General features: G+C 38.6%; 340 protein-coding genes, 4 pseudogenes and 1 riboswitch. Of the genes and pseudogenes, 104 read left to right on the top strand and 240 right to left on the bottom strand.

Annotation, left to right across the window (positions count from 1 at the left end; translation table 11 throughout):
* The 3 genes from ahpF to ACT53H_RS13420 all read right to left on the bottom strand — a co-directional run.
* A partial coding sequence (ahpF, locus tag ACT53H_RS13410) for an alkyl hydroperoxide reductase subunit F (RefSeq protein WP_476009384.1) occupies nucleotides 1–1,106 on the bottom strand: 1,106 nt, incomplete at its 3' end.
* Nucleotides 1,107–1,287: 181 nt separating this feature from the next.
* A complete protein-coding gene (locus tag ACT53H_RS13415; RefSeq protein WP_476009385.1) occupies nucleotides 1,288–1,809 on the bottom strand; it encodes a chromate transporter in 522 nt (173 codons plus the stop codon).
* Nucleotides 1,809–2,369 carry a chromate transporter gene (locus tag ACT53H_RS13420; RefSeq protein WP_004792911.1) on the bottom strand — a complete coding sequence of 187 codons (561 nt, stop codon included), beginning with the start codon at nucleotides 2,367–2,369 and terminating at the stop codon, nucleotides 1,809–1,811. Before ACT53H_RS13420 ends, ACT53H_RS13415 begins: the two co-directional genes overlap by 1 nt.
* Before the next feature lie 101 nt (nucleotides 2,370–2,470).
* On the opposite strand from ACT53H_RS13420, the gene ACT53H_RS13425 reads away from it, so the two are divergent.
* The gene (locus ACT53H_RS13425; protein ID WP_004792913.1) at nucleotides 2,471–3,373 is read left to right on the top strand and encodes a LysR family transcriptional regulator; all 903 of its coding nucleotides are present in this window, start codon (nucleotides 2,471–2,473) and stop codon (nucleotides 3,371–3,373) included.
* 57 nt (nucleotides 3,374–3,430) lie between these two features.
* On the opposite strand, the gene arsH is transcribed toward ACT53H_RS13425, so the two are convergent.
* From arsH to ACT53H_RS13445, 4 genes are read right to left on the bottom strand one after another with little or no spacing between them, the layout of a single operon-like run.
* On the bottom strand, nucleotides 3,431–4,144 hold the full coding sequence (gene arsH, locus ACT53H_RS13430; protein ID WP_174758512.1) for an arsenical resistance protein ArsH: 714 nt from the start codon (nucleotides 4,142–4,144) through the stop codon (nucleotides 3,431–3,433).
* Entirely contained in the window at nucleotides 4,131–5,177 is a 1,047-nt protein-coding gene (arsB, locus tag ACT53H_RS13435; protein ID WP_004792917.1) for an ACR3 family arsenite efflux transporter, read from the bottom strand. Before arsB ends, arsH begins: the two co-directional genes overlap by 14 nt.
* A 10-nt stretch (nucleotides 5,178–5,187) precedes the next feature.
* Nucleotides 5,188–5,661 (bottom strand): arsenate reductase ArsC, encoded by a 474-nt coding sequence (locus ACT53H_RS13440; protein WP_125699479.1) that lies wholly within the window; start codon nucleotides 5,659–5,661, stop codon nucleotides 5,188–5,190.
* Nucleotides 5,662–5,666: 5 nt separating this feature from the next.
* Nucleotides 5,667–5,996 (bottom strand): metalloregulator ArsR/SmtB family transcription factor, encoded by a 330-nt coding sequence (locus ACT53H_RS13445; RefSeq protein ID WP_004792919.1) that lies wholly within the window; start codon nucleotides 5,994–5,996, stop codon nucleotides 5,667–5,669.
* An 83-nt stretch (nucleotides 5,997–6,079) separates the two neighbouring features.
* Here ACT53H_RS13445 and arsC point away from each other — a divergent pair, with 83 nt between their 5' ends.
* Nucleotides 6,080–6,508 (top strand): arsenate reductase (glutaredoxin), encoded by a 429-nt coding sequence (arsC, locus tag ACT53H_RS13450; RefSeq protein ID WP_312823803.1) that lies wholly within the window; start codon nucleotides 6,080–6,082, stop codon nucleotides 6,506–6,508.
* 68 nt (nucleotides 6,509–6,576) lie between these two features.
* On the opposite strand, the gene ACT53H_RS13455 is transcribed toward arsC, so the two are convergent.
* The 3 genes from ACT53H_RS13455 to ACT53H_RS13465 form a co-directional block, all read right to left on the bottom strand.
* Nucleotides 6,577–6,738: a DUF1427 family protein gene (locus ACT53H_RS13455; protein WP_016141301.1), complete on the bottom strand. Its 162-nt coding sequence runs from the start codon at nucleotides 6,736–6,738 to the stop codon at nucleotides 6,577–6,579.
* Between the two features lie 55 nt (nucleotides 6,739–6,793).
* The gene (locus tag ACT53H_RS13460; RefSeq protein ID WP_476009386.1) at nucleotides 6,794–8,668 is read right to left on the bottom strand and encodes an amidohydrolase; all 1,875 of its coding nucleotides are present in this window, start codon (nucleotides 8,666–8,668) and stop codon (nucleotides 6,794–6,796) included.
* A gap of 109 nt (nucleotides 8,669–8,777) precedes the next feature.
* Complete coding sequence (locus ACT53H_RS13465; RefSeq protein ID WP_476009387.1) at nucleotides 8,778–9,464, bottom strand: hydrolase; 687 nt, start codon at nucleotides 9,462–9,464, stop codon at nucleotides 8,778–8,780.
* A 189-nt stretch (nucleotides 9,465–9,653) separates the two neighbouring features.
* Here ACT53H_RS13465 and ACT53H_RS13470 point away from each other — a divergent pair, with 189 nt between their 5' ends.
* Nucleotides 9,654–10,544, top strand: a complete 891-nt coding sequence (locus tag ACT53H_RS13470) for a LysR family transcriptional regulator (protein WP_476009388.1) — start codon at nucleotides 9,654–9,656, stop codon at nucleotides 10,542–10,544.
* Nucleotides 10,545–10,593: 49 nt separating this feature from the next.
* On the opposite strand, the gene ACT53H_RS13475 is transcribed toward ACT53H_RS13470, so the two are convergent.
* Nucleotides 10,594–11,334: a GntR family transcriptional regulator gene (locus ACT53H_RS13475; RefSeq protein ID WP_353154475.1), complete on the bottom strand. Its 741-nt coding sequence runs from the start codon at nucleotides 11,332–11,334 to the stop codon at nucleotides 10,594–10,596.
* 396 nt (nucleotides 11,335–11,730) lie between these two features.
* Here ACT53H_RS13475 and ACT53H_RS13480 point away from each other — a divergent pair, with 396 nt between their 5' ends.
* The gene (locus ACT53H_RS13480; protein WP_476009389.1) at nucleotides 11,731–13,197 is read left to right on the top strand and encodes an NCS1 family nucleobase:cation symporter-1; all 1,467 of its coding nucleotides are present in this window, start codon (nucleotides 11,731–11,733) and stop codon (nucleotides 13,195–13,197) included.
* Nucleotides 13,197–13,931 carry an aspartate/glutamate racemase family protein gene (locus ACT53H_RS13485; protein ID WP_476009390.1) on the top strand — a complete coding sequence of 245 codons (735 nt, stop codon included), beginning with the start codon at nucleotides 13,197–13,199 and terminating at the stop codon, nucleotides 13,929–13,931. The genes ACT53H_RS13480 and ACT53H_RS13485 overlap by 1 nt, the downstream gene beginning before the upstream one ends.
* A gap of 67 nt (nucleotides 13,932–13,998) precedes the next feature.
* On the opposite strand, the gene tauD is transcribed toward ACT53H_RS13485, so the two are convergent.
* Genes tauD through tauA form a run of 4 tightly spaced genes read right to left on the bottom strand, consistent with a single transcriptional unit; the run spans nucleotide 13,999 to nucleotide 17,599 of the window.
* Complete coding sequence (gene tauD, locus ACT53H_RS13490; RefSeq protein ID WP_174758966.1) at nucleotides 13,999–14,880, bottom strand: taurine dioxygenase; 882 nt, start codon at nucleotides 14,878–14,880, stop codon at nucleotides 13,999–14,001.
* 8 nt (nucleotides 14,881–14,888) lie between these two features.
* Nucleotides 14,889–15,758: a taurine ABC transporter permease TauC gene (gene tauC, locus ACT53H_RS13495; protein WP_004792938.1), complete on the bottom strand. Its 870-nt coding sequence runs from the start codon at nucleotides 15,756–15,758 to the stop codon at nucleotides 14,889–14,891.
* Nucleotides 15,755–16,549 (bottom strand): taurine ABC transporter ATP-binding protein, encoded by a 795-nt coding sequence (locus tag ACT53H_RS13500; protein WP_476009391.1) that lies wholly within the window; start codon nucleotides 16,547–16,549, stop codon nucleotides 15,755–15,757. Before ACT53H_RS13500 ends, tauC begins: the two co-directional genes overlap by 4 nt.
* Before the next feature lie 9 nt (nucleotides 16,550–16,558).
* Nucleotides 16,559–17,599: a taurine ABC transporter substrate-binding protein gene (tauA, locus tag ACT53H_RS13505; protein WP_004792942.1), complete on the bottom strand. Its 1,041-nt coding sequence runs from the start codon at nucleotides 17,597–17,599 to the stop codon at nucleotides 16,559–16,561.
* Nucleotides 17,600–18,039: 440 nt separating this feature from the next.
* Between tauA and ACT53H_RS13510 the strand changes: the two genes are divergently transcribed.
* A complete protein-coding gene (locus tag ACT53H_RS13510) occupies nucleotides 18,040–19,224 on the top strand; it encodes a hypothetical protein (protein ID WP_312823778.1) in 1,185 nt (394 codons plus the stop codon).
* Nucleotides 19,225–19,283: 59 nt separating this feature from the next.
* Here ACT53H_RS13510 and ACT53H_RS13515 read toward each other — a convergent pair whose 3' ends face one another.
* The 4 genes from ACT53H_RS13515 to ACT53H_RS13530 all read right to left on the bottom strand — a co-directional run bounded on the left by ACT53H_RS13515 (nucleotide 19,284) and on the right by ACT53H_RS13530 (nucleotide 24,744).
* Nucleotides 19,284–20,750, bottom strand: a complete 1,467-nt coding sequence (locus ACT53H_RS13515; RefSeq protein WP_312823776.1) for an MFS transporter — start codon at nucleotides 20,748–20,750, stop codon at nucleotides 19,284–19,286.
* Between the two features lie 195 nt (nucleotides 20,751–20,945).
* Entirely contained in the window at nucleotides 20,946–22,337 is a 1,392-nt protein-coding gene (locus ACT53H_RS13520) for an LLM class flavin-dependent oxidoreductase (RefSeq protein ID WP_476009392.1), read from the bottom strand.
* A gap of 174 nt (nucleotides 22,338–22,511) precedes the next feature.
* Nucleotides 22,512–23,807: an acyl-CoA dehydrogenase family protein gene (locus ACT53H_RS13525; protein ID WP_476009393.1), complete on the bottom strand. Its 1,296-nt coding sequence runs from the start codon at nucleotides 23,805–23,807 to the stop codon at nucleotides 22,512–22,514.
* Between the two features lie 118 nt (nucleotides 23,808–23,925).
* Nucleotides 23,926–24,744 (bottom strand): hypothetical protein, encoded by an 819-nt coding sequence (locus tag ACT53H_RS13530; protein WP_476009394.1) that lies wholly within the window; start codon nucleotides 24,742–24,744, stop codon nucleotides 23,926–23,928.
* Nucleotides 24,745–25,387: 643 nt separating this feature from the next.
* Between ACT53H_RS13530 and ACT53H_RS13535 the strand changes: the two genes are divergently transcribed.
* The 5 genes from ACT53H_RS13535 (at nucleotide 25,388) to ACT53H_RS13555 (ending at nucleotide 30,518) form a co-directional block, all read left to right on the top strand.
* Nucleotides 25,388–26,833: a cytochrome ubiquinol oxidase subunit I gene (locus tag ACT53H_RS13535; protein ID WP_013198175.1), complete on the top strand. Its 1,446-nt coding sequence runs from the start codon at nucleotides 25,388–25,390 to the stop codon at nucleotides 26,831–26,833.
* Nucleotides 26,826–27,833 carry a cytochrome d ubiquinol oxidase subunit II gene (gene cydB, locus ACT53H_RS13540; protein ID WP_174758491.1) on the top strand — a complete coding sequence of 336 codons (1,008 nt, stop codon included), beginning with the start codon at nucleotides 26,826–26,828 and terminating at the stop codon, nucleotides 27,831–27,833. The genes ACT53H_RS13535 and cydB overlap by 8 nt, the downstream gene beginning before the upstream one ends.
* A gap of 14 nt (nucleotides 27,834–27,847) precedes the next feature.
* Nucleotides 27,848–27,982: a hypothetical protein gene (locus ACT53H_RS13545; RefSeq protein ID WP_000749813.1), complete on the top strand. Its 135-nt coding sequence runs from the start codon at nucleotides 27,848–27,850 to the stop codon at nucleotides 27,980–27,982.
* Nucleotides 27,983–28,080: 98 nt separating this feature from the next.
* A complete protein-coding gene (locus ACT53H_RS13550; protein ID WP_476009395.1) occupies nucleotides 28,081–29,499 on the top strand; it encodes an aminotransferase-like domain-containing protein in 1,419 nt (472 codons plus the stop codon).
* 101 nt (nucleotides 29,500–29,600) lie between these two features.
* Nucleotides 29,601–30,518 (top strand): LysR family transcriptional regulator, encoded by a 918-nt coding sequence (locus ACT53H_RS13555; protein ID WP_476009396.1) that lies wholly within the window; start codon nucleotides 29,601–29,603, stop codon nucleotides 30,516–30,518.
* Between the two features lie 54 nt (nucleotides 30,519–30,572).
* On the opposite strand, the gene madM is transcribed toward ACT53H_RS13555, so the two are convergent.
* The 10 genes from madM to gcvA form a co-directional block, all read right to left on the bottom strand.
* Nucleotides 30,573–31,334: a malonate transporter subunit MadM gene (madM, locus tag ACT53H_RS13560; RefSeq protein WP_476009397.1), complete on the bottom strand. Its 762-nt coding sequence runs from the start codon at nucleotides 31,332–31,334 to the stop codon at nucleotides 30,573–30,575.
* A 44-nt stretch (nucleotides 31,335–31,378) separates the two neighbouring features.
* Nucleotides 31,379–31,780: a malonate transporter subunit MadL gene (gene madL / locus ACT53H_RS13565; RefSeq protein WP_476009398.1), complete on the bottom strand. Its 402-nt coding sequence runs from the start codon at nucleotides 31,778–31,780 to the stop codon at nucleotides 31,379–31,381.
* Between the two features lie 53 nt (nucleotides 31,781–31,833).
* The gene (mdcH, locus tag ACT53H_RS13570; protein WP_476009399.1) at nucleotides 31,834–32,766 is read right to left on the bottom strand and encodes a malonate decarboxylase subunit epsilon; all 933 of its coding nucleotides are present in this window, start codon (nucleotides 32,764–32,766) and stop codon (nucleotides 31,834–31,836) included.
* A gap of 13 nt (nucleotides 32,767–32,779) precedes the next feature.
* Nucleotides 32,780–33,388, bottom strand: coding sequence for a malonate decarboxylase holo-ACP synthase (locus ACT53H_RS13575; protein WP_476009400.1), 609 nt, complete (start codon nucleotides 33,386–33,388; stop codon nucleotides 32,780–32,782).
* The gene (mdcE, locus tag ACT53H_RS13580; protein ID WP_476009401.1) at nucleotides 33,379–34,206 is read right to left on the bottom strand and encodes a biotin-independent malonate decarboxylase subunit gamma; all 828 of its coding nucleotides are present in this window, start codon (nucleotides 34,204–34,206) and stop codon (nucleotides 33,379–33,381) included. The genes ACT53H_RS13575 and mdcE overlap by 10 nt, the downstream gene beginning before the upstream one ends.
* Nucleotides 34,203–35,054: a biotin-independent malonate decarboxylase subunit beta gene (locus ACT53H_RS13585; protein ID WP_476009402.1), complete on the bottom strand. Its 852-nt coding sequence runs from the start codon at nucleotides 35,052–35,054 to the stop codon at nucleotides 34,203–34,205. The genes mdcE and ACT53H_RS13585 overlap by 4 nt, the downstream gene beginning before the upstream one ends.
* Entirely contained in the window at nucleotides 35,047–35,346 is a 300-nt protein-coding gene (locus ACT53H_RS13590) for a malonate decarboxylase subunit delta (protein ID WP_000448953.1), read from the bottom strand. Before ACT53H_RS13590 ends, ACT53H_RS13585 begins: the two co-directional genes overlap by 8 nt.
* A 2-nt stretch (nucleotides 35,347–35,348) precedes the next feature.
* The gene (locus tag ACT53H_RS13595) at nucleotides 35,349–36,233 is read right to left on the bottom strand and encodes a triphosphoribosyl-dephospho-CoA synthase (protein WP_476009403.1); all 885 of its coding nucleotides are present in this window, start codon (nucleotides 36,231–36,233) and stop codon (nucleotides 35,349–35,351) included.
* Nucleotides 36,233–37,912 (bottom strand): malonate decarboxylase subunit alpha, encoded by a 1,680-nt coding sequence (mdcA, locus tag ACT53H_RS13600; protein WP_476009404.1) that lies wholly within the window; start codon nucleotides 37,910–37,912, stop codon nucleotides 36,233–36,235. Before mdcA ends, ACT53H_RS13595 begins: the two co-directional genes overlap by 1 nt.
* 109 nt (nucleotides 37,913–38,021) lie before the next feature.
* Complete coding sequence (gene gcvA, locus ACT53H_RS13605; RefSeq protein ID WP_174727109.1) at nucleotides 38,022–38,936, bottom strand: transcriptional regulator GcvA; 915 nt, start codon at nucleotides 38,934–38,936, stop codon at nucleotides 38,022–38,024.
* A 145-nt stretch (nucleotides 38,937–39,081) separates the two neighbouring features.
* Between gcvA and ACT53H_RS13610 the strand changes: the two genes are divergently transcribed.
* The 4 genes from ACT53H_RS13610 to ACT53H_RS13625 all read left to right on the top strand — a co-directional run bounded on the left by ACT53H_RS13610 (nucleotide 39,082) and on the right by ACT53H_RS13625 (nucleotide 42,179).
* Complete coding sequence (locus tag ACT53H_RS13610; protein ID WP_004792980.1) at nucleotides 39,082–39,852, top strand: SDR family NAD(P)-dependent oxidoreductase; 771 nt, start codon at nucleotides 39,082–39,084, stop codon at nucleotides 39,850–39,852.
* Between the two features lie 42 nt (nucleotides 39,853–39,894).
* Nucleotides 39,895–40,236, top strand: a complete 342-nt coding sequence (locus tag ACT53H_RS13615; RefSeq protein ID WP_005069801.1) for a carboxymuconolactone decarboxylase family protein — start codon at nucleotides 39,895–39,897, stop codon at nucleotides 40,234–40,236.
* Between the two features lie 71 nt (nucleotides 40,237–40,307).
* Nucleotides 40,308–40,982 (top strand): cupin domain-containing protein, encoded by a 675-nt coding sequence (locus ACT53H_RS13620; protein WP_476009405.1) that lies wholly within the window; start codon nucleotides 40,308–40,310, stop codon nucleotides 40,980–40,982.
* A 9-nt stretch (nucleotides 40,983–40,991) separates the two neighbouring features.
* The gene (locus ACT53H_RS13625) at nucleotides 40,992–42,179 is read left to right on the top strand and encodes an MFS transporter (protein WP_476009406.1); all 1,188 of its coding nucleotides are present in this window, start codon (nucleotides 40,992–40,994) and stop codon (nucleotides 42,177–42,179) included.
* Between the two features lie 8 nt (nucleotides 42,180–42,187).
* On the opposite strand, the gene ACT53H_RS13630 is transcribed toward ACT53H_RS13625, so the two are convergent.
* Complete coding sequence (locus ACT53H_RS13630) at nucleotides 42,188–42,781, bottom strand: GNAT family N-acetyltransferase (RefSeq protein ID WP_476009407.1); 594 nt, start codon at nucleotides 42,779–42,781, stop codon at nucleotides 42,188–42,190.
* 42 nt (nucleotides 42,782–42,823) lie between these two features.
* Entirely contained in the window at nucleotides 42,824–43,459 is a 636-nt protein-coding gene (locus tag ACT53H_RS13635; RefSeq protein WP_476009408.1) for an FMN-binding negative transcriptional regulator, read from the bottom strand.
* Between the two features lie 115 nt (nucleotides 43,460–43,574).
* Between ACT53H_RS13635 and pdxR (ACT53H_RS13640) the strand changes: the two genes are divergently transcribed.
* Nucleotides 43,575–45,065 carry a MocR-like pyridoxine biosynthesis transcription factor PdxR gene (pdxR, locus tag ACT53H_RS13640; RefSeq protein ID WP_476009409.1) on the top strand — a complete coding sequence of 497 codons (1,491 nt, stop codon included), beginning with the start codon at nucleotides 43,575–43,577 and terminating at the stop codon, nucleotides 45,063–45,065.
* Between the two features lie 7 nt (nucleotides 45,066–45,072).
* Here pdxR (ACT53H_RS13640) and ACT53H_RS13645 read toward each other — a convergent pair whose 3' ends face one another.
* Both ACT53H_RS13645 and ACT53H_RS13650 read right to left on the bottom strand, forming a co-directional pair.
* Nucleotides 45,073–45,762, bottom strand: a complete 690-nt coding sequence (locus ACT53H_RS13645; protein ID WP_476009410.1) for an LrgB family protein — start codon at nucleotides 45,760–45,762, stop codon at nucleotides 45,073–45,075.
* 12 nt (nucleotides 45,763–45,774) lie between these two features.
* Entirely contained in the window at nucleotides 45,775–46,206 is a 432-nt protein-coding gene (locus tag ACT53H_RS13650; protein WP_476009411.1) for a CidA/LrgA family protein, read from the bottom strand.
* Nucleotides 46,207–46,316: 110 nt separating this feature from the next.
* On the opposite strand from ACT53H_RS13650, the gene ACT53H_RS13655 reads away from it, so the two are divergent.
* The 3 genes from ACT53H_RS13655 (at nucleotide 46,317) to yghU (ending at nucleotide 48,829) form a co-directional block, all read left to right on the top strand.
* Nucleotides 46,317–47,222 (top strand): LysR family transcriptional regulator, encoded by a 906-nt coding sequence (locus tag ACT53H_RS13655; protein WP_476009412.1) that lies wholly within the window; start codon nucleotides 46,317–46,319, stop codon nucleotides 47,220–47,222.
* 98 nt (nucleotides 47,223–47,320) lie between these two features.
* A complete protein-coding gene (gene yfcF, locus ACT53H_RS13660; RefSeq protein WP_476009413.1) occupies nucleotides 47,321–47,947 on the top strand; it encodes a glutathione transferase in 627 nt (208 codons plus the stop codon).
* Between the two features lie 33 nt (nucleotides 47,948–47,980).
* Nucleotides 47,981–48,829, top strand: coding sequence for a glutathione-dependent disulfide-bond oxidoreductase (yghU, locus tag ACT53H_RS13665; RefSeq protein WP_476009414.1), 849 nt, complete (start codon nucleotides 47,981–47,983; stop codon nucleotides 48,827–48,829).
* A 68-nt stretch (nucleotides 48,830–48,897) separates the two neighbouring features.
* Here the strand turns inward: yghU and ACT53H_RS13670 are convergent, their stop codons facing one another.
* Nucleotides 48,898–49,305: a DUF2000 family protein gene (locus ACT53H_RS13670; protein WP_312823721.1), complete on the bottom strand. Its 408-nt coding sequence runs from the start codon at nucleotides 49,303–49,305 to the stop codon at nucleotides 48,898–48,900.
* A 153-nt stretch (nucleotides 49,306–49,458) separates the two neighbouring features.
* On the opposite strand from ACT53H_RS13670, the gene ACT53H_RS13675 reads away from it, so the two are divergent.
* Nucleotides 49,459–50,061 carry a LysE family translocator gene (locus ACT53H_RS13675; RefSeq protein ID WP_174727139.1) on the top strand — a complete coding sequence of 201 codons (603 nt, stop codon included), beginning with the start codon at nucleotides 49,459–49,461 and terminating at the stop codon, nucleotides 50,059–50,061.
* 49 nt (nucleotides 50,062–50,110) lie between these two features.
* On the opposite strand, the gene ACT53H_RS13680 is transcribed toward ACT53H_RS13675, so the two are convergent.
* A complete protein-coding gene (locus ACT53H_RS13680; protein WP_476009415.1) occupies nucleotides 50,111–50,929 on the bottom strand; it encodes an AraC family transcriptional regulator in 819 nt (272 codons plus the stop codon).
* Between the two features lie 60 nt (nucleotides 50,930–50,989).
* Complete coding sequence (locus tag ACT53H_RS13685; RefSeq protein WP_476009416.1) at nucleotides 50,990–51,892, bottom strand: LysR family transcriptional regulator; 903 nt, start codon at nucleotides 51,890–51,892, stop codon at nucleotides 50,990–50,992.
* A 125-nt stretch (nucleotides 51,893–52,017) separates the two neighbouring features.
* Here ACT53H_RS13685 and ACT53H_RS13690 point away from each other — a divergent pair, with 125 nt between their 5' ends.
* Complete coding sequence (locus ACT53H_RS13690; RefSeq protein WP_174758940.1) at nucleotides 52,018–52,755, top strand: SDR family oxidoreductase; 738 nt, start codon at nucleotides 52,018–52,020, stop codon at nucleotides 52,753–52,755.
* Between the two features lie 89 nt (nucleotides 52,756–52,844).
* Here ACT53H_RS13690 and ACT53H_RS13695 read toward each other — a convergent pair whose 3' ends face one another.
* Together ACT53H_RS13695 and ACT53H_RS13700 are read right to left on the bottom strand one after the other, a co-directional pair.
* Complete coding sequence (locus ACT53H_RS13695) at nucleotides 52,845–53,483, bottom strand: LysE family translocator (RefSeq protein ID WP_174758939.1); 639 nt, start codon at nucleotides 53,481–53,483, stop codon at nucleotides 52,845–52,847.
* Nucleotides 53,484–54,125 carry an alanyl-tRNA editing protein gene (locus tag ACT53H_RS13700; RefSeq protein ID WP_476009417.1) on the bottom strand — a complete coding sequence of 214 codons (642 nt, stop codon included), beginning with the start codon at nucleotides 54,123–54,125 and terminating at the stop codon, nucleotides 53,484–53,486.
* A gap of 90 nt (nucleotides 54,126–54,215) precedes the next feature.
* Here ACT53H_RS13700 and ACT53H_RS13705 point away from each other — a divergent pair, with 90 nt between their 5' ends.
* A complete protein-coding gene (locus tag ACT53H_RS13705) occupies nucleotides 54,216–55,151 on the top strand; it encodes a LysR family transcriptional regulator (protein ID WP_174758937.1) in 936 nt (311 codons plus the stop codon).
* 134 nt (nucleotides 55,152–55,285) lie between these two features.
* Here ACT53H_RS13705 and ACT53H_RS13710 read toward each other — a convergent pair whose 3' ends face one another.
* Nucleotides 55,286–55,570 (bottom strand): GNAT family N-acetyltransferase, encoded by a 285-nt coding sequence (locus ACT53H_RS13710; RefSeq protein WP_174758936.1) that lies wholly within the window; start codon nucleotides 55,568–55,570, stop codon nucleotides 55,286–55,288.
* Nucleotides 55,571–55,831: 261 nt separating this feature from the next.
* Here ACT53H_RS13710 and ACT53H_RS13715 point away from each other — a divergent pair, with 261 nt between their 5' ends.
* Nucleotides 55,832–57,037, top strand: coding sequence for an MFS transporter (locus ACT53H_RS13715; RefSeq protein ID WP_174759876.1), 1,206 nt, complete (start codon nucleotides 55,832–55,834; stop codon nucleotides 57,035–57,037).
* Here ACT53H_RS13715 and ACT53H_RS13720 read toward each other — a convergent pair.
* Entirely contained in the window at nucleotides 57,015–57,905 is an 891-nt protein-coding gene (locus tag ACT53H_RS13720; RefSeq protein ID WP_174738749.1) for a LysR family transcriptional regulator, read from the bottom strand. The genes ACT53H_RS13715 and ACT53H_RS13720 overlap by 23 nt on opposite strands.
* Before the next feature lie 286 nt (nucleotides 57,906–58,191).
* Here ACT53H_RS13720 and ACT53H_RS13725 point away from each other — a divergent pair, with 286 nt between their 5' ends.
* The gene (locus ACT53H_RS13725) at nucleotides 58,192–58,668 is read left to right on the top strand and encodes a cyclophilin-like fold protein (RefSeq protein ID WP_174727050.1); all 477 of its coding nucleotides are present in this window, start codon (nucleotides 58,192–58,194) and stop codon (nucleotides 58,666–58,668) included.
* A gap of 44 nt (nucleotides 58,669–58,712) precedes the next feature.
* On the top strand, nucleotides 58,713–59,783 hold the full coding sequence (locus ACT53H_RS13730; protein WP_174759816.1) for an alpha/beta hydrolase: 1,071 nt from the start codon (nucleotides 58,713–58,715) through the stop codon (nucleotides 59,781–59,783).
* A gap of 45 nt (nucleotides 59,784–59,828) precedes the next feature.
* Here ACT53H_RS13730 and ACT53H_RS13735 read toward each other — a convergent pair whose 3' ends face one another.
* Both ACT53H_RS13735 and ACT53H_RS13740 read right to left on the bottom strand, forming a co-directional pair.
* Nucleotides 59,829–60,788 (bottom strand): response regulator transcription factor, encoded by a 960-nt coding sequence (locus tag ACT53H_RS13735; RefSeq protein WP_238611085.1) that lies wholly within the window; start codon nucleotides 60,786–60,788, stop codon nucleotides 59,829–59,831.
* The gene (locus ACT53H_RS13740) at nucleotides 60,785–64,249 is read right to left on the bottom strand and encodes an ATP-binding protein (protein WP_174759053.1); all 3,465 of its coding nucleotides are present in this window, start codon (nucleotides 64,247–64,249) and stop codon (nucleotides 60,785–60,787) included. The genes ACT53H_RS13735 and ACT53H_RS13740 overlap by 4 nt, the downstream gene beginning before the upstream one ends.
* Nucleotides 64,250–64,444: 195 nt before the next feature.
* Between ACT53H_RS13740 and ACT53H_RS13745 the strand changes: the two genes are divergently transcribed.
* The gene (locus ACT53H_RS13745) at nucleotides 64,445–66,061 is read left to right on the top strand and encodes a purine-cytosine permease family protein (RefSeq protein ID WP_174727038.1); all 1,617 of its coding nucleotides are present in this window, start codon (nucleotides 64,445–64,447) and stop codon (nucleotides 66,059–66,061) included.
* A 56-nt stretch (nucleotides 66,062–66,117) separates the two neighbouring features.
* Here ACT53H_RS13745 and ACT53H_RS13750 read toward each other — a convergent pair whose 3' ends face one another.
* The gene (locus ACT53H_RS13750; RefSeq protein ID WP_000376211.1) at nucleotides 66,118–66,573 is read right to left on the bottom strand and encodes an Lrp/AsnC family transcriptional regulator; all 456 of its coding nucleotides are present in this window, start codon (nucleotides 66,571–66,573) and stop codon (nucleotides 66,118–66,120) included.
* 156 nt (nucleotides 66,574–66,729) lie between these two features.
* Between ACT53H_RS13750 and ACT53H_RS13755 the strand changes: the two genes are divergently transcribed.
* On the top strand, nucleotides 66,730–67,341 hold the full coding sequence (locus ACT53H_RS13755; RefSeq protein ID WP_174727035.1) for a LysE family translocator: 612 nt from the start codon (nucleotides 66,730–66,732) through the stop codon (nucleotides 67,339–67,341).
* Between the two features lie 70 nt (nucleotides 67,342–67,411).
* Here ACT53H_RS13755 and ACT53H_RS13760 read toward each other — a convergent pair whose 3' ends face one another.
* Nucleotides 67,412–68,023, bottom strand: coding sequence for a LexA family protein (locus ACT53H_RS13760; RefSeq protein WP_005304277.1), 612 nt, complete (start codon nucleotides 68,021–68,023; stop codon nucleotides 67,412–67,414).
* Nucleotides 68,024–68,309: 286 nt separating this feature from the next.
* On the opposite strand from ACT53H_RS13760, the gene ACT53H_RS13765 reads away from it, so the two are divergent.
* A complete protein-coding gene (locus tag ACT53H_RS13765) occupies nucleotides 68,310–68,543 on the top strand; it encodes a hypothetical protein (protein WP_004793031.1) in 234 nt (77 codons plus the stop codon).
* Nucleotides 68,544–68,603: 60 nt separating this feature from the next.
* Here ACT53H_RS13765 and ACT53H_RS13770 read toward each other — a convergent pair whose 3' ends face one another.
* Complete coding sequence (locus ACT53H_RS13770) at nucleotides 68,604–70,100, bottom strand: KGG domain-containing protein (protein WP_476009418.1); 1,497 nt, start codon at nucleotides 70,098–70,100, stop codon at nucleotides 68,604–68,606.
* A gap of 474 nt (nucleotides 70,101–70,574) precedes the next feature.
* Here ACT53H_RS13770 and ACT53H_RS13775 point away from each other — a divergent pair, with 474 nt between their 5' ends.
* Complete coding sequence (locus ACT53H_RS13775; protein ID WP_476009419.1) at nucleotides 70,575–70,976, top strand: DUF6367 family protein; 402 nt, start codon at nucleotides 70,575–70,577, stop codon at nucleotides 70,974–70,976.
* A 139-nt stretch (nucleotides 70,977–71,115) separates the two neighbouring features.
* Entirely contained in the window at nucleotides 71,116–71,994 is an 879-nt protein-coding gene (locus tag ACT53H_RS13780) for an SDR family oxidoreductase (protein ID WP_476009420.1), read from the top strand.
* 58 nt (nucleotides 71,995–72,052) lie between these two features.
* Here ACT53H_RS13780 and katE read toward each other — a convergent pair whose 3' ends face one another.
* Together katE and ACT53H_RS13790 are read right to left on the bottom strand one after the other, a co-directional pair.
* Entirely contained in the window at nucleotides 72,053–74,197 is a 2,145-nt protein-coding gene (katE, locus tag ACT53H_RS13785; protein ID WP_476009421.1) for a catalase HPII, read from the bottom strand.
* A 43-nt stretch (nucleotides 74,198–74,240) separates the two neighbouring features.
* Nucleotides 74,241–75,659, bottom strand: coding sequence for an iron-containing redox enzyme family protein (locus ACT53H_RS13790; protein ID WP_476009422.1), 1,419 nt, complete (start codon nucleotides 75,657–75,659; stop codon nucleotides 74,241–74,243).
* A 316-nt stretch (nucleotides 75,660–75,975) separates the two neighbouring features.
* Here ACT53H_RS13790 and ACT53H_RS13795 point away from each other — a divergent pair, with 316 nt between their 5' ends.
* The 3 genes from ACT53H_RS13795 to ACT53H_RS13805 all read left to right on the top strand — a co-directional run bounded on the left by ACT53H_RS13795 (nucleotide 75,976) and on the right by ACT53H_RS13805 (nucleotide 77,384).
* Nucleotides 75,976–76,452, top strand: a complete 477-nt coding sequence (locus ACT53H_RS13795; protein WP_238611079.1) for a CinA family protein — start codon at nucleotides 75,976–75,978, stop codon at nucleotides 76,450–76,452.
* A 280-nt stretch (nucleotides 76,453–76,732) separates the two neighbouring features.
* A complete protein-coding gene (locus tag ACT53H_RS13800) occupies nucleotides 76,733–76,951 on the top strand; it encodes a hypothetical protein (RefSeq protein WP_004793047.1) in 219 nt (72 codons plus the stop codon).
* A gap of 115 nt (nucleotides 76,952–77,066) precedes the next feature.
* Nucleotides 77,067–77,384 (top strand): hypothetical protein, encoded by a 318-nt coding sequence (locus ACT53H_RS13805; RefSeq protein WP_004793048.1) that lies wholly within the window; start codon nucleotides 77,067–77,069, stop codon nucleotides 77,382–77,384.
* Nucleotides 77,385–77,474: 90 nt separating this feature from the next.
* Here the strand turns inward: ACT53H_RS13805 and ACT53H_RS13810 are convergent, their stop codons facing one another.
* Both ACT53H_RS13810 and ACT53H_RS13815 read right to left on the bottom strand, forming a co-directional pair.
* Nucleotides 77,475–77,903: a hypothetical protein gene (locus ACT53H_RS13810; RefSeq protein WP_004793051.1), complete on the bottom strand. Its 429-nt coding sequence runs from the start codon at nucleotides 77,901–77,903 to the stop codon at nucleotides 77,475–77,477.
* A 266-nt stretch (nucleotides 77,904–78,169) separates the two neighbouring features.
* Nucleotides 78,170–78,316, bottom strand: a complete 147-nt coding sequence (locus ACT53H_RS13815) for a hypothetical protein (protein ID WP_081399535.1) — start codon at nucleotides 78,314–78,316, stop codon at nucleotides 78,170–78,172.
* Nucleotides 78,317–79,220: 904 nt separating this feature from the next.
* On the opposite strand from ACT53H_RS13815, the gene ACT53H_RS13820 reads away from it, so the two are divergent.
* On the top strand, nucleotides 79,221–79,523 hold the full coding sequence (locus ACT53H_RS13820) for a hypothetical protein (RefSeq protein ID WP_312823580.1): 303 nt from the start codon (nucleotides 79,221–79,223) through the stop codon (nucleotides 79,521–79,523).
* On the opposite strand, the gene ACT53H_RS13825 is transcribed toward ACT53H_RS13820, so the two are convergent.
* Nucleotides 79,516–80,421, bottom strand: a complete 906-nt coding sequence (locus ACT53H_RS13825; RefSeq protein ID WP_312823582.1) for a LysR family transcriptional regulator — start codon at nucleotides 80,419–80,421, stop codon at nucleotides 79,516–79,518. The two genes, ACT53H_RS13820 and ACT53H_RS13825, sit on opposite strands and share 8 nt — an antisense overlap.
* Nucleotides 80,422–80,532: 111 nt before the next feature.
* On the opposite strand from ACT53H_RS13825, the gene ACT53H_RS13830 reads away from it, so the two are divergent.
* On the top strand, nucleotides 80,533–81,771 hold the full coding sequence (locus ACT53H_RS13830; RefSeq protein ID WP_476009423.1) for an SGNH/GDSL hydrolase family protein: 1,239 nt from the start codon (nucleotides 80,533–80,535) through the stop codon (nucleotides 81,769–81,771).
* 49 nt (nucleotides 81,772–81,820) lie between these two features.
* Here the strand turns inward: ACT53H_RS13830 and ACT53H_RS13835 are convergent, their stop codons facing one another.
* From ACT53H_RS13835 to ACT53H_RS13855, 5 genes are all read right to left on the bottom strand, one after another.
* A complete protein-coding gene (locus ACT53H_RS13835) occupies nucleotides 81,821–83,176 on the bottom strand; it encodes an aromatic acid/H+ symport family MFS transporter (protein WP_476009424.1) in 1,356 nt (451 codons plus the stop codon).
* 100 nt (nucleotides 83,177–83,276) lie between these two features.
* Nucleotides 83,277–84,560 (bottom strand): DcaP family trimeric outer membrane transporter, encoded by a 1,284-nt coding sequence (locus ACT53H_RS13840; protein ID WP_476009569.1) that lies wholly within the window; start codon nucleotides 84,558–84,560, stop codon nucleotides 83,277–83,279.
* A 279-nt stretch (nucleotides 84,561–84,839) separates the two neighbouring features.
* The gene (locus tag ACT53H_RS13845) at nucleotides 84,840–85,511 is read right to left on the bottom strand and encodes a class I SAM-dependent methyltransferase (protein WP_476009425.1); all 672 of its coding nucleotides are present in this window, start codon (nucleotides 85,509–85,511) and stop codon (nucleotides 84,840–84,842) included.
* 72 nt (nucleotides 85,512–85,583) lie between these two features.
* A complete protein-coding gene (locus ACT53H_RS13850) occupies nucleotides 85,584–87,278 on the bottom strand; it encodes an AMP-binding protein (RefSeq protein ID WP_476009426.1) in 1,695 nt (564 codons plus the stop codon).
* Nucleotides 87,279–87,387: 109 nt separating this feature from the next.
* Entirely contained in the window at nucleotides 87,388–88,005 is a 618-nt protein-coding gene (locus ACT53H_RS13855; protein WP_004793061.1) for a TetR/AcrR family transcriptional regulator, read from the bottom strand.
* A 144-nt stretch (nucleotides 88,006–88,149) separates the two neighbouring features.
* Between ACT53H_RS13855 and ACT53H_RS13860 the strand changes: the two genes are divergently transcribed.
* Genes ACT53H_RS13860 through ACT53H_RS13880 form a run of 5 tightly spaced genes read left to right on the top strand, consistent with a single transcriptional unit; the run spans nucleotide 88,150 to nucleotide 94,666 of the window.
* Nucleotides 88,150–89,322, top strand: coding sequence for an isovaleryl-CoA dehydrogenase (locus ACT53H_RS13860; protein WP_476009427.1), 1,173 nt, complete (start codon nucleotides 88,150–88,152; stop codon nucleotides 89,320–89,322).
* 24 nt (nucleotides 89,323–89,346) lie between these two features.
* The gene (locus ACT53H_RS13865) at nucleotides 89,347–90,948 is read left to right on the top strand and encodes a carboxyl transferase domain-containing protein (protein ID WP_476009428.1); all 1,602 of its coding nucleotides are present in this window, start codon (nucleotides 89,347–89,349) and stop codon (nucleotides 90,946–90,948) included.
* Between the two features lie 9 nt (nucleotides 90,949–90,957).
* Complete coding sequence (locus tag ACT53H_RS13870; protein WP_000121724.1) at nucleotides 90,958–91,761, top strand: enoyl-CoA hydratase/isomerase family protein; 804 nt, start codon at nucleotides 90,958–90,960, stop codon at nucleotides 91,759–91,761.
* An 11-nt stretch (nucleotides 91,762–91,772) separates the two neighbouring features.
* Nucleotides 91,773–93,764, top strand: a complete 1,992-nt coding sequence (locus ACT53H_RS13875) for an acetyl/propionyl/methylcrotonyl-CoA carboxylase subunit alpha (protein ID WP_476009429.1) — start codon at nucleotides 91,773–91,775, stop codon at nucleotides 93,762–93,764.
* Nucleotides 93,761–94,666, top strand: coding sequence for a hydroxymethylglutaryl-CoA lyase (locus ACT53H_RS13880; RefSeq protein WP_476009430.1), 906 nt, complete (start codon nucleotides 93,761–93,763; stop codon nucleotides 94,664–94,666). Before ACT53H_RS13875 ends, ACT53H_RS13880 begins: the two co-directional genes overlap by 4 nt.
* A gap of 246 nt (nucleotides 94,667–94,912) precedes the next feature.
* Here ACT53H_RS13880 and ACT53H_RS13885 read toward each other — a convergent pair whose 3' ends face one another.
* The gene (locus tag ACT53H_RS13885; RefSeq protein ID WP_476009431.1) at nucleotides 94,913–95,854 is read right to left on the bottom strand and encodes a LysR family transcriptional regulator; all 942 of its coding nucleotides are present in this window, start codon (nucleotides 95,852–95,854) and stop codon (nucleotides 94,913–94,915) included.
* A 203-nt stretch (nucleotides 95,855–96,057) separates the two neighbouring features.
* Between ACT53H_RS13885 and ACT53H_RS13890 the strand changes: the two genes are divergently transcribed.
* A complete protein-coding gene (locus tag ACT53H_RS13890; RefSeq protein WP_476009432.1) occupies nucleotides 96,058–99,540 on the top strand; it encodes an indolepyruvate ferredoxin oxidoreductase family protein in 3,483 nt (1,160 codons plus the stop codon).
* A gap of 73 nt (nucleotides 99,541–99,613) precedes the next feature.
* Here ACT53H_RS13890 and ACT53H_RS13895 read toward each other — a convergent pair whose 3' ends face one another.
* Both ACT53H_RS13895 and ACT53H_RS13900 read right to left on the bottom strand, forming a co-directional pair.
* Nucleotides 99,614–100,417, bottom strand: a complete 804-nt coding sequence (locus ACT53H_RS13895; RefSeq protein WP_004793073.1) for a thioesterase family protein — start codon at nucleotides 100,415–100,417, stop codon at nucleotides 99,614–99,616.
* Nucleotides 100,418–100,613: 196 nt separating this feature from the next.
* Entirely contained in the window at nucleotides 100,614–102,416 is a 1,803-nt protein-coding gene (locus tag ACT53H_RS13900; protein ID WP_004793075.1) for an acyl-CoA dehydrogenase C-terminal domain-containing protein, read from the bottom strand.
* 302 nt (nucleotides 102,417–102,718) lie between these two features.
* On the opposite strand from ACT53H_RS13900, the gene ACT53H_RS13905 reads away from it, so the two are divergent.
* Entirely contained in the window at nucleotides 102,719–103,168 is a 450-nt protein-coding gene (locus ACT53H_RS13905; protein ID WP_081399537.1) for a PaaI family thioesterase, read from the top strand.
* Between the two features lie 20 nt (nucleotides 103,169–103,188).
* Here the strand turns inward: ACT53H_RS13905 and ACT53H_RS13910 are convergent, their stop codons facing one another.
* The 6 genes from ACT53H_RS13910 to ACT53H_RS13935 are packed head-to-tail and all read right to left on the bottom strand — an operon-like array spanning nucleotide 103,189 to nucleotide 109,643.
* Nucleotides 103,189–104,406 carry an MFS transporter gene (locus tag ACT53H_RS13910; RefSeq protein ID WP_476009433.1) on the bottom strand — a complete coding sequence of 406 codons (1,218 nt, stop codon included), beginning with the start codon at nucleotides 104,404–104,406 and terminating at the stop codon, nucleotides 103,189–103,191.
* An 18-nt stretch (nucleotides 104,407–104,424) separates the two neighbouring features.
* Complete coding sequence (gene dcaP / locus ACT53H_RS13915; protein ID WP_174729466.1) at nucleotides 104,425–105,741, bottom strand: outer membrane trimeric porin-like protein DcaP; 1,317 nt, start codon at nucleotides 105,739–105,741, stop codon at nucleotides 104,425–104,427.
* Between the two features lie 36 nt (nucleotides 105,742–105,777).
* Nucleotides 105,778–106,431, bottom strand: coding sequence for a 3-oxoacid CoA-transferase subunit B (locus ACT53H_RS13920; RefSeq protein ID WP_174740918.1), 654 nt, complete (start codon nucleotides 106,429–106,431; stop codon nucleotides 105,778–105,780).
* Nucleotides 106,431–107,099 (bottom strand): 3-oxoacid CoA-transferase subunit A, encoded by a 669-nt coding sequence (locus tag ACT53H_RS13925; protein WP_000608703.1) that lies wholly within the window; start codon nucleotides 107,097–107,099, stop codon nucleotides 106,431–106,433. Before ACT53H_RS13925 ends, ACT53H_RS13920 begins: the two co-directional genes overlap by 1 nt.
* A gap of 47 nt (nucleotides 107,100–107,146) precedes the next feature.
* Nucleotides 107,147–108,430 (bottom strand): MFS transporter, encoded by a 1,284-nt coding sequence (locus tag ACT53H_RS13930; protein WP_476009434.1) that lies wholly within the window; start codon nucleotides 108,428–108,430, stop codon nucleotides 107,147–107,149.
* A 58-nt stretch (nucleotides 108,431–108,488) separates the two neighbouring features.
* On the bottom strand, nucleotides 108,489–109,643 hold the full coding sequence (locus tag ACT53H_RS13935; protein ID WP_133746304.1) for an acyl-CoA dehydrogenase family protein: 1,155 nt from the start codon (nucleotides 109,641–109,643) through the stop codon (nucleotides 108,489–108,491).
* Nucleotides 109,644–109,954: 311 nt separating this feature from the next.
* Between ACT53H_RS13935 and ACT53H_RS13940 the strand changes: the two genes are divergently transcribed.
* The 6 genes from ACT53H_RS13940 to ACT53H_RS13965 all read left to right on the top strand — a co-directional run bounded on the left by ACT53H_RS13940 (nucleotide 109,955) and on the right by ACT53H_RS13965 (nucleotide 116,528).
* On the top strand, nucleotides 109,955–110,743 hold the full coding sequence (locus ACT53H_RS13940) for an enoyl-CoA hydratase (protein ID WP_476009435.1): 789 nt from the start codon (nucleotides 109,955–109,957) through the stop codon (nucleotides 110,741–110,743).
* A 29-nt stretch (nucleotides 110,744–110,772) separates the two neighbouring features.
* Nucleotides 110,773–111,534, top strand: a complete 762-nt coding sequence (locus tag ACT53H_RS13945; protein ID WP_476009436.1) for an SDR family oxidoreductase — start codon at nucleotides 110,773–110,775, stop codon at nucleotides 111,532–111,534.
* Nucleotides 111,535–111,595: 61 nt separating this feature from the next.
* A complete protein-coding gene (locus ACT53H_RS13950) occupies nucleotides 111,596–113,119 on the top strand; it encodes a 3-hydroxyacyl-CoA dehydrogenase (protein ID WP_476009437.1) in 1,524 nt (507 codons plus the stop codon).
* Between the two features lie 14 nt (nucleotides 113,120–113,133).
* A complete protein-coding gene (locus ACT53H_RS13955) occupies nucleotides 113,134–114,339 on the top strand; it encodes a 3-oxoadipyl-CoA thiolase (protein WP_005069941.1) in 1,206 nt (401 codons plus the stop codon).
* Between the two features lie 109 nt (nucleotides 114,340–114,448).
* Nucleotides 114,449–115,291 carry an IclR family transcriptional regulator gene (locus ACT53H_RS13960; protein ID WP_009391028.1) on the top strand — a complete coding sequence of 281 codons (843 nt, stop codon included), beginning with the start codon at nucleotides 114,449–114,451 and terminating at the stop codon, nucleotides 115,289–115,291.
* 64 nt (nucleotides 115,292–115,355) lie between these two features.
* On the top strand, nucleotides 115,356–116,528 hold the full coding sequence (locus ACT53H_RS13965) for an MFS transporter (RefSeq protein WP_476009438.1): 1,173 nt from the start codon (nucleotides 115,356–115,358) through the stop codon (nucleotides 116,526–116,528).
* Between the two features lie 60 nt (nucleotides 116,529–116,588).
* On the opposite strand, the gene ACT53H_RS13970 is transcribed toward ACT53H_RS13965, so the two are convergent.
* On the bottom strand, nucleotides 116,589–117,560 hold the full coding sequence (locus ACT53H_RS13970; RefSeq protein ID WP_476009439.1) for an NAD(P)H-dependent flavin oxidoreductase: 972 nt from the start codon (nucleotides 117,558–117,560) through the stop codon (nucleotides 116,589–116,591).
* Between the two features lie 284 nt (nucleotides 117,561–117,844).
* On the opposite strand from ACT53H_RS13970, the gene ACT53H_RS13975 reads away from it, so the two are divergent.
* The gene (locus ACT53H_RS13975; protein ID WP_476009440.1) at nucleotides 117,845–118,654 is read left to right on the top strand and encodes an enoyl-CoA hydratase; all 810 of its coding nucleotides are present in this window, start codon (nucleotides 117,845–117,847) and stop codon (nucleotides 118,652–118,654) included.
* Between the two features lie 64 nt (nucleotides 118,655–118,718).
* On the opposite strand, the gene ACT53H_RS13980 is transcribed toward ACT53H_RS13975, so the two are convergent.
* Together ACT53H_RS13980 and ACT53H_RS13985 are read right to left on the bottom strand one after the other, a co-directional pair.
* Nucleotides 118,719–119,564 (bottom strand): IclR family transcriptional regulator, encoded by an 846-nt coding sequence (locus ACT53H_RS13980; RefSeq protein ID WP_013198245.1) that lies wholly within the window; start codon nucleotides 119,562–119,564, stop codon nucleotides 118,719–118,721.
* A 186-nt stretch (nucleotides 119,565–119,750) separates the two neighbouring features.
* The gene (locus tag ACT53H_RS13985; protein ID WP_476009441.1) at nucleotides 119,751–120,968 is read right to left on the bottom strand and encodes a CaiB/BaiF CoA transferase family protein; all 1,218 of its coding nucleotides are present in this window, start codon (nucleotides 120,966–120,968) and stop codon (nucleotides 119,751–119,753) included.
* A gap of 331 nt (nucleotides 120,969–121,299) precedes the next feature.
* Between ACT53H_RS13985 and ACT53H_RS13990 the strand changes: the two genes are divergently transcribed.
* Both ACT53H_RS13990 and ACT53H_RS13995 read left to right on the top strand, forming a co-directional pair.
* Nucleotides 121,300–122,451 (top strand): acyl-CoA dehydrogenase family protein, encoded by a 1,152-nt coding sequence (locus ACT53H_RS13990; RefSeq protein ID WP_476009442.1) that lies wholly within the window; start codon nucleotides 121,300–121,302, stop codon nucleotides 122,449–122,451.
* Nucleotides 122,452–122,512: 61 nt separating this feature from the next.
* Nucleotides 122,513–123,763, top strand: a complete 1,251-nt coding sequence (locus ACT53H_RS13995) for an MFS transporter (protein ID WP_476009443.1) — start codon at nucleotides 122,513–122,515, stop codon at nucleotides 123,761–123,763.
* A gap of 206 nt (nucleotides 123,764–123,969) precedes the next feature.
* Here ACT53H_RS13995 and phnX read toward each other — a convergent pair whose 3' ends face one another.
* The 10 genes and pseudogenes from phnX to pobA (ACT53H_RS14045) form a co-directional block, all read right to left on the bottom strand.
* The gene (phnX, locus tag ACT53H_RS14000) at nucleotides 123,970–124,785 is read right to left on the bottom strand and encodes a phosphonoacetaldehyde hydrolase (protein WP_476009444.1); all 816 of its coding nucleotides are present in this window, start codon (nucleotides 124,783–124,785) and stop codon (nucleotides 123,970–123,972) included.
* A 36-nt stretch (nucleotides 124,786–124,821) separates the two neighbouring features.
* Entirely contained in the window at nucleotides 124,822–126,009 is a 1,188-nt protein-coding gene (gene phnW, locus ACT53H_RS14005; RefSeq protein WP_476009570.1) for a 2-aminoethylphosphonate--pyruvate transaminase, read from the bottom strand.
* A gap of 26 nt (nucleotides 126,010–126,035) precedes the next feature.
* Nucleotides 126,036–127,190 carry a TIGR03364 family FAD-dependent oxidoreductase gene (locus ACT53H_RS14010; protein WP_476009445.1) on the bottom strand — a complete coding sequence of 385 codons (1,155 nt, stop codon included), beginning with the start codon at nucleotides 127,188–127,190 and terminating at the stop codon, nucleotides 126,036–126,038.
* Nucleotides 127,191–127,295: 105 nt separating this feature from the next.
* Nucleotides 127,296–129,005, bottom strand: a complete 1,710-nt coding sequence (locus ACT53H_RS14015) for a putative 2-aminoethylphosphonate ABC transporter permease subunit (protein ID WP_151962551.1) — start codon at nucleotides 129,003–129,005, stop codon at nucleotides 127,296–127,298.
* Nucleotides 128,999–130,201, bottom strand: a complete 1,203-nt coding sequence (locus ACT53H_RS14020; protein ID WP_151962550.1) for an ABC transporter ATP-binding protein — start codon at nucleotides 130,199–130,201, stop codon at nucleotides 128,999–129,001. Before ACT53H_RS14020 ends, ACT53H_RS14015 begins: the two co-directional genes overlap by 7 nt.
* A gap of 22 nt (nucleotides 130,202–130,223) precedes the next feature.
* Complete coding sequence (locus tag ACT53H_RS14025; RefSeq protein WP_151962549.1) at nucleotides 130,224–131,261, bottom strand: putative 2-aminoethylphosphonate ABC transporter substrate-binding protein; 1,038 nt, start codon at nucleotides 131,259–131,261, stop codon at nucleotides 130,224–130,226.
* Nucleotides 131,262–131,352: 91 nt separating this feature from the next.
* A complete protein-coding gene (locus ACT53H_RS14030; RefSeq protein WP_239968603.1) occupies nucleotides 131,353–132,075 on the bottom strand; it encodes a UTRA domain-containing protein in 723 nt (240 codons plus the stop codon).
* Between the two features lie 164 nt (nucleotides 132,076–132,239).
* Nucleotides 132,240–132,392: pseudogene (locus ACT53H_RS14035) on the bottom strand (acyl-CoA dehydrogenase C-terminal domain-containing protein); the annotation flags it as partial.
* Between the two features lie 77 nt (nucleotides 132,393–132,469).
* Complete coding sequence (locus ACT53H_RS14040; RefSeq protein WP_443272159.1) at nucleotides 132,470–133,090, bottom strand: LysE family translocator; 621 nt, start codon at nucleotides 133,088–133,090, stop codon at nucleotides 132,470–132,472.
* 679 nt (nucleotides 133,091–133,769) lie between these two features.
* Nucleotides 133,770–134,984, bottom strand: a complete 1,215-nt coding sequence (gene pobA / locus ACT53H_RS14045) for a 4-hydroxybenzoate 3-monooxygenase (RefSeq protein ID WP_476009446.1) — start codon at nucleotides 134,982–134,984, stop codon at nucleotides 133,770–133,772.
* 141 nt (nucleotides 134,985–135,125) lie between these two features.
* Between pobA (ACT53H_RS14045) and pobR the strand changes: the two genes are divergently transcribed.
* Nucleotides 135,126–135,941, top strand: a complete 816-nt coding sequence (pobR, locus tag ACT53H_RS14050) for an IclR family transcriptional regulator PobR (RefSeq protein WP_476009447.1) — start codon at nucleotides 135,126–135,128, stop codon at nucleotides 135,939–135,941.
* Between the two features lie 56 nt (nucleotides 135,942–135,997).
* On the opposite strand, the gene ACT53H_RS14055 is transcribed toward pobR, so the two are convergent.
* Nucleotides 135,998–136,594, bottom strand: a complete 597-nt coding sequence (locus tag ACT53H_RS14055) for an NAD(P)H-dependent oxidoreductase (protein WP_476009448.1) — start codon at nucleotides 136,592–136,594, stop codon at nucleotides 135,998–136,000.
* A gap of 98 nt (nucleotides 136,595–136,692) precedes the next feature.
* Between ACT53H_RS14055 and ACT53H_RS14060 the strand changes: the two genes are divergently transcribed.
* Entirely contained in the window at nucleotides 136,693–137,604 is a 912-nt protein-coding gene (locus tag ACT53H_RS14060) for a LysR family transcriptional regulator (protein WP_476009449.1), read from the top strand.
* A gap of 104 nt (nucleotides 137,605–137,708) precedes the next feature.
* On the opposite strand, the gene ACT53H_RS14065 is transcribed toward ACT53H_RS14060, so the two are convergent.
* Nucleotides 137,709–139,088 (bottom strand): L-serine ammonia-lyase, encoded by a 1,380-nt coding sequence (locus tag ACT53H_RS14065; RefSeq protein WP_174729440.1) that lies wholly within the window; start codon nucleotides 139,086–139,088, stop codon nucleotides 137,709–137,711.
* Nucleotides 139,089–139,555: 467 nt separating this feature from the next.
* Between ACT53H_RS14065 and ACT53H_RS14070 the strand changes: the two genes are divergently transcribed.
* On the top strand, nucleotides 139,556–140,179 hold the full coding sequence (locus ACT53H_RS14070) for a hypothetical protein (RefSeq protein WP_151962513.1): 624 nt from the start codon (nucleotides 139,556–139,558) through the stop codon (nucleotides 140,177–140,179).
* Nucleotides 140,180–140,253: 74 nt separating this feature from the next.
* On the opposite strand, the gene ACT53H_RS14075 is transcribed toward ACT53H_RS14070, so the two are convergent.
* From ACT53H_RS14075 to ACT53H_RS14085, 3 genes are all read right to left on the bottom strand, one after another.
* Nucleotides 140,254–140,688 carry an I78 family peptidase inhibitor gene (locus ACT53H_RS14075; protein ID WP_443272148.1) on the bottom strand — a complete coding sequence of 145 codons (435 nt, stop codon included), beginning with the start codon at nucleotides 140,686–140,688 and terminating at the stop codon, nucleotides 140,254–140,256.
* A 159-nt stretch (nucleotides 140,689–140,847) separates the two neighbouring features.
* Nucleotides 140,848–141,315, bottom strand: a complete 468-nt coding sequence (gene soxR / locus ACT53H_RS14080) for a redox-sensitive transcriptional activator SoxR (protein ID WP_081399172.1) — start codon at nucleotides 141,313–141,315, stop codon at nucleotides 140,848–140,850.
* Nucleotides 141,316–141,514: 199 nt separating this feature from the next.
* The gene (locus ACT53H_RS14085; protein WP_004793158.1) at nucleotides 141,515–141,808 is read right to left on the bottom strand and encodes a hypothetical protein; all 294 of its coding nucleotides are present in this window, start codon (nucleotides 141,806–141,808) and stop codon (nucleotides 141,515–141,517) included.
* 439 nt (nucleotides 141,809–142,247) lie between these two features.
* Between ACT53H_RS14085 and ACT53H_RS14090 the strand changes: the two genes are divergently transcribed.
* On the top strand, nucleotides 142,248–142,907 hold the full coding sequence (locus tag ACT53H_RS14090) for an epoxyqueuosine reductase QueH (RefSeq protein WP_034596265.1): 660 nt from the start codon (nucleotides 142,248–142,250) through the stop codon (nucleotides 142,905–142,907).
* 277 nt (nucleotides 142,908–143,184) lie between these two features.
* Here ACT53H_RS14090 and pdxR (ACT53H_RS14095) read toward each other — a convergent pair whose 3' ends face one another.
* Nucleotides 143,185–144,663, bottom strand: coding sequence for a MocR-like pyridoxine biosynthesis transcription factor PdxR (gene pdxR / locus ACT53H_RS14095; RefSeq protein ID WP_476009450.1), 1,479 nt, complete (start codon nucleotides 144,661–144,663; stop codon nucleotides 143,185–143,187).
* Between the two features lie 111 nt (nucleotides 144,664–144,774).
* Between pdxR (ACT53H_RS14095) and ACT53H_RS14100 the strand changes: the two genes are divergently transcribed.
* Nucleotides 144,775–145,230: a GNAT family N-acetyltransferase gene (locus ACT53H_RS14100; RefSeq protein WP_174731031.1), complete on the top strand. Its 456-nt coding sequence runs from the start codon at nucleotides 144,775–144,777 to the stop codon at nucleotides 145,228–145,230.
* A gap of 38 nt (nucleotides 145,231–145,268) precedes the next feature.
* On the opposite strand, the gene ACT53H_RS14105 is transcribed toward ACT53H_RS14100, so the two are convergent.
* From ACT53H_RS14105 to ACT53H_RS14195, 19 genes are all read right to left on the bottom strand, one after another.
* Complete coding sequence (locus ACT53H_RS14105) at nucleotides 145,269–146,426, bottom strand: winged helix-turn-helix domain-containing protein (protein WP_476009451.1); 1,158 nt, start codon at nucleotides 146,424–146,426, stop codon at nucleotides 145,269–145,271.
* Between the two features lie 77 nt (nucleotides 146,427–146,503).
* Nucleotides 146,504–147,457 (bottom strand): M15 family metallopeptidase, encoded by a 954-nt coding sequence (locus tag ACT53H_RS14110; protein ID WP_004793171.1) that lies wholly within the window; start codon nucleotides 147,455–147,457, stop codon nucleotides 146,504–146,506.
* A gap of 7 nt (nucleotides 147,458–147,464) precedes the next feature.
* A complete protein-coding gene (locus ACT53H_RS14115) occupies nucleotides 147,465–148,088 on the bottom strand; it encodes a hypothetical protein (protein WP_174731037.1) in 624 nt (207 codons plus the stop codon).
* A 12-nt stretch (nucleotides 148,089–148,100) separates the two neighbouring features.
* Nucleotides 148,101–148,907: a type IVB secretion system protein IcmH/DotU gene (icmH, locus tag ACT53H_RS14120; protein WP_174740056.1), complete on the bottom strand. Its 807-nt coding sequence runs from the start codon at nucleotides 148,905–148,907 to the stop codon at nucleotides 148,101–148,103.
* Between the two features lie 17 nt (nucleotides 148,908–148,924).
* The gene (gene tssK, locus ACT53H_RS14125) at nucleotides 148,925–150,289 is read right to left on the bottom strand and encodes a type VI secretion system baseplate subunit TssK (protein WP_005304041.1); all 1,365 of its coding nucleotides are present in this window, start codon (nucleotides 150,287–150,289) and stop codon (nucleotides 148,925–148,927) included.
* Nucleotides 150,290–150,305: 16 nt separating this feature from the next.
* Nucleotides 150,306–151,400 carry a type VI secretion system protein TssA gene (gene tssA, locus ACT53H_RS14130; protein WP_004793180.1) on the bottom strand — a complete coding sequence of 365 codons (1,095 nt, stop codon included), beginning with the start codon at nucleotides 151,398–151,400 and terminating at the stop codon, nucleotides 150,306–150,308.
* Between the two features lie 21 nt (nucleotides 151,401–151,421).
* The gene (tssH, locus tag ACT53H_RS14135; protein ID WP_474770248.1) at nucleotides 151,422–154,103 is read right to left on the bottom strand and encodes a type VI secretion system ATPase TssH; all 2,682 of its coding nucleotides are present in this window, start codon (nucleotides 154,101–154,103) and stop codon (nucleotides 151,422–151,424) included.
* Nucleotides 154,104–154,251: 148 nt separating this feature from the next.
* On the bottom strand, nucleotides 154,252–154,515 hold the full coding sequence (locus tag ACT53H_RS14140; protein WP_005304032.1) for a PAAR domain-containing protein: 264 nt from the start codon (nucleotides 154,513–154,515) through the stop codon (nucleotides 154,252–154,254).
* Between the two features lie 16 nt (nucleotides 154,516–154,531).
* On the bottom strand, nucleotides 154,532–155,299 hold the full coding sequence (locus tag ACT53H_RS14145; RefSeq protein ID WP_474770250.1) for an OmpA family protein: 768 nt from the start codon (nucleotides 155,297–155,299) through the stop codon (nucleotides 154,532–154,534).
* 2 nt (nucleotides 155,300–155,301) lie between these two features.
* The gene (tagF, locus tag ACT53H_RS14150; protein WP_004793188.1) at nucleotides 155,302–156,261 is read right to left on the bottom strand and encodes a type VI secretion system-associated protein TagF; all 960 of its coding nucleotides are present in this window, start codon (nucleotides 156,259–156,261) and stop codon (nucleotides 155,302–155,304) included.
* Nucleotides 156,262–156,298: 37 nt separating this feature from the next.
* A complete protein-coding gene (gene tssM / locus ACT53H_RS14155; protein WP_476009452.1) occupies nucleotides 156,299–160,120 on the bottom strand; it encodes a type VI secretion system membrane subunit TssM in 3,822 nt (1,273 codons plus the stop codon).
* Between the two features lie 30 nt (nucleotides 160,121–160,150).
* Complete coding sequence (locus ACT53H_RS14160) at nucleotides 160,151–161,560, bottom strand: hypothetical protein (RefSeq protein WP_476009453.1); 1,410 nt, start codon at nucleotides 161,558–161,560, stop codon at nucleotides 160,151–160,153.
* On the bottom strand, nucleotides 161,557–162,555 hold the full coding sequence (gene tssG / locus ACT53H_RS14165; RefSeq protein WP_174740484.1) for a type VI secretion system baseplate subunit TssG: 999 nt from the start codon (nucleotides 162,553–162,555) through the stop codon (nucleotides 161,557–161,559). The genes ACT53H_RS14160 and tssG overlap by 4 nt, the downstream gene beginning before the upstream one ends.
* A complete protein-coding gene (gene tssF / locus ACT53H_RS14170; RefSeq protein ID WP_476009454.1) occupies nucleotides 162,519–164,330 on the bottom strand; it encodes a type VI secretion system baseplate subunit TssF in 1,812 nt (603 codons plus the stop codon). The genes tssG and tssF overlap by 37 nt, the downstream gene beginning before the upstream one ends.
* Before the next feature lie 16 nt (nucleotides 164,331–164,346).
* Nucleotides 164,347–164,823, bottom strand: coding sequence for a type VI secretion system baseplate subunit TssE (gene tssE / locus ACT53H_RS14175; RefSeq protein WP_002048404.1), 477 nt, complete (start codon nucleotides 164,821–164,823; stop codon nucleotides 164,347–164,349).
* 78 nt (nucleotides 164,824–164,901) lie between these two features.
* A complete protein-coding gene (locus ACT53H_RS14180; RefSeq protein ID WP_003651052.1) occupies nucleotides 164,902–165,405 on the bottom strand; it encodes an Hcp family type VI secretion system effector in 504 nt (167 codons plus the stop codon).
* Between the two features lie 49 nt (nucleotides 165,406–165,454).
* Nucleotides 165,455–166,936: a type VI secretion system contractile sheath large subunit gene (gene tssC / locus ACT53H_RS14185; protein WP_013198291.1), complete on the bottom strand. Its 1,482-nt coding sequence runs from the start codon at nucleotides 166,934–166,936 to the stop codon at nucleotides 165,455–165,457.
* Entirely contained in the window at nucleotides 166,929–167,432 is a 504-nt protein-coding gene (tssB, locus tag ACT53H_RS14190) for a type VI secretion system contractile sheath small subunit (RefSeq protein WP_003651049.1), read from the bottom strand. The genes tssC and tssB overlap by 8 nt, the downstream gene beginning before the upstream one ends.
* 16 nt (nucleotides 167,433–167,448) lie before the next feature.
* Nucleotides 167,449–168,138: a hypothetical protein gene (locus tag ACT53H_RS14195; protein WP_151822129.1), complete on the bottom strand. Its 690-nt coding sequence runs from the start codon at nucleotides 168,136–168,138 to the stop codon at nucleotides 167,449–167,451.
* A gap of 819 nt (nucleotides 168,139–168,957) precedes the next feature.
* Here ACT53H_RS14195 and ACT53H_RS14200 point away from each other — a divergent pair.
* A complete protein-coding gene (locus ACT53H_RS14200; protein WP_476009455.1) occupies nucleotides 168,958–169,962 on the top strand; it encodes a formylglycine-generating enzyme family protein in 1,005 nt (334 codons plus the stop codon).
* Nucleotides 169,963–169,964: 2 nt separating this feature from the next.
* On the opposite strand, the gene ACT53H_RS14205 is transcribed toward ACT53H_RS14200, so the two are convergent.
* The 8 genes and pseudogenes from ACT53H_RS14205 to ACT53H_RS14240 form a co-directional block, all read right to left on the bottom strand.
* Nucleotides 169,965–172,931 (bottom strand): ATPase, encoded by a 2,967-nt coding sequence (locus ACT53H_RS14205; RefSeq protein WP_476009456.1) that lies wholly within the window; start codon nucleotides 172,929–172,931, stop codon nucleotides 169,965–169,967.
* A complete protein-coding gene (locus ACT53H_RS14210; protein ID WP_476009457.1) occupies nucleotides 172,932–175,718 on the bottom strand; it encodes a type VI secretion system Vgr family protein in 2,787 nt (928 codons plus the stop codon). It lies immediately after the preceding gene.
* 217 nt (nucleotides 175,719–175,935) lie between these two features.
* A complete protein-coding gene (locus ACT53H_RS14215) occupies nucleotides 175,936–176,340 on the bottom strand; it encodes a hypothetical protein (protein ID WP_476009458.1) in 405 nt (134 codons plus the stop codon).
* A 394-nt stretch (nucleotides 176,341–176,734) separates the two neighbouring features.
* Nucleotides 176,735–176,983 (bottom strand): annotated as a pseudogene (locus ACT53H_RS14220) (RHS repeat-associated core domain-containing protein); the annotation flags it as partial.
* A gap of 438 nt (nucleotides 176,984–177,421) precedes the next feature.
* Entirely contained in the window at nucleotides 177,422–177,673 is a 252-nt protein-coding gene (locus ACT53H_RS14225) for a hypothetical protein (protein WP_049836356.1), read from the bottom strand.
* A complete protein-coding gene (locus ACT53H_RS14230; protein ID WP_476009459.1) occupies nucleotides 177,673–182,481 on the bottom strand; it encodes an RHS repeat-associated core domain-containing protein in 4,809 nt (1,602 codons plus the stop codon). Before ACT53H_RS14230 ends, ACT53H_RS14225 begins: the two co-directional genes overlap by 1 nt.
* 9 nt (nucleotides 182,482–182,490) lie before the next feature.
* On the bottom strand, nucleotides 182,491–185,685 hold the full coding sequence (locus tag ACT53H_RS14235) for a type VI secretion system Vgr family protein (RefSeq protein ID WP_476009460.1): 3,195 nt from the start codon (nucleotides 185,683–185,685) through the stop codon (nucleotides 182,491–182,493).
* A gap of 106 nt (nucleotides 185,686–185,791) precedes the next feature.
* A complete protein-coding gene (locus ACT53H_RS14240) occupies nucleotides 185,792–186,688 on the bottom strand; it encodes a LysR family transcriptional regulator (protein WP_476009461.1) in 897 nt (298 codons plus the stop codon).
* 98 nt (nucleotides 186,689–186,786) lie between these two features.
* Between ACT53H_RS14240 and ACT53H_RS14245 the strand changes: the two genes are divergently transcribed.
* From ACT53H_RS14245 to ACT53H_RS14260, 4 genes are all read left to right on the top strand, one after another.
* A complete protein-coding gene (locus ACT53H_RS14245) occupies nucleotides 186,787–188,127 on the top strand; it encodes an MFS transporter (RefSeq protein WP_476009462.1) in 1,341 nt (446 codons plus the stop codon).
* The gene (locus ACT53H_RS14250) at nucleotides 188,120–188,521 is read left to right on the top strand and encodes a hypothetical protein (protein ID WP_476009463.1); all 402 of its coding nucleotides are present in this window, start codon (nucleotides 188,120–188,122) and stop codon (nucleotides 188,519–188,521) included. Before ACT53H_RS14245 ends, ACT53H_RS14250 begins: the two co-directional genes overlap by 8 nt.
* Before the next feature lie 95 nt (nucleotides 188,522–188,616).
* A complete protein-coding gene (locus ACT53H_RS14255) occupies nucleotides 188,617–189,561 on the top strand; it encodes an ABC transporter permease (protein ID WP_009389057.1) in 945 nt (314 codons plus the stop codon).
* Nucleotides 189,561–190,442: an ABC transporter ATP-binding protein gene (locus tag ACT53H_RS14260; RefSeq protein WP_476009464.1), complete on the top strand. Its 882-nt coding sequence runs from the start codon at nucleotides 189,561–189,563 to the stop codon at nucleotides 190,440–190,442. The genes ACT53H_RS14255 and ACT53H_RS14260 overlap by 1 nt, the downstream gene beginning before the upstream one ends.
* Nucleotides 190,443–190,492: 50 nt before the next feature.
* Here the strand turns inward: ACT53H_RS14260 and ACT53H_RS14265 are convergent, their stop codons facing one another.
* From ACT53H_RS14265 to ACT53H_RS14290, 6 genes are all read right to left on the bottom strand, one after another.
* Nucleotides 190,493–191,515, bottom strand: a complete 1,023-nt coding sequence (locus tag ACT53H_RS14265) for an ABC transporter substrate-binding protein (protein WP_476009465.1) — start codon at nucleotides 191,513–191,515, stop codon at nucleotides 190,493–190,495.
* Nucleotides 191,512–193,323 carry an allophanate hydrolase gene (atzF, locus tag ACT53H_RS14270; RefSeq protein ID WP_476009466.1) on the bottom strand — a complete coding sequence of 604 codons (1,812 nt, stop codon included), beginning with the start codon at nucleotides 193,321–193,323 and terminating at the stop codon, nucleotides 191,512–191,514. Before atzF ends, ACT53H_RS14265 begins: the two co-directional genes overlap by 4 nt.
* A 12-nt stretch (nucleotides 193,324–193,335) precedes the next feature.
* Nucleotides 193,336–193,770 (bottom strand): CopG family ribbon-helix-helix protein, encoded by a 435-nt coding sequence (locus ACT53H_RS14275; RefSeq protein WP_461312643.1) that lies wholly within the window; start codon nucleotides 193,768–193,770, stop codon nucleotides 193,336–193,338.
* A gap of 4 nt (nucleotides 193,771–193,774) precedes the next feature.
* On the bottom strand, nucleotides 193,775–193,900 hold the full coding sequence (locus ACT53H_RS14280) for a hypothetical protein (RefSeq protein WP_476009467.1): 126 nt from the start codon (nucleotides 193,898–193,900) through the stop codon (nucleotides 193,775–193,777).
* 171 nt (nucleotides 193,901–194,071) lie between these two features.
* Entirely contained in the window at nucleotides 194,072–194,611 is a 540-nt protein-coding gene (locus tag ACT53H_RS14285) for a hypothetical protein (protein ID WP_476009468.1), read from the bottom strand.
* 85 nt (nucleotides 194,612–194,696) lie between these two features.
* Nucleotides 194,697–195,050, bottom strand: a complete 354-nt coding sequence (locus ACT53H_RS14290; RefSeq protein ID WP_000024061.1) for a winged helix-turn-helix transcriptional regulator — start codon at nucleotides 195,048–195,050, stop codon at nucleotides 194,697–194,699.
* A 92-nt stretch (nucleotides 195,051–195,142) separates the two neighbouring features.
* Here ACT53H_RS14290 and ACT53H_RS14295 point away from each other — a divergent pair, with 92 nt between their 5' ends.
* Nucleotides 195,143–195,679, top strand: a complete 537-nt coding sequence (locus ACT53H_RS14295; protein ID WP_476009469.1) for an NAD(P)H-dependent oxidoreductase — start codon at nucleotides 195,143–195,145, stop codon at nucleotides 195,677–195,679.
* A 39-nt stretch (nucleotides 195,680–195,718) separates the two neighbouring features.
* On the opposite strand, the gene uca is transcribed toward ACT53H_RS14295, so the two are convergent.
* From uca to ACT53H_RS14320, 5 genes are all read right to left on the bottom strand, one after another.
* On the bottom strand, nucleotides 195,719–199,324 hold the full coding sequence (gene uca / locus ACT53H_RS14300; RefSeq protein ID WP_476009470.1) for an urea carboxylase: 3,606 nt from the start codon (nucleotides 199,322–199,324) through the stop codon (nucleotides 195,719–195,721).
* A gap of 2 nt (nucleotides 199,325–199,326) precedes the next feature.
* Nucleotides 199,327–199,980: an urea amidolyase associated protein UAAP2 gene (locus ACT53H_RS14305; protein ID WP_476009471.1), complete on the bottom strand. Its 654-nt coding sequence runs from the start codon at nucleotides 199,978–199,980 to the stop codon at nucleotides 199,327–199,329.
* A gap of 15 nt (nucleotides 199,981–199,995) precedes the next feature.
* The gene (locus ACT53H_RS14310; RefSeq protein ID WP_476009472.1) at nucleotides 199,996–200,736 is read right to left on the bottom strand and encodes an urea amidolyase associated protein UAAP1; all 741 of its coding nucleotides are present in this window, start codon (nucleotides 200,734–200,736) and stop codon (nucleotides 199,996–199,998) included.
* A 28-nt stretch (nucleotides 200,737–200,764) separates the two neighbouring features.
* Nucleotides 200,765–200,860: riboswitch (guanidine-I (ykkC/yxkD leader) on the bottom strand.
* A gap of 188 nt (nucleotides 200,861–201,048) precedes the next feature.
* On the bottom strand, nucleotides 201,049–202,212 hold the full coding sequence (locus tag ACT53H_RS14315) for a zinc-dependent alcohol dehydrogenase (RefSeq protein WP_476009473.1): 1,164 nt from the start codon (nucleotides 202,210–202,212) through the stop codon (nucleotides 201,049–201,051).
* Between the two features lie 236 nt (nucleotides 202,213–202,448).
* Nucleotides 202,449–203,399, bottom strand: coding sequence for a 3-hydroxyacyl-CoA dehydrogenase NAD-binding domain-containing protein (locus ACT53H_RS14320; protein WP_476009474.1), 951 nt, complete (start codon nucleotides 203,397–203,399; stop codon nucleotides 202,449–202,451).
* A gap of 204 nt (nucleotides 203,400–203,603) precedes the next feature.
* Here ACT53H_RS14320 and yddG point away from each other — a divergent pair, with 204 nt between their 5' ends.
* From yddG to ACT53H_RS14335, 3 genes are all read left to right on the top strand, one after another.
* Entirely contained in the window at nucleotides 203,604–204,536 is a 933-nt protein-coding gene (gene yddG, locus ACT53H_RS14325; RefSeq protein WP_474770279.1) for an aromatic amino acid DMT transporter YddG, read from the top strand.
* 127 nt (nucleotides 204,537–204,663) lie between these two features.
* Nucleotides 204,664–205,095, top strand: coding sequence for an SRPBCC family protein (locus ACT53H_RS14330; RefSeq protein ID WP_476009475.1), 432 nt, complete (start codon nucleotides 204,664–204,666; stop codon nucleotides 205,093–205,095).
* 356 nt (nucleotides 205,096–205,451) lie between these two features.
* Nucleotides 205,452–205,685, top strand: a complete 234-nt coding sequence (locus ACT53H_RS14335; protein ID WP_013198320.1) for a hypothetical protein — start codon at nucleotides 205,452–205,454, stop codon at nucleotides 205,683–205,685.
* 55 nt (nucleotides 205,686–205,740) lie between these two features.
* Here ACT53H_RS14335 and ACT53H_RS14340 read toward each other — a convergent pair whose 3' ends face one another.
* Complete coding sequence (locus tag ACT53H_RS14340; protein ID WP_476009476.1) at nucleotides 205,741–206,295, bottom strand: TetR/AcrR family transcriptional regulator; 555 nt, start codon at nucleotides 206,293–206,295, stop codon at nucleotides 205,741–205,743.
* Nucleotides 206,296–207,119: 824 nt separating this feature from the next.
* Between ACT53H_RS14340 and ACT53H_RS14345 the strand changes: the two genes are divergently transcribed.
* On the top strand, nucleotides 207,120–208,286 hold the full coding sequence (locus ACT53H_RS14345; RefSeq protein ID WP_476009477.1) for a DUF2235 domain-containing protein: 1,167 nt from the start codon (nucleotides 207,120–207,122) through the stop codon (nucleotides 208,284–208,286).
* Between the two features lie 42 nt (nucleotides 208,287–208,328).
* On the opposite strand, the gene ACT53H_RS14350 is transcribed toward ACT53H_RS14345, so the two are convergent.
* The 18 genes from ACT53H_RS14350 to ACT53H_RS14435 form a co-directional block, all read right to left on the bottom strand.
* Nucleotides 208,329–208,934, bottom strand: coding sequence for a hypothetical protein (locus ACT53H_RS14350; RefSeq protein ID WP_476009478.1), 606 nt, complete (start codon nucleotides 208,932–208,934; stop codon nucleotides 208,329–208,331).
* Nucleotides 208,935–209,287: 353 nt separating this feature from the next.
* Complete coding sequence (locus ACT53H_RS14355; RefSeq protein WP_476009479.1) at nucleotides 209,288–210,214, bottom strand: hypothetical protein; 927 nt, start codon at nucleotides 210,212–210,214, stop codon at nucleotides 209,288–209,290.
* Between the two features lie 527 nt (nucleotides 210,215–210,741).
* On the bottom strand, nucleotides 210,742–211,962 hold the full coding sequence (locus ACT53H_RS14360; protein ID WP_174740005.1) for a chloride channel protein: 1,221 nt from the start codon (nucleotides 211,960–211,962) through the stop codon (nucleotides 210,742–210,744).
* Between the two features lie 212 nt (nucleotides 211,963–212,174).
* On the bottom strand, nucleotides 212,175–212,987 hold the full coding sequence (locus ACT53H_RS14365) for an SDR family oxidoreductase (protein WP_476009480.1): 813 nt from the start codon (nucleotides 212,985–212,987) through the stop codon (nucleotides 212,175–212,177).
* Nucleotides 212,988–213,034: 47 nt separating this feature from the next.
* Nucleotides 213,035–213,910, bottom strand: coding sequence for a TauD/TfdA family dioxygenase (locus tag ACT53H_RS14370; protein WP_476009481.1), 876 nt, complete (start codon nucleotides 213,908–213,910; stop codon nucleotides 213,035–213,037).
* A 91-nt stretch (nucleotides 213,911–214,001) separates the two neighbouring features.
* Nucleotides 214,002–215,507 (bottom strand): AMP-binding protein, encoded by a 1,506-nt coding sequence (locus tag ACT53H_RS14375; protein ID WP_476009482.1) that lies wholly within the window; start codon nucleotides 215,505–215,507, stop codon nucleotides 214,002–214,004.
* Between the two features lie 35 nt (nucleotides 215,508–215,542).
* On the bottom strand, nucleotides 215,543–216,241 hold the full coding sequence (locus ACT53H_RS14380; protein WP_312822706.1) for a thermostable hemolysin: 699 nt from the start codon (nucleotides 216,239–216,241) through the stop codon (nucleotides 215,543–215,545).
* Nucleotides 216,242–216,601: 360 nt separating this feature from the next.
* Complete coding sequence (locus ACT53H_RS14385) at nucleotides 216,602–218,320, bottom strand: acetyl/propionyl/methylcrotonyl-CoA carboxylase subunit alpha (protein ID WP_476009483.1); 1,719 nt, start codon at nucleotides 218,318–218,320, stop codon at nucleotides 216,602–216,604.
* Nucleotides 218,320–219,903, bottom strand: coding sequence for a 5-oxoprolinase subunit B/C family protein (locus tag ACT53H_RS14390; protein WP_476009484.1), 1,584 nt, complete (start codon nucleotides 219,901–219,903; stop codon nucleotides 218,320–218,322). Before ACT53H_RS14390 ends, ACT53H_RS14385 begins: the two co-directional genes overlap by 1 nt.
* Nucleotides 219,904–219,936: 33 nt before the next feature.
* On the bottom strand, nucleotides 219,937–220,752 hold the full coding sequence (locus ACT53H_RS14395; RefSeq protein WP_474770292.1) for a putative hydro-lyase: 816 nt from the start codon (nucleotides 220,750–220,752) through the stop codon (nucleotides 219,937–219,939).
* 2 nt (nucleotides 220,753–220,754) lie between these two features.
* Nucleotides 220,755–221,519: a LamB/YcsF family protein gene (locus ACT53H_RS14400; protein WP_443272046.1), complete on the bottom strand. Its 765-nt coding sequence runs from the start codon at nucleotides 221,517–221,519 to the stop codon at nucleotides 220,755–220,757.
* A gap of 34 nt (nucleotides 221,520–221,553) precedes the next feature.
* Entirely contained in the window at nucleotides 221,554–222,807 is a 1,254-nt protein-coding gene (locus ACT53H_RS14405) for an NRAMP family divalent metal transporter (RefSeq protein ID WP_081399177.1), read from the bottom strand.
* Between the two features lie 340 nt (nucleotides 222,808–223,147).
* The gene (gene mumR / locus ACT53H_RS14410) at nucleotides 223,148–224,059 is read right to left on the bottom strand and encodes a LysR family transcriptional regulator MumR (RefSeq protein WP_004793262.1); all 912 of its coding nucleotides are present in this window, start codon (nucleotides 224,057–224,059) and stop codon (nucleotides 223,148–223,150) included.
* Between the two features lie 90 nt (nucleotides 224,060–224,149).
* Nucleotides 224,150–224,329: a zf-HC2 domain-containing protein gene (locus ACT53H_RS14415; RefSeq protein WP_004793264.1), complete on the bottom strand. Its 180-nt coding sequence runs from the start codon at nucleotides 224,327–224,329 to the stop codon at nucleotides 224,150–224,152.
* A complete protein-coding gene (locus ACT53H_RS14420; protein ID WP_004793266.1) occupies nucleotides 224,323–224,943 on the bottom strand; it encodes an RNA polymerase factor sigma-70 in 621 nt (206 codons plus the stop codon). The genes ACT53H_RS14415 and ACT53H_RS14420 overlap by 7 nt, the downstream gene beginning before the upstream one ends.
* Nucleotides 224,940–225,701 (bottom strand): HvfC family RiPP maturation protein, encoded by a 762-nt coding sequence (locus tag ACT53H_RS14425; RefSeq protein WP_476009485.1) that lies wholly within the window; start codon nucleotides 225,699–225,701, stop codon nucleotides 224,940–224,942. The genes ACT53H_RS14420 and ACT53H_RS14425 overlap by 4 nt, the downstream gene beginning before the upstream one ends.
* Entirely contained in the window at nucleotides 225,652–226,515 is an 864-nt protein-coding gene (locus tag ACT53H_RS14430) for an HvfB family MNIO-type RiPP peptide maturase (protein ID WP_476009486.1), read from the bottom strand. Before ACT53H_RS14430 ends, ACT53H_RS14425 begins: the two co-directional genes overlap by 50 nt.
* 69 nt (nucleotides 226,516–226,584) lie before the next feature.
* Nucleotides 226,585–226,893 (bottom strand): HvfA family oxazolone/thioamide-modified RiPP metallophore, encoded by a 309-nt coding sequence (locus ACT53H_RS14435; protein WP_004793273.1) that lies wholly within the window; start codon nucleotides 226,891–226,893, stop codon nucleotides 226,585–226,587.
* A gap of 162 nt (nucleotides 226,894–227,055) precedes the next feature.
* Here ACT53H_RS14435 and ACT53H_RS14440 point away from each other — a divergent pair, with 162 nt between their 5' ends.
* Nucleotides 227,056–227,658 carry an HvfX family Cu-binding RiPP maturation protein gene (locus ACT53H_RS14440; RefSeq protein WP_312822686.1) on the top strand — a complete coding sequence of 201 codons (603 nt, stop codon included), beginning with the start codon at nucleotides 227,056–227,058 and terminating at the stop codon, nucleotides 227,656–227,658.
* Here the strand turns inward: ACT53H_RS14440 and ACT53H_RS14445 are convergent.
* The 10 genes from ACT53H_RS14445 to ACT53H_RS14490 form a co-directional block, all read right to left on the bottom strand.
* A complete protein-coding gene (locus ACT53H_RS14445; protein WP_476009487.1) occupies nucleotides 227,655–228,452 on the bottom strand; it encodes an SDR family NAD(P)-dependent oxidoreductase in 798 nt (265 codons plus the stop codon). The genes ACT53H_RS14440 and ACT53H_RS14445 overlap by 4 nt on opposite strands.
* A gap of 133 nt (nucleotides 228,453–228,585) precedes the next feature.
* Nucleotides 228,586–229,530 (bottom strand): DUF4424 family protein, encoded by a 945-nt coding sequence (locus ACT53H_RS14450; RefSeq protein ID WP_476009488.1) that lies wholly within the window; start codon nucleotides 229,528–229,530, stop codon nucleotides 228,586–228,588.
* A 122-nt stretch (nucleotides 229,531–229,652) separates the two neighbouring features.
* Nucleotides 229,653–229,997, bottom strand: a complete 345-nt coding sequence (locus ACT53H_RS14455; RefSeq protein ID WP_004793281.1) for a hypothetical protein — start codon at nucleotides 229,995–229,997, stop codon at nucleotides 229,653–229,655.
* A 315-nt stretch (nucleotides 229,998–230,312) separates the two neighbouring features.
* The gene (locus ACT53H_RS14460; RefSeq protein WP_004793283.1) at nucleotides 230,313–230,771 is read right to left on the bottom strand and encodes a hypothetical protein; all 459 of its coding nucleotides are present in this window, start codon (nucleotides 230,769–230,771) and stop codon (nucleotides 230,313–230,315) included.
* Nucleotides 230,772–231,023: 252 nt separating this feature from the next.
* Nucleotides 231,024–231,218: a hypothetical protein gene (locus ACT53H_RS14465; RefSeq protein WP_476009489.1), complete on the bottom strand. Its 195-nt coding sequence runs from the start codon at nucleotides 231,216–231,218 to the stop codon at nucleotides 231,024–231,026.
* Nucleotides 231,219–231,389: 171 nt separating this feature from the next.
* Nucleotides 231,390–231,707: a hypothetical protein gene (locus ACT53H_RS14470; RefSeq protein ID WP_476009490.1), complete on the bottom strand. Its 318-nt coding sequence runs from the start codon at nucleotides 231,705–231,707 to the stop codon at nucleotides 231,390–231,392.
* A 377-nt stretch (nucleotides 231,708–232,084) separates the two neighbouring features.
* The gene (locus ACT53H_RS14475) at nucleotides 232,085–233,173 is read right to left on the bottom strand and encodes a hypothetical protein (protein WP_476009491.1); all 1,089 of its coding nucleotides are present in this window, start codon (nucleotides 233,171–233,173) and stop codon (nucleotides 232,085–232,087) included.
* 330 nt (nucleotides 233,174–233,503) lie between these two features.
* Nucleotides 233,504–234,172 (bottom strand): hypothetical protein, encoded by a 669-nt coding sequence (locus ACT53H_RS14480; protein ID WP_476009492.1) that lies wholly within the window; start codon nucleotides 234,170–234,172, stop codon nucleotides 233,504–233,506.
* 152 nt (nucleotides 234,173–234,324) lie between these two features.
* Nucleotides 234,325–234,879: a TetR/AcrR family transcriptional regulator gene (locus ACT53H_RS14485; protein ID WP_476009493.1), complete on the bottom strand. Its 555-nt coding sequence runs from the start codon at nucleotides 234,877–234,879 to the stop codon at nucleotides 234,325–234,327.
* A gap of 742 nt (nucleotides 234,880–235,621) precedes the next feature.
* Nucleotides 235,622–236,221 (bottom strand): TetR/AcrR family transcriptional regulator, encoded by a 600-nt coding sequence (locus tag ACT53H_RS14490; RefSeq protein ID WP_476009494.1) that lies wholly within the window; start codon nucleotides 236,219–236,221, stop codon nucleotides 235,622–235,624.
* 180 nt (nucleotides 236,222–236,401) lie between these two features.
* On the opposite strand from ACT53H_RS14490, the gene ACT53H_RS14495 reads away from it, so the two are divergent.
* From ACT53H_RS14495 to ACT53H_RS14505, 3 genes are read left to right on the top strand one after another with little or no spacing between them, the layout of a single operon-like run.
* On the top strand, nucleotides 236,402–237,454 hold the full coding sequence (locus ACT53H_RS14495) for a sugar phosphate isomerase/epimerase family protein (RefSeq protein WP_476009495.1): 1,053 nt from the start codon (nucleotides 236,402–236,404) through the stop codon (nucleotides 237,452–237,454).
* A 7-nt stretch (nucleotides 237,455–237,461) separates the two neighbouring features.
* Complete coding sequence (locus ACT53H_RS14500; protein WP_476009496.1) at nucleotides 237,462–238,361, top strand: alpha/beta fold hydrolase; 900 nt, start codon at nucleotides 237,462–237,464, stop codon at nucleotides 238,359–238,361.
* The gene (locus ACT53H_RS14505; protein WP_476009497.1) at nucleotides 238,345–239,259 is read left to right on the top strand and encodes an alpha/beta hydrolase; all 915 of its coding nucleotides are present in this window, start codon (nucleotides 238,345–238,347) and stop codon (nucleotides 239,257–239,259) included. Before ACT53H_RS14500 ends, ACT53H_RS14505 begins: the two co-directional genes overlap by 17 nt.
* Before the next feature lie 142 nt (nucleotides 239,260–239,401).
* Here the strand turns inward: ACT53H_RS14505 and ACT53H_RS14510 are convergent, their stop codons facing one another.
* Nucleotides 239,402–240,775 carry a putative bifunctional diguanylate cyclase/phosphodiesterase gene (locus ACT53H_RS14510; protein ID WP_476009498.1) on the bottom strand — a complete coding sequence of 458 codons (1,374 nt, stop codon included), beginning with the start codon at nucleotides 240,773–240,775 and terminating at the stop codon, nucleotides 239,402–239,404.
* 309 nt (nucleotides 240,776–241,084) lie between these two features.
* Between ACT53H_RS14510 and ACT53H_RS14515 the strand changes: the two genes are divergently transcribed.
* Both ACT53H_RS14515 and ACT53H_RS14520 read left to right on the top strand, forming a co-directional pair.
* The gene (locus tag ACT53H_RS14515; protein WP_476009499.1) at nucleotides 241,085–241,783 is read left to right on the top strand and encodes a DUF1826 domain-containing protein; all 699 of its coding nucleotides are present in this window, start codon (nucleotides 241,085–241,087) and stop codon (nucleotides 241,781–241,783) included.
* 343 nt (nucleotides 241,784–242,126) lie between these two features.
* A complete protein-coding gene (locus ACT53H_RS14520) occupies nucleotides 242,127–243,752 on the top strand; it encodes a WD40/YVTN/BNR-like repeat-containing protein (RefSeq protein ID WP_476009500.1) in 1,626 nt (541 codons plus the stop codon).
* Between the two features lie 159 nt (nucleotides 243,753–243,911).
* On the opposite strand, the gene ACT53H_RS14525 is transcribed toward ACT53H_RS14520, so the two are convergent.
* Nucleotides 243,912–244,370: a DMT family transporter gene (locus tag ACT53H_RS14525; RefSeq protein ID WP_476009501.1), complete on the bottom strand. Its 459-nt coding sequence runs from the start codon at nucleotides 244,368–244,370 to the stop codon at nucleotides 243,912–243,914.
* Nucleotides 244,371–244,394: 24 nt separating this feature from the next.
* On the bottom strand, nucleotides 244,395–245,783 hold the full coding sequence (locus ACT53H_RS14530; RefSeq protein WP_476009502.1) for an amidohydrolase family protein: 1,389 nt from the start codon (nucleotides 245,781–245,783) through the stop codon (nucleotides 244,395–244,397).
* A gap of 134 nt (nucleotides 245,784–245,917) precedes the next feature.
* Here ACT53H_RS14530 and ACT53H_RS14535 point away from each other — a divergent pair, with 134 nt between their 5' ends.
* Nucleotides 245,918–246,832 carry a LysR family transcriptional regulator gene (locus tag ACT53H_RS14535; RefSeq protein WP_476009503.1) on the top strand — a complete coding sequence of 305 codons (915 nt, stop codon included), beginning with the start codon at nucleotides 245,918–245,920 and terminating at the stop codon, nucleotides 246,830–246,832.
* 124 nt (nucleotides 246,833–246,956) lie between these two features.
* Here the strand turns inward: ACT53H_RS14535 and ACT53H_RS14540 are convergent, their stop codons facing one another.
* Together ACT53H_RS14540 and ACT53H_RS14545 are read right to left on the bottom strand one after the other, a co-directional pair.
* Complete coding sequence (locus ACT53H_RS14540) at nucleotides 246,957–247,385, bottom strand: MAPEG family protein (RefSeq protein WP_476009504.1); 429 nt, start codon at nucleotides 247,383–247,385, stop codon at nucleotides 246,957–246,959.
* Between the two features lie 95 nt (nucleotides 247,386–247,480).
* Nucleotides 247,481–247,951, bottom strand: a complete 471-nt coding sequence (locus ACT53H_RS14545) for a Csu type fimbrial protein (protein WP_476009505.1) — start codon at nucleotides 247,949–247,951, stop codon at nucleotides 247,481–247,483.
* A 516-nt stretch (nucleotides 247,952–248,467) separates the two neighbouring features.
* Here ACT53H_RS14545 and ACT53H_RS14550 point away from each other — a divergent pair.
* The gene (locus ACT53H_RS14550) at nucleotides 248,468–248,905 is read left to right on the top strand and encodes a DUF2147 domain-containing protein (protein ID WP_004793326.1); all 438 of its coding nucleotides are present in this window, start codon (nucleotides 248,468–248,470) and stop codon (nucleotides 248,903–248,905) included.
* A 193-nt stretch (nucleotides 248,906–249,098) separates the two neighbouring features.
* Here ACT53H_RS14550 and ACT53H_RS14555 read toward each other — a convergent pair whose 3' ends face one another.
* The gene (locus ACT53H_RS14555; protein WP_200028847.1) at nucleotides 249,099–249,497 is read right to left on the bottom strand and encodes a winged helix-turn-helix transcriptional regulator; all 399 of its coding nucleotides are present in this window, start codon (nucleotides 249,495–249,497) and stop codon (nucleotides 249,099–249,101) included.
* A gap of 109 nt (nucleotides 249,498–249,606) precedes the next feature.
* Between ACT53H_RS14555 and ACT53H_RS14560 the strand changes: the two genes are divergently transcribed.
* The 3 genes from ACT53H_RS14560 to ACT53H_RS14570 are packed head-to-tail and all read left to right on the top strand — an operon-like array spanning nucleotide 249,607 to nucleotide 251,532.
* Nucleotides 249,607–250,224, top strand: a complete 618-nt coding sequence (locus ACT53H_RS14560; protein WP_174730156.1) for an FMN-dependent NADH-azoreductase — start codon at nucleotides 249,607–249,609, stop codon at nucleotides 250,222–250,224.
* A gap of 2 nt (nucleotides 250,225–250,226) precedes the next feature.
* Nucleotides 250,227–250,871, top strand: a complete 645-nt coding sequence (locus ACT53H_RS14565) for an NAD(P)-dependent oxidoreductase (RefSeq protein ID WP_476009506.1) — start codon at nucleotides 250,227–250,229, stop codon at nucleotides 250,869–250,871.
* A gap of 13 nt (nucleotides 250,872–250,884) precedes the next feature.
* A complete protein-coding gene (locus ACT53H_RS14570; RefSeq protein ID WP_476009507.1) occupies nucleotides 250,885–251,532 on the top strand; it encodes a DsbA family oxidoreductase in 648 nt (215 codons plus the stop codon).
* Nucleotides 251,533–251,756: 224 nt separating this feature from the next.
* On the opposite strand, the gene ACT53H_RS14575 is transcribed toward ACT53H_RS14570, so the two are convergent.
* The 10 genes from ACT53H_RS14575 to ACT53H_RS14620 form a co-directional block, all read right to left on the bottom strand.
* On the bottom strand, nucleotides 251,757–252,140 hold the full coding sequence (locus ACT53H_RS14575) for a carboxymuconolactone decarboxylase family protein (RefSeq protein ID WP_000064100.1): 384 nt from the start codon (nucleotides 252,138–252,140) through the stop codon (nucleotides 251,757–251,759).
* Nucleotides 252,137–253,594: an NAD-dependent succinate-semialdehyde dehydrogenase gene (locus ACT53H_RS14580; protein WP_476009508.1), complete on the bottom strand. Its 1,458-nt coding sequence runs from the start codon at nucleotides 253,592–253,594 to the stop codon at nucleotides 252,137–252,139. The genes ACT53H_RS14575 and ACT53H_RS14580 overlap by 4 nt, the downstream gene beginning before the upstream one ends.
* A gap of 137 nt (nucleotides 253,595–253,731) precedes the next feature.
* On the bottom strand, nucleotides 253,732–254,901 hold the full coding sequence (locus tag ACT53H_RS14585; RefSeq protein WP_476009509.1) for a hypothetical protein: 1,170 nt from the start codon (nucleotides 254,899–254,901) through the stop codon (nucleotides 253,732–253,734).
* Nucleotides 254,902–254,926: 25 nt separating this feature from the next.
* Complete coding sequence (locus tag ACT53H_RS14590) at nucleotides 254,927–256,333, bottom strand: purine-cytosine permease family protein (RefSeq protein ID WP_353154721.1); 1,407 nt, start codon at nucleotides 256,331–256,333, stop codon at nucleotides 254,927–254,929.
* A 24-nt stretch (nucleotides 256,334–256,357) separates the two neighbouring features.
* Nucleotides 256,358–256,501 (bottom strand): hypothetical protein, encoded by a 144-nt coding sequence (locus ACT53H_RS14595; RefSeq protein WP_440202185.1) that lies wholly within the window; start codon nucleotides 256,499–256,501, stop codon nucleotides 256,358–256,360.
* Nucleotides 256,502–256,638: 137 nt separating this feature from the next.
* Nucleotides 256,639–258,108, bottom strand: coding sequence for a (Z)-2-((N-methylformamido)methylene)-5-hydroxybutyrolactone dehydrogenase (gene tgnC / locus ACT53H_RS14600; RefSeq protein ID WP_476009510.1), 1,470 nt, complete (start codon nucleotides 258,106–258,108; stop codon nucleotides 256,639–256,641).
* A gap of 11 nt (nucleotides 258,109–258,119) precedes the next feature.
* Nucleotides 258,120–259,157 carry a flavin-dependent trigonelline monooxygenase oxygenase component gene (gene tgnB, locus ACT53H_RS14605; RefSeq protein WP_174730175.1) on the bottom strand — a complete coding sequence of 346 codons (1,038 nt, stop codon included), beginning with the start codon at nucleotides 259,155–259,157 and terminating at the stop codon, nucleotides 258,120–258,122.
* A gap of 2 nt (nucleotides 259,158–259,159) precedes the next feature.
* Nucleotides 259,160–260,092, bottom strand: coding sequence for a flavin-dependent trigonelline monooxygenase reductase component (gene tgnA / locus ACT53H_RS14610; RefSeq protein WP_476009511.1), 933 nt, complete (start codon nucleotides 260,090–260,092; stop codon nucleotides 259,160–259,162).
* 30 nt (nucleotides 260,093–260,122) lie between these two features.
* Nucleotides 260,123–260,914 (bottom strand): alpha/beta fold hydrolase, encoded by a 792-nt coding sequence (locus tag ACT53H_RS14615; protein WP_031947970.1) that lies wholly within the window; start codon nucleotides 260,912–260,914, stop codon nucleotides 260,123–260,125.
* A complete protein-coding gene (locus ACT53H_RS14620; protein WP_000420415.1) occupies nucleotides 260,883–261,485 on the bottom strand; it encodes an amino acid synthesis family protein in 603 nt (200 codons plus the stop codon). Before ACT53H_RS14620 ends, ACT53H_RS14615 begins: the two co-directional genes overlap by 32 nt.
* A gap of 152 nt (nucleotides 261,486–261,637) precedes the next feature.
* Here ACT53H_RS14620 and ACT53H_RS14625 point away from each other — a divergent pair, with 152 nt between their 5' ends.
* Nucleotides 261,638–262,300, top strand: a complete 663-nt coding sequence (locus tag ACT53H_RS14625) for a GntR family transcriptional regulator (protein ID WP_224991619.1) — start codon at nucleotides 261,638–261,640, stop codon at nucleotides 262,298–262,300.
* 62 nt (nucleotides 262,301–262,362) lie between these two features.
* The gene (locus ACT53H_RS14630) at nucleotides 262,363–262,647 is read left to right on the top strand and encodes a DUF1330 domain-containing protein (RefSeq protein WP_001277471.1); all 285 of its coding nucleotides are present in this window, start codon (nucleotides 262,363–262,365) and stop codon (nucleotides 262,645–262,647) included.
* Between the two features lie 66 nt (nucleotides 262,648–262,713).
* Here ACT53H_RS14630 and ACT53H_RS14635 read toward each other — a convergent pair whose 3' ends face one another.
* From ACT53H_RS14635 to ACT53H_RS14650, 4 genes are all read right to left on the bottom strand, one after another.
* Nucleotides 262,714–263,286, bottom strand: coding sequence for a cytochrome b (locus ACT53H_RS14635; RefSeq protein ID WP_476009512.1), 573 nt, complete (start codon nucleotides 263,284–263,286; stop codon nucleotides 262,714–262,716).
* 12 nt (nucleotides 263,287–263,298) lie between these two features.
* Entirely contained in the window at nucleotides 263,299–264,363 is a 1,065-nt protein-coding gene (locus ACT53H_RS14640) for a catalase family peroxidase (protein ID WP_476009513.1), read from the bottom strand.
* Nucleotides 264,364–264,396: 33 nt separating this feature from the next.
* Nucleotides 264,397–265,029 carry a hypothetical protein gene (locus tag ACT53H_RS14645; RefSeq protein ID WP_476009514.1) on the bottom strand — a complete coding sequence of 211 codons (633 nt, stop codon included), beginning with the start codon at nucleotides 265,027–265,029 and terminating at the stop codon, nucleotides 264,397–264,399.
* 203 nt (nucleotides 265,030–265,232) lie between these two features.
* Complete coding sequence (locus tag ACT53H_RS14650; protein ID WP_476009515.1) at nucleotides 265,233–266,093, bottom strand: EamA family transporter; 861 nt, start codon at nucleotides 266,091–266,093, stop codon at nucleotides 265,233–265,235.
* Nucleotides 266,094–266,211: 118 nt separating this feature from the next.
* Between ACT53H_RS14650 and ACT53H_RS14655 the strand changes: the two genes are divergently transcribed.
* Nucleotides 266,212–266,679: an Lrp/AsnC family transcriptional regulator gene (locus ACT53H_RS14655; RefSeq protein WP_004793356.1), complete on the top strand. Its 468-nt coding sequence runs from the start codon at nucleotides 266,212–266,214 to the stop codon at nucleotides 266,677–266,679.
* An 87-nt stretch (nucleotides 266,680–266,766) separates the two neighbouring features.
* Here the strand turns inward: ACT53H_RS14655 and eat are convergent, their stop codons facing one another.
* Nucleotides 266,767–268,182, bottom strand: a complete 1,416-nt coding sequence (gene eat, locus ACT53H_RS14660) for an ethanolamine permease (RefSeq protein ID WP_004793358.1) — start codon at nucleotides 268,180–268,182, stop codon at nucleotides 266,767–266,769.
* 180 nt (nucleotides 268,183–268,362) lie between these two features.
* Between eat and ACT53H_RS14665 the strand changes: the two genes are divergently transcribed.
* The 3 genes from ACT53H_RS14665 to qhpR all read left to right on the top strand — a co-directional run bounded on the left by ACT53H_RS14665 (nucleotide 268,363) and on the right by qhpR (nucleotide 272,107).
* Complete coding sequence (locus ACT53H_RS14665) at nucleotides 268,363–269,364, top strand: phosphotransferase enzyme family protein (protein WP_353154760.1); 1,002 nt, start codon at nucleotides 268,363–268,365, stop codon at nucleotides 269,362–269,364.
* Nucleotides 269,365–269,438: 74 nt separating this feature from the next.
* On the top strand, nucleotides 269,439–270,764 hold the full coding sequence (locus tag ACT53H_RS14670; protein ID WP_476009516.1) for an HAD family hydrolase: 1,326 nt from the start codon (nucleotides 269,439–269,441) through the stop codon (nucleotides 270,762–270,764).
* A 308-nt stretch (nucleotides 270,765–271,072) separates the two neighbouring features.
* Nucleotides 271,073–272,107 (top strand): AraC-like transcriptional regulator QhpR, encoded by a 1,035-nt coding sequence (gene qhpR, locus ACT53H_RS14675; RefSeq protein WP_031944595.1) that lies wholly within the window; start codon nucleotides 271,073–271,075, stop codon nucleotides 272,105–272,107.
* Nucleotides 272,108–272,256: 149 nt separating this feature from the next.
* Here qhpR and ACT53H_RS14680 read toward each other — a convergent pair whose 3' ends face one another.
* Nucleotides 272,257–273,597: an aspartate aminotransferase family protein gene (locus tag ACT53H_RS14680; RefSeq protein WP_096639552.1), complete on the bottom strand. Its 1,341-nt coding sequence runs from the start codon at nucleotides 273,595–273,597 to the stop codon at nucleotides 272,257–272,259.
* A gap of 245 nt (nucleotides 273,598–273,842) precedes the next feature.
* On the bottom strand, nucleotides 273,843–274,397 hold the full coding sequence (locus ACT53H_RS14685; RefSeq protein WP_476009517.1) for a TetR/AcrR family transcriptional regulator: 555 nt from the start codon (nucleotides 274,395–274,397) through the stop codon (nucleotides 273,843–273,845).
* An 825-nt stretch (nucleotides 274,398–275,222) separates the two neighbouring features.
* Here ACT53H_RS14685 and ACT53H_RS14690 point away from each other — a divergent pair.
* On the top strand, nucleotides 275,223–276,833 hold the full coding sequence (locus ACT53H_RS14690; RefSeq protein WP_125699385.1) for a bifunctional 3-(3-hydroxy-phenyl)propionate/3-hydroxycinnamic acid hydroxylase: 1,611 nt from the start codon (nucleotides 275,223–275,225) through the stop codon (nucleotides 276,831–276,833).
* A gap of 33 nt (nucleotides 276,834–276,866) precedes the next feature.
* On the opposite strand, the gene ACT53H_RS14695 is transcribed toward ACT53H_RS14690, so the two are convergent.
* The 9 genes from ACT53H_RS14695 to hcaE all read right to left on the bottom strand — a co-directional run bounded on the left by ACT53H_RS14695 (nucleotide 276,867) and on the right by hcaE (nucleotide 286,095).
* The gene (locus ACT53H_RS14695; protein WP_125699384.1) at nucleotides 276,867–277,763 is read right to left on the bottom strand and encodes a LysR substrate-binding domain-containing protein; all 897 of its coding nucleotides are present in this window, start codon (nucleotides 277,761–277,763) and stop codon (nucleotides 276,867–276,869) included.
* A 1-nt stretch (nucleotide 277,764) separates the two neighbouring features.
* Entirely contained in the window at nucleotides 277,765–278,955 is a 1,191-nt protein-coding gene (locus ACT53H_RS14700; RefSeq protein ID WP_476009518.1) for an MFS transporter, read from the bottom strand.
* A gap of 160 nt (nucleotides 278,956–279,115) precedes the next feature.
* Nucleotides 279,116–280,321: a 3-(3-hydroxy-phenyl)propionate transporter MhpT gene (mhpT, locus tag ACT53H_RS14705; RefSeq protein ID WP_443271961.1), complete on the bottom strand. Its 1,206-nt coding sequence runs from the start codon at nucleotides 280,319–280,321 to the stop codon at nucleotides 279,116–279,118.
* 419 nt (nucleotides 280,322–280,740) lie between these two features.
* Nucleotides 280,741–281,961 (bottom strand): 3-phenylpropionate/cinnamic acid dioxygenase ferredoxin--NAD(+) reductase subunit, encoded by a 1,221-nt coding sequence (hcaD, locus tag ACT53H_RS14710; protein WP_476009519.1) that lies wholly within the window; start codon nucleotides 281,959–281,961, stop codon nucleotides 280,741–280,743.
* 10 nt (nucleotides 281,962–281,971) lie between these two features.
* Nucleotides 281,972–282,928: a 3-carboxyethylcatechol 2,3-dioxygenase gene (locus ACT53H_RS14715; protein WP_476009520.1), complete on the bottom strand. Its 957-nt coding sequence runs from the start codon at nucleotides 282,926–282,928 to the stop codon at nucleotides 281,972–281,974.
* Between the two features lie 62 nt (nucleotides 282,929–282,990).
* On the bottom strand, nucleotides 282,991–283,806 hold the full coding sequence (gene hcaB / locus ACT53H_RS14720; protein WP_107880335.1) for a 3-phenylpropionate-dihydrodiol/cinnamic acid-dihydrodiol dehydrogenase: 816 nt from the start codon (nucleotides 283,804–283,806) through the stop codon (nucleotides 282,991–282,993).
* A 2-nt stretch (nucleotides 283,807–283,808) separates the two neighbouring features.
* Nucleotides 283,809–284,135, bottom strand: coding sequence for a 3-phenylpropionate/cinnamic acid dioxygenase ferredoxin subunit (gene hcaC, locus ACT53H_RS14725; protein ID WP_001033367.1), 327 nt, complete (start codon nucleotides 284,133–284,135; stop codon nucleotides 283,809–283,811).
* Nucleotides 284,135–284,695 (bottom strand): 3-phenylpropionate/cinnamic acid dioxygenase subunit beta, encoded by a 561-nt coding sequence (gene hcaF / locus ACT53H_RS14730; protein WP_107880337.1) that lies wholly within the window; start codon nucleotides 284,693–284,695, stop codon nucleotides 284,135–284,137. Before hcaF ends, hcaC begins: the two co-directional genes overlap by 1 nt.
* Nucleotides 284,692–286,095: a 3-phenylpropionate/cinnamic acid dioxygenase subunit alpha gene (hcaE, locus tag ACT53H_RS14735; RefSeq protein WP_476009521.1), complete on the bottom strand. Its 1,404-nt coding sequence runs from the start codon at nucleotides 286,093–286,095 to the stop codon at nucleotides 284,692–284,694. The genes hcaF and hcaE overlap by 4 nt, the downstream gene beginning before the upstream one ends.
* Before the next feature lie 264 nt (nucleotides 286,096–286,359).
* Between hcaE and hcaR the strand changes: the two genes are divergently transcribed.
* Complete coding sequence (hcaR, locus tag ACT53H_RS14740) at nucleotides 286,360–287,259, top strand: DNA-binding transcriptional regulator HcaR (protein ID WP_443271953.1); 900 nt, start codon at nucleotides 286,360–286,362, stop codon at nucleotides 287,257–287,259.
* A 113-nt stretch (nucleotides 287,260–287,372) separates the two neighbouring features.
* On the opposite strand, the gene ACT53H_RS14745 is transcribed toward hcaR, so the two are convergent.
* From ACT53H_RS14745 to paaA, 18 genes are all read right to left on the bottom strand, one after another.
* Nucleotides 287,373–288,233, bottom strand: coding sequence for an alpha/beta fold hydrolase (locus ACT53H_RS14745; RefSeq protein WP_443271951.1), 861 nt, complete (start codon nucleotides 288,231–288,233; stop codon nucleotides 287,373–287,375).
* 175 nt (nucleotides 288,234–288,408) lie between these two features.
* Nucleotides 288,409–289,719, bottom strand: coding sequence for an OprD family outer membrane porin (locus ACT53H_RS14750; RefSeq protein WP_476009522.1), 1,311 nt, complete (start codon nucleotides 289,717–289,719; stop codon nucleotides 288,409–288,411).
* A 416-nt stretch (nucleotides 289,720–290,135) separates the two neighbouring features.
* Entirely contained in the window at nucleotides 290,136–291,155 is a 1,020-nt protein-coding gene (gene dmpG, locus ACT53H_RS14755; RefSeq protein WP_476009523.1) for a 4-hydroxy-2-oxovalerate aldolase, read from the bottom strand.
* A gap of 11 nt (nucleotides 291,156–291,166) precedes the next feature.
* Nucleotides 291,167–292,072, bottom strand: a complete 906-nt coding sequence (locus tag ACT53H_RS14760) for an acetaldehyde dehydrogenase (acetylating) (RefSeq protein WP_476009524.1) — start codon at nucleotides 292,070–292,072, stop codon at nucleotides 291,167–291,169.
* An 11-nt stretch (nucleotides 292,073–292,083) separates the two neighbouring features.
* Nucleotides 292,084–292,881, bottom strand: a complete 798-nt coding sequence (locus tag ACT53H_RS14765; RefSeq protein WP_476009525.1) for a fumarylacetoacetate hydrolase family protein — start codon at nucleotides 292,879–292,881, stop codon at nucleotides 292,084–292,086.
* A 634-nt stretch (nucleotides 292,882–293,515) separates the two neighbouring features.
* The gene (locus ACT53H_RS14770) at nucleotides 293,516–293,899 is read right to left on the bottom strand and encodes a PaaI family thioesterase (protein WP_004793381.1); all 384 of its coding nucleotides are present in this window, start codon (nucleotides 293,897–293,899) and stop codon (nucleotides 293,516–293,518) included.
* A gap of 75 nt (nucleotides 293,900–293,974) precedes the next feature.
* Nucleotides 293,975–294,580, bottom strand: coding sequence for a DapH/DapD/GlmU-related protein (locus ACT53H_RS14775; RefSeq protein WP_440202206.1), 606 nt, complete (start codon nucleotides 294,578–294,580; stop codon nucleotides 293,975–293,977).
* A complete protein-coding gene (paaX, locus tag ACT53H_RS14780) occupies nucleotides 294,567–295,532 on the bottom strand; it encodes a phenylacetic acid degradation operon negative regulatory protein PaaX (protein ID WP_000062822.1) in 966 nt (321 codons plus the stop codon). Before paaX ends, ACT53H_RS14775 begins: the two co-directional genes overlap by 14 nt.
* A gap of 53 nt (nucleotides 295,533–295,585) precedes the next feature.
* Nucleotides 295,586–296,875, bottom strand: a complete 1,290-nt coding sequence (gene paaK, locus ACT53H_RS14785; RefSeq protein ID WP_004702409.1) for a phenylacetate--CoA ligase PaaK — start codon at nucleotides 296,873–296,875, stop codon at nucleotides 295,586–295,588.
* A gap of 40 nt (nucleotides 296,876–296,915) precedes the next feature.
* On the bottom strand, nucleotides 296,916–298,124 hold the full coding sequence (pcaF, locus tag ACT53H_RS14790) for a 3-oxoadipyl-CoA thiolase (protein ID WP_087089153.1): 1,209 nt from the start codon (nucleotides 298,122–298,124) through the stop codon (nucleotides 296,916–296,918).
* A 12-nt stretch (nucleotides 298,125–298,136) separates the two neighbouring features.
* Nucleotides 298,137–299,675 (bottom strand): 3-hydroxyacyl-CoA dehydrogenase, encoded by a 1,539-nt coding sequence (locus tag ACT53H_RS14795; RefSeq protein ID WP_476009526.1) that lies wholly within the window; start codon nucleotides 299,673–299,675, stop codon nucleotides 298,137–298,139.
* Nucleotides 299,676–299,677: 2 nt separating this feature from the next.
* The gene (gene paaG / locus ACT53H_RS14800) at nucleotides 299,678–300,469 is read right to left on the bottom strand and encodes a 2-(1,2-epoxy-1,2-dihydrophenyl)acetyl-CoA isomerase PaaG (protein ID WP_476009527.1); all 792 of its coding nucleotides are present in this window, start codon (nucleotides 300,467–300,469) and stop codon (nucleotides 299,678–299,680) included.
* Complete coding sequence (locus ACT53H_RS14805; protein WP_476009528.1) at nucleotides 300,469–301,242, bottom strand: enoyl-CoA hydratase-related protein; 774 nt, start codon at nucleotides 301,240–301,242, stop codon at nucleotides 300,469–300,471. Before ACT53H_RS14805 ends, paaG begins: the two co-directional genes overlap by 1 nt.
* Nucleotides 301,243–301,250: 8 nt before the next feature.
* On the bottom strand, nucleotides 301,251–302,312 hold the full coding sequence (paaE, locus tag ACT53H_RS14810; RefSeq protein ID WP_476009529.1) for a 1,2-phenylacetyl-CoA epoxidase subunit PaaE: 1,062 nt from the start codon (nucleotides 302,310–302,312) through the stop codon (nucleotides 301,251–301,253).
* Between the two features lie 23 nt (nucleotides 302,313–302,335).
* Complete coding sequence (paaD, locus tag ACT53H_RS14815) at nucleotides 302,336–302,836, bottom strand: 1,2-phenylacetyl-CoA epoxidase subunit PaaD (RefSeq protein ID WP_078224502.1); 501 nt, start codon at nucleotides 302,834–302,836, stop codon at nucleotides 302,336–302,338.
* A gap of 16 nt (nucleotides 302,837–302,852) precedes the next feature.
* Complete coding sequence (paaC, locus tag ACT53H_RS14820; RefSeq protein WP_476009530.1) at nucleotides 302,853–303,608, bottom strand: 1,2-phenylacetyl-CoA epoxidase subunit PaaC; 756 nt, start codon at nucleotides 303,606–303,608, stop codon at nucleotides 302,853–302,855.
* 12 nt (nucleotides 303,609–303,620) lie between these two features.
* The gene (paaB, locus tag ACT53H_RS14825; protein ID WP_000389648.1) at nucleotides 303,621–303,911 is read right to left on the bottom strand and encodes a 1,2-phenylacetyl-CoA epoxidase subunit PaaB; all 291 of its coding nucleotides are present in this window, start codon (nucleotides 303,909–303,911) and stop codon (nucleotides 303,621–303,623) included.
* A gap of 32 nt (nucleotides 303,912–303,943) precedes the next feature.
* A complete protein-coding gene (gene paaA / locus ACT53H_RS14830) occupies nucleotides 303,944–304,882 on the bottom strand; it encodes a 1,2-phenylacetyl-CoA epoxidase subunit PaaA (protein WP_004793398.1) in 939 nt (312 codons plus the stop codon).
* Nucleotides 304,883–305,147: 265 nt separating this feature from the next.
* Here paaA and paaZ point away from each other — a divergent pair, with 265 nt between their 5' ends.
* Complete coding sequence (gene paaZ / locus ACT53H_RS14835; RefSeq protein WP_476009531.1) at nucleotides 305,148–307,250, top strand: phenylacetic acid degradation bifunctional protein PaaZ; 2,103 nt, start codon at nucleotides 305,148–305,150, stop codon at nucleotides 307,248–307,250.
* Between the two features lie 1,183 nt (nucleotides 307,251–308,433).
* Here the strand turns inward: paaZ and ACT53H_RS14840 are convergent.
* Nucleotides 308,434–308,685 carry a hypothetical protein gene (locus ACT53H_RS14840; RefSeq protein WP_282462963.1) on the bottom strand — a complete coding sequence of 84 codons (252 nt, stop codon included), beginning with the start codon at nucleotides 308,683–308,685 and terminating at the stop codon, nucleotides 308,434–308,436.
* A 264-nt stretch (nucleotides 308,686–308,949) separates the two neighbouring features.
* Between ACT53H_RS14840 and ACT53H_RS14845 the strand changes: the two genes are divergently transcribed.
* Together ACT53H_RS14845 and ACT53H_RS14850 are read left to right on the top strand one after the other, a co-directional pair.
* On the top strand, nucleotides 308,950–309,471 hold the full coding sequence (locus ACT53H_RS14845; protein ID WP_476009532.1) for a hypothetical protein: 522 nt from the start codon (nucleotides 308,950–308,952) through the stop codon (nucleotides 309,469–309,471).
* Nucleotides 309,472–309,486: 15 nt separating this feature from the next.
* Nucleotides 309,487–310,068 (top strand): hypothetical protein, encoded by a 582-nt coding sequence (locus ACT53H_RS14850; protein WP_476009533.1) that lies wholly within the window; start codon nucleotides 309,487–309,489, stop codon nucleotides 310,066–310,068.
* Between the two features lie 59 nt (nucleotides 310,069–310,127).
* Here the strand turns inward: ACT53H_RS14850 and ACT53H_RS14855 are convergent, their stop codons facing one another.
* From ACT53H_RS14855 to ACT53H_RS14910, 12 genes and pseudogenes are all read right to left on the bottom strand, one after another.
* Nucleotides 310,128–310,583, bottom strand: coding sequence for a DUF2846 domain-containing protein (locus ACT53H_RS14855; RefSeq protein WP_151302725.1), 456 nt, complete (start codon nucleotides 310,581–310,583; stop codon nucleotides 310,128–310,130).
* A gap of 74 nt (nucleotides 310,584–310,657) precedes the next feature.
* Nucleotides 310,658–311,425 carry a hypothetical protein gene (locus tag ACT53H_RS14860; protein WP_279980031.1) on the bottom strand — a complete coding sequence of 256 codons (768 nt, stop codon included), beginning with the start codon at nucleotides 311,423–311,425 and terminating at the stop codon, nucleotides 310,658–310,660.
* A 17-nt stretch (nucleotides 311,426–311,442) separates the two neighbouring features.
* Entirely contained in the window at nucleotides 311,443–317,997 is a 6,555-nt protein-coding gene (locus tag ACT53H_RS14865; RefSeq protein ID WP_476009534.1) for a two-partner secretion domain-containing protein, read from the bottom strand.
* A 46-nt stretch (nucleotides 317,998–318,043) separates the two neighbouring features.
* Entirely contained in the window at nucleotides 318,044–319,786 is a 1,743-nt protein-coding gene (locus ACT53H_RS14870; RefSeq protein ID WP_476009535.1) for a ShlB/FhaC/HecB family hemolysin secretion/activation protein, read from the bottom strand.
* Nucleotides 319,787–320,800: 1,014 nt separating this feature from the next.
* Nucleotides 320,801–321,067: pseudogene (locus tag ACT53H_RS14875) on the bottom strand (DUF932 domain-containing protein); the annotation flags it as partial.
* Between the two features lie 135 nt (nucleotides 321,068–321,202).
* Nucleotides 321,203–321,475, bottom strand: a pseudogene (locus ACT53H_RS14880) (hypothetical protein).
* A gap of 178 nt (nucleotides 321,476–321,653) precedes the next feature.
* Nucleotides 321,654–322,322 (bottom strand): TetR/AcrR family transcriptional regulator, encoded by a 669-nt coding sequence (locus tag ACT53H_RS14885; RefSeq protein ID WP_282462959.1) that lies wholly within the window; start codon nucleotides 322,320–322,322, stop codon nucleotides 321,654–321,656.
* Nucleotides 322,323–322,567: 245 nt separating this feature from the next.
* On the bottom strand, nucleotides 322,568–323,779 hold the full coding sequence (locus ACT53H_RS14890) for an MFS transporter (protein WP_476009536.1): 1,212 nt from the start codon (nucleotides 323,777–323,779) through the stop codon (nucleotides 322,568–322,570).
* A gap of 63 nt (nucleotides 323,780–323,842) precedes the next feature.
* The gene (locus tag ACT53H_RS14895; RefSeq protein WP_062848779.1) at nucleotides 323,843–325,231 is read right to left on the bottom strand and encodes an amidohydrolase family protein; all 1,389 of its coding nucleotides are present in this window, start codon (nucleotides 325,229–325,231) and stop codon (nucleotides 323,843–323,845) included.
* Nucleotides 325,232–325,241: 10 nt separating this feature from the next.
* Entirely contained in the window at nucleotides 325,242–326,813 is a 1,572-nt protein-coding gene (locus ACT53H_RS14900) for an FAD-dependent oxidoreductase (RefSeq protein WP_476009537.1), read from the bottom strand.
* A 15-nt stretch (nucleotides 326,814–326,828) separates the two neighbouring features.
* On the bottom strand, nucleotides 326,829–327,662 hold the full coding sequence (locus ACT53H_RS14905) for an alpha/beta fold hydrolase (protein WP_272309188.1): 834 nt from the start codon (nucleotides 327,660–327,662) through the stop codon (nucleotides 326,829–326,831).
* Nucleotides 327,663–327,730: 68 nt separating this feature from the next.
* Complete coding sequence (locus tag ACT53H_RS14910) at nucleotides 327,731–328,552, bottom strand: alpha/beta fold hydrolase (protein WP_005131667.1); 822 nt, start codon at nucleotides 328,550–328,552, stop codon at nucleotides 327,731–327,733.
* Between the two features lie 549 nt (nucleotides 328,553–329,101).
* Here ACT53H_RS14910 and ACT53H_RS14915 point away from each other — a divergent pair.
* The 3 genes from ACT53H_RS14915 to ACT53H_RS14925 all read left to right on the top strand — a co-directional run bounded on the left by ACT53H_RS14915 (nucleotide 329,102) and on the right by ACT53H_RS14925 (nucleotide 332,037).
* Nucleotides 329,102–330,133, top strand: a complete 1,032-nt coding sequence (locus ACT53H_RS14915) for an AraC family transcriptional regulator (protein ID WP_407967001.1) — start codon at nucleotides 329,102–329,104, stop codon at nucleotides 330,131–330,133.
* A gap of 107 nt (nucleotides 330,134–330,240) precedes the next feature.
* Nucleotides 330,241–331,449, top strand: coding sequence for a transporter (locus tag ACT53H_RS14920; RefSeq protein ID WP_476009538.1), 1,209 nt, complete (start codon nucleotides 330,241–330,243; stop codon nucleotides 331,447–331,449).
* 12 nt (nucleotides 331,450–331,461) lie between these two features.
* Nucleotides 331,462–332,037, top strand: a complete 576-nt coding sequence (locus tag ACT53H_RS14925) for a DUF2147 domain-containing protein (protein WP_103236673.1) — start codon at nucleotides 331,462–331,464, stop codon at nucleotides 332,035–332,037.
* A gap of 561 nt (nucleotides 332,038–332,598) precedes the next feature.
* Here the strand turns inward: ACT53H_RS14925 and ACT53H_RS14930 are convergent.
* Entirely contained in the window at nucleotides 332,599–333,489 is an 891-nt protein-coding gene (locus ACT53H_RS14930; protein ID WP_062848894.1) for a LysR family transcriptional regulator, read from the bottom strand.
* Between the two features lie 348 nt (nucleotides 333,490–333,837).
* Between ACT53H_RS14930 and ACT53H_RS14935 the strand changes: the two genes are divergently transcribed.
* The 4 genes from ACT53H_RS14935 to ACT53H_RS14950 all read left to right on the top strand — a co-directional run bounded on the left by ACT53H_RS14935 (nucleotide 333,838) and on the right by ACT53H_RS14950 (nucleotide 339,113).
* The gene (locus ACT53H_RS14935) at nucleotides 333,838–335,166 is read left to right on the top strand and encodes an MFS transporter (RefSeq protein ID WP_249666736.1); all 1,329 of its coding nucleotides are present in this window, start codon (nucleotides 333,838–333,840) and stop codon (nucleotides 335,164–335,166) included.
* A 264-nt stretch (nucleotides 335,167–335,430) separates the two neighbouring features.
* Nucleotides 335,431–336,153, top strand: coding sequence for a helix-turn-helix transcriptional regulator (locus ACT53H_RS14940; RefSeq protein ID WP_103236671.1), 723 nt, complete (start codon nucleotides 335,431–335,433; stop codon nucleotides 336,151–336,153).
* A 94-nt stretch (nucleotides 336,154–336,247) separates the two neighbouring features.
* The gene (gene iaaH, locus ACT53H_RS14945; RefSeq protein WP_476009539.1) at nucleotides 336,248–337,759 is read left to right on the top strand and encodes an indoleacetamide hydrolase; all 1,512 of its coding nucleotides are present in this window, start codon (nucleotides 336,248–336,250) and stop codon (nucleotides 337,757–337,759) included.
* Nucleotides 337,760–337,814: 55 nt separating this feature from the next.
* Nucleotides 337,815–339,113 (top strand): carbohydrate porin, encoded by a 1,299-nt coding sequence (locus ACT53H_RS14950; RefSeq protein ID WP_476009540.1) that lies wholly within the window; start codon nucleotides 337,815–337,817, stop codon nucleotides 339,111–339,113.
* A gap of 242 nt (nucleotides 339,114–339,355) precedes the next feature.
* Here the strand turns inward: ACT53H_RS14950 and ACT53H_RS14955 are convergent, their stop codons facing one another.
* From ACT53H_RS14955 to ACT53H_RS15015, 13 genes are all read right to left on the bottom strand, one after another.
* Nucleotides 339,356–340,477 (bottom strand): alpha-hydroxy-acid oxidizing protein, encoded by a 1,122-nt coding sequence (locus ACT53H_RS14955; RefSeq protein WP_161282241.1) that lies wholly within the window; start codon nucleotides 340,475–340,477, stop codon nucleotides 339,356–339,358.
* Nucleotides 340,478–340,519: 42 nt separating this feature from the next.
* On the bottom strand, nucleotides 340,520–342,211 hold the full coding sequence (gene dld, locus ACT53H_RS14960) for a D-lactate dehydrogenase (RefSeq protein WP_476009541.1): 1,692 nt from the start codon (nucleotides 342,209–342,211) through the stop codon (nucleotides 340,520–340,522).
* A 30-nt stretch (nucleotides 342,212–342,241) separates the two neighbouring features.
* Nucleotides 342,242–343,825 (bottom strand): benzoylformate decarboxylase, encoded by a 1,584-nt coding sequence (mdlC, locus tag ACT53H_RS14965; RefSeq protein WP_476009542.1) that lies wholly within the window; start codon nucleotides 343,823–343,825, stop codon nucleotides 342,242–342,244.
* A gap of 291 nt (nucleotides 343,826–344,116) precedes the next feature.
* Nucleotides 344,117–345,232, bottom strand: a complete 1,116-nt coding sequence (locus tag ACT53H_RS14970; protein WP_004942770.1) for an NAD(P)-dependent alcohol dehydrogenase — start codon at nucleotides 345,230–345,232, stop codon at nucleotides 344,117–344,119.
* Nucleotides 345,233–345,393: 161 nt separating this feature from the next.
* Nucleotides 345,394–346,878 carry an aldehyde dehydrogenase family protein gene (locus ACT53H_RS14975; RefSeq protein ID WP_081409481.1) on the bottom strand — a complete coding sequence of 495 codons (1,485 nt, stop codon included), beginning with the start codon at nucleotides 346,876–346,878 and terminating at the stop codon, nucleotides 345,394–345,396.
* Between the two features lie 96 nt (nucleotides 346,879–346,974).
* Nucleotides 346,975–348,156: a 4-hydroxybenzoate 3-monooxygenase gene (gene pobA, locus ACT53H_RS14980; RefSeq protein ID WP_320540463.1), complete on the bottom strand. Its 1,182-nt coding sequence runs from the start codon at nucleotides 348,154–348,156 to the stop codon at nucleotides 346,975–346,977.
* Nucleotides 348,157–348,417: 261 nt separating this feature from the next.
* Nucleotides 348,418–349,728 (bottom strand): MSMEG_0569 family flavin-dependent oxidoreductase, encoded by a 1,311-nt coding sequence (locus ACT53H_RS14985; protein ID WP_320540464.1) that lies wholly within the window; start codon nucleotides 349,726–349,728, stop codon nucleotides 348,418–348,420.
* A 10-nt stretch (nucleotides 349,729–349,738) separates the two neighbouring features.
* Nucleotides 349,739–350,029, bottom strand: coding sequence for an MSMEG_0570 family nitrogen starvation response protein (locus tag ACT53H_RS14990; RefSeq protein ID WP_005131648.1), 291 nt, complete (start codon nucleotides 350,027–350,029; stop codon nucleotides 349,739–349,741).
* A complete protein-coding gene (locus tag ACT53H_RS14995; RefSeq protein ID WP_476009543.1) occupies nucleotides 350,022–351,068 on the bottom strand; it encodes a sll0787 family AIR synthase-like protein in 1,047 nt (348 codons plus the stop codon). Before ACT53H_RS14995 ends, ACT53H_RS14990 begins: the two co-directional genes overlap by 8 nt.
* Nucleotides 351,065–351,628 carry an MSMEG_0567/Sll0786 family nitrogen starvation N-acetyltransferase gene (locus ACT53H_RS15000; protein ID WP_195858437.1) on the bottom strand — a complete coding sequence of 188 codons (564 nt, stop codon included), beginning with the start codon at nucleotides 351,626–351,628 and terminating at the stop codon, nucleotides 351,065–351,067. The genes ACT53H_RS14995 and ACT53H_RS15000 overlap by 4 nt, the downstream gene beginning before the upstream one ends.
* Nucleotides 351,629–351,637: 9 nt before the next feature.
* The gene (locus ACT53H_RS15005) at nucleotides 351,638–352,717 is read right to left on the bottom strand and encodes an MSMEG_0568 family radical SAM protein (protein ID WP_068614558.1); all 1,080 of its coding nucleotides are present in this window, start codon (nucleotides 352,715–352,717) and stop codon (nucleotides 351,638–351,640) included.
* A 36-nt stretch (nucleotides 352,718–352,753) separates the two neighbouring features.
* Nucleotides 352,754–353,746, bottom strand: coding sequence for a Nit6803 family nitrilase (locus ACT53H_RS15010; RefSeq protein WP_476009544.1), 993 nt, complete (start codon nucleotides 353,744–353,746; stop codon nucleotides 352,754–352,756).
* 27 nt (nucleotides 353,747–353,773) lie between these two features.
* The gene (locus ACT53H_RS15015) at nucleotides 353,774–354,256 is read right to left on the bottom strand and encodes an MSMEG_0572/Sll0783 family nitrogen starvation response protein (protein ID WP_004942753.1); all 483 of its coding nucleotides are present in this window, start codon (nucleotides 354,254–354,256) and stop codon (nucleotides 353,774–353,776) included.
* A gap of 215 nt (nucleotides 354,257–354,471) precedes the next feature.
* On the opposite strand from ACT53H_RS15015, the gene ACT53H_RS15020 reads away from it, so the two are divergent.
* Nucleotides 354,472–356,406, top strand: coding sequence for a sigma 54-interacting transcriptional regulator (locus ACT53H_RS15020; protein WP_476009545.1), 1,935 nt, complete (start codon nucleotides 354,472–354,474; stop codon nucleotides 356,404–356,406).
* Here ACT53H_RS15020 and ACT53H_RS15025 read toward each other — a convergent pair.
* Entirely contained in the window at nucleotides 356,403–357,311 is a 909-nt protein-coding gene (locus ACT53H_RS15025; protein WP_005131641.1) for a LysR family transcriptional regulator, read from the bottom strand. The two genes, ACT53H_RS15020 and ACT53H_RS15025, sit on opposite strands and share 4 nt — an antisense overlap.
* A 146-nt stretch (nucleotides 357,312–357,457) precedes the next feature.
* Between ACT53H_RS15025 and ACT53H_RS15030 the strand changes: the two genes are divergently transcribed.
* The 5 genes from ACT53H_RS15030 to ACT53H_RS15050 all read left to right on the top strand — a co-directional run bounded on the left by ACT53H_RS15030 (nucleotide 357,458) and on the right by ACT53H_RS15050 (nucleotide 362,648).
* Complete coding sequence (locus ACT53H_RS15030; RefSeq protein ID WP_476009546.1) at nucleotides 357,458–358,099, top strand: DsbA family protein; 642 nt, start codon at nucleotides 357,458–357,460, stop codon at nucleotides 358,097–358,099.
* 72 nt (nucleotides 358,100–358,171) lie between these two features.
* Nucleotides 358,172–358,948, top strand: a complete 777-nt coding sequence (locus tag ACT53H_RS15035) for an alpha/beta fold hydrolase (RefSeq protein WP_476009547.1) — start codon at nucleotides 358,172–358,174, stop codon at nucleotides 358,946–358,948.
* Between the two features lie 386 nt (nucleotides 358,949–359,334).
* Nucleotides 359,335–360,345 carry a carbon-nitrogen hydrolase family protein gene (locus ACT53H_RS15040; RefSeq protein WP_103236661.1) on the top strand — a complete coding sequence of 337 codons (1,011 nt, stop codon included), beginning with the start codon at nucleotides 359,335–359,337 and terminating at the stop codon, nucleotides 360,343–360,345.
* A gap of 79 nt (nucleotides 360,346–360,424) precedes the next feature.
* Nucleotides 360,425–361,600: an MFS transporter gene (locus tag ACT53H_RS15045; protein ID WP_228142588.1), complete on the top strand. Its 1,176-nt coding sequence runs from the start codon at nucleotides 360,425–360,427 to the stop codon at nucleotides 361,598–361,600.
* A gap of 25 nt (nucleotides 361,601–361,625) precedes the next feature.
* Complete coding sequence (locus ACT53H_RS15050; RefSeq protein ID WP_476009548.1) at nucleotides 361,626–362,648, top strand: FUSC family protein; 1,023 nt, start codon at nucleotides 361,626–361,628, stop codon at nucleotides 362,646–362,648.
* 70 nt (nucleotides 362,649–362,718) lie between these two features.
* Here ACT53H_RS15050 and ACT53H_RS15055 read toward each other — a convergent pair whose 3' ends face one another.
* Together ACT53H_RS15055 and ACT53H_RS15060 are read right to left on the bottom strand one after the other, a co-directional pair.
* Nucleotides 362,719–364,947, bottom strand: coding sequence for a beta-glucosidase (locus ACT53H_RS15055; protein ID WP_068614551.1), 2,229 nt, complete (start codon nucleotides 364,945–364,947; stop codon nucleotides 362,719–362,721).
* A gap of 18 nt (nucleotides 364,948–364,965) precedes the next feature.
* The gene (locus tag ACT53H_RS15060; protein WP_476009549.1) at nucleotides 364,966–366,312 is read right to left on the bottom strand and encodes a carbohydrate porin; all 1,347 of its coding nucleotides are present in this window, start codon (nucleotides 366,310–366,312) and stop codon (nucleotides 364,966–364,968) included.
* A gap of 339 nt (nucleotides 366,313–366,651) precedes the next feature.
* On the opposite strand from ACT53H_RS15060, the gene feaR reads away from it, so the two are divergent.
* Nucleotides 366,652–367,620: a transcriptional regulator FeaR gene (gene feaR, locus ACT53H_RS15065; protein WP_476009550.1), complete on the top strand. Its 969-nt coding sequence runs from the start codon at nucleotides 366,652–366,654 to the stop codon at nucleotides 367,618–367,620.
* Nucleotides 367,621–367,803: 183 nt separating this feature from the next.
* Here feaR and ACT53H_RS15070 read toward each other — a convergent pair whose 3' ends face one another.
* The 6 genes from ACT53H_RS15070 to ACT53H_RS15095 form a co-directional block, all read right to left on the bottom strand.
* On the bottom strand, nucleotides 367,804–368,841 hold the full coding sequence (locus ACT53H_RS15070) for a DUF932 domain-containing protein (protein WP_476009551.1): 1,038 nt from the start codon (nucleotides 368,839–368,841) through the stop codon (nucleotides 367,804–367,806).
* A 55-nt stretch (nucleotides 368,842–368,896) separates the two neighbouring features.
* On the bottom strand, nucleotides 368,897–369,190 hold the full coding sequence (locus tag ACT53H_RS15075; protein ID WP_311073074.1) for a hypothetical protein: 294 nt from the start codon (nucleotides 369,188–369,190) through the stop codon (nucleotides 368,897–368,899).
* Between the two features lie 83 nt (nucleotides 369,191–369,273).
* Complete coding sequence (locus tag ACT53H_RS15080; protein WP_476009552.1) at nucleotides 369,274–369,603, bottom strand: hypothetical protein; 330 nt, start codon at nucleotides 369,601–369,603, stop codon at nucleotides 369,274–369,276.
* A gap of 60 nt (nucleotides 369,604–369,663) precedes the next feature.
* The gene (locus ACT53H_RS15085; protein ID WP_476009553.1) at nucleotides 369,664–370,362 is read right to left on the bottom strand and encodes a hypothetical protein; all 699 of its coding nucleotides are present in this window, start codon (nucleotides 370,360–370,362) and stop codon (nucleotides 369,664–369,666) included.
* 82 nt (nucleotides 370,363–370,444) lie between these two features.
* The gene (locus ACT53H_RS15090; RefSeq protein ID WP_476009554.1) at nucleotides 370,445–371,512 is read right to left on the bottom strand and encodes a J domain-containing protein; all 1,068 of its coding nucleotides are present in this window, start codon (nucleotides 371,510–371,512) and stop codon (nucleotides 370,445–370,447) included.
* Between the two features lie 264 nt (nucleotides 371,513–371,776).
* Entirely contained in the window at nucleotides 371,777–372,037 is a 261-nt protein-coding gene (locus ACT53H_RS15095; RefSeq protein ID WP_476009555.1) for a hypothetical protein, read from the bottom strand.
* A gap of 654 nt (nucleotides 372,038–372,691) precedes the next feature.
* On the opposite strand from ACT53H_RS15095, the gene ACT53H_RS15100 reads away from it, so the two are divergent.
* Nucleotides 372,692–372,910, top strand: coding sequence for a hypothetical protein (locus ACT53H_RS15100; protein WP_476009556.1), 219 nt, complete (start codon nucleotides 372,692–372,694; stop codon nucleotides 372,908–372,910).
* A 38-nt stretch (nucleotides 372,911–372,948) separates the two neighbouring features.
* Here the strand turns inward: ACT53H_RS15100 and ACT53H_RS15105 are convergent, their stop codons facing one another.
* From ACT53H_RS15105 to ACT53H_RS15120, 4 genes are all read right to left on the bottom strand, one after another.
* Nucleotides 372,949–373,455 carry a DUF4411 family protein gene (locus ACT53H_RS15105; protein ID WP_476009557.1) on the bottom strand — a complete coding sequence of 169 codons (507 nt, stop codon included), beginning with the start codon at nucleotides 373,453–373,455 and terminating at the stop codon, nucleotides 372,949–372,951.
* Entirely contained in the window at nucleotides 373,448–374,557 is a 1,110-nt protein-coding gene (locus ACT53H_RS15110) for an ImmA/IrrE family metallo-endopeptidase (protein WP_476009558.1), read from the bottom strand. The genes ACT53H_RS15105 and ACT53H_RS15110 overlap by 8 nt, the downstream gene beginning before the upstream one ends.
* A 256-nt stretch (nucleotides 374,558–374,813) precedes the next feature.
* Nucleotides 374,814–375,722, bottom strand: coding sequence for a hypothetical protein (locus ACT53H_RS15115; RefSeq protein ID WP_476009559.1), 909 nt, complete (start codon nucleotides 375,720–375,722; stop codon nucleotides 374,814–374,816).
* 169 nt (nucleotides 375,723–375,891) lie between these two features.
* Nucleotides 375,892–376,767 (bottom strand): YagK/YfjJ domain-containing protein, encoded by an 876-nt coding sequence (locus ACT53H_RS15120; protein WP_476009560.1) that lies wholly within the window; start codon nucleotides 376,765–376,767, stop codon nucleotides 375,892–375,894.
* Between the two features lie 515 nt (nucleotides 376,768–377,282).
* Here ACT53H_RS15120 and ACT53H_RS15125 point away from each other — a divergent pair.
* A complete protein-coding gene (locus ACT53H_RS15125) occupies nucleotides 377,283–377,513 on the top strand; it encodes a helix-turn-helix transcriptional regulator (protein WP_476009561.1) in 231 nt (76 codons plus the stop codon).
* Nucleotides 377,514–378,157 lie beyond the last annotated feature (644 nt).

Genomic DNA, 378,157 nt, shown 5'->3' on the forward strand with positions numbered 1-378,157 from the left:
TCAACACCTGAGTTACCCCCACCAATCACCGCAACACGTTTGCCTTTGAACAATGGACCATCACAGTGTGGGCAGTACGCGACACCACGGGTACGGTATTCTTGCTCACCCGGTACATTCATTTCTCTCCAACGTGCACCTGTTGAAAGGATCACAGTTTTCGATTCAAGTTTAGCACCGTTTTCAAGTTCAACTTCAACCAGACCATTTGCAGTTTGGTTGGCACCTGTGATTTTGCTAACACGTTGCAGGTTCATGATATCGACATCGTATTCACGAACGTGTGCTTCCATCTCGGCAGCAAACTTAGGACCTTGTGTCTTTTGTACAGACGTGAAGTTTTCAATGTCCATGGTATCCATCACCTGACCACCGCAGCGTTCAGCCACGATACCTGTGTTAATGCCCTTACGTGCTGCATAGATTGCTGCTGTTGCACCCGCAGGACCACCACCAATCACTAATACATCAAAAGCATCTTTGGCATTGAGTGCTGCTGCATCTTTTTCAGCTGAGTTGGTGTCAAGTTTTGCCACAATTTCTTCAAGGGTCATACGACCTTGACCAATGTGTTCATTGTCTTGGAATACCATTGGTACAGCCATGATTTTGCGTTGTTCAACTTCGTCTTGGAAGAATGAACCATCAATCATGGTAGCTGTGGTGTTCGGATTATAAATTGCGATCAGGTTAAGCGCCTGTACCACATCCGGACAGTTATGACAGCTTAGCGATACAAACACATCAAAGTTGGCTTTGAGGTTTAAGCCTTTAATCTGGTTGAGCACTTCATTTGACACTTTAGGTGCATAGCCAGACACTTGTAACAGAGCCAAGATCAAAGATGTAAACTCATGGCCCATTGGTAAGCCTGCAAAGAACACACGAGGTTGTTCACCTACTTTAGCCACACCAAAGCTTGGACGACGTGTATTGTTGCCATCAAAACGGGCAGTGACCTTGTCAGAAAGCTCGGCGATTTCAGTGACGAGTTCTTTAATTTGAGCAGCTTTATCTGATTCATCTAAAGCAGCCACTAATTCGATTGGACTTTCTAAACGTTCTAAGTAAGCTTTTAATTGAGTTTTAATGTTTTGATCTAACATCTGTTTTTTACTCCAATGCATCCAAATTCTTTCAATAGATGCATAGTACGTTAAAACACAAAATAGGTAAAACAGTATGTTTTTATATATTCAATCGGTTTTTTAGATTTTATTATTATTCACTTCAAATTAAAAAAAGCCAACCTGAACTCATCCAGCGCAGGTTTGCAAACTGGTTAAACTAGAGTAAGACCACACCAAATACAGCGCCAGCAATCAGGACATGCAAGGGATGAACTTTTTTAATTAAAGATAATAAAGTTGCAATGACTACCATAATAATGAGTAAAGTATTTATTGCCGCTGCCTCAGAAATAATCCACGCACTGGCAAGCACCGTTCCAACAGTGACAGGTTGTAAAGCAAGCTGTAAAACACGGCGCCATTTCTTATCTTTAAATTTTGACCAACCTCTCATTACAAACACAGTAATAATCGATGAAGGTAAAAATTTAGCAGTAGACGTTACCAGTAGACCAGACAACCCTGCTACATGCCACCCTACCAACGGTACAATCATCATATTTGGACCAGGTGCTGCTTGAGCCATAGCAAACAGAGCACTAAATTCTTGTGCCGTCATCCAATGGTGAACATCAACCACTTGGCGTTGCATTTCGGGCAAAATCGTATTCCCACCACCAAATGCAATAAGAGACAACTGAGTAAAAATGATCGCTAAAGTAAGTAGAACTGCGCCCATTACACACGTCTCCAAATGATGGCAGAATAGATCGATAACAAAATCACCATCGTTAAAAGTAGAGAAACTTTTAGAAAGGCAATACTGACAATTGCAGATACGACCACACACATCGCTAATGGATTACGTAATAATGGTTTAAGCATTTTCAAACCTGTTGCAACCAAAAGTCCTGCCGCCGCTGCTGCTAATCCTTCGAAAAGATGCTTAACCATAAGGTTGTCTTGGAACTGCTCATAGACATAGTGTAAAAGTACAACAATTATCGTAGGCGCAAGGATCAAGCCAATCAGTGAACTCACCGCTCCCCGAACACCGCGAAACTCCATACCAATCGCAACAGATAAATTAATGATATTGCCGCCTGGTAGGAATTGGCATAGACCCAGTAACTCAGTGAATTTTTCAGGACTTAGCCACTGCCTTTGCTCTACAACAACTTTACGTGCTAAAGGCAATACACCACCAAATCCAATTAAACCTAATGTTAAAAAACCTAAAAATAACTCCGTGCAGGTCGGTACGCTCTCCTTCTGCACGGCAATCTCAACATGGTTCATTTTCGTTACTTTTCACTTTATCTGACCAAGATAGAATGATACTTTTATGATATATCTACAAATGCTTTTATTTTCATTAACCATACCCTAAAGGTATTCCTATGCTAGATTTACATAAGCTTCATGCCTTTGTGGTGGTAATTGAAGAAAGAAATATTACTCATGCAGCAAACCGTTTGTTTATTCAACAACCGCCTCTAACGCGTTTACTCAAAAAACTTGAACAAGAACTCGGTACTCAATTACTTATTCGTCAACCGCGTGGAATTGAGCCGACAGAAGCAGGTTTAGCCTTATTTAAAGAAGCACAACTTTTATTAGAACATGCCAGACATATACCCCAATTAGTCCAAGATGTTAGCCAAGGTAAAACGGGACAACTTAATATTGGTTTTACTAGTTCAGCCGGCTTACATCCGCTTATCTCATTAGTATTACGTTCATATCGGGAAATATATCCAGGAGTACAAACCAAACTTGAAGAAGCAGGCAGTCAAAAACAACTGGACTGGTTAATTTCAGAAAAGCTAGATATTGCTTTTTTAAGAGCACCGATCAGCCGTGATATTGGGTTAAAACACTTACATATATTAGATGAGCCAATGGTGGTTGCATTGCCTATAGGACATCCTCTTACGCAAAAAGAGAAAATTAGTTTAAGTGACTTATCAGATGAGAATTTTGTTTTATACCGTCGTTCTTCTGGACAAGGTTTATATGACAATATTTTATATAGTTGCTATCAGGCAGGTTTTAGTCCACGCATTATTCAAGAAGCGCCGCGTCCTACCGCAACATTAAATTTGGTTGCTGCCGGAATTGGCATTACTATTGTGCCAGCCTCAATGCATAATTTTTGGGATCATGAAATTATTTATCGCGAGTTTGATCACTCAATAAAACTGAATGCACCCATTTACTTGATTACCAGAGAAAATGAAAATTCGGCCAAAGTTTCCAACTTTATTGAATTATTACAAAAACTATTACCTACAATGACTTAGTCTCAAAACACTCAATAAAAAGTGCTCTAACTAGAGCACTTTTTGGGATAAAACTTTTTATTTTTGATTTACTCGTTTTGATAGCTCTTCTGCCGATTCTTTCCGCTCCGAATAGCGATTGGTCAGGTACTGTTTTTGCCCGCGTGTTAATAAAGTGAATTTATAGAGTTCTTCCATTACATCAACAATTCGGTCAAAGTAAGAGGATGGTTTCATACTGCCATCTTCTTCAAACTCTAAAAAAGCTTTAGCAACAGAAGACTGATTTGGGATGGTAATCATGCGCATCCAACGTCCTAAAATACGCATTTGATTCACAGCATTAAAAGACTGTGAACCACCGCTGACTTGCATAACGGCTAAGGTTTTACCTTGTGTTGCACGTATTGCTCCGCCAGCTAAAGGAATCCAATCAATTTGAGCTTTTAAAATTGAACTCATTGCCCCGTGACGTTCAGGCGAACACCACACCATACCTTCTGACCAAGCCAAAAGTTCATGTAACTCTTGTACTTTTGGATGATCAGTTGCTGCATCTTCGGGCAAAGGCAAACCTTTAGGGTGAAAAATTTTGACTTCGGCACCTAGGTATTCAAGGATACGCCCAGCTGTTAGTACAGCAAAACGACTATAAGAGCGTTCACGATTCGAACCATATAACAGTAAAATACGGGGTGGATGTTCAAGCTGCTGTGCTTGTATTTGTTCGAATGTAGGCTTATCCAAAAGGTTAAGCTCTACATTTGCTAAATCATTATTAGAACTGTTCATGTGAGAAATACTTTTTCTTTAACCAAAGCGAAACTGAAACGAGTGAAATTAAAACCGGAACTTCAACCAATGGTCCAATTACTGTAGTAAAAGCAACCGGAGAAGCTAAGCCAAATGTTGCAATTGCAACTGCTAAAGCGAGCTCAAAATTGTTACCCGCTGCGGTAAATGAAATGGCAGTAGTACGTGGATAGTTATTCCCCATTCGTTTACTCATAAAGAAGCTGATAAAGAACATCACCACAAAGTAAATTGTTAGTGGGACAGCAATCAGTAATACATCTAGAGGTAAACTCACCACATCGCCACCTTTTAAACTAAACATGGCAACAATAGTAAAAAGTAAGGCGATTAGACTTAACGGGCTAATTTTTGGTAAAAACTTGGTTTGATACCAACTCAAACCTTTTGCCTTAACTAAAACTAGACGAGTCAAGAAACCCATTAAAAATGGAATACCCAAATACACCAATACAGCATGGGTAATGGTCCAAAAATCGACATTAATGACTTGTCCTGCCACACCAAAATAAGGTGGCAAAAAGGTTAGAAATAGCCATGCATAAGTGCTAAAGAATAAAATTTGGAAAATACTGTTAAAGGCAACTAGAGCAGCTACGTATTGGTTATCGCCACATGCCAAGCCATTCCAAACTAATACCATTGCAATACAACGTGCTAATCCAATAAGAATCAGACCCGTCATATATTCCGGATAGTTATGCAGAAAAATAATCGCTAAAGCAAACATTAAAACCGGAGCAATTAACCAGTTTTGTACTAAAGACAAAGCGAGAGTTTTCTTATCTTTAAAAACTTCTGGCAAAGCTGCATAGTCTACTTTTGCCAAAGGAGGATACATCATTAAAATTAAACCAATCGCAATTGGAATATTAACGTTATCTACACTGAGCTGATTTAAAGACACTGATGCTTGAGGAAAGAAAACACCAATGGCTACACCTAAAGCCATAGCAATAAAAATCCATAGCGTTAGGTTTCTATCTAAAAATGATAGCTTAGATTTGGCCATGTTATTCTCTTTAATCAATATGCGAGATTTGGTTAATTTCATTAATAAGTTGCGAACGGCTCAAATGTGCAACATCTAATGCAAATAAAGCATCTAAACGGCGGTTAATATGATTTACAGTATTTTGGAACGCCTTGAGTTTTTCTTCTTTTGGTAAGTCGAGATGTGACGGGTCACTTAAGCCCCAATGTGCTTTAATTGCGCCACCTAAATACAATGGGCATGCTTCTTGCGCTGCTGAGTCACAAACAGTAATTACTACATCTGGTTGATATTGCTCGCAATCATCAATCGTTTTACTCCATAAGCCATCTGTAGATAAACCTAAATTTTCAAGGGTTTCAATCGTTAACGGATGTACCTGACCAGAAGGTTTGCTGCCCGCACTATAAGCTTTCCACCCTTCTGGTGCGCGGCTATTAAATAAAACTTCTGACAAAATACTACGGCAACTATTACCCGTACATAGAAATAGAAATTTCATGATCTTTACTCACAAAAGGTAGAAATAGACCCTAGCCGACCAGACAATGGTTTCATTGCATCGTCATCTTGCTGCGCCAAAATATTCAAAATGTTGATTGCCCAGATCGGCAGCTCAGGATTAACGCTGTAATACACCCATTGTCCCTGTCTTGAATCAAGAAGCATGCCATGGGTGCGTAATAGGGCTAAATGTCGGGAAATTTTTGGTTGGCTCAACTCAAGCTGTTCGGTTAGCTCGCAGACACAAATATTTTGTTTGCTCAGAACTAACTTAAGAATGTTTAACCGAGTTTGATCAGAAAGACATTTAAAGAAATCGACTTGAGTGATCATATGTGCAGCCAATTATATTCGTTATTGCAAATATACGGATATCCATATATAAATGCAATATCTTAATTCAATGAATAATTATCATGGCGGAACTAGTGAAGATTTATCATAACCCTGCATGTGGCACATCGCGCAATACATTGGAACTCATTCGTCATGCGGGGTTTGAGCCTATAGTGATTGAATATTTAAAAACACCACCAAGTAAAGATGAGCTAATCCAACTCATTAAGGATTCAAACTTAACCGTACGTGAAGCAATCCGTAAAAATGTTGATCCGTATAAAGATTTAGAGTTGGAACAAGCCCATTGGACTGATGAGCAATTAATTGAGTTTATGGTGCAATATCCAATTTTAATTAATCGCCCATTTGTGGTTACACCAAAAGGCACACGTCTTTGCCGCCCTTCTGAGGTTGTATTGGATATTTTAGATTCACAAAACTTAGGCTATTTTGCAAAAGAAGATGGTGAAGTCATTATTGATGAGCAAGGCCGTCGTATAAAATAATTGAAGACACTCATCAATATAAAAAGCTAAATGGCACAACACCATTTAGCTTTTTTGAGTGAAACGGGTTAAAAATAAGACTTAATAAAAGGAAGAAGTTGCTCTCCGACTACCATGCCCAATAACCCTACTAATGCAACAAGAGGCGGAGCCGGTGACTTAACATTTAAAACATAATATAAGACACCAACGAGCAGCCCTACAGCCAAAGATAACAAGTACATTTTCATCGTACATACCTTAGGGAAGCAAGCCATTTAATGACAGGTTCCCATACTGTTTTATTTAAAATGCAAAACAAGAACACCCGAGTGCACCCCAGAAAGATTTTTTATCCTTATCATTTACAGGAACATCAAGCATCCAAGAGTGGCTATGCCCATGCATGCCACAACTGCTAGCACATTCACACAATGCACTTTTTGACTGTAATGATTGATTCGAAGGTGCATTACGATTTTCAGATAAACGCCACTGACCACCAAAGCGTTTTACTGGCGACCATGTTGGTGATGCTGGCGGTAACGGCGGATCTTCTCGCTTGAATTCTGCTCCTGCATATACCACTTTTCCGCCTAAAACAGTGAGTACAGACTCAATCCACTGGATATCTTCTGCTTCAACCTTAAAGTAGTCATCGGACAGCACAACTAAGTCAGCAAGTTCACCTGTTGTGAGTGAACCTTTGATATCTTTTTCACCTGAGAACCAAGCCGAACCTTTAGTCCAGAGTTTGAGTGCAGTTTGTCGATCTAATAGATTTTTTTCATCATATAAAGGTAAACCACCAACTGTTTTACCAGTACTTAGCCAATACAAACAAATCCAAGGGTTATAGGATGCAACACGGGTCGCATCTGTGCCCGCACCCACAGGAACACCGAGTTCTAGCATTTTCTTGACGGGTGGCGTTGCTTGAGCAGCTTCGGCTCCATAGCGTTTTACGAAAATCTCACCTTGATATGCCATACGGTGTTGAATGGCGATACCACCACCCAACGCACCTATACGTTCGATATTACGCTCAGATACGGTTTCGGCATGATCAATAATAAATCGAGTTGCAAATGGCTGTTTTGAATTTACTTTCTCAAATACATTGAGCAAACGATTAATACTTTCATCATAGGTTGCATGAATACGGAATGGCCATTTCTTATCAGCTAAATGTTCAACAATGGCTTCGAGTTCGCCTTCCATTTTTTCCGGTAAATCCGGACGTGGCTCATAGAAATCTTCGAAGTCACCTGCCGACCAAGTCAGGTTCTCACCTGCTCCATTCATTCTAAATAATTCATCACCATCGCCCGGAAATGTCATTTCTGTCCAACGGCGATAATCATCAAGCTCTTGGCCTGCTTTTTGAGCAAATAGGTTATAAGCAATTCGAACCGTCATTTGATTTTGGTCATGTAATTGCTTAATCACATCATAATCTTCAGGATAATTTTGACCGCCGCCACCTGCATCAATTGCAGAAGTAATACCTAATCGGTTCAACTCACGCATGAAATGACGAGTTGAATTAACTTGATCTTCAACTGGCAATTTCGGCGCTTTACCTAGGGTCGAATATAAAATCATAGCGGATGGCGTTGCGAGCAACAGACCTGTTGGCTCACCTTTTTCATCACGTACAATTTTGCCACCTGGCGGGTCTGGCGTGTCTTTGTTAAAGCCTAATACATCAAGCGCAGCTCGGTTCAACAAGGCACTGGCATATAAATGTAAAACAAAGACTGGAGTATCTGGCGCAGCTTTATTAATTTCTTCTAAAGTGGGTAAACGCTTTTCGGCAAACTGGAATTCAGTCCATCCGCCTACGACACGGACCCATTGTGGAGCTGGCGTATTATCTGCTTGCTCTTTAAGTAAACGTAGTGCATCTGCAACGGATGGTACACCTTCCCAGCGCAGCTCCATATTGTAATTTAGGCCACCACGAATAATATGCAGATGACTGTCATTTAGACCCGGTATAACGCGACGACCATTTAAGTCTACGACTTTACTTGTTGGTGTTGCGAGCTTCATAACCTCATCATTTGTACCCGTACGTACGACTTTACCGTCTGCAATCGCAATTGCTTGTACTTCGGGGTTCTGAGGATCTAGTGTTGTGATTTTACCGTTTATGAGTATGAGGTTTATTTCGGTCATTCTGAACTCCATTCTTGTGAATTATCGTTCTAAAAAATAAAGGCATATCTGTATTAATATCACTTAAATATTGAATACTAGACATGCCTTTACCTAAATCAGTACTGTTTTATTTTGCAGAAACTGGTGCAATTACTTCGTGTTTTGAAGTTGTACGTTCAGGCGCCTTATGTACCATCGTATAGGCATAGTCTACACCCATACCATAAGCACCAGAGTGCTCGCGTACAATTGCCATGACTGCATCATACGTATCACGGTGTGCCCAATCACGTTGCCATTCGAGTAAGACTTGTTGCCAAGTTACCGGAACAACACCTGCTTGAATCATACGTTGCATGGCATAGTCATGTGCTTCTTTCGATGTACCACCTGACGCATCTGCCACCATATAAATTTCATAATCGCCTTCAAGCATGGCACCAAAAGCAAAAGTGTTATTGCACACTTCAGTCCACAAACCTGAAACAATCACTTTTTTACGATTATTTTTTGCAAGCGAATCACGTACTTTTTGGTCATCCCATGAATTCATTGAAGTACGTTCTAGTAAAGGAGCATCTGGAAATACATCTAAAAGTTCTGGATAGGTATGACCAGAGAAGCTTTCAGTTTCAACCGTAGTAATGGTGACAGGAATATTGAATGTTTTAGCTGCTTTTGCCAATCCTACCGTATTATTTTTTAATACTTGGCGGTCTATTGACTGTACCCCAAAAGCCATTTGTGGCTGATGATCAATAAAAATAACCTGACAATTTGTTGGTGAAAGTTGTTCTAAAAGTGACTTATTCATGGGTAAATTCCTTATGAGTAATGCATTAAAATTGCTTACAGGTCATTATCAAAACAGATAAAAATGTAAAAAAATAGACAGTAAATCAGCTCGAATCTGTATGCTGTACGAATACAATAAAATCAATGATTGCTTTTTAATTTTTATAGTTTAATCATTGATATATATTTTTTTAACTTTTGCTTATCCATGGATCGATTAGACTGTATTTCCACTTTTGTAAGTGTCGTAGAACGTGGGAATTTTAGTAGCGCAGCCAGAGCACTCGACATCTCTCGTGACTTGGTTGCCAAACGTGTTTGCTACCTCGAAAATGACCTAAAAACTACACTGTTAACCCGAACCACAAGACAGATGAACCTCACCTCTTGTGGAGAAAAATTTTATCAACATAGCAAAGTCATTTTAAGTGAGTTTGAATGGGCTGCCTATGAAATTAGCTATAACCAGCAGTACCCAGAAGGCGAACTCAAGCTCAATACACCAATGTCTTTTAGCAATATTTTTCTTCAAAATATCATTTCAGATTTTATTGAGAAATATCCCAGCATCAAAATTGATTTATTCATGACTGATCAACTACTAGACATGAATAATAATAAATTTGATTTAACTATTCGTGTAGATGGCTCTCCTCCAAACTTAGCAAATAGTAAGATATTAAATACCTATCAGCGCTATCTATATGCGACACCTGAGTATTTCAATCAGCATGGATTACCAGACTCATTAGAGGAACTTAAAGAACATAAGTTTCTGATTTATTATCAGGATAGCCGACATAAGAAATTGATTTTCCAAAAAGATCAGAAAGAAGTGTCGTTCAATTGCTTCCCAGTGATGACCTGTAATAATGGTGAATTATTATTAGATATGTGCCTAAAAGACCACGGCATTGTTTTTCTTCCAGAGTTTATTGCTGAACCTTACTACAAAGAAGGTAAATTACAGAAGTGTTTGGAGGACTACACCAGTCAACCCCTTCACTTATATGTGACATGGCCAAACCGTAAAATTCTATCGAAGAAAGTAAAACTATTTATTGATTTTCTGACGCAACAAATCATTCCTATAAAATAACCAATCTGGGCCTTTTCCGGAAGAATTGGCCCATTATTTTTTAGTTAGTTTAAATGGTTTCAATCTTCTTATTTTTAAATAAATTTAATAAATTTTGATCTGCTGTTGATGTGCTGTCTTCTTCAACAAATGTCGTCGCGTAGTGTTCTAAATGCTCTTCCATCAATTGAGTTGCTCGCTTTTCATCGCCTTGCTCAATGGCATTTAAAATTGCACGATGTTCATCTGCCGAACAATTATTATGTTTGGGAATTTCATATAACCCAATTAATAACGAAGTTCTGGCAATAAGCGTCTGCAAATAACTGGTCATAATCGTATTTTGATTTGCTTCAATCAGCTTTAAATGAAATTGCCCTGATAGCTTAATCCACTCGGCCCAATTGCCAACTAAACGCTCATGAGACTCTTGATCTACTAAACCTCGAAGCTCACTAAAATCTAGACTATGTGACTTTTGAGCTAGCTTTTTTACAGTAGCGATTTCAAGCATGCTGCGTGCTTCAAAGACCTCTTTTGTTTCATGAGCACTATGTTTTGCGATGAGTGCTCCACGATTGGGCTGAATTTCGATGACCTTATCATGGGCAAGTTTGACGAAAACACGTCTTAACACTCCTCGCGTTACACCGAATGCTTCACACAAAGGTGCTTCAACTAAACGCGCGCCAGGGGCAAGTTGTCGATTTAAAATAGCATCTACAATAGCGTTATATATATGGTCATCAATTTCATCATTGCTCATTTCTACGGCTTTTTTTGGTGCATTCGATGGCATTGATTTCTCCATTTTTATTGATGCCCCCTCTTTTTAAAACTTTATCTAATGACAATAGTGTAAGTTTAACTTAAGCGTTTTGGAATATCGCTCTCATTCCCAAAACACTTATGTTGAGCTAAACAATTCAATATTAGATCTCTAAATATCTACTTATATACCTAAATTTACTTAGTTTTTATAAAAAATTAAGCACTTCTCATGTTATACATTTGTCTCTGCATATCCAAAATTCATACCAGTTTAAATAACTCATAAGCGCTATTTCCCAAATTTGGCATAACTTTTGCTCAATTAATATTGTGCACAATTTAAATATCACATTGTACACAATTTTAATTTCATTCTTTTAGACAGAAAAACAATGCTGCTGAAAGTGCCTCCATCTTAAGGAAGTGAGTGTTCAAGATGAATAATACCGAAGCAATAATTAAACCTTCTTATGATGCAAAACTGACAAATCAAGACTTAGCTCCTTTAAAAAAGCAAACATGGGGCGCTTATAATATTTTTGCTTTCTGGATGTCTGATGTTCATAGTGTCGGCGGTTATGTCATGGCTGGAAGCCTTTTTGCACTTGGGCTGAACAGCTGGCAGGTACTTTTATCTTTACTCATCGGCATTGCCATAGTTCAGTTTTTTACAAACCTGATTGCCAAGTCTAGCCAACAAACTGGTACGCCCTATCCTGTTATTTGCCGCGCAACCTTCGGTGTGCTTGGTGCAAATATTCCTGCCGTTATTCGTGGTCTTATTGCTGTCGCGTGGTATGGCATTCAAACTTATTTGGCCTCAAGTGCTTTCTTATTGGTCATTTTAAAGTTCTTTCCAGAATGGTCGGTCTATGCCGATGTTTCAACTTATGGCTTTCTTGGACTTTCCTATTTAGGATGGGTTGGATTCATGCTGCTTTGGCTACTGCAAGCGATTGTTTTTTGGTCTGGCATGGACAGTATTCGTAAATTCATTGACTGGGCAGGTCCAGCTGTTTACATCGTAATGTTTGCAATGGCAGTATGGCTCATCTGGAAAGCTGGATGGCAGAATATTGATTTAAACTTGAGCGGTGTTCAATACGACGGTTTTGCGGTTGTACCCGTCATGATTGGTGCTATTGCGCTTGTTGTCTCATATTTTTCAGGGCCTATGCTGAACTTTGGCGACTTCTCTCGTTATGGCAAAAGCTTTAACGCGATTAAAATGGGTAACTTTCTTGGGCTACCGATTAATTTCTTAGGCTTTTCTTTACTTACTGTGGTGTGTATTGCGGCAACGCTTCCAGTCTACGGCAAGCTCATTACAGACCCTGTCGAGATGGTCGGTAAACTGGATAACACCTTTGTGGTGATTTTAGGCAGTTTAACCTTAATGATTGCCACTATCGGGATTAATATTGTCGCTAACTTTGTTTCTCCAGCCTTTGATTTTTCTAATGTTTCACCGAGTAAAATTAGCTGGCGCATGGGTGGAATGATTGCAGCAGTGGGTTCGATTTTTATCACCCCATGGAATTTATTTAATAACCCTCAAGTGATCCATTACACCATTGATATTTTAGGTGCATTTATTGGTCCACTTTTTGGTGTCTTGCTCGCCGATTTTTATCTCATTAAAAAACAGAAAATCGTGGTAGATGATTTATATACCTTAGATACCAAAGGTTCATATTGGTACAAAAATGGTTATAACCACTCTGCCTTTTATGCCTTAATTCCAGCTTCATTAATTCCTATTCTCTGCGTACTTTTACCACAACTGTCTGGGCTGGCTAATTTCACATGGTTTATTGGGATGGGATTCGGTTTTGTCATTTACCGATTTCTTAACCAACCACTTGCACATGCTAAATCGGCAATGACTAAGGTAAAAGTATAATGAAAATTAAAATTATTAACCCTAATACCACGCAAAGCATGACCGATAAAATTGCTACATCAGCAAAGATAGTTGCAGGTTCTGATACTCAAATTATTGCAGTGAGTCCTCAAATGGGCCCTGCAACGATTGAAAGTTATTATGATGAAGCCCTAAGTGCAGTAGGTGTGCTGGAGGAAATTCGCCAAGGTGAACATCTAAGTGTAGATGCTTATGTTATTGCCTGTTTTGGTGACCCTGCACTTTATGCTGCCCGTGAAATGACTTCAGCACCTGTTATTGGGATTGCAGAAGCAGCTATGAGAACTGCGAGTTATGTTAGTACTGGTTTTAGTGTGGTCACAACCTTACAACGCACTGTGAATATGAGCTGGTATCTAGCTCATCGCTATGGGGCTACACCATTTTGCAAAAATGTTCGGGCTTGTGACATTGCAGTTGAAGAATTGGAGCTTTCTGACTCAGATGCTTATCGAACCATACGAGATGAATGCAAAAAAGCACTAGCGGAAGATAAAAGCGATGCGATTGTTTTGGGCTGTGCAGGCATGAGTGATTTATGTCTAAAACTACAAAATGAATTGGGAGTGATTGTTATTGACGGCGTTGCAGCAGCAGTTAAACAAGCTGAAATGTTAGTCCAGTTAAATTTAAAAACTAGCAAAGTTGGTGATTGGGCCTCACCTCCTGTAAAGAACTACACAGGCATATTATCAGGATTTGGAATGCGCTAAAGAGTTATTGTTTCAATTCCAGCTCAAAATTCAGAGTTGGAATTGAAACAAAGAATAATCAAAAGAATTAAGTCTCTGCTAACTCTGGCTTTTGTTCATTTTTATAAAATGGCACATCACCGTTAATAGTTGCACGGTGCATGATGCGATGGGCATCGCCATAATCAAATAATGCTTTATGTTGCGTACAACGGTTATCCCAAATCGCGACATCACCATCTTGCCATTTCCAGCGTAAATGAAACTTCTCTTGAGTTGCATGTTCAAACAAGAAATTAAGTAACTGTTCGCTTTCTTGTTCAGCTAACTCATTAATTTGAGTGGTAAAGCCTTCACTTATAAACAACAAAGGCTCACCTGTAACCGGATGGGTACGCACCACGGGGTGAACCACTGGCGGATTACGCTTAAATGTTTGCAAAAGCTTTTCTCGCTCTTCTTCGTTATGAGCAAAACGTTCAAGTGGAAAAGACTTACGAATATCGTGTGTTGCAGTTAAGCCACGTAATTTTTGCTGTAACTCAAGCGGAAGCCCTTTAAAAGCTGCGGTATTACTCGACCACAAGGTGTCACCGCCTACAGGTGGAATTTTAATGGCTTGTAAAACACAGCCCAAAGGTGGGGTCTTACTAAAAGTCACATCTGTGTGCCAAAGCTCATTGTCACGTAAATCCTGTTTCCAACTGTCGAGTACCATCACTTCAGGCACCTCTTCAATAGAAGGATAAATCGGGTGCACATGTAAAGTGCCGAAACTACGTGCCAAGTCAGCTTGTGCTTGTGGTGCCAATTTTTGCTTTCGAAAAAAAATGACCTGATGATCAAGTAAAGCCTGCTGGATTTGTTGCGTCGTGTGTTCATTTAACGCATTCAAATCGACATCATGAATAATTGCGCCAATGGTAGGCTTGATCACTTCAATATTTAAATTTGCTACGACTGTATTCATCTTCTTTACTACAACTGCTGACCATACCAAGGAGAAAACTGTTTTTGTAACCAACGTAAAAACAGCTCAAAACTAACTGCGACAATCGCAATCACAATAATGCCCAGAATCACCGTATCGGTAATTAAGAACTGCGCTGCTGATTGCACCATAAAACCAATACCACGATCTGCTGCAACTAACTCTGCTGCAACTAATGTTGACCAGCCCACCCCGAGACCAATACGAATACCTGTAATAATATGAGGTAAAGCGGTTGGTAAAATCACATGCCAAAAGACTTGTGCCTGACTTGCTCCTAGCGACAGTGCAGCACGCTCACGATTAAGCTGATGGCTTAACACACCATGCGCACTACTAATAATGACAGGCGCCAAAATCGAGAAGAAAATCAAAAGTACTTTTGTGGTTTCGCCAATACCAAACCAGATCACCAGTAATGGCAAATAAGCTAACGGTGGAATTGGACGTAATAATTCAACTAAAGGATCTAGAACAGCACGGACCCATTTGTTCAAACCCATCCATAAACCCAATGGAACACCAATCACTACAGCAGCAATCAAAGCTAAAAATACTCGAGAGATACTGGCTGCTAAGTGTTGCCACAAAGTTGCTTTCATAAAGCCTTCTTGGCTGACCGATATAAATTTCTGCCATACGGCCTGTGGACTCGGTAAAAATAGCTCAGGTACGATATGCAAAGCAGTAATGAGAAACCAAAGCGCAACCACACTTCCCACACTGATTATGCTAACCGCCAAAGTGCGATGCTTCTCAAAAAATGACAATAAAAATGAAGCTTTTTCTGATTGTGCATCTGGCTTAAGTTTTAGCTCTGTTTTGTCATATTCATAGACGTTATCTTTAGTGTTCATGTAGGTAACGCCTCCTTACCGCTTTGTTTTTGTGCCCTTAAAGTTTCAAATAGCTGTTCTCTGAGCTGAATAAATTGAAGGTCCGATTTAATCGAGCGAATAGACTCACCCTGACGATATCGTTCAGCAAAATCGAGATGTAGAGTTTCTACAATTTTGCCTGGATGCGCTGTCATCAGAACTAACTGATTGCTGAGCAATAATGCTTCTTCAATGTCATGCGTAATTAAAAAGAAACTTTTATTTTGCTGAATCCATAAATCGAGCACTAACTGCTGCATGTTTTCACGTGTAAAAGCATCTAATGCAGCAAAAGGTTCATCTAATAAAATAAACGGCGCGTGACTGATCAAAGCTCTGGCAATACCAACACGTTGTTTCATACCACCGGAAAGTTCCCAAATATTGGCTTTTTCAACGTGACTTAAACCTACAATTTTTAAAATTGCGTTCACTTGAGCTTCGATATCTGCGCGCTTTAAACCTTTTAACTGCAAAGCGAAACCAACATTATCTGCAACATTCAACCAAGGAAGGAGTGCATGATCCTGAAATACCACAGCGCGGGTTACATCTGGTCCATTTACCACTTCATGATTTACAAGCACATCACCTGAACTCGGTTTTTGAAAGCCTGCCAAGATATTAAGCAAAGTTGTTTTGCCACAACCTGACTCGCCCAAAATCACGGTTAAAGAACCTTCTTCAATCGTTAGGTTAATGTCTTGTAAAACTGGCTTTTGTTGTTTAGGAAAAGTCAGATGAATATGTTTGGCTTCTAGTACACTCATGACAACTCCTTAAGGCTGCAAAAATGAAGAATTCACGTTGCCTTTATAATCGGCTTTCAGTTGATCGACTTTGCCCTGACCTTTTAAGAACTTCGCTGTATCAAAAATATTTTGCGCAAATTCACCATCTAACGTTTGTTTTTGCTGAGCGTGGTCTAGGTAAATATTTCCACTTAATAAAAGCGGGATATCTTTTGGATCGGAACCTGTGAGCTGCGCAATTTTTTGCACATTATCGGCATCTTTAACGTAAGCGGCTGGGTCTTGATTATATTTTTCAAGCTGCTCAAGCGTAGTTTGGACAAAAGCTTTTAAGAAGTCAGGATTTTTCTCTGCAAAGTCTTTACGTACTACCCATAAATCATAAGTTGGAGCGCCCCATTCACCGACTTGTTTTGAGTCAGTTAAGACTGTGCCAGATGCTTTGGCTTTACTTAAAGCAGGTTCCCACACATAGGCAGCATCAATGTCACCACGTTCCCAAGCAGCTGAAATTTCAGGTGGACGCAAGTTAATAATTTTTACTTTATCTTCTGGAATATTCCAATGTTTCAGTGCAGACAAAAGGCTGTAATGTGTGGTTGAAACAAACGGTACAGCAATGGTTTTGCCAATTAAATCTTGAGGGCTTTTAATCCCTGATTTATTACTCACCACGAGTGCTTCAGATGCACCAAGTTTTGAAGTAATTAAGAATACTTCAATCGGTAAATCACGGCTGGCCGCAGCAGCAAGTGGGCTTGAGCCAATATTGCCAAGTACCACGTCGCCCGAGGCAAGTGCATTAACTACATCTGAACCCGCATCAAATTTTTTCCATTGAATGTTACGTTGGCTATGTTTTTCATACTCCCCATTCGCCTGCGCCACTTTGCTTGGGTCAACTCCAGTTTGATAAGCAATCACAACAGGTTTGTTGTCACGAACTGAAGCACTTGTATTATTGTCTTTTTTATTTTGCCATACGATAAATGCAACAATTGCGACTACTACAATTGCCGTGATAATCAACGGTTTGGTCTTCGTGCTCATAATTTCATGATCTTTCAATAATATAAGCTCATGGTATTCAGCCGGCTTTATAATGAAAAATAAAAAAATATGAGTTGCTTATCTAATTTTTATAAATAACTTTTCCTTATAAGTTTTTATCTTTTGGTAAAAAACAAATTTTAAGCAATCATATAGATTAACGGTAAAATTAAAATACTTATATATCAATAATTAAAAACGATATTCACAAAAGATAAGATGAGAAAAGGCTGACACACATCCTGTAAGTATTTTATCCTACTCATTTCATCATTTTTATTTTTGCTTATCGCATCCAGAGTTTTGCATCTAATTAATTTTCATTATTTTATATAAAGTACAGATTTTATTATCTTTTTATCTTGAATCTTGTGCAAATATTAAGATTTGGACAAATCTTTTTCTGGTTTATACATGAGGCAAATTTAATTTTTATTTTTAAGAGGAGAAATCATCCCTTGTTTAAACGTCCTACAACTTTCAAAAAAATATTCATCGCGACGACTTTGATTACATTCAGCCTCTCAAGTCATGCAGCCCTTTCCTTTGGCAATGCTGAAGAAGGTCAACTTAAAGTAAGTGGTACTGTTCGGGCTAAATATATTTATGATTTTGACTCTGAACCCTCTACCAGTAAATTTTCCTTTAATGACGCAGTATTATGGCTGGACTACAACTCACCGAAATGGATTGGCCATCTAGATTATCGGGTTTATGAGTATTATGGACATTTAGGCGATGCCAACTGGCTAACCGATGCGTGGTTGGGTTATAAAATTAATGATAACAGTAAAATTATTGCTGGCTTAAACCCCGTTCCTTTTGGCTTGGGTCGATTTTGGGGAAATACTTATTATTTAGGCATTGCCAATAGTGCGGGTTGGGAAGATGTACACAACCTTGGCGTAAAATATGATTTCAATGATGGAACCAATGAAGCACAACTCGCCTTTTATCCTACCGATGGTGGTACCTATAGAGGTAAAAGCAAAGACTCGAGTCGATTTAGTATCAACCCTGTCAACGCGGATGACTCTGTACCACAAGGCACCAATACTAAAGAAAAGAACTCCTTTGTTGTTCGAGGTGCTCATACCTTTAAAAATATCTTAGGCCAAGAAAATTTCTCTACCCAACTGGGTGCTTCTGCATGGTATTCCACTATTGAAAACAAACGTTCAGGGCAAGATGGCGATCGCCAAGTCTATTCGGTTTTTAGCAATACCAATTATAACCAATGGAATTTACAGCTTTTGGCTGGTTATCAAGACATCGATAATGCCGACACTGAATATAAAGATCATCTGACTTTAGGTGGTTTCGATTATTCATTTAACTCTGCAACCAAAGGTCAGATTTACTCAGCCGAGCTCAGCTATTTATTTCCTCAGCAATTTGGCCCAATTACCTCTGTTCGTCCCTATTTAAATTATAGTTCTTATCGAAAAGAGCAAGATGGCTTTAAAGACTCTACCCGTTTTATTCCCGGTATTGCTTTTAACTATCAAAAACTGACGGTACAAGCCGAATTATTGATGGGTAAACATGATCCATACCTAGGAGACAGTGAAGGCCTTGCAGCTGGTGGAAGCAATGATAAATGGAATAAAAAAGCATTTGTGATTTTTGCTTACTACTTCTAAATCCAAAATAAAGGCCAACAGATGTTGGCCTTTGTTTTATCTAGATATTTATTTTTACTCTAGTCGATTACTGGTGAATTATTGAGAGGAAGTTCTGTTTTATCTTCATCAATCACATCAACATCTTGGGCAGTAGGCTCAAACTTAATCACTAGCCCAATCACAATTAAAGGAATAAATGCAAAGATAGAAATTATTAGGTAAACATCGGTTTTGTAACCCGCCATCCAAATTGGTAAAACAAACAAGGCAATGGCTTGAGCAACACCTGTTACGGCACGGTTAAAGCCAACACCAACACCACGAATCGAAGCTGGATAAGCCATAGTAGGATAAACCATCATTTGTGCCCCAGGCCCAAAGCCTTCGGCAAAAAGCCACAAACCCAGCATTCCAATTGCGGTGTAGAGTAAAAAGCTATTACCGGGTTCACCAATCAATGCCAAAGCAATGAGAGCAATAAACTGAAGTAAAAAGCCTGTAAGCAACACATGACGAGATTTAAATCTGCTGGCAACAAATACACCTAATAGTCCGCCCGTAAATGCAAACAGTAAATTAAGCCCAAGTGTGGTGGTAATGGTCGTCAAGACATCAGTATGAAAAAACCGTGTTAAAATAGAAGGCAAAAAGAAAGCAATGGTCGTGTACTGAAATGCCACCGAAATGTGAATCACAATTGCCACAATAGTTCTTGGCAAATAGGTTTTATTAAATAAAACTGCAAAACCCTCGCGCTTTTTCTTATCGCTAGTTCTTTCTACTTTTTCAACTGTAGCAACTGCATGAATTGCATAGGATTCTTGTAGAACTTTAGCTGCGCCTTTTAAATCGCCTTGGTTTGCAAGCCAAATAGGTGATTCAGTTAAATATTTACCGCGAATAAAAATAATGAGTAACGCTGGTACTGCTCCAAAAATTAAAGATGCTCGCCATAACCAGTTGCTATGCTCAGGGGGTAAAAGAAAATAAAGCGCCAGAACTAGACCAAAACATACCGAAGAAGCGGCATACCACATTGGGCACCATGCGGCTAAACGTGCTGCTTTGTTGCTACTACCGTTAAATTTGGAAAACTCAGATAAGTATGACATTGCGACAGGCAAATCAATACCGACACTAATTCCCATAATAAATCGGGCTAAAATCAAAACCCAGACATTCGGTGCAAAGCCTGCGACAATTGCCGCAATGACAAAGAGCACCATGTCTGCCATAAAGACCCGATAACGGCCGATTTTATCTGTCAGCCAACCACCAATCAGGTTACCAACAATGGTTCCGCAGACAATGGCTGAAGCCACCACACCAGTCATGACAGGGCTTAAAGAAAATTCTGAGATAACTTGTTCAATACCAAAGGACAGCGTTGTTAAATCATAGGCATCAATAAACACCCCAATGAGTGCCAACCAAATAACTTTATTCGATTTACCCTTCCCTGCAAATTTTGAAATTAATTGTGAAACATCATCGGGAGATTTAATTTCATAACGGTGGTTATGATCGAGTTCTTGTGTGCTCACTTAATAATTCCTGTATTTTAATAACAGAAACAAAATAATGATTATTCACATCATACAAAAACAAATTAATCTGATGTTTTAATCTAAATTATAGAATTATCTTTTCATTATTAACTCAGCAATAAAACCGATATAAAAAAGACAAAATAAAAGCTGGTATTTAACCAGCTATTTATTTAAAGGCTTCCTAAAATATTAACTTGCCTCAGCAAGTTTTAATTCCTTTAGATTACGATATTTTGCACCGCGGTGATTTTCAGGCAAATATGGCCCAGCACCAAATAATTTCTCTCTTAATGTTCCTTGTGCATACGACGTTTGATATACCCCTCGTTTTTGCAACTCTGGCACAATAAACTCAACCACATCAGCAAAGGTTTGATGAGCCAAAATGTAGGCAAGGTTAAAGCCATCGACATCGGTATCTTCAACCCATTGTTGTAGAGCATCCGAAACGGTTTCTGCCGAACCCACTAACACAGGTCCATTACCACCTAAGCTGTTCCAATTTGCAATTTCTTCAATGGTCCAAACACGCTCAGGATCTGCATTTACGTAAGAATCTAATAAAGATTGAATGGCATTGGTTTGAATATATTCAACTTTGTCAGTGGGTTGATATTGTGAAAAATCGACACCAGACCAGCCAGACAGTAAGGTTAAAGCCCCATCGTAGCTTCCATAACTTTGATATTCTTTAAACTTAGCCTGTGCTTTTGCATCGGTTTCATCAGTGACAATCGACAAAAGTGCATAAATTTTAACTGAGTACGGGTCGCGGCCTTCTTGAGCCAATTTTTGGCGAATACCCTGCACCACTTTTTTAGTGGCAATTTTAGACGGCGCTGCAATAAATACACACTCGGCATTTTGACTTGCAAACTTCTGCCCGCGTGAAGATGCGCCTGCTTGGTAGAGTACTGGGGTTCGCTGCGGTGATGGTTCACAAATATGGATGCCCGGTACAGTAAAATATTTACCCTCGTGTTGAATTGGGTGTACTTTTTTATGGTCAGCAAAGATACCTCTTTCACGGTCGCGAAGTACAGAACCTTCTTCCCAAGAACCTTCCCAAAGTTTGTAAAGAACTTCTAAGTATTCATCAGCAATATCATAACGATTGTCATGATTAACCTGAGTTTTTAGGCCCAAGTTTTTCGAACCACTTTCCAAATAAGACGTCACGATATTCCATCCAACTCGCCCTTTGGTTAAATGGTCTAGCGTGCTAATACGCCTAGCAAAAGGATAAGGATGTTCAAAGGAAATCGAGGTTGTGACACCGAAACCCAAGTGCTTTGTAACTGCCGCCATAGCTGGCACAATCTGCAAAGGATCATTGACCGGAACTTGTACCGCACCTGTTAAGGCATGTTCAGCGCTTTGATGATAAACGTCATAAATACCAAGTACATCTGCAATAAAAATACCGTCAAAAAAACCACGCTCAAGAATTTGTGCTAAATCTGTCCAATATTCTAAATCTTTATATTCAACAGATCGGTCTTGAGGATGTCGCCATAATCCAGGAGATTGGTGGGCAATACAATTCATTTCAAAAGCATTAAAACTAATTTTCTTAGTCATAAAATATCAACCATCATTTTATTTAATTTTTATACTAAAGCAATTTTTAGGTTTTCTTTATAATATAAACCCCAAACAAAATATGATTTTATTCTAATAGATTTTTATAATTCATTTTAAAAACAAAATAATATTAAGCCACTAAAATAGCAGCTTAATATCTAAAATTATAAATTACTGTTTAGCAACGTTCCCTATCCGCCATTGATAAGGTGGTAATGTGCCATTTACACTAAAATCACCGACAATTCGATTTTTAAATACTCTAGGGTTGTGTGAAGATAAAGTTCGTACATTACGCCAGTATCGATCTAGGCCTAAGTCTTTGTCTGTTGCAGAAGCACCTAAAGCGTCAAATAAAATTGTAGAAGCATTTAAAATTAAATCGGTAATGACCGTTTGTGACTGGGCACTTTCAAGTTCGGCAAGCGCATTTTGTTCCTCTTCAAGCTGCTCATTATTTTGAAATGCAGCCAAGTAAGCACGTTGTAAGCTTTGTGCAACTTTTTCAACAATCGCCCCTGCACTGTAAGCCGCACCACGAACTTGTCCCACGACTTGTAAAATTTGTGGATCCTGTTTTACAAATTGGGCATTTGCATGCGTGTAGTTTCGGGTACGTTTGGCCACAGCTTGCGAAACATCATAGGTTGCAGCACGTCCTAGACCCGTAATGATTGCCAGTTGGACCAGTTGATAGTAAGCCGCTGAATATTTAAAACGATCATCATCAGGTAAGATTTCAGTTTCATCGACCAATACGTCATGGAAATATGCCGTGCCACTTGCGGTGAGTTGCTGACCAAAGCCATTCCAGTCATCAACAATTTCAACACCCTCATCTTCGCGGCGAACAACCACCGAACCCGACTCACCCTTTAAATCTGTTACACCAATTTCAACCCAGTCTGCATATAGACTGCCTGTGGTGTAGTACTTTTGACCTTTAACACGAATTTTTCCGTCACTATCCCGATATAGATGAGTTTCAAACTGATCAATTGACTCTTTTCCACCTTCAGACCATGCACTGCCCACCGTTTCCCCATTGGCAATTCGATTGAACCAACGCTGTTGAAACGCTTTATCTTTACTCACCAACACATCTTCAGTGAAACCAAAGTGCACACGCAAAGCTTGTGGTAAGTTTGAATCGACCTCTGCAAGTTCAATGAGCAATGCAAATAATTCAGGAATGGTGGCATCAAAGCCTCCATGAGCTTTGGGAAGTCTTAACCGTGTAAAACCAACATCTTTGAGCCACTGAAGTTGTTCATAGGGCAAAATATGTTGTTGCTCACGAATTAAAGCCCCTTCTTTAATACGGGCAAAAGTCGGTCTGAAATATTGTGCCAACTCATCATAACGTGATGACGGCCCTTCACCCCACACCCGAGAAATAATTGAGGCTTGGCTAAGTGCTGCATGCGTTAGTGAACCGAGATGATGCTCAAAATTTAAATTTGTCATGTAAGTAAAACCAATATTGCTTTGCTTTTACCATAAAATATTTATTTCACATGAAAACGATTATTTTTTTATAACAGTATTCAAACTTTATATAACGCACAACAAAAGCCTGCCAACGCTAAGCGATCTCTTTCTTGTTAAGGCTATGCTGACTTTGCAATAAGGTTTGCATATATTCTGAATAAACAGATAGTTTTTCGAAAATATGCTCTGAATAAAACATATCATCAATTAAATGTGTCATTTGACCAACGGTAAAGGTATCGCATAAACCAACCAGCGCTGCGTTCATTTGAGCAAACTTCGCGCATAATTTGACGTAAGTTTCATCTTTATTTTTAAATAATAATTTCCGCATTTCTAAGCCATTTAGGTTTTTTAAGTCATCATCTTTTGTGGTTTTAATCCAATAAATTTTGACCTTTAGAAATTGCTCAAGAGCTTCTAAATGCTCGATATCTATGTCTAAACTTGTAATTAAAAAAACGGTAGAAAGGTCACTTCGACACAGTGCTTTGATTAAGCTTAAATAAATAAACTCAACTTCATTAAGCTCTGCAAGTTCCAAATCAATATAAATTTTTAGACTTTCTAAAACTTCATCTACCTTAAATAGCACCTTTTTATCTGCTTGATAATATTTATTGAGAATAGAAAGTACAGGCGCAGTCGCAGGTGTCGTATAAATGGCAGGCTTGTTTAAGTTTGCAAAAATAAAAGGTGAAAATAGGTAGGCCACGCTACTTTGCTGTGGCTCAATATGAGATTGGATTAAATATACAGTTTCAGGTTTGGAAAAGTCTCTGAGTACTTTTGCTCTTAATAAAGTAGCTTCAAAATTAACGTAAGTCTGCTCTAACTGAACCAATATAGAAATAGGAATAGGCTGATTTTTAATAATTTTATGCAGGACATTGAGTTGAGAAGTAATAAACATTTTTTAACATCCAAGCTATTTTAGAAGAGCTACACTTAAATCAGGTCTTTAATAACCTACGTAACAACCAGACCTCACGCAAAACAACAAAGGAATAAAAGAGAAGAAACTATTCTGCGCTTATTACCCAAAGTCGCATTCACTTTGTTTTGGAAAGTGATTTTGGCCATTCGTAAATCTTGTTCATTTATTTTGGACTTTTGAAGAATGGATACATAGCTACAGATATTTGAAAAAAAACTATAGCACACCTCATGAATGCTTCAGACTGTTATAGTTTTATAAAAAATTTCTGTATCTACATATACAAAAATAGTAAGTGCATGATTAAGTAAACTTCTTAAGGTAGGTAGTTTTCATGAGACGATCTATTGCATATCACCAGATATTTCATCAATGTTTCAATGCAACATGCATTTTTACAAATGCAACATCAAGCATAAACTTTGTTAACAGATTGAGAACAATCAATCAGTCTATTCTCTTGAAATATCAAGCAATTATATTGCTTAACCCTGTTGGCATTTTACTTGCTAAGAACATTTATCACAGAAGTAAGTTTAATCGCCAAAATACTTTGTTGCCTGAAAATAAGTATTTAACTCATTTAACCATCATCAGCTAGTTCACAGGGGGAAAGTTTATGAGCCTCGGTCTAACCGCTCTAGAATTAGCGCGAATACAATTTGCTTTTACAGTATCCTTCCATATTATTTTTCCGGCCACTTCCATTGGTCTTGCCTGCTTTTTAGCAGTGTTAGAATGGAAATGGTTAAGAACCCAAAACCCGATTTATAAAGATCTATTTAAATACTGGATTAAGATCTTTGCTGTTGCCTTTGGTATGGGTGTGGTCTCGGGCGTGGTCATGAGTTACCAGTTCGGTACTAACTGGAGTGAATTTTCACGTGTTGCCGGAAGTATTACTGGTCCTCTACTTACCTATGAAGTCTTGAGTGCCTTCTTCTTAGAAGCAGGTTTCTTAGGCATTATGTTATTTGGTTGGGGACGTGTTGGTCCTCGGGCCCATTTCTTCGCAACACTTATGGTTGCCATCGGAACATGTATTTCCATGTTCTGGATTTTATCTTCGAATAGCTGGATGCAGACACCTCAAGGCTTTGCGATCGAAAATGGCATTATTGTGCCAAAAGACTGGTTTGCAATTGTCTTTAACCCATCCTTCCCTTACCGCTTTGCCCACATGGGTGCAGCCGCCTTCTTGGTTTCATCATTATTGGTCGTTGGAACATCTGCATGGCATTTAGTAAAAGGCCGTCGTGATGAATTGGTGAAAAAATCGTTTTCGATGGGTCTCTGGATGGTGCTTGTGACTTCATGTTTGCAAGTAGTGATTGGTGATAACCACGGTTTAAACACACGTGAACATCAGCCTGCCAAACTTGCGGCAATGGAAGGCCACTGGGAAACCAATCACAATGAGCCGATGCCATTATTGCTATTTGCAATTCCAGATATGAAAGAAGAACGTAACCATTTTGAAGTGGGTGTTCCTTATTTGGGTAGCTTAATTTTAACGCATAGCTTAGATGGCCAAGTGACAGGCTTAAAAGATTTCGCACCTGAAGATCGTCCAAATTCAACGATTGTTTTCTGGAGCTTCCGTGTGATGGTGGGTCTTGGTGTACTCATGGTCACTCTTTCTTTAATAGCACTTTGGTTACGTAAGCGTGGAAAACTCTATGAAACTTCGTGGTTCCATAAATTTGCATTGGTGATGGGACCTTCTGGTTATGTCGCAATGCTTGCAGGTTGGGTAACTACTGAGGTTGGCCGTCAGCCGTGGGTGGTGTACGGCATTATGCGAACTAAAGATGGACTTTCACATACGGTTTCCGCAGATCAGGTCGGACTGAGCCTGTTTATTTTTGTGGTGGTCTATACCATCGTTTTTGGTAGCGGTATCTACTACACCTTAAAACTGATTAATAAAGGCCCATCATTCATTGATTCACCAAATGTTGAAACTGGTGGCGTAGGACACTTTAAAACACCAATGCGTCCACTTAGTGCAGTCGATGAAAATATTGACAGCAAACAAAACTCTGGGGAGAACCGTCATGATTGATCTTTCTTTAATATGGGTCGGTATTATCGGTTTAGGTGTCATGATTTATGTGGTCATGGACGGCTTCGACTTAGGAATCGGGATTATGTTCCCATTCATTAAGGACAGCCAAGAACGTGACGTGATGATGAATACCGTGGCCCCTGTCTGGGATGGTAACGAAACTTGGATGGTTCTCGGTGGTGCTGGTCTATATGCAGCATTTCCACTGGTCTATTCAACAGTTTTATCAGCACTATATTTACCGATCATTTTCATGGTGATTGCCCTGATTTTCCGTGGCGTGGCGTTTGAATTCCGCTTTAAAGCTCATCGCACCAAACACCTTTGGGACTTGGCTTTTATCTGGGGTTCAGTTTTAACCAGCTTCCTCCAAGGGATTATTCTGGGTGCCTATATCCAAGGGATTAAAACCGAAAATGGTATTTATGCGGGTGGATCACTTGATTGGTTATCTCCATTTACGATCTTTACAGGTATTGGCGTAGTTGCGATGTATGCAACTTTGGGTTGTGGTTGGCTTATTTTAAAAACTGAAAAAGGCTTACAGCAACGTATGTATGAGCTTATGCCAAAGCTGATTATTGCATTGCTGATCATTTTTGGTGGCGTAAGTTTATATACGCCATTGACTCATCCTGAAATTGCAGATCGCTGGTTCTCTTTACCAAACCTGTTTTATTTTAGTCCTGTACCTATTTTGGTCTTATTGTTTGTTGGCCTTATTTTATCGGCGTGTAAAAAGCAGGATCATGATCTTAAGCCATTTGCATATACATTGGCGCTCGTTTTCCTTGCATTTACTGGTTTTGTGATTAGTTTATGGCCCTATATTATTCCGCCATCAGTCACCATTTGGCAGGCTGCAGCGCCTCATTCAAGCCAGATGTTTGCTTTGGTCGGTGCGTTAATTCTGATTCCAATTATTATTGCTTACACCATTGTCTCTTATTGGGTATTCCGTGACAAAGTGCGTGTAGGTGATGAAGGTTATCATTAAGTATGGAGGGTTTTATGAAAAAGTCATCCGTTAAACTCAATCAAACTCAATGGTTTATCTTGTTATGGCTTGGCGGTTTTTTAGCCTTAGCTGTGATTGCGGGTTTGTTTAAAGTCATATTGATTTATGCTGCCCCTTACTTAAAGTAAATCTATCGTTCTAAACAAATGCCGTTTGTAGATTCTGCAAACGGCATTTATTATTGATTAAGTGCATCTTTCATTTTGTTATTTCGTGCAGCTCATACATGTATAAATCAGAACAACTCGCTCATAGCATTCGCCAACTCATTGAGAGCGGCACTTTAAATGCACATGAAAAATTACCTTCATTAAGAGATCAGGTACAACGCTCTGGCTTTAGTTTAATGACCGTAATGAATGCTTATCAGGAGCTTGAATCACAAGGTCTGATCTATTCAAAAGAAAAATCTGGATACTTTGTTGCCGAGCAAATTGCACTTAAACCTTTAGAGCAATATTCAGTTGTTTCCTTGAATTCTAAAATTGAAATTAACTCATTAGTTTTTAAATATCTTAAATCGATTCAACATGAGTCTGTCGTACCTTTTGGCTCAGCTTTTCCTGATAATCAACTTCTAACAGCCCCCAAACTTATTCAAATTATGGGACAGCTTGCGCGCCAAAGACAAAGTTATGACCAGACCACCAGTTTGCCTCCCGGTAATTTAGCTTTAAGAAAACTGATTGCCCAGCGCTATTGTATGCAAGGCATACAGACCGACCCAGATGACATTGTCATTACATCTGGAGGCTTAGACGCGCTTAATCTTTCTCTACAAGCCGTAGCTCAACCCGGCGATTATATTTTATTACAGCAAACTGTGTTTTATGGCGCTTGGCAAGCTGCCGAACGTTTAGGGCTTAAAGTGATTACTATTCCTGAACATCCGCAACATGGTTTCGATCTAGAGGCTTTTGAACAGGTCATTCAAACCTATCCTATCAAGGTGTGTTGGCTCATGCTGAACGCCCATAACCCGATTGGTTTTACCGTCAGTGATGACATTAAATATAAAATTGCCAAACTGCTTCACGAGCACCAAATTTATTTGATTGAAGATGATGTCTATGAAGAGCTTTTTTATGGCGGCCAAAAACCACTTTCAATGAAGTATTTTGACCAACAAAATCTGGTGCTTCACTGCTCTTCTTTTTCTAAAACGTTAGGTGCTGGTTTTCGGGTCGGGTGGGTCTATGCGGGTAAATTTTCAGACCATATTCAACACTTACAGCTCATGAGTACCATTTCAGTCAATGCACTCATACAAAATGTATTAGTCGAGTTTTTGTCTCATCATCATTATGAAAAACACTTACGCACGCTTAGGCTTTCACTTGAGCGTTATAAAAAGCAGTTTTACCATTATTTGAAACAACATTTACCTAGCTCTTGTGAAGTGTATTACTACCCAAGTGGCTATTTTCTATGGGTCAAACTTCCCATTACCCTAGACAGTATGCAAGTTTATGAAGAGTTGATTCAGCAAGATATTGGCGTTGCACCAAGTCCTCTGTTTAGTGTTTTACCCGCACAGCAGCATTATTTGAGAATCAATTGTTCTTTTGAATGGAACACTAAAATTCAAAATGCATTAGACCAAGTGATTAAAACCATTCAACAAAGAGTTGAAGCAAATCCTTAAAAGAGATGCTTCGACCTAAACACAATTTTATAGTCTTTATTTTGTGATAACTTTATAACTCAAATCTATAGTTTTAAGGGAAACAGGTTCAAGGAATTAATATGGAAATTGATGAAGAACTCACCCTTAAAAAAATACAGATTTTTTTGGCTTTCATGCGCTGTGGAAATTTGTCTAAAACAGCCACAGAAATGCAGTTGAGTAATGTCAGTGTTCATAAAGCACTGCACTCTTTAGAAAGCGCTTTACGTTGCCCTCTTTTTAAAAATGAAGGCCGTAACCTGATTCCTTTAAAAAGTGCTTATGTATTTGAAGAACGAGCGCAAAAAATCGTACAAGACATTTTTATCACTGTAAATAAAACCAGAGAAGCTGCTGGCTTTGCAGCCAAGGTTTTACATTTAGGATCTCTTTATTCTTTGACTGTAAACACAATTCCAAATGTGATTAGCGGTCTTAAGCTCAGACGTAGTGAGCTCGATATTCAACTATTACTCAGTTCAAATCAGGATTTGGTGAAAAAGCTGAAAGCAACGGAACTTGATGCCATTATCGTGGCTTTAAATGAAACCACTCAAGACGATGACTTTGAAATTTTACCAATGTTTTCAGACGACATTTTTTTGGCCGTCAATAAAGATTCTAAATATGCCGAGTTTAAAGATATTGATTTAAGAATTTTAAAAGAAGAGACGTTTCTCACTTTAACCAAAGGATTTGCAACTCATAACGACAGTGACATCATTTTTAAAAAAGCTGGTTTTTCACCTAAAGTTGCTTTGCAAGTAAATGATATTTTTACTCTCATTAGTATGGTCAGCTCAGGCGTAGGCTTTGCACTATTGCCCGGTCGTATTTCTGCGGTTTATGAAAGTTCGGTAAAACTCATTCCACTGAAACAGCAATATCATATGCAACAAGAAATTGGTTTGGTCTTTTTAAAAAGTAAGGAACGAGATCCTAATTTACTTGCTCTGATTGCTGAATGTCGTATGTTTGCATCCAATTTTAAAAGATAAATATCGGCAACCTATTACAAATTAATAAGTTGCCGTTAGACACTTTACAAAGACTTATCCAAAAATCGCATTAACCGTTAAGAAAAAGACAGATGGTCCAAGTAAGCAGCCGAGACCTGTATAAAAGGTTGCAACTAAAGCGCCATAAGGTACCAGTCGTACATCTGTACCTGCCAGCCCAGCAGCCGTACCGCTCGTTGTTCCTGCCAAGCCGCCAAATACCATGGCTGAACGTGGACTTTTTAGGTACATGAATTTCGCAAGTAATGGCGTACCGACCATAAAAAAGACTGACTTGATTAATCCAATTGCAATAGAAAGTGCGATCACATCAGAGCTCGCGCCAATTGCAGTTCCTGTAATCGGACCAACAATATAAGTCATGGCACCAGCACCAATGGTTGTCATCGAGATTGGATCTCGATAACCCATGACCCATGCGACCAAAACCCCAATTGCAAAAGGCACAACGCAACCAAGAATTAAGGCAATTAGACCAATTTTACCTGCTTTCTTCACCTCTTTCACATCAACTTCAAACGCAGTTGAAGCAATAGCTAAATCTCGAATCATTGCGCCACCCAACATCGCAAAACCAGAAAAAATAGCGATATCAGAAATGCCCTTAGTTCCTTGCGTATAAACTCCTGCAAAGTAAGCAACAACCAAACCTAAAGTAATCGCGATTGCAGAACTTTGTAGTTTTCCTTTCGTCAAATATTTTGAAAGTAAATGGGAAACGAACATCATTAAACCCGTTACTGCAAGCGCAGTAACTAATGCATTTTTTGATAACACAGCAATTATAGCGTCCATCATTTAATTCCTTTTTGATTGAACTTTTTGTAGTTTATGTTTGCTTAGGCTATTTTTTCTTTGGTTTCTATTGTCCATTCATAAGTTTCATAGTCGCCACTAATTCTATTTAAATAACGGATGACTAAAACCGTACCAATTAACGATGCAATAGAGACAATTAGCCCTAACATGCCACCTGATAAAGCTGCAACCACATTTTGACCCGCTGACATCGCAACCACGATCGGAATATACATACCTGACCAATACAAAACGCCAAATTGTGTGACTTGAGGTAAGTAACCTTTTCGCGCAAGCAATTCTTTAGTCAAAATCAATAGAATCATCGAAATAGCGACTCCACCGACATTCGCTTTAACGCCTAATAGCATTCCTAGGGTATTGCCAAGATAGTCACCTAATAAATGACAGATCGCTAATATTGCTGTTCCATAAATAATCATTGTAAGTCCCTCATATCCTTGGGTTATTACTCAATTTTTAATTTGTATTGTAATTACAAAGAAGCATTATTTTCGTTTTGCATTGCTAATTGAATGCTGTCTAAACGTGTTCCCTGAAATGACAATACAGTTCCTTCTTTAAACGTTCGACGTGCAAGTGTAGTAAGTACCGTTCCCGGTAAAGCTTCAATCTGCAACCTTACACCTCGCTCCCATGCAGCTTGGATGGTACTTTCCCAATCTACAGTTCGACTCATATTAAAAGCCAAGTCATCACCAATCTGTTCTGGCTTGCCAAGTGTACGAGCCGTTGTACCACTTAAATAACGTATTTTAGGCTGCTTTAAAGTGACTCCCTCCATAGATGCCGCAAGTTGCTTTGCCTGCTGACTTAATAATTCACAGTGCGATGGCACCGATACATCTAATTTTTTTGCCACCACGCCTTGTTGCTTTGCCAAAACAGCAACTTGGTTCATGGCTTCAAAGCTTCCTGAAATAACGATCTGGTTATGTGCATTAATATTTGCGACAAACACCTCTGGCGTTATTTCATAAATCTGTTTGACCCATGTTTCAACAGCTGCACGGTCTGTACCTATTAAAGCTGTCATACCATAGCCTGTTGGATAGGCGTTTTGCATGAGTTCACCTCGATAGGCAACCAAACGAACAGCATCCTCAAAGGCTAAAACTTCTGCTACAACCGCAGCCGACCATGCACCAATTGATAAACCCGCTACATAATCAGGTGTTAAGTTTTCAGCAGTTAATACAGCTGAACTCACCACACCTGAAATCAGTAAACAAAGCTGTACTGCACGTGTCGACTGCAATGCAGCCGGACTATCTAACATCAAGACATCTTTTTTGAGTGCATCCGATGCACGCTCAAGGTATTCTTTAACTAGAGCGATTTGAGGTAAGTCGTGCAACATATTGCTTCGTTGCACACCTTGTCCCGGATATACCCAAATTGAAGCCATGATATCTATTTCCTTAATTCCATGGGTTTTCTACTAAAACAGCACCGTCAGGACGTTTCAATAGAACTTTTCCACTGTTCCCAGCCCATTCTTTTAACGCCAACCCACCTTGTGGAAGTTGAAGCTGTATATCCACATTGAGCCCTACTTGCTGAAAATTTTCGAGTAGCTCAATCGCCTGCTTTTTGGCAAAAGGCTGTTCAGCTCGCATCAACAAATCTATGTCACTTTGAGGAGTTACTGTTTTAATGCCCGTTGCCAGTTCAAACCCGAAACTTCCTGTATATCCCCAACATCCTGAAAAGTTTTTCATAATGCTGGAAATGGTCTGTAAACGTTCTGCCAAGTGTGCAAATTGCTGCGTATCTACATGAGTCAGTGCTTCGGGTTTAAGCTGTCTGTTAATAGCATTTCTTGGCATTTGAGTTGCATATCGTTGATGACGAAATTGTCCTCTAACACCCACAGCGACTTGATCTACAGAAGTGATTGCCCGTCGAACCACAACAGGATCACCTCGCTGTAATACCTCTTTCACCCAAAGCGGAGCATCATCGGCTAAGCAGTCGACCGTCATGCCCCATAGCAAATCATGGGCTTCGAGCTTAAGTTTCATGACCATTGCTCACGCAATAATTCACGGACCCTTTTAGACATCTGACGGTTTTGGCCGTGAAGTCTTTGTTCTAATCCTCTCGATTGATCAGCATGAATCTCTTTAAACGCTTGTGCAATTGCCTGCTTCGCTAACGAAAGATCAGCGGTTGTAGGTTGTTCAGGGTTTTCAACAGATAACAGTTCAGATAACAAACCAAGCGTGGCATAACTTTCAATGTCATAAGCCATTGGAGGAATGCTTGAGGCCAAGTGCTCTAGTTCATCAACCGAGCGTTGGGTTACACGTGCAGCAGATTCCTTACCCATTGCATGCACCATAACACCTGAATCTTTTAAGGCAATAATACGATTGGCTTGGTATCCATGCGCCAAGAAAGCACCAGACATCGACTTACCAACCAATAAACTGACAATAGGATGGCCTGCCAATCTGGCTCTTGCATAGCTGTCTACCGCACCCGCTAAAGCTTGATGAATACCTAATAATTCTTCACGGCGCCCATAGGCCTGACTTGGCACATCAACCAAACATAAAATAGCGCGTTTAGTTTCCGAATGAACATCGGCTTGAATCACTTCATCAACCGCTTTTGCTAAACTCCAGCCTTCCAAGAGTCCAACTTCACCCTGTCTTGCCCGAGGGAACAGATTATTGCTGTCTTGGACAACTGCAATCACACGTACCGCTTGCTGATCAATCTGACCATCAGCTACCCAAACCGAAGCTGGAAAACCTTCAACTGTCTTAAATCCCTGCGTGAGTGCTTTAAACCAATGTGCACCACGTGTAGATGCTTTTAATGTATCAACGGCGATATTCATGCTTGCTCTCCTTGATACAAAGCTTGAACTTGTGCTGGGGTAATCTGCTCAGCAGTATCAACCTGTTGTAGCTTCGATAAATAGAATGAGTAATTTGAACTACGATGCTGCTGAGGTACGCCTTGAGTTAAATAATCGATGACTTGCTGGCGAATTTTCTGGCGATCATCGTCTACATAAGCATCTGCCAAACCACTAGTGAAGCGCTGATTACCACCCGTAATACTCCATATAAATGGACGATCTTTGGCGTTATATTCTTGTACACCAGCTTCTTGTTCAATCACTTGCGGGCCATTTAAACCTAAACGTCCTTCTTGTGTCATTACAATATAGCTACATAGGCCAGCCGCAATTGACATGCCACCAAAGCACCCTACACTGCCTGCGACCACAGCAATGACGGGTTGATACTGCCGTAAGTTCACAATTGCAGCCTGTATTTCAGCAATTGCAGCCAAACCTAAATTTGCTTCTTGTAAGCGAACGCCGCCCGTCTCTAACAATAAAATTGCCGCTGTTGGAATGCCTTTAAGATTGTCTTCAACCGCAAGCTCTAAGGCACCCGCAATTTTGGCACCACCCACCTCGCCTAAACTGCCACCTTGAAATAAGCCTTCAATTGAAATTAAAACCACTGGGCGTTCTTGAATAGTTCCCTTTGCAATCACTACACCATCATCGGCTTGCGGCACAATATTCTGTTTAACGAGCCAAGGCGACATAACACGGGCAAATGGGTCGAGTAATTCTCGAAAAGACCCTTCATCTAATAATGCTTTGGCACGCTCTCTTGCACTCAGCTCAATAAAATCTTTTTTATTTAATAAGCTCTCGATATCAGTCATGAGCAATCTCCTCTAATGCTTGTTCCAGACGTAAGCGAACAACACCAGGGGTTGCACCAAAGTCATGAATATCAATATTGACGGCAGGTGGTATTTGAGCAGTAAAAATTCGTTCAAAAAGATTGTGCCAACGTGCTGCACTGCCATCTACCGAAGTCACTACCTGAATAGAAGTTTTCCCCTTTTCACCAGGTTCCATCAAAATTTCTAAATCGCCCGAGCCAACACATCCTACCAATGCTTTTTTTACAGGTGGCTCTGTCGCTACAAATTCAAAATGAAGTGTTTCCATCATTAAAATCCCTCTTTATTTTTTAAAGATGACTGCTGAGCACGATCTATAAACAATGTTGCTGCCAACAAATCTGCGGCACCACCAGCGGACGCTTTCATCCGAAGTAGATCAATCTCTAAAAGATGCAAAGCGCGGCGACCTTCCAAGCTTGAACTACCGCCCAAATCCAGTACCTGTTGAGCACCTTGTTGCATACGCTTTAAACCCGATGTGCCAGAGCGATAAAGCACACAGGTATCGGTCAAATCAGTCATCATGGCAAGCAAGGCATCTAAACGTGCGAACTCTTCTTTCATGGGTTTACTACGGCTTTGATAAAGCTGCTTTAAACCAAAGTTCACAACGGTTGGAAAACCCTGCTGAGCTTGTTCTTTTGCACCTAAGACACCTAACTTTTTTTGTACCTGCTGACCATGGCTCAACGTCTGCTTTGGAATAAAACGATCTTCAAGCTGAGCAATCTGACCTGCTAACTGACATAGCTCAACAGCCGATAAATATTGTTGATTGGTACGTGCCAATGCCGCCGCCGTCACCATTAAACCCAAGGCCCAAATTGCACCGCGATGTGTATTGACGCCATCTGTCACCAACATCATGACCTTTTCACCTTGGCGACCAATTTCACCAATGTCTTCGCGTAAAGCCAAACAAACTTCACCGTGGTGCATGGCTGCTTGGGCCATTTCTTCAAACATCGGGCGTAAACTTTTTGCAGAGCGCTCCATTAACTCTAAAGTCAGGTCATCGTGTGCACCACTGCCACGGCGATCGACCAAGGCAGGCTTAGGGGTCAGATTCACTTCATCAATCAGAGCAACTACCGCCAAATCTGCCAAGAGCTGACTATCGCTGAGTGTTTGATATTGAACTTGTGCCATCATTACCAACTCCTGAATTTTGCAGGGGGTTGATATAAGCCATCTGACCATGTCACCAAGTCGGCAATATTTTTTGCAGCTAAAAGCTCACGGGTGGCATCGGTACGGCGAATACCTAAATCCTCAGGGAAAACCACCAAACCCTCGCGTCTTAAGCGCGCTGTCGTTTTAGGGTCTTGACTTAAACCGATACTGGTCACGCCTGCCACTGCAGCAATCATGGCTTGGCGCTCTTCTTGGCTGCTTGCTTTATATAGATAAGCAATGCCTTCTTCGGTCAGTAAATGGGTTACATCATCGCCATAAATCATGATCGGTGCTAAAGGTAGGCCTGCTGTTTTAGCAACATCAATTGCATCGAGACGATCCACAAAAGTCGGCTTGCCACCCTCTTGAAAGGTTTCCACCATTTGCACCACTAGTTTTTTACCACGTGCCAAATAGGTTTCAGTTTCATTAGCGCCTTCCAAACGCATATCTAACCATGCTGGTGTATCGTGACGACGGCCACGTGGATCATGCCCCATGTTTGGTGCACCACCGAAACCAGCTAAACGGCCTTTGGTAACAGTCGAAGAATGGCCCATGCCATCGACTTGCAAAGTTGCGCCAATAAACAAATCAACAGCATACTGACCTGCAAGCTGACACATCATACGGTTGGAACGTAAAGCGCCATCACGACCTGTAAAGAACACGTCGGGACGAGCTGCAACATATTTTTCCATACCGAGTTCGGTACCAAAGCAATGCACGCTTTCAACCCATCCTGTTTCAATCGCTGGAATTAGGGTTGGATGTGGATTCAGTGTCCAGTTCCGGCAAATTTTTCCTTTTAAACCTAAAGATTCACCATAGGTTGGTAAAATCAGTTCAATTGCCGCAGTGTTAAAACCAATACCATGGTTTAACGATTGCACATTATGTTTTTCATAGATGCCGCGAATTGCCATCATGGCCATGAGCACATGAACTGGCTTGATGTGTTTTGGGTCACGGGTAAATAACGGTTCGATATAAAAAGGCTGGTCTGCCACAACCACATAATCCACCCAAGAAGCAGGAATATCGACACGTGGTAACTCTGAGACGTCATCGACCAGTTCATTCACCTGAACAATCACAATACCGTCACTAAAAGCCGCAGGTTCAATGAGCGCAGGAGAATCTTCGGTACTTGGGCCTGTATAGATATTTCCTTGGCGGTCTGCCATAAAGCCCGCCGACAGCACTACATTTGGAATGAGATCCACCACCAAACGTGAATACAACTCAATATAGGTATGAATCGCACCAATCTCTAGCAGCCCATCTTCAACTAACTGGCTAATACGCAAACTTTGTGGGCCAGCAAAAGAAAAATCGAGTTTACGTGCAATACCTTTTTCAAATAGATCAAGATGTTCCGAACGCCCAACGCTTGGCATAATCATATGTAAATCATGCAAAATATCTGGATTGGTTTGAGCTAAAGAGCGCGATAAAAAATCTGCCTGCTTTTGGTTATTCCCTTCGAGTACAACTCTGTCACCCGGTGTAATCAGGGTTTCTAAAACTTTAATAATGTCTTGAGTTGGAATGACCACACCATCGGTATATTGGTTTGCCATCTCTAGTTTTAGTTGTTTGGCATGACGCCGCTTTGTCCATAACCGTTCTTTATTCTGAACTGAGCCTTCCATGTGTTTACCTATAGATCGCAGTTTTGTTCTGAATCTATAAAAACGCTTTATGGGATTTCGATCAATCAACCTAGATGAACAGTCATTAACTTCAGGTTAACGATTAATTTTATATTCGATGAATTTCTTTAAAAAACCAATCTAGACAGATTTTGACTTTGGGTAAATTTGCGTATTGTGGTCGGTACACCAAATAATAAGAAAAGGGCGATGAGAAGTGAATTTGAGGAAATAATCGTACCAAACGCCCGGTTTGTATATCTTTTTGCACCATAACACTACGCGCTAATGCAACACCATGTCCTTCCATTGCAGCCTGTAAAACTGCAGATGAACTGTTGATTTGCATACCACGACTGATATTGATGTCATTCAAACCTACACTTTTTAGCCAAGATTGCCACCCCGGAAATTGTTGATGTTTTTCCATAGAAAGATCATGAATTAAAGTGATATTTCTCAGATCATTTGGGGTTAAGAGCGATGAATGTTCATTTAAAAATGCTGGTGAACATACGGGATAAACCTCTTCATCCATAAGTTTAACTGCTTCTAGCCCTTGCCAGTGTCCTTGACCATATCTGACACCCACATCAACTTTTTGTTCTAAAAAATCTACGGTTTTCAAGTTAATGTCTAAACGAATATCAATATCTGGATATTGTTTTTGAAAATGGTCAATTCTTGGTAATAGCCATTTTTCAGCAAATGCTGGACTTACCGCAATATTAAGCACACCTGATAGAGAATCTTGCTTTAATTTTTCCAAAGCCAAAGTCAGCTTATCAAAACCCGCCCGAATATCCGGTAAAACCGATTCAGCCAGTTCAGTAGCGACCAGCCGATTTTTACCGTTAGTTTGCCGATGAAACAACGGAAAGCCTAACCAATCTTCGAGTGTACGCACCAATTGCCCCACCGCAGCAGGTGTCACATTCAACTCTTTTGCCGCAGCAGAAAAACTTTTGTGGCGTGCGCTGGCTTCAAAAGCACGAAGTGCATTCAAATAAACTGGTGAATTCATAACACTAAAGATTTTCTTTATTGAAGAAGCAGATTATCTCATTTGTGATTAAAAAATACTATTTCTAAAATAAACCTATATTGATTGAAATACCTCAGATTCACGAGTCAATCAATTTATTTTATTTAATCTTAAGGATATACACATGAGTAGATTTTCTTTAAAAGTTGCTATTGTTACTGGTGGCGGTTCTGGTATTGGTAAAGAAGTCGCAATTCGCTTGGTTCAAGAAGGTGCCAATGTTGTGATTGGTGGTCGCGATGAAAATAAATTGCAAAAAGCTGCCCATGAAATAGATCCAACAGGTGCAAAAGTTCGCTACTTTGCTGGTGATATAGCCGAACCCGAAACTGCAAAAAACTTAGTAAAAGTAGCATCTGAAGCATTTGGCGGTGTTGATATTCTTATCAATAATGCAGGTGTATTTAACCCAAAATCTTTCCTTGATATTACTGAAATAGAATACGACTGGTTTTTAGATACCATTTTGAAAGGCAAGTTTTTTATGGCGCAAGCTGCTGCTAAAGCCATGCAACAACGTGGAGGCGGAGCAATTGTACAAACAGGTTCGCTTTGGGCATTGCAAGCTGTAAAAGCAACCCCTTCTTCTGCTTACTCAGCAGCAAATGCAGGAGTACATGCACTCACTCATAACTTAGCCATTGAATTGGCCGAATCAAATATCCGCATTAATACCGTTGCACCGGGTGTAGTGGAAACACCTGTTTACAACACGTTTATGAGTGAAGATCAGGTTAAAGAAGCTTTACCGACTTTTAACTCATTCCATCCATTAGGCCGTAACGGTCAACCTGCTGACATTGCCGAAGCGATTTTATTCCTTGCATCATCTAATGCCTCATGGATTACAGGAACTATTCTTCCTGTAGATGGTGGTGTGATGGCTGGTCACTAATTTGCAGTTAGTGATCAATCCCACTTATTTGGAGTATTTAATATGCAGAACTGGAATAGTTATCGAGACTCGTTGCTTCAATATGTCGCAAAATTTGCAAAACTAGCACCAGACACCATGCGTGGTTTAAGTGCGATGGAAGCAGGAACGAGTAAAATTGGTCAGCTTGATGCAAAAACCCATGAGCTTATTGCACTTGCCGTTGCAGTGACCACACGTTGTGATGGTTGCATCTCTATACATAGCAAAAAGGCAATTGAAGCAGGTGCAACCAAAGAACAAATTGCCGAAGCTCTTTCTGTCGCTATTTCTTTAAATGCAGGTGCAGCACTCACATATTCTGCACGTGTGTTAGAAGCAGTAGAAAATTTAGCAGAGCATTAATTTTACTTGCTAATTCATTCTATTTATTTTGTTATTGAATAAAGAGAATTTAGTTTACGAGGAAAGTATTCATGTTGATCCATGCCGATTTTTCACAGGCTGTGATTGTCAAACCTGAAGACTATCATTGGGTGAAATCTCCCCGTGGGGAAGTTGATCGTGTCATGCTTGATCGTATTGGCGATGAAATAGCTCGTGCGACCAGTTTCGTGAAATATGCGCCCCACACAATCTTTCCTGAGCATCGACATCATCATGGTGAAGAAATCCTCGTACTTTCAGGCGTATTTACTGAAAATCAAAATCAGCACTACCCCGCTGGATGGTATTTACGGAGTCCACATCAGTCGGTACATCAACCGTCGAGCGAAGAAGGTGCATTGATTTTTGTCAAACTTATGCAAATTCCTACGTCAGAAACGCAAACCTTACGGATCAATACCAACGATCCAACACAATGGCAAGAAATAGATTCGCGTTTAATTTGCACATTGGTTGATGCAAGTTATGAGCACACCTATTTAGAAAAACTCAAGCCGCAGCAACTTTTTATGGAAGATGCTGAGGGTGGAATCGAAATTTTGATTACCCAAGGTCAGATGGCCGATAAAGAAATGGTTTATGACGCTGGAACATGGATACGCCTACCTCCGAAAACACATGCCCATTTTCAAGCGGGTTTGTCTGGCGCTTCTATTTATGTAAAAACCGGACACCTAACCTCAGCTATTGCTGAATATAATTAAAGGCTCGTTATGCTTCAAAATACCATGCACCGCCAAGTATTAATTCTGGCGAGTTCTCAATCACTTTTCCAAACCGTTTCCGTCATGGTCATGACCATTGGCGGCTTGGCTGGCGCTAATATTGCAAACACGCCAACACTTGCAACGCTACCCATCGCATCTATGTTTTTGGGTACAGCCTTAATGATGTTCCCTGCATCAATGCTCATGGCACGTGTAGGACGACGTAATGGTTTTCTATTCGGCGCTTTCTTAGGTGTACTCGGCGGCATTATTGCATCAATCGGTATTTTTTATAGTTCACTCATGCTTCTGGCTTTGGGTACACTATGTGTCGGGGCCTATCAGTCCTTTGCTCAGTTTTACCGTTTTGCTGCCAGTGAAGTGGCAACTGACGCGTTTCGCTCACGTGCTATTTCTTGGGTGATGGCAGGTGGAATTGTTGCAGCACTGATTGGTCCGACTTTAGCGCGTTTTGGTGGACCCTTATTCCAGCATTTAGAATATATCGGTTCATTTTTAATTATTAGTATTATCTCATTTGTGGCAATGGGAATTTTATCTAGCCTACATATTGCCGATACAGTTGAGCAAAAGTCTGACTTTACGGCTGGTCGCCCATGGCAACAGATTGTCTTTCAACCGACCTATTTGGTTGCGTTATTTGGCGCAGTAACAGGCTACGGCATCATGATTTTAGGTATGACCGCAACCCCGATTGCTATGCGACATTCACACCATGAACTTGGATCAATTACCACCGTCATTCAGCTACATGTGCTTGGTATGTTTCTACCTTCATTCTTTACTGGAAATTTAATTGCACGTTTTGGGGTGATTAAAATCATGTTTGCAGGTCTTTTATTATTTGCCTGTTATATCGGATTTGCTCTCTCAGGTATTCAGTTCGCATCTTTTGCAATTTCACTCATTTTATTAGGTGTGGGATGGAACTTTTTATTTATTGGTAGCACGTCTTTGCTTACCGGAACGTATACAGCGGCTGAAAAAGCCAAGGCTCAAGCCATTAACGATATGACGGTTTTTGTTGTCGGTTTGATTTGTTCGTTTAGTGCAGGTGCTTTACTGGATTTATTTGGCTGGAAAGCAATGAATATAGCGTTAATACCATGGTTGGTGATTGCCGCAGCTTCTCTCTTCTGGCTAAGCCAAAAAAGAGAAAAACAGCTTGCTTAAAATTCCTTTTAGCGCGGTTTATTCAACATCCATTCCAGATTTTGGCGAACCGCAGGCCACTCATGTTTTAAAATGCTGTAAACGTGAGTGTCCCTCAAAATATCATCTTTCACAATTTGATGGCTTCTTAGCACACCGTCTAGCTTTGCACCCAAGCGTACAATCGCGGCTTGACTTTGAATATTTAAAGAAGATGTGCGTAACTCAACAGCAATACAGTTTAAAGTCTCAAATGCATGAGCCAACAATAGCTTTTTACATTCAGTATTTACAGGCGTACGTTGTGCAGACTTTCGATACCACGTTGAACCAATTTCTACACGGCGATGTGCTTCTTCAATATGCATGAGAGTTGTCATGCCCAGCGCTTGCCCCGTTTTTCGGTCTTCAATATAAAATGGCAGCATAGAACCAGAACTTTGTAAACCGAGACGTCTTTCAATTTCACCAGTCATCTGTTCAGGTCTTGGCACACGGGTATACCAAAGATTATAAAGTTCCCCATCGCAAACAGCCTCTGCCAGTGATTCAGCCTGAGTTACATCGAGCGGCTTTAAAATAACGTGTTCACCTACCAACTCAACAGGTGTAGTCAAAGACATCTTTATCTCCTTAATTGATATTAAAGTTTTATATTTTCAAAATTATTTATTTAACTCAGCCACACTGTACATGGCATTCGCTATAGTTTGATGACCACATTTCGATAGGCCATCTGCCGCGCCTAAAATGTCTCGGCGTTCTTTATTTTGCCCAAGTTTTGATTTTCCTTGCAGCTTGGTAATTTCAATCTCAATACCTACAATGGCTTTTAACATCGGTTCAAGATAGTCCTTTGGTGCATCGGACATTTTCCATGGTTCAGGTTGAGATGCCTCATGGGCACGGGTTAAACGGGCCACTACACCACGGACGTAACGTTCATCATCTCGAATGGTTACTTTGCCATAAGCATGCACAACCCTATAGTTCCATGTCGGTACTTGTCTGTGCTGTTCATGTTTGGATGGGTACCAGTTTGGTGAAATATAAGCATCGCCTGCTTGAAACACGATTAACACCTCATCTCCATTTTTAATGTCCTGCCAGACTGGATTAACTCTAGACACATGCGCACGTAGTAAACCAAATTCACCTTCGCTTGCCTGTAATTCGAATGGAAGATGATTTGCATCCAAGCCATTGCTTCCATGAGTAAAAAGCACTCCAAATGGATGTTCTGCAATAAGAGAATGCAATACATCCAAACGGTTTTCTGCAAAATCATCAGGGATATACATGACTCAAAACCTCGCTGTAAATATCAGAGTTATTTATATTTTGTGTTGTAAATTTTCTGGTTTATGTGGTTTATTAAAAAGGACCACTTTGTATTTTTTTAAGTAGACCAGAATTATGGCAAGAATGGCAAAAGTTGTTGAACTTCCGTCTATTGCAAAGATTGATAAAAGCCAAGGAAAGATTAGTGCTCAACTGACTCAAGCTTTACGTGAAGCTGTACAAAGTGGTGATTTACAACCCGGCGATCCGTTGCCTTCTTCCCGTGAACTTGCTTTAACCTTAGATGTCGCTCGCGGAACCATTATTGAAGCTTATGATCAGCTTTTAGCTGAAGGTGTGTTTGACTCTCAACCACGAACGGGCACTTATGTGTCTCATGCTTTGGTTAAAACATCTGCAATACAATATTCATCAAAAGAAAATAAACCTTACTCGATTTCTTTGACCAAATCGGCACGTTCTTATGCCAAAGTGCTTGATGAATTTAAGCCACTTCCTCATGTTCCTTTTGCGGTATCTGTCCCCGTCCGTCGGACCCAACCAAGTGATATCTGGCGTAAGTTTGGTAATAAATTTAGATCACGAGGTGCAGGAATTCCTTCAGGATATGGCGAGCCGCAAGGTGTGTTATCACTCAGAGTTGCTATAGCAGATTATGTACGCCGATCACGCTCTGTTCACTGCGAACCTGACCAAATTGTGATTACTCCTGGCATTCAACAGTCACTTTATATTTGCAGCCAGATTTTATTTGAAGCAAAAGATGAAGTTTGGGTTGAAGATCCAGCTTATCGGGGGACCACAGCCATTTTTGAGCATGCCGTACAAAACATTCGTATGGTTCGTGTTCCTGTCGATGAAGAAGGCATTCAGATTGAAACTGGCATTAAGCTTGCAAAACATGCACGTGCTGCTTTTGTGACGCCATCTCATCAATACCCACTTGGTATGCCGATGAGCCTAGCAAGACGTACTGCTTTATTGGCTTGGGCAAAACAGCAAAATGCATGGATCATTGAAGATGACTACGACAGCGAACTCCGTTATAACGGGCAGCCTTTCCCATCTTTACAAGGTATGGCGCCCGACCAAGTCATTTATCTTGGGACTTTCAGTAAAGTCCTATTTCCGTCTCTTAGACTTGGCTATGCCGTGTTGCCTAAAGAATTGGTGGCACCTTTTTGTGGGCTCAGAGTATTAATTGATCGGCACCCACCTGCTGCCGACCAGCATGTTTTAGCTGCTTTTATTCAAGAAGGCTATTTAGAGCGGCATATCCGACGTACTCGAAATGTTTACGCAGAAGTCCGAGAATACATTATTGGCTTGATTGAAAAATACATACCTCAAGAACTGGCTTGGTTACAGCCGGGCGATCAAGGCATGCATATGGTGTTATGGCTGGCTCATCATATTAATGATATTGACGTTGCAAGCTCGGCAGTCGATGCAGGCATTGCCATTAAAGCAATTTCACCGACATTTTCAAAAGAACAACAACGTCCGGGGTTAATTGTTGGCTTAGGCGATTTTGAACCCGAACTGATGAGACAAGCCATCAAAAAACTATCAAAGATTATTCAACAACATGACAAATCAAGTTAGATAAAATCTACAACAGCAACCATAGATGAATCGCAAATGGCCCAATTAATACCATTAAAATACCGGCAATAACCATAGTCAAACTAGCAATTACACCTTCTTCACTATTGCGCTGCTGTGCTCTAACTGCACCAAAACCATGGGCTGCATTACCAAAAGCCGCCCCATTTGCCACATTAGAACGAATTTTAGTAATTGCCAAAATCGCATCGCCACAAATCATACCGACCAAACCCGTAATGACGGTAAATAGAGAAACCAATGCTGCCGAACCGTGAATATCTTCCGCTAAAATCATGGCAAATGGCGTCGAAATAGAACGAGCCATTAAACTGTTGGTCACTTCAGGACTAAAATGGAACCACTGCGCCATTTCATAGGCAGACATTACGCCTACACTCATGCCCACAATAATTGCAATCGAAAGAACCCCAAGATTTTTACGAATCGTTTCCCGATAGCGATAAATCGGTACAGCAAAAGCAACCGTTGCAGGCCCTAATAAATTAACAATCCACTGCGTATCTTCTGCATAGGTTTGATATGAAATTCCAAAAATCGTCATCAAAATAATGGTAAGCACAGGCACACTAATCGCGGGTGATAACCAAAGTTTTGGATTTTTCTGATAGATTTTCTTTGCCACAACATAGGCTGCCAAAGTCCAGATCAGACAAAGAATTGACCAAATATTCATGTCATTTGCTCTTTAGATATGCTCATGTTGAAGACGTTTTCGAGCCTGTAAATAAGCTTTCAAACGATTGTAATAGTGAATCGTCAGGCACGTACTGAGCATGACCGAAATGGTCCCAACCGCAATGCTCAAGACAATTTGCCAGCCTTCGGTCATAAACAAGGTTTTATACTGAACTACGGCAACTACAACGGGCACAAAAAACAGTAACAGTTCACCTAAAACAACAGTTGCTCCCATTGCCACCTGATCCATTTTGAGAATTTTAAAGAACAGGCATAAAAGCAATAAAAACATCCCTAAAATGCCTGCCGACACAGGTACGCCGAGTTTTTGATGTAAGAGATATCCGCCCCACCAAAATCCAGCCAAAATCAAAATTTGTTTAACTAACACGAATAGTGAAGGTTGTGTGGGTGTGCCAGAAGCAGATTCAGTACTCATTTTGCGAAATTAGATGGTTAACTACACTATTATGCTATCTTGGTTAAACCTGCTAAATATGAATTATTCATGTTAATATCATTCCAAAATGGAATAATCTATTCTTTATTATGCTTTCTCTAAAATCATTACAGTGCTTCGTTACACTGGTAAAAACTAAAAGTTTTACCCGTACTGCTGAAGAGTTGTATCTGACTCAGCCCACTATTAGTAAAATATTACAGCAGCTTGAAGAGCAGCTTCAGGTACAGCTTTTGGTTAAACCTGATCACGGTCGAAAAAGACAAATCGAGCTAACGGAAATTGGAGAGCGCATTTATCAACATGCACTAGAGCTTCTTCAGGCAGAACAGAACATCTTTCTTGAGATAGAAAATTATCAACAATTAAAAACAGGGACTTTAAAACTTGGCGTTCCACCTTTAGGTTCGCAGCTTCTAACGACTGCCCTGTTTGATTATCACCAACAGTGGCCTGATATTGAATTGGCTTTTATGGAAGTGGGTTCACGCGGTATTGAACAAGCTTTACTCAACAATGAGCTAGACGTTGGTGTTTTATTGCAGCCTTTTGATACGCAAATTTTCAATAGCATTGAGCTATGTAACTACCCTTTAATGGTCCTTTTACGTCGGGATGCCACTTGGGCAACCCGTAAAAAAATAAATCTAGAAGAGCTACAACACCAATCATTTTTAATGTTTCCTGAAAATTTCTCTTTAAACAGTATTATTCTCGATGCATGTAAGCAGCATGGTTTCTATCCGACCATTGCGTGTCGTACTAGCCAATGGCATCTTCTGGCAGACATGGTGTTACAACGTATGGGGATCGCACTTCTTCCTCAATATTATACCGATATGCTTGACCATAGTTTATTTGCAGCAGTACCACTCGAAAAACCGAATATTCAATGGCACTTAGTGATGGCTTGGAAAAAGAATCTTCCTGCCTCACCAGCAGTTCAAGCTTGGCTGAGCATTGTTCGCCAACATTTTCAGCACATTAAAGCTTAATTCAAAAACTGATAAAGCTTTTCCACAAAAAAGTTACCCAATCTTGGCTTAGCTCACTTAGACTAGATCGCATCTGTTTTATGACATGGACAATAACAATGAATAATGAACATTTTAAGCTGTACACAGATTCACAATTTCTAAGCCCCTATGCGTTTACAGTTTTTGTAGGGCTACATGAAAAACAAATTCCATTTGAAATAGCGACCATCAACTTAGGCCAGCAAGGCCAGTTTGAAAAATCTTATGTAGCAAAGTCATTAACTGCCAAAGTGCCTGTACTTGAGCATAAAGATTTTGCCTTATCAGAATCTTCTGCCATTTTGGAATATCTTGAAGAGCTTTATCCAAACACATCTATTTATCCAAAAGATATTCAAGCACGCGCAAGAGCAAGACAAATTCAGGCATGGCTCCGATCAGACTTAGTGGCACTAAGAACTGAGCGTTCAACCGATGTTATTTTTATTCAGCCCACCTCCACTCCACTTTCAGAAGAAGGCAAAAAAGCAGCCGAGAAACTTTTCTTTGTTGCAGAAAAACTTCTTGCGTCTGATGCCGAATTTCTTTTTGGTTCATGGAGCATTGTGGATGCTGAACTTGCCCTAATGTTACAACGTCTTATTCAAAATGGTGATGCTGTACCAGAACGTTTAAAAAACTATGCATTACAGCAATGGCAACGCCCGAGCGTACAAAAATGGCTTGCATTGCGACATAACTAAACCCTTATATTTCAACCAAACATGAGATAAAAAATGAGTGATTCAAACTATATTCCTCCACAAGTTTGGCAATGGACTGGAGAAAAAACCGATTTAAACCAGCCGACCTCAGGCGCTCGCTACGAGCATACACTTCCTGTAGGGAAACATCCGCTACAGCTCTATTCTTTAGCAACGCCTAATGGTCAAAAAGTTACTATTTTGCTTGAAGAGCTTTTAGCATTAGGACATCAAGATGCTGAATATGATGCTTGGCTGATTAAAATTGGTGAAGGACAGCAATTTGGCAGTGGCTTTGTAGAAATTAATCCAAACTCTAAAATTCCAGCATTAGTTGACCATAGCCAAAATCCGCCATTAAGAGTGTTTGAGTCTGGTTCAATTTTGCTTTATTTGGCTGAAAAGTTTAAAGCTTTCATTCCAACTGATATTGCTGCACGTACTGAGTGTCTTAACTGGTTATTCTGGCAAATGGGCAGTGCGCCATATTTAGGCGGTGGTTTTGGACATTTTTATGCTTATGCACCCATTAAAATTGAATATGCAGTTAACCGCTTCGCCATGGAGACAAAACGCTTACTTGATGTGTTAGATCAACATTTAGCAAAGCATGAATACATGGCAGGCTCTGAATACACTATCGCGGATATTGCGGCGTTCCCTTGGTATGGTGGTCTTGTTAAAAACTGGGTCTATAACGGCGCAGAGTTTTTAGGTGTCGATCAATATAAAAATGTTCAGCGCTGGGCAGATGCGATTTTAGCGCGCCCTGCGGTTCAACGTGGTCGTATGGTCAACCGTACTTTTGGCGATTTAGCTACACAGTTACATGAACGCCATGATGCCAGCGATTTTGATACTAAAACCCAAGATAAAATTTAATCATCATTTTTTAAAGAAAACCCACTTTTGCTCAAAAAGTGGGTTTTATCATTCTTTCAATAAAAATCTTATTGATGTAAAGAAAGTCCCTTTATTGCTTTATCAACTGCCTTTTTAGGTCCTCTTAACGCCACTCCGACTAAATTTAATTGATTCGCATCGTCAGCCAAAAATACAGCCCGATTATCCTCATCATTTCCTGTAGAAAACATGGCATGGACATAGGGAATTATCGTTAAATCTTGCTCAATTGCCTTACGATGCGCTTTTTGCAGACCAGTTAAATCACCTTCAAATACCAACATCGGCTGCCCTAACATATTGCCATATTCATACCCATTGGCATCAATATAAGGTTGACCCAACATTTCTGGAACAGCCGAGGCAATCCCTGTTGCCAAAAAAGCGACTACATTTAGCCTTTGCCATGTCGCTAGATCATTACGGACAATCAACGCAATTTTGGTGTCAAACATAAACCCCTATCCTGAGTCATAACTTTAGGTCGCTCATCATGACTCTTCAGATTTTTCTCGTCTTGTACGTTTGTGCAGGAGCCATCACAAACGTACAAGACCGTAAATTTGCGAGTCACTATGCTGGGTTGTTTTGTTTTAGTAGATGCGTTTATGGAAATCTTTTTTTATACCTTGAGTGTGATGTATAGCCCCGGTCCAGTAAATTTTATGGGTCTAAATGCTGGGCTAACAGGACAATTCAAAAAAACGATTTATTTTTTTATAGGTGTTGGTTGTGCAATGCTGATGTTATTCATGATTTTTGGATATATTGGCGCAGCGATCATTCCAAGAAATGCCTTGCACTATATTGCTTTGTTCGGTGCACTTTATACGTTTTATCTTTCATACCAAATGTTAAAGGCAGATATCGATATGAGTGATGAAACCACTGAAGTTCAGACTTTGTCTTTCTGGAATGGTTTTTGGATACAAGCTTTAAATCCCAAAGGGATTTTAGTCATTTTGCCTGTAACCACGATTATGTACCCGACAGCACATATTACTGGCATTCACATATTTTTGGTTTCTTTGCTCATTTCGATTGGAGCAGCAGGTGCACCCTGTCTTTACTCTTGGGCAGGTGCAGTGTTAGGTAAAAAAATTAAAAATAAAATTTGGTTTAATCGTATAAACAAAGCTATGGGAACAATGCTGATCATTTCTGGAATATTTATGCTTTATGACTTTTTAAAAGGTATACATCTAATTTAAAACAAAGTTAGGGTCAGTCTAACAACAGGCTGACTTTTGAATAGCTTGTTTAAGAAGATAGCTTATTGATCATTCGCCATCTGGCCGGAGTTAAACCGAACGCTTTTAGAAAATGGCGTGTCATGTGGCTTTGATCAAAAAATCCTGCAATCAATGAAGCTTGAGTTAAGGACTCTCCATACATCAGACAAGACTTTACTACTTCCAATCTACGCATAGTCATATATCGATGTGGACTTGTACCAAATAATAGTCGGAAGTCCCTAGAAAGACTCCAACGGTCTCGCCCAACATTTTTCTCAATATCATCTAAAGAGATATTTTCATATAAAGAGGCATGTATAAATTCTCTGGCGCGCTCCGCAGCAACATAGTCATAAGAATGTGAAGCTCGCACATTTTTGCCAGAAACTTCATAAAGTGTGGTTGCCAAATCATAGAGAGCATCTTGATTTTCTAAAGGGTCGATATGTTGATCCATCCCTTGTAATAAAACATCAGTTGCCTTAAATAACCGAGGATCATGACTCAAACCATTCTCAAAAAATGGTAAAGGCTTACCCTTCATAATTTCCTGCAATGTCTCAGGTTTTACGTACACCATCCGGTATCTAAAACCTTCATGCGTACCTGACTCTCCATCATGTTTTTCATCAGGATGTAAAACCATCGTCATACCCGGCTGGCTATGTTTCATCTCTCCACGGTAATGAAAGCTTTGAACACCTGTTAATGTTCGACCAATTGCAAAAGTGTCGTGGCGATGCGACTCATAAGCATGATCAGTAAAAAAGGCTTCAATTCGTTCGAGACTATTAGGGTCAGAATTTCTAACAATCCAATCATTTGCATGGGGTAATTCAATCACATATTCACCAAAATTTTATATGTGCTAGAGAGCATTCTATCTATACGTTATACGCTATCGTTATTTTGAAAAATAGCCTGTATATAACTCATTCAGCCAAGCGACAAAAACGCGTACGCGTGGCGAGAGCTGCCTGTGCTGCGGATATAAAGCAGAAACTGACATCTTCGGGATTTCCCATTCAGATAAAACCTCAATCAGTTGCCCACCTTTTAATTCATTCGCCACATGATAGCGAGGTACCTGAATTAAACCTGCCCCACGTAAACCACATAATACATAGTTTTCAGCATCATTTACCGCGATCCAACTTTTCAAAGAATAATCTTGTTTTTTACCATTCACCATCAGTTCAAATGGATAATTTCGTCCACCTGATGTCGAGAAGAAATTAACACAATAATGTGATAACAACTCCTCTGGTTGCTGAGGCGTTCCATGTTTATTTAAATAGTCAGGACTTGCACAAATGACTTGTGGCATATCGACCAAATGCCTAGCAATTAAAGTGGAATCATCCAAACGTCCTGCTCTCACCACACAGTCTATCCCTTCCCTAATCAGATCAACCAAACGATCACCCGTACTAATTACAAGTTCAATATCGGGATATAACTCGTGAAATTGATTGATATTGGGTAAAACAATTTTAGTCGCATGTGCGCCTGATAAATCGACACGTAATAAACCACGGGGCTGTGTAATTACATTTCGTAAAGATGATTCTGCATCATCGAGTTCCGATAATATTTGTGTACAACGCTCATAAAATGCCTGCCCATCTAGTGATGGTCTTACATGCCGAGTCGTCCGCTCTAGCAAACGACACTCTAAATTATTCTCTAACTCTTTAATGGCATTACTTGCTGTAGCACGTGGGATATTTAGCTGATCGGCTGCCTGACTAAAACTACCCAGCTCTACGATGCGGGTAAAAAGTTGCAATGTATCAAATTTATCCATAGTGCTCGCTTTTAACCCTATCTATTATTAATGAATATGGAATTATCTTATCCAATTATGAAGATTTATCCCATATTTCTATATTATTAAAATAAGCCATACTTACTCAAACAGGCAATCTAAAAATGAATATTTCAAAAAAAACGGCTCTCGTCACTGGTGCATCACGTGGTATTGGCCGTGCTATAGCAGAACGTTTAGCTCTAGATGGTTTTTATGTGATTGTTAACTATGCGGGTAATAAGGTGCATGCCCAAGCAACTGTAGAACAAATTATTGAGCAAGGTGGTCAAGCCTCAGCTATTCAAGCGGACGTTGCAAATGAACATGATGTCAGCCGTTTATTTCAAGAAGCAAAAGCCATTAACGGTCAATTAGATGTCGTGGTTCATAGCGCAGGGATTATGCCTATGACAAAAATTACACCTGAAGCTCTGCCTGATTTCGATAAAGTAATTCATACCAATTTACGTGGTGCATTTTTAATATTGGCGCATGCAGCCGAAACAGTTCCAGATGGTGGTCGAATTATTACGCTTTCAACCAGTGTAATTGCTAAATCTTTTCCAGCATATGGTCCCTACATTGCTTCAAAAGCAGGTGTAGAAGGCTTGGTACATGTGTTAGCAAATGAGTTACGCGGCCGAAATATTACTGTAAATGCAGTTGCCCCTGGTCCAACAGGTACTGACCTTTTTTACAATGGAAAAACTGATGAGCAAGTGGCCACGATTGCAAAACTTGCCCCATTGGAAAGAATTGGAACACCTGAAGAAATTGCCAGTGTAGTTGCCATGCTAGCTGGCCCAGATGGGCGTTGGGTAAATTCACAAGTCATTCGAGTAAATGGTGGATTTGCTTAAATTTTAAATTATATTTAATCTAAGTTTGGAATATGTAAAGTATATTCCAAACTTATAAATGGCTATGATGTGAAACGTAACAAGTCTAATTAGAGAAATAATTCCCAAATCAATCTCAATGCAATCCCAATTAATAAAACTCCCATCACCCGCTCAAAATAAACCCCAAACTCTAAAAAACGTTTACGTACAATAGGCTGTGCAAACAGCACACTCACCACCATAAACCAAATAGCATTAACCATACACATCCACACTCCATAAAAAACCTGAACTTTCATCGGTGTGGGGGTACTTACAATCGTTGTAAAAATTGCCAGAAAAAAGATGGTGGCTTTCGGGTTTAATGCATTAGTTAAGAAACCCATCGTAAAAGCTTTAAACAAACTTGGCGTGTCACTGTCTGTTTGACCATTAATCTCAAGATTTGTATTCGGCTGATTACGTAAACACTGCCATCCCAAATAAATCAAATAAGCTGCTCCCGCTGTTCTGATCAGTGACATGAGCCATTCGCTTTGCTGGATTAAAAAACCGATCCCAACCAAGGTATAAAACACATGTACTGAAATCCCAACACCAATACCAATTGCAGTCAGACATCCAATCAAATAGCCATAGCGCACACTTTGTCGGACCGTAATTACAAAATCTGGTCCCGGTAAAATAACAGCCAAAAAATGAATAAGAGCTAAAGTTAAAAACTCATGTCCATACAACTGCCACATCTATTCAATCTCCTCAGCTACGCTATAACTAACACTTAGTTTTCCTTTCTTAAACTGATAAGATTGAATATCTATAGGGCCAATATCCCCTAATGCTGCGACATGAGTTCCACCACATGGAAATGCAGGAAAATCTCCAAAATTAATTTCACGAAAACCATCAGTATGTTGATGTAGATTGGCGGGAACATTAGCCTGAATATACTTTAAACATTGGTTATGAAGCATTTCAGCATCAAGTTGTTCAACCGTGTCTAGAGGAATAAACTGAACCCTAGCATCATTAGGCCAGTGCTGAGCCTTTGTGGCTTGCCAGCCGAATAAATGCATTACATGGGCAATAAGATGCCCAGCCGAATGTAATCGACTATGATAATGGCGTTTCTTTTCATCCACTTGTGCTAATGCCGCTCCTAACTCAACAGGCTGCGTACAGTAATGAATGATTTCCCCTTGTTCAATCCCAACATGAACAACATCTGCCTCTGCAATTTTTCCCGTATCACTTGGCTGTCCACCACCTTGAGGATGAAATGGTGTTGCTGATAAACGCACTGCAAAACGTCCATCTTCACATGGGTTACACGCCAGAATTTCAATCTCAGCACTTAGTGCACCTTTTAAATACAATGCTTGTGTCATACTTTTTCACACACCCCTTAAGATGAAAAAGATTGTATTGCGATTTCTTAGGCGCGATAATCCAATTAAAATCCAAATAACTTTTGCCTCATGAGCACAAATCAAAGTCTGGTTCTATTAAATGAAATGGCGACTTTCGTTAAGGTTGTCGAATCGGAAAGTTTTTCTGAAACGGCAAGGCAGCTTGGTACCACACCTTCTGCAGTTAGTCGTGCGATTGCCCGTTTAGAACGCGCTTTAGGTACCCGCTTACTCTATCGAACCACGCGAAAGCTTCGTTTGAGTGAAAGTGGCCAACAGGTGTATCAACGCTGTTTAGATATGGTGAATGCGGCTCAAGCTGTTATGGAAAGTTCAGGCCAATTTCATGTCGAACCCGAAGGTGTCATTCGCATGAGCGTTCCAAAAGCTGTGGGTCATTTTATGATTCATCCACATTTACCCGAATTTTTAGAACGCTACCCGAAAATTGATATTCAAATGCTTTTAGAAGATCGCTATGTAGACCTCATTGATGATGGAGTTGACCTAGCACTTCGGATTACAGAGCAACCACCGGGTGGACTGATGGGTAGAAAGCTCATTGATATTGATCACTTGGTTTGTGCTACGCCTGAATATTTGGCAAAGCATGGCAAACCGAAGCACCCTCATGATTTAAAGCAGCATGAATGTATTTACTTGGGTGAACAAGCCAGTGACTCAAAGTGGAAATTTCAGCAAGGAAATAAATCGATAAGTGTGGCTGTGCGTGGCCGTTATGCAGCAAACCATACAGGTGTGCGTTTGAGTGCAGCATTACAGCATTTAGGTGTTGCGAGCTTACCGTATTTTGTAGCCCGTCATGCCCTACAACAAGGGAGCTTAGTTCAGGTTTTGCCCAACTGGGATTTTAAGACCTATTACAGCGGAGGGCTTTGGTTACTCTACCCTCCTACACGGCATGTCCCGCCGAAATTAAGTGTATTAATTCAATATTTGGCAGATAAATTAGCAGCAGAGCCAACGTTATTGAAAATAAAGTAAAAATATTTCTGTAGCTAATTTAGTTAAAATCATCTGCAAATTGTAAAGTAACTCAATAGATTACCACCTAGCAAAATCTATAAAAAATCGGACACCAATGCCCGATTTTTATTAAATGATTTTTAATCTATTGCTTACTTTCTCAGTACATCGCCAATGCTTGAGTCTTTATCAAAAACCGATTTAGCATATGGACAAAGTGGAATTACTTTTACGTCTTTCTCACGAACAAAAGCCACCAAAGCATCAAGTAATTGGCGGCCTACGCCTTGTCCGCGATAATTTTCATTCACATCTGTAGCATCAATAATTAGCATGCTTTCGCCTGCCCATGTATAAGTCATTTCGCCTGCAACGGTTTCACCATCAAGTAAGCTAAAGCTGCCGTGTTTTGTATCATCTTTTTGTTGAATATTCACAATGAATTCCTCGTATTACGACTCATATTTATTTAAAAATGACTTTGTTTATCTTTGACTATAAGAACAAATTTAAGTGTAAAAAAATAGCCTGTTTTTAGCAGTGAGTCTGTATGCTTTTTAAATACAATTCATGCATAAAACTCATAATTCTATTCGTAATTCTGTGCCTAATCCTTTCAAACTATTGCTGTTAAGCTCTCTGGCCAAATTGATTCATTTCTTACATGAACATTCAAAGGTTTTAAAATCGGAACTTTTATGTCTTCTTTTCGTCAAATTGAGCAGAACTTACAGGAAAACAATACACCCGCATGGGGTGCCGTATTTGTAATGTCACTCTGCTGTTCAGTATTAATTGCTTCGGAGTTCATGCCCGTCAGTTTACTCACGCCAATCTCTACAGATTTAAATATGAGTGAAGGCCAAGTCGGTCAAGCTATTGCCATTTCAGGCATTTTCGCTGTTATTACCAGTCTATCAATTAGCCGTGTTTTTAAAACATGGGACCGACGCCCTATCATGCTGTCGCTTACCCTACTCATGATTGTTTCAGGCATTATCATTACATTTGCTCATTCTGCTGTCTTATTTATGTTGGGCCGTGCAATTTTAGGTGTGGTGATTGGTGGTTTTTGGGCGATGTCGACATCAATTGTTATGCGACTCGTTCCTCCACTTTCAGTACCTAAAGCACTCGGTTTGTTAAATGGCGGAAATGCCTTAGCGACAACCATTGCTGCGCCTTTAGGCAGTTTCCTAGGCTCAATCATTGGTTGGCGTGGTGCTTTTTTCTGTATTGTGCCAATTGCGGTTTTTGCGCTTATTTGGCAATTTAAAAGTATGCCGGCTCTTCCAGCAATCTTGTCAGTTGAGAAATCTAAAAACCCTTTTGGCCTGCTTAAACGTCCCATTGTCCTGTACGGTATGTTAGGTGTTTTATTGCTCTTTATGGGGCAATTCGCACTCTTTACCTATTTACGTCCATTTTTAGAAACTGTCACTCATGTCAATGCAGCCCAACTATCTACCTTATTATTAATATTAGGTGTTACAGGCTTAGTGGGTACGTTCCTTATTAGTTTGATGCTTCACCGACATGTTTATCGTTACCTCATCATCATTCCCTTCATCATGGCAGGCATTGCGGGAGCCTTTGTGCTGGGTGGTCAGCATATATGGTTCGTTGCCATATTGATGGGTTTATGGGGATTTATTGGAACGTCGGTACCTGTTGCTTGGAATACTTGGCTGGCTCAAACATTACATCAAGATGCCGAAGTTGGCGGCGGTTTAATGGTTGCCATTATTCAGTTTGCAATTACTTTGGGAGCAACGCTAGGCGGCGTGTTATATGACACACATGGCTATACCGCGACATTTTATTTGAGCGCTATTATTTTATTGTTAGGGTCTATAACTGCTTTTCTTACATGGCGTAATGCTACTCACGCAACACATCAATAACCAATCTTAATGCAGGTGAAAGTTGTCTGCGATGTGGGTAGTACAAATGGTATCCGGGAAACTGGATACTGTACTCTTCCAAAACTTGAATCAGATTACCCTCTTTTAGATCTTCTCGAATCAAATCTTCTGGAATATAAGCAAGTCCAAATCCAGCTCTAACCGCCTCGACGATATCGTAGCTTTCATTAAATATCCATTGACCCTGAATTTTGATTTTTGTTTCTTGACCATCTTTGACAAATTCCCATGCATAAACACTGCCTTGGGTTGTTAAACGAAAGCCAATACATTGATGACTCAATAAATCTTTCGGTGTTTGTGGAATTCCATATTTTTCAAAATATGCCGGAGTTGCTATGACCACCATTTTGACATCTGGGCTTATACGTACTGCAATCATGCCATCAGCTACGCGGCTTCCGAAACGAACCCCTGCATCAAACCGCTCTGCAACAATATCGACCATTCCACTATTGGCAGTTAGTTCAACTTGTACATCTGGATACTCACCTGCAATCTTTTTAAGTTTTGGAATCAATACTTCCCGTATTGCATGACTACTGGCATTAATCCGAACCGTGCCGGCAGGTTGGTCTCGAAATGAAGTTAATAGAGATAATTCATTATCAATCTGATCGAAGCTGGCACTAATGGTTTGTTTCAACCTTTCACCTGCTGCTGTTGGTGAAACACTACGGGTGGTTCGAGTCAAAAGTAACATGCCTAATCGCTCTTCTAAACCGCGAATGGTATGGCTTAGAGCAGATTGTGAAATTCCCATTTTCCCAGCAGCCTTAGTAAAACTACCCTCGCGAGCCACCATGAGAAAGGCATAAAGATCATTATAGTTTTCTTTATTTATCATCTGCTTTATCTCTTATTCAGGGTCAATCTCATTATAGAGCATAAAACCATTCATGAATATTGCTCATAAGTCCATGTTTGTTTTTTAGACTAATTATTAAAAAGAAGATTCGTTAAAATCCATATCAAGCAGTAAACATGAAGATTTAAATAAACTGAGGCGATTATTATGAGTCATTTTTATTATTGTAAAAAATTAATAAATTCCACTCATATCTTTACGTTAAAGAATAAATAGTTTCATCGCATTTATGTGCTTGTTTCTTAAAGAAGTGAGGTAATTTGATATGGCTAATCATAAGTTTTTTAAAGGCTTAGTCAGCCTATGTGTTTTGTTCTCAGTTACTTCCGCCTCTTATGCAATAAAGCCTCAAGGTAAAAATCAACAAAGGGTATCGATGATGAAAATCCGTATTGATATTGATGGAACACAGCAACCGTTATTTGCCACATTAGCCATGACACCTACTGTTCAAGATTTTATCAAACAGCTTCCACTGACATTAACACTTAAAGATTATGACTCTACTGAAAAAATAGCCGATCTACCCGCCAAGCTAACTACGCAGAATGCGCCTCATGGTTATGCGGGCAAGGCTGGTGATCTTACCTATTATGCTCCGTGGGGCAATCTGGCTTTTTTCTATAAAGATTCTCATGTTGGCTATGCCAATGGTCTCATTTTTCTTGGGAAACTGGATGCCATTCCTCAACAATTTAAGCAGAACCAACCGATCAAAATTTCAATTTCTCAAATGAAATAAGCGTGAATTAATCTCCCCCTTTAAATGGTTTTATTGAGGTATCTATGACTACATCTCCCTTGTTTAAAAAGCTTAAAACCCATACGGCGGCTGCAATTTGTGCAGCAACTATTGGTCTATTTTCTTCAACTTCTGGTATGGCGGCCGATATGTCTAATAGTGCAAATAACTTCTATCAAAGTCAGCAAGTGACTATTCAAAAGGTGACTTTTAAAAATCAATACAATATGGATATTGTCGGCAATCTGGTTATTCCCAAAAAACTGAATAAAAAGGTTAAAGCCCCTGCGATTGTAATTGGTCACCCTATGGGTGCTGTCAAAGAACAAAGCTCTATGCTTTATGCACAAAAACTGGCTGAACAGGGTTTTGTAACCTTAGCAATTGATCAATCATTTTGGGGTGAAAGCTCGGGCCAACCAAGAAATGTGGTTGCACCAGACATTTATGCAGAAGCGTTTAGTGCCGCTGTAGATTATTTGGGAACACAATCCTTTATTGATCGTGAACATATTGGCGCTCTGGGCATTTGTGGAAGTGGAAGTTTTGTCATTAGTGCAGCAAAAATTGATCCGCGTATGAAAGCGATAGCAACTGTCAGCATGTATGATATGGGCGCAGCAAACCGCAATGGCTTACGTCACTCACAAACCCTAGAACAAAGAAAGCAAATTATTGCAGAAGCCGCTGCACAGCGTTATGTTGAATTTAAAGGTGGTGAAACCAAATATACCAGCGGAACTACGCATGAGCTAACAGCAGATACACACCCTATTCAACGTGAATTTTACGACTTTTATCGTACTCCACGTGGAGAATATACGCCTAAAGGCTCATCGAGAGAGCTTACAACTCACCCAACGCTCACAAGTAATGTCAAATTTTTAAACTTCTATCCATTTAACGACATTGAAACGATTTCACCACGTCCGATGTTGTTTATTACAGGTGATCAGGCTCATTCAAAGGAGTTTAGTGAAGAAGCTTATAAACTCACAGGCCAACCTAAAGAACTTTACTACGTTAAAGGTGCTGGACATGTCGATTTATATGATCGCGTCGATCTCATTCCATTTGATAAATTGAACAGTTTCTTTAAACAGAACTTGAAGTAAAAAAAGTGATAGAGGCTCGATGGGGCCTCTATTTTTTAAACTAACTTAATGAAACTCTTGCACCAAACTATTAATGTGCGCCACAGCAGCAGTCCGATTTTCAACGCAAAGTTTTTCAAAAACATGCTCTAAATGCTTGTTTACCGTCCGTGGACTCAGCTCCAAAATTTCTGCAATATCCTTATTGGTTTTCCCTAACAACAACCAGTGCATGACTTCTGCTTCACGCTGAGTCAATTGTGGGCAATATTTCAAAATATCAGCCATTTCCAAAGCTGGCGTAGATGTCTTGATCTGTATGAGATAGTTTTTTGCCACACTTGATTCAGTTTCCCACGGCGTAAGCAATAAAAGCTGTAATTGTTGAGATGGCGTTGAATAAGAACAGCTGGTTAATTTTTTGGGGTCTTTTTCATGCTCTAAGTCTGAAAACCAAGCTTTTAAGCCTGCTTCAAAACCGTCTAATTCAGGTAAATATTGATTCAGTAGATCACTGGCTTTTTGAGTTTTCCACACAATTTTACCGTGAACATCTAGCGCAAGAATAGCTGTTTCCGTTGCATCAATCACCTGTTTTTGTTGCTGCAATAGTTTGGCATGTGCCAAATGTGTTTTTACCCTTGCTAATACTTCTTCAATATTCAGTGGTTTGGTTACATAGTCCACCCCACCGACCTGAAAACCACGCACAATATGCTCTGTCTCAGACAAACCGGTCATAAAAATGACGGGAATAAACTGCGTAATTGGACTCGCTTTAAGCTGTATACAACTTTCAAAACCGTCCATATGTGGCATATTGCCATCAAGCAAAATCATATCCGGTAAGCATCGGTGTGCAATTTCAATGGCACTCAACCCATCGGTTGTGACAAGCACGCGATAACCTGCCTGATCGAGACTTTCATGTAGCAAGCCTAAATTTTCCGGCACATCATCCACAATCAGAATAACAGCCTGCTCGTTTGGCGAAGCTTGCTGAAAAGAAACATGTTGCGTACTCATTGCTTATCCTGAATTAATCGTTGCGCGTGTTTTAAATCAAACTTTTGAATAGCGTGTTCAAGCTGTTCCCATAACTCGTTATGCTCTGGAAAATTTTGACGGCATTGCTTTAAAGTCTGTTGAATTCCACGAATATAACCTTGTCCAATTAAATCATTTAACTGTTGCAAGCTTTGCGGTAAATCAAGCAAATCATGATTTTCTGGTTGTTTGAGTGGCGTATGAACAGCACTTTGCTCTTGCTTAAACACGTTTATATCAAGTGGTTGAACTTCATTATTTTCAAGTAGTGCATCTGATTTGGAATCAATCCATACCAAACCTAATTTGTCCCCAATTTTACTCAGCAATAAATTGAGATCGATTGGTTTTAGCATAAAGTCTTCACTTAAGACTGCATCTTGTGGATTGACTTCACGCTCGCCCGCATTCGCTGAAATAATTAAGATCGGCACATTGGTAATATTATTCTGACGTAATAATCGCGCTGTTTCCCACCCGCCCATTAAAGGCATATTTAAATCCATCAAAATCAGATTAGGCTGGAAAATAGGTACACGTCTTAAACAGTCAATGCCCGACTCGGCTTCTTCAATTATAAATCCTAAAGGTTTTAGAAAATTAGCCACTAAACCTCGGTCTACCGCTTCATTATCGACAACCAAAATTCGTTTTCGCTCGCCTTGATAGCCTGTAATCTGGTTAGAGTAAACATTTGAAATTGGATGTACCAACTCTTTTGAAGGTAAATAAAACTTAATCTTAAATTGTGAACCCTGATTGAGCTGACTAGTCACAGATAACTGCCCACCGAGTAAATCGACCAATAATTTTACAATTGGTAGTCCAAGTCCTGTTCCGGTAAATCCGCCTTGAACCACATTGCTACCTCGTTCAAACGGGTTAAAGATACGCTCTAAATCAGCCTCAGCAATACCACAGCCGGTATCTCTAATTTCAAAATAAGCTGTTTGAAAACGGTACTCGACTTTTAAAGTAATTGTACCACTCGTCGTAAACTTTAAAGCATTGCCCAGTAAATTGATGAGCACTTGCTCTAGGCGTTTTTTGTCAGTACGGACATAGTGCGGTAAGTTCTCTCCAATTTCATAAACAAACTGTAAATTCTTCTGTTCAAACTGTGGCTGAAACATTTGAATAATCTGTTCTATAAAATTTGGAAAATGAACGTCCACTACATTTAAAGAAATTTTACCGGTTTCAATTCGTGCTAAATCTAGTAAACCATCAATGAGTGAAGTCAGATGCTGCCCACTACGGCTAATCACCCCGAGCGCCATTTTGCCTTGTTCTGAAAGCTGCTCTTGTTTTTGAAGCAATTGGCTATAGCCCAAAATACTATTTAAAGGGGTTCTTAGTTCGTGGCTAATACCAATGACATAACGGCTTTTTGCGTCATTTGCCCGCTCTGCTGAAATTCTGGCATCTTGCAGGTCTTTTGAGGTGACTTCATGAGCAGCAATTTCATCAAACAATAAAGCCGTTTGTTGATGCGTCTCAATTTCGGCATTACGACGGCTTTCATCGTTTAATACGAGCCACCAAGCAGCAACGCTCATCAATAAAAATAAAATGGTGTAAATTTTAACAAATAGCGTAAATAGCTGAGGAACGGCTGCCGCATTAATGGTTTCTAAATAGGTTTTTTCTTGGATATAAACCAGACTCAAACTCACAGCCAAAACAATAGACAGCCCCAGAGTCAGTAATAAATATAAACTGACCCTGCTATTTAAACGGCTGGCCCAACGTTCTGGTAAATAGTGCCAAATGGCTTTTTTGAGTTGTACTGACCAACGTGCATCAGGTTTACATAAATCGTGACAGCGTGCTTCAAGTGAACAGCATAGAGAGCAAATCGTACCATTATAGGCTGGACAGCCTGCCATATCGGCAAGTTCATAGTCCCGTTCACATACCACACAGTTAGCAACCGAAGTCGCCTGAATTTTTTCAGGCTGACGTGCAATGTAATATTTGCCTTTAGTTAGGTAAGCAATAATAGGAACGCATAACACCGCACTCCCCAAAGCAATGAAACTCGCCAATCCTTTTGCCATGAGTCCAAAAAAGCCCAAATAACTGAGCATCGATAACACTGAAGCAATCAGTAAAGCACCCACACCTACGGGGTTAATGTCATATAAATAAGCACGGCGAAATTCAATTCCCTTTGGGCTTAAACCTAAAGGTTTACAGATAATTAAATCGGCAACAACGGCACCAATCCATGCCAAAGCGATATTGCTATATAGCCCCAAAATACGTTCAACCGCATGGCTAATCCCCATTTCCATCAAAACAATGGCGATAAAAACGTTAAAAAGAAGCCAGACAATTCGCCCCGGATGGCTATGAGTTAAACGAGCAAAAAAGTTTGACCATGCCAATGAGCCAGCGTAGGCATTGGTCATATTAATTTTAATTTGCGCCACGCAAACTAGTGCTAATGTGAGAATTAAAGCAAGTTGAGGATTTGGAATAAATTGTTGATAGGCAACCCAATACAGATAAGTTGGATTGTCTAGTTCAGAGACAGGAATAAACAGCTGAAAAGCCAACACCATCAGCAGCATGCCCATCAATACTTTTAGGAATCCAAAAATAATCCAAGATGGACCACCTAAAAAAACGGCAAAACGCCATGCGGTTCTGTTTTTTTCTTGTTGCGGCAAAAAGCGTAGATAGTCGGCTTGCTCACCAATTTGGATCACAAATGAAAAAATAAGAGTGCACGCCGCACCAAAGTAATACAAATTAAAATCGGTCGAGTTTGAAACCGCCCCAACAAAATGCAGGCTACTACTTAAAATTTGTGGCTGTTTCCAAAGTACAAAAAACCACGGTAATAACAGTAATAAGAGCCAGATTGGTTGTGTGATCGCCTGAACTTTATTAATAAAACCAATGCCTTTGACCACTAAAGGCAAAATTACTAAGGCAGAAATTAAGTAACCAATAACTTGTGGAATGCCTAAAGCTAGCTCAAGTGCCATCGCCATAATTGCGGCTTCAAACGCAAGCAAAATAAAGGTAAAGCTGGCATAAATTAGAGATGTAATGGTCGAGCCAATGTAGCCAAAACCTGCACCACGAGTAAGCAAATCGACGTCTACATTATATTTTGCGGCGTAGTAACTAATCGGCCAACTGGTTAAAAATATGATGGTACATACGACAATTGCTGCCCATACTGCATTGCTAAAGCCATACTGCCAAAGCATGGTCGCCCCAATGGCTTCCATAGCCAAAAAGCTAACGGTCGAAATTGCGGTGTTGGTCACAGTCCAAGGTGACCATTTTCTTACTGAGGTAGGTGCATAGCGGAGCGCATAATCTTCGATACTTTCATCGGCCACCCAAATATTATATTCACGGCGTGTTTTGATCACACGTTGTGGCGCTTGTTGGGGGCGTGAAGAATCTGGCATAACACTCATGTTTTGGATGGGGCTGCATTAAACCCAGCAATCCTTATGCCAAAAGTCATTTATCATGGCGATTTTTTCAAATACGCACATATACGCAAAATAACGTATTTTCAATTTTTCCCAAAAATCACACACTCAAAAACATCAAAAAACAATGATCAATATTTGTGTTGATTGACCGAAAATGATTGGGAGATTGATGTTATGAGTGTATCTGAACATCCAAATCTGGACACTGTGCAAGGTACAGATTCACAAAAAGCAGTGAATGAAACCTTAGAAGATTATACTTTACGTTATGCTCCACACAGCTTTCGGCGCTGGAGTCCCAAAGTTGTCGCTATTACTGCTCTTGGTGGTATTGCCTATCTTGCTGACTTTTCTATTGGCGCCAGTATTGGTATGTCTTACGGAACAACCAATGCTGTTTTCTCCATTTTATTTGCAGCGATTATTATCTTCTTAACAGGCATTCCTTTGGCCTACTACGCAGCGCGCTATAACATCGATCTTGACTTGATTACTCGTGGCGCAGGTTTCGGTTACATCGGTTCGGTTCTTACCAGTATCATTTTCGCCAGTTTCACATTTATTTTCTTTGCCCTTGAAGGTTCAATCATGGCGCAAGGGTTACTACTCGGTTTAGGCATTCCGCTTTGGGCAGGTTATCTCATCTCAACCATTATGGTGATTCCACTCGTCATTTACGGCATGAAAGCCTTGAGTAAATTACAAGTTTGGACCACTCCACTTTGGCTCATTCTGATGATTGGTCCTGTGGCCTACCTGATTTATCAAGAACCAACCTTAGTTAGCCAATTTGCTACTTTTACAGGTAAAGAAGGTTTTGCAACCGTAGACATGGCCGCAATCATGTTAGGTGCTGGTATTTGTTTATCGCTCATCATGCAAATTGGTGAGCAAATTGATTACTTACGTTTCATGCCTGCTAAAACAAAAGAAAATAGCAAAGCATGGTGGGCTGCGGTTATTTCAGCGGGTCCGGGTTGGGTGATTTTAGGCGCAATTAAACAAATTATTGGGGCATTTTTAGGGTTCTATTTACTTACTAAAATACCGGGCGTAAACAGCACTGAACCTGTTCAACAATTTAATGCAGCGTTTCATGACATGCTTCCAGGCTGGGCAGCTTTAACACTTGCAGTGATTTTGGTGGTTATTTCTCAAATTAAAATTAATGTGACCAATGCTTACTCTGGTTCACTTGCATGGACAAGTGCCTACACACGTATTAGCAAACATTATCCGGGACGTATTGTGTTTGTGATGGTGAACTTGGCAATTGCGCTTGCTTTAATGGAAGGCAACATGTTTGCGGTACTGGGTAAAATCTTAGGGTTTTATTCAAACTTTGCGATTGCATGGGTTGTGGTTGTTGCAACAGATATTTCAATCAACAAATATGTTTTAAAACTTTCACCGAAAGAACCAGAATATCGCCGTGACATGCTCTACAACGTAAACCCTGTCGGTATGGTTGCGTTCCTTGTATCAGCAGGCTTATCGATTGCAGCATTCTTCGGCTTACTTGGTAGTTTCTTGGCGCCTTACTCACCGCTTATCGCACTTGTACTTGCTTTTGTCTTAACTCCAGTCATGGGCTTATTAACCAAAGGAAAATACTACATCAAGTCACACGATGACGGTATTAAAGAACCACGTTACGATGCTGAAGGTACACCAGTTGCAACGGTTTACCACTGCCGCGTATGTGAGCAAGGTTACGAGCGCCCAGATATTATGTTCTCTCACAAACATAACGGCACGATCTGTTCTTTATGTAAAACACTCGACGCTTAAATACTCTCGAAACTAAAAAAGAAGCTTTAAAGCTTCTTTTTTATATCTGCTGATTCTTAGCCAATCGGAAATAAACGTTCAGGCACTACATCTTTCATCACAATGGTTGAGATGAGTCGTTGCACACTTGGAATAGCAGATAATTTTTCATCATACAAACGCTGAAAAGCCGGCAAATCTTTAGCGACCACATGTAGTAAATAATCTGGTTCACCAAACAAGCGCTGAGCCTGAATAATTTGCGGGATATCAATTACGGCATTTTCAAACTTCTCGACTGCCTGTTTATCCCCTTCTTTAAGCGTAATAAAAACAATCGCTGAAAATTCAAATCCCACTAAGTTTGGGTCGAGTTCTGCCCGATAGCCTTTGATGGCGCCCGACTCTTCTAAAGCCTTCACTCGTCTGTGACAAGGTGAAATGCTCAAACCTACTTTTTCTGCCAATTCAGTAATAGATAATCGGCCATTTAATTGCAATTCAGCAAGAATCTTTTTATCTGTGCGATCCATTTAGAAAAATTTACCCCAAATGAGTGTGATATGAGCAAACATTTAAAAGCACATTCTAAATACATGAGCATATTATTTTCAACAAGCTCGAATAAATAGGGATTTTTTCTAAACCACGAGCGAAACCTTTGGAAAATAGTTTGCCGAGATAAGCATATGGCTTTTAACATTTTTATTGCATTTTGGAGTGTCTCCATTCTTTTTATTATTACTCCAGGGGCAGACTGGGCCTATGCTATTTCGGCAGGAATTAAGGGCAAAGTCGTCGTACCGGCTGTCGCAGGTATGCTATTTGGGCACTTTATTACGATTTTATTGGTAGCGGCTGGTGTTGGTTTGCTTGTAGCAAATAATCCAACGGCCCTCATGATCCTAACAATTGCAGGTTCTGCTTATTTGTTATGGATGGGAATAAACTTATTACTTACCCCTCCTACTCCGAATGAGTCTAGTTCTGAAAAGGCTCAGTCATGGTTGAGCTGGGCAACTAAAGGCGTTTACGTGAGTGGATTAAACCCGAAAGTTTTTTTGCTCTTTTTAGCCCTGCTTCCTCAGTTTATTGACACTACTGCTTCATGGTCAGTGACAACACAAATTCTTGCCTTTGGTGTTGTTCACATGATTAGCTGCGCGATAATTTACTTAATGGTGGGTTATGGTTCAGAGGCTATTTTGAAAACCAGACCACAAGCAGCACAGTTAGTCGGCCGTTTTTCAGGTGGCTTGATGGTTGTTATCGCAACATGTTTATTGATTGGGCAAATTTAAAAGTCATTCAACAAAAGTTACTGGCCTCCATTTCAGGTCAGTAACTTAAATAGTAAAATATAAGAAAAATTTATCTCATTCGTTTGAGGTTATAAGTCACCACTCCCCAAATCACCAGTTCTTGCCCCTCTTCAATATAAATATTTTGATAATCAGGATTTTCCGCTTTTAGCCAAACTTTAGGTGGTTGAAATTGACTATCAATCATTAAGCGCTTAACAGTAAAATCATTGTCGATGAGTGCAATCACAATATCACCCGATTTAGCGGGAATACTACGGTCCACAATAAGCGGATCATTAATATCAATTCCAGCGTCTAGCATGGATAAAGAATTGGCTTTGACAATGAAGGTAGCATTTTCATTTCTAATTAAATATTCATTTAAATCGAGTGCTTGCTCAATATCATCTTGTGCAGGCGAAGGAAAACCTGCCGCAACACGTTCTGTTGCCAAAGGAATGTGGTAAATTTTATCGTTATTCGGGTGGACCTGTTGAACATTAAGTTTTGAGTTAAAGTCGGTTAAATTATTGGTTTTGACATTATTCAGTAACCAATTTTTGATAAAGTTAACTTGAGACTCGGGAACACGAATGACTTTGGTGGGTTCATTGAACTGTGCTTTACGTCCGGCATTTTCTCGTACACCGCCATGCTCGAACTCTTTCTTCTTTGGCATATTGCCTCCCTTTTCACTGTTCAAATCCTACACAAACAATGTAACTTGAAAAAGTTACATTTTCAAGTTGACGAAATATTTTTTTTGCATAACAATAAATCTCATGATCAGATTTTAATCCATTTTGCTTTTAACAGGGATGTTTTGAGCGAAATGGCAATTTGAAGAAAATCAAAACCTATTTTGAAATAGTCTTTATCGCTGACTGTTTTTGATTTTTATCAAATGAGATTCTGAACACTTAACATTCTGGTTAAATTCAGTTTTTGGTATGGAGACATGCGAAATGAAAAATCAACGTGATGCGGTTTTAGGTTATGCAAATGAGCAACATGCTTATTATATCCGCCTCATTGAAAATGATGCGGTTTTAGGTGAAAGCTATGGATTATTCTGTGAAAATCCAGATAGTGAAGCAGCCGAAAGTATTATGACGACACTATTTTTAAAAAAATCTTTTTGGTTAAACGGTTCTGAGTACATTGATATTGTAAAAGGACTACAACTGCTCCCACAGTAAAGTAAATAAATTTAAAAAAGAAGGAGGCAAAAGCCTCCTTCTTTTTTTAAAACATTATGCTTAAGACGTAAAACGTCCAGAAGCATCACGTTTTTGATTACGAGAGTTTTGACCACGACCATCATAATCATCGTCATCACGGCTGCGACCTCGGCCTCGACCACCTGAGCGGCCACCGCGATCGTCATCATCATCGTCATCACGACTGCGGCTACGGCCTCGACCACCTGAACGGCTGCCGCGATCGTCATCATCATCGTCATCACGACTGCGGCTATGGCCTCGACCACCTGAATGGCTGCCGCGATCGTCATCATCATCGTCGTCACGACTGCGGCTACGGCCTCGACCACCTGAACGGCTGCCGCGCTCGTCATCATCATCGTCGTCACGACTGCGGCTACGGCCTCGACCACCTGAACGGCTGCCGCGATCGTCATCATCATCGTCATCACGACTGCGGCCTCGGCCTCGACCACCTGAGCGGCTACCGCGATCGTCATCATCATCGTCATCACGACTGCGGCCACGGCCTCGACCACCTGAGCGGCTACCGCGATCGTCATCATCATCGTCGTCACGGCTGCGACCGCGTCCTCGGCCACCTGAACGGCTGCCACGATCGTCATCATCGTCGTCATCACGACTGCGGCCACGGCCTCGGCCACCAGAACGGCTACCGCGATCTTCATCATCATCGTCATCACGACTGCGGCCACGGCCTCGACCACCTGAACGGCTACCGCGATCGTCATCATCATCGTCGTCACGGCTGCGACCGCGTCCTCGGCCACCTGAACGGCCACGATCGTCATCATCGTCGTCATCACGGCTACGACCTCGACCTCGTCCGCTAGAACGGCTACCGCGATCGTCATCATCATCGTCGTCACGGCTGCGGCCACGGCCTCGGCCACCTGAACGGCCGCGATCGTCATCATCATCGTCATCATCACGGCTGCGACCTCGGCCTCGGCCACCTGAACGGCTACCGCGATCGTCATCATCATCGTCATCACGGCTACGACCGCGACCTCGACCACCTGAACGGCTACCGCGATCATCATCATCATCATCATCGTCATCACGACTGCGGCCACGGCCTCGGCCACCTGAACGGCTACCGCGATCGTCATCATCGTCGTCATCATCACGGCTACGACCTCGGCCTCGACCACCTGAGCGGCTACCGCGATTGTCATCATCATCGTCATCACGGCTGCGGCCACGTCCTCGGCCACCTGAACGGCTACCGCGATCATCGTCATCGTCGTCATCATCGCGACTACGACCGCGACCACCATTTCTATGGCTTAAGGCACCCGCTTCACGAGCTTCCTCAGATGTAAATTCATGTGCATTACCGCTAGCATGCGCTGCTCGGCCAGCTTCACGAGCTTCTTCAGAGGTAAATTCATGCGCATTACCACTGGCATGGGCTGCTCGCCCACCTTTGCTGGCTATTTCTCTGACTCTTTCAGGATCCATACTTGCAAATCCACGATTTGAAGTACCTGTACTATTGTTATCATCATCTTCATATCTAGTATTAGCCATAGTTATATCTTCCTATATTTAATTATAGTCACTACCGCTTTTGATTAACGGATTTAATTAAGATAGAAGATCTATAATATTTTCCTACCGATGCTGTGTATCAATCAATTTAAATGTATATAAAATGAAAGAGTAAAAATTTTATAACTTCATTATTTAAATAAGAATTTATACATTTTACTTTTCTTCATATTTTACTCTTTAAATAATTAGATCACTTATTATTACTTAACTGAACATTACAATATATTTTTACAAACAGATTTAAAATATTTATACAAACAACAAAACAACCCATCTATAAACAAAAAGTAAAATAATGAAACATACCTAATTAAATAAACACAGATGAAAACACTTATTTTCAATAAAAAACAATAATATATATCATTACATTTTTAAATTAAATTTACTTGAGAGATTAATATTAATATTTAAAACTGATTTTATTAAGACAATTTGAGTAGTTTAGCCATGCAATTAAAAGATCAAGAGTCAACACTACAATACATCCATATTTCTATTCCCGAAATTCTATTAGGTCATATTAAATCTAAGAATTCATGGCAAAATTATGATCAAGAATGGAGTTATAGATTAGATCCCCCACATGCAAGCCATCCCTTCCAAAGAGACTTATACATTATTAAATCAAAAGATATGAAACAAGAAGATATAAAATTATTGCTTGATAATATTATTATTAAAAATAATAAAGAGACACAAAATATTGAAGGTGCTAAAAAAATTATTAAAGAAATTTTAGACTTATCCAATAATATACCTATTGAAAATTGGCTAGAAGATACAGGCAATAGATCTATTATTAAAAGTATGATTGATAAGAACAAAATCAAATTAATGGATATTATTTAACTTTTAAATATAAAATATTTTTTTACATCCTTATAAATAAAATAACAAAGGCAACTTATTAAAAAATTCATTTTACTCATATTTACGTAGTAACAGCGCACTATTTATAAATTAGATATTTAACTGAGGTATTTGACGTATGGAAAACTCAACAAATCAGTATCCAACATCCGCACCTGCACAAGTTCAATCTCATCAACCAGGCGATCAGGAAAAAATGCATCCTGAACCTGAAATTATAAAAAGTTCTCATAAAGGTAGCGATAAGTTAAAAGATAAAGTTGCCGTTATTAGTGGTGGCGATAGTGGTATAGGTCGTTCTGTCGCAGTATTGTTTGCCCGGGAAGGTGCCGATATTGCAATCCTTTATCTTGAAGAAGACGAGGATGCCGAAATCACTAAACAACTCGTTGAAAGAGAAGGACAACATTGTCTTTTATTAAAAGGTGATATTTCTGACCCAGATGTTGCAAAACTCGATATTGATAAAGTTCTACAACAGTACGGCAAAATTAATATTTTAGTGAATAATGCCGGTGTGCAATATCAACAAAAGGAAATTGAAAGTATTAGTAATGAGCAGTTAGAAAAGACATTTAAAACTAATATCTTTCCAATGTTTTATCTTACTAAAGAAGCTATTCCTTATATGGAAGAAGGCGACAGTATTATTAACACGACCAGTATTACCAGCTATCAAGGTCATGATGAGCTGATCGATTACGCAAGTACTAAAGGTGCTATTACTACTTTTACGCGCAGCTTATCGAACAATTTAATGAAACAGAAAAAAGGTATACGCGTAAATGGTGTAGCACCCGGCCCTATCTGGACACCTTTAATTCCAAGTAGTTTTGATGCAGAAACCGTTGCAGAATTTGGTAAAGATACGCCAATGGGAAGAATGGGACAACCAAGTGAAGTTGCGCCTGCTTATCTTTTCCTTGCCTCAGATGATGCAAGTTATATTACAGGTCAGGTGATTCATGTAAACGGTGGTCAAATCGTTAATGGCTAATCATTAAGATATAAAAAAGCCCTGAAAGTTAAAGCTTTCAGGGCTTTTTTTTTATTTGTTAAGCTGGTACATGAGCAGCTATTTGTTCTCGTGACCAAATACGATGAGCCATAATCAAGTTTTTGAATTTTTCAGCAATTTGCTGGAATTCATTTTCAACTAAGGTACCTTCATCGGCAACTAAACCTAGGGGTTCAAGTAAATCAGATTTATTTCCTAAAAATGCAATTGGTTTTAAATGTTTATAAGCTTCGAGTACATAGTGGCGCGCTACGCCATCTTGCATAACAGCATTTAAGTTATCGCCATCAGGAATGATTACCGCGTCATAAGCAATTGACGGTTCAGCCATTTGCATACCATCAGCCACAATAATGTTGTCTTTATGATCTTTTACTGGAGCCAAGCTCGGCGCTAGTAAATGAACAACCGCACCTTCTTTAATCGCCCAATTTTTAATAGCTTCAAGTGTATCTGACTTCACAAGGTTATGAATAAGTACAGCAACTTTTCGGCCTTGAATATCTTCTGGTGGGAAAGCCAAGAAAGATAATTTAGCCGATTTTTCAACTGCGGTTTTCTTATAATCTAGAGTTAAATCAGGAACTTCAATTCCTAAATTAGCGCCTACTTGTCGAGCTAAGTCGAGATCGATATTTGCCAAAATTTGTTGAACTTGGCGCTCACGGATGTGTTTTCTTTGTACTTTACTTAATTCAAAAGTATAGGCATCGACCACATGCTTTTGCTCATGAGGCGCAAGGCTCTTGTAGTAAAGGCGCGGTTGTGAAAAATGATCGGAAAAGGTTTCACTTCTTTGACGAAGTTTGTGTCCGCTAATCTGTTCAGGATAGCTTTCAAAACCACCATTTGAAGCAGCGGGTGGCGTTTCTGCTGGCCAATCATTATCAATTGAGTTTGGTTGATAGGAAGCCTGCCCTTTGTGAATCGTATGCTGATGGATACCATCACGTTGATTGTTATGGAATGGGCATACTGGTTTATTGATCGGAATTTGATGGAAGTTCGGTCCACCCAAACGACTTAACTGTGTATCGGTGTACGAAAATAGACGTGCTTGTAGAAGTGGATCATTTGTAAAATCAATTCCTGGCACAATGTGTCCTGGACAGAAAGCCACCTGCTCTGTTTCTGCAAAGAAATTATCTACATTTCTATTTAAAACAAATCGGCCAATTGGTGTTACTGGAACCAACTCTTCAGGAATAATTTTCGTTGGATCTAACAAATCGAAGTCAAAGTTCATTTCATCTTCTTCTTCGACAATTTGTACACCCAATTCCCATTCAGGATAAACTCCATTCTCAATCGCTTCATAAAGATCTCGACGATGGAAATCTGGATCTTTACCTGCAAGTTTTTGAGCCTCATCCCACACTAAAGCACTTAAACCTTGTTTAGGGGTCCAGTGGAATTTCACAAAATGAGATTTACCTTGGGCATTAATAAGACGGAATGTATGAACACCAAAGCCTTGAATTGAACGTAGATTACGTGGAATAGCACGGTCTGACATTGCCCAAATGACTGCATGTGCTGACTCAGGCACTAAAGACACAAAATCCCAAAAAGTATCATGGGCAGTTGCCCCTGTTGGCATTTCTGTATCTGGTTCAGGTTTTACAGCATGCACGAAGTCTGGAAATTTAATACCATCTTGTACAAAAAACACTGGTGCATTGTTACCGACTAAATCGAAATTACCTTCTTGGGTATAAAATTTAATCGCAAAACCACGAATATCACGAACGGTGTCGGCAGAACCACGTGGTCCCTGCACTGTTGAGAAACGTACAAAAATTGGTGTTTGAATGCTTGGATCTGTTAAAAATCCCGCTTTTGTTAAGCGCTCATTTCCTTCATACGCTTGAAAGTAACCGTGTGCACCTACACCACGCGCATGTACGATACGCTCAGGAATACGTTCATGGTCAAAATGGGTAATTTTCTCTCTTAAAATAAAGTCTTCTAATAGCGTCGAACCACGAATACCCGCTCTTAAGCTATTCTCATTATCCGCTATTTTAACACCTTGGTTTGTAGTTAATGCTTCATTGGTTGCATCGTCTCTGACTGAGTCTAATTGTTCAGTTTTTTGGGTAGTATTGGCTTTATTTGCAGCGTCAGCACCAGCCATTTCACTTGTTTTATTTGTTGATTTAACATTATCAGTCATGTTCATTACCTATGTTTTTAAAGTTAAACGTGGGGTGAATTAAAAAACTTCAAGAGTTAGTTTTGTTAAAGGAACTTAAATATGGAAAAAGGAGTTCAACGTATTTACGAGTGCTCCAAAGTCCAATGCTTTTATGATGTGAATCTGGGGCCAAAAACGGGGTCAGCTTGCAAATTTTTATGGCAAGATCATGTGATTTCTGAACACGCTCTTGGAGTGCATCTAGTTCGCCATCGGAAATATAGCTAAAGAGATAATCTTGAATGCGCTGGCTATTCTTTAATTCCCTGCTATAGGCCAAGAAGTTAGAAGAATGATCACTACCTGCAATCCAGTCATGAATAATTTGACGTTCTACAGGGTTAAATACCCCAAACATTTTTCCATTTTCTTCATTAATCATTCGCCAGAACACACTCTGTTCTGGGTCGGTATTAAATTTAATCCACTTGTGATCAATAAGATGTGTAACCAGCCCTTTAACGTCTTCTGGATTTGATAACCATTGGTTAATCGTTTTACATCCAAACTGTCTAGTTTCGTTATGAATGAGCTGACCCACGAACGCTTTTCTTTTTAAAATTTTAAGGACTAAATCTTCAAGATTTAAATTTTTAATAATTTTTGAAGATGAAACACCATGACCATTAAGCGCAAAACCGCGCTTCAATTTATTAAAGAAAAGTTCTTTATCTCTGTATTTATCGTAAATATTCTCTATAACTTTAATTGCTTTATCTGCATGCCCGTTATCAATGTTATCGATAGTGATGTGCAAATTAAAATATTTAGAATCAATACCCAGTTCCGCAAGCTCATAATTACTGATGAGTAGGTGCAGTGGCAGTTGCTCATAACCTAAATTAAAGCCGACAATTTCAGGAATGAACTCAGGTGGAGCATAACCAAGCGCCAGCTGAATCACGGCATTATGATAATATTCGTCCTCTAAAAGCAGATCAAAACTATCAAGTCCGAGACCACGTAGCAAGTCATCATAGATACAGACATGGTTTGCTTTCGGCTCACCTAGTCCGAGCTCTTCCAAATAAGTAATAATGAGGTCATGAAAAACTGGATCATTCCAGTAGTGAACTGAACTATATAGCCATGCACCATCTACTTTTTTAGTTGGAGAAACCTTAATTAAAAATTCGAATGCCTGACCAACATTCTTAAAATACTCTCTCTCACCCCCGTTTTGTCTACGGTTTAGGTAAGTCTGAAATAATTCACAATTTTCTTTATTATCATTCTCACACCATTGTTTAACCGTATTTATAGTGGCAGGAAAATCAATTTCCTTTTGATCTATTTTATCAATTTCTTCATTAAGAAAATCTTTTGCTTTCTTTTCTTTTTCAAAACTAGAAATATCAGGATCAAGGAAAAAAACAAATAATTCGTAATAGTTTTGTTGATTATCTTGTAATAAGTCTAATAATCTTTCTTTCACTACAACAGGCATTTCTATTCTCCTTTAGTGAGATATAAATTACCATACTTCAGCTAAACTATAATCCCAGTCTATCTTTGTTATATTACGTTATTAAGAAATAATCTATAATTTTAAAATCATTAAATTTCAATTACATAAGAAATAACACAAAATTACATTCTCACCTTTAGAATTATTTAACCATCTGTTTTTATAAAAAATATATAAACAATAAATTTACATTACAGTTGAGTTACTTTAAAAATCATAAAGTTTAAAAAGTTAACAAAAATAAATTAAAAATAATCTTATAACTAAATTAAAAACAGTTTTAAGGAGAAAACCAATGTTTAATTCATGTTGCAAATTACTCGCACAAGAAAAAATTAAAATTGCACTTTTTGAAAGTGCTTCGGCGGGCTATTTAGCTTATCGCTTCTCTTTAAGCCCCTACTCAGGTGATATTCTTATTGGAAGCTTAGTCAGCTATGACTTACGTGTCAAAGAAAATACACTTCATATCTCACCTGAACTTATTGAAAAATATACACCTGAATCGATGCAAGTCACTATAGAGATGATCAAAAAAGGCAAAGAACTCCTACATGCCGATCTTTATATTGCCTGCACAGGCCTCTTAAAAAAAGGAGGTTCTGAGACTAAAGAAAAACCTGTAGGCACCTTTTTTTATTCTATTTATTATAAAAATAATTTTTATAACTTTAGAAGACTATTTAAAGGCCCACCATGTCTTAAAATTAGACAACTTATTTATTGCATTTCTAAAGATATAGAATACATAATATTAGATAATAAAAAATAAATTCATTTTAATAAAAGATAACATATACACATTTAGAAATGACCATAGCATTTATTTAACACCATTTTGCCCAAATGTAATTTTATCTATCTTCATATTAATTATGTTTATTGATAAAAATTACACTTTATAGAAATCAAGGTTTTATTTAGTTTTCAAAGTTACAGTTAAATATAGGGTAACACCCCAAGGCTACACATTAAAAATTTTCATGTTTTAATAAAGCTATCTGAAGCTCTCAGATAAAACACACATCATAAATGATATGAGGTAATTAAAGATGAGCACTACTAATAATCAAAGCAATCAACGCGATAATCAACAGCAACAACAACAGCAAAATGACAACCGTAACAATCAGCAACAGCCAAACGGCAATCAACAGCAACAAAACAATCAGCAGCAACAACAGCAAAATGACAATCGCCGCCAACAACAAGGCTCGAATCAAAAAGATTCAGGCCAACAAAACTCAAATAACAATAATCAGCAACGCTAATCCGATGCTGACTTAAATGTCATTTGATGCGGTCATTCATTTTATTTAGGAAGGTGCCCTCACCTTCCTAAATTTACCATAAGCATAAAATTAAATAATAGATGAGGAAAAACTGATGACAGATCAAAATAGCGATCACGCACGACTGCCAGCCGGCGACCATAATTATTCTGACACTTATTGGCGCGAAAGTTACCTTACTCGTCCTTATTATCAAGAAGCTCAGCTTACTACTCCCGATCTCGATTATGACCGAGACTTTTCGACAGCCTATGAATTAGGTCATCGTGCACGTGCTGAATCGGAACAAGGCACTCAGTTTGAAGATGTCGAAGGCGGTTTGGAACAAAAATGGGAAGAACTCAAAGCTGAATCTCGTTTAAAATGGGAACATGCTAAACAAGCAATTAAAGATGCATGGAATGGAAGATAAGTTGTTTTTATAACATTCTCTTTTGGTCCAAAACTAAGAGCCTACTTCCGATTGGCCCTCGGAAATAGGCTCTTTTTTATATATCACTATTTAACTTTCTTTTTTCTTAAAATATTCAATAATTTCTTCTCCATTATTAACTGGTTTTACCGGAGAAGAATGTGTTTCTTCATAGGCGTAGTCAGGTAAAGCAACTTTAGTTTGAATAGGCGGTAATTTTTCCTGCCCGCCTGTAGTAATTCTTTCAATAAAACCTGCAAGCCACAGTACAAATTCTTGTGTATTTTTGCTCTTTGGAATAAGGCTTAAATCCAATTTAATTTTAGATTCTTGCAAGGGTTTAATCAGTAATTCAGCAAAATCAATGTAATTGTATAAAAGCTTAAGCTTTGTCCCCTTAAGCTCATGTCTGAGTTCTATCATCAAATTGTTAAGATCCTCCATAGGCTCATCTGTAAAGCCTTTTTTTTCTTTAACATTTTGATAGATTCTCTCAGCTATTCTTAAGTACTGGGGCATATCCTTACCTTTATAAAACTCTCATCATTAAAATGAATTTTGGATGAATATAAGTAATTTATTGTGTTTATTTTATTAATTTTTTGAAACTATAATTTAATAGCGAAACAATTCAGTAACAACAAATTATTCAAAAGATAATATCAACCTAATTCATTGATTAATTTTATATTTTCATATAATTATGTTTTTTATTGTGTTACATATTTTATAGAAATTAACGATAAGAAAACTCACGTAAAAGTGAGTTTTCTTAGATGAAATAATTATGAGTTTTTATCCATTTGTTGAGGAACGGTCGGATCATTAGAGCCATGTGTTCCATCATCATCTGTTGAATGTCGATCTTGGCAAGCGCTCATACCCATCGCGATTGCAAATACTGTACTCACTGCCCAAAAAATTCTTAACATTGAGATCACCATGATTAATCTTAAAATGTAAGCTTATGAATAACATTATCTTCTGTTGACCTACCGCAGTGGTTCTCTTAACTTTTGTAGATTATGCAAGCTTTTGTAAAAATCAAACTTAAATAAATGATCAAAAAATATCATTCTTGCAATTGATATTTTAATTAAATTTTGGCATTAGCTAATTATTTCAGTTTGTCATATTCATGAAAGTAAAATTATTCATCCTTTCCGAGTTTGTGTCTTATTAAGTCAATGATTACAAACAATATATAAATTAACAATTAATAAATATTTGATATATAAACATTAAAACTCAATTATAAAGATTAGGTATAATAATTAATCAAACCTTTAAATACCAAATAATCAGTTATTTTATTAATCAAAATTTAAAAATATTAATATTTGTTTATATAAACCAATCTTTTATTTTTGCAATTGACCCGCTTTAACGCTCAGCTTATGATGCTCCCGCTGACCTATTTTGTCAGTCGGTTTTAGCAGACCGTCTACCTAAGTGCACTAAAAACACGTTTTTTGGTGTGGAGCCCCTCGTGCCTTTGACGGAGGAACGGGAGTGGGACACCTTCGGGTGTGCTGGTTTCTTAGGTATCAGTCTGCTAACCCTCTTTCGTTTCACCACCATAATTAATAGCAGTGATTGGGCGTAACTTCTTTTATCAAGGAGTCTCTAATGACTATTATTTTATATCATTTTATTTTTCTTCATCTTTATTATCTTATCGTTCAGCTTAAAACACTTTTAAAGAATTCTTGCCATCTTTTCACCTATCCAAACTTTTATCTTTATACGGAAAAAATCTCCAGATTTAACGCCAATTAAAGATTAGAACATCTCTATACCAAATCGAACGATAACAACAACCAACTAAGAGCAATTATGATGTTTTTTTTATATCGTATTGTTTTAATGTGCACCCTATTAATAAGTTCTATAAGTTTATTAGGTTGCAGATCTATCAGTAAAAATGAATTTAACAGACATTGTGTTTGGGCAGGACGTGCACTTTCACAATGCAACTGTATTTATAACTCTTTAGAAGAACATTATTCGCCACAATTTGTAGAAAACTTACCTAAAGTAAGCTTACAAAATATTGATGCGGATATGCACTTTGTGGAAACGATGAATGAAACCATGCACCAATGTCAGTTAAGTGCCAGAAAAAACTTAATTAACTAATCTTTGCCTGTTCTACCAAGAAATCTAAAAATGCCCTTACGCGTTTAGGAACATATTTGTCATGTCCTATCCAAACAGCATGAAATTCTTCAGAAGCATTGATATTCCAGTCTTCAAGAATTTTAACCAATAGTTTTTGCTCTAGAGCTTTTCGGACTTGGAACTCATTGAGCTGTGCAACGCCAAGACCTGCAAGTGCTAACTGTAAGATTGCTTCTCCATGATTTACTCTCAGCACTTGAGTAGGTGCAAGCGTGATTTCTTGCTCGTCTTTTTTAAAGAACCATGTTTTATTCTGGCGCTGATAACTTACATCTAAAAGCTGATGTTCATAAAGCTCTTCTGGGTGATGCGGACAACCATACTTTTCAATATATGCAGGTGAACAGACGTAATGTTTCTGCGTGCTTCCGAGTGAGCGAGCAACCAAATTTGAGCTTTTTAAAGGCCCTGTCCGAATTGCAACATCAATCCGTTGCTCAACTAAATTAATGACTTCATCACTCAAATGCGCCTCTAATTCAATTTGTGGATAGCACTCGTTAAATAGAGAAATACAAGGCAATAAAAAATGCGTCCAATATGAAAGACTGGTATGAATTCTAATTCGCCCTTGCGGCATATGATTTGCAGTAACTGATTGTTCTAGTTCATCTAAGTTATTGAGTATGTGAATGCCTTGCTCATAAAACTGACATCCTTCACTGGTAAGCTGAAACTGGCGTGTTGAACGGTTAAGCAACCTTACGCCAAGTCTTTTTTCCAACCGAGAAATTAACTTACTGACCGCAGACGGCGTCATGTCACAAGCTCTTGCAACGGCAGAGAAACTTCCAAGCTCGACCACTCGAATAAAAATTGCCAACTCGCCAGACCGATTAATATCAAAATATGACATAACAAAAGCTATTTATGAATTTCATTCACAAATCTTATTCCGCTTATGTCGCTATAACAAGCCAGCAATTTGTTTCAAGATAACTTTAATTCGTTTTAAAGAGTTCACGAGATGAAACTTTATCAACCCGCCCTATTCTCTCTCGTTTTATTTACGAGCTTTGCACAAGCAGAAGTAAAAAAGAGCCAATGGATTACCACTTGGGCAGCCAGCCCCCAAAAAGTCTGGAATAAAGATTTCGTTTTCCCGACCAATATTCCAGATCAAATATCTAATCAGACCATCAAACAAATCAGTCAAATTAGTTTAGGCGGTGAAGCTGTTAGGCTTGTTTTCACAAATCAATATGGGGATCAACCGTTATCTATTGATAAAACTACTGTAGGACTAATCAAAGGAGAAAGTCTTAAATCAAAGAGTGCTTATCCAGTTTATTTTTCTGGAAAACTTAAAGCACAAATTTTACCTAGCAAACAACTGATTAGTGATCCAATCCAATTACCAGTTCCCGATCATGCACAGTTAATGGTAAATACCTTTATCCAAAAACCAACGATCTTTAAAACTTTTCACTGGGATGCTAAACAAACCAGTTGGATTATTGCTGGTAACCAGACCGCGAACTTAAATACACCTAACAGTGCCAAAACAACAACTGCACGGTTATTATTATCGGCTATTGAAGTAAAACCGAAGCATAAAGCACATGTTGTTGCGGTCATTGGAGACTCCATTACCGACGGCGCAACTGCAACTCTAGATGCAAATGCGAGATGGACCGACTTTTTAGCTAAGCGCTTATCTGCACATCAAATAGCGGTTATTAATAGTGGAATTTCAGGGAATCGGTTACTTTCAGATGGTATGGGTGACAGTGCTTTAAAACGTTTAAACAGTGAAGTGTTTCTATACTCAGGTGTTAAAACTTTAATTGTGCTGGTAGGCATTAATGATATTTCATGGCCCGGTACAGCTTTTGCACCTAAACAACAAATACCATCGTTTGAAACCTTAACTGAAGGTTATAAACGTGTTGTAGATGAAGCACATCGCCAAGGTATTCAAGTAATTGGGACGACGTTACTTCCCTTTTCAGGTGCCTTACCCAACACTCCGCTTGATAACTATTATCAGCCCAACAAAGATGAATTACGTGAGCGTATTAATCACTGGATAAGAACCAGCCATACATTTGACGGCATACTTGATCTTGAGCAAGGCTTAAAAGATTCAAAACATCCCGATCGATTGAATCCGCTTTATGATTCTGGAGATCATTTACATCCTAATGATCGCGGTAATCAACAAATGGCAAATCTGGTTGATGTAAACCAATTACTTCATAAATAAAACGTCCAGATACAGGTAGGAGTTTACTCCCTACCTGCATCAATATTCATTAATTACCCTCTAACTCGGCGGTAAGTTTTGGTGTAATCGGCTGTTTTTCGGCTGCATAACGTCTTAGAACCATGACAGCGAAAAGCGCCAAAATTGCAGGGATTGCGATCATCACAAAATTCATTTTATGTGGCAATTCTAAACCCAATAACAGGCCTGTTAAGATAGGTCCAACAATAGCCCCAATACGACCAACACCAGAGGCACAGCCAATTCCAGTAGAACGCACACTTAATGGATAATATTGTGCAACGTAACTATAAAGAAGAATTGAGGTCCCAATCGTTGCTGCTCCTGCAACAGTCACCAAACCATATAAAACATAGGCTGGTGACTTAAAGCCTAAACCGATTAATGCTAAAACACCCGCTAGCAGCATTCCCATAATTACCGGTTTTAAATGGAATTTATCAGACAAAATACCGCCGCCGATTGAACCGATCATCGCGCCAACATTTAGAGCAAGCAAGAATAAAATACTCTTTCCGAGTGAATACCCTGCTGCAAGCATGAGTTTTGGTAACCAACTACTTAAGGCATACACCATGAGTAAGCACATAAAGAACACGAGCCAAAACATGATTGTATTGAATGCACGGCCTTGTTGAAATAATCCTTTTACAGAACTGCCTGTGGGAACATTATCTTCATTAAGCACTAATTGCGTATTGATGGTTAGGGTCTGTTCAGGTGAAATTTTTTGAATAATGCGCTGCGCCTTTTCAGTTTTTCCAGTTTTAACTAAAAAAGTTAATGACTCGGGTAAAAACTTCCAAATGACAGGTAGTAAAAATAGTGGAATACCGGCAATTAAAAACATAATTTGCCACCCCTGACTTTCAACCAAATAACTTCCAATTAAGGCTGAAAGAATTCCCCCAATCGCATAACCACTAAACATGGTCCCTACCAGAGTACTGCGTATACGTTTAGGTGCGTATTCTGAGGTCAAAGCAACTAGATTTGGCATCACCCCACCAATGCCTAGTCCTGCCAAGAATCGAAGCACCCCAAACTCAAGTGGGCTTGATGCAAAAGCACCTAAAAAGGTGAAACCACTAAAAAGAGTGACACAAATTAAAATCACATTTTTACGGCCTATTTTGTCTGCCAAAGTTCCAAAGAACATTGCCCCAAACATCATTCCGCATAGTGCTGTACTTGCTAACATCCCCGCCTGTACAGCCGTTAATGACCACTCTTGCATTAGCAAAGGCAGTACAACGCCATAAATCACCAGATCATAACCATCAAAAACAATAATTAATAAACACCAAAGCAAAATGCTCCAGTGAAAAGGGGTAAATCGGGCCTGATCAATAACTTCATTTACATTTAATTTAGATGTTGTCATTTACTCACCTCCTCTGTGAGATAAATTCATATTTAATTTTTTAAAACGACATATTGCACCCTAAAGAAAAAACAGATTATTCAAGGTCTTGTTGAATAAATTAAAAGTCATAACTCGCCATCATATTGAAGCGGCTATCAATCCCGTTACGACCATCAAAAGTTTCTCGTTCGCCATACACATATTCGATCCCCAAGGTGATTGGCTTGTAAGGGTTATAAAGTGCATTCACCCAACCCTGCCAAAGCTCTTTGTTTTGAGTAGTACTATTACGTTGTAATTCGGCAAAACGGTTGTCATCTTTGGCTTTCATATAGCCATAAGCTAAGGTTGAACGAATTTGTGGCGTAAATTGATGAGTAATCCCCAAAGAAACCGTGTCAAACTCATTGCTATGCATATTATTTTGATCATCTATTGCATAGCCGCTATTACTCCATAGCAAGAAACGCCCATCTCCTTTGACATGGTAGTAATCGGCTTTGAGTAATGTATCAGGCGTAATTTGATATTTACCGCCGAAGCCCACACCCCAAGCGACTTGCTCATCATTATTCGTTCTTTTTTCGGCAACTAAACTACGGGCAGATAACATCGAACCATTGGCAAACTTATGATTTAAGCGTCCTACCAAAGCTGGTAAGCGCATTTTATTGTCAGGGTCAGTTGTCGCAGTATATTTCGGGTCTTCAACCGATACAGCAAAACTCGTATTGGCAGTTAAGTTATCGCTATAACGGACGAGCGGTGATCTTAATAATGCACTGCCTACAAATGTGCCTGCATCAATCGTTTCCGGATAATATTCAGGTGCGATAAATGTTGACCACGTTTGACCAATGAGCCATTTATCAAAGGTTAAATAAGCATGGCGTATCCGAAACTGATCACGAGTAGCTGCCCCAAAGAAGTCCATTTCTAGTTTCCCGCCCACATCACCCACAGCAGTTGGGGTTTTAAAATTCAACCCGAAACGTGTCACATTAACGGTACTGTGTAATTGGTCTTTTTGAGCAGATTCTTCTGGCGTATTTTCGAGTGGAACCCCGCTAATATTGTTATACATGGTAGATGCGCCCTTTATTTGATAAGAAGCATCTGCCCGTATATATCCATATAAGTTAAATTCTGCGCCAGACTTAGTTAACACTTGTTTTGTAGGCTGAGCAGCTTGGGGTGTTGCCGAAGTTGCTAGCTCCACTCTTTGTTGCGTTAAAGATTTTTGAGCTTGTATATTTGCTTGTAGCATAGCCCGTAGTTCTTTTACTTCTTGACGAAGTTGTTCTATTTCAGGATTTGTTTGACCTGCAAAAGCAGAAGACACAAACAGAGTCACAGAAATTGCCAATAGGCTTTTTTGAACCGTTGTATTTAAAGCATTTATCATGAAATTTTCCTTTTTTGACCTTTAATTAGACTTAAAGATCTCGACATCCTTTTTGTTATGTACCTATCTAAAACAGGCCCTTAAACATCAGACTTTCTTCCTCTAGAAAGTCTTCCATCATATTTTTTAGACAAAACCTCCCTTAAGCAGCATTGAGGCCACTTTTTAATGTGTTATAGGTAAAGCTAGTTCTTCTAATTTTTTTCGTTTTTTATATTCTCTTCCTCATTGAGAATATTTAGGTGTTAAGACAACATTCCTTTGTCTCTACTTACATTATTTTTTTGCAATAAAACCCTGATAAGTCAAAATTTGCGTATACGACTGTACGCTCTCGAAACCAGTTTTTTGCAAAAGTTTGATATATCCTTCTGTCGTTAAGCTAAAAAAGTCTTGTGCCATACGCTCTAACATTTTCTGACATTGCTCTTCCGTTAAACCTTGAGCCAAGCACAAATAAGGTAAAGCTTGAAGCTGCTGTGGGTTTACACACGTCATTAAATCGTAGGTAAGTAAAACTGCTTTTTCTTTTAAGCGATCATAAATATCTTTAAAGAAAATAGGTTTTATCTCATCTGCAATAAAATGAGCCACGAGAATAGAAAGTGCAGCATCAAAGCAATTTTCCAGAGGCAAAGCTGACGTTTCACCGTGAACAAAGGTGACTTGTGAAGATTTATCTAAAAGTTCAACCTGTTCCTGAGCTTTTTGCAGCATGGTCAAAGATGGATCAACTGCTGTAAATTTCCAGTTCGGATGTCGTTTAAGTAAATATTCGAGTTCATACCCCGTACCACAGCCCACAATTAAAATATGAGCATTTGGTGGTAACACCGTTTGCAAAATGGCATCCACCTGTTGATGGATAACTTCATAACCTGGAATTAATTTACGAATATGTTCGTCATATCCTTCGACTACTTTGGGGCTATTAAAGTCTTTTGCCATTTTGTTTTATCCTCTATGTAAACTGCCTTTCAATTTATAATTTGCTGCACTTTGAACGGGCTTTCGACTTCTTTAGTCAAAGACATTTCCAGTTAAATTAAGCTCAGCTCGCATAATTTCCTGCAATTTAAACTTTTGTGCTTTGCCTGAAGCGGTCATTGGAAACTCATTAAAGAATCGGACATAGCGCGGCACTTTATTATGAGAAATGTGCTCTTTACAGAATTGGCGAATACTGTTTTCATCAATTTGATGATGTTCATGCAAAATAATACAAGCACAAAGTTCTTCGCCATATCTGGCATCTGGTAAGCCAATGACTTGAACATCGCTTACATCGGGATGGGTATATAAAAAGTCTTCAATTTCTTTTGGAAAGAGATTTTCCCCACCACGAATCACGACATCTTTAATACGGCCTTTAATTTTAATAAAACCGTCTTGGTCCATTTCGGCAATATCCCCCGTATGCATCCAGCCAGCCGAATCAATAACCTCTTTGGTCTTTTCTTCTTCACCCCAATAGCCAGCCATCACTGAATAACCGCGAACGCATAGCTCACCCAAAGTTCCTTGCGGAACAATCTGCCCTTCTAAATCGACAATTTTAATTTCAACATGCGAGTGAACATGCCCGACTGTGCTTACTCGTTTATCAATCGAATCATTTACAGAACTTTGTACACTCACCGGCGAAGTTTCAGTCATGCCATAACAAATGGTAATTTCAGACATATGCATACGGTCTATGACACGCTGCATAATTTCACGTGGGCAAGGACTACCTGCCATAATGCCCGTTCTTAAACTCGACAGGTCAAACTCATTAAACTGTTCATGCTCTAAGGTGGCAATAAACATGGTTGGCACGCCATAAGCTGCCGTACAACGTTCTTGATGAATCGCTTTTAAAGTTTCTAAAGGATTAAATACCGCCGATGGATAGACCATGGTTGACCCATGCGTTACACATGCCAGATTCCCCATCACCATGCCAAAACAATGAAACAACGGCACAGAAATACACACTTTATCTTGAGGGGTTAAGCGAATCCCTTCACCAACAAAATAGCCATTATTTAAAATATTATGGTGGGTCAACATGGTCCCTTTAGGGTTACCTGTTGTACCTGAGGTAAATTGAATATTAATCGTTTCATCAAACTGATGTTGCTTCGCTAATTGTTTTAATTGTTCAAGCTGCTCAGAAGTTGGTGTAGTAACTAAATCACTAAAGCGATGAATGCCCGTATGTTGTTTGTCATCAATTTTAATCACAAATTTTAAATGTGGCAGTCGCGCTGAACTGAGCACTTTGTCTGGACTATTGGTTAACTCAGGGGCAATTTTCGTGAGTAGTTCTTGGTAATCAGTCGTTTTGAATTGAGAAGCTATAATCAATCCTTTGCATGAGACTTTATTCAACACATATTCAAGTTCATGACTTTTATAAGCTGTATTCAGGTTAACTAAAATAATCCCTGCTTTAAAAGCTGCGAATTGGGTTACCGTCCATTCCACACAGTTAGGCGACCAGATGGCTAATCGGTCTCCTTTTTTTAATCCCAATTTTAAAAGGCTACAAGCGAAAGCATTTACTTCATCTTGTAAAGCTTTATAGGTTAATCGTCTGTTTTGATGAAAACTGACGATGGCTTCCTTTTCTGCATATTGCCGACAGGCCTGATCGAATTGTTCACCAATGGTCATACCCAATAAGGGCTGTGTGCTTGGTCCCGAGGCGTAGCTTAACCGTTCTTGTTGCATTGAATCATTCTCCTTGATTCTTCTAATTCTCTTCTTACCTGATCTAATTGTTGTTACTGCAACTACTTTTCCAAACCGCCTACTTTGTAATGTTTATCCTTTATATGCCCTATTTCTTCTGCACAGCATCTACACAAAAGTCAGCAATCTGTTTTGAAAAATAGTCTTTGTGCGCATGATCAAACTTTGTATTTTGAGCTGGGTCTAGGGGTTCAACCACCACATAGGTCATGGCACCGACCACACACAGTGCTGCTGTATTTAAATCATCCAAGACAAACTCACCACTTGCATTTCCATCCGCAAGTATTTTTTTAATACTTTGTTTAATCAATTGCTTCACACGAAAACGCTCATGTTCAACCGTTGAATCGACGGGTTCAAACATGAGTGAATATGCAAGCTGAGGACTATTTAGTGCCCGTTTTACAAAGGTTGCCACCGCCTTATGTAATTTCTGCTTTGCCGATAACTCACTTTCAGTAATCGAATCAATCACCAATAGTTCTGTATTAATAGCTTCAGACAAAACTTCAATCAGCACTTGGCTCTTATTATCAAAGTAGCGATAAACCAGTCCACTAGATACACCCGCTTGCTCTGCAATTGTTTGTATTTGCGCGTCTTTAAATCCTCCCTCTGAAATTATTTTTCTGGCTGAATTCAAAATCGATTTACGATTTTGCTCCATCCGCTCTTGCATTAAAGATGATCGTTTATAGCTCATAATTTATTCTCTAACAAATAAAATGAATTGTAAATCATTTTATGAATCTGTATTCACTTTTTCAAAAAATCATTGTATGTTACTTATCAAATACCCACAAAATATTTTATGGACAACAAATATAACCAATAGGATGAAAATATCATGAACCTACGCAGCTTGAATTTCGGTCTAGATGAAACTTTAATTGCGCTTCAAGATTCAGTGGCCGCATTTTGTGCAAAGGAAATTGCACCGATTGCCCAACAAGTTGATCAAGACAACAAATTCCCTGCACATCTCTGGAAGAAATTCGGAGATATGGGCCTTTTAGGTATGACAGTTTCTGAAGAATACGGCGGTGCCAATATGGGTTATTTAGCTCATATTATTGCCTTACAAGAAATTTCTCGTGCTTCAGCAGCTATTGGTTTGTCTTACGGTGCTCATTCTAATTTATGTGTAAACCAAATTAACCGTAACGGTAACGAGCGGCAAAAACAGAAGTATTTACCAAAATTGATTTCCGGTGAATATGTAGGTGCCCTTGCGATGTCTGAGCCAAATGCAGGTTCTGATGTGGTCAGCATGAAATTACGTGCTGAGCAAAAAGGAGATCACTTCGTTTTAAATGGTTCAAAAATGTGGATCACCAACGGCGGAGATGCAGATGTATTAGTGGTATATGCCAAAACTGATCCGCAAGCTGGTGCGAAAGGTATGACTGCTTTTTTAGTTGAAAAAGGCATGAAAGGCTTTAGCCATGGTAATCATTTAGACAAACTTGGCATGCGTGGCTCTAACACTTACCCCTTGTTTTTTGACAATGTAGAAGTACCTGCTGAAAACGTACTCGGTGGTGTCGGTAACGGCACAAAAGTACTGATGAGTGGTTTGGACTATGAACGTGCAGTTTTAAGTGCCGGACCTTTAGGCATTATGGATGCCTGCCTAGATGTGGTAATCCCATACTTGCACCAACGTGAACAGTTTGGTCAGGCTTTAGGTGAATTCCAGCTTATGCAAGGCAAACTTGCCGATATGTATTCAACTTGGTTGGCATGTAAAGCACTTGTTTATGCTGTTGGTGCTGCCTGTGACAAAGCTGACCATGACCGCAGTCTACGTAAAGATGCTGCAAGTGCCATTTTATATTCTGCCGAAAAAGCAACATGGATGGCTGGTGAAGCAATTCAAACTTTAGGCGGCAACGGTTATATCAATGAATTCCCTGCTGGCCGTTTATGGCGTGATGCAAAACTTTATGAAATTGGTGCAGGAACTTCTGAAATTCGCCGTATGTTGATTGGCCGCGAACTCTTCAATGAAACCAAATAATAATTATAAATAAGGACACATCTTATGAACCAATTACAAAGCAAGATTAATGTTCGAAGTGAAGACTTCAAAACAAACCAGCAAGCCATGCAAACATTGGTCACAGATCTAAAACAAGTTGCCCAGCGTATTGCTTTAGGCGGCGGTGAAAATGCCCGTCAAAAACATCTGGCTCGAGGTAAACTTTTACCCCGTGAACGTATTGATCAACTGATTGATGTCGGCACGGCATTTTTAGAAATTGGTCAGTTGGCAGCGTACAACGTTTATGAAGATGATATTCCTGCCGCAGGTGTGATTGCGGGTATTGGTCAGGTCAATGGTGTGACTTGCATGATCGTTGCCAACGATGCAACGGTTAAAGGTGGAACGTATTATCCCCTTACGGTTAAAAAGCATTTACGTGCACAAGAAATTGCCGAACAAAATCACTTGCCTTGTATTTATTTGGTGGACTCAGGCGGTGCTTATTTACCAATGCAAGATGAAGTTTTCCCAGACCGTGATCACTTCGGGCGTATTTTCTATAATCAGGCACGCATGTCGAGCCTAGGTATTGCCCAAATTGCTGTGGTGATGGGAAGCTGTACCGCAGGTGGTGCTTATGTACCAGCTATGTCTGATGAAACCATTATTGTCCGTAACCAAGGCACCATTTTCTTAGGCGGTCCTCCTTTAGTAAAAGCTGCGACTGGCGAAGTGGTGAGTAGTGAAGACTTAGGCGGTGGTGATGTACACACGCGTCTTTCGGGGGTAGCTGACCATTTAGCCGAAAATGATGAACATGCCATTGCGATTGCACGGAACATTGTTGCGAACTTAAATAAAAAGCCAAATGACTTAAATAAACAAGTTGATGAACCGCTATTTGATGCATCAGAACTCTATGGCGTGGTGCCAAGCGATGCGCGTAAACCTTTTGATGTTCGTGAAGTGATTGCACGTATTGTAGATGGTTCTCGTTTTGATGAGTTCAAAGCACGTTTTGGTTCAACATTGATTACGGGTTTTGCTTCACTTTACGGTATGCCAGTCGGGATTATTGCTAATAACGGAATTTTATTTTCCGAGTCTGCACAAAAAGGTGCACACTTTATTGAGCTTTGTACTCAGCGCAATATTCCATTGTTATTCCTACAAAACATTACGGGCTTTATGGTCGGTCGCCAGTATGAAAATGAAGGGATTGCAAAAAACGGCGCCAAACTGGTTATGGCAGTTGCAACTGCAAATGTACCCAAACTGACCCTGATTATTGGTGGTTCGTTTGGTGCGGGTAACTACGGGATGTGTGGACGTGCTTATTCACCACGCTTTTTATGGACTTGGCCGAACTCTCGTATTTCAGTGATGGGTGGCGAACAAGCAGCAAGCGTACTCTCGACTTTAAAACGTGATCAGATTGAGCAAAAAGGTGCTGAGTGGTCAGCTCAACAAGAAGACGAGTTTAAACAACCAATTCGTGAACAGTACGAGCGCCAAGGTCATCCGTACTATGCTTCTGCCCGACTTTGGGATGACGGTGTCATTGACCCAGCTCAAACTCGCCAAGTACTTGGTTTAAGTCTTGCAGCTGCTATGAATGCTCCAATCCAGCCAACCAAATTCGGCGTGTTCCGCATGTAAGAGGTGTATATGAGCTATCAATTTTTACAACTCGAACAACAAGGTCAGGTTGCCTATGTTTGGCTGAACCGCCCTGAATTGCACAATGCATTCAACACCACCGTTATTGAAGAACTACATACTTGCTTTAAGCAAATCAATACACGTGATGATATTCGTGTTGTGGTTTTAGCGGGTCGCGGTAAAAGCTTTTCGGCAGGTGCCGACCTCAACTGGATGAAACAGGCAGGTCAGGCATCTTCAGCAGAAAATGAAGCAGATGCATTAAAACTTGCGCAAATGTTAGATGCACTCGCAACGCTAAAACAACCGACTATTGCTCGTGTACATGGCATTGCCTTTGGCGGCGGTATGGGCTTGGCATCGGCATGTGATATTTGCATTGCCAGTACAGATGCCAAGTTTGCAACGTCTGAGGTTCGTTTAGGGCTTGCTCCATCCACCATTAGTCCTTATGTAATTCGTGCAATTGGCGCAAGACAAGCCTCACGTTACTTCTTAACTGCCGAGCGAATTTCAGCACGTGAAGCCAAACAAATCGGTTTGGCCCACGAAGTTGCAGATGCCGAAGACTTAGATAAAAAAGTTCAAGAAATTATTGATGCTCTATTACTCGGTGGCCCGCATGCTCAAGCGGCATCAAAACAACTCATTCAAATGGTGAGCAACCAGACCATGAGCAATGACTTGCTGCAACAGACAGCACATCATATTGCTCAAGTTCGTCAAGGCAGCGAGGCAAAAGAAGGTCTAAGTGCCTTTTTAAATAAGCAACAGCCTGCTTGGGTTTCTAACTCGAATAACAACAATTAAGGACGATCATCATGTTTGAAAAGATTTTAATTGCGAACCGTGGCGAGATTGCCTGCCGTGTAATTCGTACAGCTAAAAAATTAGGGATTGCAACGGTTGCCGTTTACTCAGATGCAGACGCAAATGCACAACATGTCAAACTTGCAGATGAAGCCATCTATATTGGCCAGTCGCCAGCGACTCAAAGTTATTTACAAGCCGATCGCATTATTCAAGCAGCAATTGATACAGGCAGCCAAGCGGTTCACCCAGGTTACGGTTTCCTTTCTGAAAATGATCAGTTTGCACTCGCTTGCCAACAACATAACATTTGCTTTATTGGGCCACCAGTGGATGCCATTTTAGCGATGGGCTTAAAAGCGACCTCTAAAGCTTTAATGGAAAAAGCAGGCGTTCCTTTAACACCGGGCTATCACGGAACCAACCAAGATGCCGACTTTTTAAAACAACAGGCAGACCGAATTGGCTATCCTGTTTTAATTAAAGCCAGTGCGGGCGGCGGTGGTAAAGGCATGAGTCTGGTTGAACGCAGTGAAGACTTTTTGCATGCCTTAGCTTCGTGTAAACGTGAAGCTAAATCGAGCTTTGGTAATGATGATGTCTTGATTGAGCGTTATGTGATTCAACCACGCCATATTGAAGTACAAGTGTTTGGCGATACACATGGCAACTATGTACATTTGTTTGAACGCGACTGTTCTGTACAACGCCGCCACCAAAAAGTGCTAGAAGAAGCCCCTGCTCCACAAATGCCAAGCGAGAAGCTCGATGCAATGCGCCAAGCTGCAATTGATGCTGCACGTGCAGTAGACTATGTCGGTGCCGGTACGGTCGAGTTTATTGTGGAACAAGACGGCACGGCGTATTTCATGGAAATGAATACCCGCTTACAAGTCGAACACCCAGTGACTGAAATGATTACAGGTGAAGACTTGGTTGAGTGGCAACTTCGTGTGGCTTATGGCGAACCTTTACCTAAACTACAAAACGAATTGCAAATTCATGGACATGCGCTCGAAGCACGTATTTACGCCGAAGAACCTGAAAAAGGCTTTTTACCTGCCATTGGTAAAATTGACTATCTGCATTACCCAACTCAAAACCAATATGTACGTGTAGACAGTGGTATTGTTGAAGGCGATGAAATCACGACCTATTACGACCCAATGATTGCCAAACTGATCGTATGGGGTAAAAACCGTGAAGCTGCGCTTATTCAAATGCAACATGCTTTAAGCCAATTCCATGTGGATGGCTTAGGCAACAACATTGCCTTCCTTGAAAAGATTGTTCGTAGCGAATCGTTTAAACAAGCCAAGCTTGATACCAATCTGATTCAGCGTGAACAAAACTTCTTGTTTAGTCCTGAAGAAATTAAACCTGAACTTGTGGTAGCAGCGGCATTTATTGAGTTTTTAAGCAAACTTAATAACAACAGTTCAAGCCAAAAACAGCTTTGGCAGGCTCAACCACTTTGGCGTTTAAATATTGCTTATCAGCACAGTATCAAACTGAACTATTTAAACCAAAATATCCAAATCAAATTTGCTTCAAATAACGATGGCTTTACGGCAGATTATAACGGTCAAAGCTACCCTATTTCTGGTCAATTAATTGATGCGCATACTGCCTCTGTTCAAATTGGTGGTACTAAGCAAAAGCTATCTTTCAACCAAAGTCAGCAAGGCATTACACTATTTCAAAATGGGCAAAGCTATAAATTTGCTTATATTCGTCAAGATTTTAATCAGGCTGACAGCCAAGCCGATGAAGGTCACCTGAAAGCCCCAATGCCGGGTGTAGTCACGCAAGTGCTGGTGAGTGCAAATCATAGCGTGAAAAAAGACGATATTTTAATGACGCTTGAAGCAATGAAAATGGAATACACCATCCGAGCTCCTAAAGACGGCTTGATTGTAGACTCCTATTTCCAAGTTGGTGATCAGGTCAAAGCTGGCGACGAGCTTGTGGAATTTCAGCCTGCTCAGGAGGAAGTTGCATGAGTGAGTTTGTCAAAATCGTGGAGGTCGGTCCCAGAGACGGCCTCCAAAACGAAAAGCAGGCTTTAACCGTCGAGCAACGCTTAAACTTCATTAATGACCTGATTAATGCTGGCCTAAAATCGATTGAAGTCGGTTCATGCGTTTCGGCAAAATGGGTGCCGCAAATGGCTCAAAGTGACGAGCTATTTAGGCAACTCCCCCAAACAACCGATGTGCAATTTAGCCTGCTTACCCCCAACATCAAAGGTTTTGAAACTGCTCAAGCGGTAGGATGCAAAGAAGTTGCGGTATTTACCGCAGCTTCTGAAAGCTTTACACGTAAAAATATCAACTGCTCAATCGATGAAAGCTTTGAAAAATTTAGCGATGTTATGGCTGCTGCAAAAGTCCATAATATTCGTGTACGTGGTTATGTATCTTGTATTGTCGATTGCCCATATGAAGGCGCAATTGCCCCTGAACAAGTGGTGAAAGTTGTTAAACGGCTCTATGACATGGGCTGCTATGAAGTATCTTTAGGTGAAACCATTGGTACGGCTACACCAGATCGCGTTCAAAAGGTTTGGCAAGCTTGCCTTGCTGAACTCGACAGCAAAGTTCTAGCTGGACATTTTCATAATACCTACGGCATGGCGATTGCCAATATTTATCAGTCTTTACAGCAAGGCATCCGTGTTTTTGATTCGTCTCTTGCAGGTCTTGGTGGTTGTCCTTATGCCAAAGGTGCCTCGGGTAATGTATCGACCGAAGATCTGTTTTATTTGCTGTCACATATGGAGTTTGAAACAGGTATTAATTTAGAAAAACTGATGCAAGCCAGCCAAAATATTAGCAATGTATTAAACCGAAAAAGCTTGTCGAATTATGCAAATGCGTATTGGCAGACCAAGTGTGCACAGTAATCAATTAAAATAGCTCAGCATCTGGTATAAGGCTTAATATTAGGCAAAGTACCAGATCATCCTCTCTTTTTTATCTCATTTCGTTCAGGAATTGGGAATAAATCCCTCATGCAATTTTTTTAAAATTTATCATTTATCTCTGTATCAAATGCCTCTCTCAACAGAAGCATTCTCTACCCTATTTTTGTTCTAAATCCGTATTATTCTTTATCCTTTTTCAATTATAGTCCTTAAAAATTCATCTCATTATTTATAAAAATAAGATGCGTCCATTTCAATTCTTGGGGAAATATATTCTTCCACCCAATCCAACCATGCACGAGTTTTAGCATCAATAAAATGGCGTGAGGGCAATAAGGTATAAACCCCGATATCAGGCGAACGCCACTCTGGCAAGATATGGCATAATCTTCCATTTTGAACTGCATCTAAAGCCGAAAACATCGGTAATAGTGCGATGCCCATATCCTGTTGCACCACATCCAACAATAACTCAGGGTTATCTGCAATGAGTTGCCCACCAGTATCAATTTGGTAAGACTCACCCTTTGCATTTAACAAGTGCCAATCTGGTGTAATAGACGGGTTTACCAAGCGTAAACAGGCATGATCTTTTAAGTCTTCTGGAGACTTCGGCACACCATGTTTTTCTAAATACGCAGGTGAAGCACATAAAACAGAAAAGATGGTGCCAATTCTACGTGCAACAAAACGAGAGTCAGTTAATGATTCAGTTAGATACAGACTGACATCCACCCCTTTTGCCAACAAGTCTGGAACATATTGTGATGTCGTATATTCCACAGTTAATTCAGGATAATGCTTACAAAATTCAGCCATCACTGGAAAAACATAATGATGCCCAAAGCTGCCCATGCTTAATACACGTAAACGGCCTTTGGGTTTAGATGCCGTTCCTGTTACTTCTGATTCTGCTTCATCCACCATTGAAATGACTTGGCGACAGCGCTCGGCGTAAGTCGCACCAATATCGGTCAGTGCCTGCTGGCGCGTTGAGCGTTGTATTAATTTTGTACCTAAGCGTGTTTCTAGCTCGCTGATAAGACGTGAAACCTGTGCTGTGGTCAGATCCATCTGCTCAGCTGCTGCTGTGAAACTCCCGCTATCAATCACTTTCAGGAATGCATGCATTGCATGCAATAGTCCACCATCGAGATTTTTGCGCATAACGTAAATATGTTTTCCTAAATTACGGATTGTTGCACCAGTTTAGTTCAACCACAATGACTAAATGTACATACATTGGCACTAATTCTTTTTAAGAAGAGGAACCGATCTTTTTTATTTCGTATGTCACTTGCTCCAAATATTCAACTGGATGTTGAAAAAAGAAAGTAGTCCGAGCTACTAAAAATTCTAAGGAGATATAAATGAATATAGCTACAAAAGTCACTCCAAATATTATTGCAACAAAGGATGTGTCACTTGAAGATAAATATGTAAGTGATAACGGTACAGCATATATGACCGGCATTCAGGCACTTGTTCGGTTGCCTCTTGCCCAAACTCGCCGTGACGCGATCAATGGTTATCATACTGCTGGTTTTATTTCTGGTTATCGCGGTTCTCCTGTTGGTAACTATGATAGTTTCCTTTGGCAAGTTCAAGGATTACTTAAATCCCATAATGTTGTATTTCAACCTGGCGTAAATGAAGACTTGGCTGCTACCGCAATTTGGGGTACTCAACAAGTTAACCTTTCAGGCCAAGGCAAATATGATGGAGTGTCTTCATGGTGGTATGGTAAAGGCCCGGGTGTTGACCGTTCAGGCGATGTACTCCGCCATGCTAACTTAGCTGGTACCTCTGAACGTGGTGGTGTCGTTGCTTTATTTGGTGATGACCACTCATGTAAATCTTCTACAATTCCCCACCAGTCTGAACATGTCATGATTGGTTGCGGTATTCCAATTTTCTACCCAACATCCGTTCAACAAATTTTAGACTTTGGTGTTCACGCCATTGCTGTTTCACGTTTTTCTGGCCTTTGGTCTTCAATGAAGCTAGTCAGTGAAATTGTTGAAACTTCCGCTTCAGTTCATGTCGACCTAGACCGTGTTACTCCAGTTATACCCCAAGACGTCAATTTCCCAGAGGGTGGCGTTAATATTCGTTGGCCAGACCACGGCATTCAGCAAGAAGAACGCCTTTATAAATATCGCTTACCTGCTGTTTTGGCCTATGCCCGCGCCAACAAAATCAATACCGTAACATGGCCTTGTGAAAATGCCCGTATTGGTATTGCCGCAAGTGGTAAAGGCTATTTAGATACCATTGAAGCCTTACGCATTTTAGGCATTGAAGATGAAACTGCTCAGCAGCTTGGGCTACGTGTTTATCAAGTTGGTCTAATTTGGCCGTTAGAACCTCAAGGCGTTCGCGAGTTTGCCGAAGGCTTGCAAGAACTGATCGTTATTGAAGAAAAACGTCCAATTATTGAAACACAAATTAAGGATGAGCTGTACTCACTGCCTGATGGCAAACGCCCACATGTGATTGGTAAAGCAACCGATGGCAAAGGTGAATGGAGTACCTCTATTGAAGAAGCACCGCTCATTGGTCACTATGAGTATCAGCCTGAACCTATTGCAAAAATGCTGGCTGCTCGCTTCTTAAAACTCGATATTCCAGAAAGCTTAAAAACGCAAATCCAAAGCAGAATCGACTTACTGCTAAAAGCAGAGCAAGAATCAAAACGTGTTATTGATCTTGCTGAACGTAAACCCTATTTCTGTAGTGGTTGCCCACATAACTCATCAACAGTCGTTCCTGAAGGTAGCCGTGCATTAGGCGGTATTGGTTGTCACTATATTGCTGTTTCACTTGACCGTGGTACCGAAACGTTCTCTCAAATGGGCGGTGAAGGCGTAAGTTGGGTTGGTGCATCACCATTTACCAATGAAAAACACATTTTTGCGAACCTTGGTGATGGAACCTATTTCCACTCTGGTTACTTAGCAATTCGTCAGTCTATCGCTGCAAAAACTAATATTACCTATAAAATCCTCTACAACGATGCGGTCGCTATGACAGGTGGTCAGCATGTAGATGGTCATTTGAGCGTTGCACAGTTAACTCGTCAGCTCGCTGCCGAAGGTATTAAAAAACAAGTTATTGTCACTGATGAAGTTAAACTATTAAATGAAGAAGACGGTATTGCACCGGGTGTAGAGATTCGCCACCGTAATGAACTCGATACGGTTCAACGCGAGCTTCGTGAAGTTACAGGTGTAACCGCTTTAATTTATGTACAAACCTGTGCTAGTGAAAAACGCCGTCGTCGTAAACGTGATGCCTACCCTGATCCGGTTGAGCGTTTATACATTAATAGTGATATTTGCGAAGGCTGTGGCGACTGTTCGAAAAAATCAAATTGTTTATCTATTGAACCTGTAGAAACAGCGTTAGGGACTAAACGTCAAATTAACCAAAGTAGCTGTAATAAAGACTTCACTTGTGCCGAAGGGTTCTGCCCTAGTTTTGTGACTGTTCATACACGCGACATGAAACGTCCGGCTAAATTTGAAGGCATTGGCGCAGGCTGGCCGACATCACCAGTTATTCCTCAGTTATATGACGTTCCAAGTCGTATTATGGTCGGTGGTATTGGCGGTACAGGTGTTGTGACTATTGGTGCACTGCTTGGTATGGCGGCTCACCTCGAAGGTAAAGCAACACGTGTGATGGACATGGCAGGTCTTGCGCAAAAAGGCGGTACGGTTTATTCATACGTTCAACTTGCAGCAACTGATGAGCAAATTTCTTCTACCAAAATTCCAGCAGGTCAATGTGAATTATTGATTGGTGCAGATGCGGTAGTTGCTGGTGGTAGTGCTGCTCTCTCTCGCTTAAAAGATGATGCTTTGGTTATTGTGAATGAAGACAGTACTCCTACTTCTGAGTTTATTAAATCTCGTGACTGGTATGCACCTATTAGCGATTTAATTGATCGCCTCCGTGGTCGTGTTCGTCAAGGTCAACTGGTTTCTCTGCCAGCAGCTCGCATTGCAACACAACTCTTAGGTGATTCAATTTATACCAACCAGTTATTACTCGGTATGGCTTGGCAATCTGGTCGTATTCCATTACTGCGTGAAAGCATTGAAAAAGCAATTCGCTTAAATGGTACTGCTGTTGAAAAGAACCTAGAAGCTTTCCGTGTGGGTTGTCATCTTGCAAGTGACCCAACTTTAGCTGCACGCTTAGTTGCGGCAATGCCAAAAACTAAAACTCCACAAACTTTAGCTGAACTTGTTGAAGACCGCTCTGCTCGTCTAACAGACTACTGGAATGAAGCTTATGCAACTAAGTACCGTACACTTGTAGAATTGGCTGCTAAAAAGTTACCAGAAGAATTAACGGGTACGATTGCAACTCAGCTTTATAGAGTCATGGCATATAAAGATGAATATGAAGTTGCACGTCTTTTAACAGGTAAGAGCTTCAAAGAATCGATTGAAACCCAGTTCGGTAAAGGCTTACGTTTAACGTATCATCTTGCTCCGCCAGCGTTACTTGGTGGCCTGAAAAATGTTCGTAAACGTGCGTTTGGTTACTGGATGCGCTTCCCAATGATGATGCTTGCTCGCTTACAATGGCTTCGTGAAACTTTCCTTGACCCATTTGCACGTCAAGAAGAACGTCAACACGAACAAGCATGGCGTGACCGTTACATCGCATTTGTTGAAGCACTCGTTGAAGCACCAGATAATCATAATTTGGCGGTTGCTGAACAAATTGCGAAATTACCAGCAGAAGTTCGTGGTTATGGTCATATCAAAATGAAAGCAATGGATGCTGCAAAACAGCGTTGGGATGAACTTACACCAACACTCATTAAAGTACGTAGCTAAGAAATTGCTTAAAATTTAAATCTGAAAATAAAAAAGTCATCCTAAGGGATGACTTTTTTATTGGCTCAAATATTTATTTAGCCATTTTACGCAAAGTCAAAATCTGCTCACTGCGTCCAAATGGACCATACACGTCATGTAAAACTGCACTGGTTAAACCAATGCCATCCGAACCATATTGCTGAACAGTTTCCAGACCTAACCATTTCCCTTGCGGATAACGGTGCATGTGAATCTGTAAATCTAGATTTGGAAAACCCCAAGTAAATTCGCCTTCTTGTCTTGGTACAATGCCGTTTGCAGTATCTACCATACCAATTAAATGCGCAAAATCTGTCGTTGGCTGACCTTCCACCATTTCGTTATCGTTATTGAGCCAAACAATGCCTTTGCCAGCTCGGTGCTGATCACCAGTTTTAGTGACGAGTGTCTGAATAAAGCCACCCGGCCATCTTTTCATACCTGTCCATTCTGTAAAGGTATCTGGGTGATGAACTGGATGATCTTCAAGTCCAGCAATATCGGAACTGTCTTGAGTACACATTCGCCATGCTCTAGCCACAATGCAGGTTTTACCTTGTGCCTGCATTTCAGCTTCAATCAGTTCAATCGTTTTACCAGCACGAATTACATGGGTCTTAATCGTAAATTCACCAAATGCAATCAATCCAAAAATATCAAAACTAATTCGGCCAATTCTCATATCTTGTCGTGGTGAAAATTGCTCTAACTCTGCTGCAATTACGCCACTTGCAGGTGCCATGTGTTGTTCATGAGGGTTCCATGCCCCTTGTGCATGAACAGTTGAGCAATAATGAGCAATGACTTCACCTTGAGGACCAATTGTTCTATTCAGTAATTGATAATAAGCATTCATGATTTTCTTTCCGTAGTCCTTATCCAACATCAATATTTGATGAAAATTCACGTTTTAATGCTTATGTTAACCCTCTATTTCTTTAGCTCAACTGGTTTTTCCTACCAAAAACTGATGAGTCTAAAATTACAAATTGAATCACTAGGTAAAATTTTGCATGTAAATTTCACCTAGTGTTTCTAACAATGACGATTCACTAAAATGCAAAAGCATCTTGATCGAGCTCCATCACAGCGTCAGCGCCAGACTCAACAGAAGCAGCATGACTTTGTGTGCGATGTAAAAGTTTCTGATAGAAAAACTTAGCTGTTGTTAACTTCGCTTTATAAAAAGCTTGCTCTTGTGTACCCGATTCTAATTTTTCATGGGCAACTTGTGCCATTCGCGCCCATAAATAAGCGAACACAACGTAACTGGAAAAATAAAGATAATCCACCGAAGCGGCCCCTATTTCTTCTAGGTTGTGCTTGGCTTTCTCTGCAATCAATTTAGTCAGTGACAGCCATTGCTGCTTAAGCTCAGCTAATTTTTCTAAATAAGGTTTCAGCACTTCATTGGACTGCTGTTGACTAATAAACTGATCAATTAGATCCGTCATATTTTTTAGAAGTTTGCCTTCTGACTTGAGAACTTTACGTGCAAGTAGATCTAAAGACTGAATTTCGGTCGTTCCTTCATATAATGTGGAGATACGCGCATCACGTACAATTTGCTCCATTCCATGCTCAACAATAAAGCCATGACCGCCGAATACTTGAACACCATGTTTGGCAGACTCATTACCTGACTCGGTTAAAAAGGCCTTAGCAATTGGTGTTAAAAAAGCGAGTAACTCATCAGATTGTTTTTGTTGCTCCTGATCGGCTGAACTTTCCACAATATCGACATGCTGAGCTAAAAAGTAAGCCAGTGCACGTCCACCTTCAGAAAATGCCTTTTGGATCATTAACATTGAACGCACAGCCGGATGCACAATAATTGGGTCAGCATTTTTTTCTGGATATTTAGAACCAGATAGTGAACGCATGGCGAGACGCTCTTTGGCATAATTTAATGCCCCTTGAAATGAAATTTCAGAAGCTGCAAGCCCTTGTACTGCCGTTCCAATACGTGCGGTATTCATAAAGGTAAACATGCAATTGAGACCGCGATTTTCCGGACCAATTAAGTAACCTTTTGCGCCATCAAAATTAAGTACGCAGGTGGCATTTCCATGAATCCCCATTTTATGTTCGATCGCGCTACAGACGACTTTATTACGGTCTTCTAAATTACCTTCATCATCTACATTAACTTTAGGCACAATAAATAAAGAAATACCTTTTGTACCTGCAGGTGCCTGAGGTAAACGAGCTAAAACAATATGAATAATGTTTTCGGAAAGATCATGCTCACCCGCCGAGATAAAAATCTTTTCACCCGTAATGGAGTAGCTACCATCCGGATTTGGTTCTGCTTTAGTTCTAATTAAACCAAGATCTGAGCCTGCATGTGATTCGGTTAAACACATGGTTCCGGTCCAGACACCGCTAATGAGTTTAGTCAAATACTGCTGTTTTTGTTGCTCAGTACCATGGTGCTCAATGGTTCTCATCGCGCCATGAGACAAACCCGGATACATTGCCCACGCCCAATTAGAACCACATAACATTTCAGAAATGGCAATCCGCAGCAGTGTCGGTAAGCCTTGTCCGCCATATTCTGGATCGGCGGTTAGTGAGGTAAATCCAAGCTCAGCATATTTTTGGTAGGCTTCTTTAAAACCTTTCGGAGTTGTTACTACGCCTTGATTTAAATGGCACCCTTCCTGATCGCCATTTTGGTTAATCGGCGCCAACTCATTTTCACAAAAATCTGCGGCAGCCTCTAAATATTGATCAATTAATTCTCGATTTATGCTTTCCTGATATTTGCTTAAACCTTGGTAGCTCTGTTCTGTTTGAAGCATTTCATGCAACACAAATTGCATATCGCGTAATGGAGCTTTGTATAAAGGCATAGTTTTTTCCTTTCACGGTACTGCCTGTGTGATAGACAGATGTCGTTTTTTCCTTGAATAGAGTTTTATTATTTCAATCATCAAAATATCAAAAAATTTCTTATAGCAAAATATATTTTCACTAATTTAATAAGAATATCGTAACTCGGAAATGGATATAAAATATAAATACATGTTTTAAAATAAAAATATAGAATAAAAAGTAATTAGCATCGCTTAATAAGAATAAATTTAAATTTTGTATTGCAAAATTTTATTCCGTAAAAATTCAATTTATAGTATGGTGATTACATTGCTTAATCATCCAAGGACGATTCATGGAAAGCCCGAAATACACAGGTCTTGAGTTTTTAACCGCTTTAAAAAATGGTGAAGTTTCACCCTCACCTATGGCTCACACCATACCGATGGAACTCGTTGAAGTTTCCGAAGGTAAAGCAACTTATAAAGTTACTCCTCGCAAAGAACATCGGAATATACAAGGCGGTGTACACGGCGGTTTTTGTGCGACAGCGCTAGACACCGCTACAGGCAGTGCAGCTCATACCTTACTTGAACATGGGGTTGGCTATGGAACCATTGATTTAAATGTAAAAATGATTCGCCCCATGCAGGTTGATACGTCTTACTATGCGACAGCCGAATTAATTAATGCGGGACGCAATATTATTAGTACCGAAGGTAGAATCATAGATGAAAATGGCAAAGTGTATGCTTTTGCCTCGGCAACATTAATGATTATTCGCAAATAATAAAATATTGAAGCTCCTGTTTATGGAGCTTTTTCTTGCTTTGCAAGTTTGCCCATTTCATAAAAATCTAAGCGATCAATCATAAAACTTAATATTGCCATCGCTAAACCTAAAGCGGCACAAGCTTCCCAGCCCCAATGCTTCCATGCATAAACTGCAATAAAAGAACCTAAGGCAGCTCCACCGAAATATAGAGTCATATAGATTGAATTAATACGGGAACGAGCTTCTGCTGAAATTCGGTAGACCAAATTTTGGTTCAACACATGAAATGCCGATAACCCAAAATATGCCATGATCACACCGACTGCGTAAGCCACTAAAGATTGCTGTGCAAAAAATAGAGGAATCCAGGCGCTAATTAATAACACCATACAAATCACAGCAATTTTATTTTCAAGTCCTGCCGCAATTTTCTTACCCGCCCAAGGCGTCGCAAATACACCTGCCAAACCAACAATTCCAAATAAACCAATTTGAAAATCATTAAAGTGATAAGGCTCATTCGCCAATATAAAAGTCATGGTAGTAAAAATGAGCGCCAAAATACCAAAGCCAATTCCACCTGCCAAACCACGGCGCAGTAAATGGGGCTGATGAACAGCTAATGAAAATAATGAGCTATAAATCTGTAGAATATTGAGCTGGTGGGACTTACGCGCAATTGGTAACTTCACCCACATTACCCAAGCAAACACCAAAATGACAATTCCGCTAATTAAATAAACTGCATGCCAAGACCAAACTGTAGAAAGTAAGCCTGCAATAGAACGCGCCAATAATATTCCCAAGAACAAACCACTCATGAGAGTGCCTACAACTTGAGGGCTTTTTTGTGGGCTGGCTAAACCGGCTGCAAATGGCACTAAAACTTGAGTTGCAATCGAAAAGAATGTGGCTAAAAAAGTAAAGCCATATAAGGCTGACAAAGATTGACTTAAGGATAGCCCTACTTGTGCAAGCCCCGTACAGCACATGAGCAAGCATATATAACTACGCTTTTCAAAGAAGTCGCCTAAGGGAACTAATATAAAAAGGCCAACTGCATAGGACAGTTGGCTAATGACAATGGTTAAAGCGACTTGATCGGCATTAACTTTTAATGCTTCAGCAATTGAATAGATTAAGGGCTGGTTATAATAGTTTGAACCCGCACAAATTCCACATGTCATTGCCATGATAAAAATAAAGCTTTTTGACAGTATATTTTCTGCATTGGGCTCAACTATTTTTTCCATTTTTAATTACGCCCTATTTTAAAATTTATACATCGACACAAAGTTTACGCGTGATACATCAGCGGTTCGACCATCAAAAACCTCTCGTTTGCCTTGATGATATTCCATACCAATATCCATTTGCTCAATTGGTGAATAAAAGACGTTCGCGGCATAGTCAGTTAAACGCTTATTGGCATCTGGGTTGAGTTTGGCATACGCCGTGTCATCATCATAATCAAACATTGAAGCCGATAAGTTTGCACGCCATTGCTCATTGAATTTATATGAATAACCAATATTGATGCTATTCAACTTATTCATCACTAAATCTGTTTTGTCTTCGTTTAAAGAAAAATCACCCGCTGCATTTAAATTTGTCGAATTTGCCAAGCCACTTTGCGTGGTGTACGGCATAAACTTTTGATCACCGACAATATATTGATAATTCGCCTGTACCGATTGTTGCGGCGTTAATTGGTATTTTAAGCCACCTCCAGCCCCCCAACTTACTTTTTTAACCGTTGCAGTTGCGACATCTGCTGATTTTTCATTAATAAAGCCTTGAGCAAGCGCCGTTAAAGGACCTTGTTTAAAGGTATAGCGACCCGTTAAAGTCGGAAATGCCGAGACTCTCGAACCTGTATATTCCAAGGCTACTTTTAAATCATTATTAGCATCGATTTTCCAGTCATAGCGAATTTGAGGAGTACGCGTATAGGAAGTTCCCACAAATTGCGTGTAATCCACAGATTCTGTTCGTGTCTCCATGTTGGACATGAGTGACCATGTTTGACCAAAGGTCCAATCCTTATAAGTGAAAAATGCATGACGAATACGGAATTTACCATCTCCCGTTCCCATGTTAGAGCTATCAAAGAAATCGGCTTCAATATTTCCCGTCACAGCTTTATTAGGGCTATTAAAATAAACACCTAGTCGGCTTGCATTAATCATGGCATCCGAACGTGCATGATTTGAACGTTTTTCACTTTCAAAAGGTGTTCGGTACAAACTGCTGGTCGTTCTACCACCCGAGTCTGGTGATGATTTAAAGTCGACCGCTGCATCAACACGGGCAATACCGTAAACCTTTACATTATCCGTCCAAGTCACCCATGAAGGAGCAACAGGCTTCTCTGTTACAGTCGCTTTAGTTTTTTCAATGTTCTCTTCAATCTTTACCTGTTTGACCTGTAAATTATTTTGAGTTTGTTTCTGAGCAGCAAGTTCTGCTTTTAATTTTTGCAGCTCGGTTTCTAGCAAATTAATTCTTTGTTCTGTCGTATCTGAAGAATTTGCAAAAATAGTCCCTGAAGCCGCAGCGCAAGCTGCAGCTAAAATTAATTTTTTCATCTTTTAATCCTTAAAGAAGCGTTTTTCCGTGTGTATTTAGGCTACACGTGCATCGATTAGTTCACAGTCAGTGACTGCCTGTAATTCATCAAAAGTTAAGCCGTCTACTATTTCTGTGACATAAGCTTTTTGATCTTTGAGTTCAATAATGCATAAATCGGTATAAATACGATTTACACACTGCTCACCTGTCATTGGATAGCTGAGTTCTTTTACAATTTTGGACTCACCTTTTTTGGTGACATGCTCCATATAGACATAAATCGTTTTTGCGCCGACTGCCAAATCCATAGCACCGCCAACTGCGGGTACATCATCTGCTTTACCGGTATGCCAGTTTGCCAAGTCTCCATTTACCGCAACTTGGAATGCACCAATTACGCAAATGTCCAGATGGCCGCCACGCATAATGTCAAACGAGTCACCATGATGCATAAAGCATCCACCATCTAATAAAGTGACAAGTTCTTTTCCGGCATTCACTAAGTCTTCATCTTCTTCACCAGGTTGTGGCGGCGGCCCAAAAGCCAAAACACCATTTTCCGAATGTAAAAAGATTTCCTTGTCTTTTGGCAAAAATTTAGCAACGTTGGTCGGTAAGCCAATCCCTAAATTGACATAGGAACCTTCCGGAATGTCATTAGCAATAAGTTTGGCAATATCTTCACGAGAACGCTTTTGAACTGACATTAGATATCTCCTACTTTTACAACGTGCTGAACAAAAATTCCCGGTGTAATAATGCACTCTGGGTCAAGCGTTCCTAGCTCTACAGTGTCATTCACTTGAACAATGGTGGTCTTAGCGGCTTTTGCCATAATTGGCCCAAAATTACGAGCTGCTTTACGGTAAGTTAAATTGCCCCAGCGGTCGGCTTTATCGGCATAAATCAGTGCAAAATCAGCTTCAAGTGGATATTCAAGCACATAGTTTTTACCGTTAATGGTTCGGGTCTCTTTACCCTCGGCAACTTTGGTGCCATAACCAGTCGGCGTAAAAATAGCACCGAGACCCGCACCTGCTGCCTGAATCCGACAAGCCAAATTACCTTGCGGAACCAGTTCCAACTCAATTTTTCCTGCTCTATATAAGTCTTGAAAAACGGTTGACCCAGCAGATTTTGGAAATGAACAAATCATTTTTTTAACGCAACCCGCAATAATCAGATTTGTTAAACCACGATCACCAGAAGCCGCATTGTTATTTACAATGGTGAGTTCTTTTTTTCCTAAATCGATTAAGGCTTCAATTAATTCAGCAGGTTGTCCCGTCACACCAAACCCGCCTGTCATGATAGTTGCTCCATCAGGAATAGCTTTTAAAATCGGTTCAATGTCACTGGTGATTTTATTTATCATCTCACTTGTCCCTTTTCATCCTTAATTTAAGGTGACAGATTGATCTGTCACTCTGCCTTTTGCGGGTTAAATAGTCGGTCTTTAATAAATAACAATGGAATTACACCGCAGATAAAATAAGCCGCAGCCATCACCAAAAGCCCTAAGCCAATAGAACCGTTTTGTGATAAATAACCTATTGTTAATGGAGAGAAAATTGAAAGTACTTTACCAATATTATAAGCACCGCCTACTGCCGAACCTCGGATGGACGTCGGAAAGCTTTCCGTCATGTAAGTGGCATTAATTGCGTATGGAATACCGTAAAGGAAACCGAAGAACAGCATCATCCATAAGATATTCGTTGGTGTATTTAAATAAACAATAACTGGAATAAATAAAGCTGTACCAATAGTTCCGAAAGCGAATACAGCGCGGCGTCCTAATTTGTCGGCAACGATCCCAGCAATTACTTTGGCAAACATCATAATCAGGAAAGTACCGACCATATACATGGCCATTTCTTTAAATTTGATGCCAAGATCAGACTCTAAATAAGCTGGTAACCAGTTACTTACGCCGTAATAACCAAACTGCAATGCACCTGTACTAATAATCCAAAGAACAAACATGGTGCCGTGTTTCTTATCTCTTAAAATCTCAAGATAAGGATTTTGACGTTTTTTAGGCTGGTTACTTTGAGCGACTTCTAGCGCTTTTAATTGACGTGCTTTTTTCCAAGACTCAGGTTCAGGCACACAAAAGTGCATTAAAATTGATAACACCACAGGCGTAATTGCAATCCAGTAGAGGAAACGCCAGCCATGTTCAGGAATAATATGTCCTGCCAATAAGGTCGCTAGCAAGGATCCTAGGGTATAACCCGTCATCAGCGTAGCCAAAACAGTCGAACGATGTTTGGTTGGCACCATTTCTGACATTAAAATATTACAAGCAATATAGAGCGCACCTAAACCCATTGCTCCAAAAGTTCTTAAAACTGCAAATTGCATATAAGAATCAGTAAAACCCAGTGCGCTGGTTAAAACTGAAGAATAAGCAATAAAGAACACAATAATGCGGACCCGCCCAAAACGGTCACACGCCCAGCCACCAATCAGACCACCAATAGCCGATCCAAAAAGCGTTAAGCTACCTAGTGTTCCAGCTTGTACACCCGTTAAATGAAATTCTGTTTTAAGACTGGTCAGGCTTAATGCCAAAAAACCTAAGTCTGCCCCATCACACAACAATGTTAAAAAAGCGAATATAAATGCGGTAATCCAAATCTTTTTTGGTGTCTGGATAGCTTCACTGCTAGCCGTATTTTGTGCAACTGTTTCTGTTGTCATGTCCATATCCTCAGAAGGAACATGAGGCATCCAATGCCTCATGGCATTTGATTTTTTATTAGGCTGTAGCTTCCCTAATCATATTTTTGGCAATAATAATTTGTTGAACTTGCGTGGTTCCTTCATAAAGACGGAACAAGCGAACATCGCGATAAAAACGCTCAATGGCATATTCACTGATATAGCCTGCGCCACCGTGAATCTGTACACAGCGGTCAGCAACACGTCCGCACATTTCAGTTGCAAACATTTTTGCGCAAGATGCTTCTGTACTAATGTTTTCGCCATTATCACGGCGACGGGCTGCATCTAAAACCATACATTTGGCCGCATAAATCTCGGCTTTTGAGTCAGCAAGCATCGCTTGAATCAACTGGAAGTTCGCAATGGGTTGACCAAATTGTTTACGCTCAATTGCATAGTGCAATGCATCGTTTAACATACGCTCAGAAACACCCACGCTATAGGCACCAATGTGCAAGCGCCCTTTATCAAGCACTTTCATGGCCGTTTTAAAACCGACACCTTCTACCCCACCAATCAGTGCAGAAGCAGGCACACGGCAATTTTCAAAAATCACATCACAGGTGTGTGAACCCTTTTGCCCCATTTTTTGGTCAATTTTACCCAATGTAATACCTGGTGTATTGGCCTCAACTAAAAAAGCTGAAATGCCACCCGACCCTTTAATTTCCGGATTGGTTCGCGCCATCACGGTGAAAGTTGCAGCGTGAGGTGCATTGGTAATAAAACGTTTGGTACCGTTTAATACATAAAAATCGCCATCTTTTACGGCACTGGTTTTTAAAGAAGCAGCATCGGAACCAGATTCAGGCTCGGTTAAACAAAATGAACCAATAATTTCGCCACTTGCGTAACGAGGTAAATATTTTTGCTTTTGCTCTTCTGTGCCATCAATCAAAATTGCACTTGAGCCAATACCGTTATTGGTACCAATTAAAGAACGAAAAGCCGGTGAGGTTTGTCCAAGTTCAAATGCAACTCTGACTTCCTCTTCCATGGTGATGCCTAGACCACCATATTCTTCTGGAATTGTGAGGCCGAACAAACCAAGCTCACGCATTTGCTGCACAATGTCATCCGGAATTTTGTCTTTCTCTACCACTTCGTTTTCACGAGGGATCAATTCATTTTTTACAAAATCTCGAATTGTTGAAAGTAACTGCTCCAACATCCCTTCATCACGGATCATCTGTGATCTCCCTTTTTATGTATTTCCATCGTACCCATCAGCCATCTCCAGCTTGTCTGGATACCATGTTTTAAATCTTGTTTACTGCGGATGTGTTTCATAGTACGAGAACAAAAATACAAATTTCAAGCTTTTTTGAAAATTAATTTCGTTAAACGAAATTTAAAAAATTACCATTACGTAATATCAATCACTTAGCTTATTTAATAAATCATAATTGCTCTAATGGACTAAATAAGACTTGAAATAAATTCCAAAATAAGCATCATAAAAGGAATATAGTTTTGATATGCGAAACAAGGAATTCAAAAATGAGTGTATTAACAGGGAATAATTTCGTAGAAATCGACTTTTCTATTCAAAAAATAGCGATTGTAAAAATAAACCGACCTGAAGCAAAAAATGCACTGAATACAGAAGTTCGCAAACAATTAGCACAAGCTTTTACTGAATTAAGTTTTAACGATGAGATCAATGCAGTTGTGCTCACAGGTGGCGAAGAAGTCTTTGCCGCAGGTGCAGATTTAAAAGAAATGGCAACCGCAACTTCAACTGAAATGTTATTAAGACACACTGAACGTTATTGGAATGCGATTGCTCAGTGCCCTAAACCCGTGATTGCTGCTGTAAATGGTTATGCATTAGGGGGTGGCTGCGAACTTGCAATGCACGCTGATATTATTATTGCAGGTAAAGGCGCAACCTTTGGTCAACCGGAAATTAAAGTCGGTTTAATGCCGGGTGCTGGTGGGACACAACGTTTATTCCGTGCGGTTGGTAAATTTCATGCCATGCGCATGATTATGACGGGTGCTATGGTGAAAGCCGAAGAAGCTTATATCATCGGTCTTGTTTCACAAGTCACAGAAGACGACCAAACCATACCAACTGCGATTCAAATGGCACAAAGCCTCGCAAAAATGCCTCCTATTGCCCTGCAACAAATTAAAGAAGTTGCACTCATGAGCGAAGACGTGCCATTAAATGCAGGCTTAACTCTAGAACGAAAATCATTCCAGTTACTGTTTTCTACCGAAGATAAAAATGAAGGCGTTCAAGCTTTTATTGAAAAACGTAAACCGTCTTATCAAGGTAAATAATTTAAAACGATAATAACAAAGGAATGAAAATGAGTAGAAAAGTATTAATTAGTGCAGGTGGTTCAGGGATTGGACGATGCATTGCTGAAGTCTTTTTAAACAATCATGATGAAGTTTTCGTTTGTGATATTAGTGCTAAAAGCCTCGAACAATTTCAACAAGATTATCCTAAGCTGCATGTACATACGTGTGATTTGGCTGATCATGAGCAAATTAAACTTATGTTTAATGAAGCAGTTCAGAAACTTGGCGGTATTGATATTTTAGTCAATAACACTGGCATCTCAGGCCCGACTGTTGCCGCAGATGAACTAAGTTTTGATGATTGGAACTCGGTAATTAATTTAAACTTGAATAGCACTTTTTTAATTACCCAGTTAGCTATTCCCTATTTAAAGAAAGCACAGGCAGGCGTGATTATTAATATGTCGTCTATTGCCGGTCGCTTAGGCTATCCGTACCGATTGGCTTATTCCACTTCAAAATGGGGGCTGATTGGTTTTACCAAAACGCTTTCTATGGAACTCGGTGCAGACAATATTCGAGTTAACGCTATTCTTCCGGGTGCAGTAGATGGTGATCGAGTTCAACGTGTATTACAGACCCGTGCCGATGTAGCCCATACCTCACTTGAAGAAGTGACTCAAAACGCACTGAAAAATCAGTCGCTCAAATATTTTGTCAATGCAAAGCATATTGCAGATTTATGCCTGTTTTTAGCGTCAGACAGTGGCCGCTCAATTTCAGGGCAAATCTTACCCATTGACGGTGATAAACAATGCTTAAGCTAAATCACCAAACCCTATTTTTCCGTTTAATTTCAAATTTAGATTAATTATCAGGATGATCGACATGACTTATGATATTAAAAGCATGGCTGTGATTGGTGTCGGTATTATGGGCAGTGGCATTGCTCAAATTGCTGCGCAGTCAGGTCATACCACTTATTTATATGATGCTAAAGCAGGCGCAGCCGAACAGGCCAAAGAAAAACTGGCTGCCACATTTCAAAAGTTAGTCGACAAAAATAAAATTACACCTGAGCAAGCAGCTCTGGCAAATAGCCATTTAGTTGTTGCTCATCAAATTGAAGATTTAAAAAATTGCGACCTGATTGTAGAAGCAATTGTTGAGCGTCTAGATATCAAACAAAGCTTAATGCAGCAGCTTGAAGACGTTGTTTCAGAAAATGCCATTTTAGCCTCGAACACCTCTTCTCTGTCTATTACAGCCATTGCTGCAAACTGTAAAAAACCTGAACGTGTGGTGGGTTATCACTTCTTTAACCCAGTTCCGCTCATGAAAGTGGTCGAGGTGATTCGTGGTTTAAAAACTGACCCACTTATTGTTGAGGCCTTAAACGATCTATCTCGCGCATTTGGTCATCGTCCTGTTGTTGCCAAAGACACCCCTGGATTTATTATTAATCATGCGGGTCGAGCTTATGGAACCGAAGCGCTCAAAATTTTAAATGAGAACGTCTGTGACATTAGTGAAATTGACCGAATTTTACGTGACGGCGTTGGTTTTAGAATGGGTCCTTTTGAATTACTCGATTTAACTGGCCTTGATGTTTCTCATCCAGTTATGGAGTCGATTTATCACCAATACTATGAAGAAGCCCGCTACAAACCGAACCCGCTGACCAAACAGATGCTAGATGCCAAGCAACTTGGACGTAAGGTTAATCAAGGTTTTTATAATTATGAAACCGGTTCAAAAACAGGTGAACAACCTGCTCAGTTTGTAGAGCGTTTAGCGCAATATCCAAAAATTTGGATCGCTGCCGATTTCTCTGAAGATAAGAAACAACTCGAAGATTATTTGACCCAGCAAAATATTGCCTTAGATACTCAGCCTGAACCACAAACAGATAGTTTATGTTTACTCGCTTGTTATGGTGAAGATACAACTCAAGCAGCTACCCGTCTAGGAGTTAACCCTGAACAAGCTGTTGCTATAGACATGCTTTATGGCATTGCTAAGCATCGAACCTTAATGCCTTCCCTCATTACCAAACCTGAATACCGACAAGCCGCTCACTCTATTTTCAATTTAGATGAAAATCTGGTGAGTATGATTAATGAAAGTATTGGCTTTGTTGCACAGCGTGTTTTAGCAATGGTCATTAATTTAGGCTGTGATATTGCGCAGCAAAATGTTGCCACGGTAGATGACATTAATGCCGCAGTACGTCTTGGCTTAGGCTATCCATTTGGTCCAATTGAATGGGGCGATCAAGTCGGCAGTGAAAAAATCTTACTCATTCTGAACCGTATAACAGCACTTACGCATGACCCGCGTTACCGCCCTAGCCCGTGGTTACAGCGTCGTGTCGCACTTCACTTACCTCTTACTTTTACTCATGAGTCTTGAAAAGGAATTTCTCAATGTTAAATGCATATATTTATGATGGTTTACGTAGCCCATTTGGCCGTCATGCGGGTGAACTTGCCTCAATTCGCCCTGATGATTTGGCCGCAACTGTCATTCAAAAACTACTTGAAAAAACTGGTGTACCGGGTGCTGATATTGAAGATGTGATTTTAGGTGATACCAATCAAGCAGGTGAAGACAGTCGTAATGTGGCGAGGAATGCTCTATTACTTGCGGGATTACCAGTCACTGTGCCAGGCCAGACAGTAAACCGCCTATGTGCTAGTGGGTTAGGTGCTGTGATTGACTCAGCACGTGCTATTACTTGTGGTGAAGGCGAGCTCTATATCGCAGGTGGTGTAGAAAGTATGTCTCGCGCACCCTTTGTAATGGGTAAAGCGGAAAGTGCTTATAGTCGTGATGCAAAAATTTATGACACCACCATTGGCTCTCGTTTTCCAAATAAAAAAATTATTGCTCAGTACGGCGGTCATTCAATGCCTGAAACAGGTGATAACGTTGCTGCTGACTTTGGTATTAGTCGTGAGCAAGCAGACCTATTTGCAGCCCAATCACAAGCCAAATATCAAAAAGCCAAAGAAGAAGGTTTCTTTGCCGATGAAATTACGCCAATTGAGGTTTTCCAAGGCAAAAAATTACCTCCTAAACTCGTTTCTGAAGATGAACACCCTCGCCCAAGCTCAACTGTTGAAGCACTCACAAAGTTAAAACCACTCTTTGAAGGTGGCGTGGTCACTGCTGGTAATGCCTCAGGTATTAATGATGGTGCAGCAGCCCTCTTGATTGGTTCAGAAGCAGCAGGTCAAAAATATGGCCTAAAACCCATGGCAAAAATCTTGTCAGCAGCTGCTGCTGGTATTGAACCACGCATTATGGGTGCAGGCCCTATTGAAGCCATTAAAAAAGCAGTTGCGCGTGCTGGCCTTACTTTAGATGACATGGATATTATTGAAATTAATGAAGCCTTTGCTTCACAGGTTTTATCGTGTTTAAAAGGTCTAAATGTTGATTTTAATGACCCACGTGTAAATCCAAACGGTGGTGCGATTGCGGTTGGTCATCCACTTGGTGCATCTGGCGCTCGTCTTAGCTTAACAGTAGCTCGTGAGTTAATTCGCCGTAAAAAGAAATATGCAGTGGTGAGCCTATGTATTGGTGTAGGTCAAGGTCTTGCGATGGTGATTGAAAATGTTTCATAACCATTGATCCAGATATCCATTCATCACAACAGCGCAGTGATGAATGGATTTATTTTGCATAGCGAAATATAATGGCAAAACTATTGCTTTAATTATATTTGAGGATCGAATGTCTCAAAACACGGAAACTGAAAAACCAATAAATTTTGATGAGATACGTTTAGATCCTATTTCGCATATACATCGGGAAAATAACCCGCAATTTATTGCTTCTTTAGCGCGCGGTTTAGAACTTTTAAGATGCTTTTCTGCAAATAATCAGGTGCTCGGTAACCAAGAATTAGCAAAAATGACAGGTTTACCTAAACCGACCATTGCACGAATTACCAATACCCTTGTGTCATTGGGCTATTTAAAACAATTGCCTAACTCAACCAAATACACATTAGACATTGGTGTTTTATCTTTAGGATATGCAGCATTATCTAACATCTCGATTCGTAATATTGCTCATCAATATATGGAAGAGTTGAGTCAGTATGTTCAGGCCCCTGTGGCGATGGCAACGCGTGACCGATTAAATATGGTGTATATCGATGTTGTGCAAATTGAAACTGCATTAAATATGCGCCGTCCAATTGGGTCAACCTTACCACTTCATAGTAGTTCAATGGGTCGAGCCTGTTTGGCTGCAACTCCTGAACGTGAGCGCAACTTTCTACTCGATGCACTGAAACAAAAGAATCCCGAAAACTGGCCAGCCATAAAACGCTCTTTAGAACGAGCTTTCCGTGATTATCAAGATTATGGATATTGTTTGTCTTTAGGCGAGTGGCATAAAGAAGTGAACTCGGTGGCTGTGCCTTTGGTCAGCTCCAAACATGGTCTTTATGTTTTTAACTGTGGTGCGCCAAGTTTTCATTTAAATCCAGAAAAACTTGAAGGTGAAATTGGACCACGTTTAATCCACATGGTGCACAATATTCAAGATGCCTTGAATGAAACGCACTAATAACCATACTTAAAACAGTCATGGTTGTGTTGATTAAAGTTCCACTTTCATTATGACTATAAGCATGATGAAAAACGCACTCTATACCCCAACCATTATTTTAATGGCAATTGCAGCAGGCATTTGTACAGGCGGAAATTATTTTAGTCAGCCACTCATTCATTCAATTAGTGTAAGCCTAAATTTAACTGAAACGACTACAGCGTGGGTGCCGACTCTAGCCCAAATCACCTACGCATGTGGCTTACTCTTCTTAATGCCATTAGGGGACATAATAGAAAAGCGCAAACTACTATTTATCTTTATGTTATTGGCTTCAAGTGGATTAATTATTAGCGGTTTTTCACACAATATTTATCTTTTACTGCTTGGCACCGTCATTACTGGTCTATTTTCAAGTTCAGCTCAACTGTTATTACCCCTTGCTGCAAGTCTGGTTCCTATTCAACAAAGCGGCCGTGTGGTTGGCTTTTTACTGAGCGGCCTGATGATGGGTGTTTTACTCGCCCGTTCCCTTTCAGGGCTGATGTCTACACTTTTTGCTTGGAATATTATTTATCTCGTCAGTGGTTTTCTATTACTTGTTATTGCCTTTATTTTGCATCGTAATATCGGGTTATTCCCACCGACTAAATCTGAAAACTATGTAAAAACTATTCGCTCTCTTCCACAGATTTTTATTCAAAATCGACGGTTAAGAACCAGAACTTATATTGGTGGTTTTACATTTGCATGTGTGAGTTTAACCTTTACCACCATGTCGTTGCTTCTGGCTCCGGCACCCTATTTTTTTAGCGACTTTACCATTGGCCTTTTCGGTTTTGTTGGCGTGTTAGGAACGTTCGTTGCTAATTTTTCAGGTAAATTTATTGACCAAGGCTATATCCATAAAATTTCGATTTTTTGTGGCATTGGGCTTATTTTAAGTTGGATACTTTTTTCACTTTTACCCTACCATTTCGCTTTTTACATTATTGCTTTACTCATTCTTTACGCTTCTCTTTCTGCTGTACATGTCACCAACCAAAGTATTGTATTTAAACTTAATCAAGAATTACGTTCGCGGTTTAATGCGATTTATATGACGGGTTATTTTGCTGGCGGCGCTTTAGGCACAACGGCGGGAAGCTACGCTTGGAAACACTTCGGATGGTTTGGTGTCTGCATTTTAGGCTTAATTTTTGCCGTTTTATGTCTTTATTATTGTGTGAGGGATGCAAAAAATCAGCACAGTTAAAACTTGTGCTGATCTTATATAAAGTATGCTAATAGTTAATTAGAGGAGCTAGATTAAGTCCTATAAAAGCCCTAATAATCGACCACGAATAATATCTTCTGCATCTTTAACAATTCGGCTAACCAGTTCATCGCAAGTCGGAATATCATGAATCAAGCTTGCGACTAAACCGCATGACCATGCACCTGCATTAACATCGCCATCAATCATGACTTTTGGATAAACACCAGCAACTTCTTCGATAATATCTTCAAATTTAATGTTATCGCCGAGTGCTTTTTCTTTTGCCACGATTTTTTCTACAGCAGCATTGTTCATAACACGTTCAGTATTACGTAAAGCACGCATAATTAAACGTGTATCTCGTTCGGTTGCATTTAAAATTGCCTGTTTTACATTTGCGTGTACGGGAGCTTCCTGAGTCGCAATAAAGCGCGTTCCCATATTAATTCCATCAGCACCCATCGCTAAAGCAGCGGCGAGTGAGCGTCCATCTGCCATTCCACCTGAAGCAACAAATGGGATTTCTAATGCATCGGCAGCTAAAGGCAATAAAATCATATTGGGCACATCATCTTCGCCAGGGTGACCACCGCACTCGAAACCATCTACAGAAACCGCATCGCACCCAATTTGCTGAGCTTTTAAGCTATGTCGAACCGAAGTACATTTGTGAATTACTTTAATGCCAGCAGCTTTTAAATACGGCATGACTTGTTCAGGATTCCGCCCTGCTGTTTCTACAATCTTTACACCACCTTTAATAATTGCATCTACAAAACCCGGATAATCAGGAGTATTCACCGTAGGCAAAAAGGTTAAATTTACCCCGAAAGGCTTATCAGTCATTTCTCGGCAACGTGCAATTTCTTTTGCCAAATTTTCAGGCGTACGCTGAGTCAGGCCAGTGATAATGCCTAACCCGCCTGCGTTAGAAACTGCAGCAGCAAGCTCAGCAAAACCAACATAATGCATACCGCCTTGAATAATTGGGTGCTCGATTTCAAATAGTTCTGTAATTTTGGTCTTCATATTATTTCCACTCACCGTTCTATAGCTAGCTTCTCATTTCCTTAGCAGAGCTAGATGCTTATTTACGCATAAATCCTGTCTTCATTTAAAGTGACTTAAGATAAAATTTCACAATACAAAATTTTATACCACAATATAAAACAAAATAATTGATAACGGAATTGTTTTTCGATAGCATCATTTTAATAAGTTTAAATTTTAGACGGCAAGTTATTTGAATAAGTATGAGTTTCCGTAAACAGGAAACAAATAATTTTCAAATAGTTAATTTAAAGGAATGAATAATGCAGCAGGACAATAGAACTCAAAATGAGCTTAAAACAGGCACAATTCATGAATCTTTTGATAGAAATATACTAACGCTCACCATGAGTAATCCCACTAAAAAGAATGCAATTAATTACGAAATGTATGCGGCCCTAAGTCAGGCCTTAGATAAGGCTGCAACTAATCAAGACATTCATGTGGTTGTGCTGACTGGTGAAAACTCCGCATTTACTAGCGGCAATGATGTCAATGCATTTGAAAAACGTGATACCACCAGTTCCGAACCGCCCTCTTCCATTGTGTTTTTAAAAAGCTTAGCAACGTTTCCAAAACCAATTATTGCTAAAGTAAATGGTGTAGCAATTGGTATTGGTAGCACCATGCTTCTACATTGTGACCTTGTATATGCAAGCCAAAACTCTATTTTTCAGTTTCCCTTTGTGAACTTAGGACTTGTACCTGAAGCGGGTTCAAGCTACATCTTGCCAAGATTATTAGGCTTTGCTCGTGCTTCTGAAATTATTTTACTGGGTGAAAAGTTTTCGGCAGACCAAGCAAAAAATTATGGTCTGGTAAATGAAATATTTGAAGCAACTGAGCTGGATCAAGTAGTTGAAGATATAGCAATCAAACTCGCTCACAAACCAAGCCAAGCCTTACAGCTGAGTAAAAAGTTATTAAGAGATATGCCAATTGGTGATCTATTAAATCGAATTGATCATGAATCAGCTATTTTCTCGCATTGTTTGCAAGGTTCCGAGTTTAAAGAGGCATTAAGCGCTTTCAGAGAAAAAAGGAAACCGAACTTTCATAACCAAACAGTCTAAATGCACCTACTAAAAAGCCAGCATTGAAAATCATTGCTGGCTTTTATAAATAAATCAGATAGGTTTAGCTAATCTCGGTGCGAATATTATTCACCATATGTAAAAGACGTGGTGCAATATCTTCTTCGAGTTTTTCACGGTTCATAATAAAGCTTGGACCGCCACAGTTGAACACCAATAAACCATGTTGTTCATGAATCAGTGGAACTGCAACCGAATTTACATCTTTATGCCATTCACCGATTGAAAAACAATATCCAAAATCTTGGTAATCTTTAAACGCTTTGTCTAGATCACGGTTAATTTTGATCCAGTCTTCTTTGTGCTTGCTACGAATGGCATCAAGCAAAAACTCTCTTTCATCTTCAGGCATGGCAGCTAAACATGCACGTCCCATCGAACTTAAATGAATCGGTAAATAAGTTCCGACTTGACGGCGCATGGTCATATTGCCTTTACCTTGTACCACATCAAGATAAATCATGTTCAGTCGATCACGTGTTGCCATGGCTACAGCAGCGCCCGCATAGTCTGCCAAATTTTTCATATATGGATGAGCAATAGAACGAATCGACACGTTAGATAACATGGAATAACCAAACGCAAGAACACCCACTGAAAGCTGGAATTTGCTTGAGTTAGGTACTTGTTTGATATAACCCAAACGCGACAAGGTATGTGTAAGGCGAGTAATGGTTGGTTTTGGTAAACCTGTCATCTGAGCAAGTTCTTGGTTACCCAAATGCTGATGCTTAGGCGTAAAACAACGTAATAGTTCTAAACCACGTGCTAATGCAGTAATAAATTGGCGATCATTTTCATCCTGCATGTCTTCAATCGGATGTAATAATTCATGCCTTAATGGCGCTAATAATTTTTCTGTCGGTTCTGCATCTACTGCATCGTTCATTGTCATACTAATCCATATTTTGTTTCGCACTGCGAAAATTATAATCTATTTTTTCTATAAATAGCAAAAGAGCAAACATTCGAGTCTGCATCTAAAAGATAACTTCATTTAACTCATTAAAGCGAAAGATTAAAGATTTTATTTTCTGATTTTAAATATAATTTTAACCTTCCGCTTTTAAATCAATTACCCAATTACGCCCTTTTCTTTGAGCTCAGCTAGTTTTTCAGGAGAAACTACCCGACCTAAAACCGCCTGCGTATGTTCACCCAACAATGGAGGAGCTGTTTTGTATTCAACAGGTGTTCTAGAGAGTTTGATTGGTGACCCAATGACCTTCAATTTCTCACGTTGAGGATGGTTCATCTCGACTAACATTTCTCGGGCAATTACCTGCGGCTCTTGAAAAGCTTGTTCCAAGTTATTAATCACACCGACAGGAACTTTAGCGGCATAGATTGCATCTACCCATTCATCTGCGGTTTTAGTTAAAAAGTGATTTGATAAAATCCCGATAATTTCATCGCGGTGTTTAATTCGATCTGCATTTCGGGCAAAACGTGCATCATTCGGTAAATCGGGTAACCCAATACTTCGACAAAGCTGAATAAACTGAGTGTCATTTCCACACGCGATAATAAAATCACGATCAGAAGCTTTAAATACCTGATAAGGCACAATATTGGCATGTGCATTGCCATAACGCTTCGGGATATTACCCGATGAAAGATAGTTCATTCCCTGATTTGCCATTGTGGCAATTTGAACATCAAGCAAAGCCATATCAATGTATTGGCCTAAACCCGTTACATGGCGGTTGAGTAAAGCAGCCTGTATGGCAATCGTAGAATAAAGACCTGTGGCTAAATCGGAAAATGCGACCCCTACTTTTTGTGGCCCACCACCCGGCAAATCATCACGTTCACCCGTGACTGACATGAGGCCGCCCATGCCTTGAATAATAAAGTCATAACCGGGTTCTTCTGCTCTTGGGCCAGTTTGACCAAAGCCTGTAATCGAGCAATACACCAGTTTAGGATTAATCTCAGATAAAGACTCGTAATCCAAACCGTATTTTTTCAGAGAACCCGCTTTGTAGTTTTCAATCACGACATCGGTGTCTTGAATGAGGGCTTTAATTAGCTCTTGTCCATCAGAACTGGCAATATCAATGGCAACCGATAACTTATTGCGGTTAGTGGACTGGTAATAAGCGGCTTCTTGGGTGTCTTGGCCTGAGTCATTTTTCATCCAAGGTGGCCCCCAAGAACGAGTATCGTCACCGACTTTCGGTCTTTCAATCTTGATTACTTCTGCACCTAAATCGGCAAGAATCTGTCCACACCAAGGCCCAGCCAATACCCGACTTAAGTCAAGTACCCGAATTCCATTTAAAGCACCCATCTTCATCCCACTATATTTTGTGACTTATTTCCTATTGGAAAACTTATCCATTTAAAATTTCGCATAGCGATATATATTTTTAATATACACAGCTCATTTTAAAAATCAAACTTTAATTTTCCACTAAAAATAATGATTTTTTATAAGAAAATATAGCTTAAATAAATCAATAAATTAGGCAAACATAAAACAATAACAAAGTATCGCATTGCGAAATTAATTTTCAAAATATATTGTTTTACGTTCATCCTTTGATTACTATCGCTTCAAATATTGATGATTTTACGAACATCACATTGATGTTTTTTGCATGTAGTAAAAGGACGAGACTATGATTCGAGATCAGGAAACCTTAGATCAACTTGTTGATATGATTCGACAATTTGTTGAAGGTGTATTAATTCCTCATGAGAATGAAGTCGCTGAAACGGATGAAATTCCTCAACACATCGTTGAACAAATGAAAGCGCTGGGCTTATTTGGTTTAACCATTCCTGAAGAGTACGAAGGTCTTGGGCTAACGATGGAAGAAGAGGTCTATATCGCTTTCGAATTAGGCCGTACCTCTCCTGCTTTTCGCTCTCTGATTGGAACCAATAATGGTATTGGTTCAAGTGGCCTGATTATTGACGGGACCGAAGCACAAAAATCATTTTTCTTGCCGCGTTTAGCGCGTGGTGAAGTGATCAGTTCTTTTTGTTTAACCGAACCAGACGCAGGCTCGGACGTAGCCTCTTTAAAAACCAGTGCAGTAAAAGATGGCGATTTTTATGTGTTAAACGGCACTAAACGCTTTATTACCAATGCACCCCATGCTGGCGTATTTACAGTCATGGCACGTACAAATTCTGATATTAAAGGTGCTGGTGGTATTTCTGCTTTTATTGTCGACAGTCAAACCCCAGGCATTTCACTTGGTAAACGCGATAAAAAAATGGGACAAAAAGGTGCCCATACCTGTGATGTGATTTTTGAAAATTGTCGTATTCCTGCCTCAGCACTCATTGGTGGCGTGGAAGGTGTTGGTTTTAAAACGGCCATGAAAGTGCTCGATAAAGGCCGTTTGCATATTGCTGCTTTAAGTGTCGGCGCAGCAACCAGAATGCTAGACGATTCTTTAAATTACGCCATCGAACGCAAGCAGTTTGGACAACCTATTGCCGAATTTCAACTCATTCAAGCCATGCTTGCCGACTCAAAAGCCGAAATTTATGCGGCTAAATGTATGGTCTTAGACGCTGCACGCCTACGCGATGCCGGACATAACGTGAGCACTGAAGCTTCATGCGCAAAAATGTTTGCGACCGAAATGTGTGGTCGTGTCGCCGATCGCTGTGTACAGATTCACGGCGGTGCGGGTTACATCAGTGAATATGCCATTGAACGTTTTTATCGCGATGTGCGTTTATTCCGCCTCTATGAAGGCACCACTCAAATTCAACAGGTGATTATTGCCCGAAACATGATTCGCGCTGCGTCTTAATCAAATTTTAAGCACTTTAAAACGACTTGAAGTGCTTTCAATCAAATGTAGGTAATGGATTATGGCTACAAATTACAAAGAAGGTCTTTCTCGTATACAACCTCATACGTGGAAAATAGCTTTTATTTTTGCATTTCTGGCATTGCTGGTAGATGGTGCAGATTTGATGCTGCTGTCTTATAGCTTAAATAGTATTAAGGCAGATTTTGGATTAAGTTCAGTACAAGCAGGTATGCTTGGCAGTTTTACATTAGCAGGTATGGCTGTTGGTGGCATTTTTGGGGGATGGGCATGCGATAAATTTGGTCGCGTCCGCATTGTGGTTATTTCTATTTTAATTTTCTCACTTCTCACCTGTGGCTTAGGTTTTACTCAAAGCTTTCTTCAGTTTGGTATTTTAAGATTTTTTGCGTCACTGGGTTTGGGTTCACTCTATATCGCCTGTAATACTCTCATGGCCGAATATGTACCAACACGTTACCGCACAACAGTCCTTGGAACATTACAAGCTGGCTGGACTGTTGGATATATTGTTGCGACTTTACTTGCAGGTTGGATTATTCCTGATCATGGCTGGCGTATGCTGTTTTATGTTGCCATTATTCCCGTTGTTATTGCTGTTCTCATGCATATTCTGGTACCAGAACCAGAAGCATGGCAAAAGTCTCGACTACAACAACCTGTTTTGGCGCAAAACGCTCCGAAAACTTCAGCATTTAAGCTTATTTTCCAAGATAAACAAAACCGTAATATGTTTATCTTGTGGGCGTTAACCGCGGGCTTCTTACAGTTTGGCTACTATGGTGTAAATAACTGGATGCCGTCATATCTAGAAAGTGAACTGGGTATGAAGTTCAAAGAAATGACGGCTTATATGGTAGGTACATATACCGCCATGATTTTAGGTAAAGTCCTTGCAGGCATGATGGCTGATAAATTAGGGCGTCGTTTTACCTACGCGTTTGGTGCAATCGGTACTGCTATTTTCTTACCTCTAATTGTTTTTTATAACTCGCCAAGCAACATTCTCTATTTACTCATCACCTTCGGCTTCCTCTACGGCATCCCTTATGGTGTAAATGCAACCTATATGACCGAAAGTTTTGCGACAGCTATTCGCGGTACAGCCATTGGCGGCGCGTATAATGTTGGACGTTTAGGCGCTGCATTAGCTCCTGCAACTATCGGCTTCTTAGCATCCGGCGGATCTATTGGTCTAGGTTTTGTCGTGATGGGTGTAGCTTACCTGATTTGTGGTGTGATCCCTGCTCTATTCATTAAAGAAAAAATATACGACCCACAAAAGTCGTAAAGAAATTCATTACATATATCTATATGTAGTGATGGAACTAACTATTGGAGCATATGTTTAGATAGTTAGAGGAAAATAGGAGTTTAATCTGCAAGGTTGCTCCTTATTTTCAAATATGTGGAGTTTATTACTCTTCATTTTAATTTTTTAGGTAAGCTTAGCTCCCAAGGGAGCTAAGCTTAAAAATATATTGACCTAAACTATATTTAAGGTCGTTCACCCTGTCCTAAACGGCGTTCAATATCATCTAGTACATTTGGCAAGTCTGCGACACTATCAATCACATAGTGAGCACCTGAAGCATTCATTTTTCGATAGGCCTTATCTTTTAGAACAATTTGTTCATCAGCCGATAATGCACTCCACTCTTCATAACTTAAACCGACTTCATTACCGCTAATCGCAAGTCCTACAGTCCAGCATCCCGCATTTAAACCTTCATCAATACCCACCACGGTATCATCCACTTTTACAACAGTTTTGATGTCTGATACATCAAGTTGAATTAAGTTTTTCCATAACATTTCAGGATATGGACGACCAAATTTCACGTCACTGGCAGTAACAATGCAGTCCGGTCGATAGCCCTGATCGGCAGCATCTTTAACCAATCGCCCAATCATCATTGATGCATAACCTGTGTTACTGCCAATTTTTGCACCGCGGCCTTTAATATTTTCAAAAGTCGCCAATGCACCCGGAATTAAAGCAGAACATGTGGGAATCGATTTTAATTGGTAAGGAATAAAGTCTTTATATAAACGGTCAATATCTGCCTCTGTTACAGCCTGCCCATATACTTCCTGCCATGCTGCTGCTACACGCGGCATTTTTAAAACAGCAGCTATATGGTCGCGTTTTTCCAAACCCATTGGTGCACGAGCTTCTTCAACCGTAATTTCAACTTTGTTGTCTTTAAATAAAGCCATAAAAGCCAAAATTGGTGCACGTGAGCCAAAATCTACTGTTGTGCCAGCCCAGTCAAAAACCACGGCTTGAATTTGTGTATTGTTGGTCGTCATGGTGTATTTCCTTTAATGTAAATAATTTAATAAAAATTATGCTATTACAGCTTGATTTAGATGGCTTTTGCAGTAGCTGGCAATTGCAGCAAGAAGTCCTTCAATGTCATGAACATAAACTTCGCCAATATTGCCAATACGGAAGCAGTTGAGGTCGGTAACTTTGCCCGGATAAATCACGTAGCCTGATTTTTTCAAAGTTTCGTAAAATGACTGAAAGCTAAATGTTTCAACTGTCGGGTAAAGGAATGTTGTGATAATTGGTGATTGGGGTGCTTGATTGCCTAATACCAATTCAAAACCAAGCTGTTGCATACCTTGAGATAAGGTTTGTTGGTTTTGTAAATAACGTTGATAACGTGCAGCAACTCCGCCCTCTGCCTCAAGCTCAAGCAAGGCTTGGTAAAATGCACGTACTACATGGGTTGGCGAGGTAAAGCGCCATTTACCGTTATGCTGTTCCATGGTATTCCACTGGTCATATAAATCGAGGCTGACCGAACGTGCCAAACCTTTACAGGCTTCTAGGCAATCACGTTTCGCCAAAATAAAACCAAAGCCCGGCACACCTTGAATGCATTTATTTGCACTTGAAATCAGAAAATCAATTTCAAGCTCCGCGATATCCATTGGCACACCGCCAAATGAACTCATCGCATCTACAATCCAGATTTTCCCTGCCGATTTAACTAAACGGCCAATGTCTTGAATCGGGTTTAAAATTCCCGTGGTGGTTTCACAGTGCACACAAGCAACATGACTAATGGTTTTATCTTTTAAAACACGTTCAATTTCTTGTAAATCTGGTGTCTGGGTTTCTAAATAGTTCAGCTCTATCACTTCAATATTTAGGCAACGCGCCATTTGCACCATACGTGCACCATAAGCGCCATTATTAATGATTAAGATTTTGCCATCACGCGGAATAGCTGAACCAAGTACAGACTCCACCGCAAAACTTCCACTGCCTTGCATTAATACAGCCGTATATGTTTCAGGTTGACTAGTTGCCAAATTGACCAATCGAGAGCGGATATCTTGTACAAGCGAATTATATTCTTGGTCCCAAGTACACCAGTCTTTTTGCATGGCACGGCGGACCGTCGCAGAAGTTGATAATGGACCTGGTGTCAAAAGCAGATATTTGTTTTCTAAATCCATATCGATTTGTGGTTGCATGTTCATAAGATTGCTCGTTTCGTTCACGTTAATTTCAATATACACCAATCTGGTTTAAACCAGATTAAAAACTAGTAAATATTTTGTTCTAATATTTCTTTCATAAATCCAGCCCCTGTGGTCATACCTTTGCCAGCGATCGCACTCACCAGGAAGATGTTGCTCTCGGCTTCAGTAACACAGGCCAGCTCGTGTTCATGGGTTAGGTAATAACCATTCCAACGCTTTTGAATTGCAGGTAAGGTCAGCCCCAGTTTTTCGTGGCAGTAGGCTTGAATAAATTGATTAATGTCTTCGCGTTGCTCAAATTGAGGTGCTTCATCAAGCGGATGGTATTCGTGACTATCACCCACAATCAGTTCACCAAATTCGTTTTGTTTAATCAGAATATGGATACCAAATTCTTTAACAAATCCTTGTTGTGACGCTTTAATCAGCTCATGATGACTTGGGCAAATCTCAAAGGCTGGATAGCGCGAAATCGACAAACCTGAATAAAGAGAAGTATTTAATTTTTGTTGAAATGGTTGAGTCAGCGCCATTTGTAAGCCACAACGTTTCAGATTCAAACTTTGCAGCAACTCTGGATATAAAATATCGATGACCTCACCGTGACAGATCAAAACTTTATTTGCCCAATATGACTCGCCACTTGCCAAACGAACCTGACACTTTTCCTGCTGATATTTGGTTTGTACTACACACGCATTGGTATAAATCTCTACACCTTTTCTTTGTGCATATGCCAACAGTCGTTGTCCGATCACATGCGGTTCGACCGAATAATCTTCTTCAAAGATTAAGCCGCCTTGGAACTGCTGCTCAGGATTCAAATACGAAAATTGTGTAGTTAGTTCTTCATGGCTAAGCAGATGAACCGGAATCTGGTACCGGCCTGCACGCTCGGCAAACTCCTTTAAAACCTGCCATTCAAGTGCAGTGTTTGCCAGATATACGCCTTGTCTTTGCTCAAATGAAATATCGGTTTCAGCCTGAATACGCTGATAAAAAGAGCGCGTTTCAAGTGCATACTTTCGCCACTGTTGCTCTGGATGGGTTAAAGTCGATGTTCCAACCATGCCGAAATTACGGCGAGTTGCACCTACAGGCTTAGCATTTTTCTCAAAAATACACACTTTTAAGCCTTGCTCTTGTGCCTGTATAGCAGCGGACAAACCTAAAATTCCGGCACCGACAACAATTAAATCAAACTGTACGTTATTCATAAGACTTCCAATTTGCGAAATTTAGGATGAACAAACCCTTGCCTTGTTGAACAAAGCATTTCGTTTCAGTCGGTTAAATAAAAATTATGTTTAGCTAAACATCACTTAGTGGGAAGTTTCACGCCATTGTTGGCTTCTTGCCATGATTTTTCGGGTAAATAACCAATGAATGAGTTTTACAACACAGGAGGTCGTTAAAATCAAAATACTCATCGCAACAGCAGCAACCGTATCGCCTGCATCATCCATATTTAAAACGGCCACCGCCGCTAAACTGGTGTCTGGTGAATAGAGGAAAATTGCAGCCGATACGGTCGTCATGGCATTTACAAAAATATAGACCGATACATCACATAGCGCTGGAAAACACATAGGCAAATACACTTTCCAAAAGGTTTTCCACTTCGATGTACCTAAAGTTTCTGCTGCCTGATCGAGTTGTATCGGAATCTGTTTAATGGCATTGGTTAAAGTCAGATGCGGCACAGTGTAATAATGCACGATGGTTGAAATCACCAAAATAGTCATGGTTCCATACAGCACATTTAACGGGTTGCTTTGCTGGTTAAAAAACAAAATGTACGCAATACCTAGAACCAGCCCCGGCACTGCAAGAGGTAATAGAACCAAAGCTTGCACATAATTTTTAATGAGTGGATGTGCTTTAAAGCGTTCGGTTAATAGTGCCACCATAAAAATAAGTGCCGTGCCCACAACCGTACTAAAAAAGGCCATACGAACCGAGTTAAAATACGCTGCCCAACCGCCGCCATCGACATATTCAAAGCTATAGTGTTGCAAGGTCAAAGACAAATCATAAGGCCAAGACTGGATAAATGACGCCAAGACTGCCGTTAAAATAATGAGTAAAATCGAACCCGAAACCAAGCTACAAAATAAAGTCAAAACCGTTTCAAGCTTTTTATTACGCGCAGAGATATAAGGTTTAGTCTGAAAAGATTGAAAACGTGCATGGCGTTTGCTTTGTATTCGATCGAAAATAAAAACAAAAACTGCTGGTAGCAATAACAAGATGGAAATGACCGCACCCATGCTCATATTTTGCTGACCAATAATCTGTTTATAGACATCAAGCGCCATCATGTTAAAAGAACCACCAATGACTTTTGGAATACCAAAATCTGTTAGGACATAAATAAAAGCCACCAGACTTGCACTGATCAGTCCATAACGAATTGCAGGTAAAGTCACATGATAATGCGTCTTCCAGACGTTTTTTCCGAGCGATAAAGATGCTTCAATTAAACGCTGATCGACACTTCGAAAAGAGACCATCATCAGCATTAAAATTGCTGGAAATAGCCAAAAGCAATAACTGATTAAAATACCGATTGGACCATAAATCTGTACATCACCTAATAAAGGCTTGAATACACCTTGCTTGCCAAATAAATAAACCAATGCCAAAGATGGCAAAAGTGATGGTGCCAAGATCGGTAAAAATGCCACCAATTTAAAGAAGCCTTTGCCTTTAATATTGACATTGGTCAGTGCAAACGCATAAATACTGGCAAGAAAAACTGTAATGACAGTAGCAGTACAAGCGATCCACACAGAGTTAAATACAGAACTGAGTAAAGCGGAACTACCAAAATAATTATAAAAGTTTTCAAGGCCGACAAAATTTTGATTTTCATCAAAAAATGCACTTTGAAACAGCATTATTAAGGGAGCAATAATCGCTAAAGTCAAAGCAATTGCGACGCTCGCCAAAGTAATATTTGACCTTAATGAATATTCAGTTTTTTGACGCGGCTGTGTTTTTAAAACCGCTGAAGCAGTTTCATTTAACATAGTGCATACCCTTGATCGTCAAAAACATGGATGAGCTGATTAGGCACTTTTATAAACATGAGTTCTTGCAAAGATTTGAACTTTGTATTTTCAATTTCAATTTGCAAAAGGTGTTTTGCCTGCTCAATTCCATCAATATTAATGGCGCAAAACAAACGGCGTTTTGCACCTAAAAATTCAGTGCTTAATACTTTAACTGGCAAATACAGCGATTCTTTATTACTGCCAAAATCATCTACCAACTCGACTGCTTCGGGTCTAAAACCCATACTGTAGTTTTGCCCAGTTTTTAGCTTTTGCTGCTCCAGATTTAGAGGGATAAAACCTAAAACATCGAGCTGATTCTGTACTGCACAAGTGGCTTTTAAAAAGTTCATGGTGCCAATAAACTTTGCAACGAATTGGGTTTGTGGTTTGTAGTAAATATTGTGCGGCGTATCGATTTGCTCAATCACGCCATGATTCATCACTACAACACGGTCAGAAATGCTTAATGCTTCTTCTTGGTCATGCGTCACCATAATGGTTGGCAAATTAAGCTGCGATTGAATTGAGCGAATCTTTTGTCTTAAGTTCAAACGTACCTGAGCATCAAGTGCTGAAAGCGGTTCATCTAGCAATAAAATATCCGGATTCGGTGCAATAGCTCGAGCAAGCGCAACACGTTGCTGCTGCCCACCAGACAATTGATTTGGATATTTTTTTGCAATATCGGGTAACTCAATCAGCTCTAATAACTGATGAACCCGTTGATTACGCTGTGCTTTATCCCACTTTTTTTTGTCTAAACCGAAAGCAATATTCTCTTCGACATTTAAATTTGGAAATAACGCATAGTTTTGAAACACAATGCCACAGTGCCGTTTTTCAGCACTTAGCAAAGTTATATCTGTTCCCTTTTTTATAACCTTTCCATAATCAGGTTTTTCAAGACCCGCAATTATGCGTAGCAATGTGGTTTTACCGCACCCTGATGGTCCCAAAAAGCTGACGAACTCGCCTGCTTTCAGGTCTAAATTAATATGTGTTAGAGCCTGAAAGTGTTGAAACTTTTTTTGAATATCCACCACCTCTAAAACCGAGGGGCCATGTTCAGGATATTTATAAGTCGTTAAGGTCGACAATAAATGCCCTGCCAACTCGCCCTTTGGGTTTTGACCTAGCAGCGATGATTGCAATGACGAAGGTATTTGCATAATGAGGCCCTTATTCAAAAGATCACTTTTCAAAACGCTTTGACCATTCAGCCAAAATACGTTCACGCTGTTCGGCCGCCCAATAAAAATCATTTTTTACAAGCAGTTGAGGAAGGTTTTTCGGGAAACTCATGGTAGTATTTTCAATGCCTTTATAAGCGACCATTGAAAAGTTATGTGCATAGGCTTCATTTGCCGCTTTGCTTACCGACCAATTTATAAATTTTTGTGCGCTACTTAATTTCTTGGTTCCTTTTACAATTGCTGAGGCTTCCATTTCCCAACCTAACCCTTCAGTTGGATAAACCACTTCCAAAGGTGCGCCATCTGCTTTTAATTTAAATGCTGGATAACCGAAAGAAATACCAATTGGAATTTCGCCTTGTGCGGCCATTTTGCAAGGTTTTGAACCAGAGTGAGGATATTGCGAAATGTTTTTATCTAAAGCCTGCATATAATCCCACGCCTGCTTTTCACCCCAGATCTGCATCCAAGCAGTCACATCTAAATACCCTGTACCACTTGAAGCCGGATTTGGCATCACAATCAGGTTTTTATAAATTGGGTTGGTTAAATCTTTCCAAGTTTTTGGAATCGGTAACTTACGTTTTTCTAATTCGACTTTATTTACACAGATTGCAGATTCCCATGCATCCATACCCGTCCAAGTCGGTACGGATTTTTGACTTACAAATTCGAGTTTTAAATTTTGGACGCCTTCAGGTTTAAAAGGCTCAAGCATGTCTTTCTTTTCCATGACCAGCAAACTGGTTAAAGCCACACCAAAAACCACATCCGCTTGCGGGTTTTTCTGTTCTGCCAAAAGTTTCGCGGTGATTACACCTGTTGAATCACGTACCCATTTTACTTTGAGTTCTGGATAGGCTTTGTGTAATTCTTCTTGGTATTGTTTAAGCTGGTCGGCTTCCACTGCCGTATAGACGGTAATTTCTTCTGAGTTTTTTGATGTTGCCGATGAACATCCCATTTGAAAAGCGACCACTACACCTAAAACTGATGCAGTGCCAAGTTTAATTGTCTGTTGAACATACTGTTTCATCTGCAAACCATCGAATGCAATTATTTGATGATCGTATTTCAACAGGTTTATATGACAGTTTGATTAATCTGGTTTAAACCAGATTGTATTTTTATGCTCGTGCTTCGAAATGTAAATCTAAGACATCGTGTAGCCAATATTCTTGGTCAACATCGGTAATCACGCCCTTTTCATTTCTGTTACTACGGCAAATATATAAACCGAGCGCGCCAACATTGACATGAAGCGCTTTGGCCTGTTGTTCCGATAAAGCTGTTGGATAGAGGTTAATGTCGGCTCTGGTGATATGGCAGTTATATTGATTTGCCATGAGTAAAGTAATGGATTGCTTGAGATCATGTGTTAAAAACTCAGGAAAAAGCTCGGCATTCACACGTAAATGCTCAACCAAAACAGGTCGACCATTAATACAACGACGTCGCCAAACTGAATAAATTGGATGCCCTTTTTCAACTTTTAAATGCTTGGCATCCCAAGAAGTGGCCTGAGTCAGCTCACTCGAAATCACTTCTGTAGAAGGTTCATAGCCTTGTTCAATCACAAACTGATTAAAGTTTTTCGTCGATTGAGGGTGATAAATAATACGCGGAGAACGAACATACCAACCACGGCGGTCTAATCGATAAATCAGACCATCCGTTTCCAAAGCCAGCAAAGCTTCACGTGCAGCCACTCGCGTGGTTTGGAATTGCTCAGATAGCACTCTTTCCGATGGGAGTTTTGCATGAGCGTCTAATACGCCAGATTCGATATCGTGGGCAATTGCATCGCGAATAGGAATATATTTAGGTATGCGTGCTTGGTCCTGTTCCATACAAACTTAGAATTTATAAATAAAGAAATTAATAGCAATATACTGAAAAAATATGACAAAAGCTTTTATTAATGCTGATCTTTTAAGCAAAGCACACCGCATCTCAGACTTTTCCAACTAAATTTTTCCATAAAAAGTAGTAGCGCGGCTTTGCGTACAAACTAGATTTTTTGATACAAAAACTTAGCAGTAGTTAATCTTGCTTTATAAAAAGCTTCCTCTTGTTTACTCAATTCTAATTTTTCATGGGCAACTTATGTCTGTCGAGCCCACAGATAAGCGAACTCGATGCCACTAGAAAAATAGTGATAATCTAAAAAATACCATCTCATTATTTTTAGACCATGGTAATAGTAAGATCATGAGGACAAGTAGAAATTCCAAGAATATAAACTCACAACCCCACCTGTACTATACTTAAAACAGCAATAGATAAGAACAAAAGTGGTGGAACATAATCAAACCATGATGCTCTCTGTATAATAGTTTTTAATTTTCGAGCCATTGCGCCAACAGTCATATTGACACAAATACCTCCAAAATTAAAAATTAGCCCATATAAGAGAAAATACATCCAAGCAGGATGAGAATTTGAAGGTACAAATTGTGGTAACAAGCTAACAAAAAAGAGGCCAATCTTTGGGTTAGACAAATTAATCAGCATCCCTTTGCTAAATGCATGGCGGGCTGATTCTGTAGAGTTTTGAGAAAGAATATTTGGGCTTTCTATTGATTTACGTTTGGGCCAACACAGATATGCTAAATAAATTAAATACAAAGCACCAATAAATTGAATAACTTTGTATAGCATAGGAGTTTCTTGAAAGATAACCATTAACCCAAATGTCGTTAATAAAACATAGAAGAAGACACCAAACTCTACTCCTGCTGCTGCCTTTAATCCTGCTTTTATTCCATATTTTAATGATTGATTCATTACATAAACCATAGCAGGTCCAGGTGATAGATTAATAATCAACACTGTTATAATAAAAGATAAAAAACTATAATTCATTAGCTACTCTTTCCATTAAGTATTTCTAAAAAATAATACTTTAAGATTAGCCTCTTTAATTAAGCCAAAATTAGTATTTTTCCAGCCCAACACTTTCCAGACACTCCCAATTATTAATAATTACTTACATACATTCTTATGATTAATTTTATAATCCAATTACACCATTTATCAAAAAATTTTATTTCCAGATCTTCACCAGATGTATTAACTCATATAAAATTAAGACCTTATAAAAAATCATCTATTAACTAAAATCTACATCGCAGAATTAAAATATAATAATAAATTAAAACTTACATTCATTTCTATAATTATTAAAAATATATTTTACACTAGATCTTTTAACCCACTCCATATAATCAATAAAACCAACACAATAGAACATCTTATTAAATTTATATTAAAATTCGATCTTAACTCAATCAATATTACAGCTAATGAATTAGCTTAAAGAGGAAAAATCAGAACCACCAATTAAATTATTTCTTAAAAATAAATTGCATAACGCCAACTCTTAATATTTAAAAATTATTTATTCTAGCTAACTAATAATTTATTATTCAAAAATATCATGGCTACTTCTAGTATGACCACATCTCTTAAACTAACTTATCCCATCCAATTTCTTTTATAAAAAAAGAGCATTTTCATGCCCTTTTTATTTTTTATCTAGCTTTTAGCTTGCGTGCTTAAAACTATCAATTTGCTTGATCTCATAAGGCAAACCAACATAGTTTTCAGCCAATGTTGTTCTACCTGCAATCGAACCAAGTACATAACTTAGTTCGGCTTGTTTAATCTTATGATCAAACTCACTTTCAGTTTCAAAGCGATGCAATAAATGAGTCATCCACCAAGAAAAACGCTCAGCTTTCCATACACGTTGTAGGCATTTTTCAGAATATTCATCAATACCCTGTTCTGAACCTTCCACATAATATTCAACAAGTGCACTTGATAAATAAGCAATATCAGATGCAGCAAGATTGAGGCCTTTTGCTCCTGTCGGTGGAACAATATGCGCAGCATCGCCTGCTAAAAATAATTTTCCGAAACGCATTGGCTCAGTCACAAAGCTACGTAACGGCGCGATACTCTTTTCAATAGAAGGCCCTGTCACTAGCTTTTCACGGCTTTCAGGGTCTAGGCGGTTTTTTAACTCATCCCAAAATTTTTCATCGGACCAATCTTCGACGTGATCAGTTAAAGGGACTTGTAAATAATAACGGCTACGTGTTTCTGAACGCATACTGCATAAAGCAAAGCCACGTTCTGACTGTACGTAAATGAGTTCATCGGCTACAGGTGGAACATCGGCCAACACCCCTAACCAGCCAAACGGATAAACTTTTTCAAAAGTCTTAATTTTATCTTCGGGCACGCTGGCACGGCAAACACCATGGTAGCCATCACACCCTGCTATAAAGTCACACTGAATTTGAAAAGCTTTACCTTGGTACTCAAACTCAACTTTCGGCGCAGTGTAGAAATCTTTCACCTGTACATTTTGAGCTTCATAAAATGAAGTGAGCTGTGCTGCTTCACGGGCAGTCATTAAATCTTTAGTCACTTCGGTCTGACCATATACAGTCACTTGTTTTCCACCTGTGAGTGCGGCTAAATCAACCCGATGCAATTCACCATTGGTTAAGATTTCAATGCCCGAATGAGGTAAGCCTTTGTCTTTTAAGTTTTGGTCAACACCTGCTTGTGTCAGTAAGTCGACCGAAACTTGCTCTAAAATTCCTGCACGAATCCGTGAAGCCACATATTCAGCACTACGTTGCTCAACAATAATATGATCGATGCCAGCTTTATATAGAAGTTGCCCAAGCAATAACCCTGCTGGTCCAGATCCAATAATTGCAACCTGTGTCTTTAAAATATCCATAACTTCATCCTTGTTTCATCCTGACTTTTAAATTACTGGCTTTAAGTTTTGTTCACTATGTATTCAAGACGAAAATAACCGTTTATCATTTAGTTTGTCCGAATAGCGGACAGAAACAACCAAAATAACAGGAATGAATGGATGCCTTCTCTCGATGCTTTTTTAGAGCACCCGACCTCGCATGAGAAAATTCGTCAAGATGACTACATTGCAGGATTAGCTAAAGGCTTGGCTTTACTGGAAGCTTTTGGAACAGATCGGCAACGGCTTAATGTCACTCAAGTGGCTGAGCGAACTGGTATTAGTCGTACAGCGGCAAGGCGTTATCTAAAAACTTTAAAATACTTAGGCTATTTAGAAACTGATGAACATTACTTTTGGCTCACTCATCGTGTGCTGCGCTTTTCGAGTTCTTATTTAAGCTCTGCTCACCTGCCTAAAGTTGCACAATCATTTTTAAATCTTTTGTGCGCGCAGACGTCTCTTACTTTTTCGATTGTAGTTTTGGACGATAACGAAGTCGTACCCATTGCCCGTAGCTATTTACCACAGCAAGATAACTTACGTGTAAGTCCTTATGGCATGCATTTAGGTAACCGACTCCCTGCCCATGCCACTTCTACGGGTAAAGTATTGCTTGCAGCACTGTCTGAAGAAGCTCAACACACGTGGGTAAAAACTTACGGTTTAAAACGCTTAACCCCTTTTACCCTTGTAGATGAGTCAAAGTTTTTTGAAGTGCTTAAGGGCATTTCATTATCGGATTATTGTCTTTCTAAAGAAGAACATGAGCTTGGCGTAATTGCGATTGCAGTGCCCGTTTTTAATGCGCAAGGTCAAGCCATAGCAGCGCTTAACTGCATGTCTCAAACCAACCGTGTACAAGAAGATTACTTAGTTCAGCAAATATTGCCATTGCTACGCAATACAGCAAATGAACTTAGAAATGTGATTTAAATAGACTTAGAAACTCTTGTCATCAATTAGAGGTACAAGAGTTTCAGCTCATGATTTTAAATGGCGAATTCTTTAATTTGCTGGTTTGCCATATCTAATGCATTGTTACGATAAGCTTGCATGTCTAAGCCCTCTGCATAGATAAATTCAACCTCATGAATGCCCATTAGACCTAACACTGCTTTGAGATAAGGCGTGACTGCCTCAGTTTCTTGGCCGACATGAATACCGTCCCGACTACTTACCACTACTGCTTTTACCCCTTCAACCAAACCTTGAGGGTAAGTTTCGGTGTAGCGGAACGTTTGTCTTGCTCGTGCCACCAAATCAAACCAGTTTTTGAGTTGAGTCGGGACATTTAAGTTGTACATGGGTGCGCCAATCACGAGTAAATCGGCACTTTTTAATTCGGCAATTAATTCATCAGACAAAGCAACAATCTGTTGAATGTCTTGATTTTTATTTTCAGCCCCACGCAGCGCCTGAAAAATTTCCAGATCTAATACAGGCAGGTTCATTTCAGCTAAATTGCGTATGGTGATGTCATCTTGCAAACCTTGGTCTTTTCGATGTTCAAGCATTACATCGATTAGACGATTGGTTTGTGAAACCTCACCTATAATGCTGGATTTTAATACCAATATTTTAGCCATGACCATCTCCACGTTTTCAATGAAGCCATATTAACTCCACAATAAATTCAACAGTGGTGATATTATTTCTTATCATTGGTTCCCTTTAGGCAACAATCATGCAACATGAGCTAAGTGCAATTTCTATATTTGTGACGGTGGTTGAAGCTGGAAGTTTTGTAAAAGCTGCCGAGCAATTGCATTTAACTCGCTCAGCCATAAGTAAAAATATTGCCCGTCTTGAAGATCAGCTTGGTGTTGTTCTTTTTAAAAGAACAACACGTTCGCTCAGCATGACTGACGAAGGCGCTTTGTTTTATGAGCATAGCCGGCGAGCGTTAAGTGAAATACAAAACGCAGCGGCCCTGCTAGACCAAAGAAAAATCAACGCAACGGGGCGTTTACGAATGTCTGTGCCTGTACTTTTTGGACAAGTCTTTGCTGCCCCACTCATGGTTAAATTTGCTCAACAGCATGCGGACTTACAGCTAGAAATTTCATTTAATGATCGGACTGTAGACTTGGTCGAAGAAGGTTTTGATTTATGTATAAGAATCGGGGCATTACCTGACACCACTCAACTCGTTGCCAAACCGATTGGTGAGCATCGAATGTTACTTTGTGCCTCACCTGACTATTTAAATGAAGCAGGTCCCCTAGAAAATATTGAAGACTTAGACCACCACGCCACGATTGCCGATCCGCATTTTGGTCAAATAAAAAAATGGCAACTTCAACAGGAAAATACCGAGCCTTTGTTTATAAAACCCAAAGCAAAGCTTCTTTTAAATGATCTGCAAGCTATTAAAAATGCAGCACTTGCTGGAGCAGGTATCGCGTGGTTGCCCGATTGGCTCATTCAAAATGAATTACAGAATGGTACGCTTGTGCAAGTATTAGAAACCATGTCGAGTATTGCTTTTCCGATTCATTTGGTATGGCCTACACTGCCTTTTATGCCGCTGAAAACTCGTCTTGCAATTGATTATTTGACGCAGCATTTACCCCCTGAACTAAACATTCAAAAATAAAGTTAAAACAATAATGGTCACTCTTTCATCTGGTTTTTATAAATACGTTGCTCGCTAGGCTTAATGTTCAAATTAAGATGGGGCTTCTCGCCCCATCTTATTATTTAACACTCAATTGCATTAACAGCGAGGCCACCTTTTGAAGTTTCTTTATATTTCTCAGACATATCTTTGCCAGTTTCTTTCATGGTCTGAATAACTTTATCGAGCGTCACAAAATGCTCCCCCTCATCATGAAGTGCCATTTGTGCTGCATTAATGGCTTTTACAGCTGCAATTGCATTTCGCTCAATGCAAGGAACTTGAACCAAGCCACCAATCGGGTCACACGTTAAACCTAAGTTATGTTCAAGGCCAATTTCGGCCGCGTGTTCTACTTGTTCAGGTGATGCATCTAAAATCTCGGCTAAACCAGCCGAAGCCATTGCACATGCTGAGCCGACTTCGCCCTGACATCCCACTTCTGCACCGGAAATAGACGCATTGAGTTTACATAAAATGCCAACTGCTGCCGCACTTAGAAAAAAGCGAACAACTTTGTCTTCAGAAAAGTCTTTAGAAAAAGTCACGTAGTAATATAAAACTGCCGGAATAATTCCAGCTGCCCCATTTGTGGGTGCTGTCACTACTCGGCCGCCAGCAGCATTTTCTTCATTTACTGCTAAAGCAAATAAATTGACCCACTCCATGGCATGAAAAGTTGTCACAATCAGGTTTGAATTTTTCTTATTTAATAACTTATCGTGAATTTTTTTAGCCCGACGTTTTACGTTTAATCCACCCGGTAATATCCCTTCATTAATTAATCCGTTGTGAATGCACTGCTGCATCACTTTCCAGATGTCCATAATTTTGCTACGAATCTCACTTTCACTACGCCAACTTTTTTCATTTTCAAGCATTAATTCACTTATCGACAAATGATGAGTTTTACATAAGCTTAAAAGTTCAGCCGCGCTATGAAATGGATATGGAACTTTAATGTCACTGGTTTCAGATTGGGTTTGTGTTAATTTCTTTTGACTAACAATAAAACCGCCACCAATTGAGTAATATGTTTCTTCATATAAAATTTCTTCCGCGTCGTTATACGCAATCAGCTCCATTGCATTGGGGTGATAAGGCAAAGATTCATCCAAGAAAAGTACATCGTGCTTATAGTCAAAAGAAATATTCTTTTGCTGATTAAGCCGGATGGCGTTATTTTCAAGAACATCTTCAATCAAGCTTGTAGTTGCTTGAGTATCGACATGTTCAGGGTCAAAGCCCATTAAGCCTAAAAGAATAGCCTTATCTGTCGCATGACCAACACCGGTTGCTGCAAGCGAACCGTATAACTTCACCTGAACTCTAACCGTTGCTTGTAAATTGTTTTGCTTCAATAAATCATCCACAAAACTGTATGCCGCTCGCATGGGTCCAACTGTATGGGAGCTAGATGGGCCGATGCCAATTTTAAAAAGATCAAATACACTAATAAACACTGGGTCCTACCTTCAATTCATTATTATTCGTATGTTCGTCGTTATTGTGTCCTTTCGGATGACATTAAAATTATCATTAAGTCTGGTACAAATCACGAATAACTATTGGGTAGCAGCACAAAAAGACAACGGTTGAACAATCCATATCGGTCTGTTTAATGAAGAACATAAATTGTAGCGCTTTCATCAACCCTCATAGATGTTCCAGAACTAGTTTTTTAAATAAGAGCGCTAATTTGTATAAATTTAAAACCACAAATATTAGCCATTAGTCGCACCTCCCTATTTTTATTCATTTTTGCTGGTAAAGTGCTTTACATGGTTTGATACAACCTACTTAACTCAGATGCATAATTCACCTGTTCTTGCATCTGATGTTTTTCTGCCTCTAGTTCGCTAGAGGCTTTTTTTATTATTGATTTAAAGCTGATATATTAAATTTCTAGACATAATTAAAGACAAAAAAAATGGATCGACTTTTCAAATTAAGTATTTTAAGTTTTCCTGTTTTATTGTTAAGTGGTTGCATTGGTTGCTATAACCCGACTGGCTGTAATCGAGATGATTCCCCTTATTTCTATACAAAACAAATCACTCAAGTCAAAGGCGTAACAGTTCCTGTTGGAACAAAACTGGTTTATAAATCTCAAAAGTCCAAACAGAAAGATGAGCAAACTGCACCACTTAAAGAAGAACATATAACCGGAATAAAGCTACCAAAAGATAGCGCTATGCTTTGGGGAGGAATGCCTACTAATCATCTCCTTCAATTTGCTAACTCTGAAATGCAGGGATTTACAGTCTACCGAGCACAAGGAACTCCCGCTGTATATTCCAATCAATTTTTAAAACTCTGGAAAGAATGTGATAGTGATTTAGATGTTTCTATCAAAAATAAAAATGACTGGAGCTTTAATCCTTCAAATATGAAAATTATTGGATGTGGAATTAACTATCAAGAAAGAGCTTCATACAACACCAATAATCCAAGCCAAGATAAAGTTGATATTTTTCTCATCAAAATTAATCACGCTTTGCAACAACTGCCCCAACAAAAAGAGTATCCAGTCATTCATTATTCCCAAAATTAAAGTCATAAAAAAGCCTGCATCTCAACAGGCTTTTTTACTTCAAGATTTGGTTTAACAAACTTTAATTAAACAAATTAACCACAAGTTGCCTGAGTAATTTTCTTAGAAGCAGGATCAATAGTGACTGTAACTCGGTTTGTACGATAATCCATTGTCATTGGTTGACCAGGAGCCACTTTACGCACAATCTCTGATTGAGTCTTTTGTTTAATTTGATCATCAGTCAGACCAGATTGCCCCACTAATTTTTGAGCTTCTTCTGCTATACAGTTCGCTTGGTTATCACGGAATAATTTCCATTCTTCGACGACTTGGCCATTTGGTAAATGACAATACCCAACCTGACCATTTGCTTCATTTCTAATTTCTAATTTCCCACCTTGTTCAACACAATATTGACTAGCTGGGTTTGGTGAACCAATTTTTGGTGGAGTTGAATCTTTATGTTGTACAGACGAACAAGCCGTTAACGAAACAAGCGCTAAGCCAAGAAAGATCATTTTTTTCATAATTTTTTGCTTCTTACTAAAAAAACTAAAGATATCAAAAAAATTCATGTTCCATATGACTTGTTTACAATAAAAAACTCACTTGAATGTTCTAGCAAAATAAATTTAATTTATTGGAAATTAAGATATTCCCAATTAAAAGCCATTTTTTGAACTATTTTATTCAGGTCTTTCTAAAATTCGGGCCCCTGATCCGTCTTGTCCTAAAATATCTTCAGGATTTCTTAATGGACATTGCTCTAAGGATAAGCAACCACAGCCAATGCACCAGTCCATTTCATCTCTTAATCGAGTTAATTTTTGAATTCGATCATCCAAATTTTCTCGCCAATGACTCGATAAATCCTTCCATTGCTTAGCTGTTAATTTACTACCTATTGGATACTGACTTAAGGCTTCTTTAATCTCATTTAAAGGAATACCTACTCTTTGAGCAACTTTAATAATCGCAATATATCTTAAAATAATTAAGGGATAGCGTCGTTGATTACCATTCGTTCTTATACTTTTTATAAGTCCTTTCGCTTCATAAAAATGAAGGGTTGAAACAGGAACCCCGCTCCTTTTTGCAACTTCACCCACAGTCAAAACGCGACTAGGGTCAGCTTTTTTATTTTCACTCATCACATTTGACCTCAACTTTACTTGAGGTTTATAAGAGTACGTCTTTGTTTTGTCAAATAAATAACAGAGGTTTTGTTATATGTTATGAGCCACTTTTATCAAGCTATGGTTCTTATCTGTAAAAGCAAAAGATAAAAAATGAATCTGATGATTAATCAAGTTCAATCTATAAAATAACTTGCTATCAGTTAAATTTAAGAAATTAGTTTTGTAGAGTACTCGGACATCCACAAATCCAAAACATGTTGTAAACGAAAGGCATTGGAGCGCCTAAGGGATAGACTTTAATTTGCTCGATCTTATAAGTTTTTTTACGTGATTCAATGTGAAGTATATTATCGTGACGTGCAATCACAATTCCCTTTTTATATAATTTTTTCCTTTCATTCTTTGCGTCAAATTTATATACCAAAAAGTAAACTTTTTCTCCTACGCTAATCTTTGAATGATTAACCATAATGTAACCGTTACAATACTTACATTGCCAATCTTTCATATCTCAAATTATCACACGCTTAAATTAAAAAAACACACTGAATTTTATAGTATAAATTTATTAAAGATATAAATCTAAAGAAATACTTTAATTGAAAAAATAAGGTTTATTTGTGACACATATCACAATAAAAACTTAAAATTATATTCAGATACATCAATCACTTATCAAAAAATATTTAAGGTTTATTATTTTTTAACATATAAAATCCATCCATAATTTATTTAATCATATAGTATATTTAACAATAACTTTAAGGTTAATTATAAAGATGACTTTAATATTTAATACAATATTTAATTCATTATATTTAGCTTAGCACTAAAAATATTAATAAATAACATTAAATTAATTTCACAGTAAGATTGAAAATAATTCATTTCACATTATATAAAAAATAAATATATAATGAATTGCATTACAATTTAATTTTTTTATTATGTCAACTCAACGTTTAAAATTAGAACTCCCATCTGGACACGATCAATTATTACTTCATTCTTGTTGCGCTCCTTGTTCAGGAGAAGTGATGGAAGCCTTGATTGACTCAGACATTAAATTTTCAATATTTTTTTATAATCCTAATATTCATCCAGTAAAAGAATATCTCATCCGTAAGGAGGAAAATATTCGTTTTGCCGAAAAGCATAATATCCCGTTTATTGATGCAGACTATGACACTGACAATTGGTTTGCTCGAGCAAAAGGTATGGAAGATGAACCCGAACGTGGTATTCGTTGCACCATGTGTTTCGATATGCGATTTGAACGAACTGCCCTTTACGCATATGAAAACGGCTTTAGTCTCATCAGTAGTTCGCTAGGAATTTCTCGCTGGAAAAATATGGCGCAAATCAATGACTGCGGAATTCGTGCTGCTGCGCCCTATCCTGAAATTCAGTACTGGGATTACAACTGGCGTAAAAACGGTGGCTCAAGCCGTATGATTGAAATCAGTAAACGAGAAGAGTTTTATCAACAAGAGTATTGTGGCTGTGTATATTCTTTAAGAGATACTAACCGCTGGCGTATGGGTAATGGGCGTGATCGTATTAAACTGGGTGTTAAGTTTTATAGTAATGCTATGGAAGAAGATTAATTTTTATTTCTCTTTAAGAATTAATTAAGTTATTCCGAACTATATTTATTTTTGATAAAAAAACGGCCACATCTGGAGAATGTGGCCAAAAGGTGTACTAAATAAGCTTTGATGTAGTTAGATTAATTGGGCTAGCTTAAAATAATATTAATTAAAATTATTTTTTAAAAATTTTAATAACATTTCTATTTTCATATAACCAATTGATCATCATAGAAATTCATATTTAAGCATTTAAAGAATGATTAAATTTATCTAAATAACAAAACTTAGGCTATTATTTTTCTTGTAAATGTTGTGCAATTTTTTGAATGTTTTCAATAATTTCATTAGGTGTGTGGGCTGCATAGCCAAAAAGTACCGCGGCCTTTTTGGTTGGCATCTGACAATATCTTGATAATGGCTGAACAGCCAAGTTTAGAGCTGAACACTGATCAATAAATTCTTGCTCTGTCCACTTACCTTTTAACCAGCACACTGCATGGATACCTGAATCTGTAGGTTGAACACTAAGCACATCTGCAAGATGCTCATCAATCGCTTTAATCAATACTTGTTGGCGCTCATAGCAAGCTTTTCGAACTTTGCGTACATGCCGAGCATAGTGACCTTTTTGTATAAATTGAGACAAAGCCACTTGCTCTAAATAAGAACTTCGAACATCGGTATAGTATTTTGCTGCACTAAAGGTTTCGATCAATGCTTCAGGCACAACCATAAATCCTAACCGAAACTCTGGAAACATCATTTTGGTAAAAGTACCAGAGTAAATAACTCTTTGCTGCTGATCTAAACCTTGTAGCGCCTGAATGGGATGTGTGCCATAGCGAAACTCACTATTATAGTCATCTTCAAAAATCCATTTCGCTTGTTGAGATGCCCAATCAAGTAACGAAAAACGGCGGGCGAGACTTAAGATTCCACCTACAGGAAACTGATGTGAAGGCGCTGTATAGACCAGTTTGCTTTTTGAATAATGACGAATAATGTCTGAGACTTGCATTCCCTCTTCATCACTTTCAATTAAATTTACCTGTGCACCAAAACTTCGGAAAATATTAAAAGCAGCGTCATAACCTGGGTCATCTAAACACACCTCATCATTTGCTTGAAGTAAAGCATAGGCCGTTAAATGAATAGCTTGCTGCGTCCCATTTACGATAATAATTTGCTCTTCGTTGCAATTCAGCCCTCGGGTGGAGCGGACATATTCACAAATTGCCTGACGTAGAGGCAGATAGCCACGCGGGTCGTGAAATTGACCAAGTTGATAATACGACTGCCGCCAAGCTTGATTTAATAACTTTCCCCAAAGTTGATGAGGAAATAAATCAACACAACCCACACCCACATGGAACATTTTTTTCTTTTGACTTGACCACGACTGCTCTCGCCATGAGGTTAATAAAGCTTCAATATTCGGATTAATATTTAAGGATTGATGATTATTTTTAGACGTTTTTTTTGAATTTTCTTGAACATGTATTAACTGATCTGGCACAACCTCAGCAACATAGGTGCCCGAACTTGGTTTGGTAAATAAATATCCCTCATCAAGTAATCGTTCAAGAGCTGCCAATACAGAGTTTCTTGAAATTGACATCATCTCTGCTAGGGCACGACTTGAGGGTAATTTTGTTCCGGCAGATAGCCGTCCATCTAAAATAGCATCACGCAAAGCCGAATATAGCCCCTCTTTAATCTGCCCTTTTGGCAAAATCAAATGTGGGAACGATGCCGAAATCGAAGCTGCCATAATAAACTGGTACTTTAAAAAATATCAAAAGTGTACCTTATAAAAATACCACTATCAAAACTACACTTTAGTTGTCCATTTTCCATTACTTTAAAATAGAGTGTAATTATTATGCAAAATCAAGCTATTCAAATCATCCCTGTTCAACAGCAGGACTATTCACAATGGGAAAAATATTGGCTTGCTTATCAAAATTTTTATCAGGTAAATTTACCTCTTCATGTCACAAAAGTGACTTGGGAACGCTTTTTCGATGAAAATGAACCCGTTTATTGTGCTGTTGCCAAACAAGGCGAGCAAGTTTTGGGAATTGTGCATTATGTTATTCATCGTTCAACATGGGCAGAAAATAATTATTGTTATTTAGAAGACCTCTATGTTTCCCCTGAAGTTCGTGGACAACACATTGGTAAGCAACTGATTGAATATGTGCAAAAGCAAGCAATTCAACACAACTGTGACCGTTTATATTGGCATACTCAAGAAACCAATGTAACAGCACAAAAGCTTTACGACTGGATTGCACAAAAACCAGGGATTATTGAATATCGTATGCCTTTGAACTAAAAAAGCAAAAACACCAAAAGCCAGAGTGCTTTTGGTGTTTAAATTTTAGTACGAATAAGCTTAATCACTTTGTTATTAATCGTTAAGCACTGGTTAAATGCTGCGAAACGTTTGAGCTCTTGATCTAGTTCAAAAAAGAAATGCTCTTTATCTTTGATTGTTTTTTCTAGATGCAGGCTAATCACTTCTAATTCTTTGATAGACCGATGTGCTTTACAATCTAGTCGGCCTACTAACTCATATTGATAAAGAATAGGTAAACAGAAATATCCATATAACCGTTTAGCTGCCGGTACATAGCATTCGATTCGATAATCAAACTCAAATAAAGAAGTTAAGCGGTCACGATGAATAAGCGAGTTATCAAAAGGTGAAAGTATTTTTAAAGCAAAATCAGTCTCCACTTTTTGTTCTATTGCAGCTACATCCACATATAGGGTTTGACCATCGGCAAGTTTAACCGCTGATAAAACACCAGCATCAACCTGCTCTTTTAGCACAACACGCATAGCCTCTTTTAAATCATTTTTCTTTAAATGAACTAATTGCTTCCATGTAAATGCTCCATGTGCTCGAAGCGTATTATTAAATAAATACTGCGCATATTCATAAAGCGTGGGCATTCTTAAATCAATATTTTCAGGTAAACAGCGTTCGGTCAAATCATAGACTTTTTCCATTCCATTACGCTTACAGATCATCAAGTCACCCTGCATATATAACTGCTCAAAAGCACGGCGGCCTGGTCCGGTATTCCACCAGTTTCCTAAACTCTTTTTATTATTCTTATCAATATCTCTTAATCGAATTTTACCTTCAGCACGAACACGGGCCAAAATTTCATTCATGAGCTGCTGATCACCTCTATTAAAATAACGGCTTTCCCCTTTCCTAACAGACATCATGGCAGGCAGTGCATAGCGATAATCTTTCATAGGAAGATAAGAGGCGGCATGATACCAATATTCAAAAATCTGGCGCTCGCGTACCAAACTATTTAAATGATTTAAATCATAGTCAGGCACTCGGCTCCACAATATATGGTGATGAGCTCGCTCTACAACCGATATGGTATCAATCTGTACATATCCTAAATGCTCAATAGCCTGTAAAGTTCCATCCACACCTTTTGCAAATGGACTAGTTTTACCTAAGCCTTGATTAAATAGAGCCAAACGTTTTAAAGATGAAGTCATAGAAAGCTCAATGGGCTAATCACTGAATCAATTTTTATGTCCTGTATTCTAGGTTCTGTAAACATATTCTTCTCTTTTTAATTTATATCATTCAAACTTTCAGCAATCAGTTTTTCTGCCATTTCTTGTGTCTTTCTTAAGCCCGGCATACGGAACTCTGTATGACCATAATCTTGAATAGATTTCCAACGTCCGCCCCAGGTAAGCCCAACCGATTCAGCAACTTGCCCATATAAACGATAGCCCTGCATAGCCCAAGGGTCTCTTTCAGAAATAACCACTTTTCCATTTCGTTTAAAGGCGACATCTGCTGCCAGACCAAATTGATGATAACTCTGATACCCTTTTGCTCTTGTCGTGTTCGGATTACCTGCCAACATATTCTGACGCACAGGACTACGATATCCCTCTAATAGAACCAACTCATAACCATATTGTTCTTTCATGATTTTAAAAACCATGAGTAAACGCTGCTTATAACGGGGGTTCATTTTGCTCCATTTACGATCTACTAAACTGGTATCTAAAATAGCTCGCCCATCAAAACTCGTATTATCAATAGGTGAAGAATTAATGGTTCCACTATTTTGAGCAGAATATTGTTGCTCTAATTGTGTAGCCTCTACAATTGCGGCTTCAATTAGGCTTTCATCCACTTCTGGTGGCGGTGATAGTATTTCACCGTTCAAAAGCGCGTAGATTTGAGGATCTGTTTTTTTGAGATATTCAGCTTCAATTCGAGTTGAGCTAATAGGTCGAGTAAAAGCAAAAACTAATATACTGGCAAATAAGAAAAAGCCTGCAATAACAATCCACCACTGCTGTAAATGCCAATGGGATTGCAGCTTTTCAGGCGCAGCCGCCTGATTCATTGTTTGAGCAAATTGTCTAACCTGATTAAGCTGTTTACGGCCTTGTGGCAGTAATGACAAAACAAAATCTTTGCTTCTCGTCCTTAGCTCATAAGACATTAAAAACGCTAAACCAATTGCTAAGCATGTAAAGCAAAAGAAAATGAGAAAAATCATCATTTGTTCATTAATTCACAGCAAAAGGACTTCGTGTAATTTTAATATCTACCGATGCTTTAGGTGGTTCAACCTCAGCTTCGGGTTCGGCTGGAGCTTTATTCTCAACAACAGGTTTAGCCTGTGCCACTTGTTGCTGCGGCGTTTTAGTCACTGGCTTTTGCTGAGCCGGCTGTACCTTCGGTTGAGCCGTTTTAGCTGCACCCGTCTGTAGTTGAGGCACAACCTGAACTTTCTTTTCACCCGTGAGCTGTTCGTCAAACGGAGAAACTCGCTGTTGATTGACAGTAGCAGGCTTATGCTGAGCAGGTTTAAAGATATTACTTAATTCATTATCTTTAGGTTGTTCAAAACCATCACGGCTCATTGAATCTGTTTCGTTGTCTTGACTGACAGCAACCTGACTTTGTTCATCAGAAGAATGAGCAGTTTCTTGATTTAAAATCTGTTCCTCTGTTGATTTACTCTCAATTGCTATTGATTCTGACGAATGCGGTTGAGACAAGAACAGGAATAGCGAGATGCTGACAAACACCCCGGCAATAACACCAATGACAATATAAAGTATTGGTGATTTCGGCTTTTTTTTATTCGATTGTAGAACTCGAATAGAAGTTGGTTTTTCCTGAGCCATTTCGTACCATCATCAAGGTAAATAAATTGTAATATGCGCTTGCTCTTGAGGAGCAGAAATCACATTTTGATAATTAGATAATGCTTTATCATTTTGATTATTCAGCATAAATCTTAGCCCAGCAAAGGTAAGCAATGCAAAAATCAATAAAAAGATCAAAATCCAAAAGAAAGGTACTTCGCGATGAATAATATTTCGTATCTGATCGGGAATGGCCGAGAACGGCGAAAAGGCAACTTTTTTTCCTTTCAAATAGTCAATTTCGTCACCTACTCTTGATACTAAATGATTGAGACTTTCCGTAGATTCGATTCGGTACTTACCCTGAAAACCTAATAAAAGGCAGTAATGAAATACTTCTAGAGCAGCTAGACGTTCTTTTCCACGGCTACGTAATTGCTCCAATATTTCAAAGAAGCGATAACCCGCTAACTGAGAACCAAACAAGCTCAATTGTAACGGGCTAATTAACCAAGCATTTTGCAAATTAAAATAACTTGCGTCTTGTTGCGTTACGATCGTTTCATCAATCAAAGCACAGAATGCATATTTAGCATCATGAATATCATCAGCTGAAAATTGTAACTTTTTGGCTTGCTGCTCAAATTGATTGAGTAAATTTAAGATTTTTTCACGAAACTGCTGAGCGTCTGCTGGCACATACTGATTTCGAATTAAAAAAACCAAATAAAAGCCGTCATGCAATAAATCAATAAGATTGATTGCCTGTAGTTTTGCTTGAGACTGGCTATTATTGTTCCCACCTGTTCCAATTTGTCCATCATCAAATAAAGAAGGAGCACCTGTGGATTGTGACATTTTTCTCTCCTTTACCTTTAAGCGTTCATAACCGCAATCAGTTCAATACTGATATCTTGGAAACCAGCTGGAACATAAATACAAATCGTTTCTGAATCTAACATGCGCTGATAAAGTTCATGATGTGGTTCAATCTCGAAATAGCTCACCCCAGAACGTACCGGTATTGCAGTTGGAACTTGAATTAAGTGATGCAATGGAATCGCAGGCAATGCAGCAACTACACGTTGTTCCACATCTAAAGTGCTACCGATCTTGAATCGTAAAGGCACAATCTGGATTAATTCATGTGTCTGCATTGCGCTACTTGATACAGCAATATAAAGTCGAGTATCTCGAGTAATCTTATCGGTCTCAAGACTTCCCACCCAATATGAAGGTCGGATTTCTTTAAGCGCAATGCTGATATAACGACTCGAAATAATCGTATCGAGTAAATCACGTAGAATCGTGTCTAACTGCGAAAAACTTTCTTGTAAATTATGATGTTTATAGGCAGGCAACTGATCGACATCATAGGCCGTCGAGAACGTTAATAATGAACCTGCTAAACGCAATAATTCGAAGAACAAACGCTCTGGATGAATTTGTGGATATTGCACAAAATGATTTAGACCAGCATGAGCTGTATTTAAGGCATTTACCAACCAGAACGAAACGATATCACCTGAACGGAATTCAATTAATTTCTGTTCATTTTCTCGGTTATTGGTTTGAATCGTCTTAATTTTTGCCTTAATAACGTTCAGAGTTCTTTTTAAGTTTGAAATGAGTGTTTCAGAGGCATCCACATGCAAAATTGGTGGAATAAACTTTCGGTCAATTTCAAAAGCACCTGAACTTTGACGTTTAATCTTTCCAATAGGCAGATATAAGAAACCATCCAGATTATGATCTGGATTACTATGCACATCTAATAATTTAAAAACAGCACGGCGGCGTAGCAAACTAATATCTGCTTCGGTAGCGTTAGTAAACAGATCATGCGTTTCGACAAGGTGTGATTGATATCTGCCCTTTTGTGCTTGGTTTTGATCAATTAGATTTTGCTTATTTGCTTGTAAGAGCGGTAATGCTAAATAAATTAGCATCTCACCACGTAAATTAAGATCATCCAATAAAATTGGTTCAGGCAATAAATCATATGCAGGCGCCTGATAAATTTCACCGTCTTGCCAGATCATCTCTACAGACTCAAGAGCAAGAATATGTGTGCTCAATTGAGCCTCATCGAAACTTAATTTCTGAATACCATATGAAAAAGGTACGACCGCACGAACCGTATGATTCAAGCGTTGTTCATGATAGGTATCTTGAATTTGGAAATGTTGAGGTCTTAAAAATAAACCTTCGCCCCATAGGACTTTTTCAGCTTTAAACATATGTCTTTACCAATCTTTATTCATATTCATTTTTAGGCTGCACACCTAACATTTCCTGAACCATTTGTAATGGATGCTCATCTTTGATGACTTGCGCTAACCATTCATGTAATGGCATTTGACTCCATTTAATCGTTTTTTGAAGCATATAACTCACAGGACTATGCGGCTCGTTTGCCTGAAAGTAATCCGCAATTTCTTGCAGCACTTTCATTGCTTGCTCACGGTTCGCCAAGTGTGTTTGTGCTTGAGGCTGAAAAGCAGGCTGATCTGAAACAACTTGTACAGGCACTTGATTTTCCATAGATGAACTCGTGATGACAGTCGCCTGCTCTTGGACTGGCGTAAGTCCAGTACCGAAAGCTTCTGCTTTATAAATCTTGCGTAATGTGCTGTGAATAGTTTCAAATGCTGAATCAATTGCACCAAAACTCGGTGAGTCTAGCCCCATTAAATGGTCAAGGGTTTGCTTTAAAACATCCCACTCGGTTAAGACTGAGCTAAAATCTTGATAATTAGAATATTGAAAAGTTTTAGACGTATTAAAAATAGCTTGATCGAACTGTTCTAACTCCGATGGTCCCGACTGACTATCGTACTCTTCAGTTTGTTTACGACGAATGTTCTCGTGATATAGAAAATTATCGTAATCAAGCAAATTGTAATAAGGCACTGTATTGGTTAAAGAGACTTTCTTCAACAAGCCAGGTAACTGATTAATTAAACCCTGTAATAAACCAATGCGTTGATCTAAGTCATCATCTTCAATAACAGGATGAATTTCCTGCCAATATTGATTAAGCATGGTATGGCTTAAAGTTAAGCCTTTCGCCATACCTTCAAAACCGTAAAGATGAGTCCAAGCCTCTATGAGCCAAGTTAATAGACGAATATCTTTTGTATTCTCTTTTAGCAAAACACTCGTTTTATTTGATACAAAATCCCAGTCGGCTTGTTTTCGCTCAGCCACCCAATCGCCTTGATCTAGCAATAGATCATCTTGTGTTTTCGCCTTTTTGATTTCATGAAATTCATTAGAAAATGAAAAGTCATCACCACAAGGTAAGCTATCACTAATGGGTTCAAGGAGTTCAGAAATATCAATATTCATCTAATTTTAGCTCTATTCAATTTAAACTTCTGACTTCAACTTTTTACTGGTCCTTTTTTTAGCAGCTTTTGCAACCGGATCTAGTAAATATTGAATTTCGTCATCTTTAGCATCAATCATGATAATTTTTGGCAACTTTTGCTCTGCTAAAGCCACTAAAATTTCTGTAGCCAATGCAGGTAACACCGTAGAATTTAAAATATTATCAACATTACGCGCACCACTATCGACTTCTGTACAGCGACTTAAAAGCAGCTCTACCACATCTTCAGAATACTGGACTTGTGTACCGTATTGTTTTTCAATTCTTGCTGTAATCTTGCCTAACTTATGTTTAATAATTCGTACGAGTAGATCGTCATGCAATGGGAAATATGGCACAACTCTCATTCGACCTAAAAATGCAGGCTTGAATTGCTTATATAAACTTGGTTTTAAGTGGTCAATCAATTCTTCAGCTGTCGGCCAGTCCTCGACTGGTGTATTTAAGCACGCTTGCATAATTGCGCTTGAGCCAGCATTTGAAGTCAATAAAATAGTGGTGTTTTTAAAGTCAATTACTCGTCCTTCACCATCTTCTAAAGTACCTTTATCAAATACTTGATAGAACAGTTCCTGAACATCACTATGTGCTTTTTCAATTTCATCAAGCAACACAACGCTGTAAGGGTTACGGCGAACAGCTTCTGTTAAAACACCACCTTGACCATATCCCACATATCCAGGAGGTGCACCTTTAAGCGAAGATACAGTATGTGCTTCTTGATATTCAGACATATTGATGGTGATTAAATGCTGCTCACCCCCATATAATTCATTTGCCAAAGTTAATGCAGTTTCAGTTTTACCTACACCACTTGGGCCCACCAAAAGAAATACACCTTGTGGCTTATTCGGATCTTCAAGTCTTGCTTTTGAAGTTTTAATACCCTGAACTAATTGTGTAAGTGCATAATCTTGCCCCATTACACGCTCGCCCAATTTATCTTCAAGCGTTAATATCTGTTTAATTTCATCATTAACCATTTTTCCAACAGGAATTCCGGTCCAATCAGAAATAATTTCATTAATGATTTGAGAATTTACTCTTTCAAATACTAATGGTTGCTGGCCTTGAATTTCAGCAAGATCTTTACGCAGTAGATTAATCTGATCGAAAGCTTCAGACTCATTAGAATGATTCTGTGCTTCTAACTCTTGAATTTTATGAACAAGTTCTAATTCTTTTTGCCACTGCTCTTCAGTTTCATGAATCTCTTTTTGCAAAGACTCTAAATTAGCTTTTAAAGCTTCCAAGCGTTCATGATGTATTGGAATCTGACGATGTTCATTTTCTAAAATTTGCTGTTCAAGCTTTAAGTTATGCTCTTGGGCTTTTAACTGATCAAGCTTTACAGGTTGGGCATTTTGGGTCAACGCAACACGTGCTGCTGCCGTATCAAGAACACTAACTGCTTTATCCGGAAGTTGACGACCACTAATATATCGATGTGAAGAGTGAACCGCTGTAACGATCGCCTCATCATCAATTTGTAATTTAAAATGCTGCTGCATGACAGGAATCATCGCACGCAACATATCTACCGCAACTTCTTCGGTTGGCTCTTCTACCTTTACTACCTGAAAACGTCGGCTCAATGCAGCATCTTTTTCAAAATATTGTTTGTATTCTGCCCAAGTTGTCGCAGCAATAGTACGCAACTCACCACGTGCAAGTGCTGGTTTTAAAAGATTTGCAGCATCATTTTGCCCTGCTTGTCCACCTGCACCAATTAAAGTATGCGCTTCATCAATAAATAAAATAATAGGATGAACCGAGGCTTGAACCTCTTGAATCACTTGCTTTAAACGATTTTCAAATTCGCCTTTAACACTTGCACCTGCCTGTAAAAGTCCCATATCAAGCACATGTAAATGGACATTTTTAAGGGCATTAGGCACTAAACCTTGAGCAATTTTTAAGGCTAAACCTTCGACCACCGCTGTTTTACCAACCCCCGGTTCTCCCGTTAAGATCGGGTTATTTTGGCGTCTACGCATTAAAATATCGAGCATTAACCGAATTTCATATTCACGCCCAATAACCGGATCTATACCTCCTTGTTTCGCTTTTTCAGTTAGATTAATCGTATATTGATCAAGTGCTGGTGTTTTAGCAGTTTTGGTATTTGCTACAGTCGCGCCTATTGGTTCAGCTTCACCAGAAGATGCTTTTGTTTCATCTTGTTGTTCAATACTCTTCTCACAAATTTCAAGAAACTTATGTTTCATTGAATCAATTGGTAAGAGATCAAATAAACTCGAAGCACGAGTCGCAATTTGATATAAATCAGGTGCAGTTAATAACGCCACTAATAAATGACCACTGCGAATAACTGGATTTTGCTCAGCCGAAGCCAACAACCATGCTTGTTCAAACAAACGAACAATAGATTTAGCAAAAATAGGAGTTCGTGAGTTACCTTTCGGTAATTGAGAAATTGTTTCTTTTAAATCATCAGCTAAAGCTTCAGATGAAATTTTATATTTCTTTAATAAAATCTTTAAATCATTCTCTAAAGATTGATTAAGTAACTCTAAGAATAAATGCTCAATTTCAATTTCGTAATTTTGTTGAATAACACAAGCATTAGCCGATTTTTCTAAAGCAGTTCGCGCAACTGTAGAAAGTTTTGTAATTAAAATTTTTAAATTACTCATCATTACTCTCAATATTTTTAAATAATTTAATGCTTAAAATCATAATGCCTGTATATTAACAAAATTCAGCTTTACCAGACAAACTACTCATCATTTCAAGCGTTAATATGTTTTAGTAGATATTTATATCTATATAAAAATATCTCTACCCTTATCCTTGATTAACTAAACTCTGTTTTGGCAATAATTTACAGCCGCATGATAATGAATCATTTACACGCGCCGCTGATTTACCCATGACAAGCATATTCGGATCTCCCGATACAATCGTTGCCACTATTTTGTGTAACGGGCAAGTCGCCTTATCTCCTACACAAGCAATTGCAATTCCATCAATTAAAAATGTACTGTTTCCTGAAATGACTTGCCCTCCACCAGTGGTTGGGCATCCAATCGTAATGTAAGGGCTAGCCATGTTCTTCTCCTTATATTTATAGAACAGTAAACTCAATCCGACGGTTTTTCTTTCTTCCTTCCGGAGAAGTGTTATCTGCAACTGGCTTAGATGAACCTAAACCTTCTGTAGATAAATGGTCGGCAGGAATACTCTTGCTAATCAAATAGTTTTTAACTGCTAATGCACGGTCTTGGCTAAGTTTTAAGTTTTTAGTCGCATCACCTGAACTATCTGTATGTCCCACGATTTTGACTCTTTTGCCGCCTACTTTGTTTAAAGCAACAGCCATCTCATCTAGAATTTTTTGGCCTGCATCAGTTAAAACTGCGCTACCAGATTCAAACTCAATAATTCGATTTTTAAGTGCATCATCAATGATTTTCTGCTCAGCCTGATTGACTGATAATTGCGAATACAGTTGATATGGTGGCTGTACTAACCCTTGAAAAGACTGAATTGTAGGCTGAATATCTGCTGGATTCAGCATTTTTCCACTCAACTCAAACCGAGTACCATTTACACTTAATTTCCCTTGTGAAACCTTTTTAAGATCAGGGGTAATCACTCGAGTTACCGAGTCACTCCATCCATTTGGAGCGGCTACGGGTCTTACTTGTATTTTATCTACAACCTGATCGGCACCATAAACAGACTGCATTTTTAATAAGATAGTCTGTTTACTCGCCTCGTTAGGAACCACACCTTCTACAACAATGGGCTGAGCCAAAGCATAATTAGCAATCGCATAGATAAAACAGCCTTTTATGAGCTGTGAAAGTTTAGTTTGATATCGTTGATTCATTATTATTCACCCAAAAAAGTCTGTCTAAATAGTTTTAAGCCTTGATTTAAACTTAATTGGCGTTGGCATAATGATTGTTCTAGCGTAGCTAAACCAGCATTTTGTTCCAAATAAGTATCAATCCACTGAGCTTCTATTAAAGAAACCCAATGTTTACTATCCATATTCTGAGTAAAAATATCGCTCAAGGCTAAAATATCAGCCCCTTGAAAGCCGAAGAATAATACAGGTTGCTCTCGATGTAACAAACCTATCAACACCTCAGTATTATGTTCCTTTAAAAAGCGACAAATAATACTGACCCAAAAGGCTGCTATTTCATAACTGTAAGCAGGATTATTAATAGGCAAAATTAAAACTTTATTTAAGCGACTGGTTCCATTTTGTAAAATTGGCTGAAGTAATAATCCTAGCCCAATCATACTTTGCGCTAACTCATAAATACTGAGCTTCATTAACTGAGCAAATGAATGCATCGTATGATTTTCATAGAAACCTACACACTCGCGTTCAGTTAAAACCTGAATTTGATTTTGTAAGTGGCCTAATTTTCCAAGTAATAGATCTGAATCTTTAATTCCTTTTAAAGTACGATTATTTTGAAATAAATCAACGAGTACATGTTTATAGCTATAAGGTGCATATAGCAAATTATCATACGGTAAATCAATTTCTAATAAATGGCTGAGTACCATTGGAAAAGATCGACCCGAACTATCTTCACTTGCGAGAAGGTTAGCCGCTAAAAACATATTTTCTTTCGGATTCGCAATAAAGAAATCCAGTGAAGGCAACGTATTATAAGCTTCTTTAAAGCTGCCCGATTGCATTGCGTATTCCAATGCTTCAGTAATCCACTGATCAAGCAACTGTATTAGAGCATTCTGACCTTTTGTTTTTAAAAAGTCGCCTCGTGCAGGACTTTTGCCGTAATACAAAGGCGTTGTTTTTAATGTCTGCATTATTGCTCCTCCTTTCGCATAGAGGTTATTTTCCATGTCATGGTTTAACTCCCGCAGAAGGCTGAGCAAGTGCTGAAACAGGATTTTCTGTTTTTGCTGGAGCAGCTGCTTGAGCTGGCGCCTGCTGAGCAGACACTACACGAGCAGCTTTATCTGCAGTGACTTTATCCACTAGTTGCATACCGGCATAACCACGGCTTGAACCAATACTGCCTGAATTACTACTGATCAGACGGAAATTCATTTTTACAACTAATGATGGATCAGTTTTACTACGCCAAAGCATTTCAAATCCGCCATTTTGTTCTTTACGCTGAGCACTATCAATTAAGCGGTTAATACCGTATTCACCCGGCTCATCAAAAATCGTATGCGTTTGACCTTGTAAATCCACAGCTGTAATACGAGCACCTGGAATACTGCCTTGATTTGGCCAAATGAAGTTCACCCACTGTTGCACACCGTTCTCATAAGTCATGCGCTGACCATCAATATCCACGGTATATGAAAGCAATTGTGGATTCGGAATTGGGTAGAACTGGAAGTTAGATTGATTAGTTGCAGGTGCAGCAGGAGCTTGACTATTCAACTCACCTGTTGCCATACCATTGGCTGGTGAAACATATCTTTGGAAATTCATGACGAATTGAGGATTTAAACTAATTCCTAAATCCTTCCATGTCTTAGACGTTAATGTATAACCACGACGAATAACAAATGGATCAAGATTTTCTTTTACAAAACGAGAAATGCTGCCGTTTTCACCTAAGATTTGTCCAATTTCACTACTTGTCGCCTGCAAAGAAGCAGATGAATTAAATGGATATTTCTTAGCAAGATTTGCTGTAAATGGCTGATACGCCTGCATGACCCATAATTTATTAATTTCGTCTTGTGTCGGCGTAATTAAGCTCTCGAAAGCCTGTGTCAGTGGGCTAACTACTAATTTTTGTAGTAATCGCTGATCAATTTCACTAAAACCAACCGCCATTTTTTCATCTACAATTTTTTGCGTTTGGTTAAATACAGAAGTTTGCTCATTCAGGGTTTGCTTGACTAATGTCATCGCATTAGGCCCAACTTCCCCTGCATTCTTAAGCTCATTAAATTTACTACGAACAAGGGCTAAATTTGTCATATATTCATCAAGCAATGATTTACCTTGTTGATCATCGCGTTTGCGAACCAACTGATAGAACATTTGATATTCTTGAGAAATAGCACCCTGAGCATTAGTTGCCACTTGATTAGCAGCCTTATCATCATGATTTAAAACCTTACGTTTAAACCATGCAATAAATCCTTTTTGTGGAGCTGCCAACTCAGCTTGTACAACTGGATTATCCCAGTTTGTTTCAATTGCAACTCTTTCAATTAATGTTCTAATTGGAGAGTTCTGTGGCTCACCTAAAACATCAATATTTTTTACTTGCTGAGGGAATTGGGCAGCCTTAGCATAATGAATACCACTTAAGAATTTTCTCCATTCCGCAATGTATTCTTGCTTATAGAGCGCTGTCAGTTGCTTTCTAATTTGCTCTGGACTACCTGAGAAAGTTAAATCATCAGATTGACGGCTATTTAACACCCAATCTTTACTATCTGTTGGCTTATCTGCCGCTTCTTCAATTGCTTTTTCTACATAGTCATTCCATGCCTTTTGGGTAAACACACCCGGTAATGCATAACTACCTAATACAACATTTTTATTTGCTTCACCCACAATCTGACTTACAGTCAACGCAGGGAAACGTACTGCTGCACGCATTTTTATTTCGTTATAAACACGATCACGCGCCGGCATTCCTCGAACAACAGAGAGCAATACTTGACGTGTTTGATCAACAATTTGAGAGTCAGCTTCTAAAATTGGGAACTGTTTATCATTCGCTAAAGTCATTGCGTATGACAAGATCTGTTCAGCTTCCTGAATCATATCTGCGCGTGGCATTTGGCCTTTATTTGCGTCTAACCAAGAACGCCAGAAACGCGTAACCTGATCACTCAGATGACTTGCATCCATGTATTGTGGATTACTCATCATCAAATACGCTTTTAATGCATTATAAGCATCTTGAGGATTGGTATCTGAAGGTTCTAAATATTGTTGAGACTGAGCGGTTTGCTTGATCTCCACATTCGTATGATTCGCTTTTAATGTCACTTCATTATTTTTTACGCGTTGCAAATATTGAGCAATATTTTGCTGTGTCGGTGTCAATACAATTTGCTTAACACCTTTTAAATATTCGGCTTTTAGCTTTTCACGAAGCTCATTGCCCTGATATAAACCAAAACTAAACTTAAGTGGTCTATTTTCGTCAAACTCATCTAACTGCTGTAAACGTCTTTGAAGAATAAGTAAAGCTTCTAATTGGGTAGACAATTGCTGACCAGAAGCTCTTTCTAATTGAACTACTTTATTTAGATCTGCTTGAACTTCGCCAATTAATTGTTGGTTATTACGATAAGACCAAACCCATACGCCAAGAATAATTGAAACGCCCGCCAAAGCACCAATAAATGCAATATAACGCTGACGTTTTCTACCCGTATTTACGTGCTGCTTAACAAGGTCTTTATCTTTTAAAATAACATCTGAAAATAGGCCATTTAAGAAATAGCCATGGTTAGGAGTAATTTTTGAATGATCTTTTGAATCACTTTGAGCAACCTGTGTGAGCTGGAATTCTTGTGCAATTTGTTCCGTCATTGGACTTTCAATCACACCTTCCTGTAAAGCACTGGTGAAGTAAAACCCACGGAAAACAGGTTGAAATTGATATGGATTATCTTCAAAAAGTGTACCGATAAAGCTTTTTAAAGCGGGTTTTAATGTTTTAAATTCTAATGGGAAGGTCATTACACTTGGTGAGATATTTTGCGAATGACGGCGACTCAAATGAGTCGAACTTACCCCTTTTAGACCATCATAAAGAATGGTGTAATGTTTTTCGAACAAATCTACCGCGTTATGAGAAGAACTCTGCTCATATGGAAGCGTTGCTCCCCAAGCTTGGTTATATTCTTGAGCTTCGTAAAATTCAAAAAACTCGGTAAAACCTGCAATCAAGTCCATCTTTGAAAAGACTAAATAAACAGGTACAACTACTTCTAGACGTTCAGTTAGATCTTGAATACGAGCACGTAAATTTTTAGCAAGCTTTAATGAGTTTTCAGGACTTTGACTAATGAGCTCAGCAATACTAACAATTAAAATCAAACCATTAACTGGAGCTTTAGAGCGGTTCTTTTTTAAAATATTTAAGAAACCTAACCACTCAGAATGGTCTTCACTATAAACAGAATAACGGCCCGCTGTATCGAGCAAAATACCTTCTGTAGAGAAAAACCAATCACAATTTCGAGTACCACTTAAACCAGCAGATACCATTTTTTGATGTGTTTCTTCGAAAGGAAACTTTAAACCAGAATTATAAATAGCTGAACTTTTACCTGCAGCTGGGTTACCAATAACCATATACCAAGGAAGCTCATATAGTGCAGCATTCCCTTTTTTATCACCCAACTTAGATTTACGAATCAGTTGAATTGATTCTTTCATTTGTTGACTAACAAGCTGAAGCTCTTCTTTATCTTTATTTTTGCCATATTCAGCTTGGTTATCTTTTTCAATTGCTTCAGCTAGCTCTTCGCCTTGAGCAGCATGCTTTCTTCGTTGAATAAGCCAATAGATACCATAAACAATAAGACCCAAAGCATAGGCAGTTGCTAAAGCCCAGAATATATGACGAGGAATTGAAGTATATGAAGACATCAATGCCACGAACAATGACAAGGCGATAATTGCTTTAGGATTCGTGATGTACTGCCACAAGTAGCCTAAAATTGTATGCATTCTATTCTCGTTCTAAGTCCAAAGTTTAAATTAGTTATTCAACACCATCACATCATCTTCTGAATTTTCAGTGACACTTTGCACAAATGTATGTGCTGACACTGTATTTTCACCAAAGACAAAAGGAATGATATGTTCAGGGAAATGCATGCTCAGCATAAAGCCATAAATATCAGCTAAATGTTGGGTATGCCCTAATGAAGATTTCACATAAATATAGTGATGGGGTTCTACAGGTGTTTGAAGAAAGTGTTGCTGCAATTTCTTCGAAACTTTTATATCGGTCTGATCTGACAATATCAGCACATAAGGTTCCTCACCTTCATGCTGAGGTAAATCATGAAATTCAAAATTAGTAAAAAGCTTTGCCGTATCTTGTTGGCCTACAACAACTTTTAGATTTTTTGTAGGTTCTAATTCTTGAATTTTTACTAAAGGATCAGCAAGTAAACAGCTTGCTGCAAATTCAGCAGGAATATAATCTTTAATCATCCAAGACTTTTCATCGACTAGATCCTGATCAATTTCGGAATCGGCGACGAGCAAAAAGAATATCTCATGCTCCCTTTTATGAATACCCTTTAATAGGTGTATCAGTTCTTGGTAAGCCAGTTGCTCTCCAAAAAAATGATATTCAATATGGATCTTTTGAGCAGGAATGCCGATCTCAGCAAAAAACTCTAAAATTAATTCATTACTTTGTTCATCATTCCAGATATGTAATAAATCTTCAGAAAGAAGGATATGTAGATTTAAGCGATTTAAACGATAAACTTCTACTATCGGCATTTGAACATCATCATATTCAGACTCGGGATCAACCCATGCCGGATGCATATGATATTCACGGGCTTGTTGTGATTCATAAAATAAAGTCGAACGTTTTAAATGCTCTGCAAGAAGATATAAGTTTTCTATATTTTGTTCTAATTGCTGTTTTATTAATAACATCATACGAACTTGTCGTGGAGAAGCATATTCGCTCTCCTCATGATTATCTTCATCCAAGTCTTTAATACGATAAGATAAAAGAGGCAATCCGTAAGAATTTAACAGTTGATCATCCAGCTCTGGACTTTTAAAGTTTTGTAGCTGCTCAATAATGTTTTCATTCTCACCGAGTGCATGTACAGCAAAAGAAGAGTAAAGATTAAAATCTAGCTGTTCGAGTGGTGCATCGGTTACCGCAGTTTGTTTTTGGTTAGCATCACCTTTATCTTGATTTATAGCTTGTTCTTTCTTTTCTTTATAATTTTTATAAGCACTATAAATTAACCATGGTGATAAAATCACCAAAGTAATAATTGCTGGTAATAGTAGGAAATAAAGGAAAAAATCACCCTTATCAGGGTTATATTGAACATCACGCCAGTAGAAAATAATAAATCCACTAATTAATGCAAAAATAGCGATGAACGAGAGTAATATTTTTTTAATCATATTCGCTCTCCAATAAGGCTATAGCAAGTTTCATGACTATGTACTTTCGGTTCTCGTGATATAAGAAAAGAACCTTGCCCCAAACCACTCACATTATTGTGAGTGAGGCAAATAGGTTGTATTTCTGACTCATCTAATACGAGTCGAAGATCTATTGATAAAGTTGGACTACACCAAGTTTCTACAATTTTTTTTAGTTTTAAACTTAATTCTTGATTTGGTAAGAAACTGAGATATTGCTGACGCTTTAATGGTCCAATTTGAATTTCAATTTTCCCATCAATTTGCTGAATAGTTTCACCACAAAAAGTATTAACACCAAGTAGACTCGGCTGAGCTCCACCTAAAGTCGTTAACTGGTCACTCGCTAACTTAAAAGATTCTTGTATAAATTCTTTAATCGTAATTTCATGTTTAAAAATACAAGACAACATCGTTTTTAATGCATGAACTGTATTGTTCTGGCCCTGCATTAATCCTGAAAACTCTGCAAAATAATCATCAAGCTCTGTTTGCTGATGTTGTGATCGTACATAGCCATTTAATGCATGCAAAATATCGAGATAATCATTTTTATGCTCGATCTCATATCGAATCGGCAAATTATAGGTAATGCTCGACTCTACATATTGAGCAGTAAGCTTATGGTTAAATAAGCTCAGAAACTCTTTAGTTTCAGCTCTTTGCTGACGCGGGGCCTGCTTAATCTTATTCGTATATGTATAAGGCAGAGCGCCTTGTATGCCCGTAAGACCAACAATTAAATTCGTGATATAAATCCGCTCGTCCGTTAATTCTAAATTTTCAATTTCTGTAGCAGGAAAATTTAAATTAAAGGATGTCTCAAACTTAAAATGATCACCCCAAGATGTACCAACTGTGCGACTTGAATCGTGTCTTAATAGCCGTGTTGCTTGGATAAATTCAAAAGACTTTGGCTTTGTAAAGAGCTCAGCTGTTATAGAAGAGTCTTGCCACCAACGTTCTGACTGCATTGGTATAACTCCTGCTGAGATGAATAATCCTTAACGACCAAATCAACGAAACTATTAATTTGAACCTTTAAATTAAAAACACGACTTAACAATTGGCTAAAAATGTATAGGCTATGTCCTCTAAATACTGATGAATCAATTTGCAACTCGGCCTTCACCCCTCTTACAAACATTGGAAATGGCTTTCCATCTACAAGTTTGTGAGTAAGTGAAAATTCAAGATGCTTAATTGATTCAATAATTAAATAATTTTCTTTTGATAATGGTAAATTGTATAACGCAAGTAACTCTTTAATATGGGATACCGCATCACCTTTCATTAAAGCTAAACTATTTAATGAAAGATGTGAAATAACACGCCACTGCTCACTCTGGCTTTGACCAAATTGATATGGTTTTGTAGGTCTTTTTAAAACAATGGCACGGCGAGCCAAACTACTATCATTCAGGTTCAATATATTATTAGACTGCCCCAATGCTTCATGTGGTAAGTCACGATTTGAGCACAATAATTTTGTGCTAATAAAATCCGAACGTGTTGAAGAAGGATTTAAATTTTTAGAAATAATTGAATATCCCATTTCGACGAAATTGGGCTGTAGTTTTTGATAGTTCACTGAATAGAAAAAACGAGCCTTATCAGTATGGTAGTGACTCATCGCGAAAAAAGGTAGCACAGGAACATAGCTTTCTTCGTGACTAGTTTTTTCACGCACCATATTCATTTCAGTGATTGAATAGACTTGATAAAACTCAGGATGATGTGCGTCTGTAATCAGTGGGTATTCTAATTGCTTGTGTACAATTTTTTGAGGTTCAGCGTATTTTTCAAATAAATTAATGACGGGTGTAGTAAACAATTTAAAGTTAGCGACATTTAATTCAGAATAATTTCGGACTACAGTTTGATCATTTAAATTTAATTTAAAATGTATAAGCAGCTCAAAACTACTCTCTTCTAAAGATAGAAGCTTTAAAAAACTTAAATCGAGTTTTAGATAATTAAATTTTTCAGGAAAACAAAAATATTCCATCAGTAATCGATAGGCATGATGAGTATGCTGATCAAGAGGCAATAGACTTTCTTGCTCTGTAAAGCCAGTTAATTCAAATGGATTTTTATTCAGCTCAACAACTTTCTGCCCTATTTTAATAGCAAAAGTTGTCCCCTTCTTAAAAATGCTGTCTAGTACTTGAAGTGGAAAATTAGAAATCGCATCTAAATAAATAGGTAGTTTTTCATCTTTTAAACATAGATGAGCATTGTTAAAAATTTCGAATTTAAAATTTAAAGTCGCATTTTGACTTAAATGAATATGTGCACTAGGTGTGCTTTTGAACTCTAGCGCTTGCAAACTTATCGGGAGTAATTTGACTTCTTGTGTAGTATTAAACTCACACTGAACCCCTTTAAAACTACGCGACTTTAAGATGGTATGTGTAGGAACAATATGCGCTTCCGTGAGCTGTTTAATTTTATTTATATCTTCGAAACTGACTACCGAACAAGCAGGAAAGTGACGTAAATATTGAGGAAACATCACTTCAAATAGAGAGCGCGTAAATACGTCATAGCTATCAGCAAGCTTTTTATCAATGCGGGCAGCAATTAATGAAAACGCCTGTATAAGACGCTCAATATGCGGGTCATCAATCTGCTCTTGATTTAAAGATAAGCGCTGAGCAATTTTCGGATATTTTTGTGAAAATTCACGAGATTGCTGACCAAATTCTTGTAGTTGTTTTTCGTAAAACGGTAAAAGCTCTTCTATCACAACACACCCACTACGCTTAGGTTCTCGCTGAAATTACATATTGCTGCGTTGTCGGTTTTAGCAATGCATCAAAAACGACAGGTTCATACAGTGGATGAATATTTAGATAAGCCTGAATACTTAAACATAGCGCCCCCATATTGTGCCCATCTAACAACATCTCTACCCGTATTTGTCTTAATCTAGGTTCATGAGCTGCTATTGATTGTTCAATGGATTGGCAAATCTTGTCTCGATCTAGCGGGTTGGCTGTAGAAAGCCCCACAAAATCAATAATCCCGAACTGAAGTATAGATTTTTTAACTAGCGGATAATCATCAACCACATGATCCAATTTAGCGACTCGACTATTCAGCAAGTCTTCTAAATCTTTTGCTACCGATTCTCTTAACTGCTGAATAGAAAGACCCTTTGCATAATCTTCACTTTCAGGAATTAAGCGATCAAACAAAGTTGAACGAAATCCATATGGATAAAGCCGATCTAAATTCATTCGAGTTCACAACAAGCATGCTTAAAGACAGCAGAGGCTAACTTTATGTCAGCCTCCACCAAATATTCACTTAAATAATTATGCTGCGTAAGAAGCAGTATTATTAGAAAGTGACCATTTCTTAGTAACAGCACCTTTAGCAGTACCGTTAATATCTTGTTGGTTATAAGTCCACTCAACAGCTGCGTATTTCAAACCAAACGCTTCAGTTGGAACACCTTCTTCGTTAACAGTTGGAGTTACACTAGAAACTAGAACATGCTTCAATTTAATTTGTAAGTACTTGATACGTTTATCGCCATTTGCACGATAAAAATCAATTTGTACTTCATCAAATGTATAACCAGCTGAACATGCTTCCCATAATTTCGGGCTAGTTGCATCTAGGTCTTTAATAAAAAGCATATCTGAATGTTCAACACGTTCAGCAGTATGACCACCAACACTACTTGAAGTAGCAGATTTAGGTTGACGAATGTTGTGAGACCAAGAGTTAACTTCTAACCAGCCTTTGTGCTCAGAGTCACGAGACTCGCCATCAACTTTATATTTACCGCGAAACTCAACGTATATATCTTTCATTTAGAACTTTCCTATTTTTAATTTAAAGTTATTCTTTCGCTGACCTTTATTAATTTGAGGACTGAGGTAACTCAGTAACAAGTCGCAAAGAAACTGACAACTCATCCAGCTGGAAGTGTGGTCGCAAGAAAACCACAGATTTGTAGTGACCTGGTTGAGCAGGATCTTCTACAACTTTTACAGACGCTTCGCGCAGAGGGTATTGAGCTTTCGCTTCTTGAGAAGCGCCATCATCAAGTAATACATACTGTGACAACCACTCATTTAAGAATGCTTCAACATTTCCAGCAGAAGCAAAACTACCCACTTTGTCTCTCATCATTGCTTTTAAATAATGAGCGATGCGTGAAACGGCCATGATGTACTGAATTTGACTCGATAAAGCAGAGTTAGCATTTGCTGTATCATTGTCATATTTTTTAGGTTTTTGAGTTGATTGCGCGCCAAAGAAAGCAGCGTAATCGGTATTTTTACAATGCACTAAAGGAATAAAGCCCAAATCACTTAATTCTTTTTCGCGGCGATCAGTAATCGCAATTTCTGTTGGGCATTTGAATACCACTTCGCCATCTTGTGTTTTAAACGTATGAACAGGCAAGCCTTCGACTAAACCACCGCCTTCAACACCACGAATTGCAGCACACCAACCATGCATATCAAATGCATTTGTTAAACGAGTACCAAAAGCATAAGCAGCATTCATCCACAAATATTCGTTGTGGTTTGCACCCGAAACATCTTCAGCAAAGTTAAACCCTTCTGTAGCTGTTCCTTCCTTTGGATGATAAGGAAGACGACCAAGTACATGCGGCAAGGTTAAAGCGACATAACGAGCATCTTCACTGTCACGGAATGAACGCCATTGAACATATTCAGCTGTTTCAAAGATTTTTGACACATCTCTAGGGCGATCAATATCTGTAAATGATTCAAGACCAAGAATGCTTGGACTAGCCGCCGAAATAAATGGCGCATGAGCCGCTGCAGCAACATGAGAAATTTGCTCAAGCAAATACATATCAGAAGGTGTACGGTCAAATTCGAAATCACCAATCAGTGCTGAATATGGTGCGCCACCAAAAGATCCATATTCTTCTTCATAGATTTTTTTGAACAAGGTACTTTGATCAAAGTCTGTAGCCCCTTGAAAATCTTTAACCAGCTCTTTTTTAGTCGTATTCAACATACGAATTTTAATGAGAGGATTAGAAGGTGTTTCTTGACAGAAGTAGTAAAGACCACGCCAAGTTGACTCAATCTTTTGGAATTGTTCATTGTGCATGATCTGACTTAATTGATTTGAAATCAGAGCATCAATTTCTGCAATACGCTTATCGATTGATAAAGTCATATTTTCAGAAACTGTAATTGTTCCTGCCATTACTTCTTTAGCAAGTTCACCGATTAAGCTTTTTGCACGCGAATGTTCTTCTTCATTTCGGGCAATACGGCTTTCTTCAACAATCGAGTCTAAAAGATTAACTTGTTCATTTTCAACAAGAGGCATTGCTGCCGATTGAGCATTATTCATGATCAGCCTCCGCACTTAATTTACGGATTTGATCAGTACTCTTAAGCACTTCATCAAGTAAGTCTTCTAAACGCTCACTGTTAGAAATCTTATTTCTTAAATCGGTTAAACGCTCACGTGCTTCAACGAGTTTCTTTAATGGGTCAACCTGTTGAACAACATTTTCTGGGCGAAAATCTTCCATTGACTTAAATGTTAAATCAACTGCAATTCTCCCGCCTTCTTCAGTCAGCGTATTATCTACTTGAAAAGCAGCTCTTGGAGACAATGACTCCATAACCTCATCAATATTATCTAAATCGACATTAATGAATTTTTTATCTTTTAATTTTGTACGTTCAAGCTCAGAAGCTGCCGAAAAATCACCCATCACACCAACAACAAATGGTAGTTCCTTCGCTTCTTTTGCATCACCAATTTCGACATCATATGTAAGCTGAACACGTGGAGGTCGAATTCGCTGAAGCTTCTTTTGTACGCTTTCTCTCTTAGCCATAAGATTCTATTCCTGATTATTTAATTAAAGGGTCAAAAGGCGAACTTTTTGATTTATTAACATTGGCTACAGGGGCAGTTTTTGGTTTAACCGCAGTTGCTTTTGCTGGAGTTGCTACTCGTTTTGTTGCTGCTCTGGAAGCAGTAACTCTGTTGCGTGTTACAGTTTGTTTTTTATAACTTCTTCTTTCATTATCAACTGAGCCACCTTCTGTAGCCGCCTTAACATTTGAAGTATCTGGCGCAGGCATTGAAGTATGGATATTTTCAATTAATTGTTTAGCGGGTGGATAAGTTACATCGTTGCTTAAATAACGCATTTCCTGACTTCGCATTTGCTGCAAAGAGTTATTTGCGATGCTTACACCAGATAAAAATAAAACATCTGTTATTAATGAACCGCGTATATTTTGACTTTGCAATTGACTTGCCAAATTTAATGCTTTAACTGGTTGATTGGTTTGATAAAAACGCATAGCTGCTTTAGCTAATAAATCATTTTTTTGAGTCGTATTATCACTATCACAAACTTGTTTAAAAATATTCAATAACTCAGGGTCATTCTGACCTTCTGCTAAAGGATTTTTTTTAATACAACTTTTTTTAAGTTTTACAGGCTCAAGTTCTGCTGCATGAGCACCTGATAGACCGATAATGTTTCCAGTCAGAGAAAGTATCAAAATACTTCGTTTCAACACAACTTTCATTCCTCTGTTTTCTTATTTATTCAAGGCCTTACTGAAAAGTTAATATTAATAAAACATTAAAAAATCAGTCTAAAAACCTTATATTCAAAAAATTTACGCGCAGTTTATCATATAAACAAACATATTTTATATAAAAATCATATCAACTTAAACTAAAAGTAAATAGTTAAGATGGTTATAAAATATAGCTTAATAAAGTTATTCTTATAAAAATATAATATTGTTATTTTTTGTAATTAAAAATAAGTTGTTGATTTTCATATGTTAAATAAAAATTAAAACTAATTAGTAAATTATTATAAATATCATTCATTTAGTTTTCATGAAACATTTGCTTAACAATATTTAATTTTATATTACCAAAAGGTATTTCTATTTGGTTATGAACACATCATCAAAACGTAAAGTAAAAATTAAAGTGCAAAAAATATAAAACTTGTCAAGACTAATCTGTCTATCTATTATACTTATTTATATAAATTTAATTTTCTAGCTAAAGGTTAAAAGTTTCCACACCCTGCCCTAGCATGCCTTTTCGACACATTATCAAAAAAATAGAATAAAAAAATTAAGTTTGTTTTTTGTAAAAGTATGATAAAAAATTATAGACTCCTCTTTTAAATAGCCAATAGATTCATGCTTAATTCTATACAAAAAGCATCTAATCTACATTTCAATTATAAATATCTAAGTTCATTTTGATTCTTCATACACTATAATGATTATTCGCTAAGTTGAATAACAAAACCGCTCTTTATATCTTTTACATCTCTTACTAAAATAGTTTCATCAATATTCAACCTAATGATTTCCTAAAAAATGATGAAACGGAATATAGCTGTTGTTTTATTTTCAAGTTTTGCTTTAAGCGCTTGTGCTAAATCTACTGAAACAAATCATAAGTCATCAAAGCCCTCACCAGAACTTCAACAAAAAATTCAGAAATTGGTTGAGAAAACCAAAAAGCATATGATCTTTGTTGAAGGTGGTAGCTACCTTATGGGTGATTTTGGACTAGTAACTCCTGAATTAGAAAAAACTGTACCTGATAGCATGGCAGTAAAAAATCCTAAAGGTAATACTGAAAAACCTAGTAACCAACCATTCTCTCCAGGGGGGGATAATAAAACACTTCATAAAGTTTCCCTTAGCAGTTTTAATATGAATGCTTATAAGACTACCTTAGAGGAATTTAATACTTTTACTGAAGCTACTGGACAAGTTGCGAGTACAGATAATAAACGTTATGGTTCAAATATTGCCCATGAAGTAGCAACTGGTATGGCTTGGCAACAAGCCAAAGAATACTGTCAGTGGCTTGGGCAACAAGTAGGTACACCGATGGACTTACCTACTGAAGCGCAATGGGAATATGTAGCTCGAAATAAAGGACAATATACTTTATTCGCAACGAATACAGGTAAAGTAGAACCAAAGAAAAACCTATGGGGATTAGATCAATATGATAACTACAGACATTCACATGACTTACAAACTGTCGCGAACATTCCGGTTATAGGTCAAACACCACCAAACCCTTTAGGTTTTTATGATCTTGTTACTAATAATTATGAATGGATGAATGATTGGTACGATGAAGATTATTATAAACACTCACCTAGCAATAACCCAACAGGACCAAAAACAGGTACTGAAAAGGTTTTACGAGGTACTGTAGCAATGGGAGCTGATAACTTAATGATGGCTGATGGTTTTAATATAGCTAGAAGTAAAGCCTTTCCTATTCCAAATGATGAAAGTAAGTCAAAATATCGCTTATATTCTGTTCGCTGTGTTGCCAATATCCAGCAACCGATTAAATAACTTTAAGCCATATATGAACCATCAGAGTTTTCTTGATAATTTGCTGCAATAAACAATTCTGCATCAGTACCATCGACTTCAAGCGATGGTACTGCTTCCGTATTTAAAGCAACTAAAGCATCCGCATTAACAATACTTGGTTCACTCGCCATCTTTTCTCGTAATTTTTTTAATTCTCTTGGATTATTCATTGGTGCTTTTTCATGTAAAGGAATTGTTTTTACAACTTTTGAGCGTAATTTTTCATATTGCTCTACATATTCACTTCCACGTCCAACTGTATCTGAATTAAAAGCATATTCTTTTACAATATCTGAGACCTGAGACCAAACACCATCATGTAAAAAAACCAAAAGTTGTTTTTCTAATTTTTTAATACTATTAGTTGATTTTGAACCATCAAAAGACATTCTTTGGAGAACATTTAACCATTCATTTTCTGTTGTAATAGTTTCAAAAATTGCAATAACAGCTTGCTTATGGCTAGGTAAATATGGAGAAGTTAAAGATGACGGGTAGTCGGCTAAATGAGTAACTTTATTGTGTCTAGTCATTTGGTAGATTAGCATTCCCTTGGCTTCAGGGGTTGCTTGTTTTAGCCACTCAGGTTGTCTTTTAATTTTATTGGCTAAATCAACTGAATTTTTCGCATCGGAATACTTACCATTAAAATTATCAAACTCCTCAGCAATGTCATTGAGAGTTTTAGCAGTTATAGAGTCATTACCCAGAGCAATTACAGCCAATTGACTTAAATTTCTAAAAGCATCTTCCGCAATAAAACCCAATATTGTGAATTGAGCGCGTATAAGCTGGTAGTGCACCCATTTCAACACTTCAAGGATCTGACTAAAATCAATAACGAAATCTAATGCACCTTTTGCCCCTAAACCAACACATAAGGCTGCTTTGGCCCTAAAACGGAATTGATTTTCTTGTGCCCAATAAAATAGTTTAAAATTAACTCCCGCTCCCAATCCAGCACTAACAGCAAAATCCAATGCCAAACTCGCCAAAGCCTTGAAATCTTTAGCTTCTGGTGAAAGCCATTGAAATTCACCCGATGGTTTAATACCTGCCTCAGCGCCAGCAAATGCCTCAATTTGCCCCTCAGAACTTGCACCACTACCAGGAATAACACTTTCATCACGATCCATTGGTACAAATCTTGGGCGGCTTTCCCCCATATTATTGGCAAGTGAAGGATTTCGGTTTCGCCTACCATTGGCAGCTAATTGTTGTTGACCATCTTTACTGTAGCTGATCTCTAAACCAATTCCTGCGGCCACTTTTGCACCAGCAAAACCATAGAGCTCCATGCCAACAATAAACCGGAATGCCCCTAGATCAATGTCATCAAAGTTCAGCATCCAACCTTTATCACATGGAATAACATAGGTAGTTTTTGCTTTCCCCTCAAACAAAACCAGCTTACCTTGGGCATTCACATTTGCCTTAGCATTCACTTCTCCACTTTCAGGTTTCCAACTCGCACTTGATGAGAAACCAGCACCACCAACACATCTTAACCATTGAGATTGAATATCTACCGTTAAACTATCTGAAAGTTTAATTTGTTCAACAAAACCTGCACTAAAAGCAGAGAAATCCACAACCTTTGTTCCAGTTTGCTTAGAATATTTAGCTAAATCCAGACTGACTTTTTTAAACTCATTGTGAATAGCCTGTTCATTAATTTTCTTAAAGTCTTGCTTTATATCTTTAAGCTTCTTTAATTCAGTTCCTAAGACTGTAACCTTAAAACTTTCTCTATTCTTTTTCTTTTGTTGTAATTGCATATATCTATCAGTACGTAAATATCGGCGTCTGAAATCAAACTCTTGCGTGTTACCATTTGGATTTTTCTTTTGGCGCGCCTCAAAAGTAATAACCTCTGTCAAGTCAGCCGCTTTTTTGAAGTTTTTATTTAGCTCCTCTTCAATTTTCTTCTCTGCTTCTTTTATTTCTTCTTCTGCTTTTTTAACATTAGAAACACTACCAGATTTTATTGCTTCTGCTAATTTATTTTTAGCATCAAAAGAGTTTCCAAATAATTTGTCTAGTTTCGAACTTTCCTTTTCAAACTCAGCGTAATCCTCTGCTGAAAGAACTATCATTTCCTCTCTATGCATATTTAAAATAACAGGAGGTTTTCCATTGCCCTGCAAAGTTACTGTCGTATTCTTATCTTGCTTTGTTATCTTCGCAACAGACTTCAACTGTACAGTGACATAATTCTTTTTACTCATAGTTGCAAAATGCTGTATGTCTTTTTTATCTGGTTGAGCAGACATATTTACGAATTTAAATTTTACGAATATAACTTCACCTTTTGGCGAATATAAAGGTGGAGTAAAACCATTCTTATCTACAACACTCATTTTTACATTAGGTAAACTAATTTTCTTTTCCTTACCCTCTTTGTCAAAAGTAAAAGTTTCAAATGGAATATTATCAGATAGTTTAGTCCCCCTAAATCCTTCTATTTTATAGCGATAATATTGTTTGATTTGATATTCTATAGTAGTGATTCCTTGCTTTTCTTCTTTTATATGGAGACCTGAACTACCATTAATATTAATGGCTTTCTCCCACTCTGAATCCGTTCTTTTAATCCAAAGATCATACTCACCAGCTGGCAGATGCATTTCTTTAGTAAAACCTTTCATGTCAGTTTTAGCTTCTCGGTTCTGACTCAAGCTTGGACCTTCATGTACATCTTTATATCTCGCCATATTTTGGGCGATCGTCTGAGCTGGAATAGGTTTATTTTTATAAATGGAGTTAAAATCCAACGGCTGCACAAGAGGTTTAGGATTCTTTGCACTCCCAATAGCTATCGCAAGTTTATTTACCTGTCCTGGCCGTTTTCCCTTTTCAGTTACAGAATAATCCATTCCATGGCAAACAATCGTATCATTATCAGGCAATACATTAATAAATAGTTTTAATTTAATCTTATTCATCATTTATTCTTCTTCAAAAGTTACAAAACCATCGTGAACGTGATCTTCTAAACTAATTTGGATTTGCTGAGGGCCCTTGGTTGTGATCTTCTGTGTTTTACCTTGACCATCTGTCACACCACTGACCATTTCCCCATTCGGTAAAATCATTAAATATTTTTTACTTTTCAATGGATTTCCAGTTATATCTTTGGCTATATAAGTTAAATGGTAATCTGGCAACATTGCCAATTCTGGGTTTTTCGTTGCCACCTTGGCTCCCCCCATAAACAAATGCTGCCCTGCTTTCACCTCAAGCTTACCGCCCGTAACAGGGAAAATACCTGAACCATTTAGCTTTACTTGAGACCCATTTGCAGTCAGATTAATTTCAGTTGGACTAGTAATAAAAACCGTGTCTTCGGTTGACGTAATCTGTACGCCCTTTCGAGCAATGACATCTAAGGCATCACCTTGTGCCTGAATTTCAACTTTACCTTGACCAGCAAAAATCCGAGCACCTTCTTGCGCGGCAAACAGACTTATTTTTTGACTCGCATGACCCACTATATTTTTTTGTGTACTGAGATTAATACTGTCACCAGCACTTTGAGTGAGCTGTCCATTTGCACTAAGGTATATATCTTCATTACTACTTACAGCAATACTTTTTGGAGATGCTAACACCATCACTGCTGATTGAAACTCAGCAGCTTTTTTAGGATCTTCTTGTTTGAGAACTTCTAAGAAAGTCTGAATATTCTCAAGCATATCTAATGGATCAGTTTGCTGGTTTTTAGCAACTTCGCTGAGTGCCTTGGCATTGTTGAGGCCACCTTCTATTTGTTGTTTTGCTTCATTTGCATCTAGGTGTACATCTTGAGCTTGATCCTGCTTGTGGGTACTAAGGAGTAAACCACTGCCTGCTCGTACTGCACCCCATTGGTCTGTTCTGAGTTCGAAACCTTCACCACGACCTTCACTCTCCGCCTTATCTTTTGGATGGCTTAAGTTACCCAAGTTGAGCTGACTGGCCGCATGGCTACTTTGTAGCTGGGCACTGATTTGCCCTGTGGTATCATCAAAGCGTAGCTGGTTAAAGCCTTTGCCGTCGACTTCTTCGGAGCGGATGCCACTGAGCTTTTTAGTGTCGGGTAGTTGGCCTTTTTGGTCGAATTGCGTTGGGTGACGTTCAGCCTCATGAATACGACCCACCACAAACGGGCGGTCAATGTTGCCGTCAAAGAAGTCGATCACCACGATCTCGCCCACGCGAGGCAAGAAACGTGCGCCATAACCCTCACCTGCCCATGGGGTTAATACATCGACCCAAGCCGAATCGGTGTCATTATCGTTACTTCCTGCTCCACCGTCATGACTATGGTCGTCAGTTCGGGTAAATAGGAAGCGGACTTTAATACGCCCCCATTGATCAACATGGATACTTTCGCCTTCCAAGCCCACCACTCTAGCGCGCTGCGGGTAAGCGGCTGGACGGTGCTCTAACGGATGGTACTCAGGAACAGTTTTAATATTTCTACGCGACAGAATGAGCTCACTACCCTGACGCTCAGTCTGGTCATTTAGCCCTGATCGATTGTTTTGCCATTGGCTTTGACTAAAAAGTTGATTGATTTGCTGTTGCAAATCTTTAGGCAAATTGTTTTGCAGATAGAAGCTTTTGCCAATAATCAGAAACTCTTTGTCTGTCCCACTATGCGTATCTATTTCAGGATGTTCATTCAGTTCAAACCAATAACCGACTTGCGCGTCACGTACTGTAGTTTGCGCACGAAAATATTTTGATTGAGACGCATAATAATCAGATAAATTTTGATTGAGTTTTTCTAACTGCTGATGACCCGATGCAGTGGCTTGATCTTCACCTTTTAAATCTTGTATCCAAGCAGGACTGACATGCCATGCATGTTCTAGACTTAAACTCGCGTTATCCTGATTAGCACTATGACTATGCTTTGACTGAACACTGCCCATGCCTTCTTCTTGACTTAAAGCATCCGCCTGCCAGCGTTGCACATGCACGGCTGTAGATTGTAAGCTTCGAGTTGGCACAAGGCTTGTCATACTGTCTTGTTCTTCAACAGCACTACTGCGGTGATAACGGATATTTCTTCGGTCTAATGCTAAATATGATTCATTATTATCAATTAAACGTAGTTTTTGTGGTTGAATTTCATCCGAGCTATCAGTGACCCAAAGCTGAGCTTCATCAACCAACCAGTTAATGCCTTCACTACGCCAAAGTCGGGTTAAAAACTCATAATCCGTTTCGTTACTTTGCATAACAAAAGGTCGAACATCGTAATCTTCGGTTAGACCTTTTAAATCCAAAGTTAAGGCAGAAGCAAACAACGGGCTTTTATTCTGCCACTCAGTAAATAGAATTTCAGTAATGTCCCGTACACTCTTATTCATAAATACACGGCTATTTCGGCGTTTATGCCATAGCGCGGTCGGGTCTTGTAATCTCAATTTATACAATGTTAATGAACCATCACTCTGCCCCTGACTGGCTTTTGTAATAATTCCTGTAGTTCTAAATAGCTGCCCCTGATCAGTTACTTGATCGACTGCAACCTGACAACCAATAAATTGTTTTAATGAAATATGGGCATTAGTAGAAAGACAAAATAAATCGGCAGTTAGTCCTTCATTTAGTTGATGCTGTCCTTCAATACTTTGTAAAAAGACTTGAGTATTCAACGATGGATTAGAAAACTGAACATGAAGCACGCGTTTTTGCGAGCTGATACCCAAATCTTCTAGAATTCTATGTATATGAGATAACATCTTTTTTATGAAAACTTTGTCAGGATTGGCATTATTTTATAAAATACAGAAACATCTGTCTATTTTGTAAAGAGAAACTTAACCATTTGAATACACGAATGAATGGGGATGCTATCCGTGATAAATATAAAAAAATGAATTAACGAGTTATGTTATTAATTAAATTTTAACGATTATTAATTTTTTAGTATTCCAAGAAATTTATTAACAGCCTCTACTAATTATTTAGAAATTCAATTTTTATTTTTTCAAAATTTTCAACAGGAATGACTACTTTAAAACTTCCTATAACTTTAAAAAAATTTTTAAATTTACTTTCTCTCAAACCATATCCACTGCTATTACCTTCTCTCACGTCATACATAAAATCACCAAAATCTGTAGAAGGAATATAAACTCCATTTTTTACATTTAGTGTGTCTTTTATATTTTCAATAGATAAAAAACATATACCATCACTTTTACTCGAAAAACTACTAAAAAAGTTTTGAAAAGGAAAAGTGATACGAATAATTTTATCAAAATAATCATGAGCTATAGTCAACGTAATTTCATCTTGATCACAACTCAAATCCAATAACTTTGAATCATCACTGTTTTCAGTTATTTCTAATAAACTCATGGACATCCTCAAGCCTTTTCATATTTACTATAAAGGTCATCCACCATACCTGAATTTTCAATTTTGTCTCTCATAAATAAGGCCCTTTCTTCCCACTCACGTCATAATTCAAATGAGGGAAAGTTGAGGTACTAACGCCTTTACCCCAATCTCCATGGTTCCAATATTACAGTATCTCCTTTAGCATTTTTCCAACCATTCCGCTGACCTTTTTCATTATAACTTCTCACAGCCCCTGGCCCCAACATTTTAGATCCAGCATTCATTGCATCATTTTTATTATTAAATAAGAAATCATCTTTCCTAGCATCATCAGCACTAACTTTTTTCCGTCTGCATTAATGTAATTTACTAACTTTTTAGTATTACGACTTCTCGCATTAATTGGTAAGGTTTTATTTCTACTTCTTAAGCCTAACGGATCAATCCAATTATTAGGATTGGGTGCATAAGAATACACATTATATTCACCCAGTAATCCAATCGGATCTTTACTAATAAACCGACCTATATACGGCGAATAATAACGATAACGATTGTAATGAAACCCTGTTTCCTCATCAAAATACTGACCTTGGAAATGGATGTTGTTTGAAATAATTTCACTATTTTCAAAGAAATTAGATTTTGCTTTTTCTCCTTTGCCATTTCGAGCATAGTTCTTCGTGTAAAGCCTTGCTTTGTTGAAACGAACTCTCCCAATCTTATATTAAGTTTTACAGATCATTTGACATGGGGAATCACTCATTTCCTGAGACGTATCCAAATGAAAAACATATTAGAGAAAAGCTATTAAATAATGATCTATCTAATTTAATAATATTTAGATATGGATATATCTAAAATTCTTAGATAACAGAGAATTCCAGATATATTTTAATGACTTTCTAATCTTTTCTATCAAAATAAACAGAAATAACTTGAAATATCAAACCATTCAATTCCCCAGAAAAATTAAAATCACCATTTATTGATTTTATAAAAACACTATTCATTTAACTAATAATTAAAGATGATTTCTAACTTTTTCGACCACTCTATTAGATGATTAAAGATAACTTTCACAAGAGTTCTAATAATTTTACCCCACATCTTCAATAGAATTTATTTTTTCTATAATCTCATCTTTAGTAAGTGAAAACTCCCCCTCTTCGCCTGCATCCATTCCAATCAATTCATCAAGCAAATTTTGTAAATCCTCATTGAGTTCTAAATAATCCATATCAAGACGAATTAAATATGCTTCTCTAGCAACTATCCGATAATCAAATATTTCATTTTCTAAAATTAAATGAAGTTTATCTAATACTATTTTATCAATATTACGTAACATTATAGAGGACACCCTTTTTTTATAGCTCGCCCTGATGGAGTTGCTTTACCTTGATCTATATCTGCTTTTGTTGGTGGATAATGTGGAATATCCACAACCTCACCGTTTATCATCTTAGGATGTACCCTATTTACATTACCATTATGATCATATGTTTCCTCCCATACTCTAACGGTACCAGTTTTAGGATTAATTTCTGTAACATGGGATCTTCCTCGAGTTGGACCTTGAGTCTTAGCTAAAGCCTCTTTTTCATAATATCTTATTCTACCATCACTTAGCTCTCGTGTTTTAACAGCTTTATTTTGAGCAGACTCTACAGCCGATAATTTTCTTTTTAATTTTTTTTGGTCTGTCTCATTACTTAACCCCAAAGGATCAATCCACCCAATAGGACTAGGACCATATTGATAAAGGTTATATCCTCCCAGCAATCCAATCGGATCTTTACTAATAAACCGTCCTACATACGGCGAATAATAACGATAACGGTTGTAATGAAGTCCAGTTTCCCCATCAAAATACTGACCTTGGAAACGGATGTTGTTGTTTATAATCTCTGAATTTTCAAAGAAATCTGACTTAGCTTGTTCAACCTTACATTCGCCCCAAGCTTTATATTGAGCTTTCCAAACAATGGCACCTGTCTGGTTACTCATTTCTTGTGGTGTCCCTAAATGGTCACAGTGATAGAACCATACATCATCAAAGCCTTGGCTTTGTTTTACGGTATTCCAAAGAGGGTCTTTATAAATGCTATATGTTTTTTCTGTCCAGTCTTGGATTTCATGCAGTTCAATTGAGTGATGATACGCCGCTTGCAACAAAGGTACGAAGCTATCTTTTTCGTAGAAATAGTGTTTTGTTAAATCAGCACTAGATTCATAAGCTAAAGTATCACCATCCCAACCATAAATAATGTTCTGCTCTTGTCCAGTATGGTGATGTTTACTTCTTTTTTGAATACGTCGACCTAAGGCATCATAACGATACTCTGCCGTATATTGATTATTTCGGCTACGAACAAGACGTCCCAATACATCCCACTCAAGATTTAAATCACCTTGTGATGACTTTTGTCGAATCAGTTGCCCAAAAGCATCATATTGATATTGTTGGTCAAGATATTCCTGCACGACGTTATTAACTAAGCGGTTGTAACCAAGACCTTTTTCAGTGGCAGTATGTTGTGAGGATTGCTCTTTGGTACTGTTATAGCGATCTAAAATATTACTTGCTGGATCAAAATTAAAAGTCTCTTTGCCAAGCTTACTGGTTGTCTCTAATAAACGCCCAACAGGATCATATTTATAATGAATAGCTCCACGACGAGTATCTTTAATGAGCGTTAATTCACCTGTGTTATCGTAGTGATATAAGCGTTCAATCAATTGGTTGGTATGCTGGATGGCATTATTTTGAGTTTGAGCCTGATAGCCTTTGTCATGCCCACTCAACATTAATTGCTGAGTTAAACGTCCAACTTCATCATAACGTTGTTGTTGGCTAAGACCATTTGCATAATGGCGTAATGTCTCTCTATGTAAATCATCACGCTCAAAACTAACAACATCTTCGCCATTTAAAGCCATGCCATAGACATGTCCACTTCCATAAGCGAGCCAATCTATTTTTTGTCCATCTGGTCGGATGGTTGTAGTTCGATTATTTAATTCATCATAGACATGTTTCCACACAGCAGTTTTCTGAGTCACCACATCTTGATGATGTTCTTTAATTAAATTGCCTGCTGCATCATAAAACCATTGCAAGTTAGTTTCGGCATTTTTAGCCTGAACTAGATTACCTAAGCCATCATAAGAAAATTCTTCTGTTTGTTTTTCGTCAAGCTCCTGCCCTTGATGGCCATATCCAGCTGTACGTTGTTCTAAACGTCCCATACTGTCAAAAATAAATTGCTGAATACGGTCTTTAGGCGCAGCACGGTCTTTGAAATCTTGACCATAGGCAGAAGCGACTTCAATACTACTAGTTAAACGACCATTAGATTCATCGTACGTATAAGCAGTTTCTTTGCCATCAAAATCAATTTCTTTTACTAATCGACCTGCAGCATCATAAATAAATTCATAACTGGCGCCATTTTCATTCGTTAAACGTTTTAAGCGACTTAAACGATCCCATTGATATTTCAAGGTTTGATTTAATGGGTCAATACGCTTAGTAATTAAACCCGCTGCGTCATATTCATAACGTGTCTGCTGGCCTTTAGGATCAATATGAACCAATAAACGACCTTCTTCGTCATGAATAAAATGCTCTTCAGCTCCATCAGCATGTTTAATTTTTTCGAGCTGTCCCAAAGCATTCAGCGGTAAGCCTGTTTTTAGAGGCTGTCTTGGTTCAGTCGTTAATTCTGTATAGAAATATTCAACTTTTTGCTTTAAAGCATTTTCAATAAATTTGACTCGCCCGCGCTCATCATAGTACCAGTGCGTTTCTTTACCAGAACAATCTGTATAAGTAACTAAGTTGCCTTGATCATCATATTTGAGTGTCTTCTTACCGCCTTTAGCATCTTTAATGGAAGTTACCAATCCCATTGCATTGTAGGCATAGGTTGTTTCACGCTTCAGCGGATCAATTTCTTTAATTATATTTCCTGAAGCATCGTATTCTTTAAACCAACGCCCCTGTTCAGCGTCAACAAAACCAGTCAGATTATCTTTTTCGTCATATTCATAATAGAAGGTTGAGCCATCGGCCTGAACCATACTTAAGATATTACCGCGTTCGTCGTAGATATACGATGTTTCTGTTCCATCTGAGGCAATATGCGATGTTATATTTTTTGCTTGGTCTCTAAAGAACCATTCTTGCAAATTGTCTGGATAAATAATTCGATAGGTATAACCCGTAATACCATAATAATATTCAGTCACGTTACCATCGATATCCATGACTGAAGTTACGCGAATGTTTTCATCCCAATTTAATTTAGTAGCGGAACTATAGTCATCGGCCCACTCTTCAATCGCTTTTGAGCTAGGTAAAATGCCATCCCATTTTAAGTTCATTCCTCTTTGAGTAAGATCGGTATAACGAGTCAATAAATGAGCTTGGTATTGATATTCATAAGAAGCAGCAAACTCATTAGTTGCCTTAATTAAATCGCCTTGCTCATTATATTGATATGCGGATAGTTGTCTAATGAGTTGACCATCTTCAACCAACCAAGCTGCAACAACTTTTTGCACATCATTAATTTGTAATGCCACATGCGTCAAAGTTTGTTGTTGCTGTTTAAATATAATGTCGGATAAATAGCTATCACCATTTTCTAATTCATAGTCATAACGTAGTCCGATACTAAATCCATTTTGACGTTCTATGGAGACTAAACGAAACTCATTTTTATATTTTTGATAGAAGCGAGTTTCTGAAACACCATATGAAATTGCTCTAATTTCAGGTGAGACAACTGTATAAGTAAAAGTTTCTACTTCATCATAGTAACTCTGCCCAACTTTTAGCTCTGGTAAGCGAACAGGACGTCCATCGCTGCCAATATACTCCCAGCCCTCTTGCTCAATCGGTTCTTTAGGTTCATTAATGTTGTAACTAGAACAACGAGCAATCTTGGTTGTAAAAGGTGTAATCCACCGCGCTCCGAAAATCGATTGATCATACTGATATAAGTTCGAAACGTACGTTCTCGAAAATTGCTCTATTAATAATGGATGAATTTGCGCATCTGCATGATTTAAAAACTCAGTACCCATGGCAAAAGTAATCGATCGTTTAGTCGCACCACCTTTACAGTTTTTACCAGCATTCGCATTATGAGTCGCCGCATGTTCATTATTCGCCTTTTCTAATTTATTATTTTTCTTGTCATGTTTAACTTGTGTGGTTTGAGTTGGCTTAACTTGAGCTGGTTTCTTTTTCCTGAATTTAGAAGCACTCATTCTCAATACATCAAATAGCCACCCAATTGTTTGCGGCTGTGCTGCATTTCCCAAGCCTTTAATTTTAGTATTGGCAGTAATACCAATTTTATTAATCGTTGCGCCTACATTTAATATCGGCTGCTTTAGATGTGCAGGAACTAAAGAAGTAACAACTTTAGCATTGGAGTTTGCTCCTGTTTTAATAAGAGCCTTCCCCCAATTTTCAGTCATGTAAACTAAATTTTTTCCAGCTCGCGTTAAGTCACCACTTTTTATTCCTTTAATAACACCGGCAGCTTGCTGTTGAGCGCGGTTTGTATTTGATCCAGCATTTGTAAATACTTGGCCTTTTGTTACAACTCGAACAATTCCGCCATTAATTTGTGTCGTGGCACTTTGGACGGTTCCACCACAAGTGGCTAAAATTGAATTTAGTTTATTTAACCCAGTTTTGCAGAATTTTTCTATATCCCCTGCAACCTGATCGTTTAAATGATTAGAGATCACTACAATTACTGCTTCACCTAAAGCAGCTTTACCTACACGTTTAACTTCTTGACGGACTAGAAACAAAGCTGGGCGAGCAGAGGTACGGATTGCAGTTGTTCCCGGAATAGGTACAATCCCAATAAGGTCAATACCCATTGTGGTCCAATCCATAATATCGGCATTTTGAAAACCTTTATCGTAGATATAGCAAATGTCGGAAACCACATCGATAGCAGCCATGACATTGCCAATAATTGGAATTGTTCCCATTACACTGGCTAGCAAGTCTAATGTCACAATTTTATGCGTATGACTTTTTAACCAATCATCTATTTTTTGTTTTGAATGACTAACATCTTTAATAGCAACTTCTGATAATGGTTTAACAACTTCTGTTTTTCCAGACATTTTATTTCTCTACGAATTCTTTTTAAAAGGGCTTTGCAAATATTGAGGAAGAGCATTAGTCACCAAGCTACCGCCATCAACAGAACTTAATTTGCTGAAGTCATTTATTTTTTGAATTGATGCAAGATCAATATTGTTCCCTATTTTTTGGCCTGCTTCCGAAATGGGTAAAAAGCTTTTTACTTGATCAGTTACTAATCCCTGCGCCTCTGTTTTTAACATTGGTATTAAAGCCTTTGCCCCTTCAGATTTTATGCTTTGTGCAGTTTGAATATTTTTCATAATATTCGCAGGATTGGTTAATTGTTTAGATAATTCACCAAGTTTGGACTGGGCTGTTTTATTCATTTGTGCAATTAATGAATCTGATTGCTCAGTATCCGCATCATTCTTATTCGGCCACTCAACTGGACGTTTAAAGTCACTTGCTGCATCCCAAGGATCACGATTGTCTGACTCAAAGAAGACTTTCACGGCTCCTGTTGCTAAGCCAGAAACTCTTGCAAATCCCTTATCATCCAACTTGCCAGTGACTTCTTTTCCTAAGTTGTCAACAACCGTATAACTACCACCTTTAACGAACTCACCATGCGCATAATCATGGATGAGCTCTAAATTTCCTGGGCTACGTTTGGGCGGAGGCGGTAGTGAAGAACTAAAATTCGCACTTCCTCCCCCCATAAACAAATGCTGCCCAGCCTTCACCTCAAACTTACTACCAGTGACAGGAAAAATTCCCGAGCCATTAATCTTGATTTGAGATCCGCCCGCCGTGATAACGATTTCTTTAGAAGCACTAATTTCAATTTTGTCTTCTGTTGAAATAATCTGAACAGCTTTACGGGCAATTAAATCTGCTCCATCGCCTTGTGCTTGTATTTCGACTTTGCCTTTGCCTGCATACAGTCTTGCCCCTTCTTGCGCCGCAAAAAGGCTGATTTTATTTTGGGCGTGCACAATCAGGTTCTTTTGAGTGGTCAGGTTAATGCTATCACCAGCAGTTTGACTTAACTGAGCATCTGCGCTGAGGTAAATGTCCTCATTACTGGCTAGAGCAATACTGTTAGGTGCAGTTAATATCATCAAGGCTTGCTTAAAAGCGGCAGCTTTGTCTTGATCTTTTTCTTCAATTTGTTCTATGAACGTTTTTAAGTTCTCAAGAACTTCCAATGGATCAGTTTGCTGATTTTTGGCTACTTCACTGAGTGCCTTGGCATTGTTAAGGCCGCCTTCGATTTGTTGTTTGGCCTCATTTGCATCAAGGTGCACGCCTTGAGCTTGATCCTGTTTGTGGGTACTAACGAGTAAGCCACTGCCTGCTCTTACCGCTCCCCACTGGTCTGTTCTGAGCTCGAAACCCTCACCTCGGCCTTCACTTTCCGCTTTGTCCTTTGGATGGCTTAAGTTACCCAAGTTGAGCTGGCTTGCCGCATGACTGCTTTGTAGCTGGGCACTAATTTGCCCTGTCGTGTCGTCAAAACGTAACTGGTTAAAGCCTTTGCCATCGACTTCTTCTGAACGGATACCGCTGAGTTTTTTGGTGTCAGGTAGTTGGCCTTTCTGGTCGAACTGCGTTGGGTGGCGTTCGGCTTCATGAATGCGTCCCACCACAAACGGACGGTCAATGTTGCCATCAAAAAAGTCGATCACCACGATCTCGCCGACACGTGGTAAGAAACGTGCGCCATAACCTGCGCCTGCCCACGGGGTGAGTACATCCACCCAAGCCGAGTCAGTGTCATTGTCATTACTGCCTGCCCCGCCGTCATGGCTATGGTCATCAGTTCGGGTAAACAGGAAACGGACTTTAATGCGTCCCCACTGGTCGACATGAATGCTTTCACCTTCCAGTCCCACCACTCTAGCGCGCTGCGGGTAAGCTGCTGGACGGTGCTCTAGTGGGTGATACTCAGGGACAGCTTTAATGTTGCGTCGAATGACATTTAGCTCAGCAAAATGGCACTGCTCAGAGTTTTGCGTATCGAGTTGGACGGCCTTAAGCTTGTCTTTTGGCAACAGACGCTCAAGTTGCTGTTGTAATTCTTTCGGTAAATTATTTTGGTTATAGTAGTGCTTGCTTAAGATTAAGAACTCTTTATCAGCACTGTCATGTTGGTCGAGTTCAGGATGTTCATTGAGTTCAAACCAGTAACCCACCTGTGCATCACGGACATTACCTGAAACCGTAAACTGCTTCGAACTCAGGTGATGGTAAGCATTGATGTGCTGGTTAAGCTGTTCAATCTGGCTATTACCAGAAGCTGTGGCTTGGTCTTCACCGTTTAAGTCCTGTATCCAAGCGGGGCTAACATGCCATGCATCCTCAAGATTTAGGCTCGCATTATCATAGTGTTCGCTGTGCTTTTGAGTGCCTTGTACGCTGCCACTGCCTTCTTCTTGTTGTAGGGCATCGGCTTGCCAGCGTTGCACATGAACTGAAGTTGGTTGTAAACGGCGCTCAGCCTTGACTTGGGTAATGGTATCGAACTGCTCTGTAGCACTGCTGCGCTGGTAGCGTAGGCTACGACGTTCAAGGGCTTGGTAATTTTGGTTATCGTCAATTAAACGTAATACTTGTGGCTGAATAGAAGCATTCGGGTCGGTGACAAAAAGTTGCGATTCATCGACCAGCCAGTTAATGCCTTCACTACGCCACAAGCGGGTTAAAAAGTCATAGTCGCTTTCGTTTGACTGCATCACAAATGGACGTACATCGTAGTCTTTCGTTAAGCCTGCCGTGTCGAGCGTTAGACTTGAGGCAAATAACGGGCTTTTACCTTGCCATTCTTTAAACAAAATTTCGCTAATATCGCGTACGCTTTTATTCATAAACACGCGGCTATTGCGGCGTTTATGCCAAAGTGCAGTTGGGTCTTTTAAGGTTAAGTTATAGATGGTGAGTGAACCGTCGCTTTGCCCTTGGCTCGCTTCGGTAATAATGCCTGTTGTTCTAAAGAACTGGCCTGTATCCGTCACCTGATCGACAGCAACCTGACAGCCGATAAATTGTTTTAATGCAATATGTGCGTTTGTCGACAGACACAGTAATTCAGCAACGCTACCTTGGTTAAGCGTATGCTCGCCTTCAATACGTTGTAAGAAGACTTGATTGTTTAATGATGGGTTGGAAAATTGCACATGAAGTACACGATTCTGTGCGACCAAACCTAAACTATCTAAAATTTGAAATATTTTATGGGACATCGTTATTATAAAACTGAGTCATAATCATCGATATTTTATAAAAAACAGACAGAATTGTCTATTTATATAAATTAGCTTATCTTCCATGACTTACATATTTTTTAGTTTAACTGAAAGAAAGATTGGCTATTAAATAATCTATAAGTGCTCTCGTTTTGGCTGGTAAATTAGAGGTATGAGGATAAAGTAGTTGAATACTTTGTAGCGGTAACGAAAAATCAGGAAATAACCGAATTAAGCGGTTTTGTAGAATATCTTCATCAACTAACCATGCAGGACAAATCGCCACACCTAAAGATGAAAGAGCCATTTGATGAATTGCAGTCACCGAGTTTGATTCATACTGACTTCGAATAAAAGGTAATGAATATTGCTCCCCTAAACTGTTTTGTAAAATATATTGGGAATCTTGCCAATTTAATAAGGTATGGCCAATCCAAGGAACATCCGCTAAATCAGATATATTTTCTATAGGATGGTCTTTTATAAACTGTGGAGTAGCCACAAGATAAATTGGATATTCTCCGATTTTTCGAGTTTTTAGAGATGAGTTTTTTAAATTTCCTAGCCGAATAACCAGATCTAATTTTTCAGTGACTAAATCATCGAGAGATGAATTAAATGAATACTGTAAACGTAAATGTGGGTAAAGCCGACAAAACTCAGGCAGTAAAGGCAAAATGAAACGTTGGCCAAACTCATTGGTAGACGAAAACCTTAAAGTGCCTGTAATACTTGTACCTAAGTGTTGGCTTCGTTCAAATGCTTCATCAATCTGAAGTTGGATTTGTTTAAAATCCTCATAAAAATGCTGGCCAATTTCAGTTAATGCAATATTACGGGTGTTGCGAATTAATAGGCTTGTATTGAGCTGCTTTTCTAATTGTTTTATATCAATACTCACCATTGATCGGCTTAAGCCTAAAATTTCAGCAGCCTTAGTAAAAGAGCCGGAATCAACGACTTGTAAAAAACTAGTAATTTGCTTGAGGTTTTTTTGCACAATTAAGCCAATTGTTTAAAATTATCAAACAATGATTTTACTTCGCTTGCATCGACAATAAAAGAGCTGGATCTTACCCTGCCTGCACGGAGGTAGGTATGTCTTATCGATATAAAATAGCAACAGTGTTTTTACTTGGGTTTTTTATTGATTGCATCAACATTTTTATGTCTGCAATTGCATTGCCTCATATTGCATCGTCATTTTCAGTTAGCCAATCGATGGTCGCTTGGGTAACAAATGCGTATATTCTCGGCCTCATTTTAATTATGCCCATGAGTTTATGGTTAGCCAGCAAACTTGGGAACCAAAAATTATTGTGCTATTCGATGCTGTTATTTTCGATAAGCATTTGCTTTATTGGCTTTAGCGAATCGATTTATAGCTTAATTTTTTGGCGATTTATTCAAGGAGTAGCTGGTGGCTTATTAATTCCAGTCGGGCAAGCTCTCGTATATGCATTATTCCCGAACCAAGAACGCCAACGCATTTCTACATTAATTATGGTAATTGCATTGATTGCACCTGCTTTTTCACCTGCTATTGGTGGCGTAATTATTGATTCATTGAATTGGAGATGGGTATTCTTATCTAACCTTCCTTTTTCGTTACTGGCGGCAGCTCTGGCATGGTTATGGGTTAAAAAAACAGAGAATATGTCGAGTGAAAAACCAGACATAAAAGGCTTGGTTATTTTTAATATGAGCCTGTTATGTTTGTTACTCTCCTTTTCATTCTATAGTGATTACCATAACGCCTCATTCGCTCTAACGAGTTTTCTACTTTCGATCGGAATGCTTATTTTTTATATTCGACATGCGAAGAAAATTTCCCGTCCTGTTCTTAATCTTGAGTTATTAAAAAATAAAAATTTACGTCATGCATTTATTGTCTATTATGCCGTTCCAGGTATTTTTACAGGCGTAAATTTACTCAATATTTTTAATTTACAACTTAACTTTGGCTTTAATGCAAAACAAACTGGTTTATTCATGTTGCTCTATGCAACTGGGGCACTCGCAGCCATGATTAGTGGTGGCCTGCTCTATCAACGGCTAGGAAAAAAGTATCTTCTTATTATTGGAATAACCCTACATAGCCTTGGCATATTTTTTTTATTTTGTATTTCAAACACTAGCCCTTTGAGCTTTTTAGTGATTGCTTATTTATTAATGGGTATGGGCGGGGGCTTAAGTGCCAATATTGCCCAAATTAGCTCACTGATTGATTTTTCAGGCCAAGATTTATTACAAGGAAGTGTGCTCTGGAATATTAATCGACAAGTTTCATTCAGTGTCGGTACTGTTGTTCTCATTTCGATATATAACTTGATGTCTGGCTCAAGCAATCTACTTCGCTATCAACATACTTTTTTAATTGCAGCTTTACTCTGCTTACTTTCACTCATTCCCGTTTTAAAGGAGAAAACCCATGTCTAAACAAATGGATCAAGCCATTCAAAGTGTCATTGACCTACATGTTTTGATCGAAAATGTATTTACAGGAAAAAATGCTGAGCAAAGTCTGAGCCCGCTTTTAGATAGCTTTGATCAAAATTTTAAGATGGTAACGGTTCAAGGTCAGAGTATTGGCTTAGCTGAAGTTAAAAACTTATTTAGCCAAAATATTGGAAAAAAACCTTCTTTAAAAATCGATATTATTAAAAGTACAGCTTTATACGAATTTGAAAATTATTGTTGGGTGCAATATCAGGAACATCAGCAAACTGATAAAACGGAGACAGTACGTACCTCTACAGCCTGCATTAAAGTAGACGGCGAAAAATGTTATTGGGTTTACTTACATGAAACTTTAGTTCCCTCATCTTCTTAACTCATCTAGAGCACCTTAAAGATGGCACCTATTTTGCTTAACAATATTACGTTTTATGAAAATCGTAATACTAATCAAAATGGGGAGCTCTCGATATGGGTTATGTTGCAAAGGAATTTACGCGAAAGAACAAGCTGATTCTCAGTATTTGTTCTTTCGTGATTCCAATATGTCTTTGGTGCGCAATCAGTTACTTACCTTTTGTTTGGCATCCTCAAGTACAAATCACGAGTTCGGGAAGTGTTTCTTACTTACAAGTGGGAAGCCGCATTGATAAAAATGTGTTCTATCTCGAAGCACAAAATGCAGTCAATCGAAATTCTGCACCACCACAAGGTATTTTAGTCAATCCGATTTATTTACCCGCTCCCCATGAAGTCGCTAAGGCTTTGGTCACCGCCTTTACCACGCCACCAGAACAACCTGATTCACCGTGGTTTCACCAAAGTTTATGGCACAGTATCAAACTGGTTTTTTCAGCCTTTTTTATCTCCTCCTTGATTGGGATTCCACTGGGTATTTTGTGTGGTTTTTCTAAGCGAATATCCCTGTTAACAGAACCTTTTGTTGAGTTTTTCCGTTACTTACCAGCTCCCGCCTTTGGAGCACTTGCAGTAGCAATTTTAGGGATTAATGACGCACCTAAAATTGCCATTATTGTGATTGGTACGCTATTTCAGCAAATTCTCATTATTGCCAATACCACCCGAATGGTAGACCGAAGCTTAATTGAAGCTGGCTATACGCTTGGCACCAATAAGCTCAAAAGTTTATTTCATGTGGTGATTCCTGCTGCCTTACCTGATATTTACCGTGACTTACGTGTGTTACTAGGCTGGGCTTGGACCTATTTAATTGTTTCTGAGTTGATTGGTACGACCTCAGGTATTACGTGGTTTATTACCCAACAGGCTCGCTATCAAAACTTTGACAATGTCTATGCGGCTATTTTGATTATTGGGGTAATTGGTCTGGTCTGTGACTGGCTATTAATGAAGTTAGGTGAGCGGATGTTCACTTGGAAAGTAGGAGCAAAATAATGAACGACTCAACATTTAACGCGCATGAATACTTTCAAAAAATTTATGAACGTCCTGTTATTTTAGAAGCTAAGCAACTGAGCCAAGTCTTTAAGCATGGTCAAACTGAACGTACTGTTTTAAATAAGCTCGATTTAAAAATTCACAAAAGAGAATTTATTTGTGTGATTGGTCCTTCTGGCTGCGGTAAGTCGACACTCAGCCGTGTCATTGCGGGTTTAGACCCATACCATAGTGGAGAAGTTTTAGTAGACGGCGAATGTATTACAGGACCATGCCCTGAACGTGGCATGGTGTTTCAGGGCTATACCCTTTTCCCGTGGAAAACTGTAAAAGAAAACGTGATGTTTGGTCCGCAAATGCGTGGCGCGAGTCAAATGACAGCAGAGGCGCAAGCACGCGAATGGATTAATATTATTGGTTTAGAAAAATATGAAAATCAGTATCCACACCAACTTTCTGGTGGTATGAAACAGCGGGTTGCGATTGCTAGAGCTTTAGTTAATCAACCTAAAATTTTACTGATGGATGAACCTTTTGGTGCACTCGACCCACACACCCGTCAAAAAATGCAAAAGCACTTGATGGATTTATGGCAAAACATTGATATCACGATTATTTTTGTGACCCATGATATGGATGAAGCCATTTTACTGGCAGACCGAATTGTGGCACTCAAAGCCAACCCAGGTGAAATTAAAGAAATAATTGAAGTTAATTTGCCGCGTCCACGCTCACTCGATTTAATGAATACACCTGAGTTTAAACAGCTTCGTTCACGGGTAGATTATTTAGTTCACGCTGAAGAAGACGAGCTTGACCCTGCTTTACAAGACTTACCAAAAATTCCACGTATGACTCAGGTCAGTACAGAAAAATAAGAAACACATTAAAAAGCCCAAGTTCAACTTGGGCTTTTTATTTATTTGGCTTATTTGAGCTGCTCTATGAGTGTCGGATAAATTAGCCCATCTACATTTTGTTCAGTTTTATAAATACCGTTTTCAACGTTAAATTTATTGACGTGATAGGTCGAGCCATAAATCGATTCAAAACCTTGAGATTTAGCAAATACTTTTTTATTGGCATTGATATCTAATAAATGTGTACCGCTCACCATCAACTCGTATTGTTTTGGGTCGACGCCTGAACGGTTTGCCATGATTTTAACTGCATCGGCATGTGTTGCAGGGTCATTAATATATTTAACTGTTTTATCCCACACTTGAATGATTTTTTTCCATTCCTCTTGATGAGCAGTTAAGTGACTCATGTTGACAGTCAAGGTGTCATAAATTAAACCCGGCTTGTCTTTAGAGGTATAGATAATTTTAGAGCCTGCCACTGCTTTTAATGCCTGACCTGCAACGGGTTGCCAAACAGCAATCGCAGAAATATCTGGGCTATTAAACACTTGAGGTAATTGGTTCGTCGCTGAATTCACCAGCTTTACCTCATTCGCTTTAATGTTATGGTCAGTTAAAGCTGTTGTTAGCAAAAGATGATCAACCAAGCCTTTTTCGACACCGATTGATTTTCCTTTTAGGTCTTGAATTGTATTTATGCCCTCTTTTGCAATAATGACATCATTGCCCGCAGAATAATCTGTTGCCATGATCATCATGCCTTGAGTACCACCAGAAGCTGTTACCAAGTTATCGCCATTGGTGACTAACACGGCATCGAGCTGATTTGCCGAAAAGGCCGAAAGCGAAGCCGAATAATCAAACCATTTAAACTCTACATTTAAGCCTGCTTCTTTTAACCAGCCTTTTTCAATAGCCACTTGCCAAGCTACCCAACCCGGCCAATCGCTATAGCCAATGGTAATTGGTTTTGTATTTGTGGCTGCCTGAGCGTCTTGTTTGGCCTCAGGAACTTTAGCTGTATTGTCACATCCACCCAATACAACTGCCGATAAAATGGATACGGATAAAAACGCTTTTTTAATCATATAGAAACTTCCCCAACATTTTTACTAACAACACTTTGAGCGGTTTGATTGAGTGACTGTATATAGGCTCGCCAGCCTCCCAAATGGCTAATATCGGTTGCATCCTGAATGGCATAAGCTTCGCAAATAAAGCCTTTGACCCATGTACCATCTTTTAATTTCAAGTTCCCAATACCAAGGGGTGCAGGCACTTCGGCCACAATGGCTCCAAAATTTGCTAAGGGAACATCCCACACTTCGACTTCAATTGATGTCCCTGCTGTATCACATTGCAGCCCCGGCTTTGGTGGCGTGGTATTTTTTAAGGCAAAGAGCTTATAAGTCTCTGCGGTCTGGGTTTTCTTAAGCAAAGTGGCATTGCGACTAGTGAGCTGAAAATTAAGTGGCATACCTGTTAAATGCGCTCCCACAACAGCAAGCTGCACTGAATGATTCGAGTGGATGTTTATACTTTTTTGATAGTGTTGAGTTGATTTACCTAAACTCAGCGATGTTTCGGTTTGCCAAAGCTGCGCAAAATTGGCGAGTGCCTGATCGTGCCAAGCAGGTGCAATAAAGGTTACTCCACTTGGTAGGCCGTCTTCTCGCAGTACATTTGGTAAGGCTAAAGCAGAAAGATCGGCAAAATTGACAAAGTTGGTATAGGCCCCCATGTGTGCATTTTTAGTTAAAGGATCAGCTTCAACTTCGGCAATGGTGTAAATGGTTGGGGCTGTCGGCACCATCAATGCATCAAATGGCTGTAACGCTAAATTAATTTTTCGAGCAAGCACCGCACGGTTATATTCGGCTTGAACTGCATCTGTTGCCTTGAATTTATCGGCCTGCGCAATAATCTGAGCAATAACCGGATGGGCTTTGTCACGTTTTGTCATGCGTTCAACGGCGACTGTTCTTTCCGCTACCCAAGCATCGTTATATAGTGCAGCAGCAAGTTCATTAAACGCGCTGAAATCAATACTCTCAACTTCATAGCCCAGTTTTTTAATGCGCTCAATTGCAACTAAAAAAGCTTGTTCAGATTCAAGATCTCCATAAAATTCAAGCTGAGCTGGAATAGCTATTTTTCGTTTAGAAAATTGAGTCGGTACGTTGGCTGGATGTGCTCGTGAATATTCATCTGTTTCATCATAACCCTGCATTAAATTGGCAACGGTCCACGCATCATCAATATTCAGTGCAAAAATAGAAATGACATCAATAGTTCGACAGGCAGGAATTAAACCTGTGGTAGAAAACCAGCCTTTTGTCGGCTTAAGACCCACAATATTGTTATGGCCCGCAGGAACACGGCCTGACCCCGCCGTGTCTGTTCCTAAACTAAAAGGCACAATACCGTTAGCAACCACTACCGAAGAACCAGAGCTTGACCCGCCGCTGATATATTCGGGATTAAAACTATTTTTTACTGCGCCATACGGAGAGCGAACGCCAACCAGCCCTGTCGCAAACTGATCGAGGTTGGTTTTACCGATCACAATCGCCCCTGCTTTTTTTAGCTTGGCTACTACGGCAGCATCTTGGGTCGCTAAATATTCAATTTCTTTACAGGCAGCAGTGGTGTGAAAACCAGCAACATCAATATTGTCTTTAACTGCAAATGGCACACCGTATAGGGGTAAGTCAGCAATATTCTGATCTTTTAGTGCATCAATCTGTGCTTGAATCTGCTCGTTCGATGCAATTTCAATCCATGCATGATCAGCATTTGTGATTTCTGCAACATAGCCAAACAAATCTTTAAGATGGGTTTGTTCAGTTTGATATGCCGTTTTCCAATCTTGGATTGTCCATAAATTTTTCAACACGCTACTCCTCATTTAGTCATTTTGCTGTATAGGGGGCATGACGGCATCCATCAGTTCTAAATGCCCTTTAATCACGCCTTTAAGCACAATAAATTGCTGGCTAATCTGCCTGAGTTCGGAACTCGCACCCTGCATTAACATGACTTGCAATATCTTTTGTTGGTCGAGCTGGATATGAAGCGAACTAATCACTTGAGCTAAAAACTGTTGTTGTAAATCAACCAACTGATTACGTAAGGTCATTTGATTCGCGTCATAAAGCAGAGTCAAAGTACCCACCATGACTTCATTGGCCTGCGCCTGCTCTGCAATTAAGTGTTTATTAATCATGTCGACAATGGCTTGCGAGCGACTTTCATAGTTCTGCTCGACAATTTTTTGATCGAGTGCGTTAAGTGTCATTTCAGGTACGGTAATACTGATTCGAGCAAGCTTTTGTTTTGCCACAGTCTTATCCTTTTGCTTTATTCGGATAATTGTTTTGTTTGATATATACGCCTGCGCGTACGCTAAGCAATTCGACTAAAAAGGCTTTTAAAGTTTGCTTTGGTTGAACCACAGGTTTTACATCGTTCATATCGCACCTCTAGCTTGGTATTACCAAATTCAGTTTTTGTATTACTAATAAGAGATGCAGAAAATGTGCCAGTTTTTAAGTGTGATTTTGATAGGCTTGGCAGAAATTTGTGAGTGATTTTTGGGCAAAAAAAAGCCCCATGCACAGGGATGGGGCTATCTCTTTTAATTCTTAGTTATGTTTCAATAAATCATTTTGATTAAAAAGGAAGCCATCTCTAGGGGCCTCTATCTTTATATTATTTATTAAACTTTTAAAATCATTAATTGCTTTATTTGTATCGTTACCTTCTCCTTCATATGTCACTAAGACAACTCCAGCATTAGTACCTGATGAAGCACTGATAAGAAAACGTTTATCAAAGTTGGTTGTAAAAACATTAGCTTGATAATTCATACCACTACTCAATGGAATATTAATATCCTCATTAACCAATTTTACCCCATTCATTTTTACTAGACCTTGTTTAGGAATTTGTAAAGAAGCAACCAGATATTGCATACCTTCTTCTATACCTTTGGGATAATATATTGAAATGATAACTGCCTGTTTACTCTCCTGTTTTATTGCAACAAGTTCTCCATTTTGACCTTTGCTAATATCCCAGTGATCTTTTAGATTAACTACAATATTTTTATATTTTACTTCTTGAGCGTAAGTCGGAGTAAGTAAATGAAAAAAAATAAATGGTAGTAATAATATTCTCTTCATAATAATTTCCTTTTTTTATTCATGAAGAATAATATTAAATATCACCAAAATAGTCTAATCATTCAATAATTTAATGTTTTTAATCTTATGACTGATTAATCATCGTATGCGCCCATACCGATAAAGACTCTAAAACAGGTTTAAAAGACTGGCCTAATTCGGTCATTTCATAAACCACTTTAATCGGTGCTTTTTCACCATAAACCGTTCGAGATATTAAGCCACTTTGCTCTAATTGCTTGAGTTGAAGGCTTAAAGTCATTTCTGTGATGGTTGGCATTAATTGATTGATTTCATTAAAACGTTTTGGTCCATCTTTTAAGTAATACAAAATAACGCCTTTCCATTTTCCACCGACTAAATCCATAGCCATACTGATATGACATGGATAAGTTTTTCCATTCATGGTGATTTCACATTTATTTTCAGTATTTGCCATTTTTAACGCCACCTATCAACTTTGATAGTTATTGTACACCCATACTATAAAAATTATAGTGACTATTATTTTTATAGTTACAAGGCATTATTATGGCTTTACTTATTTTGGCTCATCCCTACTACGCTCAATCAATTGCAAATAAGACGATAGTGAATGAACTTATAAAAACCTATCCAGACATTGAAGTACGAGATATTTTCCAGCTTTATCCGGACTATAAAATTAACGTGAGTGCTGAACAAGAAGCATTGTTACGCCACGACACCATTATTCTGCAATATCCAATGTTCTGGTTTAATATGCCGGCAATTTTGAAATTATGGTTTGATGAAGTTTTTACTTATCAGTTTGCTTATGGCTCTCAGGGCGATAAATTAAAAGATAAAAAAGTCATTATTAGTATGACAGTCGGGCAAAAAGAAGCCGACATGGTGAACGACCGAGAGAACTTAATTGATAGCTTTTTAAAAGCGGTTCAATATTCAATTCAATATACGCAAATGCAGTTAAGCTGCACATTCTTGCTTTATGATGTTTCACCTTTATCAGGTAATTCAGAGTCTAAAATTGAGTTAAAAGCGGTTGAACATGGTCATAAAGTATTAAAACATTTGACAGAAGCATAAGGTTTAAAGAGAGCATCAATATCGATGCTCTCTTTTGGTTTAAGCAACAGGTGCCAAGGTAAACAGCACTTGCCCTGTTTTTACAGTTTGCCCTTTTTCAATGGTAATGGTTTCAACTTTCATGCGTTCGGGTGCAATAATCGGAATCTCAATTTTCATTGCCTCAATTACAGCAAGGGTTGCACCTTCTTCAACAATATCTCCCGATGCGCATTCGATTTTCCAGATTGACCCTGGCATGTGTGATTCGACTGCACAGCCCCCTTCAGGAATAGCAACGGTTTCACCTTCATCAACAGCATCTAGACTTTCAGAAATATATTCTTGCAAGCCCGCTTCGTGCCAACGGCGGCGTTCAGCCTCGAAATTGGCTTGTTGTGTGTCTTTAAAGGCTTGAATACTATCTTGATGTGTTTTTAAAAACTCATTGTATTCTTTTAAGTTAAGTACACCATCTTCAATGCGAAGTTGTAGACGGCCCGCCTTAAAGTCTTCACGCATTTGCAAAAGTTCAGCTTCAGAAACTTCATAGAACTTAACTTGGTCAAAAAAGCGTAATAACCATGGTTTGCCATCTTCAAAGTTGGCATTTTTACGGTAACGACTCCACATTTGAGTGGTACGCCCAACAAACTGATAGCCACCTGGTCCTTCCATACCGTACACACACATATAGGCACCCCCAATACCAACGGCGTTTTCAGGTGTCCAAGTTCGTGCCGGATTATATTTTGTGGTGACTAAACGTTGGCGTGGGTCGAGCGGTGTTGCAACGGGTGCTCCTAAATACACATCGCCTAAACCCATCACCAAATAGTTCGCACTGTAGACCACATCTTTAACCGCTTGCTTGGAACCTAAGCCATTAATACGACGAATGAACTCGACGTTATCTGGGCACCACGGTGCATCTGGTCGAACAATTTGTGTATAGCGCTCGGTAGCAAGTTGAGTTTGTGAATCTTCCCACGCCAAAGGCAAATAGACAGTGCGTGAAGGCACCTGCATATTTTGAATATCGGGTAACTCGGCTTCTGCTTGTTGAAGTTTTTGTAAAAGCTCCAGTTGATCGAGCTGGATTGAATCAAAATGAATTTGTAATGAACGAATACCCGGTGTTAAGTCAATAATACCCTGAATTTTTTGATCTTTGACCCATTGCATGAGTGCATGAATACGGAAACGTAAATTTAGATCGAGTACCAACTCGCCATATTCAACCAACAAATAGCTATTTCCTGCTGGTCGATAGGTCACGCTTGGTAAGTCCGCTTCACCTTCTAAAGTTGCCAAAACTGCATCTTTTAAAGTTTCGGGTTCTGCTTGAATGGTTGGGTTAAAATCAATACGTGTTGTATCGGTCGCGGTTAAACTTTGATGATATTTTTGATCGAGTGCTTTTGCTTGCGCGTAACTCACAGGGACAAATTTGACTTTATCGCCTGCTTTCAATTGCCCTATTTTCCAAAGCTCAGAATGAATCACTACCGCAGGACAGACAAAACCACCTAAGCTCGGACCATCGGGACCAAGAATAATTGGCATATCTCCCGTAAAATCAATCGCACCAATCGCATAAGCATTGTCATGAATATTGGATGGATGTAAGCCTGCCTCGCCGCCATCTTCACGTGCCCATTCAGGTTTTGGTCCAATTAAACGAATGCCTGTACGGCTTGAGTTATAGTGAATTTCAAACTCATTGGCAAAGAAGGTATCAATGTCTTGTTTGGTGAAAAAATCTGGCGCGCCATGTGGGCCATACATCACGGCAATTTCCCAGTTTTGAGTAAAGCTAGGAATTTGTGCTTGAGCTAGAGCTGTGGTCGATTGAGCTGAATATTCAGTAATCGGCAGCATATCGCCAATTAATAAATTGCGGCCCGCGTGTCCACCAAATTGCCCTAAAGTGAAAGTCGCCTGTGATCCTAAATAGTCAGGAACATCGAAACCACCTTTAACACCAATATAGCTACGGCAACCTGAACGGATAAGCCCACATTTTAAAACTTGGCCTTTTTTTACATTGACGGTTTGCCACATCGGTACAAGTTCACCATCAAGTTTTGAAGGCATATCACCGCCTGTAATGACAATTTGGCTGTCGCAGTGAAACTTTAAAGTTGGCCCTTGCAAGGTACATTCAAGCCCTGCGGTATTTGGTTCATTGGCTAGAAGCTGGTTTGCCACAGTTAAACTGAGCGGATCAATTGCACCTGATGGCGGTACACCGACATCCCAATAACCTAGTCGACCTGTTACGTCCTGAATGGCGGTTTGAATACCAGACTGCAAGACCTCAATTTTTTGAGTTTTCCATTCAAACGTATTTAAAAATCGAGTAGTTTGAGTACCTAAAGCAAACACATTGCAAGCAATAATGTTTTGCAAATATTCCAGATTGGTTTCAATCCCTGCGACTTGCGTGTTGGCAAGACTAATACCCATTGCCTGTATGGCTTGGTCCCGTGTTGCAGCAGTCACAATGATTTTGGCAATCATTGGGTCATAAAAAGACGACACCGTTGAACCTGTTTCAACCCATGTTTCAACTCGGGCTTGTGGGTCAAATTTAACATGTGTAAGTAGACCTGCACTCGGCTGGAACTGTTTAATTGGATCTTCGGCATAAAGACGAACTTGAATGGAATGTCCTGTTGGCTCTAACTTTTCAGTGGGTGCTGACCAGTCACCGCTTGCCAAAGTAACCATCCACTCGACTAAGTCGACACCAAACACTTGCTCGGTCACCCCGTGCTCAACCTGCAAACGCGTGTTGACCTCTAAGAAATAAAATTCTTGGGTTTCAGTGTCCATGACAAACTCAACTGTGCCAGCTGAGCGGTAGTTCACCGACTGCATCAGTTGAATCGCAACTTTTTGAAGGTAGTCGCGTTGTTGCTCATTTAAATGTGGCGCAGGTGTTTCTTCAATCACCTTCTGATTACGTCGTTGCACCGAACAATCACGCTCACCCAGCGCTAAAACTTGCCCTTTCCCATCACCAAAAATTTGTACTTCAATGTGGCGTGCGTGTTGTACAAATTTCTCTAAATACAAACCTGCATCTTTAAAATTGACCTGCGCCAAATAAGATACGGTTTGGTAGGCATCTTTTAACTCGGTTTCGTTCCAGACCAAACGCATGCCAATACCACCGCCACCCGCGGTACTTTTCAGCATGACTGGATAACCAATACGGGCAGCCTCAAACAAGGCCTCGGCTTCATCGGCAAGTAGTGAACTGCCTGGAAGTAAAGGTACATTGCTTTTAATCGCCAGCTCACGTGCAGTATGTTTTAAACCAAAGTCGAGCATTTGGCTTGAAGTTGGCCCAATAAACACAATGCCTTGGCTTTCGCACAAATCACAAAACTCGGCATTTTCAGACAGAAAACCATAACCGGGATGAATGGCTTCAGCTCCCGACTGTTTTGCAACTTCAAGGATTTTTTCAATATTTAAATAACTTTGATGCGCAGGCGCAGGTCCAATCAAGAAAGCTTCATCGGCCAAAGTCACGTGTAAAGAATCACGGTCAGCTTCGGAGTAAACCGCAACCGAAGCGATCCCGAGTTTCTTAAGGGTGCGAATCACGCGACAGGCAATTGCACCACGGTTGGCAATTAGAACTTTTTTAAACATGCTTACACCCCTTCCGCTTCACGGACAACCAGTTGAATTTTGGTTGGGTTATAGGCGTTACATGGGTTATTGAGCTGAGGACAATTGGAAATTAAAACAATCAAATCCATTTCTGCCCGAACTTCTACGTATTTACCCGGCCCTGAAATTCCATCATCAAATTTAAGCTGACCGTCTGGCGTAACAGGTACATTCATAAAAAAGTTAATATTTGGACCGATGTGACGCACATTTAAGCCATGCTTTTTTGCAATCGGGTGTTTTGCCAAGGCATACATAAAATTGTTACGGCAACTATGCATTGGGTACGTTTCATGTGCATAGCGAACCGTATTACTTTCACATGAACAGGCACCGCCAATGGTGTCATGGCGCCCGCAGTTATCATCATGAATAACAGCAATTGGACGGCCAAAGTTACTGTAGAGCTTGGTGCCCTTTTCTAAATAGATTTGTTGATTGATGGCCAAAGTGTCCATTGCGCTATAACGCTCAGTTGGGTTTTCGGCACTCATAAACAAAGTATCGGCCGCTTGGTTCCCCTCAAGGTCAATAATTCGAAAATATTGGCCCTTTTTAACTTCGCACATCCACGCTTCACCCGCAGGACAAACTTCATTTAAAACTGCTTTTTCAAATGATTGTAAAACTGTCATGATGCTTCTCCTGATTTAAATATTGCTAAGCGCGTAGTAGCGGGCTGTGTTTTGAAACGCACGCTGATTTTGCGAACATGCATCACGACAAATATCGCTGTCTGTTAGTGAATTGGCTTTAAATAAACTGAGTTGAATATCGGCAGGTTGATAGCTTTGACTGGTGTCTAAACCATGCGGTGCGGCTGATAAAAATAGCAAGCAGTCCATTTCAAAACGCACCTCAATGCTTTGATTGGTGTTGTCAGAACTGACATAAGACAAAGCACCGTTTTCGTCTGGCACAACTTTAGAAAATAGGTTAACCGCGGCACTCAGATCTTGGCTAGCAAGTCCATATTTACACATTTCAATCAGTAAGCTGTCTAAACCATTTCGGTACATATCATTGCGGGCATCTTGAAATGTGCGATTACCAAATTGCTTTTCAATTTGCTCAGGTCGGCTTGGGCCACAAAGCACATCGTTCCAACCATGATCGTCATGAACAATGGAAGCCATCACACGGCCTAGGTCTGAATACAGTACATTGGAAGCTTTTAAATAAGCGGTATGTTGCCCTTTTAAGCTGTCGGGCATGTTAAAACGTTCAAGCACATCGGCAGCATTTACACAGAACAAAGAAACGTTTGCCTGAGCGCCAAGCGAAGTAAATCTAAGAATGGTTCCTTTTTGAATTCGACCCGACCAGTGGTGTCCTCCGGGTAAAAGTTCGGTCCAAATCGCCTGATTGTTATGATAACTTGCAATGTTCATAGCTACTCCTGTCGGATAGTTTTAGACTTCCTCCCGGGCTTTTATCCCTCCGTGTAGTTCGCTAGGAACCGTGAACTCTCGGTCCAGTCATACATGAAGTATCGGAACCCTAGATCACTTTTAATTGTTTATGACTATGCAAAGGACATGCCAGCTTAGTATTACGTTTTTGGTTAAAAGTAATACTAAGGTTGGGCAATTTGAGTGCGCTTTAGAATGAAAAGTAAAAAGCTGCACTAAAAATTGTGCATCTTGAAAATAAAAAAAGCCCCTTTCACGAAGGGGCTTAAGAATGAATTATAAGAGAGCGTATTAAGGAAGCAGAATCACCTTACGGCAGTCCTCTTCTCTTTCATTAAAAATGCGATAACCCTCTGCGGCATCTTCTAATTTCATTCGGTGGGTAATAATCGTTTCCGGTGATAAATCACCACGCTCAATCAGTTCTAAGAGTTGCGGTAAATATTGATGCACATGGGTTTGTCCCATTTTAAAAGTTAAGCCTTTATCAAAAGCATCGCCAAATAAGAAACCATGAATCGGTCCTGCATATACACCCGCTACGCTGACCACCCCACCACGGCGAACCGCGGCAATGCATTGACGCAATGCTGCACCACTTGAACCTTCAAGCTTTAAATTGGTTAGAACTGTTTCAATGATGCTGCCTTTTGCTTCAAAACCAATCGCATCAATCACAGCATCGACACCACGGTAATTGTCGGTATGTTGAATAATAAATTCGGCCGCATCGACTTCGTCAAAATTAACTGGAATGGCACCGTATGTTGCCGCTGCATAATTCAATCGATAGTCATTGTGATCGACCATAAATATCTTTTCAGCACCAAGCATCTTGGCACAAGCCGCACTTAATAGTCCGACTGGCCCTGCACCATAAATTGCAACGGTTGAGCCACGTTTCACTTGGGCATTGGTCACGGCTTGCCAAGCAGTGGGTAAAATATCAGTCAAGAAAAGTACTTTTTCATCTGACAGTGAAGTTGGCACTTTAAAAGGGCCTTTATTGGCTTTTGGCACACGCACATATTCCGCTTGCCCGCCCGGTACACCGCCGTAAAGATGGCTATAGCCAAATAAAGCCGCGCCCGGTGGAATCTGCTTTTTATTAATAATTGCGCCGCGACCTGTATTGGTGGTTTCGCAAGCAGCAGTTAGGTCAAGTTGGCAAAAGAAACATTCGCCGCAAGCAATCACAAAAGGAACAATGACTCGATCACCCTTTTTCACTGCGGTAACAGCTGGGCCGACTTCTTCAACCACGCCCATAAATTCGTGCCCAAAGATATCACCCTGTTCGGTTCTAGGAATTTTGCCTCGATATAAATGTAAATCAGAGCCACATATCGCTGTGGCAGTCACGCGTAAAATAATGTCATCTGGTTCTTGAATAATAGGGTCTGCTACTGTTTCTACTCGAACATCTTCGGCACCGTGGTAAGTTAGAGCGCGCATATTGTTATTCCTCTATTTTCTATGATGTCCTTTGATTATGGAGAGGCTTTCTTTACGGTTTGCAACGATTCTTACTCTTCACGTAAGACATATAGTTCAAATGCAACGCGACAGAGATTTCAGTAACATTTAATGAATGTAGGATTTTTTCAGCTAAGGATGTTTTTGTTATTTGATCCAGCAAAAAGCCAATCATCCCTGTAATAAAATGATTGGCTTTGTCTTAAAAATTTGACTTAATCTAACTTGAGTTGCTGTCTAAGCTTTAAGATATCGACCAGACCTTTGTCTCTGGTTTGATATAAATCGATATCTTTATATTGGGTTAAAAGCTGATTGGTTTCTGCTTCCAATAACTCTGTTGTCTCGTCTGAATGTTGAAATGCGTGCATATCGTTCCACCATTCCGTCATTGGTGGGCCTAAATGATGAATTGCCTCTTTAAACCCCTTTTGGTTTGCAAGCTGCATATTAATATAGGGACCAAAGAGCGCCCATCTTAAACCCGGCCCACTGGTAATCGCGACATCAACATCTTCGGCAGAGCACACGCCTTGTTCAACCAGTGAAAAAGCTTCTCGCCATAGTGCAGCTTGTAAACGGTTTGCGACATGTCCTTTTACTTCTTTATTTAAAACGATTGGGTGCTTACCCAACTGTTTATAGAACTCAGAAGCTTGTTTTAAAATTTGAGGATCAGTCAAATTACCGCCAACGATCTCGACCAAAGGTAAGAGATGAGGCGGATTAAAAGGATGACCTAATAAAATACGTTCAGGATGTTGTGCCTCTTTTTGAAAATCAGACACTTTTAAGCCCGATGAACTTGAAGCAATAAGGGTGTGCTCAGGACAATATGCTGTGATTTCTTGATATAACTTTTGTTTTACATCCAGTCGTTCTGGAGCATTTTCTTGAATAAAATCTACATCTGAAACCGCATCTTTTAAATGATTAAAAATTTGCAGATGAAACAGCACATCCGGTTGAGTGTGGGTGTGTTCAGCTTTTTGATCTAAAGCAAATAAATCATTTAAATTTGCAGATATTCTATTTTTAAAGACAGCTTCATCTATAGGATATGGGTCATAAACATTAACTTTAAATCCTTTATATAAAAATAAGGCCGTCCAACTTGCACCTATTACACCTGCTCCAACAACACCAACCGTTTTAATGACTTCCATATGTTCCTCGTAAAAATGTTGTTTTATTCGAAATTTCTTTACTCAATTTTATGCTTAAACAAACATAGCAGATTCAACCAATCAATAAATTTAATTGTTTATATTTTATATAATTTGTCCTATATTCCTTAGCTTGAAAGTTGATTTCTTTCATTAGTACAACTTAATCTTTTACCATTTTTTAACCGTTATTTACTGAATTTTATGTCAAAAAATCTAGCAACATTGATTGGTTTAAGCGCCATTCTCATGTGGGCATCTCTGGTTGGTCTGATGAAGCAAGTCAGCGCAGCCCTTGGACCTGAGCTAGGTGTTACGCTTATTTATTCTTTAAGTGCGCTACTGTTGCTTGCCATTTTCAAAGTCCCAGACTTTAAACAGATCTCTAAAAAATACTTAATATTTGGCACAATTCTATTTGTCGCTTATGAGGTGTGCTTTTCATTTGCGATTGCTTATTCTCAGACAGCGCGACAAGCAATAGAAATTAGTATTGTTAACTATCTGTGGCCGAGTTTAACGGTTTTGGCTTTCGTGATTTTTAAGGAATTAAAGTTTAATTTTCTTATTATTCTCGGCTTACTTATTTCAATTTCTGGCATTATTTTTATTCAAACTGGAAATGGTGATTTTAGTCTAAATAGTATTGTCGATAATTTTCACAGCAATCCACTCAGCTATATTTTGGCATTTACAGGTGCCATCATTTGGGCTTTTTATTGTGTACTCACAAAAAAAATGAGTAATGGGCAAAATCCAATTTCCATTTTCTTTGTTGGTGTCGCGCTCACTCTCTGGCTCAAGCTGCTTGTATTTGGGCAATTCGCTATTCCCTCAATGGATCTTCCAACAGTCATCACCCTTTTAGTTGCATCCGCTGCCATGGGTTTTGGCTATGCTGCTTGGAACATTGGCATCATTCATGGAAACATTACCATACTTGTGGTAGCTTCTTATTTCACCCCAATTATCTCGTCCATTTTGGCAATGTTTGTTTTACAAACTCAATTATCGATGAGCTTTTGGCAAGGAACAGCAATGGTAACGGCTGGTTCCTTTATTTGCTGGGTTTCAACCAACTGGTCTGTGATTCAGCCCTTATTTAAAAAATTAAGAAAAGACCAAAAAGCATTGTAGATTTATCGCAGTGCTTTTTTCGGACTTAAGATAACTCCGACGAAGAAGAATTCCCCCACCACCAAAAGCGTGCTAACATCCAAATTCTGACAATCGTCCATGTCAAAATATTTTCAGAGGGAATAAGATGTTAAAAACTCAAAAAATCAACATCGTACAAGAATTTGATGCATCCGTAGACAAGGTCTTTGCAACCTTAAGTGAGCATGAAAACCTAAGCAAACTTTTCGCTCCTGCTAAAGTGACTCGTATTAGCAACGGAAAAGACGCCCGCAATGGTGTTGGCTCTGCTCGTAAAATGTCTATTCCACTCACCCCTTCATTTGTAGAAACAAATTTAGTCTACAAAGAAAATGAACTGATCGAGTACGCAATCACAAGCGGCATTAGCCCGATTAAAGCTCATCGTGGCGTAATGAAATTTACAGACTTGGGAAATAACCGTACTCGTTTGGATTACACCATTAGCTTTAAAGGTCGTGTGCCCTTTATTGGCCTTATTATCAAAAAAGCTTTAGAAAATGGCGTGAGTCGTGGGCTTAAAAAGCTCAAGTTTTAATTGCTAACTTAAAAAGTAAAAGGCCCGCTTAAGGGCTTTTTATTTGGCCACAAAAACAAAAGCCGACTCGTTAAAGTCAGCTGAATACTACAGTTTGAGAAAATTGCTTAAATCATTATTGTTCGTGGCAATCTTCTATCTATTTTCTTTTTCTAAAATTAATTTAACCCTTAATTATGACTATTTGATTAAAAATAAATCAAAAATCTTAAATTAAAAGCAAAATAAATCACAATTTATATAATTAATTAAATTCAAATCACATTTAACAAAAGTAATGTATATCAACTAGATCTTTTGATTTTTTGTAAAGTCCCGTATGCTTAAATTACGTACCAGCCGAAATAATTAACACAATGGAACATCAGAGTTTGTTAAAGGAATTAAATTCACTTATTGAATATTATTCCAAAAGAACAGATTGTCCGCCTACCCGAATTCGTATAGGTTACAGAGCCTATGCAAAACTCATGCAAAATCCAAAGTTTGCAGATGAAGTCTCAAATTCTGCTTTAGATCCAAACAAACGTAAATATAGAAAGATGAAAATCAAAGTCACTAAAGACGACGATCAGCTTGAACTCGAATGAATAAAAAAGCCCAGTTATGGGCTTTTTTCCTTTTAGAATGTGTTTAGATTTATCACTAAGACAGCATTATTAAAAAATAATCTAGTAACTTGTCTCGCTCATCTACACTGTTTTTACTTAAAAGCTGCACCATTGCTCCATCAATCACAAACAAAAACATATGGGCGTCTTTCATTGAAGCCGTAGTTTTGATGGTTAAAAGTAGTTTATAAATTTCGTTGATTAGCCAAGTTCTATACTCAATTACTACGCTGTAGGCTTTTGGGTAGAGCTTTTCAATTTCAAAAATTGCTTTAAAGGGTAAACGATAAAAGCCATTTAAGTCGGCATGTAGAAGGTAAATCTGCTTGAGTTTATCAAGCACCATTTCTTCACGATAAGATTTGAGAATGGAAAACATTTTTACTTTGAGCGCATCTTTTTGAAAAGTGAGACACATTTCGATGAGTCGTGCTTTTGAGTGAAAGTCGTTATAGAAAGTAGCTTTGGGAATTTTGGCTTCTGCAATAATTCGGTCGACACCGACTTTATTAAAACCATCTTGATTAAATAAATCTTTTGCTACGTGAAGCACGCGCAGTGCTCTAAATGAAGATTCTAAATTTTTCATGTATACCGCTTAAAATAATTTTTTGTTGTATCTAAAAGAGATAGAAATGCCGTCACTCTTAAAATGAGTGCTAAAAAACAGGCATGCAAAAGTGGCACTAAAGGTGTGCTCGCCTATCTCGGTTTTATTGTTGCTATGATTTTTTAGTCGTAACGATTTAAGGTCGTAGAAAACCTATAAACGGTTAAAGCGTTTTAAAGACCAGTTAGGCGGTATGGATAAAGAGAGTTTGGCAAAGGCCAAAAATTGAGAAAAATTAGTACGCATAGCGGACTCCTTTGTTAACAAAAGAAATCCTACCGATCACTGCTAAATGATGGTGGCAGGACGAAAGAGGGTTAGCAGACTGGCAACAAAGAAACCAGCACACCCGAAGGTGTCCCCCTTCCGCCCTACCGTAGAGAAAAAGGGGGCGAACGAGTTCACGATACACAAAACTAGGTTTCGAATATCGTCTTTGTTAAATAGGGTCTGCTAAAACCCGCTAGCAATGTAGGCTAGCCCGCAAAGGATAGTATTCGCTTTTGTTGTCGTCAAGCGTGGGAAATGACAATCGTATTAAAGTAGAGCGGTTGGGTTGAGGGCAGATAAATGTTTTTACGGTTTGAAAAATTAATTTAAGCTATTTTTTAGCATTGAATAAAAATATATTTACTGATCAATTAGTTTAAATAAACAAAAAAGACTTTGTTAGGTTAATTTTTAAACAAAATTTAATAAATCAATTTATTTCATGGAGTTAACCGAATATTTACAGAAAATCTGATTAGATTGTTTCTTAGAAAGAGTTGATTATTAAATAAATAATAATTAGGAAATAAGAAATGAAAAATATAATCTTCTGTGCAGATGGCACATGGAATGGTCCTACAGGAAATGAACCAATTTCGGATGAGTCAAATGTACAACTCTACTTTGAACATCTAGTTAATTCATTACAATGTGATCTCTCTGCTCCTGAACAAGAAAGTAGAGTATGGGATGATTCAAAAAATTTGATTCAAATTGCAAAATATATTAATGGTGTGGGTTCAGCTGAATCCAAATTTGAAGAGTTAATTGGAGGAGCTTTCGGTTTTGGGCTGATGTATAGAATCGCTCGAGGTTATACTTTTATTTCCAGAAATTATCAACCTGGGGATAAGATTTTTATTCTGGGTTTTAGCCGCGGAGCATATACCTCAAGAGCTTTAGCTGGTCTAATTTCAAAATTTGGATTACTGGACTGGGAAAACCTTGATTTGGAAGAAGGTAGTACAACAAGTTATTTAGCTGCCATGGCAATCATTTTAAGATATTTTTCAGAAGGTAAAGAAACTGAAAATTTTTCAAACCTCATTTCTAAATTTTTTGATGCATGTGCTGATGGTGGAGTTAAATTAGGTAAATGGTTAACACATTTATTAATGCCTAAACAAAGATTAATTGAAATTGATAAAATAGAATGTGTAGGTGTATGGGATACTGTCGGAGCATATGGAATACCTTTTTACGACAACCTTGAACAGAAATATTTAGATTTTTTTGAGTTTGCAGATAGAATTTTAAATCCAAAAATTAAATGCGGTTTACATGCGATTTCTATTGATGAACGAAGATTACTCTTTACCCCGACTTTATGGGAGCCTGATAATAGAATCACTCAAATTTTATATAGTGGTTCTCATAGTGATATTGGTGGAGGTTATAAAGAAAGAGGGTTATCAGACATCTCATTAAATTGGATGATGAAACGAACAAAAGAATTAGGAGTTAAATTTACTACTGATAATTTAAATTTAAAACCTGATCCAATGAGTAAAATTCATCCTCAATGGGAAGTATCTCCTTGGCAAAACTTTAAACATGGGGATAGGAATTTTGGAAAAAGGACAGATTTATTAGTATCCCAATCCGTTATACACAGATTAACAAATGACTCAAAATATCAACCTCTAGCTCTAAAAAACTTATTTGGAACTTTTAATATTCCTAGTAAAAATATATTTTAATCTAATATTAAGGGTCACGCTGTGACCCTTAATTATTTTTCTTTATGAAGATTTACACTCAAAATATCCTGCCTTCTGTTCACTTGTTGGACACCAAGTAGACATATTAACAATATAAGAACTTGGTCTAACTATTTGAGCTTTACCTAATGCATCTTCAGCTTCTGATCTAGATGTAAATACTTTGACGCTACGATAAGAACCAGCTCTACGAAAAACCTCACCATTATTGATCCCCATACGAGCTGCTGTTTTTGTCACCTCAAAGTTTGCAGCGTCAAGAGTTGTATCTCCCCCAAAAACGACGCCCCATGTATCATTTTCTGCTACAGAAGTCCCAGTTACTGGAGTAATAGAAGGTAATGCTGTATTCTTGATTAAAGCATCGGCAGTTTGTTCAGACATAGGAACGCCTGAAAAACGATTAATTACATCTACTGCCCACTTCCGTAAACTTTTATTCTCAATTTTTTGATCTATGGTCGGTTCCTTACTTAGTATAGCCGTTGCTAACTCCACAAATTTTGTCTCGCTATCACGCTGTTTATTTGTAGTTGCAACTTGATTGGCCAAATAAGCAACAGCAAGTGGAATAAATAAAGCCGCAAAAACCTTACTAATTATTTCAACTTTTTGCCAATTTTCCATGACTATGATCTCCTTTAAATTATTATGTACATTCACATAACAATTAAATATAAAAATAGATTACTCTATAAAACTCACCTCCCTAAATTAAAATAAAATATTTCTATTACTAACAAAACCGAATAAAACTTATCAAAATTAAATCTTATATTTTATCTTTAATATATCATTAAACCACCTTTGTAGAATCAAGATTAAATAAAATATTCTTAAAATTAAAGCTCACATAAGGTGAGCTTTAAAAACAGTTATCAGCATCAATTATTCCAATCATTCACTTTTTCACAAAAATTTTAATTTCATTTTCACATTAAGCCACAGATTGTATTCTCCTAAAAAACTTTTATTAATAGCTAATTTGGCTTTTTACCAGTTCCACGGATATTAACAAATCTTTTTAAAAGATCGAACCAGAATGGAGAACCAAATAAAACTGAACAAGCCGTTATAAGACATCCTATTATAAAGATGAAAAGTTTAGCTATGCTAATCATCACATCTTGTAATGATGGATGTTTAATAATATGTATATTAGGTACGAAAAAATCCTTCACAACCCACAATGATGAGCAGGGGGTACAATCTCTATCCCATCCGATAGGCAACTTATTTAAGTTTTCGAAGCTAAATTGGATATTTTTTGCCACATCCGCAGGTAAAGAAGGTGGTGCATGTCCAGATGTATTAAGCAAAAGGTCAAGTTGTGATGGAGATAGACTCCAATAAATCTGACTTAGATTGAACGTATCAACATTTAAAGCAAGAGCTATAATAAATGCTAGAATAAAACTCCAAAACTGCATGGTACGTTTATATTCACCAGATAATCGATTCATTGATACATCAAACCATAGTATTAGATTCTTTTGTGTAGAGTTTGTCTTTGCATCAACATCACTAATTAAAGAATCTAAAAATGCTTTAACTGGGCTACCTTCTGGTAAATCTTCTAACAATTTATTGATTTTTAATTCTCTTATATTCTTATTTGAAAGAATTTCATCGAATGCTTTTGCGAAACATTTTGGATCAATATAAGATGGTATCTTATTTGGTTTGTTATAATTGATAGGATTAATTAGAGGATGTTGATATAAGTCATTTACCAGACCCTCTATTTGGAGATGATCTAACATTCTAGTTAAACCACTTCTTAGATTCTTAGCTCTTATACTAAAAATAGTTGATACAGCTTCAATCAACGAACTAACAAATGCTGTTATTAATGCATAGGTCAAAACTAAACCTATAATTGAATTAAAAACTGGCGAATTAAACATAATACACCTCTCAATTCCTAGAGAAACTTTCCAATTTATTATTAATCGAAAATCATTTTAAATACCTTTTAAATAAAATCTGAAATTTATTATCTTATTAGCAATAAAAAATACCATCAATAATAAATTGATTACAATTTATAAAATTAAACACTTTTAATATTTAATTAATTCCACTAAATATTAAATTCAGAAGTGTTTAATTCTCCAAAATTTTCCCACATCTTAAATTTAATTTACCCAAACAAACCTCTTACTTATTAATCGAAAAACTTCAATCAATAAAGTCACTATATAAATATATATTATTAATTTATTCTCAAAAAAAATAATATTAAATTCAAATCCGATAAACGGTATAAAAATATATTTTTATACTTATATAACACTTATATTCTGAATTAATGTTTTTAAGTTTATTTTTAATTTTAAATAAAAAAACAAAGAAATTATTAAATAATAATTAAAGATACTAGTCATTTATATTCTGACTAAAAACTAATTAGGAAAATGACTCCAGCCTCCCACTAATCCATCAACTTCTTACGGCGATACAATCCACAATCCCCAGAAAATAACGCTGCCAATAAACAAGTAATAATGGCATAAGTGGCGACATTCATTCCAAATAACTCAATCGCTAAAATAATAGAAGTCAATGGTGCCTTACTTGCCCCAGAAAACAGACTTACCAAGCCTAAGCCTGCAAGTAATGAAAGTGGTAGGTTTAAAACCGCCCCTAAAGCATTACCTAATGTAGCCCCCACATAAAACAGTGGCGTAATTTCGCCACCTTTAAAGCCCGAACCTAGAGTAATGGCAGTAAAAACGGTCTTATTAAAGAAGTCATAAAACTCAATCGGCACATAAAAAGATGCAATGATTTTATCTGTACCCAAACCGTTGTATTGTTGATGTGCAGTAAACAAAGTAAGTAGCATAATCACAATACCACCCACCATGGTTCTTAATGGCAAATAGCGAATGTACTTGTAAAAGAGGTCACTCGCCAAATGAATGGCAGCAATAAAGAAGCGCGCAGCTAAACCAAAAACTAACCCTGCCGCAATCAAGCTCATGAGTGTGCCAAAATGAATGGCTGGAAACTCACTAATCACATAAAAGATATGCGGATGAACAATATCGAATAGTTCAGGGATGGTCGATGCAATAAGCGCCGACACAAAACATGGAAAAATGGCTGAATATCTTAAATTACCTAACGCTGTAATTTCTAAACCGTAGATTGCACCGGCCAGAGGCAAGCCGAACACCCCTGCAAAGCCCGCGCCAATACTGGCAATTAAACAAATTTTGCGGTTATCGTCCGAGATTTTTAAAATATGGCTCAAGTGGTCAATTAAAGCACCTGAAAGCTGGACTGCTGGTGCCTCACGTCCTGCCGAACCACCAAATAACTGCGTTAAAATTGAGGTTATAAAAATGATGGGACTCATTCGTTTTGGAATAAACGACTTAGGCTGGTGAATTTCATCAAGGAGTAAATGGGTTCCCCGTTCAATCGGTGATCCATATTTTTTAATCAGATAGCCAATGCCAAAACCCACAAAAGGCAAGAAATAGATGAGCCAGTGATGCAGGCTTCTTACTTTGTTTGAAATATCAAAGGCAACAAAAATTAAAGTCGAGGCTAGCCCCGCTACGACTCCAATCACAATCGAGATGACGAGCCAATAGACACTGTATTTTAGAATTTGATCATATTCAGATGAAGGTAGAATTTTCATTCGCGTTCTTCAATTCGCCTTTAAAATGGATGATAAATTCTCAATTATTTTTATGCAGCCAGCTCATTAAGTGAGAAATGCTTAAACTGGGCTAAAAATTAAAGCTCGCATAGGCGAGCTTTCAATACAGTGATTAATTTTGATATCACTTAACTGTGATAAATATCTCATAATCAGTACTGGTTTTCAAGTTGAAAATGGTTAACGAAAGCTTATTCCAACTGCCCACTTTTTTTCGCAAAGCTCTTAATTTCACCAATATCTTTGTGAATACTTTTACTCACAACATCTGGTAAAACCTGATTCACTTTAACAAATATTTTTTCAGGATATCCTACTTGATAATAAGCTTTATCAGACTTTAGAAATTGATATAACTCCTCAGCTACAACCTCGGGACTATCCATTTTTACACCAAGCTTCTGATTCATTTCTACCACATAACTATTATTCATTGGCGTATCTGTTGCTCTAGGCGAAAAATATCTGAATTTTAAAGATGTATCACTATATTCACGAGCAAGTGCTTCCGTCGCACCTTTTAAAGCAAATTTACTAGCACAGTAACTGACATAACCAGGATAGCCGATACTACCAAATGTCGATCCCACGCTAATAATTTGAGCAGGCCCAGATTTCAATATGAGAGGAATAATATCTTGAATGAGCTGTAATGGCTGGATCACATTAACTTGCATCATTTTTTCTATTAATTCAGGAGACTGATCTGTAAACAAAGAAAAATGATTTATTCCAGCGTTGTAAATAAAATATTGAATAGGTGTATTCAGTGTTGTCAGATTTTTCACCAGATTTTGTCTACTTTCTGCAACGCTCACATCGCATGAAATAAACTCTAAATGCACATTTTGATAATCTTGAGCTAGTTGTTGATGTAGTGACTTCAACGTATCTTCATTTCTACCAACTAAAACAACATTTATCTGGTTTCTACACAAAATATTTGCAATCGCCTGGCCTATTCCGCCTGTTGCACCGAATAATATAGCTGTTGGTTGAGTCATGGTCTTTTCCTATTTTGAATTTAATTAATTTGGATAAATCTATGCATTTAAAAGTTCCGGAGACCAAGCCCCATACTGATACATAGCTTTCTTTGTTCAAGAGGAACAAGAATTTCCCTCCGACCATGCATAAAGCGTTTATTATCTATAATAAGTACATCACCATCTTGCCAAGCCACCTCATGAGTATGCTGTTCACATAACTCATCAAGCTCACTGCGTAGCTGATCAGAAATTAATTCACCATCGGCAAAGCAATAACGTGGCGCTTCATAGTTATATGAAGGACCTAAAACTGCATTTGCAAAAGCAGGTTTACCGCTTAAATTGTCGTTTCGGATCATGTTCATTTGTAGATGATATTGAACGCCTTCATTTTCTGCGGGAGTAATACTCTGACCAGGAATCAATTCAATAAAACGCTTTAAATCATCCCATGTCACTGTTACAGGGTCTTTAATACCAAAAGCATTGGCTACATATTTTTGCCAAATATTTTTAGGTAAGTAACGACTTATTGTCATAGGTTGACTAAATTTTTCCTTTAATGTTTCTGATAAATTTTCCCAGATTGCATAGCCATCACAAATAGTCGTTTGCGAACCTTTTGTAGCGCTGACTTCACTGAAAAAAGCAATAATATCTGGAGGAAGTGGTGTTGTTCCATTTTCGATATGCAACCCAATTGCCTGAGTTCCAGAATCAACTTTTTGTGATTGCTGAGTAACATTTTCACGTGCCGGATCGTAAGTCAAACGTTGGCAAAGAGAAGTCATCAACTGACTAAATTTATTTACATCGAAGCCTTCATTTCTAATTAAGACATAGCCTTGATCACGTAAAGTGTCTCGAATATCTTTAAGGCGCGGCATATTATGATTATTAGATTTCATAATTTCGATATCATCACAAACAGTTGTCATATTTCATTTCCCATCAATAATTTCACGATTTCTCAATTTACTTACCAAAAGGTATTTGACTTAGCCTATTGGGAACAATCGATGCATCTCCTTACTTAAAAGAGTAGTCATCAGGAAATAAAAAGGCATTAAATTGCTTTTTAATTTCATTTCTTCGTAACTTTCCATTATCTGTTAACATGTTGTTTGCTAATGAAAATGGTTGTTGGGAACGACACCAATGTTTGATATGAGCATAGTCAGGCAATCTTGTATTTGCCTTTTCAATCGCTTGTTCTATTTCATCATCATGAATAAAGTCTTTGGAATATATCACCGCAGCTAGGTACGGTTGAGCTTCACCAAAAATCGCAATTTGATTAATCTCAGGCTCATTTAAGCTATTTGACTCAACCCATTCAGGTGAAATATTTCGCCCAAAGCTACTGACAATAATTTGCTTTATTCTTCCTGTTATAAACAAATATCCATCGTCATCAATAAAACCTGCATCACCGGTATGAATCAAATTATCAGCTACTGCCTCATTAAGGTAACCTTGCATGGCATTACCACGAACTACCACTTCACCTTGCTGGTTAATATGTACCTCTACATGTGGAAGTGGTTGACCTACGCTTCCTATTTTGCGAGCTTCAGGCACATTTAAGCTAACCACTGATGCACATTCAGAAAGACCATACCCTTCATAAACAGGTAAATTAAATTGCTGACATTGAATTAATAAATCAGGAGCAACTTTTCCACCCCCTACGGCAATAAATTTCAAGCTAGCTAGCTCAGCACTACCAGTTATCCGGACATATTCAACAATCGCTTTTAGCATTTGAGGTAGTAAAATCACACTCTGTATTTGATATTTAGCTACCGTTTCAGCAAATTTTTTCACATCAAATTCATGATTTGAAATCAATCCCCATTCATTTACTTCACCTACAACAATCGATCGGCCCATCTGTAATGCAACATAAATTCCTGCAATATTCTCTAGCAGTGTTGCAAATGGAATTAAGCACAAATGTCTTTGAAGCTGACTTGATCGCAAAGCATTACTTAAGGATTCTGTTATAGATGAAATGGTATCTTTAGCTAAACAGACTCCTTTAGGTGAACCAGTACTTCCAGAAGTGTAAGTAATTTTGGCGGGTACAATTCTATTTAATTTTTCTGGAGTATTTGAAAGCTGAATAAACTGTCCAGAAATAATTTTAGAATCGATTTCCCCTAGCTGCCCAATTTGATGATAAGTATTATTAAGAAATTTAATAATTACTGGGCTTTGCTTTTCAGATGTATAAATAAAATTAATTTGGCTATCTTCAATCAGATGTTCAATCTGATTTTGAGTAAAAAAAAGTGGTATAGGTACAACTGTAATATTCGCTAATGTTGCAGCAAGATCAATTAGAACCCATTCAATACTATTTTCAATGTATATACCTAATTTTTGAATATTTAATTCGGTTAGCTCAGTTTTTATTGCTAAAATAAGTTTATATAATTCAGCATAATTAACTACTTTTTTTTCAGTCACTATTGCTTCAGATAAGGGGTGGCTTTCAGCACGACTTTGGATTGTATTAAATAAATTATTCATTTTATATTTCCAGTTACTGTATTAAATATGCTTTCTTAAAACCGAGAATTACTAAAGCTATAGTTTTCTTTTGTAGCTAAAAAAGCTTCAGGAACATGAATAGCTAATACTTGTGGTTTTTGTTCAAAATAACTTCCCCACTGCTCACCTTCATCTTGTAAAGCCAAGGGGTCAGCCTCTTCTAAGACATTAAAAACTAGTCCCATTTGCTTAAGTGCATATCTGACGGCAATTGTTCCTGTGCAAACTGCCCACTCAACCTTTTGAATAGAAAAGTAAAATACAAGAAATGCAATGATTAATTTGGCATTCTGTATGTCCACTGCTGCTAAATTACCAATTTCAAAAATCTGTTCTCTATTTACCGGGTAACCAACTAATTGCTCCATTGCTTTATGCACAGGAATTGATAAATATTGTTCTAAAAATGCAATATGATCTTTTAAATTTTGGATTCCAATAGCCACTTTTAGTTCACTATTAGATTTTCCTGAAAATAGGATTGATAAATAACTAGATAATTCAGCCTGATGCGTTTTTTTAAAACTATTGCTAATAAAAGACTCTAAAAATAATCGCTCTGGATTATATTTATTAACCTTATTTACTTGTAGAGAACGAGATGTTTTATTTTCAATAACTTGATAAAAGAAAACATTCTCTTTTCTAGGGAAAAAAGTATAATGACCACTTCTAGGTAAAAATAAACTATTTCCAATAAAACTAGATGACATTGCTTATCTCATAAACAACAAATATTCACCCCCAAATTAATAAGCTATTCTTAATTATTTCTTAATTTTTAAAATGAATAATTAATTGCTTGCATTTCAACTAATTAACAAAATTAATTTATTTTTTAATATATTGAGAATTGTCATAAAAATGAAACAAAAACAGTTTAAGGAAATTAATAAAAAATATTATTAAAATTATTGATAGCAATTATCATTAACAACTCAATATTCACTTATTATTTTAATACTATTTAAAACATTAACAAAGCAAATTATATTTATATTTTTTTAAGAATGCTCTATTTTATTAACCTGACTGAATCAAAGCTCAATCAGGTCAAATCATTTATTCAAAACTTAATTAATACTACCAATCACCGTTTCTGCATGGCAGGTTGCGCCCTTCTCTGCACTAATCTGAATAGCGCCACTACGGTGTGCCAGTACCTGTACTTCCATTTTCATGGCTTCCATAATGGCAACCACTTGCCCTTCGGTGACTTGCTCATCATTTTCAACTTTCCAAGCACTAATCACACCATTAATTGGAGCAAGTAAATGCTCGGCGCTCACTTCTGGCTCGGCAATTTGTGCTTGAACTGAGGTGGCTGGGCCTTGTGCAAACATGCCAGCAGGTAAACCTAAACGATGGAGCTTCCCATCAATTTCAATGTAGCTAAGTAGCATTGGTTGTTGATGGTTTGGAATACCACGTTTAGTCGGCTTTAACTCTTGTTTAAAGTCATTTTCGATCCAACGCGTGTGTACATTAAACTCATTGGTAAAGTCAGGTTCATTTAACACCGCACGATGAAAGTCTAAAACCGATGCCACGCCTTCAATTTTAAATTGCTTTAATGCACGTTTGGCGCGGGCAATTGCTACTTCACGAGTTGAACCAGTCACAATCAGTTTTGCCATGAGTGAATCAAAATGACTCGACACTAAAGAGCCAGTTCGAACACCTATATCAACTCGTACACCGTGACCAAACGGCGCTTCAAATAAACTCAACACACCAAATGCAGGAATAAAACCACGTGCTGGGTCTTCGGCATTAATACGAAACTCAATGGCATGGCCTTGTGCCTTTGGTGTTTCTTTAATAGAAAGCACTTCACCTTGAGCCACGCGAATTTGTTCAACCACCAAATCGACTTTTGAAGTTTCTTCGGTCACTGGGTGTTCGACTTGCAAACGGGTGTTCACTTCTAAGAATGAAAGCTTGCCGTCACGACTCAATAAGTACTCAACTGTACCCGCACCCACATAGTTTGCGGCCTGACAAATATTTTTTGCCGAGGTTAAAATTTGTTGATAAATCTCGTCGCTAATAAATGGCGCTGGCGCTTCTTCGACTAACTTTTGGTTACGGCGTTGCAATGAACAATCACGTGTACCAAGCACCACAATATTGCCGTGCTGATCGGCAATCACTTGTGCTTCTACATGGCGCGGTTTATCTAAATATTGCTCAACAAAACATTCACCACGACCAAAAGCAGCTTTTGCCTCTCGTACTGCCGACTCATAAAGCTCTTGAACTTCTTCGAGTTTCCACGCGACTTTTAAGCCACGGCCACCGCCACCAAACGCCGCTTTAATGGCAATCGGTAAACCATATTGCTTAGCAAACTCTAAAGCTTCCTCTGCATTATTGAGTGGATCTTGCGTACCCTGAACCAACGGCGCACCAACCGAAGCAGCAATTTTACGTGCTTCGATTTTATCACCTAGTTTTTCAATAGCACTTGGTGATGGCCCGACCCATTTTAAGCCTGCATCAATCACGGCTTGGGCAAACTCAGCACGTTCAGATAAAAAGCCATAACCCGGATGAACCATCGTCGCTTTCGATTTCTTGGCAACTTCAATAATTGCAGGAATATTTAAATAGGTTTCACTGGCTGTCGCACCCGCCAAGCCCCATGCTTCATCTGCAAGTTCAACGTGCATGCTGCCAATGTCGTCATCTGCATATAACGCGACTGATGAAATGCCCATGTCACGGCAAGCATGAATAATACGAACGGCAATTTCACCACGGTTAGCAATCAATAATTTTTCTGTATTCATCATTCATTCTCAAAATCTGTAAATTCGGCAATTTTTTTAAATTTGATGCGGCAACCTGCCGGAATCTGTGCCACCAAGTCCCAATGGTGTTTAGCAACAGAGCCAATGACCGGATATCCGCCCGTTAAAGGGTGATCATTCATAAACAAAACCGGTTGGCCGCTCGGTGGAATCTGTAAAGCGCCAATGCATGTGCCTTCACTTTCCAATTCATGGGTAATTTTGCGAGTTAAAGGCTCTGCACCTGAAAGTCTTAGCCCAACGCGGTTACTTTCATTGGTCACGAGCCATTCTTGCTGACACAGTAGTTCTATACTGTCTTGTTCGAACCAGTCTGTGCGTGGCCCCATCACAATGTCTAGCTCAACCAACTCGCCAGCTTGTGGTAAGTCGCTTTTACCCATTTCATTTAAGTTAATGTTGGCTGCCTTTATCTGCCCTTGGTAAATGATATCTCCAAGCTTTAAAGGTTCTGGCCCTAGCACCGCCAAGCTGTCAAATGAAACACTATTGAGCACTGGTTCAACGTCTATACCACCTCGAACTGCCAGATAGTTTCTTACTCCTGCTGTCGGTGGCTGAATTTGAAATTCATCGCCTTCATCCAGATCAATCGGCTGATAACTTGCAAAGTCGGCGGTTTGACCATCGACAAATTTCACACGAATGTTTGAGATGGCCCCAGCCACCGCAATAACGCCCGCATGCTGCATTTTGGCCTTTAAGCCGCCATTTAAAACTTCAATAACGGGTGTATCGGTTGGGTTACCCACAATACGGTTAGAGCTATGCATGGCAGACAAATCCATTGCACCAGCCACGCCAACACCAATATTGGTCTGGTTTAAACGCCCTTTATCTTGAATAAGCATCTGTAAACTTGGCGCAGTAATCGTAAACAGTGGCACCGATTGTTTAGGCTCAACCGTACGGGCAATTTGCTGCGGTACATTTACGGTTGTAGGCTGATGCGTGACATCCTCAAAATGCACGGTCATGCCCGGTAAAAGTAGTGCTGGATTTTTACGCTCTAAATCCCACATTTTTTCTGATGTTGTACCAATCAGCTGCCAGCCGCCCGGACTGTCTTTTGGATAAATACCAGAGTATTTTCCAGCCAAACCCAAAGAGCCTGACGGTATTTTTTTACGCGGAACTGTTAAGCGTGGAATATCGGTAAAAGGCTTATCGGGACTGCTCATATAAGCAAAGCCCGGCGCAAAACCAATAAAAGCGACATTCCACACGCTTTGGTGATGTTTTCTAATCACATCGGTAACAGACAGCCCTTGTAACTCGGCAACCTGAGCAAGGTCTTCACCGTCGTAACGAATCGGCACAATCACTTCTTGGCCGCTACGCTCAAATCCAGAATCAACTTTAAGGCTCTGAATTGAAGCAACCAGCGTTTTAAAGTTGGTTTCGATCTCGTTAAAAAAAACCAAAATTGTTTTTGCAGCGGGGACTAAGTCTTTAATTCCATTCAATTGCGTATTTTGCAATTTATTGTACAACGCCAAAGTTTCTTCAAGGCTCGCAAGCTCAATCAGAAAACAATCGGCGTTTACCGATAAAAAACGCATTTGCTTATCCTTTTTAATTCTTCTTTAGTCCAGTTAGCCAATCCAAGCACGGTCAGGAATGTCGGTAATAAACATATGACCCGGTGCATGACTAATCGCAAAAGGAATTTTCGAATTCATAACAGCTGCTTGCGGTGTTACCCCACATGCCCAAAACACTGGAATTTCACCCGCCTCAATACGAGAAGCATCACCAAAGTCAGGCTTGTTTACATCTAAAATTCCTAAGCTTTCAGGGTGACCAATATGTACAGGTGCGCCATGCACGCTTGGCATACGTGAAGTAATTTTTACCGCTTCACTAATTTGATGCGATGGAATTGGTCGCATAGAAACGACCATGTTTCCTGAAATACGCCCTGCCGATTGACACTGAATATTGCTTAAATACATCGGTACATTGGTGTCGTCATGAATATGGCGAACTTCAATACCCGCTTCTTGCAAAGCTGTTTCAAACGAAAAACTACAGCCAATTAAGAAAGTCACCAAATCAGGATGGGCGTTGTAAATCTCGCTCGCATCGGTCACTTCATCGACCATTTCGCCATCTTTCCAAATGCGATAGCGCGGAAAATCAGTTCGGATGTCAGAATCTGCCGCAAGCTTGGTTGCATAAATGCCCTCTTCGAGTACATCGAGCACTGGACAGCTTTGCGGGTTACGGTGTGCATAGAGTAAAAAGTCATACGCCCACTCTTTTGGCACCGAAATCATGTTGACCTGCGTCATGCCCGCAGCCATGCCTGCTGTCGGTTTATCAAAACCTGCACGGATTTTTAAACGCGCATCTAAAGCGGCTTCAAGCTGAGCTGGGTCGACTTTAATATCCTTATACATTGTGCTCATCCTTATGCTTTATTTACAAACGGGCGGATTTCAATATTATTTTTTACAAGCTCGGCTTTAATGGCTGCCGACATCTCTAGCGCACCGTCGGTGTCGCCATGTAAGCAAATGGTGTCGGCTTGAATTGGGGTAAATACACCGTCAATTGACTCAACCCCACCATTTTTAAGCATAGACACCACACGGTTCGCAACAAATGCCGAGTCGTGTAAAACCGCACCTTCGAGACGGCGAGATACCAGTGAACCATCGCTGTTATAAGCGCGGTCTGCAAATGCTTCAGACACAACTTTTAAACCAGCAGCACGTGCCTGCTCGACTAAGTTTGACCCAGCCAAAGCAACCAAAACCAGTTCAGGGTTATACATTTTAATTGCATCAATCACTGCTGCAGCCTGAGCTTGGTCATGTGCAATGGTGTTATAAAGTGCGCCATGCGGTTTAACATATTGCACTTCTGAGCCTGCCACTTTAGCCAAGCCATCGAGTGCAGAAATTTGATAAAGCACGTCTGCAATCAGTTCGTCACGTGACAAATCCATATTACGGCGGCCAAAGCCTACAAGGTCTGGATAAGACACATGAGCACCAATGGTCACACCAAGCTCTACTGCTTTACGAACCGTTTTTAAAATACCGAGTGGGTCGCCAGCATGGAAGCCACACGCAATATTGGCACTAGTCACGACAGGTAAAATCTGATCATCATTACCCATTTTCCATGAGCCAAAGCTTTCACCCAAATCACTATTTAAATCTACAAACATGGCATTATTCCTTTATCACTTAACAAAGTCTGGCTTAAAGCTTGGTCAAATAGTTAAATACTGTCGTAAATGACATATAGCCCATCCACCACGTCAACAGACATGTTAATCCGCCCAAAATAAGCAACCATTTTGGATAGTTGTAATTACCCATTAAATCTTTACGGCACGCAGCAACGTACACAAAAATTGTAAGACCAATTGGCAACACCAAACCGTTAAAACCACCCACAAAAATGAGTAGACCTGCTGGAGTTGCACCCAATAACACATAGAGCAATAAGGCCAATGCGATAAAGGTAATGGTCGTATAGTTGGTTTGTTTTGGTGTTAAATTCTTTTTAAATGCGGTAAAGAATGACACTGAAGTATATGCTGCGCCGATAGTGCTACTAATGCCGGCTGCCCAGAAAATTAAACCGAATAATTTAAAACCAAATGTACCCGCTGCATATTGGAATGCTTGCGCTGCCGGATTTGCGTCATGGCTGGCTAAATCAATCGTTGCACCGCTCACTACCACACCTAAAAACGCTAAAAACAATACGTAGCGCATGATGCCGACAACAATAATGCCCTTGGTCGCAGCTTTAGCAACTTCATCAATATTTTCAGGGCCAACAGCACCTTTATCGAGTAAACGATGGGCACCTGCATAGCAGATATAGCCACCAACTGTACCGCCGACAATGGTGGTAATAATGGCAAAGTCGATCTGATCTGGAGCAAAAGTTTGATGTACAGCTTGACCTACAGGAGGCATTACAATGACAGCAACAATAATAATCAGGAGGATTTTAAGCAATCCCAACACGATCATGCTTTTATCCATAGCAAGCGTTGCTTTTCTTGATGCAAAAATCAAAATGGCTAACGCACCACTTAAAATACCGCCCCACTTTGTGTCTAGGCCAAAAAGTGCATTTAAACCTAAAGCTGCACCTGCAATGTTACCAACACTAAAGAAAAAACCGCCCAAAATCACCAGAAACGCCAGTAAATAACCACTACCCGGTAATGCTTTATTGGCAATGTCTGATGCACGCATTTGAGTAAGTGTGACCACTCGCCAAATATTTTGTTGAACAACATAATCAATCAAAATGGAAACTAAAATTGCGAAGCCGAATGCTGCACCTAACTTGACTGTAAATACAGCGGTTTGGGTTAAAAATCCTGGCCCCATTGCAGAGGTCGCCATCATAAATATTGAGGCTACAATGGCCCATTGGCGATCTGATAAAAAAGAAGATTTCAGTAAAGACATATTAATGCGTTCCTCATCCATTTGAGCTTAACAACGCTATTTTCAGGTTGAACCAAGAACATTATTTTTCCCAAACAATATTCTTTAATCCTTTAAAATGACAAAGATTCCCTGTTCCCCAATCAACACAATCGGTGATCAAATCTTGTATTTACGATAAAAACATAGCTAATCCCTACGAACAATAAGACTTTTTACATAAAGTTAAAATTATAAGTTTTTGATTTTTATTTATTTTTAAATTACTTATAAACAAGGATAAATTTTACTTATCGATGTAGATAAGCTGCTTTTATGATTTCACATAAAAAACAGCTTCTTAAAACAAGAAAAATAGTGACTTAAGATATTCGAAAACAGCCTAGTTTTTAATTTGTTCATTGAGTCTTTTCATGGCACTTTCCGACACCCTAACGGCAACTTCGGTTAGTTTTTCTTTCAAAGCAACATCATTTCCTTGAATATAGATTGAAGTGAAATGAAACGTCTTTAACTGAATGGGTGTGTTTAATATTTCTAATCGGCCATCAGTAATTTCTTTTAAAGCGGTTAAAGTCGGCACCACAGCAATGCCTAGGCCCTGCTCGGCTAAACGCAATAAAGTCGCTAATGAATAACTAGTAATTGAGAGTGGTTCATCTATTCCTTGTTCTTTCATTCTGGCTTTCAATTCTTTATAGGGATAGGTAATTTTAGGGTAAGTTAAAATGGTATGTGACATTAAAGTTTTAAATGACATTTGCGCAACCCCGCCTTTAAATGAAGGTGATGCCAAGAAACTTAGTTCAAAGTCACATAAAGTCTGTTCAATACATTCAAAAGCTAAAGTTGGTCCAAGTAAAAAGGCCATGTCTAAATCCCCTGTGCGAACACCTTCTTGTAAGTTAGGCGTCAGGTCTACCACAATTTCTACTGAAATTTTTGGGAACTCTTGTTGAACCTTTTCGATATATTCGACTAACCACGTATAAACAATGGTTTCGGAAACGCCTAAACGAATGGTGCCAGTCAGGTGCTGGTTTTCGGTCAGTTCAGCCACTAGATCTGTTTCTAGGCGCATAAACTTTTCAGCATATTTAAATAGTGTTATGCCTTTATGGGTCAATTTAAATTTTCGCAAACTTCGGTCTAAAACTTTAAAACCTAATTCATTTTCAAGAGATGTGATTTTTTGAGAGACCGCAGGCTGGGTGGTTTGCAATTTAGTCGCGGCCTTATTGAAGCTATTTAAAGTCACGACCCAATAAAATGCTTCAAGATTCTTTAAATTCACGTTTCATCCTGTCTTAAAAATTCCTTCACTTTTATAGTATGTAAGCTTTTAACACGTTAAGGCCAGCAATAAATAAATTTTTAACTAAAGTTAGTCATCCAAATTTTTAAATACTTTAGAAAGCTGACTAATTGTTTTGATTTGTTTTGCATAACGGCGGCATGATCTACACGCCAACAAATGCAATTGCAAACTACTTTGCTCACGTAAAAACAGCGGTCTATCTTGCTTTTCAGACAATAGTTGAGTGGCTTGTCGGCATGTCAACATGAACAATCCTCCTTCAATAACCATTTATTTTCTAAGCATTCGCGTAATCGGGTGCGGCTTCTATACATCAATACATTAAAATTTGAGATAGAAATTTCCAGCTTATTACAGATTTCATTAGAACTGAGTTCAATCACTTCTCTCATCATAAAAACTTGAGCATATTTGGCTGGCAAATGATCTAAACAGGCTTCAAAAATTATCCAGAAATCTGACTGCTCTATCATTTCTTCGGGACTTTGCCATGTGTGAGGTGCTTCATATTTGTGCCAGTGTCCTGACGCATCGAATAACTCGTCGACACTGAGCTCGCTTTCCTCATCTTTAAATAATTCAGACATTGCAACCAAACGTGACTTTTGTCGAACTACATCAATAATTTTATTTTTTAAAATCGCGAATACCCATGTTTTGAACGCAGCCCGCCCTTTAAATGAATCTAAATTTTGAAAAGCGCTCGTTAACGCCTCTTGCACGACATCCTCAGCTTGCGGAAGCGACGATAACTGTAAAAAAGCAAATTTAATCATTTGCTGTCTTAAGTCTTGTAAAAATACTGGATTATGCAGTTGATCCCCTAGGTCGTCATGAGGTGATGCCGCGGCTGAAGTCATCTCTGTACCTCTTTAAAACTATGGGGAGTTTGAATTAATCGTAATCGAGTTAATAGATTTTTTAGTTCTTGAATTTGCAGATAAATTTCAGGCTCAGACAAGTCAGTCAATATAGATTGAATGAGTATGTAAATATCATGCTCAGTTAACATTATATTTTGAGTTAACTGTTCAATTAGCATAGCAAACAATGGAGAAAGTTGTTCAATACATACTCTATCCTGATCATCGCGCCAGACCATGATTGCACCTGGCATAATTTCAACTTGTTCTTGTGTAGTTAAAGTCGTCCACATATAAACAGGATATTGATAAACCAATACCCATACTTTAGTGCTTAATTGCCAAGCGTAATTTTCATGCAAAACGACATCTTCAATTTCAACAGTATCTAAATACAATTCAAGCCATTCAAATTGCAATAACTCAGCCAACCAAGGGTATTCTTGCAATATTGGGTGCCGCTGATCTGTCAAATATTCTCTAAACTCAAGAGAAATATCATTATACAAAGGTGAACCACACTTAGCTTTTTGAAAAAACTCCGAGAGTACTTGTTGCCACTTTAACTCTGGTAACATCGCGCGAGCTACAGGATAAACTAAGTCAATAAATGAACTGACATTATTAAAAAGTAAATCCCGATAAATTTGCATTCTTTCGACAGGAAGCTCTTGAGGGATTTCCAAATCAGGATCTCTAATCCATTCACAAAACTGTTGTTGCAGGGTTTGGAAGGGTGTTTGATTTCCGTTCATAGCCACTCTCCTGTTGTTGAATGAGTTTAATTTTAGCGAGTTCCTCTTCTAATTCTTGCCATGACGGAATATTAAAGTCACGCTCAAGCAAAGTTGGTTTCACACCACAGACTTGATAGGTATATCTCAGTAGTTCCCACACACGGTCACAAACCTCTGCCCCATGTGTATCAATTAACAAATTTTTCTGAACTTGTTCATGTCCGGCAATATGTAAATAACGGATTCGTTCTTTTGGCATGTCTCGAATAAATCCAAATGCATCACTGCCATGATTAATACTATTGACGTAGACATTATTTACATCCAGAAGCAAATCACAGTCTGCAAATTGAAGCACTTCACGAATGAACTCAGCTTCACTCATTTCGGCATTTGGCATTAAATACGTAGAAACATTCTCTATAACTAATCTTTTCCCTAAAATATCTTGCACACGTAAAATACGTTCAGCGACATATTTAACCGCGGCTTTCGTCATGGGTATTGGCAACAAATCATATAAATAGCCCCCATCATTTGTATAACTTAAATGTTCAGAATAAATTGGTACTTCGTATTGTTCTAAAAAGCTTTTTATTTTGCCGATAAATTCAAGATTAAGTGGATGCGGTCCTCCAATAGATAATGACAAGCCGTGACAAATTAAGGGCGCTTTTTCAGCACACTGATCGAGTAATTTTGCATGTCGTCCACCAAAACCAAGCCAATTTTCTGGGGCAACTTCAATAAAGTCTGGATATGTTTTTGCAGCTAGAAACGAATCTATAAAATCACGCCTTAAACCAAGTCCTACACCTGACAGCTCCATCATGGTGATTTCTCCTTTTGGAAATGATGCCGACACTTACTAGAAGGCCGACATCATCCATGATTAGATTGTTTACTTAGCGCCACACTTACCATCAGCGACTTTTTTATCTGCACCGCACTTGCCATCTGCTGCTTTTTTGGTTGCTCCACATTTACCATCTGCTGCTTTTTTATCTGCTCCACATTTTGCTTCAGCAGATTTTTCATGTTTTTTCATTTTGTTAGCGCCGCATTTTGCTTCGCCACATTTACCATCTGCTGCTTTGGTTGCATGCATTTCAGTTGTTGTATTAGTTGCTGCCACAGTCACTTGTGTAGCGCCTACCACAGAAAGTGCTAATAATGCTGCCACTGAGGTCATTGAGTTGAGTTTGTTCATTTTTGTATTCCTTTAAAGATAATTTCTCGGTTTGTACACATGTACATAAAGTTAGACGGACCAAATCCTTTTTTATTACACCGTAAATAAAATTTTTTTATGTAAGAAATACAGTTTTCATCCGACTAATTACTATTCAATCGTATTGGGTGTGAAATTATCATGAAGAACTTTATTTATGGCTTATCTAAATATTATCAAAATCTCGGTAAGTCTCTACAACATATTGATGGCATTGCGGCACTGGCTATTCGATTGTATCTCGTTCCAATATTTTGGATGGCAGGCACAAATAAATTGATGCACTTCAGTGATATTGTAGAATGGTTTGGCAATTCAGATGGAGGTTTAGGACTTCCTTTCCCCTATTTAATGGCCGTCCTTGCAACATCAACTGAACTAGCAGGCGCCATACTCTTAACATTTGGTCTGTTTACCCGTTTAATTAGTATTCCCCTTATTATTACTATGCTGGTCGCTATATTTACGGTACATCTGCCAAATGGCTGGCAAGCAATTGCTGATCCGAATGCACCTTTCGCCAACATGCAAGTATTAGCCTCGGCTGAAAAATTAGAAAGAGCCCGAGAGATCCTGCAAAACTATGGCAACTATGACTGGCTTACGTCGAGTGGTTCGTTTGTTGTTTTAAATAATGGAATTGAATTTGCCGCGACCTACACGGTTATGCTGCTTGCTCTGCTTGTGCTTGGAGGTGGCCGTTATGTTAGTTTAGATTATTGGATTAAAAATAAATTGCGCTAATCAACTATTGCGCCCGCGGTCATATTTACAATAGTTGCAGTCATTGAGTTCGCATGTTCGGATGCTAGAAAAGCAACAGTTTCTGCAACCTGAGAAAGTGTCGGTAACCGTTTTAGCATAGTGCCCTGAGCCGCACCCTCTAGCCATTGTCCTATGCTGAGCCCCATTGCCTGTGCTTTTGACTCAAATAGTTCACGCGTGTAGGAACCAGCTTGAATAGCATCAACAATTGCATGTGAACGCACCCCCAGTACTCGTATATTCTTAGGCCCTAGCTCACTAGCAAGTGCTTTAATAAAAGCTTCGACTCCAGCACAGCCCACAATATGGCCTAAATGACCCGGTATCGCCATCCGAGCTGAAGGTGCCACAATTGAAATCATTGTTCCGCCACGATCGCCGCCCATATAAGGAACCACGGCCTTAGTGATATTAAACTGCGCCGTTAGAAATGGATTTATTCCCCCGACAAACTCATCAAGGTTTAATTCCAAAATTTCTTTGCCTTGATTATGTATAAAACTGGTGGAATTAATGACGATATCTAAGCCATCCGTCGCTTGAGCAATTTGAGCAACTGCTTCACTGGTTGCTTGGCTATCTAGCACATTAACGCTGACCGTATGAACCACGTCCCCAAGTTGATGTAGTTGTGTCGCAATATTTTGAAGTTTATTGAAATCTCTTGCACACAAATAGACACGAGCACCTTCACGAATAAAAACCTTCGCAATTGCAGTGCCAATTGCTCCACTGCCTCCAAAAATGACAGCCACTTTTCCCGTAAGCAACATTGCGGCATCCTCTTGTTATTATGTGCCATCATTAAGTTATGTCACACAATCAAACATGATGCAATTTTATACAACGCAAAGCTAATTTAGATCATTAAAGCCTGTGTGCATTGAGTTGATTGCACAACGTGAACTATTTCACTTGAACAAAAATAATATCTAGGTCTTTTTTAGGTACAAACTTGGTTTTAGTCATTTGAAATTGAGTTGGGCTAATCTTTTTGACTGGCCCATCCCAACAAAATGAAACCAGTTCGTCTTTATCGCGCTCAATGGTTAACTTAAAGTTTTCAATCGGCTTTGCCCAATTTGCACCCGTCGTCAAAATATAGCCCAAAGCACTAAACGGCGAATTTTCTGAACTGGCTTTTTTTAATCCCTGCTTAAATTGTTTATCCATACAAAATTGCTGGTTATATTCGTCTGGATAGAGAGCAACTGAACCACCCACCAAAGGTTTATATTCATGCTGAATTTTAGTCAAACTATTGGCTTTAAAGGTCTGCTTCCAACTATAGATCACTTGAGATGACCATGGAATTACATCATTTTTTTTAAAACTAGCTAAAATTTTCTGTATTTGTGGCTTATTACATTGTTTTAGCTTATCTACATAATATTCATAATTATAGTTATTACGTAGCCACGGGTTTAACATGTCTTTTTCACTAAAACCACACTGCTTAAACTCATCCGTTGCATCAATTAGAGGTGATTTCTCATCTTTTTGAATAAACGTTCGCACGTGCATTTCTGGTTTAATATTTTTACCATCCACCACAATCTTAAAACTTTTTAAAAGTTCTTCGGTGTGAGCAAAGTCAGACTCAAAGAAATTATCAATACGTGGTAGCGGAAATAAGATCGTTTCAGTGACATCTTTATTGCTTAGATTTTTATAGACATAATCGACTTTAATTCGTTTTTTACTAATAAATAGATCTTCGCTTTGCATGGCAATCTGCGAATTTTTGAGATATTGAATCCCACCTGTACCTACGTAACCCGTAGAATCATTGGCTAAGCCATAGGTCGATAGTTGAACCAAAACAGCAAAGGTTATTGCAAGCTTTTTCATTTTGAGTGCTCTATGTCATTTTCTAATTATGAAATGTCGATCTGCAATAAAGCATAACTGTTTAAACGTAGGTGTTGTTAATCTTTTAGTGATGATTCATATATCTCTTTAAAAGCTAAATTTTAGTGAAAACTCAATTTCTGCTTCGTCATCTTTTTAGGCACACTTATTTTTCCAATAAAGTTAGTCAGCCATAAAATGCATTCATCACGGTGTTCAAAGTGAGGAATCAAACTGAGGTCAATTTTTATATCTCGATCTGCCAAAGGTAAACTCAAACAATATTCAAAATCGATTGATTTATATTTCAACCTCAGGTCTTTTTCTTCGGCCTGTTTTTTGATTTCCGCCATAATGCGGTTCAGGTTAATAATCAAATCATTTGAAACTTGATTGTTCTCATAGACACGTTCATAGACATTTTCAGCAACGTCTATATATTTTATAAGCTCTGCATTTTCATTCATATCGTTCATGCTCTCTTTTTTTAAAGATTATGAACAGCTAAATGTTTAATTGCGTTAATAGACACATGGCTTATGTGAAAAGCGTATATTTTTCTTTATGAAAGAATAAAGCTAAAATATTGTTATCTATAAAAATTAGTCAATCTTGACTATATTTACATACATTTAATATTCTCGAAAATATACTTTTACTCAAAAAAGAAAAGTTAATTCAGACTTTATTTCGGAGTAAAAAAAACCGCCCCAGAAGGCGGTCGCTGAACTTTAAAACCAGCAGTATATAGAAGCAAGGTGGACGTTCACTTCTATATTCTTTTATGAAGGAGTTTTATTAGTTTTAATAAAATCCTCAGATTTAAAATAATTGATAATCATATCTGCATGCTCTTCTTTTACAGGAGCAACAGTCACAGGAAATGCATCTTTCGACATCTTAAAACCTGGTGGTAAAAAGTGTGAAATTGGCGGTAATTTAGGTTTTCCCCCTTCTGTGATTCGCTCGATAAAACCAGCTAACCAAAGAAGATACTCACCTTCATTTACGAACTTCGGCATAACACTCAAATCAATTTGGACCTTGCATTCACTTGACGGTTTCGTTAAGTTTTCTTCAAAGTCTATATAGTTGTATTTGAGTTTAAACTCCGTTCCTTTGATAGCTTTTCGAATCTGACTAATTAAACAGTTAAGGTTCTGAGTAATGTCATCAGTGAATAAGCTATCTTTTTTAATATTTTTATAAACCTTTTCGGCTACAGCTAAATACTTTGGCATTAACCTCTATCTCCGTACTATTGTTATAAAGTGCTGATCTATGAATGTTTTCTAACTTTAATTATGCTTAAAGTAATGTAATAAAAGGTATACTTATCAGAGCGGTTTGTAAGTAATACAAACTTTATGTAAATTGCACCATAAAAACACCTAAAAAATTTATGGTTTTGATAACTCATCCGCAAAATGAATGGTTGAATAGAGATAATTAGAAATATTTACTTTCATATCATTTTTTATCGTTTGGTAAAATTAATATGTTTTCATTTGCTTATCCCGTCGAACTAACCCTAAAAGAGCACGACGCACTCGTATCTCTTCTTCAGAAAAAGGTAATTGTTCGATGAGTTGCTGAATTGAAAGAAAGTTATTTTCGATCAAGAAGCAATCTTGCTCTGTGGTCCAAGTGGAAGTTGTTGATTGAGTTGGTTTTAAATAACGTTTCATATTTCCTAGCAGATCTGTTTACACATACAAAAACCTGCCTTTAGAGCAAGCTTAAGTTAGATTTTGTGATGATCATTATTATAGCAGTCTGTAGACAATATGTTCAGTTGATCGTGTAGCTGTTTAAATAGGCTTCATAAAAAAGCCCACAAACAGTGGGCTTACTCTAGCTTATTTTGCAGCATTTACCCCAACAATAAACTGACTACAATGAGATCCTTCAGATGCGTTGCCTAATTGCTTTTCAGAGAATTTAAATTTGGATGCAACTGACTCATAATTTTGTTTAAGGCTTTGGCCTGTGAGCTCACCAAGTTCTTTCACTTGTTCTGGTTTTAAAATGCCATGTTCAACCGCTTGATTTACCATGACACATGCTGTGGTCATTGCGTCATAACGTGCAGCTGTTTTAGAGTAACTTAGAGCGCCTATTACACCGCCAACAATTAAACCAATAATGATTGCTACAGTTACATGCATTTTATTCATTTTTTAAATACCTAAAAATCTAATTAAAAGAGGAACACTTTAAGATGTTGTGTTCAAGTCCAATTAGGATAGTCGCATTTACAGGTTGTAAAAAGTTAGTTTCTGTCACAGTTATTGATAGGTTAAGTGAAGTGTATTTAATTAAAAAGGAAAATGGGTTGATAATAGAAATGAAAAGATGAAAATAAAAAAACCTCTTCTTGCATCCATAAAAGAGGTCTGTAAGGGCTTCAGTGGATACTTACACTATTACTGATCAGCACCCTTACTCAAGCAAGTACTCACAGTGAAACCCCTAAAAATTTGGTGACAATCTTATACTCTACAGTTGTTTAACCAAAGCAAGAAGTCATTGAGAGTTTGTACTTTTAATAATGCTATTCATAAGGTAAGTCTCCCAATAGGCCTATCATTAGATCATCTTTTAAGATATGAAAAGGTAAAGAAACATACTGGCTCGGATGCCTTGGTTTCGCAGGGCCATCATTGGGGGCATTTTTAGTATGCCCTTTTACAAGTTCACCATTAGATTTTCTATAAGGTAGAATTATTAGTCGTCCATGATTTTTTGATTCAATTTCACCTTCTAACCATAACGTATTACCTCTTTTTCCATTGAGACTTGAATCTGTTTGTTTAACAGTCCAACCAATATTGCCATTCTCCTCATACCAAAAGACATACCCATTACACACTAAAACATATTGTCCTTTTAACTTAGCTTCCGATAATAATCGCTGCACACTTGCGAGTTGCAAAAGTTTATTTGCGCTAGGTAATAGTAAATCTCTTATAGTGGCCTTAGTCTTTCCCCACGGCGCTTCTGGATCTAAATTAAAACCTTCTGCAATAGTAGCTTTATAAGCAAACTCTAAAGCTTTTGCTTTAGCTACAATTGGTTTTGACCATTCGAATTTATCTTTTTTTGATCGTTCAAGAATAAATTTCTTCTTCTTATCAGTGACTACCACTCTTGTAAGATAAGGCATAATCGCAAGTTGTTTATGTAATATTTGTCGAAATTTTTCTGATTTATCCGGTAGTATTAAATCATTGATTTCAGCTCTGTTCATTTTACAAGCTCTTTTCTTGGCTTCTTGCAACATTAATCCTTCTTCATGAATTAATCTCTCTTTTTTCTGCAACTCTTTCGTTACCTTCATTGTAATTGATTGCTGTTGAACTAAGCTAAATGACAAATTAGCAATAGTTTCTAATAATTGTTTATTTCTTTGTCTAGCGACTTTTAAAGCAACCTCTAAACTATCAAATAATTCTGGTGGATGTGATTTACTCCACTTCAAAGACACATCTGGCATTAATTTACATACACGCATCCACCATTTATCACGTATATATAAAGGTTCAGGCCACATCGCAAGTATGGGAGGAAGAGGTGCTGTTACCTCAGGTATCTTTCCCTTATTTACAATAGCATTATAAGCTTCTATAGATATTGAACTCATTTTTAACTCGCCTAAAAAATCTACCAATCAAAAACTTAAGTAAACTAGTTTTTATTATTCTCATTACTCTCATTTCTTGGATTAAGTAATTTACGAATTTTTTCTTCCCAATATTCATCATGGATAACTCTAGCTTTTTCTAAACCATTTCGAATAATTTCTGTTTTAGATAGTTTTGATAACGGTTCCCATTCTTTATAATCAAAAATATAAGTCGCATTATCTGGAAATTCTGATTCAAGGACTGAAATATCTAAATTGGGGAAATTATGGATAATATATCCACTATAACCAGCTACCCCTATTACTGTTTCATCTGGCGAAAAGCTACTAATATAATTTAATCTTTGGAGAATTACAGGTCGAATAGTTTTTTTTAAGTTTCTGAGAAATACTTTTCTCTACAGCTTCTTTAATTTCTTCAACAGTTATTGTTCCAGACTTTAAAATGATCCAATCCACTGCTTTTAAATTATGAGGCAATGTTATTAAGCCATTTCTTGAATTAATATGAACATCAAACTCATTAAACATTTCCAGTGCTAGATTTAATTTATGTAGCAAATGTTCTTCATTAGGTTCACACTTGATAAGAAAGAATAATTCATCATCAATATTTGAGACAGTTACTCGAACATCTGGTGCATCCAAACGTTGACGTTGATAGCGCTCTCTAGCAATTAATTTACTTCCTTCCTTTTCAATTTGATCTGGCCCATGCCATTCTTTCCACGTATAAAAAATTTCCTGATAATAAGTTTCTTTTGGCAAATCCTTACGTATAACAACTTTCCCATCAGCATTTATAGTAGAAAACTTACCTATTTTAGCAGGGAGAAATGTTATTCCCTCTGATAATGGAAGTTGCTTATCAATTATCCCTAGCTTATATAAAGCATAATTTGAAAACTGAGAACATGGAACTCCAATAAAAAAGGTCTGCTCTAAAGCTGAAATCGTTACTGGAATTTTTCTAAAATATTTCCATTTAAAGTGCATAACTTTACCCCATGATTATTAATGCTTAAATAAAATTTAAAAATATATAATATTATTTAAATCTAAATCTTTATTAACTACAAGTTAGGATGGAATTTAAACGACAATCTATGTCGCTATAAAACTATATTCTTTAAAATTTCTATATTAAATTACCCAAACCCCGCCAAAAAACACTCCACCACATTCTCCTGCTCGATTGCCGTATCCGAGCCTAAAAGCTGAATAATTGCGCCTTCAATCAGATATAAAAATAGCTTTGCATCCTGAAAAGTGGCATCAGTTTTGAGTACTCTAAGCTGGCTATAAATTTCATTGATGAGCCAAATTCTGTACCTCACTGCGGTTTGATAGGCTTTGGGATAAGTCAGTTTTATTTCAAAAATGGCTTTAAATAATAAATAGTAAGGCCCCTCTAAATCGGTGTGTAAGAAATAAAGTTTCTTTAATTGATCAATCACGTTCGTGTGGTTTACGTGCTCAGCAATTGAAATTACTTTTTCTTTTAAACGTTCTTTTTGTACGATCAGGCAGATTTCAATAAATCGTTCTTTCGAATGAAAATAGTTATAAAAAGTCGCTTTGGGAATGTTTGACTCTTTCACAATTCGGTCGATTCCAACCATATGAAATCCGTGATGGTGAAATAAATTAATCGACTTATTGATGACTTGTATTGCACGTGTTGGGAGAACTATATTTGACATCTTTTTACCGTTATAAATTCTTGTTTTCAAAATGAGATACTTTTTTGGGAGAAAAAAGGCATAGCAAAGCCCGTAAAGACTGTGCGTGGCACATCTCAAGTTTTATTGTTAGTTAAGTTTTTAGACGAAGTGATTTAAAGCCTGAAAACCTTACGGCGTTCAAACTGCTTTAAAAGTTTAAGTAGTGTCGTTATAGCTTTTGGCAAAGGCTGCCAAGAAATAATGGATGTGCAAAGCCAACTCCTTTTTATTGGGAGTTCTGCCAAAGCATTATAAATTATGGTGGCAGAACGGAAGTGGGTTCGCAGACTGGTCACACAACCAGCACACCCGAGGGTGTCCCACTCCCGTCCTACCGCAACGGGAGGGAACGAGATGGCCGCACAAAATTATTCCTCAGAGAAATAATCCTGATACGGGTGTGATTCGGTCTGCGACAACCGACTGGCAATGTAGGCCAGCAGGCAAAGGATAGTGCCCAACCCTTTTACAGTCAAGCACGCAAAATGCCATTTGTTTTAAATTAGATCATTAAAAAGTAAGGATAAATAATTAAAATTTATTGTTAAATTGGGGTTTATAAAATGGTTATATAAGGCCAAATGGTTATAAATATAAAATTATTGATGGCGAGCTGACACCATGTATTAAAACACCCGAAGTTGGTTGCTGTGATAGAAAGGCAGATCCCTTATATTTGGAGTTCTGCCACCGCCCTATAGGTTAAATAAATCCCAATTAATTAAGCATTTACAACATATTGCTCTAGATTTTTTAATGCAAAATGAATCACTTGAGAAAGCTCTTCTTTGGAATAGCCATCTCTTGCCTGAACAGATAATCCATGCAGAATAAGCGCGTAATATTGCCCTAAAGCTTTAGGGTCTGCATCTGCGACCAATTGACCATCTGATTTTGCCTGAACAAATCGTTCGACCAGACTTTGGCCTCGTGCAATACGCTGTGCTTTCATCCATTCCAAAACAGTTTGGTTTTCTTTGCCTAGCACGCTCGCTGCCGACACCACCATGCACCCATAGGAATGGTTGGTTTGCGTGTAAAGCGCTAGCGCATCTTGAAATAATTGGTTGATTGCATCCTTAATATTTTTTTGCTTTAAAGCGTTTAGTGCGAAATTACCTTCGTTCTTTTCATAGTGATTTACGGCCTCTCTAAACAAGGCCTCTTTTGAGCCAAACGCTTTATAAATTCGAGCTGAGGCAATCCCCAAAACTTCTACTAAATCTGACATGGATGTGCCTTCATAACCATGAAGCCAGAAAAAATCTCTCGCTTTTACGAGGGCTTCTTCTCGATCAAACTCTCTTGGTCTGCCAGCCATAATGACCCTTTATCAAATTTAGTACCTCTTTTTATTATTATTCGAAAAAAATATTTTCACAAATAAATCAATGAGATTTATTCAAAATACTCTCGTTTTGTTTTGATTTTCAAATAAAAAGTTGTTTTTATCCAAAATTAAGCCTATTGTTTGTCGATCGACAACTAATTAGGTTTTGTTATGAAAACCATCAAAGGTCCAAGTATTCATCTTGCTCAATTTAGTGATGATGTTTTCCCTTTTAACCGTCTAGAAGATATTGCTGCTTGGGTAGCAAACCAAGGCTTTGAAGCGGTACAACTTCCTGCTTGGGATAAGCGTTTATTTGATGTCAATTTGGCAGCAGAAAGCCAAGATTATTGCGATGAAATATTAGGTACTTTAAACAATCATGGCTTAAAAATTAGTGAGTTAACGACTCATATTTTTGGGCAATTAATGGCTGTGCACCCTGCTTATGACTCAATGTGCGATAACTTTGCCCCATCTCATTTGCATGGCAATTCAGCAGCTAGAACCGAATGGGCCAAACAACAAATGCTCGCTTCAATTCAAGCCTCTGCCCGCTTAGGCCTTAAAGATATGGGCACATTTTCTGGTTCGCTAGCATGGCCTTACGTGTTTCCGTTTCCACAAAGACCATCAGGGCTTATTGAAACGGCTTTTGATGAATTAGCACGTCGCTGGCTTCCTATTTTAAATGCTTGTGATGAACAAGACATCAACCTTTGCTATGAAATTCACCCCGGTGAAGATTTGCATGACGGCATTACATTTGAAATGTTTTTAGAGCGAACCCACAACCACCCACGTTGCCATATTCTTTTTGATCCGAGCCATTTTGTTTTGCAACAACTGAACTATGTGGAATATCTCGATATCTATAAAGATTTCATTCGCATGTTTCATGTTAAAGATGCCGAATTTAATCCAACGGGCCGCCAAGGAATGTATAGCGGCTATCAAAGCTGGGGAAATCGAGCGGCTCGATTCCGTTCTACGGGTGATGGTCAAGTTGACTTTAAAACGATTTTTTCAAAGTTAGCGCATTACGACTACGAAGGTTGGGCAACATTAGAGTGGGAATGCTGTCTTAAAAATAAGGATGATGGCGCACGTGAAGGTGCCGAGTTTATTAAGCAAAATATTATTCATGTCACCGATAAAGTGTTTGATGACTTTGCGGCTGCCCCTGTGAATCAGACTCAAATTAATCAGTTATTAGGTATTTAAGCTCAATATGAAAACTCACCTATTAAATGAAAAATCGCATAACGAATTCCACCACTCTTATATTCACATCGAGAGCAAAAAACTACATTACGTGACCTTAGGGGAAGGACCAGTTGTATTACTGATTCCGGGCTGGCCGCAAACATGGTACGCGTGGCACAAAGTCATGATTGAATTGGCGCAACAAGGTTATCAAGCCATCGCTGTTGATTTACCCGGAACAGGAAATTCAGCTCCACTGGATGGAAGTTACGATACGGGTCGTATCGCTAAAATTTTATCGATGCTCATGACTAAACTTGAGCATCCAACTTATTCAGTTGTTGGTCACGACATTGGCATGTGGGTTGCCTATGCACTTGCATCTGACTTTCCTGAATCAGTGACTCATCTTGCGGTCACAGAGGCTGTGATTCCCGGTTTAGCCCCCGCACCTCCTATTTTTGTTGACCCGAGTGAAAACATTTTTCTTTGGCATTTCATGTTTAACCAGACCCAAGATTTACCTGAGGCTTTAATCACAGGCCGCGAAGATACTTATTTAAATTATATGTTTGATAAATGGTCATGGCACAGAGATAAAGTTGCGGCTGAAACTTATATTGAAGCCTATAAAGTTCCGGGTCGTTTAACGGCGGGTTTTAATTATTACCGCTCTATTCCAGAGACTATTCGTCAAAATAAAATCAGAGAAACTAAAAGTTTAGACATGCCAGTTTTAGCCATAGGCGCTGAACATGCTACCGATAATGCGCCTTATGAAACCATGAAAAAGGTTTCACCCCATTTAACCAGTGCGATTGTAAAAGACTGCGGTCATTTCATTATGGAAGAACAGTCAGAAATATTCAGCTCACTCATTTTAGACTTTTTGCAGCAGGAAGAACGTTATGCCTCTACTTGCTGAAATTGAAAGTTGGCTTAAGTCCAGACCAACCACAGAGACTGTAAATTCGTTACAAGAACTTAGGGAGCAAGTAAACAAAGACATTATTGATCAGCAAGGCATTCAGCATGATGCAAGCTATCAACAAAGTTTTTATGTTGTTGTTTCAAATGGCACCGAAATTGAGGTTCGCGTTTATGTTCCCTATTCACTCGAAAACACTGAGCAACGTCCTGCTTTGGTTTTTGCGCATGGTGGAGGTTGGTGTTTAGGAAGTTTAGACGCATGGAATCGCTCATGTCGGTTATTAGCAGAATCAACTCAACAGGTTGTATTTTCTGTGGACTATCGATTAGCCCCAGAGTTTAAGTTTCCAACACCTTTAAATGATTTTTTTACGGCATTTCGCTATATCCATGAGCACGCTTCACTATTTGGAATTGATCAAAACCGTGTGGCTGTAGGTGGAGATAGTGCGGGCGCAAATATAGCTGCTGCCACATGTCTAATGGCAAAACACCATTCAGAAATTAAGGTGAGTCATCAACTTCTTTTCTACCCAGCTTTAGATGCCACGATGAGTAGTAATTCTTATCGCCAATACGCTGAAGGTTATGGTTTGGACTCATCCACCATGGATTATTGCTGGGATCAATATGTGCAGGATGAAAATGAAAAACAGAATGAATTTGTAAGTCCGTTACTCGCTCAGTCTTTGGATGGACTGCCAAATGCAACCATTTTTGTTTGTGAATATGATCCTGTTCGGGATGATGGCGAAAGATATGCTCAAAAACTGTGGGATGCAGGTATTCAAGTAAACTTTCATTTGTTAGAAGGAATGATTCACGGCGCGATTCACATGCTGGCAATTAGCCCCGAAAAGGTAAAATCGATCTATCGTAAAATTCACATGTAGATAGATTCGTTTTTATTATTGAAACATATTAATTAGTTAGGCCACTCTTTAAAATTTTTTAATTACTCTTTTGGAGTGGCCTAGCTTACTTTTAAGTATGGATGTTGGTTACTATGAATTCTTATTGAAATTGCTCTTTTGCCTATTTTTTGAAATAGGCAATCTGTTTTAAGAAGTCATTTAACGGCATCGGACATCCCCATAAATAGCCTTGAAACTCAGTGCATCCATTATTTTTAAAAGCACTAAATTGTTCAGTCGTTTCGATACCTTCTACTAACACTCGAAGGTTCAAATCTAGTCCAATTTTAATAATGCCAGTTACGAGTTTATTACTACGTTTATCATCCAAAGCTGCCTGCACAAAGCTACGATCAATTTTGATTTGGCTGATGGGCATTTTTTGTAAATAGCTTAAAGATGAATAACCTGTACCAAAATCATCAAGGGAAAGCTGAATTCCATTTTTTGACAGGAAATGCATTTTTTCGATCAAGCTTACACAATTATTTAAAGCAATATTTTCAGTGATTTCTAAAATGAGCCGCGATGGATTTATCTGATATTTTTGAACCATTCCAATCACAGTTTGCTCAAAGGTAGCTTGCATAAAATGATCAGCACTAATGTTGATGGAAAGCGTAAGATCTTTGGTCTCGGCTTTTTTGCTCCACTCTTGTAAAACTTTGCAGCCTTGAGCTAACACCCACTCCCCAATCTCTGGCATTAATCCAAAAGTTTCGGCTGCTGGAATGAAATCTTTTGTAGGCACATAACCTAAAGTAGGATGTTGCCATCTTAATAAAGCTTCTGCGCCAATCAAAGTTTCAGATGAATTAATTTGTGGCTGATAAAAAAGCTCAAATTGTTGTTTAGCAAGAGCTAAGCGTAAGTCTTTCACCATGCTGTTTTCTATTTGTATTTCTAATTGCATGGTATAAATTGAAATACAAATCATTAATGTAGCAACACAAGTTGCAATCCATCCGCCATGACCGCGAATATCTTCAGATAGCGGTATAGCACTCTCAAGATTAAAAGAGGTTCCACTAAAAAATATAAAACACCCAATCGACAATAAAATTAAAATGAATTGTAAATAGCTTGGGTCTCTGCGGTAATTCAAATACCCCAATATCGCTCCAGCAGGTAAAAATAAATGAGCCACCTGCGGACGATTAACGGTAGCTATATCAAAAAATAAGCAAAATACGACTGGAAAAACCAGCAGTACGACTTGTGAAAGAAGAATACCCGCTGAAATTCGATTTATATAAATAAGAAAAAGGCTAAATATGGAGATCAATGTAAAAAAGATATCCATGTAAACAATCAACCACATTTGTGCAAATGCAAAATATATGGTCCAGAATAAGCAAAAAATGATGCAAATAAAGATATTTGCTTTGGCTGCAATTGTAAGCTGCTGGTCCTTTACGCTACGGTAATTTTTCTTGTGTTTTTTAAAATAAGACGAAGCGAACATAAATAAATCAACCGTAAAATATTTCTTCATAGACCCCCATCTGGATCATTGATACCCCACTTCAAGATTCACCAATAAAACAAAATGTTTTATTCCTTGTTATTTATACGACTCATCTTGAGACTGTTGTTGTTTTATCGTGGTGGTATAGTTTGGTTGTTTAATTGAACGATGTTGCTTATCAAACTCCGTATAATTTTAAAGGATCATCCCCTAACGATACATGTGTCTGCTAGGCTGTACAAGGCTGGAATACCAACAACGATTAACTTATTTTTAGTGAGAAATACCATTCGGTGTATATTATGCGACTCGGCCTCTGGTTTATTTAACTCTCCTATGAAGAATGCGTTTTCTGACAGTAATCAAATTAGACAAGTGTCTAGTTTCCCTGAACTTGTAAATACAAAGTTCCAAGGAGAGACAAATGCGATTTACTGGCACAGAAATTTGGTTGGCGACTTTAAAGAAATTGTGAATAAGCTTCAGTTAAAAGAAAATATTACAGAAGTTTCTGTTGAAGACCTTTTAGCGCTACAACTTTCAGAAAAAGGCAATCTGGCAAGAAAAACTATTTTAGAAGATATCGAGCAGTTAACTGATTTCGGCGCATCGCCAGTACTTAACTTACTTAAACATTATGAACGCGATGAAGAGCTAGGCTTCATTTCAACAGATGTATATTCATTTCATGTTGATCGCTCTCCAATTGAAACCGATACATTCTTATGTACCTATCACGGCGCTGCCAGTGATATTGTTCACAATGATCAGGTTGAACAAAAAGTTCTAATTCCCGAAATTAGAGAAAAGCTCAAAGAATTGCATGACGGCCCAGAAACTGAATTTGAAGCTTTCTTGGCAGAGTATTTTTTTGATTTGCATTATCAGCCTAAACCCAATGCTCAGCCTGTAAATTTAGGCATGGGCCATATTTGGCGTTTGGCTGTAGATCATCCCACTCAAAAGGTTTTGCCTTGTGTTCATCGAGCGCCTGTTGAAAAAGATGGTGAATATCGATTGCTGTTGATTTGTTAAATGTTTACTCCATATACTTTAATTGAATTTGGCCTCTATAAAATTTAAGTGTTAGTTTTTTTCTTTCCTTAAAAATTTTGATTTAGCTCATTTTTAGTCAATACAATTATTTAAAACAGGCTTTAGCCCTTTGAAATGAAATTTTTAATTCACACAAGAAGTCAAAAATAAATTTTATTTCTTTTCACGCTCAACGAATCAGTTTATTTTCAAAAGTTATTAATCATAAATTATCTATGAATATTACATCAATACTATCAATTATAGTAATATCATCAGTGATTAAATACGCACAGTAAGTACTTTATTTTAAAATATTTTCTAAATTTGGAATCCACAACAAATGAGTAAATTTAATTTAAGATTAGGGGTTACCTTAATAGCGCTCGTGCTTCTACAAGCATGTGCAACGGCACCACAACCGAAAATAACGAATAAAGAAGCAAAAGGAGTCCTGGAGTCTAGAAAACCAGATGAAAAACTAAATCCAATTGTACTCAGTATTAGTTTTAATAGCGGAATAATTTATCCCTCTTTAAAAATAGAAAGCCTTACAGAAAAAACGGCAATACAAAAAAATAATAAAATTTATGAAATTAAAATAATAAATTCAGATGTCTCTCGCTCTACATTTATTTATAGTGGACAACTACCAGCTGGTGAATATCGGATTGTTGAACTGAGCAACTATCAACCATCCATAAACCCTTATCTTTCAGGTAAATTCCAATTTATTAATTTAAATGATAAAGATAAACCTCACCCGATGGGTACTTTTAAAGTACTAGAAAACACCACAACTGATTTAGGACGTATTAATTTAACCCATGCTAATGATGCCTACTTAATAGCAAGATCTGAAAAACATTCTTCTAATAAGGATTTAATTAATAAATTAAAGAATAATTATCTAGAAGCAATTTATAAAGATAAAATTTTGAATGGATGGACGCAACCAGTTACAACTTTAGAAAAAAATATAGGCGATGAAAGCAAGATGCTTCCTTTTGGTATGCAGTGTTTTAAAGAGCTAAAAGATAATACTCTTATAGCATCAAGCAAGATTGGCTCAGTTTTTTTCTTCCCTCCACAAGACACTAATAAAAAAACTAAAATTTTTCAAAGTAATGATAACTTAGCTTTTGATTGTATAACTGTCAAAGAAAATTATAACTTTGATTTTCTAGCTTATGGTGAAATGAATACTCTGTATAAACATTTAAAAGGAAGTGATATTCTTACCCCAATTGATAGTGGTAATTTACCAATCGGCGTAATTTCCTCTATCGTTGGTGATGATCAAAACGGATGGTTTCTATCTCATATAGTAGGTCATAAAGCTACAGTTTATAAGAGTAATCGATTAGAAAATGGTGATTGGCAACCAATTGTACAAAAAGAAATTCTTGATAATTTTTGGGGATTACGTGGGTTTTGGTTGTGGGAGGATGAACAAGGATTTAGCTATGCAGATATGTATGGAAAAATTAACCATTATGATTATATAACAAAAAAATGGACTGAAAATAAAGTACCCAACAATGATAATATATCTCAACTAGTAGTTAATCCAGATAAATCAATTAGCGTAATCACATCAAAGCGTGGTTTTGCGGGTATATTCTCAAATCTATTTAACTCTAAGGATCATGGTATTACATGGCAAAAAGTTAACAGTCCCTTTAAGGTAAACGTTTTCCCTGCCCAAGTTTCAAAACAGGGAGATTTATATATATCAGGTGCACAATTTAATTGGGATAAATTAGCAATTTCAGAAGATGCAGGTAAGACTTGGCAAATGCATGAAATAATAGCTCCTAGTTCTATCATTACTTTAAATTCAGGAGCACTTCTTAACATCCTTTATTCTGGTCAATATGCATTGGTTAAAATATCAAATGATAAAGGTCAAAGTTGGAAGACTCTTTATAGTACTCATAACAGAAATATAAAAGACTTATCAAAATAATAATATGTTTAATCTATAAACATAACTATTACATTTTTAGTAAAAAAATTAATACTGTTTAAAGAAGTCTTTAAACAGTATTTTTTAATTTCCCTAGCTATTTACTAGCGTAAAATCTCAGATCATTCTGCTCTATTAGAAATACTGGTTTAAAACTTCTTATCTGTCACCGAAAAGAGCAATCCCTAGACCTATCAGCATGACCAGTGTTCCACATAGTTTAAACATGGAAACTGGTCGTTCGGCCGCCCCTAGTAATCCAAAATCATCAATCAACAATGACGAGATAATTTGTCCAGCAATTGCCAGCCCCAGCAAAGCCGATAACCCGATTCTAGGTGCAAGGACGACGTAGCTCAGTAATGCGCAAGAACCTAGAACTCCGCCCATAAGACTCCACCATGGTTGATTAGGAATAGCGATCAGTGAAGAAGCTATTCCGCCTCGAACCAGAGAATAAAACCCAAGGCATACCGCACCAGCAGTAAATGAAAATAATGCCGCAGCGACAGAATCCCCACCTATACCTTTAGCCAGTTGACCATTCAATGTGGTTTGTAGAGTGATCCCCAGCCCAGCACCAAAAGCCATGAGGTAATAGATAACATTTATAGACATATTGTTTGCTCCCTCTTATACAACTTACTCAAGAGGTAGAAACGTCTCGGCAAAAATATCTGGAACATAACTAGCAGCAGCAAAAAGATGCTGGCGAGATTCATCAATCGCTGCACGAAGTCGCTCGCTGTCTACACCCAAAACTTTACCGTCACGTTTAACGATTCGTCCGCCAATCATCACCGTATCGATATTACTGCGTTCAGTTGCATGAACCACGGTGCCAAAAGCATTATTTGATGGATAAAGATTAATGTCATCTGTTCGAATTAATATCAGGTCAGCTTGTTTACTGGGTGTCAGGCTGCCGATTTTTTCTTGGAGACCTGCACAAGCAGCACCATCAGCCGTCGCAGCTTTTAGAAGGTTTTGTGTCTGAAAGGTCACTGGCGAATGTGCTGAACCACAACATTTGTTTTGGTGCATACCCATTACACGTTGTAAGTAAAATGCTACGCGCATTTCCATGAACATATCGCCACTGTAAGATGTTTCATTATCTACACTCAAACCAGGTCTAATGCCGTGACGTAAAGCAGACTGCATGGCAAACATACCCTCCTCAATGCCATAGTGAGCATCTGATCGTGGGCATACATTTACTCGCACATCCGCCTCACGCAAAATTTCCCATCCAGCATCTGGCAGCGAGGTACAGTGGTTAAAGATATTATCTGGTCCTAGCAATCCTTGTTGATGTAATCCTTCTAGTGCAGCAGCCATTTCACCACCAAAAAATTCGGTAATGATTGGCAAACCTAGCCTGCGTGCTTCGGCCCAAAGTTCAGGTTCTAACTGAGCCATCGCGGCTAGGGATACCAGACTGTTTTCACTGTTTTTGAAATATTTTTCTTGAAGACGTGCGAGGTTATTAGGCCAGTTCGCTCTGTCCCAATCTCCTGATACTGGTGCACCTGAAGCGTGTACAGCACGAATACCCGCATCAAGTAAGGCCTCAACTGCCGCATCAGAGTGGGCAGCACTGCGGCTATTGTGCGAGTTATCAATCACTGTTGTGATCCCCGCATCTATACAACCTAGTGCTGTCAGCAAATTACCAATATACATATCTGCTGGACGATAGTACTTGGCGAAAGAATAGTGTGTCGCATTGCAATAGTCTTCTAGCGTTTCCGCATTGGGATTAATCCGTCGTAGTTGCCCTTCCCATGAATGTCGATGTGTATCAACCATACCCGGCATCGCGATCATATTGGATGCATCAATAATAGCTGCACCTTCGGCTTCTAAATTTTCACCCACGGCAGTAATTATGCCGTTCTCGATAAGAATATCTCCGCGAACCATGTTCCCAATCACGCTATCCATGCTTAGGATCGTCGCCCCGCGAATCAGCGTTCTATTTGGTGAAGACCCAGTCAGCTGCACTATATTTCTGTTGTAATCAGTCATCATTATTCCAACTTCTCAAATATATGCTGAAAATCTATCTGAAGCGATAAGGCTGAAAAAGCTGGTTAAACTGTTTTTATTATTCAGTGAAAACGAATAATCTAAGAATATGCGGATAGTATTGGGATAAAGCTATGAGATTGGATCGTATTCATGCAATGCAGATTTTTGTTCGGGTGGCAGAAGCTGAAAGCTTTATCCATGCGGCAGAAGCACTTTCCCTACCTGCCTCGACAGTGACCAGCACAGTTAAAAATCTTGAAAAATATTTACAAGTACGTCTGTTAAACAGAACAACAAGACGGGTGAGCCTAACACCAGAGGGTACAGAATATCTGACCCAGTGCCGAGAAATACTCGACCTGATTGAACATACCGAATCCAAACTGACTAACGCCATCAAACAGCCACAAGGTCGATTACGAGTTGATATTCCTGCGGGCATAGCTCATTCGGTGATTATGCCAAATCTACAAGAATTTCAACGGCGTTATCCCGATATCTACCTCATGATAGGTGTCAGCGATAGACAAGTAGACCTTATTAAGGAAGGTGTGGACTGTGTGATTCGCATGGGAAATTTGGAGAACTCCACGCTGGTTGCCCACCCTCTTGGTGAGTTCCGCTGGGTAACATGCGCTTCGGCACTATATTTAAAAGAGAAAGGAACTCCACAAACTCCCGATGATTTAGCACATCACCGAGCTATTCATTATTTTTCAGGGAACAACAGACATGCGGGTGAAATGCGCTTTGTACGAAACGAAGTGAAAAAAACTGTACAAATGCAAGGTACGGTTGCTGTTAATGAAACTGAACTTTATATAAAAATGTGCCTTGAGGGATACGGACTCGCTCAACTTGCTGAAAGAATTGTGATAGAACACTTAAAAGAAAGGAGGCTCATCGCAGTATTACAAGAGTGGTGCCCACCACCTGTTGCTGTGACTTTACTTTATCCGCATCAGCGGTTTCTTTCACCCGCAGTGCGCGTATTTGCAGACTGGATGGCAGAGCTAATAAGTGATCAACAATCTGGCTCAATTTAAAGGGTTATTTTTAAGGCTTCATAATTAAAAGTATTTCTTTACAGTAAGTTACTACTAATTATATATATTACTTCCAACTGAAAGGACCTATATGAAACAGCCTTATTTAGAAAACATTCACTTTTTAGAAAGAAATAACTCTATATATGATCTGACTCGCCATAATAAATAAACAAAGTATTCCCACACTATATGAAATTGTGCGCCATGGCTGCATAGAAGTTAGATATGTCAAAGTATGAGTGACTCTAGAAAATGTAAAAATAAAAAATAACCACTTTGTGATGGTGAAATCGGTATTTAAAAAAATGCATAAAGCACCCAATACCCAGAAAATTGGAATATTTTCTAAATCATTCAGCCAAGCCTGTTGGGCTCTAGCCACTTGTGGTAGCTCAGCAGAATATGCTGGTACCTTTAAAAATCCAGCATCTTCTATATTCTTAAAAGCCTTATTTTTAATTCTGTAATATCCTTGATATGCAGATATTCCAAACATTTTTACAAATAGTAAAACCGTACATAATGCGTAAAAATCTACAAGACTATTCATTTATTTCTCTTAGGGAAAAATCATAATTTATATATCTATATAATATTTATCACATTATTAATTAAATAAATACTCCTTGAGTAATCTATCCACTTTTAATAGATGACATTCACACGGACCCAATCTTCATACTTGGTTGCCTGAACATTGGTACTCGATGTAATTATCCCATGAATCGGAATATTTTCTTTCATCCCTGTGGCAATTCTTGAATGTAGTTTATCTGCGGCCCCTCCCCAAATTTGAGTATGACCAGCATCTTGATACAGTACATATGCAACAGATGCTGTGCTTGCAGCAGATTTAAGTTCAAAGTTATTGTCTGAAGTTACCGCCACTTGATACGGCGTATTTTGGGTGCATTGAACAGATATATTGGTTGCTGCCCCAGCAACTGGCTGAGAACGAACCACTGAACCAAAATCCAAGTTTCCTTGTGTTGAAACATCACATGTTTCAATAATTGTTAAACTGACCCTTAATGATGTAGATGTATTTCCAGCATCTGCACTAGTTATTATCAGCATTCCCATAAGAGAAAATAATATGGATTTAAGGACTTTCATTTCTTCTCCTTAACTTTTTGTTCTAATGTCTATTCATCTTTATATTGTGTTTTTTCTGTTTCTCTTAAAGAAACAGTTTCAGGATTGTTTAGTTATAAGACTTAATATTACTCACTGTCAATCTATACTAATCACATGATTTCAATATTATTTTTATAATTTGTGATGAATTACACGCAATCTAACTAATTTAAAAATTAGTTGATGTTTTTGTTTCTCTTATACATATATTTTGTCATCATTTATTACAATATATGTCTGCTTACTCACCCCATACTTTTAAAACTCTTAACAATTTATAATCTAATAATCAGCTTTTAATATCTTATTTAATAATTCTGTCCTTTCTCGCAATTGCATAAATAAATTGATCAAAATAATATCCCCACAAATAGATTATAACTTTACATATTGTTTATCTTATAGATTCAATATTAAGAAAACTGTGAAGTTAAATTTAAAATTAATAATTTAGACCTTTAAAACCATCCATTTTTAATTTGAGAAATGATTGATATGAAAAAATATTTACTCTTACTTTTACTTAGCTTTTATTCGATTCATTCATTTGCTTCGGACAAACTACATGGCAGTGTTTGGAAAACCATTGATGATGCAACTAATCAACCAAGAGCATTGGTAAGATTTAGCGAAGACAAAAATGGCAATCTATCTGCGAACATTGAAAAAATACTTGTTCCGGCTGAAGCCAACAAATGTACGATGTGTGAAGGTACCTACAAAAACAAATCTTTAATTGGTTTAACCATCGTCAAAAATTTAAAAAGTGTCGGTCAAAATAAATATGACAAAGGATCTATCCTCGACCCACAGTCAGATAAGACTTATAAATTTAGTGTAACTGTATCACCAGATGGCGAAAAACTTATCGCTCGTGGATACATTGGTATCTCTGCAATTGGCCGAAACCAAACGTGGTATCGAATTAAGTAAGCTTCTAGATTGTTAAAAGCCTTTATCTATAAATTGCATGGTTTTTTGAAGTCATCACTTAGCTCAAAAGCCATGTAATTTTCTAAAAGTCTTGGTTTGAATAAGAGAGACCTAATTCATTAATTAAAGACCAATACATAAATAATGAGCTTCAACAGCGCAAAATTAAAAAATACTTTAAGTTCTTATAAATTTAATCAGTATCCGACTTTTCATCAAAGCGTTCATGCGCTTCTTTAATGGCGAGTTGATTGTTATCCGCCCAAGACACTAATGCCATGACAGGCACCAATAATGTTTGGCCCAATTCAGTCAACTCATAATCGACTCGGGGTGGAATGGTTGGATACATTGTTCGGCTCACCAATCCGTCACGCTCAAGCCCTCGTAAAGTTAAGGTCAACATACGTTGGGAAATGCCATCGATACCCCGTCTTAATTCATTGAAACGCATCGTACCTTTAGCAAGCGACGCTATAATGTAAAGACTCCATTTATCTCCAATTCGATCCAGAATTTCTCGGGTCGCGCGGCACCCATTTATATTCGGGTCTGGCATCTCATCAGGAAAATTGGTGTGACTCGGTAACATGAATGTGCCTTCTTGTGAAGATTGAACAGTGAATATACCATGAATAGTATCAATTAGTAATTCAGTAATTATTAGTTACCTAGTAATTATTTTAACCTTAGAGGCTATCATGAGTAATATTCTTTTAATCACATCTAGTCCACGCGGTGCTGACAGTCTATCCACCCGATTTGCAACAGAGATAGCCGAAGGTATTCAAGCTCGTTCGGATGATACGCTAACGGTGCGCGACCTCGCTACGAATCCACCGCCGCACATTACACCAGCCTACATCCAAGGACGCATCATGGCGTCAGATGACAGAACACCTGAGCAAGCTGAAGCAGTAGGAATCGCCGAAGAGTTAATTCATGAATTAAAGGCTGCTGACGTAATTGTGCTTGGGTCGGGAATGATTAACTTCGGCCCTTCCTCACAACTCAAAGCTTGGTTTGATTACGTCACTTGGCCACGTGTCACTTTTGGCTATGGCGATAATGGACCAAAAGGGTTGCTGACTGGTAAGAAGGTCTACCTCGTTACCGCCGCGGGTGGTGTGTTCTCGGAAGGTGTTTGGGCGCAGTTCGATTTTCAAACCAACTATCTACTTCACATGCTCGGCTTCATTGGCCTAACAGACGTTGAAGTGGTACGTGTTGAAGGCACGGTTTCTGGCCCCGACGCAGCCAAAATTGCCATTGAAAACACCGAGAAAGCCGTACAGACCATTTTGGCGGGAGCAGTATAACCATGAAGACCATTGCATTGTTCGGTGCAACTGGCCCGACTGGAAAGCACATTATTGAAGAAGCCTTAAAGCAAGGCTACTCACTATCCGTCTATACACGCGATGCTAAGAAACTCGAATCGTTCGCAGGTCGGGTCGAAATCGTTGTCGGTGACTTGAGTAATCAAGATGCCATTGCAAAATGCATCAATGGTGCCGATGTGGTGATTAGTGCCCTTGGTCCAAACGGTCTTAAAGTGCAAGGCGATAAACCAGTCATGCGCGGCCTGACCAATATCATCGCCGCGATGAAGCATGCAGGTGTGCACCGCCTTATTCAGATTTCTACCGCTGCCTATCGTGATCCAAAAGATGAATTTGCCTTAAAAGCACATGCTTTTGCCCTGCTGTTCAAGGTTATCGCGCGCAAGGGCTATGAGGACATCAAGGCGACTGGCGAATTGATTGCCAATTCAGACTTGGACTGGACACTAGTTCGTATTCCAAATCTTAAAGATGGCCCTAGTGACGGCAATGTGACTGTGGGTTGGTATGGAAAAACCAACCTCGGCACTAAGCTCTCTAGAGGTAATCTTGCTAAGTTTTTAGTCAATCAAATTGTAGATAAAGCTTTTGTTCGAGCTGCACCTGCTATTGCAGATCGTTGATGAGGACGCCCGTATGTTGCAAATAGATCTTTACACTGAAATTAGCTGCCCGTGGTGTCTTATTGGTCAATATCGACTCAATAAAGTTTTGAGAGAACGGTTTCCAACGCTTGTCACCAATATTCGGCATCACCCTGTCCTATTACTCTCCCATGTACCCGTGACTGGTCTATATATTCCAGATTTACTCAAAAAGAGATATGGGGTAACTAACCCAAAGTCTTCATTTGCAAGAGTTGAAACTGAAGCACTTAAATCTGGGTTAGAGCTGGATCTTAGCCGTCAACTTTATACCTATCCCACTCAAGCAGCTCATGCACTGATCATGGCAGCAAGTGAAAAAGGCACTCAGCATAAACTCGCAGTCGCTATTACTGAGGCATATTTCCTAGGTGCACAGAATATTGCTGATGTGAATATTCTGGCCAATGTTGCTCTCTCTTACGGGTTTGAACACGATGAGGCCATTTCAATTGCCACTGATCCAGAATGGTATGCACGCGTAGCACACGAGGCTGAGAACTCGATGTTGCAAGGTGTGCGTTCGGTTCCACACTTTATTTTTGCTGAACAATTTGAAATTAATGGCGGAAGAAGTGAGGATGAAATCGCTTTTGCCATAGAGAAAGCTCTCCTGCAAAACCAGACATCCGTTAGCTAAAAAGACATTTAATTACGCATCTACTCAACTTTCCAATAATTCATCCACACCACACTCTCATCCAACATGAGGTGTGATTAAAGTAAAAGAATTGTCCAAATTAATGGATAAAGTAGATCGCATAATTAAGCCATTAATACCACTCCTATAGCGTAGGCATCGAGCTTCCTTGAAACTGCGATGCAACACTTGAACAAGGATTTTTTAATATTCAAACTGAAAGATTATTGCTCAGATTCAAATTCTTTGATTGCTTCTTTAGCAATACGAAAGCTATCTACAGCAGCAGGCACGCCACAGTAAATAGCTACCTGTAAAAGCACTTCACGAATTTTCTCTTTAGGTACGCCATTTCGAAGTGCACCTTTAACATGTAGTTTTAATTCATGTGGACGATTTAAAGCTGAAATCATTGCCAAGTTAATTAAACTGCGCTCAGGCTTACTTAACTCTTCACGTCCCCAAACAGCTCCCCAGCAATATTCAGTCACTAACTCTTGAAGAGGAAGATTAAATTCATCGGCATTATTGATTGAATTATTTACATATTCTTCGCCAAGAACTTGTTTACGGATTGCTAAACCCTTTTCAAATTTTTCATTACTCATATATTCAATCCTCCAAACAAGGTGTATTTAATTTCCAGATAATCTTCAATACCGTATTTAGAACCTTCACGCCCCAAACCAGACTGTTTAATTCCACCAAAAGGCGCAACTTCATTTGAAATAAGGCCTTTATTAATTCCGACCATGCCGTACTCAAGCTGTTCACTCATTCGCCAAGCACGGCCTAAATCTTTGGTATAACAATATGCGGCTAAACCAAATTCAGTTGCGTTTGCCATTTCTACCGCTTGTTGCTCGTTTTCAAATTTAAATACGGCTGCTAGTGGGCCAAACGTTTCTTGGGTTGCAACGTCCATATCTGCGGTAACATCTGCAATCAGTGTCGGTTCAAAAAATAACTCACCCGCTGTATGCTTTTTACCACCAATCACAAGACGGCCATTTTTATCTAAAGCATCTTGAATATGGGCTTCAACTTTTTTCACCGCATTGGCATTAATTAATGGCCCAATGTCATGCCCTTCTTCTAATCCATTACCAATATTAAAGTTTTGAATTTTTTGGCTCAAAGCAGCAATAAATTTTTCATAAATGCCAGCCTGCACCAAGAATCGATTGACGCAGACACAGGTTTGCCCTGCATTTCTAAATTTGGCAATGAGCGCTCCTTCAATTGCTGCATCTAAATCGGCATCATCAAATACAATAAACGGCGCATTGCCACCCAACTCTAAGGAAACTTTTTTCAAGGTTTTTGCTGAACGCTCAAGCAACATTTTGCCGACGGGTGTTGAACCGGTAAAAGTAAACTTGCGTACAACATCACTTTCAAAAATCGCATCACCAATATGAACCGCGTCGCCCGTAATCACACTAAAAATTTCAGGAGGCACGCCAGCTTGTACAGCTAAGTCAACTAAAGCCAAAGCAGTAAAAGGCGTTTCAGGTGCTGGTTTTACAATACAAGGACAACCTGCCGCCAAGGCTGGAGCCACTTTGCGCGTAATCATGGCAGCGGGGAAATTCCACGGCGTAATGGCTGCAACGACACCAATAGGCTGTTTATTTACAACAATACGAGCATCGGGATATGGGCTTGGAATAATATCTCCATAAACTCGTTTTGCTTCTTCGGCAAACCATTCAATAAAACTTGCAGCATATAAAATTTCACCTTTGGCTTCGGCTAAAGGCTTTCCTTGCTCACTTGTTAAAATAAAAGCCAAGTCATCTGCATTTGAAATAATTAAATCGAACCATTTTTTTAAAATAATTGATCGATCTTTTGCTGTTTTATTTTTCCATAACGGCCAAGTTTCTTTGGCAGCTTCAATGGCACGCTCGGCTTCAGCCTTACCCATATTTGGGACAGTACCAATCACTTCTAATGTCGCCGGATTTAAAATTTCGGATGTTTGTTGATGGTCTGCATCGCACCATTTTCCAGCAACAAAGGCTTGCTGACGAAATAAAGCGAGTTTATTAAGCTGCATGATCATTATCCTGTTGAGATCTTCTGCATTGATAGTGGAGCGATATATAAATTAAATAGCTCACCATCAACTTTGTATTATGGCATACCAAAAATTAATTTAAAAAATTTTCGGCATGCCCGAATGTTTAAATGTTTTTAGAAATAATAAAACAGCGTTAAGTTAAGCAACTTATTCCACTGGTTATCATCCCCTTGTGCCAATGAATCTTGAGTCCCACCAATGAACGGGTCATTTTTACTCATGATATATTCAGCCACCAAAGATAGTTGTTTATGGTCAATAGATACACCAATAATATTACGAACCGAATCTTTCATATTGTCCTGATCTTTGTCGTACTGACTGTACATAAAGTACGGCGTAATGTTTCCGATCTGCTTAACATTTTTGAAAGAGTAGCCCACGTCTGCGGTATAGAACGTTCCTTTGTTCGCGACATAATATTCAGTGTCGTAAGAACCCATGAGTGACTGATTAGGATTAAGCTGATCCTGATTAGTTACATCATTTTTGCCGCCTGTAAGGGTGACATTAAAATTGCTATAATTGGCTTTACCAAAAAGTGCCCATGCATGACGGTGGCCATCACTCGAAGCGGCTTTATTTTCAATATCCGATGTCCAATATGAACCACCGAGCTGTGTGGTTAAACCATTAATTCCAAGATTTACATCTTGAGTCACTCGGCCCACCCACATGTTTTTTTCTTGCAAATCGGTTTTATTCGGATCATCTGAACTCACGTAGTTTGCTGTATAACGACCTGAATCTTGGGTAGAGCCTGTGTAGTTTCCACCATCTACCGCAAAATACCCCACATCAAATTTGGTTGCTGTCGGCAATTCAAAATGATAATTCAAACCAAGATTATGAACATCTTCTAAACCTGCGGTTGTGCTCATACTTCCATATAGGCTATTGCCCCAGAAACGGCCCGGCCCAAATGGAATCGGCTGAACACCTACCACCACCTGATCTGTTTTATTTAATTTGTACCCTACATAACCATCAACCAACGTTGAAAAATCACATAGACGGTCATATTGATAACAACGATATTCCGCATGGCCAAATAACGGCCCACGCTCGTAGTCCAGTTTTAACTGCGCAGCATCAAAACGAATTTTTTGATCAGAAGCAGTTTCGCCATAATGTTTATCTTGATAGTTAGCGCGAACATAGCCTGATACGGTGAGTTTACCGTATTCACCATCGGTATCTCCAAAACTTACACCTGCGTAACTTGGATAGATTACGGCCATCAATGCTGCGCTTAGAGCCGCTTGTAAATAGCTTTTTTTCATTGTGAGATTCCTTTCACTACAATGCTTATTGAGGTAATTTTGCGTTTAATGCGGGTGTTGAACATTTAATCTTTCCTAGATTAAAGACGTAATACACCACCAGACTCACCACCAATCCAATGACCCAAGAAATATCCGCATCTGGAATTACATCGGCCAATGCACCTGTGAAAAACGCATTTTTTAAGAATGGAATTTGTACCGCGATCCCAATGAAATAAGCCGTAAGCGCTTTTGCATTAAATTTGCCGTAAATACCACCATCACGTGCAAAGATCGATTGAATGTCATAAGACTTTTTATTCACGACATAGAAATCTAATAAATTAATAGACACCCATGGCACCAAAATAAATAACAAAGCAAAAATCACATTCAAGAAGAAACTAATAAAGTTACTTGATGCCCAAAGTGCCGTTAAAGTCGCTAGAACTAACACAATGATTGATAACACAACTCGGATATTTCGGCTTGGCATCCACTGCCCTGCAAAAGTCTGAATAGAGGTAATACAAGACAGAACCGCACCGTATAGGTTCATGGCATTATGACCAATGATATTGCATAAGAACAAAATCATAAGGACATAACCGAACAGCCCAGTACCCGACTTTACCGCTTCCATCGCATCTGTGGTTGAGCCAATACTGACCGCAATCGTACCAAATGCCATCGCAAAAATAGTTCCTAACGATGCGCCTAAATAGGTAAAGATAAATGGCTTATAAATACCAATCGACTTCGGTAAATATCGTGAATAATCTGAGGTATAAGGCGAGAAACTAATTTGCCATACAGCACACAACCCAAACATGGCAAACCAGCCTTTCATATTGAAAGAGCCTTTAGCGAGTACATCTGCATTAATATGCGGCACCATAATCATGAGGCCGATGAGCAACGAACCACCCATAAACCAAGTTCCAATTTTATTGAACTTATGAATAAAGTGATAACCGATTACGCCAATTGTGGTTGCTGCAATTGCGCCAATCACGGTCGCGGTCGGCACTGGAATGGCAGGAACAACGGTATGCAGGGTTTTGCCTGACAAAATAATGTTAGAGATGAAAAAACCTAAATAAATGAGGGTGGTAAACAGCACAACCAGCAATGCCCCATAACGCCCAAACTGTGCGCGGCTCTGAATCATTTGAGGAATGCCGACCTGCGGACCTTGTGCAGAGGTTAAAGCCAAAATCGCTGCACCAAAAAAATGTCCGCAGCAGATCGCAAGCAATGCACTTACGATATTGAGGTTAAAGGTTAAAATGGACATTGCACCCGTAATGACGGCAAGCGGTGCAATATTGGTACAAAACCATAATGTGAATAGATCGCGAACTTTCCCATTACGTTCAGAGGGAGCAACATAATCAATAGAATGACTTTCGATAGCGAAAGCATTATTGCTATTTTCGTTTTGGCTCATATCCTTAATCTCTCTTTGAGGAATTCATTTCCTCAACATCAAAAAAATCTGCCCAGCCAAAGTCATTTCAATATGACTCGGCTTCATCTTTTTATTTCCTTTTACAAACAGCTCATTTATCTGTTTGTGTTGTTTTAGCCAAGAAAAAGGTAAAGCCAGTCCGATCAATACTTAATTAAGCATCGATATATCTAGTTTTACGTTTTCAACTATTTAAAGCTTTAGGCGATTACTGGGTTTGACTGATTCATTTTTTCATCCTTGAAATTAAAATCCCGTTATATTTTCATGCCTCAAGTCATGACTTATCTCATGACAAATGGGTCACCAATTGGCTCATCTGAGGTACGTAACCAAACTGTTTTGGTAGCGGTGTAATCTAGAACCGCATTTGCGCCACCTTCCCGCCCATGTCCCGAAAGTCCATGTCCGCCAAAAGGCGCAAGTGGAGAAACAGCGCGGTAAGTGTTTAACCAAACAATTCCCGACCCAATGACTTTGGTCATACGGTGCGCACGGCTTAAATTGGTGGTGAAAACGCCTGCCGCCAGCCCATAAGGCGTGCTATTGGCTTTTTGCAGAGCTTCCGCTTCATCTTTGAAACTATCTACCGATAAAACAGGACCAAATAGTTCGGTTGTAATGCAATCTGCTTGAGGTGCATCGGTGCAATCTAAAATGGTCGGTGGATAGTAATACCCTGCTCGCTCAAGGCTTTTACCACCAGTAAGAAGTTTTGCGCCTTGCTGGATTGAACTTGCAACGACTTGCTCAATTTTTTGGCGTTGGCGTAAGGTACAAAGTGGCCCAAACTCGGTTGCCATTTCATGAGGTAAACCAATTTTTATGGTTTGTACACGCTCAACCAAACGCTGAACAAATTCATCTTTAATGCTTTCTTCAACTAGTAAACGTGAACCTGCCACACAACTTTGCCCAGTGGCCGCAAAAATAGCAGCGACCTGAGCATTTACCGCACTTTGAATATCTGCATCAGCAAATACAATAAATGGAGATTTGCCACCTAATTCGAGTGAAACTTTTGCAAGATTTTCAGCCGAGTTACGCACAATGTGCCGAGCGGTTTCTGGACCACCTGTAAACGCAACATGGGCAACATCCGGATGACTACTCAACACGGCGCCACATTCAGGTCCGAAACCCGTAATCACGTTGACCACTCCAGCCGGAAAACCCGCCTCATGAACTAATTTGGCAAAAGCTAATAATGGTCCAGGGCCGTCTTCAGATGCTTTTAGCACGACGGTACAACCTGCCGCTAAAGCTGGCCCCACCTTCACTGCCGATAGAAATAACTGACTATTCCAAGGAACGATTGCAGCAACCACACCTACTGGTTCACGAACAATCCATGCTTGCATGTCTGCCTTATCAATCGGTAGAAAACTACCCTCTAATTTGTCGGAAATACCTGCATAGTAGCGATAATATTCAGCGACATAGGCAATCTGGCTCGAAGTTTCACGAATAATTTTGCCCGTGTCACTGGTTTCAATTTGAGCTAATTGCGGTGCAGCTTTTTCAATTAAATCAGCCAGTTTATAGAGCAATTTACCGCGCTGTGAAGCAGTTAAACCTGCCCAAGCCGGTGCTTTTAACGCACTTGATGCGGCCTGAACTGCTCGATTGACTTCATCGGTTCGAGCTTCCGGCATGTGTGCCCAGACTTCACCCGTTGCAGGATTAATACTTTCAAAAGTCGCTGCACCAGATTCAAACTGACCATTAATATAAAGCTGAAAATCTGCTGTCATGATATTCGCCTCTATGCAAATGCCGGCATAACTTCATTGATCATACGTTCTAATGAGGCTTTTTTACGTTCAAAGCTCATGCCCGTATCAATCCAGAAAGAATATTCGTTGTAACCCATCGCTTCATAAGCTTTTAAGCGGTCAATCACTTCTTGGGCCTGTCCAATCACGTTATTTTTGCGCATCGCTTCTGGTGTATAAAAAGGATGTGCAGCAATTTCTTCAGCACTTAAAGGTGCGATTAAACCTTGATTAATTTCACGCTCATTTTTAAACCATGCGCCGAAATAGTTATAGAAGGTATTGATTTCATCTGCTGCCAATTGAGCATCTTCTTCACTATCTGCCACATAGGTATGGCGAAGCAACATAATTTCAGGGCGCTGAATTTTATTGAACTTTTCGCAAGCTGCATTGAAATGTCCCATGAGCTTTTCAACTTCTTCGTCACCTAAATGCAAAGGCGTTACCTGTACATTACAGCCATTTTGCACAGCAAATTCGTGGCTATTTGGATCACGAGCAGCAACCCAGATTGGTGGATGCGGTTGTTGAAGCGGTTGAGGTGCTGAGGTGGTTTTTGGAAACTGCCAAAATTCACCGTTATGCTCATAATCGCCTTTCCAAAGGTTTTTAATGGCAGGAATCATTTCACGTAAACGCTGACCTGCACTCCATGCATCCATGCCCGGAACCATACGTTCATATTCAAACGAATATGCACCACGAGCAATACCAATATCTAAACGACCATTGGTAATAATGTCGGTCATTGCAGCTTCGCCTGCAAGTTTAATCGGATGCCAGAATGGTGCTACCACCGTGCCTGTACCTAAACGAACATTTTTGGTTTTATTCGCTAAATCAACCAGATTTAAAAATGGGTTTGGTGCAATGGTAAAGTTCATGGCATGGTGTTCGCCTGTCCAAACCGCATGCATACCACCACGGTCTGCAATCTGACAAAGCTCAATCATTTCATCATAAAGCTGCTTCTGGGTTTGCTGATCAGAAACACGTTCCATATGCACAAATAATGAAAAACGCATGATTAAACTTCCTCTTTAACGATTTGACGAACTGTACCTGTTGTCTGATTTCCGTAATAAACACCATACGTTTTCAGATGGTTTTCTTTGCGATAGCGCATCAGCATACTTTCTAAAGCACCGTCTACAAACTCTAGCTTTTCAAGATCATTTAAATCGACAAACTGACCTTTAGTGGCTTGAGCTACGGGTGTGTTGCATAAAAATGAAATATATTGCTGCTGGTTTTCAACGTTTTCATATACAGAGTAAATGAAGTTGGCAGAAGCATCTGGCTGATATTCTGCAAAGATTTTCTCAAGCGCTTTATCGGCACCGTCTTTATCTACCATCACATGTGGAATAGTCCATTTATGATCGGCAGTTTCTTCAAGCAAAATAGTATTTTCATGACCAATGATCGCACTCATTACCACTTTAGGACCAGAGATGACCTCGGCAGAAAGTTTGGCCGGAGTGAAATATCCACCACGATAATAACCAAGACCTGCAAAACCTGTCGAAGCAAAATCTTCAACTTTACCAATTAAAATAGCGTGGTCACCTGCATCGACAACCTGATAAGTTGTACAGTCAAACCATGCACTGACATGATCGATCAGTGGGTTTTGGCAAGCACTTTTTGACCATGAAAGATTTGCAAAACGGTCTTCGCTTGGACGGGCAAAGGTATTTGAAACATCCTTTTGCTCTTCTGCCAAAATATTGATTGCAAAATGAGGTGTGTTTGCAAAGTTATGATAATTGCTTGATGTCTTGGCAATACTCACTAGAAGTAAAGCTGGGTCCAAAGACACCGAAGCAAAAGAGTTTGCTGTAAAGCCAAGTGGCGTTCCATCTTCTTTACAGGTTGTGACCACGGTAACGCCCGTCATAAATGACCCGAAAGCATCGCGTAGTTCACGTATTTTATTAATAGTATCCATTTCACTCATTGTTATATTCCTTCAGCAATGTGTGGCAATTTAAACGCTGGTTTCCAACCACGCTTGCATTGCATTATTCACTTTGTCAGGTGCAGTTAAGTTCACCATGTGACGTTCATTTTCAATGACAATTGCAGTGCCATGCTTTGCCTGATTCGCCATTTGCACAGCCATTTCTGCAGTTGAGTTAGGATCATCCGTTCCGGTCAACACCAAAGCAGGACAAGTAATCTTTGACCAGTCATCTGCATAGGTTTCATCGCCTTGCGCAAAAGCAGAATATGCAGTGGTATAACCAGACAAGTCGACATTTTCGAGCCATGATTTCACTTTGGCTGCCGCTATACGCTCGACTTCGCTTTCACCAAACCAGCGCTGTAGCGGAGTCTCAACATCAATACGACCTGTTTTTAACTCTTCAGCTCTTTGGATCACGGCATTACGCGCTTGTGTTGTACGTTTATATACACCATTGAGCACCGCCATCCGTTTAACTAAATCAGGACGGGTAACGCTAACACCTGTAGTAATTAGCGAGCCCATTGAATGCCCCGCTAAATTTACAGGCCCTAAATTTAAGGCGGTAATAAATTCGATGGTCCATTCAACAAAATCTTGTAATTTTGCGTCTGCCGGTAATTTGGTGCTTTGACCATGTCCCGGCATATCTACTGAAATGACATGATAATGTTTAGAAAAATATTCAATTTGTGGATACCATGCCGCAGCTTGCATTCCCACTCCATGGATCAGAACCAGAGGCTCTCCTTCGCCTTGCTCAAAATAGTGAGCAATACGGTTATTTGACAGCTGCAGGGTTTTTGACATCATGACCTAACTCTTCCAAATCTTTATAACGATCACCAATACGATGATGTGGTCGACCACCTGTTGCTGCACCAATTACAACAACCAGCTCATCGGCAGCAGGTGCATCTGGAATTGCAAATTGCAATGTTAAGTAATGAGAACGGCGGCCTTCGTCATTTTTATCCATCATTGGAATTAAAATCGGCGCGTTTGCTGGGCCACGGGTATTGTTAAATGCCAAATAAGATTTCGCACCAACAGCACTACGGTAAGTATTACCAAAATGTAAGGTGTGAATTAAAGCTGATGCATGTTCAAGTTCACCGTTTAAGCCCACCACTGCACTTTTACCAAATGCTTCAACAGCTTCACCCGAACCGACTTCATCAAGAATAAGCTTGGTTAAATGCTCGCTTAAGATCGGCGCAATACGACGAATTTCCGGTGTTAGATTTTCTACATAACCTTGCCCTGCCCACGGATTTTTAATAACCGCTGCGGCTGCCACCATTTTTAAAGGCTTTGCTGCTTCTTTGCCGCCATCTACATAAGTGGTTTCTACATGAAGCACTGTTTTACGTATGAGTTCCATTGCTCTTCCTTGCAAGTAAATTATCTTGTCATTCGTATTATGGTATACCATAATACATACTGAAAAAAAAGCAAGAGTTTGCTATGCTAATTTTTATTGAAAAACATGTGATGAAACTCAACATGTTAAAAAACAGGAAAATTTAATTATTTATGAATCTTAAAATTGAAAACCCGCCCGTAACATTACGAGAGCTGTGTTTAGATAAAGTGCGCAATGCCATTATTACGGGCTATTTCCCTTCAGGAAAAAGACTGGTTGAAAGAACGTTATGTGAAGAACTCGGCGTGAGCCGTTCTGTGGTTCGCGAAGTGATTCGTTATTTAGAAGCAGAAGGTTTAGTCGAGATTTTGCCAAATAAAGGCCCTATCGTTTCGCTACTTAACTGGGACATCGCTTCACAAATTTATGAAATTCGTCTTTTGTTAGAGCAAAGTGCTGTGGTTGACTGCACTAAAAACCTCGATGATAAAACTGCTGAAAAATTAAAACTTCTATTAGAAGATCTTAAAGCTGCTTTTGCTGCCGATGACATCAATCTAATTATTGCGACCTCAACCCAGCTTTATCAAACCATCTTCGCTACAGCAAATCATCATATTGCATGGGAAGTGGTGCAACGTTTAAATGGCCGAATTAGCCGTCTTCGTGCCATGACCATGAAATCGACAAAACGTGAAATTTCAGGTTATCAACGTATTAAAAATATGTGTGAAGCCATCTATCTTCACAAAGACCCTGAAAAGGCAAAACAAGCGGTTGCTGAACATATTGCCGAAGCTGCTGCTGTCGCAAAAAATATTTTAGATGCGTGAAATCGCAAATTTTAGGAAAAGGTAAATAGACCTTTATTTAATAAATTATAGGGAAATACGATATGTCTGCTTACTGGATTGCTCATGTCACTATTCATGATATGGAACAATATAAACAATATATGGCCACTGCTCCGCAAGCTTTTCAAAAGTACGGTGCCAAGTTTCTTGCCCGTGGCGGTGCCTCAGAAGTTTTAGAAGGACAAGAGTTTGAACGTCACGTGGTCATTGAGTTTCCAGATATGGAAACCGCACGTGAATGTTATTTTTCACCTGAATATCAGCTTGCCAAAAGTAAACGCCAAGGCTGCTGTGATGTTATGGTGAGTTTTGTTGAAGGGATTTAAATTGCTGAATTGATTTCTCTGCTTGAGAAATCAATTCTTTTTTAAGTGGTTAGATCGACTAGCAAACTAATCAGCTTCCTCTTTTTTAGAAGAAGACCCCAAAGCCATACTTGAGAATACGCCATCGCGATAAACCCATGCATGTAATAACGCAGCAGACAGATGACCAATAACGACAGCAAATAACAGCCAAGCCAAAACTCCGTGTAGAGTGCGAAACCATGCATAGAGCGTAGAGTTGGTTGGAGCGATTGGTGGAAGGTCCCAACCCGGAAATAACGTTACAGGCCAATTACCTGCCGAAAGCGTTGCCCATCCGAGCAATGGCAAACTAAACATCAAAAGATAAAGTAGCCAATGTGATGCATGGGCAATAAACGCCTGCCAACGGGGTACAGTCGGCGGCAAAGGTGGAATTGGAAAATAGAGTCGATTTATTAATCTTACGATGACCAACAATAAGATTGCGATTCCTAAAGGACGGTGAATATCGATTAACCACGGACGCCAAGTGATTGAGGTTGTCATTCCAACACCAATAAATAGCATGGCCAAAATCGCTACTGCCATAACCCAGTGTAGTACTCGAGCAGTCAAATTAAAATGACGTGGAGCATTATCGTTAGATTTTTTTTGCATGGCTGATCTCTCCTATTTACCCACGGCATCCGTTGCTTTGCCAAATCCAATTTCACGTAAGCGAGCATTGTAAGACTGCGCATAGATACCTGCTCGTGCTGCGAGTACCGGATCATCTGATAACTCAATTCCGGGTGGAACCAAGGTTGGGTCAAAGTTAATATCACGGCAAACACCATTTACCTGTTCAGTCACATTTTTGACTTCCAATGTTCCCGCTATAACTTCTTTACGTTCTTTTGGCCAAGGTTGAGATGGGTCATTCACTGGGTCTCCCGGCTCGGCAAGTTGCAAAACTAAATCCCAATACAGCGGCCCTTCAGCTAAACGTTTTTTGATGTCTTTAAATAAGAAATCATGGCCAGCTTGATCACGTTGTTCTTTGGTTAGACTAATAAATTTTGAATGAGGACGCATAGACCAACGCACTGGCTGTTCTTGTCCATTGGCGGCCCGCAATATAAATGCATTTACCACATAAAATTCTGCGCCACTAAAACTACCGGTTAATGGCATCTTTGCCTTTTGTTCAATAGATTTACGCGCTTCGGGATATTCTTTTAGAAAAGCCTCAACAAGGGCTGGATCAGGTTTACCAGTAGATGGAACTGGTTTAAATGCTTTTTGCTGCGCTAAAAAACCTTCAGCATTTCGCGTAGGGAAATAGGGAAAGTTGTTTAATTTCATGCGCCATTGTGAATGATCAGCTGCGGAAAGCAATAAAGCCATACTCACTGTTGCTGTAGAATTATCTGCCGCATGCGGGTTACCACTTCCAATAGAAAATCGACCAATTGCTGGTATATCAGACTTGGCAAATACAGTCGCTTTAGAGAGTGCTGCCGCTGCACCATTACTGTGGTAAATGCCATCAAAACAAATACCCTTACCGTGTGCACGTCGATATCCGGGATCAAATTTACTTAATGAGTCGCCCAAAAATGTTTTGCTTGTGGTTCGATGTCCAAATAGACCAGCGACCCAAGCAAATGCCAATACTAAAGAACCCGCGATTAAAGCAATACCTACAAATGGCAACCAATACTTTTTTAGAGTTTTAAAATTCAAATTATTCATTATTAATCCTGTGTAAATTGTATGGTTGCATCCCTAAAGAAGATTTTGATTAGGTAGTAGTAAAACAGGGTCTTCAATATCGTAACCAGTTTCTTCTGGAACCCCCAGATATTTAACGACAACCAACCTCTTATTTTGTTTAGGCACGCTATAATTTTGGGAAATTTTTATTGCTTTGGTGTAATGAACCGCAATGTGCGTTTTACTTTGTAAAGACGGCGATTTTACAACATATTGTGTTTTATATTGCGTGATCTTTTCTGAAGGATCAAACCAAGATGATATTTGATTCTGCTGAGTTTTTAAGGCCTGAATTTTTACAGTCTTACTCTTACTTACGATCAAAGGGGTTAAATTTTTTTTAATTTTATTGAGAGCCTTATTAAACGCTATACCATCTTGATCATAATCAATCTTATGTGTTTTTGGATTGATATAGAGAGATTTAAATTTAATAAGTTTGTCAGGCGATTTACTATTTAATAGATAATAATATAGTTGTGGTAGGCGTCCTCGACCATCTTCATAGTGTCTTAATACATAAAGTTTTTTCTCTTTTTGCTGATAACCCAATACTTCAATTTTTTGTCCACCACTCACTGTCGCATAACTATGCGCGGACAACGTAAGAATCGTGCTAAAAGTTAGAAATTTTAGAAATTTCATCAGTTCATATCCTTGTGATCTTGTAATCATATTGTATAAATATCAATCAGATTAAAATTGCACTTCAGTAAGTGATACTTGCTGTTTTTATATTCTATTTGTACAGAGGTAGCCTTTTTAAGGGGGGCTCTATTTATTATTTCTCTCCCCCTTCAAATCGATTCATCTAGCTTTTAGACCTAAGTCATCATAAATGAATGGTCTTATGCAGTATTACGTTTATAGGAGAAATAAGAACATCCTGCACACGATGCCATAATAATTGCTATTCCAAGGATCTGAAAATGATTTAATCGTTCATCTAAAATTAGCCATCCAGCCAAAGCACTCACCGCGGGCGATGCACTCACTAATATTCCAAAAACTCGCGGATGCAGTTTTTTCATCGCAACCATATCTAATATAAATGGAATCGCACTCGCTAGCATCGCCATGAGCAAACATGTAAGAAGAATCTTATAATTATCAAAAATATGGATAATGTGAGATGCACCTAAAGGTGTTGCAAACAAAGCTGCTAGGAACATTCCAGTTGCAACCGAGCTTCCGCCACCTTGTGCAACTTTAGAGCCATAAATAACATATAGCCCCCATCCTACTGCTGCCAATAGAGCATACGTCATACCAATAAAGCTGAAGTTATTATTTGAATTGCCCATGGGTAAAAGAAGCAAACCAATAAGCGATACCCCGCCCCAAAAATAATCTAATTTATTTTTAGACATTAAAATAGCAACCGTAAGTGGACCTAACACTTCGATGGAAATCGCGATTCCAACAGACATATAAGAAAATGCTTTATAAATTAAAGTATTCATTAAAGTGAGAATTGCCCCATAAATAATTAGATTTTTCCAATTGGTCTGTTTATTCCAGTCTCTCCAAGGTTTAAAGGCAATCCACAAAAAACATGCTGCTAAAGCAAGTCGAGTTAAGGTCACTCCTTCTGCACTAAGAATTGGAAAAAGGGCTTTTCCTATTGATGCACCTATTTGCACAGAAATTAAAGATAGAAATGCGGCTGCAAATGCCATGCCTTGCTTGGAGTTTGTCTCAATCATCATATTTACCGCTCTGGGAATGATTGAAATTTTAATTCTATGTAATCAATATATTTCTTCTATTTCACTCAATAAAACGATTAAATAACTCTATATTTAAAGCTTAATGAGAGATTTACTCATGTCAGAAATTTCTTTAGATAATTTTGATTATGCAATCTTAAGAATACTGCAAAAAGACAATAAGACTTCGCATCGAGAAATTTCTGAAAAAATTGGTCTATCTGCTGCGTCTGTTCAAAGACGTATATCTCGTATGGAAGAAAAGGAAATTATTTTAAAAAATTGCGCTATTTTAAATCCGCTAAAATTTGGTGAAAAAATTACGTCTATAATTGAAGTCCGCCTTAGCGAAGACCGCTCTGTAGTTATGGACAGAGCGAAGCAATACTTTGCTTCTGTTGAAGAGATTCAACAGTGCTACTTTGTGAATGGAGGCGTCTCTTTTATCATTATCATGCTGAGCAACAACTTATCTCATTTTGAAAGTTTAGTTAGAAAACATTTTGCGGATAATGAAGATGTAAAAACATATCGGACCTTAATTGTTTTGGACCGTGTAAAAGTAAACTTTGAGTTAAATATCTAAACTTTTTTATTTTGGTTTTAAACATTTTAGTCGTTTTATAACACTTAAAAAGAGGCCGAAGCCTCTTTATTTTTACTGCACTCAAACTCAGTCATCAATCATGGCGAACTCTTGTTCAGGCGTACCTTTCACCAAATGGTGACGGCTATATAACAAGTAATAGAGTATAAATCCGACATAAATCAGCGCGGCCAATAACCAAACTTTTGGATTTACCATTAACCCTGCCACTACAGCAACAGCAGCAAGAATCAAAGCGATACAAGACGTCCATATTCCTCCTGGCGTTTTATAAGGACGTGGTAATTCAGGGCGAGACAAACGTAATTTGATATGTGAGAGCATCATCAACACATAAGAGATTGTTGCACCGAATACTGCCATTAAAATGAGTAAGTCACCCTCACCTGTTAAAGAGAGCAAAAAGCCAATAATGCCCGGAATGATAATGGCCCAATATGGCGCTTTATTTTCATTGGTAAGCGATAAGTTTTTTGGTAAATATCCCGCACGTGACAATGCAAAAATTTGACGCGAATATGCATAAATAATTGAGAAGAAACTTGCGACAAGACCCGCAAGACCTACAAAGTTAACAAAACTTGCCAACCATGTGTGCTGACCATATACGGCAATGAGTGCATCAACTAAAGGTGCTCCTGAATTTTTTAAAGCATTTGAGCCGGCAGCACCTGCGCCTAAAAATAAAATTAAAAGTGCAAACGACGCCAATATCAACATTGAACCAATCAAGCCTCGTGGCAACGAACGTACTGGATCTTTTGCTTCTTCGGCAGCCAGTGGCACCCCTTCAACTGCAAGAAAAAACCAGATGGCATAAGGTACTGCGGCCCATATTCCCATATAGCCAAACGGTAAAAAGCTACTCGCACCTGCATTAGCGCTGACTGGAATATCAAACAAACGTGCGCTATCAAAATGTGGAAGCATCGCGACGATAAATACGACCAGTGCAATACAAGCAACGGCGGTAATTCCAAACATGATTTTCAGCGCTTCACCTGCACCTTTCAGATGAATGCCCATAAAAACTAAATAGCAAATTAAATAAACGGCCCAACCGCCAATTCCAAAGAGTGATTGGCAATATGACCCAATAAATACAGCAATGGCAGCAGGTGCAATTGCATATTCAATTAAAATCGCAGTCCCTGTGAGGTATCCTCCAAAAGGACCAAATGCAACACGGGCAAAACTATAGCCACCGCCAGCAGTGGGCAACATTGTTGACATCTCAGACATCACAAAGCTCATGCAGAGATACATAAACGCGACGATGACTGTTGCAATAAAGAGTCCTCCCCAGCCGCCTTGTGCCAGCCCAAAATTCCAACCTGCAAAGTCACCCGAAATGACGTAAGAGACACCTAGCCCCACTAAAAGTAACCAACCTACCGCCCCCTTTTTTAACTGACGTTTTGCAAAATACTCTGCGTCCTGTTGTAAAGCACCAACATCTACGCTTAATTCAGATTCTTTCATTGTCGTATGCCTTATCGACTAAATTTACACCACCCATAGTTGCGCAAAAGATATTCATAAAACTTGACAGCAAAACATCTCCCCGACCAGTTGAAGTCAAGTTGATTCATTTTTTCTTTTATAAGATCGACTGCATCTCAACACAGAACGTGTTTAAAAATTAAATTGAGGAGATGGGTTATGTCTGTAGAACAAAATGAATTTTTAAGCCAAGTTCAATTACAAATACTGGCAGAACAAGCAATTAAGCAATATCCATCAGACTATCAAGGACAGGTCAAATTGCTGTGTCAGTCTGAAAATGCAACCTATCAAGTTTCGACTGGATCTGCCCGATATGCACTTCGAATTCACCGTCCGAACTATCACAGCAAACTGGATATACAAAGTGAGCTTGAATGGTTAGATGCTTTAAATGCCAGCGGTATTCAAGTTCCTGTTGCGATTGCAGATCAATCGGGTGAACGCGTCATTACCTTGAAACTATCGAATGATATTTATCGTTATGCAGTTCTTTTCAACTGGGTTGAGGGCGATATGCCAACCGTTGAAGTTGACCCCACTGCATTTGAACAATTAGGACAAATTACCGCAAAGTTGCACGTACATAGTAAGACATGGCAAGCGCCTGAAAACTTTCAACGGATTGTGTGGAATCATGAAACCATGGTTGGTGCAGATGGTCACTGGGGAAACTGGAAAAATGCACCTCATTTAAGACCACAAGATCACGGCGTAATTGAAGAAGCCATTGCACAGATTTCGAAAGATTTAAATTTCTTTGGCAAAACCCAAGAACGTTATGGCCTGATTCATGCCGATTTGCGTTTAACCAATCTCTTACTACAACAAGAACGTATCGGCGTGATCGACTTTGACGACTGCGGCATGAGCTGGTTTATGCATGATCTCGCTGCTGCGATTAGCTTCAATGAACATTATGCAAATGCGCCTCATTGGGTTGATTACTGGTTAAAAGGCTACGAGCGCGTAGGTCATATTCAGTCTGAAGAATATGAAATGATCCCAACTTTTATCATGCAACGCCGCATTCAAATGATGGCTTGGAATGGTTCTCACGCACAAACAGAAATGGCTCAAAGTCTTGGAGATCAATGGTCCAATGAAACTGTGCGTCTCTGTAAAAAATATTTAAACGGAAAAATGCCTGTCGGAATTTGAAAAGTGATTTAGATCGCTTTTCCTCATTTTCAATTTTTAGTTTTTAAATTTTATAGAATTTAAAGGAAGGGTTTATGCAAGCTACCCATCAACTGAGCAAAGTTGCCAAAGCACTATTACTCACCAGTAGTCTGGCAAGTATGATTGCTCTAAGCGCATGTAACTATAACCCTCTACAAAGTACATCTCCCGCAGTCGCTATTCCCAAAAAGGAATATATCCAAAAAGGTCAATGGGACGCTTTTAACTTTGACCAACTTAATCAATTAATTGCTAACTATGGAAAAGATAGCCCTAACTACAATCCTGACAAACGCCCGTATATTGTCACGGACTTTGACAATACCTCGGTATTTTTAGACATCGAAGAAGCAACGTTAATTTATCAGCTTGAACACTTAGCCTTTAATGTCACGCCAGAGCAGCTTAATCAGATTATTCGTAAAGGAATTAGCTCTCAAAACTTTGAAGCGGCCTACAATAACCAGCAAGGCCAAGCCGTCAATATTGATAAAATCGCCCCAGATATTATTGCGAGCTACTCATGGCTTTATCACCACTATAGCGGTCTGAAAGGTAAGCAAAGTCTGGATCAAATTAAACAAGATCTGCATTATCTCGATTTCATTACTAAAATGAGATATCTATATGCGGCGATTGGAGACACCTTTGATCATGAAGTTGCATATCCGTGGGTTACTTATTTATTTACAGGGCTTACCGAACAAGAAGTCCGTAATTTGGTGAAAGCAACAGTGGCTTGGCAAATGCAGCAACCGATTGGACCTGTAACATGGACCTCTCCCGCAGCGCTTTCAGGCCAAGCAGGCGTTGTGAAAACCACTTGGGAAAATGGTTTAAGACCATACCGTGAAATGCAAAATCTATTTAAGGCCTTTCAGGACAATGGTATTGATGTCTATGTCTGCTCAGCCTCTTTTATTGATGTGATTAAGGAAATTATTTCTAATCCAGAGATCGGCTATAACATTAATGAAAAAAATGCCTACGCCATGGAGTTAGAACGAGATACTCAAAATCGAATTTTACCTGAGTTTCGTCATGGCTATGCGCAAACACAAGGTAAAGGTAAAACAGCAACCATCCAACGTTTTTTAGTCTCTAAATATAGTTACGGACCAATTTTTATCGCAGGTGACAGTGAAGGCGATCAAAATATGATGCAAGATTTTGCAGCAACTCAGAAGGTTCTGATCATTAACCGATTGCGCAGTCCAAGTTCAGATATTGGAAAATTTTCTCAGCAGGCTGTGCAGAGCTACGGTCAAGCCAATACTAAGTTCTTACTACAGGGCCGCGATGCCAATACAGGTCAATTTAGACCTTCAATGGCCAGTTTAAGTTATGGTGCGCAAACGGCAAAAACTACAAAAAATTAGTATTTCACTTATTTTCTCATGCCTACAATACATGTTGTATGCATGAGAAGCCGCTTAATTTATTGTTTTAGTTCTGCCCTTTTTGCCTATCTCTAATGCATTTTCTGCCTTCTTTTAGTTCGCAACCCAACGTTAAATGCAACTCTTGATCTCTTCTTAAAGAATCAAGCCTGAAACTTAAAACAGCAACACATAAGTCATTATTTTATAAAAACTTTTAACAACACAAAATCAAGGACGTAAGCAAAAACTGGTATGGCTTTTGCTTAATATAATAATAGTTAGGAATAAATATCATGAGACTTGACATGTTACATCTCAATCCAGCTCATCTTGTCGATTCAAATATGTGTAATCAAGGTGTATTGTCTGCAGCCGCCTCTGGATTAAGCGAGTTTATTCATCAAAAAGGTGCAGATGTTGATCGTGTTTTAGGAATTAGTGGTATTAATCCTGAACTTCTAATCAGCCCAACTTTGAGTTTACAACTACCCAATTATTGCAAGGTGCTAGAACAGGCGGCATTGGTTTCAGGTTGTGATAATTTTGGCCTGCATTATGGTCAACAGTTTCAACCCAAATCATTAGGACTCATTGGTTACATCGGGCTTTGCTCAAACACCTTAGAATCTGCACTAATGAACATGACCAATAACTTTTATTTGCATCAGAAAGACACCCTCAATCGAATGGTCGATTTAGGAGATAGCTGGCGCATAGATTATCAAGTTCAACACGGCGCGATTTTAACTCGCCGCCAAGATGCAGAACTGACCATGGGCATGTTTATGAATGTGATCCGTGAAGTGATGGGTCCTCATTATTCACCACGCGCGATTCACTTTGAGCATACTCGACCTGAATTCTGGCAAGAACATAGCAAATTATTTAACGCGCCTGTTTATTTTGATCAACCATTTAACTCCATCATCATTTCAAAAAAAGACGTCCAGCATACTATGCCGGGACGCGATTCTATTTTATTAACAGTGATTCTAGATACGTTGCACCTACTCAATCGCGCTTCACCAAGTCAATGTCTCGCAGATCAAGTACGCTCTCACATACAACTTGAACTCAGTGAAGGTGAACCAAACCTTGAAAAAATCGCTCATGATATCGGTTTAACGAGTTGCACCCTTACCCGCCGTTTAAAAAATGAAGGACTGACCTTCACCCATTTAGTCGATCAGGTCCGTTGTGAGTTGGCCGAGCATTATATTAAACAGAAAAATATTCCAATTTCAGAAATGGCATTCTTATTAGGTTATTCAGAAGTAAGCGCTTTATCTCGTGCATTTAAGCGCTGGTTTGGTGTTACGCCACGTCAATTAAGACACTAAAACATCGTAAATACAGGCCTTTAAATGAAGGCCTTGTTATTATTTAAGTAATTCGAGATAACTTCTAACGACACATAAGATATGAACAATAAAATACCCCTCAAGTTAGATTTAACATCCAACTTGAGGGGTATTTTTTATAGAAGGTCTTACTTTAATTTTGTTAAGGCTTGATCTAAAGCACCGACTAACCAATCAATATCTTTTGTTTGGAAAGCCAAAGGTGGGCGCAGTTTCAATACGTTGCCATAAGGACCTGCAACTGAGGTTAAAACTCGATGAGTATTTCTGAGCTCTTCAATAAGGTTCAAAGCTAATGCTTTATTCGGCTCTTTAGTGGTTCTGTCTTTAACCAGTTCAAACCCTATAAATAAACCAGCGCCACGTACATCACCAACCACTTCATGTTTATCCATAAGTTTAGTGAGTTCTTTTAGAAGTAGTCCTCCCACATATTTGCTATGGGTTTGCAATTCTTCTTCCTGAATCACTTTAAGTACAGCCTGTGCCGCTGCCATAGAAACAGGATTACCACCAAAGGTATTAAAATATGGAATTTTATCGCTAAAAGCAGCAAGAACTTCACTCTTGGCTAAAAGCCCTGACACTGGAACTCCGTTACCCATTGGCTTACCTGTGGTAATGATATCAGGCACAACATTGTGACGACCAAAGCCCCAGAAAGAATCGCCAGTGCGCGCGAAACCCGGTTGTACTTCGTCAGCAATAAAGATACCGCCATTGGCATGTACAACATCAACCGCTTTTTGTAAGAACCCAACAGGATTAGGCATGACACCGTCAGAAGAGAATATTGAGTCCGCCAAAAAACCTGCAAACTTGATCCCTTTTGCATTCATATCATCAATTTGTTGTTGGATCTGCTGCGCGAACCATGTGCCCAAATCATCAGTTTGAATTCGATAATAATCAGGTGCTGGAACTAGACGAGTTGTAGCATCTAAAGGCTGCTCAGTTCCAAGCGCTGGAGAGCATCCTGAGGTTAAGCTACTGGTTCCATGATACGACTCTTGAGACACAATGATTCCTGTACCACCGCTATATTCACGTGCAATACGAATCGCTAAATCATTCGCTTCTGAGCCCGTACACATATACATGGCACGGTCAATTTCATCAGGAGTGGTTTGTAAAAGTTCTTCGGTATAATCCAAAATATTTTCATGTAAATAACGGGTATGCGTATTGAGCATTTTCATTTGCTCATTTACCGCTTCAATCACCGCAGGATGACAATGACCAATGCTGGCAACATTGTTGTAAACATCCAGATATTGATGACCTGCTGCATCCCATAAATATTGCCCCTGTCCTTTCACCAGATGCACGGGATTACGATAAAACAAGCGATAGGATTCACCTAAAATTTTATTTCTTTTATCGGTCAGTTTGCGGGTAGCATGGTCCAGCTCAGCAGCATGTTCTGGACGAAAGCTATTGGTATCCATAATGGTTGAACGCGTACCCATGAATGACTCCTCTATTTATATTCAGCATACTTTTGTGCGAGACGATGACTGACGTAGGCAACTCATACGCTGATTCGAAATATTTCAGTATTTGATTGAAGTTACGCAAACCATATTGCTTAAGTCTCTTTAAAAAAACTTGACCTCAGACCACTTAAGCCACGATTTGAAGTCAACTATCAAAGTTCATCTAATAGCTATTTTAGAATTAAGGCTTATGCCTTCCCCCAAATAAGCCGAAACGTCTAAAGAAAGACATTAGAAATCATATTCCAGTGGCTTTCTCTGTTGTCTGCTCCATCTGAACTTAAAAGCTGAATGATTGCGCCTTCAATCATATATAAAAATAGTTTTGCATCTTGAAAAGTCACATCCGTTTTTAGTTTTATCAGCTGACTATAGATTTCATTGATTAGCCAAGTTCTATATTTAATTGCGACTTGATAGGCTTTTGCATAGGTCAGTTTTGTCTCAAAAATGGCTTTAAATAATAGGTAGTAAAGCCCCTCTACATCAGTGTGCAAGAAATAAAGCTTTTTGAGTTTATCTCTAGCACTTGCTTGGCTAGTGCACTCAGCAATTGAAACCACTTTTTCTTTTAATCGTTCTTTTTGCACAATCAAGCAGATTTCAATAAACCGCTCTTTTGAGTGAAAGTAGTTATAAAAAGTTGCTTTGGGAATTTGGCACTCTTTCACAATTCTGTCGACCCCAACTGTATGAAAGCCAAAATGGTGAAATAAATGAATCGACTTATTTACAACTTTTATTGCACGCGTTGGGAGAACTAAATTTCGCATATTTTTACCGTTATAAATTCTTGTTGTTTCTAAATGAGATACTTTTTTGGGAGAAAAAAAGGCACAGCAAAGCCGTAAAGACTGTGCGTGGCACATCTCAATTTTGTTATTGCTAAGTTTTAAATAAAAAAGACTTAAAGCCTGAAAACCTTAGAGTGATCAAGCTGCTTTAATTTTTTAAGCTGTGTCGTTATAGCTTTTGGCATTGAGAGCCAAGAAATAATGGATGTGCAAAGCCAACTCCTTTTTATTGGGAGTTCCGCCAGACATTAAAATTATGGTGGCAGAACGAGAAAGGGTTCGCGGACTGGTACAACAACCAGCACACCCGAAGGTGTCCCTCTCCCGTCCTACCGCTACGGGAGGAGACGAGGAGATGCTCACACAAAATTATCCCTCAGAAAGGAATAATTCTGATGCTGTTGTAATCGGTCCGCGACGACCGTCTGGCAATGTAGGCCAGCAGGCAAAGAATAGTGCCCAACCCTATTGCAGTCAAGCACACAAAATGTCATTTGTTTTAAATTAAATCATTAAAAAAGTAAGGCTAAATAATGAGGAAGTTATTGTTAAAATAAATTTAATTTTTTCTTAATTGATAATTTTTCATATCTAAAAACCACTCACTTTAATTATAATTAAAAACAATGATTGGATTAAAAAAAACTATTGCAAGAATGTAAAAATTCTTTTAAATACAGTATATTAAAAAAATTTAAATCTACATCTTCCTTTTAGAAGTTCACTTATTAAACTATTGATTAAATTCAACCTACCTTCAATTTTGATATTAATAAGAAAACTTGATAGTAAGGGATATTTACTGTGAATCAAACTCACCATCACACCACGGAAGTTGCAATTTTAGGTGCAGGCCCAGTTGGGTTAACAATTGCAAATTATTTAAGTAAACAAGGTGTACAAGTTACTGTTATTGAGCAACTAGACCAACTTATTGATTATCCAAGAGCAATTGGTATTGATGATGAATCATTACGCACCATTCAGTCAGTAGGTTTGATCAAACAAGTTTTACCACATACCACTCCCAATCATGCTATGCGGTTTTTAACTCCTAAAGGGCGGTGTTTTGCAGATATTCAACCTATGACTCGCGAATTTGGTTGGCCACGTCGTAATGCATTTATCCAACCTCAAGTTGACCGTGTTTTATTAGAAGGTTTAGCGGCCTATCCAAAAACAGAGGTACGCTTTTCACGTCAATTAAATAGCTTTACTCAAGACAACGACTACGTGACGTTAAGCCTAACGACAAAAGATCAAAAACAGGAAGTTGTTCAAGCACAATATTTAATTGCTTGTGACGGTGGAAATTCATTTGTACGACGCACGCTTAACATTAATTTTGAGGGAGAAACTGCACCTAACCAATGGATTGTTATTGATCTTGCTAACGATCCACTCGCGACTCCTCATGTATATTTATGCTGTGACCCTGTTCGTCCTTATGTATCAGCAGCTTTACCACATGGTATTCGTCGTTTTGAGTTTATGGTAATGCCTGGAGAAACTCAGGAAGAACTAAGTAAACCCGAAAATATCAACCGATTATTAGGTAAAGTTTTACCTCATACGGACAATATTGAAGTGATTCGTCAGCGCGTTTATACCCACAATGCACGTATTGCAGACCGTTTCCGTGTAGATCGTATTTTATTAGCTGGAGATGCAGCCCATATTATGCCCGTATGGCAAGGTCAAGGTTACAATAGTGGCATGCGTGATGCTTTTAATCTTGCTTGGAAAATGGCCTTAGTCGTTAAAAAAGTTGCAGGCCCAGAAATTCTAGACAGTTATCAACTGGAGAGAAAAGACCACGCTCAAGCCATGATTAATTTATCTGTTCTAGCGGGTCATGTACTTGCCCCACCAAAAAAATGGCAAGGTGCCATGCGTGATGGTATTGCTTATGTATTAAATTACATACAACCGATAAAACGCTATTTATTAGAAATGCGTTTTAAACCTATGCCGAAATATCATCAAGGCATCCTGGCACCCTTTCCACAAAAGAATACCCCTGTCGGAAAGATGTTCATTCAACCGCATGTTCAGCTTGAAAATAAAGACAAAGTTTTACTGGACGAAGTGATTGGCAATAACTTTGCCATACTTGCTTGGGGAGTTAATCCTACTTGGGGTATATCACCAAATGTAATGAAAAAATGGGGCAAGTTAGGAATTAAGTTTATTCAAGTCGTACCTGCTGTTCAGTTAGATGCACCGAACCGTTCTTCTCATGAGCATGTAATTACTATTGGCGATGTAGATACTGAAATTCGCTCTTGGTTTAGTCAAACGAATCAATCTATGGTGATTTTAAGACCTGATCGTTTTATAGCAGGACTCGCTATACCTCAAACAGTAAACAGTATAAGTGAAGAGTTGTTCCAAAAAATGCATTTGGTTAACTAAAAGTAATTAAGCCATTCTTTAGAATGGCTTTTTTTAAAAGGCAAAATTTAGATGAAATTGTTTTTTGAGTACATCCAATATCAAATCTATCGCTTTGTTAACATGATCTTTTCTATAAGAAACATATAAACCTATCATAGGCAAAGGTTCTATGGTCTTTTTCACTACAATTTTGTCTCCCAAAAGGGGAATGACATACTGAGGAACGAGACTCCATCCAATTTCCATTCCAACCAAGTTAACATTCAATAAAATGTTAGTTGAGTACTGCACAACATTGACATTAAGTTTAGATTTTTTAAAGAAACCATCAATAATTCGATAAAGTTCAGGTGAAGCATCTTCATTACACATCACAAAGTTATGGTTCTCAAAACTTTTTATACTAATGCGTTCCTGTTGAATATCTGGCGAGTTTTTAGGAATAATTAAAGTCAACGGTTCTTGAAAGATTTGAATAGAAACCAGTTCATCGGTATTAGCTCCGTAACGTGTAAAAGCAATATCTATCTCTCCCTTCTTAAGCGCCTGTAGTTGAGCATCATCGGTTAAGCTTTGAAAATCAATTGTAAGCTCGGGAAAATGTGCTCTAATATTCGGCATGATGTAAGGGAAAACTTTCATTTCAGCTACGGGAACAAAACCAATATTTAATTGCTCTTGTTCAATTTTCGCAGTTTGTCTAGCCAAACTAATGGCTTTCTCGGTGTGTTCTAAAATAATAAGCGCTTCTTTAAAAAAGACTTCTCCTGCTTTAGTAAGTTCCACTTTTCGTTTGCTGCGTATAAAAAGCTGAACACCGACTTCATCTTCTAAGTCTTTAATCTGTTGACTTAGCGAAGGCTGTACCGTATGCATGCGCAGTGCAGCTTTTGTAAAATTTAGCTCTTCAGCGACCGCAACAAAGTAACGTAAGTGACGTAATTCCATGTCATATCCCAATTTTTGTCTTTATATCTCGATCACATAGCCAACGATATAAAAATAAAGTCATTATCGTCACCCATGCACACAGTTGGTAAGTTTTTTCATAGCCTATTTGGGCAATAATAAATCCTACCAGAACTGAACCAATTGCCATCCCTAAATCAAATAAAGTAAAAAATGTTGAAACCGCATAACCAATTCTTTTTTTCTCAACAGATTGTATCGCCATTGTTTGAAAAATAGGAAAAAGTGATCCATACCCTGCACCGATCAAAGCCGCTGCAAACCAATACTCCCACTGTGTTTGCATTTGACTCACCAAGAATAATCCTATCGCAAAAAGAATAAACGAAGGATAAACTACTGAGTTAGCCCCTCTTTTATCATATGAATAGCCAACCCACGGACGTGCGATAATCATTGATATTGCAAAGATAATAAAAAATATACTTGTCGCAGTGAGTAAGTTTTTAGTTTCACTATAGATACTTATAAAACTCATAATACTTGAATAAGCCATTGCAACAAATAATGCAATCACACCTATAGGAACCACTCTTCTTTCGATAATATCGTTTAAAGTAATCTTTCGGGTTGTCTGAACCAAAGGTTTATCTTTTAACGAAGACACAGGTATAAGGAAGCAAAAAACTAAACCTAAACACACAATTAAAGTGAGAAGAATAAATAGGTTATAAAAACTGGTGTAGCGTACAGTGGCTAAAGCAATCATCGGTCCAAATACTACTGCTAAATTCGTAGACATGACGAAATACCCCATACCTTCACCCTTTCTCTGCTCTGGTATGAATTCATTCACAATGGGTACTGTTACCGTAGTCAAAATACTAAACCAGATTCCATGCAAGAAACGAATCAGCAGCAATATCCATAGTTGATTGACCCATAAATAACCAAAGGCCAAAAATGCAAACAGTAATGCTGAACCTCGTAATGCATTTTTTTCACCCAACCAATCAATAATTAGACCAGCAAAAGGACGAATGGCAATCGATGAAATCAAGAATAGGGTTAATGCTAAACCTGCCTGACTAATTGAACCAGATAATTCTTTTAAAATATAAAGAGGTAATATGGTGAGCAAAGCATAGTAATAAATGAATAAAAAAAGGTTGTTCAATATACAGAGGATAAATGAACGATTCCAAAGCTTTTCCTTGGCAACTGGGTACATTTCTCTTACTCAATTTAGATTCTTATTTCAAATACGAATTAAATTCGTATGATAGTTACAATAATCGATTTGCTTTAAGCTTAGAGTGGATAGATTTAAGACTTCTTAAATGAGGGAAAAAGCTCTGAGAATAAGAGCTTTTTCCATTGTTCTATTTGAACTATTTAACCTGATGTAATCGACGAATCACCAGAAGCATCAGTAATGCTGAAATAACAATTCCAGGAATAGCAGCAGAAATAACACCTGCAGCACCACTTCCCATAGCAAGCAACTGACCAGCAATTGCAGGACCCAGCATTGCTCCTATACGCCCAACTGCTGCTGCACTCCCTACGCCAGTTGCTCGAATTTCTGTTGGATATACAATACTTCCAAAAGCATATAAAACGCCTTGACCACCAATAGTAAATGTTCCCATTAAGGCTGCTGCTGCATACATTGCAGTTAAATTCCCAGCCCCATTCAAACTAAATAAGCCAGCTAAAATACCTATATACATAAGGATAATCACATAAGCTTTATTCCAACGGTCAATCAAAATACCCAGTACAACGGTACCTATAGCAGCTCCCATTTGGAAAAACACTTGAGCTAAACTGCCTTGTTGACGAGAGAAGCCTAACTCCATAAATAGAGACGGCAACCAGCTCAACATAATGTATACAACCATCAAAGTGAAAAAATAGCTGGCCCACAACAAGAGAGTTTGACCCGCATAGTTATTTCGGAATAGATCTTTAAAAGAGCTTTCTAAGCGAGCAATAGATTTATCACGAAATCTAGTTTGTAAAAACTCTTGAGATTCCGGCAAAAATTTAATCATGAGTGGAATTACAAGAATTGGAACTATTCCACCGACATAAAAAATTGTTTTCCAATTTCCAGTTACATCATAAGCTGCAATCAATGATACTAATATGGCACCTATTGGCATACCACAGTACATCAAACCTACAGCACGCCCACGATTTTGGTTAGAAACAGCTTCCGAGGCTAAGGCAATTAAATTTGGCATTGCTGCCCCTAATCCTGCCCCTGCTAAAAAACGTACTAATAACAAAGTGTAGAAACTATTCACCCAAACTGTAAGAAGAGTAAATATTGCAAAAATAGTCACTGCCCCGATCAGCACCATCTTGCGACCAACACGATCTGCATAACGACCGCCCATTAATGCACCAGGTAATAATCCCAAGATGCCTGCACTAAAAAAAATGCCTAGCTGAGAGCTATTTAAACCAAAATGTTCTCGTATACCTACAGCAGCGATACCTGCAGCTTGTATATCAATTCCTTCAATCACAGCTATTAAAAAACAAATGACAATTGTAATAATAGAGTGCTTATTTCCTGCACGGTCCATAGAAAAATCCTTTTCTACTAGTTTAAAAAAATCCTTTGATATATTTTATTAAAGGTCTCTTTTTCTAAATTAGCCTTAAGTTTTATAAATTTATAAAAATATGAATCAAAGTCTTAGAAAGACAGCTCACGTATTAACTTGTTATATAAAATTTTTATAATAAATTTAAAAATTAACATAAATTACAATCACTTAATTAAAAATTAAAGACAAAATAAATTTTTACTATATAAAAAATATCTTACATAGCGAACTTTAATGTTTTTTATTAATAGTTATAAATTATAATGTAGTTTAAAATAAGTATTAATATTATAAACTCATATAGAACTGATATGATTACCCATAAAAAAACCGCCATATAATCATGACGGTTTTTATCTTTAGTATTAAATAGGCTTTTAGTATAAGAACCCTAATTAAATTAATTTACGTAATTCAATCGATACATCAAGTAGCTTTTCTCTATCAAAGGTAATAGAACTAGAAACCAATTTTTTTAAATGCCGTACATTTTTAGCTTGATTAACTGCAATACCAGCAACAATGATGCCTTGATCTAACCCAAATAAGGTGAAACTAACATTTTGGTCCTGTTGCGTATTTATATCGCCTCGTATATGCCATTCTTTTGCAGACATATCACCAACGAATTGAAAATTAATATCATATTGGTCGGTCCAAAACCATGATGGATTCGTTTTCGGCTGTTCTATTCCCATCACATGGCGAGCAAAAATACCTGCTTGATTATTGGCATTTTCCCAAGTTTCTATACGAGAATACTGACCATCTGCACGTAACTGAGTTGCTACATCACCAGCAGCATAAATATCCGGATGGGAAGTTTGACAATTTTCATTCACTTTAATAGCGAAATCGACGTTCAAGCCAGCGTCTATAGCCAATTGGGCATTTGGTACAATTCCAATACCATAAATAACTGCATCAGCAATGAGTTCCTCACCGCTTTCCAAGGTGATGACAATCTCTTCACCGCGCAGTTGGGTTTCAGAAATTTTCACATTTAGTCGAATATCAACACCTCGGCTACGGTGCTGATTAAGTAAAAACTCACTAATAATTGCTGGTGAACGCCCCATAATCATTGGAGTTTGTTCTAGCACAGTCACATGACAGTCTTTAAATCGAGCACTAGATGCTAACTCAAGACCAATCACGCCACCGCCGACCAATAAAATACGCTTACCCGGCTGTAGTACTGGAATTAATGCCTGCGAATCTTCTAAATTCCGTAAGGTATAAACATTTTTACCCAATGCATCTAAAACTGGAAGACGGCGAGGTGCACCACCTGTTGCTAACAATAATTTGTCATAATGGAGATGTTCGCCATTTTTCAAAATCACTTGATATTGTTCAGGTACAATCTTTACAACAGCATTATCTTTAATAAACTCTACGCCTAAGTCTTCTAATTTCTGTTGTGAGAGTATTTCAATCTTAGTCTGTTCTGGTCGTAGAATCATGTCTTTAGACAATGGTGGGCGTTCGTAAGGTAAATGAGGTTCATCCCCTATCAGGATAATTCGACCCTCATATTTATTACAACGCAACTCTAAAATAGCACTTGCACCAGCTTGTCCAGCACCAATGATGACAATAGTTTGAATATTCATTGCTTACCCTTTATTTCAACTCGGCAGACACTATGCCAAAGCCCGCAATCCATTCACTGATTGGTTCATAGCAATGTAAGGTCATTTCATAATCACCTACAGTCTGTAATGCAGCAAAAGCAGCCATCCAAGTACGGACTTCTTGTCCCCCACGCCCACCTTCACGGCGGATTTCATCTTCGGTCATTGCTTCAAGTGCAGCGAAGTCTGCATTTTTGAATTTTTCCAATAACTGTTCATCCCATTCCGGATTAAGTGGAACAGCTACACTTTTGTCTCCTGCAGCCAAACGCTGTCCAACTGAAATGATTTTAGCCTGACGCGCATTTCGAGCTTCAGTCGTCGGGTTACGTCCAGCAATGAGAAACTCTTCGACTTCTGGTGGCACTGAACCCATTTGAGGCGTTGGTGGATCATGTGAAAGCCCACCTGTCCCCAAAATTAGAATACGTTCATTTTCCTGATTAATTGATTTGATGAACGCTCCAATTGCACGACCTAAAGCAAGCGTTCGCTTTGTTGTAGGCATTGGTGCAGCAGCGCCATTAATAAATATAGGAATCGTTGGATAACGGCTCAGTTGACCATCACATAAAAAATGAAGCGGTTGGGTTACCCCATGATCTGCTTGCATCCGATATGAATAAGCCACATCTACGCCTTCATCAAGTACCTTTCGGATTAAGCTTAATGCTGTGCTTTCCGGCACATTAAGCTCACCAGGACCATAATTCCAATCACCTGCTGCTGTCGCACGTATACCAACACAGAAACTAGGCATCAGGTCATAAAAGAAGCCATTAAAATGATCTGGTCCAAAAGCAATAATTAAGGTTGGGTTGTATGCTTTGACTTCTGCAGCAAGTTTTTCAAAAGTCTTACGCACCGTTTGTTCTTGCTGCTGTTCTGCCGGAGACGCAAATTCCATTAGCGGGCTATGAGAAGCACAAATAAGTTTAACAGTCATGGTTAGCTCCGAAATAAGACAGTTTTTAGCTGCCTTATTAGTCCATTAATATCGGATTAAAATTAAGCATCAAAAAAACCAGCGTTCGCTTGGCGTAAGCCACGAATGCCTAAACCACAGTCAGCATTAATGAAAACACCGGATAATGGTCGGTTATTTTGACGTGATGCGAGCAATACATAAGAACCAGTCATGTCTTCTGGTTCGGGTAAGAATCTCAATGGCATACCCTGCCCAATTTTTTGGGGATCGCGTGCATCAAGTAATCCTAGATTTTCCTGCCCAAGGGATGCTGCGCCTTTCACATTGACATTCATGCCAGATGGAGCAACTGCATTCACACGTACTTTGGGTGCCAGCTCATAGGCCAGTTCACGCACCAAACCCACACCAGCATGTTTTGATGCGGTATAAATTGGACCACCACCAGATGAATAAAACGCTGAGTTAGATAAGGTAAAAATCATCGAGCCTTCAGTTTTGAGTAACTCATCTAAAGCTGCTTTTGCACCAAGCAAATAGCCTTTCGTGTTAATACTCATAATTTCATCAAAGGCTTTGTCTAACTGTTCGCCACTCATGTTGACGATGTCAGCATAATGATCCCAAATACCAGCGTTACCAATAAAACAATCTAGCTTTCCAAAGCGCTCCACTGTGGCCTGCACGGCACGAACGTTATCCTGAAAACTAGCTACGTCTCCGGTAACCGCTACAATTTTGTCACCATAGCGTGCAATCAATTCATCTACTTTTGATTGTGAACGTTGCAACACACCAACATGTGCACCCTCTTGCAAAAAGCGCTCAACTAAAGCGAGTCCTAGTCCTGAACCACCACCAGTAATCAGCGCAACTTCACCCTCTAGCCATCCCATAATTACGCTCCTACCATTTCGACATAGAGTGCGCCGTCTTCAATCACGACAGGAAATGTCTGAATCGAATCAGTCGCGGGTACACATTGTGGTACACCCGTTTTCAAACAAAAACGTGATGCATGGAGTGGGCATTCAACCGTACCATCATCTTCCAAGTAACCTTCTGACATAGAAGCATTACCATGACTGCATTTATCATTCATGGCAAAAAACTCACCATTGAAATTGAACACTGCAAGTGCAGCAATATCACCTACATTACAATCTACTTTCAGCGCTTCGCCTTCATCCAACTCATCAATCTGACAAACGAAAATTTTATTCATTAGAAAAACACCGTAATATTGTGAGAAATCAAAGTCGCTTGATCGAGAGTGATATCGCGTTTAGCAATTTTCCAACCCAAGCTGCTACTATCATCTTTTCGAATCAGGTCAACACGTTTACCCACATAGACCAGCACGTCTTTTTCTTTCTGTGAGCGATAAAGCAAATAGTTACTAAAAACCTGATATTCATTCGCCTGTTCTGTTGCTTCGACCCGAATATTGGTAATCAAGTGACGTGTACGTGATGGGGGTTCTTCTGACCATGACATACCGGTTTCTAATTTGGCTACACGACGCTCTAGTACAAATTTATCGTCGTGATAAATCCATGTTGATGGTGGTGCTATACATTTACGACGATCACGTGTTTGCGCATTTGTCGTCGTTTTGAGTGTATATAAAATATCTTCGCTCAAAATGTCTAACCAATCACGAAATTTCCAGTCATCTAATAACTGCGCTTCTGCATATAAAAACTGACTAATGTCGTGGTGAAGTTCTAATCCGATAGAACGCCATACTGGCTGTGGTTTTAATGAGTCAATGATCTGATTCATTTCACAAGCTCCTTCTCATCCTTTTTAGCCGCTTTTTTCAAAAGCTCTTGCTCATAAGCCTCATCTGCCCGTTGTACGTCTTCCCATTTTTCATGCATCAACAAGTTTGCCCAATGACGATACATGCCACGTGCAGCTGTTTCAGAGAAAACATGGTTGGTAATACCAGGGATACCATCTTCACGGTATTTTTCATTACCAAGGCCCATTTCCATGATGAGTTTGCTCTTACGCGCTTTATATCCCCGTAAAACTTTCTGGATTTCAATCCAGTTTTCACCGTCATCGGCTTCAGCAAAACCAGCCGGACCAAATGCTCGACAAGCATTCAACTCCATCGCTTCTTTGATATGCTGTGGCGCTGCTTTGTCCGTGATACAGAATGCCCAAACTTCAGTTTTATCTGGTCCACGTGGATGCCAAATACGCATGGTCGTCATACCATTTAGCCAAGACAAAGTTGGGAACATGGTGTTATGGCCTGCCAAACGTAAAGCACGAGTGTCGCCCAAACGCTCTTTTGTTTCTTCATACGTTTCGCGGAAATAATCTGCCACCTGACCATCCACCCAGAAATTAGCATCTGGTTTTTCGGTCAGAAAGAAGCCTGAGCCATGGCCACGTTGACCATATTGCACACAGCTTTCTGCAGTTTCCCAAACTGGTCGTGCAGTTTGCGCGCTACCTAATGCTTTAGAAGTATCATCATTTGGTTTTCCACCTAACACTTGTACTGCTGAGGCATGTGAGTAAGGCGCATGGTATTGGTCAGAAGCAAACTGTTCTGCTGCAAATTTCCAGTTACAGTTAATCTCCCATTTATGGATGCCACCAATCACTTCAGAGCCACCTTCACGGCGGTCAATCATTGCATTGAGATACCATGCAATATCACCCATATAATCAAGTAATTCAGGAGTATCTTCAGCCCAGCAACCAAAAATTAAACCTTTGTAGCTAGCAACACGTGGAACTTCTTGCAATCCCCATTCTTCTTTACAAGCGCCATGTGGGAAAGCAATACCTTCTAATGGAATATCTTTAAGAGAACCATCAATTCCGTAAGACCAACCGTGATATGGACACGTGAATGCGCGTGTATTGCCACAGTCAGCATAGCTCACACGCATAGAACGATGACGGCATTGATTTAATAATGCCTTAATAGAACCATCTTTTTGGCGAGTAACAATAATGGGATCTTCTCCCATATATGTGTTGAAAAAGTCTCCTGATTTTGGAATTTGACTTTCGTGGCAAAGAAATAGCCAGCAACGTCCAAAAACACGTTCTAACTCTAGTTCGTATAATTGTGGATCTGTGTAGATAGTTGGCGAGATACGTCCATTTTGTGCATCGACTAAAGCATCGATTTCACACACTTCAATTTTTCCATTCATGAGAAGCTCTCCTGCTGCCACCAAAAAGCGCACAACTTAAAATTCAATTTGAATGGATAATGATTTTTTAACTGTTTTAAGTGAAATATTTTATTTGTTTCAAATTAGACTTTTTATGAATTATTCATTATAGATTTTAAATATTAAAATTAAGTTCGACTGATACTGATCAGTAGTTTTATAAAGGGATTTATGGTTTTCAATCATTTAGCATATTTTATTAACGCCCCAAAGTTAATAAAAGATTTTTGGATTACAACTGATATGGAATTACGTCATTTACGCTACTTTGTAATGGTCGCAGAAGAACTCAACTTTAGTAAGGCAGCGTTACGTCTTTACACAGCACAACCTTCTCTAAGTCAACAAATTAAAGACCTCGAAGATGAAGTCGGCGTAAAACTATTACACCGCACCAAACGTAAGGTAGAACTTACGGAAGAAGGTACTGTATTTCTTGAACAAGCTCGACTGACTTTAGCTCAGGCGGACAAAGCAATTGCAATGGCTCGTCAAGTTTCAAAATTTAAAAAACAACAACTGACCATTGGTTTTGTTCCGGTAGTAGAAATGAAAGTTTTTCCGTCTGTTCTTCCCAGTTTACGCATACAAAATCCAAACTTAAAAATTGAATTACGGAGCATGAATAATACCGAACAAATGGAAGCTTTAAAGAAAGGTGAAATTGACATTGCCTTTATGAGAGATAACTTAAATAACGATGAAATTCAGAGTCAATTTGTATTACGTGAACCTCTAATGCTCTTGCTTCCCAGAGATCACCCACTTTCTCAGTACGAGCGTATTCCAGTGAAGCTTTTAAACAATATTGATTTTATTATTCCCTCATTAGAACAGTCGTCAATTTTACATAATACAATTCTTAATTTTGCTGAACTTCATAAAATTAAATTTAATATTGTGCAAACTGCTCATAATATTTTATTTAATATTAATTCAATAGGAATGGGATTGGGTTGCGGAATTTTACCGAGCTATATAGAACCGCTAACTTTAAACAATATTGTCACTAGACCACTTGATGTAGATCTACCATTTTTAGATTTATTTGTAAGCTACCGCAAAGATGCAGAATCTTCAGGAGTTAAAGAATTTATGGATTTATTAAGTAAAGTTTTTTACTTAAATATTAACCAGCTCTAACTTATCTTATTTAATACAAAAGTCTAAGATCAAATGACGAGGCTCAGCAAAAAACTAAAAAATTTAATTTAAATACAGGAAGAATAAATTATTCTTCCTGTATTTTTTATATCTTATTTAACATCATGTACTGCTAAATATTGCTTAATAAGCTGATTAAACTCATCAGCTTTTTCAACTTGTGACCAATGTCCACATTGACTAAAAATATGTGCATCAGCATTAGGTACAATATTCAAAATATCCCAAGTACGTGATACAGGAATAACTACATCTTGCACACCATGAATCAGTAATACTGGAATCTGAATATCTTTCATTTTTTCGAAGTTGAGAGGAAATTCAAAGCGGTCACGATCTCGTGCTCCAACTACTTCCATCAATCGATCCGATGCATAGTCATTTTTAGCAGCCTCAAAACGAACTTTAACTAGCTCATCCGTAACTAAAGACTTATTCACTACAAACATTTCTAAAGTTTTACGGATACCAGCTTCTGTCAATTCAGGATTAGCATGTGCTTTAAGCGCTGCTGTCTGCTTAGCACCACCAGTACCCATTGATACAATACCGAGTACACGCTCTGGATAATCTAAAGCAAACTGGAATGCTAACCAACCACCTAAAGAATTACCTACTATCCACGTTTTTTCAATGCCTAGCGCATCGAGTACCCGAACCGCATGATCTACCCACGCACGGATACCGTAAGCAGTCCCGTCCGCAACAACAGTTTGACCATAACCAATTGAATCAATCGCGATACAACGTCCTTGCTCAGCAATTTGTGGTAAGTTTAACCACCAATTTGCTGCTGCTGAAACACCTGTACCAGAGCCATGCAAAAATAAAATCGGAGTACCTTCTCCAAGCTCATGATAATGAGTTAATTCACCTGTCGCTGTTTCAATCCATTTATCTTCCAAACCAAAAAATGGATCTGTTTTATATTCGGGGATTTGTACTGTGCCCATGTCATTCCTCTTACAATTTATACAGCTCAAATCAAGATTAAGCTGCTTTTAATAGGCCAAATTTTAAATGTTTTACACACCTATCTTACCTGTTCACAGCGCCTAAACTGATACTTGTTTACGATGAGGTGATACAAAAAAAATATTAATAACCACTTGTTATTTAAATAAATATTTAAAATTTATAGGTATATGTCGTTGCAATACGATGTTCCTGCAAATCGCTTGCTTGGCCTGCAATATTGTCGAAGTTCACATCAATATACATCCACTGAAAACCTAAGCCTTTTAACTTCCCTTCTGGCACTACGTAATTCAGAATAAAGTTGAATTCATCTTCTTTGCCTTTACCTGTTAATGCACTTGATTCATAAGCTGAATCAATGCCCCAACCATGCCAATATCTTGCAGTGGTTTTTAAACCTTTAATGCCAAGATCACTAAAATCATAGCTATAAGCCATACCCACCGATTTTTCATCTTTACGGATAAAGCTCGCAACTGACCAGTTATCCAAATAAGGCTGAGGTACCCAACCTGCGAGGGATGGGAAATATGGTGCACCAGTTGCTGCACTCGGGTTACTACCATGGTCACCAAACATTTGCTGATAAGACAAACCTACGCTGTGTGAGCCATAAGTTAAGGTTGAGCCTATAGATAATGCCTGATTATCAATATCACCATACAAGGCGTCTCCCGACTCTGCATTGTCGAAAAAACGTATGTGTGAATCGACTTTTAACTTGTCATAATTGTTTTTATAGTTCACACCCAAGTAATTTTGACGATAGATATTCGTCACATCGCCATAAAAGTAACTTGCAGACCAGTTTTTATTTAACTGGTAATCTATGCCCGCAACATACATCCCATCAGTTTTACCATCATTATTTAATGCTTTAGGCCATAGACCAAAATCCATTGGCTGATTTTCATAACGAGCATTGATACTATCCAAATAACCTAGTGTTAATTTGGTGTTTTTAAAATCTTTTGACTCTAGCCACACCCCATTATAAGTGGTCAATAATTGACGTGATGGATCAAAATGAATTACTGGTGTTACAGGTAAAATTTCACCAACTCTTAATTCAGTTTGGCTGATTTTCGCTTTAAGAGTTGCTCCTATTTTTCCAAACTGGCGCTCTTGTTTTCCTGTGCCTGTACCAGAAATCCCACTGTACGGCAGAACCCAATCGGCATTACGGTCACGGCCATCCAGACGCACAGCATACTGTGCTAACACGTCAACACCGAGTTGTAACGCCCCAAACTCTGCATAGCCCGATTTTGCATCCAGTGTCACAGCTTGCGACCAACTCCCCCAGTTTTTTGCAGGGGTGTCATCATACTGACGATCTAAATAGAAGTTTTTAAATTTCAGCTGAACCTGACTATCTTCAACAAAGCCAGCATATGTGCCAGTAGCCCCTATTGTTGCTATTGCGCAAGCCATTGCGATCCATAACGTTTGACGACGCATTGCGTACTTCCTTTCAATCAATCCATGAAACCAAGCCCTATCATGCTCAACTCTATTTTTATGAAAAATTCGACTAGAGTATTAAGATATTTTTCTTTTTAAACTCAATGCTTTAAAAAAATGTTACTTTTCCAGTAATGGGAATTTTTAACAGATCACCAAAAACGATTAATCATGTCCTAAAAAATAGAACAACTATTTGTTATATATGTATTTATTATAAAAATAACTTTATTTAAATTTGATATTTTTATTTTTCTAATCGTTTTTTTATTTAAATAGAGAATTATTTAATCAAAAATGGTATTCATCTATTTATAGAAAATAACGCTTATATCCAAGTTATTTCATCTAGATCAAATCATTAGATGTAAAAAAGCACTCTCACAGAGTGCTCTTTTTCACTTGTAAAAAACTTATGCGCTCAGTACTTTAGCTTTTGACATAGTCAATGCAAGGTCTTCAATCATATCTTCTTGTCCACCCACCGTACCACGGCGACCAAGCTCTAATAAAATTTCACGCGCAGAGACACCATATTTAGCTTCAGCACGTTTTGCAAATAATAAGAAAGAAGAATACACACCCGCATAACCTAACGTTGCTGCATCACGATCTGCACGAATTGGGTTTAGCATCATTGGAATTACGAGATCTTCTGCAATATCCTGTACTTTAAACAAATCTACGCCTGTATCTATCTGCATACGATTTGCAACTGCAATAAATAACTCAAGTGGCGTATTACCTGCTCCAGCTCCTAGACCAGCAGCAGCCAAATCAACCCGAATTGCACCAGCTTCAACTGCAGCAACGGTATTGGCAACGCCCATACCCAAGTTATGGTGACCATGGAAACCTAACTCAATACTGCTATCAAGTTCTTGACGAAGTAACCCAACCCGATCGGTAACATCTTGTGGCAACATATAACCAGCTGAATCTGTAACATAAATACAGTTAGCACCGTAAGACACCATTTTTTTTGCTTCTTCTAGCAAATGTTCTGGTGTAGCCATATGAGCCAGCATTAAAAAGCCTACTGTATCCATTCCCAATTTACGAGCAGCAGTAATATGCTGTTCAGATACATCTGCTTCTGTACAGTGCGTCGCAACACGAATCGTTGAAACACCAATCTCATGTGCCATTTTTAAATGATCAACTGTTCCAATACCCGGTAATAAAAGTGCAGATACCTTAGCATTTTTCATACGTGGCACAACCGCAGACAAATATTCTTCATCTGTTGCAGCGGCAAAACCATAGTTAACGGAACTACCACCTAAACCATCACCATGAGTGACTTCAATCAAGGGTACACCCGCCTCATCTAAAGCAGTTGAAATAGCAATCATTTGCTCAACTGTAGTTTGATGGCGTTGAGGATGCATCCCATCACGTAGCGTCATATCATGCACAATAATCTTAGACATACGGTTTCTCCTTAAACAGCTTCTACTTTTTGGTTAGATAAAACGCGTTCTGCAAACATTTCTGCAGTACGAGCGGCTGCCGCAGTCATAATGTCAAGGTTACCGGCATATTTCGGTAAATAATCCCCTAAGCCTTCTACTTCAAGAAACATAGAAACACGATTACCATCAAATACAGGTCCATTCACTAGTTTGTAACCTGGTACATACTTTTGTACCTCTTTGATCATGGCATTCACTGATTCAGTAATTGCTACTTGGTCAGGCTCTCCTTCAACTAAACAATGTACTGTGTCGCGCATCATTAATGGAGGTTCAGCAGGATTGATAATAATGATGGCTTTACCTTGTTTTGCACCACCAACTTTTTCAATTGCGCCAGCAGTTGTACGAGTAAATTCATCAATATTTTTACGCGTACCTGGGCCAACCGATTTGGTCGATACAGTCGCAATGATTTCAGCATAATCAACTGGTTGAACACGTGAAATTGCAGCAACCATTGGAATTGTTGCTTGCCCACCACAAGTTACCATATTCACATTAGGTACTTCACCCGCGTCCAGCAAAGCTTCCAAGTTCACTGGTGGAACACAAAATGGACCTATTGCTGCAGGAGTCAAATCAATCATTAACACGCCAAGCTCATTAAGCTTACGGCTGTTCTCTGCATGCACATAAGCAGAAGTTGCATCAAAAGCAATTTTGATATCATCTTCAAGTACATGAGGTAATAAACCGTCAACCCCGTCTGATGTCGTTTTTAAACCCATTTTTGCAGCACGAGCCAAGCCTTCAGAAGTAGGATCAATCCCCACCATCCAAACAGGCTCTAGTACTTCACTACGCTGTAATTTATATAATAAATCTGTTCCAATATTTCCTGGACCGATTAAGGCACATTTGATCTTTTTCATTTCCTTATCCTTTATTCAGTAGCAAAACATGCAGTAACTGAATCGAAGCCTTCAATTTCAACTATAAACTCATCTCCGGGATGAGCTACAACCATTGGACCTAATGCCCCTGTCAGGACAATATCTCCTGCTTGTAACGGACGTCCTCGTCTCACCATTTCATCGGCTAACCAAATTGCCGCATTCAACGGATTGGCCAAACAAGCTTTACCCACGCCCTGCGAAACAATCTCACTACCACGAGTCATAACCATTTTGCAGTTCACTAAATCAAGTTGACTAAGCTGCACTGGACGTGAACCTAAAACAAAAGCTGCACTAGAAGCATTGTCAGCAACTGTGTCAATCAATGAAATTTTCCAGTTCTCAATACGACTATCAACTACTTCAACAGCAGGTAAGGCATAGTCTGTCGCACTAATAATGTCTGCATATGTATGTCGGGTTTGAGTTAAATCATGTTTGAGTACAAGCGCAATTTCAGCCTCAACTTTTGGCTGAATCAATTTGCTCATTGGAATTGCTTCACCATCACCGTATGCCATATCGGCGAATAACATTCCAAAGTCAGGTTGATCTACACCAAGCTGAGCTTGTACGACTTTAGAAGTCAGTCCAATTTTACGACCTACTAAACGGCGTCCTTCCGAGAGTGCACGTACAGTATTGATTTCCTGTACTGCATAAGCGATATCCACACCTGCCTGTTCACCACCGAGTTCAGCACGAATCGGAACAATCGCAGTTTGTGATAGTTCAGCCTGCCTTAAGGCAAAAGCAACTGAATCAACAACAGCAGAATTCGACATCAATATTTCCTTAAACTGCAAAATTGAATGTTTACTGCGTTACGAAAGGTATAGAACGGAACACGAAGTTCAGGCAAATTAGACACACCAAATCCCTTGTGTTTTCCGAGACAGCTACCTACTGGAACGTGTACATAAAACAGATTAAGAATGGGAAAAACCCTAATTAAATGCCAATACTTATTTTGTTTTACGCAATAGTTTTTATTTATAATCAAGACTTGAGTAGGTTTGCGTTTCCTTAATATCTTAGAAACTTTATAAGATTCTTCTTTTATAATTTTAACACCCACATTTAGATTAACTATCACATGAAAAGAAGTATTTTATTAAATAAATGGTAGTTTAATTATTAAGTACACCATAAAAATTCTAGTTATACTTAATTAGTTTTTTAATCAAATACTTGCCTTTAGAAAGTATGATAAAAAGAATAGAACATTTGACAGTTCCTTTTGGGGACTTGCATCTTATCTACCTGATTATTCTTATTGTTTATGTATTTTACGCTGATACTAAATTTAGATAAAAAACCGCTTATTAGCTTTTTTATTTTATAGATTTTTTCATCCCCAAGTTTTATGTGCCGTCATTCCTTTAACATTTTTTATATCCAGTGCCTCGTAGCTGCCTATCACGGCGCAAGTCTGTAACACGTAGATGTAAATAAAGCGACTCTATTATTCAAGCCATCTGTTATCACTACTTCATAATGCGCAAATTTTTTACTACTTCCGACCTTGGTTGCCGTTGCAAATAACATTCTATCTTTAACACCGCTCATATAGCGAATATCTGCCTGTAGGCCAGTATATGGCGCATCCCCTGCATTACAAGCCATCGCAAAAGCAATATCGGCTAAAGAAAATATGACACCACCATGCACCCCGCCCAAGGCATTCGTGTGTTCGTCTTTTACATTAAGCTTGCAACGCGCCTCATCAAAACTGCGATGCAGCACTTCAACACCTAATAGCTCTGCGAATTGATCAACCGCAGTATTTTCCATTTTTTGCACAGACGTCTCCCTACTCGTGCGAGTATTCCTTAAGTATTAAACCTATGTGTATTGAAATCGACTAATTAAAAGTCGTTAAACGCTATCTTGTTTAATCTGATAGTTTGAAGAACTAAAGTCCTTATAGGTCAGGCGGTCATCCGACTCTGAGCTTAATGGCTGAACTTCTTGCATTGAGTTTAAGCAGCGCTGTGCAAGCTCAATGTATTCTTGCGTGCCTCTAGTTTTCCACTTTTTTTCTTGTTCTGACAAATCACGTGTAACCTTGGCAGGACTGCCCATTGCCAATACATTTGCCGGAATAATATCTTTGGTTTTAACTAAACTATTTGCACCAATAATGGTGTTTTCACCAATTTCGGCATAGTCCAAAATTACGCTGTTCATGCCGACCAAAACATTTTTTCCAATACGACAGCCATGCAAAATTGCCCCATGCCCAATGTGCCCCATTTCCTCAACTAACGTCACACTTTGTGGAAAACCATGTACGGTGCAGTTATCTTGTATATTGGCATTTTGCTTAATATGAATACGACCAAAATCGGCACGCAATGAAGCAAATGGCCCTACATATACACCCGCTTCAATAATCACATCACCAATTAAAACAGCGGTTGGATGTACAAAAGCCTCTGGGCTGACGACGGGAATAACACCGTCAATACTATAACAAGGCATGATTTAACCTCTCATTTGTCGCAACCAAACCTCCGAAACGGCGCCAATAGTGTGCTGTGGCATTTGGCATTGGTCCTTCTGCTGTTGCGGCAACAGACAAGAAGTATTCATCGGCAGGTTCAAATACTTTTTTATAAATATTCATTGATAACGTTCGTGCACTAATCGCAGGCCAGTCAGTTGGCAACAATTCAAGCGGTAATGCAGGGTCTTTCAACAAAATCCGTCGATAATAATGAATCAGCAAAGTTCGAATTTGAAAGGCCTGAACAGGTTCGAGTTGTTCGTTTTCCTGCATCAGCAACACGCCAATTTCTCTAAAAATATCGAGAAACTGTAGATATCTTTGGCGCAATTCATCGATTGGCCAGTTGGTTCTGAGCATACGTCCAATGGTATCGACCGAATTATTAAAGAGCTGCAAGGTTTCGGCTTTAAACACCACCACTTGCTCACTCATATTTAAGTCAACCAACAAGCGTTGCAGTTCAATACGGTTACAACCCGGATAAGCCATTAAGTTTGTCGAAATATTGGCAAATCCTAACCATTCGAGTTCTTTCTTTAACAACGCTTTATTTTCAGTGTCGAGGCTAGACATCAGAATAAGATCCCAATAATGATCCCACTCTTTCATCTGGTCGTTATAAATGCGTTGCTCTGCTTGCAAATAAGTCGAACGGCTCGAATCGGTAATGCGATAAAAACTGGTTCTGCCGATTTTGTCCGAACATAGCCAATCATTTTTAACTAAACGAAAAACAGAGGTTCTTACAGCGCGGTCATTAAACCCAAACAGCTCTAATAACTGAATCAGGCTCGCAAGACTAATGTTTCCACCCCGATGAAGTACTGAATCTCCAAAAATTGTCGAAATAAGCGAAGTTCCACTTAAGGTTTCATTCTTTACAACAGAATCAATTATTTGCTGTATTTTTGCACTCATACTCATGTCTTGGCGTTTAGTTTCAGGGTATAGATTCTATACCCTGAATGATCTTGATGTTAAGCAATCTGACGCATATCGATTACCCGCTTTGCCTTGCCTTCCGAACGAGGTAAGGTCGCTTCTGTCACAACTTCTACAGTAACGCTAATCCCAATCATGGTTTTAATACGTTTCATCAACTCCTGAGCAAGTTGATTGGCCTGTATATTACAGTTATGACACATCTCTGTACGAATATGCAAAGTATCCATATGGCCTTTTTTAGTCACCAAAATTTCATAATTTGGAACTAAATGCGGAACTTGCAAAATTTGCTCTTCAATCTGAGTCGGGAAAACATTCACACCGCGAATAATGAGCATGTCGTCACTACGGCCCACAATTTTATCCATCTTACGCATTGCCAGATTTTCTCCAGCGAGTAAACGGGTCAAATCACGGGTACGGTAACGAATAATTGGCAAGCCTTCTTTGGTAATGGTCGTAAAGACTAACTCGCCAAGTTCGCCATCTTTACAGACTTCACCCGTTTCAGGGTTAATAATTTCTGGGTAGAAATGATCTTCCCAAATGGTTAGCCCTTCACCCTCGCCTAAGCACTGCATGGCAACGCCCGGCCCCATCACTTCAGACAAACCATAAATATCGAGTGCTTTAATATTGAGGCGTTCTTCAATTTCACGGCGCAGTTCATTGGTCCATGGTTCAGCACCAAAAATACCGACTTTTAAAGACGTATTACGTGCAGTACCAAATTGCTGTTCTAGCTTTTCAATAATACTCACGCAATACGATGGCGTAACCATAATTGCAGTCGGTTTAAAATCTTGAATGAGCTGAACTTGCTTTTCAGTTTGACCGCCAGACATTGGAATAACCGTCGCACCTAAGCGCTCAGCACCATAATGTGCGCCTAGTCCACCTGTAAATAGTCCATAGCCATAAGCCACCTGAACCATATCTTTCGCGGTTAAACCTGCCATGCGTAAGCAACGCGCAACAATGTCCGACCAAGTATTAATATCTTTTTGGGTATAACCCACCACAGTCGGTTTACCCGTTGTGCCTGATGATGCATGTAAACGCACAATCTGCTCTTGTGGTACAGCAAACATTCCAAACGGATAGTTGTCTCTTAAATCCTGTTTGGTGGTAAATGGAAACTTCGCCAGATCGTCTAAAGTTACGAAGTCATCAGGATGTACACCTGCTTCATCGAACTTTTTCTTATAGACCGGACTATTTTCATATACAAAAGTCAGGGTTTGTTTTAACCGTTTAGTTTGCAGCTCTCTAAGCTCTGCAAGTGTTAATTGTTCAACATTATCCGTTGTAAGGCTGTCCATCGCCTATCTCCTCATTATGTAATTTTTAAAACCGTCTAAATTAATTTAAGTTTTCCAAAATCAGTGCGACGCCTTGTCCCACACCCACACACATCGTGCAAAGTGCATAGCGTCCACCTCGTTTTTTTAGCTCACGTGTTGCGGTAATCACTAAGCGAGTACCACTCATACCTAATGGGTGCCCTAATGCAATTGCACCACCATTTGGGTTAACGCGTTCATCGTCATCTTTTAGACCAAGTTCACGCATACAAGCTAAAGATTGGGCTGCGAATGCTTCATTTAGCTCAATCACATCCATCTGATCTAGCGTTAAACCTGTTTGCTTTAAAATTTTCTGCACAGCAGGAACAGGACCTATACCCATATATTTGGGTTCAACCCCTGCACTTGCAATGCCAATCACACGAGCTAAAGGTTTTAAACCATGTGTATCTGCAAATTCACGGTTAGTAATTAACACACACGCGGCACCGTCATTTACACCAGAGGCATTTCCGGCAGTCACCGAGCCGCCTTCTTTTCTAAAAGGCGCTTTTAACTTTGCAAGTGCTTCAAGTGTCGTTTCACGCGGATGTTCGTCTCGATTCACAACATTCACGTTTTTCTTACGGTCAACAATCTCGACAGGCAAAATCTCATCAGTAAAAAAACCGTTTTGTTGTGCAGCAGCCGTTTTTTGTTGACTACGCAATGCAAAAGCATCTTGGTCTTCACGACTAATTTGATATTTTTCAGCTACATTCTCGGCGGTTTCCGGCATGCTGTCTGTGCCGTATTGCGCTTTAAGTTGCTTATTTACAAAGCGCCAGCCAATGGTGGTGTCATAAATTTCAGGGGTACGGCTAAATGCTTCGGTCGGTTTAGCTTGTACAAATGGCGCGCGGCTCATTGACTCAACACCACCTGCCAACACGAACTGCGCTTCACCTGCTTTAATTGAGCGTGCCGCAAGACCTACTGCATCTAGACCCGAAGCACATAAGCGATTAACCGTCATGGCTGGTACAGTATCAGGTAAGCCTGCCAAGAGTGTTGCCATACGTGCAACGTTACGGTTGTCTTCACCTGCTTGGTTGGCACATCCTAAAAATACTTCGTCTACCGTATTCCACGGTAAGTTTGGGTGTTTATCTTTTAAATATTTGATGGGCAATGCAGCTAAATCATCTGCACGTACAGCACTTAGGGCACCTGCATATCGTCCAATTGGGGTACGAATAAAATCGCAAATTAAAACGTCTTCCATGTTGACTCCTGATTATGCAAATTCGGTCATATCACGTGAATATTGAGTAGCAATGTTTTGAGTTTTCGCTACATATTGCTTGAGGTAGATACTCGCGCGATATTTTTCCTCTCCATACAGTGCATATAAGTTATTTAAAGTTTGGAGCACATAAGCGCCACCCATTTGTGTCAACCACTGGTAAGGGCCTTTAGGATAATTCACTCCATATTTCATGGCATTATCAATATCTTCCAGACTCGCAACACCATGTAAACTTGCTTCGCAGGCTTCATTAATGAGTAAAGCGATGGTGCGTAAGGTTAACAGTGCCGGATGGTCTTTAATCCACATCACGCTCATACCAAACTGTGCAAAGTAAGCCTCAACTTTAGCCAGATCACTTGCTTCACAAAGCTCGTTATGACTCAGTACTAAAGTCTCTGCGTGCTCAAAATCATGGTGCCAATCCATTAAAACCACTTTACGGCTTAAGTAATGAATATTGGCTGACTCACCTTGGCTTAAACGTAAATCGATATCATCAATTTGAAGGATATTGTCTTCACTCGCAGATCCGCTTTTTAAACCCAAACGTGTTAAAAAAGCAGGTAGCTGAGACCAAGTCCCTTTGAGCTGAATATGGGCATCAACTGGTTTGACAGTCACAGTTTGAGGTTGAAAAGTCTCGTACTGATTTTTTTCGTTATAGCTATAAAAGCCTTGTTTTGACTTACGACCCCAAGCGCCTGCATCGACCAATTCTTTTTGAATCAGGCTTGGGCGGTAGCGTGGTTCGTAAAAAAACTCTTGATAAACGCTTTGCGTCACCGAAAAGTTAACATCTTGCCCAATGAGGTCGGTAAGTTCACACGGCCCCATCGCAAAACCGCCACATTGCTTTAATGCATAGTCTAGCTGGTCATAGCTGGTGACTTGTTCTTGCAGTGCTCTAAAGCCTTCTGCATAAAACGGACGTGCAATTCGGTTAACAATAAATCCAGGAGTCGACTTGGTGAGTACTGGAATTTTTTTCCAGCCGAGCATCAAGTTTTTTAAAGCCAAACATAAGCTGTTTGGAGTTTTTAAGCCTTGCACAATTTCAACCAGTTTCATGACTGGCGCAGGGTTAAAAAAGTGTAAACCCACTACGCGCTCTGGGTGAGGAATGCCAGCCGAAATTGCAGTCACTGAAATTGAAGATGTGTTACTTGCAAAAATGGTTTGCGAACTACAAATTTCAGCGAGTTGCTTAAATAAAGATTGTTTAACTTCTTTTTTCTCAACAACCGCTTCAATCACCAAGTCAGCATCACGCAGTGCTTCAACTTGACTCACCACAGTCAAACGCGCTAAGGCTTCATCAGCTTGCTGCTCTGTGAGCTTGTTCTTTTCAACCAGCTTTTTAAAAGTCTGCCCCAAGCCCTCAACTGCTTGTTGCGCTTTTTGAGCGTCCAGATCATATAAAATGGTCGAGTGCCCATTAACGATGGCTAACTGGGCAATGCCGATGCCCATGGTGCCAGAACCAATGACGGCAATTCGGGCACGAGATAAGTCTAAATCTGTCATGCTTAGCGCCCTTTAAAATTTGGTTCACGTTTATTCATAAAGGCTTGTACCCCTTCACGATAATCTTCTGAACGTCCCGCAATGCGTTGAAAGTCTCGCTCTAACAGCATTTGCTCATCAAAGGTGTTATTACTTGATTGATGAATGGCTTTTTTAATGAGAGATAGACCAAAAGTAGGTTGTTTCGCTAAACGTTCAGCGAGTTCAGTGACTTTTGTTTTAAGCTCAGCATCTTCAACTACATCCCAAATCATGCCCCATTCTTTTGCGGTTTCTGCTGGGAGCTTGTCACCTAACAAGGTCAAACCCATCGCACGTGCATGGCCTACAGCACGTGGTAAAAACCATGTACCAGCCGAGTCCGGAACCAGTCCTAAGCGGCAAAAGACTTGTACGAAGTTTGCCGATTTGGCTGCAATCACCAAATCACATGCCAGTGCAATATTTGCCCCTGCACCTGCTGCCACACCATTTACGGCGCAAATGACAGGCTTTGGCATATTTACAATCGTTTTAATGAGCGGGTTATAGTAAGTTTCAATGGAATATCCTAAATCTGGAGCTTCAGCGTTTGGGTCAACTACACGATCACCTAAATCTTGCCCTGCACAAAAGCCACGACCTTCGCCACTAATCACCACACAGCGAACATCCGGATTTTTGGTCCACTGGTTTAAAACCTCAGCCACTTCACGGTGCATATCAACGTTAAAGCTATTCAGTGCTTTTGGGCGGTTAAATGTCAGGTAGCCAACACCATTTTTTTCTTCAGCAATAATATTTTGATAGTCCATCACTCACCTCTAAACTCTGGCTTTCTTTTCTCAAAGAAAGCATTAATCCCTTCGTTTCGATCTTTTGTAGCTGCCAGCCAGACAAAGTTTTGACGTTCAAACTTAAGGCCCTGACTTAAAGTCGTTTCATGAATACTTTTAATTGATTGTTTAATCACGCGAATCGCTAAAGGTGCTTGTTTCGCAATTTTTGCTGCAAGTTGAACCGCATATTCAACGGTTAATTCGGTCGGAACCACTTGACTGCAAATGCCATGTTGCTCTGCCTGTTTTGCCGAAATCATCTCACCTGTCATGGCCCAGCGCATGGTAAGTTGTTGCCCAACCAAGCGTGCTAAACGCTGTGTTCCGCCTGCACCCGGCAACATACCCAAGATAATTTCAGGTAAAGCAAAACGGGCATTTTCACCGCAAATCACCATATCTGAATGCAAAACCAGCTCAAAACCAGCGCCTAAGGCATAGCCATTGACTGCACTAATCAGTGGCTTACTAAATGCATCAATTTTTTGCCAAAGCTTCGGGCGAATATCGAGTTGCAAAGACACGGCGTCCATTGCAGCCAATTCACTAAGATCTGCTCCAGCTGCAAAGCACTGAGCGTTACCTGTTAAAACCACCGCTTTGACTTGAGCATTATGTTCAGCTTCTTCGAGCAACTCGCATAAACACTGCAATGTCGCATTGTTTAAGGCATTTCTTTTTTCTGGACGGTTTAGGGTTAATAACAAAACACCGTCAGTTGCTGTGCTGGCTTTGATTAACTCTTGCATGACGGCCTCTATTCATCAAAACTCAAGCGAACATTTGAGCCTTTTGGTAAGGTCTGACAGCTCAGCACATAGCCCTTTTCAACTTCATCTTCTTCAAGACTGTAGTTAAGGAACATGTCGACTTCGCCAGAAAGTACCTTACAGCGACAGGTCGCACACACCCCACCTTTACAGGCATACGGTAAGTCAGCACCTGCACGTAAAGCCGCATCAAGAATACTTTCATCGTCCTGAGCCACAGAAACAATCAGCTCACGACCATCTAAAATAATGTTGACCTTTTCTTCTTTGCGGTTCGCATCCGCTTCAGCGCTACGTTTACGCGCTTGTCCTGTGTGGAAACGTTCGGTGTGGATTTTTTCTTTTGCAATACCATAGTTTGGCAACGTGCTTTCTACGGCATTCATCATTTCGTCTGGACCACAGGCAAACACATGGTCAAAACTCATTTCAAGTACATCAAAATCAAAAAGTTGTTTTAGCTTTTCTTCATCAATACGACCATTCATTAGTTCACTGTCATTGAACTCACGAGAAAAAATATTGATGAGCTGAAAACGTTCTTTAAACTGATCTTTCAAATCCATAATTTGCTCGGCAAACATGGTTTGTTTCCATGAACGATTGCCATAGAGCAAGGTAAATTTTGCTTCAGGTTGTTCAAATAAAACTTGCTTAACAATCGATAAAATTGGGGTAATACCACTGCCCGCAGCAACGCCTAAATAGTTTTGTCCGCCGATCTTGGCTGCTTTTTGAAAAAACACACCTTGTGGTGGCATCACTTCAAGCACATCACCCACTTTTAAATGGTCATTTGCCCAGTTTGAAAATTGACCTTGATCAATTTTTTTAACCGCAATACTGATGTCTTCTTTTGCCGCATAGCTACAAATTGAATAACAACGGCGGATTTCACCAGCTTCAGTTAAATGGCGAATGGTTAAGTGTTGACCCGGTTGAAATTGAAATTGTTCTTGTTGTTCAGGTACAACGTCAAATGCAATACAAATTGCCTGATCGGTTTGCGGTGTAATACTTTTTACTTTTAATGGTACAAATTGGCTCATGGCTGATTTCCTTATCTAAAGACTTAAATACATTTGAAGTAATCAAAAGGCTCAAGACAGTCCTGACATTTATAAAGTGCTTTACAGGCAGTAGAACTAAACTCTGTTAACAATCGGGTATGTCGGCTTTTACAACGTGGGCACTCAACACCATCTTTTAAGTGAACGTGAGTACCACATTGATGCGCCAACCCTTCAGGTGGTGCAATGCCATAAACTTGAAGTTTCTTTTTACCCGCTTCAGACATCCAGTCCGTGGTCCATGCTTCTGACAAATCGACCATCACTTTGACTGGTGTCAAAGCTTCTGCGGTAAAGGCCTCAGCAATTTGTGCTTTCAACATATCTGTTGCTGGACAACCGCTATATGTCGGAGTTAGACGAACAATAATTTCTTGTTGATCGTTAATTTCTACACCGCGAATCATGCCTAAATCCACAACCGATAAAACCGGAATTTCAGGGTCACTTACCGTTTGTAGAACATCCCAACATTGGTCGATGCAATGACGAATCATTTGCATGGCTCACCTCCTTGTCTTACCAGGTCATGCCCGGATAAGTTCTTTGAATACTTTGCATTTCAGCCAACAAATAACCTAAATGCTCAGTATGCAATCCTTGTTTTGCACCACGGCGATAAGCACCGTTCACAGCAACATTTAATTCAAAACGCTTAAGCTCATCTGCAATGGTTTGGTTCCATTGTTCTTTTTCATTTGAAAAATCTGGAATTACGCCTTCTGCAACTAATGCTTGTTCGTCTGCATTAAGTTCAAATAACTCAGCAGTAAAGCGCCATAAATTATTTAATCCGTCTTGTACACGTTGATGCGCTTCATCTGTGCTTAAACTTAAACGTTCCATCCAGCTAGTCGAAAAACGGATGTGATACTTCACTTCTTTTAAAGATTTCACAGCAAGCGCACTGACTTCTGGAAGCGAACTCTGGGTTAAAGCAGTAAATAAATGAAGATGGTAATGGTCCATCAACCACTGGCGTACAATCGTTTGAGCAAAATCACCATTCGGTTGTTCACACAACAATAGGTTTAAAAACTCACGTTCAGTACGGAAATATGCAAGCTGGTCTTCATCACGCTTAGCTTCGTCATATTGGCCTGCCAAAGTCAGAAAGTTTCTTGCCTGACCCAACAAGTCCAAACCGATATTTGCTAAAGCAATATCAACTTCAAGCTCAGGTGCATGCCCGCACCATTCAGCCAAACGCTGAGATAAAACCAGTTGACTGTCGCCAATATGTAATAAGAATTTAGATAAAACTGTATTATTCATTTCCATTCTCCCTTACATGTGCTCAATACCGTCTGGGATATGGTAAAAAGTCGGATGACGATAAACCTTGTCTAGAGAAGGATCGAAAAATTCAGCTTTTTCATCTGGCTGTGATGATTTAATCAGTTCAGAACGAACCACCCAAATGCTAATTCCTTCATTACGACGCGTATAAACATCACGAGCATGTTGTAGTGCGATTTCATCATCAGGTGCTCTTAAGCTGCCTACATGACGGTGGCTTAAACCTTGTTTACTACGTACAAATACTTCGTAGAGCGACCAGTTGTTTTTATCTTCCATTTTGATTTCCTCAAATTTTTCCATAAATCTTGTTAAGCCACTTTGTTCGCTTCAAGCTGCTGTTTTTTCGCATAGACCACTGCTGCATCACGAACCCATTTGCCGTTTTCCCATGCCTTACGGCGTGCTTCGATACGCTCGTGATTACATGGTCCACGTCCGGCAATCACTTCATTAAATTCGTGCCAGTCGATTTCGCCAAACTCGTAGTGGCCTGTTTCTTCATTCAGTTTTAAATCTGGGTCTGGAACTTCCAAACCTAGCTGTAAAATTTGCGGCACAGTGTTATCAACAAACTTTTGACGTAATTCATCGTTACTAAAGCGTTTGATTTTCCATGCCATGCTTTGCGCGCTGTTCGGAGAATGCTCATCACTTGGACCAAACATCATGAGCGCTGGCCACCAATAGCGATTTACCGCATCTTGTGCCATCTGTTTTTGTTCTGGTGTACCGCCTGCTAAAGCCATCATGGCTTCAAAACCTTGGCGTTGGTGGAAACTTTCTTCTTTACAAATACGTACCATTGCACGTGCATATGGTCCATAAGAGGTACGGCAAAGCGCAACTTGGTTCACAATGGCGGCCCCATCGACAAGCCAACCAATCGCAGCGACATCTGCCCAAGTCAAAGTTGGATAGTTAAAGATTGATGAGTATTTCATTTTCCCATCAATTAATTTTTCCATCATGTCATCACGGTCAGCACCTAAGGTTTCAGCCGCACTGTACAAATACAAACCATGACCCGCTTCATCTTGTACCTTCGCCAGCAAAACCGCTTTACGTTTTAAAGTTGGCGCACGCGTAATCCAGTTCCCTTCAGGCAACATACCTACAATTTCAGAATGGCCATGTTGCCCGATTTGACGAATCAATGTTTTGCGATAGGCATCGGGCATTTGATCCTTAGCCTCGATCGTAATTTCATTGGCAATATTTTGTTCAAATTTCTGGTAATTGTTTTCCATTCTTTCATTCCCTGTAGGTATCACCCTTGAATCTATTTTTCGATACACCAAAAACAAAGTCAATCACTTTTTTAGTATCAAATTAAATCCAACCAATAAACAAGAATTAAATATTTGAAATTAATAAATATTAATTAAAAACAAAAAATCTTTTTACGTTTATAAATCAAAATAAAGTTGACTTTTAGACAAATTAATCTGAAATTATGAATCATATTTTCACAATTTTTATAATTGATGTATCACATAAAAAAGGAGTTTGGTCATGCTTGAACAAGCACACCTAGAAGGAACCTCAACCGACACAGATTTTCAGCAGGCGGAGCATCAACTGTCTCATCTTGCTTCTTATGTCTATGGAACATGGCATTCGACGAGTGAAGAACTACGTCCTGTTTATCATGCCATTACAGGTGAATCGATTTATGCCGTAAGCAGTCATGGCATAGATATGAAACGTGTTGTTCAATATGCCAAACAAAATGGTTCAGAACTGGCTAACTGGACATTCCACCAACGTGCAAATGCGTTAAAACAAATTGCCCAACATTTACTTGAGCGTAAAGAAGAGTTCTACAAACTTGCTTATGCAACAGGTGCAACTCGTAAAGATGCATGGATTGATATTGAAGGTGGCATCCAGACGTTATTTGCTTATTCAAGTTTGGTTCGTCGTGAACTCAATGATGAAAAAATTATTACTGAAGATAGCTGGATTCAACTATCTAAAAATGGCACTTTCGGTGCTAAACACATTTTAAGTCCTAAAGCGGGTGTTGCCGTTCACATCAATGCTTTTAACTTCCCAATTTGGGGAATGCTTGAAAAGATCGCACCAACGCTACTTGCAGGTGTGCCATGTATTGTTAAACCTGCAACCGATAGCTCTCAGTTAACTCAAGCTGTTGTAAAAGCCATTGAAGAAGCGCATGTATTACCAAAAGGTTCACTACAACTCATTTGTGGCCAAACGTATGACTTGTTCGACCACTTAGGCCCACAAGACTGCGTTACGTTTACAGGTTCTGCTTACACAGGCCAAAAACTACGTAACCACCCTCACCTCAATAAATATTCGATTCCATTTAGCATGGAAGCCGACTCGGTAAACAGCGCAATTTTAAGCCCTGAAGCAAATGAAGAAACTGTCGATTTATTTGTGCGTGAAGTCTTCCGTGAAATGACTACAAAAGCAGGCCAAAAATGTACTGCGATTCGTCGTGCATTTGTTCCTGAAAATTTGTTAGCGACAGTACAAGAAAAGCTAACTGCCAAACTTGCTAAAGTTGTGGTGGGTGACCCTCAAAAAGAAGAAACCACCATGGGTGCTTTAGCGAGCATTAAACAAAAACATGATGTTGCAGAAAAAGTTGCCGAGCTCAGCAAAGACGCAAAAATTGTTTTTGGTGGCAACGATAGCTTTACATTTAATGCAGATCATCCTGAAAAAGGTGCGTTTTTCGCTCCAACTTTATTGGTGTGCGAACAGCCTTTACAAGCGACGAATGTTCATACCACAGAAGCTTTCGGTCCTGTATGTACCCTCATGCCATACAACAACATTGAAGAGCTTGCCGACCTCGTGTCACGTGGTGAAGGTAGCTTAGTGGCTTCAGTCGTTAAAAATAACGATGAGAATATTGAACAGATTATTCAAAAAATTGCCCCTTGGCATGGCCGTGTCCATGTACTCGATGCAGAATCGGCAAAAGAAAGTACAGGACATGGTTCTCCACTGCCTCATCTTGTACACGGCGGACCTGGCCGTGCAGGTGGCGGTGAAGAGTTAGGTGGTATTCGCGCCGTTAAACACTACATGCAGCGTACAGCAATTCAAGGTTCTCCAAATAGCTTGACGCAAATTACCCACTCGTGGACTGCTGGCTCGAAAGTTAACGAAGACCGTGTTCATCCATTTAAAAAGTCTTTTGATGAGTTAGTGATTGGTGAACGTTTATTAACAGCGCGTCGCACCGTAAGCGAAGCAGATATTGTCAACTTTGCTGGTTTAAGCGGTGACTATTTCTATGCACATACCGACAAAATTGCAGCTGCCGAGTCTTTCTTTGGTGAGCGTGTGGCACACGGATATTTCATTGTATCTGCCGCAGCAGGTCTATTTGTAGATGCAGCACAAGGTCCTGTCATTGCCAACTATGGTATGGACAACTTACGCTTTGTTGAACCGGTTAAAATCGGTGACTCGATTCAGGTTGAACTCACCTGTAAACAAAAAACACCTAAACCACAAAAAGACCCTTCTCAACCTGCACATGGCGTTGTGGTGTGGGATATTAAAGTCAAAAACCAACGTGGTGAACTTGTCGCAACTTACGACATTTTGACTTTAGTTGCTCGTGATTTATAAATAGAACTCAAACTGATGGATATTTAATTTATCCATCAGTTTTTTATCTTACATAGGTGTTGAACTATCCCACAAGAAATAATGATCAAAAAAATAAGTATGGCTAGCGCTACTGTTGTTTCTTTTATACTAAAAAATTTCAAAATTTGTACTATTAAAAACTGTCGTACGAGGAAATACAGGAATCCTTTTTGCCAATCAGTCTCAATTTGTTAAGATGGCAACCGTGAGAAATTAAGTTAAGCTCACACACTGTTGACTCAATTTTGACATAAAAAAGATACACTAAAAGGTATACTTTTTTCTTAGATTAAGTCCAATTTACACAGAAGTTGTTAGAATTGGTTAGATGACCAAACGTAAAATATTATTGATTTTTTAAGGGTTTATTACGCATGAATAGCGCTGAAATCATGGCCGATCTCTCCACCCACACTCCAATGATGCATCAGTCTTTTATATTTGTTTTACAATAATTTTTATTAAAAATAAATATAAAAGTACACTACTAGGTACACTTAATCCAATTTATCATTTTTTAACCACTTGAGTGATATTTAAAAATTTTAGTTAAAGGCTTACTTCAGGAATACTTAATTTTATCTTTTAAGCCCAAATATAATTTTATAACTTGATGGTACTGATATTCTTTTATTATTATTTTTAAAGTTCTCGAGTCAATAAAATGGACAACATATGTCAAACCAATTTGACTCTGTCTCTATAAAAAAAGAAAATATTTATAAATAGGTCCATATCTTCAATAAAAATTGATTTTTCGTATAGCCTCAAATTGAAACAAATACTATTTAAATGAAGCATCAAATTTATTAGTACCAAATCACAGCCTTAATTTTAATAGCTATTTAAAAAACCTATAAACAGTAAGGATACGTAATCCCCAATAATAACCAAGTCAACTACTGCCCTCACACTTTGCACCAATTTACTGTTTTCGTATTTGTAGTGATTGTTCACATCTCATCTGTTTGGTTTCAACCAATCGTTTGGCCTTGTTATTACGCCTGTCATGACGCGTATAAGTTTTGGGTCTAACGGGTGGACATATAAAAGGCTGCTGTTGATTCATCATGATTTGTCCCATAAAAGTACTCCTATATTTTTTAAGGCATAAAAAAACCACATCCGAAGATGTGGTTTTTGTTGTGATCTAAATTAGACTCTAAACATATTGATTTAGAGAATCAGCGGGGATACATTTTAAATCTTCTGCTAATACATGAGCTTCTAATTTTTGAATATGAATTCTGTAATCAGAAGAATTAACTGATACGTTTGTCATAAAACGCTCATGCCCGAAATCTTTGGCAAATTTCACCCACAAAAAATCGAAAAGGTTTTTATTGTTAATTCTCAATAAAAATCCATCTTGCAACTGTTCAATCATAAGACCATTTGAATATTGTCCACCCATTCTTTGCGCTCTCTGTTTACAATACACTAAATGATTCTTTACGAAGGCTTTTCATAACTTTTCAACACATGGATTCCTTTATTTAGACTAAAAGTCTGAAATTATGAAATAGCTTCGTAAATTCATGACATCATTCTTAACGCCTGTTCCAAACCATGCCGAATTTAATCGATGATTCTGACTCATTGTCCTTGCACATAGTCATGACTATTAACTATTAATTTGCTTATAATACCTTCACTTCATTTATTACTATTATCAAAAATGGCTAATACCTCTAAATCATTTATACACTTTACCGCTTCTTTGGTGCTCTATTTCTCTGGGATAAATACACTTTACGCAAAAATACCTGATGAACTTCTTTATCAGCCTCCCAAAAATTTACAATCAACTCAACTAGCTACTTTAGTAGGTTTTCAAAAATTAAATGCTCTCCAGCTTATTAAAGCCCGTATATATCTTACTTATATCAATGATAAAGCTACTTTAAATCGCTCATCTGACTGGAATAAAGTTTATGAGATTTCTCCAGGTTCGACCGACATCCGACTTGTATCAGATACACCAAACTATTTTACAAGTGGTCGTTTAAAATTTACTGCAAAAGCCGGACAACATTATCAAGTTAAGAATAATCAGGCTGATATAAAGTTTAATAAAGAACCTTTACTATTTTGGGTGGAAGATATTGATACAGGTGATGTTGTAACACCTAAGCAGGAATTATTAGGTATTACGGTCCCTTCATCAGTAAGTTTTGTCCCTGTGATCATTTCAAAATAAAGAAGAGATATTATTGTGAAAAAAACTATTTTATTAATTAGCCTAGTTCTGTTGGGATCACTATTATCTGGATGTATAACAACTAGAAATACTGGACCTGTAGAACCAATCACTTATTACTCTTCTCCTGCTACTTCAACAAATACAGCGACAATTATCGGTAGCACTGAAATTAGCCAATCAATTAAAGCTGATAAAATTGCATATGTATTTGCTGTTGATTTTAAGAAAATCGAAAATGGCCGAGGACAAATGAATTCTCAGCTAGCAGTAGAAGCTGGTGAGCATGATCTACAGCTATGGTGTCAACAAGGCGGTTTTAAATATACAAACTTAGCACGAGTAAAACTTGAAGCTGGTAAGCATTATCAAGTTGGTTTCGCTATGAATGTCAATAAACAATACAATTGTTATATGTGGATCTACGAGCTTGAGGCCAAAAAAGCTATTGGAGAATTAATACCTACAATTGAAGTTGGTGAATATGCCAATCCCGACAAAATGCGTCCAATTACGCAATTTTTAGAAGCTAGACCACAAGTCCAATCGAATGTGACTATACCAATTCGAGTAATCAATAAAATGGGACATAATTAAAAACTCAAATAAAAGTAGGTCTTTAAGACCTACTTTTATAGACAAAATTTATATAGGAATTATTGACTACATGTTCCTTTTTCAGCTAGTTTCAATTTTTGAACTGCCTGCTGTCCTTCTTCATCTTCTACAATTTTCAGGTTTGCCCCTGCAACAACGAGACCCGGTTTTAAATATTGTTTAATAAAATAATTTTTCCCACCTGTTGCAAAGAACTTAAGCTCATTCGGTGAAAACTCTGACTCAGTAGAAATCGTATACTCTTGATTGCCAGCAACCTCTTCATAGAAGAAGACATTTGGTGCTGTCTCACCAATACAGTTGCCATTGATTTTGACATCTTTCTTAACCGCACCACCTAACCCACCAGTTCTGTATATATAAAGCCCCGCTTTATCTTTTTCTGGTTGTTTAAACTGTTTCACAGTTTCTGTAAGTGGCGAGTTTACAGTTGGTACAGATGCACAACCTGTAAAAATTAGAGTTGTTGCAGCAATAGTTATAAATTTACGCATTTTAGTCTCATGTTAAGTTGATGATAGAAATCATGTTTATATAATTGTGTTACAAGTAAATTTACTTTAAACCTTTATTCCAATGGATCAATATTCGGCATACTGTCATAAGCCCTGAGTATAGTTTCATAAGGTGTCGAGACCTTTTTATTATCCCAATACACAATTTTCAACCATATTGCAGCGTAACTATATAACCCCATTCTCAGCCAAGGTTCTTCCATATATTTAGTTAGCATCTGTTCCCCTGCTTCCACTAACTCTTCTTGGCTATATTTTGGTTCTAAATAATTACGGCACAATACATAACCATATTCACGGGGAGTCATTTTTTTCTTAATCGAGATTTCTTTTTTACCATGGTAATGTTCAAAACGATCTATCCCTACCTGATACTGGCCACATTGAACACAAAGCTGTAAAAAATCATCTAAAAAATCTGTTTTAAACTTACTTTTTGCATAAATATTATTTAACCCATCAAAGTCTTTCCATAATTCAAAAGATTTTTGCCAATAATCTGCTGCGTTCAAGTTTTCGGACATCCAAACAGCAAGAGCTTTGCTTCTAAATAAACGAGCATGATGAAAAATCAAATCGTTTCCTTCACCAAATGCTTCATTTCTATCTATCGCAAAATCTAGCCATTGGTGAACAGTAGGTAAATAGATTTCAACCTCTTTTTTAAGATTCACCAAATAACCAGAAATAATATTATCTAAAAGATGTATCGCATAATTACCCATTGGATTATCTGGATTAAATTTCTGTAAATCTCTCTCCATTGCCCCCAATAAGTACTCATAAAAAACCTCTTTTTCACGTTTTGGATCATAAATCATTTTATAAATACTCCAGATTATTTACATATTTTATTCACACAACTGAAAACTACTGAATTTTTAGAGTTACCTGTTGCAACTGTATAAGTTGTATAAGTACCCTTATTTAGATTATCTCTCGCTATATCTTTAATACTACTTGGTAAATTTGAACTCTGAACAGCTCGAAGTGCCTCATCAACAGCATTTACTCGGGTTGTTGGATTAGTAAAAGTTGGTGACGCCCCCAATTTAGAGTTACTACTCCGATATTTCGAATCCCATAAATAAACATTTCCAGTTTTTATATCTACAGAAATGATATCGGAACCATTACGCCCAATTGCATCACCATATTTTAAAACTACTTGATTCGGCTGAGCTACAACTTCATTTGCTAACCTTAGTTCAGCCTTATAACCATTAACATGTGAATTAGCGATATTTGGGTTCGTAGAGTCAAGTACTTTGGGTTTATAAGTATATCCCGCAGTTGGAACAGGCAATCTTGTATCTAATACAACCCCATTAAATGTGACAACAGGAGTTGCTTTTACTTCACTTATAATTTTTTGTGTTTGGGTAGTGCTGATTATACTAGTAATTGGTGCTTGATATTTAGCAGATTGCTTTGCAGCATCTGCAATTGAACTAGAAAATTTTAAACCCGCACTACCTAACTTAGCTGTTGCTGTTGCTGCTCCTTTAACAACCGTAAGAATCCCTGCAACTTCCCAAGTTAGAGTTCCAAGATCATACCCCACTTGCATCGCAGTCTGAATTCCACCTGTATTAAAGCCCGACTCAATTCTTTGAATTTTGGTATTGAAGGCTGTAAGAGTAGATTGAGCAAGTTGAGCTCTAACTTCACTGTCTGTCAGAATTGCCTTTAAACCATTTAATGTATCAATAGGATTAAGAATAGCCTTTCCGATATTCCAAATATCAGTTCCCGCACCTGCTGCTATACCTGATGCAAAACCACCTTGTGTTAAACGATCCTGTAAAACACTGATCCCACCGTATTTAGCAAATATAGCAACATCACCTAAAGCATTTGCTTTGATATACTCTAAATCTCTTTGCCTTTTTTGTTGTGTGCCTAACCAGTTATTCGTTAAAGCTGTATCAGCAGAGCTAATTGCAATATTTACGTCATATCCTGCATATGCAGCAACAGTTGCAGCTAATGCTTTACTCCCCTCTTTAATCGCCTTAAGTTGTGCATCTGTATAGTCATATTTATTTCCAGTAATCGTATCAGCAAATACTTCTCCAAGAGCCGCCCCAATCGCTCCTGCTGCACAATCCTTTTGTATAGAACCAGCTAAACATCCAGCCGCCGCATGGGCAACCTTATGTAAGATATAATCTAGATCAAAATTGCTCCCTTGTTGTATACCCGAAATATTATTAGATAAATATCCTTGAACAGCTGTAGCTAAACCTCCGAGTAATGCTGTTTGCAAATTATCATTTAAGTCCCCACCATTAATTGCAGTACTTACTAAAGCTGAACCAGTTGAGTTAACTAGATTAGTAACGATACGATCAGTAACACCTGTACCATTAAATTGTTGCATCCAGTTTGACCCGCCAATTTTATCTAGTAAACCTGCAGTTACTACAGAGGTTGCTAAATTTTTAACAGTATCTTTAGAACCAAGGTCTTTTAATGTCTGCACTACATCACCTTGATTATTTACCAAACTCACGGTGGCTTGTGAAGCCAATGAAGTTAAAGCGGCATTAATCATTATTCCTGTAGTCGTATATGTAGTTACGCCAGCAGCTGTAGTTGTAGCTAAAACCGTACCACCAAATGCTGTTGCACTACCTCCTGCACCCACAGCAACTGTTGTAGTTCCTACTGTTACTGTTGTTGCTCCACCTGAAGCAGCTACTGTGGTTGTTCCTAGTGCCGCTACCCCTGCTCCATAAGTTGCTATAGCAACAATTATTGCAATAATTGCTGCACCTGCACCTGTTAAACCTTGAGATTTGTAATCCCAATCCTTTTGTGCCAACAATATTTGCTGCCAATTCACATCATTTCTATTTACAAAGCTTTTGAGGTAAGCATTTCCAGGCTGATTCGCAAGCTTTAAAATTTCATCGCGTAATTCAACTTTATTAACATCAACTTCACTGGTAGGAACTTGGACAAGAAGCCCACCAGCAGCCTTAAATGTAGGTGGAACAGGTCCATTAAAGCTTGGTAATTTTGCAGTTTCAGTAATGGAACCTTTATCCTGCATAGATTGCCAAACAACTGAGTTTTTATCTTTTTTTATCAGATCTGTAATTTGTTTAGTGGCTGCCAAGAACTCAATTTTGCCACCAGATTCTATATGCGCACCTTTCAAATACTCAAACTCGGTTCCCACCAACCTTGTATCGAAGCCAGACTTCGTACCAATATAATCAGCTTTTAATACTGCGGGTAATTCTGAAATTTGGGTGCGAGTTGTATTCGTTTTTGAATCATTATATTTAATACCAGCAAACGATGATTTTTTAGTAATATCTACCTTGCTACTCGATGTCTCTTCTGCAGTATAAAAATTAAGATTTCCTCCAGATGTGATTGAAATCTGCCCGCCGTCAGCTGTAAACCGGCCAGAGTAAATATCGATATTATTGTCAGGTTTTGTCGGATCAACACCTGCAGCCAATTTCTTAGTTTCAATGTAAATATTCTTACCAGAAATATCGACAGAAGCCGCATTAGTTATATTAGTTTCCTCTGTAGTGGTAGTTGTCTTTTTCTTTAGTCCACCCCATGACTTTTTAGTCGTTGTAGCAGTACTTCGATCATAGCTTTGTTCAATAGCAGCATCAAAAAGCATACTTTTGTTTGCTTCAATTTTGACATCACCCTGACTAGCAATAATACCGGTTGCCTGTAAAACGAGATTGTCAGAAGTGGTATTACCAATCGCTTTAATATTAACGCCTTTTGTACCATTAATTATTGTTGGGCTAATAAAAGTACGCATACTGTAATTGGTATCTGCTTCATTGCCTCTATCATAAAAATCTGTATGCCCATCTATAATGATACTCGCAGCAAGAGTTCTTGGTAGAGTTTGACCAGAATTAAGAGTAGAGGATGTATATTGACTTGCTAATGGTCCTCGAGCTTCAATGTTCGCTTGTCCAGCTGTAGCTGTTAAGTTTGCCCCACTAATAGAAACACCTCTAGCAGCAGTTAAAGATATATTCCCACCATTGCTTGTGATAGCACTTTCGGCATGTTCGTAACCATTGTTATTCCCAGCTAAGAAACTTACAGTAGCTTGTAGTCTGTTAAGTTCACCTTCTAACTCTGTTATTTTATTCCTACTAGGAATATTATTATTTTTTACTTCTTTATATGTCTTTATTTCTGCTAAATACTTGTCTAAATCACTACGTATCAAATAAGGATTAAAATAATAAGTAGAATCATTTATGATAATAGTATCATGAACACCCCACCCTTCCTCATAGTAAGTTGAAAATGTTAAATTTTCAAAAAGAAATGGATTATTTAAATCCATACCAACAAATGGATTTAATCCGTCATAATTAGTATTATAATAATCACTTATTTTTAGTAAAAGTACATCCCTATAACTTAAAATATTCTTATAACTTTGTTCTTCATTTTTAAATCCTTGAGAGTTTTTTAAGTTATCAATCTTTGTTTTTACAACTCCGATATCATTATTTAAAAGCGCAGAGTACTTTGTCGTACTTTTATCTTTCAAAGTATTTTTGATTCCATCAATAAAGATATCTTCTTTGCTTGAAATCACCTTGATATCTTTTTGTGCAGTCAGCTGAGCACCCTGAATATCGATTTTAGTACCTTCTAGACTAATTCCTCCTCCAGCTGTACTAAGTTTAACTACTTGTTCAGAACCATTACCACTAGCCCCTTCATAGCCTTCCAAAGTTAGACTACCATTTTTGGAAACCAGTTCAATGTCCCCAATTGCACTAAGCTTATGGACTTTAGGATCTATAGTCAGTGAGTCCTGAGTCTGGATGGTTAAATCACCATTTAAGCTATTTAATTGAGTATTATTTTTAAGTAAATCACTGCCTGTTGCATTGAACTCAACAGCCTTAGGTGTATTTAATCCTCCCCCAGCCTCAACTAAAACAGCTCCACCAGTGAATTTGGTATTTTGAATATTTTGATTTTTTTCACTTACTACTGATAACACACCTGATGAGCTTAACTCACTGGTTTTAGTAGAACTAAAACTTGGAGTATCTCCTGAAGCAGCTTGACTATTAATATAAATATTTTTCTTAGAATTTAATGCAGTATGTTGCTGTGATGTAGACTTAATACCATCTAGTGTTAGATTATCTTTAGCAAATAATTCAATATTAGTTTTAGCCGTCAACGTACTATCAAATATATTATTTTGAGCGCCACTAGTCGCAATAATATTCCCATTTTGACTTTCTAAAACTGTATTTTGTATTGTGAGATTCCCTGTTCCACTCGTTCCTACAACAACCCCCTGATCACCTTTTAATATTGTTTTAACAGTTCCGTTATTCGTGAAAGTAGTATCTTTTGAACCTAAGATTGAGATCTTACCAACGGTAGAAACTGCATTTAGCCCTGTTGCTGTTAGTTTTCCATCTAAAGAAGCGATAGTAAGGTTATTTTGAGCTTTCAATGTCTGATTTAAGACAAGATCAGCGCTCTCTGAACTGACGTCAATATCTTTTTGTGAAGTCAGTGCACTATTTAGTCCTACTTTTTTAGCATGTAATTGAATACTATCTTTACTGGAAATTTCTTTTGCCGCAACAGTTAAACTATTCGCTGCATCAAGCTGGACCTTACCAGTAATAAGTGGAAGGTCCTTATCAGCATTGTTCCATATTAAATCACGACCACTGTAAGCCTTAATGTTCTTAACTCGTGTTGCAGAATTTTCAAGTGCAAACCCAAGACTCTTTAAATTTACATCTCCTGAACTATACAGGTTTAAATCTTTACCTCCATAAATAGTTCCGCCCTGGATATCAATTAAACCATCTGTATTTGAAGAATCCGTTTGTAAATTGATTGAACCTAAAGATGCCTGTATCTGATTTCCAGTCAGTGATAACTTTCCTTTCCCTGATACATTCAAATTTTGTGCTGCTATTAATTTTGCACCTTGTGCTGCAACTACATCTTTTTGTGACTGGATATAGGCAGAACCACGATTACTAGTGATGCCTGCGTTAGTTGCCAGATTGATGTTCGCTGCATCAACATATACATCCCCACTCTGGGCATCATTAAAAATTCGACTATTTGCCGCTAAATTTAAATTCCCTTTGCTACTAATGATTAAAGGAGAGGCAGCCAAACTACCATTATTAATGATAATTTCTTTAGCATTTATATTCAGGTCATTACCTGAATCAATATTTAACATGCTATTACTATTAATACTGCCTGATGAGTTGATATCTGCAGCTGCACCAACACTCGTTGTTTGTACACTGACCAAACCTTGGGTTTTACTGGTTGAACTGATTGTACCGCTATGCTCAATTTTTCCAGCACTGGTAATCACCAGATTGTTGACCGCCTGAAGTGTCCCCGCATTAGTAACACCTAAGCCCTTTTCCGTACCCATCAAGTAGATGTTATTAGCATACATTCCGCCTAATGCTTTCACATCCACTGCTAAAGTCGGTGCAGTCCCCGTACCAGTAATAGCAGCGATATTCTGCAGATCAGAACTGACCGTATTTGCTCCTGTTATTACCTGAATATCATTTTGTGCTTGTAGTTGGGCATTCAAGTCTAGAGCGCGGGCATAAATATCAACATAGTTGGCATTATTATTGTTACCACCCAACCCCAAAGTGCTATTGGTTGGTGCAGTAATAGTGACCTTACCTTGATTTACATTAAATTGCTGAATACTACCATCAGCATTTAACTGAGGCTTACCTGTAGTAAAAATTGCCTTATTGGCATTTATAAAGCCACCGCCTTTAATATTAATACCAGACGGGTTAGCAATAATCACATCTGCCATTTGCCCAGCCACTTCCAGATTTCCTTCAAAACGTGAGGCGGCTGATGAATTTACTTCATTGAGGATGACACGAGCTTCACCAGTCGCTAAAAATGGGTTTGCCCCCACGGCACCTACGGTTTTCGTGGTAGCTCCTGTTCGGCTATTATTTAAAACAGCGCCTTCAGCCAACACATCAAACTGTTTATAGATATTGTGGGAAATACCATTTTTGGGAGTCTGAATATTAACGACTGGAACTGTTGTGCCTGCTGAGTTCTTTCCGGCAGCAATGACAGCTCGATTTGCAGCATTCGCTGCACTATCTGCAACGATATCAGCATAGACTGGAGCAAAAGGCACCAATAAGCTCATACTTGTTACTAATGCCTTGACATGCCACAGTTGATGAAATGATTTTTCTTGTCCCGGTGATTGCCCAGAACTCACTATTTCTGAGGAGCTAGATTGTCCTGCCGCCTTGCTCTGGCTTCTGACATTCTCGGCAACTGCCATAAACATGTTACGGGCTTTGTTAAAAACAATTCGATAAAGATTTTTATTCATAAGTCAGTTTTCTCTAATTAAAATTAATCTTCTTTCTTAATAAAACTTAATAAAAAGCATTTAGGCTAAATCCCAAAATCCAGTCTTTTTTTATACTCTTTGGTGCGATTAAGCCTCGCCCTGTAAAGGCATCAATATAAAAATGGTTGAGATAACTTCGTAGTCCTACGACACTTCCCATCAGATGACGCTGCCCAGCAATACTGTTCTCACCGTTCACCCATCCCTGATCTACAGCCATGTAAAATTGAGTATTAGGAATTTGTGTATTTACGCTGATTTCCTGTTGTAAATACTGTCCGTTATCGCCTGATAGCATCAGTTCACCATCAAAACCTCGAACGCTATAACGACCACCGATATAAAAACGATCATTAGGTACTAAAACTCGTGGAGCATATTGTCCGCGCCAGTTCAAACGGTATTGAGCAGGCGTATCTAAAAGCAAAAATGGCATTTGAAAACGTAAATCGGCACTCCATATCGGTGCACGGGAATACCCTTCTGACGGTAATGGATTTTTATCAATGTCCTTAATTTGTTCTTCTGGTGCTAACAACGCATCAAATGCGCCTGTGCCATGCCGATAATCCAAACCCGCATCTAATACAGCATCACCCAGATATTGGCGATGTTGTATCCCGGCATTCCAGCCTGAAGTTTTTCTACGTTGTACTTCGATTTCAATATCATCAATAAAGTTTGAATTTTGCTTATGGTAGAGCTTGCCATAGAGGCTGGTTTTATGTTGCCCACTTCGGCTAAGTACACGGGATACATTCAAATTACCCTGCTGACTTAAGCCGTGATAACGTAGTACACCATTTGCACCCAATACATTTTGCTCGTATTGATAACGGCTATAGCTAGTACTGAAATCATAATTTCCTAACGGAAGCTGATAACTTACAAAGTAGTTTCTATTTAAGTCTCGATGTAAGTTATCTAATGAATGGCTAAAATTAAAAGAAAGAGAATCACTCAAATGGAATGGATTATTAATATTGAGTCCCAGACTACCAATATACCGGCCAGTCTCTTCACTACCTGAATTATCCAGACCAAAATTTAAATTGATTTTCGATTGTGCCTGTAACTTGATAATCAGATCACTATAGCCTTGAGCTTCCTGAACAGTTTCATCTGCCGGCACAATTTGTATATCTACCGTATAAGCCCGCTTTAAGTTTTCGAGACCCTGATCAAGTTGTTGGAGATTCAGGACATCACCTTCTTTAAAGGGTAAAGCTACTTTAAGTTGTAATAAGGAGAGTTGCTCACCTTGTACGATAATTTTACGTAAACGCCCAATCTGTACACCAAGCCGTAAAGAGCCTTGCTGAATATCTTGAGGATCAACAGTAACCTGACTGGTAATAAAACCCTTTTTAATCAACTCATTTTGGGCGAAATTAACGAGGTTATGTAAGCTTTGTGTACCAATACACTTGCCAATAATCTTCTGCGGATGATTCCAGATTGCCCGAAGCATAAAGTGAAATTTATAGTGTTCAGGGTACTGTAACGTCTTTCTATCAAAATCAATATTCTTGACCTGAACACACGGCTCTTCAGAAACAACTATAGTTTTAAAATTTGGTACATTTTTTGCATTATCTTTAGGTGATAGTTGGGTGAATTGATCTTCTAATTGCTGATTTAATTCTTTTAAACGTTGATCCTGACGGATGCGGTCTGGTAAGGAAATATCATCCACTGCTAAGACTGTTTGGTGCCAGCATATAGCAAGAACAAGGAAACCTATGCTTTGGATTGACAGAAAATTCATTTTTATACAGACAGGTCTATGTTACAAATTTAATTAAAAAATATACAAAAAAGATATTGATAGCAATACTCTTTTTAAAAATATATTGAGATTTAATAAATTATTTTTATAAATTAATTTATTGATTTTCAACAACTTAAATTCACAAAAAACTCAGATTAAATAATCAAAAATGATTTTAACTCCAGTTGAAAACCAATTATTATTTGCTACTTATTTGTAAATAATTTATTTCCTAAACCTTATTCCGATTTAGTATTTCAAGCTTTTTCTTATTCAATAGCGCCAGTAAGTAAACTTATGATTAACAAATTCTGAGTTAGGGCTATTTTTTATATTAAATTGATAGTAAATTTTTTACTAAGAAGTTTAAGAGAAGACCAACCATTAAAAGTTAAATCAGTCTATATCGTATTAATTTTTTTATGAAAAACTTATTTTAGAAGTAATATACTTGCTTAATATTGCTTGTGTTTTTAAAGTTTTTTGTAAAAAAATGGTGTACCCAGGAGTGATGTTTAAACCAAAACTTCTTCCGAATTCAGTGAAGCTATTTTTTAATAGTGAGTTCATTTTCACCAATTAAACCCAGTTTTAGATCATTATGAGTTAAGTTAAAATTACTCTCATGTCAGGCAATTTTTTAAGTCGTATGATTTGAGACTCTTTCATCAAAAGAAAGATTTTAGTGCAATTATGCACCATAGAAGAACATAGGGCACTATATATTAACTGAATTAAATATAGTGTGGATGTCATTATCAAGGTGAATTATCTTAATAAGGTTATTTAATCCAGATTACAACTCAGGCTTATAATTAAGAAACACTATAAAGGTAAATATGATGCACTAGCAATTTTACTAGACTAAGCCTACTTTTATATTTAATTGTATTTTTTAAAATTCATGAAAAAGCCACATTGGCTGAAATGTGGCTATACATAGACTTGAATTAACTTTAATAATCAGCCTAATAAATAGACTTAGGCTAATTCAACTACTTAAAAATAAATTTAAAGCACTATTCTTAAAGCTTGTTCCAATCCACGTTGCTTAATCTTCGCTCCCATTCCAAACCATGCTGAGTTCAATCGATGATCTCGACTCATTGCACGGCGTTCATGATCAACAAACTCGGTAATACTACAAAGTAAATCATAAGCTGTGTCTTTCACTGAACTTAACTCTGCTCCCCGTCCCTGTCCATTAAACATTTCCATAGCCTTCGACATGGCCCGACCATTTGGTTCAGTTTTATTGTCTACTATCTGGGACCTGATAGAACTGATTAACCTCATGAAAACTGTGAACATGCATAAGCATACAAACTAACAGATGAGAATGAAGCTGCTTATTTATCTGGTGCATATCTTGAAACGTAAAGAATTAATAAGTAGTTAAACAGACTATAGTATCTACAGATTCTTCTTAGAGTATATATAGCCTTTTGGGAGTGGAGCATCACATGGTTGATCCGTCTTTACATTCACCATTTTCACAGGCCCATCATTGTAAATTGTAACCTTACAGCCTTTTACAATATATTACTGTTGAATGCCACCGTACATTTCTTCCTCAGAAGCAGCAGCTGCAATATCACAAGTCTTATCAACACGGCATACTGTTTCTTCCCCACTAAACTCTGCTCCGCCACTAGCCTCTATAGCTTCTGCTCCAGCAGCTTCCATTACTTCAGCATCTACAGTCTGTATTTTTGCTGCAAATAATTCTCTTATTTTTAATTTCAAGCCCAAAATAAACTAAATTTTCCTCTCAATGACATTTCATAAAATCAATTTAATAATTAATAACGGTAACTAGAATATCTATATATTTTCTAAACTCATTCTAATTTAAATTCTATAACTATTGATTTAATTCATCTTTATAAAGATTAACTAGACCATTAATCATTAAATTCAAACCAAAAGAAAACTCAACTTCTAGAGGAACGGGTATCTCGTTGATAACTGTTAGAGTGGATGGAAATTGAGTCCAATCAATATTATCAAATGCATTAGACTGTTGAGGATCACCATTACTTAAATCATTCTGATCTGAAAGTTGTATAGCAAATCCAAGAACAAATCGGGCAAGTGTTGTATAAGCCTTAGCTGCTAGCGATGGGGAAAACCCATTGCCAAGGAACAAGGCAAAACTTCGCTCCCTTTGTTTCATAGCACTAGGACCATTTGGAATCGACTCAAGTAAAAGTCTTGCGGCTCCTCTATGAGTCGCTAAAACCTTGAACATATGTGTTGCCAATATACGACATGCTTCTTCCCATTTTAGCCCTCCCATATCAGGCATCGTAGCTTCCATTTTCAAGAATAATTGGTCAACCACTTGTGCTACTAAATCCTCACGGCTTTGGAAATTCCGATATAATGTTGCTGTTCCTGAGTTTAATTTTTTTGCAAGATAACGTAGGGTTAATGCATCAGCACCCTCAGTAGTAGCAATTTCTAGGGCAACTGCCAGTATACGATCAAGTGGAAGTGAAGGACGACCTGGGGATACTTGGGATAGTGACATCATTACCTCTATCAAATATTACATTTATATTCATATTAAATGATTTTAATACTGAATATTTAACAGCATTTTAAAAAACCAAAATGCATTATAATAAAATTTTGTCAGGATATGGTTGATCGGCCCAAAATAATAAACCGATATTTAGAGTTCTATTTTAAAGACCCATATTGTTGCTGCTTATGGTTTATTAAACACTCTTATAGCAATACAATTTTAATTGAGATTTAATCAAGCCATCCATTTTATTGATCATTATTTACCCTCTCTGTTTTATAAAGCAACAGTGATAATAAAGGAAAAATAATACCAACCATACATACTAATGGCCATCCTCCATAGACATAGCTAATACTAGCTGATGCTGAACCCACTGCACCGCCTAAAAAAAACAAAGCGATAAATAAAGCATTTAATCGGCCTCTTATATGTTCTCCAAGAGAAAATATGACACGTTGTCCAACTACAAGATTCGCTTGAACTCCAAAGTCCAAAAGAACCGCTGAAACCAACAAGACTCCTAAAGAATTTATTCCCCCAAACCATGCCAGTAAAAATGAAAAAAACACCATTGTAATAGATAATCCAGTCATCAGATGTGACTTTCCTTGATCAGCCAGCCAACCAGCTATTGGGCCAGCAACAGCACCTGCTACGCCTACCAGGGAGAACAGGCCAATATCATTCTGATTCAAATTAAAGCGCGGAGATGCTAAAATCAAAGGAACGGCTGTCCAAAACAAACTAAAACTTGCAAAAAGTGTTGCCTGGTAAGCTGCACGGCGACGTAGTTCAGAAGTATCACGTAAGAGATACCAAAGTGACCCTATTAACTCATAATAATTATGCTGAACTTTTGGTATACGTGATGGTAACAATCGCCACATCATTCCGATCAGAATTACCATAATTACCGAAGATAATATATACACAAACCGCCAACCAAAGCTTGCTGCAATAAAACTAGAAATTGGCCGTGATAGCATTATACCAATAAATAAGCCACTCATAACTTTACCAACCACTCGTCCTCGAAATTCTATTGGTGTCATATGAGCGACAATTAAAACCAGAATTTGTGCTGAAATTGATCCAAAACCAATCAAAAAACATGAAAATAAAAATACATGCACACTCTTTGAAAATGCTGCAATAACTAAAGTTAGAACTCCCCCACTCATGATAAATAAAAATAACTTACGATTCTCAAGTAAATCACTGAGTGGAACTAGTAACAACAACCCCAAACAATAGCCAATTTGGGTTAATGTAACGATTAAACCACTTACTGTAGTAGTTAGATGAATATCTGGTGCAATTAAACCTATTAGAGGCTGAGCATAATACAAATTAGCGACAATTAAGCCACATGCACAAGCTAATAAAAAAATTAGCGAATTTGGTGGAGGGACTTGGGGCGCTGTAAAATCTACTATTGTTTTATCTATAGTCTTCATAAGTTAAGATTTCACCCCTTCAGAGTACATAAAAAATTATGCAGTTTTTAATTTAAAAAATTTTTAAGAACGGCTTTGTTTTATTAACGTTCTGTGAACAACGTGATTAATGACTTTATTGCGTAAACGCGCCATCATTGTTTGTGATTGCATTACGCCAACAAGGCGCTGCCCTGACTCGTATAATTGTTCTTTTACTAAATTGAGACTTGCATCTAATAATTTGTAATCACGTTTACGCCATTGACCTGCGATCATTACAGCTTCTATATTGGCAATGCTAGCTTGCAAAGCCGTAGCAATCGGGTCATGAGCTGGCCACAAATTAATAGCCTGAGCATCTATTACAACAATATCTGCTTGCATCCCAACCTCTAATCTTCCTATACGATCAGAAAGTCCAAGCGCACGTGCCCCTTCTGTTGTTGCCCAAGAAAGTGCCTGCTTACTTGAGATCGTTGGCTTTGGAGAAAAAAGCCCTGTAGTTTGTCTCTGCTGTTCATGGTCAAGTCCACGTTGTTGAGCCAAAGCTATACGTGCTGCGGTGAGAATTTCGCCTGACAGAACAGTATCGACATCAGTACCAAGTGACGGAGCCGATCCATAACTTAAAAGCCGACCTGTGATGGGAAAACCATGCCCTTGTCCCAACTCATTCTCAGGAGTAGAAGTAAAGCTAGCACCCGCATCTACAAATATCTTCAACCAATCATCAGGAATTTCATTGCCGTGCACAATATTGGTTTTCGGCCCAATCAAATTGGCATTTCGTACAGCTTCCCATGCTTCACCAGGCTTACCGCCACTTTGATGCATCGAAACAATAATATCGCGTTCACGAGCTCCTCGAAAATCAGCCAATGCTATTTCCTTTTTTGAGTATTGAGGGCCTGGAATTGCGATTCCCAACGTTAATAAATCATGAGCTGCTATTGGGCCTCGCAATAATCGATCAACTTCCTGCATTGGATGTTCAGATTGTCTAAATTTATGCGGCATACCATGTAAAAAAACGCCACGAATCCCTGACTCAATCAATCCTTGAATCGTACTATCGGCATGTTCTTTTGTTTGCACATTATGGCACCAGTCGCCTAATGTAGTTGTTCCACAGTTAATTTGATTTAAGGCACAAGCACGTGCAGCGATTCGCATATCCTCTGGTGTGTAGTGCTGTGCCAATCCAGCATGTGCTTGCGCAAGATATTCTAATAATGTCCAATCAGCTCCTACAGATCTTAATGCCGCCTGCCAACTATGTAAGTGTGCATTAACAAGACCTGGTATAAGTATTCGTCCAGTAAAATCAAACACCTCAACGTCAGGAATCTCTAACATAGGTTCCATTCTCGTGATGCGTCCATTTTCTACCAAAATATCAATACGTTCAAAGTCTGGTCTATCTTGCGCCATGGTAATAACCGTTGAGCCGCGTAATAATATTCGATTCATTTGCTTTACTCTAAATGATGAGCAACCCGCTATTTAGCGGTGCTATTTTCTTAATATAAGCTTTTAAGTTATCTTGCATATTCGAGGTTGCTATATAGCCAATATAACCATCAGGTCGAATTAACATTACAGTATCTGCAGATACACCATATGCTTTACTAAATGTTCGCTTTGTATCTTTCAATACATAATCAGCACTATGTGAATCATCGACATTTATAAGTAAGCGTTTTAAATTAGCCCCTTTAGAAGGCCATGCAAAATCTTTGACTACTTGAGCAGTTTTTTCACCAAAACCAATAAGCGTGAAATGTGGGCCCTGAAAAGTATCAAATAAACGGATTTGTCCACCATGTACAGCAGTTAGGTCCGCATCTGGAGCACGATCCCCAGCATGTATTTTTGAATTAAAAGTGCGATCATTTAAAGCAAGTGGGCCATTACGATATGTTAATGATAGTTGTGACTCATCTTTACCACGTTTAATACTGGAAGGATCAAGCTTAGCAATGCCATCATATTTTTTGGTTGATAATGCCAGTACAGATGCTGCTATAGGCCAACGCTCTGCTTCATAACTATCAAGTAGACTATTATCTGTACCTGCCAACACCTGAGCAATTTTCCAACCTAGATTGTACGAATCTTGAATACCTGTATTCAGTCCTTGTGCACCAGCTGGGGTATGCACATGCCCTGCATCACCTACAAGAAAGACTCGACCACTTCGATATTTTTCTGCCATCCGAATATTAGGTCTAAAAACCGACTTCCATTGCACGTGATGTAGTACGACTTTCAAATTACCTATCCGCTTTTGAATACGTGCATTAATAGCATCTAATTCAAGTTCAGGATGCTCTTCAGGTGCTAAACGTATCATCCATTGGAATAAATCACTATTTGGTAGTGGGCATGCAGCAATAAATTGCCCACTTTTCCCAGGCCAAATATGCCATCGGTTACGAGATAAACCCGTTGTCACACCATCAACAATGATAATTCGATCTTCTTCAAAAGTTGATCCAGTAAACTTAATACCTAACTGCTGACGTACTTTGCTAGAACCACCATCTGCACCCACCATATAACGTGCAGTAATTTCTTCTACTGCCCCATCCTCTCTCTTAATTTCAGCAGTTACGTAATCATCTGTCTGGCTTAGAGAAACGAATTGTTTACCAAACTCAACCACGCCATTTAACGACTTAAATCGTGTATGTAATACAGCATCTGTGCTGAACTGCGGGATCAATAATGTGTTTGGAAAAGGTACATCCGATGAACGTGATCGATTGGACATCATTCGCCAAGGAATTGTAAATGGGCCAAGGTGAACACCAAGAAGCGGATATGCATTGCCTGCTTGAAGTACCTCATTCACTAAACCTAGATCCTGAAAAATCTCCAACGTTCTCGGCTGAATGCCTTTTGCTCTTGATCCATCAAAGCTGGCTGAAGCTTTATCTACAACACGGATGTTAAGCCCACGGCGCTTTAAATCTATTGCAAGTGCCATACCAGCTGGACCCGCACCAACGATGAGCACATCAATTAGATGCTCTTTAGTTTTTTCACTCATGATATATTCCTAATACTATAAATTATTTACAAACAATTGGATAAATCTTGCAACTTCATTCGAGCGTTCAAAAGGCACCATATGGCCACAGTCAAGTACATGACACTGCTTTGGTTGTAGAAGAAGACAAGCATTCTCTAGGCTGTCAATTGGAGTTACTCGATCCTCTTTTCCCCAAATCAACATAGTAGGTATTTTTAATTCAGACATACGTTGATATAGAGCAGCCCGATTAAATAGTCCAAAGTGCTGTACAGTATCGAAAACTGCATGGAGAGAACCTTCAAACCGATATGCGTCAAGTAACATATTTGAGAGAACTGCAGCATGGGTTTGATCCCCTAAGTCGTTACTCTCATGTAGTGAAAGCCACTTACTTCCAAAATTCTTAGCAATTACTCCGGCAAGTAAATTACTAGATTGCAACAATCGTAATGCAATCGGTTTTTTAGCAAGTCCAGCAGGCCCAGCTACTGTTAATGATGAAATAGCATCAGCATTTTGGTTTACGTACCCCATAGCAACTAGAGCACCCATAGAGGCACCCACAATGTGAAAGCCATCAGCTAAGGCAAGGGCTTTTATCAATTCACTTATCTGTCGTATAAATAAAGTATCATCGTAACTAGTGTTACGAATCCGATCTGAATACCCCCGCCCGTAAGAGCTATACGTTAACGTACGAAATCCAGCTATATGTAAAATCGAAATAATTTTATCCCAATAAAATAAAGGCACTGTAAGACCACCAACAAACACAATAAGCTGTCCATTCTCCGGACCTAAGAGCTCGTAATGAGTCACACCATCAGATAGTTCAATATAATTTCCACGCAGAGCAGTTCGCATCTTTTCATTCAGGCGATGATTTTCGCTTTTTAAGACAAAGTACTTCATGATTTATTTTCTGCCTCTCGTTATTTTTTTAAATTATTCAGAAATTTTTCAATAGAGTCAGCAACCCATGCTGGGTCCTCCTCAGGCAGTAAATGCCCTGCATGCGTATGTACTAATTCCCGACTACCGGAAATATCTTTTGAAAAATTTTGACCATTAATAGATTTACTTCTTAATACAAGTGTGGGCACTGTAATTTCACGAATTTCAACACTACAATCTTTTTGATCAGTATTCATAAGGTCAATAAAAGCAGAACGGTTACCAGGCAACGACATCAAACCATGCACTCTGTCAACCATCGCCTTATTCACAATTGTAGAAGTAGAACCAACTATCGATTTAAGATTACGCTCAGTTGCAATACGCGGTAGCCACAATCGTAATAAAGGTCTAAAAAAAGGATTGCGTGCCAAACGAAGCCCTGAAGGAATGTTCTTTTCTGGATAACCTGTCGCATTGATCAACACAATTCCATTAAGTTTATATTGATGTTTCAATGCCAGATTCCACGTAATATTTCCGCCTAGCGAATTTCCCACTAAACTATATTTACTAAATTTCAATACCTCCATAAATCTTGCTATGGTTGAAACATATGTCTCAATACGATAATCATGATCGGGACGTGGTCCTGTTAACCCAAACCCAGGAAGATCAAGCCAAATCACTGTAAAAGACTTTGACAAAAGTAATGCAACTTCTTCAACTCCTTGTAAAGAAGATCCACTCCCATGAAGCATTAAGATTACAGAGCCTTTGCCTTTTAGCTTGTAATGAATTCGCAAACCATCAACTACTACAAACCTTGAGTCTTTTTGCGGTTTAGCCCAATTGTTCATGATATATACTCACAATATTTATGGATACTATGTATCCATAAATATTTAATGTCAATAAAAGAATGAAAAATAATCAGACTTTCTAAAATAAAGAATTAATAATTAAAAAAATGAAATTTACTTAGAAACAGGAATAAATACTTTATTAATCAATTATATAATATAAAATTTTATTTACTTTATATGTCAAATCTTACAACCCAACATAGTCATGGCGATATTTTATCAAACTAAATACAAGTCAATTTAATACCAAGACTTATGCAAGGCTTGTACTTTTCATACATAACGGTTACATTGTATCCAATATTCAGGTTAACTCATATACACAAGAGACTAATTGCCTGCAAAATTAGAAGGTGGAATTAAGAATTTGGAATGGTATATAAGATACGTTTAAATTAAACCAAGTATGCCCGATACCACAAAAAAGATAAAATTATTCCACCCCTAATTAATAAGTTATTTTTAATCAAACACTTAAAATTCAAGAAGGATTGTGTAAGTATTTTAAGTGCTAAGTAAAATTTAGTAAAAAGGAAGAAAACCATGCAATTTAAATTTTATGAATCTTTTTTGCCAACGTATATTCCTCTTACAATTGTGGAACTTTGCTTACAAGAGCATATTTCTTATGAAGATATTTTTTCAAATTTAGATCTTTCACTAGATGATTTACGCAATAAGCATTTTAAACTAACATATGCAGAGTTAAATACTTTAACATTAAATTGTATAACAGCATTATCTTCAGATGAACTATCAATAAAAGTAGGTAAATATATACAACTACACCATTTAGGTATAATTGGGAAATTATTAGAATATAGCCCAACACTTGCTGATGCCCTTCATATCTTAGAGAGATATAGTCTTTTAATTGACCCTACAATTTGGTTTAAGGTTGAGCAACAAGATCAACTAATTATCATCCACTACCGTAAAATGATTCCTCTTGGTGATACATATCAATTCAATCAATATAGCCAAGAAGTCCTTAGTATTCTAATAATTCGATTATTAACTAATTTTTACGATATAAAAGGATTACAGCTAGAATTTGAATTTCCAACACCTGTGTACTCTCGGAAATTAAACTTTTTACGATGTTCAATCGACTGGAACAAACCCGAGACTCGACTTATTATCCCAATAATAAATCTTGAAAAAAAATCCCTTATAAATAAAAAAGAATCTGAATTTTACCAATTAATAAAGCAAGCTGAGTATGATTTCAAGGTGTTTAATAGTATAAAAAAAAATTGGATATTTCAGGTACTTGGTCTTATTTACAGTCACATCAACAAACCACTAAATACAAAAGATTTTGTTAAGCTTTTATATATTTCACGAAGTACTTTTTTTAGAAAATTACAAGAACATGAAACCAATTACGAAGATCTTATACAATACGTACGTATGGATTTTGCAAGTAAATATCTTATACAAAATAGAGGGTCAATTAGCTCACTTGCTTATTATCTAGGTTTTAGCCACCCTTCCAACTTTATTAAATATTTTAAGCAATGCTTTGGTATGACACCTAAACAATGGCAAAACAAACATAATGAGACTATTTAACTATTCAATTGAGACTATTCAACCATTTTTTTATTTTGTAATAACTTAGACTTCATTCTAAGTCTTTAGGAATAAGGCTTAATTAAAATGGAATTTAAGGAATTAAGATGAACAAAAGTTTTTTTATCGGTACTAGTTTAACCATTTTCCCATTTAGCTTAACTTTAGGGGCTGGAATGGAACGCACGACCCAAAGTGTTGCAGCATTCTTGCAACCTAATCATTATTTTGAAGCAGGAATAAATGTGCTTGATCCAAATGTATCTGGAAAAATTGACTCTGATTTTAATAAAGGTGGATTAAGCGCAGCTGCAAATATGGATACAGGTAATATTGCCAATCACTATATTGCACCATCTGCGGCTCTCAAGTTACAGCTTACAGATCATTTCTCAATTGGTTTTTTATACGATCACCCTTTTGGTTCAGACTCACTTTATCCCATACAAAAATTACCAGCCTATACTGAAGGTGATGCAAGTACTGGTGCTAAAGTGACCACACAAAACTTAAGCACAATTGTCGGCTATCAACCAAATGAAAATTGGAATTTCTATGCAGGCCCAGTCTTACAAACTGTAAAAGGTGAAACTCATGTCCGTGGTGCAGGATATATGTGGTTAAAATATGACATGACAACTTCTGAGAAATTGGGTACAGGTTGGTTAGCAGGCTTCGCTTACTCAATTCCTGAAATTGCATTAAAAACATCACTAACCTATCGTTCCGAAATCGATCATGATGTAAAAATGACGGAATCACTAGCACTGAGACATCCAGTATATGGTGTCACCGACTTTGGTACTGACGTATCACCTTCAACTGTAACTACACCTCAAAGCATTAATTTAGACCTGCAATCAGGAATCATGGCTGATACTGTTGCATTTGCAAATGTACGTTGGGTGGAATGGTCAAAGAATAAAATCTCTCCTCCCAAATTATACAAAACAACACAACAAGTGATGGGTAAAGGAATAGATTTAGTTACTTATTATGAAGATCAGATTTCAGCAAACGTTGGATTGGGACGTAAGTTAAACGATCATTGGGGAGGAAGCTTGTCTGTAGGTTGGGATAGTGGTGCTGGTGATCCGATTACAACATTAGGGCCAACAAAAGGTTACTGGAATGTCGGTGTTGGTTTTAAATTTAGCCCTCAACCCAATTACGATATTGCCTTAGGTGTAAAACATTTTTGGTTAGGAGATGCTAGAGCTCAGTCTGCTGCTGACTTTGGCACAAATAACTCAGATGCTTATTTTAGTAATAACACAGCATGGGCTTATGGTCTAAAAATAGGTTATAAGTTTTAAGGAACACTATAAATGAATATTATAAATATTAAGCCTAATATGTTCAAAAATGAAATTCTTCTCAAGAAATCATCACCATTTGAGACATTAATTAAAGCCCAGGAAACTTTAATAAATAGATCAACAAAGTTTAGAAATAATTTTCTAATATTGTTTTTTTTATTTTTAATTTGTATTTCTAATACTTGGGCTAGTGACATCGTTGGTAAATGGAAAACTATTGACGATAAAACAGGAACTCCTAGGGCAGTTGTTAATATTAATAAAAATAGTGATAATAGCTATTCTGGAAAAATTGAAAAAATTTATAATTTACCAAATGGGAGTTCACCAAAATTTGATAAGTGTGTTAATTGCAAAGGTGATTTAAACAATAAACCCATGATTGGATTAAATATATTATCTAATTTTATTATAAATCCCAAAGTTAAAAATGAATATATTAACGGCCAAATCCTTGATCCTGCCTCTGGAAATATATATAAAGGTAAAATTACAATGAGCTCAAACGGTAAAAAAATAATACTTCGTGGCTATATAGGTATTTCACTTTTGGGACGAAGTCAAACTTGGATTAGAGCTGATTAATATAAGTTAAAATAATAAGAGAGTATTTACTCTCTTTTAATTATTAAATATATTCACAGTGAAATGTTATTCAAATCTATTTTCTTCAAAAACCATTACCGTTCGTTCTGAACCTCTTTAAATTATTCTCTGACAAAATTCAGCTTGATAGTCTGCTGAAAATATTATATTTTTCAATTAACATAAAGCTCCAAAATATATTTAAATTTTCTTTATCTCTCATTTTAAAATTGAGACTACTATATTCTGCTTATACATTTACAGCCTGTCCCTACTTAGACTTTATGCTCTTAATTGGTCCTGAATTTAATTGATAATCCCTACTCATCATACACTACGCTCATGATTCTCAAGCTCATTAATATTAAAAGTAAACGCGACACTGAAACTTAGCTGAACTTGACACTGCTCCCTGATTTAATAGATTAAATATCTTCACTTCTTTAGTCATCACTCGACTATTAAGTTCAGCTCAACTTTGAATGTTGAGTTCTGCTGCACTCTTATTTAACGAAGAAATATCATCTATATCCAAATTATAATAAAATATGCAATATTAATTTATATATTTCTTAAAGTGTCCTGTAAAAATTTTATAAACCATTTTTGTGCTGCAATATCACTTGATTTTTTATACCAATGTAAAGTGATATCAAATTCTGGTAATTCAAATGGCACATCATAAATGTTGATATTTTTATTTGACTCAAAAAAGAGACTGATTCTCTCTGGTACTGTTACAATTAAATTATGCTTTTCAATAAGCTCATTGAGGATACTAAACTGAGGTACTCTTAGCTTAATTTTTCGACGTAATCCTTTTTTATTCAAATAATTTTCAACTAGATTATGTCCAGTTGAGGCTGAAACAATTGCATGATTTTCCTTTAAGAATTGCTGTAAAGTTAATTCATTGTTCTCTAGTTTAATATTGTTACTAACCAAACAAACATACTTTTCTTGAAAAAGCTTTAGCGTATTAATATTTCGATCTTCTAAATTTTTATTACAAATTGCAGCATCAATCTTACCTGTAATTAGCCAGTCAGTGAGCTTATTCATGTCCATACTCACGACTTCCAATGAAATATTAGGGGCAATTTTATCTAATTTTTCATAAATTTTAGGTAAAAAATAAAGTCCACCAATATCGGTTAATGCAATTTTAAAACACCGTTCACTATTTGTGATATCAAAATTGGTCACTTCACTAATGGTATTTTCTATATCTATTAAAGGTTGATTTAAAGATTCATATAATTGAACAGAATATGCTGTGGGGATCATCCCTTCTTTAGTTCTGTTAAACAGTTGGTCTTTGAAAATGTGTCTTAGGCGAGCCAGATTATGGCTTACAGAAGGTTGGGTAATATTTAAACGCTCCGCAGCAACACTTACGCTACGTGTATCATAAATCGTAATAAAGATTTTAACCAAATTCAGATCAATCATAATGAATACTTCGAAATATAAAATTTGGATTTAACTAACAATCATTAAATTATCACTAAAATCAAGTCATCAGACTTGCCTCTATATAATTCCCTATGATCTTAAACAACTTTGATCTACATTTTCAAAAACATAAACTACTGAATTCTATTAATTTAATATTTTTCAAACTGTATTTTACACACCATTATAGACATAGCTAATATACAATAATATGTTTTATTCATTTGATCAATAATTACTATATCAATAAACTCATATTAAACCGAATATATTTAATTTATTAAATAGCAGGAAAGCTATATAAAACATTAATTTTAAATGGAAATTTAATTAAGGAAGGAATCTATGCAAAAGGTAAATGCAATAGGTCTCATTGACCGAACTACTCTAAATAAACACCATAAACTACTCGTATTTTGGTGCTCTATCATTATGTTATTTGATGGATATGACCTCGTTATTTATGGTTCTGTCTTACCTCATTTAATGACAGAGTGGGCCTTATCGCCTCAAACAGCAGGTCTGCTTGGTGCAGCGTCATTAATGGGTATGATGATTGGTGCCGTAACATTAGGAATGGCCGCAGATAAGTTTGGTCGTAAAAACATCATTATATGTTGTGTTATTTTAGCTAGCATTGCCGTAGCACTGAATGGATTTGCACACAATACTCAGACTTTCTTTATATGTCGTTTATTCACTGGAATAGGTTTGGGCGGTGCCGTACCTAATTTAGTTACCATCATCAAAGAAATGTCACCCAATACCCATCGTAATCGTCTAATTACCTTAATGCTTTCATTTTACGGTGTAGGTGCAATACTTTCGGGTATATCTGGCTTATTTTTTATCCCACGTTTTGGATGGCAAATTACATTTTGGGTAGCAGGCTTATTCATTTTTGTTATTCCGTTTATATATAAAACATTTCCTGAATCGATTAGCTATTTAATACATAAAAATCGTCAAGCTGATGTTGTCAAAACGTTAGAAAAATTCAATCCACTGCATCAACATCAACCAGAAATGCAATATGTAGTTGATTTAACTCCCCCTTCACAAAAGATCCCTGTAATTGGTCTGTTCACAGAAGGAAAAGGTTTAGGAACATTATTAATCTGGTGCGGTTTCGCCATGGTCATGTTAATGGTATACGGCCTTAATACATGGCTGCCAAAATTAATGAATGTCGGAGGCTATTCTTTAGGTTCGAGTATTTCTTTTCTAGTAACTTTAAATATTGGCGCTATTTTAGGAACTCTTATCTTTGGCATTATTGCAGATAAAATTGGGACTAAAAAAGCGCTGATTTTAGGATATTTGCTTTCTATTATTTCCATTAGTTGTCTAGGATTTCATCCACCAGCAATCCTCTTAACACTTCTTCTTATTATTGCAGGTGGAGCTACTGTAGGCACAATGGCAGTCATACATGCCTTGGCAGCAGACTTCTACCCTACCAATATGCGTTCAACAGGTGTGAGTTTTGCAGCAGCCATGGGACGTTTTGGTGCCATTTCAGGTCCGTTGTTTGGTGGTTTTCTCTTAGCTGTCAATCTGCCATTTGAACAGAATTTTATGGTCTTTTCTATTCCTGGCATTATTGGCGCTATTTCAATTGCTTTGTTTAAACATCGCAAATCTTCCGCAATACAACAGGCAGTGAAGAGTTAAATTCTTTACTACTTTTTCAGATGCCCCCTAAATTTAGATTATTTTTGCGAAGGATTGACAGAGATAATCTAAATTTAAAATACAGCTATCTTCCGTTAAATTTGGCAATAAAACTCTTTACTACTTTGTTTGTATAAATCTATCTAAAAATAGTAAGCATAAAGGACACGAGTAATAAAAAGTTATCAATATCTAGATATTGGTATGAAAAATGCTTGAATTAAATAGGCATTTTTTGTTCCACGATAGAAGGGAGTTCTTTTAATGTCTAGCAAATTGGAAATAACAAATAAAGAATTAGATCTATTTTCTGAAATCATATGGCGCCTACGAAAATCAGAAAGTAGTCATGAAAATATGCGACAACAAATACTCATTGATATTACCAAATTACTCAAATCAGATTTTGGGGCATCTCATATCTATGACTGCCATCAAGCAAGGTCTACCAAAGGTATTTCAATTAATATTGACTCTAAAATGATTCAAGAATATGAAAGTCATTTATATATTAGTGACTTTGTCACACGGAAAATGAGAGAACACCGTAAAGCCGCTTGTGTTGATAATCTCATTGATAGAAAAATACTTGAAGTTAGCGAACATTATAATGAGTTTCTTAAACCATGTGGCATGCACCATGGTATGAATGTTTTCTTTGTTAGTCAGAATCATGATATTGGTGACTTAAGAATTTGGCGGAGTGCTGACCAACCACCTTTTGATATAAAAGATTTGATGCTTATTAATGCATTAACTCCTTATTTTGAAGAGTCGTTATCGGCTATTTCACCAAGGCCTACTAAACTGACACAACGTGAAATTTCAGTAGTAGAACATGTCGCAAAAGGTTGTAGTGATAAAGAAATCGCACGATTGATGGGAATTGAGTTCACCACCGTACGCACACATTTAAAGAATGCAATGCATAAAACTGGAGCTAGTAATAGAACTGATTTAGCAATTCGTGGTTTGATGCGTTGTTAAACTCATCATTTTTGAGGATGTGTTGAAAATCATTTTTATGGGTAAATCAGATAACGATACCACGGCGGTGTCGCATTAATCTGAGGGACTCAAAATGTCTAAAATGATACCACTTTTGACATTTGCAATTACATCAACAGTATCAAATATATCAAGAGCTGAAACACTACCTCCTCTTTATACATTGAGTGCAGAGCAAACTGCTCAAGCTATTTGTAATAAAAAGATTTCTAGCGAAGAGGTTGTGAAATATTGGGGTAAACGAATCGAAGACAGACCTCAACTGAATGCTTTTATCACAATAAATAAACAATATGCAGTGAATGAAGCTAAAAAAATTGATGCTCGACTTGCTAATGGCGGTTCGTGCCGCCCATTAGAAGGTGTGCCAGTTGCGATTAAAGACAATATTCAGGTCGTTGGTTTCCCAAATACTGCAGGCACACCAGCATTACGCAACTTTAAACCAACACACAATGCTCCTATCATTAATCAATTATTGAAAGCTGGGGCTATTGTCATCGGCAAAACCAATATGCATGAATTAGCTTTTGGTGCGACTGGTTACAATACGGCTTATCATATTTCTGGTGTTATCGGTGTAAGAAATGCGTTTGATCAAAGCCGTATCGCTGGTGGGTCATCTTCAGGTAATGCTGCAGCATTAGGTGCACGTATGGTACCAATCGCAGTTGGTACTGACACAGGCGGCTCAACTCGTGAACCTTGTGCACTCAATGGATGCGTTGGATTTAGACCAACGGTAGGTCGTTATAGTGGACATGGAATTACTCCTATTTCAACGACACGTGACACTGCTGGCCCCATGGCTAACACCGTTAGTGATGTAATTCTGCTTGATTCAATTATGAGCGGAAAATCACCATTACCCGCTAAACCTGCCTCTAAAATCAGACTAGGGCTACCCGACTTTTTTTGGGCAAATCTAGATGATGATGTCCGTATTAAAGCAAATGATGCAATTGAAGCACTGAAAGCTTCTGGTGTTGAAGTTGTACCAGTTAAAATGCCTGAAATTCAAAGTTTAGTAGCAACAGTAGCAACGCCTGTTGCTATCGTAGAAGCAAAAAAAGCCCTTAAGAATTATCTGAAAGAACAAAAGACTGGAATTACCCTTGATCAAATGGTAACTCAAATTTCTAGTCCTGATGTTCAAGGTATTTTTCATAACATGGTAATGCCTGTGAAGATTCCAGGCAAAGATGGGAAGATGACTTCCGCAGAACCCGTTTATAAAAAGGCAATCAAGGAAGGACTGCCTAAACTGGCCAAACTTTATAAGACTACCTTCGAAGAAAATAAAATTGATGGATTACTGTTCCCGACAGTTCCAGAAGTTGCAATTAAAACAGGTCCTGAAGTAGGAACACCTGAGCATTTTCTTAGAATCATTCGCAATACTGATCCAAGCAGCAATGTCAGCATGCCAGGGATCAGTATCCCTGTAGGGTTAGGACCAAAAACCCAACTTCCTGTCGGCATGGAAATTGACGGACTGCCCGGCAAGGATGCAGAAATTCTCTCTATCGCTAAAACCCTAGAATCTATTTGGGGTCCTAGTCCAATTCCTGAAATTGCTCATTGAGTTTAATTACTAAACCCAGAGCTTTTCACGCTGTAATCTTATTCAGGGAAAAATTATGAAAACAGTTAATTATGTTACGGACAATTTATTTTCACATCGTTATTTAAGTATTGTTTTATTGTTCGCAGGTGGTTTTTTATCAGCAAGCATTAATAATGCCAATGCAGATGATGAAGTATTTAAACCTCATGTTGTAATTACTAATCAAACAGTTGGAAATCTTGATACAGGTCCACGTCCACATTCTTTTGCTAATGCTGGAGCAATATTTACCGGTGCCGACCTCAATTTGGGGAAATTAATGGGTAATGATGCTGGTACTCTGCAATTTGAATACACTTTCTTCCCTTGGCTCCATAACACAGGTTTGCAATCATCAACCAAATGGCAAGGTGCAGCAGGAAGCGCATTTGCTGGTGCAACACTACATAATGATATTGATTCTACAGGATACCTTTCCTTATTTGCGTACAATCAAATGCTGTTAGATGACCACTTACAAATCACCTTGGGTCGAACCAACGCTCAACGATATTTCTATATCTCCAGTTGTGGCGCTATGATTGCATGTAATGATCCACTATTTATGTATACAACCGGTATTCTTCCATACCCTTATGGTAGTTGGGGAGCTTATTCAAAGTATAAAATGGATAATGGATTTTATACTCATGGTGGTGTATTTGAATCCACCCCGCAAGATTATGCAAATAAAACTAACGGCTTGCAGTGGGGCTTAGATGAATCAAGTAAGGCAACAAGCTTATTCGGTATCGGTCACCAAGAGACAATCGCCCAAAATCCTTTACCACACAAATATGAATTAAATGTATTTTCTAATAGTGCTAAACAAGTTGATAGTGATAGTGGGAAAGAACATAACAGTAAAGGTATTCTCTTTCGCTTTAATCAAACCATTTATAATGATAATCCAACCTCGAAAGACCTAGATAAAGCATGGCAAGTATTTGGTGCTTGGTCTTGGAATGCTGACGAATTTCAGCCATTCCAACAATTTATTGAAGCTGGTATTTCTAGGATTGGTCCCTTTGGACGCCTTCAAGATTCGGTAAATTTGAAAGCAAGCTATTTACGATTATCCGAGAAACAAGCTGAATTCCAAACACAACAAAGACTGGATGCTACTGGCATTGACCAGAATACTTCACGAGGAGAATCTCGTGTTGAATTAAATATGCATTGGCAAGCTACTAATTATTTAGCGGTTGAACCAAGTATTCAATATATTTTTAACCCGAGCAATTTCTACAACCCTACCGCAAAACCTAATAAAGACGGTGCAGTTGTAGGACTGCAAATTGTTTATAACCTAGGTGGACGTTTAGGGCTTTAAGCAAATAAGTAAAAGGTATATGTTCTAGTGGAATCAATTCTATTAGTAGAGTTGATTCCGCTCTAATATAAGTTATTAAAAGTAATTTCCGTCTTGTTTTGGCTTAATACCTTTCTTCTTTTAGAAAAAAAACCAGCTCTAAAACTGGTATAGAAATAGAATTCAAAAGCGACTTTAGTACAAAATAACAAGCATATTCAAACTAGCCCATCTTCATATAGTTAAGATGATGTTAATTAATATTAGGTAATATATTCTTTATTCAATTGACTTACGCTAGGACAGCCAATTTGAGCCAATGTTCGGTCTACATCTTGCTTGAGCAGCTGGATCACATCATCTACACCCGCCTCACCATTTGCAGCCAAACCATATAATGTTGCACGCCCTAAACACACCATATTTGCACCTAGACATAATGCTTTAACGATATCAGAACCTCTTCTAAAGCCACTATCTATAAGAACAGGCTGCTCAATGGTTTGAGAAACCTCAAATAAACTCTCCATCGGTGAAATACTACAGTCTAACTGACGTCCACCATGATTCGATAAGATCACTCCATCAGCCCCCGCTTCTATTGCCTTTAACGCATCTTCCTGACGTACAAGACCTTTTACCAATAACGTATGAGGCCAGAGATCACGTATTTTTTTCAAACTTTCTAGATTAAAAGTAGTATCCATCTGCCTCTTGAGTAAGGCATTTTGTACTTCTAAGCTATGTGCTTCTGAGGATTCAAAATTGGCTAATTTAGGCATGCCCTGCGAGAGAAAACGTAACGACCAACTAGGATGCATCATTCCATCCAAAATCAAACTCGGTGAAAATTTTAACGGTATAGCAAATCCATTTCGAATATCACGTTCTCTATAGCCATTTACCCCTACATCCAGCGTAATAATTAAAGTTGTATAACCTGCACTTAAAGCTCTTTGCACCATTTTCACAGCAAGTTCTTGATGTACGACATATAACTGAAACCATTTTTCTCCATCACAGCTTTTAGCAACTGCTTCAATAGACATATTTGAAGCAGTGGATAGCATAAAAGGAATATTGGCTTTCGCTGCACTTTTCGCAAGTATGCTATCAGCATGCGGCCAAAGTGAACTATTCAGTCCTGTAGGTGCAATTGCAAACGGCGCATCCCATTTTTTATTGAAAATTTTACAGGAAATATCGCGCTGACTAATGTCAACGAGTCGCTTAGGTTTTAATCGAAACTGATCAAATATAGTACGGTTATGATTTAAACCTTTTTCATCTTCGGCTCCACCTTCAAGATAATCAAAAATAATCCTCGGCAACGTTCGCTTTGCCTGAAGTCGATAATCTTCTACATTAATCAGCTTTCGAGACAAGATATTCTCCTTTTCATGATAAGTGACTACTATTTTGAATTTTCAGTGCCAATACTTATTTTTACTGGTTTTACCAATTCCTGGATTTAAAGTATTGGTCGGATCGATTTGTTTGAGGTGTGCCTGATACTCAGGTGATGCTTGATAAAGATGCCCAACATTATGCTCTGCAGGATATTTTGCACCTCGCAGCTCCAAATAAGTCAGTACTTCCTCTTTGAACTGGTGTGCATCTACTCCTTCTTTGAGCAAATAATCTTGATGACAAATAAAACAGAAAAAATGTCCACAACAACTTTCCATCTGCACTTGATCTTGCAAATGCTGAGGTAAGTTAATTAACCATTGCTCATCATTGCGTCTAAAGGCAACATCAAAGGAAACCAAACGTTGATTCGGATCAATTCCTTGACTATCTGCGTAATAGATAATGCATCCACCAACAGCAAATCGAATCAGGAATATATTTTTTTCTTCTTTTTTATTACATTGGATAAATTGTTCTGATTGACCTGAAAAGAACTTTAGTAATTGTTGCTGAGTCTCTTCATTATTTTTTATATCTATTTTTAGCATAAGCAGATGCTCATATTGAGCGTGAAACTGCTTCAATCGCGGCTCAATCCATGAAGGTGTCAAACGGTTAAATATTTGAATAAAACGATCTAAAAAATTATTGGGTAAAATAGACGTACGTTTAAAAAAACCATCGACTTTCGCTTTAAGTGCAAATAATTCGGGAATTTTACCTGCACCCAAGAGATCAATCGCTTTGTACATGTGTTTGGCATAGCGTTGCGTTAGTTCAAAAGCATTTTTATGGATATATTCAGCCTGACTTGGTAGCTCGGATAAATTTGCTAATAAGTATTTGCGTAAATGAATCAACTGTAATTCATCATTGCTACCAATCAAATAGGTAGCCGTTTCAGCAGCAGCTTGAAAAGTTGGCAAACGTACAGCGAAGACGGCCAGTTTGCCCGAACAACCAGAACTTTCATGTAAATATTCGGGATTTCCATTATAGCGTGTCGGTGTGGGCGAAGTGGTATCTCTTAAATTTTCAGCATAATTTTCTGCCCAAATTCGCCCCTGCCATGCTTCATTTTGTTTTGTTATATAAGTTTGGTTTTCTAAATTCTTGAAAATTTCTTCAGGGCTTTCTCCTAAGTCGATACCCAAATGATTGACTAATTTTAAATTTCCTTCGGCATCAATCTGAGCAAACAAGGATTTTTCCGTATAAGCTGGCCCTCGATGAATCAAAGATCCACCCGAATTATTACATATTCCTCCAATCACAGATGCACCAATACAAGATGAACCAATCACTGAATGGGGCTCACGGTTGAATGGTTTCAAAGCATTTTCCAGTTCGGTTAATGTTGTTCCCGGAAACGCAAGCACTTGCGTTGCGTCTTCGAGCAACTGCAAGCCTTTTAATTTTTTTGTACTTACCACCACAACATCACGATCATAGTCATTAGAGTCAGGAGTGGATCCACCCGTAACTCCCGTATTAGAAGCTTGTAAGATCATAATCAGATCATGTTTAACGCATTTTTCTAATATGTACCAAAGTTCCAATAAAGTGTCAGGAATCAACACAGCAACTGCTTCACCTTTCCCGACTCTAAACCCTTTTAAGTAGGGAGACTTTGCAATTTCATCGGTTAAGATTTGGTGTGATTTCAATATACTCTGAAATTCTCTTATCCAACCCCTATTTTGCATTGTGATACTCCCTACACATAATTCACTGACTTATTTACAATCAGCTGTTACTACTTCGATTAACACTGGATGATCTGCTTTCAAAGCTTTTTGGAAGGTCTCAACAAAATCCTGATCGCTTCGAACGCTATACGCATCGACACCATATCCCTTAGCAATTTGGGTAAAATCAATATCAGGAACATCCATTCCTGGTACATTGTCAGCTTTTAATACACCTGCAAACCAACGTAACGCACCATAAGTGCCATTTTTCAAAATTAGGAAAATGACAGGAATTTTATATTGTGCTGCTGTCCATAAAGCCGTAATACTATAATTTGCTGAACCATCACCAATGATTCCAACCACTCGTCGTTCTGGCTGAGCCAACTGGATGCCAACTGCAGCAGGCATAGCAAAACCAAGGCCACCTGCAGCAGCAAAGAAGTAGCTACCCTGTCCTGTAATATTTAAACGTTCCCACAATATTCCATTAGTTGAGGTCGATTCATTCGCAAAAATAACATTATCTGGCACCAATGAATTGATCAAATCAAATAATCGTTCAGATTGAATGTAATTTCCCTGACTCGGTGCAGCCAATTCATTTTTCTTACGGGAAATAACCTGTGATTTTTTTGTTTCAACCTGATCGCATAAGCGTATTAAGCTATCTTCTAAATCGCCGACATAGCAAACACCCATAGCTGCTCGGGCTGCTTCTTGTACATCACAAGTTAATGCAATGAGCTTAGTTTGATTGCCTAAATATTTACCTGGTTCATATTGGTGATAACGGAATACTGGTGCACCAAATACTAAAACGAGATCATATTGTTCGAATATCTTTGCAATACCATCAATACTTGCAGGTAAGATCCCTTGATAATACGCGTGAGTAGTTGGAAATGGACAACGTGGAGAAGATGGAGCGACCCACACAGGCACATTTAAAGTTTCCGCAAATTTAATTGCACTGTCATTAGCATTCAATCTGTCGACATCTGTGCCAAATACGAGAGCTACCCTTTTAGCCTGATTGATCTGCTCTGCAATAGCATTTATATCTTTTGCAGATAGACATTGTGAGCTGATTACATCTTTTTCTAATAAATGTTCATTCTGTTCATTTACTTGCACATCCCAATCATCGTAAGGAATTGAAACATAAACAGGACCGGCTGCTTCAGCTTTAGATAAATGAATGGCACGCGTAATAGCGTGAGGCACTTCATGCGCACTAGCAGGTTCGTGGCTCCATTTCACTAATGGTTTCGGTAACAATGTTGCTTCTAAATTGGTTAGGAGTGGTTCTACACCCATCATCGCTCGGTTTTGCTGTCCAGAGGTAATCACTAAAGGAGTATGTGAATTCCACGCGTTACTCAATGCTCCCATTGCATTTCCCGTGCCGGCAGCTGAGTGCAGATTAACAAATGCTGGCTGACCTGTAGCCTGAGCATAACCATCAGCCATCCCGACTACAGCACCTTCATGTAAACCTAAAATATATTGAAAATCAGCAGGGAAATTTTTTAAGAAAGGAAGCTCATTTGAGCCAGGGTTACCAAACACGACTTTAATATTGTTTTTTCTTAAAATGTCATAAGTATATTGGTGGACTGTTTTCACTATAGTTCCTTGCTTGCGATATTATGAATTAATCTTAGAAGCTATAAAAATATAGATCAAATGAATAATAATTATTATAAATTATAGATACTATCTATATTCATAAGTACGCTTAGATATACTATCGAAATATATGCGTATAAAGATCTGATAGATTTTACGAATATCTTTAGAAAAATCTGGTTCGATCACTATTCAAATAGTGATATTCAATTGTAAGAAATTTAAATTAATTATGGTTCATAGGAATTTAAAAAGGCCATATCAAATAAATGCTATGGCCTTTGAAATTTAACCAATCTTTAAAATTGGTTTGAGTGTTATACCTTGTTGGCTATCGATTGCTGCTTGATTAATATCTTTGAAGTCATAAAATTTGATCAGTTTATCAAATGGAAATTTACCCTGCTGATATAACGCAACCAGTTCTGGAATAAAGCGTTTAGCAACACTATTTCCTTCTACAACTCCCATGATTGATTTACCTCCAATCAGTAAATCATTTACATCAAAAGCTGCCGTTACCCCTAATGGTGGTGCACCAACAATTGCAATTTTGCCAAGAATTCCAAGCGCATCAATGCCCTGTTTTACAATTTCAGGACGGCCTGTAGATTCTAGTGCAAATTGAACACCACCTTGCGTAATTTCCTTAATTGCTTCAATGGGGTCTTGAACTTTACTATTAATAACATGTGTTGCCCCTAGTTCTTTTGCAAGCGTTAAACGGGACTCCACAATATCGACAGCAATGATCGTAGTTGCTCCACATACTTTTGCAGCAAGCAATGCACTTAATCCAACGGCACCTGCACCCCATGTCACAAAGCTGCTGGCAGGTCTAACACCTAATGCATTTATGACTGCACCTGCGCCTGTCTGTATTCCACAGCCCAATGGGCCCAATAATTCTAAAGGCACATCTTGAGTGACTTTTACTGCATTATTTTCACGGCTGATCGCATAGGTTGCAAATGAAGATTGCCCAAAAAAATGGTCATGTACTTTATGATGATCGTGTGTACAAATTGCAGAATTCCCTTCGGGATCAGTGCCACCAAAGTTACGACCAAAAAAGTCCTGACAATATGCAGGATTCCCACTGCCACATTGCTCACAAATCCCACAATATCCATAACTAAGAACTACATGATCACCGATTGCTAAATCTTTCACATTTGGACCAATCGCTTCTACAATTCCCGACCCTTCATGTCCTAATACCGCTGGCAAAGGAACAGGATAATATTGATCTCTAACAATTAAATCGGTATGACACATACCTGTTGCTACGATTTTTACCAAAACCTCATCATCTTGGGGTTCACGAATCTGAAGTTGCCTGAGTTCAAAATCTGCACCTTTGCTTTGGGTCACAGCTGCAGTAATCTCAGTAAAATTTGTCATATCTCAACATCCTGTATCAGATTATATTTTTATAAAAACAAGCGTCTTATTCACATTTCCTTTCGTCTGAACCAATAGCACCCTAAAAATAGGATGCTATAGATTCCAAGTGAAATAACATCTAAAACAAAATGTATCTAAGCTTAATCAGATACCAAGTTTTATTTTTGCGCCGTAACCCAATGGGTAGTCGTATATTCTTCAACGATCCATTGATCATTGAAACGGCCTAGACCTGAGTTCTTTTCACCGCCAAATGGGGCGTTAGGATGATCGGCAACCGAAATCTCATTAATATGGGACATACCTGCTTCAATCCCCAATGCAAATTTCACTCCACGTTCATGATTTGAAGTACACACCGCACTCGATAAACCAAATTCAGTGTCATTGGCAAGTTCAAGTGCATGAGCTTCATCACGTGCTTTTAAAATTGGCAGAACTGGACCAAAACTTTCTTCTTTCGCCACAGCAAAATCTGGTTCGACATTAACAAACACATGAGGTCCAACCAAATTGCCCTCAATTCCACCGTCAAAGAATAACGATGCGCCTTCATTTTGTGCTTGCTGAATAATACGGCGAAGATTGTCAGTTTGCTGATTGTTAATAATTGGCCCAACTAGAGTCTCTTCATTGGCTGGATCACCAACTTTAATGTTTGCCAAAGCAGGACGTAATTTTTCTAGGTATTGATCATAAATCTTTTCATCAATGATGACACGATTGGTACTCATACAAATTTGCCCTTGATGCAAAAAGCGTCCCATTACCGTTAAATTCACTGCAAGGTCTAAATCAGCATCGTCCAAAATTACTAATGGAGCATTGCCTCCAAGTTCTAAGCCAACACGTTTAATCCGTCTGGCAGACATAGCTTTTTCAGCTACTCGCTTGCCGATCTGTGTTGAACCAGTAAATGAAATAAACTTGCTTGTATCATGCTCAACCACATAGTCGCCAATTTCACTGCCTGCCCCGACAATTACATTCAACACACCCGCAGGTGCATTTGCCAATTCAAAAATTTTGGCAATAATCAACCCACCTGTCACAGGCGTATCACTTGCAGGTTTAAGTACAATAGTATTACCCAGAGCAATTGCAGGAATCACCGAACGCATGCTCAAATGGAAAGGGAAATTCCAAGGACTTATGACTGTAATTACACCTAAAGCCTTATGGAATACTTGACTAACTTGTCCCTCATGAGCAGGTTTTAAATCAATTACCTCATTTACAGCATTCGCATATTTTAAAGATGCTTGAGAAATTTTAAGTGCCGCATCTACTTCAATATTCGCTTTGAGTCTTGAACTTCCAGCTTCATTTATTAACCAATCTACAAGAGATTCACGATGTTGTGTAATCACCGCAATAATACGTTCAATCAGAGCTTGACGTTCACTCACAGTGGTTTTTTGCCACGATTTAAACGCTGATTGCGCAGCTTGATATGCTGCATCAACATCTTGTTGGCTTGCTCCTTGAATATCATCAATATGCTGATGAGTATAAGGGTTGGTATTCGTTACAATTTTATTCGATGAACCTTTAATCCATTGTCCATTGATAAATTGTTGGTTAAAACTCTGCGCTAAACTCATGGTATATCCCTTTTTAAAGAAGCAATCCATCTGCTTCATTGTTTAATATCGTCTCATCTTATTCTTTAGCAAGAAATAAGATCGACTATGCTCTTGTATTGCACTGATTTCTTCATATTTAGGTATAGCTTTATCCTAATAAGGTAAACCTACATAATTTTCGGCCAATGTCGTAAGCCCAGCATTAGAATCTAAAATATAGTTCAGTTCAGCCTGCTTAATTTTATGATCGAATTCAGTTTCAGTTTCAAAACGATGCAGTAAATGTGTCATCCACCATGAAAAGCGCTCTGCTTTCCAAACACGTTTCAAACATTTTTCAGAATACTCATCGATGCCTTGTGTCGAATTTCTTTGATAGAACTCAATTAAAGCACTCGATAAATAGGCAATATCAGATGCAGCTAGATTTAAACCTTTTGCCCCTGTAGGCGGTACGATATGTGCCGCATCTCCTGCCAGAAATAGTTTTCCAAATCTCATCGGTTCAGTAACAAAACTACGTAAAGGTGCGATGCTTTTTTCAATAGAAGCACCTGTCACTAAATTATTGCAACTTTCTTCATCAAGGCGACTTTTTAATTCATTCCAAAACCTTTCATCAGACCATTCTTCTACATGGTCTGTCACAGGAACTTGTAAATAATAACGACTACGTGTTTTTGAACGCATACTACATAAAGCAAATCCGCGTTCTGACTGAACATAAATCAACTCATCTGAAACAGGTGGTACATCTGCTAGTACTCCTAACCAGCCAAATGGATAAACCTTTTCAAATGTTTTAATTTTATCTTGTGGTACGCTTGCTCGACACACACCGTGATAACCATCACATCCTGCAATAAAATCACAAGTCAAACGAAAAGACTGGCCATTCTTCTGAAAAGTTACATATGGTTGCTGTTTCTCGAAATCATGAATTTGAACATTTTGAGCCTCATAATAAGTACATAAATCTGCTGCTTCTCTGGCATGCATTAAGTCTTTTGTGACTTCTGTTTGACCATATACTGTAACTTGTTTACCTTGAGTTAAAGCAGATAAATCTACTCGATGTTTCAAGCCATTAGTTAGAATTTCAATTCCTTCATGAGGTATTCCAAATTTTTTTAGATTTTCGTCAACCCCAGCCTGTTGTAACAAATCAACCGAGACTTGCTCTAATATTCCTGCTCGAATACGTGCTGCAACATAATCTGCGCTACGTTGCTCAATAATAATGTGTGAAATACCAGCTTTATATAAAAGTTGCCCAAGCAATAGTCCTGCTGGGCCTGATCCAATAATTGCAACTTGTGTAGTTAAGTTTTCCATCACATTTTCTCCATATCCTGATCCATAAATTATTTTTTTTAGAGCACTTTTGATATAGATAAATTTCAGTAAAAACCGATTAATGATTTCAATGTCCGCATATCGGACAAAATGATTATTAAAAAACCAGATATGGAAGGCTTTTAATTCCATAAATTTTGCTTTGTTATAAAGCACATAATTTTTAAAAAAAATAGTTTTAGTAGAATAAAAAAGCCTATATATAGGCTTTTTTATTCTAGTTTTCATAAAATTAATAAATTAAGGGCAATTTTCAAGGTATGGTTCAACATCCTTCTTCTTTAAAAATTTTGTATTGTTTTTAATATGATCAACAATATATTTCGCATCTTTCCCTACATCCATAAAACGACCAGACCCCCAAGTATTCAACCATGGTAAACCAATAAAGCACACATCAGAGTCAACGGTAATACCACGATCATGCATTGGATAACCATTACTTTGGAAAATATCTAATTCTATCCAGGAATAATCTGGTCTAAAGCCAATACACCAAATAATAGAGGTAATATTTTCAGCAGCTAAATCAATATGAGTAATTTCTTGCTCAGGTATCCAAAGGGGTTGATAAACCGATGCCGGCTCATCAGTTGTTACACTGTTCTTTGCTATATAATCATCTATAGAGGCATTAATGCGGTTATAAGTTGCGTCTGCCATATCCAAATTTTGGTTTAAATCAGGACGGAAAATCAACTGCCCGTTTTGAAAGTCGTCAAAACGTCCAAGCAATTGCATCCCTTCTAAAGCAAATTTTCGTAAGTCAATGTCACGCCCGCCATCACGCCCAGTCACATAATGATTAGTACTATTACGTACTTCTTCGCTATAACGATGGTCTTTTACCGTAGTTTCGTAGTAACCCATTTCAAATAACCATGTCACTACATCTTTACCACGATAGAAACGCGCACATCGCGGTGCATCTCCTGTTGAAAGATAAACCTTTTTACCAGCCAGATGAATGTCCTCAGCAATTTGTGCACCGGACTGACCCGAACCAACAACCAATACATTGCCTTCAGGAAGTTGATCAACATTAAAATATTGCTCCGAATGTATCACCAACACATTTTCAGGCAAAGCCTCACTGAGTTTTGGATAAATCGGCGTGTGATAACCACCAGCTGCTACTACCAATTGCTTAGCCGTAGTTTTTCCTAAATTAGTTTCAATTTCAAATTGTTGGGGTGCAACTTTGGCAACATGTTTCACCTGTACATTTAACAGTGCCGGAGGATTCAGCTTTTCAATAAAACTATCTAAATATTCAACGATTTCATTTTTCTTCATAAAACCATCGGGATCATTACCATTATAAGGATGATCAGGAAGTAAACACTGCCAATTTGGAGTTACAAGAGTAAAATTATCCCATCGCTTTTGGCGCCACGCATGTGTCAATTCTGATTCTTTTTCCAGAACCACATGATCAATACCCGCTTTTTGGAGGTAGTGACTAATACATAATCCTGCCTGTCCCCCACCAACAATCACAACATCATAATTCGACTGTAATTCCTGTGCTTGAATATTTAACGTTAACATTTTGTTCCCCTTATTCTTTGCTCATTTCAGTAATTTCGATTTGTTCATCTGCTTGTACGGCAAAAATTTGAGCTTGCCGTTTAATGGTGGCTAAACTATCCATTGCTGAGCTACAAGCAAAACCGTAACGTGCTCTGACTCTCTCCGAAGCAGCATTCAAACCATTCTCAGCCTGCTTTAAAAAATGTGCTGCGGGATAACTTTCTCCCGCCACCAGATAGTCATAAATCACGGTGGAGGGTGAGTAATATTGCACATGCTCACCATTGGGCCATTTCACGGTAAAATTGACACTAGGCATACTTGGCCTCCTGATTCCTCGGCTCAATCGCACTCGACTGAGCCATTAACTTTTTTAAAATGTCGGCATAATCAAAGCCAGTAAATCGTTGTTGCTGAAAATCCCAAAAGCAGGCACTGTGTGCTTCATGGTAAATCTGAATTTTTCCAGTGGCATTGCTTTCGCCAATCACGGCGCAGCAAATGTCCTGACTTTCAAACAGTTCAATCATGTCTTGGCATTCATCTTCATCGGCAGTCAGTAAAAAGCCGTAGCTGGGGAAAATTTGCAGCCATGTTTGCCAATCCACCCCATCTGGTTTTGGAATACTGTCAAGATCAATGTTTGCACCACTTCCAGTGGCTTCGAGTAGCATCAATAAACTGCCAAAAATACCTGCATTGCTAATATCACGTGCAGCGTGGGCCAAACCTTGTTCCGCCAGTTGTGGTAGCACGGCCAATTGCGCCTGCAAAATACGTCCTGAGATACGTTCAAAGCATTTCCAATACACCGTGTTAGGGTGAAATTGCCCATGTAAATTGAGAGCAATCAAAATTTTCTGTTGCGGTTTGACATGCAAAATCGACAATAATTTTTGTGCCGTACCCTGAATTGCCACCGACAATGTCGGTTGATACTGCATGCCAATATTGCTATGCCCACCCACCAACGCCACACCATACGCAGCACAGGCATCTTGCATACCTTGCATTAACAGTTGCGCTTGTTCCGCGTCACGATGCCAAATGCTGTTCACTACCGACAATGCCTGTCCGCCCATTGCAGCAATATCACTGACATTCGCCATAACTGCCGACCAGCCTGCAAAATAAGGATAATTGGCAACAAAACTCGGCAACATTCCCTCACAGGCATGCAACAAATATTGATCTTGTAAGACAACGGCTGCTGTGTCATCTCCGGGATAGGCATACAGCGCTTGCAAGGTGTTTACACCCTCGACATTGGGCATAGACACGCTTTCGGCAATTGCCTGTTTAGAGAGCATTGCGGGGGTATGCCGTAAAAATTCAAGCAGTTGATTAAGTGACATCATCCCACCTCTTTTTGCATATAGGCCTGCATAGACACGTGTTGTAGCGGATAGCGTTTAATTTGTGCCTGCATTAAGACATGTGGAATATCAGCCACCTGTAACTCACGCATACTGTCCCAGCACAGTTTTTGGAAATAGCGTTCATTCTGCTGCTGTACGGTTGCTAAAAATGTCTGACAGCCTAAATTTTTCGCGGTGGTTACGGCGGCATTAATTAAAGCTTTACCAATAGCATGATGGTGGCGATACAAAGGCTCGACACATAAGCGCCCACCCCACCATGTATTTTTGCCATCGGGGAAAATACGTACTGCGCCCACCACACGATCATGTTCTCCAAACATATTTCCAATGGCGACAATGCCTAAAGCATTGAAATCGTATTCATCACGATCTTCTTTTAAAATCTTTTGTTCATCACGAAAGGTGGCTTCACGGAGTCGGTAATATTGACGACGTTCCCAATCTTCCGAGACCACTTTGATGATGATGTCATCGCTCACAAACTGTTTCAGTTCTTCATTCAGTTCAAGCAACCATGGATAATGTGAAAGTTCCATCATGACCTCCTACTCGTAGGCTTTCAGTGAGGAACATGCCCCACACTTGGCACAACCGGCTTGGGTATCTTCCGAGTTCAAGCCCTGTTGGCGTAGTTGCTGCCCAATTTTTGGATAAAGCGATTGCATAAAGGCTTGATCAGGTTTGGCATGATGCTCCAGCGCTGTTCCCGCAATTGGCACGAAAGGCACTACAAAGGGATACACACCCATTTCAGTCAGTTTGCCAGTCATCTCGATGATTTCTTGTTCGGTGTCGCCCAAGCCTGCCAAAATGTAGGTGCTGACCTGACCACGCCCAAACACTGCAACTGCTGCTTTAAAGGCTGAAAAATAGGTGTCTAAGGACACTTCAGCTTTGCCCGGCATAATTTGATGACGTACCCGATCACTCACCGCTTCAAGGTGCATACCAATAGATACTGCACCCACATCTTTAAGTTTTTGAAACCATGCAAAATCATCAGGTGGTTCACATTGCACCTGTATCGGCAAATCCACTTCAGTACGAATAGCTTTCACACTGTCATATAGAATTTCTGCGCCACGATCAGGGGTATTGGGTGTACCTGTGGTAATCACCATTTGTTTTACACCATCAAGTTCTACCGCAGCTTTAGCTACTTCTGCCAACTGCTCAGGGCGTTTCCGAATCAGTGTTCGTCCTCCTTTGAGCGATTGATCAATCGAGCAAAACTGACATGCGGTGCTTTTATCGTTCATACGGATGCAATGCTGTAAAACCGTGGTGGCTAACACATCATGGCTGTGCAAGGTGGCAATTTGCTCGTATGAAATACCCTCAGCCGTTTGTAAATCGTAAAACCGTGGGCGAGATGGCGCAGTTAAAGTCGCCACAGGAATACGGTTCTTAAAAATAATGACCTTATCCGAATCAGGTTCTACTTGGGCACTATAAGGCGACTCTTGCGCAGCCAAATTTAGTATAGGAATCATCATGGTCTGCCCATCGAGACTCAAAGCCTTATGATCGCTTGGCCCTGCACCGCCCTTACGAGATAGACCAAACTCACCTTCCCATTTCAGACCGTTACATTGCAAATCGGTCAACAGTTGTATTGCAGACATACTCGCCCCCTATCTTCGCTATTGGCTTGCTACGGCTTAAACCTGTTCTTCGTTAAATCTGGAAAGTTTTTCTAGATGTGCCTGATCTGAGGTTTCAACTTTCAGTTCGTGCAACACCTGTGTTGGACGACGGTCAATCAACACACTTAACAACTCTGGGCGGCTGTAATGCCCAACTGAATCCATCATGCGTTTACGTTTATCAATCAAGCTAAAATCAAGATCGGCAATGCAATAGCCTTCACCTTGTGTAATTGGCGGTGCTAAAAATTTACCTTCGGGTGAAACAATGGCAGTAAAGCAACCACCAGAGATTGGAGCTAACTCACAACCTGTATCTTGCATAATTTGCTGCTGTTGCTCAGGGTGTAACCACGCGGTAGCATTGACCACAAAACAACCCGACTCTAAGGCATGATGTTGAATAGTGGCACTAATCTGATCGGCAAACACCTGACCGACCAATGAACCGGGGAACATGGCAGTATGAATTTGCTCACCATCTGCCATCAAGGCAAAACGCGCCAATGGGTTGTAATGTTCCCAACACGCCAATGAACCAATGCGTCCAACAGCTGAATCAATAGCACGTAAACCACTACCATCGCCTTGTCCCCATACCATGCGTTCATGATAAGTCGGCGTGATTTTGCGACGGTGCTGAATAATCGAACCATCCACATCAAACAACAACTGTGCGTTATAAATTGTGCCGCCTGCACGTTCGTTAATCCCAATTGACACCACCATATTGGCGTCTCGACAAGCCTGTCCAATGGCAAAAGTCGCTTCTGATGGCACGATGACCGATTCATTGAGCAATTTAAGATGTTCTTTGCCCATCGCAAATGGCGGTTGCACAAAAGAAAAATAAGGGTAATAAGGCACTACTGTTTCAGGAAAAACTGCAAACTGCACACCTTGTTTGCCCAACTCCAAAATAATGTCACAGACTTTTTGCACCGTGGCTTTTTGGCTGTATAACACCGGACTACATTGCACTGCGGCAGCTTTAACGATTCGACTCATGACTTATTCCCCTTTCTTCTCAAGCTTTTAAACAGTCCAAGTGTCAATGATCAACGCATTGTCACGGCGCATTAACAATTTCAAATCCATCACATCCAAAGGATTGATTGGGCGAATACCAGCAATCAATGCTTTTTCAGTTTGGCCATATAAAGCTTGCAATGCGAAACGGCAGGCATACACTTCACCACCTTCTTCCATAAAAGCTTTTAACTGATTATTCACAGCCAAATGTCCCGGAAAAGCTTCCGCACCGAGAGTTGGGAAACCACGTTGCACCCCCAATTGCACACCTGGTCCATAAAGCAAAATTTTGGTTTCAAAACCTTTGCGTAATAAGCGTTTAGCTTGCAGCACATTGACCAAACCAATTGACCCTTCAAAAGCCATGGTATGAAAAGTCACTAAAGCTTTTTCGCCCGGCTGCGCTTTTACATCCTCAAAGACCTTTTCTTCATAATCGACAAGAAAATCACCATCTTTGTATTGTTCAATATCAACTTTTGGCATAGCAGCTCCTCGTATAATGCTATTTGCAATCAACCAGTGTTTGGTTTGATAGAGTTATTGCGAGAGCTGTGCCAAGTTTAGTTTTTATTTGAAATTTATTTTTAAAACATTGAAATATAAAAATTAATTTTTATAAAAAGTTTTTTATTGCTTAAAAATAAAACACTAGATGATTATGATTTTTCGTAGTAATATGAAATTTCATAGTCAAAAATATGAAATTTCATAGCATGAACAATAGCGATTTTATTTCAGACTGGGTGACTTCTGAGAATTCGATACGACCATTGGCCTTCGAACATACCTCACAGGCTTTACTGATATTGGACCCACATCAAAACCAGTTTGTCGATGTCAATATCAGTGCAACACGGTTGCTGCGCTATGAACGTCATGAATTGATCCAAAAAACTGTTACATCAATCTTCGGACATTTCAGTCAACTTCCTCACTTAATGGCATTTACAGAAGAGACATTAGATAAAGGATTTGCATGGAATAATGAAATGTATGCCTTCGATAAAAATGGTGAAAAAATTCAGCTGGATATCAGTTCTGTTTCCATTCCCTATAAAAATAAAACTTTATTGATCTGGTCATTGGTTGATGTCAAAGATCTTGAACTACGCCAACTGAATAAAAATGCTGACAAAATGATTCGTGCTGGAATTAAGGAATGGCAAGCACTGCAAGAACTTTTTATCGACTCCGATACTGGTAAACATTTATTACTTAGCTCCGTAGGAGATGGTATTTACAGTATCAATCAACAAGGCTTATGTACTTTCATAAATCCTGTTGGTGCAAAAATGCTAGGGCTACAACCTGAGAATGTACTTGGTAAAAATATTCACAAAATTCACCATCATACTCATGAAAATGGTGAACACTATCCTGTTGAAGACTGCCCAATTTATGCAGCGGTTCACGATGGAGTGGTACATGAAGGAATACAGGAAATTTTTTGGCGGCGTGATGGTAGTTATTTTCCAGTAGAATTTACCAGCACTCCTATTATTCGTGACAGTGAAATTATTGGTGCAGTGGTGGTATTTAGGGATATCAGTGACCGTCTCAATACTGAAAAACAACTCACCCATGCACTAGGTGAATTACAAGAGTTAAAAAGTCGCCTTGAGCAGCAAAATGAATATCTGCAAGAAGAAATTTTACAAGAAAATCAATATCATGAAATTGTCGGAAATAGCTCATCTATATTACAAATTATTGAAAAAATCAAAGTAGTTGCCCCTACCGATGCCAATGTAATGATTTATGGTGAATCTGGTACAGGTAAAGAGTTAATCGCACGCGCTATTCACCAATCTAGTCACCGTAAACAATACCCATTGATACGGGTTAATTGTGCTGCGATTCCATCAGAACTATTTGAAAGTGAATTTTTCGGGCATGTCAAAGGAGCATTTACTGGAGCGATACGTGATCGGGCTGGACGTTTTGAACTAGCAGACCAAGGTACTTTGTTTTTAGATGAAATTGGTGAAATTCCACTGGAGCTGCAAAGTAAATTACTGAGGGTGTTGCAAGAAGGCACCTTTGAACGTGTTGGTGAAGAAAAAACCCGTCATGTCGATGTTCGGATTATTGCCGCAACTAACCGTAATTTAAAAGAAGAAGTAAAGCTCAAACATTTCCGTGAAGACTTGTATTTCCGCCTGAATGTTTTCCCAATTTACTCTCCTGCATTACGAGATCGTAAAGAAGATATCCCGTTATTGGTCAGCCATTTTACCAAGCTGATTAGTGAACAGCGAAAAGTGCAATACTTACCATTTTCTCAAAAACATATTTTGGAACTACAGCAATATGACTGGCCGGGTAATATCCGTGAGCTACAAAATGTGATTGAGCGAGCCATGATTACTGCTAAACAAGGCATGGTATCGTTCCAATATTTACTTGAAGAACACCCGCAAAGCAAAGCCATTACAGCACAAGAAAAGCAGGCTCAACTTGCAAATCAAGTGTTAACCGTACAACAACTGAAAGATTTAGAAGTGCAAAATCTCACAACTGCCGTACAGCAATGTGAAGGAAAAATTTTTGGGGAAGATGGTGCAGCTAAGCTATTGGGAATAAATCCGACGACATTGATCTCAAAATTGAAAAAACTTGAAATTAATTATTAATTCAAGTGTTTCATATCCCAAGGAGCAATATCACCACCAAATCTTTCGGCCAAAAAATCAATCAGTAAACGTAGCGCTAAAGGCTGATGACGACGTGATAAATAAATCGCTTGGATATTTAAAGGCTCTAATTGATATTGAGGTAAAAGGACTTCCAACTCGCCATTGGCAAGTTCTTTGCCAATATAATAAGTTGGCAGCATGGCAATCCCCGCACCAGCTAAAGCACCTGCAAGCACGATAGATGTTTCATTGGCTGTCAACTTAGACGATACAGCGACTGTCGTTAGCTGTTCGCCTAACCACAAATCAAAAGAAGAATATCTTGTACTGTGAATAATCGCATGATGTGTTGTCAAGTCTTGTGGCGTCTGGGGTTTCCCCATACGAGTAAGATAAGCTGGTGAAGCACATATCACCGAATGGCAGACTGCCAAATGCCGTGCAATTAAACCTTCTTCTATTCGATTACTGAGTCGAATTGCTAAATCAATACGATCTTCAACTAAATCGACTGTACCATCAAGCATCATCATCTCAATTTCAACTTTAGGATAATGCGCTTGGAAATCGACTATTGCCGTCATGAGCTGAGCCTGTGTAAAGGATGGTGTAGAAGTAACACGTAGCTTCCCTTGAACTTCGCCACCCTGTGCCGCCTGAAGTACAATATCCTCAGTCAAGACCAACATTTCTCTGAAATTTTTTAAGAATTTTTCACCAGCTTCACTCAACGAAAGTTTTCTTGTGGTTCGGTGCAGTAATCGAACTCCTAACCATTCTTCTAAATGTTCTAAATAGCGTGTTGCCATCGCACGTGACATATCTAAAGCATTTGCCGCTGCACTAATGGTACCTCGATCAACAGTTTCTACAAAAACGCGTATCGACGTCAAACGATCCATGATTTGCTCGATTTAGTAAACAATGATTTAACTTTTAAAGAGTATATCTTTGTTTTAGTCATCAATACAATTCTTGAACGTTCAATGAATACCTCTAACAAATAGAGTCAATCATTCATCAAAACCCATTTCTAAAGGATGTATCGATGAACCCATTTAATCTCCCATCTCAATCTATTGTCTACGTCATGGATGCCTATTGCGGATGGTGTTGGGGTTTCTCTAAACAACTGCAAGCATTTGAGGCAGCCAATCGACACCGTATTGCATTCACTGCTATTTCGGGCGGACTTTTTGTTGGGGATCATGCTCAACCTATCTCGAACTATCCTCATATTCCTGAGGCAAACAAGCGAATTATCAGTTTGACTGGCGCAGTTTTTGGTGAAGAATATGATACTTTGTTAAATGATGGCTCAATGATTTTAAATTCATTAGATGCAGGTATTGCATTCGCTGTACTTCGAGATCATGCCCCAGACAAAGCCATACATTGGGCACATGAGCTACAACATGCTTTTTATATTCGTGGTTTGAGTCTATCTGACCACACCACCATCACGGATATTGCAACTGCTGGTGGACTGGATAAAAATGCCGTATTACTGGATTTAAAAAATGGATCTGGGCAAAAGCAAGCTTTGGCTGATTTTGCAATGAGTCGAGCGCTAGGCGTATCCTCTTTTCCAACTTTGTTGTTTGTTGATGGCGATAAGGTACATCAATTGCCTGCAACAGGTTCGACTTTACAAACACTCAATAACAAACTCGATAATTTATTGGCATAAATTACCGGACTTAGACACGCATCGCACTCATAGCAATTCCCTAATTCATCTTAGTGTTAAAAGGTAAAACTCATGCAACAAAATAAAGACCAAGCTCAACATTTGTCAGAACAAAAAAGTAAACCCAATTTTCTTTTCGTTCATGGGGCTTGGCAAGGCGCTTGGGTGTGGGATGAGGTGATCCAACAATTAACAACTCAAGGCATTTTTGCACGTGCTTTTGATCTACCCGGTAGTGGAACTGATCAAACACCAATATCCAATGTAACACTAGATACTTATGTACAAGCGATTATCTCACAAGCGAAATCAATGCCCTTAGGCCCATTAATTCTTGTCGGACATAGTATGGGCGGCGCCGCTATTACGGCTGCTGCATCCGCAGCACCGAATCTGTTTCATCAGCTCGTTTATGTATGTGCCTTTTTACCTCGTTCTAGTGAATCTGTAGCTGCTCTGGCAAAAGAAGGCCATGCTCTTTCAGGGAGTGGGCCTAAAGTGGAATTGGTTGATGCAGGACTTGCTTCTCGCCTATTACCCGACAGTATTGCCAGTACATTTTTTAATGACTGTTCACCACAAATTGTCCAACATTTTTTACCAAAATTTCGGCCTCAACCCATTACGCCCGTCGTGACCCCTGTTACATTGAGTGAAGGTTTCATAATATTACCCAAAACCTATATTCATTGTACCCGTGACAATGCGGTTTCATCAGAATTACAACTTCTGATGGCAAGTCGTGCCAATATAGATGATATCCAAACATTAGATAGTGGTCATGAACCTTTCATTTCCCAACCAGAGAACTTAGTTAGAATATTATTGCAAACTTCTAATTTTTCTTAAAAATTTAACTACAGTGAGTTTATTTGAGCCAATAAGTAATATTCAACCCATTTATTTGAGCAATAAATGGGTTTTCAAGCACTCAAGATGATAGAAATAAATTAGATGATTTAAATCGACTCTTCAATTAAAATTATATTTTTCATATAAGACAATAAGTTACAATTAATTTTAGAAATAAAATAGTCAGTCTTTCAATACATTAATAATTCTATTCGTTCTCTGATTTAAGCTAAAAATCCGGTTCATTAAGCTCTTATTATTCGCAATAACGAATAATTTGCCCTCGTTATAACTGAGGTTAAAACAAGCAGGAAGTAGAGTTCACTCCATGCACTGAATTTATCTAATGATAGAGAAAATATCTCAATTACATGGAATTCAGTATGAATACAAATTTTCATTCCTCCCGCGTTGCCGCAGTTCAGGCTTCACCTATCTATATGGATCTAAATGCCAGCATTGATAAAGCGATAGATCTAATTACTGAAGCTGCGAAGAACGGCGCACGTCTGGTTGCTTTCCCTGAAAATTTTCTTCCAGGCTATCCATGGTTTGTCTGGCTTGGTACTCCAGCATGGGCAATGCAATTTATGAATGACTACCATAAACAGGCACTTATCGTTGGAAGTGAACAATATCAGAGGCTTGAGAAGGCAGCTTCTGATAACCAGATTCAAGTTGTTATGGGGTTTACGGAGAAAGATAACGGAAGCTTGTATATGTCACAGGCGATTATTGATGAAAGTGGTAAAACTCTTGCGACTCGCCGCAAGCTTAAACCTACACTGGCTGAACGTCTGGTTTTCGGTGAAGGTGACGGTAGTGATATTGCTGTACACGACACGTCAATTGGTAAATTAGGTGCTCTATGTTGTTGGGAGCATATTCAACCCTTGACAAAATTTGCCATGTACAGCCAACACGAGCAAATTCATGTGGCGGCATGGCCAGGCTTCTCTCTTTATACTGAAGTCACGCCAGCAATCGGTGGAGAAGTTAATACAGCTGTTTCACGTACCTATGCTGTCGAGGGTCAGTGCTATGTAATTGCTCCATGTGCAACTGTTTCACAGGACACAATCGATCTTCTATGCTCAAGCGATGAACAACGAGAACTGCTTAAAATCGGTGGTGGTTTTACTCGCATCTATGGTCCTGATGGCGCATCCCTTGTTCATCCACTCAACGAAGACGAAGAAGGCATTCTTTATGCTGATATACATCTCGATGCTATAACAATCGCCAAAGTAGCAGGTGATCCAGTTGGCCACTATTCTCGAAATGATGTTACGCGCTTAATTTTTAATAATCAGTCTTTACGACCTGTACAACGGAATGAAGTACCCCTATTCGATAATGGAATCATAATCTCTTCAGAAGATGAAGAAGCCTAATTAGAAATATAATTAAGAGGATAAAATAATGAGTAAATTTTCGCCTGAAGATATCCGTTACGAAAAACGGATGGTAATAATGCTAGCCCTACTTTTCGGAGTTGTGGGGCTGGATCGATTAGTAGTAGTTTATCTGTTCCCTATATTGATACCTGCGTTGAATCTTAATAACTTACAAGCTGGTGCTATCGCATCTGTACTCGCCCTGACTTGGGCGATCTCGTCATGGGGATTGGGTAATCTGTCAGATACCGTTGGCAGAAAAAAGGTATTGATTTTTTCATCAGCATTTTTTTCACTGATGACTTGCTTTACTGGTGTCGTCAAAAGCTTTGGTGAGATGTTGATAGTGCGAGGACTTCTTGGTGTTGGAGAAGGTGGCGTATTCAGTAGTAGTGTGGCTGCAATATCCGATTTCTCTCGGCCTGAGAAGAAAGGACTGAATCTTGGTATACATCAATCATTCTTCCCTTTGCTAGGTATTGGATTCGGGCCAATTATTGCGACTCAAATGAGTGGACACATGTCTTGGCACTGGGTTTTCTTCATTTTAGGTATTCCTGGTTTCATTATCACTTACTGGTTAATGAAGTCTATGAAAGCGTCCCCTATTACACATCACGCTTCACAAAACCTCCCGAAAAAAAACATTTGGCAGGTTTTCAGTTATCGTAATATTTGGCTGACAACTCTAATTGGCTCATTATTTCAGACTGGACTCTTTGTTTTTTCAACTTTTATTACCTTGTATCTCACTCAGGTAAAATCTTTGCCGTTATCTACAGCTGGTTTGATTGTTTCTGGATGGGGATTTGGTGGTTTTATAGGTATGATTGCTGGTCCTGCAATTTCAGATTATATCGGACGACGTACTGTCCTTGTTACCTGTTCCGCCGTTTATGGCATGCTCATGCTTGCATTCGTGTTTTATACACAAACATCTATTGCCATGTTTTCCATCCTTTTTGTTGCCGGTATTTTTGGCTTTAGTCTAGCCCCACTTTTTCTCGCAATTATTCCTGGAGAATCAGTCCCACCAAACATGATTGGTGCTGCAGTAGGTGTACCAACAGCTATTAGTGAACTCATTGGTGGTGTGCTCATGCCAATTGTTGCTGGTGGTATAGCTGACCAAATAGGTCTGAAAGGTCCAATGTTGATCGTCGGCGGTGTGTCATTAGCATGTGCTTTCATCGGCATTTTACTGAAAGAAACTGCCCCTCGCCGACTACAACAAATTCAGTTGAATGGATAAAAGCTGTATATTTTAAAGAAATTCAATGAATACAAATATCTCACATGGTCTACGGCTTAGCATTGCAGCTTGGTTATCATTTTCAATCGCAATTTTACTTGGGGTGGATAATGCTTATTGGGCAGCGATGCCTGTATGGGTCATCTCTCAACAAGTAAGAGGAATGATGTTCCAGCGAGGTGCCTATCGTATAATAGGTACCCTTGCAGGTGCATTACTAGGGCTTACTATTCTCAAAGCCACTAATAACGCATGGATAATAATTTCTCTAATTTCATTCACTATTTTTATCACCATATTTAGCATGCGAGTCAGCCATGGTACGAAAGGCTATGCACCGCAAATGATGGCTGTGACAATTATTATAATCTTAGTACCTGCGCTAATGCTTAAACAGCATGCTTGGGAACTCGCCTTATCTCGTATCCAATGTACCTTCATTGGCGTTATCTTAGTCACGGTTATTACAACACGCTATACGCAAGCGAATAACGATGAGATTTGGTACAGTGGATTATTAAAGTGGAGTCCCCACACTATCCATCATCCCCACATTCAGAAACATCAGGACAATGTAAAGGCTTTACGGTTTGCTTTATTAGCAAGTACTGGTGTTTTACTTTGCGCTATCACTTTTCATCAGAGCGGCTGGTCTGCGGGTGAACTTGTAACGCTAGGGACCTGTATATTTACAATGGCATTAGCAAGTCTTAAAGACCCATACGATATGGCATTAAAAATGTTTATTGGGGTTATCTTCGGCGTGTGTCTAGCATTTTTTTATCGTTTTACTATCCAGCCATATTTTCTCAGCACATCGATGATCATTTTGACAATTTTACCTTTTTTCTTAATTGGTGGATTACTAAGATGTTGGCCAAAGACTGCTGCCCCAGCTTTAGATGGAAATATGTGTTTTCTATTAGCAAGCCAAGCAGGTATGTCCGCTGTGTCGATTAAAACAGCTTTTAATGAATGTCTGGCATTAATAGTTGCAGCAGCGCTAGTATCTTTTGCATATCGTTTAGTACTTAGGCAAAGACACTGAAGTTAGTTTAGTTTATTTTTCTAAAAACTATTTAAGTGCGAAGTGATATGGCCTCTTTCGAGGCCATTTATTAATGACTAACCGCACTATCAGCAAATGAAGAAGGCTCTAGTACCACAGTTGTCTTTTCAGAATCATCCTCTGAAGAAGAGCCTACTGCTACTGTATAATTCCCTGCTGCTATTTTCCATTGCTTATCTTTAATAGAGTAATCAGCTAAGAGGCGTGGATCAACAGTTACAGTCACTCGTTTCTCTTCATCTGGTGCAAGTTCAACCTTTTCCCAACCAAGCAGTCTTGTTTTAACCTTTTTATTCACATTATGTAAATAAAATTGTGGAACCGCCTTACCTTTGATATCACCCACATTTTTAACATTTACACTCATCTTCAATGGATTTGTCGAATCTACATGTATTCCATTAAATGTAAATCGGGTATATGAAAGTCCAAAACCAAATGGAAATAAAACTTTTTCATTGCGTTTCGCAAACCAACGATAACCAACTTCAGCACCTTCAATATTATAATTCACATTGACTTTAGCGTTTTCTGGTTCTCCAAACCCAACAATTTCAGGTCTTGGTAATTGCTTTAGGCTTTTTGGGAAAGTAACTGGTAAATGGCCAGATGGATTCACTATACCCGTAAGAACATTAGCAATAGCAGGTCCTCCTGCTGAACCTGGGTACCATGCCTGCAGTACCGCTTTTGTATTCTTCAACCACGGCATAGTGATTGCACCACCAGTTTCTAGTACAACAGCAGTCTGTGGGTTTGATTGAGCAACTGCCTCAATCATTGCATCCTGACCATCTGGTAATGAAAGATCGAAGGCATCATAGCTTTCCATCATCCATTGTGTTGCAAAGATAATGACGATATCAGCTTTTTTAGCTAATGCAGCAGCTTCTCCCACATTACGTCCATCATTAAATGTAATTTTACTTTTAGGTAGGTTTGCTTTCAAAGCAGCAAGTGGGGATGACTTAAACCAAGTCTGATCTCTGAGCGAATTCAGTAATCCTTCGCCACCCGTATGAACTATCATTGGGGGTTCCCCAACAGGCGTAACCTGTGATGAACCTCCACCTGTCAGCACACCTATATCAGCATTACCACCAATAACAAGGATATTCTGAGCTTTATCCTTTAAAGGAAGAAATCCAGATTCATTTTTTAGTAGCACCATTCCTTCTTCAGCAGCATGCTGAACTTTTTCTGCATTTTTTTTGTAGTCTATCGGTGTAATAGTTGGAGGATGTTCAAACAGTCCACTATCAAAAAGTGAACGTAAAATTCTATGATTCATGTCATCCAATCGAGCTGAATATTCAGGCTTATCTTTTGCTGCTTCAGCAAGAGGTTTATCAAACCAGACATTTCCGTAAAGTAATCTATCCAACTGGGATCCCATTTCAATATCAAGACCTGTAAGCGCAGCTTCTGCACTATGGACTGCTCCCCAATCCGACATTACAAATCCACGATATTTCCAGTCATCCTTTAGAATCCTTTGCAACAACTCTTTATTCTCACAAGAATAAATTCCATTTACACGGTTATAACCACACATTACAGCGCCAGGTTGCCCAATTTCCATTGCGATTTTAAATGCCAAAAGATCACTTTCACGCATAGCATCTTCTGAAATATCCGCACTCATTCCCTGCCGAACAGTTTCTTGATCATTCATCGCAAAATGCTTGATTGTCGAAAGTACATGCTGGCTCTGTATGCCACGAATACTATGCCCTACCATAATCCCAGCAAGTAATGGATCCTCTCCGTAATATTCAAAATTTCGTCCATTCCGTGGATCTCTCGCCAGATTTATCCCGCCAGCAAGTAAAATATTAAACCCTTTACTCCATGCTTCACCTCCAATAAGTTGTCCATTCCGATAATTTAATACTGGGTCCCAAGTTGCTGCACTTGATAAGCCAGATGGCAAAGCAGTTGCACCATCATTTGGCCTAACATTTGCCGAGTTGGTTACACCCAAGCTGGCATCGCTAACTTGTAAAGCAGGGATTCTTAGTTTGTCATCCCCAGGCACATAGCCAGCTGAGCCAATAGCTCCTTCTGGCACTGAAAATCCTAAAATGGGCAAAGCCATTTCACTGTGTACACGGCGAATTTTCTCTTCTAATGTCATTACCTGTACAAGTGCTGAAGCTCGCTGATCAGCATTTAGTTTATTGTTCATCCAAGGTTTACTTTTCGCAGCATCTTCTGCATTAACAGCCTGACAGCAGCCAATAATAATTGCTAAAGTTATAGGGCTATATTTAAACATGTGATCTTCTTCCGATAATTAAAAATCAATTTTTGTCTGTAAACCAATAACAAGAGCATCAGGTACATTTTTAACTGCACCCGGCGAGTGGTAATACTGGATATTTGGTTGAAGCGTCAGCCAACCCGTTGCTTTGATTCGATAAAACAGCTCTGTAGAAAGTTCACCACCACCAGGCGGTAAATAAGTCGGGTCAGAATAATCCGAAACTCCTGTAAGCTCGTTCGCAATTGTTCTATTCTGTGACCATCTATCGTTGATTTTGATATAAGTTGAAGCTATGCCCAGCATATCATCAGGCCGGTTTTCAAATAGCCCTGTATAATAAAGACCCGCACCATATGCGTAGTGGAGAACTGAAGTATTTTTATCGTTAATCTCGCCGTTAATGAAACCTTTTAAGCCCTTTTTGCTTCCATCACCTGGTCCTGTTAATTGTTGATCTAGATAGAACCATGCAGCACGTTTATTATTATGTTTTTTATAACCTGCTGCTGGATTAAATGCTTCAGCACCTCCATTTGGACCTTCATAAACATCATCAGCAGTTACATTGCTATAAAATGCTCCAATAAAATAATTGCCGGCTAACTTATTTTCGCCCCAGTGTGGACGCCACCCTAACAGAACAGGATATATTTCTCCCTGACCACCAGAAAAGGTAAGCGACATACCTTTATCATTTTTCGTTAACTCTGGATTCTGTTGAAACACTCCCGCACGAAGATAAATCTCTGGCGAAATATTCCAAGTAAAGTCTGCCCCCCACGAACCGATAGGCCATCCGTACCAAATAGGACTAATTCCTGGAACAGTTCCGCTGTTTAGAAGAGATTGAAATTCGGGATAACTTGGGAAAAAATCAGCAGTTGGAGTCATTTTACCGAAGGTGAATTGAAACTTTCTATCAGCAATACCTTGGGTATATGTCAGACGAGTAATACGGTTAACAGAACCATATCCCCAAACTTCCTGTGTCAGATTTGGCAGCGTGCCAGAACGAGGATCATTAACCCTTTCCGTAGTAATTAGACGATGGTTATTTCGATTTGTCAGAATCACATTGAACTGACCATCCACTGTTGTCATTTTGCTCAAGTCATAATTGAACAATACAGTTGTTTGGTCAGAAGTCCCTAAAGTAGTACGAGTATCGTATCCTCCAGCAACGTTTGATGCTATTTCATTATGATATTGAAGGCCAAAACTAAAACCTTTTTTATTCAGTTCCTCTCTCATTCCCCCCCAGTCGCCAAGAGCCCATGGAGAATCGTTATCCAAAACATCATAAGCTGATGCAGAAATACTATAAAAACCAGATAGAGCCAGAAGACTGACTATCACCCTTTTTCGCATTACTATCATTTCTATCCCAATCTCAATATTTTAATTTTTTACTTTCTTCGTTAAGAAAGCTTCAGGGATTATTGCAGTCAGCCACTAGCCATCCATGTACCAGACTTATTGATGTTTTTGCTCAAAATTACTGCAAGTGATGTTGCACATTTACGAAGCGTGCTAATCTGTAAGGAGCCTTACAATAGTGCAAATTCAGGAAGAATTACATTTGTTCAAGGCATTTAAGGAATAATTTTAGCTAAATATGACTAGTTTTACCGTTGCTCTGAACCTCATTTACTGTCACAGCAATCGCGGCATCATTTTTGCTAGATTTTATAAGAACATCCAGGATGGAGAATTAACATGTTGATTAGTACTGATATGCTTCCGCAATCACAGCGTTATGATTTCTGGCATCAAATAGTTCGTGAGCGTTTTGTTGAACTAGATTTGACAATGGAACACTCTACACCATCAAAAGACATTCATGCGGAACTCATCCATGATCGAGTCTCAGAAATTGATGTAATGAAGTTAAATGCTTCTAGCCATACTGTTTCACGTAATAATCGCCAAATCAGAATGGATAAGGGCGAAGAGGAATTCTTCCTGTTCAGCTTGCAATTAAAAGGAAATGGTTTTCTTGAGCAGGATAACAGATCTGTTTCGCTCCAACCTGGAGATTTTATTCTTTTTGATAGCACACGTCCTTATCGCATGGGATTCAATGATGATTTTGAGAAATTGGTTCTACGTATACCTCGCATGTTATTAAAACAACATATTGCAGCGCCTGAGAGATTATGTGCATACAAAATGCCTAGACAACATCCCATGGGAAATATTCTATCTAATTTTCTCACCTCACTTGATCAGCTTTCAACTCTCCCACATGAAACACAGCTAAGTGTATCTGGAGCAATTTTACAAATGGTTGCAGGGGCACTGCAGAGCATGCCTCAAAATAATGAAACTCAGTTGAATTCTGTAAGGTCTTATCATCTAAAAAGAATAAAAAAATATATCGAACTAAATCTGGACGAGCCCGAACTTTCTGTTGCAACAATAGCTTCGGCATTGGAAATGTCTGTTAGCTCTTTATATAGGATTTTTGAAGATGAACCTATGCCCTTAGCACACTATATATGGATTAAACGTCTTGAATTTTGTTGTCGAGACCTTGAGAATGTTGCCCTAAAAAACAAACCCATCTCACAAATTGCATTTGAATGGGGATTCACACATGGTACTCACTTTAGCCGTTCTTTTAAAAAACAATTTGGCTTGCCACCCAAACTTTATCGGGAACAATTTCTAGATTCGAAGAAATAAATCAAGGTACACAAAAAATAGAATAAAGTATAAAGGTGATTAGAGTAGCAAACTTAAAACAGAATGTTTTGTAATCACATCTAAAAAACACTTTCCTATTTTTTAAATAGAATTAACTGCATCCGAAGATGCAGTTAAATAGAATAAATTTGATATGGCTCTACTTAGGCTAATTAATTAACTCTATCCTACCATTCTTAATGCCTGTTCCAATCCACGTTGTTTAAGGTTGGCTCCCGCACCAAACCATGCTGAATTTAATCGATGATCACGGCTCATCGCACGGCGTTCATGATCAACAAACTCGGTAATACTACAAAGTAAACCATAAGCTGTGTCTTTAGCTGAACTTAAATCTGCTCCACGTCCCTGCCCATTGAACATTTCCATAGCCTTCGACATGGCTCGACCATTTGGTTCAGATTTGGAGTTTGAGTTTTTGTCCATGGATGCTGCTTTAAGATAATACTGAATAATACTTTCCTCTTGATCTGTAGCACCCATTGTCGTGTTATTAAACACCGCATCAAAGTAAGCACTTGCTTCCTGTTGAGTTACTTTTCTTTGACTCAACTGTTTCATTTCATACATATGCTCATCCCAGGTTTTAATAGAAATACCCAGCTGCTGCTTGATCTTGTCTGCATCAAACTTGGTACTGTGCGGTACTTTCACTACACCCTCATCGCTAGTTTGTCCTCGTATCGCAATACTCAAGGTGTTATTACAAACCACACGGACACTAGTGAATTGAGCCGTGGTAGCTAATGTCCCATCACAAGCAGTTGCTAGAAGAATATAGCCATTACTGACATCTTTTCCTTTCAGTGCTGCTGATTGTCCTGTTCTTGCCAATGCCCAGAACTTACGTCCACCTTTGAGTACTCCTGCTGTTTCCAGCTCAAAACCAGATTGTTCTGTCAGGTCTTTATAGAAGTTTAATATCTCCATGGGTTGCACTTCCTGATAACGCTGACTCACAACTGATAACGGTTCATGCGTATCAGAACGATAAAGCACTCGCTGATCTTCATACGGCATGAGAATATTTTGTCCCCGTTCATTCTTTGCCATATAGCTGACATTGGATGATTCAATTCGCCAGTCCATACCCGCCTGCTTTGCCCAGATTTCTATTGGCTGATTTTGTGATAGCTGATTACCCAGACCATGCCATGGGGTTTGACCAACGAAAGCCATTGTTTCAACTTGATGTGCCATAATTGATTTCCTTTAATTGATTTAAATAATTTGAATGTTGTGAAAATAAGAGTTACTAAAAACTCGACTGTTTGATTTCAAAGTGTTCCAGACATTGCTCACACTGGTAATGCAACGTCACCGTGTTGTCTTGATGCTGGACGTAGAGCAGAAACATGCCCCCTACAACCAAACCAACAAAGCCCCCAACCAAAGGATGTATAGGACTGCGCTTTGACAATTGCATACAGGCTGCTGCCAGAGACATCGGTGAAAAAGATGAAAGTTTTGCAAATACGCTTTGGTGGCTTTGCTCCGACTGCCGTAGTAATTTCAGATGCCTCGAATGGCAGTAAGGACATTGATGCATATAGTTATCCTCCCAAATAAAAGGCATAAAAAAACCACAAGCAATTGCTTGTGGTGTGATTAGACTTATGACGTTTTTTTGGATTAATGAGTTATTTTTGGAGTAGCTAAACCTTTCTTGCTACAAGGTTGGATACTCTCAATATATTGCCCATCACCAGTGTCTTTAAAGAAACCATGTTTTGATTTGACTTCTAAGCATTGTCCTTTCTTATATGGTTTAACTTGGGGAACAACTTTGGCTGGTATCGCGTAGCTATTTAAAATGACTTCGCCTTTAGTAGTTGGAAATACAACTGATTCTTCGCCGTAATAGACGTTGGCTTTTAAAGTAACCTGCTCTGTTTTAGCAAGGGCAATAGAACTGATTGAAAGGCTTAAGATTCCACAAGTGATAAGTTTAATAAAGTTCATAATCTTTTCTCTGATGTAAATAAAAGTAATTATTCAATAAATGCTAAAAGGTTATTTAAGTTAGTGAACAAAACATGACTGGTATCCTTCTTTGAGAACTTGATTGCTGTTCTTATCCCAACTCACCACATACCAGGTACATTGATAACGATCAGAATCCCATGCAGCACGATAGGTCATGGTATTGCCTTGCTGACTCCATCCTTCTACTCGTTTACTCACCTGATCTTGACTTGAACGGCCCCATACATTCATGAGATGCGACGCTAACATTTGGTCAATGGTAGGAATGGTTGACTTTAAATCGGATGGTGCAGATTTGATTGGTTTTAGCCCGTAACGGGAAGCATTGGAACTTAAAGTTTGTCCTTCATGGTACTCACCATCAACTTCTGAACTGAGCTTTCCAATATTCGTATCTTGTGCTTTTGCCTGATCAACTGCAGCTATTGCACCTGCAACCACTTCATCCTCAGCTTGTGAATGAGTAGATTCTGATTCTGGGTTTTCCACCATACTTTCAATGCCGGTGAAATCTGATTCAACAGGTTCAGAGGTTGCTTGTGTTGCAGTAGATTGATTTTGTACTTTAGATTGTTCTAAAGCTAATTGTGCTAACTGAAGTTCAGTTTGTCGTTTTTGATGTTGGTTAAATAAAAACCCACCTGCAATTAACACCACCATTATGACCATAGTTAACAGCCAATATAATGGCGGTATTTTTGGGGCTGAATTAACACTGTTCTTTATCATATTCATATTGTTACCTTGAAATAGAGGATATACGGCGCATTAAGTGCTACCTTCATTGAGGTAATATGTAATTGAAAATTCTTTATTCTTAGTTATTGTCTAGATAGCTCTTTAATGCAGCTCTCGCTTCATTCAATTGCTGTGCCTGTTGCTCAATAAGCTGTCGCACGGATTCAGGTAAGGTCTGGTATTTATCTGGATGGAACTCAGCCATCTTTGTCCGGTAAGCAGCTTGAAGGGTTTGCTCAGTAAGAACTTCAGGCTGAATTTCAAGAAGTTTGCAGGCCTGTAGTTGTTCCTTACTCAGATCAGAAACTTTTTTCTGATTCATTTCCTCTGCTAGACATTGATAGATAATTTTGACCAGATCAGGTAAGACCGCCTTTGAGACGTTAGTTACACGGCACAAATGAGTCATGAATAAATCAGCCTGATTCTGCTCAACTTGACCAAGTGCCATGGCATAGACCAGTTGCTCAATCATCTCTCTACGGTGGTTATAGGCAAGATTATCTTTCAGGTCTGCCAGACGATGCAACAAGTCTTCATATTCAAAGCGCGCCTGCTCATTTACTAGTTTTTCGACATACTGATGCACGGCTGCATTATTTAATTTGGTAAAATGATCAGATACTGCTTCTTTCGACCAAGCATTCCATTGCCCCGCAGTAAACGTAATAAAGTATGTAAATAAATCAATTATGATCCGCATCTCGAGATCAATTTTTATAATTGTCTGATTGGTTTCTTGTTTACCCCGACAACATTCTTTTAGGAACGCGACCAAGGTTCTTATCGTACCTTTATCGAGTTGGCTAAAATTCAATTCATCCCGACCATTGATCAAAATGGAACTGGTGATCATTCCAATATCAGCCTCTACCTGCTGGATGTGTTCAAACAAATAAGCTTGTTCATCTTCAAAACTGGCTTTATAGAAAATCCCTTTTGAAGTGAGGCACATCCCGACCTTAGCACTACCAAATACAGTGTCATCAATCAGCATCAAGACATCATTTGGACTTACATCATGTGGGAGATAGGTCATAGCACCTTGTAGCTTTTTATTGGGAATGACTGGTGAAAAATAAATATTATCGCTACATCGCAATAAGGGCACCCACTGACTCTGTTGGATTCGTTCCTGTATGCTCATAGTCATAAGCTCCCTAGAAGAACCAGCGTATCAATATAACCGGCCAAACCAGAGCGCGACCGAGTAAGTAAGCACCAGAATAATGCCCCGGATACTCCCAAATGCAATACAGCCAATAACCAATCACAATCGTGAAATAAAAAGTAAAAAATGGATGTTTCATGATCAATATTCCTAAATTTGGTTGCACTACCTCTTCCCCTTGCGTGAGGCAACAGGAAATAAGTGATTCAATGATTTGCTTAAAGCTTTAAATATCGGCTGCTAAAACTTATCTACACATTGCTCCCCTGACTGATACATCACACGGTCTATATCAGCAGGTAAATAGGCCACATTCTCGATCTGATCCATAACTTTATTGCCATAATGTTCTTCAACTTTTTTATAGACACATGAACAATAGCTACGGCTGCCTCCCATGCTGTGACACCCTTGCTTCATGCCCTTTTCGAAATCAGAAGAACAACCATTAATCATTAAAAGGCTGATACCCAATAAACCCATCGAAATTTTATTTTTCATCGTTATATCCAGCGACATAGTCATGGAGGTTAAGCTTTTTTAGGCAACAGAAAGCCCTGCCACGCTGTATCTCACATGACATATTTATTAAGTTAAATTTTTAGACAGAAAAATCTAAAGCTTGAAAAACTATAAGCTCATCAAACCCTATTAAAATTAATCAGGATGTATAAAAAGAATATGCATAGCCAACTCCTTTATATTGGGAGTTCTGCCAAAGCATTAGAGAATTATGGTGGCAGAACGAGAAAGGGTTGACAGACTGGGTAAGACTCCAGCACACCATAGGTGTCCCTCTCCCGTCCTACCGCAACGGGAGGGAACGAGAGGTACACATAAAACTATCCCTCAGAAAGGAATAAGTCTGATGCGGTCTTACTACATGGTCTGTCAAAACCATCTGGCAATGTAGGCCAGATTGAGAAGGATAATGCGCAAAATTTAAGGTGTCAATGTTCTATAGACTAAGTAGTTAAGTAATTGTTATTGTTTTTCATCAGATTAGCTATTTAAACTAACCATTAAGTAAATTTAGTTAATGATTATTCAGTACACAATTATAGTATTATTTTGTTGATTTTAAGAATCATGGACATGATTCTAGTTATTAAACTAACTTATAATTTCATGATGTAAATTCGTTAAGGACGGAAAATGTTAAGGTTGAAATGTATTGGTGGCCCACTATATGGTCAAGAATATTCACACCCATCCAATGAATTTACCTTTCGCGATAAACAGAATGGCAAACTAACACTGTACCGTAGGCAATCTCTTAGTTTCACACCACCTATGGATTACTTTGTAGCTGAATTCATACCCCAAAAGGTTGCTTATAACCTTGCATTACAATTAAAAAAGCATTGCGATTAAATTAATATTACCTTTAAGAAAGTCAAAAAATTTAAGTTTTAAATAATTAAACTAATTTCTTGAAAGAAAGTATTCATATCTATACAACGAATACCAAAATCATCAGCAATATCAGGAATTTTAGGACTTTGATTTGGTTGCTTTTCATTCAAGTTATAATTTCGAGTTTCACTTGATACAATAGTCAAGTTTTCTTTTTTTGCAATTGCAATTAACCAACCATCAGCAATCTTTTCTCGAGCCCAACTTTTATCATTTGTTAAAGCCTTGTCACTATAAAAATTACACTTTGCTATATGTTGAATTACCTCTCCCCAAATATCAGAACACTCCTTATGTTTGTAAATTGCGCCATTAAAATTAAGTGACAACCAATCTCTAAATGTCTCATCTTGATAATTTTCTTGAATTACAATATCTGGTAATACTATTTCTTTATTTAAAATACTTTGTAATCTGGACCAAAAACTTGGAAAATAATCAAATCGATAATATCTATCATAAAAATTAATATAAATATTAGTATCTAATAGATATTTACTCATACCCATTCCCCTCTCTTAAAGCTTTATATCCTTTTATACCAACCCCTATTATATTGAAAGCATCAGTATAAGAAATACGATCTCTTCTAATAGCACTTTCAATATAATTAAAAAATCTTTTATCAATTCTAAAGTTAATATTATTCTTATAATCTCCCCCACTTGACTCAACTCGTGGAATTTGATCAAAAAAATCTTTTAATTCAGAAACTTTTTCATGATATTCAGACAAACCAATTTTATTTAAATCTAACAGCCTTCTAACAATAACAAATTCACTTACCTTAAATTTATTAGCTAATTTTTTGGTATCTATAAAATCTAAACTTAATATAACTTCTTTAGGAACTAAAATTTCAGCTGTTACTTTATTTACAAATGCTTCCACTCTATCAAACTGATAATCTCTAGTATCAACAATATTAAAAATCTCTTCAGAGCCTACAAATATATGTACTAGCTCATGTACTAATGTAAAAAGTTGCCCAGCTTTAGTATCTTTTTGATTAATAAAAATTATTGGGGCCTTATCGTTAAGTAACACAAACCCACGAAACTCATTAACACTCAATGGCCGATGAGTATTATCCTTAACCTTACCATTAAAAAAAACAAATACACCAATTAGATTAATTTTATCTCTTAAATAATTTAAAGGATTATTTCCAGCTTCACTCTGAAAGAATAATGAAAGTCCTAATTTTTCTCTTATTATTTTTGCAATATAATCGACATCATGATGAATTGAATATTTACCGATAAATTCTAATTTTTCATGAATTTCTTTACTTAAAAAGTCCTGCTTTATTTCCATTTCCCGAATGGTATCACGCAACTCCTCACTCATTCCTTCTAATTCAGTAGAATTGACTGTTCTAAAATCTAAACGTTTATCTTCGATATTGATTGGTTCATCCAATAATAAAAGTCCTGTAGGAACATTAATTTTTTTCGCAATTTCAGACAATTGTGTAAAAGTAGGTTGTTTTTCACCACTTAGAAACTCTTCAAGGTTTTTGATTTTTGATTTTAGTAATTCAAAGGAGATTTGAGCATTTTGAATGTAATAATTTAATGTATTTGTATTTATATTCATTGACATTACAAACTCCTCCTCTTTTTCAAAATATAATTTATATTAATCAATCTTAGCACAAAGAATGTAACAAGCCTACATTACCAACCTTCAATTCTTTTAGAATTAATTAAAAACATCGAAAACAAATTATATTTTAATAATCTACCTATAAGCCATTAATTATTTTAAGAAAAGTCAAAAAATTATTGTTGTTATAAACAAGAGTTGATCTACTAATCAGTAAATCAACTCCTACTAGCTTTCAGATATAGTTTTACCGCTATCTCATCACATTACTCTTCCATGAATTAAAACCATGTTGCCAGACTCGTAGTTCTCTACTCTCTGGCTCAGTCGTACCAAATGTGGTTCTCAGCATAGTTTCCAAGTCATCGATAGGATCTTCTAATTCCCAAGTGAACGCTTCTATTTCATCACTACTTTGCAGCTCCCTGAACTTTTCGATACCGAACACCTCTCCAACCATACCTGCAACTTCCTGCCATATTGCACAGATTCTTGAAAGGATATAGTGATAATCTTTAATCACACTCTCATCAAAAACCATTACAAACAACATCATGTACTGATTTTTTGGAGAAAAATGCATGACTCTTTGATAGTCATAACGAAGTCCTACTTTTAACAGACGATCTTTCCTAATTCGCTTTTCAAAAGTCTGGATATGTTGGGCCATGGTACAAATGGGAATAGCATCAGCAATATTCTGGTCGTAACCTAGACCGAGTGTAATTGTTCTTAATTGATAATAATGAGCTGTCGCTTGATGATATTTCTCAATTTCCCGCTCTACTCGTTTGCTATGCATTTCATTAATAAACTTTAACTTTTCGGCAAATGCTACAGTTCCGAAGCGAACAATTAATCTTTGTAATATCGCCTGAATAATTTCTTTTGACAATTCTACATTCTCGGTTTTAAAGCTTCTTAAATTTCTTTCAAGCATTACGGCTAAATAACATTCCCTAAATTCTTGAATCCATATTCTAAAATCAGCTTGTATGTAGTACTGCATGATGTAATACCATTCATCGATATATGCACTGAATACAGTTAGCCAATACTCACTATCCGATTCTTTTTTGTTCAGTTTAATTGCTTTAAAAAGCTCGTGTATATCATGTTCAAAACGAACAATGACTTGATGTTCAAGAGTAGCTAAATTCATCTAAAGTCTTCCAAGTTGGTTAAATTACATAGGAAGACCAACTCGATAATTTTTTATTTTTCTGTCTAAAGAAAAGATAAAGAGAACTTTAATCATCACGCCTTAATAGAACTCACTCCACCGAAGTGAAGTGAATTCCGATCTATTTAAAAACAATATCTTTTATAAATTACTGCCCAGTCCCAAAGGTCCGGCTACCAGGACTAAGCTTGACACGCAATCGCTGATCGTATTTTTCTGGATTAGCGAAATAAGTAACATAAGCAACTACATTTTGACATTGCTGAAGATTAGCTCGCTCAATACGACCAAGTGCTAAGTTTCCTTGTTCTGCAAATCTAGCTTTCGTAGTAGATTCATTTGGCGTATAGAAAGTCCCTAAGCCATTCGTAATTTCTTGCCAATAATCCCCAACTGCTAAAGCTAGACCAAAATCATTCTGATGTTTATGTCCATCATAGATCAGCATTAAATGGCAATGGAATCCTGTAGTGTGCCCTCCCTGCTCTAATGCCCACACAAAACCCTCTAAATCAGAGAAACAACGGTCACCATTTGATATCCTATTACGAAGTACTTTCATGTGCTGATCAAATAACTGGATATTTACTAAACTCTGCACTAGTTCAGGATACTTCAAATCTACGCGTACAATCAAAGAACGTGATTTCTGCTGTAAAACGTGCTCAATATATTTAGTTAATCGTTGTTGATTCCGTAGCTCTTGCATTTGAAATGCATGACGCTCATTGAGAATATTGGAGTAATTATTTTGTACTACTTGACGTAAAGCCATCACTTGATGCTCTAGGAGCATATCTAGTCCTTCATAGCTCTGTCCTTGTAAATAACTCTCAATTAAATGAATTAAACAAATAAAAATTTGAATGTGTTGGCTGTACCACACATTCGGACAATACTGAATATTAAAAGCGGGGATTAGTTCTTGTAACTCTCTAAGAATCTGATCATTACTGATTTGATTATTCTGGATTCTCTCAATGAAGCTTTCGATTGCAATGAGAGTTTGAGCTTGATGAGACATTGTACTTACCTAAGTTGAGTTTAAATCATAGGTAAGGCACATCGATTATTTTTTAATGGTAATTACTCTAAGCTATTAAGCTTAGAAAGAGTCAACAAGGTGAACTAGCTCTTCACTTCAACTATAAGAAGATAGATTTCTATATGCATCTTTATATTGATTTACTCATACTGCAATGAATTAGTTGTATTACATAAGAATGAATGTAATGAATAAGAGTACTAGATAAGAATAGTTAATATACCTGCCACTGAAAAAAAATTATCTCAAGACATTATGAAGAATAAGTAGGTTTAACTAGTAGGAAAACCTTACAAAAAATTAGATCTATAGAAAGCTAAAGTTAATCAAATATCTCTTTATAAAACTCTAAGTAAAATTAAAGTTATATAACAGCATTAACGAATATATATTGAATCTAGAACAGAGAGCAATCTATTCCTCTGCATTTATTTTTTATTGGGTTGCTCATGGTATGTGCAAAAACGCACGCATTATTTTGAAAGGAATAAACCATGAATGCGTCATCAAACCAAACTGTCTTTGTAATGTATAAAATCATTAACCTAAAACAAGTCATTGACTTTACAGGTTTAAGCCGAGCAACTATTTACAATCTTTTAGATCCAAAATCTGAATATTACGATTCAACATTTCCTAAACAAATTCGTTTATCTACAAACCGTGTGGGATGGTCAGCATTAGAAATCAACACCTGGATTGAGACAAAGCTAGCACAACGTTAAGTTGTGCAAGTAATTTTTCCGGTGATTGATTATGGTGAATATACACGTTTAGATGAGTCCTCAACTTATAATCAAGCTTTTGTTTTATAGAATTTTGAGATATAGGAAGAAAATAGGATATATTGTAAAGATCACGATGTACTAAATAGAAACACCAAATCCTTACAGTGAGTATTAAAAACAACCTACAAATTACCTTCACCCATCAATAAAAAGTAAAAAAATATAATGATTCTATATAATTCTATTAGAAAATTTACTGAAAATTCATTTCAGTCTTCAAATTAAATTCATATCCACATCAATCCAAAAAAAGCATAAGGATTATTTAAAATTACACAATTAAAACAGCCACCCAAATAAGAATTATAATACAAGTTAATATTTTAAAATTTCAACCTAATCGATTTATTTTAATTTATTATCCAATCCTCTCCTATTGAACATGAAGTTGTCCTTTCTACAAATAGTATATATTCCGAAAAATTACTAATATTCATAAATGCAAATAAAGGCGTCTAATAAATTCTTTAGAAAGCTGCCCCCATAATTCTAAGAAGCACTACAGCACTACAGCACTACAGCACTACAGCACTACAGCACTACAGCACTACAGCACTACAGCACTACAGCACTACAGCACT

The organism is Acinetobacter sp. DMC2 (assembly GCF_056314305.1).

What these genes read in the sequence shown, in the direction of transcription:
- ACT53H_RS14380 (WP_312822706.1), bottom strand. Translation starts at nt 216,241, where the DNA reads ATGTCATCTAGTTTTATTGGAAATAGTTTATTTTTACCTAGAAGTGGT.
- ACT53H_RS14900 (WP_476009537.1), bottom strand. Translation starts at nt 326,813, where the DNA reads ATGAGTGAAAAAACTAAAGAGCATCTAATTGATGTGCTCATCGTTGGT.
- ACT53H_RS14445 (WP_476009487.1), bottom strand. Translation starts at nt 228,452, where the DNA reads ATGTTGCTTACGGGAAAAGTGGCTGTCATTTTTGGAGGCAGTGGAGCA.
- tgnA (WP_476009511.1), bottom strand. Translation starts at nt 260,092, where the DNA reads ATGAGTGAAATGGATACTATTAATAAAATACGTGAACTACGCGATGCT.
- ACT53H_RS14550 (WP_004793326.1), top strand. Translation starts at nt 248,468, where the DNA reads ATGAAAAAATATTTACTCTTACTTTTACTTAGCTTTTATTCGATTCAT.
- ACT53H_RS13575 (WP_476009400.1), bottom strand. Translation starts at nt 33,388, where the DNA reads ATGGTCATGAAACTTAAGCTCGAAGCCCATGATTTGCTATGGGGCATG.
- ACT53H_RS13910 (WP_476009433.1), bottom strand. Translation starts at nt 104,406, where the DNA reads ATGGAAAAAATAGTTGAGCCCAATGCAGAAAATATACTGTCAAAAAGC.
- ACT53H_RS14500 (WP_476009496.1), top strand. Translation starts at nt 237,462, where the DNA reads ATGAAAACTCACCTATTAAATGAAAAATCGCATAACGAATTCCACCAC.
- ACT53H_RS14025 (WP_151962549.1), bottom strand. Translation starts at nt 131,261, where the DNA reads ATGAAACAGTATGTTCAACAGACAATTAAACTTGGCACTGCATCAGTT.
- ACT53H_RS14020 (WP_151962550.1), bottom strand. Translation starts at nt 130,201, where the DNA reads ATGCAAATACCTTCGTCATTGCAATCATCGCTGCTAGGTCAAAACCCA.
- ACT53H_RS14070 (WP_151962513.1), top strand. Translation starts at nt 139,556, where the DNA reads ATGGATCGACTTTTCAAATTAAGTATTTTAAGTTTTCCTGTTTTATTG.
- ACT53H_RS13775 (WP_476009419.1), top strand. Translation starts at nt 70,575, where the DNA reads ATGCAATTAAAAGATCAAGAGTCAACACTACAATACATCCATATTTCT.
- ACT53H_RS14935 (WP_249666736.1), top strand. Translation starts at nt 333,838, where the DNA reads ATGCAAAAGGTAAATGCAATAGGTCTCATTGACCGAACTACTCTAAAT.
- ACT53H_RS14640 (WP_476009513.1), bottom strand. Translation starts at nt 264,363, where the DNA reads ATGAATAATTTGAATTTTAAAACTCTAAAAAAGTATTGGTTGCCATTT.
- ACT53H_RS13865 (WP_476009428.1), top strand. Translation starts at nt 89,347, where the DNA reads ATGAACCAATTACAAAGCAAGATTAATGTTCGAAGTGAAGACTTCAAA.
- tssG (WP_174740484.1), bottom strand. Translation starts at nt 162,555, where the DNA reads ATGCAGTCAGAACGTTGGTGGCAAGACTCTTCTATAACAGCTGAGCTC.
- ACT53H_RS14230 (WP_476009459.1), bottom strand. Translation starts at nt 182,481, where the DNA reads ATGTCTGGAAAAACAGAAGTTGTTAAACCATTATCAGAAGTTGCTATT.
- phnX (WP_476009444.1), bottom strand. Translation starts at nt 124,785, where the DNA reads ATGACGACCAACAATACACAAATTCAAGCCGTGGTTTTTGACTGGGCT.
- tauD (WP_174758966.1), bottom strand. Translation starts at nt 14,880, where the DNA reads ATGAATACAGTCGTAGCAAATTTAAATATTGAAGTGATCAAGCCTACC.
- ACT53H_RS14350 (WP_476009478.1), bottom strand. Translation starts at nt 208,934, where the DNA reads ATGGAAAATTGGCAAAAAGTTGAAATAATTAGTAAGGTTTTTGCGGCT.
- ACT53H_RS14425 (WP_476009485.1), bottom strand. Translation starts at nt 225,701, where the DNA reads ATGAACGGAAATCAAACACCCTTCCAAACCCTGCAACAACAGTTTTGT.
- ACT53H_RS13555 (WP_476009396.1), top strand. Translation starts at nt 29,601, where the DNA reads ATGGAAATTGATGAAGAACTCACCCTTAAAAAAATACAGATTTTTTTG.
- ACT53H_RS13975 (WP_476009440.1), top strand. Translation starts at nt 117,845, where the DNA reads ATGCAGCAGGACAATAGAACTCAAAATGAGCTTAAAACAGGCACAATT.
- ACT53H_RS14215 (WP_476009458.1), bottom strand. Translation starts at nt 176,340, where the DNA reads ATGAGTTTATTAGAAATAACTGAAAACAGTGATGATTCAAAGTTATTG.
- ACT53H_RS14865 (WP_476009534.1), bottom strand. Translation starts at nt 317,997, where the DNA reads ATGAATAAAAATCTTTATCGAATTGTTTTTAACAAAGCCCGTAACATG.
- ACT53H_RS14285 (WP_476009468.1), bottom strand. Translation starts at nt 194,611, where the DNA reads ATGAAGAGAATATTATTACTACCATTTATTTTTTTTCATTTACTTACT.
- ACT53H_RS14330 (WP_476009475.1), top strand. Translation starts at nt 204,664, where the DNA reads ATGTTAAAAACTCAAAAAATCAACATCGTACAAGAATTTGATGCATCC.
- ACT53H_RS14545 (WP_476009505.1), bottom strand. Translation starts at nt 247,951, where the DNA reads ATGAAAGTCCTTAAATCCATATTATTTTCTCTTATGGGAATGCTGATA.
- ACT53H_RS14440 (WP_312822686.1), top strand. Translation starts at nt 227,056, where the DNA reads ATGAAGAACTTTATTTATGGCTTATCTAAATATTATCAAAATCTCGGT.
- ACT53H_RS13610 (WP_004792980.1), top strand. Translation starts at nt 39,082, where the DNA reads ATGAGTAGATTTTCTTTAAAAGTTGCTATTGTTACTGGTGGCGGTTCT.
- ACT53H_RS14465 (WP_476009489.1), bottom strand. Translation starts at nt 231,218, where the DNA reads ATGAAACGTTATTTAAAACCAACTCAATCAACAACTTCCACTTGGACC.
- ACT53H_RS13995 (WP_476009443.1), top strand. Translation starts at nt 122,513, where the DNA reads ATGGCTACAAATTACAAAGAAGGTCTTTCTCGTATACAACCTCATACG.
- ACT53H_RS13475 (WP_353154475.1), bottom strand. Translation starts at nt 11,334, where the DNA reads ATGGAGAAATCAATGCCATCGAATGCACCAAAAAAAGCCGTAGAAATG.
- ACT53H_RS14235 (WP_476009460.1), bottom strand. Translation starts at nt 185,685, where the DNA reads ATGTCCCATAAAATATTTCAAATTTTAGATAGTTTAGGTTTGGTCGCA.
- ACT53H_RS13950 (WP_476009437.1), top strand. Translation starts at nt 111,596, where the DNA reads ATGACTTATGATATTAAAAGCATGGCTGTGATTGGTGTCGGTATTATG.
- ACT53H_RS14145 (WP_474770250.1), bottom strand. Translation starts at nt 155,299, where the DNA reads ATGAATCAACGATATCAAACTAAACTTTCACAGCTCATAAAAGGCTGT.
- ACT53H_RS14395 (WP_474770292.1), bottom strand. Translation starts at nt 220,752, where the DNA reads ATGAGCACAATGTATAAGGATATTAAAGTCGACCCAGCTCAGCTTGAA.
- ACT53H_RS15125 (WP_476009561.1), top strand. Translation starts at nt 377,283, where the DNA reads ATGAATGCGTCATCAAACCAAACTGTCTTTGTAATGTATAAAATCATT.
- yddG (WP_474770279.1), top strand. Translation starts at nt 203,604, where the DNA reads ATGTCAAAAAATCTAGCAACATTGATTGGTTTAAGCGCCATTCTCATG.
- hcaE (WP_476009521.1), bottom strand. Translation starts at nt 286,095, where the DNA reads ATGAATGGAAAAATTGAAGTGTGTGAAATCGATGCTTTAGTCGATGCA.
- ACT53H_RS13955 (WP_005069941.1), top strand. Translation starts at nt 113,134, where the DNA reads ATGTTAAATGCATATATTTATGATGGTTTACGTAGCCCATTTGGCCGT.
- ACT53H_RS14090 (WP_034596265.1), top strand. Translation starts at nt 142,248, where the DNA reads ATGTCAACTCAACGTTTAAAATTAGAACTCCCATCTGGACACGATCAA.
- ACT53H_RS14515 (WP_476009499.1), top strand. Translation starts at nt 241,085, where the DNA reads ATGAAGAATGCGTTTTCTGACAGTAATCAAATTAGACAAGTGTCTAGT.
- ACT53H_RS15055 (WP_068614551.1), bottom strand. Translation starts at nt 364,947, where the DNA reads ATGTTTAAATATAGCCCTATAACTTTAGCAATTATTATTGGCTGCTGT.
- ACT53H_RS13700 (WP_476009417.1), bottom strand. Translation starts at nt 54,125, where the DNA reads ATGACACAAGCATTGTATTTAAAAGGTGCACTAAGTGCTGAGATTGAA.
- ACT53H_RS13625 (WP_476009406.1), top strand. Translation starts at nt 40,992, where the DNA reads ATGCTTCAAAATACCATGCACCGCCAAGTATTAATTCTGGCGAGTTCT.
- ACT53H_RS14920 (WP_476009538.1), top strand. Translation starts at nt 330,241, where the DNA reads ATGAACAAAAGTTTTTTTATCGGTACTAGTTTAACCATTTTCCCATTT.
- ACT53H_RS13940 (WP_476009435.1), top strand. Translation starts at nt 109,955, where the DNA reads ATGAGTGTATTAACAGGGAATAATTTCGTAGAAATCGACTTTTCTATT.
- ACT53H_RS14225 (WP_049836356.1), bottom strand. Translation starts at nt 177,673, where the DNA reads ATGTTACGTAATATTGATAAAATAGTATTAGATAAACTTCATTTAATT.
- ACT53H_RS14520 (WP_476009500.1), top strand. Translation starts at nt 242,127, where the DNA reads ATGAGTAAATTTAATTTAAGATTAGGGGTTACCTTAATAGCGCTCGTG.
- ACT53H_RS14870 (WP_476009535.1), bottom strand. Translation starts at nt 319,786, where the DNA reads ATGAATTTTCTGTCAATCCAAAGCATAGGTTTCCTTGTTCTTGCTATA.
- ACT53H_RS14415 (WP_004793264.1), bottom strand. Translation starts at nt 224,329, where the DNA reads ATGTTGACATGCCGACAAGCCACTCAACTATTGTCTGAAAAGCAAGAT.
- dmpG (WP_476009523.1), bottom strand. Translation starts at nt 291,155, where the DNA reads ATGTCTAAGATTATTGTGCATGATATGACGCTACGTGATGGGATGCAT.
- ACT53H_RS13890 (WP_476009432.1), top strand. Translation starts at nt 96,058, where the DNA reads ATGAATATAGCTACAAAAGTCACTCCAAATATTATTGCAACAAAGGAT.
- ACT53H_RS14375 (WP_476009482.1), bottom strand. Translation starts at nt 215,507, where the DNA reads ATGAATAATTTATTTAATACAATCCAAAGTCGTGCTGAAAGCCACCCC.
- ACT53H_RS13720 (WP_174738749.1), bottom strand. Translation starts at nt 57,905, where the DNA reads ATGATAAATAAAGAAAACTATAATGATCTTTATGCCTTTCTCATGGTG.
- ACT53H_RS14295 (WP_476009469.1), top strand. Translation starts at nt 195,143, where the DNA reads ATGGCTTTACTTATTTTGGCTCATCCCTACTACGCTCAATCAATTGCA.
- feaR (WP_476009550.1), top strand. Translation starts at nt 366,652, where the DNA reads ATGTTGATTAGTACTGATATGCTTCCGCAATCACAGCGTTATGATTTC.
- tssA (WP_004793180.1), bottom strand. Translation starts at nt 151,400, where the DNA reads ATGAATATTGATATTTCTGAACTCCTTGAACCCATTAGTGATAGCTTA.
- pdxR (WP_476009409.1), top strand. Translation starts at nt 43,575, where the DNA reads ATGGCAAGAATGGCAAAAGTTGTTGAACTTCCGTCTATTGCAAAGATT.
- ACT53H_RS15060 (WP_476009549.1), bottom strand. Translation starts at nt 366,312, where the DNA reads ATGATAGTAATGCGAAAAAGGGTGATAGTCAGTCTTCTGGCTCTATCT.
- ACT53H_RS14105 (WP_476009451.1), bottom strand. Translation starts at nt 146,426, where the DNA reads ATGACTTCATCTTTAAAACGTTTGGCTCTATTTAATCAAGGCTTAGGT.
- ACT53H_RS15070 (WP_476009551.1), bottom strand. Translation starts at nt 368,841, where the DNA reads ATGGCACATCAAGTTGAAACAATGGCTTTCGTTGGTCAAACCCCATGG.
- ACT53H_RS14455 (WP_004793281.1), bottom strand. Translation starts at nt 229,997, where the DNA reads ATGAATGAAAATGCAGAGCTTATAAAATATATAGACGTTGCTGAAAAT.
- ACT53H_RS14840 (WP_282462963.1), bottom strand. Translation starts at nt 308,685, where the DNA reads ATGGGTGGACAATATTCAAATGGTCTTATGATTGAACAGTTGCAAGAT.
- arsC (WP_312823803.1), top strand. Translation starts at nt 6,080, where the DNA reads ATGGCGGAACTAGTGAAGATTTATCATAACCCTGCATGTGGCACATCG.
- paaD (WP_078224502.1), bottom strand. Translation starts at nt 302,836, where the DNA reads ATGCAAATGATTCGTCATTGCATCGACCAATGTTGGGATGTTCTACAA.
- ACT53H_RS15045 (WP_228142588.1), top strand. Translation starts at nt 360,425, where the DNA reads ATGCTAGCCCTACTTTTCGGAGTTGTGGGGCTGGATCGATTAGTAGTA.
- ACT53H_RS14470 (WP_476009490.1), bottom strand. Translation starts at nt 231,707, where the DNA reads ATGAATAAAATGCATGTAACTGTAGCAATCATTATTGGTTTAATTGTT.
- ACT53H_RS13945 (WP_476009436.1), top strand. Translation starts at nt 110,773, where the DNA reads ATGAGTAGAAAAGTATTAATTAGTGCAGGTGGTTCAGGGATTGGACGA.
- ACT53H_RS14765 (WP_476009525.1), bottom strand. Translation starts at nt 292,881, where the DNA reads ATGTCGAATTCTGCTGTTGTTGATTCAGTTGCTTTTGCCTTAAGGCAG.
- ACT53H_RS13655 (WP_476009412.1), top strand. Translation starts at nt 46,317, where the DNA reads ATGCTTTCTCTAAAATCATTACAGTGCTTCGTTACACTGGTAAAAACT.
- ACT53H_RS15075 (WP_311073074.1), bottom strand. Translation starts at nt 369,190, where the DNA reads ATGCATCAATGTCCTTACTGCCATTCGAGGCATCTGAAATTACTACGG.
- ACT53H_RS14925 (WP_103236673.1), top strand. Translation starts at nt 331,462, where the DNA reads ATGAATATTATAAATATTAAGCCTAATATGTTCAAAAATGAAATTCTT.
- ACT53H_RS14365 (WP_476009480.1), bottom strand. Translation starts at nt 212,987, where the DNA reads ATGACTCAACCAACAGCTATATTATTCGGTGCAACAGGCGGAATAGGC.
- ACT53H_RS14645 (WP_476009514.1), bottom strand. Translation starts at nt 265,029, where the DNA reads ATGAAATTTCTAAAATTTCTAACTTTTAGCACGATTCTTACGTTGTCC.
- ACT53H_RS13455 (WP_016141301.1), bottom strand. Translation starts at nt 6,738, where the DNA reads ATGAAAATGTACTTGTTATCTTTGGCTGTAGGGCTGCTCGTTGGTGTC.
- ACT53H_RS13820 (WP_312823580.1), top strand. Translation starts at nt 79,221, where the DNA reads ATGATGTTTTTTTTATATCGTATTGTTTTAATGTGCACCCTATTAATA.
- ACT53H_RS14255 (WP_009389057.1), top strand. Translation starts at nt 188,617, where the DNA reads ATGGGTTATGTTGCAAAGGAATTTACGCGAAAGAACAAGCTGATTCTC.
- ACT53H_RS15095 (WP_476009555.1), bottom strand. Translation starts at nt 372,037, where the DNA reads ATGAAAAATAAAATTTCGATGGGTTTATTGGGTATCAGCCTTTTAATG.
- ACT53H_RS14750 (WP_476009522.1), bottom strand. Translation starts at nt 289,719, where the DNA reads ATGCGTCGTCAAACGTTATGGATCGCAATGGCTTGCGCAATAGCAACA.
- tssE (WP_002048404.1), bottom strand. Translation starts at nt 164,823, where the DNA reads ATGAATTTAGATCGGCTTTATCCATATGGATTTCGTTCAACTTTGTTT.
- ACT53H_RS14485 (WP_476009493.1), bottom strand. Translation starts at nt 234,879, where the DNA reads ATGTCAAATATAGTTCTCCCAACACGTGCAATACAAGTCATCAATAAG.
- ACT53H_RS14895 (WP_062848779.1), bottom strand. Translation starts at nt 325,231, where the DNA reads ATGAATCGAATATTATTACGCGGCTCAACGGTTATTACCATGGCGCAA.
- ACT53H_RS13615 (WP_005069801.1), top strand. Translation starts at nt 39,895, where the DNA reads ATGCAGAACTGGAATAGTTATCGAGACTCGTTGCTTCAATATGTCGCA.
- ACT53H_RS14010 (WP_476009445.1), bottom strand. Translation starts at nt 127,190, where the DNA reads ATGAATAACGTACAGTTTGATTTAATTGTTGTCGGTGCCGGAATTTTA.
- hcaD (WP_476009519.1), bottom strand. Translation starts at nt 281,961, where the DNA reads ATGAATATTCAAACTATTGTCATCATTGGTGCTGGACAAGCTGGTGCA.
- ACT53H_RS14305 (WP_476009471.1), bottom strand. Translation starts at nt 199,980, where the DNA reads ATGACAGTTTTACAATCATTTGAAAAAGCAGTTTTAAATGAAGTTTGT.
- tssC (WP_013198291.1), bottom strand. Translation starts at nt 166,936, where the DNA reads ATGAATAATGCTCAATCGGCAGCAATGCCTCTTGTTGAAAATGAACAA.
- ACT53H_RS13965 (WP_476009438.1), top strand. Translation starts at nt 115,356, where the DNA reads ATGATGAAAAACGCACTCTATACCCCAACCATTATTTTAATGGCAATT.
- ACT53H_RS14430 (WP_476009486.1), bottom strand. Translation starts at nt 226,515, where the DNA reads ATGATGGAGCTGTCAGGTGTAGGACTTGGTTTAAGGCGTGATTTTATA.
- mhpT (WP_443271961.1), bottom strand. Translation starts at nt 280,321, where the DNA reads ATGGACCGTGCAGGAAATAAGCACTCTATTATTACAATTGTCATTTGT.
- tssB (WP_003651049.1), bottom strand. Translation starts at nt 167,432, where the DNA reads ATGGCTAAGAGAGAAAGCGTACAAAAGAAGCTTCAGCGAATTCGACCT.
- ACT53H_RS14475 (WP_476009491.1), bottom strand. Translation starts at nt 233,173, where the DNA reads ATGAGTTCAATATCTATAGAAGCTTATAATGCTATTGTAAATAAGGGA.
- ACT53H_RS13870 (WP_000121724.1), top strand. Translation starts at nt 90,958, where the DNA reads ATGAGCTATCAATTTTTACAACTCGAACAACAAGGTCAGGTTGCCTAT.
- tssH (WP_474770248.1), bottom strand. Translation starts at nt 154,103, where the DNA reads ATGATGAGTAATTTAAAAATTTTAATTACAAAACTTTCTACAGTTGCG.
- madL (WP_476009398.1), bottom strand. Translation starts at nt 31,780, where the DNA reads ATGATTATTTATGGAACAGCAATATTAGCGATCTGTCATTTATTAGGT.
- paaA (WP_004793398.1), bottom strand. Translation starts at nt 304,882, where the DNA reads ATGGAAAACAATTACCAGAAATTTGAACAAAATATTGCCAATGAAATT.
- dcaP (WP_174729466.1), bottom strand. Translation starts at nt 105,741, where the DNA reads ATGAAAAAATTAATTTTAGCTGCAGCTTGCGCTGCGGCTTCAGGGACT.
- ACT53H_RS14385 (WP_476009483.1), bottom strand. Translation starts at nt 218,320, where the DNA reads ATGAATACAGAAAAATTATTGATTGCTAACCGTGGTGAAATTGCCGTT.
- arsB (WP_004792917.1), bottom strand. Translation starts at nt 5,177, where the DNA reads ATGGCCAAATCTAAGCTATCATTTTTAGATAGAAACCTAACGCTATGG.
- ACT53H_RS15090 (WP_476009554.1), bottom strand. Translation starts at nt 371,512, where the DNA reads ATGAGCATACAGGAACGAATCCAACAGAGTCAGTGGGTGCCCTTATTG.
- ACT53H_RS13685 (WP_476009416.1), bottom strand. Translation starts at nt 51,892, where the DNA reads ATGGATAAATTTGATACATTGCAACTTTTTACCCGCATCGTAGAGCTG.
- ACT53H_RS14290 (WP_000024061.1), bottom strand. Translation starts at nt 195,050, where the DNA reads ATGGCAAATACTGAAAATAAATGTGAAATCACCATGAATGGAAAAACT.
- ACT53H_RS14260 (WP_476009464.1), top strand. Translation starts at nt 189,561, where the DNA reads ATGAACGACTCAACATTTAACGCGCATGAATACTTTCAAAAAATTTAT.
- ACT53H_RS14340 (WP_476009476.1), bottom strand. Translation starts at nt 206,295, where the DNA reads ATGAAAAATTTAGAATCTTCATTTAGAGCACTGCGCGTGCTTCACGTA.
- ACT53H_RS13480 (WP_476009389.1), top strand. Translation starts at nt 11,731, where the DNA reads ATGAATAATACCGAAGCAATAATTAAACCTTCTTATGATGCAAAACTG.
- ACT53H_RS14950 (WP_476009540.1), top strand. Translation starts at nt 337,815, where the DNA reads ATGAAAACAGTTAATTATGTTACGGACAATTTATTTTCACATCGTTAT.
- paaC (WP_476009530.1), bottom strand. Translation starts at nt 303,608, where the DNA reads ATGAATAATACAGTTTTATCTAAATTCTTATTACATATTGGCGACAGT.
- ACT53H_RS13810 (WP_004793051.1), bottom strand. Translation starts at nt 77,903, where the DNA reads ATGCCCCAGTACTTAAGAATAGCTGAGAGAATCTATCAAAATGTTAAA.
- ACT53H_RS13705 (WP_174758937.1), top strand. Translation starts at nt 54,216, where the DNA reads ATGAGCACAAATCAAAGTCTGGTTCTATTAAATGAAATGGCGACTTTC.
- ACT53H_RS14075 (WP_443272148.1), bottom strand. Translation starts at nt 140,688, where the DNA reads ATGAAAAAAATGATCTTTCTTGGCTTAGCGCTTGTTTCGTTAACGGCT.
- madM (WP_476009397.1), bottom strand. Translation starts at nt 31,334, where the DNA reads ATGGACGCTATAATTGCTGTGTTATCAAAAAATGCATTAGTTACTGCG.
- ACT53H_RS13620 (WP_476009405.1), top strand. Translation starts at nt 40,308, where the DNA reads ATGTTGATCCATGCCGATTTTTCACAGGCTGTGATTGTCAAACCTGAA.
- paaX (WP_000062822.1), bottom strand. Translation starts at nt 295,532, where the DNA reads ATGAGTATGAGTGCAAAAATACAGCAAATAATTGATTCTGTTGTAAAG.
- ACT53H_RS15040 (WP_103236661.1), top strand. Translation starts at nt 359,335, where the DNA reads ATGAATACAAATTTTCATTCCTCCCGCGTTGCCGCAGTTCAGGCTTCA.
- ACT53H_RS13535 (WP_013198175.1), top strand. Translation starts at nt 25,388, where the DNA reads ATGAGCCTCGGTCTAACCGCTCTAGAATTAGCGCGAATACAATTTGCT.
- ACT53H_RS14460 (WP_004793283.1), bottom strand. Translation starts at nt 230,771, where the DNA reads ATGCCAAAGTATTTAGCTGTAGCCGAAAAGGTTTATAAAAATATTAAA.
- eat (WP_004793358.1), bottom strand. Translation starts at nt 268,182, where the DNA reads ATGAAAGAATCTGAATTAAGCGTAGATGTTGGTGCTTTACAACAGGAC.
- pdxR (WP_476009450.1), bottom strand. Translation starts at nt 144,663, where the DNA reads ATGGCAGCTTCGATTTCGGCATCGTTCCCACATTTGATTTTGCCAAAA.
- ACT53H_RS14700 (WP_476009518.1), bottom strand. Translation starts at nt 278,955, where the DNA reads ATGTACCCAGTTGCCAAGGAAAAGCTTTGGAATCGTTCATTTATCCTC.
- ACT53H_RS13590 (WP_000448953.1), bottom strand. Translation starts at nt 35,346, where the DNA reads ATGGAAACACTTCATTTTGAATTTGTAGCGACAGAGCCACCTGTAAAA.
- ACT53H_RS13895 (WP_004793073.1), bottom strand. Translation starts at nt 100,417, where the DNA reads ATGAATGCTTATTATCAATTACTGAATAGAACAATTGGTCCTCAAGGT.
- mdcH (WP_476009399.1), bottom strand. Translation starts at nt 32,766, where the DNA reads ATGGCTTCAATTTGGGTATATCCGGGACAAGGTGTGCAACGAAGCAAT.
- ACT53H_RS13960 (WP_009391028.1), top strand. Translation starts at nt 114,449, where the DNA reads ATGTCTCAAAACACGGAAACTGAAAAACCAATAAATTTTGATGAGATA.
- ACT53H_RS15005 (WP_068614558.1), bottom strand. Translation starts at nt 352,717, where the DNA reads ATGTCTGCAATACAACTGTTGACCGATTTGCAATGTAACGGTCTGAAA.
- ACT53H_RS13690 (WP_174758940.1), top strand. Translation starts at nt 52,018, where the DNA reads ATGAATATTTCAAAAAAAACGGCTCTCGTCACTGGTGCATCACGTGGT.
- ACT53H_RS14435 (WP_004793273.1), bottom strand. Translation starts at nt 226,893, where the DNA reads ATGAACAAACTCAACTCAATGACCTCAGTGGCAGCATTATTAGCACTT.
- ACT53H_RS15105 (WP_476009557.1), bottom strand. Translation starts at nt 373,455, where the DNA reads ATGAGTAAATATCTATTAGATACTAATATTTATATTAATTTTTATGAT.
- ACT53H_RS13715 (WP_174759876.1), top strand. Translation starts at nt 55,832, where the DNA reads ATGTCTTCTTTTCGTCAAATTGAGCAGAACTTACAGGAAAACAATACA.
- ACT53H_RS14400 (WP_443272046.1), bottom strand. Translation starts at nt 221,519, where the DNA reads ATGTTTGTAGATTTAAATAGTGATTTGGGTGAAAGCTTTGGCTCATGG.
- ACT53H_RS14890 (WP_476009536.1), bottom strand. Translation starts at nt 323,779, where the DNA reads ATGAAGACTATAGATAAAACAATAGTAGATTTTACAGCGCCCCAAGTC.
- ACT53H_RS14625 (WP_224991619.1), top strand. Translation starts at nt 261,638, where the DNA reads ATGAATCTTAAAATTGAAAACCCGCCCGTAACATTACGAGAGCTGTGT.
- ACT53H_RS14930 (WP_062848894.1), bottom strand. Translation starts at nt 333,489, where the DNA reads ATGATTGATCTGAATTTGGTTAAAATCTTTATTACGATTTATGATACA.
- ACT53H_RS13440 (WP_125699479.1), bottom strand. Translation starts at nt 5,661, where the DNA reads ATGAAATTTCTATTTCTATGTACGGGTAATAGTTGCCGTAGTATTTTG.
- hcaC (WP_001033367.1), bottom strand. Translation starts at nt 284,135, where the DNA reads ATGAATAAAATTTTCGTTTGTCAGATTGATGAGTTGGATGAAGGCGAA.
- ACT53H_RS15015 (WP_004942753.1), bottom strand. Translation starts at nt 354,256, where the DNA reads ATGCCAAAAGTTGATATTGAACAATACAAAGATGGTGATTTTCTTGTC.
- yghU (WP_476009414.1), top strand. Translation starts at nt 47,981, where the DNA reads ATGAGTGATTCAAACTATATTCCTCCACAAGTTTGGCAATGGACTGGA.
- ACT53H_RS14995 (WP_476009543.1), bottom strand. Translation starts at nt 351,068, where the DNA reads ATGATGTCACTTAATCAACTGCTTGAATTTTTACGGCATACCCCCGCA.
- ACT53H_RS14355 (WP_476009479.1), bottom strand. Translation starts at nt 210,214, where the DNA reads ATGTTTAATTCGCCAGTTTTTAATTCAATTATAGGTTTAGTTTTGACC.
- cydB (WP_174758491.1), top strand. Translation starts at nt 26,826, where the DNA reads ATGATTGATCTTTCTTTAATATGGGTCGGTATTATCGGTTTAGGTGTC.
- pcaF (WP_087089153.1), bottom strand. Translation starts at nt 298,124, where the DNA reads ATGGAAGACGTTTTAATTTGCGATTTTATTCGTACCCCAATTGGACGA.
- ACT53H_RS14990 (WP_005131648.1), bottom strand. Translation starts at nt 350,029, where the DNA reads ATGCCTAGTGTCAATTTTACCGTGAAATGGCCCAATGGTGAGCATGTG.
- katE (WP_476009421.1), bottom strand. Translation starts at nt 74,197, where the DNA reads ATGAACATGACTGATAATGTTAAATCAACAAATAAAACAAGTGAAATG.
- ACT53H_RS13790 (WP_476009422.1), bottom strand. Translation starts at nt 75,659, where the DNA reads ATGCCTGTTGTAGTGAAAGAAAGATTATTAGACTTATTACAAGATAAT.
- ACT53H_RS14655 (WP_004793356.1), top strand. Translation starts at nt 266,212, where the DNA reads ATGTCAGAAATTTCTTTAGATAATTTTGATTATGCAATCTTAAGAATA.
- paaZ (WP_476009531.1), top strand. Translation starts at nt 305,148, where the DNA reads ATGCTTGAACAAGCACACCTAGAAGGAACCTCAACCGACACAGATTTT.
- ACT53H_RS14505 (WP_476009497.1), top strand. Translation starts at nt 238,345, where the DNA reads ATGCCTCTACTTGCTGAAATTGAAAGTTGGCTTAAGTCCAGACCAACC.
- ACT53H_RS14140 (WP_005304032.1), bottom strand. Translation starts at nt 154,515, where the DNA reads ATGGCTAGCCCTTACATTACGATTGGATGCCCAACCACTGGTGGAGGG.
- ACT53H_RS13860 (WP_476009427.1), top strand. Translation starts at nt 88,150, where the DNA reads ATGAACCTACGCAGCTTGAATTTCGGTCTAGATGAAACTTTAATTGCG.
- ACT53H_RS14195 (WP_151822129.1), bottom strand. Translation starts at nt 168,138, where the DNA reads ATGAAAGTTGTGTTGAAACGAAGTATTTTGATACTTTCTCTGACTGGA.
- pobR (WP_476009447.1), top strand. Translation starts at nt 135,126, where the DNA reads ATGCCTTCTCTCGATGCTTTTTTAGAGCACCCGACCTCGCATGAGAAA.
- paaE (WP_476009529.1), bottom strand. Translation starts at nt 302,312, where the DNA reads ATGAGCCAATTTGTACCATTAAAAGTAAAAAGTATTACACCGCAAACC.
- ACT53H_RS13750 (WP_000376211.1), bottom strand. Translation starts at nt 66,573, where the DNA reads ATGGATCGCACAGATAAAAAGATTCTTGCTGAATTGCAATTAAATGGC.
- ACT53H_RS15100 (WP_476009556.1), top strand. Translation starts at nt 372,692, where the DNA reads ATGTTAAGGTTGAAATGTATTGGTGGCCCACTATATGGTCAAGAATAT.
- ACT53H_RS13425 (WP_004792913.1), top strand. Translation starts at nt 2,471, where the DNA reads ATGCTAGATTTACATAAGCTTCATGCCTTTGTGGTGGTAATTGAAGAA.
- ACT53H_RS14630 (WP_001277471.1), top strand. Translation starts at nt 262,363, where the DNA reads ATGTCTGCTTACTGGATTGCTCATGTCACTATTCATGATATGGAACAA.
- ACT53H_RS14585 (WP_476009509.1), bottom strand. Translation starts at nt 254,901, where the DNA reads ATGAAAAAAAGCTATTTACAAGCGGCTCTAAGCGCAGCATTGATGGCC.
- ACT53H_RS13595 (WP_476009403.1), bottom strand. Translation starts at nt 36,233, where the DNA reads ATGATGGCACAAGTTCAATATCAAACACTCAGCGATAGTCAGCTCTTG.
- ACT53H_RS14490 (WP_476009494.1), bottom strand. Translation starts at nt 236,221, where the DNA reads ATGGCTGGCAGACCAAGAGAGTTTGATCGAGAAGAAGCCCTCGTAAAA.
- ACT53H_RS14390 (WP_476009484.1), bottom strand. Translation starts at nt 219,903, where the DNA reads ATGCGTTTTTTATCGGTAAACGCCGATTGTTTTCTGATTGAGCTTGCG.
- ACT53H_RS14555 (WP_200028847.1), bottom strand. Translation starts at nt 249,497, where the DNA reads ATGTTACCGAGTCACACCAATTTTCCTGATGAGATGCCAGACCCGAAT.
- ACT53H_RS14540 (WP_476009504.1), bottom strand. Translation starts at nt 247,385, where the DNA reads ATGAATAGTCTTGTAGATTTTTACGCATTATGTACGGTTTTACTATTT.
- ACT53H_RS13670 (WP_312823721.1), bottom strand. Translation starts at nt 49,305, where the DNA reads ATGTTTGACACCAAAATTGCGTTGATTGTCCGTAATGATCTAGCGACA.
- ACT53H_RS13735 (WP_238611085.1), bottom strand. Translation starts at nt 60,788, where the DNA reads ATGAGTACGCAACATGTTTCTTTTCAGCAAGCTTCGCCAAACGAGCAG.
- ACT53H_RS14530 (WP_476009502.1), bottom strand. Translation starts at nt 245,783, where the DNA reads ATGACTGATTACAACAGAAATATAGTGCAGCTGACTGGGTCTTCACCA.
- ACT53H_RS13830 (WP_476009423.1), top strand. Translation starts at nt 80,533, where the DNA reads ATGAAACTTTATCAACCCGCCCTATTCTCTCTCGTTTTATTTACGAGC.
- ACT53H_RS13980 (WP_013198245.1), bottom strand. Translation starts at nt 119,564, where the DNA reads ATGAACGATGCAGTAGATGCAGAACCGACAGAAAAATTATTAGCGCCA.
- ACT53H_RS14970 (WP_004942770.1), bottom strand. Translation starts at nt 345,232, where the DNA reads ATGACAAATTTTACTGAGATTACTGCAGCTGTGACCCAAAGCAAAGGT.
- tssM (WP_476009452.1), bottom strand. Translation starts at nt 160,120, where the DNA reads ATGCATACAATTTTAGGCTACTTGTGGCAGTACATCACGAATCCTAAA.
- ACT53H_RS13415 (WP_476009385.1), bottom strand. Translation starts at nt 1,809, where the DNA reads ATGGGCGCAGTTCTACTTACTTTAGCGATCATTTTTACTCAGTTGTCT.
- ACT53H_RS14495 (WP_476009495.1), top strand. Translation starts at nt 236,402, where the DNA reads ATGAAAACCATCAAAGGTCCAAGTATTCATCTTGCTCAATTTAGTGAT.
- ACT53H_RS14245 (WP_476009462.1), top strand. Translation starts at nt 186,787, where the DNA reads ATGTCTTATCGATATAAAATAGCAACAGTGTTTTTACTTGGGTTTTTT.
- ACT53H_RS13935 (WP_133746304.1), bottom strand. Translation starts at nt 109,643, where the DNA reads ATGATCCGTGATGAAGGGATGTTGGAGCAGTTACTTTCAACAATTCGA.
- tgnB (WP_174730175.1), bottom strand. Translation starts at nt 259,157, where the DNA reads ATGCGTTTTTCATTATTTGTGCATATGGAACGTGTTTCTGATCAGCAA.
- ACT53H_RS14370 (WP_476009481.1), bottom strand. Translation starts at nt 213,910, where the DNA reads ATGACAACTGTTTGTGATGATATCGAAATTATGAAATCTAATAATCAT.
- ACT53H_RS14760 (WP_476009524.1), bottom strand. Translation starts at nt 292,072, where the DNA reads ATGAAAAAGATCAAATGTGCCTTAATCGGTCCAGGAAATATTGGAACA.
- ACT53H_RS14040 (WP_443272159.1), bottom strand. Translation starts at nt 133,090, where the DNA reads ATGAATTATAGTTTTTTATCTTTTATTATAACAGTGTTGATTATTAAT.
- ACT53H_RS13650 (WP_476009411.1), bottom strand. Translation starts at nt 46,206, where the DNA reads ATGAGTACTGAATCTGCTTCTGGCACACCCACACAACCTTCACTATTC.
- yfcF (WP_476009413.1), top strand. Translation starts at nt 47,321, where the DNA reads ATGAATAATGAACATTTTAAGCTGTACACAGATTCACAATTTCTAAGC.
- ACT53H_RS15110 (WP_476009558.1), bottom strand. Translation starts at nt 374,557, where the DNA reads ATGTCAATGAATATAAATACAAATACATTAAATTATTACATTCAAAAT.
- ACT53H_RS14650 (WP_476009515.1), bottom strand. Translation starts at nt 266,093, where the DNA reads ATGATGATTGAGACAAACTCCAAGCAAGGCATGGCATTTGCAGCCGCA.
- ACT53H_RS13760 (WP_005304277.1), bottom strand. Translation starts at nt 68,023, where the DNA reads ATGCCAAAGAAGAAAGAGTTCGAGCATGGCGGTGTACGAGAAAATGCC.
- paaK (WP_004702409.1), bottom strand. Translation starts at nt 296,875, where the DNA reads ATGGACAGCCTTACAACGGATAATGTTGAACAATTAACACTTGCAGAG.
- ACT53H_RS13900 (WP_004793075.1), bottom strand. Translation starts at nt 102,416, where the DNA reads ATGCCTTTATACAAAGCTCCATTACGCGATATGCAATTTGTGTTGCAT.
- qhpR (WP_031944595.1), top strand. Translation starts at nt 271,073, where the DNA reads ATGTTACATCTCAATCCAGCTCATCTTGTCGATTCAAATATGTGTAAT.
- ACT53H_RS13730 (WP_174759816.1), top strand. Translation starts at nt 58,713, where the DNA reads ATGACTACATCTCCCTTGTTTAAAAAGCTTAAAACCCATACGGCGGCT.
- ACT53H_RS13930 (WP_476009434.1), bottom strand. Translation starts at nt 108,430, where the DNA reads ATGACAACAGAAACAGTTGCACAAAATACGGCTAGCAGTGAAGCTATC.
- ACT53H_RS13825 (WP_312823582.1), bottom strand. Translation starts at nt 80,421, where the DNA reads ATGTCATATTTTGATATTAATCGGTCTGGCGAGTTGGCAATTTTTATT.
- ACT53H_RS14015 (WP_151962551.1), bottom strand. Translation starts at nt 129,005, where the DNA reads ATGTTAAATGAAACTGCTTCAGCGGTTTTAAAAACACAGCCGCGTCAA.
- ACT53H_RS14450 (WP_476009488.1), bottom strand. Translation starts at nt 229,530, where the DNA reads ATGAAAAAGCTTGCAATAACCTTTGCTGTTTTGGTTCAACTATCGACC.
- ACT53H_RS14250 (WP_476009463.1), top strand. Translation starts at nt 188,120, where the DNA reads ATGTCTAAACAAATGGATCAAGCCATTCAAAGTGTCATTGACCTACAT.
- ACT53H_RS13465 (WP_476009387.1), bottom strand. Translation starts at nt 9,464, where the DNA reads ATGAATAAGTCACTTTTAGAACAACTTTCACCAACAAATTGTCAGGTT.
- ACT53H_RS15000 (WP_195858437.1), bottom strand. Translation starts at nt 351,628, where the DNA reads ATGGAACTTTCACATTATCCATGGTTGCTTGAACTGAATGAAGAACTG.
- ACT53H_RS15085 (WP_476009553.1), bottom strand. Translation starts at nt 370,362, where the DNA reads ATGAATATGATAAAGAACAGTGTTAATTCAGCCCCAAAAATACCGCCA.
- paaB (WP_000389648.1), bottom strand. Translation starts at nt 303,911, where the DNA reads ATGGAAGATAAAAACAACTGGTCGCTCTACGAAGTATTTGTACGTAGT.
- ACT53H_RS14030 (WP_239968603.1), bottom strand. Translation starts at nt 132,075, where the DNA reads ATGGAACAGGACCAAGCACGCATACCTAAATATATTCCTATTCGCGAT.
- ACT53H_RS13470 (WP_476009388.1), top strand. Translation starts at nt 9,654, where the DNA reads ATGGATCGATTAGACTGTATTTCCACTTTTGTAAGTGTCGTAGAACGT.
- ACT53H_RS14200 (WP_476009455.1), top strand. Translation starts at nt 168,958, where the DNA reads ATGATGAAACGGAATATAGCTGTTGTTTTATTTTCAAGTTTTGCTTTA.
- ACT53H_RS14915 (WP_407967001.1), top strand. Translation starts at nt 329,102, where the DNA reads ATGCAATTTAAATTTTATGAATCTTTTTTGCCAACGTATATTCCTCTT.
- ACT53H_RS14320 (WP_476009474.1), bottom strand. Translation starts at nt 203,399, where the DNA reads ATGGAAGTCATTAAAACGGTTGGTGTTGTTGGAGCAGGTGTAATAGGT.
- ACT53H_RS14615 (WP_031947970.1), bottom strand. Translation starts at nt 260,914, where the DNA reads ATGATGTCAAAAACCCTGCAGCTGTCAAATAACCGTATTGCTCACTAT.
- ACT53H_RS14315 (WP_476009473.1), bottom strand. Translation starts at nt 202,212, where the DNA reads ATGCGCGCTCTAACTTACCACGGTGCCGAAGATGTTCGAGTAGAAACA.
- ACT53H_RS13765 (WP_004793031.1), top strand. Translation starts at nt 68,310, where the DNA reads ATGAAAAATCAACGTGATGCGGTTTTAGGTTATGCAAATGAGCAACAT.
- ACT53H_RS14205 (WP_476009456.1), bottom strand. Translation starts at nt 172,931, where the DNA reads ATGATGAATAAGATTAAATTAAAACTATTTATTAATGTATTGCCTGAT.
- ACT53H_RS15080 (WP_476009552.1), bottom strand. Translation starts at nt 369,603, where the DNA reads ATGAACTTTATTAAACTTATCACTTGTGGAATCTTAAGCCTTTCAATC.
- tgnC (WP_476009510.1), bottom strand. Translation starts at nt 258,108, where the DNA reads ATGACAGCAGATTTTCAGCTTTATATTAATGGTCAGTTTGAATCTGGT.
- tagF (WP_004793188.1), bottom strand. Translation starts at nt 156,261, where the DNA reads ATGCAGACATTAAAAACAACGCCTTTGTATTACGGCAAAAGTCCTGCA.
- ACT53H_RS13550 (WP_476009395.1), top strand. Translation starts at nt 28,081, where the DNA reads ATGTATAAATCAGAACAACTCGCTCATAGCATTCGCCAACTCATTGAG.
- ACT53H_RS15010 (WP_476009544.1), bottom strand. Translation starts at nt 353,746, where the DNA reads ATGAGTCGAATCGTTAAAGCTGCCGCAGTGCAATGTAGTCCGGTGTTA.
- ACT53H_RS14570 (WP_476009507.1), top strand. Translation starts at nt 250,885, where the DNA reads ATGTTGCAAATAGATCTTTACACTGAAATTAGCTGCCCGTGGTGTCTT.
- ACT53H_RS14775 (WP_440202206.1), bottom strand. Translation starts at nt 294,580, where the DNA reads ATGCCTTGTTATAGTATTGACGGTGTTATTCCCGTCGTCAGCCCAGAG.
- ACT53H_RS13420 (WP_004792911.1), bottom strand. Translation starts at nt 2,369, where the DNA reads ATGAACCATGTTGAGATTGCCGTGCAGAAGGAGAGCGTACCGACCTGC.
- ACT53H_RS13855 (WP_004793061.1), bottom strand. Translation starts at nt 88,005, where the DNA reads ATGAGCTATAAACGATCATCTTTAATGCAAGAGCGGATGGAGCAAAAT.
- ACT53H_RS14265 (WP_476009465.1), bottom strand. Translation starts at nt 191,515, where the DNA reads ATGATTAAAAAAGCGTTTTTATCCGTATCCATTTTATCGGCAGTTGTA.
- ACT53H_RS14420 (WP_004793266.1), bottom strand. Translation starts at nt 224,943, where the DNA reads ATGACTTCAGCCGCGGCATCACCTCATGACGACCTAGGGGATCAACTG.
- ACT53H_RS15120 (WP_476009560.1), bottom strand. Translation starts at nt 376,767, where the DNA reads ATGTCTCATCAAGCTCAAACTCTCATTGCAATCGAAAGCTTCATTGAG.
- ACT53H_RS13920 (WP_174740918.1), bottom strand. Translation starts at nt 106,431, where the DNA reads ATGTCAGTTCAAAAGCGTTCTCGTGAAGATATTGCCAAACTTATTGCT.
- ACT53H_RS13970 (WP_476009439.1), bottom strand. Translation starts at nt 117,560, where the DNA reads ATGAAGACCAAAATTACAGAACTATTTGAAATCGAGCACCCAATTATT.
- ACT53H_RS13770 (WP_476009418.1), bottom strand. Translation starts at nt 70,100, where the DNA reads ATGGCTAATACTAGATATGAAGATGATGATAACAATAGTACAGGTACT.
- ACT53H_RS14620 (WP_000420415.1), bottom strand. Translation starts at nt 261,485, where the DNA reads ATGGAACTCATACGTAAAACAGTGCTTCATGTAGAAACCACTTATGTA.
- ACT53H_RS14715 (WP_476009520.1), bottom strand. Translation starts at nt 282,928, where the DNA reads ATGACTGTTAAACTTATTTGTGCTTCTCATAGCCCGCTAATGGAATTT.
- ACT53H_RS13740 (WP_174759053.1), bottom strand. Translation starts at nt 64,249, where the DNA reads ATGAGTGTTATGCCAGATTCTTCACGCCCCCAACAAGCGCCACAACGT.
- pobA (WP_320540463.1), bottom strand. Translation starts at nt 348,156, where the DNA reads ATGGAAAACTTAACTACACAAGTTGCAATTATTGGATCAGGCCCAGCA.
- ACT53H_RS14975 (WP_081409481.1), bottom strand. Translation starts at nt 346,878, where the DNA reads ATGAAGCAGATGGATTGCTTCTTTAAAAAGGGATATACCATGAGTTTA.
- ACT53H_RS14565 (WP_476009506.1), top strand. Translation starts at nt 250,227, where the DNA reads ATGAAGACCATTGCATTGTTCGGTGCAACTGGCCCGACTGGAAAGCAC.
- ACT53H_RS13445 (WP_004792919.1), bottom strand. Translation starts at nt 5,996, where the DNA reads ATGATCACTCAAGTCGATTTCTTTAAATGTCTTTCTGATCAAACTCGG.
- ACT53H_RS14510 (WP_476009498.1), bottom strand. Translation starts at nt 240,775, where the DNA reads ATGAAGAAATATTTTACGGTTGATTTATTTATGTTCGCTTCGTCTTAT.
- ACT53H_RS14575 (WP_000064100.1), bottom strand. Translation starts at nt 252,140, where the DNA reads ATGAGTAATGAAAAATTTGAAAAGGGTTTAGCAATCCGTAAACAAGTT.
- mdcE (WP_476009401.1), bottom strand. Translation starts at nt 34,206, where the DNA reads ATGAATATCGCCGTTGATACATTAAAAGCATCTACACGTGGTGCACAT.
- tssK (WP_005304041.1), bottom strand. Translation starts at nt 150,289, where the DNA reads ATGTTTAAAGCTGAAAAAGTCCTATGGGGCGAAGGTTTATTTTTAAGA.
- ACT53H_RS13990 (WP_476009442.1), top strand. Translation starts at nt 121,300, where the DNA reads ATGATTCGAGATCAGGAAACCTTAGATCAACTTGTTGATATGATTCGA.
- ACT53H_RS13725 (WP_174727050.1), top strand. Translation starts at nt 58,192, where the DNA reads ATGGCTAATCATAAGTTTTTTAAAGGCTTAGTCAGCCTATGTGTTTTG.
- ACT53H_RS14795 (WP_476009526.1), bottom strand. Translation starts at nt 299,675, where the DNA reads ATGACAGATTTAGACTTATCTCGTGCCCGAATTGCCGTCATTGGTTCT.
- ACT53H_RS14745 (WP_443271951.1), bottom strand. Translation starts at nt 288,233, where the DNA reads ATGGGCACAGTACAAATCCCCGAATATAAAACAGATCCATTTTTTGGT.
- hcaR (WP_443271953.1), top strand. Translation starts at nt 286,360, where the DNA reads ATGGAATTACGTCATTTACGCTACTTTGTAATGGTCGCAGAAGAACTC.
- arsH (WP_174758512.1), bottom strand. Translation starts at nt 4,144, where the DNA reads ATGAACAGTTCTAATAATGATTTAGCAAATGTAGAGCTTAACCTTTTG.
- ACT53H_RS13520 (WP_476009392.1), bottom strand. Translation starts at nt 22,337, where the DNA reads ATGACTAAGAAAATTAGTTTTAATGCTTTTGAAATGAATTGTATTGCC.
- ACT53H_RS14115 (WP_174731037.1), bottom strand. Translation starts at nt 148,088, where the DNA reads ATGGCTCAGGAAAAACCAACTTCTATTCGAGTTCTACAATCGAATAAA.
- ACT53H_RS14100 (WP_174731031.1), top strand. Translation starts at nt 144,775, where the DNA reads ATGCAAAATCAAGCTATTCAAATCATCCCTGTTCAACAGCAGGACTAT.
- ACT53H_RS14855 (WP_151302725.1), bottom strand. Translation starts at nt 310,583, where the DNA reads ATGCGTAAATTTATAACTATTGCTGCAACAACTCTAATTTTTACAGGT.
- ACT53H_RS13925 (WP_000608703.1), bottom strand. Translation starts at nt 107,099, where the DNA reads ATGATAAATAAAATCACCAGTGACATTGAACCGATTTTAAAAGCTATT.
- ACT53H_RS13675 (WP_174727139.1), top strand. Translation starts at nt 49,459, where the DNA reads ATGGAAATCTTTTTTTATACCTTGAGTGTGATGTATAGCCCCGGTCCA.
- ACT53H_RS15020 (WP_476009545.1), top strand. Translation starts at nt 354,472, where the DNA reads ATGAAATTTCATAGCATGAACAATAGCGATTTTATTTCAGACTGGGTG.
- ACT53H_RS14580 (WP_476009508.1), bottom strand. Translation starts at nt 253,594, where the DNA reads ATGCAGCTTAATAAACTCGCTTTATTTCGTCAGCAAGCCTTTGTTGCT.
- ACT53H_RS14685 (WP_476009517.1), bottom strand. Translation starts at nt 274,397, where the DNA reads ATGCGAAATTTAGTTCTCCCAACGCGTGCAATAAAAGTTGTAAATAAG.
- ACT53H_RS14345 (WP_476009477.1), top strand. Translation starts at nt 207,120, where the DNA reads ATGAAAAATATAATCTTCTGTGCAGATGGCACATGGAATGGTCCTACA.
- ACT53H_RS14845 (WP_476009532.1), top strand. Translation starts at nt 308,950, where the DNA reads ATGGCTAATACCTCTAAATCATTTATACACTTTACCGCTTCTTTGGTG.
- ACT53H_RS14210 (WP_476009457.1), bottom strand. Translation starts at nt 175,718, where the DNA reads ATGTTATCTCATATACATAGAATTCTAGAAGATTTGGGTATCAGCTCG.
- ACT53H_RS13745 (WP_174727038.1), top strand. Translation starts at nt 64,445, where the DNA reads ATGAGTGTATCTGAACATCCAAATCTGGACACTGTGCAAGGTACAGAT.
- ACT53H_RS14055 (WP_476009448.1), bottom strand. Translation starts at nt 136,594, where the DNA reads ATGGCTAAAATATTGGTATTAAAATCCAGCATTATAGGTGAGGTTTCA.
- ACT53H_RS13805 (WP_004793048.1), top strand. Translation starts at nt 77,067, where the DNA reads ATGACAGATCAAAATAGCGATCACGCACGACTGCCAGCCGGCGACCAT.
- dld (WP_476009541.1), bottom strand. Translation starts at nt 342,211, where the DNA reads ATGCAAAATAGGGGTTGGATAAGAGAATTTCAGAGTATATTGAAATCA.
- hcaB (WP_107880335.1), bottom strand. Translation starts at nt 283,806, where the DNA reads ATGGGATGGCTAGAGGGTGAAGTTGCGCTGATTACTGGTGGTGGTTCA.
- ACT53H_RS13635 (WP_476009408.1), bottom strand. Translation starts at nt 43,459, where the DNA reads ATGTATATCCCTGATGATTTTGCAGAAAACCGTTTGGATGTATTGCAT.
- ACT53H_RS13500 (WP_476009391.1), bottom strand. Translation starts at nt 16,549, where the DNA reads ATGAGTGTACTAGAAGCCAAACATATTCATCTGACTTTTCCTAAACAA.
- ACT53H_RS13695 (WP_174758939.1), bottom strand. Translation starts at nt 53,483, where the DNA reads ATGTGGCAGTTGTATGGACATGAGTTTTTAACTTTAGCTCTTATTCAT.
- ACT53H_RS14110 (WP_004793171.1), bottom strand. Translation starts at nt 147,457, where the DNA reads ATGATGATTTTTCTCATTTTCTTTTGCTTTACATGCTTAGCAATTGGT.
- ACT53H_RS15035 (WP_476009547.1), top strand. Translation starts at nt 358,172, where the DNA reads ATGCAACAAAATAAAGACCAAGCTCAACATTTGTCAGAACAAAAAAGT.
- ACT53H_RS15025 (WP_005131641.1), bottom strand. Translation starts at nt 357,311, where the DNA reads ATGGATCGTTTGACGTCGATACGCGTTTTTGTAGAAACTGTTGATCGA.
- ACT53H_RS14085 (WP_004793158.1), bottom strand. Translation starts at nt 141,808, where the DNA reads ATGAAAGATTGGCAATGTAAGTATTGTAACGGTTACATTATGGTTAAT.
- ACT53H_RS14280 (WP_476009467.1), bottom strand. Translation starts at nt 193,900, where the DNA reads ATGAACGATGTAAAACCTGTGGTTCAACCAAAGCAAACTTTAAAAGCC.
- ACT53H_RS14635 (WP_476009512.1), bottom strand. Translation starts at nt 263,286, where the DNA reads ATGCAAAAAAAATCTAACGATAATGCTCCACGTCATTTTAATTTGACT.
- ACT53H_RS13885 (WP_476009431.1), bottom strand. Translation starts at nt 95,854, where the DNA reads ATGCGCAAAAATCTCGATGGTGGACTATTGCATGCAATGCATGCATTC.
- ACT53H_RS14805 (WP_476009528.1), bottom strand. Translation starts at nt 301,242, where the DNA reads ATGCAAGAGTTAATCAAAGCCAGCACAGCAACTGACGGTGTTTTGTTA.
- ACT53H_RS14180 (WP_003651052.1), bottom strand. Translation starts at nt 165,405, where the DNA reads ATGAAAGATATATACGTTGAGTTTCGCGGTAAATATAAAGTTGATGGC.
- ACT53H_RS14860 (WP_279980031.1), bottom strand. Translation starts at nt 311,425, where the DNA reads ATGATTTATGATCCAAAACGTGAAAAAGAGGTTTTTTATGAGTACTTA.
- ACT53H_RS13645 (WP_476009410.1), bottom strand. Translation starts at nt 45,762, where the DNA reads ATGAATATTTGGTCAATTCTTTGTCTGATCTGGACTTTGGCAGCCTAT.
- ACT53H_RS13815 (WP_081399535.1), bottom strand. Translation starts at nt 78,316, where the DNA reads ATGTTAAGAATTTTTTGGGCAGTGAGTACAGTATTTGCAATCGCGATG.
- ACT53H_RS13525 (WP_476009393.1), bottom strand. Translation starts at nt 23,807, where the DNA reads ATGACAAATTTAAATTTTGAGCATCATCTCGGTTCACTAACGCATGCA.
- ACT53H_RS13875 (WP_476009429.1), top strand. Translation starts at nt 91,773, where the DNA reads ATGTTTGAAAAGATTTTAATTGCGAACCGTGGCGAGATTGCCTGCCGT.
- ACT53H_RS14560 (WP_174730156.1), top strand. Translation starts at nt 249,607, where the DNA reads ATGAGTAATATTCTTTTAATCACATCTAGTCCACGCGGTGCTGACAGT.
- ACT53H_RS14360 (WP_174740005.1), bottom strand. Translation starts at nt 211,962, where the DNA reads ATGAAAATTCTACCTTCATCTGAATATGATCAAATTCTAAAATACAGT.
- ACT53H_RS14535 (WP_476009503.1), top strand. Translation starts at nt 245,918, where the DNA reads ATGAGATTGGATCGTATTCATGCAATGCAGATTTTTGTTCGGGTGGCA.
- iaaH (WP_476009539.1), top strand. Translation starts at nt 336,248, where the DNA reads ATGTCTAAAATGATACCACTTTTGACATTTGCAATTACATCAACAGTA.
- ACT53H_RS13460 (WP_476009386.1), bottom strand. Translation starts at nt 8,668, where the DNA reads ATGACCGAAATAAACCTCATACTCATAAACGGTAAAATCACAACACTA.
- ACT53H_RS13755 (WP_174727035.1), top strand. Translation starts at nt 66,730, where the DNA reads ATGGCTTTTAACATTTTTATTGCATTTTGGAGTGTCTCCATTCTTTTT.
- ACT53H_RS14905 (WP_272309188.1), bottom strand. Translation starts at nt 327,662, where the DNA reads ATGCGAACTGCTCTGCGTGGAAATTATATTGAACTATCTGATGGTGTG.
- ACT53H_RS13795 (WP_238611079.1), top strand. Translation starts at nt 75,976, where the DNA reads ATGTTTAATTCATGTTGCAAATTACTCGCACAAGAAAAAATTAAAATT.
- tauC (WP_004792938.1), bottom strand. Translation starts at nt 15,758, where the DNA reads ATGAACACTAAAGATAACGTCTATGAATATGACAAAACAGAGCTAAAA.
- ACT53H_RS13780 (WP_476009420.1), top strand. Translation starts at nt 71,116, where the DNA reads ATGGAAAACTCAACAAATCAGTATCCAACATCCGCACCTGCACAAGTT.
- ACT53H_RS13800 (WP_004793047.1), top strand. Translation starts at nt 76,733, where the DNA reads ATGAGCACTACTAATAATCAAAGCAATCAACGCGATAATCAACAGCAA.
- ACT53H_RS14670 (WP_476009516.1), top strand. Translation starts at nt 269,439, where the DNA reads ATGCAAGCTACCCATCAACTGAGCAAAGTTGCCAAAGCACTATTACTC.
- ACT53H_RS13545 (WP_000749813.1), top strand. Translation starts at nt 27,848, where the DNA reads ATGAAAAAGTCATCCGTTAAACTCAATCAAACTCAATGGTTTATCTTG.
- gcvA (WP_174727109.1), bottom strand. Translation starts at nt 38,936, where the DNA reads ATGAATTCACCAGTTTATTTGAATGCACTTCGTGCTTTTGAAGCCAGC.
- ACT53H_RS15030 (WP_476009546.1), top strand. Translation starts at nt 357,458, where the DNA reads ATGAACCCATTTAATCTCCCATCTCAATCTATTGTCTACGTCATGGAT.
- ACT53H_RS14405 (WP_081399177.1), bottom strand. Translation starts at nt 222,807, where the DNA reads ATGGATGAGGAACGCATTAATATGTCTTTACTGAAATCTTCTTTTTTA.
- hcaF (WP_107880337.1), bottom strand. Translation starts at nt 284,695, where the DNA reads ATGAATCAGATCATTGACTCATTAAAACCACAGCCAGTATGGCGTTCT.
- ACT53H_RS14665 (WP_353154760.1), top strand. Translation starts at nt 268,363, where the DNA reads ATGTCTGTAGAACAAAATGAATTTTTAAGCCAAGTTCAATTACAAATA.
- ACT53H_RS14680 (WP_096639552.1), bottom strand. Translation starts at nt 273,597, where the DNA reads ATGGGTACGCGTTCAACCATTATGGATACCAATAGCTTTCGTCCAGAA.
- ACT53H_RS13850 (WP_476009426.1), bottom strand. Translation starts at nt 87,278, where the DNA reads ATGCAACAAGAACGGTTAAGCTACGCCTCGGGACCAAGCACACAGCCC.
- ACT53H_RS13985 (WP_476009441.1), bottom strand. Translation starts at nt 120,968, where the DNA reads ATGGGTGCTTTAAATGGAATTCGGGTACTTGACTTAAGTCGGGTATTG.
- uca (WP_476009470.1), bottom strand. Translation starts at nt 199,324, where the DNA reads ATGTTTAAAAAAGTTCTAATTGCCAACCGTGGTGCAATTGCCTGTCGC.
- ACT53H_RS15050 (WP_476009548.1), top strand. Translation starts at nt 361,626, where the DNA reads ATGAATACAAATATCTCACATGGTCTACGGCTTAGCATTGCAGCTTGG.
- ACT53H_RS13585 (WP_476009402.1), bottom strand. Translation starts at nt 35,054, where the DNA reads ATGACTGATATCGAGAGCTTATTAAATAAAAAAGATTTTATTGAGCTG.
- ACT53H_RS14695 (WP_125699384.1), bottom strand. Translation starts at nt 277,763, where the DNA reads ATGGAATTACGTCACTTACGTTACTTTGTTGCGGTCGCTGAAGAGCTA.
- ACT53H_RS14590 (WP_353154721.1), bottom strand. Translation starts at nt 256,333, where the DNA reads ATGAGCCAAAACGAAAATAGCAATAATGCTTTCGCTATCGAAAGTCAT.
- ACT53H_RS14940 (WP_103236671.1), top strand. Translation starts at nt 335,431, where the DNA reads ATGTCTAGCAAATTGGAAATAACAAATAAAGAATTAGATCTATTTTCT.
- pobA (WP_476009446.1), bottom strand. Translation starts at nt 134,984, where the DNA reads ATGGATATTTTAAAGACACAGGTTGCAATTATTGGATCTGGACCAGCA.
- ACT53H_RS13630 (WP_476009407.1), bottom strand. Translation starts at nt 42,781, where the DNA reads ATGTCTTTGACTACACCTGTTGAGTTGGTAGGTGAACACGTTATTTTA.
- ACT53H_RS14335 (WP_013198320.1), top strand. Translation starts at nt 205,452, where the DNA reads ATGGAACATCAGAGTTTGTTAAAGGAATTAAATTCACTTATTGAATAT.
- ACT53H_RS14985 (WP_320540464.1), bottom strand. Translation starts at nt 349,728, where the DNA reads ATGTTAACGTTAAATATTCAAGCACAGGAATTACAGTCGAATTATGAT.
- ACT53H_RS13835 (WP_476009424.1), bottom strand. Translation starts at nt 83,176, where the DNA reads ATGACAACATCTAAATTAAATGTAAATGAAGTTATTGATCAGGCCCGA.
- ACT53H_RS14910 (WP_005131667.1), bottom strand. Translation starts at nt 328,552, where the DNA reads ATGAACAATTGGGCTAAACCGCAAAAAGACTCAAGGTTTGTAGTAGTT.
- ACT53H_RS14885 (WP_282462959.1), bottom strand. Translation starts at nt 322,322, where the DNA reads ATGTCACTATCCCAAGTATCCCCAGGTCGTCCTTCACTTCCACTTGAT.
- ACT53H_RS15115 (WP_476009559.1), bottom strand. Translation starts at nt 375,722, where the DNA reads ATGAATTTAGCTACTCTTGAACATCAAGTCATTGTTCGTTTTGAACAT.
- mdcA (WP_476009404.1), bottom strand. Translation starts at nt 37,912, where the DNA reads ATGGAAGGCTCAGTTCAGAATAAAGAACGGTTATGGACAAAGCGGCGT.
- ACT53H_RS14060 (WP_476009449.1), top strand. Translation starts at nt 136,693, where the DNA reads ATGCAACATGAGCTAAGTGCAATTTCTATATTTGTGACGGTGGTTGAA.
- ACT53H_RS14525 (WP_476009501.1), bottom strand. Translation starts at nt 244,370, where the DNA reads ATGTCTATAAATGTTATCTATTACCTCATGGCTTTTGGTGCTGGGCTG.
- ACT53H_RS14160 (WP_476009453.1), bottom strand. Translation starts at nt 161,560, where the DNA reads ATGATTAAAAAAATATTACTCTCGTTCATCGCTATTTTTGCATTAATT.
- ACT53H_RS13485 (WP_476009390.1), top strand. Translation starts at nt 13,197, where the DNA reads ATGAAAATTAAAATTATTAACCCTAATACCACGCAAAGCATGACCGAT.
- ACT53H_RS14480 (WP_476009492.1), bottom strand. Translation starts at nt 234,172, where the DNA reads ATGCACTTTAAATGGAAATATTTTAGAAAAATTCCAGTAACGATTTCA.
- ACT53H_RS14310 (WP_476009472.1), bottom strand. Translation starts at nt 200,736, where the DNA reads ATGAACATTGCAAGTTATCATAACAATCAGGCGATTTGGACCGAACTT.
- icmH (WP_174740056.1), bottom strand. Translation starts at nt 148,907, where the DNA reads ATGTCACAATCCACAGGTGCTCCTTCTTTATTTGATGATGGACAAATT.
- ACT53H_RS13530 (WP_476009394.1), bottom strand. Translation starts at nt 24,744, where the DNA reads ATGTTTATTACTTCTCAACTCAATGTCCTGCATAAAATTATTAAAAAT.
- paaG (WP_476009527.1), bottom strand. Translation starts at nt 300,469, where the DNA reads ATGGACTATCAAAATATTATTGCTGAAGAAAAAAATGGTGTTGGCTAC.
- ACT53H_RS13845 (WP_476009425.1), bottom strand. Translation starts at nt 85,511, where the DNA reads ATGGCAAAAGACTTTAATAGCCCCAAAGTAGTCGAAGGATATGACGAA.
- ACT53H_RS13880 (WP_476009430.1), top strand. Translation starts at nt 93,761, where the DNA reads ATGAGTGAGTTTGTCAAAATCGTGGAGGTCGGTCCCAGAGACGGCCTC.